This window comes from Streptomyces marianii (assembly GCF_005795905.1).
Lineage (GTDB): Bacteria > Actinomycetota > Actinomycetes > Streptomycetales > Streptomycetaceae > Streptomyces > Streptomyces marianii.
Window position 1 is genome coordinate 7,429,413 of record NZ_VAWE01000001.1, and the last position, 461,373, is coordinate 7,890,785.

General features: G+C 72.0%; 375 protein-coding genes, 1 tRNA gene, 18 pseudogenes and 1 riboswitch (2 of these 395 running past the window's edge). Of the genes and pseudogenes, 195 read left to right on the plus strand and 199 right to left on the minus strand.

Translation table 11 applies throughout. The features are described 5' to 3' along the window. The 3 genes from FEF34_RS33645 to FEF34_RS33655 form a co-directional block, all read left to right on the plus strand. Nucleotides 1-447, plus strand: partial view of a LamG domain-containing protein gene (locus FEF34_RS33645; RefSeq protein ID WP_138056531.1) — the 3' portion only. It extends 3,201 nt beyond the left edge of the window; 447 of the gene's 3,648 nt are visible here — the last part of the coding sequence; its start codon lies off the left edge, out of view; it ends in the stop codon at nt 445-447. A 108-nt stretch (nt 448-555) separates the two neighbouring features. Continuing rightward, the gene (locus FEF34_RS33650) at nt 556-7,467 is read left to right on the plus strand and encodes a polymorphic toxin-type HINT domain-containing protein (protein ID WP_138056532.1); all 6,912 of its coding nucleotides are present in this window, start codon (nt 556-558) and stop codon (nt 7,465-7,467) included. Between the two features lie 138 nt (nt 7,468-7,605). Next, a complete protein-coding gene (locus FEF34_RS33655) occupies nt 7,606-7,872 on the plus strand; it encodes a hypothetical protein (protein WP_138056533.1) in 267 nt (88 codons plus the stop codon). Between the two features lie 318 nt (nt 7,873-8,190). Here the strand turns inward: FEF34_RS33655 and FEF34_RS33660 are convergent, their stop codons facing one another. After that, nucleotides 8,191-9,315: an ISAs1 family transposase gene (locus FEF34_RS33660; protein WP_267905181.1), complete on the minus strand. Its 1,125-nt coding sequence runs from the start codon at nt 9,313-9,315 to the stop codon at nt 8,191-8,193. 238 nt (nt 9,316-9,553) lie between these two features. On the opposite strand from FEF34_RS33660, the gene FEF34_RS33665 reads away from it, so the two are divergent. Next, nucleotides 9,554-11,308 (plus strand): IS1182 family transposase, encoded by a 1,755-nt coding sequence (locus tag FEF34_RS33665; protein ID WP_138057885.1) that lies wholly within the window; start codon nt 9,554-9,556, stop codon nt 11,306-11,308. Between the two features lie 65 nt (nt 11,309-11,373). Here the strand turns inward: FEF34_RS33665 and FEF34_RS33670 are convergent, their stop codons facing one another. Then, nucleotides 11,374-12,669 (minus strand): ISAs1 family transposase, encoded by a 1,296-nt coding sequence (locus FEF34_RS33670; protein ID WP_138056534.1) that lies wholly within the window; start codon nt 12,667-12,669, stop codon nt 11,374-11,376. Between the two features lie 572 nt (nt 12,670-13,241). Between FEF34_RS33670 and FEF34_RS33680 the strand changes: the two genes are divergently transcribed. From FEF34_RS33680 to FEF34_RS33700, 6 genes and pseudogenes are all read left to right on the plus strand, one after another. Further along, nucleotides 13,242-13,790 carry a hypothetical protein gene (locus FEF34_RS33680; protein WP_138056535.1) on the plus strand — a complete coding sequence of 183 codons (549 nt, stop codon included), beginning with the start codon at nt 13,242-13,244 and terminating at the stop codon, nt 13,788-13,790. A gap of 646 nt (nt 13,791-14,436) precedes the next feature. After that, the gene (gene ltrA / locus FEF34_RS33685; RefSeq protein WP_234042649.1) at nt 14,437-15,867 is read left to right on the plus strand and encodes a group II intron reverse transcriptase/maturase; all 1,431 of its coding nucleotides are present in this window, start codon (nt 14,437-14,439) and stop codon (nt 15,865-15,867) included. A 373-nt stretch (nt 15,868-16,240) separates the two neighbouring features. Beyond that, nucleotides 16,241-17,149: pseudogene (locus tag FEF34_RS33690) on the plus strand (ISL3 family transposase); the annotation flags it as partial. After that, nucleotides 17,134-17,403 (plus strand): transposase, encoded by a 270-nt coding sequence (locus FEF34_RS44370; protein ID WP_407698321.1) that lies wholly within the window; start codon nt 17,134-17,136, stop codon nt 17,401-17,403. The pseudogene FEF34_RS33690 and the gene FEF34_RS44370, both read left to right, overlap by 16 nt. A gap of 82 nt (nt 17,404-17,485) precedes the next feature. Continuing rightward, the gene (locus tag FEF34_RS33695; protein WP_138056537.1) at nt 17,486-17,833 is read left to right on the plus strand and encodes a transposase; all 348 of its coding nucleotides are present in this window, start codon (nt 17,486-17,488) and stop codon (nt 17,831-17,833) included. A 639-nt stretch (nt 17,834-18,472) separates the two neighbouring features. Then, entirely contained in the window at nt 18,473-19,054 is a 582-nt protein-coding gene (locus tag FEF34_RS33700; RefSeq protein WP_138056538.1) for a hypothetical protein, read from the plus strand. A gap of 93 nt (nt 19,055-19,147) precedes the next feature. Here the strand turns inward: FEF34_RS33700 and FEF34_RS43810 are convergent, their stop codons facing one another. Then, complete coding sequence (locus tag FEF34_RS43810; protein WP_267905277.1) at nt 19,148-19,282, minus strand: hypothetical protein; 135 nt, start codon at nt 19,280-19,282, stop codon at nt 19,148-19,150. Between the two features lie 291 nt (nt 19,283-19,573). On the opposite strand from FEF34_RS43810, the gene FEF34_RS41615 reads away from it, so the two are divergent. From FEF34_RS41615 to FEF34_RS43385, 5 genes and pseudogenes are all read left to right on the plus strand, one after another. After that, on the plus strand, nt 19,574-19,744 hold the full coding sequence (locus tag FEF34_RS41615; protein WP_171053193.1) for a DUF6042 family protein: 171 nt from the start codon (nt 19,574-19,576) through the stop codon (nt 19,742-19,744). Nucleotides 19,745-19,984: 240 nt separating this feature from the next. Next, nucleotides 19,985-20,215: a hypothetical protein gene (locus tag FEF34_RS33705; protein WP_138056539.1), complete on the plus strand. Its 231-nt coding sequence runs from the start codon at nt 19,985-19,987 to the stop codon at nt 20,213-20,215. 62 nt (nt 20,216-20,277) lie between these two features. Beyond that, nucleotides 20,278-20,661, plus strand: coding sequence for a hypothetical protein (locus tag FEF34_RS41620; RefSeq protein ID WP_171053194.1), 384 nt, complete (start codon nt 20,278-20,280; stop codon nt 20,659-20,661). Between the two features lie 223 nt (nt 20,662-20,884). Next, nucleotides 20,885-22,468, plus strand: coding sequence for an ATP-binding protein (locus tag FEF34_RS33715; RefSeq protein WP_234042650.1), 1,584 nt, complete (start codon nt 20,885-20,887; stop codon nt 22,466-22,468). Nucleotides 22,469-22,746: 278 nt separating this feature from the next. Then, nucleotides 22,747-22,875 (plus strand): annotated as a pseudogene (locus tag FEF34_RS43385) (integrase core domain-containing protein); the annotation flags it as partial. 79 nt (nt 22,876-22,954) lie between these two features. On the opposite strand, the gene FEF34_RS33725 reads toward FEF34_RS43385, so the two are convergent. From FEF34_RS33725 to FEF34_RS33740, 4 genes and pseudogenes are all read right to left on the minus strand, one after another. Next, complete coding sequence (locus FEF34_RS33725; RefSeq protein WP_138056540.1) at nt 22,955-23,767, minus strand: SGNH/GDSL hydrolase family protein; 813 nt, start codon at nt 23,765-23,767, stop codon at nt 22,955-22,957. A 70-nt stretch (nt 23,768-23,837) separates the two neighbouring features. After that, nucleotides 23,838-24,860: a hemolysin family protein gene (locus FEF34_RS33730; protein WP_138056541.1), complete on the minus strand. Its 1,023-nt coding sequence runs from the start codon at nt 24,858-24,860 to the stop codon at nt 23,838-23,840. A gap of 398 nt (nt 24,861-25,258) precedes the next feature. Further along, nucleotides 25,259-26,593, minus strand: a pseudogene (locus tag FEF34_RS33735) (hemolysin family protein); the annotation flags it as partial. Nucleotides 26,594-26,971: 378 nt separating this feature from the next. Beyond that, nucleotides 26,972-27,454 (minus strand): GNAT family N-acetyltransferase, encoded by a 483-nt coding sequence (locus FEF34_RS33740; RefSeq protein ID WP_138056542.1) that lies wholly within the window; start codon nt 27,452-27,454, stop codon nt 26,972-26,974. Between the two features lie 650 nt (nt 27,455-28,104). Here FEF34_RS33740 and FEF34_RS43390 point away from each other — a divergent pair. Further along, nucleotides 28,105-28,308 (plus strand): annotated as a pseudogene (locus FEF34_RS43390) (toxin-antitoxin system HicB family antitoxin); the annotation flags it as partial. Between the two features lie 125 nt (nt 28,309-28,433). After that, nucleotides 28,434-28,805, plus strand: coding sequence for a fic family toxin-antitoxin system, toxin component (locus FEF34_RS33750; RefSeq protein ID WP_138056543.1), 372 nt, complete (start codon nt 28,434-28,436; stop codon nt 28,803-28,805). A gap of 125 nt (nt 28,806-28,930) precedes the next feature. Here FEF34_RS33750 and FEF34_RS33755 read toward each other — a convergent pair whose 3' ends face one another. From FEF34_RS33755 to bioB, 5 genes are all read right to left on the minus strand, one after another. Continuing rightward, nucleotides 28,931-29,611, minus strand: a complete 681-nt coding sequence (locus FEF34_RS33755) for a class I SAM-dependent methyltransferase (RefSeq protein WP_138056544.1) — start codon at nt 29,609-29,611, stop codon at nt 28,931-28,933. 324 nt (nt 29,612-29,935) lie between these two features. Then, complete coding sequence (locus FEF34_RS33760; protein WP_138056545.1) at nt 29,936-30,280, minus strand: VOC family protein; 345 nt, start codon at nt 30,278-30,280, stop codon at nt 29,936-29,938. 6 nt (nt 30,281-30,286) lie between these two features. Further along, on the minus strand, nt 30,287-31,015 hold the full coding sequence (gene bioD / locus FEF34_RS33765; RefSeq protein WP_138056546.1) for a dethiobiotin synthase: 729 nt from the start codon (nt 31,013-31,015) through the stop codon (nt 30,287-30,289). 54 nt (nt 31,016-31,069) lie between these two features. Continuing rightward, nucleotides 31,070-32,371, minus strand: a complete 1,302-nt coding sequence (locus FEF34_RS33770) for an adenosylmethionine--8-amino-7-oxononanoate transaminase (RefSeq protein WP_138056547.1) — start codon at nt 32,369-32,371, stop codon at nt 31,070-31,072. After that, complete coding sequence (gene bioB, locus FEF34_RS33775) at nt 32,364-33,536, minus strand: biotin synthase BioB (protein WP_138056548.1); 1,173 nt, start codon at nt 33,534-33,536, stop codon at nt 32,364-32,366. The genes FEF34_RS33770 and bioB overlap by 8 nt, the downstream gene beginning before the upstream one ends. 142 nt (nt 33,537-33,678) lie before the next feature. On the opposite strand from bioB, the gene FEF34_RS33780 reads away from it, so the two are divergent. Then, the gene (locus FEF34_RS33780; RefSeq protein ID WP_171053195.1) at nt 33,679-34,833 is read left to right on the plus strand and encodes an 8-amino-7-oxononanoate synthase; all 1,155 of its coding nucleotides are present in this window, start codon (nt 33,679-33,681) and stop codon (nt 34,831-34,833) included. Between the two features lie 149 nt (nt 34,834-34,982). Here FEF34_RS33780 and FEF34_RS33785 read toward each other — a convergent pair whose 3' ends face one another. After that, on the minus strand, nt 34,983-35,198 hold the full coding sequence (locus FEF34_RS33785; protein ID WP_138056549.1) for a DUF397 domain-containing protein: 216 nt from the start codon (nt 35,196-35,198) through the stop codon (nt 34,983-34,985). 15 nt (nt 35,199-35,213) lie between these two features. Further along, nucleotides 35,214-36,071, minus strand: a complete 858-nt coding sequence (locus FEF34_RS33790; protein ID WP_138056550.1) for a helix-turn-helix domain-containing protein — start codon at nt 36,069-36,071, stop codon at nt 35,214-35,216. Between the two features lie 266 nt (nt 36,072-36,337). Here FEF34_RS33790 and FEF34_RS33795 point away from each other — a divergent pair, with 266 nt between their 5' ends. Next, the gene (locus FEF34_RS33795) at nt 36,338-36,778 is read left to right on the plus strand and encodes an ATP-binding protein (RefSeq protein ID WP_138056551.1); all 441 of its coding nucleotides are present in this window, start codon (nt 36,338-36,340) and stop codon (nt 36,776-36,778) included. A 474-nt stretch (nt 36,779-37,252) separates the two neighbouring features. On the opposite strand, the gene FEF34_RS33800 is transcribed toward FEF34_RS33795, so the two are convergent. The 3 genes from FEF34_RS33800 to FEF34_RS33810 all read right to left on the minus strand — a co-directional run bounded on the left by FEF34_RS33800 (nt 37,253) and on the right by FEF34_RS33810 (nt 39,205). Continuing rightward, nucleotides 37,253-37,729 (minus strand): C40 family peptidase, encoded by a 477-nt coding sequence (locus FEF34_RS33800; RefSeq protein ID WP_138056552.1) that lies wholly within the window; start codon nt 37,727-37,729, stop codon nt 37,253-37,255. 3 nt (nt 37,730-37,732) lie between these two features. Next, a riboswitch (cyclic di-AMP (ydaO/yuaA leader) is annotated at nt 37,733-37,906 on the minus strand. A 347-nt stretch (nt 37,907-38,253) separates the two neighbouring features. Beyond that, a complete protein-coding gene (locus FEF34_RS33805; RefSeq protein ID WP_138056553.1) occupies nt 38,254-38,562 on the minus strand; it encodes a hypothetical protein in 309 nt (102 codons plus the stop codon). 7 nt (nt 38,563-38,569) lie between these two features. Continuing rightward, nucleotides 38,570-39,205 carry an ATP-dependent Clp protease proteolytic subunit gene (locus FEF34_RS33810; protein ID WP_138056554.1) on the minus strand — a complete coding sequence of 212 codons (636 nt, stop codon included), beginning with the start codon at nt 39,203-39,205 and terminating at the stop codon, nt 38,570-38,572. A 105-nt stretch (nt 39,206-39,310) separates the two neighbouring features. Between FEF34_RS33810 and FEF34_RS33815 the strand changes: the two genes are divergently transcribed. The 8 genes from FEF34_RS33815 to FEF34_RS33850 all read left to right on the plus strand — a co-directional run bounded on the left by FEF34_RS33815 (nt 39,311) and on the right by FEF34_RS33850 (nt 45,070). Beyond that, nucleotides 39,311-39,601, plus strand: a complete 291-nt coding sequence (locus FEF34_RS33815) for a type II toxin-antitoxin system Phd/YefM family antitoxin (RefSeq protein ID WP_138056555.1) — start codon at nt 39,311-39,313, stop codon at nt 39,599-39,601. A gap of 229 nt (nt 39,602-39,830) precedes the next feature. Beyond that, nucleotides 39,831-40,121 (plus strand): hypothetical protein, encoded by a 291-nt coding sequence (locus FEF34_RS33820; RefSeq protein WP_138056556.1) that lies wholly within the window; start codon nt 39,831-39,833, stop codon nt 40,119-40,121. A gap of 136 nt (nt 40,122-40,257) precedes the next feature. Beyond that, on the plus strand, nt 40,258-40,560 hold the full coding sequence (locus tag FEF34_RS33825) for an urease subunit gamma (protein ID WP_199800711.1): 303 nt from the start codon (nt 40,258-40,260) through the stop codon (nt 40,558-40,560). A gap of 11 nt (nt 40,561-40,571) precedes the next feature. After that, nucleotides 40,572-40,919 carry an urease subunit beta gene (locus FEF34_RS33830; RefSeq protein ID WP_138056557.1) on the plus strand — a complete coding sequence of 116 codons (348 nt, stop codon included), beginning with the start codon at nt 40,572-40,574 and terminating at the stop codon, nt 40,917-40,919. Further along, nucleotides 40,912-42,633 (plus strand): urease subunit alpha, encoded by a 1,722-nt coding sequence (locus FEF34_RS33835; protein WP_138056558.1) that lies wholly within the window; start codon nt 40,912-40,914, stop codon nt 42,631-42,633. The genes FEF34_RS33830 and FEF34_RS33835 overlap by 8 nt, the downstream gene beginning before the upstream one ends. A gap of 2 nt (nt 42,634-42,635) precedes the next feature. After that, nucleotides 42,636-43,466, plus strand: a complete 831-nt coding sequence (locus FEF34_RS33840; RefSeq protein WP_234042651.1) for an urease accessory protein UreF — start codon at nt 42,636-42,638, stop codon at nt 43,464-43,466. Between the two features lie 169 nt (nt 43,467-43,635). Continuing rightward, nucleotides 43,636-44,322, plus strand: a complete 687-nt coding sequence (gene ureG, locus FEF34_RS33845; RefSeq protein WP_138056559.1) for an urease accessory protein UreG — start codon at nt 43,636-43,638, stop codon at nt 44,320-44,322. Between the two features lie 7 nt (nt 44,323-44,329). After that, on the plus strand, nt 44,330-45,070 hold the full coding sequence (locus tag FEF34_RS33850; protein WP_138056560.1) for an urease accessory protein UreD: 741 nt from the start codon (nt 44,330-44,332) through the stop codon (nt 45,068-45,070). A 180-nt stretch (nt 45,071-45,250) separates the two neighbouring features. Here the strand turns inward: FEF34_RS33850 and FEF34_RS33855 are convergent, their stop codons facing one another. Next, nucleotides 45,251-45,967 (minus strand): lysophospholipid acyltransferase family protein, encoded by a 717-nt coding sequence (locus FEF34_RS33855; protein WP_138056561.1) that lies wholly within the window; start codon nt 45,965-45,967, stop codon nt 45,251-45,253. 192 nt (nt 45,968-46,159) lie between these two features. Between FEF34_RS33855 and FEF34_RS33860 the strand changes: the two genes are divergently transcribed. After that, the gene (locus tag FEF34_RS33860; protein WP_138056562.1) at nt 46,160-46,627 is read left to right on the plus strand and encodes a ketopantoate reductase family protein; all 468 of its coding nucleotides are present in this window, start codon (nt 46,160-46,162) and stop codon (nt 46,625-46,627) included. Here FEF34_RS33860 and FEF34_RS41625 read toward each other — a convergent pair. The 5 genes from FEF34_RS41625 to FEF34_RS33880 form a co-directional block, all read right to left on the minus strand. Beyond that, nucleotides 46,593-46,751, minus strand: a complete 159-nt coding sequence (locus FEF34_RS41625) for a hypothetical protein (protein WP_171053197.1) — start codon at nt 46,749-46,751, stop codon at nt 46,593-46,595. The genes FEF34_RS33860 and FEF34_RS41625 overlap by 35 nt on opposite strands. 177 nt (nt 46,752-46,928) lie before the next feature. After that, nucleotides 46,929-47,888, minus strand: coding sequence for a cytochrome c oxidase assembly protein (locus FEF34_RS33865; RefSeq protein ID WP_138056563.1), 960 nt, complete (start codon nt 47,886-47,888; stop codon nt 46,929-46,931). Between the two features lie 106 nt (nt 47,889-47,994). Further along, nucleotides 47,995-49,020, minus strand: a complete 1,026-nt coding sequence (locus FEF34_RS33870; RefSeq protein ID WP_138056564.1) for a 6-phosphofructokinase — start codon at nt 49,018-49,020, stop codon at nt 47,995-47,997. Nucleotides 49,021-49,188: 168 nt separating this feature from the next. Then, nucleotides 49,189-49,917, minus strand: coding sequence for a type 1 glutamine amidotransferase (locus FEF34_RS33875; RefSeq protein WP_138056565.1), 729 nt, complete (start codon nt 49,915-49,917; stop codon nt 49,189-49,191). A 28-nt stretch (nt 49,918-49,945) separates the two neighbouring features. Next, nucleotides 49,946-51,193, minus strand: a complete 1,248-nt coding sequence (locus tag FEF34_RS33880) for a Mur ligase family protein (protein WP_138056566.1) — start codon at nt 51,191-51,193, stop codon at nt 49,946-49,948. Nucleotides 51,194-51,319: 126 nt separating this feature from the next. Here FEF34_RS33880 and def point away from each other — a divergent pair, with 126 nt between their 5' ends. After that, complete coding sequence (gene def / locus FEF34_RS33885; protein ID WP_138056567.1) at nt 51,320-51,862, plus strand: peptide deformylase; 543 nt, start codon at nt 51,320-51,322, stop codon at nt 51,860-51,862. Nucleotides 51,863-51,926: 64 nt separating this feature from the next. Here the strand turns inward: def and FEF34_RS33890 are convergent, their stop codons facing one another. Then, nucleotides 51,927-52,577, minus strand: coding sequence for a TetR family transcriptional regulator (locus tag FEF34_RS33890; RefSeq protein WP_138056568.1), 651 nt, complete (start codon nt 52,575-52,577; stop codon nt 51,927-51,929). Nucleotides 52,578-52,735: 158 nt separating this feature from the next. On the opposite strand from FEF34_RS33890, the gene FEF34_RS33895 reads away from it, so the two are divergent. After that, nucleotides 52,736-53,992, plus strand: a complete 1,257-nt coding sequence (locus FEF34_RS33895) for an acyl-CoA dehydrogenase family protein (protein ID WP_138056569.1) — start codon at nt 52,736-52,738, stop codon at nt 53,990-53,992. 74 nt (nt 53,993-54,066) lie between these two features. Here the strand turns inward: FEF34_RS33895 and FEF34_RS33900 are convergent, their stop codons facing one another. Beyond that, nucleotides 54,067-54,555, minus strand: a complete 489-nt coding sequence (locus FEF34_RS33900) for a glutathione peroxidase (protein WP_138056570.1) — start codon at nt 54,553-54,555, stop codon at nt 54,067-54,069. A 92-nt stretch (nt 54,556-54,647) separates the two neighbouring features. On the opposite strand from FEF34_RS33900, the gene FEF34_RS33905 reads away from it, so the two are divergent. Beyond that, nucleotides 54,648-55,055 carry an LppU/SCO3897 family protein gene (locus FEF34_RS33905; protein WP_138056571.1) on the plus strand — a complete coding sequence of 136 codons (408 nt, stop codon included), beginning with the start codon at nt 54,648-54,650 and terminating at the stop codon, nt 55,053-55,055. Between the two features lie 50 nt (nt 55,056-55,105). Here FEF34_RS33905 and FEF34_RS33910 read toward each other — a convergent pair whose 3' ends face one another. Together FEF34_RS33910 and FEF34_RS33915 are read right to left on the minus strand one after the other, a co-directional pair. Then, the gene (locus FEF34_RS33910) at nt 55,106-56,041 is read right to left on the minus strand and encodes an acyl-CoA thioesterase (RefSeq protein ID WP_234042652.1); all 936 of its coding nucleotides are present in this window, start codon (nt 56,039-56,041) and stop codon (nt 55,106-55,108) included. A gap of 13 nt (nt 56,042-56,054) precedes the next feature. After that, entirely contained in the window at nt 56,055-58,568 is a 2,514-nt protein-coding gene (locus tag FEF34_RS33915) for a DEAD/DEAH box helicase (protein ID WP_138056572.1), read from the minus strand. Between the two features lie 122 nt (nt 58,569-58,690). Between FEF34_RS33915 and FEF34_RS33920 the strand changes: the two genes are divergently transcribed. Further along, nucleotides 58,691-59,482 carry a metal-dependent hydrolase gene (locus tag FEF34_RS33920; protein WP_138056573.1) on the plus strand — a complete coding sequence of 264 codons (792 nt, stop codon included), beginning with the start codon at nt 58,691-58,693 and terminating at the stop codon, nt 59,480-59,482. Nucleotides 59,483-59,687: 205 nt separating this feature from the next. Further along, entirely contained in the window at nt 59,688-60,335 is a 648-nt protein-coding gene (locus FEF34_RS33925) for a TMEM175 family protein (protein ID WP_234042653.1), read from the plus strand. A 120-nt stretch (nt 60,336-60,455) separates the two neighbouring features. On the opposite strand, the gene FEF34_RS33930 is transcribed toward FEF34_RS33925, so the two are convergent. Further along, nucleotides 60,456-60,932, minus strand: a complete 477-nt coding sequence (locus tag FEF34_RS33930; protein ID WP_138056575.1) for a MarR family winged helix-turn-helix transcriptional regulator — start codon at nt 60,930-60,932, stop codon at nt 60,456-60,458. Between the two features lie 94 nt (nt 60,933-61,026). Between FEF34_RS33930 and FEF34_RS33935 the strand changes: the two genes are divergently transcribed. Both FEF34_RS33935 and mltG read left to right on the plus strand, forming a co-directional pair. Continuing rightward, on the plus strand, nt 61,027-62,847 hold the full coding sequence (locus FEF34_RS33935) for an ABC transporter ATP-binding protein (RefSeq protein WP_138056576.1): 1,821 nt from the start codon (nt 61,027-61,029) through the stop codon (nt 62,845-62,847). A 188-nt stretch (nt 62,848-63,035) separates the two neighbouring features. Next, the gene (gene mltG, locus FEF34_RS33940; protein WP_138056577.1) at nt 63,036-63,914 is read left to right on the plus strand and encodes an endolytic transglycosylase MltG; all 879 of its coding nucleotides are present in this window, start codon (nt 63,036-63,038) and stop codon (nt 63,912-63,914) included. 56 nt (nt 63,915-63,970) lie between these two features. Here the strand turns inward: mltG and FEF34_RS33945 are convergent. Continuing rightward, nucleotides 63,971-64,249: pseudogene (locus FEF34_RS33945) on the minus strand (pyridine nucleotide-disulfide oxidoreductase); the annotation flags it as partial. A gap of 33 nt (nt 64,250-64,282) precedes the next feature. Here FEF34_RS33945 and FEF34_RS33950 point away from each other — a divergent pair. Continuing rightward, nucleotides 64,283-64,717: a secondary thiamine-phosphate synthase enzyme YjbQ gene (locus tag FEF34_RS33950; RefSeq protein ID WP_138056578.1), complete on the plus strand. Its 435-nt coding sequence runs from the start codon at nt 64,283-64,285 to the stop codon at nt 64,715-64,717. Between the two features lie 505 nt (nt 64,718-65,222). Here FEF34_RS33950 and fxsT read toward each other — a convergent pair. The 8 genes from fxsT to FEF34_RS33995 all read right to left on the minus strand — a co-directional run bounded on the left by fxsT (nt 65,223) and on the right by FEF34_RS33995 (nt 78,147). Continuing rightward, the gene (gene fxsT / locus FEF34_RS33955) at nt 65,223-68,210 is read right to left on the minus strand and encodes an FxSxx-COOH system tetratricopeptide repeat protein (protein ID WP_138056579.1); all 2,988 of its coding nucleotides are present in this window, start codon (nt 68,208-68,210) and stop codon (nt 65,223-65,225) included. Nucleotides 68,211-68,357: 147 nt separating this feature from the next. Continuing rightward, the gene (locus tag FEF34_RS33960) at nt 68,358-69,710 is read right to left on the minus strand and encodes an HEXXH motif domain-containing protein (protein ID WP_138056580.1); all 1,353 of its coding nucleotides are present in this window, start codon (nt 69,708-69,710) and stop codon (nt 68,358-68,360) included. Next, on the minus strand, nt 69,707-70,891 hold the full coding sequence (locus FEF34_RS33965) for an FxsB family cyclophane-forming radical SAM/SPASM peptide maturase (protein WP_138056581.1): 1,185 nt from the start codon (nt 70,889-70,891) through the stop codon (nt 69,707-69,709). The genes FEF34_RS33960 and FEF34_RS33965 overlap by 4 nt, the downstream gene beginning before the upstream one ends. A gap of 3 nt (nt 70,892-70,894) precedes the next feature. Further along, entirely contained in the window at nt 70,895-71,092 is a 198-nt protein-coding gene (locus FEF34_RS33970; RefSeq protein WP_138056582.1) for an FXSXX-COOH protein, read from the minus strand. Nucleotides 71,093-71,172: 80 nt separating this feature from the next. Next, on the minus strand, nt 71,173-74,484 hold the full coding sequence (locus FEF34_RS33975) for an SAV_2336 N-terminal domain-related protein (protein ID WP_171053198.1): 3,312 nt from the start codon (nt 74,482-74,484) through the stop codon (nt 71,173-71,175). Between the two features lie 6 nt (nt 74,485-74,490). Beyond that, nucleotides 74,491-75,543, minus strand: a complete 1,053-nt coding sequence (locus FEF34_RS33985) for an AAA family ATPase (protein ID WP_234042654.1) — start codon at nt 75,541-75,543, stop codon at nt 74,491-74,493. A gap of 103 nt (nt 75,544-75,646) precedes the next feature. Then, nucleotides 75,647-77,737, minus strand: a complete 2,091-nt coding sequence (locus FEF34_RS33990; protein ID WP_138056586.1) for a VMAP-C domain-containing protein — start codon at nt 77,735-77,737, stop codon at nt 75,647-75,649. Beyond that, nucleotides 77,734-78,147 (minus strand): CU044_2847 family protein, encoded by a 414-nt coding sequence (locus FEF34_RS33995; RefSeq protein WP_138056587.1) that lies wholly within the window; start codon nt 78,145-78,147, stop codon nt 77,734-77,736. The genes FEF34_RS33990 and FEF34_RS33995 overlap by 4 nt, the downstream gene beginning before the upstream one ends. A gap of 497 nt (nt 78,148-78,644) precedes the next feature. Here FEF34_RS33995 and metG point away from each other — a divergent pair, with 497 nt between their 5' ends. Next, nucleotides 78,645-80,399 (plus strand): methionine--tRNA ligase, encoded by a 1,755-nt coding sequence (gene metG / locus FEF34_RS34000; RefSeq protein ID WP_138056588.1) that lies wholly within the window; start codon nt 78,645-78,647, stop codon nt 80,397-80,399. Nucleotides 80,400-80,553: 154 nt separating this feature from the next. Here the strand turns inward: metG and FEF34_RS34005 are convergent. The 4 genes and pseudogenes from FEF34_RS34005 to FEF34_RS34020 all read right to left on the minus strand — a co-directional run. Continuing rightward, a pseudogene (locus FEF34_RS34005) lies at nt 80,554-80,721 on the minus strand (MerR family transcriptional regulator); the annotation flags it as partial. 51 nt (nt 80,722-80,772) lie between these two features. Continuing rightward, the gene (locus tag FEF34_RS34010; protein WP_407698322.1) at nt 80,773-81,120 is read right to left on the minus strand and encodes an HAD family hydrolase; all 348 of its coding nucleotides are present in this window, start codon (nt 81,118-81,120) and stop codon (nt 80,773-80,775) included. A gap of 35 nt (nt 81,121-81,155) precedes the next feature. Then, nucleotides 81,156-81,638: an Lrp/AsnC family transcriptional regulator gene (locus tag FEF34_RS34015; protein WP_138056589.1), complete on the minus strand. Its 483-nt coding sequence runs from the start codon at nt 81,636-81,638 to the stop codon at nt 81,156-81,158. Between the two features lie 78 nt (nt 81,639-81,716). Beyond that, nucleotides 81,717-82,085 (minus strand): hypothetical protein, encoded by a 369-nt coding sequence (locus FEF34_RS34020; RefSeq protein ID WP_138056590.1) that lies wholly within the window; start codon nt 82,083-82,085, stop codon nt 81,717-81,719. Between the two features lie 726 nt (nt 82,086-82,811). Between FEF34_RS34020 and FEF34_RS34025 the strand changes: the two genes are divergently transcribed. Both FEF34_RS34025 and FEF34_RS34030 read left to right on the plus strand, forming a co-directional pair. Further along, a complete protein-coding gene (locus FEF34_RS34025; protein WP_138056591.1) occupies nt 82,812-84,329 on the plus strand; it encodes an FUSC family protein in 1,518 nt (505 codons plus the stop codon). Between the two features lie 482 nt (nt 84,330-84,811). Beyond that, nucleotides 84,812-85,975, plus strand: coding sequence for a nitric oxide synthase oxygenase (locus tag FEF34_RS34030; RefSeq protein ID WP_138056592.1), 1,164 nt, complete (start codon nt 84,812-84,814; stop codon nt 85,973-85,975). A gap of 513 nt (nt 85,976-86,488) precedes the next feature. Here the strand turns inward: FEF34_RS34030 and FEF34_RS34035 are convergent. From FEF34_RS34035 to FEF34_RS34060, 6 genes are all read right to left on the minus strand, one after another. Continuing rightward, nucleotides 86,489-87,409 (minus strand): sirohydrochlorin chelatase, encoded by a 921-nt coding sequence (locus FEF34_RS34035; RefSeq protein WP_138056593.1) that lies wholly within the window; start codon nt 87,407-87,409, stop codon nt 86,489-86,491. A gap of 88 nt (nt 87,410-87,497) precedes the next feature. Beyond that, on the minus strand, nt 87,498-88,514 hold the full coding sequence (locus tag FEF34_RS34040; RefSeq protein ID WP_138056594.1) for an N-acetylglucosamine kinase: 1,017 nt from the start codon (nt 88,512-88,514) through the stop codon (nt 87,498-87,500). Continuing rightward, nucleotides 88,511-89,173 carry a uracil-DNA glycosylase gene (locus FEF34_RS34045; RefSeq protein ID WP_138057892.1) on the minus strand — a complete coding sequence of 221 codons (663 nt, stop codon included), beginning with the start codon at nt 89,171-89,173 and terminating at the stop codon, nt 88,511-88,513. The genes FEF34_RS34040 and FEF34_RS34045 overlap by 4 nt, the downstream gene beginning before the upstream one ends. Before the next feature lie 47 nt (nt 89,174-89,220). Next, complete coding sequence (locus tag FEF34_RS34050) at nt 89,221-90,309, minus strand: WD40/YVTN/BNR-like repeat-containing protein (RefSeq protein ID WP_138056595.1); 1,089 nt, start codon at nt 90,307-90,309, stop codon at nt 89,221-89,223. A gap of 196 nt (nt 90,310-90,505) precedes the next feature. Further along, nucleotides 90,506-91,585 carry an NADH:flavin oxidoreductase/NADH oxidase gene (locus FEF34_RS34055; protein WP_138056596.1) on the minus strand — a complete coding sequence of 360 codons (1,080 nt, stop codon included), beginning with the start codon at nt 91,583-91,585 and terminating at the stop codon, nt 90,506-90,508. Between the two features lie 139 nt (nt 91,586-91,724). Next, on the minus strand, nt 91,725-92,225 hold the full coding sequence (locus tag FEF34_RS34060) for a MarR family winged helix-turn-helix transcriptional regulator (protein ID WP_138056597.1): 501 nt from the start codon (nt 92,223-92,225) through the stop codon (nt 91,725-91,727). A gap of 119 nt (nt 92,226-92,344) precedes the next feature. Here FEF34_RS34060 and FEF34_RS34065 point away from each other — a divergent pair, with 119 nt between their 5' ends. Both FEF34_RS34065 and FEF34_RS34070 read left to right on the plus strand, forming a co-directional pair. Beyond that, nucleotides 92,345-92,758 carry an organic hydroperoxide resistance protein gene (locus FEF34_RS34065; RefSeq protein WP_138056598.1) on the plus strand — a complete coding sequence of 138 codons (414 nt, stop codon included), beginning with the start codon at nt 92,345-92,347 and terminating at the stop codon, nt 92,756-92,758. Between the two features lie 240 nt (nt 92,759-92,998). Further along, entirely contained in the window at nt 92,999-93,379 is a 381-nt protein-coding gene (locus FEF34_RS34070) for an ArsR/SmtB family transcription factor (protein WP_171053199.1), read from the plus strand. 150 nt (nt 93,380-93,529) lie between these two features. Here FEF34_RS34070 and FEF34_RS34075 read toward each other — a convergent pair whose 3' ends face one another. Together FEF34_RS34075 and FEF34_RS34080 are read right to left on the minus strand one after the other, a co-directional pair. Further along, nucleotides 93,530-94,906 carry an FAD-dependent oxidoreductase gene (locus tag FEF34_RS34075; RefSeq protein WP_138056600.1) on the minus strand — a complete coding sequence of 459 codons (1,377 nt, stop codon included), beginning with the start codon at nt 94,904-94,906 and terminating at the stop codon, nt 93,530-93,532. Between the two features lie 60 nt (nt 94,907-94,966). Further along, complete coding sequence (locus tag FEF34_RS34080) at nt 94,967-95,599, minus strand: DUF305 domain-containing protein (protein ID WP_138057893.1); 633 nt, start codon at nt 95,597-95,599, stop codon at nt 94,967-94,969. A 100-nt stretch (nt 95,600-95,699) separates the two neighbouring features. Between FEF34_RS34080 and FEF34_RS34085 the strand changes: the two genes are divergently transcribed. Then, nucleotides 95,700-97,211 (plus strand): LVIVD repeat-containing protein, encoded by a 1,512-nt coding sequence (locus FEF34_RS34085; protein ID WP_138056601.1) that lies wholly within the window; start codon nt 95,700-95,702, stop codon nt 97,209-97,211. A gap of 79 nt (nt 97,212-97,290) precedes the next feature. On the opposite strand, the gene FEF34_RS34090 is transcribed toward FEF34_RS34085, so the two are convergent. The 6 genes from FEF34_RS34090 to FEF34_RS34115 all read right to left on the minus strand — a co-directional run bounded on the left by FEF34_RS34090 (nt 97,291) and on the right by FEF34_RS34115 (nt 102,311). Continuing rightward, nucleotides 97,291-97,947 (minus strand): TetR/AcrR family transcriptional regulator, encoded by a 657-nt coding sequence (locus tag FEF34_RS34090; RefSeq protein WP_138056602.1) that lies wholly within the window; start codon nt 97,945-97,947, stop codon nt 97,291-97,293. Nucleotides 97,948-98,197: 250 nt separating this feature from the next. After that, nucleotides 98,198-98,896: an HAD family hydrolase gene (locus FEF34_RS34095; protein WP_138056603.1), complete on the minus strand. Its 699-nt coding sequence runs from the start codon at nt 98,894-98,896 to the stop codon at nt 98,198-98,200. Nucleotides 98,897-98,914: 18 nt separating this feature from the next. Next, the gene (locus FEF34_RS34100; protein WP_138056604.1) at nt 98,915-99,616 is read right to left on the minus strand and encodes a phosphatase PAP2 family protein; all 702 of its coding nucleotides are present in this window, start codon (nt 99,614-99,616) and stop codon (nt 98,915-98,917) included. Between the two features lie 541 nt (nt 99,617-100,157). Further along, the gene (locus FEF34_RS34105; protein ID WP_138056605.1) at nt 100,158-101,093 is read right to left on the minus strand and encodes a M56 family metallopeptidase; all 936 of its coding nucleotides are present in this window, start codon (nt 101,091-101,093) and stop codon (nt 100,158-100,160) included. A gap of 84 nt (nt 101,094-101,177) precedes the next feature. After that, nucleotides 101,178-101,744, minus strand: a complete 567-nt coding sequence (locus FEF34_RS34110; protein WP_138056606.1) for a DUF5134 domain-containing protein — start codon at nt 101,742-101,744, stop codon at nt 101,178-101,180. Between the two features lie 180 nt (nt 101,745-101,924). Further along, nucleotides 101,925-102,311 carry a VOC family protein gene (locus FEF34_RS34115; protein ID WP_138056607.1) on the minus strand — a complete coding sequence of 129 codons (387 nt, stop codon included), beginning with the start codon at nt 102,309-102,311 and terminating at the stop codon, nt 101,925-101,927. A gap of 111 nt (nt 102,312-102,422) precedes the next feature. Between FEF34_RS34115 and FEF34_RS34120 the strand changes: the two genes are divergently transcribed. After that, the gene (locus tag FEF34_RS34120) at nt 102,423-102,977 is read left to right on the plus strand and encodes a GNAT family N-acetyltransferase (protein ID WP_138056608.1); all 555 of its coding nucleotides are present in this window, start codon (nt 102,423-102,425) and stop codon (nt 102,975-102,977) included. Between the two features lie 78 nt (nt 102,978-103,055). On the opposite strand, the gene FEF34_RS34125 is transcribed toward FEF34_RS34120, so the two are convergent. Beyond that, nucleotides 103,056-103,739, minus strand: a complete 684-nt coding sequence (locus FEF34_RS34125; RefSeq protein WP_138056609.1) for a glycerophosphodiester phosphodiesterase — start codon at nt 103,737-103,739, stop codon at nt 103,056-103,058. Nucleotides 103,740-104,155: 416 nt separating this feature from the next. On the opposite strand from FEF34_RS34125, the gene FEF34_RS34130 reads away from it, so the two are divergent. From FEF34_RS34130 to FEF34_RS34140, 3 genes are read left to right on the plus strand one after another with little or no spacing between them, the layout of a single operon-like run. Further along, the gene (locus tag FEF34_RS34130) at nt 104,156-105,550 is read left to right on the plus strand and encodes a DUF6421 family protein (protein ID WP_138056610.1); all 1,395 of its coding nucleotides are present in this window, start codon (nt 104,156-104,158) and stop codon (nt 105,548-105,550) included. Between the two features lie 26 nt (nt 105,551-105,576). Then, a complete protein-coding gene (locus FEF34_RS34135) occupies nt 105,577-106,332 on the plus strand; it encodes an SDR family NAD(P)-dependent oxidoreductase (RefSeq protein ID WP_138056611.1) in 756 nt (251 codons plus the stop codon). Next, on the plus strand, nt 106,329-107,399 hold the full coding sequence (locus FEF34_RS34140) for a threonine aldolase family protein (protein ID WP_138057894.1): 1,071 nt from the start codon (nt 106,329-106,331) through the stop codon (nt 107,397-107,399). The genes FEF34_RS34135 and FEF34_RS34140 overlap by 4 nt, the downstream gene beginning before the upstream one ends. Before the next feature lie 639 nt (nt 107,400-108,038). Here the strand turns inward: FEF34_RS34140 and FEF34_RS34150 are convergent. Continuing rightward, complete coding sequence (locus FEF34_RS34150) at nt 108,039-108,761, minus strand: lysophospholipid acyltransferase family protein (RefSeq protein ID WP_138056612.1); 723 nt, start codon at nt 108,759-108,761, stop codon at nt 108,039-108,041. Between the two features lie 346 nt (nt 108,762-109,107). Between FEF34_RS34150 and FEF34_RS34155 the strand changes: the two genes are divergently transcribed. The 5 genes from FEF34_RS34155 (at nt 109,108) to FEF34_RS34175 (ending at nt 113,733) form a co-directional block, all read left to right on the plus strand. Continuing rightward, on the plus strand, nt 109,108-109,539 hold the full coding sequence (locus FEF34_RS34155; RefSeq protein WP_407698323.1) for a TlpA family protein disulfide reductase: 432 nt from the start codon (nt 109,108-109,110) through the stop codon (nt 109,537-109,539). 230 nt (nt 109,540-109,769) lie between these two features. After that, entirely contained in the window at nt 109,770-110,276 is a 507-nt protein-coding gene (locus FEF34_RS34160) for a flavin reductase family protein (protein ID WP_138056613.1), read from the plus strand. A gap of 189 nt (nt 110,277-110,465) precedes the next feature. Further along, a complete protein-coding gene (locus FEF34_RS34165) occupies nt 110,466-111,251 on the plus strand; it encodes an electron transfer flavoprotein subunit beta/FixA family protein (protein WP_138056614.1) in 786 nt (261 codons plus the stop codon). A gap of 58 nt (nt 111,252-111,309) precedes the next feature. After that, complete coding sequence (locus tag FEF34_RS34170; protein WP_138056615.1) at nt 111,310-112,284, plus strand: electron transfer flavoprotein subunit alpha/FixB family protein; 975 nt, start codon at nt 111,310-111,312, stop codon at nt 112,282-112,284. A gap of 159 nt (nt 112,285-112,443) precedes the next feature. Then, nucleotides 112,444-113,733 (plus strand): DUF6986 family protein, encoded by a 1,290-nt coding sequence (locus FEF34_RS34175; protein ID WP_138057896.1) that lies wholly within the window; start codon nt 112,444-112,446, stop codon nt 113,731-113,733. 112 nt (nt 113,734-113,845) lie between these two features. On the opposite strand, the gene FEF34_RS34180 is transcribed toward FEF34_RS34175, so the two are convergent. After that, nucleotides 113,846-114,829 (minus strand): LacI family DNA-binding transcriptional regulator, encoded by a 984-nt coding sequence (locus FEF34_RS34180; protein ID WP_171053352.1) that lies wholly within the window; start codon nt 114,827-114,829, stop codon nt 113,846-113,848. 229 nt (nt 114,830-115,058) lie between these two features. On the opposite strand from FEF34_RS34180, the gene FEF34_RS34185 reads away from it, so the two are divergent. Next, nucleotides 115,059-116,018: an ROK family protein gene (locus FEF34_RS34185; protein ID WP_138056617.1), complete on the plus strand. Its 960-nt coding sequence runs from the start codon at nt 115,059-115,061 to the stop codon at nt 116,016-116,018. A gap of 369 nt (nt 116,019-116,387) precedes the next feature. On the opposite strand, the gene FEF34_RS34190 is transcribed toward FEF34_RS34185, so the two are convergent. Continuing rightward, complete coding sequence (locus FEF34_RS34190) at nt 116,388-117,227, minus strand: DUF4394 domain-containing protein (RefSeq protein ID WP_138056618.1); 840 nt, start codon at nt 117,225-117,227, stop codon at nt 116,388-116,390. 541 nt (nt 117,228-117,768) lie between these two features. On the opposite strand from FEF34_RS34190, the gene FEF34_RS34195 reads away from it, so the two are divergent. Beyond that, nucleotides 117,769-118,698, plus strand: a complete 930-nt coding sequence (locus tag FEF34_RS34195; protein ID WP_138056619.1) for a peptidoglycan recognition protein family protein — start codon at nt 117,769-117,771, stop codon at nt 118,696-118,698. A gap of 21 nt (nt 118,699-118,719) precedes the next feature. Here FEF34_RS34195 and FEF34_RS41630 read toward each other — a convergent pair whose 3' ends face one another. Then, the gene (locus FEF34_RS41630; protein ID WP_171053200.1) at nt 118,720-118,893 is read right to left on the minus strand and encodes a hypothetical protein; all 174 of its coding nucleotides are present in this window, start codon (nt 118,891-118,893) and stop codon (nt 118,720-118,722) included. 154 nt (nt 118,894-119,047) lie between these two features. On the opposite strand from FEF34_RS41630, the gene FEF34_RS34200 reads away from it, so the two are divergent. Next, nucleotides 119,048-120,079 carry an NUDIX hydrolase gene (locus tag FEF34_RS34200; protein ID WP_138056620.1) on the plus strand — a complete coding sequence of 344 codons (1,032 nt, stop codon included), beginning with the start codon at nt 119,048-119,050 and terminating at the stop codon, nt 120,077-120,079. Nucleotides 120,080-120,239: 160 nt separating this feature from the next. Here FEF34_RS34200 and FEF34_RS34205 read toward each other — a convergent pair whose 3' ends face one another. Continuing rightward, nucleotides 120,240-120,929 carry an MBL fold metallo-hydrolase gene (locus FEF34_RS34205; protein WP_138056621.1) on the minus strand — a complete coding sequence of 230 codons (690 nt, stop codon included), beginning with the start codon at nt 120,927-120,929 and terminating at the stop codon, nt 120,240-120,242. 98 nt (nt 120,930-121,027) lie between these two features. Then, nucleotides 121,028-122,392, minus strand: coding sequence for a dipeptidase (locus FEF34_RS34210; protein WP_138056622.1), 1,365 nt, complete (start codon nt 122,390-122,392; stop codon nt 121,028-121,030). Nucleotides 122,393-122,531: 139 nt separating this feature from the next. Here FEF34_RS34210 and FEF34_RS34215 point away from each other — a divergent pair, with 139 nt between their 5' ends. Beyond that, on the plus strand, nt 122,532-123,830 hold the full coding sequence (locus FEF34_RS34215) for a geranylgeranyl reductase family protein (protein ID WP_234042655.1): 1,299 nt from the start codon (nt 122,532-122,534) through the stop codon (nt 123,828-123,830). 120 nt (nt 123,831-123,950) lie between these two features. On the opposite strand, the gene FEF34_RS34220 is transcribed toward FEF34_RS34215, so the two are convergent. Further along, nucleotides 123,951-124,232 (minus strand): DUF6332 family protein, encoded by a 282-nt coding sequence (locus FEF34_RS34220; RefSeq protein ID WP_138056624.1) that lies wholly within the window; start codon nt 124,230-124,232, stop codon nt 123,951-123,953. A gap of 597 nt (nt 124,233-124,829) precedes the next feature. Between FEF34_RS34220 and FEF34_RS34225 the strand changes: the two genes are divergently transcribed. Both FEF34_RS34225 and FEF34_RS34230 read left to right on the plus strand, forming a co-directional pair. Continuing rightward, on the plus strand, nt 124,830-126,074 hold the full coding sequence (locus FEF34_RS34225) for an ROK family protein (RefSeq protein ID WP_138056625.1): 1,245 nt from the start codon (nt 124,830-124,832) through the stop codon (nt 126,072-126,074). A gap of 283 nt (nt 126,075-126,357) precedes the next feature. Beyond that, nucleotides 126,358-127,176 (plus strand): SAM-dependent methyltransferase, encoded by an 819-nt coding sequence (locus FEF34_RS34230; RefSeq protein ID WP_138056626.1) that lies wholly within the window; start codon nt 126,358-126,360, stop codon nt 127,174-127,176. Nucleotides 127,177-127,402: 226 nt separating this feature from the next. Here the strand turns inward: FEF34_RS34230 and FEF34_RS34235 are convergent, their stop codons facing one another. Both FEF34_RS34235 and FEF34_RS34240 read right to left on the minus strand, forming a co-directional pair. Further along, nucleotides 127,403-127,924, minus strand: coding sequence for an ATP-binding protein (locus tag FEF34_RS34235; protein ID WP_138056627.1), 522 nt, complete (start codon nt 127,922-127,924; stop codon nt 127,403-127,405). Between the two features lie 200 nt (nt 127,925-128,124). Continuing rightward, nucleotides 128,125-128,472: a hypothetical protein gene (locus FEF34_RS34240; protein WP_138056628.1), complete on the minus strand. Its 348-nt coding sequence runs from the start codon at nt 128,470-128,472 to the stop codon at nt 128,125-128,127. A 181-nt stretch (nt 128,473-128,653) separates the two neighbouring features. On the opposite strand from FEF34_RS34240, the gene cds1 reads away from it, so the two are divergent. Further along, a complete protein-coding gene (gene cds1 / locus FEF34_RS34245) occupies nt 128,654-129,769 on the plus strand; it encodes an L-cysteine desulfhydrase Cds1 (protein ID WP_138056629.1) in 1,116 nt (371 codons plus the stop codon). A gap of 218 nt (nt 129,770-129,987) precedes the next feature. Here the strand turns inward: cds1 and FEF34_RS34250 are convergent, their stop codons facing one another. The 3 genes and pseudogenes from FEF34_RS34250 to FEF34_RS34260 all read right to left on the minus strand — a co-directional run. Further along, nucleotides 129,988-130,467 carry an SRPBCC family protein gene (locus FEF34_RS34250; RefSeq protein ID WP_171053201.1) on the minus strand — a complete coding sequence of 160 codons (480 nt, stop codon included), beginning with the start codon at nt 130,465-130,467 and terminating at the stop codon, nt 129,988-129,990. Nucleotides 130,468-130,651: 184 nt separating this feature from the next. Next, on the minus strand, nt 130,652-131,104 hold the full coding sequence (locus FEF34_RS34255) for an SRPBCC family protein (protein ID WP_138056630.1): 453 nt from the start codon (nt 131,102-131,104) through the stop codon (nt 130,652-130,654). Beyond that, a pseudogene (locus tag FEF34_RS34260) lies at nt 131,101-131,475 on the minus strand (DeoR family transcriptional regulator); the annotation flags it as partial. The pseudogene FEF34_RS34260 and the gene FEF34_RS34255, both read right to left, overlap by 4 nt. 249 nt (nt 131,476-131,724) lie before the next feature. Here FEF34_RS34260 and FEF34_RS34265 point away from each other — a divergent pair. Continuing rightward, nucleotides 131,725-134,220, plus strand: coding sequence for a hypothetical protein (locus FEF34_RS34265; protein WP_138056631.1), 2,496 nt, complete (start codon nt 131,725-131,727; stop codon nt 134,218-134,220). Here FEF34_RS34265 and FEF34_RS34270 read toward each other — a convergent pair. The 4 genes from FEF34_RS34270 to FEF34_RS34285 form a co-directional block, all read right to left on the minus strand. Continuing rightward, nucleotides 134,190-136,607 (minus strand): right-handed parallel beta-helix repeat-containing protein, encoded by a 2,418-nt coding sequence (locus tag FEF34_RS34270; protein WP_138056632.1) that lies wholly within the window; start codon nt 136,605-136,607, stop codon nt 134,190-134,192. The two genes, FEF34_RS34265 and FEF34_RS34270, sit on opposite strands and share 31 nt — an antisense overlap. A 90-nt stretch (nt 136,608-136,697) precedes the next feature. Further along, a complete protein-coding gene (locus FEF34_RS34275; protein ID WP_138056633.1) occupies nt 136,698-137,306 on the minus strand; it encodes an Rv1733c family protein in 609 nt (202 codons plus the stop codon). Nucleotides 137,307-137,498: 192 nt separating this feature from the next. Next, the gene (locus FEF34_RS34280) at nt 137,499-138,323 is read right to left on the minus strand and encodes an MOSC domain-containing protein (RefSeq protein WP_138056634.1); all 825 of its coding nucleotides are present in this window, start codon (nt 138,321-138,323) and stop codon (nt 137,499-137,501) included. 57 nt (nt 138,324-138,380) lie between these two features. Beyond that, nucleotides 138,381-138,833: a DUF6643 family protein gene (locus FEF34_RS34285; protein WP_138056635.1), complete on the minus strand. Its 453-nt coding sequence runs from the start codon at nt 138,831-138,833 to the stop codon at nt 138,381-138,383. Between the two features lie 250 nt (nt 138,834-139,083). Between FEF34_RS34285 and FEF34_RS34290 the strand changes: the two genes are divergently transcribed. Beyond that, a complete protein-coding gene (locus tag FEF34_RS34290; RefSeq protein WP_138056636.1) occupies nt 139,084-140,376 on the plus strand; it encodes a TerD family protein in 1,293 nt (430 codons plus the stop codon). Nucleotides 140,377-140,389: 13 nt separating this feature from the next. On the opposite strand, the gene FEF34_RS34295 is transcribed toward FEF34_RS34290, so the two are convergent. Further along, nucleotides 140,390-141,571: a glycosyltransferase gene (locus tag FEF34_RS34295; RefSeq protein WP_138056637.1), complete on the minus strand. Its 1,182-nt coding sequence runs from the start codon at nt 141,569-141,571 to the stop codon at nt 140,390-140,392. Nucleotides 141,572-141,629: 58 nt separating this feature from the next. Here FEF34_RS34295 and FEF34_RS34300 point away from each other — a divergent pair, with 58 nt between their 5' ends. The 6 genes from FEF34_RS34300 (at nt 141,630) to FEF34_RS34325 (ending at nt 146,092) form a co-directional block, all read left to right on the plus strand. Next, nucleotides 141,630-142,433 carry a glutamate racemase gene (locus FEF34_RS34300; protein ID WP_138056638.1) on the plus strand — a complete coding sequence of 268 codons (804 nt, stop codon included), beginning with the start codon at nt 141,630-141,632 and terminating at the stop codon, nt 142,431-142,433. A 135-nt stretch (nt 142,434-142,568) separates the two neighbouring features. Next, nucleotides 142,569-143,132 (plus strand): hypothetical protein, encoded by a 564-nt coding sequence (locus FEF34_RS34305; protein WP_138056639.1) that lies wholly within the window; start codon nt 142,569-142,571, stop codon nt 143,130-143,132. A 220-nt stretch (nt 143,133-143,352) separates the two neighbouring features. Further along, complete coding sequence (gene lnt / locus FEF34_RS34310; RefSeq protein WP_138056640.1) at nt 143,353-144,957, plus strand: apolipoprotein N-acyltransferase; 1,605 nt, start codon at nt 143,353-143,355, stop codon at nt 144,955-144,957. 9 nt (nt 144,958-144,966) lie between these two features. Continuing rightward, complete coding sequence (locus tag FEF34_RS34315) at nt 144,967-145,449, plus strand: NUDIX hydrolase (RefSeq protein WP_138056641.1); 483 nt, start codon at nt 144,967-144,969, stop codon at nt 145,447-145,449. A gap of 86 nt (nt 145,450-145,535) precedes the next feature. Continuing rightward, the gene (locus tag FEF34_RS34320) at nt 145,536-145,739 is read left to right on the plus strand and encodes a hypothetical protein (protein WP_138056642.1); all 204 of its coding nucleotides are present in this window, start codon (nt 145,536-145,538) and stop codon (nt 145,737-145,739) included. A 119-nt stretch (nt 145,740-145,858) separates the two neighbouring features. Further along, the gene (locus tag FEF34_RS34325) at nt 145,859-146,092 is read left to right on the plus strand and encodes a hypothetical protein (RefSeq protein ID WP_138056643.1); all 234 of its coding nucleotides are present in this window, start codon (nt 145,859-145,861) and stop codon (nt 146,090-146,092) included. Between the two features lie 73 nt (nt 146,093-146,165). Here the strand turns inward: FEF34_RS34325 and FEF34_RS34330 are convergent, their stop codons facing one another. Further along, on the minus strand, nt 146,166-146,999 hold the full coding sequence (locus FEF34_RS34330) for an alpha/beta fold hydrolase (protein ID WP_199800712.1): 834 nt from the start codon (nt 146,997-146,999) through the stop codon (nt 146,166-146,168). Nucleotides 147,000-147,720: 721 nt separating this feature from the next. Next, nucleotides 147,721-148,305: a TetR/AcrR family transcriptional regulator gene (locus FEF34_RS34335; RefSeq protein WP_407698369.1), complete on the minus strand. Its 585-nt coding sequence runs from the start codon at nt 148,303-148,305 to the stop codon at nt 147,721-147,723. Nucleotides 148,306-148,458: 153 nt separating this feature from the next. On the opposite strand from FEF34_RS34335, the gene FEF34_RS34340 reads away from it, so the two are divergent. Further along, nucleotides 148,459-149,418: an alpha/beta hydrolase family protein gene (locus tag FEF34_RS34340; protein ID WP_138056645.1), complete on the plus strand. Its 960-nt coding sequence runs from the start codon at nt 148,459-148,461 to the stop codon at nt 149,416-149,418. A gap of 276 nt (nt 149,419-149,694) precedes the next feature. Here FEF34_RS34340 and FEF34_RS44030 read toward each other — a convergent pair whose 3' ends face one another. After that, nucleotides 149,695-149,820, minus strand: a complete 126-nt coding sequence (locus FEF34_RS44030) for a hypothetical protein (protein ID WP_325063659.1) — start codon at nt 149,818-149,820, stop codon at nt 149,695-149,697. Between the two features lie 188 nt (nt 149,821-150,008). Further along, nucleotides 150,009-150,755 (minus strand): group II intron maturase-specific domain-containing protein, encoded by a 747-nt coding sequence (locus FEF34_RS34350; RefSeq protein ID WP_199800714.1) that lies wholly within the window; start codon nt 150,753-150,755, stop codon nt 150,009-150,011. Between the two features lie 55 nt (nt 150,756-150,810). Here FEF34_RS34350 and FEF34_RS34355 point away from each other — a divergent pair, with 55 nt between their 5' ends. From FEF34_RS34355 to FEF34_RS34360, 3 genes are all read left to right on the plus strand, one after another. Beyond that, nucleotides 150,811-151,011 (plus strand): hypothetical protein, encoded by a 201-nt coding sequence (locus tag FEF34_RS34355; protein ID WP_138056647.1) that lies wholly within the window; start codon nt 150,811-150,813, stop codon nt 151,009-151,011. 135 nt (nt 151,012-151,146) lie between these two features. Beyond that, nucleotides 151,147-151,443, plus strand: coding sequence for a transposase (locus FEF34_RS42150; protein ID WP_199800715.1), 297 nt, complete (start codon nt 151,147-151,149; stop codon nt 151,441-151,443). Nucleotides 151,444-151,505: 62 nt separating this feature from the next. Then, nucleotides 151,506-152,825: a transposase gene (locus FEF34_RS34360; RefSeq protein ID WP_199800716.1), complete on the plus strand. Its 1,320-nt coding sequence runs from the start codon at nt 151,506-151,508 to the stop codon at nt 152,823-152,825. Between the two features lie 19 nt (nt 152,826-152,844). Here the strand turns inward: FEF34_RS34360 and FEF34_RS34365 are convergent. Next, nucleotides 152,845-153,204, minus strand: a pseudogene (locus tag FEF34_RS34365) (transposase); the annotation flags it as partial. A 171-nt stretch (nt 153,205-153,375) separates the two neighbouring features. Here FEF34_RS34365 and FEF34_RS34370 point away from each other — a divergent pair. The 3 genes and pseudogenes from FEF34_RS34370 to FEF34_RS34380 form a co-directional block, all read left to right on the plus strand. Beyond that, nucleotides 153,376-153,690: pseudogene (locus FEF34_RS34370) on the plus strand (ISKra4 family transposase); the annotation flags it as partial. Between the two features lie 290 nt (nt 153,691-153,980). Further along, nucleotides 153,981-155,621 carry a pyridoxal phosphate-dependent decarboxylase family protein gene (locus tag FEF34_RS34375; protein ID WP_138057899.1) on the plus strand — a complete coding sequence of 547 codons (1,641 nt, stop codon included), beginning with the start codon at nt 153,981-153,983 and terminating at the stop codon, nt 155,619-155,621. Nucleotides 155,622-156,058: 437 nt separating this feature from the next. Continuing rightward, a complete protein-coding gene (locus FEF34_RS34380) occupies nt 156,059-157,459 on the plus strand; it encodes an APC family permease (RefSeq protein WP_138056648.1) in 1,401 nt (466 codons plus the stop codon). Nucleotides 157,460-157,643: 184 nt separating this feature from the next. Here FEF34_RS34380 and FEF34_RS34385 read toward each other — a convergent pair. Continuing rightward, nucleotides 157,644-157,717: transfer RNA gene (locus tag FEF34_RS34385), tRNA-Pro, on the minus strand. Nucleotides 157,718-157,882: 165 nt separating this feature from the next. On the opposite strand from FEF34_RS34385, the gene FEF34_RS34390 reads away from it, so the two are divergent. The 4 genes and pseudogenes from FEF34_RS34390 (at nt 157,883) to FEF34_RS42160 (ending at nt 159,964) form a co-directional block, all read left to right on the plus strand. After that, nucleotides 157,883-158,230, plus strand: coding sequence for a hypothetical protein (locus FEF34_RS34390; protein WP_138056649.1), 348 nt, complete (start codon nt 157,883-157,885; stop codon nt 158,228-158,230). A 138-nt stretch (nt 158,231-158,368) separates the two neighbouring features. Continuing rightward, nucleotides 158,369-158,983, plus strand: a complete 615-nt coding sequence (locus FEF34_RS42155; protein ID WP_199800718.1) for a recombinase family protein — start codon at nt 158,369-158,371, stop codon at nt 158,981-158,983. 12 nt (nt 158,984-158,995) lie between these two features. Then, nucleotides 158,996-159,259: pseudogene (locus tag FEF34_RS43815) on the plus strand (recombinase family protein); the annotation flags it as partial. Beyond that, nucleotides 159,260-159,964 carry an MFS transporter gene (locus FEF34_RS42160; protein ID WP_407698370.1) on the plus strand — a complete coding sequence of 235 codons (705 nt, stop codon included), beginning with the start codon at nt 159,260-159,262 and terminating at the stop codon, nt 159,962-159,964. 117 nt (nt 159,965-160,081) lie between these two features. Here the strand turns inward: FEF34_RS42160 and FEF34_RS34400 are convergent, their stop codons facing one another. The 5 genes from FEF34_RS34400 to FEF34_RS34420 all read right to left on the minus strand — a co-directional run bounded on the left by FEF34_RS34400 (nt 160,082) and on the right by FEF34_RS34420 (nt 166,205). Beyond that, the gene (locus tag FEF34_RS34400) at nt 160,082-161,806 is read right to left on the minus strand and encodes an IS1182 family transposase (RefSeq protein WP_138057900.1); all 1,725 of its coding nucleotides are present in this window, start codon (nt 161,804-161,806) and stop codon (nt 160,082-160,084) included. A gap of 274 nt (nt 161,807-162,080) precedes the next feature. After that, nucleotides 162,081-162,338 carry a hypothetical protein gene (locus tag FEF34_RS34405; protein WP_234042658.1) on the minus strand — a complete coding sequence of 86 codons (258 nt, stop codon included), beginning with the start codon at nt 162,336-162,338 and terminating at the stop codon, nt 162,081-162,083. 169 nt (nt 162,339-162,507) lie between these two features. After that, complete coding sequence (locus tag FEF34_RS34410) at nt 162,508-163,797, minus strand: cation:proton antiporter domain-containing protein (RefSeq protein ID WP_234042659.1); 1,290 nt, start codon at nt 163,795-163,797, stop codon at nt 162,508-162,510. Then, nucleotides 163,784-164,425: a flavin reductase family protein gene (locus FEF34_RS34415; RefSeq protein WP_138056650.1), complete on the minus strand. Its 642-nt coding sequence runs from the start codon at nt 164,423-164,425 to the stop codon at nt 163,784-163,786. Before FEF34_RS34415 ends, FEF34_RS34410 begins: the two co-directional genes overlap by 14 nt. Before the next feature lie 181 nt (nt 164,426-164,606). Beyond that, on the minus strand, nt 164,607-166,205 hold the full coding sequence (locus FEF34_RS34420) for a tryptophan halogenase family protein (protein WP_138056651.1): 1,599 nt from the start codon (nt 166,203-166,205) through the stop codon (nt 164,607-164,609). A gap of 256 nt (nt 166,206-166,461) precedes the next feature. On the opposite strand from FEF34_RS34420, the gene FEF34_RS34425 reads away from it, so the two are divergent. The 14 genes from FEF34_RS34425 (at nt 166,462) to FEF34_RS34490 (ending at nt 191,463) form a co-directional block, all read left to right on the plus strand. Then, complete coding sequence (locus FEF34_RS34425) at nt 166,462-167,448, plus strand: AfsR/SARP family transcriptional regulator (RefSeq protein ID WP_171053203.1); 987 nt, start codon at nt 166,462-166,464, stop codon at nt 167,446-167,448. 89 nt (nt 167,449-167,537) lie between these two features. After that, nucleotides 167,538-169,049 carry an aldehyde dehydrogenase family protein gene (locus FEF34_RS34430; protein ID WP_199800759.1) on the plus strand — a complete coding sequence of 504 codons (1,512 nt, stop codon included), beginning with the start codon at nt 167,538-167,540 and terminating at the stop codon, nt 169,047-169,049. Continuing rightward, nucleotides 169,046-170,878, plus strand: a complete 1,833-nt coding sequence (locus tag FEF34_RS34435; RefSeq protein ID WP_138056653.1) for a non-ribosomal peptide synthetase — start codon at nt 169,046-169,048, stop codon at nt 170,876-170,878. The genes FEF34_RS34430 and FEF34_RS34435 overlap by 4 nt, the downstream gene beginning before the upstream one ends. Nucleotides 170,879-170,881: 3 nt before the next feature. After that, a complete protein-coding gene (locus tag FEF34_RS34440; protein WP_138056654.1) occupies nt 170,882-171,631 on the plus strand; it encodes a thioesterase II family protein in 750 nt (249 codons plus the stop codon). A gap of 7 nt (nt 171,632-171,638) precedes the next feature. Beyond that, nucleotides 171,639-171,920, plus strand: coding sequence for an MbtH family protein (locus FEF34_RS34445; RefSeq protein WP_267905278.1), 282 nt, complete (start codon nt 171,639-171,641; stop codon nt 171,918-171,920). A gap of 1 nt (nt 171,921) precedes the next feature. Next, nucleotides 171,922-173,154 carry a cytochrome P450 gene (locus FEF34_RS34450; protein WP_138056656.1) on the plus strand — a complete coding sequence of 411 codons (1,233 nt, stop codon included), beginning with the start codon at nt 171,922-171,924 and terminating at the stop codon, nt 173,152-173,154. Beyond that, on the plus strand, nt 173,151-177,098 hold the full coding sequence (locus tag FEF34_RS34455) for a non-ribosomal peptide synthetase (protein WP_171053204.1): 3,948 nt from the start codon (nt 173,151-173,153) through the stop codon (nt 177,096-177,098). Before FEF34_RS34450 ends, FEF34_RS34455 begins: the two co-directional genes overlap by 4 nt. Before the next feature lie 353 nt (nt 177,099-177,451). Continuing rightward, the gene (locus FEF34_RS34460) at nt 177,452-178,567 is read left to right on the plus strand and encodes a winged helix DNA-binding domain-containing protein (RefSeq protein WP_171053205.1); all 1,116 of its coding nucleotides are present in this window, start codon (nt 177,452-177,454) and stop codon (nt 178,565-178,567) included. Nucleotides 178,568-178,630: 63 nt separating this feature from the next. After that, nucleotides 178,631-179,929 (plus strand): MFS transporter, encoded by a 1,299-nt coding sequence (locus FEF34_RS34465; protein ID WP_138056659.1) that lies wholly within the window; start codon nt 178,631-178,633, stop codon nt 179,927-179,929. Nucleotides 179,930-180,266: 337 nt separating this feature from the next. Continuing rightward, the gene (locus FEF34_RS34470) at nt 180,267-184,358 is read left to right on the plus strand and encodes a non-ribosomal peptide synthetase (RefSeq protein ID WP_138056660.1); all 4,092 of its coding nucleotides are present in this window, start codon (nt 180,267-180,269) and stop codon (nt 184,356-184,358) included. Then, nucleotides 184,351-187,707: a non-ribosomal peptide synthetase gene (locus FEF34_RS34475; protein WP_138056661.1), complete on the plus strand. Its 3,357-nt coding sequence runs from the start codon at nt 184,351-184,353 to the stop codon at nt 187,705-187,707. Before FEF34_RS34470 ends, FEF34_RS34475 begins: the two co-directional genes overlap by 8 nt. Next, on the plus strand, nt 187,704-189,116 hold the full coding sequence (locus tag FEF34_RS34480) for a condensation domain-containing protein (RefSeq protein ID WP_138056662.1): 1,413 nt from the start codon (nt 187,704-187,706) through the stop codon (nt 189,114-189,116). The genes FEF34_RS34475 and FEF34_RS34480 overlap by 4 nt, the downstream gene beginning before the upstream one ends. Nucleotides 189,117-189,142: 26 nt before the next feature. Next, the gene (locus FEF34_RS34485; RefSeq protein WP_138056663.1) at nt 189,143-190,333 is read left to right on the plus strand and encodes an acyl-CoA dehydrogenase family protein; all 1,191 of its coding nucleotides are present in this window, start codon (nt 189,143-189,145) and stop codon (nt 190,331-190,333) included. Further along, entirely contained in the window at nt 190,330-191,463 is a 1,134-nt protein-coding gene (locus tag FEF34_RS34490) for an acyl-CoA dehydrogenase family protein (RefSeq protein ID WP_138056664.1), read from the plus strand. Before FEF34_RS34485 ends, FEF34_RS34490 begins: the two co-directional genes overlap by 4 nt. 120 nt (nt 191,464-191,583) lie before the next feature. On the opposite strand, the gene FEF34_RS34495 is transcribed toward FEF34_RS34490, so the two are convergent. The 6 genes from FEF34_RS34495 to FEF34_RS34520 all read right to left on the minus strand — a co-directional run bounded on the left by FEF34_RS34495 (nt 191,584) and on the right by FEF34_RS34520 (nt 200,630). Further along, nucleotides 191,584-192,165, minus strand: coding sequence for a GNAT family N-acetyltransferase (locus FEF34_RS34495; protein WP_138056665.1), 582 nt, complete (start codon nt 192,163-192,165; stop codon nt 191,584-191,586). Next, the gene (locus tag FEF34_RS34500) at nt 192,165-193,256 is read right to left on the minus strand and encodes a threonine aldolase family protein (protein ID WP_234042660.1); all 1,092 of its coding nucleotides are present in this window, start codon (nt 193,254-193,256) and stop codon (nt 192,165-192,167) included. Before FEF34_RS34500 ends, FEF34_RS34495 begins: the two co-directional genes overlap by 1 nt. Further along, complete coding sequence (locus tag FEF34_RS34505) at nt 193,253-193,939, minus strand: DUF2461 domain-containing protein (protein WP_171053206.1); 687 nt, start codon at nt 193,937-193,939, stop codon at nt 193,253-193,255. The genes FEF34_RS34500 and FEF34_RS34505 overlap by 4 nt, the downstream gene beginning before the upstream one ends. Then, nucleotides 193,936-195,336: a serine hydroxymethyltransferase gene (locus FEF34_RS34510; RefSeq protein WP_234042661.1), complete on the minus strand. Its 1,401-nt coding sequence runs from the start codon at nt 195,334-195,336 to the stop codon at nt 193,936-193,938. The genes FEF34_RS34505 and FEF34_RS34510 overlap by 4 nt, the downstream gene beginning before the upstream one ends. A 34-nt stretch (nt 195,337-195,370) precedes the next feature. Further along, nucleotides 195,371-198,673, minus strand: a complete 3,303-nt coding sequence (locus FEF34_RS34515) for a non-ribosomal peptide synthetase (protein WP_171053207.1) — start codon at nt 198,671-198,673, stop codon at nt 195,371-195,373. Between the two features lie 94 nt (nt 198,674-198,767). Further along, the gene (locus tag FEF34_RS34520; protein WP_138056668.1) at nt 198,768-200,630 is read right to left on the minus strand and encodes an AfsR/SARP family transcriptional regulator; all 1,863 of its coding nucleotides are present in this window, start codon (nt 200,628-200,630) and stop codon (nt 198,768-198,770) included. Nucleotides 200,631-200,829: 199 nt separating this feature from the next. On the opposite strand from FEF34_RS34520, the gene FEF34_RS34525 reads away from it, so the two are divergent. After that, nucleotides 200,830-201,027 carry a hypothetical protein gene (locus tag FEF34_RS34525; RefSeq protein ID WP_138056669.1) on the plus strand — a complete coding sequence of 66 codons (198 nt, stop codon included), beginning with the start codon at nt 200,830-200,832 and terminating at the stop codon, nt 201,025-201,027. 24 nt (nt 201,028-201,051) lie between these two features. Here FEF34_RS34525 and FEF34_RS34530 read toward each other — a convergent pair whose 3' ends face one another. The 3 genes from FEF34_RS34530 to FEF34_RS34540 all read right to left on the minus strand — a co-directional run bounded on the left by FEF34_RS34530 (nt 201,052) and on the right by FEF34_RS34540 (nt 205,828). Continuing rightward, a complete protein-coding gene (locus tag FEF34_RS34530; RefSeq protein ID WP_267905300.1) occupies nt 201,052-204,072 on the minus strand; it encodes an AfsR/SARP family transcriptional regulator in 3,021 nt (1,006 codons plus the stop codon). A 177-nt stretch (nt 204,073-204,249) separates the two neighbouring features. Beyond that, nucleotides 204,250-204,702: a MarR family winged helix-turn-helix transcriptional regulator gene (locus tag FEF34_RS34535; protein ID WP_234042663.1), complete on the minus strand. Its 453-nt coding sequence runs from the start codon at nt 204,700-204,702 to the stop codon at nt 204,250-204,252. A gap of 952 nt (nt 204,703-205,654) precedes the next feature. After that, a complete protein-coding gene (locus tag FEF34_RS34540) occupies nt 205,655-205,828 on the minus strand; it encodes a CsbD family protein (protein WP_138056672.1) in 174 nt (57 codons plus the stop codon). Nucleotides 205,829-206,044: 216 nt separating this feature from the next. Here FEF34_RS34540 and FEF34_RS34545 point away from each other — a divergent pair, with 216 nt between their 5' ends. From FEF34_RS34545 to FEF34_RS34555, 3 genes are all read left to right on the plus strand, one after another. Next, the gene (locus FEF34_RS34545; protein ID WP_138051842.1) at nt 206,045-206,725 is read left to right on the plus strand and encodes an SMI1/KNR4 family protein; all 681 of its coding nucleotides are present in this window, start codon (nt 206,045-206,047) and stop codon (nt 206,723-206,725) included. A 188-nt stretch (nt 206,726-206,913) separates the two neighbouring features. Beyond that, nucleotides 206,914-208,152, plus strand: a complete 1,239-nt coding sequence (locus tag FEF34_RS34550; protein WP_138051843.1) for an IS701 family transposase — start codon at nt 206,914-206,916, stop codon at nt 208,150-208,152. A 147-nt stretch (nt 208,153-208,299) separates the two neighbouring features. Then, nucleotides 208,300-208,470 (plus strand): hydrophobic protein, encoded by a 171-nt coding sequence (locus tag FEF34_RS34555; protein ID WP_109294168.1) that lies wholly within the window; start codon nt 208,300-208,302, stop codon nt 208,468-208,470. A gap of 102 nt (nt 208,471-208,572) precedes the next feature. Here FEF34_RS34555 and FEF34_RS34560 read toward each other — a convergent pair whose 3' ends face one another. Beyond that, on the minus strand, nt 208,573-209,370 hold the full coding sequence (locus FEF34_RS34560) for a LysR substrate-binding domain-containing protein (RefSeq protein WP_138056673.1): 798 nt from the start codon (nt 209,368-209,370) through the stop codon (nt 208,573-208,575). A gap of 57 nt (nt 209,371-209,427) precedes the next feature. Here FEF34_RS34560 and FEF34_RS34565 point away from each other — a divergent pair, with 57 nt between their 5' ends. Beyond that, nucleotides 209,428-209,829, plus strand: coding sequence for a DUF5997 family protein (locus FEF34_RS34565; protein WP_138056674.1), 402 nt, complete (start codon nt 209,428-209,430; stop codon nt 209,827-209,829). Nucleotides 209,830-209,897: 68 nt separating this feature from the next. Here the strand turns inward: FEF34_RS34565 and FEF34_RS34570 are convergent, their stop codons facing one another. Next, nucleotides 209,898-210,575, minus strand: coding sequence for a DUF4232 domain-containing protein (locus FEF34_RS34570; RefSeq protein WP_138056675.1), 678 nt, complete (start codon nt 210,573-210,575; stop codon nt 209,898-209,900). Between the two features lie 1,288 nt (nt 210,576-211,863). On the opposite strand from FEF34_RS34570, the gene dnaK reads away from it, so the two are divergent. The 7 genes from dnaK (at nt 211,864) to FEF34_RS34605 (ending at nt 219,378) form a co-directional block, all read left to right on the plus strand. After that, nucleotides 211,864-213,771 (plus strand): molecular chaperone DnaK, encoded by a 1,908-nt coding sequence (gene dnaK, locus FEF34_RS34575; protein ID WP_138056676.1) that lies wholly within the window; start codon nt 211,864-211,866, stop codon nt 213,769-213,771. An 8-nt stretch (nt 213,772-213,779) separates the two neighbouring features. Further along, a complete protein-coding gene (locus FEF34_RS34580) occupies nt 213,780-214,295 on the plus strand; it encodes a nucleotide exchange factor GrpE (protein ID WP_138056677.1) in 516 nt (171 codons plus the stop codon). A gap of 5 nt (nt 214,296-214,300) precedes the next feature. Beyond that, entirely contained in the window at nt 214,301-215,251 is a 951-nt protein-coding gene (locus FEF34_RS34585) for a DnaJ C-terminal domain-containing protein (protein WP_138056678.1), read from the plus strand. Continuing rightward, nucleotides 215,248-215,652, plus strand: coding sequence for a chaperone modulator CbpM (locus tag FEF34_RS34590; protein ID WP_138056679.1), 405 nt, complete (start codon nt 215,248-215,250; stop codon nt 215,650-215,652). The genes FEF34_RS34585 and FEF34_RS34590 overlap by 4 nt, the downstream gene beginning before the upstream one ends. Continuing rightward, on the plus strand, nt 215,643-218,291 hold the full coding sequence (gene clpB / locus FEF34_RS34595; RefSeq protein WP_138056680.1) for an ATP-dependent chaperone ClpB: 2,649 nt from the start codon (nt 215,643-215,645) through the stop codon (nt 218,289-218,291). The genes FEF34_RS34590 and clpB overlap by 10 nt, the downstream gene beginning before the upstream one ends. After that, nucleotides 218,288-218,746 carry a thioredoxin gene (gene trxA, locus FEF34_RS34600; protein WP_234042664.1) on the plus strand — a complete coding sequence of 153 codons (459 nt, stop codon included), beginning with the start codon at nt 218,288-218,290 and terminating at the stop codon, nt 218,744-218,746. Before clpB ends, trxA begins: the two co-directional genes overlap by 4 nt. 107 nt (nt 218,747-218,853) lie before the next feature. Then, nucleotides 218,854-219,378 (plus strand): P-loop NTPase family protein, encoded by a 525-nt coding sequence (locus tag FEF34_RS34605; RefSeq protein WP_138056681.1) that lies wholly within the window; start codon nt 218,854-218,856, stop codon nt 219,376-219,378. Nucleotides 219,379-219,511: 133 nt separating this feature from the next. Here the strand turns inward: FEF34_RS34605 and FEF34_RS34610 are convergent, their stop codons facing one another. Further along, nucleotides 219,512-219,802, minus strand: a complete 291-nt coding sequence (locus tag FEF34_RS34610) for a hypothetical protein (protein WP_234042665.1) — start codon at nt 219,800-219,802, stop codon at nt 219,512-219,514. Between the two features lie 147 nt (nt 219,803-219,949). Between FEF34_RS34610 and FEF34_RS34615 the strand changes: the two genes are divergently transcribed. Further along, nucleotides 219,950-222,025 carry a DUF1996 domain-containing protein gene (locus FEF34_RS34615; RefSeq protein ID WP_138057906.1) on the plus strand — a complete coding sequence of 692 codons (2,076 nt, stop codon included), beginning with the start codon at nt 219,950-219,952 and terminating at the stop codon, nt 222,023-222,025. Between the two features lie 108 nt (nt 222,026-222,133). Here FEF34_RS34615 and FEF34_RS34620 read toward each other — a convergent pair whose 3' ends face one another. Then, nucleotides 222,134-222,889: a VOC family protein gene (locus FEF34_RS34620; RefSeq protein ID WP_138056682.1), complete on the minus strand. Its 756-nt coding sequence runs from the start codon at nt 222,887-222,889 to the stop codon at nt 222,134-222,136. A 261-nt stretch (nt 222,890-223,150) separates the two neighbouring features. Here FEF34_RS34620 and FEF34_RS34625 point away from each other — a divergent pair, with 261 nt between their 5' ends. Beyond that, the gene (locus FEF34_RS34625) at nt 223,151-223,531 is read left to right on the plus strand and encodes a VOC family protein (protein ID WP_171053208.1); all 381 of its coding nucleotides are present in this window, start codon (nt 223,151-223,153) and stop codon (nt 223,529-223,531) included. Between the two features lie 111 nt (nt 223,532-223,642). Beyond that, nucleotides 223,643-223,894: pseudogene (locus FEF34_RS34630) on the plus strand (SRPBCC family protein); the annotation flags it as partial. A gap of 397 nt (nt 223,895-224,291) precedes the next feature. Here the strand turns inward: FEF34_RS34630 and FEF34_RS34635 are convergent. After that, nucleotides 224,292-224,789, minus strand: coding sequence for a peptidylprolyl isomerase (locus FEF34_RS34635; RefSeq protein ID WP_138056683.1), 498 nt, complete (start codon nt 224,787-224,789; stop codon nt 224,292-224,294). Between the two features lie 231 nt (nt 224,790-225,020). Here FEF34_RS34635 and FEF34_RS34640 point away from each other — a divergent pair, with 231 nt between their 5' ends. Continuing rightward, entirely contained in the window at nt 225,021-227,585 is a 2,565-nt protein-coding gene (locus FEF34_RS34640) for a SpoIIE family protein phosphatase (protein ID WP_171053209.1), read from the plus strand. 373 nt (nt 227,586-227,958) lie between these two features. Here the strand turns inward: FEF34_RS34640 and FEF34_RS34645 are convergent, their stop codons facing one another. From FEF34_RS34645 to FEF34_RS34650, 3 genes are all read right to left on the minus strand, one after another. Further along, nucleotides 227,959-229,071, minus strand: a complete 1,113-nt coding sequence (locus FEF34_RS34645; RefSeq protein WP_138056685.1) for an NAD(P)/FAD-dependent oxidoreductase — start codon at nt 229,069-229,071, stop codon at nt 227,959-227,961. Between the two features lie 89 nt (nt 229,072-229,160). Continuing rightward, on the minus strand, nt 229,161-229,379 hold the full coding sequence (locus FEF34_RS43395) for an MDR/zinc-dependent alcohol dehydrogenase-like family protein (protein ID WP_234042666.1): 219 nt from the start codon (nt 229,377-229,379) through the stop codon (nt 229,161-229,163). A 5-nt stretch (nt 229,380-229,384) separates the two neighbouring features. After that, on the minus strand, nt 229,385-230,182 hold the full coding sequence (locus FEF34_RS34650; protein WP_234042667.1) for a zinc-binding alcohol dehydrogenase family protein: 798 nt from the start codon (nt 230,180-230,182) through the stop codon (nt 229,385-229,387). A 225-nt stretch (nt 230,183-230,407) separates the two neighbouring features. Between FEF34_RS34650 and FEF34_RS34655 the strand changes: the two genes are divergently transcribed. From FEF34_RS34655 to FEF34_RS34675, 5 genes are all read left to right on the plus strand, one after another. Then, nucleotides 230,408-230,590: a hypothetical protein gene (locus tag FEF34_RS34655; protein WP_138056686.1), complete on the plus strand. Its 183-nt coding sequence runs from the start codon at nt 230,408-230,410 to the stop codon at nt 230,588-230,590. Nucleotides 230,591-230,891: 301 nt separating this feature from the next. After that, entirely contained in the window at nt 230,892-231,956 is a 1,065-nt protein-coding gene (locus FEF34_RS34660; protein WP_234042668.1) for an SAM-dependent methyltransferase, read from the plus strand. 225 nt (nt 231,957-232,181) lie between these two features. Continuing rightward, nucleotides 232,182-234,254 (plus strand): SpoIIE family protein phosphatase, encoded by a 2,073-nt coding sequence (locus FEF34_RS34665; RefSeq protein WP_138056687.1) that lies wholly within the window; start codon nt 232,182-232,184, stop codon nt 234,252-234,254. Nucleotides 234,255-234,325: 71 nt separating this feature from the next. Further along, the gene (locus tag FEF34_RS34670) at nt 234,326-236,884 is read left to right on the plus strand and encodes a SpoIIE family protein phosphatase (protein ID WP_234042669.1); all 2,559 of its coding nucleotides are present in this window, start codon (nt 234,326-234,328) and stop codon (nt 236,882-236,884) included. 115 nt (nt 236,885-236,999) lie between these two features. Beyond that, on the plus strand, nt 237,000-239,219 hold the full coding sequence (locus FEF34_RS34675; RefSeq protein WP_138056689.1) for an NADP-dependent isocitrate dehydrogenase: 2,220 nt from the start codon (nt 237,000-237,002) through the stop codon (nt 239,217-239,219). A gap of 452 nt (nt 239,220-239,671) precedes the next feature. Here FEF34_RS34675 and FEF34_RS34680 read toward each other — a convergent pair whose 3' ends face one another. Both FEF34_RS34680 and FEF34_RS34685 read right to left on the minus strand, forming a co-directional pair. Further along, nucleotides 239,672-241,252, minus strand: a complete 1,581-nt coding sequence (locus tag FEF34_RS34680) for a GMC family oxidoreductase (protein WP_138056690.1) — start codon at nt 241,250-241,252, stop codon at nt 239,672-239,674. A 249-nt stretch (nt 241,253-241,501) separates the two neighbouring features. Further along, nucleotides 241,502-242,971, minus strand: a complete 1,470-nt coding sequence (locus tag FEF34_RS34685) for an aldehyde dehydrogenase family protein (protein ID WP_138056691.1) — start codon at nt 242,969-242,971, stop codon at nt 241,502-241,504. 341 nt (nt 242,972-243,312) lie between these two features. On the opposite strand from FEF34_RS34685, the gene FEF34_RS34690 reads away from it, so the two are divergent. From FEF34_RS34690 to FEF34_RS42165, 6 genes and pseudogenes are all read left to right on the plus strand, one after another. Next, nucleotides 243,313-243,825, plus strand: coding sequence for a hypothetical protein (locus tag FEF34_RS34690; protein WP_171053210.1), 513 nt, complete (start codon nt 243,313-243,315; stop codon nt 243,823-243,825). Then, complete coding sequence (locus tag FEF34_RS34695; RefSeq protein ID WP_138056692.1) at nt 243,795-245,213, plus strand: hypothetical protein; 1,419 nt, start codon at nt 243,795-243,797, stop codon at nt 245,211-245,213. Before FEF34_RS34690 ends, FEF34_RS34695 begins: the two co-directional genes overlap by 31 nt. Continuing rightward, nucleotides 245,210-246,967 (plus strand): vWA domain-containing protein, encoded by a 1,758-nt coding sequence (locus FEF34_RS34700; RefSeq protein ID WP_138056693.1) that lies wholly within the window; start codon nt 245,210-245,212, stop codon nt 246,965-246,967. The genes FEF34_RS34695 and FEF34_RS34700 overlap by 4 nt, the downstream gene beginning before the upstream one ends. Nucleotides 246,968-247,194: 227 nt before the next feature. After that, nucleotides 247,195-248,307, plus strand: coding sequence for an ATP-binding protein (locus FEF34_RS34705; protein WP_138056694.1), 1,113 nt, complete (start codon nt 247,195-247,197; stop codon nt 248,305-248,307). After that, entirely contained in the window at nt 248,304-251,111 is a 2,808-nt protein-coding gene (locus FEF34_RS34710) for a DUF5682 family protein (RefSeq protein WP_138056695.1), read from the plus strand. The genes FEF34_RS34705 and FEF34_RS34710 overlap by 4 nt, the downstream gene beginning before the upstream one ends. 299 nt (nt 251,112-251,410) lie before the next feature. Next, nucleotides 251,411-251,530, plus strand: a pseudogene (locus FEF34_RS42165) (IS607 family transposase); the annotation flags it as partial. Here the strand turns inward: FEF34_RS42165 and FEF34_RS34720 are convergent. The 3 genes from FEF34_RS34720 to FEF34_RS34730 all read right to left on the minus strand — a co-directional run bounded on the left by FEF34_RS34720 (nt 251,500) and on the right by FEF34_RS34730 (nt 253,132). Beyond that, nucleotides 251,500-252,306 carry a metallophosphoesterase family protein gene (locus FEF34_RS34720; protein WP_138056696.1) on the minus strand — a complete coding sequence of 269 codons (807 nt, stop codon included), beginning with the start codon at nt 252,304-252,306 and terminating at the stop codon, nt 251,500-251,502. The pseudogene FEF34_RS42165 and the gene FEF34_RS34720 sit on opposite strands and share 31 nt — an antisense overlap. Before the next feature lie 58 nt (nt 252,307-252,364). Then, nucleotides 252,365-252,589: a hypothetical protein gene (locus FEF34_RS41635; protein WP_171053211.1), complete on the minus strand. Its 225-nt coding sequence runs from the start codon at nt 252,587-252,589 to the stop codon at nt 252,365-252,367. Between the two features lie 135 nt (nt 252,590-252,724). Further along, nucleotides 252,725-253,132: a YunG family protein gene (locus tag FEF34_RS34730; RefSeq protein WP_138056698.1), complete on the minus strand. Its 408-nt coding sequence runs from the start codon at nt 253,130-253,132 to the stop codon at nt 252,725-252,727. Nucleotides 253,133-253,732: 600 nt separating this feature from the next. Here FEF34_RS34730 and FEF34_RS34740 point away from each other — a divergent pair. From FEF34_RS34740 to FEF34_RS34750, 3 genes are all read left to right on the plus strand, one after another. Next, on the plus strand, nt 253,733-255,295 hold the full coding sequence (locus FEF34_RS34740) for an FAD-dependent monooxygenase (protein ID WP_234042670.1): 1,563 nt from the start codon (nt 253,733-253,735) through the stop codon (nt 255,293-255,295). 550 nt (nt 255,296-255,845) lie between these two features. Further along, entirely contained in the window at nt 255,846-256,592 is a 747-nt protein-coding gene (locus FEF34_RS34745) for a DUF2470 domain-containing protein (RefSeq protein ID WP_138056699.1), read from the plus strand. Beyond that, nucleotides 256,589-256,768, plus strand: a complete 180-nt coding sequence (locus FEF34_RS34750; RefSeq protein WP_138056700.1) for a hypothetical protein — start codon at nt 256,589-256,591, stop codon at nt 256,766-256,768. The genes FEF34_RS34745 and FEF34_RS34750 overlap by 4 nt, the downstream gene beginning before the upstream one ends. Before the next feature lie 448 nt (nt 256,769-257,216). Here the strand turns inward: FEF34_RS34750 and FEF34_RS34755 are convergent, their stop codons facing one another. From FEF34_RS34755 to FEF34_RS34770, 4 genes are read right to left on the minus strand one after another with little or no spacing between them, the layout of a single operon-like run. Next, the gene (locus tag FEF34_RS34755) at nt 257,217-258,467 is read right to left on the minus strand and encodes a type III PLP-dependent enzyme (protein ID WP_138056701.1); all 1,251 of its coding nucleotides are present in this window, start codon (nt 258,465-258,467) and stop codon (nt 257,217-257,219) included. Continuing rightward, nucleotides 258,464-260,215, minus strand: coding sequence for an IucA/IucC family protein (locus FEF34_RS34760; RefSeq protein WP_138056702.1), 1,752 nt, complete (start codon nt 260,213-260,215; stop codon nt 258,464-258,466). Before FEF34_RS34760 ends, FEF34_RS34755 begins: the two co-directional genes overlap by 4 nt. A gap of 6 nt (nt 260,216-260,221) precedes the next feature. Further along, complete coding sequence (locus FEF34_RS34765) at nt 260,222-262,000, minus strand: IucA/IucC family protein (protein WP_138056703.1); 1,779 nt, start codon at nt 261,998-262,000, stop codon at nt 260,222-260,224. Then, a complete protein-coding gene (locus tag FEF34_RS34770; protein ID WP_138056704.1) occupies nt 261,997-263,184 on the minus strand; it encodes an ATP-grasp domain-containing protein in 1,188 nt (395 codons plus the stop codon). Before FEF34_RS34770 ends, FEF34_RS34765 begins: the two co-directional genes overlap by 4 nt. Nucleotides 263,185-263,374: 190 nt before the next feature. On the opposite strand from FEF34_RS34770, the gene FEF34_RS34775 reads away from it, so the two are divergent. The 3 genes from FEF34_RS34775 to FEF34_RS34785 all read left to right on the plus strand — a co-directional run bounded on the left by FEF34_RS34775 (nt 263,375) and on the right by FEF34_RS34785 (nt 266,451). After that, a complete protein-coding gene (locus FEF34_RS34775) occupies nt 263,375-264,235 on the plus strand; it encodes a (2Fe-2S)-binding protein (RefSeq protein WP_138056705.1) in 861 nt (286 codons plus the stop codon). A gap of 87 nt (nt 264,236-264,322) precedes the next feature. Then, nucleotides 264,323-265,384: a right-handed parallel beta-helix repeat-containing protein gene (locus tag FEF34_RS34780; protein WP_171053212.1), complete on the plus strand. Its 1,062-nt coding sequence runs from the start codon at nt 264,323-264,325 to the stop codon at nt 265,382-265,384. Continuing rightward, nucleotides 265,381-266,451 carry a methyltransferase gene (locus FEF34_RS34785; RefSeq protein ID WP_138056706.1) on the plus strand — a complete coding sequence of 357 codons (1,071 nt, stop codon included), beginning with the start codon at nt 265,381-265,383 and terminating at the stop codon, nt 266,449-266,451. The genes FEF34_RS34780 and FEF34_RS34785 overlap by 4 nt, the downstream gene beginning before the upstream one ends. 63 nt (nt 266,452-266,514) lie before the next feature. Here the strand turns inward: FEF34_RS34785 and FEF34_RS34790 are convergent, their stop codons facing one another. The 7 genes from FEF34_RS34790 to FEF34_RS34820 all read right to left on the minus strand — a co-directional run bounded on the left by FEF34_RS34790 (nt 266,515) and on the right by FEF34_RS34820 (nt 271,797). Then, the gene (locus FEF34_RS34790) at nt 266,515-266,847 is read right to left on the minus strand and encodes a TcmI family type II polyketide cyclase (protein WP_138056707.1); all 333 of its coding nucleotides are present in this window, start codon (nt 266,845-266,847) and stop codon (nt 266,515-266,517) included. A 25-nt stretch (nt 266,848-266,872) separates the two neighbouring features. Then, complete coding sequence (locus FEF34_RS34795) at nt 266,873-267,355, minus strand: SRPBCC family protein (RefSeq protein WP_138056708.1); 483 nt, start codon at nt 267,353-267,355, stop codon at nt 266,873-266,875. Nucleotide 267,356: 1 nt separating this feature from the next. Next, nucleotides 267,357-267,623 (minus strand): acyl carrier protein, encoded by a 267-nt coding sequence (locus FEF34_RS34800; RefSeq protein WP_093652936.1) that lies wholly within the window; start codon nt 267,621-267,623, stop codon nt 267,357-267,359. A 23-nt stretch (nt 267,624-267,646) separates the two neighbouring features. Beyond that, complete coding sequence (locus FEF34_RS34805; RefSeq protein ID WP_138056709.1) at nt 267,647-268,894, minus strand: beta-ketoacyl synthase N-terminal-like domain-containing protein; 1,248 nt, start codon at nt 268,892-268,894, stop codon at nt 267,647-267,649. Beyond that, a complete protein-coding gene (locus tag FEF34_RS34810) occupies nt 268,891-270,159 on the minus strand; it encodes a beta-ketoacyl-[acyl-carrier-protein] synthase family protein (protein WP_138056710.1) in 1,269 nt (422 codons plus the stop codon). The genes FEF34_RS34805 and FEF34_RS34810 overlap by 4 nt, the downstream gene beginning before the upstream one ends. Then, entirely contained in the window at nt 270,156-270,596 is a 441-nt protein-coding gene (locus FEF34_RS34815) for a cupin domain-containing protein (protein WP_138056711.1), read from the minus strand. Before FEF34_RS34815 ends, FEF34_RS34810 begins: the two co-directional genes overlap by 4 nt. Nucleotides 270,597-270,675: 79 nt before the next feature. Beyond that, nucleotides 270,676-271,797: a SchA/CurD-like domain-containing protein gene (locus FEF34_RS34820; RefSeq protein WP_138056712.1), complete on the minus strand. Its 1,122-nt coding sequence runs from the start codon at nt 271,795-271,797 to the stop codon at nt 270,676-270,678. A 205-nt stretch (nt 271,798-272,002) separates the two neighbouring features. Between FEF34_RS34820 and FEF34_RS34825 the strand changes: the two genes are divergently transcribed. Next, the gene (locus FEF34_RS34825; protein WP_138056713.1) at nt 272,003-273,640 is read left to right on the plus strand and encodes an FAD-dependent oxidoreductase; all 1,638 of its coding nucleotides are present in this window, start codon (nt 272,003-272,005) and stop codon (nt 273,638-273,640) included. A gap of 16 nt (nt 273,641-273,656) precedes the next feature. Here FEF34_RS34825 and FEF34_RS34830 read toward each other — a convergent pair whose 3' ends face one another. Next, complete coding sequence (locus FEF34_RS34830) at nt 273,657-274,163, minus strand: metallophosphoesterase family protein (protein ID WP_138056714.1); 507 nt, start codon at nt 274,161-274,163, stop codon at nt 273,657-273,659. A gap of 153 nt (nt 274,164-274,316) precedes the next feature. On the opposite strand from FEF34_RS34830, the gene FEF34_RS34835 reads away from it, so the two are divergent. Next, nucleotides 274,317-274,880: a VanZ family protein gene (locus FEF34_RS34835; RefSeq protein WP_171053213.1), complete on the plus strand. Its 564-nt coding sequence runs from the start codon at nt 274,317-274,319 to the stop codon at nt 274,878-274,880. Between the two features lie 20 nt (nt 274,881-274,900). Here the strand turns inward: FEF34_RS34835 and FEF34_RS34840 are convergent, their stop codons facing one another. Continuing rightward, the gene (locus FEF34_RS34840; RefSeq protein ID WP_138056715.1) at nt 274,901-275,992 is read right to left on the minus strand and encodes a LacI family DNA-binding transcriptional regulator; all 1,092 of its coding nucleotides are present in this window, start codon (nt 275,990-275,992) and stop codon (nt 274,901-274,903) included. Nucleotides 275,993-276,252: 260 nt separating this feature from the next. Between FEF34_RS34840 and FEF34_RS34845 the strand changes: the two genes are divergently transcribed. From FEF34_RS34845 to FEF34_RS34870, 6 genes are all read left to right on the plus strand, one after another. Further along, complete coding sequence (locus tag FEF34_RS34845) at nt 276,253-277,554, plus strand: ABC transporter substrate-binding protein (RefSeq protein ID WP_138056716.1); 1,302 nt, start codon at nt 276,253-276,255, stop codon at nt 277,552-277,554. Nucleotides 277,555-277,579: 25 nt separating this feature from the next. Beyond that, nucleotides 277,580-278,557, plus strand: a complete 978-nt coding sequence (locus FEF34_RS34850; protein ID WP_138056717.1) for a carbohydrate ABC transporter permease — start codon at nt 277,580-277,582, stop codon at nt 278,555-278,557. A 104-nt stretch (nt 278,558-278,661) separates the two neighbouring features. Then, a complete protein-coding gene (locus FEF34_RS34855) occupies nt 278,662-279,483 on the plus strand; it encodes a carbohydrate ABC transporter permease (protein ID WP_234043283.1) in 822 nt (273 codons plus the stop codon). A gap of 69 nt (nt 279,484-279,552) precedes the next feature. After that, nucleotides 279,553-280,803, plus strand: a complete 1,251-nt coding sequence (locus FEF34_RS34860; protein ID WP_138056719.1) for a glycoside hydrolase 5 family protein — start codon at nt 279,553-279,555, stop codon at nt 280,801-280,803. Nucleotides 280,804-281,095: 292 nt separating this feature from the next. Next, complete coding sequence (locus FEF34_RS34865) at nt 281,096-284,155, plus strand: alpha-mannosidase (RefSeq protein WP_138056720.1); 3,060 nt, start codon at nt 281,096-281,098, stop codon at nt 284,153-284,155. 400 nt (nt 284,156-284,555) lie between these two features. Further along, complete coding sequence (locus tag FEF34_RS34870) at nt 284,556-287,228, plus strand: SpoIIE family protein phosphatase/ATP-binding protein (RefSeq protein WP_138056721.1); 2,673 nt, start codon at nt 284,556-284,558, stop codon at nt 287,226-287,228. A gap of 200 nt (nt 287,229-287,428) precedes the next feature. On the opposite strand, the gene FEF34_RS34875 is transcribed toward FEF34_RS34870, so the two are convergent. Together FEF34_RS34875 and FEF34_RS34880 are read right to left on the minus strand one after the other, a co-directional pair. Next, the gene (locus FEF34_RS34875; protein WP_138056722.1) at nt 287,429-289,876 is read right to left on the minus strand and encodes a SpoIIE family protein phosphatase; all 2,448 of its coding nucleotides are present in this window, start codon (nt 289,874-289,876) and stop codon (nt 287,429-287,431) included. A gap of 130 nt (nt 289,877-290,006) precedes the next feature. After that, nucleotides 290,007-292,082: a SpoIIE family protein phosphatase gene (locus FEF34_RS34880; RefSeq protein WP_138056723.1), complete on the minus strand. Its 2,076-nt coding sequence runs from the start codon at nt 292,080-292,082 to the stop codon at nt 290,007-290,009. A gap of 309 nt (nt 292,083-292,391) precedes the next feature. On the opposite strand from FEF34_RS34880, the gene FEF34_RS34885 reads away from it, so the two are divergent. Together FEF34_RS34885 and polX are read left to right on the plus strand one after the other, a co-directional pair. After that, nucleotides 292,392-293,732 carry a hypothetical protein gene (locus FEF34_RS34885; protein WP_138056724.1) on the plus strand — a complete coding sequence of 447 codons (1,341 nt, stop codon included), beginning with the start codon at nt 292,392-292,394 and terminating at the stop codon, nt 293,730-293,732. 75 nt (nt 293,733-293,807) lie between these two features. Further along, the gene (gene polX / locus FEF34_RS34890) at nt 293,808-295,529 is read left to right on the plus strand and encodes a DNA polymerase/3'-5' exonuclease PolX (protein ID WP_138056725.1); all 1,722 of its coding nucleotides are present in this window, start codon (nt 293,808-293,810) and stop codon (nt 295,527-295,529) included. Between the two features lie 51 nt (nt 295,530-295,580). Here polX and FEF34_RS34895 read toward each other — a convergent pair whose 3' ends face one another. The 9 genes and pseudogenes from FEF34_RS34895 to FEF34_RS34935 form a co-directional block, all read right to left on the minus strand. Next, on the minus strand, nt 295,581-296,375 hold the full coding sequence (locus FEF34_RS34895) for an endo alpha-1,4 polygalactosaminidase (protein WP_138056726.1): 795 nt from the start codon (nt 296,373-296,375) through the stop codon (nt 295,581-295,583). Beyond that, nucleotides 296,372-297,034 (minus strand): spherulation-specific family 4 protein, encoded by a 663-nt coding sequence (locus FEF34_RS34900; protein WP_138056727.1) that lies wholly within the window; start codon nt 297,032-297,034, stop codon nt 296,372-296,374. Before FEF34_RS34900 ends, FEF34_RS34895 begins: the two co-directional genes overlap by 4 nt. Next, on the minus strand, nt 297,031-297,945 hold the full coding sequence (locus FEF34_RS34905) for an NAD-dependent epimerase/dehydratase family protein (RefSeq protein WP_138056728.1): 915 nt from the start codon (nt 297,943-297,945) through the stop codon (nt 297,031-297,033). The genes FEF34_RS34900 and FEF34_RS34905 overlap by 4 nt, the downstream gene beginning before the upstream one ends. 7 nt (nt 297,946-297,952) lie before the next feature. After that, nucleotides 297,953-298,666, minus strand: coding sequence for a nucleotidyltransferase family protein (locus FEF34_RS34910; RefSeq protein WP_138056729.1), 714 nt, complete (start codon nt 298,664-298,666; stop codon nt 297,953-297,955). Nucleotides 298,667-298,707: 41 nt separating this feature from the next. Further along, the gene (locus tag FEF34_RS34915; RefSeq protein ID WP_138056730.1) at nt 298,708-299,709 is read right to left on the minus strand and encodes a GDP-mannose 4,6-dehydratase; all 1,002 of its coding nucleotides are present in this window, start codon (nt 299,707-299,709) and stop codon (nt 298,708-298,710) included. Between the two features lie 173 nt (nt 299,710-299,882). Continuing rightward, nucleotides 299,883-301,256 (minus strand): hypothetical protein, encoded by a 1,374-nt coding sequence (locus FEF34_RS34920; RefSeq protein WP_234042671.1) that lies wholly within the window; start codon nt 301,254-301,256, stop codon nt 299,883-299,885. A gap of 8 nt (nt 301,257-301,264) precedes the next feature. Continuing rightward, complete coding sequence (gene pelF, locus FEF34_RS34925; RefSeq protein WP_138056732.1) at nt 301,265-302,776, minus strand: GT4 family glycosyltransferase PelF; 1,512 nt, start codon at nt 302,774-302,776, stop codon at nt 301,265-301,267. A gap of 136 nt (nt 302,777-302,912) precedes the next feature. Further along, nucleotides 302,913-305,071 (minus strand): annotated as a pseudogene (locus tag FEF34_RS34930) (hypothetical protein). Between the two features lie 551 nt (nt 305,072-305,622). Continuing rightward, on the minus strand, nt 305,623-306,150 hold the full coding sequence (locus tag FEF34_RS34935) for a COG1361 family protein (RefSeq protein WP_138056733.1): 528 nt from the start codon (nt 306,148-306,150) through the stop codon (nt 305,623-305,625). Nucleotides 306,151-306,535: 385 nt separating this feature from the next. Here FEF34_RS34935 and FEF34_RS34940 point away from each other — a divergent pair, with 385 nt between their 5' ends. The 5 genes from FEF34_RS34940 (at nt 306,536) to FEF34_RS34960 (ending at nt 311,662) form a co-directional block, all read left to right on the plus strand. Further along, nucleotides 306,536-307,279 (plus strand): amino acid ABC transporter ATP-binding protein, encoded by a 744-nt coding sequence (locus FEF34_RS34940; RefSeq protein ID WP_407698371.1) that lies wholly within the window; start codon nt 306,536-306,538, stop codon nt 307,277-307,279. Between the two features lie 76 nt (nt 307,280-307,355). Then, nucleotides 307,356-308,189: a glutamate ABC transporter substrate-binding protein gene (locus FEF34_RS34945; RefSeq protein WP_138056735.1), complete on the plus strand. Its 834-nt coding sequence runs from the start codon at nt 307,356-307,358 to the stop codon at nt 308,187-308,189. An 86-nt stretch (nt 308,190-308,275) separates the two neighbouring features. Then, nucleotides 308,276-308,941 (plus strand): amino acid ABC transporter permease, encoded by a 666-nt coding sequence (locus FEF34_RS34950; protein ID WP_138056736.1) that lies wholly within the window; start codon nt 308,276-308,278, stop codon nt 308,939-308,941. Further along, nucleotides 308,938-309,852 carry an amino acid ABC transporter permease gene (locus FEF34_RS34955; RefSeq protein WP_138056737.1) on the plus strand — a complete coding sequence of 305 codons (915 nt, stop codon included), beginning with the start codon at nt 308,938-308,940 and terminating at the stop codon, nt 309,850-309,852. The genes FEF34_RS34950 and FEF34_RS34955 overlap by 4 nt, the downstream gene beginning before the upstream one ends. 277 nt (nt 309,853-310,129) lie before the next feature. Next, the gene (locus FEF34_RS34960; RefSeq protein WP_138056738.1) at nt 310,130-311,662 is read left to right on the plus strand and encodes a DUF6056 family protein; all 1,533 of its coding nucleotides are present in this window, start codon (nt 310,130-310,132) and stop codon (nt 311,660-311,662) included. On the opposite strand, the gene FEF34_RS34965 is transcribed toward FEF34_RS34960, so the two are convergent. The 7 genes from FEF34_RS34965 to FEF34_RS34995 form a co-directional block, all read right to left on the minus strand. Beyond that, entirely contained in the window at nt 311,637-312,047 is a 411-nt protein-coding gene (locus tag FEF34_RS34965; RefSeq protein WP_138056739.1) for a GtrA family protein, read from the minus strand. The genes FEF34_RS34960 and FEF34_RS34965 overlap by 26 nt on opposite strands. Further along, complete coding sequence (locus FEF34_RS34970; protein ID WP_138056740.1) at nt 312,044-313,033, minus strand: glycosyltransferase family 2 protein; 990 nt, start codon at nt 313,031-313,033, stop codon at nt 312,044-312,046. The genes FEF34_RS34965 and FEF34_RS34970 overlap by 4 nt, the downstream gene beginning before the upstream one ends. Nucleotides 313,034-313,343: 310 nt before the next feature. Continuing rightward, complete coding sequence (locus tag FEF34_RS34975) at nt 313,344-314,258, minus strand: carbohydrate ABC transporter permease (RefSeq protein ID WP_234042673.1); 915 nt, start codon at nt 314,256-314,258, stop codon at nt 313,344-313,346. Beyond that, nucleotides 314,255-315,625 (minus strand): ABC transporter permease subunit, encoded by a 1,371-nt coding sequence (locus FEF34_RS34980; RefSeq protein ID WP_138056741.1) that lies wholly within the window; start codon nt 315,623-315,625, stop codon nt 314,255-314,257. Before FEF34_RS34980 ends, FEF34_RS34975 begins: the two co-directional genes overlap by 4 nt. 6 nt (nt 315,626-315,631) lie before the next feature. Next, nucleotides 315,632-316,957, minus strand: a complete 1,326-nt coding sequence (locus FEF34_RS34985) for an ABC transporter substrate-binding protein (protein ID WP_234042674.1) — start codon at nt 316,955-316,957, stop codon at nt 315,632-315,634. 120 nt (nt 316,958-317,077) lie between these two features. After that, a complete protein-coding gene (locus FEF34_RS34990; protein WP_138056742.1) occupies nt 317,078-318,748 on the minus strand; it encodes a glycoside hydrolase family 13 protein in 1,671 nt (556 codons plus the stop codon). Between the two features lie 224 nt (nt 318,749-318,972). Beyond that, nucleotides 318,973-320,256, minus strand: coding sequence for an ABC transporter substrate-binding protein (locus tag FEF34_RS34995; protein WP_138056743.1), 1,284 nt, complete (start codon nt 320,254-320,256; stop codon nt 318,973-318,975). Between the two features lie 177 nt (nt 320,257-320,433). Here FEF34_RS34995 and FEF34_RS35000 point away from each other — a divergent pair, with 177 nt between their 5' ends. The 3 genes from FEF34_RS35000 to FEF34_RS35010 are packed head-to-tail and all read left to right on the plus strand — an operon-like array spanning nt 320,434 to nt 324,013. Then, entirely contained in the window at nt 320,434-320,949 is a 516-nt protein-coding gene (locus FEF34_RS35000) for a PadR family transcriptional regulator (RefSeq protein ID WP_138056744.1), read from the plus strand. Then, on the plus strand, nt 320,946-321,716 hold the full coding sequence (locus FEF34_RS35005; protein WP_138056745.1) for an ABC transporter ATP-binding protein: 771 nt from the start codon (nt 320,946-320,948) through the stop codon (nt 321,714-321,716). The genes FEF34_RS35000 and FEF34_RS35005 overlap by 4 nt, the downstream gene beginning before the upstream one ends. Nucleotides 321,717-321,718: 2 nt before the next feature. Continuing rightward, a complete protein-coding gene (locus FEF34_RS35010; RefSeq protein ID WP_138056746.1) occupies nt 321,719-324,013 on the plus strand; it encodes an FtsX-like permease family protein in 2,295 nt (764 codons plus the stop codon). 125 nt (nt 324,014-324,138) lie between these two features. Here the strand turns inward: FEF34_RS35010 and clpX are convergent, their stop codons facing one another. Then, a complete protein-coding gene (clpX, locus tag FEF34_RS35015; protein WP_138056747.1) occupies nt 324,139-325,422 on the minus strand; it encodes an ATP-dependent Clp protease ATP-binding subunit ClpX in 1,284 nt (427 codons plus the stop codon). Nucleotides 325,423-325,461: 39 nt separating this feature from the next. Between clpX and FEF34_RS44375 the strand changes: the two are divergent. Continuing rightward, nucleotides 325,462-325,692, plus strand: a pseudogene (locus FEF34_RS44375) (helix-turn-helix domain-containing protein); the annotation flags it as partial. A gap of 527 nt (nt 325,693-326,219) precedes the next feature. Here the strand turns inward: FEF34_RS44375 and FEF34_RS35025 are convergent. From FEF34_RS35025 to FEF34_RS35040, 4 genes are all read right to left on the minus strand, one after another. Then, nucleotides 326,220-328,934: a SpoIIE family protein phosphatase/ATP-binding protein gene (locus tag FEF34_RS35025; protein ID WP_138057915.1), complete on the minus strand. Its 2,715-nt coding sequence runs from the start codon at nt 328,932-328,934 to the stop codon at nt 326,220-326,222. Between the two features lie 117 nt (nt 328,935-329,051). Beyond that, the gene (locus tag FEF34_RS35030; RefSeq protein ID WP_138056749.1) at nt 329,052-329,735 is read right to left on the minus strand and encodes a hypothetical protein; all 684 of its coding nucleotides are present in this window, start codon (nt 329,733-329,735) and stop codon (nt 329,052-329,054) included. Next, a complete protein-coding gene (locus tag FEF34_RS35035; protein ID WP_138056750.1) occupies nt 329,732-331,372 on the minus strand; it encodes a serine/threonine-protein kinase in 1,641 nt (546 codons plus the stop codon). The genes FEF34_RS35030 and FEF34_RS35035 overlap by 4 nt, the downstream gene beginning before the upstream one ends. A gap of 108 nt (nt 331,373-331,480) precedes the next feature. Further along, on the minus strand, nt 331,481-332,749 hold the full coding sequence (locus tag FEF34_RS35040) for a Tm-1-like ATP-binding domain-containing protein (RefSeq protein WP_138056751.1): 1,269 nt from the start codon (nt 332,747-332,749) through the stop codon (nt 331,481-331,483). Nucleotides 332,750-333,292: 543 nt separating this feature from the next. On the opposite strand from FEF34_RS35040, the gene FEF34_RS35050 reads away from it, so the two are divergent. The 16 genes from FEF34_RS35050 (at nt 333,293) to hypE (ending at nt 348,907) form a co-directional block, all read left to right on the plus strand. Beyond that, nucleotides 333,293-333,583, plus strand: coding sequence for a hypothetical protein (locus FEF34_RS35050; protein WP_138056752.1), 291 nt, complete (start codon nt 333,293-333,295; stop codon nt 333,581-333,583). Between the two features lie 201 nt (nt 333,584-333,784). Continuing rightward, on the plus strand, nt 333,785-335,494 hold the full coding sequence (locus FEF34_RS35055; protein ID WP_138056753.1) for an enoyl-CoA hydratase-related protein: 1,710 nt from the start codon (nt 333,785-333,787) through the stop codon (nt 335,492-335,494). A 58-nt stretch (nt 335,495-335,552) separates the two neighbouring features. Further along, entirely contained in the window at nt 335,553-336,647 is a 1,095-nt protein-coding gene (locus FEF34_RS35060; protein ID WP_138056754.1) for an NADH-quinone oxidoreductase subunit B family protein, read from the plus strand. A 72-nt stretch (nt 336,648-336,719) separates the two neighbouring features. Beyond that, a complete protein-coding gene (locus FEF34_RS35065; protein ID WP_138056755.1) occupies nt 336,720-338,498 on the plus strand; it encodes a nickel-dependent hydrogenase large subunit in 1,779 nt (592 codons plus the stop codon). Next, the gene (locus FEF34_RS35070) at nt 338,495-339,082 is read left to right on the plus strand and encodes a hypothetical protein (RefSeq protein ID WP_138056756.1); all 588 of its coding nucleotides are present in this window, start codon (nt 338,495-338,497) and stop codon (nt 339,080-339,082) included. Before FEF34_RS35065 ends, FEF34_RS35070 begins: the two co-directional genes overlap by 4 nt. Next, complete coding sequence (locus FEF34_RS35075; protein ID WP_138056757.1) at nt 339,079-339,744, plus strand: DUF5947 family protein; 666 nt, start codon at nt 339,079-339,081, stop codon at nt 339,742-339,744. The genes FEF34_RS35070 and FEF34_RS35075 overlap by 4 nt, the downstream gene beginning before the upstream one ends. Then, nucleotides 339,741-340,382, plus strand: coding sequence for a DUF6084 family protein (locus FEF34_RS35080; protein ID WP_138056758.1), 642 nt, complete (start codon nt 339,741-339,743; stop codon nt 340,380-340,382). The genes FEF34_RS35075 and FEF34_RS35080 overlap by 4 nt, the downstream gene beginning before the upstream one ends. Beyond that, entirely contained in the window at nt 340,379-341,794 is a 1,416-nt protein-coding gene (locus FEF34_RS35085) for a hypothetical protein (protein WP_138056759.1), read from the plus strand. Before FEF34_RS35080 ends, FEF34_RS35085 begins: the two co-directional genes overlap by 4 nt. After that, nucleotides 341,791-342,321, plus strand: a complete 531-nt coding sequence (locus FEF34_RS35090; RefSeq protein ID WP_138056760.1) for a hydrogenase maturation protease — start codon at nt 341,791-341,793, stop codon at nt 342,319-342,321. The genes FEF34_RS35085 and FEF34_RS35090 overlap by 4 nt, the downstream gene beginning before the upstream one ends. Before the next feature lie 11 nt (nt 342,322-342,332). Further along, nucleotides 342,333-342,440, plus strand: a complete 108-nt coding sequence (locus tag FEF34_RS44380; RefSeq protein WP_392618218.1) for a DUF6893 family small protein — start codon at nt 342,333-342,335, stop codon at nt 342,438-342,440. Nucleotides 342,441-342,776: 336 nt separating this feature from the next. Then, nucleotides 342,777-343,169, plus strand: a complete 393-nt coding sequence (locus FEF34_RS35095; protein ID WP_138056761.1) for a hydrogenase maturation nickel metallochaperone HypA/HybF — start codon at nt 342,777-342,779, stop codon at nt 343,167-343,169. 3 nt (nt 343,170-343,172) lie between these two features. Next, nucleotides 343,173-343,868, plus strand: a complete 696-nt coding sequence (gene hypB / locus FEF34_RS35100) for a hydrogenase nickel incorporation protein HypB (RefSeq protein WP_138056762.1) — start codon at nt 343,173-343,175, stop codon at nt 343,866-343,868. Further along, nucleotides 343,865-346,324, plus strand: coding sequence for a carbamoyltransferase HypF (gene hypF, locus FEF34_RS35105; RefSeq protein ID WP_138056763.1), 2,460 nt, complete (start codon nt 343,865-343,867; stop codon nt 346,322-346,324). The genes hypB and hypF overlap by 4 nt, the downstream gene beginning before the upstream one ends. A gap of 36 nt (nt 346,325-346,360) precedes the next feature. Beyond that, nucleotides 346,361-346,717: a HypC/HybG/HupF family hydrogenase formation chaperone gene (locus FEF34_RS35110; protein ID WP_138056764.1), complete on the plus strand. Its 357-nt coding sequence runs from the start codon at nt 346,361-346,363 to the stop codon at nt 346,715-346,717. Further along, the gene (hypD, locus tag FEF34_RS35115) at nt 346,714-347,847 is read left to right on the plus strand and encodes a hydrogenase formation protein HypD (protein WP_138056765.1); all 1,134 of its coding nucleotides are present in this window, start codon (nt 346,714-346,716) and stop codon (nt 347,845-347,847) included. The genes FEF34_RS35110 and hypD overlap by 4 nt, the downstream gene beginning before the upstream one ends. A 70-nt stretch (nt 347,848-347,917) precedes the next feature. Next, nucleotides 347,918-348,907: a hydrogenase expression/formation protein HypE gene (gene hypE / locus FEF34_RS35120; RefSeq protein ID WP_407698372.1), complete on the plus strand. Its 990-nt coding sequence runs from the start codon at nt 347,918-347,920 to the stop codon at nt 348,905-348,907. A gap of 232 nt (nt 348,908-349,139) precedes the next feature. On the opposite strand, the gene FEF34_RS35125 is transcribed toward hypE, so the two are convergent. From FEF34_RS35125 to FEF34_RS35155, 6 genes and pseudogenes are all read right to left on the minus strand, one after another. Further along, a complete protein-coding gene (locus FEF34_RS35125; protein ID WP_138056767.1) occupies nt 349,140-350,669 on the minus strand; it encodes a SulP family inorganic anion transporter in 1,530 nt (509 codons plus the stop codon). Between the two features lie 8 nt (nt 350,670-350,677). Beyond that, nucleotides 350,678-351,259 carry a carbonic anhydrase gene (locus tag FEF34_RS35130; RefSeq protein ID WP_138057916.1) on the minus strand — a complete coding sequence of 194 codons (582 nt, stop codon included), beginning with the start codon at nt 351,257-351,259 and terminating at the stop codon, nt 350,678-350,680. 1,423 nt (nt 351,260-352,682) lie between these two features. After that, a pseudogene (locus FEF34_RS35140) lies at nt 352,683-353,165 on the minus strand (ABC transporter permease); the annotation flags it as partial. A 184-nt stretch (nt 353,166-353,349) separates the two neighbouring features. Then, the gene (locus FEF34_RS35145; RefSeq protein WP_138056768.1) at nt 353,350-354,192 is read right to left on the minus strand and encodes a DUF4097 family beta strand repeat-containing protein; all 843 of its coding nucleotides are present in this window, start codon (nt 354,190-354,192) and stop codon (nt 353,350-353,352) included. 82 nt (nt 354,193-354,274) lie between these two features. Beyond that, entirely contained in the window at nt 354,275-354,793 is a 519-nt protein-coding gene (locus tag FEF34_RS35150) for a toxin-antitoxin system HicB family antitoxin (RefSeq protein WP_138056769.1), read from the minus strand. Between the two features lie 491 nt (nt 354,794-355,284). Further along, entirely contained in the window at nt 355,285-355,770 is a 486-nt protein-coding gene (locus FEF34_RS35155) for a hypothetical protein (protein WP_138056770.1), read from the minus strand. A gap of 473 nt (nt 355,771-356,243) precedes the next feature. Here FEF34_RS35155 and FEF34_RS35160 point away from each other — a divergent pair, with 473 nt between their 5' ends. Then, complete coding sequence (locus FEF34_RS35160) at nt 356,244-356,849, plus strand: response regulator transcription factor (protein ID WP_138056771.1); 606 nt, start codon at nt 356,244-356,246, stop codon at nt 356,847-356,849. A 37-nt stretch (nt 356,850-356,886) separates the two neighbouring features. On the opposite strand, the gene FEF34_RS35165 is transcribed toward FEF34_RS35160, so the two are convergent. From FEF34_RS35165 to FEF34_RS35195, 7 genes are all read right to left on the minus strand, one after another. Then, a complete protein-coding gene (locus FEF34_RS35165) occupies nt 356,887-358,869 on the minus strand; it encodes an ATP-binding cassette domain-containing protein (protein WP_138056772.1) in 1,983 nt (660 codons plus the stop codon). Then, nucleotides 358,866-361,001 carry an ATP-binding cassette domain-containing protein gene (locus FEF34_RS35170; protein WP_234042675.1) on the minus strand — a complete coding sequence of 712 codons (2,136 nt, stop codon included), beginning with the start codon at nt 360,999-361,001 and terminating at the stop codon, nt 358,866-358,868. Before FEF34_RS35170 ends, FEF34_RS35165 begins: the two co-directional genes overlap by 4 nt. Nucleotides 361,002-361,109: 108 nt before the next feature. Then, nucleotides 361,110-361,244, minus strand: coding sequence for a SapB/AmfS family lanthipeptide (locus tag FEF34_RS35175; RefSeq protein ID WP_093652864.1), 135 nt, complete (start codon nt 361,242-361,244; stop codon nt 361,110-361,112). Between the two features lie 59 nt (nt 361,245-361,303). Further along, nucleotides 361,304-364,036 (minus strand): class III lanthionine synthetase LanKC, encoded by a 2,733-nt coding sequence (lanKC, locus tag FEF34_RS35180; protein WP_138056773.1) that lies wholly within the window; start codon nt 364,034-364,036, stop codon nt 361,304-361,306. Between the two features lie 302 nt (nt 364,037-364,338). Next, the gene (locus FEF34_RS35185) at nt 364,339-364,983 is read right to left on the minus strand and encodes a LutC/YkgG family protein (RefSeq protein WP_138056774.1); all 645 of its coding nucleotides are present in this window, start codon (nt 364,981-364,983) and stop codon (nt 364,339-364,341) included. After that, nucleotides 364,980-366,455: a lactate utilization protein B gene (locus FEF34_RS35190; protein WP_138056775.1), complete on the minus strand. Its 1,476-nt coding sequence runs from the start codon at nt 366,453-366,455 to the stop codon at nt 364,980-364,982. Before FEF34_RS35190 ends, FEF34_RS35185 begins: the two co-directional genes overlap by 4 nt. Beyond that, complete coding sequence (locus tag FEF34_RS35195; RefSeq protein ID WP_138056776.1) at nt 366,452-367,204, minus strand: (Fe-S)-binding protein; 753 nt, start codon at nt 367,202-367,204, stop codon at nt 366,452-366,454. The genes FEF34_RS35190 and FEF34_RS35195 overlap by 4 nt, the downstream gene beginning before the upstream one ends. 630 nt (nt 367,205-367,834) lie before the next feature. On the opposite strand from FEF34_RS35195, the gene FEF34_RS35200 reads away from it, so the two are divergent. Then, nucleotides 367,835-369,412: a SpoIIE family protein phosphatase gene (locus tag FEF34_RS35200; protein ID WP_138056777.1), complete on the plus strand. Its 1,578-nt coding sequence runs from the start codon at nt 367,835-367,837 to the stop codon at nt 369,410-369,412. A gap of 44 nt (nt 369,413-369,456) precedes the next feature. On the opposite strand, the gene FEF34_RS35205 is transcribed toward FEF34_RS35200, so the two are convergent. Then, nucleotides 369,457-370,278 (minus strand): class I SAM-dependent methyltransferase, encoded by an 822-nt coding sequence (locus FEF34_RS35205; protein WP_138056778.1) that lies wholly within the window; start codon nt 370,276-370,278, stop codon nt 369,457-369,459. A 375-nt stretch (nt 370,279-370,653) separates the two neighbouring features. Here FEF34_RS35205 and FEF34_RS35210 point away from each other — a divergent pair, with 375 nt between their 5' ends. After that, nucleotides 370,654-371,466 carry a hypothetical protein gene (locus FEF34_RS35210; RefSeq protein WP_138056779.1) on the plus strand — a complete coding sequence of 271 codons (813 nt, stop codon included), beginning with the start codon at nt 370,654-370,656 and terminating at the stop codon, nt 371,464-371,466. After that, nucleotides 371,463-372,128, plus strand: coding sequence for a class F sortase (locus FEF34_RS35215; protein ID WP_138056780.1), 666 nt, complete (start codon nt 371,463-371,465; stop codon nt 372,126-372,128). The genes FEF34_RS35210 and FEF34_RS35215 overlap by 4 nt, the downstream gene beginning before the upstream one ends. Nucleotides 372,129-372,501: 373 nt before the next feature. Here the strand turns inward: FEF34_RS35215 and FEF34_RS35220 are convergent, their stop codons facing one another. Both FEF34_RS35220 and FEF34_RS35225 read right to left on the minus strand, forming a co-directional pair. Beyond that, nucleotides 372,502-373,248 (minus strand): anti-sigma factor, encoded by a 747-nt coding sequence (locus FEF34_RS35220; RefSeq protein WP_138056781.1) that lies wholly within the window; start codon nt 373,246-373,248, stop codon nt 372,502-372,504. Next, nucleotides 373,245-373,838, minus strand: coding sequence for a sigma-70 family RNA polymerase sigma factor (locus FEF34_RS35225; protein ID WP_138056782.1), 594 nt, complete (start codon nt 373,836-373,838; stop codon nt 373,245-373,247). The genes FEF34_RS35220 and FEF34_RS35225 overlap by 4 nt, the downstream gene beginning before the upstream one ends. A gap of 348 nt (nt 373,839-374,186) precedes the next feature. Between FEF34_RS35225 and FEF34_RS35230 the strand changes: the two genes are divergently transcribed. Both FEF34_RS35230 and FEF34_RS35235 read left to right on the plus strand, forming a co-directional pair. Next, a complete protein-coding gene (locus tag FEF34_RS35230) occupies nt 374,187-375,776 on the plus strand; it encodes a molybdopterin-dependent oxidoreductase (RefSeq protein WP_138057917.1) in 1,590 nt (529 codons plus the stop codon). 82 nt (nt 375,777-375,858) lie between these two features. Next, nucleotides 375,859-376,512, plus strand: a complete 654-nt coding sequence (locus tag FEF34_RS35235) for a fasciclin domain-containing protein (protein WP_138056783.1) — start codon at nt 375,859-375,861, stop codon at nt 376,510-376,512. 397 nt (nt 376,513-376,909) lie between these two features. Here the strand turns inward: FEF34_RS35235 and FEF34_RS41640 are convergent, their stop codons facing one another. Beyond that, complete coding sequence (locus FEF34_RS41640) at nt 376,910-377,080, minus strand: hypothetical protein (RefSeq protein WP_171053214.1); 171 nt, start codon at nt 377,078-377,080, stop codon at nt 376,910-376,912. A 299-nt stretch (nt 377,081-377,379) separates the two neighbouring features. On the opposite strand from FEF34_RS41640, the gene FEF34_RS35240 reads away from it, so the two are divergent. After that, the gene (locus FEF34_RS35240; protein WP_138056784.1) at nt 377,380-378,201 is read left to right on the plus strand and encodes a universal stress protein; all 822 of its coding nucleotides are present in this window, start codon (nt 377,380-377,382) and stop codon (nt 378,199-378,201) included. Between the two features lie 151 nt (nt 378,202-378,352). Here the strand turns inward: FEF34_RS35240 and FEF34_RS35245 are convergent, their stop codons facing one another. Beyond that, entirely contained in the window at nt 378,353-379,027 is a 675-nt protein-coding gene (locus FEF34_RS35245) for a CBS domain-containing protein (protein ID WP_138056785.1), read from the minus strand. Nucleotides 379,028-379,236: 209 nt separating this feature from the next. On the opposite strand from FEF34_RS35245, the gene FEF34_RS35250 reads away from it, so the two are divergent. The 5 genes from FEF34_RS35250 (at nt 379,237) to FEF34_RS35270 (ending at nt 385,038) form a co-directional block, all read left to right on the plus strand. Beyond that, nucleotides 379,237-380,154: a pyridoxamine 5'-phosphate oxidase family protein gene (locus tag FEF34_RS35250; protein WP_138056786.1), complete on the plus strand. Its 918-nt coding sequence runs from the start codon at nt 379,237-379,239 to the stop codon at nt 380,152-380,154. Nucleotides 380,155-380,381: 227 nt separating this feature from the next. After that, on the plus strand, nt 380,382-381,251 hold the full coding sequence (locus FEF34_RS35255) for a universal stress protein (RefSeq protein ID WP_138056787.1): 870 nt from the start codon (nt 380,382-380,384) through the stop codon (nt 381,249-381,251). A 67-nt stretch (nt 381,252-381,318) separates the two neighbouring features. Beyond that, the gene (locus tag FEF34_RS35260) at nt 381,319-383,718 is read left to right on the plus strand and encodes a glycoside hydrolase family 65 protein (protein WP_138056788.1); all 2,400 of its coding nucleotides are present in this window, start codon (nt 381,319-381,321) and stop codon (nt 383,716-383,718) included. A 170-nt stretch (nt 383,719-383,888) separates the two neighbouring features. Next, the gene (locus FEF34_RS35265; RefSeq protein WP_138056789.1) at nt 383,889-384,308 is read left to right on the plus strand and encodes a CBS domain-containing protein; all 420 of its coding nucleotides are present in this window, start codon (nt 383,889-383,891) and stop codon (nt 384,306-384,308) included. Nucleotides 384,309-384,444: 136 nt separating this feature from the next. Continuing rightward, entirely contained in the window at nt 384,445-385,038 is a 594-nt protein-coding gene (locus FEF34_RS35270) for a fasciclin domain-containing protein (RefSeq protein ID WP_138056790.1), read from the plus strand. Nucleotides 385,039-385,544: 506 nt separating this feature from the next. Here the strand turns inward: FEF34_RS35270 and FEF34_RS35275 are convergent. Continuing rightward, entirely contained in the window at nt 385,545-386,450 is a 906-nt protein-coding gene (locus FEF34_RS35275) for a universal stress protein (RefSeq protein ID WP_138056791.1), read from the minus strand. A gap of 486 nt (nt 386,451-386,936) precedes the next feature. Continuing rightward, nucleotides 386,937-387,605: an esterase/lipase family protein gene (locus FEF34_RS35280; RefSeq protein ID WP_138056792.1), complete on the minus strand. Its 669-nt coding sequence runs from the start codon at nt 387,603-387,605 to the stop codon at nt 386,937-386,939. A gap of 589 nt (nt 387,606-388,194) precedes the next feature. On the opposite strand from FEF34_RS35280, the gene FEF34_RS35285 reads away from it, so the two are divergent. After that, the gene (locus FEF34_RS35285; protein WP_138056793.1) at nt 388,195-388,656 is read left to right on the plus strand and encodes an allene oxide cyclase barrel-like domain-containing protein; all 462 of its coding nucleotides are present in this window, start codon (nt 388,195-388,197) and stop codon (nt 388,654-388,656) included. Between the two features lie 565 nt (nt 388,657-389,221). Next, nucleotides 389,222-390,715, plus strand: coding sequence for a bifunctional aminoglycoside phosphotransferase/ATP-binding protein (locus FEF34_RS35290; protein ID WP_138056794.1), 1,494 nt, complete (start codon nt 389,222-389,224; stop codon nt 390,713-390,715). Nucleotides 390,716-390,869: 154 nt separating this feature from the next. Here the strand turns inward: FEF34_RS35290 and FEF34_RS35295 are convergent, their stop codons facing one another. From FEF34_RS35295 to FEF34_RS35320, 6 genes are all read right to left on the minus strand, one after another. After that, nucleotides 390,870-391,523: a CBS domain-containing protein gene (locus FEF34_RS35295; RefSeq protein ID WP_138056795.1), complete on the minus strand. Its 654-nt coding sequence runs from the start codon at nt 391,521-391,523 to the stop codon at nt 390,870-390,872. Between the two features lie 193 nt (nt 391,524-391,716). Continuing rightward, entirely contained in the window at nt 391,717-392,418 is a 702-nt protein-coding gene (locus FEF34_RS35300; protein WP_234042676.1) for an OsmC family protein, read from the minus strand. A gap of 94 nt (nt 392,419-392,512) precedes the next feature. Next, complete coding sequence (locus tag FEF34_RS35305; RefSeq protein WP_138056797.1) at nt 392,513-393,262, minus strand: CBS domain-containing protein; 750 nt, start codon at nt 393,260-393,262, stop codon at nt 392,513-392,515. Nucleotides 393,263-393,432: 170 nt separating this feature from the next. Then, nucleotides 393,433-394,899 (minus strand): AAA family ATPase, encoded by a 1,467-nt coding sequence (locus FEF34_RS35310; RefSeq protein WP_138056798.1) that lies wholly within the window; start codon nt 394,897-394,899, stop codon nt 393,433-393,435. 142 nt (nt 394,900-395,041) lie between these two features. Next, nucleotides 395,042-395,707, minus strand: coding sequence for a CBS domain-containing protein (locus FEF34_RS35315; RefSeq protein WP_234042677.1), 666 nt, complete (start codon nt 395,705-395,707; stop codon nt 395,042-395,044). A gap of 185 nt (nt 395,708-395,892) precedes the next feature. Then, nucleotides 395,893-396,315: an Hsp20/alpha crystallin family protein gene (locus FEF34_RS35320; RefSeq protein WP_138056799.1), complete on the minus strand. Its 423-nt coding sequence runs from the start codon at nt 396,313-396,315 to the stop codon at nt 395,893-395,895. A 240-nt stretch (nt 396,316-396,555) separates the two neighbouring features. On the opposite strand from FEF34_RS35320, the gene FEF34_RS35325 reads away from it, so the two are divergent. Further along, nucleotides 396,556-397,428, plus strand: a complete 873-nt coding sequence (locus tag FEF34_RS35325; RefSeq protein ID WP_171053215.1) for a universal stress protein — start codon at nt 396,556-396,558, stop codon at nt 397,426-397,428. A 451-nt stretch (nt 397,429-397,879) separates the two neighbouring features. On the opposite strand, the gene FEF34_RS35330 is transcribed toward FEF34_RS35325, so the two are convergent. From FEF34_RS35330 to FEF34_RS35355, 6 genes are all read right to left on the minus strand, one after another. After that, on the minus strand, nt 397,880-399,262 hold the full coding sequence (locus FEF34_RS35330; protein WP_138056801.1) for a Ni/Fe hydrogenase subunit alpha: 1,383 nt from the start codon (nt 399,260-399,262) through the stop codon (nt 397,880-397,882). Next, nucleotides 399,259-400,050, minus strand: coding sequence for an NADH-quinone oxidoreductase subunit B family protein (locus tag FEF34_RS35335; RefSeq protein ID WP_138056802.1), 792 nt, complete (start codon nt 400,048-400,050; stop codon nt 399,259-399,261). The genes FEF34_RS35330 and FEF34_RS35335 overlap by 4 nt, the downstream gene beginning before the upstream one ends. Nucleotide 400,051: 1 nt before the next feature. Then, on the minus strand, nt 400,052-400,858 hold the full coding sequence (locus FEF34_RS35340) for an FAD/NAD(P)-binding protein (RefSeq protein WP_138056803.1): 807 nt from the start codon (nt 400,856-400,858) through the stop codon (nt 400,052-400,054). Continuing rightward, a complete protein-coding gene (locus FEF34_RS35345; protein ID WP_407698324.1) occupies nt 400,855-401,340 on the minus strand; it encodes a cyclic nucleotide-binding domain-containing protein in 486 nt (161 codons plus the stop codon). Before FEF34_RS35345 ends, FEF34_RS35340 begins: the two co-directional genes overlap by 4 nt. After that, on the minus strand, nt 401,337-402,506 hold the full coding sequence (locus FEF34_RS35350; protein WP_138056804.1) for a 4Fe-4S dicluster domain-containing protein: 1,170 nt from the start codon (nt 402,504-402,506) through the stop codon (nt 401,337-401,339). The genes FEF34_RS35345 and FEF34_RS35350 overlap by 4 nt, the downstream gene beginning before the upstream one ends. A 188-nt stretch (nt 402,507-402,694) precedes the next feature. Then, nucleotides 402,695-403,216, minus strand: coding sequence for a hydrogenase maturation protease (locus tag FEF34_RS35355; protein WP_138056805.1), 522 nt, complete (start codon nt 403,214-403,216; stop codon nt 402,695-402,697). A 659-nt stretch (nt 403,217-403,875) separates the two neighbouring features. Here FEF34_RS35355 and FEF34_RS35360 point away from each other — a divergent pair. Beyond that, entirely contained in the window at nt 403,876-404,541 is a 666-nt protein-coding gene (locus FEF34_RS35360) for a CBS domain-containing protein (protein ID WP_138056806.1), read from the plus strand. Between the two features lie 140 nt (nt 404,542-404,681). Beyond that, complete coding sequence (locus FEF34_RS35365; RefSeq protein ID WP_234042678.1) at nt 404,682-405,182, plus strand: hypothetical protein; 501 nt, start codon at nt 404,682-404,684, stop codon at nt 405,180-405,182. 164 nt (nt 405,183-405,346) lie between these two features. Here the strand turns inward: FEF34_RS35365 and FEF34_RS35370 are convergent, their stop codons facing one another. Then, nucleotides 405,347-408,001: a cation-translocating P-type ATPase gene (locus FEF34_RS35370; protein ID WP_234042679.1), complete on the minus strand. Its 2,655-nt coding sequence runs from the start codon at nt 407,999-408,001 to the stop codon at nt 405,347-405,349. A 354-nt stretch (nt 408,002-408,355) separates the two neighbouring features. On the opposite strand from FEF34_RS35370, the gene FEF34_RS35375 reads away from it, so the two are divergent. Beyond that, nucleotides 408,356-409,705 carry a nicotinate phosphoribosyltransferase gene (locus tag FEF34_RS35375; RefSeq protein ID WP_138056807.1) on the plus strand — a complete coding sequence of 450 codons (1,350 nt, stop codon included), beginning with the start codon at nt 408,356-408,358 and terminating at the stop codon, nt 409,703-409,705. Nucleotides 409,706-410,105: 400 nt separating this feature from the next. Here the strand turns inward: FEF34_RS35375 and FEF34_RS35380 are convergent, their stop codons facing one another. Next, nucleotides 410,106-410,795 carry a helix-turn-helix domain-containing protein gene (locus FEF34_RS35380; protein ID WP_138056808.1) on the minus strand — a complete coding sequence of 230 codons (690 nt, stop codon included), beginning with the start codon at nt 410,793-410,795 and terminating at the stop codon, nt 410,106-410,108. Between the two features lie 268 nt (nt 410,796-411,063). On the opposite strand from FEF34_RS35380, the gene FEF34_RS35385 reads away from it, so the two are divergent. After that, complete coding sequence (locus FEF34_RS35385) at nt 411,064-411,732, plus strand: CBS domain-containing protein (RefSeq protein WP_138056809.1); 669 nt, start codon at nt 411,064-411,066, stop codon at nt 411,730-411,732. Between the two features lie 387 nt (nt 411,733-412,119). On the opposite strand, the gene FEF34_RS35390 is transcribed toward FEF34_RS35385, so the two are convergent. The 3 genes from FEF34_RS35390 to FEF34_RS35400 all read right to left on the minus strand — a co-directional run bounded on the left by FEF34_RS35390 (nt 412,120) and on the right by FEF34_RS35400 (nt 416,473). Continuing rightward, entirely contained in the window at nt 412,120-412,467 is a 348-nt protein-coding gene (locus FEF34_RS35390) for a DUF5335 family protein (protein WP_138056810.1), read from the minus strand. Between the two features lie 252 nt (nt 412,468-412,719). Continuing rightward, complete coding sequence (gene ppdK, locus FEF34_RS35395) at nt 412,720-415,410, minus strand: pyruvate, phosphate dikinase (protein ID WP_138056811.1); 2,691 nt, start codon at nt 415,408-415,410, stop codon at nt 412,720-412,722. A gap of 211 nt (nt 415,411-415,621) precedes the next feature. Further along, nucleotides 415,622-416,473, minus strand: coding sequence for a DMT family transporter (locus FEF34_RS35400; protein WP_138056812.1), 852 nt, complete (start codon nt 416,471-416,473; stop codon nt 415,622-415,624). Between the two features lie 179 nt (nt 416,474-416,652). Between FEF34_RS35400 and FEF34_RS35405 the strand changes: the two genes are divergently transcribed. Together FEF34_RS35405 and FEF34_RS35410 are read left to right on the plus strand one after the other, a co-directional pair. Further along, on the plus strand, nt 416,653-417,522 hold the full coding sequence (locus FEF34_RS35405; RefSeq protein ID WP_138056813.1) for a CBS domain-containing protein: 870 nt from the start codon (nt 416,653-416,655) through the stop codon (nt 417,520-417,522). A gap of 174 nt (nt 417,523-417,696) precedes the next feature. After that, complete coding sequence (locus tag FEF34_RS35410) at nt 417,697-418,329, plus strand: Rv1733c family protein (RefSeq protein WP_138056814.1); 633 nt, start codon at nt 417,697-417,699, stop codon at nt 418,327-418,329. 588 nt (nt 418,330-418,917) lie between these two features. Here FEF34_RS35410 and FEF34_RS35415 read toward each other — a convergent pair. After that, on the minus strand, nt 418,918-419,667 hold the full coding sequence (locus FEF34_RS35415; protein ID WP_171053216.1) for a DUF4142 domain-containing protein: 750 nt from the start codon (nt 419,665-419,667) through the stop codon (nt 418,918-418,920). Nucleotides 419,668-420,113: 446 nt separating this feature from the next. Here FEF34_RS35415 and FEF34_RS35420 point away from each other — a divergent pair, with 446 nt between their 5' ends. Both FEF34_RS35420 and FEF34_RS35425 read left to right on the plus strand, forming a co-directional pair. Continuing rightward, nucleotides 420,114-420,965: a YhjD/YihY/BrkB family envelope integrity protein gene (locus tag FEF34_RS35420; RefSeq protein ID WP_138056815.1), complete on the plus strand. Its 852-nt coding sequence runs from the start codon at nt 420,114-420,116 to the stop codon at nt 420,963-420,965. 230 nt (nt 420,966-421,195) lie between these two features. Further along, entirely contained in the window at nt 421,196-423,043 is a 1,848-nt protein-coding gene (locus FEF34_RS35425) for a glycoside hydrolase family 15 protein (protein WP_138056816.1), read from the plus strand. A gap of 570 nt (nt 423,044-423,613) precedes the next feature. On the opposite strand, the gene FEF34_RS35430 is transcribed toward FEF34_RS35425, so the two are convergent. Next, nucleotides 423,614-424,165, minus strand: coding sequence for a nitroreductase family deazaflavin-dependent oxidoreductase (locus tag FEF34_RS35430; protein ID WP_234042680.1), 552 nt, complete (start codon nt 424,163-424,165; stop codon nt 423,614-423,616). A 182-nt stretch (nt 424,166-424,347) separates the two neighbouring features. On the opposite strand from FEF34_RS35430, the gene FEF34_RS35435 reads away from it, so the two are divergent. Continuing rightward, the gene (locus FEF34_RS35435) at nt 424,348-425,439 is read left to right on the plus strand and encodes a PP2C family protein-serine/threonine phosphatase (protein WP_138056818.1); all 1,092 of its coding nucleotides are present in this window, start codon (nt 424,348-424,350) and stop codon (nt 425,437-425,439) included. Nucleotides 425,440-425,476: 37 nt separating this feature from the next. Then, on the plus strand, nt 425,477-425,986 hold the full coding sequence (locus FEF34_RS35440) for a MarR family winged helix-turn-helix transcriptional regulator (protein WP_138056819.1): 510 nt from the start codon (nt 425,477-425,479) through the stop codon (nt 425,984-425,986). 629 nt (nt 425,987-426,615) lie between these two features. Here the strand turns inward: FEF34_RS35440 and FEF34_RS35445 are convergent. Continuing rightward, nucleotides 426,616-427,284: a hypothetical protein gene (locus FEF34_RS35445; protein WP_234042681.1), complete on the minus strand. Its 669-nt coding sequence runs from the start codon at nt 427,282-427,284 to the stop codon at nt 426,616-426,618. A 51-nt stretch (nt 427,285-427,335) separates the two neighbouring features. Continuing rightward, nucleotides 427,336-428,232, minus strand: coding sequence for a universal stress protein (locus tag FEF34_RS35450; RefSeq protein ID WP_138056820.1), 897 nt, complete (start codon nt 428,230-428,232; stop codon nt 427,336-427,338). Between the two features lie 570 nt (nt 428,233-428,802). Here FEF34_RS35450 and FEF34_RS35455 point away from each other — a divergent pair. The 6 genes and pseudogenes from FEF34_RS35455 to FEF34_RS35480 all read left to right on the plus strand — a co-directional run. Then, complete coding sequence (locus FEF34_RS35455; RefSeq protein ID WP_138056821.1) at nt 428,803-430,506, plus strand: multicopper oxidase family protein; 1,704 nt, start codon at nt 428,803-428,805, stop codon at nt 430,504-430,506. A 221-nt stretch (nt 430,507-430,727) separates the two neighbouring features. Then, complete coding sequence (locus FEF34_RS35460) at nt 430,728-431,132, plus strand: hypothetical protein (RefSeq protein ID WP_138056822.1); 405 nt, start codon at nt 430,728-430,730, stop codon at nt 431,130-431,132. Between the two features lie 402 nt (nt 431,133-431,534). Beyond that, nucleotides 431,535-432,140 carry a hypothetical protein gene (locus FEF34_RS35465; RefSeq protein ID WP_138056823.1) on the plus strand — a complete coding sequence of 202 codons (606 nt, stop codon included), beginning with the start codon at nt 431,535-431,537 and terminating at the stop codon, nt 432,138-432,140. Nucleotides 432,141-432,187: 47 nt separating this feature from the next. Next, nucleotides 432,188-434,233 carry an SPFH domain-containing protein gene (locus FEF34_RS35470; protein WP_138056824.1) on the plus strand — a complete coding sequence of 682 codons (2,046 nt, stop codon included), beginning with the start codon at nt 432,188-432,190 and terminating at the stop codon, nt 434,231-434,233. A 93-nt stretch (nt 434,234-434,326) separates the two neighbouring features. Next, on the plus strand, nt 434,327-439,231 hold the full coding sequence (locus FEF34_RS35475; protein ID WP_138056825.1) for a DNA repair ATPase: 4,905 nt from the start codon (nt 434,327-434,329) through the stop codon (nt 439,229-439,231). A gap of 21 nt (nt 439,232-439,252) precedes the next feature. Further along, nucleotides 439,253-439,706 (plus strand): annotated as a pseudogene (locus FEF34_RS35480) (transposase); the annotation flags it as partial. Nucleotides 439,707-440,425: 719 nt separating this feature from the next. Here FEF34_RS35480 and FEF34_RS44515 read toward each other — a convergent pair. The 10 genes and pseudogenes from FEF34_RS44515 to FEF34_RS35530 all read right to left on the minus strand — a co-directional run. Further along, nucleotides 440,426-440,506: pseudogene (locus FEF34_RS44515) on the minus strand (transposase); the annotation flags it as partial. A 380-nt stretch (nt 440,507-440,886) separates the two neighbouring features. Beyond that, entirely contained in the window at nt 440,887-441,987 is a 1,101-nt protein-coding gene (locus tag FEF34_RS35495; protein ID WP_234042684.1) for an ISAs1 family transposase, read from the minus strand. A gap of 96 nt (nt 441,988-442,083) precedes the next feature. Beyond that, nucleotides 442,084-442,335, minus strand: coding sequence for a transposase (locus FEF34_RS42170; RefSeq protein ID WP_199800720.1), 252 nt, complete (start codon nt 442,333-442,335; stop codon nt 442,084-442,086). A gap of 460 nt (nt 442,336-442,795) precedes the next feature. Next, nucleotides 442,796-443,263, minus strand: a complete 468-nt coding sequence (locus FEF34_RS35505) for a hypothetical protein (RefSeq protein WP_138056827.1) — start codon at nt 443,261-443,263, stop codon at nt 442,796-442,798. A gap of 152 nt (nt 443,264-443,415) precedes the next feature. Continuing rightward, nucleotides 443,416-444,654, minus strand: a complete 1,239-nt coding sequence (locus FEF34_RS35510) for an IS701 family transposase (RefSeq protein ID WP_138051843.1) — start codon at nt 444,652-444,654, stop codon at nt 443,416-443,418. Nucleotides 444,655-444,842: 188 nt separating this feature from the next. Then, complete coding sequence (locus FEF34_RS35515) at nt 444,843-445,523, minus strand: SMI1/KNR4 family protein (protein ID WP_138051842.1); 681 nt, start codon at nt 445,521-445,523, stop codon at nt 444,843-444,845. Nucleotides 445,524-445,881: 358 nt separating this feature from the next. Further along, nucleotides 445,882-447,342 (minus strand): IS1380 family transposase, encoded by a 1,461-nt coding sequence (locus FEF34_RS35520; RefSeq protein ID WP_234042685.1) that lies wholly within the window; start codon nt 447,340-447,342, stop codon nt 445,882-445,884. A 280-nt stretch (nt 447,343-447,622) separates the two neighbouring features. After that, on the minus strand, nt 447,623-448,162 hold the full coding sequence (locus FEF34_RS43820; RefSeq protein WP_407698325.1) for a transposase: 540 nt from the start codon (nt 448,160-448,162) through the stop codon (nt 447,623-447,625). Next, nucleotides 448,159-448,863, minus strand: coding sequence for a transposase (locus tag FEF34_RS43825; protein WP_267905279.1), 705 nt, complete (start codon nt 448,861-448,863; stop codon nt 448,159-448,161). The genes FEF34_RS43820 and FEF34_RS43825 overlap by 4 nt, the downstream gene beginning before the upstream one ends. 292 nt (nt 448,864-449,155) lie before the next feature. Next, nucleotides 449,156-449,403 (minus strand): annotated as a pseudogene (locus tag FEF34_RS35530) (transposase); the annotation flags it as partial. A 513-nt stretch (nt 449,404-449,916) separates the two neighbouring features. Between FEF34_RS35530 and FEF34_RS43410 the strand changes: the two are divergent. Both FEF34_RS43410 and FEF34_RS35540 read left to right on the plus strand, forming a co-directional pair. Beyond that, nucleotides 449,917-450,372, plus strand: coding sequence for a hypothetical protein (locus FEF34_RS43410; RefSeq protein WP_234042703.1), 456 nt, complete (start codon nt 449,917-449,919; stop codon nt 450,370-450,372). Further along, nucleotides 450,369-450,758, plus strand: coding sequence for a GntR family transcriptional regulator (locus FEF34_RS35540; protein ID WP_138056829.1), 390 nt, complete (start codon nt 450,369-450,371; stop codon nt 450,756-450,758). Before FEF34_RS43410 ends, FEF34_RS35540 begins: the two co-directional genes overlap by 4 nt. A gap of 56 nt (nt 450,759-450,814) precedes the next feature. Here the strand turns inward: FEF34_RS35540 and FEF34_RS35545 are convergent, their stop codons facing one another. From FEF34_RS35545 to FEF34_RS35560, 4 genes are all read right to left on the minus strand, one after another. Beyond that, nucleotides 450,815-451,402 carry a TetR/AcrR family transcriptional regulator gene (locus FEF34_RS35545; RefSeq protein WP_138056830.1) on the minus strand — a complete coding sequence of 196 codons (588 nt, stop codon included), beginning with the start codon at nt 451,400-451,402 and terminating at the stop codon, nt 450,815-450,817. Next, on the minus strand, nt 451,399-452,934 hold the full coding sequence (locus FEF34_RS35550; protein ID WP_138056831.1) for an FAD-dependent monooxygenase: 1,536 nt from the start codon (nt 452,932-452,934) through the stop codon (nt 451,399-451,401). The genes FEF34_RS35545 and FEF34_RS35550 overlap by 4 nt, the downstream gene beginning before the upstream one ends. Before the next feature lie 134 nt (nt 452,935-453,068). Next, nucleotides 453,069-453,962, minus strand: coding sequence for a potassium channel family protein (locus FEF34_RS35555; protein ID WP_138056832.1), 894 nt, complete (start codon nt 453,960-453,962; stop codon nt 453,069-453,071). A 272-nt stretch (nt 453,963-454,234) separates the two neighbouring features. After that, nucleotides 454,235-454,810, minus strand: coding sequence for a rhodanese-like domain-containing protein (locus tag FEF34_RS35560; RefSeq protein WP_138056833.1), 576 nt, complete (start codon nt 454,808-454,810; stop codon nt 454,235-454,237). 77 nt (nt 454,811-454,887) lie between these two features. Between FEF34_RS35560 and FEF34_RS35565 the strand changes: the two genes are divergently transcribed. Continuing rightward, nucleotides 454,888-455,187, plus strand: a complete 300-nt coding sequence (locus tag FEF34_RS35565; RefSeq protein ID WP_138056834.1) for a metal-sensitive transcriptional regulator — start codon at nt 454,888-454,890, stop codon at nt 455,185-455,187. Between the two features lie 81 nt (nt 455,188-455,268). On the opposite strand, the gene FEF34_RS35570 is transcribed toward FEF34_RS35565, so the two are convergent. Next, on the minus strand, nt 455,269-455,730 hold the full coding sequence (locus FEF34_RS35570; RefSeq protein ID WP_138056835.1) for a Crp/Fnr family transcriptional regulator: 462 nt from the start codon (nt 455,728-455,730) through the stop codon (nt 455,269-455,271). 316 nt (nt 455,731-456,046) lie between these two features. Here FEF34_RS35570 and FEF34_RS35575 point away from each other — a divergent pair, with 316 nt between their 5' ends. Then, nucleotides 456,047-458,758 (plus strand): cation-translocating P-type ATPase, encoded by a 2,712-nt coding sequence (locus FEF34_RS35575; RefSeq protein ID WP_138056836.1) that lies wholly within the window; start codon nt 456,047-456,049, stop codon nt 458,756-458,758. 114 nt (nt 458,759-458,872) lie between these two features. Further along, entirely contained in the window at nt 458,873-459,118 is a 246-nt protein-coding gene (locus FEF34_RS35580; RefSeq protein ID WP_138056837.1) for a DUF6296 family protein, read from the plus strand. Nucleotides 459,119-459,300: 182 nt separating this feature from the next. Here FEF34_RS35580 and FEF34_RS35585 read toward each other — a convergent pair whose 3' ends face one another. Next, nucleotides 459,301-461,373 carry the 3' portion of a SpoIIE family protein phosphatase gene (locus tag FEF34_RS35585; protein ID WP_407698326.1) on the minus strand. Its footprint extends 699 nt past the window's final position, so only the last 2,073 of its 2,772 coding nucleotides appear in the window; its start codon lies beyond the right edge, outside the window; its stop codon occupies nt 459,301-459,303.

The following is a 461,373-nucleotide window of genomic DNA, read 5'->3' on the forward strand; positions in this document are numbered from 1 at the left end:
TCGCTCGACCCGGAGAAGTCGCAGACCGTTCTCTCCCTTCCGGGCAAGAACGCCAACAGGTTCGCGGTCCGCTACCGGGCCGGTGAAACCGGCGGCAACTGGGAGCTGGCCGTGGCCAAGACCGACACCGCGGGTGCGGACACGGCCACGTTCATCGACGACCAGGCGCTGCCGGACACGGGTGGTTCCGGTCAACATCTGGCCGTCGTCTACGACGCCTTCGCCAACGAGATCCGCCTGTACGTCAACGGCCAGCTGGCGAGCTCGGCCCGCGGAGTCGACGGCACTCTTTGGGGTGCCGACGGTGGTCTTCAGGTGGGTCGTTCGGCCCTCGGTGACAGCGAGTTCTTCGCCGGCTCCATCGACGAGGTCCGCGCTTACGACGGCGCAGCCGACCTGGTCAAGGTCGGCCTGATGGCCACCCTGCAGGCCGAGCCGGAGCTCTAGGCCCGGACTGTCCATTCCCCACCAGCGCTGTGCCGGCCCGTCACGGGCCGGCACAGCCTGGCCGTTCTTCCGATCTTCCTCAGTATCCGTATCCCATGGAGCTGCGTGATGTCTCGTCGCGGCCGATTGCTCAATCGGCGCATACCCAAACGTCTCTTTGTCACCACCGTTCTCGGACTGTCGCTCGCACTGTCGTCCTCCACCGTCCAGGCGCTGTCGTTCGCCGGTGAGACGGAGCGGAGCAGGCCCGGTGTCCAGGACTTCGGCGATCCCATCGAGGGAGGCACCGCCAAGGCGAAGCCCCGGCCGGCGGACCCCGCCCGCAAGGCAGCCGTGACCCGGCTGGGCAAGACCGTATGGCCCCGCACCGGAAGTGCAGAGGTGCCGGTGGGCTCACCCGGGGCGAGGTCCCAGGGCACGGTGAACTCCGGCGGCCTGCCGGTCAGCGTGACCCTGCCGGGTACGACGGCCAAGCCCGCGCTCAGGAGCGTGTCCAAGGCGCCTTCGACGGCCCCCGGCAAGGTCAAGGTCGATATCCTCGACCCCAAGCGTGCGGCCCGGCTCGGGGTCGGGGCGCTGATCCGGGTGCAGCGCGCAGATGATGGCGAAAGCACCGCGAAGGTCCGCCTGAACGTCGGTTACACGGCGTTTGCCGAGGGCTACGGTGGCGACTACGGCAGACGTCTCCGTCTTGTCGAGCTGCCGGCCTGCGCCGTGATCGCCGAGCCGGGCAGCAAGGCCTGCCCGCAGCTTCCTCGGCCGCTGCCCACCGTGAACAACGCCGAGACGCGCACCGTCTCGGCCGACGTCAGTGCAGTCCCGGCCGACGCCGGCATGTCCACCATGGCCGTACAGGGCGGCTCTCTCGTCGCCCTGGCCGCGGGAGACTCCTCGTCCCAGGGAGACTACGGCGCCACTCCGCTGGCGCCGTCCGCGAAGTGGACGGTCTCCAACTCGTCCGGCGGGTTCTCGTGGAACTATCCCCTGCGCACACCGCCGACGCCCGGCGGCCTGACACCGACCATCGGCTTCGCGTACTCCTCGCAGTCGACCGACGGCCGCACCTCCGACACCAACAACCAGGGCTCCTGGATCGGTGAGGGCTTCTCATACGAGCCGGGCTACATCGAGCGCCGCTACAAGGCATGTTCGGACGACGGCCACAAGGACTCCGCCGAACAGTGCTGGGCCTTCGACAACGCCACCGTCCTGCTGAACGGGATGTCGACCGAGCTTGTCAAGGACGACAAGACCGGCAAGTGGCACCTGGGCAGTGACGACGGCGCCAAGGTGGAGAAGACCACCGGCGCGGTCAACGGTGACAACGACGGCGAGTACTGGAAGATCACCACGACTGACGGCACCCAGTACTTCTTCGGCCTCAACCGCCTGCCCGGCTGGGCCAACGGCAACGAGGAAACGCAGTCGACATGGACCCTGCCGGTCTTCGGCGACGACTCCGGCGAGCCCTGCTACAACGCCACGTTCACCAGTGCGCACTGCAACCAGGCCTGGCGCTGGAGCCTCGACTACGTCGTGGACACCCACGGCAACGCGATGTCCTACTTCTACACGCCGGAGACCAACTGGTACGCGCTGAACGGCAAGACGGATGTCAATGGCACCGCATACCACCGTGGCGGCTACCTGAAGCGAGTCGACTACGGTCAGCGCGCCGGCCAGGTCTATGCCGCGAAGGCCCCGGCACGCGTCGTGTTCACCACCGCCGAACGATGTCTGCCCAGCGGCACGTTCACTTGCGCAACCGCGGACTTCAAGAAGGCGAACGCCGCGTACTGGCCTGACGTCCCGATGGACCGCTACTGCGCGGCGGGTACCAAGTGCACGTCGTCTCAGGTCGCCGCGTCCTTCTGGACCAGCAAGCGGCTGACAGGCGTCACCACACAGATCCGCAAGGATGCCACGGAGTACCAGGACGTGGACGCGTGGACGTTCACGCACCTGTTCACCGACAACGGTGACTCGTCCAAGACGCTCTGGCTGTCGAAGATCGACCACGAGGGCCGTGTCGGCACCACCGCCAAGATGCCCACGCTGGAGCTCTACGGCATCCAGCTGGCGAACCGGGTCGACGCGGTCGGCGACAACATCGCCCCGTTCCACCGGTTCCGCCTGTCGGCGGTGCTGAGCGAGACCGGCGCTCAGCTGGACGTCAACTACGCGCCGGCGGAATGCACCAAGTCCGCGCTGCCCACGCCCGGTGAGTCGACCAAGCGCTGCTATCCGGTGAAGTGGGCCCCGCCCGGCTACATCGACCCCATCACCGACTGGTTCCACAAGTACGTCGTCGCGGAGGTCGTGGAGACCGACCGCACGGGCGGCGGCGAAAAGCTGGTGACGCGCTACGACTACCAGGGCCCCGCCGCATGGCGGAAGGCCGAGCCGGACGGCATCACCGAGGAGAAGTACCTCACCTGGGGCGGCTGGCAGGGCTACGGCAAGGTCAGGGTGACCAGCGGCAGCTCCGAGAACCAGACCACCCGGATCGACTACACCTACCTCCAGGGGATGGACGGGGACAAACTCCCCAACGGTTCCGCCCGGTCCGCGGAGGTCACCGACTCCGAAGGCGGCAAGTACACCGACCACAAGGAGTTCACCGGCCACGAACTGGAGGCCGCGACCTACGACGGCTCCAAGCTCGTCTCCAAGGTGATCAACACACCGTCCCGGTGGTTCACCGCCACGGACACGAACACGTGGGGCACCAGCAACGCGTCGATCATCAAGACGACCAGGGTCCGCGGATTCACCGTCACCGAGGGGGGTGACGGCCGCCGTGAGACGGAGACGAACACCGAGTACGAGACCGCGAACGGCACCGGCCGCGTCATCGAGACCGAGGATCTGGGCGACCTGTCCACCCCTGCGGACGACCAGTGCACCCGCACCGAGTACGCGGACAACCCGAGCGCGAACCTCCTCGACACCCCTTCCCGCGTCGAGACGGTCTCCGTCACGTGCAAGGCCACTCCCGACCGCCGGACGCAGGTCCTCACGGACGAGCGGACCTCGTACGACGGCGGGGCATTCGGCGCGCCGCCCACGAAGGGCGACGCGACCAGGACCGAGCGACTGAAGTCCCACGACGGCACCACGCCGCAGTACCAGATCACGGGTACGACGACGTACGACGCCTTCGGACGGCCGCTTTCCCAAAAGGACGGCGTCCAGGCAGAGACCAAGACGGCGTACACGGACGTCAACGGCCTGATCTCGCAGGCCAAGGTGACCAACGCCCTGGGCCACGTCACCACCACGGACTACCACCCCGCCTGGGGCCAGTCGACCGGGCAGACCGACCCCAACGGCAAGCGCACCGACCTCGCCCACGACGGACTCGGCCGTCTGGTCTCCGTCTGGCTCCCGGACCGCGCCAAGTCGCAGACCCCGAGCATCAAGTACAGCTATCTGATCCGCCGGGACGACGTCGCCGCGGTCAAGACCGAGAAGATCCAGATCGACGGCTCGTACGGCACGGAATACGAGCTGTACGACGGTCTGCTGCGGCCCCGCCAGAAGCAGACCGAAGGCCCGAACGGCACGCGGATGGTGGCCGACACCTTCTACGACGGCACCGGCAAGGTGCGGAGCACCAACGCGACGTACAACGCCGCAGGCGCCCCGTCGGACAAGCTCCTGCTCGTCCACAACGGCGAAGTGGGATCCCAGGCCCGCTACGAGTACGACGGCCTGGGCCGCACGACGGCCGAGATCTTCGCCGTCTCCGGCGTCGAGCAGTGGCGCACCAAGTACGTCCACGGCGGAGACCGCACCCACATCGACCCGCCCGTCGGCGGTACTCCGACGACCACGCTGACCAACGCCCGGGGCGAGACCACCGAACTGTGGCACTACAAGTCGGCGGACCTGGTCCTCACGGGGCCGCCGGCCGAGCACGACACCACGAAGTACGCCTACACCCCGGCCGGCCGGCTGGAACGACTCACCGATGCCCAGGGCAACGTCTGGACGTACACCTACGACCAGCGCGGCAGGCGGACGGAGAGCGTGGACCCCGACTCCGGGAAGGTGACGACGCAGTACGACGACGCCGACAGGCCGGTGGCATCGACGGACGCGCGCAAGAACACCGTCAGCACCGTCTACGACAAGCTGGGACGCGTTCTCACCACCTGGGACGGCGCCGCGACGACGGGCACCAAGCTCACCGAGCGGCGTTATGACAAGGCCGGATGGCTCGGCAAGGAGTGGGCGTCGCTGCGCTACGTCAACGGGACGGAGTATTTCGGCACCGTCGTCCAGAGCGTGGACCACTTCTACCGCCCCCTGAAGACCGCCTATGCGGTTCCCGCGTCCCAGAAGGAACTCGCCGGCACATACGTCTACACCAGCACGTACAACCGTGACGGCACCCTGCAGAGCAGCGGCATGCCAGCGGCGGGGGGCCTGGCCGCCGAGGCGCTGGTCTACGGTTACGACGAACTCCAGCGCTCGAAGACCATGACGAGCGCCACGTCGTCGTACGTCACCGACACGGTGTGGTCGAACACCAGTCAGTTGCTCCAGTTGGAGCTGTCGAACGGCGGCAAGAAGAACTGGCAGACGTTCGCCTACGAGAAGGGCACCGACCGGCTGACCCGGTCCCTGGTCGACGTTCAGGGCTCCGCCACGGGACCGGTGAAGGAGTCGAACTACTCCTACGACCAGATCGGCAACGTGCTGTCGGTCGCGGACACCGCGGGTGCGGGCACTCCGGACCTCCAGTGCTTCGCCTACGACTACCAGTACCGGATGACCGAGGCGTGGACGCCGTCCACCACCGACTCCGCGGCTGCGGCATCCGGCACCGAGGGGAGCCAGGCCCCTGTCGAGGGCTCGTCCCCGTCGGCCTGTGGTGCTGCCGCCGGAGGTTCGGCGCTCGGCGGACCGGCACCGTACTGGCGCTCCTACACCTTCGACGCAGTCGGCAACCGGCTGTCGGAGACCGTCCACGACAGCGGCCTGGACGCCAAGAAGGACGTCAAGCGCACCTTCAGCTACAACGCGGGCACACACCAGGTTTCCAAGGTCACCGAGACCACCCCGACCGGCGACCGGCAGTACACCTACGGATACGACCCGTCGGGCAACACCACCAAGCGGACGATCGGCGGCAGTACCCAGACGCTCGACTACGACGCGCAGGGCAAGGTGATCAAGAACAGCCGACCTGACGACGTCACCACCCCGGAGAACGAGGCGTCGGAGACGACGTTCCTCTACGGTCCGGACGGCGCACGAGTGATGCGCAAGGATCCGACCGGGACGACCGTCTATCTGCCGGGTATGGAGCTGCGCCTCGACGCCGGCACCACCACGGCCAAGGCGACCCGCTACTACTCGTATGCCGGGCAGACCGTCGCCGTCCGCACGACCGACAACAAGCTGTCGTTCGTCGCATCGGACCACCACGGCACGGGCGAGCTGGCCATCGACGCCGCGACCGGAGCGGTCACTCAGCGGCGCTTCGCCCCGTACGGCAACCCGCGAGGCGCAGAGCCGGGCGAAGGCGCCTGGCCAGGAGAGAAGGGCTTCGTCGGGGGCACGATCGACGCCTCGACGGGGCTGACGACCATCGGGGCCCGCGAGTACGACGCCTTCCTCGGCAAGTTCATCTCACCGGACCCGGTGGTCGACCACAACGACCCGCAGCAGCTGAACGCGTACGCCTACGCCCACAACCGCCCGGTCTCCGCGAGCGACCCGACGGGGCTCTACGACCCAGACGAGCGGGCCTACTGCCAGAAGCACCCGAGCAGTTGCTCGAGCGGCAAGGTCAAGCCCACACAGACCCCTGCGCAGACGGCCGTCAATGACGCTACCGACAACCTGAACAGGGCTCAGAACAACCTCAGCGGCGCCAAGCAGCAGATCAAGCGCGCGGTCAAGGCGATCACCAAGATCGTCATGGACGAACTCGGGATCACCGCAGCTCTGGACTGCTTCTCCAGCGGTGACCTCGGTTCGTGCGGCGAAACGGCACTGAACATCGCGGGAAGCTTTGCGGGTGGCCTGGCCGGCAAGTTCCTGGCGAAATACGGCCTGCCGTGGAAGTGGAACAAGGCCTATCGGCTGATCAAACGGGTCACCGGTCTGGTCGGGGACCTGATCGACGGCGCCAAGAAGTTGTGGGACGCGTCCAAGACCGTCGACAAGGCCAAGGGGGCTCTGGCGGCGGCGAAGGCCAGGCTCGGTAAGAGTGGCTGCCACAGTTTCCTGCCCGGCACGAAGGTGCTTCTCGCCAGTGGCAAGAAGAAGAGCATCGAGGACGTCAGGCTCGGTGACAAGATCACCACGACCGATCCGTCCACGGGCAAGAAGGTCACCCGCACGGTCGTCGGCACGATCGTCACCAAGGACGACAAGCACTTCGTCGACCTGACGGTCACGACGGCCAAGGGCGGCCAGGCCTCGCTGGTCTCGACCGTCACCCACCCGTTCTGGGTCGAGAACGAGCGGCGGTTCATCGAGGCCGCCGACCTCAAGCCGGGAATGGTCCTGCGCACGCCCGAAGGCGAAGCCGTTCCGGTGACGGACCTACGGTTCTTCAGCGAGCGCAGGCAGACGCACGACCTCACTATCGAGGACGTCCACGCGTACTATGTGCTGGCTGGGGCTGCGCCGGTCCTCGTTCACAACTGCGGAGGGATCGACGACGATGCGCACGCAGCACTTCAGGATCGCCATGGGAATGACATTGCCGATGGCGTTGACTATAACGTTCAGCGCATGTGTCCGACTTGCAACTCGGCCAGCGATGCAGCGGATCACACAATCAGTGGAATCGGCGGCAACACGGATGAATTGGGTCGGTACTTGGCTGGTCAGCGCGACTTGGGCATGACCCATGTCGACCGAAGGAAGCCAGGAACAACTGCCAGACGCGATGAGAGTAGGGTGGATTCAAGGGGTAGAGGCGTGACGATCGTCCAAAACTCCTACATGGTTCACGCTTATCATCAGTCGTTGGACGAGTTCAACAGCATCTTCAATTAGCTGGGGTGAGGCCGCATGTATAGGAGGGTTCGCCTCAGGCGTTCGGGTGAAAGCTACGTACTCAGCCTCACTCCGGCCCAATTCGAACTGGCCAGAAGGGTGCTTGTGGATCTTTATGGCGGCAGTCACTCTTCGGAGATGGTGGCCGTCGTGGCGGGTGATGCGTCGGATAGACTTCTCGAACTTAGGGAGCGAGAAGTGGACTTCAGGTCGCGCTCGAACGTTGAGGTGGCGTTGAGCCACTCCGACCTTCGGGCGTTGTATGGGGCCCTGGCTTTCGCCTTCTTGAATCGCTCGTCGGAAGAGGCGTTTCATAACAGGTACGGCTTCTACAGCGAGAACGTCCAGGCTGTGGGGTGGGCGATCTGTGCGGCTCTCCAAGGAACAGGGAACTCGATGAAGTGATTCATCCTCGGATTGAGGTGAATTCTTGATCCGGGTTCACGATTAGAGGGTTGCTCGTTTCGAGACTGATCGCGTAACGGGTACGCCCCAGAGCTGAATTTCGAGGTCACAGGATTTCAGCAGCAAATATGAAGCCCCGTCAGGCGCGTCCTGGCGGGGCTTCTGCATGGGGTGACGGCAGTAGTTGCCGCAGCGGCAACAACCCCGCACAACCACGGACGCCCACGCACCTCACCGGACCAGCAAACTGCGCTTGACCTGCGAAAAAGCAGGTAGAGGCAGCCGCGTAGCACACCAGGGCTCCGGCAAAGTTGTTGATCAGGCTGTCAGGAGCAGGTTGATGGGGCGGTCGGTGGCGCGTGCGTGATGCCGTAGGGCGGCGGCGATGTTCTGGTGTCCGTCCAAGCGCAGCAGCGTGATCGCCGTGTTGCGCAGGGCGGCCATGACGCGGGGTGCGTTGCCGGTGCGGATCTGGGAGCGGTCTTCGTCGAAGGTGACGTCGCGGACCCAGTGCAGGCGGTTCTCGATCTCCCAGTGCGACTGCGTCCATGCGGCCAGGACGGCGGGCGGTGCGGTGCGGGCGTCCGCGCTGGTGATCAGGTAGACGATCTCGACGGTCCGTCGGCCCTTGCGGGTGACGGTGCGCCGCAGTTGGGCGACTTGCTCGGCCCCGGCGAACTCGACCCATGCCGGCACGTCGACGACCTTGATCGTGCGAGTGGCGCGGCGTCCGTGTCCTCGGTCCGTCCTGGTGACGGCGGGTATCGAAGTCCAGGGGAGCGCCTTGAGCTGTGCGTACAACGACTTCTGATTCGCCTTCACGGTCAGGACGTAGTCTCCTCCGCCCCTGGTCACCAGAGTCGCGGTGTCGTGCTGGGTGTGCAGTGCGTCCATCGTGACGACGACGCCGTCCAGGTCCAGGAGTTGAAGCAGTTCCCGGGCGGCGGGGATCTCGTTGCTCTTCTCGCCCACCGCGACCTGACCGAGCACCGCGCCGGACCCGTGCGCGAGGGCGGCGACCAGATGCGGGGCCGTGGAGCTGCCGCCGCGTGCGCCCCGGACCGTCTTGCCGTCGATGGCGATCACCCTGCGGCCCGCGACACGTGCGGTCCTGGTCAGGGCCCAGACTCCCAGCACCGCATCGAGACGGTCCGCGTCGAGGCGGGCGAACAGGCGCCGCAGCGTTGATTCGTCCACCCCGCCCCGCTCCAGGCCCAGCCGTTCCAGCGCGACACGTCCCGCGTCCCGGGCCCACTCCCCGATCGCGGTGAACCCCCGGGCTCCGGCCACCACCGCGCACACCGCCACCGCGATCAGAGCACCCACCGGGTGCCGGACACCGCGTCGACGGCGCGGATCAGGTATCCCGGCAAGCAGTTGGACGAGGAGCTCATGAGCCGGGGCAGGGGTGCGAACAGGCGCAGGGATGAGAGACGATGGCATGGCGCGGGCGTGATCCCCTGGTCGGACGGTAAGGCGTAGGAACCTCCATCCAACCGGACCGGACCACGCCCGCGCATCTCTTCCGCCCCGCAAAACCCCATGTCACAGGGCTGCAGAACGACTTTGCCGGGACCCTGGACTCTGTTGCTGAATTGCCTGCAGAGGCACGGGCAGGTCGGCATGATCGTTGGTGCGGTCGTTCTGTCTGCTCCGGCCGCAGGGGGTTGGCGCGGTGTCCATGCGGCCGGGGGGATTGCCGTCCATTCCTGAACAGACGGCCAGAACGGCCCGTGCGGCCTTCCCTGGTGGGAGCCTGCCCATGCGCGTGCGTGACCACCTTGCCGAGGTTTTCGACGACGCGTTGTTCACCGATGCGTTTCCCGATCGTGGGGCTCCCGCCCAGTCTCCGGCCCTGCTCGCGCTGGTGACGGTGCTGCAGTTCACGGAGAACCTGACCGACCGGCAGGCGGCGGACGCGTCGCGGGATCGCCTGTCGTGGAAGTACGCGCTGGGCGCGGAGCTCTCCGATGCCGGCTTCGACTTCTCCGCGCTGTCGAAGTTCCGTGCCCGGCTGGTCGGGCACGGCCTGGAGCGGACACTCTTCGACAGGCTCGTCGAGCACTGCCGCGAGGCCGGGCTGATCAAGGCCGGTGGCAAGCAGCGCACGGACTCCACCCATGTGATCAGCGCGGTCCGTGACCTGAACCGGACCGAGCTGGCCGGGGAGAGTGTGCGGGCCGCTCTGGAGGCGCTGGCGGTGGCGGCGCCGTCCTGGCTGGCCGGCGTGATCGACGTCGCCGAGTTCGCCGAACGCTACGGGCCGCGCGTGGATGGCTGGACGATGCCGCGCTCGAAGACCAAGCGGGACCGGCTTGCCCAGGTCTTCGGCCAGGACGCGCTGGTCCTGTGCCGGGCCGCCTGGTCCGACACCGCGCCGGTGTGGGTCCGCGAGATCGAGGCGGTGGCCCTCCTGCGGCAGGTCATGGTGCAGACCTACATCATCCGTACCGATGGCCGGGGACGGGAGGTGATCAAGAAGCGGGACGCCGACGACGAGGGCGTCCCGCCCGGCCATATCCGTCTGGCCTCCCCGTACGACCCCGACGCCCGCTGGTCGGCCAAGGGCGACGACCTGTTCTGGCTCGGATACAAGGTCCACCTCACCGAGACCTGCGACACCCTCCCCGAAGCCGAAGCCGAAGCCGAAGCCGAAGCCGAAGCCGAAGCCGAAGCCGAAGCCGAAGCCGAAGCCGAAGCCGTGAGGCTGCCGTTGCGGTTGATCACGGATGTCCACACCACCGAGGCGACCGTTCCGGACGTCAAGGCCACCGCGCCCATCCAGCAGAACCTGGCCGAGCGGCAGGTCGCACCGGGCGAGCACTACCTCGACTCCGGATACGCCTCCGTCGACCTGGTCGTGGAAGCGGCGGGCCGGGGCATCGGCATGGTCACCCCGCTCCTGGCCGACCACTCCCCGCAGGCCAAGGCCGCCGAGGGCTTCGCCAAGAGCGCGTTCCGCGTCGACTGGAAGGCCCGCCAGGTCCGTTGCCCCCAGGGGGCCACCAGCGCCGGCTGGTACCCGGTCACCCAGCACCGATGGGACGCCATCGTGATCGAATTCGCCCGAGCCGACTGCCGTCCCTGTCCCTCCCGGACCAACTGCACCAGCTCGGTCCGCGGTACCCGCATGCTCACCCTGCGTCCCCGTGAACTCCACGAACGCACCACCACAGCCAGAACCGAACAGGACACCGAGTCCTGGAGGGCCAAGTACGCCCTCCGCGCCGGCATCGAGGGCACCGTCAACCAGGCCCTCGACGTCACCGGCATCCGCCAGGCCCGCTACCGCGGGCTACCGAAAGTCACCCTCCAACACGCCTTCTCCGCCACCGCCCTCAACATCGTCCGCCTCGACGCCTGGTGGACCACCAACCCACTACGCAAGCCCCGCACCAGCCGACTGCAGCGCCTCAGCCACCAACTCGCCGGCTGAAGGATTCAGCAACAGAGTCACCCTGGGGGCAGGGCCCCGGCGAGTGCCTGGATCGTCCGGTTTGATCATGTGATGCCGTAGAGGGCTAGGACGCGGGGGCGCTCGGTGTGCGCTCGTCGTCCGGCGGCGATGTTGACGTAGCCGGCGAGCTTGAGCGCGCTGCGGATCAGGTCGCGGAGGGCAGCGAGTACGGCGGGCGCGTTGTGGGTCCTGACCTGGGACTTGTCCTCGTTGAAGGTGACATCTCGACACCAGTGGACGGTATTTTCCACGGTCCAGTGCCCGCGAGCCCAGGACGCGATCTCGGCTGCGTTCGCTTCCTCGGCGGGCAGGTCGGTGATGGCGTAGACGGTCTCGCTGGACCATTTTTTCGCCCCGTAGAGACGGCGACGGCGCTGGATCCGCAGGACCTGGGCCGCGTGCGGGAAGAGCAGGCCCTCGACGGTGACGACCTGCACGAGCCGCTGCTCGTGACGGCCGTGGCCCCGGGCGTCGTCGCGGTGGATCACGGGGATCTCCTTCCAGGGCAGGGCGTGGAGTTGACGGGCCTGGCCGCGCTGGTTGTTCTTGATGGTCAGCAGGTAGTGAGCGCCGCGTTCGCGCAGGTAGATGGCGTGGTCGCGTTGGGCGTGGAGGGCATCGGCGGTAACGACCACCCCCGCGAGATCCGCGTCGTCGATTCTGTCGAGGAGAGGTGCGAACTCGGGGATTTCGTTGGTCTTCGCGCCGATCTCGCGGGAGGCGAGAGTGACACCGTCGCCGTGACGGACGGCGGACAGGACGAAGACCCGGCTGCAGTCCGGGCGCCTCGCGCCGCGCAGGCACTTGCCGTCCACCGCGATCGCCCGCCGCCGGAGCCGTACCGGCTCGGCGCGGGCGGCCGCCCGGTGGGCCCGGCGCTGTTCACGCTCAGCCCCACCGTCGGGCATTACCGGCTCCGGCCGGTGGGGCTGTGCGGACAGCAGAGGCCGAAGGTAGTCGTAGCTGGCCGCGCCGATCTCACCGGGATCGAGCCGCCCCAGGACGCTGCGCAGGGTCTTCTCGCTCGGCACCCGGTAGCGGCCAAGGAGTGGGTGGTAGGGCAAGCCGAAGGCGGCCAGTTCCTCCGACGTCGCACGTCGGCACCACTCCGCCGCCGCGGTGATCGAGTCGTGGCCGGACGGGGTCATCGCGCAGACCACCAGGGCCAGCAGCGAGGAGAGCCGGTACCGCACTCCGCAAGCCCCTCTCGGATCAGTGACCGATTCGAACTCGGCTACCAGGCAGCGGACTTGCTCCTTGGCGGCGCTCTCGCCGAGGGCTTCCAGGCGGGGCGCATGAGGCACGGGGGCAGCGACAGGGAATGATGGAGGAACGAACACGGCACCTTCGTGGATCTTGCAGCGTAGAGAACTACATGATCCACAGGTGCCGTGTTCACCTGCTTCCCGGGGCCACCACCGAGATCAACACCCCAGGCCGGGACGATCCAGGCACTCGCCGGGGCCCTGACCCTGGGGGTACCGCATAGCACACGTACTATGTGCTGGCGGGGACGACTCCGGTCTGGTCCACAATTGCAATGGGGCGAAACTTGAGCTGACCTACAAGCCCGACTGGTCTCCGGAGCAGATTGCGGCGGCTGACGAAAAGGTTGCTACTCTGAATGCCGCTCCGCAGCTGATTGTGACAAAGGTTCAACGTTCGGGAAGCGCTGCTGATGTCTGGCGTCGAGCTGGAAATCAAACAGTTCCTGGAACTGGCATCGATCATAAGATCGACCTGCAACTCGGCGGACTTTATGATGTCAGCAATATGTGGCCACTTGATAGTTCGGTGAACCGAAGTCTCGGATCTCAAATATCGGCACAACTAAAGAAGCAAGGGCTGCAACCAGGCGACCTGGTGTGTAGCATCTCGATCACAGTCAGAACATGTTAGGTGGGGCAGAACCATGCAGTTGCGCGACGTGGACGTCTCTCACGCCGTGGTGACCAGTGCTGGCCTGTTTGGCGTCTGGCGTGCGAGCGCATTCGACCACGTCAGCGAGCTGGATCAGTGGGAGGACGAGGTAGCGGAAGACTCTGCCCTCGAACGCCAGATCGCAGCCGGTGCCTTCGTGCCGATCAACATCGGAGGCAATGGGGCATTCCAGGTCGCAATGCGCGGCGTGGAAGCTCCAGGAAATCTGAGTGAACGAGAGCGGACTTATCTCCTTGTCTCTTCCGAGCCTTATCTCCTCGTCTCAGATGGAGCATTGGAACTCGGCGGGCTTGAAGCCGTAGGAAGTTACGCTGGTGCGGAGAAGGTGGAGATCCCGCTCGACAGCGGTAGGTATGCCGTGGTCGTCCATCTGGTGGATTGGCAAGCGGAGCCTGGTAGTCGCGGAGGTGATGGAAATCCATCTGCGGATGCCCTTCCAGACTTCATTTTGGAGATCTTCGCCGATGTTCATGGTGAGCTGAAATACCGCACTAAGGTTGAGACATTCGACCAGCCGTAGTTGAGGAATCCGTGATGCCGCAGGGACTGCTTTGACGGGTCTTCGAACTTGAGCGGGTGCGCCACGAGGCGCTGTTGTTTCGAGTGGAGGTGAGAGACCTTCGCCTTCGTCCTGTCGCAGCAGGGCGTTGAAGCTGGGGGCAGCCTGATCCGGGTGGTGCCGGGGAGGGCGGGAGCAGCCCTGACAAAGCCGGGACGTGCCAGTACTGCCAGATGGTGCGGGTCCGGCGAGCGTGGCGGAAAGGAGTACGCGAGGAACCGGCGTTGATACGTCCTTCAGCCTTTGGACCGGCTCGAACCTGGTGGATCTGGGCCGGGCGCGGTGCGTACCCGTCGCGGTAGCGGCGGGGAACTTCTGGGGTGGTTTCTGCTTGCTGCCTGGAAGGCCACGGGGAAGGACTGCGGCGTACCCGTGGCGATGCCGCTGGGACAAAGTCGGGCTCCTCCTCCGCCGAGCGAAACACAGTGAACGTGGGAACCACCCTGTCCTGGTTCCCGGTGGCGGGCATCCGGCCCGCCGGCCGGGATAGGCACACCGACTGCCGAACGGGCGGGGTGGGGCGGAGCCGCCGTAGTACTCCGAGCCGGGGAGAGCCCGTGCGCATGGGGAAGGGCGGCAGCGGTTTCGAGAAGGGAAGGAGACTGCAATGCCGGAAGATGCGCCGCTGAACAGCGGCGCTCCCGACCAGATCCCGCAGGGGGCCTGGTCGCGGGTATCGGGGATGCAGGCCAAGCTTCACCGTTGGGCGGCGGCCGATCCCGGCCGCAGGTTCGACGACCTGTTCAACTTCGTGCACGACCCGGCGACGCTGCTGGTGGCGTTCGACCGGGTCGCGGGAAACAAGGGGGCGCGCACTCCCGGCGTCGACGGCCTCACGGTCACCGACGTCGAGGACAGTGTTGGCGTCCCGAGGTTCCTGGACGACCTGCGGACGTCCCTGAAGGAGGGGACGTTCCGGCCGCTGCCGGTGCGGGAACGCAAGATCCCCAAGCCGGGCGGGTCGGGAAAGATCCGCAGCCTCGGCATTCCCACCGTGGCTGACCGGATCGTCCAGGCGGCGCTGAAGCTGGTGCTGGAACCCATCTTCGAGGCCGACTTCGAGCCGGTCTCCTATGGGTTTCGGCCCAAGCGGCGGGCCCAGGACGCGATCGCTGAGATCCACTACTTCGGCACCCGCGGCTACCGCTGGGTGCTGGATGCGGACATCGAGGCGGCCTTCGACAACGTCTCGCATGCGGCCCTGATGGGCCGGGTGCGGCTGCGGGTGAAGGACAAACGCGTGCTGGCGCTGGTCAAGGCGTTCCTCAAGGCCGGGATCCTCACCGAACTCGGCGACTTCGAGGACACCCACACCGGCACGCCGCAAGGCGGCATCCTCTCCCCGCTGATCTTCAACGTGGTGATGTCGGTGCTCGATGAGCACCTGCACGGACCGTGGAAGGACGGCGGGAGCATGTCGACCGAGAGCCGACGCGCCTACCGGCGCCGCAAGGGGTCACCGACGTGGCGGCTGGTCCGCTACTGCGATGACTTCGTCGTTGTCGTCCACGGCGACCGCAACGACGTGCTGGCGCTGCGCGAAGACGTCGCCGCTGTGCTCGCCCCCATGGGCCTTCGCCTCTCGCAGGCCAAGACCCAGGTGGTGCACATGAGCGACGGGTTCGACTTCCTGGGGTTCCACATCCAGTGGCGCCGCAAGCGGGGAACGAACAAGTGGCACGTCTACACCTTCATCGCCGACCGGCCCATCCGGTCGCTGAAGGCCAAGATCCGTGCCCTGACACACAGGACGTCGCAGCAGGATCTGGAACACGTGCTGACCAGAATCAACCAGGTCATGCACGGCTGGGCCAACTACTTCAGGCACGCTGTCGCGAAAAGCACCTTCAGTATGCTGGACAACTTCGCCTGGTGGCGAATCATCCGCATGCTGATGGAGCGGCACCACTGGAGATGGAAGGACGTCCGCCGACGGCTCACCACGCCCACCGGGCGCTGGAAGCCAGTCACCGGCGGACAGGTCGAACTGCGGAAAATCCCCCGCGATCCCCATCACCCGGTATCGCTACCGCAGTAGCACGATCCCCAACCCCTGGATCCCCAACCACACCTGACGGCAGAGACCGTGGAGAGCCCGTTACGGAGAGATCCGTACGGCGGGTTCGGCGAGGGGCTCGGGGAAACGGACCGGGAGCAATCCCGGAACCGCGCCCCGGGCCTACTCAACTGCATCTCGTCAGGCGCGCTGACTGTTCGTCACGGTGTGTGATGTGTATGGCGGGACTGGCCCCCGGACGCAGGACGCCCGTGGTCCTGGTTGATCATTTCTGTTCTCTACGCAGAAGGATCATTGGGGAGCCACGGGCTTGGTCAACGATACGACGTTGTTGCTCGGTCTCGACGGGGTGTCCGTCGTGCGGGTCGAGTCACTGGCCGACGGGACGCGTCGGGTGCACCTGATCACGGCGGACGAGGCGGCGCGGGCCTGCCCGTCCTGCGGGGTCATCGCCTCCCGGGTGAAGGGGCCGGCGGTGACCCGGCCGCGTGATCTGCCCTACGGGGAGCGGAGGCTGGAGTTCTTCTGGCACAAGCGCCGATGGTGGTGCCGCGAGCCGAAGTGCCCGAGGAAATCGTTCACCGAGAGCGTTGCCCAGATACCGGCCGGGGCGCGGGTCACCGCCCGGTTGCGGGAGGCGGCCGGGCACCGGGTGCGCGATGCCGGTTCCACGGTCATCCAGGCCGCCCGCGACCTGCATCTGTCATGGCCGACGGTGATGGGAGCCTTCCGCACATCGGCGCGCGAGGTCACGGGCGCCCCGCTGCCTGAGGTGAGGGTGATGGGCATCGACGAGACCCGGCGGGGCAAGACGAAGTGGGAGCAGGACCCCGAGAGCGGCAAGTGGCACCTGGTGCGGGACCGGTGGCACACCGGCTTCGTCGACGCCCTCGGCACCGGCGGGCTGCTCGGCCAGGTCGAGGGCCGCACCGTCGCCGACGTCCTGGCCTGGCTCGCCAGCACACCGCTGACCTGGCGAAAGAGTATCCGGCACGTCGCCATCGACATGTCGGCCACCTACCGCGCGGCGGTCCGCACCGGCCTGCCGCACGCGATCATCGTGGTCGACCACTTCCACGTCGTCCAGCTCGCCAACAAGATGCTGTCCATGGTGCGGCGCCGCACCACCGCCGAGATCCGGGGCCGACGTGGACGCGCCACCGACCCGGAGTGGAAGGCCAGACGACGGCTCCTACGCAACCGCGAGGACCTCACCGACGACCAGTTCGCCACCATGTGGAACACCCTGCTCGGCGAGGGGAAGATCGGGCAGACGCTGCTGACCGCGTGGATTGCCAAGGAGAACCTGCGCAACCCCTCGCCCTGGCCCGCACCGGGGCCGACCGCCATCAAGTCGGCCACGCCCGATGGAAGTTCCTCACGTGGTGCGCGGACTCCGACATCCCCGAGGTGCGGCAGCTCGCCGTCACCGTCGACCGCTGGTGGACCGAGATCGACGCGTTCATCGACACCGGGCACAGCAACGCGAAGAGCGAGGGCATCAACCGCGTGATCAAGCTCGTCGCCCGCAACGCGTTTGGCTTCCTTGCATTTTGAGTTCCCGGTATCGCCGGGTGAGAAGGGCTGGTCGGGGGCAGGACGGATTCCGCGGTTCTCATGACAGCAGGGCGGCCTCTGCATGATCGTGGCTTCTCGCCACGAGTTGACAGTCGATCAGGCAAAGGCCGTGATGCACACTCTTCCCTCTCCCGCGCCTGATGTCGATGCCCTGCAGGAACTAGCGTCGTTCCGGGGCCAGTTGTGCTCCTGTCTGCACCGTCGAGGCGATGCGCTGTTCGAACTCGTCGAGGCCATGCTGTGCACCGCCGGTCCGGTTCGGTCGCCGGTGGAGCTGTCGCTGGAGCCGGAGTTCCTGCGGCGGCACAGCTCGGTCTACGATGCGCTGCACCACGGGCGGGTCTCGATCGACCGGCTGCGCAGGCCCTGGTTCAGCGCCTGTCCCCGGCCCGGCCGGGTGAGCCGCTGACGTTCGCCATCGACACCACCCCGCTGGCCCGCCCCGACGCCCGCTTCGCCGACCAGCGGACCATGGTGATGGTCCGCACCAAGGGTCCAGACATGTTCTTGCCCGGCTGGGACTACAGCGTCCTGGTCGGCATCGGCTGGGGCGCCACCTCCTGGGTGCAGCCGCTGGAGGCTCGGCGGGTGCGCCCCACCGAGCAGGCCGGCGAGGTCGCCCTGCGGCAGATCCGCACCCTGCTGGCAGATCTGCAGGCCACCGGCCGCTGGCAACTGGGCGACCCGCCGCCGTTGATCCTGCTGGACGCCGGCTACCGGGGCGCGGAACTGGCCACCGAGCTGGACTGCCTGCCCGTCCGACTCCTGGTGCGACTGCGCGGCAACCGGCGCTTCCACTTCGACCCGCCGCCACGGCTGCCGGGCACCAACGGGCGCCCCCAGCGGCACGGCGCGGAGTTCTCCTGCGCCCGCGCCGACACCCGCCCGGCCCCTGACAGCGAAGTCAGCCTCGACAGCGACCGGTACGGGAAGGTGACCATCCGCGCCTGGCACAACCTGCACCAACAGGTGACCCGCCGCTCCAGCTGGTGGAGCAACTGGCCCGCGGATACGCCCTTGCCCATTGTTACGCGGCACCGTCCTGCAGGTGCAGGTCGAGCGACTACCGCACGGCGGCAGCACGGAGAGGGACTTGTGGCTGTGGCACCTCGGCCCCCAGCCCGCCGACCCCGTTCTGCTGTGGACGGCCTACATGCGCCGCTTCGACCAGGAACACTTCCACCGGTTCGTCAAGGGCCACCTCGGCCTGGGCGCCGCCCGCCTGGACGCGGCCGAAGCCGTCGACCGGTGGATAGCCCTCGTCCTGGCCGCCTACACGCAGCTGTATCTCGCCCGGCACCCCGTCGACGATCTCCGCCGCCCCTGGCAGGCCCGCATGCCCCATGGCACCACCCTGAGCCCCTACCGAGTCCGGTTGGGGTTTCACCGCCTCCGCGCGAAACTCCCCGCGATCACCAGCCCCCGAAACCCCGGCCCGCAGGACCCGGCCGCCCCAAAGGCTCACGGAACAGACCGAAACATCCCCGCCCCACCTACAGACCTCCGACCAGCCCTTCTCACCCGGCGTGACCGGGAACTCAAAATGCAAGGCTTCCGCAACGCCGACAACCAACGACTACGGACACGCTGCGTCACCACCCGCCGAGCCCGCAGACACCTCCGCAGCTGAGTAGGCCCGGGGCGCGGTGCGGTCATCGTGCTGATCTCCTTCGAGGCTTCGACACTTCGAAGATCAGCCGGTGGCTGTGTGTCTATGCGGGCCTCAGCCCGATGCCGGAGCAAACCCCCGGATCAGGTCGAACCCGTACACCACTTCCCAGGACGCAACCCTCGGCTCGGCGTCCGTGCCCGAGAGGTTCTTCGACGCGGGTGCGGGGTGGTGCGGGCTGGAGGGCATGCCTCCCATTATGGCGGTAGCTTCCCGCTCGCCGAGCAGCTGGACGCGACCGATCACCGGCCGACATCCACCGGCAGGAAAGTCGGAACGGTCCGCCGCCGCGGCACACTCGTTGGCGCGGGCGTCTCTGGACATGCGGACGAGGGCAATGCGGTAGAGGGCTGAGTTGGCTCCGCGATTACCGCTGCGCGGGACGGCAACCAAGGCCCAGATCCGCGCCTTGGTTGCCGGGAAGGAGGCCGGCTGCACCGACGTACTCACCGTGGCCGGACTCCCTGTCCCGGCCACGGCATGGGACTCGCCGAGGTGATGGTCGCCCTCGGCATCGCCTCCCAGACCAGCGGTGTGTGGTCCATGCCCGTCACGCTCCCGACCCCCGAAGACGAACTGCCACTTGCCCGCACGCGGATCTCCGGTCTGGCCCGCCTGCGGGCAGCACAGGGCCGCCCGCTCGAAGGCTGACGAGCGACCCGTCGCTGGGTTGTATGCAGCGGGCGTACAGGCGCATGTGCGCCCTCGTGCATCGCGGGCCTCCGCTTCTGCAGTGGAGAACCCAGGCCTTGAGGAGACTGCTGTGGCAAGGATCGTGGAGGGGAAACACCGGTCGCCGATCGGGGACGACGGGCACCAGCCGAATCGGCCCGTAGTGCCGCCCCCTCCTCCTTTGCTTCCACCCCTCCGCCTGCGGTCATCGACGGGAAGGTGGTCGCCTTCGCCGAGGAGGAGCGCTTCTCCCGCCGCAACCACCACAAGGACTCCCGCTCCTGCGCGGTGGCCGCGGCCTACTGCCTGTCCGAGGCCGGCATCACCCTGGCCGACGTTGACGAGATCGCCATCGCCTTCAACCCGGCCTGGCCTACGCCGAGCGACATCTGCACGGACGCCGAGCTGAACTTCATGAACGAAACTATGTCGTGTCCTGAGCGGCTTTGACCTGCTGTTTTCCACCACTTTTCAAGATCGAATAGTAGGGCAGTGGGAGATGGTGCCTTCCGGTGCTCTCTCTCGCTGGCCGCGAAGCGCAGCCACCTGCTTTGCAGCGAATCGGCAATCTCCTGCTCCATGGCCAGGGCAACGTGCGAGTAGAGACCTTCCACGCCGGCGACCTCGTGGCCCATGCGGGTCTCCACGGCGATGCCACTGTGTCGATCTTCGTCCAGCCATTCCTTGCCGCCGTGACGAAGCAGGTACAGCCGCTTACGGGCGTTCGTGGTCGCGGGGAACCGGCCCCTGACCCGCGGTCAAACTGTCCAACAAGGCACAGGCCGCAGTGCGCGCCCCGGTCGCTCACCAGCCCGGATGAGATTTTCGGCAAGGGCAGGATGCATGAGGCCGACTGGGACGACAACGGTGCCCCGGATGAGCTGATCGGCACGTGAAGAGCTGTGCCGCGGTGACCTGCATGCCCTGGCGGTCGCCGGAGGCGCTCCAGCGGTCACTGCACCCCAGCGGGCGCTGGCCGCGTTTCTGCGTCTGCCCGCCGGGTGATCTCCGCACCGGGGCACCGCTGCTCTGGCACTCGTGCCCGTACGGGGCGGTGTAGCCGGTGGTCGGGTGCACGGTCGCCTCAGGTTGTCGGTGCCGTCGGCTAGCGTGCGAGGTATGCGCTACTTCAATACGGCCGGGCCGTGCGTCCCCACGCGTCACTACATGGTGCCGGCCCAGGAGCGGCTGCCCAGGGCCCGCGGGTACATCGAGCAGGGCCAGTACTTCGTGGTGCACGCGCCACGGCAGACCGGGAAGACGACGGTGCTGGCGGCGATGGCCCGGGAACTGACGGCCTCGGGCCGGTACGCGGCGCTGCACTTCTCTTGCGAGAGCGCGGAGGTGGCCGGGGAGGACTACGGCCAGGCCGAGCTGCTGGTGCTGGAGGCGATTCGGCGGTCCGCGGAGTCCGCTGGGCTTCCTGATGATCTCGCGCCCTCCGCCTCCTGGCCCGACGCGGTGCCCGGGTCCCGGCTCACGCGGGGGCTGACTGAGTGGGTGCGGAACTGTCCGCGTCCGCTGGTGCTGTTCTTCGACGAGATCGACGCGCTGCGGGGGGAGAGCCTGCGCAGTGTGCTGCGCCAGTTGCGTGATGGCTTCACTGTCAGCCGTGGCGGCTTCCCGCATGCGGTGGTGCTGTGCGGGCTGCGGGATGTGCGTGACTACAAGGCGGCCTCGGGCGGGGATCCGGGGCGCCTTGGTACGTCGAGTCCGTTCAACATCAAGGTGGCGTCGCTGCGGTTGGGCGACTTCACCGAGGCCGAGGTCGCCGAGCTGTACGGGCAGCACACCACGGAGACGGGCCAGGATTTCACGGTGGATGCGCTGGAGCGTGCCTTCAGCTTTACCCAGGGACAGCCGTGGCTGGTCAACGCGCTGGCCCGGGAGGTCGTCGAGGAGATGGGGGTGCCGTCGGACACGCCGATCACGGCCGAGTACATGGAGGAGGCGAAGGAGCGGCTGATCCTGGCGCGTGCGACGCATCTGGACTCGCTGGCCGCCAGGTTGGGCGAAGACCGGGTGCGGCGGGTGATCCAGCCGCTGATCGCGGGCGAGCTGCTCCTGCCGACGGACACGTACGACGACGATCTGGCGTACGTGCGCGACCTGGGGCTGGTCGCTCCGGACGCGCCGGTGCGGGTGGCCAATCCGATCTACCAGGAGGTCATTGTCCGGGTCCTGGGAAACAACACGGAGGGTCAGGTCGTCGCCGCCCCGAGCAGCTTCCGGCTGCCGGACGGCCGGATCGACATGGACAAGCTGCTGTGCTCCTTCGCCGAGTTCTGGCGGGAGAACGGCGAGATCCTGGCCACCGCCTCGACCTACCCGGAGGCCGCAGCACAGCTGGTGATGATGGCTTACCTGCACCGGATCGTGAACGGGGCGGGTTTCATCGACCGGGAGTACGGGGTCGGCCGGCGGCGCGTGGACCTGCTGATTCGCCAGCCGTACACCGCTGCCGACGGTTCGCGGGCGGTGCAGCGCGAGGCGCTGGAGCTGAAGGTGTGGCGCCAGGGCCGCACCGACCCCCTCGCCGAGGGGCTGGCACGGTTGGACGACTACCTGGACCGCATGGAGCTGTCCACGGGCACCCTCGTCGTCTTCGACACCCGCCCGCAGACAGCCCCGGTCCACGAGCGCACCGCCTTCTCGCAGCAGACCACGCCCTCCGGGCGCACCGTCACCCTGCTGCGCGCCTGACGGCCGGGAGACCTCAGCCAGGAGCGCCCCCGGATCTTCCCTCCCGTGGCCGTGTTCCCGGAGCAGCACGGGTTCGGTGCGGGAGCTGTAGGGGCTCGACAGCCAGGAATCGCGGCAGATCGGTGCTGACACGTCAGCACCGTGCCAGCACATGAAACCCTGGGGGCGGGCCGCGGCACGTTCTTCGACAAGCGCGCCGACGGCACCTTCGGTCCCGTGGAGGACATCAAGATCAGTCGGCTCCGTCGCCGACAGCTACGACTGTCAGGGCTGAGGCCCTCAACGGCTCCTTCAAGGCCGAGCTGATCGAGCACCAGGGCCCATGGCGGGACGCTGACCAGGTCGAACGCGCCGTCGTCCAGTGGGTCGGCTGGTACAACACCGAGCGCCTGCACTCCGCCCTCGACTACGTCCCACCGAGGAATTCGAAGCCGGATTTTACTGGCGGTTCACGCAGGCCAGCGCCCCGCCCCGGTTTGTGGCTTGCTACGAGAGGCCGGTGCTCTGCCGTTCCGCCCGACTGCTCCCGTCCGCGTCCCACACCAGCAGCTCGCGCCTCTTCGGCGGCAGGCCGTCGCCCGACGAGCGTCCGGTCACACGGCGCCCGATCCACGGAATCAGGTGGTTCCGGGCGAACCGGAGATCGGCGGACCGGCGGGCCGCCCAGCCAAGAGGTACGGGCGGAGGGAGGGGGGACCGCCAGTCGTCCTCGGCAGCCAGGCCCAGCGTCTGCCAGACGGCTTCGGCGACCCTCCGATGGCCCTCGGCCGTCAGATGCAGCCGGTCCACGTCCCACATGCGCTGGTCGCCGAGGACCTCGGCTCCGTACAGGTCGACCACCAGCGCGCCGTGTCGGGCCGCCAGACCGTCGATGTGCTCGAAGAGCTCCTCCATGCGGGGCCGGAAGCGTTCCATCACCGGCCCCTGCCGGCCCGGGCTGCGCATCAGTACCAGCCGACGGCAGTTCGGAGCGAGGCGTTCCACGGCCTCTTCCAGCAGGTCGCGTACCCGGCCCAGGTCGCACTTGGGGCGCAGCGTGTCGTTGAGGCCGCCGACCAGCGTCACCACGTCCGCCCGCATGGTGGCGGCGAGGCCCACCTGCTCCTCGACGATCTGCCCGATGAGCTTGCCCCGGACGGCCAGGTTCGCGTACCGGAAGCCGGGGGCGCGGGCTGCCAGCCGGGCGGCGAGGAGATCCGCCCAGCCCCGGTACGTGCCGTCGGGGAGCAGGTCGGACATGCCCTCGGTGAACGAGTCACCGACCGCGACAAGACTGGTGTATGAGGCATTCATCTCCATGTTCGTGCGATCATACCGCTCGGTATGCCGCGTGCTTGCCGCGGCCCCGAGCCACCGTCGCCGACGCCCGTCAGCGGGGCTGCCCCGGAGGCCCGACAAGGATCCGGAGCACGTCCTCCATCGTGACCAGGCCGGCGAGCTTCCCGTTCTCGTCCAGGACCGCGGCGAGGTGGGTTCGGCTGCGCCGCATGGCGGTCAGCACGTCGTCGAGCGGGGTCTCGGCCCGCACCCGGGCGATGGGCCGCAGCGCCGACACGGGGAACGGCCTGTTGCGGGGCGCCTGGTCCAGGGCGTCCTTCACATGCAGATAGCCGAGGATCCGTCGAGTGCTGTCGACGACGGGGAAGCGCGAGAATCCGGACTCCGCAGCGAGCCGCTCCAGCTCCTCGGGCGTCGTGCCGACCTGTGCGTAGATCACGCGCTCAACGGGCGTCACCACGTCCACGACCGGGCGTCGTCCCAGCTCCAGGGCATCCTGCAGCCGCTCGGCGGCCCGGTCGTCAAGCAGCCCGGCGGCTCCGGAATCGCTGACCATCCGTGCGAGCTCGTCGTCCGAGAAGGTCGCGGAGACCTCGTCCCTGGTCTCCACCCGCAGCAGCTTCAGCAGCGCGTTGGCGAAGGCGTTGATCGCGAAGATGACCGGCCGCAGCGCCCGGGTGAGCGCCACCAGGGGAGGGCCGAGGAGCAGCGCGGCTCGTGCGGGCTCCGCGAGGGCGATGTTCTTTGGGACCATCTCGCCGAGCAGCATGTGCAGATAGGTGGCGACGCCGAGGGCGATCACGAACGAGATCGGGTGGATCAGCCCGTGAGGCACCCCGACGGCGTCGAAGACCGGCTCCAGCAGATGGGCGATGGCCGGCTCCGCGACCACACCCAGCACCAGGGTGCACAGCGTGATGCCGAGCTGGGCCGCGGCGAGCAGGGCCGAGACGTGCTCCAGCCCCCACATGACGCTCCGGGCGGGCCGGTTTCCGGCATCGGCCTCGGGCTCGATCTGGCTGCGGCGCACGGAGATCATGGCGAACTCGGCGCCGACGAAGAAGGCATTGACCACCAGGGTCAGCAGACCGATGAAGAGCTGAACCGCGGTCATCGTGCATCCCTCCCTCTGCCGGAGGCCCGGGAGCCCAAGGTGCTCCCGGAGCCCCCGGTGCTTCCGGCCCGGCGCGTGCCTCCCCCGTCCGTCCCTCCCGCGCCGCCGGGGCGCCCCGTCCGGTCGGCGGGGCCGGAGGCGTCCGGGTGTCCTCCGGAGGCCTCAGGTGCCTCCGCCCCCGCCTCCGCGCCGGGGGACTCGTCGTACCCGTGCGCCGCGCTCTCGCGCGGCCTGCCCGGCGTGCCGCCCGTTGTCCTCGCCCGAGAACCGTCGGACCTGTCGGGCGCCGCATCAGGCTCGTCGAGCGTTTCGGGCCCGTCCCGCCCCTCAGGCCTGTCGGACGGGCCTGGCCCGGCTCCGGTGGGCGCCGCGGCCCGGCTCCTTCGCTGTCCGCGGAGCCGGGCCTGCTGCCCCGGGGGCTGGTCAGCGACCCGCGGTTCGTGGAGCAGCACCCGTGCCGCCCGCCGCCCCGACGCGTCGACCACGTCAAGACGCCATCCGGACAGCTCGATGGTGTCGCCGACGGCGGGGATCCGGCCCAGCCGCGTCGCGATCAGGCCCGCCAGGGTCTCGTACGGCCCTTCGGGCACCCGCAGGCCGATGACCTCGAGCTGGTCCATCCGGGCCGCGCCATCGGCCGACCACAGCGCGCGGCCGTCCGCGTCCTCGCCCGCCCGGGCGAGATCCGGCGTCTCGTGCGGATCGTGTTCGTCCCGGACCTCCCCGACGACCTCCTCGACGATGTCCTCCAGGGTCACCACACCGGCCGTGCCGCCGTACTCGTCGATGACGACGGCCATGGTCCGCTTGCCGGACAGCAGGTCGAGCAGCCGGTCGACGGTCAGGGTGGCAGGAACGAGCAGCGGTTCGCGCATCAGCTCGGAGACCGGATGGCGCGGGCGGCGCTCGGCCGGTACGGACAGGACGTCCTTGATGGGCACGACCCCCACGACGGTGTCCAGACTGCCCCGGTACACGGGGAAGCGGGACAGCCCCGTGGCGCGCGTGGCGTTCGCGACGTCCTCGGCGGTGGCCTGCGCGTCGAGGGCGGTGACCTGGACTCGCGGGGTCATGACGTTCTCCGCCGTCAGTTCGGCGAGCATCAGGGTCCGGACGAACATCTCCGCGGTGTCCGCCTCCAGCGCCCCCTCCTTTGCGGAGTGGCGGGCGAGCGCGACGAGCTCCTGCGGGCTGCGCGCGGACGCGAGTTCCTCGGTGGGCTCCAGGCCGAGCCCGCGCACGACGCGGTTGGCCGTGGTGTTCAGATGGCCGATCAGCGGACGGAAGATCGCGGAGAAGAGCCGCTGCGGTGTGGCGACCACCCTGGCCACCGCGAGCGGTCGCGAGATCGCCCAGTTCTTGGGGACCAGCTCGCCCACGACCATCAGGAACACGGTGGACAGTCCGGTGCCGATGACGAGGGCGAGGGACGACGCCACGGACGGTGAGGCGCCCAGGGCCGTGAGCGGGCCGCTGATCAGCTTGGCGATGGACGGCTCCGCGAGCATGCCGACGACGAGATTGGTGACCGTGATGCCCAGCTGGGCGCCGGAGAGGTGGAAGGTGAGTTCCCGTACCGCCTTCAGGGCGCTGCCGGCGCCACGCTCTCCCCGTTCGGCCGCCTTCTCGAGCTCGGCCCGCTCGACGGTGGTGAGGGAGAACTCGGCCGCGACGAATCCCCCGCAAGCGAGCGCGAGCAGCACTGCCACGAGAAGCAGGAGCACTTCGGTCATCGGTTCACCTCCGTCCCATGGTCGGCCAGGGCGGGAAGGACCGCGCGATGTCTGCCACCCGAGGCTCGTGCATGGGCTTGCGCTCACACCTTTCGTCCACACGGAGAGGAAGCGGGCCTCTCCTGGTCATGGGCCGGTACGGCGGTCCGGCGACCGGCGGGGCCCGGGTGCCCCTGCCGGGTGGCAGGGGCCCTGCCCCATACGTCCGGCGGCCGGCCGGCGCAGGGAACGGGCAGCTCCGGCCGTGTCCGTGCCCGGCCGCTTCCTAGTGCCGCATCGGGCGACGTTCGCCCCGTCGCGGCGCCCGGCACGGCGACTCGCGGCGTTGCCGGATCAACCGAGCAGGCCCACCACGAGGTCGATCCGGCGCCTTGCGATCTACCGCACCGGACGCCGCTCCTTGACGGGCAATCCTTGCCTGACGCGGCACTGGCGGAGCGGTTTCACCCAGCGACTCCACTGCGGCTCGGGCGCGTATCCGGCCGCCCGCCACGCGGGGTGCGCGGACTCGTTCCGGTTGAGCACCATCGCGTCCGAGCGCCGCCCGCCCAAGCGCAGGAAGCGCTCCTCCGCGGCCCCGAGCAGCGCGCCGGCGACCCCCTGCCGCCGGTGATCGGGATGGACCGCCAGCCGGTAGAGATGACAGCGCCAGCCGTCGAAACCCGCGATGACCGTTCCTGCCAGTGCTCCGCCACGCTCTGCGAGGATGAGTGCCTCGGGATCCCCGGCCACCAGCCGCTCGATCCCGTCCCGGTCGTCGCTGATGCTCGTGCCCTCGGCGGCCACCTTCCAGAAGGCGAGTACGGCGTCGAGATCGGCCGGGGTGGCGGCCCTTGTCCGAAGATCGCTCATGGCGGCCATCCCATCATCGTCCCGGTCACGCAGTCGAAGGGATTCCCGGGTGCTTCCCCGTGCCGCCGGTCGCGTGCACCGGGCCGTCCGGCGGAGCGTCGCTCCGCCGCCACGCCGGCCCGCACCACCGGCACCACCGGTGCACTCGCAGCCGCACCGTGCCGCCGTCCCCGCGCCTGCCCTTGCCCACGTCGGCGCCTCCCCGCACCTGTTTCGGTGGCGCGCTCCCGCGCGCCCGCTCCGACACGCGCTTTCCCCCAACCGTCCCGGCCATGCGCCGCAACCGGGTGGTTCAGGTGTCGCGCGGGCTCCTCGACCCCTCGGCGGAACGCCTCCGTCGAGGGGCCGAGGACCGTCGTCGACGAGGAGCCGCAGCGTTCGCGCCGCGCCCGCCGCCGGACCGCAGGCCTGTCCGGCGGCGGGAACTCCGGCCCTGGGTGTCGTGTTCCTTCTCCGCGCCCTCCGCGCCCTCCGCGCCCTCCGAGCCCTCCGCGCCCTGCGTGCCCTCGGCCGGCGTCGCCGCGCTGCCCCAGGATCGGACCGGCTTCGTCAACTCTCCTTGTCCGGGGATTCGTTCACGTGAGGGCGGTCACGAGGGACCTCCCTCCGGGCCTCCCTTCCTCTTGCCGGTACTAGCGCGGCGGCGCTAGCTTGGATGGGTGGCCAAGACACAGCTGAACGTACGGGTGGACGAGAGCACCGCCGCAGCTGCGCGCCGCAGGGCGCATCAGCGCGGGCTCAGTGTGAACCGGTACATCGAGGAGCTCGTCAAACAGGACGCGGGCGAGGCGGGGCGCGCTTTCGTCGAGGCCGCGGCCGACTTCATGAAGCAGTACGAGTCGGTGTTCGTCGAGGAGTTCGGGGCCCCGGTTCCGCCTCCCGCGGTGAGCCCGTCGGGCGACGGTGACGCAGAGTCGGGCGCCGGTGTGAGGCCGGACGGTACCGGGCGCCGGTCCCGTCGCACCAAGTCGGCCGTACAGGGCAAGCGTTGAGCCTGTCGATCGATCTCGCCTGGCTGCTCATGGTCGCCGAGCAGAAGACGCCCGGCGATCCGCAGGTCACCGACTGGGGTGCGCTGATCGCCGCGGTCAGCCGCCACGAGGCCGAGATCTTCGGAATGGCCGTCTACGACGACCCGTACACGCGCGCGGCCGCCTTGATGCAGGTGCTGCTGCACGTCCCCGCCCTGGAGCACTCCAACGCGATGTTCGCGACGGCCGTCGCCTACGGCTATCTCGTCGCGAGCGGGCTGCGGGTGGTCACGTCCCCGGAGCATGTGCGCGACCTCGCCCGGCTGGTGAAGGAGGGCAAGACCGGCGTTCACGGGATCGCGCGCGAGTTGCGCGGCTGGATCGAGTGACCCCCGGGAGCCGGCCAGCGCCTTCCGGCTCGTGGCCGCGGCCGGGCTGACCGAGCCTACGGGCGTACGTCCGGGCGCCGTCACGGGGCGGGAGTTCACGCCGTCGGCGGAAGCGGGCGGTGCGGTCAGCGAGCGTCCTCGTGCGGCCGGCGCGCAACCCCCAGTACACAGAAGGACGTCGGCAGCCGCGGTCCCTTCTCGGGCACGCGCAGCCTGCGGTACGTCCCCAACTCGAAGCCGGCGGCCTCGATCGCGCCGAGCGGATCCCGGGAGGTGTGGCAGCCCCCGAAGATCCGTGGCCACACCGTGCGGTCCAGTCCCCGCTGCAGCGCGGCCATCGGGCGGGTCGGAGCGGCCCCGTGTTCGAAGAACCGCAGTTCACCGCCGGGGCGCAGGACGCGCCTGACCTCCGCGAGCGCGCGCGGCAGGTCCCGCACGCTGCACAGCACCAGAGATGCGACCGCCGCGTCGAAGGCCTCGCTCTTCACCGGCAGTGCTTCCGCCGCGCCCGGCACCACGTCGACCGGCACCTCCGCGTGCATGGCGGCCGTGACCGCCAACCGCCGAAGGGTACGTTCCGGTTCCAGGGCGACGACCTCGGAGACCGCGGTCGGGTAGTGCGTGAAGTTGAGCCCGTTCCCCGCACCGATCTCGATCACACGGCCCGAGAGGCCGGTCAGCAGTTCCCCGCGGTGCGCGGCGATGCCGCCCTTGAGGTCGGCCGCCACGCTGAACCGCGCGTAGAAGCGGGCGAACAGCGGATGGTGTACGGCGTCCCGGGGGACCTTGGAGCTGCGCGACGCCATGGCTGGCCTCCTCCGGAGTACGGCTCGGGCGCCCGCCGTGCGAACCGTCTCTCGACGGAGCGGCGGCGAACAGGGTGATTCTCCCCCCGGGCGCGCTCACTCACTCAGCCCCGTTCGCCGGCGGTGCACCCCCACCCCGGCGAGACGCGCCGGCGCTCCACCGCAAGGAGCCGGGGTTTCCGGCCGGTCTGCCGGCCCTGAGCAGTGAATCGGGCGCCCGTGCCGCCCGGTACCGCGCCGAGCCGCCCCGGCCACCCGTGTACCTCCCGCGTACGGTCCGACCACCCGCTCACCCGTGCCGACGCCCCGGCCGTGAGTACGCCGTCAGCCGCCGACGAAGCAGAACTCGTTGCCTTCCGGGTCCAGCATCACCTGGAAGCGGCCTTGGTCGTCGGTGACCACGGCTCCCACCGGAGTCGCGCCGAGCCGGGCCGCCTCGGCGGCCGCCGCGTCCACGTCGCCGGCGTCCACGTCCAGATGCAGCCGGTTCTTGGCGGTCTTTGCCTCGGGAACCCGCTGGAAGGCGAGGCGAACGAAGCCGGGCGGGTCGACGTACGCCCAGTCGGGGCTCCGTTCGACGGCCTCACCGCCGAGCAGTCCGGCCCAGAACCGTGCGAGGGCCGACGGCTCCGCGCAGTCGAAGACGATCTCCTCAACCCGTGCTCGCACGGCGCTTCACCGTACGGCCGGCCCGAAGTCCGCCGCGAACGCCCCCGCGTCCCATGACCCGCCGAGCGCGGGCGTCAGCCAGCGCGGCGCCGCGGCCCGGAACGCCTCGGGCGCCAGCGAGCCGGAGCCCTCCGGGACCGCGCCGAGCAGCGCCGCCCCGGCCGCCTCTGGCAGATCGGCGAGGTTGCAGCGGGCGGCGAGGTCCGGCGCCGCGGGCCAACTGCCCACCACGACGCCCAGGGGCTCCAGGGAGCGGGCGCGCAGGGCCTCCGCGGTGAGCGCGGTCGCGTTGAGCGTCCCGAGCCCGGCCGGGGCCACGACCAGCACAGGCGCGCCCAGCAGGCGGGCGGCGTCCGCGAGCGTGCCGCCCTGCCCGTCGAACCGTACGAGCAGCCCGCCCGCCCCCTCGACCAGTACCAGATCGTGCTCCTCCGCCAGCTTCGCGGCAGCGTCGGCGACCTCGTGCGGCCCGACGGGTGCCATACCGGCGCGGCGGGCGGCCGTCGCCGGGGCGAGCGGCTCGGGGAACCGGGCGAGTTCGATCCCGGTGACCCCCGGGCCTGCGAGCCGTGCCGCCTCCTGGGCATCACCCGGCTCGCTCTGCGAGAGGCCGGTCTGAGCGGGTTTCAGTACCGCCACCTTCCGCCCCTGCACGGCGGCCGCCGCGGCGACGGCCGCGGTGACGACGGTCTTCCCGATCTCGGTACCCGTCCCGCTGACGACGATGACGCCCATGGTGCTCCTTGCTGGTGAGGGACGGACGGGGGAGCGCCCCGGACCGTCGCCGGTTCAGCCCGCCGCCGCGGCGGCACGGACGGCCCGCGTGATCAGGGCGAGATCCGCGTCGCCCGTGACGTACGGCGGCATGGTGTAGATCAGATCGCGGAACGGCCGCAGCCACACGCCTTCGCGCACGGCCGCCTCGGTCGCCGCCGCCATGTCCACGGGGTGGTCGAGCTGGACGACGCCGATCCCGCCCAGAACGCGGACGTCCTGGACGCCGCCGATGCCGGCCGCCTCCGCGAGACCCGCGCGGAGCCCGGTCTCCAGGCGCTTGACCTCCTGCTCCCAGTCCTGGGAGAGCAGCAGGTCGATCGACGCGCAGGCGACCGCCGAAGCGAGCGGATTGCCCATGAAGGTCGGCCCGTGCGCCAGCACGGGCACCTCGCCGCGCGAGATGCCGTCGGCCACCCTCCCCGTGCACAGCGTCGCGGCCATGCTCAGGTAACCGCCGGTCAGCGCCTTGCCGAGACACATGACATCGGGTGAGATCCCCGCGTGCTCCGCCGCGAAGAGCCGGCCCGTGCGCCCGAATCCGGTGGCGATCTCGTCGAGGACCAGCAGTACGTCGTGCTCGTCGCACGCCTCCCGCAGCACCCGCAGATACGCGGGGGAGTGGAACCGCATCCCGCCCGCGCCCTGCACCACCGGTTCCACGATCACGGCGGCGAGTTCGTCCGCGTGCCGCGCGACGAGCGCGCGCAGATGGTCCGCGTAGGCGGGGTCGTACGGCAGGTCGTGGCCGGCCGGGGGCGCGTCGGCGAAGATCTGCCGCTGCAGGACTCCGGACCACAACTCGTGCATCCCGCCCTCGGGATCGCACACCGACATGGGCTGCCAGGTGTCGCCGTGGTAGCCGCCGCGCCAGGTCAGCAGCCGGCGCTTGGCCGGACGGCCTGTCGAACGCCAGTACTGGAGGCACATCTTCACCGCGACCTCGACGGAGACCGAGCCCGAGTCGCAGAGGAAGACGTGCCGCAGGGGTTCCGGAGTGATCTCGACGAGCCGGGTCGCGAGCCGGACGGCCGGCTCGTGAGTGAGCCCGCCGAACATGACGTGGCTCATCCGCTCCAGCTGGCCGCGCGCGGCCTCGTTGAGTACGGGGTGGTTGTAGCCGTGGACCGCGGACCACCAGGAGGACATACCGTCCACCAATTCGGTCTGCCCGTGTGCCGGCTCGGCGAGCCGGAGACGCACCCCGGACGCGGACTCCACGACCAGCGGGTCCGTACGGCCCGGCATGGGACCGTACGGGTGCCAGACGTGGGCCCGGTCCAGGGCCACCAGCTCGCGGGCCCCGGAGCTACGCATTGGGGGCGAGGTCGGTTCCCGCGCCACGGCGGCGGACGGCCACCAGGTCGGGGCGCGCCCCGGAGGCGCCGGCGGCCTCCGGCTCGGATTCCTCGGTGGTGTCGCCGCACGGGGCGCAGCGCCCGCCGCCGTGCGAACCGCAGCCGCCCGCGGCGGCGTCCGCACGATGCGCCGGCAGCGTCGTGGTGTCCGAGCCCTCCACCTCGAAGCCCGCGTCCGTGATCATCTCCAGGTCCGCCTTGCCGGCCTGGCCCTCACTGGTGAGGTAGTCGCCGAGGAAGATCGAGTTGACCAGGTGCAGCGCCAGCGGCTGCAGGGTGCGCAGATGGACCTCGCGACCGCCCGCGAGGCGGACCTCCACGTCCGGGCACACGAACCGCACCATGGCGAGGATGCGCAGCGCCCGCTGAGGGGTCAGATTCCACTCCTTCGCCAGGGGAGTGCCGTCGAACGGGATCAGGAAGTTCACCGGCACCGAGTCGGGGTCCAGCTCCCGCAGCGCGAACACCACGTCGACGAGGTCCTCGTCGCTCTCCCCCATGCCCGCGATCAGCCCCGAGCAGGCGGACAGTCCGGCGGCATGGGCCTTCTGGACCGTGTCCACGCGGTCCGCGTACGTGTGGGTGGTCGTGATGTCCCCGTACGTCCCCTCGGACGTGTTGAGGTTGTGGTTGTACGCGTCGGCGCCGGCCTCGCGCAGCCGCTCCGCCTGGCCTTCGGAGAGCAGTCCCAGACACGCGCACACCTCGACGCCGTCGTTCTGCTCCTTGATGGCGGCGATGGTCTTCGAGACGCGATCGACGTCACGGTCCGTGGGGCCGCGTCCGCTGGCGACCAGGCAGACCCGCTTCGCGCCGCCCGCGACCCCGGCGGCGGCCGCCTCGGAGGCCTCGTCCGGCTTCAGCCAGGTGTACTTGAGGATCTCCGCCTTGGAGCCGAGCCGCTGGGAACAGTACGAACAGTCCTCCGGACAGAGCCCTGACTTGAGGTTGACGAGATAGTTCAGTTTCACCCGCCGCCCGAACCACTGACGGCGTACCTTTCCGGCCGCGGCCACCACATCGAGCAGGTCGTCGTCGGAGGTCGCCAGTACGGCGAGCGCTTCTTCGCGGGTCGGCAGCTCACGCCGCAGGCCCTTGTCCACCAGCGTGTTCAGGAGGTCCATGGCGCAGATCCTCGCCTACCGGGCACCCCCCGGCCAAGGAGGAACTCCACAACAGCCCCCGTTTGAGGTGTGTGTATGGCCACACTCTGACCTCCGGCGTCCCCCGCTAGGGTCTGTTCGCTGCCTACAAAAGGACCGGACCATGCCCCCAGTGCCTCAGGATCCTTTCGACTGGACGGACGACGCGGCACGCCGCCGTGCGGAGGCGGGCCTCGTCCGTGCGCTCCGTCCCCGGCCCGCCGACTCGGCACTGCTCGACCTGGCCGGCAACGACTACCTCGGCCTTACCCGCAGGGCGGAGGTCACCGAGGCGGCCGCCTCGGCCGCCCGGCGCTGGGGAGCGGGGGCGACCGGGTCGCGGCTGGTGACCGGAAGCACCGAACTGCACGCGGAACTGGAGCGCGAACTCGCCGAGTTCTGCGGGTTCGAGGCCGCCCTGGTGTTCTCCTCGGGGTACGCGGCGAACCTCGCGGCGCTCACGGCACTCAGCGCGCACGAGTCGCTCATCGTCTCGGACGCCGGTAACCACGCCTCGATCGTCGACGGCTGCAGGCTGTCGCGGGCGGAGACCGCCGTCGTGGCGCACGCCGATCCGGAGGCCGTGGCCAAGGTGCTCGACGCCCACTCGGGCAGGCGAGCCCTGCTCGTGACCGACTCGGTGTTCTCGGTGGACGGAGACGCCGCGCCGCTGGCCGCCCTCGCCGGTGTGTGCCGCGCGCACGGGGCGGCCCTGGTCGTGGACGACGCGCACGGCTTCGGCGTCCTCGGCGAAGGCGGCAGAGGGGCCCTGAACGCCGCCGGTCTCGCGGGCGCCACGGGTGTCGTCGCCACGCTCACCCTGTCCAAGTCGCTGGGAAGCCAGGGCGGAGCGGTCCTCGGCCCGGCGCGGGTCATCGAGCACCTCGTCAACGCCGCCCGGACGTTCATCTTCGACACCGGGCTCGCCCCGGCCGCCGTCGGCGCCTCCCTCGCGAGCCTGCGGCTCCTGCGCCGTGAGCCCGCGCTCGCGGACCGGGCCCGGGTCGTGGCGCGCACGTTGCACGGGCGGCTGACGGAGGCGGGACTGACCGCCGCCCGGCCGGACGCGGCCGTCGTCTCCGTACAGGCGCCCTCACCCGAGTCGGCGGTGCGCTGGGCGGCGGACTGCCGTGCCGCGGGTCTGGCCGTGGGGTGCTTCCGGCCGCCGTCCGTGCCGGACGGGATCTCACGGATCAGGCTCACCGCCCGCGCCGACCTCACCGATCGGCAGATCGGGGCGGCGGTCGCCACCATCCTGGAGACGGCGCCCGGTGTCTGACCCGGCGCCGCGTGTGGGACGCCGCACGTCTGACTCGGTGCCGGGCGTCCGGGGTGGCGCCGAGGGGTACCGGTCACGCCGGGGGTACGGGCGGAACCGGGATGAAGGCGGGCCGGGCAGGGGGATCCGCGCTTGCGGCGCGGGCCCGTTCACCTCGACGGCGCGCCCAGCCCCCTGAGGAAACCGGTCCAGGCGGCCGGTGAGAACACGAGGAGCGGCAGTCCGGGATTCTTCGAGTCGCGCACCGCCAGGGCGCCGTCGGCGCACAGGGCGGTCTCCACGCAGTTGTTCATTCCCACGCTGCGGCTGCTGCGCTGCCAGGACGTGCCCGGCATGGGGCGTACACGTGCGTCGTGAGCAGACATCGGGGGGTGCCTTCCCTACACGCCGTCACGGATCCCTGCGATGAGATCCAACGAGTCAGTCGGCGAGAGCGCATGCGCCTGCATGGTGCGGAAAGCAGCGCCGTACGTCTCGAGGTCTTCCTTTCGTTCGAGGTAGAGACTACTCGTCAAGTGGTCGAGAACAACTACGTCTAGATCGGAAGTGTTCGGAAAGGAGAAGATAACGAAAGATCCGGTCAGTCCCACGTAGCCGCCCGTCGAGAAGGGCAGCACCTGCAGCCGGACATGCGGGAGTTGCGCCATCTCCAGCACCCGGCGAAGCTGTCCCCGCATCACCTCCCGACCGCCCACCTGACGCCGCAGGACCGCCTCGTCCAGCACGGCACTGAAGGTCAGCGGGCGTTCCGCCCGCAGCACGCGCTGACGCGCGATGCGCACTTCCACCAGTGAGTCAACCGTCGCCGTCGGCACGCTCTCCAGTGCGGAACGGGTCACCGCCCGCGCGTAGTCGGGCGTCTGCAGCAGCCCGGGCACCACCGAGGTCTCCAGAGTGCGCGCCGCGCTCGCCTGGGACTCCAGGCTGATGAAGTCCCGGTACTGCGGCGGAATCACCCCGCGGTACGCGTGCCACCAGCCCTTTCCTCCGCCGTCCGCCGTGCCGGCCAGCGTCCCCAGCAGCTCGCGCAGCCGTTGGTCGGCGACTCCGTAGGCGTCCAGCAGCCGGGCCACATCGGCCGGTTTCACACCGCTGGTTCCGGTCTCTATGCGGCTCACCTTCGACTGGTTCCAGCCCACGAGCAGCGCCGCCTCCCGGCTCGTCAGGCCGACGCCCAGCCGCAGACCGCGCAGTTCCTCCCCGAGCTTGCGCCGGCGCACCGCGGGACCCTGCCGCATGCCGAATCTCCTCCTGCTCTCCGCGGCCCCACGGCCGCCGGGCACCGGCGGACGCAGCGCCAAGCGCCAAGTCTGCGCCCAAATACGCTCTCGCGTAGCAGTGTTCATCGCTTTGAGCGACAGATATATGCATATCCAGGTGGATCCCCTGCCATGGGGACGGCAACAGTGGCAGTCTGGCGCGAAGCGCAGTCCGAGGCTGTTCCGGCATCCAATCCGCTACGTGCCGCGCTCCGGCAGCCCCGGTGGGAAAGGGACAGCTCGCCATGGCAGACCATCAGGAAGCCTCCGTCACTCTGCCGAGCGATCCCGCCTCGGTATCCGCCGCGCGCAGATACGTCTCCGAGGTCCTCGCGGAATGGGGACTACCGGGGGAGACCGGCACCGCCGACACGGTCCGTCTCATCGTCTCCGAGCTCACCACCAACGCCGTCCAGCACACCTTCGGGCTGTCCCCGACCTTCACGGTGGACGTACGGCTGGAGCGCGACGAGCGTCTGTGCATCGGTGTCACGGACAGCCACCCCCGCAGGCCCCAGCGCCTGCCCGCGGCCGTGCAGCAGGACAACGGCCGCGGCATGGTCATCATCCGCTGGCTCATCGCGGAATGCGGGGGAAAGCTGCACGTCGACCCCACGCCCGAGGGCGGCAAGACCGTCTGGATCGCGATCCCCTGGAGCATGGCCGACGCCGAACCAACGCTCTGAGAGCCCGGACCGGTCGCCGCAGCGGTGCGCCCGGGCCGAACGACGTGCCCGGGCCGGTCGACGTTCGACGCTCGGGGGCTGACGTCCGCGACCGCCCCGCCGCTGCGACGGCGTCACCTCGGCCGACGGGACATCGGCGCCGCCGGTGCGCGCGGCCGGCGTACCGGCGGCGCCGAAGTCCGCTAGGGCCGCGTCAGGCAAGGTTGCCCGTCAAGGAGCGGCGTCCGGTGCACGGGGCCTCCCCGGGCCCTCCGGTCGAGGGGGTGGGGTCTGCCCCGGGCCCTCCGGCCGAGGGGGTGGGGTCTGCCCCGGACCCTCCGGTCGAGGGGGTGGGGTCTCCCCAGGCCCTCCGGGCCGAGGGGAAGATCGCAAGGCCCCGGATCGACCTCGTAGTGGGCCTACTCGGTTGATCCGGCAACGCCGCGAGTCGCCGTACCGGGCGCCGCGACGGGGCGAACGTCGCCCGATGCGGCACTAGCGCACGCGCCCGTAGCGGACGCCCTTGGACCAGATCTTGGTCAGCTTCACGACGGAACCGGTTTTCGGCGAGTGCCAGATCTTCCCGGCCCCGGCGTAGATACCGACGTGGTACACGTACCCCCGCGAGTGGAAGAACACCAGGTCACCCCGTTGCCGCTGGGAGGCGGAGATGTGACGGGTGCGGTTGTACTGCTGCTGGGCCGTGCGCGGCAGTTGCTTGCCCGCCTTCTTGTAGGCGTAGAGCGTGAGCCCCGAGCAGTCGAAGCGGCTCGGACCGGTGGCCCCGTACCCGTACGGGGCCCCCTTCTTCGACGCGGCGACCTTGAGAGCCTTCGTCGCGTGCGCCGAGGCCGCCTGTGCCTCCGGCGCACCGCCCGGCACGATCAGCGAGCCACCGACGGCGGCGATCGTGAGTGCCGAGACGGCGCCCGTCCGGGACAGCAGGGACGGGAGATGTGTCTGCGCAGTCATGCGCAACCCTTCGTCAGCCGCCTGTGAAGGATGACCTGTCGGGTTCGGACTGGCGAAGGCGCCCGGCCGTTCACACGGCTTCACCCCAAGGACCAGCCACCGTTCCGGTGGCCGGCCCGCAATGCTGGGTCCTCCACTCCTGCCGAAGCCCTCATGTCGACCAGGCATCCGGTGCGGCGGCAGGACTCGGCGTCCGCCCGGACCGCCCCGCCGCGGTGGCGGGGGCTTGTCGTCCCAGGGATCTTGACCCACGAACTGTCGGATTTCCGAGTCGAAACGACGATTTGTGAGGCTCCTCACCACTGATCTGTTCGAGTGGACAGGGCCGTTCGGGGGACCGGGTGTCGCCGGGTGACGAGCCCCGTACCTGCGGCGGAGCGCTTCGTTGGGCCGATCGGGCGATATGGTTGCGCAACTTGCACCGGACGAAAGTCGAAGCCCTCACTGGTCCGGATGGGCGACACCCGGTCGTACGCTTCTCGGGCGGGTCGCAGGCGTCGGATCGCCCCTTTCGCGGTGGATCGTCAACTCTGGTACTCCGATGGCACGGTGATCCGGGAGGCTCGGCGATCTCCGCCCAATAGCCGTAGCGCGCGGGCCAATGTGACGGTGTGCAGCTCGCTCTCGCCGCGCATATGCATGACCGTCAGGGCGTCGCGGAGCGCCGTGGCCCGCGCGACCAGGGCCTGTGCGGCGCGGAGGGCTCCATACGTGTGTGTCCCGCGTGCCGGGTTGATCCTTCCCAGCTGGTCGACCACTTCGAGATAGCTGTCGACGAACGCGCTCTCGGCGCGTGTCATTGCGGGCAGCGGCGGCGGTTCGGGTGGCAGCACCGCCCGCTCACCAGCGGCCGGCGGAAGTGAGGGACGTCTTCCGGTTCTTGATGATGTGATCGACCAGCCCGTAGTCACGGGCTCCAGCGGCGTCGTACACGGTGTCGCGGTCGAGGTCGGCGGCGACGCGTTCGGCGCTCCGGCCGGTGTGGCGGGCGAACATGGCCGTGAGCTGCTCCCGCAGCCGCAGCAACTCCTGTGCCCGGATGCCCAGATCGGTGGGCTGCCCCCGCACCGGCTCGGGCAGCGAGGGCTGCTGGACGACCACGCGGGCACCGGGCAGGGCCGCGCGCCTGCCCGGGGTTCCGGCTGCGAGCAGTACGGCGGCGGTCGACGCGGCCTGTCCCAGGCAGGTGGTGACGACGTCGCAGGTCACCGTCTGCATCGTGTCGTAGATGGCGGTCATGGCGCTGACGGGGCCGCCGGGCGAGTTGATGTAGAGCGAGATGTCCTGGTCCGGCGCGGCGTACTCCAGGTACAGGAACTGTGCGATGACGTCGTTGGCGCAGGTGTCGTCGACCGGAGTGCCGAGGAAGACGATCCGTTCGTCGAGCAGCCTGGCGTAGGGGTCGAGCGTGCGCTTCCCGTCGCTCGTGTGTTCGGTGAACTCGGGCAGGACATGGCGGGCGGACGGACCGTTCACGACGTACCACTCCTCAAGCGGCCGCACCCGGCGGCCAAGTCTGCGGCGTCTGCTAGGACCTCGGTAAAAAATGTACAGGACGTACATTCCTTTATGATGGGGAGCATGGCCTACGAGATTCCGGTGACGCAAGCCCGAGCTGAACTCGCCGAGCTGATCAATCGCGTCGTCTACGGCGGCGAACGGGTTGTCGTGACCCGGCACGGGAAGCCGCTCGTGGCCCTGGTGTCCGCGGCTGACCTGGAGCGATTGGAGGCCGCGGGGCAGGCCGCCGAGGAGTCCGGGATCACCTCCGTGTCGTCGCTGCGCTCCACGGAGCCGTCCGCTCCCGGCGAACGCGGCCGCTTCGGCATCGCGGCGGAGCACCGGCCACCCGGCACGGGCGGCTGCTCCTGACCGGCCGGCGCGCCACGGCGCCGGCCGGGACGTCACCCGGGGGCACGGCGGACGGCATCGCCACGGCTCCGTATACCACGCGGTCCCCGATCGCCTCCCGGGCCGCGCCCTGCCGTCGTGGCGGTGCGCGTCGAACGCCCCCTGCCGGTGCTCGACGTGCCGGTCCAGGGGGCGGCAGCGGAGGCGGGGCCCGTGAAGCCGACGGGCGGATCGTGCGATGCCGTGCGGGATGCGGGCCAGGCGAAAGGCCCCGAGGGCGAGGGCCGCGACGGCCGGAAGCGGGAGCGCCACCGCGATCCCGTGGCGGGCCGGGGAGGCGCCGGGCACGGCCCGTCGCGGAGCGAGCGGGATCCAGGCCGGCGAGCCCGCGGACCACGTGGCCAGCGCGGTGATCGCCACGGCCCGGGGTTCCGCCGCGCGGCAGGCGCTCTTCGGTGACATACGCGTCGGCACACGCGTCGAGGTGCCGGAGGGCGGGCTGCCCGCGCTCATGCCCATGCAAGTGCCAAAGATCAGTTAACGCGCCGGAAAAACTTCCGGCCTAACGTTCAAGCCTTGGCGGCGGAAAGGCCGTGGAGGGTCAACAGACCGTTGACGCCCACTACCGTCCGCCGCACCCGGTTGCGTCCGGGCAGGCCGACTGTGAGGTGGAGAACGTGCAACTGACGCCGCATGAGCAGGAACGGCTGCTCATCCATGTCGCCGCGGACGTCGCGGAGAAGCGCAGGGCGCGCGGGGTGAGGCTCAACCACCCCGAGGCCCTCGCCCTCATCACCACGCACATCCTGGAGGGCGCCCGCGACGGGCGCACCGTCGCCGAGATCATGGCGTCCGGACGGAAGGTGCTCACCCGCGACGACGTCATGGACGGGATCCCGGAGATGATCCACGACGTCCAGGTCGAGGCGACGTTCCCCGACGGGACCAAGCTCGTCACCGTCCACGACCCGATCGTCTGACGGGAGTGCCGATGATCCCCGGAGAGATCCTGCACGCCGAAGGACCGGTCAGGCTCAACGAGGGCCGCGAGGCCACACGGCTGACCGTCCTCAACGCGGCCGACCGGCCCGTACAGGTCGGCTCCCACTACCACTTCGCCGAGGCCAACCCCGGTCTGGACTTCGACCGCGCGGCCGCGCGCGGCCTCCGGCTGAACATCGCCGCGGGCACCGCCGTCCGGTTCGAGCCCGGAGTCCCCGTCGAGGTCGAACTCGTACCGCTCGCCGGGCTGCGCGTCGTCGCGGGTCTGCGCGGCGAGACCGCGGGACCGCTCGACACGAGCGGGACCCCGGCGGAGAACGGAGCCACCCGTGCCTGAACTGACGCGCGCCGCTTACGCCGATCTCTTCGGCCCCACGACAGGTGACCGGATCCGTCTCGCCGACACCGATCTCCTCGTCGAGATCGAGGAGGACCGCTCGGGCGGCCCCGGACGCGCGGGCGACGAAGCGGTCTTCGGCGGTGGCAAGGTGATCCGCGAGTCCATGGGCCAGTCCCGTGTGACACGGGCGGAGGGTGCCCCGGACACGGTCATCACCGGTGCGGTGATCATCGACCACTGGGGAGTCGTCAAGGCCGACATCGGCATCCGCGACGGCCGGGTCGCCGGTATCGGCAAGGCGGGCAACCCGGACACGATGGACGGGGTCCACCCGGACCTCGTCATCGGGCCGGAGACCGAGGTCATCGCGGGCAACGGGAAGATCCTCACCGCGGGCGCCGTCGACGCCCACGTCCATTTCATCTCGCCCACGGTCGTCGAGCAGGCCCTGACCTCCGGGATCACGACCCTCGTCGGCGGGGGCACCGGACCCGCCGAGGGGACCAAGGCGACCACGATCACCCCCGGCCCCTGGCACCTCGCCCGGATGTTCGAGGCGCTCGAGTCGTTCCCCGTCAACATCGGGCTGCTGGGCAAGGGCAACACGACGTCCCGCGAGGCCATGTACTCCCAACTGCGCGGCGGCGCGCTCGGCTTCAAGATCCACGAGGACTGGGGTGCCACACCGGCCGTCATCGACGCCTGCCTCGGCGTGTGCGAGGAGACCGGCGCACAGCTCGCCATCCACACCGACACTCTCAACGAGGCCGGCTTCGTGGGCGACACCCTCGCGGCGATCGCGGGCCGCACGATTCACGCCTACCACACGGAAGGGGCGGGCGGAGGGCACGCGCCGGACATCATCACGGTCGTCTCGGAGCCGTACGTCCTGCCCAGCTCCACCAACCCGACGCGACCGCACACCGTCAACACCATCGAGGAACACCTCGACATGCTGATGGTCTGCCACCACCTCAATCCGGCGGTGCCGGAGGACCTCGCCTTCGCCGAGTCCAGGATCAGGCCGTCGACGATCGCCGCCGAGGACGTCCTCCACGACATCGGCGCCATCTCCATCGTGTCGTCCGACTCCCAGGCCATGGGGCGCGTCGGCGAGGTCGTGCTGCGCACCTGGCAGACCGCGCACGCGATGAAGCGGCGCCGCGGCGCCCTGCCGGGCGACGGCCGCGCGGACAACCTGAGGGCCCGGCGGTACGTCGCCAAGTACACGATCAACCCGGCCGTGGCCCAGGGTCTGGACCACGAGATCGGCTCGGTCGAGCCCGGCAAGCTCGCGGATCTGGTCCTGTGGGAGCCGGCCTTCTTCGGGGTGAAGCCCCAACTCGTGCTCAAGGGCGGACAGATCGCCTACGCACAGATGGGCGACGCCAACGCCTCCATCCCCACCCCCCAGCCCGTGCTCCCGCGCCCCATGTTCGGCGCGCTCGGCCGGGCCCCGGCCGCGAACTCGTTCAACTTCGTGTCCGAGGCGGCGGTCGAGGACGGACTGCCCGAACGCCTCGGCCTGGGCAAGCGCTTCGTCCCGATCCGCAGCACTCGCGGCGTCACCAAGTCGGACATGAAGGAGAACGACGTCCTGCCCCGCGTCGAGGTCGACGCCGACACCTTCACGGTCACCATCGACGGCGACCCGGTGGAGCCCGCGCCCGCCGAGGAACTGCCCATGGCCCAGCGCTACTTCCTGTTCTGATCATGAGCGAAGTCATGGATCCGCACACGGAGGCCCCTTTGCGCGGCCTCCGTCAACTCCCGTCGCCCGGCCGGGACCAGTGCGCCGGGGCCGCCGGGGACGGGCACGCGGCCGGGGGAGCGCGCCGGGCGGAGGAGGCCGGACCACGGTCCGGTGCCCCGGCGCGCGCCGCGCTGCTCGTCCTCGCCGACGGGCGGTTCCCCGCCGGCGGACACGCCCACTCCGGCGGGGCGGAGGCTGCGGTCAGGGCGGGCCGGCTCGGCGACGCCCGGGACCTCGCGGACTTCTGCCGGGGACGGCTGCACACCACGGGACTGACCGCCGCCGGTCTCGCCGCCGCTGCGGCGCTCGGGCTCGACCCGGTCGCGCTGGACGTGGCGGCCGATGCCCGCACCCCGTCCCCCGCCCTGCGCGCATCGGCACGGAGGCTCGGCCGGCAGCTGATGCGAGCCGCACGCGCCACTTGGCCGTCACCGGAACTGGACGCCCTCGCCGGCGCCCGGCCGAAGGGGGCGCACCAGCCCGTCGTGCTGGGGGTCACCGCCCGTGCCGCCGGCCTCGGCGCCGAGGACGCCGCGTACTGCGCCGCGTACGAGGCGGTCGGCGGACCGGCCACTGCCGCCGTGCGGCTGCTCAGCCTGGACCCGTACCAGGCCACCGCCGTCCTCGCCCGCCTGGCCCCCGACATGGACCGGGTCGCCGGGCGAGCGGTGGCCGCGGCCCGGTGGGCGGCCGAGCGGGGTCCCGACGCGCTTCCCGCCGCGTCGGCCCCGCTGCTGGACATCACCGCCGAGCAGCACGCCGCCTGGCCCGTACGGCTCTTCGCCTCCTAAGGGCTGTCCCGAATCCCCAGCGGGCGCACGACGACAGCTGCGGCACCTCGCTGCGTTGCCCACAGCCCCGACGCAGCCACCACTACCGCCAAGCACCACTACCGCCAAGCACCACCACCACGGAGCGCGGAGCCGCACAAGCTCCGCAGCACCACGAGGGAGCCGCCCCATGCATCTCGACCACACGCACGAGCGTCCCGGCCAGGCCGCGGTGAGCGCCGACGCAGTACGCCCCGACGGCACCCGGCGCGCGCTGCGCATCGGACTCGGTGGACCGGTCGGATCCGGCAAGACCGCCACCGTCGCCGCTCTCTGCCGGGCCCTGCGAGACCAGTTGTCCATCGCCGTGGTCACCAACGACATCTACACCCGCGAGGACGCCGAGTTCCTGCTGCGCAACGCCGTCCTGCCGCCCGAGCGGATCCAGGCCGTCGAGACCGGCGCCTGCCCGCACACCGCGATCCGCGACGACATCTCCGCCAACCTCGAAGCCGTCGAGGATCTGGAGGACGCGGTCGGACCGCTCGACCTGATCCTGGTCGAGTCCGGCGGCGACAACCTCACCGCCACCTTCTCCAAGGGTCTCGTGGACGCCCAGATCTTCGTGATCGACGTGGCCGGAGGCGACGACATCCCGCGCAAGGGCGGACCGGGAGTCACCACCGCGGACCTCCTCGTCGTCAACAAGACCGACCTCGCCCCCTACGTAGGCTCCGATCTCCAGCGCATGGCCCGCGACGCAAAGGAGCAACGGGGGGAACTCCCCGTGCTCTTCACCTCGCTGACCGGCGAGGACGGTGTCCGTCCCGTCGCCGGGTGGGTCCGCGACCGGCTCCGCGCCTGGACCGCGGGGTGAGCGCCGGATGAGCGTCCGGGCGACCGCACGGATCGTCGCCGAACACGACGGGCTCCCCGTGCTGGAGAGCGACGGTCCGCTGGCCCTGCGCCGCACCCGTGCCGGCGGACCGTACACGCGCGTCACCGTGGTCGGCGCCATGAGCGCCCCGCTCGGCGGGGACCGGCTCGCGATCGAGGCGCACGTGCGCGAAGGCGCGCGGCTGCACGTGGACTCCGCAGCGGCCACCGTGGCGCTGCCAGGGCGCACCCCGGGAGCCGCCGACTACGACATCTCGCTGGACGTGGGGGAGGGCGCCGAACTGCGCTGGCTGCCCGAGCAGCTGATCTCGGCGCGCGGCAGCGAGCTGCGGATGCACACACGTGCGGTGCTGGCCGCGACGGCGCGTCTCGTGCTGCGCGAGGAGCAGATCCTCGGCCGGCACGGCGAGGAGACCGGCACTCTCACCACACGTCTCACCGTCCGTCGCGCGGGCCGCCCCCTGCTGGACCAGGAACTCGCCCTCGGTCCCGGCGCACCCGGCGGCTGGGACGGCGGTGCGGTGCTCGGCGGGCACCGGGCGGTCGGCCAACTGCTCGTGGTGGACCCCGGTTTCGACGACAAGCCCCCGGAGCCGCGGCGGCTCGGGGAGACCGCCGTGCTCACCCCCCTCGCGGGGCCGGCCTTGCTGGTCACCGCGGTCGCCCCGGACGCGCTGCGCCTGCGCGGGCTGCTCGACACCGCCCTGGGCGATCTCGCCGGCGGCTGACCCGCGGGCCGCGCGCCCGTGCCCGGCACGAGGGCCGCACACGGGCGCGCGGCCCCATCGCGAACGCCGACGATCCGGGCACCCTCCGCCGAGGTGCCGCCACCGTCCCCGACGGGCTGTGCCGGGCCGCCGTCCGCGGCCCCCGGTCATCCGGCCCGGACCGCAGCCGTGCACCGCGCGTCAGCGTCCGAGCCGGGGAATCCGCCCGCTCTTCGACCGGTCCGCCTCGGCGGCCTTCGCCTTCACCGCGTACTCGTCGACGTACTGCTGCCCGGACAGGGCGAGGATCTCGTACATGATCTCGTCCGTCACGGCGCGCAGTACCGCCTTCTCGTTCTCCATCCCCGCGTAGCGGGAGAAGTCGAGCGGTTCGCCGAAGCGGATCGTCACCCGCTTGATCTTCGGCAGTACCTGCCCGGGAGGCTGGATCTCGAAGGTTCCGACCATCGCGCAGGGCACGACGGGCACCCGCGCGGTGAGCGCCATGACCGCGACGCCGACCTTGCCCTTGTAGAGCCGTCCGTCGTGCGACCGCGTACCCTCCGGGTAGATGCCGAGCAACTCGCCCTTGCCGAGCACGCCGAGGCCCTCACGGATGGCCGCCTGGCCTGCCTCCTTGCCGGAACGGTCCACCGGGATCTGTCCGGCGCTGCGGAAGAAGGCGGCCGTCAGCCGGCCCTTGATCCCCGGTCCGGTGAAGTACTCGGCCTTGGCGAGGAAGGTGATGCGCCGCTTCAGGATGGCCGGCATCAGGAAGTGGTCGGAGAACGACAGGTGGTTGCCGGCGACGATCGCCGCGCCGTCCGCCGGGATGTGCTCGAGGCCCTCGATCCTGGGCCGGAACAGCAGCCGCAGCAGCGGCCCCAGGATGACGTATTTGAGGACGTAGTAGAACACGATGTCGCTCCCAACTCTGCCGATGCGGCTCAGGGGCCGCGTGGTGCCGGATCAGGGCGCGAATGCACCCGGCACATCGATCCGCACGGTCGGTCGTCCGTCCCTGGTCCGACCGGACTCGTGCCGACTGCCTTGCCCAGTTGTATGACAGCCCTTCGGGCGCCGCCATGGGTAGGTAGGTGGACGCTGCGGATGCCGTGGTGGCCGATCGTCGTCAGGTGGGTTTTGACGCCGGCCGGCCCGGCGGCCGGAGTGTCGCGACGCGGCGGGCGTGACACGGAGGAGTCGGGGGCGGCGGGCACGCCCACCTTCGGCGAGTGGGACGACAAGGGGAATCCGCGCGTGGAGCGCCTCAGGGCGGCCCTCGACGCGGCCGGAGTGACCGTCGGCGTGCCCGACGACATCCGGCGGGAGCTGTGGGCGACGTTCCTGTCCGTCGCCCCGCTCGGGGGCCTCGGTGCCGTCACGGAAGCCACGATCGGCGAGTTCCGCTGGTGGCCCGGCTCCCGGCGGCTGCTGGGAGAGGCCATGGCCGAGTCCACCGGCGCACGCAGGCACACGGCATTGCGCTCCCGTGCGGGGGGACACGCCCGACGACGACGGGCGGACCGGCAGCCCGACGCCCTCAGGTGGGCCTGGACACGAGCATCCCCACGGTGACGAGGCCCAGCACGACCCAGGTGAACCACAGCCAGCCGTTGCTGCCGAGCGCCACGGTGTAGGCGGTCACGACCACCAGGGACGCCACGGTCAGCACACCCATCGTCTTCGTGGAACCGGACATGCGCGCCCTCCTCCGGGCCGGTGCCGCGGCTGACGGCCGCGGCCGGGGCCGTGGTGCCATCGTCACCCCTGACCGGGGGAGCGCGCTACTCCCGGGCAGCGGCCACCGCGCTCCGGGCCGGCAGTCCGCGTGCCCGGGCGTCACCAGCCCGGCCGGGCCGCCCCGGTCCCGGCCCGGTCAGCGGCTGCGTGCCTGGAGAGAGGCCAGATACGCGTTGTAGGCCTCCAGCTCCTTGTCGCCGTCCCGGTCCGCGGCCCGGTCCTTGCGGACGGCCTGGCGCTGCTCGGAGCGGTACCACTGGAACACCAGGGCGATCAGCACCAGCACCGACGGGATCTCGCTGAAGGCCCAGGCGATGCCGCCCGCCGCGTTCTGGTCGGAGAGCGCGCTGATCCCGAGTGAGGCCGGGGGATCGGCGTACGCCCGCACCATCGGCTCGGAGGCCATCATCAGCGCGATACCGAAGAACGCGTGGAAGGGCATGCCCGCGAAGAGCTCCAGCATCCGCATCACATAGCCGGGGCGGTGCGGGCCCGGGTCCACGCCCATGATCGGCCAGAAGAAGATCAGTCCGACGGCGAGGAAGTGCACCATCATCGCGATGTGGCCGGCCCTGGACCCCATGAGGAAGTCGAAGAGCGGGGTGAAGTACAGGCCGTAGAGGCTCGCGATGAACATCGGGATCGTGAACGCGGGGTGCGTGACGATCTTCATGTAGCGGCTGTGCAGCAGGGCCAGCAGCAGCTCGCGCGGTCCCTTGCGGCCGCGGCCCGCCGGCGGCAGCGCGCGCAGCGCCAGGGTGACCGGAGCGCCGAGCAGCAGCAGGATCGGCGACAGCATGCTGATCACCATGTGCTGGACCATGTGCACGCTGAACATGACCATGCCGTAGTCGTTCAGCTTGGTGCACATCACCAGCGCGATGCTCAGCACACCTGCGGTGAAGAAGACCGTCCGGCCCACCGGCCAGGCGTCGCCGCGCCGGCGCAGCCGTGCCACCCCCCAGCCGTAGAGCGCGAGCCCCACGAGACAGCCGGCCAGGAAGAACGGATCCGAGGAGAACTCCAGCCCCCTGCCCAGCGTGAACGGCGGCAGGTCCATCGGCATCCCGTGCTCGCCGTGCCCGCTGTGATCCATCTGCCTACTCCTGGAGCGTCCTGTTTCGCGCGTGTTGTCCGGACAAGACTAGAACCGCCCCCGGTCGCAGCTGCGACCGGGGGCGGTTCCTCGCTCGGGAGGCCTCTCAGAGGACCGTCTCGGCCTCTTCGTACCGGTCCTGCGGGACGGTTTTCAGCGTCTCCACCGCCTGCGCCAGCGGCACCATCGTGATGTCCGTTCCGCGCAGCGCGGTCATCATGCCGAACTCGCCGCGGTGCGCCGCCTCCACGGCGTGCCAGCCGAACCGGGTGGCGAGGACGCGGTCGTACGCGGTCGGTGTACCGCCGCGCTGGACGTGGCCGAGGATCACCGGCCGGGCCTCCTTGCCGAGCCGCTCCTCCAGCTCGACGGACAGCTGCCGGGCGACTCCGGCGAAGCGCTCGTGGCCGTACACGTCCTTGCCGCCCTCGTCGAAGTCCATGGAACCCTCGCGCGGCTTGGCGCCCTCGGCGACCACGACGATCGCGAACCGCTTGCCGGCCTCGAACCGGGCACCGACCCGCTTGGTCAGTTCCTCGATGTCGAAGGGACGCTCGGGGACGACGATGGCGTGCGCACCGGCCGCCATGCCGGAGTGCAGGGCGATCCAGCCGGTGTGTCGGCCCATGACCTCGACGATCAGCACCCGCTGGTGGGACTCGGCGGTGGTCTTCAGCCGGTCGAGGGCCTCGGTCGCGACCCCGACGGCGGTGTCGAAGCCGAAGGTGACGTCGGTCGACGCGATGTCGTTGTCGATGGTCTTCGGCACACCGACGATCGGCAGACCGGCCTGGGCCAGCAGGTTCGCCGCCTTCAGCGTGCCCTCGCCACCGATCGGGATGATCGCGTCGAGGCCCAGTTCGGCGACGTGCCCCTTGGCCCGCTCGACGCCGTCGACGAGATGAGCGGGCTGTACCCGCGAGGACCCGAGGATCGTGCCGCCGCGGGCGAGGATGCCGGCGACGGCGTCGAGGTCGAGCTTGCGGTAGTCGGCCTCCAGCAGGCCTTTCCAGCCGTCGTGGAAGCCGATCACCTCGTCACCGTGGTCGACGACGGCGCGGTGCACGACAGAGCGGATGACCGCGTTGAGCCCGGGGCAGTCGCCGCCGGAGGTGAGGACACCAATGCGCATAGCCCGAAAACCTTTACAACGTGGGCCGACTCCCGGACCACGTCGTCCGGTTGGATCCCTGCCACCCTACCGGCGCAAGGTGGCGGGTGCCGAACCGGACGTCCGCACAGTGGACACCGTGTCCTCGTACGATTCGGGCTGCCGTGCGAACGGCGCTCGAGCGGCCCGTCAGGCGGGCTGGGTGGCGGCGGCGATGCGCTCCGCGCGCAGTGCCTCGTACCACCGGTCGTCGGTGGGCGGCAGCGCGTTCACGTCGAGCGCGAGCTTCAGCAGCAGATCCGCGATCTGCGGATTGCGGGCCATCACCGGACCGTGCATGTACGTGCCGAACACGGTGTCGTTGTACGCGCCCTCGGTGCCGTCCCCGGTGCCGTTCCCCCTGCCGAGGACGGTCCGGGCGAACGGCCGGGCCGTCGGCCCGAGATGCGTGATGCCCTGGTGGTTCTCGAAGCCCGTGAGCTGCGGCAGACCCAGCCGCGGGTCGATGTCCGCCAGCACGTCGCCGACGCACCGCTCGCCCTCGCCGCGGGTGGAGACCACGTCGAGCAGGCCGAGGCCGGGCTCCCGCTCGCCCAGGTCGTTGACGAACTCGTGGCCGAGGATCTGGTAGCCGGCGCAGACCGAGAAGATGATCGCACCGTTGGCGGCGGCCCGGGAGAGCCCGGCGTCGCGGCGCAGCCGTTCGGCCGCGAGGCGCTGCGGCCGGTCCTCGCCGCCGCCGATCAGATAGATGTCGCCGGACGTCGGCACCGGCTGGTCGCTGCGGACGTCGACGCGGGTGACGCCCAGGCCGCGCTGGCGCGCGCGGCGCTCCACGACCAGGGCGTTGCCCTGGTCACCGTACGTGCTGAGCAGGTCCGGGTAGACCCACACCAGGCGCAGGCTGCTGTCGCTCATGCTCTGTGTTCCTCTGCGGTGAGCCGGGTCAGTTGCCGACGCGGCGGCGGACGTCCTGGAAGGCGGTGTAGTTGGCGATCAGCTCGATCCGTCCGGGCGGGGCGAGCCCCACGGCCTCGTCGACGTCCTCGGCGACACGGAAGTCCAGCCCGGCGACCTCCAGGCGCACCGCGAGGTCCAGCTTGCGGTCGCCGATCACGAAGATCGGGTGGCCGGCGAGCCGGGTGTAGTCGACGTCCCACAGCCAGGAGGTGTCGGTGCCGTCGGCGCCGCGCGCGTTGACGGACAGGATCACCGGAGTGGGCGGCGGGTCGATCAGGGAGAACGTCTCGAGCCAGCCGGCCGGGTTCTTCGCCAGCAGCAACCGCAGGTCCCGCCCCTGGAACGAGACGACGTCGTACCGGCCGGCCACGGCCTGCACCTGGTACATGCGCTCCAGGGCCACCTGCGGCGGGACGCCGAAGACGGCGGCGACCGCGGCGGAGGTGGTGGCGTTGGCCTTGTTGGCCCGGCCCGGCAGCTGGAGGTGGATCGGCCAGGCGGACCCGTGCGGGTCGAGGACGTGGTCACCGCTGAGGGCCCAGCTCACGGCCGGCCTTCGGAAACCGCACTCGCCGCAGAACCAGTCGTCCCCCGGGCGCTGCATCACACCACCGCAGGCGGGGCAGGACCAGGCGTCGTCCTTCCACTCCTGGCCGGCGGCCACCCACACCACGTTGGCGGAGGAGGACGCGGCCCACACGATCAGCGGGTCGTCGGCGTTGGCGACGACGACGGCCTTGCTGCCGGACAGCCCCTCGCGCCACTTCTCGGCCAGCATCCGGGTCTCGGCCGCGCGGTCCAGCTGGTCGCGGGAGAGGTTGAGCAGGGCGATGGCCTTGGGCGTGGTGTCGCGGGCGACCCCGGCGAGGTACTTCTCGTCGACCTCGATCACGCCGTAGCGTGCGTCCGAGCCGCCGGCCAGCGCGGAGGTGATACCGGCCGGCATGTTCGCGCCAAGGGCGTTCGACACGACCGGGCCGGCCGCGCGCAGGGCCTCGGCGATCAGCCGGGTGGTGGTGGTCTTTCCGTTCGTCGCCGACACCAGGATCACGTCCAGGTGCTGCGCCAGCCTGCTCAGCAGATCGGGGTCGAGTTTGAGGGCAACCCGGCCGCCGATCACCGATCCGCTGCCGCGTCCCGCTGCGCGCGACACCGCCGCTGCGGCCTTGCCGGCCGTCACGGCCAGCTTGGCGCGCGGCGACAGCGGCTCTGCGTTGCCAGGGTGTCCTGCCATCGTCCTTGATCCTCCTTGCGTCGGTCGGGGTTCAGCCTATCGACCTCCGGGCGGCGGCCCGAACTGCGGCTCCGTCACGAAACCCGGAGGTCACCGGCGCGATGTGCGGAACGTACCCTTACGGCCATGCGAAACCGTCCGATCCCCGGCAGTTCCGGCCTCGTACGGGCCATGAGCCTGTTCGGCGATCCGGTGCTCCACGCGCCCTGCGAACCCGTCACCGACTTCGGCCCGACCCTGACGCGGCTGATCGAGGACATGTACGCGACCATGTACGCCGCGAACGGGGTGGGTCTCGCCGCCAACCAGGTCGGTGTTCCGCTCCGGGTCTTCGTCTACGACTGCCCCGACGACGAGGACGTCCGCCACGTCGGGCACGTCGTCAATCCGCGCCTCGTCGCCGCCGACGGCATCGAGGTGCGCGGCCCCGAGGGATGTCTGTCGCTGCCGGGCATCGAGGCGGGGACGCTGAGGTACGACCATGCGGTGGTCGAGGGAGTGACGGGGGACGGCGCGCCGGTGCGGGTCGAGGGCACGGGGTTCTTCGCCCGGTGCCTGCAGCACGAGTGCGACCATCTGGAGGGCGGGGTCTACATGGACCGGCTCACCGGCCTGCGCCGCGCCCGCGCCCTGCGCAAGGCCCGCCGCGCCCCGTGGGGTCGGCGGTAGCGGGCGTTTCCGTACCGGCACGGCGGGTCCGGCGAGGAACCCGCACCGGTGCCGGGGCCCCCTGTCAGAAGCCCGGACTGCCCGGGCGGTCCTCGGCGACGGAGAGGCCTCCCCAGAGCAGGTCCGCGAGGCTGCGCACCAACTGCGCCCGGGAGCAGGGGCGTTCCCCCAGCCACCAGTCGCCCGCGCCGTGCATCATGCCGACGATGCCGTGGGCCCAGATCCTGGCCAGCTCGTCCCCGCCGGGACCGAGGTCGACGCGTTCGGCGATCACCGTGCCCAGTTCCTCGCCGAGTCTTCGCAGCAGCGGCGCGGTGTGCCGGCCGACGTCGAAGCCCTGCTCGGACTGCTGGGAGTCCTCGGCGGGGTGCATCAGGAAGCGGTATACCTGCGGCCGGGTCTCGATCGCGGCGAGGTAGGTGTCGAGGGTGTGCTCGACACGCTCCCGCCGGTCTGAGCTGGCGTCGATCGCCGTGCGCAGTGCCGCCAGCAGACCGTCGGTGTGACGCTTGGCGAGCGCGCGGTAGAGCCCGCTCTTGTCGCCGAAGTGTCGGTACAGGATCGGCTTGGTGATGCCGGCCTCCGCCGCGATCGCGTTCATGGACGCCTGCGGGCCGTCCCGGAGCACCACGCGGTCGGCGGCTTCGAGCAGCTCGCGCCGCCGCTGCTCGGCCGACCGCTGCTGGTCGCCCTGCTGAGTGGTGGTGGTCTCCATGGTCTCTCCCCGCCCGTACTGAATCTGAGGCCTGCGCAACGTAACACTCCGCAGGGTCGGCCCGCCGACCGCTCGGTGGCGGTTGACAGTCGCTACGCGCCGGTAACAGACTGCGGTTACCGGTAGTAACATGCGTGCCCAGCACATCAGGAGGGGATATGACCGAGTTCGCGCTCGATCTCAACGAGGACCAGAAGCAGGTCCGCGACTGGCTGCACGGCTTCGCCAGGGACGTGATCCGCCCGGCCGCCGCCGAGTGGGACGAGCGCGAGGAGACCCCCTGGCCGGTCATCCAGGAAGCCGCCAAGGTCGGCATCTACTCCCTCGACTTCTACGCCCAGCAGTACTTCGACCCCACCGGGCTCGGCATCCCGATGGCCGTGGAGGAGCTGTTCTGGGGCGACGCGGGTATCGCCCTCTCCATCCTCGGCACGGGCCTCGCCGCCGTCGGTGTCCTTGCCAACGGCACCGAGGAGCAGATCGGCACCTGGATCCCGCAGATGTACGGCGACGTCGACGACGTGAAGGTCGCCGCGTTCTGCTCCTCCGAGCCCGACGCCGGCTCCGACGTCGGTGCGATGCGGACCCGAGCCGTCTACGACGAGGCCAAGGACGAGTGGGTGCTCAACGGCACCAAGACCTGGGCCACCAACGGCGGGATCGCCAACGTCCACGTCGTCGTCGCCGTCGTCGACCCCGACCTCGGCTCCAAGGGCCACGCCTCCTTCATCGTGCCGCCGAACACTCCCGGCCTCTCCCAGGGCCAGAAGTTCAAGAAGCACGGCATCCGCGCCTCGCACACCGCCGAGGTGGTCCTGGAGGACGTCCGCGTCCCCGGCTCCTGCCTGCTTGGCGGCAGGGAGAAGCTCGACGAGCGGCTCGCCCGCGCCCGGGAGCGGGCCCGGGCCGGCGGCGGTGTGGGGGTCCCCCCGGTCGAAGGCCGGGGGAGCCTGAAGAACGCCGCCATGGCCACCTTCGAGGCATCCCGCCCCGCCGTCGGTGCGATGGCGGTCGGCACCGCGCGGGCGGCGTACGACTACGCCCTCGAGTACGCCAAGGAGCGTACGCAGTTCGGCCGCCCGATCATCGACAACCAGGGCGTCGCCTTCCAACTGGCGGACATGCGCACCCAGATCGACGCCGCCCGGCTGCTGGTGTGGCGGGCCTCCTGGATGGCGGTGACCGGCAAGCCGTTCACCGCGGCCGAGGGCTCCATGTCCAAGCTCTTCGCCAGCGAGGTCGCCAAGAAGGTCACCGCCCAGGCCGTGCAGATCCTCGGCGGGAACGGCTTCACCCGCGAGTACCCCGTCGAGCGTATGCACCGCGACTCCGCCATCTACACCATTTTCGAGGGCACGAGCGAGATCCAGCGCCTGGTCATCGCCCGCACCCTCTCCGGCCTGCCCATCCGCTGACGCGCGGGTCCCCGCACGCCACGGGGCGCCGACCCGGACGTCCGGGCCGGCGCCCCGTCGCGTGCACGGGCCCGTCAGGCCGCGAGTTGCGCCTCGATCGCCGCGACGACCTCCGCGGCCTCCGGCTCCGTCCGCGGCCGGAAGCGGGCCACCACGTCGCCCTGCGGGGAGACGAGGAACTTCTCGAAGTTCCACTGCACGTCACCGGCCTCCCCGTCGGCATCGGCGAAACGGGTCAACTCGGCGTAGAGCGGATGCCGCTGGTCGCCGTTCACGTCCGACTTCTCCAGCAGCGGGAACGTCACCCCGTACGTCGCCGAGCAGAACGTGGCGATCTCCTCGGCGCTGCCGGGCTCCTGGCCCAGGAACTGGTTGCACGGCACCCCGAGCACCGTGAAACCACGGTCCGCGTAGGTCTTCTGCAGTCGTTCCAGCCCCGCGTACTGGGGTGTGAGGCCGCAGCGGGACGCCACGTTCACCACCAGCACGGCCTTGCCGCGATGCTCGGCCAGGGACGTCTCCTCGCCGGACAGAGTGTGTAGAGGGATGTCATAAACGGACATCAGGGACTCCTTCGTGCCTCGTATTTATGCGATTCTTATTCTTCGTGTAGCGTGCGCGCGTTCGATCTCCAGCGACCCGAGGAAGACCGCAGATGAGCGCACCCAAGCCCTCCCCCGCCCCGCAGGAACCGCAGTTCCCGGAGGGCCAGCCCATACCCGGCGCCGCACCCGCGCCCGCACCCGCCAAGAAGAGCAAGGTCAAGAAGTTTCTCGGCGTGGTCGCGCTCATTGTCGTCGCCGTGGTGGTGAAGTTCGGCATCGGCTACCTCTTCAACGCCCCAGTCCGAGCCGAGGCCGGCGACTGCGTCAAGGTCACCGGAGAGGAGAACAACCCCGAGGTCGAGACCAAGGGGTGCGACGACAAGGACGCCAACTACAAGGTCGTCAAGGTCGTCGAGAACAGCTTCGACGTCAACGCCTGCACCGTCGGTGAGGCCGCCCTCGCGCAGAAGTGGGACGCCGACAAGTTCGTCCTCTGCCTCGACCCCCTCAAGAAGTGATCCGCCCGCGGACGTGAGTCCGTGCGGGACGTGACGCCGGCGGGCGGCCCTCAGCCGCCCAGCCGGCGGAACAGCCCCTCCTGCACGACCGAGACGAGCAGCCGGCCCTCCCGGTCGTAGATCCGGCCGCGCGCCAGTCCCCGGCCGCCCGTGGCGACCGGGGACTCCTGGTCGTACAGGAACCATTCGTCCGTGCGGAACGGCCGGTGGAACCACATCGCGTGGTCGAGCGACGCCATGTCGAATCCGCGCGGGCCCCAGAGCGGTTCGACCGGGATGCGGACGGCGTCCAGCAAGGTCATGTCCGAGGCGTACGTCAGCGCGCACGTGTGCACCAGCGGGTCGTCCCCCAGCGGTCCGACCGCGCGCATCCACACCGCGCTGCGCGGATCGGCCACCTTGACCTCCTCCTCGGTCCAGCGCAGCCGGTCGACGTAGCGGATGTCGAAGGGCTGACGCCGCGCCATCCGCTCCAGCGTCTCCGGCAGTGCACCCAGGTGCTCGCGGATCTCCTCGCTGACGCTCGGCAGGGACTCCGGTGGCGGGAATTCCAGCCGCGGCGGGAGCTGATGCTCGAAACCGGCCTCCTCGGGCTGGTGGAAGGACGCGGTCAGATTGAAGATCGTCCGTCCCCGCTGGACCGCCGTGACCCTGCGGGTCGTGAACGACCGGCCGTCCCGGACCCGTTCGACCTGGTAGACGATCGGCATGCCCGGAATCCCCGGCCGCAGGAAGTAGGCGTGCAGCGAGTGCACCGGCCGGGTGCCGTCCGTCGCCCTGCCCGCCGCCACCAGCGCCTGGCCCGCGACCTGCCCCCCGAAGACCCGCTGCAGAGACTCGTTCGGGCTGACCCCGCGGAAGATGTCGACCTCGATCCGCTCCAGGTCGAGCAGATCGACGAGCCGCTCCACGGGACCGGACGCGGCGCGTGCGGCCTCCTCGGGGCGGCCGCCGTCGGCGGGGCCGTGTCCGGCGGGGTGGGTCATGTCCGCTCCCGTCTCAGAGCCGGCCGACGGACGTCACGCGGACGACGGCCCGGCCCTCCTCGTCGGAGGCCGCCAGGTCGACCTCCGCGCTGATACCCCAGTCGTGGTCGTCGTTCGGGTCGGCGAAGGTCTGCCGGACCCTCCAGAGACCGTGCCCGGGGTCCTCCTCGATGGCGAGCAGCTTCGGCCCCCGCGCGTCCGGACCGGTTCCGAGGTCGTCGTACTCGTCCCAGTACCCGTCCATCGCCTCGCCCCAGGCGTCCTCGTCCCAGCCCGACTCCGCGTCCAGCCGGCCCAGTTCGTCGACGCGGTCCAGCGCCGCCAGCTCCACCCTGCGGAACATGGCGTTGCGGACCAGCACCCGGAAGGCGCGGGCGTTCGCGGTGACCGGCTTGACCTGGTCGGCCTTCTCCTGGGCCTCCTCCGCGGTCTCCACCTCGGGATTGGCCAGTTGCTCCCACTCGTCGAGGAGGCTGGAATCGACCTGGCGGACCATCTCGCCCAGCCAGGCGATCAGATCCTGCAGGTCCTCGGTCTTCAGATCGTCCGGGACGGTGTGGTCCAGGGCCTTGTACGCGCTCGCGAGATACCGCAGCACGATGCCCTCGGTGCGGGCCAGCTCGTAGAAGGACGTGAACTCGGTGAAGGACAGCGCCCGTTCGTACATGTCCCGGATGACCGACTTCGGCGAGACCGGATGGTCGCCCACCCACGGGTGCGACTTCCGGTACGTGTCGTACGCGTGCCACAGCAGTTCCTCCAGCGGCTTCGGGTACGAGATCTCCTGGAGTCGCTCCATCCGCTCCTCGTACTCGACGCCGTCCGCCTTCATCGCGGCGACCGCCTCGCCCCGCGCCTTGTTCTCCTGGGCCCCGAGGATCTGCCGCGGGTCGTCGAGAGTGGACTCGACGACGGACACCATGTCCAGGGCGTATGAAGGCGATTCGGGGTCCAGCAGGTCGAAGGCCGCGAGGGCGAACGTGGAGAGCGCCTGGTTGAGTGCGAAGTCCTGCTGGAAGTCGACGGTCAGCCGGACGATGCGGCCCTGGGCGTCGGGGGCGTCAAGGCGTTCGACGATCCCTCCGTCGAGTAGCGAACGGTAGATGGCGATGGCCCGGCGGATGTGCCGGAGCTGCTGCTTGCGCGGTTCGTGGTTGTCCTCGAGCAGCTTGCGCATCGCCTCGAAGGCGTTCCCCGGGCGGGCGATCACCGAGAGCAGCATCGCGTGGGTGACCTTGAAACGGGAGGTGAGCGGCTCGGGGTCGGAGGCGATCAGCTTCTCGAAGGAGTTCTGCGTCCAGCCGACGAAGCCCTCGGGGGCCTTCTTGCGGACGACCTTGCGCTTCTTCTTGGGGTCGTCGCCGGCCTTGGCGAGGGCCTTCTCGTTCTCGACGACGTGGTCGGGCGCCTGGGCGACGACGAAGCCGGCGGTGTCGAAGCCCGCGCGCCCCGCGCGGCCCGCGATCTGGTGGAACTCCCGGGAGCGGAGCGTCCGCACACGGCTGCCGTCGTACTTGGTGAGCGCGGTGAAGAGCACCGTGCGGATGGGGACGTTGACACCCACGCCGAGAGTGTCCGTACCGCAGATCACCTTCAGCAGGCCGGCCTGCGCCAGCTTCTCCACGAGGCGCCGGTACTTGGGCAGCATGCCCGCGTGGTGCACGCCGATGCCGTGGCGGACGAATCGGGAGAGGTTCCGCCCGAACTTCGTGGTGAAGCGGAAGTTGCCGATCAGCTCGGCGATGCGGTCCTTCTCCTCGCGGGTGCACATGTTGATGCTCATCAGCGACTGTGCCCGCTCGACGGCCTGCGCCTGGGTGAAGTGCACGATGTAGACCGGTGCCTGCTTGGTCTCCAGCAGCTCGGTCAGCGTCTCCGTGATGGGGGTGGTGCGGTACTCGTAGGAGAGCGGGACCGGGCGGGCCGCCGAGCGGACGACGGCGGTCTCACGGCCGGTGCGGCGGGTGAGGTCCTCCTCGAACATCGACACGTCGCCGAGCGTCGCCGACATCAGCACGAACTGCGCCTGCGGGAGTTCGAGGAGGGGGATCTGCCAGGCCCAGCCGCGGTCCGGTTCCGCGTAGAAGTGGAACTCGTCCATCACGACCTGGCCGATGTCGGCGCCCTTGCCGTCCCGCAGCGCGATCGACGCCAGCACCTCGGCGGTGCAGCAGATGACCGGGGCGTCCGCGTTCACGGACGCGTCGCCGGTGAGCATGCCGACGTTCTCCGTGCCGAAGAGCTTGCAGAGGTCGAAGAACTTCTCCGACACCAGGGCCTTGATCGGCGCGGTGTAGAACGTGACCTCGTCGCGGGCGAGGGCGGCGAAGTGGGCACCCGCCGCGACCAGGCTCTTTCCCGAGCCGGTCGGTGTGGAGAGGATCACGTTGGCCCCGGAGACCACCTCGATCAGCGCCTCCTCCTGGGCCGGGTAGAGGGAGATGCCCCGGCCCTCGGCCCATGAGGCGAAGGCTTCGAAGAGGGCATCGGGGTCGGTGTCCGGCGGCAGCTGATCGATAAGGGTCACCCCACCATCTTGCCTGGCCTCCGGCCGGGATCGGGAACCGGCCGTCGGCAGAGAAGATCGCTACCGGTAGCCTGTCCCCTCAACTGGGCACGAGCACAACAGCAGATGGGGCGGGAACGAGCATGATGGGACCGGCGCACTCCCTGTCCGGGGCGGCGGCCTGGCTGGGGGTGGGCGCGGCGGCGGCCGCCCTGGATCATCCGATGCCATGGCCCGTCCTCGTCATCGGCGCGCTGATCTGCGCGGGAGCGGCGCTCGCGCCGGACCTCGACCACAAGGCGGCGACGATCTCCCGCGCCTTCGGGCCGTTCTCACGCGGTCTGTGCGAAGTGGTCGACAAGCTCTCGTACGCGGTCTACAAGGCGACGAAGAAGCCAGGGGACAAGCGCCGGACCGGCGGTCACCGCACGCTCACCCACACCTGGCTGTGGGCCGTGCTGATCGGCGGCGGCACCTCGGCGCTGGCGATGACCGGAGGGCGCTGGGCGGTCCTCGCGATCCTCTTCGTGCACCTGGTGCTCGCCGTCGAGGGACTGCTGTGGCGGGCCGCACGGGTGTCCAGTGACGTCCTGGTGTGGCTGCTCGGCGCGACGAGCGCCTGGATCCTGGCCGGCGTCCTGGACAAGCCCGGCAGCGGTGCGGACTGGCTCTTCACCGGGCCCGGCCAGGAGTACCTGTGGCTGGGGCTCCCCGTCGTCCTCGGTGCCCTGGTGCACGACGTCGGTGACGCACTGACCGTCTCGGGGTGCCCGATCCTGTGGCCCATACCCATCGGGAACAAGCGCTGGTACGCCGTGGGGCCGCCGAAGGGGATGCGCTTCCGGGCCGGCAGCTGGGTGGAGCTGAAAGTACTGATGCCCGCGTTCATGCTGCTCGGAGGGGTGGGCGGCGCTGCGGCGCTGAACTTCATCTGACGGGGGCGCCGCTGGTTCGTCCGACAGCGGTGCCGTTCCGGGGAGCGGCGAGCCCCCGATGGGGATCAGCAGCCGGCCCCCGAACGGTCGTGCGTTCGGTCGCGCGCCCCCTTTTCTGCACGGCCCGGGAGGACGGGGGTACCGCGTCCGGCGTTCGGCCCAGCAGCGTGTGCCCGGGCCCGCGATCGTCGGTAGCGTCCCCGCCGTGAGCACACCGACACATGAGCGGGAGGACGAGAGCCCCGGTGCGATCATCGGGCCCGATCGGTTGCTCGCGTTCGGTGATGCGGTCTTCGCCATCGCGATCACCCTCCTCGCCCTCGATATCAACGTGCCCGGCGATCTGGAGGCCGGCGACCTCGGTACGGCGCTCCACCAGGCCCTCTCCGACATCGGGGCGTATCTGCTGAGCTTCGTCGTCATCGGTGTGCTGTGGCTCGGTCAGCACACCCTGTTCCACCGCGTCGCCCGGCTCGACTCCTGTCTGCTGTACCTCTATCTCGCGCTGCTCGCCGTCATCGCCGCACTGCCGTTTCCCACCCGTCTGATCAGCGAGTACGCGGACACCGCGGCGGCGACCGCGGTGTACGCCGGATCCATCGCCGCCGCCTCGGGCCTGATCACCGCGATGACCCTGCGGTTGCTGCTGAGGCCGGCCCTGGCCACTCCGGGCACGACGCCCCGACGGCTGCGCGTCGCCGTGTACGAGGGGCTGGTCATGGTGGCCGTCTTCGCCGTCTCGGCGCCCCTGGCCTTCGCCTCGCCGATGGTCGCCCAGTACTGGTGGCTGGCCGCGATCCCGGCGCGCGCCTGGCTCTCCCACCGGAGCCGCTCTGTCCCGCCCCGGGCCTGACCCGGTGGCGCGTACGCGCCGGGCCGGAGGCGGTACCGGTGCCGGTCAACCGTGTCAGGGCCCGCCGTGCGGCCGTGATCCCGTCCGCCGGCCTCCCGGCCGACCGAGCCGGGACAGCCCCTACCTCTCGGGGCAGTACACCTGGCCCGCCGGTCCCGGGTCTCCGTCGAGCAGCGCCGACAGCAGTCCGCCCAGTGCCTCGCGCTGATCGGCGGTCAGGGGCGCCAGGATGTCCTCCGCAGCCGCGCGCCGGGCGCCGCGCAGTTCGCCCAGCGTGCTGCGTCCGAGGTCGGTGAGCTCCACGCGCACCACGCGGCGGTTCGTCGGGTCGGGCACCCGGCGGACGCGGCCGCCCGACTCCAGTCCGTCGACCAGCGTGGTGACGGCGCGCGGCACCACCTCCAGGCGGCCGGCCAGATCGGCCATCCGCGGGGCCCCTTCGTAGTGGGCGACGACGCGCAGCAGCCGGGCCTGGGCCGGGGTGATGCCGACCGGCCGCAGATGCTGCTTCTGAATGCGGTGCAGCCGGCGGGTGAGCCGCAGCAGCTGCTCGGCGAGCACGCCGTCCGCGTCGGGAACCGGGCCTGGGGTGGTCATGCACGGACGATATCAGGACCATGTTCATTGTGAGTATAGGTAACAAAGAGCTATGCTCTTCGAGCTGTCAGGTCCCCGACCCGCGGAAGGAGCCATGCGCGCACACGACGGTCCGTCCTGGACACCTCCCGATCGGCCGCTGGACCCCGCGCGGCCCGCCCAGCCCGCCCAGGTGCGGCGCATCCTCCGGCTCTTCCGCCCCTACCGCGCGCGGCTCGCCGTGGTGGGGCTGCTGGTCGGAGCCTCGTCGCTCGTCTCCGTCGCCTCGCCGTTCATGCTGCGCGAAATCCTGGACACCGCGATCCCGCAGGGGCGTACGGGCCTGCTGTCGCTGCTCGCCCTCGGGATGATCGTCGCCGCCGTGACGACGAGCGTGTTCGGCGTTCTGCAGACGCTGATCTCGACCACGGTCGGCCAGCGCGTGATGCACGACCTCCGCACCGGCGTCTACGCCCAGCTGCAGCGCATGCCGCTCGCGTTCTTCACCCGGACGCGGACCGGTGAGGTCCAGTCCCGCATCGCCAACGACATCGGCGGCATGCAGGCGACCGTCACCTCCACGGCGACCTCCCTGGTCTCGAATCTGACGGCCGTCGTCGCCACGGTCGTCGCCATGCTCGCGCTCGACTGGCGGCTCACGGTCGTCTCCCTGGTCCTGCTGCCGGTCTTCGTCTGGATCAGCCGCCGGGTCGGGCGTGAGCGCAAGGCCATCACCACCCAGCGGCAGAAGCAGATGGCGGCCATGGCCGCGACGGTCACCGAGTCGCTGTCGGTCAGCGGTATCCTCCTCGGCCGCACGATGGGCCGGGCGGACTCGCTCACCCGGTCGTTCGCCGACGAGTCCGAGCGCCTCGTCGATCTCGAGGTCCGTTCCAGCATGGCCGGCCGCTGGCGGATGGCCGTCATCGGCATCGTCATGGCCGCGATGCCCGCCTTCCTGTACTGGGCGGCGGGACTCGCGCTGCAGTCCGGCGGGTCCACGATCTCGATCGGCACCCTGGTCGCCTTCGTCTCGCTGCAGCAAGGGCTGTTCCGTCCGGCCGTGAGCCTGCTGTCCACGGGCGTCCAGATCCAGACGTCGCTCGCCCTGTTCCAGCGGATCTTCGAATACCTGGACCTGCGGGTGGAGATCACCGAGCCGGAGGATCCGGTCCGGCTGGCCGAGGTCGCCGGGGAAGTGCGGTTCGAGAAGGTCGGCTTCCGTTACGACGCCAGGAGCGGGCCGACGCTCGACGGCATCGGGATCACCGTGCCGGCCGGCGGGAGCCTCGCCGTGGTCGGGCCCACCGGGTCCGGCAAGTCCACGCTCAGCTATCTGGTGCCCCGGCTCTACGACGTCACGGAAGGCCGGGTCACCCTGGACGGCGTCGACGTCCGCGACCTCGATTTCGACACCCTCGCCAGGGCCGTGGGCGTCGTCTCCCAGGAGACCTACCTCTTTCATGCGTCGGTCGCGGACAATCTGCGCTTCGCCAAGCCGGACGCCACCGACGCCGAGATCGAGACGGCTGCACGGGCGGCGCAGATCCACGACCACATCGCCTCGCTGCCCGACGGCTACGACACGCTCGTGGGTGAGCGGGGGTACCGGTTCTCCGGCGGTGAGAAGCAGCGGCTCGCCATCGCCCGGACGATCCTGCGCGATCCGCCGGTGCTCATCCTTGACGAGGCCACGAGCGCGCTCGACACCCGCACCGAGCACGCCGTTCAGCAGGCGATAGACGCACTCTCCGCCGGGCGCACGACGATCACCATCGCCCACCGGCTCTCCACCGTGCGGGACGCCGACCAGATCGTCGTCCTCGACGGCGGACGGATCGCCGAGCGCGGGACGCACGAGGAGCTGGTCGAGCGGAACGGGCGCTATGCCGCCCTGGTGCGCAGGGATGCCCGGTTGGCGCCGCTCGTTTCCTGAGCGTCCCCCTCGTTCTTCCCCGTCGACCGCGGCGCACGGAGCGGGCGGCCGTGCGCTGTGCCGTGTGCCGCGTCCTGAGGTCGGGCGTGCGTCGGGTCCCTGGCGTCCGTCGCCGCTGGGGCCGGTTCGCCGGAAGGCTGACGGCGCGGGTTCCGTTATGTGTGCTTTCATCGGGTTAGCGTGCCCGTATGAAGAGGGAGTTCCCGAAGGCCCGGCGCCGTCGGCGCAGGCTCCGTCTGACGCGCCGCGGCCGACTCCTGCTGTTCGCGGGCGTGGTCGGCCTCATCGGCGTGGTGACGGCCGTCTTCCTGACGCTGCTGCCCCAGTCGAAGAAGAAGTCCACCGCGCCCCGGGTTCGGCCGAAGACCCTGCTCATCCCGGAGGGATGGCGCTCCTCCCAGGTCTACGCCGCCGTGGACAAGGCACTTGGTGTCCGGGCCGGCACCACCCGCCGGAGGGCGACCGCCGCGGGTCCGCGGCTGAGGCTGCCGGCGGACGCCCGCGGCAATCCCGAGGGCTATCTCTTCCCGGCGACCTATCCCGTCGGCCCCGAGTCGTCCCCGGGCAGTCTGCTCAGCTTCATGGTCAACACGGCGGGCCGTCGCCTCGGCACCTCGTCCCTCACCGACGCGGCGCGACGCCACGGCATGACCCTCCACCAGACAGTGATCATCGCCAGCATCGTCCAGGCGGAGGCGGACAGCGCCGAGGACATGGCAAGGGTGGCGCGCGTCGTGCACAACCGGCTCGCCCGGAACATGCCGCTACAGATGGACTCCACCCTCAACTACGCACTGAACCGCTCCACCCTCGACACCACCCGTCAGGACACCGGACTCCGGAGCCCGTACAACACCTATGCGCAGAAGGGTCTGCCGCCGACGCCGATCGGGAACCCGGGCGAGGTGGCGATGAAGGCGGCCGTCGGGCCGGCGGAGGGCGACTGGCTGTACTTCGTGACCGTCGGACCCGGGGACACGCGCTTCACCGCCGACTTCGAGGAGCACAACCGCAACGTCGCCGAGTTCAACAGGACCCGCGGCAGCACGGGGCCCGACGCCGGGTGACCTCCGGATCCCGCCCGGAGTGCCCCGGGGACCGCCTTCGTTCCCCCCGGGGGGCCTCAGCCGGACGAGGCGGCCAGGTCCCCGGCCGCCTCGTCCGGCGGCAGCGGATCCCCGGACGACACGTCCGCGGGCCCGTGGTCCAGGAGCCCCATGATCTCCCGGACCGCGGCCCGTCCGGCCCGGTTGGCACCGATCGTCGAGGCGGACGGTCCGTAGCCGACGAGATGGACGCGCTCGTCCCGAAACGCGCGAGTGCCCTCCACCGCGATGCCGCCACCCGGCTCGCGCAGCTTCAGCGGCGCCAGATGGTCGATCGCGGCACGGAACCCGGACGCGCGATCCTGCGGCGTCGGCGGGAGGATGGGGGTATGCCCCAAGCCTTCACCACTCGAGTCCTCGACCTCACCACCGGCACGGGGGAGGCCGTGACCGACCTGACGGGTGCGTGCGAGAAGTTCCTCGCCGAGACCGCCGACGGCCGCGACGGCCTGCTCAACGTGTTCGTTCCCCATGCCACGGCGGGCATCGCGCTGATCGAGACCGGCGCCGGCAGTGACAACGACCTGCTGTCCGCGCTGCACGTACTGCTTCCCGCCGACGACCGCTACCAGCACCGCCACGGCAGCCCGGGCCACGGCCGGGACCACGTCCTGCCCGCGCTGGTGCCGCCGCACGCCACCCTGCCCGTCGTCGGCGGGAGGCTGGAGCTCGGCACCTGGCAGTCGGTCTGTCTGGTCGACACCAACAGGGACAATCCCGAGCGTCAGGTCCGCCTGTCGTTCCTCGGTACTCCGGCACTGTAGGCCGGATCTGCGGCCGCACCAACTGACAGTCCGGGCGTGCTCGGGTGCGCCACGGCACGGTGAACCAGCAGACCTCGCCGGAATCAGGCAATCAGGACAGGTGTCGCACCTCCGCCGCGATCCGCGCGAGGGCGTCGGCTTTCTCCGGGCACCACGGCAGGAAGGGCTCTTCCATGGACTCCGCCAGTTCGCCGGCCCGGATTCCGGCGCCGTACAGGTTTCGATGTTGCCCTTCAGCGTGCTCTTGACGTCGGGCTCGCCGAGCGTGGCGTGCAGGTCCAGTCGGGCCCGCTCCAGCCCGCAGTCGAGGGTTCGGGGGCCGGCCTCGCTGGAGCGCCCTGTCGCTCGCCTGTGTGCTGTGACGTCGATCCGCGCCCGCTCCGTCTCCGCCGGAATCTCCACAACGCCGGCGTTCAAGACCCCGACCGGGTCTTGAACGCCGACGTTGTGGAACTCGGAGTGGGCAGCACTTGAATGCCTTGTCGGTCGTGCTCGGAGCCGCCGGTCAAGAGGCCAGTGGCTCGAAGTCCCAGTGCGGATGTGTGCGGGAGCGGGCGGAGACGGTGTGGACATGCTGGCTGCCCAAGGTTGCCGCGAGTGCCGCCAGCGCCTCTCCCTCCTCCTTGTCAGCCTCCTGCTGCCTACGCAGTCCGCGTAGATCCGAGGCATGCGCCACTCGGCAGGACAGAACCAGCGGATGGTGGGGCCCCAGCACCGCCGTTGCCCGCCGGGCGGTGTCCCTGCTGAGCTGTTCGGCTGCTTCATGGTCGTCGGAGAGGTTGCGCGCTACAGAGAGGTTCAACGCGATGCCCAGGGTCCAGGGGTGGTCGGACCCCACCGCTGCTGTCATCGCACGCAGGCACTCCTCCGTCAGCCTGGTGGCGTCATGCCTTTCCCCGGCCGCACGTAGCATCAGCGCATGGTTCACGGAGGTCCCGATGGCATAAGGATGCGCAGGGCCGAGGCTCTCCCTGTACCTTCGCATGACTGACTCACCGATGACCCGCGCACGGTCCAGATCACCGTGCTCCCGCTCCGCGCAGGCGTAGTTCGCCGCGGCGATGAGGGTCCAGGGATGGCCATCGCCCAGTACCCGTTCCAGCCGTTCGAGGGTTCCCCCCATGTCGGTCTTCGCCTTGAGCCGGTCACCAGCCCGGTACTGGCACATCGCCAGACTGTGTTCCGCGATCAGGGTCTGTGGGTGGTCACGCCCGAGCACCCTGCGGTTTGCCTGAACACTGCGCTCCTGGACCGACACCGCCTCGTCGTAGCGGCCGAGCATCCGCAGGGTCCACGCGTAGTTGAACTCCGAGAGCATGGTGAACCGGTGACGCGGTCCGAGGACCTCGCGACGGCCGTCGAGGGTCTGCCTGTCCAGCCGCAGCGACTCCTCGTAGCGGCCGATGGTACGCAGACTGACCGCCAGGTTGTTCATGGCGTTGAGCGTGCGCGGGTCCCGATCACCGAACAGCTCGCGGTAGCCGGTTAACACCTGGTCGGAGAGGGCCAGCGCCTCCTCGTACTCGCCCAGCCCGCGCAGGGCGGCCGCGATTCCGTCGGCCATCCTCAGGACCTCCAGGTCCTGAGGATCGTTCTCGGCATCCAGCCTGGCCATGGACTCGCGCCCGATCCGCGCCGCCTCCGCGTCGTCACCCGCGGCCAGGAGCAGGCTCAGCTGCTGATTGACGAGGTCCCTGACGCGGGGATGGTCGTCGCCGAGGGCGACCCGCCATGCGGTGAGTGCGCGCCCGACAAGTTCGAGACCAGTGCCGTGTTCCCCGCTGTTCGTCATGTACGCGAGACAGTTGAGGACGAGTTGCTGTGCGTCCGGATCGGTGCTCTCCAGCACACTCGCCGACCTCAGATGCTTGACCAGTTCCGCATACCTCTGCCACTGCCGGGAGTCATCGGGCTGGCCTGGGTCGGCCTTCGCCAGCGCGCTACGGACCACGCGGGAGAATTCCTCTCGGTTGGCCTCCGGCACACCGTCACGGACGGTTTGGTGGACCATGCGGTGCATATGGAGGATCTCGCTGTCGTCGGCAGCGGATTCGTGGGTCTCGCGACGGACCACGGAGTACTGCACGAGTTTGTTGCTTGCCTCGGTCCACCGTAGTGGATCATTCACCAGCCCTGTCAGCGATTCAGGCAGCTCACGGGTCGGCAGACGGCGTACCCAACCGATGGGTATGGATCCGGGGGCGAAGAAGACACAGAGACGCAGCAGGTCCACGGACTCGGGAACGGTCTCACGCAGCCGGTTGAGCAGGATGGACCATGCCGTCTGAAAGGTCATGGGAAAGTCGGCGGCCACCTTCAGTCCGACCTCGACGTCCGAACCGCTGTCCAGCAGTTCGACGTACTCGTCGACGGACATGACCGAGTCGCTGAGCCAGCCGGCGGTCTGGTCCAGCAGGAGCGGCAGGTCACCCAGGGCCTCGGCGAGCCTGTCCGCCTCCTCGGGGGCCAGACGACGGGCCCGGCGGCGGACGAAGGCGACGCTCTCTTCCCGGGTGTACACCGGGACTTCCATCAACTCACTGTTGTGTTCTCCCCAAGCGAGGTTCTGCGAGGTGATCAGGACATGACCCGGCCCGGTGGGCACCAGGTCGGCCACGAGCTGGGGATCGTCGGCGCCATCGAGGACCAGCAACCAGTGGGAGTGCGGTTCCCCACGCCTCAGTGCATCGTTCACCGCCCGCAGCCGTTCCCCGTATTCCGGACCGGTCGCGAGGTCGAGCGCCGGGGCCAATTCGGCCAGCCGCTGGCGGAGCGTTCCTCTCTGGTCCGCCGACACCCACCACACCACGTCGTACTCCGACCGGAAGCGGTATACGTACTCGGCTGCGACCTGGGTCTTGCCCACCCCGGAGAGGCCGAACAGCGTGCAGACCGCCGCGCCGCGCGGGGCCCGCTGGAACTGGTGGTAAATGTCGGAGAGAAGGGTCTCACGTCCGGTGAACCGGATATTGCGGCGCGGTACGCCGCCCCAGACCATCGGGTCGTCATCGGGAAAGCGTGGGCCGGTGCGGGACTCTTCCGGGGTCGTCACGCCGGTGGGTTGGATTCCGAGCCTGCGCAGCAGTCTGCGCTCGGCCTCCTCGGCGCCGATGCCCCACAGCTCGGCCGCGCGGAAGACCGTCGCTGCCGTCGGCAGCGCTTCCGCGGTGATCGAGACGGCTGCGAAGCGGTCGGAGTTCTCGGCGACGACCGTGCGCAGGGCGCGATTCCAGTCCAGGTGGGTGCGCGGTCCCAGCTGGAAGTACCAGTCGCTGAGGACGACGAGAATACGTCCCTCCGCGAGCATGAGGTCTTCCAGTGCGCTCTCGATGGTGGTGCCTGGAAGGAGGTCCCACCGCTGGAAGACGACCTCGTGGCCGTGCCGCGTGAGCCGGTCACCGATCCAGGCCGCCCAGGCCCTGTTGAACCCGGCGAAACTGATGGTGATGGTCTGCCGCCCGGCAGCCGGTGCGGGCTTGCGCGCTACTGTCATCCTCACAGCTCCCCCGTCACCATTATGCCGCCCTTTATTGCATCCTTGACGATCCGTCAATATGTGCTCGGCGCAGCCTACACGGGGTGGATCCCCGTGGAATCGCGCTCTGCGTCGAGGCGCCTTCCCAATGCACCATGAGGACCCTCACGGCGCATGCCGTCTACGCCAGACGGCCCACGCGGTCTCCACGTACGCACCGGCTCTGATCAGATGACCGTCGGGAGGTGGCGTCTCCTTCAATCGGGTGAGGTGATGCTCCATCTCCGTGACGAGTACGCGCCCTTTCGGGGTGAGATGCCGTGAACCGGCCATCAGTGGCAGGACCGCGTTGATCTGTGCGCGACAACGCGCGTGCTCTGCCCAGCCCCGGTCGCGCTCGATCGGGTCCTTGGCGGCGAGAGCGACGGCCTGCCAGTGGTCGCTCAGTGCCAGGTGTGCGTAGCACCCGTGGAGCAGCCCTTCGAAGGGCCGGGGATCGGGGCGCCAGGGAGCCCAGTGGCGCGGCCGGTTGTCAGCGGTGTGCAGTGGTACAAGCTCCGACAGCGCCGACAGTTTCGCATGCTGCAGTTCGTGGACGAGCGTCGCGGCGAACCACTGTGGCTCCGACGGCCGGCTGCTCAGCATTGCTCCGAAAGCATCGCGCCGGGTGCCGCTGCGGTGGGTCACTCCGGGGCTGTGTGGCGAGCCGGCCGACCGGTCGGCCAAGGGGACCACGCAGTCCAACAGGGCGTCCAGATCCGTGAGGCGCTGATCACCGCCGACCTGCAGCATCGGCAGTGTCTCGTGCCAGACGTCCTGCCACCGTTCCTGCTGCCGCCGGTCCAGGCTCGTGCCGGAGGGCGTCGCTCCGTCGCTGTCGACGAGACGGTAGTGGTCGGTGTCGTCAAGCACGACGGGGCGGCTGACACCACCGAGGCGGATCAGAGGCCTCCAGCGCGAGTCGCCCGATCGCCAGGCCGCATGGTCACCGGAGCCGCGGCGGATCTCCGCGGTACGGCCGCGGTCCGGAGACAGGCGCAACCGGTCGCCCGTGCCGCTGACCGTCACATGGGCGGAGCCGGGACAGCGCAGGGCGCCCAGAGTGGGCAGGGACAGCATGCCGCCATTGCTCGGCAGACGCAGTCGGAACGCCATGCCCGCTCGTGCCGCCGCGGCGGCGGAGACGGCTCCCAGGTGGGCCAGGTCGTCCGTCGGCCCGGCAGCGCCCCCGCGTAACAGCAGCCGCAGGCTGTGGGCGGCCCACGTCCCGACCAGGGGGTAGTGCACCACCCGGTGTGCGGCATCCTGGGCGCGGCGTTCGGCCGATTCCAGGAGTTGCCAGTGCTCACGTACGCGTGCCGCTGTCGGTGCCGGGGCGTCGTCCACCGCGTCGAGCAGGGCACGCAGAAGGAGCAGTCGGTGTGTGCGCTGCCCGTCGGCGAGCCGTGCCAGGAGTTCTGGGCTGCCGTGGGTGCGCCCGAGTTCGCGCAGTTCCGATTCGTTGATGGAAGGTCTCACGACGAGGTCACCTCCCTGAGCCGGCCGGCGATGTGACGGATGAGGTACTGCAGATCGGCGCAGTAGATGCTGGGCTGGCGGAAGCCGACTCCCGCACGGTAGCGATGGGCATAGTCTCCGCCGCCGCAGACCCGGACCAGTGGGCACTGCAGGCAGTCATCGGCCAGGGCGGCCAGGCCGGCCTGGCGGGCCGCTATGCCGGGGTGGGCGAGGGCGTCGTCGAAACTGTGCCGGAAGACGTCGAGGCCGGTGGCTGCGGCTCCCTCGTAGGCCGACTTCAGGGAGTCGACCTGTTCGATGCTGCCGTCCGTCTCGACGACCACGGCGGTGAAGGGTTGCAGGCCCAGCGATTCGGTGGCGGCCGGAAACCCGAGGAGCAGGGCGATGCATTCCTCGAAGATCCGTATCCGGGTGCCACGCCTGTCGGCATGCCACCAGAGGTCGAAGACCGTGCGCAACCACGTTCCGTACGGCACCGGATCGCTTTCCGGAGCAGGCAGGCCGGGCGGTGGAGCGCTCCAGTTGCCCAGCGGGAGCAGGAGGTCGATGATCGGCGGGCGGAAGGAGAGCAGCGACTCGTACAACTCCGCCGGGTCGGTCCGGAGGTCGATCACCGCGAGGATGCCCGCGTAGTGGCCCGGATAGTGGTCCGCCAGCAGCCGTAACCCGGCGGCGGTCGCCGCCCAGGAGGGGCGGCCCGCGTGGTCCCTGCGCTCCCGGTTGTGGTGCGGGAGGCCGCCGTCGAGGCTGACACCGACGCGGATGCCACGGGAGGCGAGAAGGCGCAGACGGTCGTCGGCGAGCAGGGTGGCGTTCGTCTGGATGGCGGGGTGCACAGTACAGCCGGCCGGCACCGCGGCGCGTATGCCGTCGATGGTCTCCGCGAGCACCTCGGCGCCCGCCAGCATGGGTTCTCCGCCGTGCAGCACCACTGAGATGTGCGTCGGCTGGTGGGCGGTGGCATGCTCGGCGATCCGCCGCGCGGTCTGTTCTCTGACGCGGGGAGCCGGTACGAGGGGTCGGTGACGCCAGCTGGTATCGGCCGCCTCGTAGATATAGCAATAGCTGCAGGCGAGGTTGCAACGGCTGTGGAGCTTCAGGATGAACTGGGTGAAGGGCACTGCCGGGCCGGGCACGGCGTTACCTGCCGCGGTTGCCGAGCCGGTGGAGGGGCGTGCCATGGGTCAGGCGGTTCGTGAGTGGGCCCACAGCGTTTCGGCCGGTTGGTCGATACGGGCGCGCAGGTCTGCCAGTACTTCATCAAGGACCGGGTGCCGCAGCGTGCGGAGGTCTTCCAGGTCCAGGCCGAGTAAGTCCGGCAGGCTCTCGATGTTCGCTCCCGTTCCGTCCAGTTGTTGCGGCGTCACCTCGGGCTCGTACATCGGCGTTCCGCCTCTCTTCCCCCCGCTGCCAGCCCAGCGAGGATTCCCTTCCGCCGGGCGTAGGAAACGCTGTCCTTGCGTCATTGCCCGCCCAACTCCGCCAGACGGGCAGCCGTGTTCTCCTCGCCCTGTCCGCCTCCGGCCGGGAGGCGGTGCCACTCGTGCATCGCGGACCGGTAGGCGTCGCGCGCGGCACGGGGGCGGCCTGCGGACTCGTGGACGAGCCCGCGGGCGTGGTGGGCGGACGCGGCCAGTCTCACCATGTCCGACGGGTCGACGAGTTCCTCCTGGGCTGCGCGCGCGGCCAGGGCCGCTTTGCGGAGCGCCGCGGCGGCGTGATCCAGCCGCCCGGGCCTCCTGGTGTGTTGGAAGGCGAAGTGGTGAGCCTCTCCGAGGGCAAACCATGAGCGGGCACGCACCCCCTCTTGCCCAGCATGGCTGATGGCCACCTCGAAGACGTGCTCGGCCTCGCGAAGATCGACCAGATCGCCCTCCGACTGATAGCGGAGTATCAGGGCCCTGCCCAGCATCAACAGCCGACCGGCGAGCTCCTGGGCGTTCGGAGCGGTTTCCATGCGGCATTCCCGCAACACCCGTACGGTCCGTCCGATGAATGGCTTACCGCCCGCGAGGCCCGCCCGGCGCAGCAGTGTTTCACCCCACTCGGCGAGGAGATCGCCGTACTCGGGTCGATCTCGCGGTACGGCACGGCATGCGTCCAGGAACCGCTCTGTCGCCGCCTCGAGTTCGGTGACCGGACTGCCGCAGTCGTACCTGCGTACTCTCAGCCGGGCGGCCCGGGCCAGTGCAGCGGCCCGCAGCCGCTGGTCGTCCGCCGTCCGGAGGATCTCAGCCAACAGCACTTCGGCGCGGTCCAGGTTCTCACCCGACAGCAACTGTGCGTCGACCAGGTCGAGCGCTGCCCGGGCACGGTCGTCGGGGAGCGACGATTCACCGTCCAGCAGTTCTCGGCCGTGGTCCAGCGACACCGCGGCCTGCTGCGCGTAGACCCGTACGCGCTCCAGGTCCTGGGTATCGCGGGCCAGCAGGAGCAGCGCGCGGCCGTGTGCCAGGGAAAGACCGCTCGGCTGTGTCCTCGTGACCGGCCAGGCGTCACCGAAGGCCTCCAGCATGCCCACGGTCTCTTCCAGCAGGCCCGAGTAACCTCCGAGAACCCACTGTTCCTCCAGCACGCTGGCCCGTTCAAGGGTGATCTCCAGCGCTTCGTCGGCCTCCAGGCCCGGCGCGGCGCAGGCCGCGGTGTACTCGCGATCGGCGCGGCGCAGCAGTTCCAGCGCCGTACGCTCGTCACCGGCCGCCCGCCGTTCACTCGCCGAGGCGTGCAGCACACGGGCAAGGGTGGTCCGGGCGTGTACGGCGTCGGGATGGGCCGCGGCCAGGGTCGCCGCGTCCAGGGCCTCCGCGAGCAGGGTGGCATCGGCCTGGAGCCGCCACAGCAGCAGTAGATTCCTGGCCAGGGCCGTCCACAGCTCGGGGTCAGTGCCCCGAACCGGTTCCCGCCCGGTGGACTGTCTCAACACCTGCACGGCGTCGAGCAGGTTCTGCACCATGCCGTCGGACTTGAACCGCTCCACCAGAGCCTCGGCCCGGTGGATGACCGACCGCCGCGCGAGGCCGTTCGGCCGGCCGACATCGCCGACCACCGGCGAGTCAGCCGGCGGGGCGAAGCGTTCCAGGACCCTGGCGGCGACGGCGGCGAAGGGCTGTGGGATCCGGGAAGGGCCGTTCGGGGCGGGGGCCGGGGCGCGGTGTTCCGCGTCCACGGGTGGAGGGGCATCGCTTTCCAACTGGAGGATGGCCATGGCGGGGAAATTGGGACTGCCCCTGCCGAATCGCTGCTCGATGAACTCCGAGCAGTGCTTGAGGACGAGCAGTGCCTCGTCCCTGGCCAGTGGGGTCAGGAGGGTCTCCCGGACGCCCTCGACGAATTCGTACCAGCTGCTGTCTCCTGCGGCACTCTCGGGATCGGACCGGGTGAGCAGTCCGCTCAGCAGCACCTCGGCCATCTCCGCGGGACCGGACCCGCGGAGCATTGTCCGCTGGACCAACTGCATGACGGGAAGGTACAACGGGGCTGCAGCGAGGTACACAGCGAGCTGCTCCGCTCCTGGGGACGCCCGTTCGCGAAACCGCGCGACGAGTTCGGCGGGTGACCGGGAGGGCCGAGGACGCGACGCGGGTGTCGCGGGCTGGTCGTGGCTCACCCAACCCACCGATGCGGGCACCGGTCCCGCGCCCGTACCCGAGACGAGACGCGCCCAGGCCCCCAAAGAGGCCGCAGACAGCGGCAGTACGGGAATCTCGACCGCTGCCGCTTTCTGTGCCCGTCCGGGCCTCGGCGAGCCGGGCTCGGCGGACTGTGCGAAGCGCAGCCGGCCCGGGTTGGTCGTGTCCTCGACGCGCCACACCACACCGTGTGAGGCGGGCAACCGCGTGCGGGACCAGAGCCGCTGCGGCAGGGGCTGGAGTACGGCCACTGGCGCGTAGCGGGACAGCCGGTGGAGCAGCCGGTGCGCCGCGCCGCTGTTCCACAGAGGGCCCGTGCAGTCGCTGACCAGTACGGTCACCTGACGTCCGGTCGGATCGCACAGGTGATCCGAGGAGTGCAGTGCCGCAGCGGACGCCCCGAAGCGGGTGCTCACGGCGACCGACCCGCCTGGTCCCTCGTGGAGATACCGCACTCGTACGTCACGGAAGGCACCCCCACGCTCGAACATCTGCTTGAGCTCGTCGAGCGTCCGCTCCCATACGTGCATCGAGCTCGCGGTGTCCATCAGCAGCCGCATCGAGAGGTCGCCCCGAGTCACCGGGCGGTACACGGGTAACAGCAGTCCCCCGGCCTGTGCGGTCAGTTCGGCGGTGGCGTACTCGTCCAACGTCGTGCGCAGCGGTTCGACGGCCCCGCGCAGTCGCTGCAACGGCCTGAGCGAGCGCTGGAGTTCGGGGGCCGCCGGCAGGGTGGCAGGCGCCCGGACGCCGACCTGTACGGCGTTGTCCGCTATGCCTCCCCTTCCGGCACCGGGGTAGAGCCAGGCGCAGGCGGCAGTGTCGGAGCGGGCGACTGCTGGAACCGGAGCGGCGTCGGACAATGGACAGCTCGGGCTCGGCTGCCCCCCGGCCGCTGAGGAGGACGGGGTTTCCGAGGTGGTCGTCCGTTCAGCGGCCGGACGCCGCTGCTGTACGGTCTCCCGGGTGCCGAGGAGCGGGATTCCGCCTGCCGGTTTCCACCAGCGGGCCAGCCACAGCGCGTCGGCGAGTTCGTCACGGGATGTGCCGATGCCTGCCCGTTCCATCGCGGCGATCACCTCGGCCAGCGCGTCCGAGGGGCTCTGACGATCAGGGCGGCCCCGCAATGGGGCGGAGTCCTGCATTCCGCATCACCGGGGCCGGTCGAGCGCTTGGATCAGCAAGTCGGCGATCCGGTCACGAGTGGGTTGGGCGGCGTAGTGGGTGAGGTAGATGGCGTTGAGCAGTTGGTCGGTAGCGAGGAGCTCGGAGCGCGAGCGGGAGAGGAAGGCCTGGATCAGGTCGTCACCTGAGCGGGCCGCCTCCTCGCCGAGGTGGGCACGGACCACGGTGGCCAGGCGTTTGTGGTCGGGGCGGCCGAGTTCGAGGGATACACAGCGGCGTAGCAGGGGGGCCGGAAAATCGCGCTCGCCATTGCTGGTCAGGACGACGAAGGGGAACGCCCGGCAGCGGATGAGGCCGTCTCGCACGGTGACCTTGGCCCCGTCGTCGGTGAGGACCTCGACTTCCGGTTCGCGGTCCGCGATGCGTTCGAGCTCCGGGATGGTGAACTCGCCCTCTTCCAGGACGTTGAGCAGATCGTTGGGCAGGTCGATGTCGCTCTTGTCGAGTTCGTCGATCAGGAGAACGCGTGGCTTGGCGGTGGGAAGCAGAGCCGTGCCCAGCGGGCCGAGGCGAAGGTAACTACCGATGCCGCCGGGCGTGGTGGTGCCTCGGGTGTCCCGGGCGATCTGGGTGTCCTGGAGTCGTGCGATGGCATCGTAACGATAGAGGCCGTCGCCCAGGACACTGCGGCTGACGACCGGCCAGCGCAGCACCCGGCCGAGGCCCAGTTCGTACGCGACGGCATGTGCGAGCGTGCTCTTGCCGGCACCGGGATCACCGGTCACGAGTAACGGGCGGCGGAGATACAAGGCGGCGTTGACGATCTCCAGTTCCTCCGCGCCCGGGCGGTGCAGTTGGGCCATGTGGCGGTAGGCCCCCAGTCGACGGGCCGACGAGCTCTCCGCGGCCGGGCCGGGCTCCACCAACGGGCCGCCATCGAAGTCCCGCCAGGGGGGTGGGCCGGGCAGAGCGCCGATGCCGTCGTGCGGTTCGCCTGTTCCTCGGTAGATGAGCCATTCGTCCGGAGCGTCCGGGCCCGGATCATCGTCCTCGCTGGTCCTGGGGTTCACTTCGGGCACGCCGGGCTCCTCGTCTTTCGTACGCCTGGAGCAGGAGCATCCTCCGGAACCCGACCACCGTAGCGACCCGAGAGAAGGGTGCATAGTGGAATGGATCGGTAGATCATGGGGCCTCCAGGGGTTCATCGGTCTCGGGCAGCGGGCGGGTCGGATCGTCGTACAGCAGCGCGACGCCCTTTGACCAGTACGCCTCGGGGATACCCGCGCTGGTGTCGGCACGGAGCCGCCAGACGGTGTCGGGCAAATTGTCGGCACGACCGGCTGTTCGCACGGTCCACTGAAGGCCGCGGTGGAAGTCGGCGCAGATCCAGTCCCGCCCGCCCGGCTCCCGACGCCACAGGGCCACACCGTATCCGGCTGCCACGATGTCCTGGCGTGCGGTGTGATGCCGGTTGGCGGAGTGGCACAGGGCGGGCAGGGTGCGGGCGTGCAGAGTACGGAGAGCGCCGATGTCAGGGAGCGGCTGTGAGCGGCTGTCCTCGCAGTCGAGGACGGTGAAGGGCAGCAGCGGGCCGGAGTGAACCGATTGCCAACGCCGCTCGCGGTTGGCCAGCTGATGCGCTGACTCCTTCGCCGAGCGATCCGAGCAGCGCACGACGACCGGCCGGAGCGCCCCGACCGGGTGACGCCCATCCGCTACCGGCCAGTCGTGGACAGGCAGACCGAGCAGGGGGAGAGGCAGGGCGACCTGCAAGACGGCGGGCCGGCCGGGCTCGTCCAGACGACGGAACGCCTCGGTCAGCGAGCCGCTGAGCCGTTGCGGCAGTTCGTCCAGTGCGGTGCCACCGAAGTCCTCCGCCAGCGGCTCCAGTCCGCCGGAGCCGTGCACCAAGCAGATCCGCCAGTCGTAGCGGTCGGGCTCCCAGCCACGCGGAACCAGTTCCAGCAGGACGGATACGCCGCTTGCCGAGGATCCGGACGCCGAGGCGCGGAGCGCCGTGAACGAGGTGACGGCACGGGAGTGCAGGCGGCTCTCCCTCTCGTCTGCGAGGGCGCGTCGCACATGGCGCGGAACGGCGGCTGCGGCAGCGGTCGCCTCAACCCAGCGCCATATCCCGCGTTCGGTACCCGAGAGGGCCGGATAGGGACGCTCCGCGGTTGCGGCAAGCACGGCGTACCGCAATATGGCCTCCAGCTCGGCGGTGCCGCTGCGCAGGTCGTACAGCAAGCCCATGCCCTCTCGCCAACTGCGCGGAGCGAGCGGCACCATGGGGCTGTGCCCGCGGTGGACCAGAGCGATCAGCCCCTCCAGCGCGCGGGTGCTCGTCGGAGGCGGAAGTTCGGCGAGGAGACCGAGCAGTTCGGTGCGCTGGCCAGGTGTGAGGGCGCGGCCGGCGGTGGCGCGTATGACGCTCTGGGCCTCGGTCCAGGTGCCGGACAGACTGCGGACGTCGTGCTGGCGGTCAGCGTGGTGACGGTCGTGAGCGTGGATGACTCGTTGATACAGGTCGTCCGTCTCGGTTTGGACCTGTGCGGCCGGCATCGGAATCCGGCGCAACTGTACGAGTGATACGGCCAGGCCGCCGTCGAGACCCCTGCGACGTCCCTTGACGACTCCGAGGACCTCACCGCGGGTCAGGTCGACCACGGGGCCGCCGGAGACTCCTTCCGGCATCTCATCCTCGTTGCCGAGTCTCAGGATGCCGTCCTGGCCCAGTCCCCCGCGGATGGTGCACCTGCCGTAGAAATCCTGGATCTCTCCCTCCACCTCGGTGCAGCCGAAATAGGCGACCTCTTTGCCGCTGACGGCCTTCGCGGACCGTTCGCTGACCCATACACAGGGATGTTCGACCGGTTCGAGCAGGCGAATCAGAGCGAGGTCGGGCGCGGGCCATATGCCTGTTCCGGCACGTGACAAGGGTTCTGCCCATTCGACGACTCCGGCCACGGTGCCACCGCTGAAGCTCACCGCGACCTCGCGCGCGCCCTGCCCCACAGCAGTCGCCTCCTGCCGAGTCTCGCTGTTCAGCACCACATGCGCACAGGTCAGCACCCAGTTCGGGGCGATGAAGAAGCCACTGCCCCAAGGTCGAGGTGCCGCATCGCCATCAGTGCTGTCCTCAAGGATTCCTCCCATGGCGTACCCGGGGGCCGGAGCATGAATGCGCACCGTGGCGGCGGCCGCTAGGTGCACAAGGGGCTCCAACAGGTCGAACCCGTCGTCGTACGCGCCCCCCTCGGCCACGGTGGTCACCGAACATCCCCTCTGGGAGCAGGTGCCGGAGTTGGCGAGCCCGGGGCCGCGGGCGCCGTGCCGAGATCCGCCGGAGGACCGTCGTGTTGCCAGGTGAGCGTGACCGTCACCGCGCTCTTCGCCTCACCGTCGGCGAGGAGTCCGACGACCTTTCCGGATTTGACAGCGAACTCGATACCGAAGGCGATACTGACCTCGTCCGGCCGGACCGCTCTGACGCCGTCCGCGAGTGAACTGGCAACCCCCGTAACCAGTTCCCGAAGGCTCTCGAGCCGCGCCGCGGCCTGTCCTGAGAGGCCACTGTCCGCGTACCCCCCGGGCGTGGAGGCGTCCAGTTGCTCCGCCCCATGGACCCGGGCCCACACCGGAGTGCCGTCCGGCAGTTCCACGCGCATCACATCGTCCGCCATGTCATCCCCCCCGTCGTCCGGCGACCTGGTGACTGATCAGGCTAACGTCGACGTTGTGCCCTGGGGAGGGCTCGCGCATTCTTGTGATCGTCGGGCGCTTGACTCTCAATGCCGTGTCGACATCCGCGGTTCCGGTCCCCCCCCGGACCTTTGCTTGGCCGGCGCTGCGGTGCCACCGGGCCTTACGTTGGCGGTGACTCGGTAGAATTGGGGTTGTCTTGACGGAGTTCAAGGGCTGTCCCGTCATCACCGGTGGATCGGCGCGCGGCGTCAGACGCGGTGCATCGCAAGGCGGAGGGTCGTCCTCATACTCGGCGTATTCGGGCGATCCGGCAACGCAGCGAGGTGCCACAGCCGTCGTCGTGCGCCCGCTGGGGATTACGGGACAGCCCTTCGCGGACACGAACACCAAGAAATCGCATTGGCTGCAACTTCCCGACATTGGCCCGCCGGGGCACTGCCACCGGCGCCGTACGTACGAAATGGAGCATCCGAGGATGGCTCGACACCTGGTCACCAGCGCGCTTCCCTACATCAACGGGATCAAGCACCTGGGCAACATGGTCGGGTCGATGCTTCCGGCGGATGTGTACTCCCGGTACCTCCGCCAGCGCGGTCACGACGTCCTGTACATCTGCGCGACCGACGAGCACGGCACGCCGGCCGAGCTGGCCGCCAAGGAGGCAGGGCTCTCGGTCGACGAGTTCTGCGCCAGAGCCCATGACGCGCAGAAGGCCGTGTACGACGGGTTCGAGCTGGCCTTCGACTACTTCGGGCGCAGCTCGTCGCCGCAGAACGTCGAGATCACCCAGCGCTTCGCGCGCAAGCTGAACGAGAACGGGTTCATCGAGGAGCGCGCGATCCGTCAGGTGTACTCGCCCGTCGACGGCCGCTTCCTGCCGGACCGGTACGTCGAGGGCACCTGCCCGCACTGCGGTTACGAAAAGGCCCGCGGCGACCAGTGCGAGAACTGCACCCGGGTGCTGGACCCGACCGATCTGATCGACCCGCGCTCGGCGATCAGCGGCTCCACCGATCTGGAGGTCCGTGAGACCAAGCACCTCTTCCTGCTGCAGTCCAAGCTCCAGAACGAAGTCTCGGAGTGGATCGCCACCGTCAGCGCGGAGTGGCCGCATCTGTCCACGTCCATCGCCCACAAGTGGCTGGCCGAGGGGCTCAACGACCGCGCCATCACCCGCGACCTGGACTGGGGTGTCCCGGTCCCGGCCGACACCTGGCCGGACCTCGCGGCCGAGGGCAAGGTCTTCTACGTCTGGTTCGACGCCCCGATCGAGTACATCGGCGCGACGAAGGAGTGGGCGGACGCCGCCACCGACGGCGAGACCCGCGACTGGAAGTCGTGGTGGTACGAGGCCGACGACACCGTCCGCTACACGCAGTTCATGGCCAAGGACAACGTTCCGTTCCACACGGTGATGTTCCCGGCCACCGAACTCGGCGTGCGCGAGGCGTGGAAGAAGGTCGACGTCGTCAAGGGCTTCAACTGGCTGACGTACTACGGCGGCAAGTTCTCGACCTCGCAGAAGCGCGGGGTCTTCACCGACGCGGCCCTGGAGATCCTCCCTGGTGACTACTGGCGCTACTTCCTGATCGCCAACGCCCCCGAGTCCGACGACTCCTCCTTCACCTGGGAGCACTTCACCGCCACGGTCAACAAGGACCTGGCCGACACCCTCGGCAACTTCGTCAACCGCGTGCTGTCCTTCTCCCGGAAGCGGTTCGGCGACGAGGTCCCGGCGGGCCACGCCGCTGGGGGCAACTCCCAGGCCGAAGGCTCTGGGGGAGAGGCGGAGGCGAAGCTGGGTGAGGAGATCGCACGGCTGCTGGCCGAGTACGAGGAGCAGATGGAGGCCCTCCAGTTCCGCAAGGCCGCGGCCGCGCTACGTGCCCTGTGGTCGGCCGGCAACTCCTACCTGGAGGAGAAGGCCCCCTGGCTGGAGATCAAGACCGACCCGGGCGGCGCGGCGCTGACTCTGCGTACGGCGATGAACCTGATCCACCTGTACGCGGTCGTCTCCGAGCCGTTCATCCCGTCCACGGCTGCTGCCATGCGCGGAGCCTTCGCGCTGGAGGGCGACACCGCGACCTGGGTGACTGCTGAGCAGGCCAAGGCCCTGGACGCGGTCCCGGCCGGGACCGCGTTCATCGTCCCGCCGGTGCTCTTCGCGAAGATCACGGAGGAGGACCTGGAGTCCTACCGCGACCGCTTCGGCGGCGCCGAGGACGCCTGACCGTATCGTTCGCACCCGTATCGTTCGCACCCGTACCGTCCGCGCTCTCATCGGACGGTACGAGGGCGAGACGGGTGGCCAGGTCCGCGGCCGGTACGTTCATCAACCGGATGTACGCCGGGCAGCGCGGGACGAGGCCGCCACGACCTCGCCCCAGCGCGGCCTGAATCCTGTCCCGACCGAGACCGATCTCACGGTAGACGACGACGCGGCGCAGGCGCTCCAGATCACCGGCAGTGTGGAGCCGGTATCCGGCAGCCGTGCGCAGCGACGGTCGCGCCAGACCGGTCTCATCCCAGTGGTGCAGCGCGCGGACTGTCACGCCTACGAGTGCCGAGGCCTGACCGACGGTCAGGCCGTCGACGTCAGTGCATCAGGCATGTCCCTCACTATCGCCGCCGCGAACGCCGCCCGGCGGGGTGATCCCGACGGCTTCGAGGTTCCGCGCCTCCTGGCTGACCGGATGTAGGCGCGGTTCTTGCCGGCCAGCAGCTCCGCGATGGACCAGATCCTCGATGGACGCATCGAGCCCGTACTCCTGGCTCAGCCGCTCCAGGGTCTCGCGGGTGCCGATCCCGATGAAGCGGGTGTGGTGCTCCCATGTGAAGTCCGTGACGCCGTACCCGGCGAGGACGCGTCGGCCCGCTTCGTAGTAGTTCGGTTCGCTGTCCACCAGCGTTCCGTCAAGATCGAAAATGACCGCAGCACGCGCAGTGCTCATGCCCCCAGGATGCCGACCGGCCGTCCGGGCCGAGGTCAGCGCACGGTGCGGGTGCGCCGGCCGACCGACTCGACCAACGGCAGCATCCGGTGCGGCACACGTTCCCGCAGCGCCATCTCCGTCCGTGTGCGGACGACGCCCGGCAGATTGATCAGGCGCTGGATCACGTCCTCCAGATGGCCGTTGTCCCGGGCGACCACCCTGGTCAGCAGGTCTCCGCCGCCCGTGATGGAGAACGCCTCGACGATCTCCGGCACCTCGGCCAGCGCTTCGCCCACGTCGTCCAGATGCCCTTGGGTGACCTCGATGTGGACGAACGCCAGCACCGGATGACCGAGCGCGGCGGGGGACAGCACCGGACCCGTGCCCGTGATCACACCAGTGCGTTCCAGCCGGTCGATCCTTGCCTGGAGGGTTCCGCGCGCGATGCCGAGGACGCGCGCGTACTCCCGCACGCTGGTGCGCGGCTGCTCGATCATCAGACGCAGGATGCGGGTGTCGAGTTCGTCCACCGCCATGGCCGTCGGCCTCCCTGCAGCCCGTCGTTCCCCGCCGTGACTGTACCAATGGCCCAGTCATATGCGCTCCTGCCCCCGTCAGGTCTCCTCCTCCATCCGGATGGCGGCCTTGAGGTCCTCGTGCGCCTTGCCGGGTTCGCCCTCCTGGGATTCGAGCAGCGCGGCGGCGATGGCGTCCAGCTTCCGCTGGAGCGCACGCTCGCTGCGCAGCTCCGAGTTCTTCAGCAGCGCCAGAAGCATCAGGGTGACAGCCGTCATGCACTCCCCGGCGAAGATCTTCCACTTCAGGGAGACGTCCGCGAAGTGCACCGCGACCACCCCGGCGACCACCAGCAGACAGAGCCCGAAGAAGGCCGGTGAGCTGGTGAAGTTCGAGGCCTTCTCCGCGAGTAGGTCGAACTTTCCGGGCCTGGGCCCGCCTCGGTCGGCGGGATGCCGTGTCGTCATCGCTCGCTGCCCCCTTCCGGGCCGCCGAGCACATCGGCCGCGCCCCTCGGATCCGCCACCAGCTCTTCGTATACCTCGGCCCGGGCGCCCGCACGCGGTACGGCCGAGGGGCGGATCGTCGCCACCGGGCCACGGACGTCCGGAGCGGTTCCGCCGTGCTCGGCGGGATCCGGCTGCGGCCGCAGTGAGCCGCGCCGCACGGAGGTCCGGAAGGACGAATTCGAGCGGCGCCGTCCCCGCGGCATGCCTGACGAGGCCCCGGTGCAACGCGGCGAGGGACGGAGCCGGGGCGGGCGGACCGCGACTTCGCCGAACCGCTCCAGGAGCCGAGGGCCGTCCGGACCGGGTGCGGATCTTGTGCGCTCTCCGCTGACGCCGGCGTTCCGGTCCCGTCTCCCGAGGCCCGTCACGTTTCCGCGCGGCACCTGTGTGAGGCCGCCGCGGCTCAGGGGCAGGGGCGTCGGCGGAGAGGGCGTGGCAGGGACACGAGGCGACGCGGTGCGCCGGAGCCTCGCCGCCGGCGGGCCCGGCGGCGGCCCGTGCGCCCCTGACTGGTCCGATGGCTCGCCCACTCGGGTGCTTCGTCGTCTGAGACCCGGCCAATGGCCCATAGGTTCAAGCCCGCCTTGAGCCAGTGGGGCAGGGGATGTTCTCATATACCTGTCGATGGCGCTGCGGACTCCGCGGCGCCTTTTTCATGCCGGTACGTCGAAAGGGCGGGAAGAAGTGCTGAAGAGGGTGTTCGTGGCTCCGGACCCGGGGCTGCTGCGGCTGCGCAGCGCCACGCGGGCCGTCCTCGGCATCGCGGTGGCCGTGGCCGTGTGCGCACTGACGGGCCACACGCTCACCGCGGTCATCACCGGAGGGCTCGCCGCGCTCCTGGCTCTCTTCACGGTCACCGACCCGCGGGTCCGGGACCAGGCCGTCACCACCGCCCTGCTGCCCGTCGTGGGTCTTCCGGTGCTCGCCCTCGCGGCCGGTCTGCACGCCACTCCCGGCGCCCGCGACGTCGCCTTCGTGGCCGTGGCCGGTGCCGCGGTCTACGCACGGCGCTGGGGCTCGCGCGGGCACGCCCTCGGGGTCTTCGCGTTCATGACCTTCTTCGTGACGCAGTTCCTGCGCACGGTGCCGGCGCAGATCCCCGAGCTGTACTCCTCCGTGGTCCTCGCCGTCCTCGCCGCCTCCGCCGTCCGTTTCGGCGCCTGGTGCTTCGAGCGGCGGGTGTCGCCGCCCGCGGCCCGCGCGCTTCCGGCCGGAACGGGGCTCGGCCGGACGACCACCCGGCAGGCCGTCCAGGTGACCGTGGCCGGGGCGTTCGCCCTCGCCGCCGGACAGCTGCTCTCCGACGAGCGCTGGTACTGGGCCGTCGGCGCCGCCTGGTGGATCTTCGTCAACACCAGCGCGCGCGGCGAGACGTTCGTCAGGGGCTTCCGCAGGGTCCTCGGCACCGTCCTCGGCATCGCCGCCGGTCTGGTCGTCGCCATGCCCGTCCAGGGCGCGCTGCTGCCGACGGCCGTCCTGAGCCTGGCGTGCGTCTTCGGGATCTTCTACAGCGCCCCGGTCTCGTACAGCTGGATGATGTTCGCGGTGACCGTGCTCGTCTCGCTGCTGTACGGACTGCTCGGGGCCCTGGGGCCCGCCCTGCTCGCGCTGCGTCTCGCCGAGACGGCGGTCGGCGCCCTGGGCGCGGCGCTCGCGGTGGCGTTCGTGCTGCCCGTCACGACCCACTCGGCGACCAACGCCTGGATCCGGCTGACCGTGCGGTGTGTGCACGAGTGCACCACCGTCGCGATGCGCAGGCTCGCGGGGGACGCGACCGCCGACCCGGCGCCGCACGCCGCCGAGCTGGAGCAGCTCCTGGCGCGGGCGCGGATGTCCCTGGCGCCCCTGGTCCATCCCTTCAGCCCGCTGCGCGCCCGTAAGGCCCGGGCCCGGCAGGTCCTCGCCCTGCTGGACGACTGCGCCCGAGAGGTGCGCGGGCTGGCCGCCGTCGCGGCGGACCCGTACGCCTCTCACGACGCCCGGCTCGCCGCAGCCTGCTGGCGGGTCGAGGCCGCGGTGCACGCACTGGAGTCCGACGCCGAGCCCGGCCTCGGCCCCGCCCCCGCCCTCGCCGGCGCCGCCCCGCACCACCACCCGGGCGTCGAGGCCGCACTCACACATCTGCAGGGCTTGGAGCGCGCCCTCGCCGGACTCGCGACACCCCTGCGCACGTCCCCGCGAGCGCCGCTCGTCACCGTCTGAACCACGCGCGACCCACCGACGTGACTTCGCGCTCCGGGCGTTCCCGTGACCCGCTGGGCGCCCGCTCGGCGCACCGGTCCACGGCAGTGAGGCGGCCGGTCCGGCGGAAACCGGCCGATGGCGGTTCGCCGCGCCGCCCAGGGCGGCCGGCCCGGTGGGCAGCTGCCGGCGCCTACCGGCGTGCGCCTGGACGCACGCGCGTCAGCGGGGATCCCGTGCGCCGGGCGGCGGCTCCCAACCGGGCACGTGCATCTGGCATTTACAGGGTGGATCAGGCCAGGTTCGGGGTAGATCGGGCGGCATCCACTCAGCCTTCACACACCGGGGTGCGCACCATGCGGAAGTTCCTTCGTAGAGCCGCCGTCCGCAAGTCCCGCCCGTCGGATCCCCAGCCGGCCGGAGCGCAGCTCGTCCGGGCGGAGCCCGTTCCTCCGCCGGGGCAGTGCCCGGTCGGCCACTCCAGGCCCGCCGGAACGGCCCCGGTGCGGCCGGCACCGGCCGCCGACATCGCACAACTGCGCAAGGAGGCCGAGGAGTTCCTGCGGCTCTACCACCGGGAGGAGCGCGGGGCGGGCGACCCGGCAGCCCGGATCGCCGCCGTGCGCGCCGAGATTGATGCTACCGGTACGTACCGTCACACCGCAGACGAACTCGCTCACGGGGCACGCATGGCCTGGCGCAACAGCAACCGCTGCATCGGCCGCCTCTACTGGCGCTCCCTGCGCGTCCGTGACCGCCGCGACGTGCGCGACGCCGACACCATCGCCGCCGAGGCCGTCGCCCATCTGCGCGAGGCGACGAACGGTGGCCGGATCCGGCCGGTCATCACGGTCTTCGCGCCCGACGCCCCCGGCTGCCCCGGCCCTCGCATCTGGAACGAGCAGCTGGTGCGGTACGCGGGCTACACCGACGGCGCCGGCCGGGTCACCGGCGATCCGCGCAACGCCGGGCTCACCGCGTACGTGACGGGCCTGGGGTGGCCGGGCGGTCCCGGTACGCAGTTCGACGTACTGCCGCTGGTGGTCCAGGGCAGCGACGACAAGCCCCGCTGGTTCGGACTGCCGGACGACGCCGTGCACGAAGTCCCCTTGCACCACCCGGAGGACGACCGGTTCGCCTCGCTCGGGTTGCGCTGGCACGCGGTACCCGCCATCTCCAACATGTGCCTGGAGATCGGCGGCATCTGCTACCCGGCCGCCCCGTTCAACGGCTGGTACATGGGCACGGAGATCGGCGCCCGCAATCTCGCCGACACCGACCGCTACGACCTGCTGCCGGTCGTGGCCGCGCGGCTGGGCCTCGACACCTCCACCGACCGCACCCTCTGGAAGGACCGCGCGCTGGTCGAAATCAACCGTGCCGTGCTGCACTCGTTCGACCGCGCCGGTGCGACCATCACCGACCACCACACGGAGTCGCGCCGATTCCTCGCCCACCTGGAGCAGGAAGCCGGCCGGGGACGCCGGGTGGGGGCCGACTGGTCCTGGATCGTGCCGCCGATATCCGGCTCCGCGACCGGCGTCTTCCACCGCACGTACGACACGGTGCAGGCGCACCCCCTGTTCGTCCACCATCCGGATGCGCTCGCCCGGGCCCGGGGCGAGGAGCCGGCACCGGAGCCCGCACATGAGCCCGGCCTGGTCTAGACCGCCTGCTGCCGTCGGCCGGGAAGGGCACACGACCGGCCGGCGGGAGCGCCGGACGGCGCGGCACCAGGGGAGCACGGGAACGCGGTAGGGGCGTTCATCGGGTCGTTCACCTCGGCGGGCGGCCGCGGGATCGTCACGGCCGCCGTCGACCCGGCGACCGGTGTGCCGCACCGGGCGGGTTCGCTCGCCGTCCCGGCTGCGTCCTGCGTGGTCTTCGCCTGAGCCCTGCGGCTCCTCCCGGGCCTGCCCGGCCTCCCCGCCTCCCCGCGAGGGGACGCGGCACGCACGAGCCCCGGAGAACCCGTGGGCAGCAGTCCCCGTAGGCGTGAGGCCGGGTACGGGGCGGGCGAGCTCAACAGCCGTCCACACAAGACGCTCGGCTGGGGAACCCCAGCCGAGCGTCTGTCCAGCCTGCTCGCGACCACACGTCAGTGACCACGTGTTGCAACGACCACGAGAACGTGGGAACCCGGCGCGGGGTCCTTCGTCCGTGCGGAGCGCGGCGACCGGTCAGTGCGGCTGGACGCCCTGCGGCCGGGGCGTGATGCCCAGCGCGGTCGTGTACTGCGACAGCACCAGCTTGCCGATCGCGGGGTAGGCGCCCAGCGGCTCTGCGGCGGAGCACCCCGCCTCGGCGGCGGCTGCCTCCAGCAGTCCCTCGGGCACCTCGGGTCCGACGAGGTGCGGGGCCAGCGCGAGCTGGGCGGAGCCGGAGGCGCGCAGTTCCTCGGCCGTCGCCGCGATCGCGCCCTCCTGGTCCAGGGCGGCCGCCATGACCGGCACGGCGAGCCGCGCGGCCAGCAGCATTCCGGTGATACCGGCGGCCTGGACCGCCTCGTCGCCGCCGACCGTGGCCAGGACGATGCCGTCGGCCGCGGTGGCGACCGTGAACAGGCGCGCCCGGTCCGCACGGGCCAGACCCGCCTCGGACAGTCTCACGTGCAGGGCCTCGGCGAGCAGCGGGTGCGGGCCGAGGACGTCCGTCAGCTCCGCGGTGGCCCTGCTGTCCATGACGGCCTGGCGGATCCGGCGGACCAGTGCGCTGTCCGGGCCGGCGAGCAGCGGCACCACGACGGAGGCCGGGCCCTCGGGCTCGGCGACCTCGCGGCCGGCTGCCTGCGCCAGTTCGTAGCGCTCGGTGCGCAGCGCGGCGGAACGGGTCAGCACGCTCCCCAGCGTGGGGTACTCGGCGTCGTCGCCGTCGATGTAACCGATCGCGGCCTCGAGGCCGGGCAGCTCGGAACGGGCGATGCTGACGACTTCCTCGGCGAGGCTGCGTATCGCGGACGAGGGCGTGCCGGGCACGGCGAGAACGAGGGTCGGCGCGCCCTCGGGTGCCACCACGGGCTCGGGGCGGCGGTGCCGCCCGGGCTGGCGGGGTCGCGGCATTCGTACAGGGAGGCCGGATGCGGGCCCAGTGGGGGAGCTCATGGCGCCGCATGCTACTGGTTTCGTCGTCGTGCCTGCTCAGGGAGGGGGCGGTCGCGTGCCGTCTGTCCGTGTTTACCCGATGAGTTCGTTAACGGCTGCCTGTCCGGGTCTGTTCGGAAAGGGTGGTTGTGAGGGCGAGCAGAAGCGGATCCTGCGGCAGCCTCAGGGTGCCGCAGGCCAGTGCGGCGGCGACGGTCAGCGAACCGGCGAGCGGATCGCCTGCCGCCGACACCTGCCGGGCGTACGGGAGTTCCCGGGCGAGAGCGTCCCGCACGGGCGCGAGGAGAGAATCGCCCATCCGGAACAGCCCGCCGGTCAGGGCGACTTGACACTCACCTGCCGATGAGGGCGGGCAGACGGCCACGGTTGCGGCCGCGATGTGGTCCGCCGCTTCGGAAAGGATCCGCGCGGCGACCGCGTCGTCCGCGGCGCAGCGGGCGACCTCGGGTGCGAACGAGGCCAGCACGGCCGGCCGGTCGGTGCGCGGGTACAGCAGCCCCGGCAGCCCCGCCGCGGGTCCGAAGACGTCCTCGAGCCGTTCCAGCAGTGCCGGGGAGCCCCCCGCACGCCCGTCGTGGGCCCGCAGCGCGGCCTCCAGCCCGGCCCGGCCGATCCAGGCGCCCGAACCGCAGTCACCGAGCAGATGGCCCCAGCCGTCGGCACGGCGCCAGTTCGTGAGATCCGTACCGGTCGCGATCAGGCCCGTGCCGGCGGCGACGACCGCACCGGGGCGCTGGCCGAGGGCGCCCGCGTAGGCGGTGACGGCGTCGGCGGCGAGTGCGACCTGTCGCGCACCCAGCTCCCGCGAGAGCACACCGGGCAGTACGGACCGCAGTTCGTCGCCGAGAGTCGCCATCCCGGCCGCCCCGATGGCGACGGCGACGGGCGCCTCGGCCCCTGCCCGCAGCAGGAGCCCGCGGGCCATCGGCAGCAACTGCTCCAGCAGATGGGCCGCTTCGATCCCGGCGGGGCCGGTGCGGACGGGCTCCCGGGACGCGGCGGTCAGCGCCGCCGGCGGGTCGGCGGCCGGGGCGAGGGCGACGCGCAGGCCAGACCCCCCGGAGTCCGCCCCGAGGACCCAACCGCCCGCGCCGCTTCCGGTCATGGCAGCCGCCAGTCCACCGGCTGCGCACCCTGGCGGACGAGCAGGTCGTTCACCCTGCTGAACGGCCGGGAGCCGAAGAAGCCGTAGTCGGCCGACTTGGGGGAGGGATGGGAGGACTCGACCGCGGGGAGGTCGCCGAGCAGCGGCCGCAGATTGCGGGCGTCACGGCCCCACAGTACGGACACGAGCGGTTTACCGCGCGCGACGAGGGCGCGGATGGCCTGCTCGGTCACCTCTTCCCAGCCCTTGCCCCGGTGTGCGGCCGACCTGCGGGGCGCGGTGGTCAGCGCCCTGTTGAGCAGCAGCACGCCCTGTCGGGTCCACGGCGTCAGATCGCCGTTCGACGGCCGGGGCAGCCCGAGGTCCGTGTGCATCTCCCGGAAGATGTTCTCCAGACTGGCCGGCAGCGGCCGTACTTCGGGTGCCACGGAGAAGCTCAGCCCCACGGCGTGCCCGGGTGTCGGATAGGGGTCCTGGCCGACGATCAGGACGCGCACCTCGTCGAACGGCTGCTGGAAGGCGCGCAGCACATGCGCGCCCGCCGGCAGGTACGTCCGTCCCGCGGCGATCTCCGCGCGGAGGAAGTCGCCCATCGCGGCGATGCGTTCGGCCACGGGGTCCAGGGCGTCCGCCCACCCCGAATCGACGATCTCTTTCAACGGTCGTGCCACGAGGCGTCACTCTACTGGCCTCGCGGGGTGCCTCCTCAACCGACCGTGGCGGCCCGGACACACAGCACGTCCGGCAGATGGGAGGCCAACTGCCGCCAGCTGTCGCCGTCGTCCGCGCTCGCGTACAGCTCGCCGTTCCGGTTGCCGAAGTAGACCCCGGCGGGGTCGGCGCCGTCGGTGCACATCGCGTCGCGCAGCACCGTGCCGTAGTGGTCCCCCTCGGGCAGCCCGTGCGACAGCGGTTCCCACGTCGAGCCCGCGTCGGCCGTGCGGTAGACCCGGCAGCGCCGCTCGGCCGGGACCCGGTCCGCGTCGGCGTTGATCGGGAAGACATAGGCGACGCCGGGGCGGTGCGGATGGGCGACGACGGAGAAGCCGAAGTCCGACGGGAGCCCCGCGCCGATGTCCGTCCACCGGGCGCCCCCGTCGTCGCTGCGGTACACCCCCCAGTGGTTCTGGAGGTAGAGCCGGTCGGGATCGCCGGCGTCCTGGGCGATCTTGTGGACGCACTGCCCGAACTCCGGGTTCGGATCGGGCAGGAAGACCGCCGACACCCCCTCGTTGGACGGGCTCCAGGCGGCGCCTCCGTCATGGCTGCGGAAGACCCCCGCCGTGGACACCGCGACGGTCACCCGACGGGGGTCCCTGTCGTCGGTGACCACGGTGTGCACGGCCTCGCCGCCGCCGCCCGGAACCCATTGCGAGCGGGTGGGGTGCTCCCAGAGCGGCCGGACGAGCTCGAACGTCTCCCCGGCGTCCTCCGAGCGGAACAGTGCCGCCGGCTCCGTCCCCGCGTAGACCACGTCCGGGGCCGCGGGGCCCGCCGGATGGAGCTGCCAGACCCGCTCCAGGGAGGCTCCGGTGTCCTTGGGGAACTTCACCGCGGGCTTGGCCGGTTCCGTCCACGTCGCGCCCAGGTCGTCGGAGTGGAACACCGAGGGGCCCCAGTGGGCGCTGTCCCCGCCGACCAGCAGCCGCGGCACGGCGCCGCGGCGTGTGTCGATCCCGATCGAGTACACGGCCTGGGCGTTGAAGTGGGGGCCGTCGAACTCCCATCGGCCGTCTCTCCCGTGCCCCAGGAAGAGCCCCTTGCGTGTGCCTACCGCCAGCAGAACGTCGGTCATCGCCGACACCTCCAGGACGCCGTTGTCGCGGACGGGAGCCAGTCTGCACCCACCCGCTGACAACGGCCCCCGGACGGCTCCTTCCCGCAGGTCGGCCCGGCCGTGCCCGGCCCCGGTGCGCCTCCGCGTCCGGTCCGGGCCGGCTACGGGTCGGACGCGCCCCGCACGGCATCGGGCCGGGCGCTGCTCCACGGGCTCAGACCGAGCGGTGGTACTGGTCGGGGATCCGGACCGGCCCGCCCAGTTCGCGTGCGGCGAGCCGGGCCCACGAGGGGCTGCGCAGCAGTTCCCGGCCGAGGAGAACGGCATCGGCCTCGCCGTTCGCGAGGACCTTCTCGGCCTGCTCCGGGTCGGTGATCAGGCCGACGGCCGCCACGGGCAGCGCCGTCTCGTTCCTGACCCGGGCGGCGAACGGCACCTGGTAGCCCGGGCCGACCGGGATGCGGACCCGCGCCGCGTTCCCGCCGGAGGAGACGTCGAGCAGATCCACGCCGTGCTCCCGGAGCAGGGCGGCGAAGCGCACGGTGTCGTCGGCGGTCCAGCCGTTCTCTTCGAGCCAGTCGGTCGCGGAGATCCGGAAGAACAGCGGGAGCTCCTGTGGCCACACCGTCCGTACGGCGTCGACGACCTCGAGTGCGAACCGGGTGCGGTTCTCGAACGAGCCGCCGTACGCGTCGGTGCGGTGGTTGCTGTGCGGGGAGAGGAACTCGCCGATGAGATAGCCGTGCGCGCCGTGCACCTCGACCACCTCGAAGCCCGCGTCCAGCGCCCGGCGCGCGGCCTCCGCGAACCGGGCGGGGAGCTCCGCGATCTGATCCGTGGTCAGCTCGTCGGGCACCGGGTACCCCCCGTCGAACGGGACCGGACTCGGCGCGACCGGCTGCCAGCCGCCGGAGTCCGGGCCCACCGGCCCGCCGCCCTTCCAGGGCCGGTCCGTGGAGGCCTTGCGTCCGGCGTGCGCGAGCTGGATGCCGGGGACGGTGCCCTGCTCCTTGAGGAAGCGGGTGATCCTGCGGAAGGCGTCGGTCTGGGTGTCGTTCCAGATCCCCAGGTCGTGCGGGCTGATCCGGCCCTCGGGGGCGACCGCGGTGGCCTCGACGAGGATCAGCCCGGTGCCCCCGGCGGCCCGGGCGGCGTAGTGGGCGAAGTGCCAGTCGGTGGGGACGCCCGCGTCCGGTCCCGTGGCCTCGGCGCTGTACTGGCACATCGGCGCCATCCACACGCGGTTCGGGATCGTCACGGACCGCAGGGTGTACGGCTCGAACAGTGCGCTCACGGCGGACTCCATTCACGGCGGGGCGAAGATGATGCTCGTACGATAGTCATCGTAGTACGGCGATTGTCAAACTACGAAGACTCTCGTACAAGAGGCGGGCCGGTCCGTACGTCGCGACCGTGCGCGTCCCGCCGTGGGGTCAGGCCGGCCCCGCGCAGCCGCCGAGCGGGTCGAGGTCCAGGTCGGCCCCGTCGAGCTTGGCGGTCAGTGCCGCCAGGCGCTCCTGCAGATCGCCGATCTCCTCCAGGGAGAGTCCGGTGGCCGCGGCGATCCTGCGAGGCACGAGGGCGGCCTGCTCCCGCAGGGCTGCGCCCGCGACCGTCGGCCGCACGGTGACGGAACGCTCGTCCTCGGCGCTGCGCCGGCGCTCCACGCGGCCGAGCGCCTCCAGGCGCTTGAGCAGTGGCGAGAGTGTGCCGGAGTCCAGTCGGAGGCGGGTGCCGATCGTCTTCACCGGCAGCTCGCCGTGCTCCCAGAGCACCAGCATCACCAGGTACTGGGGGTAGGTGAGGCCGAGGTCCTTCAGGACCGCCCGGTAGACGCCGTTGAAGGCCCGTGAGGCCGCGTGCAGCGAGAAGCAGATCTGGCGGTCCAGGCGGAGGATCTCCGTGTCCGGTACGGCATCCGGTGTCGTGTTCATGGGTTCAGGGTACCTGCCTTGCGAGCCATTTAGTTGTGCACAACTTAATTGTGTGCTCTAGTGGTGGCTGTCCGGACCGCCCCACGGGTCCGGCTCCGACGACCAAGGGATGGTTCTCCATGAACGCGCTGTACACCGCTGTCGCCACCGCGAACGGCCGCGAGGGGCGTGCCGTCAGCTCCGACGGCCGGCTGGACCTGCCGCTCGCCGCGCCCGCCGCCCTGGGCGGCAGCGGCGAGGGCACCAATCCGGAGCAGCTCTTCGCGGCGGGGTACGCGGCCTGCTTCGCCAGCGCGCTCGGCCTCGTCGGCCGCCAGGCGAAAGTCGACACCGGCGACATCTCGGTGACCGCCGAGGTGGGCATAGGCAAGGACGAGGACGGCGGCTTCGGGCTGGCCGTGGTCCTGCGCGTCGAGCTGCCGAGCGCACTCGAGGGCGGGACCGGCGAGCTGCTGGTCAAGCAGGCGCACCAGGTCTGCCCGTACTCCAAGGCCACGCGCGGCAACATCCCCGTCGAGCTGATCGTCGAGTAGCCGGGCGGGCCGGGTGGGGATCCGCCGTGGCGTTCCGGCAGGGGCGGGCGCGACGGCGGATCCCCACCCGGCGCCGGGAGCCGGCAGTAGGGCTGCCGATGCCCCCGCGAGGCAGATCGCATCGCCCGCGCCGCTGGTCGGGGCAGCGCCCCGCCATGTGGCGGCGTCCACGTGCTCGGTGGCGCGCCGGGTCGGCGGTACCGGCCCGCTGCGCGCGCGAACTACGACGACTTTCGTACCATGGGATCCCCGAACCCAAGTGGAGCCTCCGTGACCACCGCCGCCGGTCCCCGCCAGCTCGCCCACCCCACGCGCGACGAGATCCGGCTCGAGGGCGTGCTCCAGGCGCTCTCCGACCCGGTCCGGCTGCGCGTGGTGCGCGAGCTGGCGACCGCCGGGTCCGAGCTGTCCTGCTCGTACTTCGATCTGCCCGTGACCAAGTCCACCTCGACCCACCACTTCCGCGTGCTGAGGGAGAGCGGCGTGATCCGGCAGGTGTACCGGGGCACGGCGAAGATGAACGGGGTGCGCCGCGGCGACCTGGACGCGCTGTTCCCCGGCCTCCTGGACAGCATCCTCACCGCCGCCGCCGGTGAGGCGGCCCGTCTCGGCACCGGCTGACCTCGCCCCCGGCGCCGGCCGACCGTGCTCGCCACGGAACCACCGTGACCGCGGTACCGGCGGAGGCCGACCCTGCTCACTCCGGCGCAGGCCCGAGCCCCTCTGCCCGTCCGGTTCGGGCGTCCTGATCCCGTCGGCCGCCGTGCCGCGCTACGCGGCCGGGAGCCGCGGAGCCACGCCGACACCGGCCGCGCCCAGCAGCCCGTCCCAGTCGGCGATCTTCACCGAACGGCGCCCCAGCGATCGGCCCAGCGCCGTCTCGGCCTCCTCGATCGCCAGCCAGCCCGGCCACTCCACCGGCTGTAGCCCCGACTCGCGCAGCACGTCCAGGGGTTCGTCCGGGAGCGTGCGGGCCGACAGCGCGGGCGCGTCCTCGAGGACCGAGGCCACCGTCTCCTTCGCGCAGGGCCTGTTCGTGCCGATCACGCCGGTGGGGCCTCGCTTGATCCAGCCCGCCACGTACTCGCCCGGGGACGGCGAGCCGTCCCGCAGGACCCGCCCGGCCTCGTGCGGCACCGTGCCCCGGGTGGCGTCGAACGGCAGCCCGTCCAGGGGCGCTCCGCGGTAGCCGACCGCCCGCAGCACCAGCTGCGCCTCGATCTCCTCGTACGCGCCGGTGCCGCGCACCCCGCCCGAGCCGTCCGGCACGGTCCGCTCGAAGCGCACCGCTGCGACCCGTCCGCCCTCGGCGAGCAGTTCCACGGGACGCAGGAAGAAGCGCAGCCGGATGGTCCGTGCCCGGGCTCGCGAGGCGGCCTCGCCGGTCGTCGCCCAGCCGCGCACCACGTCGACGTTGCGCCGGTTGACCGCCGGCAGCCCCGTCGCGTCGGCGTACCCGGGGTCCAGGGCGAGGTCGGCCGGCTCGACGCCGACGGCCGCGTCCGGCAGCGCGCCCAGCTCGCGCAGCTCCTTGGTGGTGAACTTCGCCCGGGACGGGCCGCGTCGGCCCACCATGTGCACCTCCCGGACCCGGCTGCCGGCCAGCGCGCCCAGCGCGTCGTGCGGCACATCGGTCGGCAGCAGCTCCGCCGCACCGCGCGCGAGGATCCGGGTGACGTCGACGGCGACGTTGCCCACGCCGATGACCACCGCCGACCGGGCGCCGAGGGCGAATCCACTGTCCGCGGCGTCCGGGTGGGCGCTGTACCAGGACACGAAGTCGGTGGCCGAGCAGCTCCCGGGCAGATCCTCGCCCGGCACCCCCAGCCTGCGGTCCTTCGCGGCCCCGACGCAGTACACGACCGCGTGGTAGAGCCGCAGCAGACGCGCCGGCGTCAGGCCGTGCGCGCCCACCTCGACGTTGCCGACGAAACCGATCCGCTCGTCCTCCAGGACCGCCCGCAGGGTGTTCTGCAGGGACTTGATCTTCTCGTGGTCGGGCGCGACTCCGTACCGCACCAGCCCGTAGGGGCACGGGAGCCGGTCCAGGACGTCCACCCGGACGTCCGGCACGAGGGACTGCTGGACGAGGGCCTGAGCGGTGTACACCCCGCTCGGCCCGGATCCGACGACGGCGACTCGAAGCACGGCTGCGCTCCTTCCGCAGGGTGCTTCCAGCATTGCACCGGGCAGGCCGCGCGGTAAGTCTCACATCGTGCGCATACGGTTGATCTCCGCCGTCTGCTGCGCGATCACGTCATTGGCCATTTCCTCCACCTGGACGTTGCTCCCCTCGGACAGCACGGTCGCCCCCATCGTCAGCGCGCCCTGGTGGTGAGTGATCATCAGCTTGAGGAACAGCTCGTCGAAGGCCCTGCCCTCGGCGGCGCGGAGCCGCGCCAGCTGCTCCTCTGTCGCCATGCCCGGCATCGCGCCGTGGTCGTGGGCCCCGTGACCGTCCGCCGCACCGTCCTTGCCGTGTGCTGTCAGCCAGCCCCGCATCGCACCGATCTCCGGCTCCTGCGCTGCCCTGATGCGATCGGCGAGACGCTTCACCGGGGTGCCGCCGGCCCGCTCGGGCACGAGCGCCGTCATCTCCAGCGCCTGGGCGTGATGGACGATCATCATCCGGACGTACGTGACGTCCGCGGCGTTCGGGCTGTCGTCCGGCAGCTCCTTCGCGGCCTCCTCGGGGGAGAGCGTCCTCGCGGGTTCGCCCGGCTTCCCCGGGGCCACGACCGCAGCGCCGCGCTCGCCCCCGGCCTTCGCGTCGCCGCCGGACCCCGACTCGCAGGCTCCGAGGGCGAGTACGGCCACCACGACGGCCGCGACGAATTTCATGACGTCCCTGTTGCCATCTGTTGATATGGGCATGCCGAGGACGATACTGCCGGGGTCAGTGCATGGTTCAAGCACGGAATGGAACTAGGGGAGGAAAACGGTGACCCCGTTGCACACCACCCGCGTGCGGCGCAGACGCCTGGGCGTGGCGACAGCCGCGGCAGGGCTGCTGGCCACTCTGCTGGCGGCCGGACCCGCGGCCGCCACACCGGACCCCGGAGACGTCCCGGCCGAGAGGAAGGTCTCGTCCGAACAGGCGGCAGCCGCCGAAGCCCTGACGAACAGTGGCGAGATTCCCGCCGTGGACGAGGTCGTCCACAGCGACAACATCCGCCATCTCGCCAACATCCCGAAGGACGCCCTCCCGGGCACCAACTCCGACCTGGCCTTCCAGGGCAGGTACGCGTTCGCCGGCAACTACGACGGCTTCCGCATCTTCGACATCTCCGACCCGCGCGCCCCGAAGACCGTCGCCCAGGTCCTGTGCCCCGGTGCCCAGAACGACATCTCGGTCTCCGGGGACCTGCTCTTCCTCTCCACCGACTCCTCGCGCAGCGACGACTCCTGTGCCAGCACCAGTCAGCCGGCCACGGAGAAGTCCTCGTGGGAGGGCGTCAAGGTCTTCGACATCAGCGACAAGCGCAGCCCGAAGTACGTCGCGGCCGTGGAGACCGCGTGCGGCTCGCACACCCACACACTCGTGCCCGAGCGGCGCAACGTGTACGTGTACGTGTCGTCGTACTCGCCGAACGCGGCCTTCCCGGACTGCCGGCCGCCGCACGACGGGATCTCCGTCATCAAGGTGCCGCGGAACGCCCCGGAGAAGTCAGCGGTCGTCGGCTTCCCGGTGCTGTTCCCGGGCGAGGGTCCCGACGGCGGCGGCAACCCCGGCGCGCCCACGAACCCGGGCGTCTCCAAGACGACCGGCTGCCACGACATCACGGTGCTGCCGGACGAGGACCTCGCGGCCGGCGCGTGCATGGGTGACGGCATCCTGTTCGACATCCGGAACCCCGAGCGCCCGAAGGTCATCGACCGGGTCCAGGACAACGTGAACTTCGCGTTCTGGCACTCGGCGACGTTCAACCAGGACGCCGACAAGGTGGTCTTCACCGACGAGCTCGGCGGCGGCGTGGGCGCGACCTGCAACGCGGAGATCGGCCCGAACCGCGGGGCCGACGGCATCTACGACATCGTCGGCAGGGGCGACAAGCGCAAGCTGGTCTTCCGCAGCTACTTCAAGATCGACCGGCACCAGGCCGCCACCGAGAACTGCGTGGCGCACAACGGCTCGCTGATCCCGGTGAAGGGCCGCGACATCATGGTCCAGGCCTGGTACCAGGGCGGCGTGTCGGTGTGGGAGTTCACGAACTCCGCCAAGCCGCGGGAGATCGCCTACTTCGAGCGCGGCCCGCTCTCCACCGACACCATCACCACGGGCGGCTCCTGGTCGGCGTACTACTACAACGGCCACATCTACTCGAACGACATCGCCAAGGGCTTCGACGTGCTGAAGCTCGAGGACCGTCGTACCGACGCGGCCAAGCGCGTCCGGATGCGCGAGCTCAACGTGCAGACCCAGCCGGACTACTTCGACCGCCACGACCACTGATCCACACCGTTGCGGTGCCGCCCCGGCGGGCGGCACCGCGACTCCCCGGTGCGGCCGCGCAGGCCCTCCGGGACAGCTCTTACCCGGCCGCCCCGTCGGAGGGCCGGTCCGAACCCTCGTGTGGCGTCCCGCGGGACGGCTCCCCGCCCGGCGGGAAACCGAGCCCCCAGTCCAGCCCGTACCGCTGGAACAGCTCGGCGCGCAGCCGTGCGCGCGGCATCGGCGCGCCGGGCAGCGCCACCGCGAAGACCGCGCCCATCAGCAGCGCGCGCAGCAGCGGGTAGTCGGCGTCGACATCCTCGGTCCCGTACCGCTCCACCGTGTCGCGCAGCAGGAGGGCCAGGCGCTGCTGCTCGGGGCACTGGACGAACCCGTCGGCCTGCAGGATGCCCGCCATGTGCGCGCGCATCAGCACCGGCCGGTCCACGGCGAGGCCCAGGATCGCGTCGATCGCCCGGGCCAGCCGCTCCCGCCCGTCGGAGGTGCGGGGCTCACGCTCCAGCGCCTCCTCCAGCGTGAGGTGCATCAGCCGGTGCACGGCCGACTGGAACAGCTGGCGCTTGCCGGCGAAGTAGTACGAGACCAGTCCGCGGGCCGAACCGGCCCGGTCGGCGATGTCCCCGAGGGTCGTCGCCTCGTAGCCGCGCTCCCCGACGAGGTCCACGGTCGCCTGGAGCAGGCGCTCCCGGGAACGCCGGCGGAGCTCTTCATTGACCGACGCGCTCCGCGGGGACATGCTTAACTCCTGCGTTGACTGGCTCCGAGCCAATATACTCAGCGCGACCCGTGGCGAGGCGCTCGTGTGCCTGGTCAGCGGGGGTGACCGGACGGACCGGGCGACGCGGGGGATCGCCCGGTCCGATCCTTCCGCCATGGATCCGCACGGATCCCGGGAGCCGCGGCGTGCGGCTTCTTCCTCTATTGTCCGATCTCGCGGTCTCGATTCCCAGGGCCGGCCACCGGCACTTCGCCCATCGCGTTCCGGTTCACGCGCCCATGAGTCCGAGTACCGGACGCAGGCCTTCGGGCCGCTCCTCGACCGGCAGATGATCCACGAAGTGCACCGCGCAACCCAGCTGTGCCGCCCCGCCGTCCGCGCGCCTGTCGTCACCGACCATCAGGACGTCGCGGGGGTCCTCCCCGAGCGCCTCGCAGCCCGCCCGGAACAGCCTGGCGTCCGGCTTCTGCACCCCGTGGCGGTACGACAGCACGTACGCGTCCACGTAGCCGTGCAGCCCGTGCGCCTGGAACACCGGCCGCGGGTCCCAGCCGATGTTGCTGACCACCGCGACGCCTGTGCCCAGGCGCCGCAGCTCGCCGAGCACCTCCTCCGCGTCCGGGTACGGCAGCCACGCGGACGGGGTCTTGTGCCGCTCGTAGAGCGCGTCGTAGAGCCGGGGGTCGGGGAGCTCCACACGGCGGGCGAGGCCCATGTAGGCGTCCCTGTGCCGCCGGGCGTCCCGGTCGCGCGTCCGCCACAGGTCGGCGAGCGCCTCGGGGATCAGTTCGGGGGTGGAACCTCCGGGCAGCGCCCCGGCCGCGTCCAGCTCGCGTGCGTACCGCTCGAACGCGTCCTCGCCGACGGAGATCCCCGTCTCGTCGAGGGCGGCCCGCAGCCAGGAGGTGACGGATTCGATCCGGAAGAGCGTTCCCGAGAAATCGAAGAGCACGCCTTTGATCGCCATGGGGCGATCCTCCCGGCGTCAGGGCTCCCGGTTCAAGGCCAGCCGTTCGTACGAGCCGACCGCCACGGCGACCACACAGATCCCGAGCAGCCAGCCGGCCAGGACGTCCGTGAGCCAGTGCACTCCCAGGTAGAGCCTGGTGAAGCCCACGCCCAGCACCGAGACCGCCGAGAGCAGGGCCGCCGTCCGCCGCAGCCCCGGTCCGGCCCCCGTCCGCGCCAGTAGCCAGAGGAGCAGCCCGCAGGTGACGGTCGCCGTCATCGCGTGGCCGGAGGGGAAGGCGGCGTAGTGGGCGGAGTCCACGGGTTCCGCCCAGACCGGGCGCTGCCGCCCCACCAGGACCTTGAGGATCTGCTGCACCGCCGACCCCAGCAGGCTCGCCGCCGCGAGCCACAGGGCCGGGAGGCGCTCGCCGCGCCACAGCAGGCCGAGCACCACCCCGACCACCAGGGCGCGCATCGTCCACGGGTCCCACACCCAGTCGCTGAGGATCCGGTTCGCCTCGGTGAGCCCCGGCTCCGCCAGCGCGGACTCGTGGAGCTCGACGGCGACCGTGCGGTCGGCCGACATCAGCGGCTCCCAGCCCACTACCACCGTCACCAGCAGCAGGACGGTGACCACGGCGGTCAGCGAGGCGGTGCGTGCCCCGGGGACCGGAGGGCCCGGCTCCGGGACGGGGGTGCGCGGGAGTGGGGTGGAGGTGGGGGTGGGGGGACGCATGGGAGGGATCCTGCCCCCGATACGCCCTGCTAGTGCCGCATCAGGCGACGTTCGCCCCGTCGCGGCGCCCGGTACGGCGACTCGCGGCGTTGCCGGATCAACCGAGTAGGTCCACCACGAGGTCGATCCGGCGCCTTGCGATCTTCCCCTCGGCGGGAGGGCCTGGGGGAGGCCCCACCCCCTCGGCGGGAGGGCCTGGGGGAGGCCCCACCCCTCGGCGGGAGGGCCTGGGGGAGGCCCCACCCCCTCGGCGGGAGGGCCTAGGGGAGGCCCCACCCCCTCGGCGGGAGGGCCTGGGGGAGACCTCACCCCCTCGGCCGGAGGGCCTGGGGAGGCCCCGTGCACCGGACGCCGCTCCTTGACGGGCAAACCTTGCCTGACGCGGCACTGGTGCCGCGACCGGCCGGGTTCACCGGGTCGCGGCGCCGCGCTGCGTTGTTGTCACGTCACCCGAGTGCGTCCGGTGCGAGGGCGATCCTCCGCCGTGCGACGCACCGCGCCGGACGCCGCGACCTTCCCGGCGCCCCGGGCACGGTGCCGGTCATGCCAAAGCGCTCAGACCCGGCACGAATGCCACCAGCAGCGGTACGACGGGCACCAGGACCGCGGCGGCGGTCAGCCGCAGCCGCCTGCCCGCGGTGAGCCGGGGCACCGGGGCCAGCAGGCGGTTCACCCGCTGGTGCAGTTGGGCGTCGGGCGCCGGGCGGGGACCGAAGACTCCGCGGTGTTCGTTCAGTTCGACCAGCGCGAGGGCGATCGTCAGCCGCCCGAACCGGCGCGAGGCCACGTCGTCCGCGGCCAGCTCCACCAGCCGGTGCATCTCGTCGCGGAACGCGGCGAACACCGGGACCTGGGGAAAACCGTTGGCGAGCGCCGCCGAGCAGTGCAGCAGCCAGTCGTGGCGCGCTCTGGCATGGCCCTGCTCATGAGCCAGCACCGCGTCGAGCTGACGGCCCTTCAGTCGCCGCAGGGCGGCCGTGGTGATGACGAGCTGGGGCGCGGCGCCGGGCAGCCACCACGCGTCGGGGCGCTCGCCCTCCAGCACCACCAGCGGATCGTCGCCGGGGTCCTCTCCGGGCAACAGGGGGGCGCGCACGAGGAGTTCGGCCCTGCGCCGCTTGCGTCGCGCGTGCGCCCGGTGGATCTCCCGGGTGAGCATCGCGCCGGTCCACAGCCCTCCGCACGCCAGTACGACGGCCAGTACGGCCGACCACGGACCGCCCGCGCCCAGGGCGTACGCCTCGACGACCGCGCTCGGTGCGGGCGCGAAGACCGGCCCCCGCACCGCCTGCCAGGTGGCGGCCGCGCTGATGGTCATGGAGAGGCCGAAGCTCAGCAGCACCGCAGCGACCACGCACTGCCACACCCACAACGCCACCACCGGCTCGCGCTCCGGCCAGTCGGCCCGGGACATCAGCCGCGGCGCGACGACGGCGGCCAGTGCGCCGAGCGACAGCAGCGCGAGGGAGACCATCATGGGCACCAGACTATGAGCGGTGTGCTACTCACAGGTATGGCTTCAGACGGCAAGTGACGCACGCCACGGCCCGCCCCCGCGCGCTCAGACGGTGAGAAGCATGGCGACCATGGCGACGCCCATCGAGACCCGGCACGCCAGGGCCAGCTCGGGGCGGGCTCCCCAGGCCGGGGGAGGGCCGCCCGCGGGCGCCGCCGCGGGCACCAGCCGGGCGCCCGTGTGCAGGACGAACACGGCGAAGTAGACGAGCAACGCCCCCGTCACCAGCGGCACTCCGCCGGCACCGGGCGCGCCGTGCGCCCCGTGGCCGCCCGCCGCGAAGGGGGACATGGTCACCGCCATGTACACCATGGCCAGCGAGCCCACCAGATGGTGCAGATGGTGCGCGCCGGCGCGGGAGGCCCGAGTGGCCCGCAACGCCCGCAGGCCCACCGTCCCGAACAGGGCCGCGTACGGCAGCCATGCCCACGCCGGTGCCGGTGCCACGGCGGCCGGCACGGCCATCGCGGCCATCCCGAACCCCATCAGGGCCTCATCCGTCGCCGCGCTGCGCGCCGGGCCCGCACAGCAGCGCATCCGCACGACGCAGTACGCGCCGGACACCGCGCACAGCGCCACGAGCAGCCAGCCCGGCACCGCCGGTCCGTGCACCTCCCACCTCCCCGCTCGACGTGTCGAGCAGGACATGCCCCGCCGGGGCCCGGCGCATACGAGCGCACGGGTGTACGCGGGGCGCTCGCGGAGGCGGCGCGGCCGCGCACACCGCCTGACGAGGCTCCCTCGCCCCGCGTCCGGGACGGCTCTGCCCGCGAGCGCGATCGCCCGCCCCGCTCAGGGCCGGCGGCGCAGCGGATGGTCCTCGGGCACCTCGACCACGGCGATCCGCACCCCGTCCGGATCGGTCAGCCACATCTCGACGAGCCCCCAGGGCTCCCGCCGCGGCGGCCGTTCCACCTCGGCCCCGTGCGACAGCACATGACCGTAGGCCGCCTTGGCGTCCGACACCTGGAGCCACAGCGCGAGCCCCGGGCCGGGCGGGGTGTCGGAGCGGCCGGAGATCTCCAGGAACCCGCCCCCGAGGAAGTAGACCGTTCCGCGGTCCTGCCCGGTGCCGAACTCGCGGTAGATCTGCAGGCCCAGCACGTCCTCGTAGAACCGTCGGGACCGCTCGGGGTCGGTCGGCCGCAGCAGGATGCGACTGCTCAGCACGTGCATCATGGTCTCCACCGTAGACCGCCGGTGCGCCGCTCCGAGGTCGGGCGGACCGCGCGTCCGCGGCCGACCCGCCGCGACCGCCGGCGAAGAATGAGGAGAACGGAGAACCGCCCCATGGAGACCGCCCCGCCCCAGCACCCGGTGCAGCTGTCCTTCCGCGACGCGACCGATGCCGACGTGCCCGCGCTGGTCGAGCTGATCGAGTCGGCCTACCGCGGGGACTCCAGCCGTGCGGGCTGGACCACCGAGGCGGACATCCTGGACGGGCAGCGCACCGACCCGGAAGGCGTGCGCCAGGTGATCGGGGCGTCCGGCAGCAGGCTGCTCGTGGTGCGGCGCGACGACGAGCTGGTGGCCTGCTGCCAGCTCGAACACCGCGGCGACGCGGCGTACTTCGGCATGTTCGCCGTGCGTCCGGGACTCCAGGGCGGCGGGCTCGGCCGACTGGTCATCGCCGAGGCGGAGCGTCTCGTCAGCGAGACGTGGGGCGTCACCGAGATGCACATGACGGTGATCTCGGTGCGCGAGGAGCTCATCGCCTGGTACGAGCGGCGCGGGTACCGCCGTACGGGCCGGATGACCCCGTTCCCGTACGGCGATGAGCGATTCGGCGTTCCGCGCCGTGACGACCTGCAGTTCGAGCTGCTCGTGAAGAGCCTGGACGGCTGAGGCGCGGCCTTCCGCGACAGGTCTGCGGGACCTCGGACACCGGACCGGTGCGCGGAGGCCGGTCCGTCGCCGGGGCCGTCAGGCCGTGAAGCGGCCGGTGCGCCGGATCTCCGGGAAGTCGGTGGTCGCGCCGTCGAGCTCGAGGGCGCGCACCAGCCGCAGGTGGTCCTGGGTGTTGACGACCCAGCCGATGACCCTCAGCCCCTCGTCGTGGGCGTGCTCCACCGTCTCCAGCGTGAGCCGGCGGATGTTCAGCGCCAGCGTCGGGGCGCCGGCGGCCTGCGCGCGCTCCACGATGTCGCTGCCCCACCGGCTGGCGACGAGGGCCGTGCGCACGCCGGGCACCAGCGCGGCGATCTCCCTGACGGCGTCGTCCTGGAACGAGGTGACCTCGATCCGTTCCGCCAGATCGCGCTTGACCATCACGTCCGCGAGCACCCGTGCCGCGGCCGCGTCCTTGATCTCGACCTGGAGCGGCGCGCTCACCGCTTCCAGGACCTCCTCGAAGATCGGGACGCGCTCGCCCTGACCGGCGTCCAGCTCCCGCAGCTCGGCGAGGGTCTTCTCGGCGATCGGTCCCGTGCCGTCGGTCGTCCGGTCCACATCGGCGTCGTGCATGACGACCAGGGCGCCGTCCTTGCTGAGATGGAGATCGAGTTCGATCGCGTCCATGCCCGCGCGTTCCGCCCGGACGAAGGAACGCAGGGTGTTCTCCGGTTCGACACCCATGACCCCGCGATGACCGATGGTGAGGAAACTCAAGATCTTCTCGCTTCCGTCGATGTGTCGGGCTCGGGCCGTTCTTGTTGCGGCTCGCACGCGGTGGCTCCCGCCCCGCGCGGCACGGCCGCAGCCTAGTGGCCTGCGCCTCAGCCGCACCCGGTCGTGCATGAGGTGCCGGGCTTGGGGGAACGCGTTCTTCCGCCGCTGCGCCCCGTGACGGGCTCACTCGCGCGTGGGCGAGTCTTCCGGGCCTTGACGGCGCCCGGGCCGAAGCCGGCCCGGTGGTGCCCCCTGCCCGACGTTCCGCAGTCATCGCCCCGAATGGCCTAGGTCACAGAAAAATCTGCGGTGACCATGGGGGTGAGGCAGGATAATTTCCCAGGGTTCCCCTTGTATGGGAGAACCGGGCATGGATACGGTGTCTTGACGCGAGGTTCTCCCGTGGAGGAAGTGACATGACGGAAATTCTTGTGCAGAACGCTGCGACGGACGCGGCGACGACCACGGCGGTGGTCGAGCATCCCGCGTGGCAGATGCTCAAGGACGCCGTCGAGGAGATCAGGTCCTGGCAGTCCGAGGACGGTTCCATCGACTTCGGTGCCGAGGGCGCCCCGGTGCGCGCCGCCGCCGACTACGCGGTCGAGCGGGTGACCGCCGCCGTGGAGGAGCTCTCCCCGCTGCTTCCGCACGACGCCGCTTACCACCGGGCGCTCGTCGCCGACCTGCGCAAATGGGCCGACGGCGCCTTCGGCGTGCCGGACTTCCTGGACTCGCTGCTGGCCTTCCAGCCCGCCGCCGACCGCGTGGACGGCCTCCAGCACCTGGTGGTCTTTCCCATGTACACGCAGAACGGCAACCCGGACCGCAACCTCGAGGCCGTCGTCCTGCGGATGGTCTGGCCGGAGTGGCTGGCCGAGCTGGAGGCGACCCGCTACGACAACCCGCTCTTCTGCGGGATCACCTTCGAGGACTTCACCGCCGGCTACGACACCAACTCGGCCGTGCTGTTCCCGGAGACCATAGCCGTGCGCGAGGCCCCCGAGCGGTTCAGCTGGGGCGGCATCTTCTGCGACCGCGAGGCCGCCCGCTTCCGCCGGGTGACCGAGGCCGCGGTGGAGATCCTCTCCATCGACCTCCCCGAGGACGTGGCCTCGATGGTCCACGACCAGGAGCGCTGCGAGAAGGCCTTCGTCCTGTGGGACATGATCCACGACCGCACCCACAGCCACGGCGACCTGCCGTTCGACCCCTTCATGATCAAGCAGCGCCAGCCGTTCTGGATGTACGGCCTGGAGGAGCTGCGCTGCGACCTCACCGCCTTCAAGGAGGCCGTGAAGCTGGAGGCCGAGGGCAACGCACACGGCCGTGACGTCCAGTACGCGGTGCTGTTCGACCGGATGTTCCGCTTCCCCGTCACCGGCGACCGGGTGCGCAACTACGACGGCCTCGGCGGCCAGCTGCTCTTCGCGTACCTCCACAAGCACGACGTCGTACGCTGGACGGACAACACGCTGAGGATCGACTGGGAGCGGGCCCCGAAGGTCACCAACCAGCTCTGCGCCGAGATCGAGACGTTGTACCGCGACGGCATCGACCGCCCGAAGCTCGTCCACTGGTTCAAGGCCTACGAGCTGGTCGCCACCTATCTCGCTCCGCACCCGGGCTCCCGCTGGGCCAAGGGTCCCGACGCCCTGGACCTGAGCCAGCCGCCGCGCAAGCTCGTCGACGACGTGCTTCCGGACGAGTTTCCGCTCAGCATGTTCTTTGAGGCGCTCTCCAAGAAGCTGAAGGGCGTGATCGCTTCCACCAAGGGCATCACGGCCCGGTCCGCCGAGCGAGTCGCCGCGTGAGCTCTCGGACGGAGGAGACCAGCACCATGAATGCGAACGGCAACGGGCCCCTCGACGGTGCGGTGATCGCGGTCGCGGGCGCCGCGGGTCCGGCGGGCCGCGCCACCCTGCTCCGCCTCGCCGAGGCGGGCGCGATCGTCGTGGCGTCGGACGCGGACAGCGAACGGCTGGCGCAGGCGGTCGACGAGGCGCGGTACGCGCACGGCGGTGCGACCGTCACCGGCGACACCGTCGACCTGCTCGACCCGACCGCGACCCGGGAATGGGCCGCGCAGACCGAGAAGGAGTTCGGCCGCGTCGACGGCCTCGTCCATCTCGTCGGCGGCTGGCGCGGCAGCGCGACCTTCGGCGAGACCGACCTGAGCGATTGGCAGCTCCTCGAGAAACTGCTGATCCGTACGGTCCAGAACACCTCGCTCGCGTTCCACGAGGCGCTCAAGCGCAGCGACAAGGGCCGCTTCGTACTGGTCAGCCAGTCCGGGGCGGCGAAGCCCACCGAGGGCAACGCCTCCTACGCCGCCGCCAAGGCCGCTGCGGAGGCCTGGACCCTGGCGCTGGCGGACTCGTTCAGGAAGGCCGGGGGTGAGGAGGGCCCGCGCACGGCGGCTGCCATCCTGATCATCAAGGCGCTCGTGCACGACGCGATGCGCGCCGAGCGCCCGAACGCCAAGTTCGCGGGCTTCACGGACGTCAAGGAACTGGCCGAGGCCATTGCCGGAGTCTGGGGGCGGCCCGCCCAGGAAGTGAATGGACAGCGCCTGTGGCTGACCCCCGAGCCGTGATCCCGCCGAGAACCGACGCCCGCCGGCACCACGACCCCCACGTACGGGGATTCGCCAGCGACAACTACGCGGGCGCGCACCCGGAGGTGATGGCCGCCCTCGCCCTGGCCAACGGCGGCCACCAGGTCGCCTACGGGGAGGACGAGTACACCGACCACCTCCAGCGGATCATGCACAGCCACTTCGGTTCCGGCGCCGAGGCGTTCCCCGTCTTCAACGGCACCGGCGCCAACGTCACCGCGCTGCAGGCGCTCACCGACCGGTGGGGAGCCGTCGTCTGCGCCGAGACCGCCCACATCAACGTGGACGAGGGCGGCGCTCCGGAGCGGATGGGCGGGCTGAAGCTGCTGACCGTACCGACCCCGGACGGCAAGCTCACCCCCGAGCTCATCGACCGGCAGGCCTGGGGCTGGGAGGACGAGCACCGTGCCATGCCGCAGGTCGTGTCGATCACCCAGAACACCGAGCTGGGCACGGTCTACACGGTGGACGAGATCCGCGCGATCGTCGACCACGCCCACGGGCTCGGCATGAAGGTCCACCTCGACGGGGCGCGGATAGCCAACGCCGCGGCGTCGCTGGACGTGCCGATGCGCGCGTTCACCAACGCCGTCGGCGTGGACGTCATCTCGTACGGGGGCACCAAGAACGGCATGCTCTTCGGCGAGGCCGTCATCGTGCTCAACCCCGACGCCGTCAGCCATATGAAGCATCTGCGCAAGATGTCGATGCAGCTCGCCTCGAAGATGCGGTTCGTGTCCGTGCAGTTGGAGGCTCTGCTCGCCAAGGACCTGTGGCTGCGCAACGCCCGGCACTCCAACGCCATGGCACAGCGGCTGGCCGAGGGCGTCCGGGCCGTGGACGGGGTGGAGATCCGCTACCCGGTGCAGGCGAACGCGGTCTTCGCCCGGCTCCCGCAGGAGGTGAGCCGCCGGCTCCAGAAGCGCTTCCGCTTCTACTTCTGGGATGAGGCGGCCGGGGACGTCCGCTGGATGTGCTCGTTCGACACCACCGAGGACGACGTGGACGCCTTCGTCCTGGCGCTGAAGGAAGAAATGGCGGGCTGATTCCGCCGGAGCCGTTGGCGTCGACCCCGTCGTCGCACCGGCGCCCCTTGCCGCATGGATCTGCGACCGGTTGAAAGTCCATTGACTTTCGACCGGTCGCATTCCTGTGCTCGCGTGTCATGGAGCTGATCCAGCAGGTCCCCGGGATCTCGGCCCGCCTCGTCGCCGACGAGGTCATCGACCACGGGCCCGACGGGCGAAGCCGGCATCGTCAGGGCGCGTCGAAGTCGACGGCCCGGTCAACGGACCCAGCAGCGAGGCGAGTCCGGCGCTTCCCGGCGACGCCGCGCGCCGGGCGCCGGAACGTCTCGAGCGACGGCCGCGCTCCGCAGGAGGACCCGCACACGGCGGCCCGGCGGAGTCGTGGGTACGGGACGCCTGTAGCGGCTCCGGGGCCAAGCCGTCCCGTACCCACTACTCCGCCGAGGCGCCGACCGGGCGCGCTCTGACCGGGCCGGACATGTCACGGCGACGGGGCGGAACCCGCCGAGTCGCCGGAGAAGCTCGGACCCCGGCCCGGATCGGGTCCGTACGGCCGGCGGCGCTCCCGTGCGTCCGTGAGTGCCGTGGCGGGCATCCTGGTGCGGTCCCCACGCCCGCGGCGAGGCCCACACGGAAGGAGGGCCCGCGGCGACCGGCTCAGTGTGCCTCGCGGACCTCGGCCGGCGTCGGGGCCGTACCGCCGAGGTGCGCGGGCACCCACCAGGTGTCGGAGGCGTCCTTGGGACGCACCGGATAGGCGCGCTGTGCCGACTCCAGCAGTTCCTGCACCCGTTCCCGCAGCCGGCGGGTGATCGCCCCGGCGTACTGGTCCGTCGGCGCCTCCATGGCCTCACCGACGCGAATCGTCACCGGGATGTGGCTGCGCCGGAGGTTCTTCGGCCGGCCCTTGGTCCACAGCCGCTGCGTGCCCCACAGAGCCATCGGGACGAGCGGTACGCCGGCTTCCTGGGCGAGCCGCGCCGCGCCGGACTTGAAGCCCTTCAGCGTGAACGACTGGGAGATCGTGGCCTCCGGGAAGACGCCGATCACCTCGCCCGCGCGGAGTGAGTCCAGCGCGTGGGCGTACGCGGCCTCGCCCTGGTCGCGGTCCACCGGGATGTGCTTCATCCCGCGCATCAGCGGACCCGAGACCCGGTGCCGGAACACCGACTCTTTCGCCATGAAGCGCACCAGGCGCTTCTGCGGCAGCGCGGCCAGGCCGGAGAAGATGAAGTCCAGGTAGCTGATGTGGTTGCTCACCAGCACCGCGCCCCCCGAGCGCGGGATGTTCTCCGACCCCTGGCTGTCGATCTTCAGGTCGAGCGCCTTGAACATCGCGAGTGCGGCGCCGATGACCGGCCGGTAGACGAGCTCTGCCATGTCGGGAGAGGCCCTTCCTTCTGTGTCCCGGGGAGGGTTCTCCCAACGGAAGTTACGCAGCCGTAGGTTTTCGGCATTGGGCAGATCGTGCCCCATGTGCGGCGCTACGGCCAGTCCCCGGCGCGTCGTACGGCGAGATTCTCGTCACGTCGTGTCACCTGCACCGGTCACGGCGCCCGCGGCGGAGCGCGGTAGCCCGCCGAGCCGGCAGCGCCCGGCCGCAGGGGTGGCCAGGTGGGCGCGGGTACGGTGGCGCCGAAGCTCGGCCCCTGAGGTCGGCGTGGTCCGTGCCCCCCGGGGATCACCCGCGGAGCGCGGGGGCGGGAGCGGGAATCATTGCGGTCGTGTGCGCGCTGCAGGGAAACGACGACGGGACTCGTGGTGCGCGGCGGTCCTCGCGGTGGCGGGGCGTACGGGCTGCCGCACCGGGAGGACGAACGGGAGGACGAAGGTGCGCGGCAGGGACGTGGAGCGCCGGCTCGGGGCGACCGAACTGGGCGCCGAGCTGGGGGAGAGGGCGACGCTGGTGCAGTTCTCCAGTGCCTTCTGCCGGCCGTGCGGGGCGACGCGGCGCACGCTCGCGCAGGTCGCGGACATGGTCGACGGTGTCGCCCATGTGGAGATCGACGCGGAGGAGCGGCTCTCGCTCGTGCGCGAACTGGACATCCTGCGCACGCCCACCGTGCTGGTGCTCGACGCCGGCGGCCGGATCGTGCGGAGGGCGTCCGGGCAGCCCCGGAAGGCGGATGTCATCGCGGCCCTCGGCGAGGCCGTCTGACGGCGTGGAAGCGGCGACGGCCGGGTGACGGTCCGTGACGCAGCTCGCATCTGACCGGGCCCACTTGACTGCACGCACCAGCAATCGTCAGTCTGACGATGTGCCAACAGAACTCCTTCCCGCCGGCCGGAAGCAGCAACGGAACACCCCGGCCCACGACGCGAGCGCTCGCTGTCCGGGTGTCTGAGCAGCGACGACCCCGACCGAACCCCTCGCAGAAGGACCATTCCATGGTGGCCACGCCCGGCCTCGGCACTCCTCGACTCGCCTCCCCCGATCTGCTGCGCTCCGTCTTCCGCCGCCACGCGGCAGGAGTCGCGGTCATCACCGCGCACGGCGACCGTCCCGTCGGATTCACCGCCACCTCGCTCAGTTCCGTGGCGGCCGAGCCCCCGCTGCTCTCGTTCGGCATCGGCACCGCCTCCTCCAGCTGGCAGGTCATCGCCGAGACGGGGCACGTCGGGGTGCACATACTCTCCGAGGACCAGCGCGAACTGGCCGCCACCTTCGCCCGCAGGGGTGCCGACAGGTTCGCCGCGCCCACTCGATGGCGTAGCGGGCCCGAGGGCGTCCCGCTCCTGGACGGCGTGCTGGCATGGCTGGTCTGCCGGGTCGTCGCCCGGGTGCCCGCGGGGGACCACCGTGTGGTGATCGCCGAGGCGGTCGCCGGCCACCCGGAGGGGACCGGCCGTCCGCTGCTGTACCACCAGGGCCGCTTCAACGCGTTGAGGGACTGAGAGATCCCGGTTACACAGCGTTGGCAAGGTCACAGTTCCAAGCGCTTGCTCACCGGGTAAGCAGTGGATGTACTGGTGAGTAATATTTCGTTCGGAGCGCCGGTCGCCCCGACCGGAAACCCCGCCTTCAGGCGCCTATGCTGCCTGCACAAGGCAGCTCAGTAATGACGATGCAGTAGGAGAGCCGGCGTGAGCTTGAGGATCGTTGTCTGTGTGAAGTACGTGCCCGACGCCACCGGCGACCGGCACTTCGCCGATGACCTGACCGTCGACCGGGACGACGTCGACGGTCTGCTGTCGGAGCTCGACGAGTACGCGGTCGAGCAGGCGCTGCAGATCGCCGATGAGGCGGACGACGCCGAGATCACCGTGCTGACCGTCGGCCCGGAGGACGCCAAGGACGCGCTGCGCAAGGCGCTGTCCATGGGTGCCGACAAGGCCGTCCACGTCGAGGACGACGATCTGCACGGCACCGATGTGATGGGCACCTCCCTGGTCCTGGCCAAGGCGATCGAGAAGACCGGTTACGACCTGGTCGTCTGCGGCATGGCCTCCACGGACGGCACCATGGGCGTCCTTCCGGCGGTCCTGGCCGAGCGGCTCGGCGTTCCGCAGGTGACCCTGCTGTCGGAGGTCTCCGTCGAGGACGGCACCGTCAAGGGCCGCCGTGACGGCGACACCGCTTCGGAGCAGCTGGAGGCGTCCCTGCCGGCGGTCGTGTCCGTGACGGACCAGTCGGGCGAGGCCCGCTACCCGTCCTTCAAGGGCATCATGGCCGCGAAGAAGAAGCCGGTGGAGTCGCTGGACCTGTCCGACCTCGACATCGAGGCGGAGGAGGTCGGCCTGGAGGGTGCCTGGACCGCGGTGGACTCCGCGGCCGAGCGTCCGGCCCGTACCGCGGGCACGATCGTCAAGGACGAGGGCGAGGGCGGCAAGCAGCTCGCGGAGTACCTCGCGAGCCAGAAGTTCATCTGAGCTTCGGTCGTCACCCCAACCGCCCCGCACACTTCGCAAGCAGGAGAGAAGAAGTCCCATGGCTGAAGTTCTCGTCTACGTCGACCACGTGGACGGCGCCGTCCGCAAGCCCACCCTGGAGCTGCTGACGCTGGCCCGCCGCATCGGCGAGCCGGTCGCCGTCGCGCTCGGCCCCGGCGCCGAGGCCACCGCCCCCGCCCTCGCCGAGCACGGCGCGGTGAGGGTCCTCACCGCCGACGCGCCCGAGTTCGCCGACTACCTGGTCGTGCCGAAGGTGGACGCGCTGCAGGCCGCGTACGAGGCGGTGTCCTCCGGCGGTTCCCTGGCCGCGGTGCTGGTGCCGTCCTCCGCCGAGGGCAAGGAGATCGCGGCCCGTCTGGCGATCCGCCTCGGCTCCGGCATCATCACCGACGCGGTCGACCTGGAGGCCGGCGACGAGGGTCCGGTCGCCACGCAGTCCGCGTTCGCCGCCGCCTTCACCACCAAGTCCCGCGTCTCCAAGGGCACCCCGGTCATCACGGTGAAGCCGAACTCGGCTCCCGTGGAGGCCGCCCCGGCCGCCGGCGCCGTCGAGGCGCTGAGCGTCACCTTCGGTGACAAGGCGACCGGCACCAAGGTCGTCTCCCGCACCCCGCGCGAGTCGACCGGCCGCCCCGAGCTGACCGAGGCCGCGATCGTGGTCTCCGGCGGCCGCGGCGTCAACGGCGCCGAGAACTTCTCGGTGATCGAGGCGCTCGCCGACTCGCTCGGCGCGGCCGTCGGTGCCTCCCGCGCCGCCGTGGACGCCGGCTGGTACCCGCACTCCAACCAGGTCGGCCAGACCGGCAAGAGCGTCTCCCCGCAGCTGTACATCGCCTCCGGCATCTCGGGCGCGATCCAGCACCGGGCGGGTATGCAGACCTCGAAGACGATCGTGGCAGTCAACAAGGACTCCGAGGCCCCGATCTTCGACCTGGTCGACTACGGCGTGGTCGGCGACCTCTTCGAGGTCGTCCCCCAGCTGACCGACGAGATCAAGGCCCGCAAGGGCTGAGTCGGGCAGCACGCCCGCACGGGGCCGCGCGGTGACTTCACCGCGCGGCCCCGCGGCGTTCCGGGGGACCATTGACGCAGGTCAGTCGCCCCCGATAGCTTCACCATACGGATTATTGATTCCGTCAGGCGGAATGACGTGAGTGTGGAGGGTGCCGAGATGGGCCAGCAGGAGAAGGTGTCGACGAGCCTCGCCGGCGCGGTCAGCGAGGAGATCAGCACCTCCCTCGCACCGGTGGACGTCGAACTCGCCCGCCGGTACCCGGGAGACCCCGGCACCCGCCAGCCCGTCCACACCGTCTACGTACCCGGTGACTCCTTCGGTGCCGGAACCATCCGCTCCTGGGGCGACCAGGCGCTCGCCGCGCTGGACGAGCACGCACCGGACGCCTCAACCCTCGCGCGGGTGCTCGGACTCCCCGACGACCTCGCGGAGCCCGTGTACACCCGGGTACGTGCGAAGCTGGAACGCGAGCCCGTGGAGGACCTGCGGGTCGACTTCGAGGACGGCTACCACGGCCGCGACGAGGACGCCGACGCCGCCCGTGCCGCCCGGCTGGTCTCCGAGGCGCACGCCCGTGGTGCTTCGGCCCCGTACACGGGAATCCGCATGAAGTGCATGGAGGCCGCCGTACGCGACCGCGGGATCCGCACCACCGACGTCTTCCTGACGGGCCTGATGGAGCACGGCGGCCTGCCCGGCGGACTCGTCCTCACCCTCCCGAAGGTGACCTACGCGGAGCAGGTCACGGCCTTCGTCAGGCTCCTCGAGGCCTTCGAGAAGGCCCATGGACTCGACGCCGGCCGCATCGGGTTCGAGATCCAGATCGAGACCAGTCAGGCCATCCTCGCCGCCGACGGCACCGCGACCGTCGCCCGGATGATCGACGCCGCCGAGGGCCGCGCCACCGGGCTCCACTACGGCACCTTCGACTACAGCGCCTGCCTCGGCGTCAGCGCGGCCCACCAGGCGAGCGACCATCCGGCCGCCGACCACGCCAAGGCGATCATGCAGGTCGCCGCCGCCGGTACCGGCGTCCGGGTCTCGGACGGCTCCACCAACGTGCTGCCGGTCGGCGGCACCGACCACGTGCACGAGGCCTGGCGGCTCCACTACGGGCTGACGCGCCGTGCCCTGGCCAGGGCGTACTACCAGGGCTGGGACATGCACCCCGGCCACCTCCCGACCCGCTACGCCGCCGTGTTCGCGTTCTACCGCGAGGGCATGGAGGCCGCGGCGGCACGCCTCGCCGCGTACGTCGCCCGGACCGAGGGCGACATCATGGACGAGCCCGCCACCGCCAAGGCGCTCAGTGGCTATCTGCTGCGGGGCCTGGACTGCGGTGCGCTCGACGACGCCGAGGTCGCGCGTCTCACCGGCCTCACCCGGGCCGAGCTCGACGCCTTCGCCCGGCCGCGCCGCGGCGATCTGACGGCCACCGCGCAGTAGTCGCCGGAACGGTCCACGCCGCCCGCAGGGAGGTTCGACGGAAGGAGTCCCGCCGCACCGGTCGCGACCGGTGCGGCAAGGGCCGGCGTGGCCGGGCCGACCGGACGGACCGTCAGACGCCGGGCGGTGGCACCTCGCCCGAGCCCCGGGCCAGGAGTTCGGTCGTCAGCTGCACGCGCGCCGGTGCCTCGGACACCCCGTCCAGTCGGCGGAACAGCCGCTCGGCGGCGGTACGGCCGAGCGCGGCGGCGTCCTGGGCGATCACCGTGATGCCCAGCAGATCGGCCAGTTCGATGTCGTCGAAGCCGACGAGGGCGACCGGGGTCTCCCGGCCCGCCAGCAGCCGCACCGCCGTCACCGTCACCCGGTTGTTGCCCGCGAACAGGGCGGTGACCGGCTCGGGGCCGGAGAGCATCTCCTCCGTCGCCGCGGTCACCCGCGCGGGATCCGTCGAGCCCAGGGACACCCAACGCTCGTCCACCGGCAGCCCGGCGTCCTCCATCGCCGCCCGGTAGCCCCGCAGCCGTTCCACGGCGGTGTGGATACGCGGCTGGTCGCCGATGAACCCGATCCTCCGGTGCCCGTGCGCGATCAGGTGCGCGACGCCGTCCCGGGCGCCGCCGAAGCTGTCGGAGAGCACGACGTCCGCGTCGATCCGGCCGGCGGGCCGGTCCACGAACACCGTCGCCACGCCCGCCTTGATCTCGGGCTCAAGGTAGCGGTGGTCGTGACCCGCGGGGATGACGATCAGACCGTCCACCCGGCGGGCGCACAGTGCGAGTACCAACTCCTGTTCCCGGTCGGGGTCCTCCGCGCTGGAGCCGTTGATCAGCAGTGCCCCGTGCGCCCGGGCGACCTCCTCCACGGCCCGGCTCAACGGCCCGTAGAACGGGTCGGCCAGATCCTCCAAGACCAGCCCGATCGAAGCGGTACGGCCCTTGCGCAGCACGCGCGCGCTGTCGTTGCGACGGAATCCCAGTGCCTCGATGGCCTCCTGCACCCGGCGTTCGGTGTCCGGGGTGACGCCCGGCTCGCCGTTCACCACGCGCGAGACCGTCTTCAGCCCGACTCCGGCTCGCGCGGCCACGTCCTTCATGGTGGGCCGGTTGCCGTAACGGGTGTCGGTGCGGCGGGCGAACTCGGCCACGATGTCGCTGTCCTGTCGTCGTCGGGAGTGCCCGTCCGGGCACCTGGCGGATACCGCGTGCGCCCGGTTCGGGGCTGTGCGAGGGTGTGGCGTCGAGCATAGGCCCTGGACAACGTTGTCAGGGGAATGGAGACTGGTCGGAGAAGCAGCTGGTCCGTCCCCGGGAGATCGCACACCGATGCATAACGACCTCGTCGCCGCGCTCGACATCGGCGGTACCAAGATCGCCGGCGCGCTGGTGGACGGCAGCGGCCGGATCCTCCTACGGGCGCAGCGTCCGACGCCGGCGCGCGAGGACGGCGAGACGGTGATGTGTGCGGTCGCGTCGGTACTGGGCGAGCTCTGCGCCTCGCCGATCTGGCTGCACGTCAACGCGGTGGGCATCGGCAGCGCGGGTCCGGTGAACGCGTCAGCGGGCACGGTCAGCCCGGTCAACGTCCCCGGCTGGCGAGGGTTTCCGCTGGTGGACCGGGTGCGTGCGGCCACCGGCGGGCTGCCGGTGGAACTGGTCGGCGACGGTGTCGCCATGACCGCGGCCGAGCACTGGCAGGGCGCGGCCCGCGGATACGACAACGCCCTGTGCATGGTGGTCTCCACCGGCGTCGGCGGCGGCCTCGTGCTCGGCGGCAGGCTGTACCCGGGGCCGACCGGGAACGCCGGTCACATCGGCCACATCAGCGTGGACCTCGACGGCGACCTCTGCCCGTGCGGGGCGCGCGGCTGTGTGGAACGGATCGCGAGCGGCCCGAACATCGCCCGCCGGGCCCTCGAGGGCGGCTGGCGTCCCGGCCCGGACGGGGACTCCTCGGCGGCCGCCGTCGCCGCGTCCGCCGCCGCGGGCGATCCGGTCGCGATCGCCTCCTTCGAGCGGGCCGCTCAGGCCCTGGCCGCCGGAATCGCCGCCACCGCCACACTCGTCGAGATCGGTATCGCCGTGGTGGGCGGGGGAGTGGCGGGCGCGGGAGAGGTTCTCTTCACCCCCCTTCGCAGCGCGCTGCGCGACTACGCCACCCTCTCCTTCGTCAAGGACCTCGTCGTGGCGCCGGCCCTGACGGGCACCGACGCCGGTCTCCTCGGTGCTGCCGCCGCGGTCTGGCCCGGCCCGCGCGGCCAGGCGGAGGCGACGGCGGCGGGCTGAGGACCGGGGCGGCGACGACGCCTGGTGCGGGAGCCGGGCGCTCCGGCGGGCGAACTCCGCCCCTGCGCCGAACCGCGGTCCGCGGGCCGGGGGGTTCGGCGCCCGCGTCCCAGGCACCGCGGTCCCCGGGCGAACCACGTTCCGGCGGAGGCCCACCGCCGCCGGGTGTGAACCACCGCCGTACGGCGGCGAGGTGGCTCCGGGAGTCCGGCGGGCATGCCGCGCTGCCCGGCGGTGAGGCGTGCGAGGCGGCGTCCGGTACCGGGGATGCGTCATCCGGTGACGCACCGGTCCGGCGGGCATGCCGCGGTTCTGTGCCGGAGGAACGCTCCGGTACAGCGCCGCGGCATGTGCCCGGGTCGTGCCGGATCAGTTGCCGTCGCCCTGGTCCTGGGTCAGGGGCACCGCGATGTCGACCACCTGGACCGGGAACGCCTGGCCGACCCTCGTGGCCTCACCGGTCAGCAGATCGACCCGGTAGAAGCCGGTGGTGCCGCCGTTGGTATGGAGCGAGGCGAAGCCCTGGTTCGTGGCCTCGGCCGAGGAGTAGATGTCGAATCCGGCCGGAAGGCCGGCGTCCACCCCCAGATCACCGGTGGACTCGAGGACGCCGGTGTTCGCCGGGGACACGACGCCGATCTGGTCGCCGTTCGCGTCGATGACGAACAGCGTGGTGTCGGTGGCCGGGGCCATGTCGTTGTTCGTGTAGGCCGCGCCGGCCACCCCGAGGAGCGTGAGGTCGGTGTCCACCTCGGTGTTGCCGTCCTCGACGTGGTGGCGGAGGTTCTGGCCGGTGTTGCTGACGATCCGCAGCCGGTTGGCGGAGGCGCTGAAGTCCACGCCGAAGTGGGTGCCCTCCAGCGGGGCCTCCAGCCGGTGGAGCAGGGTGGCCGCTGCGGTCTGCTCATCGATGGTGTACACGCCGCCGGCGTTGCCGACGCCGTACAGCTGGCCGTCCTGCGCCCGGTAGTCGATGCCGACCAGCGTCGTGTCCTCCTGCAGTCCGGTGACCGCGCCGATCTCCTTGACGTCCTGCGGACGGTTGGCACGGAACTGCACGAGCCTCTGGTCGCTGGTCAGACCCGTAACGGCCAGACTCTTGCTGCCGCCGCCGTTCTCGTTGCCTCCGTCTTCCATGCCGACGGCGGCCGCCGGCGCGGCTGTGGCGATCGAGGCCGCGAGGGCAAGAGCGATTGCTGCTGCACGCATATGATCTCCGAGCTCACTTCGGACGCCCCCATCCGATGAGGCGTCAACACGCCGACGATATGCATGTAAATCACCGGATAGCTCCCTGAACAGACCCATAGGACGTCGCCCGCTGCTCCGACCGAGGGAACGCGATCACCGGCGTGTCGGGCCCTCGCCGGGAGTGGCGAGGACGGGCGTCGCGCAGGCCCGCCAGAGGCGTCCGCCGGTGGAGTGACCCGCCGGCCGGTGTTCAGCCGCCTCCCGAGAGAAGGGCCGGTCGGCGTCCGGAGCCGCACGAAACGCCGACGCCGTGGCCGGCTGGGCGGCGATCACCGCGCCGGCGCCCTTCGGCGTTTCGTTCGGCGTGGAGGTGAGGCGTCCGGACGTCCTCCCGTGCTCACGCGAAGGCGCGCACGGTCACCGCGGCACGTGGTGGAGCAGCGGGCGCCGCTTGAGCGCGGATACGCCCCCGCGCCGCGCCGAAATGCCCCGTGCGGGGGTTTCCCGGACCCCGACCTGCGGCATCAGGGTCATGGGCACGACAGAAGGGGGTGCGCGCATGGCCTGGTACCCAGGCGCCACCAAGTACGAGCTACAGCCCGAGTCGGACGGTCAGCCGGCCATCCGGCCCACCCAGTTCATCCTGCACAGCATCGCCGCGCCGTGGACCGCCCGACGGCTCTACGAGTACTGGAAGTCCACCAACCTCGAGTCCCATTTCGGTCTCGGCTACGAGGGTGACCTGGGCCAGTACATCGGCACCGAGACCCGCGCCGACGCCAATGCCGGCGCGAACCGGCGCCCGGACGGAACCGGGGCCGTCAGCATCGAGACCGCGTCGAACACCAAGTCGTCGGACCCGTGGACCGATGCTCAGGTCGAGCAGCTGGTCCGGCTCGGGGTGTGGCTGCATCAGCGGCACGACATCCCGCTCCGTGTCTGCCGCAGCCACGACGACCCCGGCTACGGCTACCACCGTCTGCACTCCGCCTGGGCGGTGTCCGGCACCGCCTGCCCGGGGGACGCCCGGGTGCGCCAGTTCGAGAACGTCGTCTTCCCCGGAATCGTCGCCCGCGCGACCGGACAGAGCCCGCCCCAGGAGGCCCCCGACATGCCGTCCATGCTGAACGAGTCCAACTCCGTGGACGTCGCGCTCCGTTCCGGTGTCTGGACGGGCCTGGCCTTCACGGACGCCGTCCTGCACTCGGGGCCCCGGCGCCACTCGACCCTGGTCCATCTGCTGTTCGCCGACGACACCCACAAGGAGGCGCGCATAGAGGGCCGGTTCTACCTGACCGACACCGCGGGCCGAAACCCGTCCGCGTACCTCACCGTCACCGGAAAGGGACCCGGCGGCCACCAGTTCCAGTGCGCCGCGGACGTGCCCAAGGGCCGCCATCTGCGGTTCGAGGTCCGGGCGACCACACCGGACGGGGCGTCGGTGCGACTGCTCCACCGCGTCGTCTCGGGGCCGTACTGGGCCCTGTGACCCCGGGCGCGGGCGACGGGCTCAGCGGGACTCGGCCCCCTGCCGCGGGATCACGACGAGGAACGCGTCCGTGTCCAGATCCATGACCACCTCCGCCGGGACGCCCTCGTCCCGGCGCGCCCGTGCGAACTCCTCTGCCGGCCGGCTCCCTCGCGGGCCACCGGCGGGAAACGTCTCCAGCACCGTTCGGCGCATCCCGCACCCCCTTGCTCGTCCGCGATCCCCAACGAAGCTCCGTCCGGATGTGTTACGGCCCGGGCCCGCGCGGCGGGCGCGACGCCTCCGGAGTGACGTTTCCGTGGCAGGGTGTTGCGGGCAGTCCACAGGGGGCTACGGAGGAGGGGGAACCGTGATCGTCTGGATCAACGGTGCGTTCAGCGCGGGCAAGACGACCACTGCTCGCGAGCTGATCGATCTGATCCCGAACAGCACGTTGTACGACCCCGAGGTGATCGGCGTGGCGATGCGGGCCCTGCTGCCGCAGAAACGACTCGCCGAAGTGACGGACCACCAGGACCTGCCCATCTGGCGCCGGCTGGTCGTGGACACCGCGGCCGCGCTGCTCGCCGAGGTCGGCGGGGTGCTGGTGGTTCCGATGACCCTGCTGCGGCAGGAGTACCGCGACGAGATCTTCGGCGGTCTCGCCGCGCGCCGGATCCCGGTCCGGCATGTGCTGCTCCGCCCGGACGAAACGATCCTGCGCTCGCGGATCGCCGCCCGCGAGGAGCCGTGCGCTCCCGGGGAACGCCCGGGGGAGGACGACGCGTACGACCACATCGAGCGCTACCGCGCCGCCGTCGGCTGGCTGAGCGCCGACGCCCACGCCGTCGACAACTCGTGCCTCACGCCGAGGGAGACCGCGGCGACGGTCGCCGAGGCCGTACGCTCCGGCGCGGCCGGGGTCAGCGACATCGTGCAGACGGCGGAACCCACGGCCGAGACCCTCGCCGCCGGAGTCCTGCTCTTCGACGAACAGGACCGGGTGCTCCTCGTCGACCCCACCTACAAACCCGGCTGGGAGTTCCCCGGCGGGGTCGTCGAGGCGGGCGAGGCCCCGGCACGCGCGGGGATCCGGGAGGTCGCCGAGGAGATAGGGATCGAGCTCGGCGCCGTGCCGCGGCTGCTCGTCGTCGACTGGGAGCCGCCCCGGCCACCCGGGTACGGAGGGCTCCGGCTGCTCTTCGACGGAGGGCGGCTCACCGGCGACGACGCGGCCGAGCGGGTCAGCCTGCCCGGGGCCGAACTGAGGGACTGGCGCTTCGCGTCGGAGGAGGAGGCCGCGGGGATGCTGCCCCCGGTCCGCTACGAGCGGCTGCGCTGGGCTCTGCGGGCCCGGGAACGCGGCACGGTGCTGAACCTGGAGGCAGGCGTGCCCGTCTGACGAGTACGAGGCGCGAGCGTCCGGCGCCGTCCGGTGCGTCGAGCCGGTCGGCCGGCACGACGCACGTCCACCGGGCGGCCCGGCTCACGGCACGTGAGCGGGCAGGCTCACGCCCGGAAACGGCCCGTGCCGACGCCGGCCGGCACCGTCCCGCGTCGCGTCACGGCGTGACCTCGACCGCGCCGCTCAGGACGGCGGCCGCGTCCTCCGTGAGCGGGTCGCCGTGCCCGAAGCACACCGTGGACGGCGCCAGGGACGCCAGCCGCCGCACCGAGTCCACCGCCCGCTCCCGGTCCACGTTGAAGACGCCCGGCATGACCCGGCCGACTCCCGCGACCGCGTCCCCGGTGAACAGGACGCCGTGGCGCGGCAGATGGACCGCCACCGAGCCCTCGGTGTGGCCCGGGACGTGCACCACCCGGGCCCCGCCGCCGAAGTCCAGCTCGTCGCCGTCGTCCAGTTCCCGGTCCACCCGCACCGGCGGCGCCACCGGGACCGTGAGGGCGTGCTCGTACAGCGGGCGTTCCCAGTCCAGCAGCACCGGTTCGGGCACCGGCGCCGTGCCGCGGACCACCGGAGCGTCCAGCCGGTGGGCCAGCACCTCGGCTCCGAACCGGCCGGCGAGTTCTTCCGCGGCGCCGATGTGGTCCCGATGGCAGTGCGTCAGCACGATCCGGCGCAGCCCCGCCGGATCGGCGCCGAGCGAGCGGATCGCCCGTTCGACGTCCGGTGCGGCGGTCACGTCCCCGGCGTCGATCAGGGTGAGCTCGTCCCCGTCGCGCCACAGGAAGGCCTGACCGATGCGGAAGCGGAACATGTGCAGTTGCGGCAGTACCTCGATGACGTCCATGCGGCGAACGTACGCGGTGACGGTCCACCGCCACCCGGATCCACGCTCTCGGCGAACTTCGCCGAGAGCGTGGACCACGATGTCGCCGGTCGTTCCCGTCAAGCCCGGTGCGAACGCGCGTAGTTGACCAGGAAGTGCGCCTCGGCGACGGAGAGCCGCTCCAACTCCTCGGGCGAGACACTCTCGTTGACGGCGTGGATCCGGGCATCCGGCTCGCTCAGCCCGATCAGCAGGATCTCCGCCGACGGGTACAGCCCGGCGAGTGTGTTGCACAGCGGGATCGAGCCGCCCATGCCGGCGGCCTGCATCTCCTGGCCCGGGTAGGCGATCCGCATGGCCTCGGCCATCGCCGTGTACGCCGGGCTCCGCACGTCGGCGAGGAACGGCTGGCCCTGGCCGACCTGCTCGACGCTCACCCGGGCGTTCCAGGGCGTGTGCTTCTCGATGTGGGCGAACAGCAGCTTCGTCGCCTCGGCGGCGTCCTGGCCGGGCGGGACCCGCAGACTGATCTGCGCGCGGGCGCTCGCCGGCACCGAGGGGGTGGCCCCCGCGACGGGGGAGCAGTCGATGCCGATCACCGTGACGGCCGGGCGCGCCCAGATCCGGTCGGCGACCGTGCCGTTGCCGATCAGGTCCACACCGGCGAGGACCTTGGCGTCCTCGCGGAAGTCGGCGTCCGGGTACTGGAGTCCTTCCCAGGCGGTGTCGGCGTCGAGCCCCTCGATCACCGTCGAGCCGTCCTCGGCGCGGAGCGAGTCCAGAACGCGGATCAGCGCCGCCAGGGCGTCGGGGGCGGCGCCGCCGAACTGCCCGGAGTGCAGATTGCCCGCCAGGGTGTCGATCGTGACCCGGATCATCGTCATGCCGCGCAGCGTCGCGGTGACGGTGGGCAGTCCCACCCGGAAGTTGCCGGCGTCGCCGATGACGATCGTGTCGGCGGCTAGCAGGTCCGGATGGGCCTCGGCGTACCGCTCGAGGCCGCCGGTGCCCTGCTCCTCGGAGCCCTCGACGATCATCTTGACGGTGACGGGTACCCCGCCGTTCGCCCTGAGGGCGCGCAGCGCGAGCAGGTGCATGATGAAGCCGCCCTTGCAGTCGGCGGCGCCGCGCCCGTACCAGCGGCCGTCGCGCTCCGTCAGCTCGAACGGGGGCGTCACCCACGCCGATTCGTCGAGCTTCGGCTGCACGTCGTAGTGCGCGTACAGCAGCACCGTGGGGGCGTTCTCGGGGCCGGGCAGGAAGCCGTACACGGACTGCGAGCCGTCGGGGGTGTCGAGCAGCGCCACGTCCTGGAAGCCCTCGGCTCGCAGCGCTTCCGCGACCCAGTTCGCGGCGGCCTCGCACTCGCTCCTGGGGGCCACCGCCGGGTCCGCCACCGATTCGAACGCCACCAGTTCCGCGAGCTCCGCCTTCGCGCGGGGCATCAGGGACGCGACGGTCTCGGCGATCGGATTCGCGGTCATGGGCACGCTCCTTGTGGGTGCGACGTTGTGTGTAGTGCGAAGGTACGGCGATCCTCCCACAGCGTGACGGGCGGTGGCCGCGCCGTAGGATGCCGTGGAGACCTTGGGCCGAGCGACGGATCGGGAGCAGAAGCACATCGTGAGCAGCGAGAACGCAGATGCCGTCAACGGACGGGACGAGCCGGTGTGGGACGTCGTCGTGGTCGGCGCGGGTCCCGCGGGAGCCTCGGCGGCCTACGCGGCCGCGGTGGCCGGCCGACGGGTGCTCCTTCTGGAGAAGGCCGAGCTGCCTCGCTACAAGACCTGCGGCGGCGGGATCATCGGTCCCTCGAGGGACGCACTGCCGCCCGGATTCGAACTTCCCCTGAAGGACCGGGTGCACGCGGTCACCTTCTCGATGAACGGCAGGCTGGCCCGTACCCGGCGTTCGCGGCGGATGCTGTTCGGGCTCATCAACCGCCCGGAGTTCGACGCCGCTCTGGTGCAGTACGCCGAGAAGGCCGGCGCCGTCCTGCGCACCGGTGCCACCGTGTCCCGGGTCGAGCAGCACGGACCGGCCGTGCCCGACCGCCGCACCGTCGCGGTCGTGCTCGCCGACGGGGAGACCGTCCTCGCCCGCGCCGTGGTCGGGGCGGACGGCAGCGCCAGCCGCATAGGAGCGCACGTCGGGGTGAAGACGGACCAGGTGGATCTGGGCCTGGAGGCCGAGATCCCCGTGCCCGCCACTGTCGCGGAGGACTGGGCGGGCCGGGTGCTCATCGACTGGGGCCCGATGCCGGGGAGTTACGGCTGGGTGTTCCCGAAGGGCGACGTGCTGACGGTCGGGGTGATCTCGGCCCGCGGCGAGGGTGCCGCCACCAAGCGCTATCTGGAGGACTTCATCGCCCGGCTGGGACTGGCCGGGTTCGAGCCGGCGGTCTCCTCCGGGCATCTGACCCGCTGCCGCAGCGACGACTCGCCGCTGTCGCGCGGGCGGGTGCTGGTCTGCGGTGACGCGGCGGGACTGCTGGAGCCGTGGACCCGGGAGGGCATCTCCTTCGCGCTGCGCTCGGGCCGGCTGGCCGGGGAGTGGGCGGTGCGGGTCGCGGAGGCGAACGACGCGGTCGACGCCCGCCGACAGGCGCTCAACTACGCGTTCGCCGTCAAGGCGGGGCTGGGTGTGGAGATGGGCGTCGGCCGGCGGATGCTCGCGGTGTTCGAACGGCGCCCGGGAATCCTGCACGCGGCGATCACGGGTTTCCGTCCGGCCTGGAAGGCGTTCTCCGACATCACGCGCGGGGCCACGACGCTGGCCGGCATCGTGCGGACGCACGGGATCGCCCGGCGCGCCCTGGAGGCCATGGACCGCTCCCGCCCCGTACCGCCCGCCCCGCGGGACCGGGCGACGGACGCCGCGGGTGGGGGCGACGGGGCGGACGGAGCCCCCGTCACGCCCTGATCGCCGGCCGTGCGGTGATCACTGAGCGTCGCGCGGTCCGGGCGTGACGGCCCGCGGCCGTGCCGACTCGTCGTCCTCGCCTGCGAGTCGGGGCAGGTCCGGCCGGGACGCCTGGGCGGATCAGGGTCCGCCCGGTCCGGGCCGGGCGGACCGGTCCGGCCGCCTGCCGGTCTCGCGGGAGAACCGCCGCAGCACCGTCACCACCCGCAGCGGGAAGACCAGCGCCGCCGCCGCCACGGCGGCCGGGATCAGCCCGCGCTCGACGGCGTACGGCATGGCGAACACCAGCTTCGGTCCCGCGATGGCCCCGAACACCACCGCCGCCGCGAAGGCCGCGCTGAGCAGCGCGTAACCGATCTCGACGGTCATCTCGTCCCGCTGTGCCTGTGTGCGTTCCCCCATGCGGGAAGTGTCACAGGGCGGCGGTGGGCGGGCAACTCCCCATCCCCGCCGCCCTGGTGGGCGCCCCGTCAGGCCTTCGGCCGCCCGCCGCCGGCGTAGCGGGCACGAGGTCGATCCGGAGCGACAGCGCGTAGCCGGGCGCCAGGACGGGCACTCAGATGGTCCGTGCTCGGCTCTCGGCCGGCCCCCGGCCCGCACGGTTGATGTCTACGCGTCGCGCCCGCCTCCGCGTCGGCATCCGCTCCGCGTCGGCTCGGCTCGCTCCGGCACGGCTCCGCTCAGACGGGCGCCGAGGCGGCAACCGGCCGCCGGTCCTCGGCCTGTTCCTTCGAGGCCGTTCCCGCCGGGACCCGGCGGACGGCGCGGTTGGTTTGTTTAGTAGCGGCATAAAGTGGGGATAGGGGCCACCGCACCCGCACAACCGCCGACCGGCTGGGCCCGCTGGCGGGGGACCGGCGCACGCCCGGCCGGGCCACGCGCGGGGGCCGGCGTTACGGAAGCCGCGTCCGTGCTCGCCCGGGGAGCGGTCCTCCGCCCGCACGGCGGTGGCCCTGACGGAGCGTCCCCCCGTCTGCGGGATCATGGGAGACTTCGCCCATGAACGGCAAGGCGACGAGCACCCGGACGCGGCTGGAGCGAGGCCGCGGCGCCCTCGGCCCCGCACTGGAACTGGTCCACACGGGCCGCGCGCCCACCCGGGCCGTGCTGACCGCCGAGCTGGGCGTCACCAGGGCCACGGCCGGCGCGGTCGCGGCGGAACTCGAGGCGCTCGGTCTCATCCGGGTGGACTCCCGGCCCGGAGCGGCCGCCGGCTCCCAGGGCCGTCCCTCCCACCGTCTCGCCGTGGACGAGAACGGCCCCGTCGCCCTCGCCGCCCAGGTGCACGCCGACGGGTTCCGGGCCGCGCTGGTCGGACTCGGCGGCACGATCGTCGCGACCGCGCCCGGCTGCGTCACGGTCTCCGCCGATCCCGCGCAGGTGCTCGGCGAGGTCGTCGAGGCGGGCGCGGAACTGCTGGAGGAGACCGGCCGCCGCTGTGTGGGAGCCGGGCTCGCCGTGCCGTCCGCCGTCGCCGAGCCCGAGGGCACCGCTCTCAACCCGCTGCACCTCGCCTGGCGGGCGGGCGCTCCGGTCCGTGACATCTTCGCCGACTGCGTGCAGACGGCCGGCATCACGGGACCCGCCTTCGCCGGCAACGACGTCAACCTCGCCGCCCTCGCCGAGCACCGGCACGGTGCCGGCCGCGGAGCCCAGCACCTCCTCTGCGTCGCCACCGGGCACCGTGGCGTCGGCGGCGCGCTCGTCCTCGACGGAAGACTGCACACCGGCAGCTCGGGCCTGGCCCTGGAAGTGGGCCACCTCACGGTCAACCCCGAGGGACGCGCCTGCCATTGCGGCAGTCGCGGCTGTCTCGACGTGGAGGCCGACCCGCTCGCGTTCCTCACGGCGGCCGGCCGCGACCCCGGCCCCGAGGTCTCACTGCTCCAGCAGTCCAGGGACCTGCTGCGCACGGAGTACGACGACCCGGCCGTGCGGGCGGCGGCCGAGGAGATCGTCGACCGGCTGGGCCTCGGGCTCGCGGGGCTGGTCAACATCCTCAACCCCGACCGCATCATCCTCGGCGGCCTGCACCGCGAACTGCTCGACGCCGATCCGGAACGTCTGCGGGCCGTGGTCGCCGACCGCAGCCTGTGGGGCCGGAGCGGCAGTGTGCCCATCCTGCCGTGCACCCTCGACCACAACAGCCTGGTGGGCGCTGCGGAACTGGCCTGGCAGCCGGTGCTCGACGATCCGCTGAGCGCGGCGGCGCAGGCGCGTTTCGTGAGCGCCCGCGAACCGTGAGGCCGGAGTGCGGCGTCTGGGAACCCCGGCCGTGGAGTCCGTCCCGAACGCCCGCCGGGCGTCGCGTCCGGGACGTTCGGGACGCCGGAGACCGGCCTCGGGAGCGTCCGCGACCCAGTGGCGTCGGGGTGTCCGGGGCATCGGGGGTGTCGGGGGCGGCCCTGCCGCCCGGCTGCCCCGCTCCGGCGACGGGCCGACGGCCGGGCCTTCGGGTCGGCAGCCGTCGCGCCGCGGACGGCCGCCGCAGCCACGGCCGACACGCCTGTGACCCAAGGGAATTCGGATGCGACCGCGGGCCGGTCGCCGTACGGTCCACGGCATGGCCGACGACGATCTCCCGCCCCGCCTGACCCGCCTCGCCTTCCACGGGCCGCTGTCCGAGGAGCGTGCCGACCGGTTCGTCGCGCGACTCTCCCGCCGGGAACCGGCCACCGTGCTCGACATCGGCTGCGGCTGGGGCGAGTTGATGCTGCGGCTTCTGGAGGCGGTGCCCGGCGCCAAGGGCGTGGGCGTCGACCTGAACGGTGACGACCTGGCCCGCGGCCGCCGCAACGCCGCGGGACGCGGGCTCCTCGAACGCGCCCGGTTCCTCGAGGAGTCCGCCGCCGGCACCCCGCACGGGCCGGCCGACGTCGTACTGTGCGTGGGCTCCGGTCAGGCACTACTCGGTCCGGGCGGCACCGGCGCCTCCGGGACGCTCCCGGCGACCATCGCCGCGCTCCGCGTGCTGCGTTCACTGGTCACCCCGGGCGGGCGCGTGCTCTTCGGCGAGGGCTTCTGGCAGCGTCTTCCCACTTCGGAGGAACTGGCCGCGATGTGGCCGGGCGCCCGGGCCGACGACCACCTCCTGCTGGCCGAAGTCGCCGAGGCCGCCACCGCGGCCGGATTCCGTGTCGAGGCGATCGAGACCGCGGACGAATCGGAGTGGGAGGACTTCGAGTCGGGCTATCTCGCCGACGTGGAGGAGTGGCTCGCCCGCCACCAGGGACACCCGCTCGCCGGCGGCACCCGCGAGCGGGTGGACCGTCACCGGGCGAGCTGGCTGCGCGGATACCGGAACGTGCTGGGCCTCGCCTACCTCACACTGATCCCGGACGCCTGACCGCGGCGTACCCGTACCCTCCGGGCGGTGCGCACACCGCCGCAGTCCGTACGACGACCCGGACGCCCTCCGGGGGTGACGCCCGTGACGTACGGGACGAGCGATCGGGCCGCACGCGAGGGGCGGCCCGGTCCGACGCCCGCACCCCGACCGGCCGCCCCGGACTCCGGGGCGGCCGGTCGGGACCTGGCCCGGTCGTCGGCCGGAGCAGTCCCGGAGTGTCGGTTCAGGTCGCCACGGCCGCCCGCACCGGGGCATGTTCCCGCGGCTCGGCCTCGACGACGGGGAAGGGAGTGGTGGCCGCACCGAACACCGCGGTGACCGCGTACGGCGACGGTGCCGCCGGGGCCGGGAGTGCCGTGGGGAGCGTGAACCAGACGACTTTGCCCGCGTCGCCCTTGGGCAGCACGCCCCAGCTCTCGCTCACGGCCTCGATCAGCGCGAGTCCACGGCCGGTGGTCTCGAGCGGTCCCGCGGACCCGAGCATCGGTATCCGGGGGTCGTGATCGTGCACCGAAACGGTGAGCCGGTCGAAGAGCAGCTCCATCTCCACCGTGCACAGTTTGTCGGGCTGTGCGTGCCGGTGGACGTTGGTCAGGAGCTCGGTGACGCCGAGAGCCGCCTGGTCGATCAAGCGATCGAGCTGCCAGTAGCGCAATTGCGCCGACACGATTCTGCGGACCTGACCGATCCGCGACGGAAGAGCCTGGAGCTCCACCGTGCAATGCCTGCTTGCCTCGCTGATCACGGCTGCGACTCCCCGAATGAGGTCCGGAAGAAGACGAAGGATCGGATCCAGCAGTTGGCTGCTGCCTGCTGTATGTGCCGGCGGGACGAGATCACAGTGTCACCGCCGGTGAACCCTGAGTGATGAGTCAAGAGTGAACCCGGCGTGACACCTCCGCAACTCCGCGCACACGCGGCGCAGGTGGGGGATGGTTCGGTGGCTCAGTCCGAGCCGCTGCCGGCCTTGCGGAGCACCTCCAGGAGGCGGCCGGTCAGCGCCTCGTCGCCGAGTTCCCGTCGCGCGCCGCTCAGCGTCAGCCGGTAGCGGATGCCGTTGACCGTGGCGACCGCGCTGTCGCCGCTTCCCGCGAACCAGGGCCTGCCCACCCTGACCGCCTGCACGGGCGCGCTGTCGATGACCCGTCCGTAACTGGTCAGCAGGGCGAGCCTGCCGCCCTCGACCAGGACCTGACCGGCCGTCGTGAGCGAGCGTGGCCACCGCTCGATCCGCACACCCGTGGCGCTGAACTCCGGTTCCGGCATGTCTGCCGTGAACTCCGCATCCGACATGGCCGCCCCTTCGCGCCCGCTCCTGTACCCCAGTCTGCACAGGCAGCCGCACGGGCACCAGAGCGCTTCCCCGCCGCTTCCACAAGCAACCCCTATGGAACCCCAAAGTCGACGTTTGTGCAGGTGAGGGGCATATTGTGGACAGTGGGAAGCGTTGGCCTGAGAGTGAGGAGCGGGGCGCATGACCACCTACGAGGCGATGGCCACCATCGATGTGGACCGCAGCGATCCCGAGTACCGGGCCTGGCTCAAAGAAGCGGTACGGAAAGTGCAGGCCGATGCCAACCGCTCGGCCGACACCCATCTGCTGCGTTTCCCGCTGCCCGAGTCGTGGGGCATCGATCTCTACCTCAAGGACGAGTCCACCCACCCGACGGGGAGTCTCAAGCACCGGTTGGCACGTTCGCTGTTCCTGTACGGGCTGTGCAACGGCTGGATCCGGCCGGGCAAGCCCGTCATCGAGGCGTCGAGCGGCTCGACCGCCGTCTCCGAGGCCTACTTCGCCAAACTGATCGGCGTGCCTTTCATCGCCGTGATGCCGCGCACCACCAGTGCGGAGAAGTGCCGCCTCATCGAATTCCACGGAGGCCGGTGCCACTTCGTGGACGACTCGCGGAAGATGTACGAGGAGTCCGCGACGCTCGCCGCCCGGACCGGCGGGCACTACATGGACCAGTTCACCTACGCCGAGCGGGCGACCGACTGGCGCGGCAACAACAACATCGCCGAATCGATCTACCAGCAACTGAGGTTGGAGCGCTACCCGGAGCCCGCGTGGATCGTGGCCACCGCAGGTACCGGCGGTACGTCGGCGACCATCGCCCGCTACGTCCACTACATGCAGTACGACACCAGGGTCTGCGTCCCCGACCCGGAGAACTCCTGCTTCTTCGACGGCTGGACCCGGGGCGACGCGCTGGCCACGAGCGACTGCGGATCACGTATCGAGGGCATCGGGCGACCCCGCATGGAGCCGAGCTTCGTGCCCGGAGCCGTCGACCGGATGATGAAGGTGCCCGACGCGGCGACCGTCGCTGCCGTGCGGGCTCTGGAGAAGGTCATCGGCCGCAAGGCCGGCGGCTCCACCGGCACGGGACTGTGGAGCGCGCTGAAGATCGTCGCGCAGATGGTGGCGGCGGGCGAGCAGGGGAGTGTCGTGACCCTGATCTGCGACCCTGGCGACCGCTACCTGGACAAGTACTACTCCGACGACTGGCTGGCCGGACAGGGGCTCGACATCGCCCCCTACACCGCCGCCATCGAGGAGTTCCTGCACACAGGGGTCTGGCCAGGCTGACCCCCGGAGACGGCTGCCCCCCGGAGACGGCCGGCCCCGGTCCGGCTGACGCGGCTCGGACGGCGGGGGGCGTTCGCCGGACCGCGGTCCGGCGTCTCCGGCGGAGACGCCGGAGCACCGGCGCGGCGCGGCGAACGCCGGCTCCGTGGGCCCGACGGTACGGGCGGGACCGCCCCCGCAGCCGCACCGTCTCCCGCGCGGCTCCCGGCGTCAGCCGGTTACGCCGCGGGCGAGGTGAGCCGCCGGTCCAGGTTGCGTACCGCATCACGGAAGGCGCGGCCCACCGCCGGCCTCGCGAGCCCCATCAGGAGGCGCAGCGGAGCGGCGCCGTCGACCGCCATCGTCCACCGCACCCTGGTTCCGGATCCCGCGGGAGCCAGCCGCCACTCCTCGAGCATCGCCCGCATGCCCGGGGCGTTGGTCTCGTCGATGCGGTACGCGTAGCGCTCACCGGGCTCCGTGCTCATGATCGTCTCCCGGAAGCGCGTACCGCCGCGCAGCCGCACCTCCCGGCCCCGGCCGTCCCGGGTCGGCCGGGCGGACGTGACGGCCGTGAACCAGCCGGGCCAGTTCTCGACGTCCTCGGCGAGAGCGCGGTACACGTCCTGGGGGCCGGCCCGCAGCTCCTCCGTGAAGACCAGCCGGACGGGTGCGGACTCGGCGAAGTCCAGCTCCACGGGCCTGAGTCGGTGAACCATGAACCGTACCTCCGGGGAGTGCAGGGCAGGAGTGGTCGCAGGGGACGAGGACGAGGGGGCCGGGTGCTCACGGGGCCGGAAGCGGGCGAGCGACGGACGGGAGACCGTGGACTGCGGAGGGGGAACCGGGCGGGCCGCCGGGCGGGCGGGGCCCGCACACGATAGCCGACGTCCCGTCGGACGGTCACTCCCGCGGTTGCGGACCACGGCCCAGCAGACCGTCCACGGCGCGGCCGAAGACCCGCCGCCCCGCCCGCGCCAGAAGCGGGCCCGCCGCGGCCGGCAGCCCCCGCACCCGCAGCTCCTCCGTCCAGGTCACCACTGATCCGGCCGGGGACTCCCGCACCTCGATCTCCGCCCAGCCCAGCACGACCCGGCCGTGCTTCTCCAGTCGGCAGTGCCCGGGCCGCCCGGCCGCCGGCGGCTCCCAGCGCACGATCTCCATGGGATCGTCGAAGTGCGCCCGGCCCACGCCCGTACGGGCCACGAACCGGGTGCCCTCGCCGCTCGGGCCTTCCGTCGCCACGGAGATCCGGGTCAGGGGCACCTGTGCGGCATGTGCCGGCCAGTCGGTGAGCCGCCGCCATGCCTCCCCGGCCGGCAGCGGCGTCGCCCGCACCACCCGGAAGACGGTCATTCCGGCTGCTCCGACGGCTCGGCGGGTCCACCCGCGACCACCAGGTTCGGCAGGTGCCCGGTGATCTCCTCGCGTGCCCCCTCCGGCAGCCCCGAGTCCATGACCAACGTGTCCACCTCGTCAAGCCGGGCGAACGAACTCAGTCCGACCGTGCCCCACTTGGTGTGGTCCGCGACGACCACCACCCGGCAGGCCGAGCGGACCAGCCGGCGGTTGGTCTCGGCCTCCGCCGGACTGGGCGCCGACGGCCCGTCCTCCACCGAGATCCCGTGGACCCCCAGGGACAGGACGTCGAAGTGGAGGGAGCGGATCGCCTGATCGGCGACCGGACCCACCAGCGAGTCCGAAGGAGTGCGTACCCCTCCCGTGACACGGCGCTGCTCCGCCAGGAGGTTCTGATTGTCGCTCACCGCCGGGGCCGGTCCTTCCGTTTCGCGGTCGGGCCCGCTGCCCATCCGTCCGCGTTCACCGAGGAACCCCATCCTCCCACGGTGGCTTCGCCCCGGCGGCGGGGAGATTCGGTGGAAGGGCATGCGGCGCTGCCACGTGTTCCGGGATTCTGGTCGCGCCGCAGACCCTCCCACCGCCGTGACCCCGCCGGCAGAGAGTGAGCCGCAGAAGTGTCCCCTGCCACACCGGACCCCGCGCCGCAGGCCGGCGGAGCCGCACTGGAACTGCTGGTCCACGGCGTCGGCGGAGCCACCCCGCAGGACATGCTCGGCGATCCCCGCACGGTCCGGGTCACCGGCGACGCCACGGCCGCCGTGTACCGGCGCACCGACGACTCCGACGCCGAGCACCGCCCCGACCGTGATCGCGACGGGCCGATCCCGGAGGCGTACTGCTGGTCCAACCTCACCTCCGGCAACGGGGCCAGGGCCCTGTGGCTGCTCCTCCTGCCGTTCATGGTCGTCAACCTGGCCCACTGGATGCGGCCCGCCACCACGGGCAGAGCCCGGACCTTACGGCTGTACGGGATGCTCGTCCGGCTCGTCGCCCTCAGTCTGACGGTGCTGTTCACCGCGGCGGCCTGCGAGGTCGCCCTCGACCTGACGGCATGGCAGTGCGCCGGCTCCGCCCGCTGCTCCCGGAACGGTTCCTGGATCGGCTTCCTCTCCGCCTCCCACGACGGCTGGTGGTCCCAGCCCGGCCGCCGGCTCTCCCTCGCCGCCCTGCTGCCGGCGGCCCTGGTGGGCCTGCTCTGGTACCTGTCCAACCGCACCTGGAGCGCCTACGAGGCCCAGCGTCCGCCGAACGCCACCACCACGCCCCCCGCTGCCCCCGCTCGCCCGCAGAGCGAGGGCTCCGAGGCAGCGGCGAGCGGTCACGACGCCTCCGGCCCCGGGTCCGGCCGGGTCCGTCCGAGCCCCGGCGCCGGAGACGGTTCCCTCGGGACCGGGAACAGCGCGAGCCCCACCCTCACCGCGCAGACCGTCCGGCCCGCCCTCGGCCGGCCGGGGTTCTGGTACGGCCGTCGGCTTGTCGGCCGGCTGCGCGCGGCGCACACCGCCGCCGGGTTCCTGGTCATCGCGGCAGCCGTGACCGGCGCCGCCGCGCGTCACGACAGGAGCGCGGGCGTCCGCGCCCTGGAGCTCTCCGGCTCGGTGCTCGAGGCGGTACTGGTCCTCGCCGGTGTCTTCGTGGTCGCCGTCGTCGTCCGCCGCGGACGCAGTGAGGAGGTCGTCGACAACCGGATCGACCGCGTCGTCGTCCGCTGGCTGCCCTGTCTCTCCCTCGTCCTGCTCGCCGTCGCGATGGTGTACGGATCCTGGTCCCGCCCCGGCTGGGCGTCCCAGGGAACGCTCCCCGGTGAGGTCGCCTTCCGCGTCATCGCCCTCGCCCAGGGGGCGCTCGTCGTCGCGCTCGCCGTCGCCGCGCACCTACTGCACCGCCGCGCCCGGCAGGGCCGCGCCGCCCTGCGGGGTCTCGGTGGACCCGCGGTCGCCCTGCTCGCCTGCGCGCTCGGCGGCGTGATGACCGGCGGCGTCGCCCAGCGGGTCGCCGACTGGCTCGACGGGTCGGGCACCCCCGGGGAGGGGGAGGGAGCGATCCCGGGGCCGCCGGTGCTGCTGAGCTGGCAGGCGTCCGTCATTCCCGTGCTGCTGCTCCTGCTGCTGGTGCCGCTCTGCGTTCTCGGCGTACGGACCTGGCGGACGGCGCGGGCCCTCGAGGACAGCGTCGAACAGGAATATCCGGACGAGCGGCCCGACCATGTGCGCACCCGCCGGATCGCGGGTACCCGCGCACGGGCGGGTCTCACCGACGCCGCGCCCGCGTTCCTCGGCATCGTGTGCTTCGCGACGCTGCTGCTCGGCGCGGGCGCCGTCGCCGGGGCGTGGGTCAGCGCGGAGGTGCCGGGCGAAGCCTTCGACCGGGCCCACCCGGTCGTCGAGGCAGCGGCCGACGTCGCGCAGGCCCTCGGCTCCTGGCTGATCGGACTGGGCTTCATCCTCTTCGTCACCTGGGGCCGGCGTGCCTACCGGGACGCCTCCGCCCGCCGAACCATCGGCATCCTCTGGGACGTCGGCACGTTCTGGCCGCGCGCCGCCCACCCCTTCGCACCGCCGTGCTACGCCGAGCGGGCCGTTCCCGACCTCACCTGGCGCATGGCGTCGTGGACGTCGGCCACCGGGGGACGGCTCGTGATCTCCGGCCATTCGCAGGGCAGTGTGCTGGCCGCCGCCGCGGTCTGGCAGCTCACCCCGGCCACCCGCCGGCGCGTCGCCCTGCTCACCTACGGCTCACCCCTGGAGCGGCTCTACGGCCGCTGGTTCCCCGCCTACTTCGGTGCCGTGCAACTGCGCGGGCTGCACCGGGAACTGCACTGCTGGCGGAACCTGTGGCGGCACACCGACCCGATCGGCGGCCCGGTCCGGCTCCCCGCCGAGGGCGGCAAGCCCGAGGTCGACCGGGAAGCACTCAAGGACCCCGTGGTGTACGGGCGCACGGACACCCACCCCCTGCCGGAGCCCGTTCTCGGGCACTCCGACTACCAGGCCGACCCGGCGTTCGCCGAGGAACGCCGGGCACTGCTGGAACGGCTGCCACCCGCGCTGCCCCGCCAACGCGACGAGACCGCCCCGGCTCAGGGCAGTTCGGGCAGGTCCTCGGGGTAGAGCAGCGACAGGTCGTCCGTGCTCGGCTCGGTGAGCTCGGCGACCCGGCCCGCGTGCCGTTCGACCATCGACTCGAAGGTCTGGCGCGCGGTCCGTCCGTTGCCGAACGCCGGGCCCTTCGGCAGTGCCGTGAAGTACTTCTGCAGGGCCTCGGCCGTGCCCTCGGCCAGCCGGTACTCGTGCTCCTCGGCCTGCTGCTCCACGATGCGCAGCAGTTCGCCGGGGACGTAGTCGCTGAAGGTGATGGTCCGTGAGAAGCGGGACGCCACACCGGGGTTGACCGAGAGGAACCGCTCCATCTCGGCGGTGTACCCGGCGACGATCACGACCACGGCGTCCCGGTGGTCCTCCATCAGCTTCACCAGCGTGTCGATGGCCTCCCGGCCGAAGTCCCGGCCGGAGTCCTCCGGTGAGAGGGCGTACGCCTCGTCGATGAACAGCACTCCGCCGCGGGCCCGTTCGAAGGCCTCCTGGGTGCGGATGGCGGTGGACCCGATGTGCTCGCCCACCAGGTCGACCCGGGACACCTCGACGAGATGGCCGCGCTCCAGCACCCCGAGGGACGCCAGGATCTCGCCGTACAGTCGCGCCACGGTCGTCTTGCCGGTGCCGGGGGAGCCGGTGAAGACCAGATGGCGGCGGACCGACGCGGCCTTGAGGCCCGCCTCCCGGCGGCGCCGGCCCACCTCGATCATGTTCGTCAGCGTCCGTACCTCGCGCTTGACGCTCTCCAGGCCGATCAGGGCGTCCAGTTCACCGAGTACGGCGTCGGACGTCCTGGCCGCCGTCGCGGGCGCGGGGGCCGGGGCGGCGGCGGGCTCGGGTTCGGCGGTCCGCTGGCCGGGGATCATGGGCAGCAGCCCGGGGGACTGGGCGACGGTGGCCACTGCCGGGGCCGTCACGGGCGGCGCCGAGCGCACACCGCTCTCGTCGCTGGTGCAGTCCTCCACGGTCGTCCCGTTTTCGGGGTACTCGTAACCGCCGCGTGCGCACCGCTCCGTGCGGCAGCGCGTCAGGGTCGTACGGCAGCCGTCCATCACATGGAAGCCGTAGCCTCCGCTGCCCGAGACCCGGCACCCGAGGAAGGTGCCGCGGCCCTCGGCGGAGACGTAGAACCCGGCCTCGGCCGGCGAGGTGACCGTGCACCGCTCGATCGACGGGTCCGCGCCCTTGGTGACGATGACACCCGTCTGGGCGCCGTCGATGGTGCAGTTGCTGAGTGTGCCGCCGCTGCCGTGGTCCCGGAACCAGGCGCCCGTGGAGGCCTCCCGGACACGGCAGTCGTCGAGCTGGGCCGTGGCACCGTCGCTGACGGACACGGCCGTGTTCCGCACCTGGGTCAGATCGCTGTCGACCACATCGGCACGCGAGCCCCGATCCAGGACGAACAGGGCGTCCGGAACGTCGTGCACACGGCAGGACTCGAGCACCGCGGTCGCGCCGTCGCTGACCCATACCGCGGGGTAGTCGCCCGTGCTGTCGTGGATCTCGCACTGGTTGGCGTCGACACGGGTCCCCGGGTCCCACACCGAGAGGCCGTTGCGGCCGAACCGTCGCACCGTCGAGCGGGTGAGCGTGAGCACCGAACGCGACCGGAGGTCCACCGCGTTCTCCGGTACGTCGTGGATGTCGCAGTCGGCGAGGGTGAGCACCGCGTCGGTGTCGAGCGTGATGCCGTCGGAGGAGGTGCGGTGCACCCGCGAGTCCGTCAGATGGGCCGTCGCCCGCGACGCGACCTGCATGCCCGCGCCCTTGATCTCGTACACCTCGCAGCCGAGCGCCTCCAGCGAGCTGCCCTCGCCGGTCACGCTCAGCCCGGTGCCGGAGGCGTGGTGCACCCGGCAGCGATCCAGCCGCGGGTGCGCGCCGCCGCGTACCGACACCCCGGACTGCCCGGCGGCGACGACCTCGCACTCCTCGAACACCCCGCCCGCGCCGTCCAGTACGCCGATCCCCACGCCGGCCGGATTGTCCACCGTGCACCTCCGGACCGTCGGCCGGGCCGTCCCGCGGACCTCGATGCCCGCCGCCGAGCGCGTCACGATCCGCAGATCCGTCAGTTCGGGAGTGCCGTCCTCGACGAGCAGCGCCGGCGCGGTGGCGTCCTGCCCCTCGACGTGCAGGTCCTGTACGGTCGCCGAGGCGCGCACCGTCAGCGGCACCCCGTCGGAGGGGGCGATGCGCACCGAGCCCGCCGATCCGTCCGTCCCGCGCAGGGTCACGGCACGTCGGAGTACGAGGTTCTCCCGGTACGTACCGGGAGAGACGGTGAGGATGTCGCCGTCGGCCGCCGCCTCCAGGGCCGCGGCGAGAGAGGCGTACTCACCCGTGCGGCGCCGCCACCGCGATGTGCCGGTGTGCGTCACCTGGACCGTGCCCTGTGCCATGGTGCTGCTCTGCCCCCACCTCGTGCGTCGGTCGCGTCCGTGCCGCGCGTCGCACCACCGTAGCGTGCGTGGGAAGCGGGGGTTGACCGCTCAGCTGTCCGCGCCCGTGCGGCCCCAGTCGGGACCGGCTTTCGCCCACTCGCGGTCGAGCGCCTCGTACCGCCGCTGCACCAGTCCCCGTACGACCAGCCGCCGGACGGCCTCCACCAGTCCCGCCGCCGCGGCGGCGGCACCGGTGCCCGCCAGCACGGAGTGGGCCCGTGCGGTGTCCGGGTCCATCGGGCGGGCCACCGGGGCGCCCCGCCGGTCCGTCCAGATCGGGAAGGTGTCGCCGGGACCGGCCGTGGGGACGGCGGTGGTCACCCTGCCGCTGCGCCGGGTGCCGTCCGGCGCCGTCCACTCGGCGACCACAGGCCTGCGTATCCGTTGGTCCACCGCCGAGTCCGGATCGGCTGCGGTGCGGCCCGGCGAGGGCGGGGCGTGCAGCACCCGGGCGATCGCGGGACGGCGCTCCGCGGACTGTGCCCGCACCGACTCCTGCATCGCCTCGTCGGCGAGCCCGCCGAGACCCCACCCGGCGGCAGGCACGGCGAGGACGAGCAGCAGCGCGGCGGCGCACGCCACCCACGCCTCGACCAGATCGGTCGTGCGGCGCAGCGGATTGTGCCGCCAGCGCCAGAGACCCGAGACCGCTCGCACCCTTCCGCACCCCCTCGCGCGTCGCCTCCTTCCGCACCCCCTCGTGCGTCAGTCATAGCCGCCCGGGGCGCGGCTCGTGCGCGTCTTGGGCGAAAAGAGAGCAATCGCACGTCACCCCGTTCCCTCAACGATCGTGTCTCCGCGGCGGGTTCCGCCGGAATGGGCGATTGACGCGGGTTCGGGCCGGGCAGGTCAGGCGAGGACGCGCACCGGGTCGCCGACGTGGACGGTGCCGGTGTGCTCGGGCACCAGGTTCTGGCCGAAGACCAGCCGGTCCCCGAAGCGGCGGTGCCGGGCGAGGGTGCGCAGCGGTTCCTTGCCGCGCTCGGCCGTGGCCTGGTCGGTTGTCGTCACGACACAGCGGCCGCACGGCTTGGCCACCCGGAAGGACACCTCGCCGACCGCGATCCGCCGCCAGTGGTCCTCGGCCCACGGGGCCGTGCCGTCCACGACGAGATTGGGACGGAAGCGGTTCACGGGCAACGGGCCCTCGTCCGGGTGGTCGCCCTGGGCGATCAGCGAGTTGAGCGCGTCGAGCGAGGCGACGGAGACGAGGAGCAGCGGGAAGCCGTCGGCGAAGGACACCGTCTCGCCCGGCAGCGCGTAGTCCGGGTCGATCGGGCGGCGGTACGCGGGGTCGTCGAGGTGCACCAGCCGGACGGGTGCGCCCAGGTACGAGCTGAACCATCGGTCGGAGGCGACGCCCGCCGGCACCGCCTCCACCTTCTCCCCGAACAGCTCCACGACGGCGGCGTCGGACGGCTCGGGCACCGTCACGGTCAGCGGTGCGGCACCCGGTGCGGTCAGCCGAACGGCGCCGTCCGGCAAGGGCGCGGCGGCGGCCAACGCCAGGCGCGGCTGCTGGCGTTGGGTGACCGCCCGGCCCGCCGCGTCGACGAGCATCCACCGCCGGTCGCCTGCGAGCCCCCAGGGCTCCACGGCAGCCTCGGCCGGCGCGTGTCCGGCGACGGACTTGACCGGATGGACGTGGAGGGAGCGGAGTACAGGGGGCGCCATACGGCCATCCTGCCAGGTGCTCCGCACCTACCGCCGGTCGCGCCGGCCGGACCGGTGTCAGTAGCCGCCGCCCTGGTACGGCCGGTTGTACGGATCGTCGTACGGTGCGGGCGCGGGTATCGGCCGGGGTGCCGCGGCCGGCCGCATCGCCTCGTAGCCGCCCGCCATCGGGCGGGCCATCGGCTGCGGCTGGCCGCCCGGGTAGCCGCGCGGGCCGGCGGGCTGCTGGGGGATGTACGGGGCCGCCGCCTGCTGCAGCGGGACCGGCTGTGGCACGGGCTGGGGGTAGCCGTAGGCCGGACCGGGCTGGGAGGGGGCCGCCGGAAGGGCGGGGAGGGCCGCGGGCAGCGCCGGCAGGTAGCTGTTGCCGGTGTCGTACGCGGAAGGCACTCGGATCGGCGCGATCTGAGGCGTGCCCCGCTCAGCGACCAGGGAGTCGTAGATCGGGGTGTCGGGGAACGACGGCGCGGAGTAGTAACCGCCACCGTAGGTGGAGCGGGGGGAGGTCATGGCACATAAGTTAAGCCCACGATGTGCTGGTTGGGGAGCCCGATAAGAGGGTTGTTTGACGTGTTACTTGTGACTGGGATTCCTCAATCCGAGCGAATCTGGGAAAAACGGTCGTTCTGAAGCCTCCAAATCGTGTAAAGGACAAGCTGGGACGGGGTTACCCACGGGTCGCGGGGGCTGTGCGGGCGGCGCCGCGGCTACCTTGTCCGCACACACTTCTCCGGGCACGAGGACCACGATGGGGGCGAGGATGTCCATGCTCAAAGGAGCCAATGTTCCGGTACCCGCACTGAACGTTCGGGTCGAGTTGGGCTGGAGTTCGGGAACGGGGGTCCCGGACGTGGACGCGTCGGCGCTGCTGCTCGACTCCGGATCGGGAAAGGTCCGCTCCGACGCGGACTTCGTCTTCTACAACCAGCCGGCCCACGCCTCGGGCGCGGTGCGCCACGAGGGCAAGCACGCCGCCGACGGTGCCACGACCGACCGGCTCGCGGTCGACCTGGGGCGCGTCGAGCCCGCCGTCGAGCGGATCGTGCTCGCCGCCTCCGCCGACGGAGGCAGCTTCGGACAGGTGCCGGGACTGTACGTACGGGTCGTGGACGCCGCGGCGGGCACCGAGATCGCGCGCTACGAGAGCCAGGACGCGACGGTCGAGACGGCCTTCATCCTCGGCGAGTTCTACCGGCGCCAGGGCGCCTGGAAGTTCCGGGCCGTGGGGCAGGGGTACGACAGCGGACTGGAGGGCCTCGCGACCGACTTCGGCATCACCGTCGACGAACCCCGGCAGGCGGCGCCCCCGGCTCCGCCCGTGGCGCCGCGGACGCAGGCGACCCCGGTGACGCCTCCCCCGTCGGTGGCACCGTCGCACACCCCGGCACCCGTCACCGCGCCGCCGCCCGCGCCCGTACGCCTCACCAAGGTCACACTGACCAAGGAGTCGCCGACCGTCTCGCTCAGCAAGCAGGGCGGCACCTCCGGCGTCATGCGGGTCAACCTCAACTGGGAGGTGCGCAAGCAGTTCACGGGCTGGGGCGCCAAGCTCGGCCGGGCCGTGGCCATGCACGCCGATCTCGACCTCGACCTGTGCGCGCTCTTCGAACTCACCGACGGCCGCAAGGGAGTGGTCCAGGCCCTCGGCAACGCGTTCGGCGCCCTCCACCAGCCCCCGTACATCCACCTCGACGGCGACGACCGCACCGGCGCGGTGGCCGCCGGCGAGAACCTCACCATCAACCTCGACCACCGGGACAAGCTCCGCCGCGTGGTCATCTTCGTCACCGTCTACGAGGGTGCACGCAGCTTCGCCGATCTGCACGCCACCGTCACCCTCCAGCCGCAGCACGGCGCCCCCGTCGACTTCTCGCTCGACGAGTGCACCGTCCCGTCCACCGTCTGCGCCCTCGCCCTGATCACCAACCAGGGCGGCGACCTCGTCGTTCAGCGGGAGGCCCGCTACCTGGTGCCGGAACGCGGAGTGAGCCCCCAGCGCACCATCGATTACGCCTACGGCTGGGGCATGAACTGGACGCCGGGCAGGAAGTGACCTACGCCGGGCGTCAACGGTCGGGTGCGGCCTCGGGACGGGAGTACGTACGCCCCTTCCAGGCCGCACCCCGCCCCCGGTAGTGCTGCACCGCCGAGTCCACCGTCATCAGCAGATAGAGCAGAGCGGTGAACGGCAGCGTCGGGGCGAGCCACAGCGTCTGCCGGTAGTAGCGGAGCACCGGGACGTACGTCACCGCCATCACCGCCCACGCCAGAAGTCCCGCCCAGCCGGCCACGGCGGACCCCGGTACCCCGGGGAGCGCCACGGCGTACACCGCGACGGGCGGTGACAGGTAGACGACCGCGAGTCCGGCGACCGTCCCCGCGAGCAGCAGCGGACTGTGGCGCAGTTGGGCGTAGGCGCTCCGGGACACCATCCGCCACAGGTCCGCGAGCCGTGGATAGGGGCGGACGCTGTCCACCCGCTCGGCGAGCCCCAGCCAGATCCGTCCGCCGGCCCGGCGCACCGCCCGTGCCACGGCGACGTCGTCGATCACCGCCTGCCGCACCGACTCCGGGATCCCGGCGCGCTCGGCCGTCTCCGTGCGCAGCAGCACACACCCGCCCGCCGCGGCCGTGGCACGCGCGGGCTCACGGTTGACCCAGCGGAAGGGGTAGAGCTGGGCGAAGAAGTACACGAAGGCCGGCACGACCAGGCGCTCCCAGCCGGTCGCCACCCGCAGGCGGGCCATCTGCGACACCATGTCCAGGCCGTTCGCGTTCGCGGCCGCGACCAGTTCGCTCAGACTGTCCGGCTCGTGCGCGATGTCCGCGTCGGTGAGCAGCAGGTAGTCGGGCCGCAGGGTGCGGGCCAGGGCGATGCCGTGCCGCAGGGACCACAGCTTGCCCGTCCACCCCGGCTCCGGGTCGCCCGGCGAGGTCACCGTCAGCGGCAGCCCGTCGTACTGCTCGCCCAGCTTGCGGGCCAGCTCGCCCGTGCCGTCCGTACTGCCGTCGTCGACGAGCACCACCGCCGCCCTGCCCGGGTAGGTCTGCCGCAGCAGCGACGGCAGGCTCTCCGGCAGCACAGCGGCCTCGTCCCTGGCCGGCACGACGATCACCACCGAGGGCCATCGGGCCGGCGTCGTCCGCCGCGGCAACCGCTGGTCCGTACGCCAGAAGAAGCCCTGCCCGAGCAGCAGCCACAGCCACGCGGCCAGGGAAGTCAGGGCGATCCACGCAAGGGGGCTCATTCGCCGCAGTGTGCACCACATCGCGGGGGCCGCAAGGCCCGTCGGCTAGGGTGACCGGGTGAAGATCGCGCTCATGGACTCGGGAATCGGCCTCCTCGCGGCGGCCGCCGCGGTGCGCCGGCTGCGGCCCGACGCCGATCTCGTCCTCTCTTCCGACCCCGACGGCATGCCGTGGGGTCCACGTACCCCGGAGGACGTCACCGAGCGCGCCCTCACCGTCGCCAGGGCGGCGGCCGCGTACCGCCCGGACGCGCTGATCGTCGCCTGCAACACCGCGTCCGTCCACGCCCTTCCGGCGCTGCGCACCGCGCTGGAGCCCGGCCTGCCGGTCATCGGCACCGTACCCGCGATCAAGCCCGCGGCCGCCGGCGCCGGCCACGTCGCCATCTGGGCCACCCCGGCCACCACGGGCAGTCCCTACCAGCGCAGGCTCATCGCGGACTTCGCCGACGGAGCCCGGGTCACCGAAGTGCCGTGCCCCGGTCTCGCCGACGCCGTCCAGTGGGCGGACCAGGCGGCCGTGGCCCGCGCCGTGGCCGCCGCGGCCGCGCTCACCCCTTCGGACGTACGCGCCGTGGTCCTCGGCTGCACCCACTACGAACTCGTCGCCGAGCGGATCCGCGCCGCCGTGGCGGAGGGCCGCCCGGAAGGGCTCCCGCCGGTCGTCCTGCACGGCTCCGCGGGGGCCGTCGCCGCCCAGGCGCTGCGGCGCGTCGGTGCACGTCCCGCGCCCGCGGCCGCGCCCGACGGCGGTCTGGCGGTACTGCTCAGCGGCCGTGCGGCGGAGCTTCCCGGAGCAGCCCGGGCGTACGCCGAGGGCCGGCTGCTCGACGCGGTGAAACCGGTCACGCCCGCACACTGAGCGGCGGCGCGCCGAGGAATCCGGTTCGCCCGGGACGACCTGGGCAGAAGCGGGGCAGAGGAGCCGTTCCCACGGCTCCGAGGACCTACCCACGAGGCAGTGCTCCCGAACCGGAAGGTGAGTACTGTGCGAGGCATGACGGACCACCCCCGTGACAAGGGGCAGGCCGGAGACCCGCCGCCCGCACTCTGGACCGGTCGCGCGACCAACAGACTCCAGTGGGTCCTGGCCGCCGCAGGAGCGGCCTGTATGGCCCTGGGAATCGAACTCGCCGTCGACGCGCCGTGGACGTCGGGTGTCGTCGCCCTGCTGATGTCGGTCATCGGCTGCGTCGCCGCCGGGCTGCTGATGCTCTTCGGGACCCTCGCCTTCGTCCATGTGGCGGTGAAGGTCGACAAGGACGCCATGGAGGTGCGCTGCGGCCACATGGGAGTGCCTCGGCGCAGGATCCCGCTCGCACAGGTCGTCGGCGCCGAGTTCGTCCCCAAGGTCACGCCCTGCCACTGGGGCGGCTGGGGCTGCCGCTGGCGTCCGGAGCAGGGCACCGCCGTCATCGTCCGGCGGGGCGAGGGCATCGTGCTCACCCTCGGCGACGGCCGCACCTTCACGGTCACCGTGGACGACGCGGAGGCCGCGGTCCGGGTGATCCGCGACCACCTCCGGCCGGGAGCCTCCACGGGGACGACCACGGCCGTCTGACCGGCGGCGGAACCCCGTCTCCCGCCTGTGGAACCCCTTGTCCCACCTGCGCGGAGAGGCGCCTCCTCCGCTGCCGGGGCGACCACCGGCCGTTGCCGGGAAGATCACCGGCCCCGTGCCCGCCGACGTCCACCCGCGCCGAGGGCGCGCGCTGCACGGTCGTCCTCCGCACCGGGGCCGCGCCGACGCAGGCGGGCCGCGTCGCCGTAGACTCCGGCACGTGAGCGCCACCATCACCCCCACCGGTACCCGGCAGCCCGTACCCGCCTCCTCCGACCGGGCCGGCCGGTTGCTGCGGCGGCTCGCCAGGCCCGCCGCGGCCGTGCTGTCCGGGGTCGTGCTGTTCCTGAGCTTCCCGCCGCGCCCGCTCTGGTGGCTGGCGCTCCCCGCTTTCGCGCTGCTCGGCTGGTGCCTCCGCGGGCGGCGGGCGCGGGCCGCGTTCGGGCTCGGCCACCTCGCCGGGCTGGGCTTCCTGCTGCCGCTGCTCGTCTGGACGGGAGAAGAGGTCGGCGCCGTCCCGTGGCTGGCCCTGGCCGCGGTCGAGGCGCTGTTCGTCGCCCTGACCGGCGTCGGCGTCGCCGTCGTGTCCCGGCTGCCGCTGTGGCCGGTGTGGGCAGCCGCCGTGTGGATCCTCGGTGAGGGGCTGCGCGCGCGGGTCCCCTTCGGCGGATTCCCCTGGGGCAAGATCGCCTTCGGTCAGGCGGACGGTGTCTTCCTGCCGCTCGCCGCGGTGGGCGGTACCCCCGTGCTGGGCTTCGCGGTCGCGCTGTGCGGCTTCGGGCTGTACGAGACGGCCCGCCGCCTCCGCCAGCAGCGGAGGACGGGCGAGTTCCCGCGCGGGCCGCTCGCCGCCGCCGCGCTCACCGTCCTCGTCCCCGTCACCGCCGCCGTCGCGGCGCTGCCCCTCGTCGACGACTCGGCCGAGGACGGCACGGCGACCGTCGCGGCCATCCAGGGCAACGTGCCGCGGCTCGGCCTCGACTTCAACGCACAGCGCCGGGCCGTCCTCGACAACCACGCGAACCGCACCGAGCAGCTCGCCGAGGACGTCGCCGCGGGCAGGGTGCCCGAGCCGGACTTCGTGCTGTGGCCGGAGAACTCCTCGGACCTCGACCCGTACCGCAACGGCGACGCACGGCTGGTGATCGACCGGGCCGTCAAGGCCATCGGGGCGCCGACCGTGATCGGGGCCGTTCTGACCCCCGACACCGGGCCGCTGCGCAACACCCTGATCACCTGGGACCCCGAGAAGGGGCCGGTGGCCACCTACGACAAACGGCACGTGCAGCCGTTCGGCGAGTACATTCCCATGCGGCCCTTCGTCCGCCTCTTCAGCTCCGACGTGGACCGGGTCCGCCGCGACTTCGGCCCCGGCGACAAGGTGGGCGTCTTCGATCTGGCGGGCACCAAGGTGGGCCTCGCCACCTGCTACGAGGCCGCCTTCGACTGGGCGGTGCGGGACACCGTCACGCACGGTGCCCAGCTGATCTCCGTTCCCAGCAACAACGCCACCTTCGGCCGCAGCGAGATGACCTACCAGCAACTGGCGATGTCCCGGGTGCGGGCGGTCGAGCACAGCAGGGCCGTCGTGGTGCCCGTCACCAGCGGTGTCAGCGCCGTCATCCGGCCGGACGGGACGATCGTCCAGCAGACCCGGATGTTCACCCCGGACGCCCTGGTCGCCGAGGTGCCGCTGCGTTCCTCCCTGACTCCCGCGACCCGCGTGGGCACTCTCCCCGAGGGCGTCCTCGCAGTACTCGCGCTGGGCGCCATGGGCTGGGTGGGTCGCACCCGCGCGAAGGAGCGTCGGGCCGCGGCCCGTTAGGGTCGGTTCATGGGCATCCCCGATTTCATCCGTGAGATCCGGACCACCGCCGGTCACCAGCTGCTCTTCCTGCCGGGGGTCAGCGCCGTGGTCTTCGACGACGGGGGACGGGTGCTTCTGGGAAGACGCGCCGACACGGGCAAGTGGTCGATCATCGGCGGCATCCCGGAACCGGGGGAGCAGCCGGCCACGGCAGCGGTGCGCGAGGTGTACGAGGAGACCGCCGTACGCTGCGTCCCCGAGCGCATCGTGCTCGTCCAGACGTTCGCACGGCCGGTGACCTACCCCAACGGCGACCGGTGCCAGTTCATGGACGTGTGCCTGCGCTGCCGGGCGGTCGGCGGTGAGGCACGCGTCAACGACGAGGAGTCGCTGGAGGTGGGGTGGTTCCCCGTCGACGCGCTGCCCGAGCTCGAGGAGTTCGCCCTCTTCCGGATCAAGCAGGCGCTCACCGACGGCCCGACGTGGTTCGACTCTACGCTGGCCGATTGAACTATGGGCGTTGGCCATATCGGTCGGCGTCGACTTCCCCACCGTTGGCGGCAGCGCGGAAGTCAACCCGCTGGCCGGTAACGCCGATGATCCCGGGCAGCTTCACGGTTCACGGCATCGACTTCGGGGCGAGCGCGGCCTGGGGTGCGGGCGTGAACATGGGAATTGAGTTCGGGATCGGCGCGGAAAATCCCAAGGGGAAGCAAGTTTGGGCGGCGCATGGAGGGATTGAATGCCTGCAGAAGTGGAAATCTCCATCGGATGCAATTTCACCGGCAGCGGTGGAATGATCAAGGATGCTATCAGCGACCTGTTCGGCTGATCTCCTATCTATGAACCCTGATGTCAGGTGGCCTGCCGCACCCATGAGTGCGGCAGGCCGTCCGGCGATTTACGATCTCATAGGGCGATGAAAATGAAACTTGCTGCAAAATTCAGTGACGACATCATTGTCAGGGTGGGGTTTGCCCCCTTCATGCTGATAATTGGCCTCCTGGTCCTGGCCAACTACAAGGGGGTTGTCGAGAAGGTTTACCTCAAGAGTCAGAGAAGGGCGGCCACCCCTTTCTGGGTCATCCTTTTTCGTGTGGGTGGATCCTTTTGGGCGATCGCCGCAATCACCTTGCTCATCGGGATCTGGTGACGGCTGCACGGCTTCGGGGCCACCCCGTGTGTACGGGGCACCCGGTGCGGCGCCGATCAGCGGGAGTGTCTAATTAGAGGTTGATCCTGGCGAGGAAGGAGCCGACTGCTGCGGCAACCTCGGGGGCCTTCTGCTCCATGAGAGGGATCATTCCGTCCTCGATCTCGACGACAGCCACGGACTTCGCGTTGGTGTAGACCTCGCGAAGTCTGTCTGTGTGCGGGTAAGACACCGGGTCTGCGGTGGCAGCGATGATCAGGACGGGAGCAGTGACCAGTCCGACCCTTTTCTCCATCTCGTAGGTAGCGCACGCACGGTGGCCCTCGGTCGGATCGACGCCCTCGGTGAGGGCGTCACGGATGAAGCGATGCAGAATTTCTGGATGGCCCTTGGGGTAGAGCGGGTAGCGCTTCGCCCAGAGTGCCATGAGGTGGGAACCATCCTCCTGTGCCGGCGCGTCATCCACGCCGTACGCCGGGTCGCTGGGATCCATGTTCGCCGCGGCTTCACGGAATTCTTCGTCTACCCATTCGCCCGCAGACATGATGGCCGCAGTGATCCGCTCCGGTACTGCGGAAGCAACTTCTGAGGCCACGAAGTAGCCGGTGTGGTGTCCGAGTATCGCGAATCGGCGAAGGCCCAGTGCATCGGCAAGGGCGATGACGCCGGCCGCGTAGTCTTCGATCCTCTGAGGGGCCGGAAACTTTGCCGACATGCCGAAGCCGTACATGTCCATGGCGATCACGCGACGTTCTACCGCGAGTAGGGGCTGCACCTCGCGGAACTCGTCAAGTGAGCGCGGGGTTTGGTGGACGAGGATCATCGGTTCACCGGTTCCTGCCTCGGCATAGTGAAGCTGCCCCAATGGGGTGTCCGCGTACCCATAGCGCAGGGAAATGTTCGACATTTTTGATCTCCAGGTCGGTCATCAAAGGATTTAAGACGTGCGCGGTCTGTGAAATGAAATGTAACTACAGTTCTCAGCGGCCAACGTCGCAAGTGTCGTTCGATGTTCTTCATCGCTATGCGGCGACCGTAGCGTCGAGTTTTGCTAGATTCGTTCGATGGGGTCGGGTTTCCAATGGCCAGCATGGGGGTCGCCCGTTGCGGTATTTCGAGATCTTCGCCGTTCCTCCACTTTCGGTGCCATAGGCGTTGTCCAGGCTGGCAGGTGTGGTGTACAGCGGCGAAGTCTCAGGACTTTCGAAACCAGGGGAGACGATGTGCAATGTCAACAGTATAGAAGAAGCGGTCGGAGCCGACCTCGTCGGCGAAGATCGAGCCAGGATCTCGACATTCCCGGACCAGTCACCTCGCGTACCGGACGAGTCCACGCCAGGAGCCGTTTATGGTGATTGCATTGTTTGAGCGGGCGGTGGCCCCCTCCGTGGAGTCGGTTGGTTGAAGCCGAGGGCCGGCGATCGCCACGTGACGAAGGCCGGTGTGCATCGCCGGCGCGGTCATGGCGATTTCCGGTTTCGAGCAGGCCCAGCCTGGTGCCGTGGCGGCGAACGCCGGGGTGGCGGAACGAGCGCGTGCGCGAGATCGATGACGACGACGGGCAACGGCTGCTGCGGATCTATCGCAGGGGTACCGGGTCGGTGGTGACCTGGCGCCGTGCGCAGACGTCACCGCAGTCCCCGGAGGAGCAGTTCGATCAGCCGGCGGGGGTCGTAGCGGGCGTCGGTGTCCCGTCCGATGCAGAGGTTGCCGATGCCGCGCATGAGTTCGTAGGGCTGGATGCCGGGCCTGATGTCGCCGGCGTCGACCGCGGCGTCGAGTAGTTGGGCGCAGACGGGCATCAGCCGGTCGAGGAAGTGGGTGTGCAGGGCGGCGAAGCGGTCGCTGTCGGACTGCAGGGCGTCCGCGAGCCCGTGCTTGGTGACCAGGAAGTCGACGAAGAGGTCGACCCACTGGCGCAGTGCGTCGAACGGGGAGGCGGCGCCGGCCAGCAGGGTCGGGCCGGCCTCGGCGCACGCCTCGATCTGGTGGCGGTAGACCGCGGCGACGAGGTCCGCGCGGGTCGGGAAGTGGCGGTAGAGCGTCCCGAGCCCGACGCCCGCCCGGGCCGCGATCTCGCGGATCGGCGCATCGACCCCCGAGGTCACGAAGACCTCCGCGGCTGCGTCGAGCAGCGTCTGCTGGTTGCGCACCGCGTCCGCCCGCTTGCTGCGGGATGACGCGCCTTCGGGCTGGCCTGCAGCGGGCACCAGGTACTCCTTCCCAAGACCGTTGACTAAACGGATCGCCGATCCGTATCGTAAGTGGAACATCGATCCGCTTCAGCTTAGCCGACAGCGGTCGCTCCGCCCTACCCCCGCCGGCCGAGACTCGCCGGCAGTGGGCCATCGAAAGGCACGCTCATCATGAGTAACCCCGCTCGCGCAGTCGACGCCCCCGGCTCGCCCACCCCCGTCCTCTCGGTCAGCCCGGTGGTGCTCCCGGCCCCCGATCGCGCCGTGGACCTGCAGGTGCGCGTCACCGCCCCGCTGACCGGGAGCGAGCTTCCGGTGATCCTCCTCTCACACGGTCTCGGCTTCTCCAACAACCTCTCCTCGCTGAACGGTTACGCCCCTCTCGCCAACATCTGGGCGGCACACGGCTTCGCGGTGATCCAGCCGACCCACCTGGACTCCAGGACGCTGAACCCGGATCCCGACACGTCCGAGGCCGCTGCGCACTGGCGCACCCGGGCCGAGGACATGAAACGCGTCCTCGACCGCCTCGACGAGATCGAGGCCGCCGTCCCGCAGCTCCCGGGGCGCCTGGATCGCAGCCGGGTCGCCGTGGCCGGGCACTCGATGGGCGGGCACACCGCGAGCCTTCTGCTGGGCGCCCGCCTCACCGATCCGCACGACGGAACCGAGGTCGACCTGGTGGAGCCCCGGATCACGGCGGGCGTGCTGCTCGCCCCGCCCGGCCGGGGCGGTGACGCCCTCACCGAGTTCACCGTCGAGAACTACCCGTTCTTCCTGACCACGGACTTCTCCACGATGACCGCGCCCGTGCTCGTCGTTGCCGGCGACAGGGACGACTCCGCCTTCCTGACGGTCGCCGGACCGGCCTGGCACGCCGATCCGTACAGGCTCTCCCCCGGCCCCAAGTCACTGCTCACCCTGCACGACGCGGAGCACGGGCTCGGTGGGGTCTCGGGATACGACGTCGCCGAAACCACGGACGAGAATCCCGAGCGGGTCGCCGCAGTCGCACGGCTCGCCTGCGCCTACCTTCGCAGCGAGCTCTACCCCGGGGACGCCGCCTGGCAGGCTGCCCGTGACGCCCTGGCCTCCGGCCCCGACCCGCTCGGACGGATCGAATCCAAGTAGGCCGAGGCCGGGCAGGCCCACCGGCCGAAGCGCCGCAGAAGGCATGGGCGTGGCCCTGTAATCGGCCGGGGTCCATCAGGACTGCTTCCGCCGCTCTCTGGCCGCCGTGGCCAGTACGGGCTACGGCGTCATGGCCGTCGTCCTGCACCGTCTCGGCTCACCGCAGGGCGTCGCGGACTATCTCGCGTTCTGTCTGACCCTGGTCGTACGCACGGCGGCGGGCTGCTTTCGGATCGGCGACGGGGCCGGGGATGCAGGGCTCCGGCAAAGTCGTGATCATGCTGTCAGGAGCAGATTGATGGGGCGGTTGGTGTCTCGGGCGTGGTGCCGTAGGGCGGCTGCGATGTTGTGGTGTCCGTTCAGGCGGAGCAGGGTGATCGTGGTGTTGCGCAGGCTGGCCATGACGCGAGGGGTGTTGCCGGTGCGGACCTGGGAGCGGTCTTCGTTGAAGGTGACGTCGCGGACCCAGTGCAGGCGGTTGTACGAGTCGGCCAGGGGCGCGTTTCCGCCGTTTCTGGCGGGCGTTTCCCCTGGCCGCTCGTCCGAACCCGGCGTGCCAGTTTCCCGGCACCGGGCTCTCTACGAGTCCCTCAAGCGGTGGTGTGGGCTGGTCGTCCGGACCACGGGGTGGGGATGGTGTTGCCCCGGTAGCGGTATCGCCGGATGGGTACCTTCGCGGGGTTGAACAGTTCCACACCATCGGCGGTGAATCCCCACCGGTTGTGGGGGCTGCCGTAGGTGCGGGTGATCCATCTCCAGTGCCGGCGCCGGTGGCGTCGGCGTAGCCACTTCCATACGCGGTGCCACAGGTGGTGTTCCAGCTCACTGAAAGTGATCTTGGATGCGCCGTGGCGGAAGTAGGCGGTCCAGCCCCGGAGGGTCTGCCCGAGGAGGGTGAAGACCGTGCCGGGGTCGATGTTCATCGTCTGTCGTCCGGTCAGTTCCTTGACCCGGGACCGGACCGACTTGACGGCCTTGTCGCTGGGATAGGTGTAGACCATGCGGCGGTTCGAGCCCCATTGGACGTGGCGCTGGATGTGCCAGCCCAGGAAGTCGAAACCGCCGTCAATATGGACGGTTCGGGTCTTGCCCTCGGCCAGACGCAGCCCGATGGTGGCGGCGACGTCTGCGACCTCGTCGCGGAGCGCTTCAGCGTGCTCCCGGGTGCCTAACACCATCACTGCGAGGTCGTCGGCGTACCGGACAAGCCGGTAAGTCGCTCCTCCTTCGCGGCGGTGGCGGCGCCGGTGCCATTCCTTGGAAAGGCTTCGTCGCTTCGCGTCGAAGTGCTCGTCGATCACGCCCAGGGCGATGTTCGCGAGCAGCGGGGACAGCACGCCCCCAACGCAATGGATAACTCAGGCGCGTGTCACCCTCCGTATCGGTGACGTGATGTTGTCGATCACCCTCGGTGGCCTGTTCGCGGACCGGGATGCGGTGCCGGATGGTGATCTTTTCGGGACCGATGAGGACGTCCTTGACCAGGAGCCGCAGGACGCGCTGACGCTCGGGGACCTCGGCCGTGGCGGTTTTGCCGCGGAGCTGGACTCTGTTGCTGAATTGCCTGCAGGGGCACTGGACAGTTCGGCATGATCATTAGTGCGGTCGTTGTGTCTGCCCCGATCGCAGGGGGTCGGTGTGGTGTCCATGCGACCGGGGGGATTGCCGCCTGTTCCGGAACAGACCGCCAGGACGGCCCGCGCCGCCTTTCCCGGTGGCAGCCTGCCCATGCGCCTGCGTGACCACCTTGCCGAAGTCTTCGACGACGCGTTGTTCACCGATGCCTTTCCCGACCGCGGTACTCCCGCCCAGTCCCCGGCGCTGCTTGCCCTGGTGACGGTGCTGCAGTTCACCGAGAACCTCACCGACCGGCAGGCCGCGGACGCGTCACGGGACCGCCTGTCGTGGAAGTACGCGCTGGGCGCGGAGCTGTCCGATGCCGGCTTCGACTTCTCCGCGTTGTCGAGGTTCCGTGCCCGGCTGGCCGGCATGGCCTGGAACGGATCCTCTTCGACAGGCTCGTAGAGTACTGCCGCGAGGCCGGGCTGATCAAGGCCGGTGGCAAGCAGCGTACCGACTCCACCCACGTGCTCAGCGCGGTCCGTGACCTGAACCGCACCGAGCTGGCCGGGGAGAGTGTGCGGGCCGCTCTGGAGGCGCTGGCGGTGGCGGCGCCGTCCTGGCTGGCCGGGGCGATCGATGTCGCCGAGTTCGCCGAACGCTACGGGCCGCGCGTCGACGGCTGGACGATGCCGGGCTCGAAGACCAAGCGGGACCGGCTCGCCCAGGTCTTCGGCCAGGACGCGCTGGCCCTGTGCCGGGCGGCCTGGTCCGATACCGCCCCGGTGTGGGTCCGTGAGATCGAGGCGGTGGCCCTGTTGCGGCAGGTCATGGTGCAGACCTACATCGTCCGCACCGATGCCCGGGGACGTGAGGTGATCAAGAAGCGGGACGCCGACGACAGCGGGGTCCCGCCCGGCCATATCCGCCTGGCCTCCCCCTACGCCCCCGACGCCCGCTGGTCGGCCAAGGGCGATGACCTCTTCTGGCTCGGATACAAGGTTCACCTCACCGAGACCTGCGACACCCTCCCCGAAGCCGAAGCCGAAGCCGAAGCCGAAGCCGAAGCCGAAGCCGAAGCCGAAGCCGAAGCCGAAGCCGAAGCCGAAGCCGTGAGGCTTCCATTACGGCTGATCACGGACGTTCACACCACTGAGGCGACCGTTCCGGACGTCAAGGCCACCGCGCCCGTCCAGCAGAACCTGGCCGAGCGGCAGGTCGCACCGGGCGAGCACTACCTCGACTCCGGATACGCCTCCGTCGACCTGGTCGTGGAAGCGGCGGGCCGGGGCATCGGCATGGTCACCCCACTCCTGGCCGACCACTCGCACCAGGCCAAGGCCGCCGAGGGCTTCGACAAGAGCGCCTTCCGCGTCGACTGGAGGGCCCGCCAGGTCCACTGTCCCCAGGGGGCCACCAGCGCCGGCTGGTACCCGGTCGTCCAGCATGGCCGCGACGCCATCGTGATCGACTTCGCCCGGGCCGACTGCAGGCCCTGCCCCTCCCAGGCCACATGCACCACCTCCATCCGCGGCACCCGCATGCTCACCCTGCGGCCTCGTGAACTCCACGAACGCACCACCACAGCCCGCGCCGAGCAGGACACCGAGTCCTGGAGGGCCAAGTACGCCCTCCGCGCGGGCATCGAGGGCACCGTCAACCAGGCCCTCGACGTCACCGGCATCCGCCGGGCCCGCTACCGCGGCCTGCCGAAAGTCACCCCCCAACACGCCTTCTCCGCCACCGCTGTCAACATCGTCCGCCTCGACGCCTGGTGGACCACCGACCCCCTACGCAAGCCTCGCACCAGCCGACTGGAACGCCTCAGCCACCAGCTCGCCAGCTGACGAATTCAGCAACAGAGTCGTCGTCGACGCTGCGGGTGGACACGCCATGGACGTATGCCTCGATGATGACGGCGTAGAGGGCCTGGTCGACGCGGCGCCTGCGCTCGAGGAGGCTGGGGAAGAAGGTGCCGGCGCGGAGTTTGGGGATCGCGAGTTCCAGGTCGCCGGCCTGGGTGGTCAGGGTCCGTTCGCGGTGGCCGTTGCGATAGGCGGTGCGGGTCTCGGTGTGCTCGCCCCATGCGGCACCGATGTGCTGTGTCGCCTCGGCTTCTATCAGTTCTTGCAGGACTCGTTCGGCCGCGGACCGGACGATCTCCAGTCCGTCCGCCGAGCGCAGTGACTCCAGAAGGCGGAGCAGGTCATCATGGGCCAGGGCCATCGTGCACCTCCCGGTCGGATTCACCGTTCACCGCGGAGAGTTGCACGGTGGCCCGTCCTCGTTCAGGGCGCACGAGCGGTCCACCAGGGGCAACGCGGTGGCGAGCTGGGGGCGCACATCGGCCAAGAACGACTACACCACACCACGGGACGCCATCCAGAGCTGCCCGAGTCGAAGCGGGCCGGGGTGGGCAAGGCGGTCGGCTACCTGCGGGCGAAACTGCCGTATCTGAGCTACGACACCGCGCTGGAGGAGGGCTGGCCGATCGCCACCGGCGTGATCGAAGGCGCCTGCCGGCACCTGGTCAAGGACCGGATGGACATCACCGGCGCCCGCTGGGGGCTGGAGGGCGCGGAGGCCGTCCTCAAACTGCGCGCCGCGCTGAGCAACGGCGACTTCGACGCGTACTGGGAATACCACATGCAACGCGAACACCTGCGCATCCATGCGATCCGCTACCGCGACACCCTCGAACTCACGGCATGATCACAGTCCCTCAAAGCGAACTACACCCAATCCGGTTCCATAGCAGCCTCCTGCACGGGGACACCTACCCGAGTTGCCCGACCTCTCCAGGCGCGGAAGGATGGGGGTGGGTGACTACTGATCTGACGACAACGACGGTTCGCCAGATCAGTGCTTGCAGTGATCCGCCCTGCTGGATGCGACGCCGGTCGGACGGACGGCGTGCCTCCGGGTACTGCGTCGACTCCCTTTTCCTGGCGGTCGGCACCTCTTACCAGGCAGCATGTTCACGTCTGGAGTAGCAGTTGACTTTGCGGTACCAGGACATCCTTGCGGGCCTGCGCGACGCGTTTCCCCAGCCCGTGAGTGCACCCTTCCATGACTCCTACGTCGCCCACACCGTCCTGCGCGCACTCGACGGACTGGACGACCTCAAGAACGACACGCCCCTGCTCGGCCACCGTGAGGACCTGGACTACGACACGGCTCGCGCGACCACACTCGCGGAGGAGGGCGAGCCGCTGGAAGCAGTGGTCGCCGAGTTGGTTTCCTATTTCGAAGGTTTCACCATCTGGGGCCACCCACACACGCAGCAGAACGTCATACCACCTGCGACCATCCCCTCGGTCGTCGGCATGACACTCGCACACATGTACAACCCGAACATCGTCTCGGACGAGTACAGTCATCGCGTCGCCGTGGCCGAAGTCGAAGTGGTGGCGGCATGCTCGTCGCTGCTTGGCTACACACCGCATCAGGCGGGCGGGCTGTTCACGTTCGGCGGCACCGCAACGAACCTCTACGGCGTCAAGGTCGGGCTGGAGAAGGCCCAGCCCGGCGCGATGAACACCGGCACTCGCGACGAACTCGTGACCTTCGCCAGTGACCGCAGCCACTACTGCCGAATCACCGTCGCGGGTTGGCTGGGTATCGGAACGGACAACTCGATCGCCGTACCCACCAACAACCGAAGCGAGATGGACGTCGGAGCGCTGCGCAGCGCCATGGAACAGGCCATCAGCGCAGGCAAGAAGATAGCCGCCGTCATCTGCACGATTGGCACGACCGATGCCTTCGGTATCGACGACCTGGAAGCCGTTGTCCGAACGCGCGACGAACTGGTGGAGAAGCACAGTTTGTCGTACAAGCCTCACGTCCACGCCGACGCGGTGAGCGGCTGGGCGTGGTCCGTGTTCAACGACTACGATTTCGAGGCGAACCCGCTGGGATTCAAACCGCTCACGATCCGGGCACTCTCGGACGCCAGCCATCGCATCAAGGCGCTCAGCATGGCTGACTCCGTGGGCGTCGACTTCCACAAGACCGGCTTCACGCCGTACATCTGCAGTCTCATCCTGTTCAAGGACGGCCGCGACCTGCAACTGCTCGGCAGGGAACCCGAGACGATGCCGATGCTCTACCAGCACGGCGACTACCACCCGGGGCTGTACACACTGGAAACCTCGCGCATGGGCGGCAGCGCCCTGGCGGCCCTCGCGAATCTCCGTCTGTTCGGCAAGCAGGGCTGGCGAGCCGTACTCGGGCACCTCATCGATCTTTCGCAGCATCTGCGTGAGCAACTGGCGGGGCAGCCGCGTATCCGTGTGCTCAATCGGGAGAGCCTCGGCATCGTCACGCTGTTCCGCGCCTATCCCGACGGAGTCGACACCTTCGACATAGAGGAGCGTGAGCTGAGTGACCCGGCCATGCGGGAGGAGGTCCGCGCCCACAACGAATACAACCGCCGCGTCGCCGACTACCTGCATGACCGGGCCATGCACGGCCTGGGCGTTGCCATCTCTCGAACGGAGGCCTATCAGGAGACTCACTACGGTGAGCCGGTTCTGGCACTGAAGTCCTACCTCGTTTCGCCGTTCGATGACGAGGCGAGCGTGGAGCTGGTGGTGCAGAACGTGCTTCAGGCACGCCAGGCGCTCGCCCAGGAGGACTGACGCCGCAGTCTTCATCGGATGACCTCGACCGCTCACGCCAGCGCCGTAGCCGTCGCCCTTCGGGCCCGTTGGCCCGCACGCCGCCGGCAAGGCCGCGCCGTCTCCTTCGGCCGGTCGTGCGGTGGCCCTGTGTCATATTCGGCGACCGAAGACATTCCCCCGCCTGCCGCGTAACCGGCCATCCGTCGGGCCCCGCGCGGCGCGCACGCGCGTCCCTTCGACGGGTTCAGCAACCGCCCCGCTTCGTGCGCGAAACAGCGGCCGCGGAATCAGAAGGGGGAACTGCGCGTGGTGTTGCCGGCACCACCGGCGATCACCCCTCTATCGTGCGGGGAAGGAGCGACGTGACGCCGCCCCTCGCCGCCTCTTTCGCCCCTCACTTCGCCCATCGGCTGGTCCCGCGGCGTCTCCGCCGTCACTGATGGAAGAGGGAGAGTTTGTCCGAGCAGCCCCTTGACGAATCTTCCCCCGCTCCGCGCAACTCAGGCGACACACTGTCCCGGTTCGGGTACGAGCAACAGCTCAGCAGGAGCTTGCGGCTGCGCGATCTGCTGGTGTACGGCCTGATCTACATCGTCCCGATCGCGCCGTTCGTCATCTTCGGTGTGGTCTTCGACGCCTCCAAGGGCATGGTGGCGCTCACGTACCTCGCCGGTCTGGTTGCGATGACGTTCACGGCCCTCAGCTACCGGGAGATGTCCCGGGAGTTCCCCATCGCAGGCTCGGTCTACTCCTACGCAGGACGGGGGCTGGCACCCGAAGTCGGATTCATCTCCGGATGGATGGTCCTGTTGGACTACCTGCTGGCACCGACTCTGCTCTACGTGACCGGGGCCGTCGCGATCCAGTCCGTACTTCCCTCTGTGCCGCAGCATGTGTGGATCGTGGTCTTCGTGGCCTTCAACACCGCGGTCAACCTGATGGGCGTCGTCATCACGGCCGCCATGAACAAGATGTTCCTGGTGGTGGAACTGACAGTGCTGGTCATCTTCATGGTGTTCGCCGTCATCGCCGTGGCCCAGGGCAAGAATGGTGCGCACTGGAGCCTGAACCCGATCTACAACCCGTCGGTGTTCTCACTCGGACTGATCTTCTCCGCGCTGTCGGTCGCGGCTCTGTCGTTCATCGGCTTCGACGCCGTCTCCACGCTGGCCGAAGAGGTCAAAGGCGGCCCCAGGATCGTCGGCCGCGCCACGCTGCTGTGCCTGCTCATCGTCGCCGTGCTGTTCATCGCCCAGACCTACCTGGCCGCACTCCTGCTGCCCGGTCAGACGAGCCTTCCGAACGAGGCGGCCGAGAACACCGCGTTCTACGACGTCGCCGAGATCGCGGGTGGTATGTGGCTGAGGAACCTCACCGCAGTCACCACCGTGCTCGCCACGGCTGTCGCGACCTCACTCGTTGCGCAGACGGCCACGTCGCGTCTGCTGTTCGCCATGGCGCGTGACGGCCATTTGCCCCGCTTCCTGGCACACGTCAACCCCAAGCGCCGGGTACCCGAACGCGCCCTCGTCCTCGTGGCCGCCATCAGCCTCTCCCTGGGGCTCCCCCTTGCCGGCCAGGTGGACCTCGTCGCCTCGCTGGTGAACTTCGGAGCCCTGTTCTCCTTCCTGATGCTGCATCTCTCGGTCGCGTTCCACTTCCTGGTCCGCCGCCGCGAGGACACCTACGGCATGCACCTGGTGGTCCCCTTCTTCGGCTTCGTGATCAACGGCTACGTGCTCTACAGCGCCAACCGGCACGCCCAGATCGTCGGAAGCTGCTGGCTGGCCGTCGGGCTGGCCGTCCTGGTGGTGCGCCGCGCCAAAGGCCGCTCCATCACCCTCAGTCACGATTAGCGAGGCTGCGTAGGGGCGGTGCACACCCTCATGCCCGTCGGGCGCCTGCCGGAGTGGACTACCGAGCCCGATCGTGGTCCCCCGCTGCCGCGGTCAAGGCGAGTCGGTCCCCAACTGGTCCCAAAAGACCAAGGGGCCGTTTCAGATCACTCTGAAACGGCCCCTGACCTGCGACTTTCACAAGTCGGGACGACAGGATTTGAACCTGCGCCCCCTTGACCCCCAGTCAAGTGCGCTACCAAGCTGCGCCACGTCCCGGTGCGCGGTCCCCGGGTCTCTGCCCGGCTGATCGCACAAGGGAAACCTCACGCCCCCAACGCAATGGGCAACTTCTGCTTCGAGGTGACGCTCGGTTATCGGAGGCTGGAACTCCTTCCCCGCGCCGAGGGTAAGGGGCGTCACAGTGGGTAGTAGGTTTGTGACATGGTTCGTGGCGATCGTGTCGATGGCGTCGAGTACGCCCGGCGGATCAACGCCGCCGCTGATCTGGTCGAAGCGGGTATGCCCGCCACCGACGCCGCACACACGATGGCCAGCAGGTATGGCGTGTCCGTACGCCAGGCACGCCGGTATGTGGAGCAGGCGATGGCTGCTGGCCGGGTTGAGGTTCCCGAGACGAGTGTGGTGTTCACCGTCAAGCTGCCGGGCTCGCTGGCAGGGCAGGTGCGTGCGCACGCCCGCGCCCGTGAGGCCACCCTCTCGTCGGTGGTGGCCCGGGCCCTGGCCGAGTTCCTGCAGCGTGACGAGCCGGGGAAGCGTTCGGGCCCGTGAGCGGGCGGGGCCAGGAGGTTCAGACGGAGTACGTCTTCGACCGGCACGCGGCTGCGGATCTGTCGGCGGCGTACGCCCTGTTGGCGCCACAGCGGCGGGTCCGGACGGGGACCGGCCGGGAGAAGGGAGGGCCGCCCGGTGACCAGCGCGGCGATCTACGCTCGGGTGTCCTCGGCCCGGCAGAAGAAGGACCAGACGATCGGCTCGCAGACCGCAGCCCTGCGTGCACATGCCGCCCGGCTGCATCTTGAGTTGCCCGAGGAGTGGGTGTTCGAGGACGAGGGGCACTCCGGCGCCACGCTGGTGCGGCCCGCCCTGGAGCGGCTGCGGGACCTGATCGCCACCGGATGCGTGGATGTGGCGCTGTGCTACAGCCCGGACCGGCTGGCCCGCAAGTTCGCTTACCAGGCCCTGCTGATCGAGGAGTTCGCCCGTTGCGGCTGCCGGGTGGAGTTCGTCAAGGGCCCGCGGGGCGACAGCCCCGAAGACCAGCTGCTGATCCAGTTCCAGGGCATGTTCGCCGAGTACGAGAAGGCCCAGCTGATGGAACGCTACCGACGCGGCAAGACCTACCGGGCCCGCACCGGCTCGGTCAACGTGCTCGGTGGCGCCCCGTTCGGCTACCGCTACCTGCGGAAAACCCCTGAGCACGGCGCGACTTACGAGATCGTCGAGCACGAGGCGGCGCTGGTGGCCGAGTTGTTCCGCCGCTACACCGACGAGGGCGCCTCGATCGCCGAGCTGACCCGCTGACTCACCAGCACCGGCACCTCGACCCGCACCGGCAAGGCCCGGTGGGACCGCAGCGTCGTGTGGGGCATGCTCCGCAACCCTGCCTACATGGGGTCGGCCGTCTTCGGCAAGACGATGACAGTCCACGAGTCGCCCGGCCTGAACCGCATCGCCCGCCTTGAGGGCCGCTCCACCCCACGCGCCGTCAAGGCCGTCGACCGGCCCCGCGAGGAGTGGATCGAGATCCCGGTCCCCGCGATCATCAGCCGTGCCACGTTCGAACGCGCAGCTCAGCGCCTGGCCGACAACAAGAAGTACGCCTCCCGCAACAGCAAGGTGCCCTCCCTGCTCCAGGGCCTGGCCGCCTGCGCCGGCTGCGGATACGGCTACGTGCGCCGCACAGCCGGTCTGTGGGTACCTCTGGCGATAATGGCGCTCATCGGCACCCTCGCCTGCAATTTCCAGGTCCTCCTGCCGCTGCTGGTACGCACTGTCATGCATGGCGGAGCGCGAACCTACGGCTTTCTGTCCTCCGCCATGGGGCTGGGCTCCATGGTCGGCGGATTCGTGGTCGCCTCCCTGGGCCAGGTCGGCGTCGTCCCCTTGATCGGCGCCGCGGTCGGCTTCGCCGCCACGGTCGCCGCTGCAGCGGCGGTGTCAACCGTACCCGCTGAAGCGGTGGTCCTGACCTTGGTTGGTGTGGCAAGCACCGTCTTCCTCGCCATCGGCTATACGACCCTGCAACTGGTCAGTGATCCAGCATTCCGGGGCCGGGTTGCGGCCTTGTGGTCCGTCGCGTTCCTGGGCAGTGCGCCAGTCGGCGGGCCCATCATCGGTGTGGTCTCACACCACCTCGGTCCGCGCGTCGGGCTCGCCCTTGGCGCGGGTGCCTGCCTTGCCGCCGCCGTCCTGGGTCTGGCTGCATTGCCCGGTATCCCGCAAGCGGCACGCTCCATCAGACATGGCGCGGGCGTGATCCCCTGGTCGGACGGCAAGGCGTAGGAACCCCCATCCAACCGGACCGGAACACGCCTGCGCACCTCGTCCACCCCACGAAACCCCACGTCACAGGCCTACAAAACGACTTTGCCGGAGCCGTGGACTCTGTTGCTGAATCCTTCAGCCGGCGAGTTGGTGGCTGAGGCGCTGCAGTCGGCTGGTGCGGGGCTTGCGTAGTGGGTTGGTGGTCCACCAGGCGTCGAGGCGGACGATGTTGAGGGCGGTGGCGGAGAAGGCGTGTTGGAGGGTGACTTTCGGTAGCCCGCGGTAGCGGGCCTGGCGGATGCCGGTGACGTCGAGGGCCTGGTTGACGGTGCTCTCGATGCCGGCGCGGAGGGCGTACTTGGCCCTCCAGGACTCGGTGTCCTGTTCGGTTCTGGCTGTGGTGGTGCGTTCGTGGAGTTCACGGGGACGCAGGGTGAGCATGCGGGTACCGCGGACCGAGCTGGTGCAGTTGGTCCGGGAGGGACAGGGACGGCAGTCGGCTCGGGCGAATTCGATCACGATGGCGTCTCGTCGGTGCTGGGTGACCGGGTACCAGCCGGCGCTGGTGGCCCCCTGGGGACAGTGGACCTGGCGGGCCTTCCAGTCGACGCGGAAGGCGCTCTTGGCGAAGCCCTCGGCGGCCTTGGCCTGCGGGGAGTGGTCGGCCAGGAGCGGGGTGACCATGCCGATGCCCCGGCCCGCCGCTTCCACGACCAGGTCGACGGAGGGGTATCCGGAGTCGAGGTAGTGCTCGCCCGGTGCGACCTGCCGCTCGGCCAGGTTCTGCTGGATGGGCGCGGTGGCCTTGACGTCCGGAACGGTCGCCTCGGTGGTGTGGACATCCGTGATCAGCCGTAATGGAAGCCTCACGGCTTCGGCTTCGGCTTCGGCTTCGGCTTCGGCTTCGGCTTCGGGGAGGGTGTCGCAGGTCTCGGTGAGGTGGACCTTGTATCCGAGCCAGAACAGGTCGTCGCCCTTGGCCGACCAGCGGGCGTCGGGGTCGTACGGGGAGGCCAGGCGGATATGGCCGGGCGGGACCCCGCTGTCGTCGGCGTCCCGCTTCTTGATCACCTCCCGTCCCCGGCCATCGGTACGGATGATGTAGGTCTGCACCATGACCTGCCGCAGGAGGGCCACCGCCTCGATCTCGCGGACCCACACCGGCGCGGTATCGGACCAGGCCGCCCGGCACAGGACCAGCGCGTCCTGGCCGAAGACCTGGGCAAGCCGGTCCCGCTTGGTCTTCGAGCCCGGCATCGTCCAGCCATCCACGCGCGGCCCGTAGCGTTCGGCGAACTCGGCGACGTCGATCACGCCGGCCAGCCAGGACGGCGCCGCCACCGCCAGCGCCTCCAGAGCGGCCCGCACACTCTCCCCGGCCAGCTCGGTCCGGTTCAGGTCACGGACCGCGCTGATCACATGGGTGGAGTCCGTGCGCTGCTTGCCACCGGCCTTGATCAGCCCGGCCTCGCGGCAGTGCTCGACGAGCCTGTCGAAGAGTGTCCGCTCCAGGCCGTGCCCGACCAGCCGGGCACGGAACCTCGACAGCGCGGAGAAGTCGAAGCCTGCATCGGAGAGCTCCGCGCCCAGCGCGTATTTCCACGACAGGCGATCCCGCGACGCGTCCGCCGCCTGCCGGTCGGTCAGGTTCTCCGTGAACTGCAGCACCGTCACCAGCGCGAGCAGGGCCGGAGACTGGGCGGGAGCCCCACGATCGGGAAACGCATCGGTGAACAACGCGTCGTCGAAAACCTCGGCAAGGTGGTCACGCACGCGCATGGGCAGGCTCCCACCAGGGAAGGCCGCACGGGCCGTTCTGGCCGTCTGTTCAGGAATGGACGGCAATCCCCCCGGCCGCATGGACACCGCGCCAACCCCCTGCGGCCGGAGCAGACAGAACGACCGCACCAACGATCATGCCGACCTGCCCGTGCCTCTGCAGGCAATTCAGCAACAGAGTCGCCGTGGCCGGGGATGCCTCTCGCAGGAGTGAATGGTCCTGCCCCGTGCGGGCAGCTCGGCCGGAGCCTCGCCGAGTGAGTCGCCCGCCGGGCCGACGGAATCGCGCAACCGCGTCGGCCGACCATCCGACGCCCACGCCGCCAAGCGGCCGTCGACGTCCCGGCGCCGACACCTACGAACCGGTGCCGATGCCGAGTCGGCCGCCGGCCACGCCGGTACCGGCAGAACTCGGCCCCGTGAGCGGGACGTTCGGGAAGCTGAGCGTCCGGTAGACGGCCACGCCGCCCGCCGGTTCCGTGCAGGCCTGCGCCGCGTCGGTGGCGCGGCGCGGGCATGCGGGGTCCGCGGCGTCGAGCAGCACCCCCGGTGCCGTCCCGCTGTGGCCCACGGCGACGCCCGGTCCGCCGACCTCCCGGCAGATCTCACACATACGGCCTTGAGAAGTTCGCGAAGTACCTGCGCGACCTCGAGGGCTGAACTCGGCCCGCGGGGGCCGTGCCCGGACGGAGACGGCCCCCGCGCACAGCTCCCGCCGGTGAGCGGTCGCCCACCGGCAGGAGCTGTGCGCGGCCGGGCGGCCGCTGGCGGAAGCGCGTCGCTCAGCCCGACGGCGCGGCCGCCCCGGCCGGTGGTGTCGCCGCCGGCTCCGCCGGCGCCTGCTGTTTCCCGCGCTGAAGGCGGCTGACGACCGGGGCGGTGACCGCCGTGGTGATCAGGGCCACCAGGACCAGCATGGTGAAGAGGTCCGGCCCGATGACGCCGAGCTCGAGGCCGATGGTCAGTACGACCAGCTCCGTCAGGCCCCGGCAGTTCATCAGAGCCCCGATCGCCGTGGCCTCCCGCCAGGACCGCCCGCACAGGCGGGCGGCGGCCGCCGATCCGCCCCACTTGCCGAGCACCGCCACCGCGAGCAGCGCGCCGGTCCAGAGCCACTGCGCGGGGTCCGCCGCCAGGGCCCCGATCTCCGTGCTCAGGCCGGTGTGCACGAAGAACAGCGGCAGCAGGACGGGCACCACCACGGCGCGCAGCCGGGCTGCCGACGCCTCGACCCGCCGGTGGCCGCGCGGCGCGGCCACGCCGAAGAGGAACGCCCCGAACAGCGTGTGCACCCCCATCAGGTCCGTGGCCAGCGCGCACAGGCACAGACCGCTGAACAGCAGAACCAGGACCACCCCGTCGTTGGCCCGGTCCGCACGACCCCGTGCCGCCCACCGGGCGAGCAGGGGCCGGACCACCAGCAGCATCGCGGCACCGAAGGCGACCGTCAGCCCGGCCGCCGACACGGCGTCGAACGGCGACCCGGCCGCGGCGAGCGCCACCACGAGCGCCAGCAGGCACCACGCGGCGACGTCGTCGACCGCCGCGCACGCCAACGCGAGCGCGCCGAGCGGAGTTCCGTACAGCCCCCGGTCGACCAGGATCCGGGCCAGCACCGGGAACGCCGTGACGCTCATGGCCACCGCCACGAACAGGGCGAAGGGCAGGAACCCGACCCCGTCCGGGGCCAGTCGGCCGTACAGCGGGAAGGCCAGCAGCGCGCCGAGGCCCAGCGGCACCAGGATGCCCGCCTGGCTGACCGCGACCGCCGTCCGCGAACTGCCGCGCAGCGTCCCGAGGTCCAGCTCCAGCCCGACGAGGAACATGAAGCCCAGCAGGCCGAGCTGGCCGAGCACCGAGGTGTACGGCAGAACCGACTCCGGGAAGAGCAGGGTCTGCGCCTCGGGCCACAGCCAGCCGAGCAGCGACGGGCCGAGGACGATGCCCATGGCGATCTCGCCGATCACGGGGGGTTGGCCGACCCTCCGCAGGAGCGCGGCGCCGGCCTGGCAGGCGAGGATCGCAGCCGGTACGGCGACGAGTACCGCGGGCATGATCTCAGCCGCGGACACGGGCGGCTCCTTCGGGCGGTACGACGTGCGGCGGGCGGGGGGAAGCGGCCGGCGGAGGCGCCGCCGCGGCCGCGGACCACTCGGCGTAGCGGCGCAGCCCGTAGAGCAGCGGCTGCGCCGACGGGCGCACGGTGACCCGGCGGGCCTCGGCGAAGACCGCCGTGTGGTCGCCGAAGGCCGCGGTCTTCACGACCGCGCAGTCGGCGACGGCGTGGGCGGACGCGGTCAGGTGCGGACCGCTCGCCCCCAGCGGCAGCCGCCACTCGGTGCGCTCGAAGCGGGCAGGGTCGCCGGAGGCGAAAAGGTCCGAGGTGCCCCGGGCCCGCTCGTGCAGCAGGTTGAGCGCGAACTGCCCCTGTGCGAGAAGCGCTTCCAGGGTCGGGCTCGCCGTCCGGATGCACACCACCAAGGTGGGCGGGGCGAGCGCCACGCTCGCCAGCGAGCTGCACGTCAGTCCGCGGGGCAGGCCGTCGGCATCGAGGGTGGTGACGACGGAGACGCCCGAGGGGAAGGCGGCCATGAAGGGCCGGAGGTCCGCCTCGTGGAGGACGACGGGATCCTCCGCCGCCGGTGTCCCCTCGGCCGGTTCTCCGTCCGGTATGTCAGGACGAGATGGGAAGGTGGGCATGTCTGACTCCCTGTGGATGACGAAGCAGTACGGCCCGGCGTCCGGCGGACTGCGCCGGGCGCCGGGCCGTGGGAACGGCGGTGGACCGGGTCCTGGACCGGCCCGGATCCGAGCCGGAGTGCTTGCGGAGCCTGGGAGGTGTCGAGGGCGGGGACCGGGGGAAGCCCCCGCCCCGATCGGCCTACGAGTGGAGTCGCTTCAGGTACTCGTAGGCGCTCGGCAGCGTCTCCAGCAGGTTCTGCTGCTGGCGCTTGACCGTCTCGAACAGCGGCTCCGCCCCGGCCACGGACTCGGGCTTGTAGGCCAGGGCAGGGAGCGGCGCGTCCGGCTCCAGGCCCAGGCCGGCGAAGATGCAGTAGTAGCTGCCGTTCGTCCAGAAGTTGCGGAACTCGGCCTCGAAGTTGCCGTAGTACGTCGACTCGTCGGTGATGGGGGAGTTGATGGGCAGGCCGGCGCGGTACGCCGCTATCTTCTGCTGGATGTTGTCGGGGAGCGTCAGCTTCTTGTTGGCCTGCCAGAACGGCGTGTCGTTGCGCGGGGCGTAGAAGAAGTGCGCCTGGATGAAGTCACGGGTGTCGTCGAACATCACCTCGATCTCGCGGTTGAAGGCGTCGACCAGACCCGAGTTGAAGGTCGTGTCGGGGAAGTGCTTGGCAAGCTGGTAGATGGCCGCGGTGATGAAGTAGATGCCCGTCGACTCCAGGGGCTCCAGGAAGCACGACGACAGCCCGATGCTGACGACGTTCTTCACCCAGGCCCGGCGGTTGCGCCCCACCCGGAACCTGATGTGGTTGAAGGCCGTCTTCTCCGGGTCCAGCCCCCACATCGCGGCGAACTCGGCCGTCGCCTCGTCCTGGTCGGTGAACTTGCCGGAGTACACGTAGCCGGTGCCGAAGCGGCCCAGCATCGGGATCTTCCAGGCCCAGCCCGACGACATCGCGATCGCCGAGGTGTAGGGCTCCACACCGCCGGCCTCGTCGTCGTGCGGCACGGCGGTGGCGACCGCGCTGTCGCACAGCAGGTGGTCGCTCATGTCGATGAACGGCTCGGCCATCGCCCGGTTGATGAGCAGCCCGCGGAAACCGGAGCAGTCCACGAAGAGGTCGGCGTCCAGGTCCTTGCCGCTCTTCGTCCGCAGCGAGGTGACGAAGCCCCGCTCGTCCTGGACCACCTCGGTCATCTCGTCCTCGACGTGCCGGACGCTCTGCTTCTCGACCGCGAAGCGGCGCAGGAAGTCGGCCACGAGCTGGGCGTCGAAGTGCCAGGCGTAGCGGGTGGCCGAGCGCCCGTCGAGCCAGCGCGGCGCCTTCATCGCATCCATGATCGGGGGCTCGCGGAAGCACGCGTAGTCGAACGGCTCCGTGGTGCGGCCCTCGTACTTGCGCTTGAACCAGTAGTGCGACAGCGGCGTCTGGTCGTAGTCGGGCAGCAGTCCGAAGGGGTGGTAGAAGTGGTCGGGCCGGCCGTCCGGCAGCGTCCTGGCCGTCGACTCGCCGCGGCCCTCGGTCCGCCAGTTCACGAATCGCACGGCCATCTTGAAGCTGGCGTTGCACTCCCGCATCCACTCGTCCTCGGGGATGCCGAGGTAGTCGAAGAACGCGCGTTGCAGATTGGGCACGGTCGCCTCGCCGACCCCGATCCGCGGAATCGTCGGCGCCTCCAGCACCGTGATGTCGACCGTTCCCTGGAGAGCCTTGCCGAGATACGCGGCCGTCATCCAGCCGGCCGTGCCGCCGCCCAGGATGACGACCTTCTTCAGTCGGGTGTCGGTGCTGGTCATGGAGCAGCCCTCGTTTCTGAGTCGGGAATCGCGGTCGGGCGCTGGGAGCCGGCGGAGAGGCGGGCCGGACGCGGCACGACCGGCCGGGCAGGACCTGAACCTCGGGCGCCGGCCGGGACCGTCGGAGCCTCAGCGTGCGCCGCCGCTCTATGACGGAACTACAGAGGCGCTATCCGGCCGGTATAGGCCGGATGTAGACCCCGGGAACAGAATCGCCGCAGGCAGAACGGCATGCGGCGGACCTCAGGAGGAAGCGATGACCACCGCGGTGACCGGAATTGCACGGCATGCGGTACGCATCCGCTTCCTGGGTGACTTCGAGTTGACCGTGAACGGCGTCCCGGTGCGGCGCTGGCGGGCCGGGAAGTCCCGGGGACTCTTCCAGTACCTCGTGATCCACCGAGGTCAGACCCTCACCCGCGACCGGCTGTACGAGGCACTGTGGCCCGGCTCCGACGGAGCCGCCGGCGACAGTTCGCTGAAGGTCGCGGCGCACGCACTGCGGCGGGTCCTCGACGCCCACCCCGACGGCCCCGGAGAGTCCGGGATCCGGCTGCACTACCGCGACTTCGGCTACGCCCTCGACATCGCCGACCTCTGGTCGGACGTGGACCGCTTCCAGGAGCTCGCCCACGCCGGGCTCAGAGCCGCCGCGTCCGGCGACCGGGCCCTCGCCCGCGAGCCGCTGCGGTCCGCCGTCGCGCTCTACGCGGGCGAGTTCCTCCGCGGCGAGCGCGCCGACTGGGTCGCCGAACACCGCGAGTACCTGCGGTCGCTGGCCCTGCGAGCCCTGGACGTGCTGCGCGCGGACGCCGCCGAGCGCGAGGACTTCCCGGACCTCATCGAGGTCTGCCGCCGCACCCTCGGCATCGACCGGCACCACGAGGAGACCTACCGGGCGCTGATGACGGCGCACGGGGAGCGCGGCGAACACGCCTGCGTGCGCCGCTGGTACGAACTGTGCGCGCGCCGGCTGCGGGACGACCTGGCGGTGGCACCGTCCCGGGAGACCGACCGGCTGCTCCACGCGATGCTGCCCGCCCGGGCCGCCGTCACCCCGCCGCGCACCGCACCGGTGACCGCCGCGGCGCTCTCCGGACTCCGCCCGCGTGCCGTACGGCGGGCCCGGCCCGACGCCCGGACATCCGCCCTGGGGCTCGCCGCCTCCACGGCCGGCCTCCGGGCCGGGCCCCGGCCGCCCACAGCTGCTCCGGGACTCGTCCCGCCCGCACGAACCCAGTGACCGAGCGACCCAGTGAGGAAACCACCGTGACCGTGCTGACCGCGCCGCAGGACTCCGCCGCACCGACGGCCGAGCCGTCCGCACCCGCCCTGCCACCCCGCTACGACGACCAGTGGATCGGCGGCCGCTGGACGGCCTCCGACGCCGACGGCCGTCTCGTCGTCACCGACCCCGGCACCGAGCAGCCGCTCGCCACCGTGCCCTCCGGTACCCCTCGCGACGCCGACCTGGCCGTGCGTGCCGCCGCCGGGGCCCTCCCCGGCTGGGCCACCACGCCCGTGCGCGAACGGGCCGCACTGCTGCGCCGCGTGGTGGAGGGACTGGAGCGCCGCGCCGAGCACTTCGCCCGCGTCATCACCGCCGAGGTGGGCGCTCCCACCCGCATGGCGCTGCAGACCCAGGTCGGGCTGGCCGTGGGCATGGCCGCGCACTGCGTCGAGACCGCCGCCTCCTACGGCTTCGAGGAGCGGGTGGGCCACTCGCTGGTGGTCCGCGAGGCCGCCGGTGTCGCCGTCTGCATCACCCCGTGGAACGTACCGCTGCTGCTCACCGTGCAGAAGCTGCTGCCCGCCCTCGCGGCCGGCTGCACCGTCGTCCACAAGCCCAGCGAACTCACTCCGCTGCACGCCCGGCTCCTCGCCGAGGTGTTCGCCGAGGCCGATCTGCCGCCCGGTGTGGTGAACATGGCGGTGGGTACCGGCGACACCCTCGGTACCGCGCTCGTCGCCCATCCGCTCGTCGACGTGGTGTCGCTGACCGGGTCCACCCGTGCCGGGCGCCGGGTGTCGGCCCTGGGCGCCGACGGTGTCAAGCGGATCCACCTGGAGCTCGGCGGCAAGAACGCGAGCCTCGTCCTGGACGACGCCGATCTGGGGACCGCCGTCGGCGCCACGGTCGACCAGGTGCTCTTCAACACCGGCCAGACGTGCCTGCAGTGGAGCCGGCTGCTGGTGCCCCGGGAGCGCCAGGACGAAGCGGTGGAACTCGCCGGCCGGATCATGGACGGCTATGTGACCGGTGATCCCCGCGACCCCGCGACGGACCTGGGCCCGCTGGTGTCCGCAGCCGCGCACGCACGCGTGGGCGAGTACATACGCCGCGGCGAGACGGAGGGTGGCGCCCGGCTGGTCCACGGCGGCGCCGGCCGGCCCGAAGGGCTGCACACCGGCTACTACGTCCGCCCCACGATCTTCGCCGACGTCGACCCGCTGACCAGCATCGGGCAGGAGGAGATCTTCGGGCCGGTGCTGTGCGTCATCCCCTACGACGACGAGGAGCAGGCCGTACGGATCGTCAACGGGACGCGCTACGGGCTGCACGGCGCGGTCTGGTCGGGCGACGATGCCCGGGCCGAGCGCCTGGCACGCCGGTTCCGTACCGGCCTCGTCGACGTCAACGGCGGTGCGTTCAACCCCGCCGCCCCGTTCGGCGGGTTCAAGCAGTCCGGCATCGGCCGCGAGTGCGGTGCCGCCGGACTGGAGGCATTCCTCGAGACCAAGTCGATGCAGCTGCCCCAGGCGTCCGGCGGCCAGGTGGTCGGTCCGCGTCTGCGCGCCGCGGTGCCGGCCGGCGGCCCCGGCCAGGAGAGGAACGACGGATGACCGCCCACCCCGCCGCCGCGCCGGAGGTGCGGCCCGCCCACGCGCGGCCGGACGCCGCTCTCCCGCCCCTGTTCGCGGCACTGGAGCGCTGGACCCGCGAACGGCCCGACGACCCGGCGGTCAGCGCCGAGGACGGTGCGCTGAGCCATGCCGGGCTCACCGCGCGCACCGCGGCGATGGCCGCCGGGCTGTCCGCTGCCGGCGCCGGTCCCGAGACCGCCGTGGGCCTGCTCCTCGGGCGGTCCCGGGACAGCGTGCCCGCGCTGCTCGCCGTGTGGAGCCTGGGCGCCACGGCCGTGCCGCTCGACCCCGGGCACCCCGTGGAGCGGCTGGCGTCGGTGCTGGACGACGCCGGGGTCTCCGTCCTGGTCACCCCGCAGGTGCCCGCCGGGCTGGACGTCACCGGCATCCGTATCCTGGACCCGGCCGACCCGGCCTGCCGGGCGAGCGCCGCGACCGGCCCGCTCGACGTGGTCGATCCGGGACCGGACACCTGCGCCTACGTCATCTACACCTCGGGAACCACCGGCCGTCCCAAGGGGGTCGAGGTCACCTACCGCGGCCTCGACACCTTCGTGCGTGCCCTCGCCGGGCTCGGACCCCAGCCCGGTGGCCTGGGCCTGAACGCCGTCTCGCCCGCCTTCGACGGCTGGCTGTGGTGCACCCTGCTCTACCTCGTGCACGGCCAGGGCGTCGCCCTGGTGGACCTGTCCCTGGACGGGCTGCGCCGGGCCGCCGACGCCGGCCGCGAACCGATCCCCGCAGGACTGCGCACCGCCTCCCTCACTCCGTCGCTGCTCGCGGCCCACGGCGGCGCGCTGAGCGGGGCCGAGGTCGTCGTGGTCGCCGGCGAGCAGTGCCCGGCCGCACTGGCCGAGCGCTTCTCGCGCGGCCGGCGGCTGCTCAACGTGTACGGGCCGACGGAGGTGACCATCGCGGCCACCTGGGCCGACAGCGAGCGGGGTGACGATGTGAGCACCATCGGACGGCCGCTGCCCGACTACCGCGCCTATGTGCTCGACGACGACCTGATCCCGGTCGCCGAGGGCATCGAGGGCGAGCTCTACCTCGGCGGACCCGCCGTGGCCCGCGGCTACCGCAACCGGCCGGGGCTCACCGCCGCCCGCTTCCTGCCCGACCCGTTCCAGGGCGGCGGCGCGCGGATGTACCGCACAGGGGACCTCGTGGTCCGCCGGCCCGGCGGCGAACTGGAGTACCGCGGCCGGCGCGACGACCAGGTGAAGGTTCGCGGCCACCGCATCGAGCTGGGCGAGGTCGAGCGGGTCGCCGCCGAACTCCCCGAGGTCGTCGCCGCCGCCGCCTGCGTCCTGGGCTCGGGTCAGACGCTGGGACTCGCGGTCGTCGCGGCCCCCGGCGCGGAAGGCGCACTGGCGGACTCCGTCACCGGGCACTGCGCCAAGCTGCTGCCGGAGGCGGCGGTGCCCGCGACGGTCCGGGTCGTCGACCGCATCCCCACCCTGACCACGGGCAAGGCCGACCGCGACGAACTCGCCCGCCGGCTCGCGGAGCCCGCGCGGGTGGAGGGGGCGGGCGACGCCGGCGCGCGTGAGCGCGACGTCATGGCGGTCTGGGCCGAGGCCCTGGAGCGCGAGGTCCCCGGACCGGACGCCGACTTCTTCGAACTGGGCGGACACTCGCTCGCCGCGGCCCGCGTCGTCGCCGAGCTGCGGCGGACCACCGGGCTGCGCCTCACGCTCGGAACACTGCTGTCCCGGCCGACCGTCGCGGACGTCGCCGCCGAACTCGACCGCCTCGCCGCCGAGTCAGGGGCACCGGACACCGCGCTGCGCACCGCCGAGGGGGCCTGAGCCATGGGAAGCTGGATCTCCACCTGGCCCACCGGCCCGGACGACGCGGCCCTCCCCGCGCTGCTCTGCCTGCCGCAGGCAGGGGCCGGCTGCCAGCAGTTCCGCGCCTGGTCCAAGGCCCTTGCCGGTGTCGCCCAGGTCCACGGTGTGCAACTGCCCGGCCGTGAGAACCGCTGGCGCGACCCGATGCCGGAGACCTTCGGCGAGGCCGTCGAGGCGATCACCGCTGAACTGCGCCCGGTCGTCGCGGGAGGCCGCCGGCTGGTCGTCTTCGGCCACAGTTTCGGCGGGCTCCTCGGATACGAGGTCGCCCGCCGGGTGACGCCCGACGTCCTGGTGGTCAGCGCCTGCCGTGCGCCCGGGCACTGGGACGGCGCCGGTCGGGGCATCGTCGAGGACGACGAGGAACTGGACAAGCTCTTCGACACGGCCGGGCTCGATCCGGCGTTCCTCGACCAGGACACCCGGGCCCTGATGGTCGCGATGCTCCGCAAGGACGCCGTGCTGTCCCTGAGTTACACCCACACGCCCGGCGACCCGCTGCGCGTGCCGGTGCACGCCTGGAGCGCGGCCGGCGACGAGACCGTCACTGTCGGGGACCTGGCCGGCTGGGCCGCCGTCACCACGGCCGGCTTCCGGGTGCACCGCGTCGAGGGCGGCCACCACGCAGTGCTGCGCCGCCCCGCGGCACTCCTGGAGCACCTCGCCTCACTGCTGCGGGACGACACGACCGCGGCCGCCACCCCCGCCTGACCGGCGGGTGATCCGCCGACAGGGCGGTCCCCCTTCCCACAGTACCGCCCCGAGCCCGGAGGACGCCGTGCCCACGACCCATCAGGTCCTCGTCAACGACGAGGAGCAGTACGCCCTTTACCCCGCGGCGCGCGAGGTGCCCGACGGCTGGACACCGGCCGGGTTCAGCGGCAGCGAGGACGAGTGCGTGGCCCATGTGGACGTGCACTGGACCGACACCCGCCCGCGCAGCGTGCGCGAGGCGACCGCCGCCCCCCGCGCCGCCACCGGCGCGGGCGAAGGAGCCTGAGATGCACATCGACCTGCTCGACCCGGAGCCCTTCGGGCGCAACGAGTTCTGGCCCGTCTTCACCTGGCTGCGCGCCAACGACCCCGTCCACCGGCACCCCGAACCCGGCACCGGGGACGAGGGCTTCTGGGTGCTCAGCAAGCACCGCGACATCGTGCGGGTGTACGCCGACAGCGACACGTTCAGCTCCGCCCAGGGCATGCGGCTCGGCAGCGACCCCGCCGCCGTCACCGCCGTCACCCAGCGCATGCTGATCGTGTCCGACGCGCCCCAGCACACCCGGCTCAAGCGGGCCCTCCACCAGGCGTTCGGGCCCCAGCAGATGCCCCGGCTGGAAGCCCTCGTCACCCGTGTCGTCGCCGAACTCGTCGCCGAGGCCGCCGAACTGGACGAACTGGACTTCATCGACCTGGCCAAGCAGCTCCCCAACAGGGTGGTCTGCGCCATGATGGGCATCCCCCGAGCCGACTGGGCCTGGATCGGGGCGCTCACCACCGACGCGTTCGACTCCCCGGACGAGTCCGTGCGCAGCAACGCCCACTCGGAGATCTTCCTCTACTTCATGGAACTGCTGGCCGAGCGGCGGGCCCGCCCCGGTGACGACCTGGTCAGCCAGATCGCCCACGACACCCTCGTCGACGAGGGCGACGGAACCGCACGGCCCCTCAGCGACGAGGAGATCGTCTTCAACTGCAACGGCGTGCTCTCCGGTGCCAACGAGACCACGCGCTACTCGGCCGCCGGCGCCGTGCACATGTTCGCGCAGCAGCCGGAACAGTGGGAGCTGCTGCGGAGCCTCGGACCCGCCGGGATCGCGCCCGCCGTCGAGGAGATCCTGCGCTGGACCACACCGGGTGTGCACGCCCTGCGCACCGCCCTGCGCGACACCGAGGTCAACGGCACGCCCATCGCCGCCGGCGACCGGGTCACGCTGTGGAACGTCTCCGCCAACCGCGACGAGGACGTCTTCACCGACCCGCACGCCTTCCGCGTCGACCGGCGGCCGAACCGGCACGTCGCCTTCGGCCACGGACGCCACCTCTGCCTCGGGGCCCGGCTCGCCCGCTTCGAACTCGGCGCTCTGCTCACCGAGATGCTCGGCAGGCTCGACGGATTCGAACTGACCGGACCCGCGCTCTTCAACTCGTCCAACTTCACCTGGGGCATCAGGAGCCTCCCGGTGCGGCTGCTGCGCAGCCGAGTCCCCGCACCCCGAGAAAGGGCCGCGCTGTGACCACCGCACTGACCGACTTCAACCGCACCGACACGGACTTCCCCCGCACCGGCTACCCGGAACTCCTGGCCGCGCAGGCCGCCCGTACCCCCGCGGCCCCCGCCCTGGTGCACGGCGGCCGGGTCTGGACGTTCGAGGAGCTGGAGACCGCCACCAACCGGCTGGCGCACGCCCTGATCGCGCGGGGTGCCGGTCCCGGTGAGCGGATCGGCCTGTGCTATCCGCGCGGGGCCGACTACGTGATCGGGTCCCTCGGGATCCTGAAGACGGGCTCCGCGATCGTGGCGCTCGACCCGGTCAACCCCGACGAGCGGCTCACCGCGATGATCGCCGACGCAGGGCCTCTGCTGGTGCTCACGCCCCCCGAGACCGCCGCGCGCCTGCCCGGGGACGTGGCCCGCGCCGAGGTGGCCACCGCCGGTCTCGACCGGCCCGGCACCCCGGTCGGCGTGCCCACCGGACCCGACACCGTCAGCCACCTCATCTACACCTCCGGCTCCACCGGCACCCCCAAGGCCGTCCTGGAGCGGCACGGCGCACTCACCAACCTGGTGCACTGGACCGCCCGCGCCTACGGGGTGCGCCCCGGTGACCGGGCCTCCTGGATGTCGACACCGGGCTTCGCCGTGCAGATCATGGAGTGGCTGCCCTATCTGCCCCTCGGCGCCGCCGTCCACATCCCCGAGGCGGGCCGGGCGCAGACGCCGGAGCAGATCCGCGACTGGCTCGCCGCCGAGCGCATCACCCACACCATGCTGGTCGCCGCCCTCGCCGAGCCCGTCTGGGCGCTCGACTGGCCGGCGGACACCGCGTTGCGCGTCCTGGTGACGACGGCGGAGCGGGTGCACTCCTGGCCGCCCACCGACACACCGTTCCGGGTCGTGATGACGTACGGGACCACCGAGACCACCAACGTCCTCACCTGCCTCGACCTCGGCGCGGGCGTCGACTTCACCAGCCAGGCCACCCCCGAGGCCGTCCGCGCGACCCGTCAGGTCCCCGTCGGCGTGCCCATCGCCAACATGCGGGTGCACCTGCTGGACGAGCACGACCGGCCGGTCCCCGACGGCGAGGTGGGGCGGCTCCACGTCTCCGGCGCCGGGGTGGCCGCCGGCTACCACGGCCGCCCCGACCTCACCGCGGCGAAGTTCCGCACCGGCGTCGCCGTCGAAGGCGATCCCCACCCGGTGCTGTACGACACCGGGGACCTGGCGCGCCGCCGTGAGGACGGCGCCGTCGAACTCCTCGGCCGCTCCGACGCCCAGGTCAAGATCCGCGGCTTCCGGGTGGAACTCGGCGAGGTCGAGACCCATGTGGCCCGTGTCGACGGTGTCGCCGGGGCCGTCGTGGTGGTCCACGAACGCGCCGCCGACGACCGGCGGCTGGTGGCGTACGTCGCCACGGATCCCGGCACGGACCCGGGCCCCGCCGGGATCCGGGCCGCCGTGGCCCGCACCCTGCCCTACTACATGGTGCCGTCCGCGGTCGTCGTCCTGCCCGCCCTGCCCCGCCTGGCCAACGGAAAGGTCGACCGGCGCGCCCTCCCCGAACCGCCCGAGCCCCACGACGGCGTCGGCACCGGATACGAGCCCCCGCGCAACGAGATCGAGGACGGGCTGGTCCGGCTGTGGGCCGGGGCGTTCCGCACCGAGGTCGTCGGCATCCACGACAACTTCTTCGACCTCGGCGGCCACTCGCTCCTCGCCTTCCAGCTGATCGACGAGATCCGCCGGCGCTACGGCGTCGAACTGAGTCTGTCCGACCTGTCCTCCCGCCCGACCGTCGCCGAACTGGGCGAGATCGTGGTGACCCGGCGCGAGGGCGGACGGGACGGCTTCGGCGGACTGCCCGCCATCGTGCCCGACCCGGCCGGCCGCTTCGCGCCCTTCCCGCTGACCGAGAGCCAGCAGGCGCTGTGGATCGGCCGCGGCGGACTCGTCGACCTCGGCAACGTCGGCTGCCACGGCTACTTCGAATGGGAGAGCGAGCGCCTCGACGTACCCCGCTTCGAGACCGCCTGGCGCCGCCTCGTGGAGCGCCACGACGCCCTGCGCACCCGCATCCTCCCCGACGGCACCCAGCAGGTGTACGAGGAGGTTCCGGACCACGACATCCCCGTCACCGATCTCGGCGGGCTGGACCCGGACGCCCGCGAGGCGGAGCTCGTCGTCCTGCGGGACCGGCTGTCCCACCAGGTGCTCGACGCCGACAGCTGGCCCCTGTTCGACGTGCGGATCAGCCTGCTCGGCGGCGGTCGCGCCCGGATCCACCTCTGCCTCGACTTCCTCGTCGCCGACGCCTGGAGCTACTTCCAGGTCCTCGTGCCGGACCTCGTCGCGTACTACGCCGACCCGGCGGCCCAACTCCCGGCGCTGGAACTGACGTTCCGCGACTACGTGCTGGCCGTCGGGAACTCCCTGCGGGACAGCGAGCTCTACCGGCGCTCCGAGTGGTACTGGCGGGACCGCCTGGCGGGGCTGCCGCCCGCGCCGGAGCTCCCCGAGCGCCCGGCGGACGCCCCGGAACTGCCGGTCCGCTTCGAACGGCTCAGCCATGTCGTCCCCGCCGACCTGTGGAACCGCGTCCAGGAACGGGCCGGCGACCGCAAGATCACCGCGTCCGGAGTGCTCGCCGCCGCCTACGCGGAGATCCTCGGCAGGGCCTCCGGGCAGGCGAGGTTCACCGTCAACTTCCCCCTCTTCAACCGGCTTCCGCTGCACCCGCAGGTCAACTCGCTGCTCGCGGACACCACGACGACCCTGCTGCTCGCCGTCGAGCAGGAGGCCACCACCTTCGCCGGCCGCGCGCAGGCCCTCCAGCGGCGCCTGTGGGCCGACCTGGAGCACCGCTACTTCAGCGGCGTGCAGGTGCTGCGGGAACTGACCCGGCTCCGCGGGAGCCTCGCCCCGGCCATGCCCGTGGTGATGACCAGCCTCGCCGGCCACCCGCCGAACTACGAGCAGAACGAGCTCGGCGTGCCCGTCTACGGCATCTCCCAGACCCCTCAAGTCTCGCTGGACTTCCAGGTCTTCGAGAAGGCGGGCGGCCTCACGTTCAACTGGGACCACCTCCCCGCGGTGTACCCGGACGGTCTGATCGAGGGCATGTTCGAGGAGTTCGTCGCCCTCGTCGAGTCGCTGGGGGAGGAGGACGCCTGGGAGCGCCACTCGCCGCCGCCCGGCGAGGACACGACCGCCGCCGAGGCCGTCGGGGAACGGGACACCGGGGACGCCTGGGAACGCTACTGGGCGGGCATCGAGCGCACCGGCCGCGGCGGCGACGTCATCTGGGACGCCGACAGCGGCGAGGAGTTCACCTGGCTGCTCGCCCAGGCCAAGCGCCACTTCCGGGACGACATGCCGGTCGTCGACCTCGGCTGCGGCAACGGCCGCTACAGCCGTGAACTCGCCGCGCACTACCCGCGCGTCGTCGGCGTGGACGTGTCCTCCAGCGCGATCGAGCACGCCGCCCGGGAGGCGCGGGAGGCGGGGGTGGCCAACGTCGACCACTTCGCCGTCGACATGACCGACGCGACCCAGGCGGCCGCCCTCGGCGAAGGCCCCTACAACATCTTCGTCCGCGGCGTCTTCCACGTCCTCGACGACGCGGCGCGGGCCCGGCTCGCGTCCGTCGCGGGCAGGCTGCTCGGGCGAGACGGAGTGCTGATCGTCCACGAGCCCGACTACTCCGGCAACTCCTTCGGATACCTCGGCTTCGTCGGCGGAAAGCGCGGCCGGGCCCAGGACCTGGTGGGTCCGCTGGAGGCGGCCGGCGTACGGCACTCCCACCGCTTCACCCGCCCCGAACTGGCCGCCGCCTTCCCTGCGGACGACTGGGAGGTCGTGCACGACCAGGCGGTACGGCTGCACGCCGTCGACCCCGAGTCGGACTCCGAGGCGCTGCTGCTCCCCGGGTACTACGCGGTGCTCCGCCGCAGGCACTGAAGGGCCGCCGGGGCGGCGGCCCCGCCGCCGGCCGCTCCCGAGGCGCGTCACTCGGGAGGGACCGCCGGGGTCGATGCGGCAGACCGCGGCGAACGGGACCGGGCCGCCGGCCACCACCACGTCGCCGTACACGCTCTCGTCAGGCTCCGCGCCGCCGAAACCCTCGGGCTCTCGGCGCGGAGCCCGACGCTCGCGCGGGGGACGACCGCGGTGCGAACACCCGCACGGCCGGCCGGAGCTCGGCGGAAGGCGGGCGCCAAGGGCGGCCGCCTGGCGGCGGCCGGTGAAACCGAGCGGGCCGCGGACGGTGTCCGGCGACCGCACGGACCATTCCGGTGAAAGACTGGGGAACTGTGGAACGACGAACCGCCGACCGGCTGCTCAGAGCACACGCACAGGCGATCGGGGGCCGGGCCCGTGAGAAGACGGTCGCCGGCGCCCTGGAGCGGGTCGTGGCCGTCCAGGCCCAGGACCTCGGCGCCGCGGCTCTCGGCCTGCGCGCCCGCGTCGGCGGGCTGACCGCCGACGACGTACGGCGCGCCACCGACTCCGAACGGACGGCCTTACGGGGCTGGTTCATGCGCGGGACGCTCCAGCTCGTCCCGGCCGCCGACGCCCGCTGGCTGCTCGGACTGCTCGGGCCCGTCCAACTGGCCCTCGGCGCCCGCCGGCTGCGGGAACTCGGCCTGGACGAGCCCCTGTGCGACCGTGCGTCCCGGCTGATCGTGAAGGCCGTCGACGGCGAGGGACCGCTCACCCGGGCCGAACTCACCGAACGCCTCGCCACTCTGGGCATCGAGTCCAAGGGCCAGTCCGCGTTCCACCTCATCCGGCGCGCCGCGCTCTCCGGGCTCGTCTGCCACGGGCCGCAGCGCGACGGTGAGGCGACGTTCGTCCTCCTCGACGACTGGCTGCCGTCGGACGGCCCGCCGCCGTTCTCCGGGGAGGCCGCGGAGAGGGAACTGGCCCGCCGCTACCGGCGGGCACACGGTCCCTCGGACGCGGCCGATTTCGCGCACTGGTCGGGGCTGCGCGCCACCGTCTGCAAAAGAGCCTGGGCGGCCGCGGGAGAACCCTCCCGGGAAGACGCGGAATCAATTCCCCGAGGCGATGTGCGGCTGCTTCCGGCCTACGACAACTACCTTGTCGGATACCGGCGCAGGGAACTGTCGGTGCCCGCCGCCCACGAGCGCCGCGTCTGGCCGGGCGGCGGGATCATCCGCGCGACCGTCATGGTCGACGGCTGGGCGGTGGGCACCTGGTCGGGAGGCCGACGCGGCAGCGCGCCCGTCGTCGAGCCCTTCGCCGGCGGAGAACCGCCGGAGGCGGTGGCGGCGGACGAGGCCGCGACCGAGGAGATCGAGGCCGGGATCGCCCGTGAGGGCGCCGATCTCGCACGGTTCTACAACGGTTCTCACACGCTCTCTACGCCCGGTCTCCAACCGCCCGGATTCGTAACCGGACACTAACCGCGCGTCCGTACCTTCGGTGCCGTCCGACAATTCCGTCCCCGATCAGAAAAGGGCGTCGACATGGCACTCGGTCGGCATTCCGATTTCAACCGCCTGTGGTTCGGGCAGACCGTCAGCAACTTCGGTGACAAGATCTCGCTGCTCGCGCTGCCGACCCTCGCGGTCGTCTTTCTCGACGGGGGAGCGTTCGAGGTCGGCGTGCTCGGCGCGCTGCGCTTCCTCCCGTTCCTCCTGCTCGCCCCGGTCGCCGGGCTCGTCGCCGACCGGGTCTCGCGCCGCGCCGTCATGATCGTGGCAGACCTCGGCCGCTTCCTGGCGCTGGGCACCATCCCACTGGCCTTCGCACTCGACTCCGTCACGATGACGCACGTCTACGTCGTGGCCGCCGCCACCGGCATCCTGACCGCCTTCTTCGAGGTCTCCTACCAGTCCTGGCTGCCGCAGCTGATCGGCACCGAGAACCTCGTCGAGGGCAACACCAAGCTCCAGATCAGCCGAAGCGTCGCCGAAGCGGTCGGCGCCGGCGCCGGTGGCGCGCTGATCCAGTTCCTCGGCGCCGCCCGCGCGATCACGGCGGACGCGCTGACCTTCCTCGTCTCGCTGGTCGCCCTGCTCCTCATCCGGCACCGCGACACCCGCGCCAGGGTGCAGGAGACGAAGGCCTCGGCCAAGGCCGAGATGAAGGAGGGCCTGAAGACCCTCTTCGGAACTCCCGTCCTGCGCAGCCTGTTCACCGCCAACGTCGTGGTCAACCTCGGTGCCGCGATGGGCGACGCGCTGCTGATCGTGTACGCCTACAAGGTCCTCGACCTGAGCCCCGGCCAGGTGGGCGCGGCCTTCGCCGTGATGTCCGTCTTCGTCATCGTCGGCGCGGTGCTGTCCGAGCAGGTCTCCAAGGCGCTCACCCTGGGCCGCACCCTGGTCCTGACGGCGGTCGTCCTCGGCGCCGGCTACGTCCTGGTCCCGACCGGCGGCGCCGTCGCCGGCTTCGTCGGACTGATCGTGGTCCAGGCCGTCATCGGTTTCGTGTCCCCGATGTTCGACATCCACGTCCTCAGCCTGGTCCAGGGCGTCACGCCCAACGAGCAGATGGGCCGCGTCAGCGGCACCGCCCTCTCGGCGGTCTACGGCGCACTGTCCCTCGGCTACCTGGTGGGCGGCGCGCTCGGCGAGGCGCTCGGCCTCACCGGCGCCCTGGCAGTGGCCGGAGCCATCACCGCCATCGGCGGTCTGACCCTGCTCGGCGGCCCGGTCGCCGCCATCAAGGAGATGCCGGGCGGCGACGCCCCCGAGGCACAGGACACCCCGGGCACCGAGCCCGCGGCGTCCGCCGGGAACGACACCAGGATCGGCGCCTAGAAGACCGCTGAAGATCTTGCTCTGGCCGCCCGGAGCGCCCCGGATTGCCGCTAAATGTCAATCGCTGCAAACCAGGGCAGACCGGGCACAGTTTCGAGATCTCCAGGACGCTTCCAGGGCGTGTCGCGAAAGTAGCTCCGTCCGCCCACAGTGCGGGAGGGACCGCCGCAACACGCCCCAGGACTCCCCGCGCACCGGAGCGGGCGCCGGCCCCCAGGCCGGCCCCCGCTCCGCAGCCGCACACCGCACACCGCACCGGCGGACGTACCGCCGGCGCGTATCCGCACCCCCGCGCCCCCCGCCGTCTTCCTCTCGACCACACGCACGGAGGCACCAGGTGAGCGAGTCCCTCGCCGAACGCATAGCCGCACTGCCGAAGTCCCGCCGGGCACTGTTCCAGGCCCTCGCGGGCCGCAACGGGGGACGCGCCGCCGTACGGGAGGACCCGGACCCGGCACCGCGGGACCCGGACGAGCCGCCGGTGCTCTCCTTCGCCCAGCGCCGGCTGTGGTTCGTCGACCAGCTCCAGCCCGGCAGCCCGGCCTACAACGTGCCGGTCGCCACCCGTATCCGGGGTCCCCTCGACGTCCCCGCCCTCCACGGTGCGCTCCAGGACCTCGTGGACCGGCACGAGATCCTGCGCACCGTCCACGAGGACGTCCCGGGCGCGGCCGAGGCGGTGCCCCGGGTGCTGGAGGGGCACCGGCTCCCGCTGCCGGTGACCGAACTGCCCGACGAGGACGCCGTCCGCGCCTTCTACGATGCGGACGCCTCCGCCCCCTTCGACCTCGCGGGAGACATCCCGGTGCGCGCCTCGCTCGCCCGGATGTCCGCCGACGACCACGTCCTCGTCCTCAATCTGCACCACATCGTCACCGACGGCTGGTCCATGCGGCTGCTGACCACCGAACTGGAGTCCGCCTACGCGGCCCGGACCGGGGCACAGGCCCCACCGCTCTCCCCGCTCGCCCTCCAGTACGCGGACTTCGCGGCCTGGCAGCGCCGCCGCATCGGCGGCGAACGGCTGGAACGCCTCACCGGCTTCTGGCGCGAGGAACTCGCCGGCGCGAGCCCCGTGGACCTGCCCACCGACCGGCCCCGGCCGCCCGTGTTCGGCCATTCGGGGGCGTCCCGCTACATCGAACTGCCCCCACGGCTCATCGACCGGCTCAGGGAGTTCGGCAAGTCCGAGGGCGCCACCCTCTACATGACGCTGCTGGCCGGGTTCGCCGCCACCCTGCGCCGCTGGACCGGCCAGGACGACATCGTCGTCGGCACCTCCGTGTCAGGCCGCGACCACCCCGCCTTCGGCGACCTCATCGGCTTCTTCGTCAACACCCTGCCGCTGCGCATCGCCGCGCCCGGCGACCTCTCGTTCGCCGGACTCGTCCGCGCCACCCGGCACACCACCCTGCAGGCGTACGCCCACCAGGAGCTTCCGTTCGACCTGATCGTGGACACGGCCGGACTGCCGCGCGACCCCAGTCGGCCACCACTCACCTCCGTGATGTTCCTGCTGGACGAGACCCCCGACACCGCGCCGCGACTCGCCGGACTCGCCACCGAACCTCTCGACTTCGCCTCCCGCGCCACCAAGTACGACCTGATGATCAGCGTCCACGACACCGGCAGCACCGTCCGCGCCCTGGTGGAGTACCCCACCGACCTCTTCGACCCGGCGACCGTCGACCGGCTCCTGGGCAACTTCCTCACCACCCTGGAAGGCGCCGTCGACCGCCCCGAGGCACGGCTCCGCGACCTCCCGCTGCTCACCGGTGCCGAGCGCCGCGCCGCGCTGGACGACTGGAACGCCACCCGGGCCCCCTTCCCCCAGGACGCCTGCCTCCACCAGCTGTTCGAGGAGCACGCCGACCGCAGGCCGGACGCCGCGGCGGTCGTCTGCGGCGGCCTGGGCGGCTGGACCGTCACCTACCGGGAGCTGGAGGAGCGCGCCAACCGGCTCGCCCGCCGGCTCACCGAGGCGGGCGCCGGCCCCGACCGGACCGTGGCCCTGTGCCTGCGCCGGGGCCCCGGGCTGATCACCGCGATCCTCGCCGTCCTCAAGGCGGGCGCCGCCTACGTCCCGCTCGACCCCGAGTACCCCCAGGAGCGCCTGGGCCTGCTTCTCGACGACGTGGCAGCGCCGATCGTCGTCTCCGACGCGGAAGTCGTGGGCCGGCTGCCGCTCCGCCCCGGCACCGACCGGATCCTGCTGGACGCCGACCGGCCGCTGCTGGAGACGTTCCCCGCGACCCGTCCCGCGGTCCCCGTCACCTCCCGCGACCTCGCGTACGTCATCTTCACCTCCGGCTCCACCGGCACACCCAAGGGGATCGCGCTGGAGCACCGCGGGGTCGTCAACAACCTGCTCGACCTCAACCGCTCCTACGGCATCGGCCCCGGCGACGCCGTCCTCGCCCTCTCCTCGCCCAGCTTCGACATGAGCGTCTACGAGACGCTCGGCATGCTCGCGGCCGGCGGCACCGTGGTCCTGCCGGACCCCGCGGCCGCCAAGGACCCGGCCCACTGGGCCGAGCTGATCGAGCGCCACGGCGTGACCGTGTGGAACTCCGCGCCCGCACTGCTCGGGCTGCTCCTCGACCAGCTGGAGCACGCCTCCGGTCCCGCGCTGCCCGGCCTGCGCGCCGCCTTCCTCGGCGGCGACTGGATCCCCGTCACCCAGCCCGACCGGATCCGGGCCTTCGCCCCCGGGCTGCGGTTCGCGGCGCTCGGCGGGGCGACCGAGGCGTCCATCCACTCCGTCGAGTACCGGGTGGGCCGCGTCGAACCGGGCTGGACGAAGCTGCCGTACGGCCGGCCGATGGCCAACCAGCGCACCTACATCCTCGATCCCGAGGACCGGATCGTGCCGGTCGGCGTGCCCGGCGAACTGCACCTCGGCGGGACCGGGCTGGCCCGCGGATACCTCAACCGGCCGGAGCTGACAGCGGAGAAGTTCGTCCACGTCGAACTCGAGCCCGGCCGCACCGAACGGCTCTACCGGACCGGGGACCTCGCCCGCTACCTGCCCGACGGGACCGTCGAGCTGCTCGGCCGCACCGACTTCCGCATCAAGCTCAACGGGCTGCGCATCGAGCCCGGCGAGGTGGAGGGCGCCCTGCGCGACCGGCCCGGCGTGCGCGAGGCCGTCGTCGTCGCCCGGCAGGCCGCCGGCTCGGCACGCCTGGTCGGCTACGTCGTGCCCGAGGACGGCGCGGCCCCGGACACCGCCGCCCTGCGCGGCGCGCTGGGCACGGTGCTCCCGCCGCACTGCGTGCCCGCCGAACTCGTCGTCCTGGAGCGGCTGCCGCTCAGTCCCAACGGCAAGGTCGACCGCAAGGCCCTGCCCGAACCGCGCCGCGCCGCCGCTCACTCGGACGGTTCCGCCGCCGCGCCGGACGGCCCGGATCCCGGGACACCGGCGGCCCGCCGGGTCGCGGCCGTCTGGGCGGATGTCCTGGGACTCGCCGACGTCGGCGCCGACGACGACTTCTTCGCCCTCGGCGGCGACTCGTTCGCCGCCGTACGCGCGGTCCGGGCCGTCGCCGAGGCACTGCCGGAGGCCCACGCGCTGCGTGTGGTGGACCTGTTCGGCAACCCGACGCCGGCCGGCCTCGCCGCCCGTGCCGAGGAACTGGGCGGCAGCGGCGGGGGGACGGAACCCCACCGGCTGCTGCACCGGCTGTCCTCCGGGGACGAGAACGACAGGTCCGCCCTGACCCTCGTGTGCTTCCCCCACGGCGGCGGTGACGCCATCGCCTACCGGCCACTCGCGGCCGAACTGCCGCCGCACATCGAACTGCTGGCCGTCTCCCCGCCCGGCCACGACCCGCTCGCCCCGGGCCCCATGCTCCCCGTCACCGAGTTCGCCGAACTCGCCGCCCGGGAGATCGCCCGCAGCGTCACCGGACCGTTCGCGGTCTACGGCCACTGCGCAGGCGTCGTCGCCGCCCTGGAGACCACACGGGTGCTGGAACGCGACGGGCTGCGGCCCGTGGCGCTCCACCTGGCGGCCGCGCTCCCGGAGGACGACCCCGAGTTCGCCCTGGAGATGGAACGCACCTCCAGCGACGAGGACCTCGTCGCCTACCTCACCGCCATGGACGGCTTCGACGGCGTCCTCGACGACAGCGACCTGACGGCCGTGATGCGGATGGTCCGCCACGACATGACCGAGGCCGCCCGGTTCTTCGCCCGTACGCCCCAGGGCTACGAACGGCCGCTCGCCACCCCGCTCACCTGCGTCGTCGGCGACGCCGACGACGCCACCCAGGGATATGAGCAGGGCCACCGGGCGTGGGGCCGGTACGCCCGTGACCTGCGGCTCGCCGTGATCCCCGGCGGCCGCCACTACTTCGCCAAGCATCTACCCGACCGGCTCGCCGCGCTGCTGGCCGATCTGCACCGCAACGGAGGAACCCATGTCTGACCTCGCCGAACGGCTCGGCCGGCTGCCCCAGGGGCAGCGCTCCCGGCTGCTGGGCCGGATGCGCAACCAGATGACCGCGGGCGTCGGCCACCGCGTCGAACTCAAGCGCGCCGACCACGGGCCGCGTTCCCGGGCCTCCTTCCAGCAGGAGCAGATGTGGTTCGTCGACCGGCTGGGCGCCGGCAAGGCCCGCAACAACATAGCCCTCGCCGTCCGGCTGGACGGGCCGCTCGACCGGGCCGCGCTGCACGAGGCGGTCAACGCGGTCGTCGCCGGCCACCAGGTGCTCCACAGCAGGCTCGTCGAGGTCGACGGGGTGCCCTGGCAGGAACCCGTGCCCGCCTTCGTCCTCGGCGTCCAGACCAGCGACCTCGGCGCGAGTGAGGACCCGGAGCGGGAGCTGGCCGAACTCACCGCGTCCTGTGCGTCGGCGCCGTTCGACCTGGCCGACGCCCCGCCCGTACGCGCCCACCTGGTGCGGCTCGCGGACGAGCGGCACGTACTGCTGTGGGTCGTCCACCACGTCGTCTGGGACCCGGGCTCCACGCGCATCTTCACCGAGGAGCTCACCTCCTGCTACACCCAGGCGGTCCAGGGCCGGCGCCCGGAACCGGCCGCCCCGCCCGTCGAGTACGCCGACTTCGCCGCCTGGCAGCGCGCCAAACTCGACAACGAGGAGCACCGCAGGGCGCTCGCCGACAAGTGGCGGCAGCTTCTCGCCGGCGCCGAGGCCACCGAGGTCATGCCCGACCATCCGCGCAGCCCCGAGACCCGCGGCGACGGCCGCGGACTGAGCCTCCGGCTGGAGCAGGACCTGCTGGACCGGCTCAGCGCGCTGGCCGAGAGTTCCGACACCACCGTCTTCACCACCCTGCTCGCCGCCTTCAACGCACTGCTGCGGCACTGGACCCACACCGAGGACGTGGTCGTCGGCACGGCCAGCGCCTCCCGCCCCCACCCCGACCTGGAACGGGTCATCGGCTGCTTCGTCCAGATGATCACCCTGCGCACGGAGGTGGGGGACGGCCTCACCTTCCGCGAACTCGTCTCGCGCACGGCGGGCACCGTCATGGAGGCCTTCACCAACAGCGAGCTCCCCTTCGAGCAGGTCGTGGACGCCGTACGGCCGGTCCGCGACCCGATGCGGCACCCCCTGTTCCAGATCGAGTTCACCTCGCTCGGCCGCTGGGGCGCGCACACCACCCGGTCCGCCGACGTGGACTTCGCCGTCGAGCAACTGCACGACGGAGCCGCCAAGTTCGACATGAGCTTCCTGGTGGGCGAGAACGACGGGCTGGAGCTGTCCCTGGAGTACAACACCTCGCTCTACCGCCATGGCACCGCCTCCGCGCTGCTGACGGCCTTCCGCCGGGTCATCGAGCAGGTCGCGGCCGACCCCGACATCCCCATCGGCGGCATCAGCCTGGTGGAGGAGCCGGCGGCGTCCCGGCACGCCCGTGAACTGTCCCGCGGCGGCCCGGTCGACGAGGCCGCCTGGAACGCCACCCTCGACCGCGCCTTCCGCGAGCGCGCCACCATCCAGCCCGACGCCGTCGCCGTCCGGCACGGCGGCACGACGCTGGACTACGCGGCCCTGGACCGCTGGTCCGAGGCCATCGCCCACCGGTTGCGCGACCGGGGAGTACGGCACGGCGACCCGGTCGCCGTCTGCCTCGGGCGGGGTCCGGCGGCCGTCGCGGCCCTGCTCGGCATCCTCAAGGCCGGCGCCCACTACCTGCCCGTCGACCCGGCCGCCCCGGCCGAGCGGACCAGGACCGTGCTGGCCGACGCCGGCGTCCGGCACGCCCTGGTCGACGACGGGGCCGACCTGCCCGTACCGCTGGAGCTCGTCACGGCCGGCACCACGGCCCCGGTGCGCGAAGTACCCTCCCTGGCCCCGACGTCGAGCCCCGCCGACCTCGCCTACGTGCTCTACACCTCGGGCAGCAGCGGAACCCCGAAGGGCGTCATGATCGAGCACCGCTCGGTCACCCACTTCTCCCGCACGATCGCCCGGGCGTACGAGATGGGCACCGGCGACCGCGTTCTGCACTTCGCCCCGCTCACCTTCGACGTCTCCGTCTTCGAGGTCTTCACCACCCTGCTGGCCGGCGGGGAACTCGTCATCGCCACCGACGACGAGCGCCGCGACCCGGCCCTCCTCGAGACCCGGATGCGCGACGACGCGGTGACCGTCGCCGAACTGCCGCCCGCCCTGCTGCCCCTGCTCGACCAGGCCCGCCTGCCCGACCTGCGGCTGGTCTCCGTCGGCGGTGAGGCGTTCCCCGGCAAGCTGGTCGCCGAATGGACGGCGGGGGAGCGGCGGTTCGTCAACGGCTACGGCCCGACCGAGGCCACCGTCGCCGTCACGCTCATGGACTGCGCCGGCAGCTACGACCGCAATCCGCCGATCGGCCGCCCGATGCCGGGCCACCAGGCGTTCGTCCTGGACGAGCGGCTGCGCCCCGTACCGCCCGGCGTACCGGCCGAACTGTGCGTCGCCGGGCCCGGCGTCGCCCGCGGCTACCTCGGGCGGCCCGAACTGACGGCGGAACGGTTCGTCACCAACCCCTACGCCGACGGTCCCGAGACCGAACGGCTCTACCGCACCGGCGATCTCGTGCGCTGGCTCCCCGGCGGGAACCTGGAGTTCCTCGGCCGCACCGACCGGCAGCTGAAGCTGCGCGGCCACCGCATCGAGCCGGGCGAGGTGGAGGCCGTGCTCCTCGGCCACCCCTCCGTGCAGCAGGCCGTCGCCGTCGCCCGGCCCGGCGCCGGGGGCGAGCCCGTCCTGGCCGCGTACGTCACGGTCCAACAGGCCGGCGGGTACGCCTCCGAGGTCGCCGACGCCGAGGGAGTGCGGGCCTACGCCGCCTCCCGGCTGCCCGGCTACATGGTGCCCGTGGTCGTCGTCCTGGACGATCTGCCCCTCACCCCGCACGGCAAGGTCGACGTCGCGGCGCTGCCGCTGCCCGTGGACCAGGCCGCCGGCGGCACCGCCCCGCGCGACGCCGTCGAGGAGCAGATCTGCCGCGACATCCTCACCCCGCTGCTGGAGTGGACCAGCCCCGACGTCGAGGGCGACTTCTTCGCCCTCGGCGGCAGTTCGCTCCAGGCGACGATCGTCGTCTCACGGGTCCGCGCCGTCTTCGGCATCGACATCGCGCTGGCCGACTTCTTCAGCCGCCCGACGGTCGCCGGACTCGCCGACCTCGTCCGCACCGCCCGGGCCGAGGCGGCCGGCGAGCAGGACCGGCTGCTGGCGGTGTTCGACCAGATCGAGAACATGAGCGACGAGGAAGCGGCCGCGCTGCTCGACTCGCTGCAGAAGCCGGACGGCGGGCGATGACCGCCGACACCGGGACCGGGGTCGACCGGGCTCTCGCCGCCCTGCCGGAGGCCAAGCGGGAGCTGGCCCGGATGCTGCTCGCGGCCCGGAGCCCCGTCCCCGACCGGCCGGCCCCGCGCTCCGGCACGGGGCCGGTCCCGGCCACCGCACTCCAGGCCCGCCTCCTGAGGCGCGAGCGGCTCGGCACCGCGGGCAGCAGCGGCACCGGTTCGCACGCCGTACGGCTCACCGGACGACTCGACACGGGGCGGCTGCGCGAGGCGCTCACCGGCGTACTGGCCCGCCACGAGGCACTGCGCTGCCGGATCACCGAGCCCGAGGACGGCGGCGGACCCCTGCTGACGGTGGACGAGGATGCGTCCCTGCGGCTGACCCGAACGGACCTGACGCACCGCACGGCCGCGGCGCGGCGGGACGCCGTACGCGCCCAGCTGGCCGAGAGCGCCGCGACACCGCTGTTCCTGGAGAGCGGCCGTACCAGCGCGTTCCGACTGCTGACGCTCGGCGAGGGCGACCACGTCCTCGTCCTCGCCTCTCACCTGGGCGTCTTCGACGGCTGGTCGTCGGGGGTGTTCCTGAACGACCTCGCAACCGGCTACCGCGAGGGCCCCGGAAGCCTCGCGCCGCCGGAGTTGCAGTTCCCCGATCACGCGGACTGGCAGCGGCGCTGGCTCGCCTCCCCGGACGGTGCCGCCGAACTGGCGGACCGTCGCGCCGCGTTCGCCGGGATCCCGGCGCCGCCGCGGGCACCCGGCGGCTTCGAGCGGGGCCATGTCCCGGTACGCCTGGACCGCGGGCCGGGCAGCCCCCTCGCCGCAGGGCTGGCTCTCGGCGCCGCCGAGGGCGCCACCCCCTTCATGACGCTCGTCGCGGCCCTCGCCGTCGTCCTGGCCCGGCGGGACGGGACCACCGAGGCCGTCGTCGGCACGCCGGCGGCGGGCCGCTTCGCCGGGCCGCTCGAGGGGGCCGTCGGACAGTTCACGACGGTCGTACCGATCCGGATCGACCTGTCAGGGCGCCCCTCCTTCGTGGAACTGCTCCACCGCGCCCGCACGGCGGTCGCCGACGGGCTGAGCCGACAACGGCTGCCCGTGGACGAGCTCTTCACCGGCGGGACACAGCCGTACGGCGTCCTGTTCGCCCTGCACAACTATCCCGCCGTGTCCCTCGGCCTGCCCGGCATCGAGGTGGGTCAGCTTCCCGGTCCGCCCGCCCACCACCTGGAGCTGTACAGCACCGACCCCGCCGCCACCCTGGCCTGCGTCGGCCTGGTCGAACGCGAAGGCGAGATCGGCGGAACGGCCGAGTTCAACCGCAAGGCCGCCGGTCCCGAGGACGTGACCGGGCTGCTCTGCGGGGTCGAGGACGTCCTCGCCCGTGCCGCCGCGTCCCCCGGGACCACCCTCTGACGCGCCCTAGCCCCTGGGAGTAACCGTTGCTCACCACCGAGTTCTACCGGGCACCCGCCGACTGCGGCCTCGTCCGCTCCGGTGAGGGTGCGCCCCGCACACCCATGCGAGCCCTCCGCGAGGAGATCCACGACGTCCTGGTGTCCGCACCCGTCGCCGCCGCCCGGCGCAGCCGGGATCCCCGTCCCGTGCACCGGGCCCTCGGCGGCGCGGGACTGCTCGCCCCGCAGTGGCCCGAGGAGTACGGCGGCCGCGGAGTCAGCCAGGTCGCCGCCGCCGTGCTCGTCGAGGAACTGGCGATGCACGACGTGCCCGACCTGCTGCACACCCTGACCGTGCAGATCGTCGGATCCACCCTCCTCAACGTGGCGAGCGCCGCCATGAAGGCCCGTCATCTGCCGGGCTTCGCCGCCGGAACCGCCTTCGGCTGCGTGCTCTTCAGCGAGCCGCAGGCCGGCTCCGACCTGAACATCCTGTCCACCCGCGCCGTCTCCGACGGCAACGGCGGCTACAAGCTCTACGGCACCAAGGTCCACTCGCTGTTCGCCGGCCTCGCCGACTACGGACTGTGCCTCGCGCGTGCCGAGAACGACGCCTTCACCCTGTTCCTGGTACCCCTGGCCCACCAGGGCGTCACGATCACCGCCGTCCCCGGCATCGGGGACGACGCCTTCCACGAGGTCACCCTGGACGGGGTGGCCGTCACCGCGGACGAGGTGGTCGGCGAGCCCGGCCAGGGCTGGGCGATCGTCGTCAAGACGCTCGCCTTCGAACGCACCGGACTCGACTACTACGTCAAGGCCCTGCGCTGGTACCGCGCCGCCGTGGAACGGCTCGAAGCCCACACCGACCGGCTTCAGTCCGGCCAGCACGACCAGATCGGCCTCGCCAAGCTCAACGCCCGCCTCCTGGCGGCGGGCACGCTCGTACGGCGCGTACTGACCCGGCTGGACCGCGGCGAGCTCAACGAGGACGAGGCGGCGGCCGCCAAGTGGTACACCACCGAACTCGCCGCGGAGGTCGCCTGGTGGGCCGCCGAACTGGACGGCGACCACAGCATGACCCTCGACGACCCCGGTACCGACGGGGTGGCACATCCACTGGACTCGGCGCTGCGGGAAGCCCCCGGGATGCGGATATCGGGCGGCACCGCCGAGATGATGCTCGAGACGCTGGCCCGGCTGCGTCTCGACTCAGGGGCGGAGGTACGGCCTTGACAAGCGCAGCACAACGGACGGCGGACGGCAGGCCACCCGTGGAGCGGTGGCGGGAGCGCGAGGACGAGGACTCACTCTTCCGGCAGCTCCGGCTCACCGTCCGGCAGGGCCTGGAGATCGACGCCGCCACACCCACCAGCGCGTGGGAGGCCCTGACGGGCGTGGGGGCCTGGGAGTTCGCCCTGCCCATCGGCATGGACGGCCTCGACCTGGGCCAGGCCGTCGTCGCCATGGTCTGCGAGGAGGGCGGCAACGCGATGCAGCCGGTGCCGCTCACCGACACCTTCCTCGCGCTGGACCTGCTGGCCGGGCTGGGTCCGCTCGCCCCGGAGGGCCTCGACGGCCTGCTCGACCGGGTCCGGGACGGCTCACACCCCGTCGCCGTGCCGGGCCGGCTGCCCGACCCGCGCGGTTCCGTACCGCCCGGCATCACCTGGAAGCCCGACGGTGACGACGGCGGTGTCGTGCTGACCGGCTCCGCAGGACCCTTCGCCGCGGGTGTGGAGCCCGGCTCGCTGCTCGTCCTGGCCTCCGGGCCCGACGGGCCGTGCGTCGCCCTCGCCGACCCGTCGGCCTCCGGGGTCGAACTGCGCGCGCTGCGCGACCACGGCGGCGGCGCGGTCTCCGGCGCCGTCCTCGACGGAGCCCGGATACCGGCGGGGTCCGTCGTCCTGCGGGGGATCGCGGCCGAACAGGCGCTCGCCCGGGCGGGTCTGCGCGCCGCCGTCCACCAGGCGTCGCTGCTCGCCGGCATCACCGCGGCCGCGCTGACGGCGGTCGTCTCCCGGATCAGGAGCCGCCGGCAGTTCGGCCAGGCACTGGTGAAGCACCAGGGGCCCCGGCTGAGGGTCGCCGGTCTCCTGGCCCGTCTCGACGCGGTGCGCTGGGCGGTCGGGGACGCCGCCAAGGACCTCGACGAGAACCGGCTCGGCCCCGGCGACGCGGCAGGGCTGATCGCCCTGACCGCGGAGACCGCGCTGGACGTCACCCGTGACGCGGTCCATCTGCACGGGGCCTCCGGGCTCTTCAGGGACGGGCTGGTGGCCGGGTGCTACCGGCGGGCCGCATGGGAGGCACTGCGCTGCGGCCGCCCCACCCAGCTGTGGGACATCGCCGCGCACACCGCCTGAGGAGGGGCACGGAGAGGGCTCCCGCCGGTGCGGGAGCCCCTGGCCAGGGGCCGTCCTCGCCGGCCCGCTCCCGTGGCGCTGGGGCCCGCCGTCTCGGTGGGCCCCAGCGCCACGGGACGCTCAGTCCAGGTCGCGGCGCATCACCCAGCGATAGCGCTTGTCGCTCTTGGCCTCGGTCCTGCGGACCCGGTGGAAGCCCGCCCGCTCGAACATCTCCATCGTGCCGACGTACGCGAGCGTCGAGTTCACCCGGCCGCCCTCCGGGTCCACGGGGTAACCCTCCACCGCGGGGGCGCCGTTGGCCCGGGCGTGCTCCACCGCGCCCTCCAGCAGACCCGACGCGACGCCCTTGCCGCGGAACTCCTTGCGCACGACGAAGCACGTGACGGACCACACCGGCAGGTCGTCGACGGGCGTGATCGTCTTCGACGACGTCAGCCGGTCCAGGTGCTTGCGCGGCGCCACGTTGCACCAGCCGGCCACCTCCCCGTCGAGATAGCCGAGCACTCCGGGGGGCGGGTTGCCCGCCTCGACGAGTGAACCCAGGTGCGCGCCCCGCTCGTCGGCGGTCATCCGCCCGTAGTCGCCGGTGGTCAGCCGCCAGGCCATGCACCAGCAGGTGTGCGCGCTCTTGCGCGGCTGCAGTACCGCCCGCACGTCGTCCCATCGTTCGGCGGTCGCCGGCAGAACTTCCCAACTCATCAGGCTACTTCGCTCTCTTTCCATTGCTGTGCGTGTCCCGCGGACGCGGGAACGCCCCTCGTCCGGCGACCCTCGCCCATGAGGGCCGCCAGGACCCCCGCGGCACGACGGCACGCCTGTCGTCCGACACCCAGATGTGTGACGAGCCGGACCGTCCGTGGACCGGGCGCGGTCACCAGGACCCCCTCCCGGGCCGCCCCGGCCACGACCTCCTCGGCGTCCGGTGTGTCGACGAGGACGACGTTGGTCTCCTGCGGACGCACCGCGCATCCGGCGTCCCGCAGTCCCGTCGCGAGCAGGGCCGCGTGGGTGTGGTCCTCGGCCATGCGCTCCAGGTGGTGGTCCAGCGCGTGCAGGCCCGCGGCCGCCAGGATCCCCGACTGCCGCATGCCGCCTCCCAGACCGTGCCGCAACGACCGCGCTCTGGGAAGGCTTTCGGCGGCCGTGAGCAGAACGGAGCCGACCGGGGCGCCGAGCCCCTTCGACAGGCACACCGACAGGGTGTCCGCCACCGGGGCCCCGTACTCCGCCAGCGGCGTTCCGGTCGCGGTGTGCGCGTTCCAGATCCGGGCGCCGTCGATGTGCACCGAGACCCCGGCGCTCCCGGTCAGCCGCCGGATCGCGCGCAGTGTCTCCACGGGGTACACGGCGCCGCCCCCGCGGGTGTGGGTCTGCTCGAGCGCCACCGCGCGGGTGCCGACGGTGTAGGCGTTGCCCGGACGCAGGACGGCCTCCAGTTCCTCGGCCCCGAGCAGTCCCCGCTCACCGGGGACGGTGCGCGTCTGGATCCCGCCGTACCGGGCGGGCGAGCCCTCCTCGTGGGCCAGGATGTGGGCCTCGGCGTCGCAGACGATCTCCTGGCCCGGCGCGACGAGCAGACGCAGCGCGATCTGGTTGGCCATCACGCCCGACGGGACGAACAGGGCGCCGCCGAAGCCGAACAGGCCGGCCAGGCGGTCCTCCAGCGCGCGGACGGTGGGGTCCTCCCCGAACAGGTCGTCGCCGACCTCGGCGACGGCCATCGCGCGGCGCATCGCCGGCGTCGGACGGGTCACGGTGTCGCTGCGCAGATCGACGGTCTCCATGGTCATGACGGTGTGTCAGCTCCTCGGTCGCCTCGCGGTCGCGGTGTCAGCCCGCGGACGGCGGCCCAGTCCAGCAGCGGCCGCACCGTTTCCCACGTCTCCCGGACGAAGGCGCCGGCGGCGGCCGAGCCGAGGGCGGGGCCCGGTCCGAGCCGCCGTCCGGCGTCGATCCTGCGGTGCCGCAGCAGCTCCAGCCGGGGGTGGTCCGCCGGCACGCCCCGTGGCCGGGTGGCGAGCCTGTCGCCGCCGATCGTGAACCCCAGACCGGTCAGCCGGGCGGTGATCGCGGCCAGTTCCGCGCCGTCCGCCTCCTCCCCGACGGCGGCGCGGTAGCGGGCGACCTCGGCGCCCCCGTACGGGTACCAGCGCCCGGAGGCGTACAGCCCCTCCCGGTCCAGATGCAGCCAGAAACCCAGGGCGGGCAGCACGTCGAGGTACCCGCCCTGGTACGTCTTGTACGGGGACTTGTCGTGGGACATCCGGGTGTCCCGGACCGGGCCGAGCAGACGCACCCCGCCCGCGTACTCGGCGAAGTGCGCGGACAGTTCGCCGGCCAGCTCCTCCATGGGAGCCCGGACGTCCCGCTCGTACACCGCGCGGTGACGCGCCCGCCACGACTCCTTGGAGTTGTCGGCGGCGAGTGCCTCGTACAGGCGCGGTGCCGAGGGCGGGAAGCCGCTGAACGTCACGACCCGTACCCCGGCAGCGGGTGGCGGGCGCACAGTGCGTCGACGCGGGCCCGTGCCGCCGCGCGCGTCGCGGCCGGGAGCACTCCGGAGCCGGCCCGCAGGGCGTCGAGGACGTCCGCGACCAGGTCCGCGCACTCGCCCGCCGCGTTGCGGTCCATGCCGCGTGCCGCCAGGGTGTTGCTGCCCAGCCGCAGTCCGGCGGTGGTCCGCACGGGCGTGGTGTCGCCCGGGACGCGATTGCGGTTGACGACGATGCCGCAGGACTCCAGAGCCTCCTCGGCGACGTCACCCGTCAGGCCGGCCGGGCGCAGGTCGATGAGCACCATGTGGGTGTCCGTGCCGCCGGTGACCAGGCGCAGGCCGCGCTCGGACAGCCGCTCGGCGATCGCCTGGGCCCCGTCCGCCAGCCGCTTGGCCAGCTCGGCGAACTCGGGGCCCGCCACGAAGTCCAGGGCCCGGGCCTTGGCCGCGACCGACGCGAGGTCCGGGGTGCCCTGGGTGAACGGGAACACGGCGCGGCGCATGGTCGAGGCGAGCGTCCCGCGCTCGGGCCCCGACCTGCCGGCGTCACGGCCGAGCAGGATCAGCCCGCCGCGTGGACCGTACAGCTGCTTGTAGGTGCTCGTGGTGGTGATGTGGGCGTGGTCGACGGGGCTCGGGTGCAGTCCCGCCGCGACGAGCCCCGCGATGTGCGAGATGTCGGCGAGCAGATAGGCGTTCGTCTCGTCGGCGATCTCCCGGAAGCGGGCGAAGTCGATGCTGCGCGGGTAGGCGCTCGCCCCGCAGACGATCAGCTTGGGCCGGTGGGTGAGGGCCAGATCGCGGATCCGGTCGTAGTCCAGCAGCCCCTCGGGGGTGAGCCGGTACCCCACGGCGTTGTAGTAGCGGCCGCTGACCGAGGCGGGTGAGCCGTGGGTGAGATGCCCCCCGCAGTCGAGGTCCAGGCCCAGCAGGGTGTCGCCGGGTGCGAGCAGGGCGGTGAGCACCGCCAGGTTCGCGGACGACCCCGAGTGCGGCTGGACGATGGCGTCCTGGGCCGAGAACGCCGCACGGGCCCGCTCGATCGCCAGCCGTTCGATCTCGTCGGCGACCGAGCAGCCGGCGTGGTAGCGCCCGCCCGGATAGCCCTCGGCGGTGAGGTTCCCGAGCGTGCTTCCGCCACAGGCCAGCACGGACGGGTCGGCGACGCTCGAGGCGGCGACCATCATCAACGTGTTGTTCTGACGGTCCGCCTCCCGGTTCAGCAGCTCGTACAGGACGGCGTCGGTGCGGCGCAGCCGGGTGGCGGCGTGTCCGGCGAAGGTGATCATGTCGGGTGTTTCCGGCCGCGGAGCCGCGGTCGCCGGGGCACCGTAGGCGGCCGGGGCGCCCAGCGGCGCGGGCAGGGTGAACGTCATGGCTGTCCCCTCGTGGAGTTCCAGTGGTCGTCGGTCAGGCGCGGGCCGCGCCCCCGGGCAGGTCCGGCGTCCCGGCGGGGATGTCCGCACCGTCCTCCTCGGGCAGCGCACCGAGGGCCTCCGCGGCGGCCAGCGCCTCGGCGCCGTGCGTCTCGTCGGCGGCGATCCGCGCGGCCAGCGTCGCCAGCACCGGGGTGCGGAACACCGTCCTGACGGGCACGGGCACCCCCAGCAGGTCCTGGAGGAGGCCGGCCAGCCGGGTTCCGCTCAGCGAATCGCCGCCCAGTTTGAAGAAGTTGTCGCCGGGACCGACCCGGTCGAGGCCGAGGATGTCGGCGACGGCCGCGCACAGCACCAGCTCCAGCGCGTCGCCCGGCTCCGCCGCCACGTCCGCGGCCGCGGAGTCGTCGGCGGCCTGGCGGCTGCCGGCGGTGGAGGCGAGCAGCAACCGGTCCACCTTGCCGTTGCGGGTGAGCGGCAGCTCCTCCAGCACGGTCAGCGCGGAGGGGACCATGTACGCGGGCAGTTGCTCCGAGAGCCGGGCGAGGATCTGCTCGCCCGTGCCCTCCCGGCCGGCGACGACGTAGGCGTGCAGCCGCCGGACGCCGTGGGCGCTGGCGGGGGCGACCACCACGGCCGCCGCGACGCGCTCGTCCTGCCGCAGCGCCGCCTCGATCTCGCCGAGTTCGATCCGGTGGCCCTGGACCTTCACCTGGAAGTCGTCCCGGCCCAGGATCTCGATGCCTCCGTCCGGGAGGTAGCGCCCCAGATCCCCCGTCAGATAGGCCCGCTCACCGGTGTCCGGCAGCGCCACGAAGCGGCTGCGGGTCAGCTCCTCGTTCTTCAGGTAGCCGAGCGCCAGCCCGACGTCGCTGGCCACGGCCATCTCGCCGACCACACCCAGCGGGCGCTCATGGGAGGAGCCGTCCACGATGTAGTACCGCTGGTTGGTGATGGGCTTGCCGTACGGGATGCTGGGCCAGGCCGGGTCGACCTCGCCGATCGGCTGGAAAAGCGACCAGCAGATCGTCTCCGTCGGGCCGCCTGAGCCCACCACCTGGATGCGGGGGCACTGGGCGCGCAGCCGGTCCGGCAGGGTCAGCGGGATCCAGTCGCCGGAGAGCACCGAGAGCCGCAGGGACTCCAGCGGTCGTCCGCCGCCGCGCCGTTCACGGACCTCCGCCTCGCCGACGAGGAGTTCCATCAGCACCGGCACGGAGTTCCACAGCGTGACGCGCTCCGCGGACACCAGGTCGGCCCACACGTCGGGCTCGGCGTGCTCGAACGGCGGCGGGACGACGACGGTGCCCCCTTGCGTCAGTACGCCGAACACGTCGTAGATCGACGCGTCGAAGTGCAGTCCGGAGACGGCCAGCAACCGGTCGGCCCCGTCCACCCCGAACCGCCGGGCCACGTCGCGGATCAGGTTGACGACACCGATGTGGTCGACCATCACGCCCTTGGGCTCGCCCGTCGAACCGGAGGTGAAGATGGTGTACGCCATGTCGGCCGGGGTCTGCGCGACCTCCGGGAGTCCGGCGTCGCCGATCTCGAAGTCCTCGTCCACGCGGTAGCGGTGGGTGTTCGGCGGCCAGCCGATCCGGGACTCCAGCCGCGACTGGGTGAGCACCTTGTCCACTCCGGCGTGGGCCAGGAGCCTGCGCAGGCGCTCGGGAGGCAGGGCGGCGTCGAGCGGCAGATAGGCCGCGCCGGACGCCAGGATCCCGTACACCGCGGCGTACTGTTCCCAGCCCTTCTCCATCACGACGGCGATCAGCTCGCCCGGTTGCGCGCCGTGCTGCCGCAGCCTGCGGCCGATCCGCCAGGCGTAGGAGGCGAGTTCCGCGTAGCTGAGCCGCCGTCCTGCGTCCACGACCGCCTCGGCGTCCGGCGTGCGGGCGGCCTGTTCGGCGAACAGCTCGTGCAGGGTGGTGTACGGGATCTGGCCCGCCGTGTCGTTGACCCGGCGGCGCAGCTCGCGCTCGGCTGGGGGGATCAGGTCGAAGCGCGGGCTGTGCAGGCACTCCGGTTCCTCCACGAGGCGCCGGACGAGCGAGGCGTACGCCCCGAACGCCGCCCGGGTGAACCCGGGCGCGAAGGCGCCGTCGACGTAGTCCCAGATGATCCGCAGCTCCCCGCCGAGTTCGCGCAACTGGACGTCGAGGGACACCTGCGGGGTCTGCGAGATCGAATAGACCTCGTGCCCCAGGTCGGTGACCGGGCGGCGGGCCGGGTAGTCCAGCAGGCTGGTGACGACCACCGGCATCCCGGCCTGCGCGCCGGCGCCGTGCAGCCGGGTCAGTTCGCGCAGCACCCGGACGCCGTTGAACGCACCGTGCTCCGTGTCCCGGCGGAGCTGGTCGCGCAGGGCGTGCGCCCGGTCGAGGAAGGTGGCGCCCGAACCGTCCGCGGCCAGCATCACGGCGTTGGTGAAGTCCCCCAGCACCGAACCGATGTCCTCGTGCACCCGGGGGCGCTCGAAGACCGGGTAGTTCAGGGTGAAGTCGGTCTCCTCCGCCCAGCAGCGCACCACCTCGGCGAACGCGGCGGTGAGCAGCACCGACGGGGTCACCTCCGCCTCCCGCGCCACGTTCCTGAGGCGGTCCCAGTCCGCGGGCGACAGCCGGTGCTCGTGCCGTTCGAAGCGGACCCCGGTCCCGCCGCCCCCGCCCTTCGGCAGCGAAGGCGCCGGCGGGAGCTGGGGGACCCGCTCCAGCCAGTAGTCACGGGCCGCCCGGAACGCCTCCGTGCCGGGCATGACGTCGGCACGCCAGCGCGCGTAGTCGGCGAACGTGAGGCCGGACTCGGGCAGTTCGGCCCCGGGGTCCTCGTACAGGTCGATCAGGTCCGGGAAGAGCACCTGGAAGGCGCTGGAGGCGTCCAGCACCTGCAGATCGATGCCCAGATGGACCCGGCCCCTGCTCCCCTCGCCCGGCAGCAGCACGAACCTCAGGTCGAACAGCGGCCAGCTCCCCACCGGGAACACCCGGTGGCTCATCTCCTCGCGCAGTTCGGCGAGCCGCTGCCCGGCGTCGTCGGGGGAGAGCCCGCGCAGGTCCAGCACCGGTGTGTCGTACGGGGGAGGCTCCACGAGCACGTGCTGCGTGCCGTCGGCTGCCCCGACGGCACGCAGCATGTCGTGGCGGGCGACAACCCGGCGCCAGGCGGCGGCGAACCGCTCCGGATCCAGGTCCTCGCGCTCCCATTCGAAGTATCCGTAGCAGCCGATGCTGCCCAGCTCGACGCCCTCTCCCCGCCCGATCATCAGCGCCTGCTGCGTCTCGGTCATGGGGAAGGGGGCGGCACTGTCGGCGGGGCCGTGCAAGAGCTCGGTCATGGTCCAACTCCACTCGCTCTGAAGGGAATTCATCGGGCCGGGACTGCAGAGGCGTCGCCGCTCCGCCGGGCGGAGCGAGGGTAGGCCGCGCCGGTTAGCCGCCGGTTACGCCCCCACGGAACCGTCCGGCCGGTGCGCCCTGCGCCCGGTCGTCGGGAAGGGAGAGGGCGAAGAGCCGCACCAGCGGGTGGAACACGTAGCAGGGCCGGCCCCACTCGTCGGCGCCGCTCACCTCCAGCAGCGCCTCGTCCGCCATGGCCTCCAGCAGCAGCTCGGCCTCCCCCTCGGGCAGCCCCAGCAACCCGGCGGCGCGCACCGCGGGGAACGGCTCCGGGCCCAGGCCTCCGAGGTCCGGGAACGCCCGGCGGGCGTCCGGCCGCAGTGCCCGCCACGAGGCGAGCAGCGCGCCCTGCACGTCCAGGTCGCCCGAGTGGAGCTCCCGCAGCCGGGTGCCGGGGTCCGCCAGCCGCCGGGCGAACCGGTCCGGCGCGTAGTGCGGCCGGGCCGCTATCCGCATGCCCGCGATACGCAGTGCCAGCGGCAGCCCCGCGCAGTGCTCCACGATGACTGCCGCCGCACCGGGGGCGGCGGCGATCCGCTCCGCCCCCGCCGCCGCGGCCAGCACCTGGAGCGCCGGTCCGTCCTCCAGCGGATCGAGCGCCACGGTGTGGGCCCCGGCCACGGTGGGCAGCGCGGTGCGTCCCGTGACGAGGACGGCCGGTTCGGGGGTGTTGGGGAGCAGCGGCCCGAGCTGCGCCGCGCTCGCGGCGTTGTCCAGCAGGATGAGCAGCCGCCTGCCACCGGTGCGCTCCCGGTAGAGACGCACGAGTTCGTCGGTGTCGTCGGCCACCCCGGAGCCGACGGCCGGCCCCAGTGCCCGCAGCAGTTGCAGCAGCACCCCGCCGGCCGGCCGCGCGGTGCCGTCCGGAGTACGCAGGTCGGCGTACAGCTGCCCGTCGGGGAAGTGCCGCTTGCAGCGGTGCGCGGCGTGCACGGCGAGCGCGGTCTTGCCGACCCCGGCCATCCCCGTCACCAGCACCCTGCGGGGCCGGTCGGCCGCGGACTCGTTCGGGGTGAGCGCGCGGGACAGCAGTCCCAGTTCGCGCTCGCGGCCCGTGAAGTCCGCCGTGTCCGGGGGCAGGGTGGCGGGTACGCCACGGGTGTCCTGGTCGCCCTGGCGGCCGGCGGGCTCGGACGCCGCCGTGCCGGCCCGCCGCGGATGCCGCACCAGGGAGCCGTCCAGCAGTGCCCGGTAGGTGGCCTGCAGTTCCTCGCCCGGGTCGACGCCGAGTTCCTCGGCCAGCACCGAGCGGCCGTGGTGGTAGAGGTGGATCGCGTCGGCCTGACGTCCGCAGCGGCACAGCGCGGTCATCAGCTGGCAGCGGATCCGCTCCCGCAGCGGGAACTCCGCCACGAGGCCGGTGAGTTCGACGGTGATCTCCTCGTGGCGTCCGAGCGCGAGGTCGGCGGCGATCCGGTGCTCCAGGGTGCCGGCGCGCGCCTCCGTCAGGCAGGGGACCTCGGCGGCCGCGAGATGGTCCGTGGTGTTCGCCAGGGGAGGGCCGTTCCACCGCGCGAGGGCGCCCCGGAGAAGATCCCCGGCCTTTTCGTGGTCCTGTGCTGAAAACGCTTCCCGGCCCTCCCGATCGAGTTCCTCGAATTCGATCAGATCGAGCGAGGAATTGCCTATGGCCATGGCATATCCGGGTGGCCTGCGGTCGATGAGTATGTCGTCGCCCAGGATTTTCCGCAGCCTCGACACGTAGGTGTACAGCTGGGCGCTCGCGGTGGCGGGCGGCGTCCAGCCCCAGAGCAGCCGGCTCAGCCGGTCGTCGGAGACGACCTCCTCGCGGGCCATCAGCAGCGCTGCCAGCACGGTGTGCAGCTTGGTGCCGGAGAGCGGCACTCTGCTCCCGTGCCGGCGGACCTCGACCGGCCCGAGCACTCGGAATTCCATGGGCAGCCCCGTTCGTGATTCACGCGAAGAATCTCCGGACGACGCTAGAGGGGTGCGTTATTTTCTCGATATCGTGTCGGTTTCACGGGGGTCCCGACGCGTGAAATCGGTGGGACAAGGGATCGAAAGGAGGCGTCCCTACTGTCCGTTCGTACCGCAGCAAGCGGCAATGACGGTCCACCGATGAGGGGGAATCGCAATGCGCAGCACTCGGACGGCGAAGCGGGCGACGATGGCCGGTCTGTTCGTACTGGCGGGGCTCATCACGGGCGCCGGCACCGGACTGGGCTTCACCGCGCACTCCACAACGGTCGCGAACGCCGACGACATGCCCTGGGGCATCGTCGCACCGACGGGGCCGACCGCGGCCGCCGACGACGACATGCCCTGGGGCTGAGTCCCCGAATCCTCCGGGACCGGCTCAGTCGGACCGGTCCGCCAGGAGCAGTCGCAACGTCCGGGGTGTGAAGCATCGTTCCGTCCCGGGGACCGCGGCCGCATCCGCCCCGCCCGGCTCGCCGCGCAGCGCGGCGAGCAGCCTCAGCACCCTCTCCCGCCAGGGCTGGGCCCCGACTTCGCCGAGCGCGGCATGGGCCCGCTCGAACCTCTCCGCCGCTGCCGAGTGCCGGCCGTCCAGCGCCTCCACACAGCCGAGGTCGGTCTCCACCCGCGCGTACAGGAAGCGGTCGGACAGTTCCTCAGTGATCTCCAGGGCCTGCCTCAGCGTGCTCTCGGCCGCCGGGAGCAGGCCCTGGCTCCACTGCGTCTCGCCGAGTCCGCGCAGCGCGTGGGCCTCGCCGACCCGGTCGCCCTCCTTGCGGGACAACTGCAGCACCTCGTGGAAGGACTGGGCCGCGTCGTCCAGTTCACCCGCGCACAGCCGCGCCTCCGCGAGCCGGTACAGGTTCTGCGTCTCCGCGCGCACCGACCCGGACCGCCGGCTGAGCGTCACCGCCTCCACGGCCAGGGGGAGCGCCTGCCCCACCTGACCGCGGTCCAGCTCGATCTGCGCCAGATAGCCGAGCAGATGGGCCTGGTTGCGGGTGTCGTGCACCTCGGAGAAGCCCGCCAGCGCAGCCCGGCAGAACTCCAGTGCCCGGTCCCAGTCTCCCTGGAGCCTGGCGCACATCGCCAGGTTCCGCTGGGCGAGCGCCGCCCCGTGGACGTCGTCGCTGCCCCGCAGGAGGCGCAGTGCGGCCATGTTCCAGCCTTCGGCCTGCTCGTATCGCCGCTGGTAGATGGCGAGCGAGCCCAGCAGGCGCAGCATGGTGGCCTCGCCCACCCGGTCGCCGACGCGCCGGGCGGACGACAGGGCCGCGTCGGCGCAACGCTGCCAGTCCTCCAGGTAGTTGCGCGTCTCGAAGTGCGGCACCGTGCTCTCCGTCAGGGCCCACGCGTACCGGGCCCGGCCCGTCTCGGCCGCGTGCGCCACCACGTCCGCGACCGCGGCCCGCTCGGACTCGAACCAGTCCAGCGGCGCGGCCAGCAGTTCGTCCGCGGCACCGGGCAGGCAGGCCGGTGCCCGCTGTGCCGGACGGCCCACCGGGAAGTCCCGGCCGTCCAGCCGCCGATGTGCCTCCTCCGCGAGCCACAGCCAGGCGGCGAACGCGCGCTCCAGCGCGGCGTCGCACTGTTCCTCGGTCTCGTCGGCCTCGGCACGCTCGCGCGCGAAGAGCTGGAGCAGGTCCTGGAACCGGTACCGGGCTGGCCTGCCCGGTACCGGTTCCACGGCCTCCAGCAACTGGGCGTCCACGAGCTGGTCGAGCAGTTCCTCGGCCCGCCACAGGCTGGTGTCCACCGTGGCGGCCGCGGCCCACACCGCGAAGTCCGGGGTGCGCAGCAGTCCGAGCCTGCGGTACATCCGGGCCGCCTCCGGAGACAGGTCCCGGTACGTCAGCCGGAAGCCGGCCCGGACCCCGCCCTCCTCCGGGCTCAGCTCGTCCAGCCGCCTCCGCTGGTCGCGCAGTCTCTCGACCAGCCCGCGCACCGTGAGCCCGGGTTTGGCCGCCAGCCGTGCTCCCGCGATCCGCAGTGCCAGGGGCAGGCAGTCGCACAGCGCGCTCAGCTGCTCGAGCCCCACCGGGTCGCTGCCGAAGCGGTCGGCGCCGGCGATCTTGGTGAGCAGTGTGGTGGCCTCGGCGGGCGGGAGGACGCGCAGCCTGATCCGCAGCGCCGTGTAGTCGCCGGTCACATCGTCCAGGACCTCGCGCCCGGTGGCCAGGACGACACTGCGGCCGCCGCCCGGGAGCAGGGGCCGCAGTTGTGCGAACGACCGTACGTTGTCCAGGAGGACCAGCATTCTGCGCGTGCTGAGCAGGCTCCGGTACAGTGCCGCACGCTCGTCGAGCTCCTCCGGGATCTGGGGAGCCGGCACCCCGAGTGCGCGCAGGAAGCGGTCGAGCACGGCGGTGGGGGAGACCGGGGGGTTCTCCTCGTCGTAGCCGCGCAGATCGGCGAAGAGCTGACCGTCCGGGAAACGGTGGGCAGCCTGGCTCGCCCAGTGGACGGACAGTGCCGTCTTCCCCACCCCGCCCACGCCGACGACCGTGGCCAGAGCGGGGGCGTGGGGATGGTAAGGCTCCTTGAGCAGCCGGTCGAGCGCGGCCAGCTCCTGCTGTCGCCCGGTGAACCGCATGACGTCCGCGGGCAGTTGGGCCGGCACCGCCAGGACGCTGACCGACGCGGGCGGAGCGGTGGCGGGCGGGCGGGACAGCTCGGGCGAGTCGCGCAGGATCAGATCGTGCAACTGCTGCAGCGCGGGCCCCGGTTCGATGCCCAGTTCCTCGTTCAGCAGCCGGCGCCCCAGCCGGAACACCTCCAGTGCCTCGGCGCGCTGTCCCGAGCGGTAGAGCGCCAGCATCAGATGCTCGCGCGACTGCTCCCGCAGAGGATGCCGTGCGACGAGTTCGCCGAGTTCCCCGGTCAGCACCCGGTGTCTGCCCAGCTCCAGCATCAGACCGGCGCGCTCCTCCATGAGATCGAGCCGGAGCTGCTCCAACCTGGCCGCCTCCGCCTCGATCCGCTCGCCCGCGAGCTTGTCCAGGGCCGCCCCCCGCCACTTGCTGAGAGCCTCCTCCAGCAGCGCGCAGGCGTCCTCGGCCCGGCCGTGGCGTGCGGCGTCACGCCCCTGTTCCGCGTGCTGCAGGAACTCCACGACGTCGATGCGGTGCTCACCGCGGGCGAGTACGTAGCCGGGCGGGGACGTCAGCAGCAGATCGCTGTGGCCGGCCTCCTTGAAGGTCTTGCGCAGAGTGGCGACGCAGATGGCGATCTGGTTGCGCGCGGTGGCCGGAGGGCTCTCCGGCCACACCGCGTCCACCAGGGTGTCCACGGACACGATCCGGTCGGCGGAGAGAAGCAGCATCGCGAGTACGGTGGACTGGCGTCTGCCTTTGATCCGGACCGGCACCCCGTCTGCCTGAACCAGCAGGGGGCCGAGCATTCTGAAGACTAACTGGTTCAAAGGTCCCCCTGATGTGACCCTGATCAAGGCGCTGACGGTACAATACGGAAGCACTCGAATTCGGCCATCAACAGCCCCGCCGGCAAGGCGATTTCCGGCCCTGGCGGGTGGACCGCGGAGCGTGCGGGCGCGATGGCCCACTGGGTTTCCGCGGACTCAGGAACGGGCTTGCGGCGCGACGGCGCACAGGGCCCGCGACAGTTCCCCCAGCACTTCGATGATCTTGCGGAATCCATCCTCCCCACCCAGCTCTCCGCACAGTCGGCGGGTCAGTTCGGCCTGGCCGGGCTCGATTCCGTGCAGCACCGCCCGGCCGCCGTCGGTGGCCTCGAGCAGTTTGGCGCGCCGGTGTGCGGGGTTGTCCCGGTAGGCTGCCAGTTTCCGGCTCACCAGCACATCGGAGGTACGCTGCACGCTCTGCCGGGTGACGCCCAGGAGGCGGGCCACGGCGGAGACCGGTCGCGGCTCGGTCCCTATGGTGTTGAGGACCTGCCACTGGGCCGCGCTGAGTCCGTGCGCCAACGTCAGCCTGTTGAGCTCGGCCGTGAACCTGCCGTTCAGGTGGAGCACCGCGAGTGCGGACCGACTGAGAGCGTCGACGCTGGTCACGCCACCACGAGCGTCCTCACAGTAGTTGGCGACACGCAAAACGGCCCCCTCCGCAGGAAGTCGACACACTGAGCGTCCGTCGGTCCGCGGCCCCCGATGGTTCCGGCCACATGTTGCCGCACCGTACCGTTGGCCGAACCCAGTGTCCATGATGTGTTCGATTACCGGAATCTCGCGCGCCGCTTATGGTGAATCCGCCTCCACCGAACCCCGGGAACGGAGCAGCGTATTCATGTCTGCACCCGGCCCACGGCGGGCAGATGGCCGCGGCGGGGAGGCGAGACCCATGCCGCCCGAGCCGCGGCATCCGGTCGGCGTGAAGCACGTCGGCCCTCCGTGCGGCCGTCGTCGCGCCGACAACAGGCGCGAGCCGCCTGCTGGTCGACGTCGGCCCGTCGGAAGGGGCCGCCGGGTGTCTCGTCGGCAGTGCGGGGTCTTCGTAGTCCCTGCGGCACAGCCGCATTCCGCCGTGTAGACGCCCGTGCCGATGCCGAACCGTCGTGGACGGGGCGGGCGATGCGGCCGACGGACTCGCCGGCGGTCGAGGCGCGGTCGCCGGGCCCCGCGGGTGTGCTGCCGGGTGGGCGGGGCAACCGTACGTGGGGGAACCGAGGACCGAGGAACGCCACCGGGCCGGGTGCGGAGCGCTGAGCGCCGAGCCGGGAGCACGGACGGCCTTGCGGCGGGCCCCGGGTCCGCACGGGCCTTCCGGGCGTGGGTCCGTACGGGCCTTCCAGGCGTGGCGTCATCGGTGAGCGGTCGCTCGGCGAGTGGTCGTTCGCCGGGCGGTGGTCGTTCGGCAGTGGTCACTTGCGGGGCGGCGGTCGTTCGGCGGGCGGTCATTTTTCGGGCGGGCGTTCGGCGAGCGGTCATTCCGGTGACCCGTGCGGAAATGAGGCCGGCCCGGTATTCGCGCGGCGAATACCGGGCCTCGGGGCCGGAAGCCCCCGCCTCAGCGGTGAAAGGCGTCCTTGGTCTTCTCCTTCGCCTCGCGCATATCGCCCTTCGACTGTTCGGCGCGCCCCTCGGCGGTCATCCGCTCGTTGCCGACCGCGCGTCCCGCGATCTCCTTCACCTTGCCCTTGGCCTGCTCGATCCTGGCCTGGGTCTTCTCGTTCGCAGCCATGACTCTCACTTCCCGGAAGTCGACGACGGATGCACTGCGTCGACTAATACTCCAGCTGTAGATCGTGATCTTGCTGGGGGCGTGATCGAGAGCCTCAGCTGGCCGATGTGCGTGTTGCGCTGAGGGGTCTGGGGCGTTGGGCCAGTCTTGAGCCCGTCGGGACCGTAGCAGTGGGCCCGCGCCCCAGGTGTCGATGGCTGCACGTACGGTCTGCGCATGACTGATCAGTGGTGGGTGGGCGTGCGTCAGCGGCTCGAGGCGGCGGGTGCAGGGCCTTCCGGCAGCAGGGTGTTTGGGGCATTGGGGCACAGGTGGATCGTGGAGGACCCGCTTACCCAGGGTGAGCTTGCCGAACTCGAGGCTCAGACGGACGTGCGGCTGCCGGAGGAGTACCGGACATTCCTGCTCCACGTCGGTGCGGGTGGCGCCGGCCCCGCGTACGGCCTGTTCCCAGTTCGGCGCGTGCAAGGCCGCTGGCGTTGGGAAGGCGACGGCGCGGACCTGGCCGACCTGACGAGACTTGCCGCGCCGTTTCCCGACCAGGGCCCGGACCCGAAACTGCTCGACGACCTTCTTGCCCAACGCCCCGAGGAAGAGGACTTCGACGACATCGAGGACTTCGACGACGCCATCGAGGCTTGGGACGAGCGGTGGGAGGCCATCATGTTCGCCCCGGAGCGCACCGCCGGCGCCATCGTGATCTCCCACCTGGGCTGCGCCCAGAGAGAATGGCTGATCATCAACGGCAGCCACCGTGGCACGATCTGGTCCGATTGCCGGGTGGACGACGTCGACCTCGCCCCGCTGCTCGACGACGACGGTACGCCGGTGACGTTCGCCCGCTGGTACACCGACTGGCTGGAGAAAGCCGAGCGCACAGCCCTGTCGGCACCGTAGGCCCATCGGCCTGTGCTGTTGAGCGTTACGGTGAAACGGGCTAAGCAGGGCCCTCAGCCAAGGTGGGCCGGTGTGGAGACGGGTGCGGCCACCGTTGATCATCGTGACTTGTGTGGAGTAACGATGAGACGGTGGCCGCAGGTCACAGCATAGATCCCGTCCGTTGGCGGGATGCGTTCGAGGTGGCCATGGGCCGGATCGCGGGCCGGTTCGTCCGGGTCGAACCACGGCAACGGGCCGGGCGGTTGGTGCTGGGCCTGCTGGCGGACCTGCCGCGCAAGAACTGCTGGACGATCGCGGAGTGGGCCGGGGAGGCCAGCCCGCACGGCATGCAGCATCTGCTGTGCCGAGCCGTTTGGGATGCCGACGGCATCCGTGACGACGTGCGCGAATACGTCGTCGAGCACCTCTATGACGAGGCTGCGGTCCTGGTTGTCGACGAGACCGGCGACGTGAAGAAGGGCACCCACACGGTCGGGGTCCAGCGCCAGTACACCGGCACCGCCGGCCGGATCGAGAACTCCCAGGTCGCGGTCTACCTCGTCTACGCCGGGACGCGCGGGCACGCGGCGGTCGACCGCGAGCTGTACATCCCGCGCTCCTGGACGTCCGACCCGGACCGCTGCCGGGCAGCCGGACTCGGCCAGGACACCGTCTTCGCGACCAAGCCGGAACTGGCCCGCACGATGATCGAACGGTTCCTGGACGCCGGACACCACGTCGGCTGGGTCACCGGGGACGAGGTCTACGGCGGCAACCCAAGACTCCGTACGGCTCTGGAGGAACGCGGCATCGGCTATGTCCTCGCGGTGGCCTGCTCGGCCGAAGTGTCCACCGGCGCAGGCAAGTTCCGCGCCGATGCCCTGGCGGCGAAGGTGCCGAAGCGGGCCTGGCAGAAGCTTTCGGCCGGACACGGCGCGAAGGGGCAGCGATTCTACGACTGGGCCGTCATCGACCTCGCCGACGAAGCCCCGGGCCACCACCAGCTGCTGATCCGCCGCAACCGCAGCACCGGTGAACTCGCCTACTACCGCTGTCACTCCACCACGCCGGCATCCCTGGCCACCCTGGTCAAGGTCGCAGGTTCCAGATGGCGGGTGGAGGAGACCTTCCAAACAGAGAAGGGACTGGCCGGGCTGGATGAGCACCAGGTCCGCCGCTACCCCTCGTGGGCCCGCTGGGTCACCCTCGCGATGCTGGCCCACGCCTTCCTCGCCGTCGTCCGCGCCGACGAACACGCACACCGACCCACGCCGGACGACCTGATCCCGCTGTCCTGCAACGAGATCTGCCGCCTGTTCATCGCGCTCGTCGTCCGGCCCGTCCTCGACGCGGCCCACCGGCTTGCCTGGTCCGACTGGCGCCGCCGCCACCAGGCACGATCACGCACCAGTCACTACCGGCGGCAAGCCGCATCCCAGACATGAAGATCACGATCTACAGCTGGAGTACTAACCGGAGCCCGCGCCGTCAAACGCACCGGTCCGCGCGGGAAGAGACGGCGGATTGATCGGCCGAGCCGCAGGTGTGAATTCGCGGAGCCCGGGCAACCGTGGCTTCGGAGGTTGATAAACATGGTCCCGTTGCTGCTGGTTCTCATACTCGCCGCGCTGCTTTTCGGTGCTGGATTCGCTCTCGAAGCGCTCTGGTGGATCGCCGCGATCGTCCTCGTCGTCTGGCTGCTCGGTTTCGTCATCCGGCCGGCCGGGCCCGGTGGCGGCCGCGGACGCTGGTACCGCTGGTAAGGCGGCTCCGGCCGCCGACTGCCCGAACACGGGTGCCCCGGAAGGACCTTCCGGGGCACCCGTGTTCCCGTGTCCGGACGGCGCCCGAACGAACCCCGTGGATCAGGAGCGGCGGCGCGGCTTGCCGGGCCGGGCACCCTTGCGTCCGGCGGGAGCGCCGCCACGCCCGGTGGCTGCACTGCGCCGTCCCCCGGTCGCGGTCTTGCCGCCGGCCGCCTCGCGCGCCGGGCGGCCGGAGCGCCGGGCCCTGTCCTTCGGCTGGTCCTTCGGGTGCTCGGCGGGGGAGGGGCGGCGGCCCCGCGTGCTGTTGACGGTCCTTCCGCGGACGATGCCGATGAAGTCGTCCACCAGATCGGTGGTCCGCTCCTCGGGCCAGGACAGGGCGACGCCAGACTGGGGGGCGTCGGTGACCGGGCGGTACGTGAGGTCCCTGCGGTGGTGCAGACGGGCGAGGGACTGCGGGACCACCAGCACACCCACCCCCGCGGCCACGAGCTCGATCGCGTCCGCGGTCGTCGCCGGCCGCTCGATCGCGGGACGTCCCGGGAAGTCCAGCCACTCGAGGGTGTCGTCCAGCGGGTGGAACACGATGTCCTCGGCGAGGTCCTCCAGGGACACCTCGTCGACGGCCGCGATCGCGTGGTCCTTCGGCACGACGACCACCGTCGTCTCCGTGTAGAGCGGGATGGCGCTGAAGACGGCGCGGTCGACGGGCAGCCGCACCACACCGGCGTCGGCGCCCCCGTCGCGCAACAGCCCCGGCGCCTCGGCGGCCGGCACCGCGACGAGGTGCAGCGGGACGTCGGGCAGCCGCTCCTGCCAGATCCGCACCCATTTGCCAGGAGTCACGCCGGGTACGTAGGCGAGCCTGAACGAGGGGGGAGCTTCCGAGCCAGTCACCGCTCCAGGTTATCCGGCGTGGTCGGAGCTCGTGCACGCGCTCGATATCCTTGACCCATGACGTCGCACCACGGCACCCAGACCATGAAGCCCGCCACGGCGGCCAAGAAGCTGGGTGTGTACCTCGAAGCCACCCCTGCGGAGTTCCGGGAGGGCGTCGTCTCGCGCGACGAACTCAACGCGCTCCAGTCCGACCCGCCCGAGTGGCTCCGCGAGCTGCGGCGCAACGGCCCGCACCCCCGCCCCGTGGTCGCGGCGAAGCTGGGCGTCTCCATCTCCGGTCTGGCCCGTGGTGGTGTCACCGAGGCCCTGACCACGGAGCAGATCGAGGCGCTGAAGCAGGAGAGCCCCGAGTGGCTCCGGCGGGAGCGCGCGACCCAGGCCGAGGTGCGCAAGGAGGCCGTGCGCCTCAAGGAGAAGCGCACCGAGAAGGACACGGAGGCCGAGGGGCGTTCCTGACGGCAGGCACGCAGGCGGGCCGGGCGCCCCGGCCGGAGCCGCCCCGCGCCGCCGGGTGACCACCGGCGTCAGTCCGTGATCCTCGTCCATGCGGTCGTGCCGAGCAGGCCCGTCTCGCCGATGTCGAGGCCGCCTTCCGGCTCCACGGTCTGCCGGTCGGCACCGACGCTCGGGCCGATCTCCACGTACACCCCGCTGCCCCGCAGGGACGCCGCGTCGACGGCGGAGTAGCGCCAGACGAACACGCTGCGTGCCGACTCCCCGGGGCGCAGCGGGACCGGGTGCGGACCGGGGTCGTCGAGCCGGGTGATCGGTTCCGGCCCCTTGAGTACCATCACGTCCATGGGCCGGTGGTCCACGTCGCGCACCCGGACGTCCGGATAGCCGTTCAGCCGCTGAACGCGAGTGCCGCAGTTGGTGATCGTGACGGGCATGGCGCGCAGGCCCATGGTGGCGCTGACCATGCCGGTCGACACCCGTATGCCCGAGGCCGGGCAGTTGTGCGCTCCGGGCGGAGGCCGCTCCACGCCGGCTTCCCGCGAGGGATCCCGCACACCGGACGACGGCCGGGAGTCGGGAGGACCGGGTGCGCGAGGACCGGACGCCGGGTGCGGTGGGCGGGCGTCCGCTCCCGTCCGGGCGGGATCGGCCTCGCGGTCCAGCTCTGCCGACAGCCCGCACCCGGTGGCCAGGACCGCGGCCGACGCCGCGAGGGTCGCCGCACGCCTCAGCTCTCCGCCGTTCATGCCGTGATCATGGCACGCCGCTGCCACCGTGCGGCGGGGGATTCGGGAGCCCGCTTCCGCAGGGGGCCGGTCCGCGCCCCGACGGTCCGCGCCATCGTGCCGGTGTCGGCAGGGCCGCTCCAACGGCTCGGCTTCACCGCCGACTTCGCGGGTGGACCGCCCACCGCACGCACCGTCCCACCGGACGCCGTCGCTCGGACCGTGCGGCGGGGGATTCGGGAGCCCGCTTCCGCAGGGGGCCGGTCCGCGCCCCGACGGTCCGCGCCATCGTGCCGGTGTCGGCAGGGCCGCTCCAACGGCTCGGCTTCACCGCCGACTTCGCGGGTGGACCGCCCACCGCACGCACCGTCCCACCGGACGCCGTCGCTCGGACCGTCCGGCGGGACGGTGCCGCCCGAACCGTCCCGTGGGCGGGGTGACGGCGTCCGGGGCACCTTGAGGCGGCCCGCGGCGGCGGACCCGGCGGTGGCCCGCGGGGACCCTCGCCGCCGGGGAGCGGTGAGCCATGGCCCGTTCGCCCGTCGCCACCCGCGTACGGCTGGCCGACGACATCGCGGAGCAGCTCCGGCACCGGGACCCGCCGCGGCGGCGGAGGAGACCGCCGTGCACATCCGGGACTGCCGTGACCCCCGGACGCGCGCCCGGCCGACCGAGGACGCCGAGGCCGGTCACGGCGGCCGGGATCCCCGATGCCCCCGCCGTCGCCCGGCTGTCCGGCGGGGGGTCGGCTTCGGCCGCGCGGCGGGCTCCGCACCGGACGGCGGACCGGGCGTCCGGCGCGGCCGTGCACCTGCCGGGACCGCCGCGGGCCGCGTGGTCCGTCCCTCCGCCCGGAACCGGAGGGCGGGTGCGGCCGGGAGGGCCCGAGCCGCCGCTCCGGCCGTGCGGACCCGGTCACGCGACCGTCGCCGACGGCGCGGGCCGGGGCCAGAGCCGCGTCGGAACGACCGGCGAAGAAGATCCGAATTGCCCCGATTGGTCGATATCGGTCAGGCTTGTACTGGCAGGACGGGAGCAGACCCGTGCGTGGACGGCAGGAGCAGGCCGCAAGGCGTCCGGGGTACGGCGCCGGAGCAGGCGCGCGGCGCCGGCGCCGGCGGTCCGTGGCCTGCCGGACCGCCGGACGCGGCGACCACCGGTGCCGTACGGCCGGCGGGCGCGGTGACCACTGGTGCGTACGGCCGCCGGGCGCGGTGTCGCCTCTGCGTATGCGTGTGCCCGCGCCCACCGACCTGAGTATCCGCTTCCCGACCTGTGAACCGCACGTCGTGCGACGAAGGAGAACCTCATGGCCAAGGCAGTCGGAATCGACCTGGGGACCACCAACTCGGTGATCGCGGCATGGGAGGGGGGAGAGGCCGCAGTCCTCCCGAATTCCGAGGGCAGCCGCACGACCCCGTCCGTCGTCGCCTTCACCGACACCGGGGAACGGCTCGTCGGCCAGCTGGCCCGCCGCCAGGCGATCCTCAACCCCAAGGGCACGATCTACTCGGCCAAGCGCTTCATCGGCCGCCGATACGACGAGATCTCCGACGAGGCCAAGGCCGTCGCGTTCGACGTCGTTCCGGACGAGCACGGCAACGCGCGCTTCGAGGTGCGGGGCAAGCTGTACTCGCCGGAGGAGATCAGCGCGCTGGTGCTGCGCAAACTGGCCGACGACGCGGGCAAGCAGCTGGGGGAGCGGGTGACCGAGGCGGTCATCACCGTTCCCGCGTACTTCAACGACGCCCAGCGCCAGGCCACCAAGGACGCCGGGAAGATCGCCGGTCTGGAAGTGCTCCGCATCATCAACGAGCCGACCGCCGCGGCCCTCGCCTACGGCCTGGACAAGAAGGGCCACGAGACGGTCCTGGTGTTCGACCTCGGCGGCGGCACGTTCGACGTGAGCCTGCTCGACGTCGGCGACGGCGTGGTCGAGGTCCGGTCCACCGCCGGTGACAGCCACCTCGGCGGCGACGACTTCGACCGGCGCCTGGTCGACCACCTGGCCGACAAGTTCCAGCAGGACAACGGCATCGACCTGCGCCAGGACCCCCAGGCGCTGCAGCGGCTGTTCGAGGCCGCGGAGAAAGCCAAGGTCGAACTGAGCTCCGTGACCCAGACGCAGGTGAGCCTGCCGTTCATCACCGCCGACGCGGCCGGCCCCAAGCACCTGACGGAAACCGTCATGCGGTCCACGTTCGAGCAGATCACCGCGGACCTCGTCGAGCGGACGCTGGAACCCGTCAAGCAGGCCATGGCGGACGCCAAGGTCACCGAGAACGACATAGACGAGGTCATCCTCGTCGGCGGATCCACCCGCATCCCTGCCGTGCAGGCCCTCGTCCGCCGGCTGACGGGCGGCAAGGAGCCGAACATGAGCGTGAACCCCGACGAGGTCGTGGCCCTGGGTGCCGCGATCCAGGCGGGCGTGCTCAAGGGCGAGGTCAAGGACGTCCTGCTGCTCGACGTGACCCCGCTGTCGCTGGGAGTGGAGACCCGCGGCGGCGTGATGACCAAGCTCGTCGAACGGAACACGACGGTCCCCGTCCGCCGTACGCAGACGTTCTCCACCGCCGAGGACAACCAGCCGGCCGTCGACGTCGTCGCCCTCCAGGGCGAGCGGGAGATGGCCGCCGACAACCGCGTCCTCGGGCGCTTCCAGCTGAAGGACATCCGGCCGGCCCCTCGGGGCGAGCCGCAGATCGAGGTCACCTTCGACGTCGACGCCAACGGCATCCTGAACGTCACCGCACGCGACAAGAACACGGGAGCCGAGCAGGGCATCACCATCAGCGAGGGCTCCAACCTCGACCAGGGCGAGGTGGAGCGGATGGTCCAGGAGGCCGAGCGCCACCGTGGCGAGGACGCCGCACTGCGCGAGGCGGTCGACGCCCGCAACGAACTGGACGCCGTGGCCTACCAGGTCGAGCGCCGACTGCAGGACCTGGGCGACACCGCGCCGCCGCACGAGAAGGCCAGGGCGGAGATCCTGGTCGGCGACGCCCGGGGGGCCGTGCGGGAGGAGGCGCCGGTCGACCGGGTCAGGTCACTGACGTCCGAACTGCAGCAGATCCACGCCTCGTTGTCCGCCCACCGGGCCGGCGCCGCCGGAGCCGCGACGGGCGCGGCGGGAACGGGGCCCGACGACGGTGCGTCGGTCGGTGCCGGAGGGGCCGGCGACGACGTGATCGACGCCGAGTTCGACAAGGGCTGAGACGGCACATGACCACCGACGACGTACCCGTTCCGCCGGAGGAGCCCCCCCGGGCACCGGCCGCGGAGGCACAGCCGGACATCGGGGAACCCGCCGAGGAACTCGACGAGATCCGGGACCGCTGGCGGCGCTCCCTCGCGGATCTGGACAACCTCCGCAAGCGCCATGCGCGAGAGCTGCAACGCGAGCGGAGCGACGAACGGGCCCGTACGTCCGCGGCCTGGCTGCCCGTGGTCGACAACCTCGAACTCGCGCTCCAGCACGCGGGGTCCGACCCGTCCGCCGTGCTGGAGGGAGTCGAGGCCGTGCGCGACCTGGCCGTCGACGTCCTCCGGGGGCTCGGATACCCCCGCTACGAGGAGACGGGAGTGCCGTTCGACCCGGCCAGGCACGAGGTCGTCGGTCTCGTCGACGACCCCGAGGCCGCCCCCAACACCGTGGTCCGGGTGCAGCGGCCCGGTTACGGCGAGGGCGACCGGCAGCTGCGTCCCGCGTCCGTCGTGGTGAACAAGCGGCGGGAGTGACGCCCATGGCGCGTGACTACTACGACGTGCTCGGCGTCGGCCGTGGCGCCGGTTCCGACGAGATCCAGGCGGCGTTCCGCAAGCTGGCCCGCCGGCACCACCCCGACGTCAACAGGGACCCGGAGGCCGAGGAGCGGTTCCGGGAGATCAACGAGGCGTACGGCGTGCTGTCCGACCCCGACACGCGCCGCCGCTACGACCGGTTCGGCGAGCACTTCCGGGACGTCCCGGAGGACTACGACGAGCGTGTCGCGGCCGCCGCGGGTGCCCGGGGCGGCGCCGGACCGGGCGGCGCCGGCCGCCGGGTCCGCTTCGTGTCCGACTTCGGCGACGGCTACGAGGGCGGCGCGGGCGTGGACTTCGAGGACCTGTTCGGCGGGCTGTTCGGCCGCGGCGGGACCGGGACCGGGGGGCCCGTGCCCGGCGCGGACCAGGAGGCGGAGCTCCCGCTCCGCGTCGAAGAGGCCTACCACGGCGGCAGACGCGGCATCACCCTCTCGGGACCGGACGGTCCGCGGACCTACGACGTGAACGTTCCCCGCGGCGTCCTCGACGGCCAGCGCATCCGGCTGGCCGGAGAGGGCGGCCGGGGGAGCGGCGGCGGCTCGTCGGGCGACCTGTATCTGCGGGTGCGGATCACACCGGACTCGCGGTTCCGGCTGGAGGGCCGTGACATCCACGTGGTCCTCCCGGTCACCCCCTGGGAGGCCGCGCTCGGCGCCACCGTGCCCGTTTCCACCCCCGGCGGCACGGCGAAGGTCGCAGTGCCGGGCGGTTCCTCCAGCGGCCGCAGGCTGCGGCTGCGCGGTGAGGGGATGCCCAACCCCCGCGGCGGCGACGGGGACCTCTACGCGGAGGTCCGGATCATGGTGCCGCCGAAGCTCTCCGAACGCGAACGCGAACTGTTCGGCCGACTCGCCGCCGACACCACCTTCGACCCGAGGAAGCCAGGATGACCCACGACCCCCGGTCCGCGGAGCGGGCCCCCGGGCACCGCCCGGCGACACCACCGGCCCGGCAGTCGGGCGTGAACGTCGTCGTACGGCGCTACGCGATGGATCCGGTCCCGCGGCTGGACCTGGACGCCGTGGCACGCCGCGCCTCCCTCCACCCCGAGGCCGTGCGGCGGTTCGTCGCGCTCGGCCTGATCGACGCGACCCGCGGCGCTGACGGACGGCTGTGGTTCGACCGGAGCGCGCCTTCGGCACTCGCCCGCATCCAACGCCTACGGGCCGGGCTGCACCTCAACTACGCCTCCCTCGGTCTGGTGCTCGATCTGCTCGACCGGATCAGCGAACTGGAGGACGCGCTGAGGCGCAGCAACGCCGGCGCCAGGAGTGATGAATCGTGGATATGAACCGGCTGACCCAGAAGTCGCAGGAAGCCCTGCGGGAAGCACAGACGATCGCCGGACGGCTCGACCAGACCGAGGTCGACGGCGAGCATCTGCTGCTCGCCCTCATCGACCAGCCCGAGGGCCTGGTGCCCCGGCTGCTCGACCGGGCGGACGTCGACACCCAGGGGCTGCGCAGGGCCGTGACGGAGTCGCTGGCCCGCCGGCCCAGGGTGACCGGACCCGGAGCCCAGCCCGGCCAGGTGTTCATCACCCAGCGGCTCGCCCAGGTGCTGGACACCGCCGAGCAGGAGGCCAAGCGGCTCAAGGACGAGTACGTCTCCGTCGAGCACCTCGTCCTCGCCCTCGTGGACGAGGGCTCGAGGACCTCCGCGGGCCGGCTGCTCAAGGAGTTCGGCGTCACGAAGGAGTCGTTCCTCGACGCCCTCACGCAGATCCGCGGGCACCAGCGCGTCACCTCCGCCACCCCCGAGGGCTCGTACGAGGCACTCGAGAAGTACGGCCGGGACCTGGTCGCCGAGGCCCGCGGCGGAAGGACGGACCCGGTCATCGGCCGCGACGCGGAGATCCGCCGCGTCATCCAGATCCTGAGCCGGAAGACGAAGAACAACCCCGTCCTGATCGGCGACCCGGGCGTCGGCAAGACGGCGATCGTGGAGGGACTGGCCCAGCGGATCGTACGCGGGGACGTGCCCGACGGTCTCCGCGACCGGACGATCTTCGCCCTCGACATGAGCCTGCTGGTCGCGGGTGCCAAGTACCGGGGAGAGTTCGAGGAACGGCTGCAGGCGGTGCTCGGCGAGGTCAAGGGCGCCGAGGGGCGGATCCTGCTCTTCGTCGACGAACTGCACACCGTCGTCGGCGCGGGCGGAGGCCCCGAGGGCGCCATGGACGCCGGGAACATGCTCAAGCCGATGCTGGCACGCGGCGAACTCCACATGATCGGCGCCACCACCCTCGCCGAGTACCGCAAGTACGTCGAGTCCGACGCCGCCCTCGAACGCCGCTTCCAGCAGGTGGCCGTGGACGAGCCCAGCGTCGAGGACACCATCTCCATCCTTCGCGGTCTGCGCGAACGCCTGGAGGTCTTCCACGGGGTGAAGATCCAGGACACCGCGCTCGTCGCGGCGGCCACCCTCAGCCACCGCTACATCTCCGACCGGTTCCTGCCGGACAAGGCCATCGACCTCGTGGACGAGGCCTGTGCCCGGTTGCGGACGGAGATCGACTCGATGCCGGCAGAACTCGACGAGATCACCCGCCGGGTGACCCGGCTGGAGATCGAGGAGGCGGCACTCGAGACGGAGACCGAACCCGCCAGCCGCAAGCGCCTCGAGGAACTCCGGCGCGAACTGGCCGATCTGCGTGCCGAGGCCGACGCCATGCACGCCAAGTGGGAGGCCGAGCGCCAGGCCATCAGGCGGGTGCAGGAACTGCGCCAGGACCTGGAACAGGCTCGGCAGGAGGCCGAGGAGGCCGAGCGGAACTACGACCTCAACCGGGCCGCGGAACTCCGCTACGGCAGGATCACCGAACTGGAGAGGCGGCTCGCGGCCGAGGAGGACTCCCTCGCCGCCAAGCAGGGCGAGAACCGGCTGCTGCACGAGGTGGTCACGGAGGACGAGATCGCCGAGATCGTCGCCGCGTGGACCGGGATCCCCGTCACCCGGCTCCAGGAGAGCGAACGCGAGAAGCTGCTGCGGCTCGACGAGATCCTCGGCGAGCGCGTCGTCGGACAGGGCGAGGCGGTCAGACTCGTCACCGACGCCATCATCCGGGCCCGGTCCGGCATCCGGGACCCGCGGAGGCCGATCGGCTCGTTCGTCTTCCTCGGCCCGACCGGCGTGGGCAAGACCGAGCTCGCCAAGGCGCTGGCGGCGGCGCTCTTCGACAGCGAGGAGAGCCTGATCCGCCTGGACATGAGCGAGTACCAGGAACGGCACACCGTCAGCAGACTGGTCGGCGCGCCCCCGGGATACGTCGGCTACGAGGAGGGGGGCCAGATCACCGAGGCCGTCCGCCGCAAGCCGTACTCCGTCGTCCTGTTCGACGAGATCGAGAAGGCGCACGCGGACGTCTTCAACACCCTGCTGCAGGTGCTCGACGACGGCCGGATCACCGACTCCCAGGGCCGCACGGTCGACTTCCGCAACACCGTCGTCATCATGACCTCCAACATCGGGTCGACGTACCTGCTCGACGGCGTCACCGCCGACGGCGAGATCAAGCCCGAGACCCGGGCCCTGGTCATGGGCGATCTGCAGGCACACTTCCGGCCGGAGTTCCTCAACCGCATCGACGACGTCGTACTGTTCAAGCCTCTCGGCATGGCGCAGATCAAGAAGATCGTCGACCTCCAGTTCGACGATCTGCGCCGGCGGCTCGGGGAGCGGCAGATCACCCTGGAACTCAGCGACGCCGCCCGCGAGCACATCGCCGAGCAGGGCTTCGACCCCGTCTACGGTGCCCGGCCGTTGCGCCGCTACATCTCGCACGAGGTCGAGACCCTGGTCGGCCGTGCGCTGATCCGCGGTGACGTGCGGGACGGCTCGACGGTCCGGGTCGGCGAGCAGGATGGCGAACTCGTCGTCACCTACGACGAAGCGCCCAGCCGGCCGCGACCCGTCCAGGAGGCCGCGTGAGCCCGGTGAACCCGACCGACACGGGCGGCAGAACGGTCGCGTGCACCGAGTGCGGCCGCGGGAACCGCGTGCCGGCGGCCGCCGACGGCCGTCCGCGCTGCGGGAGCTGCAAGGCCCCGCTCCCGTGGATCGCCGACGCGGGCGACGGCGACTTCGAGGAGGTCGCTCAGAGGGCCGCGCCCGTCGTACTCGTCGACCTGTGGGCCACCTGGTGCGGACCGTGCCGTACGGTCGGTCCGGCGCTGGAGCAGGTCGCACGGGAACTGGCCGGTCGGATCAAGCTGGTCAGGGTCGACGTCGACCAGGCGCCGCGCATCGCGCAGAAGTTCCAGGTGCAGGCCGTACCTACCCTGATCCTGATGGACCGGGGAGAGGTGATCGCCCGACAGGCGGGCGCGGCCCCCGCACCCGCTCTGCGCCAGTGGGTCGAACAGGCCCTGCGAGGCCGCCGCTGAACTCCCGCAAGCCGCCGAACGGAGGCCGCCCGTGAAGGAGACCGATCCGCATCTCGACATGGTGCGTGCGGTGTCGCCGAACACCGCACGGCGGTAGCGTCAGTTCCATGATCGTATGGCTCAACGGCACCCACGGCGCAGGCAAGACGACGACCAGTGCTCTTGTGCAGCAGCTGATCCCGGATTCACGGGTGTTCGACGCCGAGAAGGTCGGCGAGACACTCATGGACATCACGCCGGGGCTGCCCGAGACGGACAACTTCCAGCACTGGCCGCCGTGGAGGCCGCTCGTAGTCGAGACCGCTCGCCGCGTACTCGACTACACCGGCGGCACTCTGGTGATGCCCATGACTGTCCTGATCGAGGAGTACTGGCGCGAGATCAGCACGGGCCTCGCCAACCATGCCATTCCGATACGGCACTTCGTCCTCCATGCCGACCAGGTCACCCTCTGTGAGCGCATCGCGGGCGACACTGTTCTTGGCCCCAACTCCCCGTTCCGTCTCAAATACCTTGAGCCCTATGCCGAGGCGGCCCGCACGTGGCTACACGGTGAGGCCGAGGTCATCGACACCACCCACCTCACGCCCGCACAGGCAGCCCTGCGGATCGCAGAGGCCGTCAAGAGTTGAGGCCCGCCCGCCACACGAAACAGGCCCGGCGAGGATTGGACACGGTTCTGCGGAACGTGTTCGGAGGACACGAGCGCGGAATGCCGAAGCCTCGCAGGTCACGGCGATGCCGTTGGACACCGAAACGCGGAACCTACACGACGATGGTCAGATCGGGCTCCAGCCCGGCCCGGTGGACCATCCGCAGCAGCGCGGTGGCGAACAGCCCGTACAGCGTGCCGATCTCCAGGATGCTCCCGTTCGGTGGTGAGAGCGGTGGAATCGACGCGAGCTTGCCGCACACGTTGGACGTGGACCCGGCGAGCCGGCCGACCCTGAGCGCCTGCATGGCCACCACCGTGCGGTCGGCGACGACGACGCTGCGGCGGCCGTCCCACCCCGCCGGGACGACGGGTTGCGGATTGCTTTGAACACTCCGTGGCACGCGTCCGTATGGAACTCAAGCGGGTCCCCCACAGCCGTTCGCGTTCCACGCGCGAACCGGCAGAGACGCACAGGAGTTCCATTGAGAAGAAGTGCACGCAGACGCTCAACGGGCGGCAGGAGAGTAGTGGCGGCCTCGATCGCGCTCATGCTGGGCGGGGGCGGTCTGATCGCCGTCAACACCTATGCCTCGGCCGGCGAGGGGTGGGGGCAGTCGCAGAACCAGACCCTCGGAGCCGGCGCCGCCGCGTCCACCATCAAGTGCCCGGAGGTCGCGAACGGGCTCTCGGAGGTGCCGGACGCGGCGCGTTCCGAGGTCGACAAGGAACTGGCCGCGATGGACAGCCAGATCACGGAGGCATACAAGCGGTTTGCCGACCAGAAGGAACAGGTCGCGCGGGACCCGAAGTTCGCCGAGAACGCGGTCCTCGGTCCGTTGGAGGACAAACGGACGGCCAGCCTCGACCGCATCTCCACGGCGATCGGCCGGTCGGGCGAACGCCCCAAGGGCCTCGAGTCCATGGCGGCCTGCGAGTTGCAGGAGGACGACGCCGACAAGGAGGGGCAGGACGGCGGTCAGGGTCAGGGTCAGGACAACGGCGGTCAGGACCAGGGTCAGGACAACGGCCAGGGCGGCGGGAACGGCGGTCAGGCCGGCAACGGCCCGGAGCAGTCCGACTTCGTCGACATCGAGTCCGTCCAGCCGAACGTCGACAACCCGCGCAACCGGCGCGGTGCCTCCCGGGGCACGTTCACGACCAGCTGCGGTGTGAACGAGAACGGGAAGTTCAACCCGGACAACGTGATCGTCGCTCCCGGTGTCGCCAACGGCGCCCACCACATGCACGACTACGTGGGCAACCAGGCCAACGACGCCTTCGCCAGCGACGACGACCTCGCCAACGGCGAGACGACCTGTGTGAACCAGGCCGACAAGTCGACGTACTACTGGCCGGTGCTGCGGCTGCAGAACGGGCAGCAGGAGAACGACGCCGACGCCGACGGCGGCGGCAAGGACCAGAACGTCGGCGAGATCCAGACGCCGTCCCAGGTCACGCTGAACTTCGTCGGCAACCCGCGCTCCAAGGTGACGGCCATGCCGCGGTTCCTGCGGATCATCACCGGCGACGCCAAGGCGTTCGTCAACGGTGACGCGAACGCGAACGCGTCGTGGAGCTGCACCGGGTTCGAGAACCGCCAGCTGAAGGACAAGTACCCGATCTGCCCCGAGGGCAGCCAGGTGGTGCGGTCGTTCAAGTTCCAGAGCTGCTGGGACGGTCAGAACACCGACAGCGCCAACCACCGCACCCATGTCGCCTTCGCCCAGGCGAACGGCGCCTGCCCCAACGGCTTCCGGGCCATTCCGCAGCTCGTGCAGCGCATCGTCTACGACGTGCCGGCGCCGGTCTTCGACGGGGAGAACCCGAGCGTCTTCGCCGTCGACTCCTTCCCGGAGCAGCTGCACAAGCCCATCACCGACCACGGCGACTTCATCAACGTCTTCGACGAGAACCTGATGGAGGAGCTGGTGAGCTGCATCAACGAGGGCCGCAAGTGCGGTCCCGGCGGTGCGGGCGCACCTCCCGCCGACGGCGGTGACAACGGCGGCGGTGACAACGGTGACGGCAACGGCGGCAACGGCGGTGACGGCAACGGCGGTGACGCCGGCAACGGGGAGAACCCCGCTGACCCGGCCCCGCCGAACGACGGTGCGACGGGCGGTCAGGACGCTCCCGACGCACCCGGCGAGCCGCAGAAGCCCGGAGGGGACACCCCGCCCGCCGACGGTGGAGCGGGCGGTCAGGACGCACCCGCTGCACCCGGCGGGGACGAAAAGCCCGGCGCTGCCGCGGGTGCCGGTCAGGACGGCGCCGGGGCCGGCGACGACGGTTCAGGGGAGCAGAACGTTCCGCAGGGCGGCGGTGACGTGAAGGACCCCGAGGTCCTCGCCGGTTCGTCCACCGGGGCGAACGGCTCGTCGCAGGCCGCCGGTGCGGGCGACGGCAAACCCACCGCCACCGCCCAGGCCACGGAGGACGCGGGGGAGAACGATCCCGAGCCCAACGGCGCCGGTCGGCCCGTGGCCGCGGGACAGGGCGGCGGGCTCGCCGAGACGGGTGCCCAGCTCTGGCCGTCCGCTGCCGGAGCCGCGCTGCTCGTCGCGGGGGGAGTCCTGCTGCTCCGTACGCGTCGTCCGCAGCGCGCGGCCGCACGCCGTCACTGACGCGGCCCCGCACATCGGTCCTGGCCGGTCCCGTCGACACGGGGCCGGCCAGGTCGTTGCGGGCGCCCGCAGCCCCCGGTCCCGTCCGTCGGACGCAGGACGGCGGGCTCAGCGCGGGGAAGGAGCAGCCGCCGGCACGGGACTGTTCGACGTGACGGTGAACAGGCCGCCGTCGGGGTCGACGAGGGTGCCCCAGTCCTCCGCCGCTGCCGGTCGGGCCGGTGCGGCGATCCGGCCGCCGAGGCCGACTGCCGTACGGACGGCGGAGTCCACGTCGGGCACGTAGAAGTACACGTGCCAGCGGGGGCGGATGTGCGGATCGGGGGCCTCGCCGGCCGCCCCGCCGGTGATCCGGGCGACCACGTCCCCCTGGTGGCGGAGGACGACATGGTCTTCCTCGTAGGCGACTTGGCAGCAACCGGGCTGTGCGCAGGCCCAGTCCAGTACCTCGGCGTAGAAGATCGCCGCTTCGAAGGCGTCGCGGGTGCGCAGTTCCAGCCAGGCCGGGGCCTTGTCGGTCCCCATGCTCCAGTCGGGGATGGCCTTGCCCTGCCAGATGCCGAACACGGCGCCGTCGCGGTCCGCGGCCAGCGCCGCCCGGCCGGTGCCGAAGCTGAGCGGGCCCACGGCCACCGTGGCGCTGCGCTCGTGTATACGGGCCGCGGTCGCGTCTGCGTCGTCCACCGCGAAGTACGGCGTCCACGCCACGGCGACCGCGAGGCTGTCCGCGAGCGCCCCGATACCGGCGACCGGAGTGCCGTCGAGGAAGCCGACGGAGAACTCCTCGCCCAGCCGGGTCGGACGGAACGCCCACCCGAGCACCTTCGAGTAGAACTCCTCCGCCGTCGGCAGGTCACGAGCCATGAGGCTCACCCAGCACGGAGCGCCGAACAGCGCATGACTTGACGTAGACACGACAGCCGCCCATCTCCACTTCGCGCGAGTCCGGACACGCGAGACTGGAGTTCTCACGCTACTCCGCTCGGCCGGTCCCCGCCGGGCCGCGTCACCTCGAGTGACCGGGGCCCGCCGATACGTGAGGAACCCGGGCTGCCATGACTGAGGGTTGGGATGGGGGGTACCCGCCGTACCCATCCGTGAAGTCCTGCCGAAGGGGAAGGGATCATGGCGGTTCCCAAGACGGCGATGCTCGCCCTCGACTGTGCCGAGCCGGAGACGCTCGCCGAGTTCTACGCGGCGCTGCTCGGCGCCGAGGTGAGGAGGACGTCCGACCCGAATCTCTTCGAGGTCGTCGGCCAGGACGGTACCGTACTGGGGTTCCAGCGCGACCATGGACTGGCGCCCCCGAGCTGGCCCCGCCCGGAGGACGCCCAGCAGGCCCATCTGCTGGTCCTGCTGAGCCCGGGAGACCTGGACGAGGCGGAGCGCGAGGCCGTGAGCCTCGGGGCGACCCCGATGGACGTGGCCGACCGGGGAACCCCGCGCGAGGCCCGGCTGCTGTCCGACCCGGCAGGCCACTCCTTCCTGCTGCGGGCCCGCGAGTAGCCCGGTCCGCGGTGGCGGGCGGTAGCTCCTCCGGTACCGGGTACGTGTCGGGCGTGCCCGTTCGTGCGGCGGCCACCTCCCGCACGGCGGCGGACGAGAGGACTCGCGGTCATGAGCACGGTGAGGGAATCCGTCGAGGTCGACGTTCCCGTCAGCACCGCGTACAACCAGTGGACGCAGTTCGAGGAGTTCCCGAAGTTCATGGAGGGCGTCAAGGAGGTGAAGCAGCTCGACGACCGTCACAACCACTGGACCGCCACGATCGGAGGCGTCCACCGGGAGTTCGACACCGAGATCGTCGACCAGCTCCCGGACGAGCGCATCACCTGGCGCACCATCGGCGCCGAGCAGCGCCGCGTTGGTGACGCGGCCCGGCGGCGGCCACGGGCCGACCGGTGGTCCGGCGGCCGCCCGCGCCGGGCGGCCGAACCGGGGCTGCCCGAAAGGCGATTGGCTCGACAGGGGCCGTCCTCGCTGAGGCGTCCCGCAGCCGGACGACGCCCGGGCAGCGCCCGCCGGGGTGTGTCGTGGGACGCGGACGGAGACCGAACGCCTCACCGCGGCGGAACAGGACACGCCGGGGTGGACGGGCGGACGGGCCATGGGAGTTCGCCGTCCGAGTGCCGGGAGCGACGCGGGACCGGGGCGCACGCGGGACCGGTACCCGTCCGTACGGGGGCGGTCGGTGGACGAGGCGTGCCGCCACCCCGCCCCGGCGGGTCGGGACCGTTGCCGGGGCCGGGACGGCTGCGGCCGGGGCTCAGCCCTCGACGACGCCCGACTTGGCGATGGTGATCTTCGCCTGGGTGGCACCGTTGCGCGACCCCAGGGACTCGATCCGCTTCACGACGTCCATGCCCTCGACGACCTCGCCGAACACGACGTGCTTGTTGTCCAGCCAGTCGGTGACGATGGTCGTGATGAAGAACTGCGAGCCGTTGGTGTTCGGGCCCGCGTTGGCCATGGACAGCTGACCGGGCTTGGTGTGCTTGATCTGGAAGTTCTCGTCGGCGAACTTGTCGCCGTAGATGCTCTTGCCTCCCGTGCCGTTGCCGGCCGTGAAGTCACCGCCCTGGAGCATGAAGTCGGGGATGACGCGGTGGAAGCCGGAGCCCTCGTAGCCGAAGCCGTGCTCGCCGGTGGCGAGCTCACGGAAGTTCCGCGCGGTCTTGGGGACCACGTCGTCGAACAGCGTGAACACGATCCGCCCGGCGGGCTCGTCGTTGATGGTGATGTCGAAGAAAACGTCGTTGCTCATGGGGCCCATGCTGTCATCCGTGCTCGTGGGAGCTCACACCAGACCCCTCCGACCAGGTGCGTGTCCGCACCGGGGGCGCTCGTAGCGGTCCGTCACCACCGCGCCGCTCACCTGTTCGTATGCGCTCGGAGCCGAATGCGGCGGAGCCGGCCGCGCATCCGGTCCGATCGGTTGCGCAGGGTCAGCATCAGGCGGATTCTGGACCTGACGAAGCCGGCCGGTGAGGGCGTCATGGACAACGAGAGAAGGGCGAACGGGGACGCCGACTTCCGCGGACCGCTCGACGTCACGAGCGCTGCCACGTTCGTGCTCGACGAGCGCGACGTCGTCATCGGCTGGAGCCACGCGGCACAGGATCTGCTCGGCTACCGGACCGACGAGATCATCGGACGGTCCGTCGCCGTGATCCTGGGGCCCGACGGAGTACCCGGTCCCGGCGCCGCACCGGAACGCCGGGCGGCAGCGGACCGGGCCGTTCGCCCGGGCGGCAGCCCCCTGGTCCCGCCCTTCCCCGAGCACGACGTGCATGCCGCCATCCACCGGGACGGCCACCGGATGCGGCTCGTGACCGCCGTCTGCCTGCTCTCCGGGACGGGCCAGGCGGAGCGCGTCGTCGTGGTGGCCGACCGCGACCGGCTCAGGGAATGGGAGTCCCGCCTCGCCATGCTCCAGGGGCTCGCCACCGAGTCGCCCCTGGGGTTCGCGATATACGACACCGACCTCCGACTCGTCTGGTGCAACGCCGCCTCGGAGCGGGAGATCGGGCGCCCGCTCGCGGAGACCCGCGGCGAGCTCGCCGAGGACCTCTACCCCAGGGGCAGGTTCGTCACCCCGGGTTACCCGGAGACGCTCCACGCGGTCATGCGTCAGGTGCTGGACACCGGGGAGCCGTTCCTCGACCTGCACTTCCGCGCGGAGCAGCCCAGCGATCCGGGCGAGGAACACCTCTGGTCCTGCTCCTACTACCGGTTGCAGGACGCGAGCGGCCATGTGTTCGGTGTGTGCGAGGACGCCTTCGACATCTCCGACCGCTACGAGGCGCAGCGCCAGGTGAACCTGCTGGTCGAGGCAGGCCGCAGCGTCGGAACGACCCTGGACGTGCTCGTCACGGCCGGTGAACTCGCCGCGGTGGCCGTGCCGGAGTACGCCGACCGCGTGGACGTGGACCTGGCCCCCGCGGTACTGGAGGGCGAGGTGCCGGGCGGTACGGGGGCCGGGGCCTCGGATCTGCTCCGCGCCGCCTCCCGTCCGGCGGGGGCTCCGGATTCCGGGACCCCGGGCCCCGGGCCCTCCGCCCACGCCACCGCCGACGGGCAGGCCGGTGGCACTCCGGGGGAACCGGGCATCCCCCCGCGGCCGGTGACGTACGCGGAGGGCTCGCCCCAGCACCGCAGCCTCGCCTCCGGCGGGCTCGTACTGGAGGACGACACCCTGGTCGTTCCCCTGCGCGCCGGGGGAGCCGTGCTGGGGCTCGCCACGTTCGTGCGCGACGGTCGGCGGAGCTTCTTCGACCGCGGGGCCGTCGCGGTGGCGGACGAACTCGTCGCCCGCGCCGCGGTGTCCGTCGACAACGCCCGTCGCTACACCCGGGAGAGGGAGTCGGCGCTGGCCCTCCAGCGGCAGCTCCTGCCCCAGCACCTCCCGTCGAACTCGGCCGTCGACCTGGCGTACCGCTATCTGCCCACGGACGATCTCAGCGGGGTCGGCGGCGACTGGTTCGACGTCATTCCACTGTCCGGAACCCGCGTCGGGCTCGTCGTCGGCGACGTGGTGGGCCACGGTCTGCACGCGGCGGCCACCATGGGTCGGCTGCGCACGACCGTACGGGCGCTGGCACCCCTGGACCTGTCGCCCGACGAACTCCTCAAACGGCTCGACGACCTCGTCGGGCAGTCGGCCCAGGACAGCGCCGACGCTCTCGGCACGCTCACCGGCGACGAGGACGTCGCGGCCGGTGCCACCTGCCTGTACGCCGTCTACGACCCCGTGTCGCGGAGCTGCACCATGGCGCGCGCCGGACACCTGCCGCCGGCGGTCGTCGAACCCGGGGGCCGCGTCACCTTCCCCGACCTGCCGGCCGGACCTCCGCTGGGGCTCGGCGGGCTGCCCTTCGAGTGCCTGGAGATCGAGCTGCCCGTCGGCAGTCTGCTCGCGCTCTTCACGGACGGTCTGGTCGAGGCCCGCGACCGGGACATCGACAAGGGGCTGGAGACCCTGGCGCATGTCCTCGCAGGCTCGGATCCCGCGGACTCCCTGGAGGACCTGTGCGACCGGGCCATCTCCGACCTGCTGCCCGACGGCACCACCAACGACGACACCGCGCTGCTGCTGGTGCGGACCCGGGAGCTGGACGACCGCAGGGTGGCCGTCTGGAGCCTGCCGGCGGAACCGGTCGCCGCGGGCCGCGCGCGCGAGTTCGTCGCGAACCGGCTGCGGTCCTGGGGGCTGGACGAACTGGTCTTCACCACCGAGCTGATCGCCAGCGAGCTGGTCACGAACGCGGTCAGATACGCCGAAGGGCCGCTGCACCTGAGGCTCATCCACGACCGCACCCTGGTGTGCGAGGTGGCGGACGCCGGCCACACCGCGCCCCATCTCCGCCACAGTGCCGACGACGACGAGGGCGGGCGCGGACTGTTCATCGTCGCCCAGCTGGTCCAGCGCTGGGGCACGCGGTACAGCCAGGACGGCAAGGCCATCTGGACGGAGCAGGCCCTCCCGGCGCCCTCCCGTCCGCGCCCCCGCGTCGGCGACTCGACCGGCCTCCCGGACGACCCGGTGCTGGCCGGCTCCTGACCCGCCGAACCTCTCCGCGTCGGGTTGCCCGCACCTGCCGTGGGATGGGCCTGTGTGCGGCCTGCCCGGATCCTCGACGGACGGTCTCTCGCCGCCCCGCCCGGCCCGGCCCGGCTCCCAGGGCGTGTGGCGAAAGTCCCTCCTGGCCCGCGACGCCTGGCACGCACGCTCGCTGCGGTGTCGGAGTCATCCGAGTACGTCCGGTACGAGGATGATCCGCCGCCTTGCGATCTTCCCCTCGGCCCGGAGGGCCTGGGGAGTCCCCACCCCCTCGGGCGGAGGGCCTGGGGAGACCCCACCCCCTCGGGCGGAGGGCCGGGCCAGACCCCATGCACCAGACGCCGCAGGGGCCCCGCCCTGCGGGCGGACGGAGCTACTTTCGCGACACGCCCAAGGGCCGCCTCACCCCCGCTCCGCCGCGATCCCCGCCGAGCAGGGATCCGAGCCCGTGACGGCGTTCCCCGAGGACGCGCTCCGAGGCCGCCGCCTCGGCCGCCGTGCCGAACGCCTCCGGGGCGCGGGCCGTCGAGCGGTGAGCCGCGACCGCCGCGGCGGTGTCGGCGGCCACGAGTTCGGCGTTGATCGCCATGGCCGCCTGGGCTCCCGACGCCGCCGCCACGGCGACGCTCGCCATGAGGTCGGTGACGTTGCCCGCCACCCACACCCCCTCGGCGGCCGTCGCCCCCCGTGCGTCGGACTCCACGTAACGGCCCACGCCCATGGGGTGTTCGGCGGTCGTCACGCCGAGTCCGGCGAGCAGATCCCCGCGTGCCGCGAGTCTCGGGCCCACCGCCAGTGCCCGGACCGGCACCTGCCGGCCCGATGCCAGCCGCACCCCGCAGAGTCGGTCGTCCTCGACCGAGAGACCGGTCACCTCGCCGTCGACCACGGCGATGCCACGCGCCGCCAGCTGCTCCCACTGCTCCTCGGCCGGGTCTTCCGCGGTGTGGAGGAACAGGGTCACGTCCGGCGTCCACTGCCGGAACAGCAGCGCCTGGTGCACCGCCGCGGGACCGCTCGCGAGCACCCCGATCGGCTCGTCCCGCACCTCCCAGCCGTGGCAGTACGGGCAGTGCAGCACATCCCGGCCCCAGCGCTCGCGCAGGCCCGGAACGCCCGGCAGCTCGTCGACCAGACCGGAGGTCACCAGCAGGTGCCGTGCCAGGTGGCTGCCGCCGCTCGCGGTCTCCACCACGAAGCGGCCGCCGTCCCGGCGGATGCCCGTCACCGTGTCCGGCACGATCGTCCCGCCGTACCGGCCGACCTCTTCCCGCCCGGTGCGCAGCAGCTCGCCCGGGGGCATTCCCTCCCGGCCGAGGAGGCCGTGGACTCCGGCGGCGGGGGCGTTGCGCGGCTCCCCGGAGTCGACCACCAGCACGGTCCTCCTGGCCCGGGCCAGGGTCAGCGCGGCGGACAGCCCGGCGGCGCCGCCCCCCACGATCACGACGTCCAGTTCCGCGAGATTCCGCTCTTTCGTCTCGTCCATGGCGCCACCCTGCGACCCTTCCGGACAGCGAGGCAATGCTTCTTGCCGTTTCGGCAAACCCCCGCTGCCGTGTTCCGTCCGACTCACGCTCACGGCGGTACGAGCACGGCCACGCCCGTGACCTTCCCGGCCGCCAGGTCCGCCAGCGCCCGGTCCGCCTGCCGCATCGGATAGCGCACGGCCCGCACGGTGAGGCGCCCCCGCGCGGCCTCGGCGAGGAAGGCGCGCCCGTCGTCCCGGGTGTTGGCGGCGACGCTGCGCACGGTGCGCTCCTGGAACAGGTGCCGCTCGTAGTCGAGCGGTGGCACGTCGGTCAGGTGGATGCCGGCGATCGCCAGGGTCCCGCCCCGGTCCAGGGCCTCGAGCGCCTTCGGTACGAGGGTCCCGGCGGGGGCGAACAGGATCGCGGAGTCCAGGGGCACGGAGGGGCGTCCGGCCGGGCGGACGCGGCGCCCAGCTCGAGCGCCAGCCGCCGCGCCTTCGGCGAGCGGGTGACGACATGGACCTCGGCGCCCCGGGCCACGGCGAGCTGGGCGGTCAGATGGGCGGCGGCGCCGAAGCCGTAGACGCCGAGCCGCCCGCCCTGCGGGAGCTCGGCGCGCTCCAGGGCCCGGTAGCCGATGATCCCGGCGCACAGCAGCGGGGCCGCGTGCTCGTCCGGCAGGCCCTCCGGGAGCCCGTACACGTACCGCGCGTCCACGACCGTGCGCCCGGCGAACCCCCCGTGGATGTCCCAGCCGGTGTAGCGCGAGGCGGGGCAGAGGTTCTCCCGCCCGGTCCGGCACCAGCGGCACCGTCCGCAGGTTCCCGCCAGCCAGGCCGCGCCCACCCGGTCACCGGGAGTGAATCCGCCGGCGGACGGGCCTGCGGCCAGCACCTCGCCGACGATCTCGTGGCCCGGCGTGCAGCGTGGCAGCCGGGGCGGCAGGTCGCCCTCGGCGAGATGCAGGTCCGTGCGGCAGACACCGCACGCGAGGACGCCGAGCAGCAACTCGCCGGGACCGGGTTCGGGGATCTCCCGCTCGACGCGGCGCAGCGGACCCGAGGCGATCGGCGCGGGGTGCTCGACCACCCAGGCGTGGGTCGTGCCGGAAGTCGGGAGTGCCGTCATCGCTCTCCTGCCGTACCGCTGGAACTCTCCTGCCGTACCGCCGGGACAGGACACATCGTATCGGCGGGCGGCGCGGCCGGACGGGTGAGGACGTCCGGCGGGCCGCGGCAACGGTTCTGTGGTCTATTCCTAGTGGCATCCCACTCGATGGTGACGCGTACGTATGACGGCGCCGCGACCGGGTAGCCAACGGCGCATAAGCCTCACGCAGTGAAGGAGGTCGCCATGAAGCGAGCCAGGCAGCACGGGAAGCCCGTTCCCAAGGCCGAGGAAGAGCTCGACAGGGAAATCATGGATGCCGCGCCGGAGATGACCGGGCGCCGCCGAGCACGCGGCGGTGCGGGGGACGTTCTCAGGACCAGGCGACAGGCCGGGGAGGGCGTGCCCACCGGCAGCCGGCTGCCGTAGACGGCCTTGTGGCGGCGGGCGTTCCGGCTCCGGCAGGAACGCCCGCCGCGGCGTTTCCGGGGCGGCGGCTGGAGGCGGCAAGGGGCGCGGCTCCCGCAGCGGCGGCGGGCCCGGTCGGCGCGCGCCCCGTGCCGGGCCCTGGACGGGCCCGCGGTCGATCGCTCAGCGTGCCGGTTCGACGGCACACGGTTAATGTGATCGGAAGGTGCGTTCCGCGAACGCGGTCCGGGCCGTCGACGGGTCGACGTCCTCGATCAGCGCGGTCCTCCGGTGCGACCCGGGCGTCCGGGAACCGTCTTGCGTGCACACCTCCTCCGAACGGCTGCCGCCGTTCCCGATCCGGCCCGCCCGCGGCCGTCGGAACTCCGCCGAATCGACAGGCAGGCAGGTGATCGCGTTGATCGGGTCGAGAAGAACGTCCGCGTACAAAGGCACCTCGTCAGAGGCGATCCTTCATCAGTACGACTTCCTGGGTGAGTTCTACCGGCTGACGCTCGGCCCCGAACTCGTCTACTCCTACGGCATGTGGGAGGACGGCGACACTCTCGAGTCGGCACAGCTCCGCAAGCTGGACCACCATGTGGAGGCGGCGCGGGCGGCGGGCGCCGGCCGCGTGCTCGACGTCGGCTGCGGTTGGGGCAGTCTCCTGCAGCGGCTGGTGGAGAACCACGGCGTGGGCCATGCCGTCGGGCTCACGATGAGCCCGGGCCAGGCGGCATGGGTCCGCCAGAAGGGCTGGCCGAACTGCGAGATCCTGGCCGAGAACTGGTTCGACCACGAGCCGGACGCCCCCTATGACGCGATCATCGCGATCGAGGCGATCGAGCACTTCGCCGGCACGACCATGCTGCGGCGCAAGCGCGTGGCCAGTTACCGCACGTTCTTCGAACGCTGTCACACCTGGCTGCGGCCCGGCGGGCGCATCTCCCTCCAGGCCAATGCCTGGAACGGCGGCGGCTGGTTCACCTCCCTGGTGCTCCCGCCCCGCCGTCCCGCCGGGCACGAGGGGAACGGCGGCGGGCGGATCCGGACGGCTCTCAAGGACGTCCGGGACGGCTTCGACAACGTCCGCGAAGGCATGCACGCCTCCCGCAAGGTCTTCCCCGAGGTGTTCCTCCCGACCCGGGGCGAGCTCTCCGAGGCGGCCCGCGGCCTGTTCCGGATCCCGGAGGTGCGCAGCGACCCCGACGACGGTGTGAAGACCGTGGCGAGCTGGCTGGAGCGGGCGCAGGCCAACCGGGCCAGGGGGGCCGAGCTCATCGGGGCGGACGCGGTCGCCGACATCATCAGGGAGCAGCGCACCGCGCTGAAGTTCCTGCGCGAGCGCCGCTACACCGCGCTGCGGATGGTCTTCGAGAAGGTCTGAGCCTCGGGCGGCCCCTCGGTGCGGTCCGAGGCCGGGGCCGGGTCGCCGCGCGACCCGGCCCCGGCTCGCGCCCTCGTTTGCCGGTTCCGGTGCCTTGGATAGGGTGATTCCTGAGAAAATGCACCCGAAAGGCTGCACCGGTGCTGGGCGAGCAGCGCTCATCCGGAGTCGCGGGGGAGTTCCCGGCCCGCGCTGCGCCCCCGCTCCCCGGGGTGAGGCGGTCGCGTGGACATTCACGAGCCGATCAGCAAGCTGCCCGACCAGCCCCTGACAGTGGTCGGGTACGCGGGTGTGCTGCGCGAGCTGCTGCCGGTCGCGCTCTGGCGGGCGGACGCGGGCGGACGCATCGTCGAGTGGTCGCTGGCGGCCCGGGACGTCCTCGGTCATTCGCCGGAGGACCTGCTCGGCCGCGACGTCAACCAGGTGCTCGTCCCGGAGGGCAACCGGGAGCTGGCCGAGCAGCTCGCCCAGCGCGTTCTGGCCGGTGAGACGGTCGTCGGTACCCTCCCCGTGCGCCATCGCGACGGACACTTCGTGGCGATGGAGATGTGGATCTGCCCCGCGGCGGACCCGCAGGGCGAGACGGGAGTCATGGCGATCGCCGTCGAGACCTCCGCCGTCCTGCGCATGCGGGACTCACTGGCGGCCATGGAGGGCCTGTTCACCCAGTCGCCCATCGGGCTCGCGATGCTCGGCCCCGACCTGCGCTATCTGCGCGTCAACGAAGCGCTGGCCCGGATGAACGGCGTGCCCGCGGAAGGCCATCTCGGCAAGCGGCCCACCGAGGTCGTCCCCGGGGTCAACGTCGAGGTCCTCGAGTCGCTGATGCGGGAGGTCCTGCAGCGGGGCGAGGCGATGGTCGACGTACGGGGCGCCGCCCGCACCCCCGCCGAGCCCGACCGCGACCGCATGTGGTCCTGCTCCTTCGCCCCGCTCCTCGACATCACCGGGCGCCGGCTGGGGCTGATCGCCTCGCTGATCGACATCAGCGACCAGGAGGAGGCCCGCTCCCAGGCCCGCCGGGCCGAGGGGCGGTTCGCGCTGCTCGCGGACGCCGGGACGCGCATCGGCACCACCCTGGACCTGCGCCGGACCGCCGAGGAGGTGGTGCAGATGCTGGTGCCGGAGATCGCCGACTCGGCCGACGTCCAGCTGCTGGAGGAGGTCCTCGGCCCCGACGAGGCCACGGAGTCCAGCAAGGGCATGGTGCGCCGGATGGCGGCCGTGTTCCCCGAGGCGGACGCTCCCACCGCGACGCTCGTCGCCGGCACCACCTACCAGGTCCCGCTCGGCTCGGTGTACGAGCGGGTCATCGCCGACGGCAGGCCGATGGACCTCTTCCGCAGCGATCTGCCGACGCTGTTCCCCGGCCCCGGGGACGAGCGGCTGCGCGAGTACTTCGGCGCCCGCATCCGCTCCGCGCGCCTGGTGCCGCTGGTCGCCCGGGGGAAGGCTCTCGGCGCCGTGGTGCTCACCCGTACCCGGGACCGCGAGCCGTTCGACGAGCTGGACAAGGTGCTGATCGACGAGCTGGTCGCCCGGGCGGCGCTCAACATCGACAACGCGCGCATGTACACCGGCCAGCGGGAAGCGGCCCTCACCCTTCGGCGCAGCCTGTCGATCGCCGCGCTGCCGGAGGTGACCGGGCTGGAGCTCACCGGGCGCTATCTGCCCGCCAGCGACCACGAGGTCGGCGGCGACTGGTTCGACGTGATCGCCCTGCCCGACGGCAGGACCGGACTCGTCATCGGCGACGTGATGGGGCACGGCATGCACGCGGCGGCGGTCATGGGACAGCTCCGCACGGTGGTGCGGACGCTGGCGCGGCACCACGTCCCCCCGGCCCGGATGCTCCACTCCCTCGACGCCGCCGTGGCCGATCTCGGGGAGAACGAGATGGCCACCTGCGTGTACGCCGTCCACGACCCGGTGGCCGGGGACTGCCTGATCGCCCGGGCGGGCCATCCGCCCCCGGCCGTGGTCGCCCCGGACGGCGCGGTCGCCTTCCTCGACCGCTCTCCCGGTACGCCGCTGGGCACCGGCTGCGCGGAGTTCCGCACCGAGAGGGTGCCGCTGGCACCCGGCGCCCTGCTGGCGCTCTACACGGACGGGCTGATCGAGGCCCGCGGCAGGGACCTGGACGAGGGCATGCGGGAACTCGCCACGGCACTGCGCCATCTCGACCTGCCCCTGGAGGACACCTGCGACCGCGTCCTCTCCCGGCTGCTGCCCTCGGCGCCACGCGACGACGTGGCGGTACTGCTGGCCAGACGCTCCCGGCGGCGGGCGGCGCGGTGACACCGGCGTCGTTCCCGGACATGTGGCCCCCCGCAGGCCCCGGAGGACCGGGAGAACGGCCGGTGCGGCGGGTGGACGAGTCCCGTGCGGACGCCACCGGCGCCGACCGCGACGACTACCCCTTCGCCGTCGCGGGCACGGCGGCGGCACTGCTGGACGGCGCCGGTACCGTCGTGGCCCTGACGCCGGCCGCCGAGGTGCTGCTCGGCCGGCGGTCCGCGGACGTCTGCGGGAGGCCCGTACGGGAGCTGCTGGCGGACGCGGGCGGCTGGGAGGCCCTGCTCGCGCAGCGGATCGGCGTGCCGAGACGGGACGAGGCGCCGGATCCGGCCGGCGCGACGGCCGCCGGCCGGGGAGAGCAGGGTCCCCCGGATCCGCCGGCGGGCGGCTGGGAGGGCCGGGCGACGCTCCGGCACGGCGCCGGACACGACCTGGACGTCGGCTTCGGCGTTCTTCCCCTCGACGCGGGCCGTGGCGACGGCACGGCCCGGTTCCTGGTCGTCGGTGCGCCCGCCGACGCTCTCGTGCGGTGGCGGCAGGACCGCGCCCTCACCCGGGAGCTGTTCCTCCAGGGCCGGGTGGGGCTCGCCCTCTTCGACGCCGGACTGCGGCTGCTTCGGACCAATACCCACCTGCTGCCCTACACGGGCGTGCCCGTCGATCTCGGTGGCCGGCGCCTCGGGGACTTCCTCCGCGCCGAGGACGCCGACACCATCGACGCACAGCTGAGGGAGGTCCTGCGTACGGGCGCCCCGCTGATCGGCTTCAACACCGCCGTGCGCACCCTGGCCGACCCGCTGGGCGGCCGGGAACTGTCCTTCTCGGCGTTCCGGCTGCTGGAGTCCGACGGCCGCGCGATGGGCGTGGCGACGGTCTTCACCGATGTCACCGACCACCAGCGGGCACGCGGCCGGCTGGAGCTCCTGTACCGCGCCACGGAGGCGCTGAGCGGATCGCTCTCGGTCATGCGCACCGTCGAGGACCTGGCGGAGGTCCTGGCACCCGCGCTCGGGGACCGCGCCGCCGTGGACCTCGCGGAGACCGTGCTGACGGGCGGCGAACCGCCGGCGGACGGCCGGCACACGCTGGTGCTGCTGCGGATGGCCGTCGCCGGGGCGGAGGACGGCGTACCGCGGACCGGCACGGCACATGTGGAACCGATCGACGCCCCTGACGGGCGCGACCCCGGGGACCTCGCGGGCAACGGCCGCGGTGTGCTGGTCACCGGACTCGGCCGGGACGCGGTGCCCCCGGGCGGTGCTCCGGAGTGGACGGCCGCCGTGCCGGGCGCCCACTCGGCGATGGCCGCCCCGCTGCGCGCCCGGGGCATCATGTTCGGCAGGCTCGTGGTCTGGCGCACCGGGCACCGCCCGATCCTGGACCTGGACGATCTGGTGTTGCTGGAGGAGATCGCCGCACGGGCCGCGCTCGCCGTGGACAACGCCCGCCGCTACACGAAGGAGCGCCGCACCGCCGTGGGCCTCCAGCGCAGCCTGCTGCCGCCCGCGACCTGCGAGCGGCCCGCGCTGGAGGCGGCCGGCGCCTATCTGCCGGCCGACGCCGACAGCGGCGTGGGCGGTGACTGGTTCGACGTCATCCCGCTGTCCTCGGCCCGGGTCGCCCTGGTCGTGGGTGACGTGGCCGGTCACGGACTGCACGCCACGGCCATGATGGGGCGGCTGCGCAGCGCCGTACGGGCGCTGGCCGATCTCGACCTGGAACCCGAGGAACTGCTCGCGCACCTGGACGACCTGGTCCTCCAGGTCGCCACCGAGGCCGAGAGCGAGGAGCCGGGCAACGGGAACACCGGCATCCCCCTTCCCGGCGGTCCGGCCGGCGCCACCTGCCTGTACGCCGTCTACGACCCGGTGGCCCGGAGCTGCGTCATGGCGAGCGCCGGGCATCCGCCGCCCGCGGTCGTCGCGCCGGACGGCACCGTGGACTGGTTCGACGTGAGCCCCGGCCCGCCGCTCGGTGTCGGCGGCTGGCCCTTCGAGGCCGTCGAGCGCGATCTGGCGCCGGGCAGTGTCCTGGCCCTCTACACCGACGGCCTGATCGAACGCGGGGAGGGAGACATCGACGAGGGCATGCGGGACCTGGCGGACCGGCTGATTCGTGCGGAGGTGGTGGAGCGGCCGCTGCGCCACGCCCGCCACGACATCGTGGCGGACCTCCCGCCGGGCCGGCTGAGGGACGACGTCACGCTGCTGCTGGCCCGTACCCGGGAGGTGCCCGCGGGTTCCACCGCCACCTGGCTGCTCGACGCCGATCCCGCCGTCGTCTCGGACGCGCGCCATCTGGTCCTGGAGCAGCTGACCCGCTGGGACCTCGACGAACTGGGCTTCACCACCGAGCTGATCGCCAGTGAGCTCGTCACCAACGCCATCCGCTACGCCGGCGGTCCCGTACGCCTCCGGCTGATCCGGACCGACGCGCTGACCTGCGAGGTCTCCGATCCGAGCAACACCCAGCCCAGAATGCGCCGGGCCCGGACGTCGGAGGAGGGAGGCCGCGGTCTCTACCTCGTCGCCCAGCTCTCGCGCCGCTGGGGCAGCCGCTACACCAGAGAGGGGAAGACCGTCTGGTCCGAGCAGCCCCTGCCCCTCGTTCTCGCCGGCCACTCACCGTGAGACCGTGGGCGGGCGGTACTCGGCCGGCTGTGGGGCAGGCCACTGTCGAGAGGGGAGCCGCACCGAGATATCTTGATGTCGAGCAATGTTGCAGACGTGGAGAGCGGAGCACCCGGTGAGTGACTCGACCATCATCTACACACACACTGACGAGGCCCCGGCCCTGGCGACGTACTCGTTCCTGCCGGTGATCCAGGCGTACGCCTCGACGGCCGGAGTCGCCGTGGAGACCCGGGACATCTCGCTGGCGGGGCGGATCATCTCCCAGTTCCCGGAGTACCTGGAGGAGGGCCAGCGCGTCGACGACGCCCTCGCCGAGCTCGGTGAACTGGCCAAGACCCCCGGCGCCAACATCATCAAGCTGCCGAACATCTCGGCTTCCATCCCGCAGCTGAAGGCCGCGATCGCCGAGCTGCGGGAGCAGGGCTACGCGCTGCCCGCCTACCCGGACGACCCGAAGACCGACGAGGAGCGCGACATCCGCGCCCGCTACGACAAGGTCAAGGGCAGCGCGGTCAACCCCGTGCTGCGCGAGGGCAACTCCGACCGCCGCGCGCCCGCCTCGGTCAAGAACTACGCCAGGGCCCACCCGCACCGCATGGGTGCCTGGACCTCCGAGTCCAAGACCAACGTCGCGACCATGACCGGCGACGACTTCCGCTCCACCGAGAAGTCCGCCGTCGTCGCCGAGGACGGCACGCTCCGCATCGAGCTCCTGGGAGACGACGGCAGCACCACCGTGCTGCGCGAGTCGGTCCCGGTCCTCGCCGGCGAGGTCGTCGACGCGTCCGTGATGCGCGTGGCCGTGCTGCGCGAGTTCCTCGGCGAGCAGGTCGCCCGCGCCAAGGCCGAGGACGTGCTCTTCTCCGTGCACCTCAAGGCCACGATGATGAAGGTCTCCGACCCGATCGTCTTCGGCCACGTCGTACGGGCCTTCTTCCCGAAGACCTTCGCCGAGCACGGTGAGGCCCTCGCCTCGGCCGGCCTGACCCCGAACGACGGTCTCGGCGGCATCCTCAAGGGTCTGGAGTCGCTCCCCCAGGGCGACGCGGTCAAGGCGTCCTTCGAGGCCGAGCTCGCCGAGGGTCCCGCCCTGGCGATGGTCGACTCCGACCGCGGCATCACCAACCTGCACGTGCCGAGCGACGTCATCGTCGACGCCTCGATGCCGGCGATGATCCGCACCTCCGGCCACATGTGGGGCCCGGACGGCCAGGAGGCCGACACCCTCGCCGTCATCCCGGACAGCAGCTACGCGGGCATCTACCAGGTCGTCATCGACGACTGCCGTGCCAACGGCGCCTTCGACCCGGCGACCATGGGCTCCGTCCCGAACGTCGGTCTGATGGCCCAGAAGGCCGAGGAGTACGGCAGCCACGACAAGACCTTCGAGGTCGCGACCACCGGCACGGTCCGCGTCGTCGACGCCGACGGCAACGCCGTGCTCGAGCAGACGGTCAGCGCCGGCGACATCTTCCGCATGTGCCAGACCAAGGACGAGCCGATCAAGGACTGGGTCAAGCTCGCCGTCACCCGCGCCCGCGCCACCGGCGACCCGGCCGTGTTCTGGCTCGACGAGGGCCGCGCGCACGACGCCCGGCTGATCGAGAAGGTCCGCCGGTACCTGCCGGAGCACGACACCGAGGGCCTGCAGATCGAGATCATGGCCCCGGTCGACGCGATCCGCTTCTCCCTGGAGCGCATCCGCCGCGGCGAGGACACCATCTCCGTCACCGGCAACGTGCTGCGCGACTACCTGACCGACCTGTTCCCGATCCTGGAGCTGGGCACCAGCGCCAAGATGCTGTCGGTCGTCCCGCTGATGAACGGCGGCGGACTGTTCGAGACCGGCGCCGGCGGCTCCGCGCCGAAGCACGTCCAGCAGCTCGTCAAGGAGAACTACCTCCGCTGGGACAGCCTGGGCGAGTTCCTGGCGCTCGCGGTCAGCTTCGAGCACCTCGCCACCACGACGGGCAACGCCCGCGCCCGGATCCTGGCCGACACGCTCGACCGTGCGACCGGCACCTTCCTCAACGAGAACAAGTCGCCGAGCCGTCGCCTCGGCGGCATCGACAACCGCGGCAGCCACTTCTACCTGGCGCTCTACTGGGCCCAGGAGCTGGCCAGGCAGACCGACGACGCCCAGCTCGCCGAGGCGTTCGCCGCGCTGGCCAAGACGCTGAGCGAGCAGGAGAGCACCATCGTCGACGAGCTGATCGCCGTGCAGGGCTCGCCCGCCGACATCGGCGGCTACTACCAGCCGGACGCGGCCAAGGCCTCGGCGGTGATGCGCCCGTCGCAGACCCTCAACCAGGCGCTCGCGACCCTCGGCTGAACCGCGGGGAGCAGGGACGCCCTCCCGCGTGGGGACGCCCTCGTCCCGGCAGCCCTCCGCCCCGTCCGGTGCACGACCACCGGACGGGGCGGTCCCGTCGGCGGTCCCGGGGAGCCGCGGTGAGGCCCGGCCCGCGTGCGCGGGGAACCTCGCGGTGTTCGGCGTCCTCCCCGGCGTCGCGGCCGTGCCGGCCGGCGTCCGCCCGGGGCGCTTCCGGACCGCCGCTTCCCGCCGGAGCCCGCTCAGCCGTTCCCCGCGTCGGCGTCGTGCCCTGTCCGGTGCACGACCACCGGACGGGGCGGACCCGTCGGCGGTCCCGGGGAGCCGCGGTGAGGCCCGGCCCGCGTGCGCGGGGAACCTCGCGGTGCTCGGCGTCCTCCCCGGCGTCGCGGCCGTGCCGGCCGGCGTCCGCCCGGGGCGCTTCCGGACCGCCGCTCCCCGCCGGAGCCCGCTCAGCCGTTCCCCGCGTCGGCGTCGGCCTTGATCATGTCGGCGCACTTCTCGCCGATCATCATCGTCGTGATGCACGGGTTGACGGTGGTGAGCAGCGGCATCACCGAGGCGTCGGCCACCCGCAGGCCCCGTACGCCCTTGACCCGCAGGCGCGCGTCGAGCGGCGACTCCGGATCGTCGTCGCCGCCCATCCGCACCGTGCCCGCAGGGTGGTAGACGGTGTTGTGGGTCGCGCGCACATAGGCGAACAGTTCTTCGTCGCTCGTGGTGCCGGGCCCGGGGGCGAGCTCCGCACCGGCCCAGTCCCTCATCGGCGTGCGGGAGACGATGTCCCGTGCCAGCCGCAGCCCGTACGTCATCACGCGGACGTCGTGCTCGTCGGTGAAGTACCGGGGGTCGACCAACGGCTTGTCGCGGAAGTCCCGGCTGCGCAGCCGGACCGTGCCCAGCGAGCGGGCCCGGGTCACGTTCGGCGTCAGCGAGAAGGCGTTGTCGGACGTGGGGTAGCCCTGCCGGTAGGTGTTCAGGTCGAAGGGCACGGAACCGTAGTGGAACATCAGGTCCGGGCGGTCCAGGCCGGGCACGGTGTCCGCGAAGATGCCGATCTCCCACCACTGGGTGGAGGTGGTCACCATGGGCTGCTTCGCCTCCCACATGATCACTCCCTCCGGGTGGTCCTGCAGATGGGAGCCGACGCCGGGGGCGTCCACCCGGACGTCGACCCCGACGTCCCGCAGATGCCCTCCCGGGCCGATGCCCGACAGCATCAGCAGCTTGGGCGAGTCGATCGCCCCGCAGGCCACGACCACCTCGCCACGGGCGGTCACCACGGAGGTGTGGACGGTGTCCGGCTCCAGGTACTCGACACCCGTGCACCGGCCGTCGGCCGAGAACAGCAGACGCCGCGCCCGTACCCCGGTCCGTACCTCCAGGTTCGGCCGGTTGCCGAGCACCGGGTGCAGATACGACACCGACGCGGACGAACGGGTCCCGTCCGGGCGGGCGTTGATCTGGAACCAGTTGGCGCCCCGTACCACCGTCGTGCCGGCGTTGAACGGGGTCGTCGGGATGCCCGCCTCGGCGCAGGCCTCCAGCAGGGCCCGCCCGCAGGGGTCCCTCGGGGGTACCGTCCGCAGCCGCACCGGGCCGGAACGCCCGTGGTGCTCGCCGGGCGCGTCGTTGTTCTCCAGCCGTCGGTACAGCGGGAAGCAGTCCGCGGCGCTCCAGCCGGTGCAGCCCGTCGCCGCCCACCCGTCCAGATCCTCCGCGGGTGCCCAGAACGCGATGCAGGAGTTGTGCGACGAACAGCCGCCGAGGACCCTCGCCCGGGCATGGCGGAGGAAACTGTTGCCGTTCACCTGCGGTTCGACCGGGTAGTCCCAGTCGTATCCGGACTCCAGCAGGGCCATCCAGCGCTCCAGCACCAGGATGTTGTCGTCGCCCACGTCCGAGGGACCGGCCTCCAGCAGGCAGACGCTGACGTCCGGGTCTTCGCTGAGCCGGGCGGCGACGACGGCGCCGGCCGTGCCGCCGCCCACGACGACGTGGTCGAACTCGGGCGGGGACAGGGGTGAGGCCATGGCATCTCCCAAGTCGTCGGGGAGCCGTCGGGCCGTTTCCGGACGCGTCCGGGCGTGCCTGGAGGGCTCGTCAGGAGCCGCCGGACCACCGGTCGGCGCGGACTCGTACGCGTGCTCGGCGAGCACGCCCGTCCGGTGGCGCCGGACGCATGGGTTCCGGCTCGTACCCCCGTTCCGCGGTCGACGAGTCGTCGCGGCGGCCGGGGCCCAACGGGTCCCTCGGGTACCGGGCCCGTCCCGCGTCCGCCGTCATGCGAACCACCTCTGCGGGCTCGGCGCGAGATTGCGCCAGATGTGCTTGGCCTCGAGATACTCGGCCAGGCCGGCCAGGCCGAGTTCGCGGCCGAACCCGGACTGCTTCATCCCGCCCCACTCCGCCTGCGGGACGTACGGATGGAAGTCGTTGATCCACACCGTGCCGGCCCGCATCCTCGAAGCCACCCGGTGGGCCCGCGCCGGATCCCCGGTCCAGACGGCTCCCGCGAGCCCGTAGACCGTGTCGTTGGCGAGCGCCACCGCCTCCTCCTCGTCGCGGAACCGCTCCACGGTCAGCACCGGGCCGAAGGACTCGTCGCGCACCACGGTCATGTCCGGGGTGCACTCGTCCAGCACCGTCGGGAGGTGGTAGAAGCCGTCGGCGAGCTCCGGGTCCTCCGGTCGGGAGCCGCCGCAGCGCAGGACCGCGCCCTCGGCGACACCGGCCGCGACGTACGCCTCGATCTTCTCCAGATGCCCGGCGGAGATCAGAGGGCCCGCGCGGGCGTCGTCGTCGAAGGGCCCGCCGAGCCTGATGGACTCCGCCTGCTTGACGAGCTCCGCCACGAACGCGTCGTGCAGATCCTCCTGCACCAGTAGACGTGCCCCGGCCGAGCAGACCTGGCCGGAGTGCAGGAAGACGGCCGTCGCCGCGTAGTCCACCGCCGCCTCGAACTCCGCGTCCGAGAACACCACGTTCGGGTTCTTGCCGCCGAGTTCGAGCGCCACCTTCTTCACCGTCGGCGCGGCGGCCGCCATGATGCGGCGGCCGGTGACCAGGCCGCCCGTGAACGACACCATGTCCACCCTGGGGTCCTCGGTCAGCGGAGCCCCGACGGCACCGCCCGCGCCCAGCACCAGGTTGGCGGCGCCGTCGGGCAGCCCCGCCTCGGTGAGCAGCCGCATCAGCATCACCGCGGTGTGCGGGGTCAGTTCACTCGGCTTCAGGACGAACGTGTTGCCGGCGCCGAGGGCCGGGGCGACCTTCCACGACGTCTGGAGCAGCGGGTAGTTCCACGGAGTGATCAGCGAGCAGACCCCGACGGGCTCGTGGACGACCCGGCTGTCCACGTCCGGCAGTCCGGCGTCGACGACCCGGTCGTGGCCGCCCGCCGCCACGAGATGACCGAACCAGCGGAAGCACTTGGCGATGTCGTCCATGTCGTACGCGCTCTCCACCAGCCGCTTGCCCGTGTCCAGCGACTCGGCGCGGGCGAGTTCGGCCTTGTCGCGCTCCAGCAGGGCGGCGGTGCGCAGCAGCAGTTCGCCGCGTTCGACGGCCGGGGTCCGGGGCCAGGGCCCGCTGTCGTAAGCGTCCCGGGCGGCGGCAACGGCGGCGGAGACGTCCTCCGGTCCCGCCTCGTCGACGGTCGCCACCAGTGTGCCGTCGGCCGGACAGCGGATCTCCCGCTTCCGCCCGCCGGCCGCGGCGGTCCAGGTACCGCCGATGAAGAGCTCTGGCATGTGGGGCCACCTCCGGGTTCGGACGGGCGGGCGTACCGGAGCGCTTTCCGAGTCGTGCGGTTCTTCGCGTTTCTTCTGCTTCGAGGCTAGAGAGCCCGGGCCCGCTCTGCACCGCGAGCGTGCCCGGCGCCCGGAAGCCGCCACGCCGGGTGCCCGCACGGCCACCCAGGGTGTGCGCGCCCAGGGGCTCGTCCGTGCTCCGCCGTGTGTCCTTCCCGGTGTCCGTTCGCCGTGCGGGCCCGCCCGCCCAAGATCGGCGTTGTCAGTGGGCGCCGCTAGGTTCAGTCGTGTCCCGCCGGCCTCACTCTTCCGGCAGGGACTTCCCGTGCTGTGCGAAGGAGATGGGTGCGTTGTCCGACTGGGAGAAGCGGAGCGCGGCGCGCTTGGTGGCGCCCGCGCGACCGCGAAAGCTCGCCAAGGTCCCGTTCGTCGAGCTGGCTGACGGACGTCTGCAGGGCGTGGTGTCCAGCGGCTCGGACATCGAGCGGGTCTATGTGTCGTCGGTCGAGGCGGGCACGTACGCGTTCGCCTGCAGCACGAACAACAACCGGCCCTGCGGCGGTGCGCGCGGCTCGTACTGCAACCACATCCGGGCCCTGGTCGGCGAAGCCGTGCTGCAGTACGGTGCCGAGCGCGTCGCCCGATGGCTGCGGGTCGACACGGGAGACGAGGAACCGACGGCGGCCGGCGTCACCGCCGCCATGGCCGCCACCCGCCCCGCGCAGGCGGAGGCGAAGACCGCCGCTCCCGTGTTCAGCCGGTTCCTGCGCCACCTGGCCTACCTCGAACTGACCCCCGACACGGTGCCGTTGCCCGAGATGCAGTGGTTCCCGCAGGCCAGGGCGGTGGCGTGATGCGCACCGCCCTGCTCACCGATCCGGTCGACGGGCTCGACGAGGCCCTGGCCGCCGTGGACGCCTTCGACCGTGCTCTCGTCGGCGGACTCCACCGTCCCCAACCCGCCCAGGCCGGCGGGCTGGCCGAACTCGCCGACGCCGTGGCGGGCACGCCGCTGGCCTCCCGGGCCGCCGAGGCGGCCGGGAAGGCGGCGGAAGGGGCCGCCGGCGAAGACCACTTCGTCGCCCTGGCCGCCGCGCGCACGGCGCTGCTCGGCTCCGTCCACGACGCGCTCGTCGCCCGGGTCGACGAGGCGACCGGCCGTTCGCGCCTCGAGGAGACCGCGCCCCCGCCCGCCCAGCGCCCTGCGGCGAACCCGTCGGCCGCCGCCCGCTCCTGGCTCTGCGACGTGGCCCGCGCCGGATGGCAGGGCATCGACCACGAACTGGTCTCCGGGGCCGCCCAGGTGGTCTCCGCGATGCTCCCCGACCCGGCACTGCGCCGGCCCGCGACGCTCCTGGACGGCTTCGCCGCCGAGCTCGCCGCCTCCTGCCCGGGGGCGACGCTCGAACGCGTCCCCGTGCGCCGCTGGGCCGACCTCTGGTCGCGGGCGATGCTGCTGACGCTGCCCGGTGCGGCCGAGGTGGCCACGCCCGGTACGGCCACCGGCAGGCTGCTGCCGCTCGGCGTCGACGTCCACGAGCACGCGACCGCCGCGCAGGCCCAGGTCCACGCGGTGTTCGAGCCCGCGGACGGCACTGCGCCCCGGCTGGTGCGCGCCGCCGTGTCCGCGCCGAAACCGGACACGGTCGTGGGGGCGGGCGTCTGGCAGCTGCTCCGTCCGCACATGGCGCTGCTGGCGGCCGTGAGCGAAGGGAGCTCGATGGATCTGTCCGGTATGCCGATCACTGCGGAGGGCGACCTGATCTGGGACGACGAGCGAGCGCGCCCCGGTGGGCCCGCCGATGCCCTCGCCACCGCCCGTGTCGCCCTGGCCGCGGCCGCGGCCACGGCGGCCGCACCGCTGGACCGCCACCCGGCGCGTATCGCCGAGCCGGTGTTCCTGGAGGGCTACACCGTACGCAAGGACGGCGGCGTACTGCTGTTCGAGGTCGCCGGGCATCCCGTGGTCGTCGACGCCTGCCGCCTTCCGGCCGCGGGCCCGCTGACGCCGGAGGCCGTCGAGGTGTCGGGCGCGTGCATCGGGCTGCTCCGTTGGGACGCCGGGGTGTTCAGCGTCCAGCCGCTCGCCGTCGAGACGACCGTGCGGAAGAGGACCGTGGCGGTGCACGGCGGGGCCTGGGCCGGCGGCACGACCGACAAGGCCGGCCTCAGGGCGGAGAAGGCCGCCACCGACGCCGTGAAGGTGCTGCGCGAGCGGGCGGGGAGGCTGCTGCGGAAATGACCGAGCAGACGACCGCACCCGAGCACAGGGACCGGCACCCCGAGGCGGACGCCCACGACAACCGCCGCCAGGTCCTCTACTGGCGGCTCCTCGCCCGCCTCTTCGACCGCGAGGAGCAGACGACCCTGGAGTCGGCGAGCCTCGCCGTCGTCGAGGACATCGGGCTGCCGCCCGCGCTGCTGGACCCGCAGGCGTCCGTCGACTCCGTCGTGCAGCGACACCCGGAGCTGGCCGCCGAGTTCGACGGGCTGATGGCTCCCCGGCCCGACGGCGGAACCGGCCGTGGATCCGTTCACCGGCCCGGTCCCGGCGCCGGGACCGTCGACCGGACCGACGGCGGGTCCGCAGCCGAGCCCGGGCCCCGTTCCGCGGCCTCGTCCGCACCCGAGCAGGAGGCCCCACCCGCCACCGGCAGCGGTTCCGCGGCGGCCGGGCCCGGAGCCGGCGCCGTACCCGAGGCGGGGTCCCCGGCGGGATCCGGATCCGGTCGCGCACCCGTGGCAGGGCTCGGTACCGGTTCCGAATCCCCGGCGGCCGGGACCGTCGCGGCACCCGCAGCCGAGCCCGGGGCCGTACCCGAGGCGGACGACGCCGACGGGGCGGACGGACGCGACCGCGCCGCCGAAGTGCGCCGCGCCGCACTGGTGTCGAAGGTGCTGCTCAACGTCTTCGCTTCCGGATCCGGCACGGTCACCGCCGGGCAGCTCTCGCGCTGGCAGTCCGACGCGGGCTGGCTGGAGCGTGCGCTCGGCTGCCGGCCCGGTGAACTGCGCGGCGGCCGGACCGGCGGCGGCGCGGCCGGCCGGGGCGTCGGTCCCATCGGCACCCGTGGCGGTGGGGCGCCCGACCTCAGCAGGCTCGTCCCGGCGATCGGCCCGGAACTCGGCGCCATCGAGGCAGACCTCGTGCGGCGCATGCATCTGCGCGAGGTCCTCGCCGATCCCCGGCTCGCCTCGCAGCTCACCCCGAGCATGTCGCTGATCGAGCAGCTGCTGCGTGACAAGAACAACCTCTCCGGTGTGGCGCTGGCCAATGCCAAGGCCCTGATCCGCCGCTTCGTCGACGAGGTCGCCGAGGTGCTGCGGACCCAGGTGGAGAAGGCCACGGTCGGTGCCCTGGACCGCTCCGTGCCGCCGAAGCGCGTCTTCCGCAACCTGGACCTCGACCGCACGATCTGGAAGAACCTCACCAACTGGAGCCCGGAGGAGGAGCGGTTGTACGTCGACCGCCTCTACTACCGGCACACCGCGCGCAAGACGACGCCGCAGCGGCTCGTCGTGGTCGTGGACCAGTCCGGCTCCATGGTCGACTCGATGGTCAACTGCACCATCCTCGCCTCGATCTTCACCGGGCTGCCGAAGGTGGACGTCCATCTGATCGCCTACGACACCCAGGCCCTCGACCTCACCCCCTGGGTGCACGACCCCTTCGAGACCCTGCTGCGCACCAACCTCGGCGGTGGTACGGACGGAACGGTCGCCATGGCGCTGGCACAGCCGAAGATCGCCGAACCCCGCAACACCGTCGTGGTGTGGATCTCGGACTTCTACGAGTGGCGGGGCGAGCAGCTCTTCGAGTCCATGGCCGCCATCCATCGGTCGGGGGCCAAGTTCATTCCCGTCGGTTCGGTGACCAGCTCCGGCCGCGGAAGCGTCAACCCCTGGTTCCGGGAGCGCTTCAAGGACCTCGGCACACCGGTCATATCCGGTCACATACGCAAGCTCGTCCACGAACTCAAGACGTTCCTCGCCTGAGGGCAGCCCCGCCCCGTCCCGACGAGAGGCGCGCCGGCAACCGCCCCGCAGCCGTCAGTCTCCCCTCGCGGGCCGTGCCCCCAACCGGCCGCGGCGTCCTCCGCCGGGGCACCTCGGCCACGCCGACCTCTCCTCGGGCTGACCCGTCTACACGCTCCCACGTCTACACGCTCCCACGTCTACACGCTCCCACGTCTACACGCTCCCACGTTCAGAAAGGCCCTGACATGTCCGAACTGCTGCGCGCCCCCGCCGAGATCAAGTACGCCGAGGAACTCGACTGGCTGGAGTCGATCGACGACAGCCCCAAGCCCTTCTCCTGGCGGCTCTCCCCGAGGATGGTCCGGCTGTTCGTCCTGGGGGCGGAGCGCTCCGACGGTCTCGACAGGGACATCTCCCAGAAGTGGTTCGGCGACCGCAGCTTCGTCGAACGTGCCGTCGTGACCCTGGCCTCCGACCGCGGCCTGCTGCTCATAGGCGATCCCGGCACCGGAAAGAGCTGGCTCGCCGAACTGCTGTCCGCGGCGATCTGCCGCAACTCCACCCTGGTGGTTCAGGGCACGGCCGGCACCACCGAGGACCACATCAAGTACTCGTGGAACGTGTCCATGGTCATCGCCAAGGGCCAGTCCCGCGAGTCGATGATTCCCTCGCCGATCATGACCGCGATGGAGACCGGTGCGATCGGCCGCTTCGAGGAGCTCACCCGCTCCACCAGCGACGTCCAGGACGCCCTGATCTCCATCCTGTCGGAGAAGTACGTCTCGGTCCCCGAGCTGGACAGCGACGGCATCGTCTTCGCCAAGCCCGGCTTCTCCGTCATCGCCACCGCCAACAGCCGTGACCGGGGCGTCAACGACCTGTCCTCGGCGCTCAAGCGGCGTTTCAACTTCGTGCGCATCCCGGTGGTGACGAACAAGAAGAGCGAGGCGGAGATCGTCCGCTTCCGCACCGAGGAACTGCTGCGCCGCCACCAGATCGAACTGGACGTACCGCCGACGCTGCTGGACGTGCTGTTGCAGAGCTTCGCCGACCTGCGCGCCTCCTCGGCTTCGGCCGGCAGCGACGACGAGAAGCTGGAGTCCGCGCTGTCGACGGCCGAGCAGATCGGCGTGCTGGAGGACGCGATCCTGCACAGCAACTTCTTCGGCGAGCGCGCGCTGACCGCCCACACCCTCGCCTCCTCCCTCGTCGGGTCGCTGGCCCGGCGCGAGCCCGAGGACCTGGCCATCCTCAACAAGTATCTGCACGGCGTCGTCGAGCCGCGCAGCAAGGAGGAGGGCGGCTCCTGGCCGGAGTTCCTGGAGGGCGGCCGCGACGCGATCGCCACCCTGTCATGAGCGCCGCCCAGGAAGGGACGTTCACCGAGCTGCGGTCCCAACTGCAGGCAGCGGCGGCGGCCTTCGCCGACGGCCCGGGCGCGCTGGAGGGCATCCTGCTCGGCATCGTCGACGACGTGGACCGCGCGGTGCGGGAGCCCCTGGAGATCTTCCCGGTCTGCCACCACTCACCCGCCTCGGCGCTCGCGATGGCGCGGCGGCTGAGGGAGAAGCAGCCGAAGGTGGTGTACCTCGAGCTGTGCGAGGACATGGCCCCGCTCCTCACCGAACTCCGCAACTGCAGACTCCCGGTCGCGGTGCAGGCGTTCGCCACCGAGGTCGAGGGTTTCCCGGCTGACTGGTCGCCGCTCTCGGTGGTCGCGCCCATCACCGAGGCGTCGGCCGAGTACCAGGCGATCGCCTACGCACTGGACACCCCGGGTGTTGAACTCGTTCTCGTCGACCGGTCCTCCGACCATGTGTTCCAGTGGGACGCGCGCGGTGCGGCACCCTCCGAACCCTCCGAACCGTCCGGTCCGGACGCGCCGGCCGACGAGGAGGCCGCCCTGCACGGGGAGGCGGTCGGCGTCGAGATCGGGGACCTCCGGCCCCGCTTCGCCGAACTGGAGGAGCATCTGCTGCGCCACGGCCGGGTCCGCCACTGGTCGGAGTGGTGGCACCAGTACGTGGAACTGCCGCTGGGGGACAGCGACCACGACACCTACCGGCAGGTCATGCTGCTGATCGGCAGTCTGTTCCGCCGCCTCGCTCCGGGTGACCCCCGGCGGGTGGGCGTGGACGAGGACCGCGAGCGCTACATGTGGACCCGGATGCGCGAGCACCTGGCCGCCACCGGCACGGATCCCGCGGACTGCCTGTACGTCTGCGGTGCGTTCCACGCGGCCAGCCGTGTGGCCGAGTTCGGCGTGGACGGTGCCGACGGCTTCGAGATCGGGCCCCGGACCGCGACCAGGTGGCAGCACGGTCTGATTCCGTCCAGCCATGCCGCGATCGAGGCGCAGTTCGGCCTCGCCGCCGGCTCGGTCTCCATCGCCTCGACGGTGTGGGCGAAGAACGTCAGGCGCACTCGTGTCGAGCCCTTCCGGCTGGCGGGACAGGCGGGCACGAAGAAGCGGGCGAAGGCGGCGAAAGCCGGCCCGGCAGCCACCGACACGGCGGAGCCCGCCTCCGACAGGCTCTCCGGATTTCTGCGGCGGCCACCCGTCCTGGACCGGCTCGACGAGGCCGAACTGCTCGACTGGTCGGTCGAGATCGTGCGAGCGGCGCGTCGCAACGGCTATCTCGCCTCCACCGCCGACGCCATCGCCGTGTTCGAGACGTCGATCCTCCTCGCCGGGATGCGTGACCGCGCCAAGCCCACCCCGTACGACTTCCAGGACGCGGCCGTCACCTGCATCGAGAAGGACACCGTGCCGGGCCGGCGCGATGTGCGCCGGCTCGTGGAGATCATGATGGGCGGCGACCGGATCGGCCAGGTCGGCTACGACGCACTGCCGCCCCTGGCGCGCGACGTGCACGACCGGCTCGCGCCGCTTGGGCTGAAGCTCCAGCAGCGCGGGGTGCAGCGGGCGTTGCTCGACATCGCCTCCCGACCGGAGCTGGAGAAGTGCTCCGACCTGCTGTGGATGCTGCGGTACCTGATGCCGCAGGGCGCGGCGCGCCCGATCATGGGGGAGCGGCGGCTCGGTGAGCGCCCCATCCAGGAGTCCTGGGACCTCGCGCTGGGTACCCACCAGCGTGCGCTGATCGAGCTCGGCTACGAGGGAGTCAGTATCGAGCAGGTGCTGGAGCAGCGGTTGCGGCGCACGGCATACAGCCCTCGGGCCACGACGGCCGTCGTCCTCGAGGCCGTCGAGGACGCGACGCTCCATCTGCGCAGCCGGCGCCTCGCCGACGAGCTGGGCACCCGCGCCCTGGAGGTGCTGGCCACCGAGCGCAGCGTCGACGGCGCCCCCGAGGTGCTGCGCCGGGTGCGCGGACTGCTGGCGTACTACCGGACCGGTCAGCCGGTGCTGCCGCCGTGGGTCGAGTCCTTCGTCAAGACGGGGTACGCGCACTACTGCACCCTGCTGCCGACGGCGTTCACCGACGAGGACGCGACCGTGCGCCAGGTCGCCGCGATGCTCGGGTTCCTGTTCAGCATGGAGGGCCTGGCGCTGTCCCTGGGCTGCGACCGCAGGCAACTGGAGCTGGCGGTCGCGGCGTCGCACCCCGAGGAGCCGGCGAAGGTCGCGCTGCTCTGGGCGGCGCGGACCCAGCTCGGCAGCCTGTCCCGGGCGGAGTTGCGGGCACGCTGCGACGAACTCCTCGGCAACCCCTTGGTGGTCCCGGCCTATCCGCGTTACCTCAGCGGGTTCCTCCAGGCGCTGGAGCCGGTCCCCGCCCTGGCCGACTTCGTCGTGGAGGCGGTGTCCAACGCCTTCGCCCGGCTGCCGGACGCGGTGCTGCTGCCGTGGCTGCCGACCCTCATCGGCACCCTGCGGTCCGGCGGCGCGGAGCAGGCGCCGCTGCTGATCCGCGAGGCCGGCCGGATCTTTCCCGGGCGGCTCGGGGCCCTCGACTCATGGGTGCCCCCGTGGCGTGTGGAGCCGGACCCCCGGGCAGAGCCTGCCGCCCTGCCGGGGGGCGCCGGCCGCGGTGTCCCGCTGCTCGCCGCCCACCCCGTCACCTGCGACGCGGTGGCGGAGCTGCTGGGCTGCGACGGCGGGTGGGAGACGACGGACCCGGGCCCGCGCGGCGCGGTACTCGTCCACGCCCATCCCGGTACGGCGGCGGCGCTGCAGGCTCTGCTGGCCCCGCCCTGAGCCGGTTGGACGGTGAGTCCGGCCCGCCCGGCCGCGGGGCGGCGCACCGGGCTCACCGCGGCCCCTCGTCGCGACCGGTTCGGACGGCGGCCGTCGGGCACGGGACGGGACGCCGTCACGGGCGCCCGTCCGTGGTGGGCACGCGGTGTCCGTAGGGGCGGGGTGAGCACGGGCCAGGTCCAGGCGTCGCCGGAGCTCTCCGTTCCGGTGCCGGCCGCGGAACGGGGTCTCCACCTGCTGGTTCTCGAAGTCGGGTAAGTGAGCGTAGCCATGTGTGAGTGAGTGTCGTTGTCCAGGGTGTGAATCTGACGGGATGGGCGAAGGCGCAGGGTGTGCATCCGCAGACCGCGTATCGCTGGTTCCGTGAGGGGACCCTGCCGGTACCGGCTCAGCGGGTCGGGCCACGCACGATCCTCGTGGATGGGAGCGAGGGGCACGGGCTGTGGTCGCGTCCGTCCCGTGGGGCGAAGGCTGTGAGGGCGTCGGCGTCGGTCGCGCGAGCGTGCAGGAAGTAGTCGGCCCATTCGGTGATGTCGGGGTAGGACGAGTCCTGGCTGAGCTGGATGGCTGCTGCTTGGAGGTCGAAGTGCGTGGTGCGGAGTTCGACGCCCGGGCCCAGGAGGGCCCAGTGTGCTCCGGTTCGTCCGTAGGGCATGCCGATGCTGCCGGGGTTGATCACGAGTCGGCCGTGGGCGAGGCGGACGAACGGCATGTGGGTGTGGCCGCAGACCACGGTGCGGATGTCGGTATCGAGTCCGTTGAGGACTTCCTTCCAGCGGTCGAGGCGGGAGTCGACCAGGACGACCTCCTCGTCGTCGCGAGGGGTGGCATGGCAGAACAGCACCTTTCCCAGGCCGTTCACGGACAGGGAGAGTGATCGTGGCAGCGAGCTGAGAAGGTCGAGATGGTCTTCGCGGAGCTGTTCGGCTGACCAGGGGGCGATCGGGTCGGGGATCGTGTCGCGCTGCCCCCGGCGGTATTCGAGGAGTTCCCGGTCGGCGTTGCCGCTGATCCAGATGACGCGGTCGCCGAGGCTGGCCAGCAGGTCGAGAACCTGGGCCGGTTGCGGGCCGGCGGCGATGTCGCCGGTCAGCACGATGTGATCGGCGGTGCTGACGTCTGGTTCAGCGAGTACTGCCTCCAGGGCCGGCAGGACTCCGTGAATGTCGGACAGGACGGCTACTCGCTTCAGCATGGTCACCACTGTGCGGCGAAGGCAGCCGAGTGGTGTGACCTTTCGCCCGGCGCGTAGTTCAAGGGGTGCCGTTCAGCGTGTGTGGTCGCCGGGTGCGTAGTTCCTCCAGGAGGCTCCGGCTTCGGTGGCGATGCGGGTGGTGCTCTTGATCGTGGCAGCCCAGTGCCTGGGCGATGACGGGCGCTGGGGCCTGGAGGACGAGCTGGCGGATGGCGGAGGTGCGGCCCTTCTCGGCCGGGATGCCGAGTTTCCGCAGCGCGTCGCGCAAAGTGCCCGGTTTCATCGCCCGGCTCGCCGCACAGCACGAAGAGATTGTCCGACTCCGCGAAGCAGCCGCCGGAGCAGGCCGCGTCAGCCGCCTTCCCGCGCCCGGAACCACCGTGATCGGGACCTGCGGTTGAAGCGCCTTCTCTGCGGATCAGACAGCCGGCCCCGGGAGGTGACCGAGGCGCTTGGTGACGCGCTCACGCAAGAGGAGGTACTCCTCCCGGCGCCGAGGCGGCGGCCCCGGCGGCCGTTTGACGACTCGCGCTGCGGTCACGCTCTGTCCATCCTGGAACTGCTCGCGCGTCAGGTCGAGTTCCGCACCACTCGGCAGCCGATTCCACCAGTGAAATCCATGCTGTTCCCCGCCGCAATGGACTCTCCCGACCATGAGGTCGCCGCCGAAGACGTCGTTCACGACCAAGGCCGTGATGTCACAGTGGCCCCACGCCGGGTTGTCAGGCTGCCACTCGGCGCGGGCAAGGTCGTCCGGGGAACAGGTGTCGGCGGCCCAACTGGCACGCAGAGCCTCGTCGAAGGTGAGCAGATTCCAAGGGATCACTTCGGCAGCATGGCAGCCGCCACTGACATTGACGCTGATACTCGGGTTCCGGTGGTCGTGGCTCTGCCACCGACTGGCGCCCTGCTGGGCTGTCCGCAAGTGTTCTGTCCGGCTGCCGGGACCTGTTCAACGCGGTCCACGAGCACCACAGGAGAGCGATCTGCGTCACGATCACCCAGCCGGAATGCAACACACCCGGCCACCTGCGTCGCGAAAGCTGCCTCACGACCCGGCCTGCTCAATCGCCACACGAGGTCATCCGCACACGGCCTCTGCGGACACAGGGCATTCCTTTCTGACCCACGTCGGCGAGTGGGGCTCGTCGCCCCTGACGCTTACGGCGAAGTCCCGGCACAAGAAGCCGGAGAACGTCCGCCGCTGCCTCGAGCCGTCCCCAGAGGCGATCAACGAGTTCCCACGAGCCTGCCCGCTCCCGGCGACGGCAGCCGAAGGGCCTCGTTCCTTCGACAGCAGCCGAAGGGCCTCGTTCCTTGATGGTTCTCAGCGCCAGCGGTGCCGGCTCCGTTCTCCTTGCGGGGCCGACCCCTTGACACCGCGGCGCCTTCTTGGCCTTCTCGGCCCTCGGTCATAGTCGGCGCCATGGACTATGACGTAGTGGTGGCCGGAGGCGGCCCGGTCGGACTGATGCTGGCCTGCGAGCTCCGGCTCGGAGGCGCGCGGGTGGCCGTCCTGGAGCGCCTCACCGAAGTGGACCCGACGATCAAGGGTGGGGCGATCACCACGCCCAGTGCCGAGGCGCTCTACCGCCGGGGCATGCTGCCCGCGCTGGCCGAGGTGCAGCGGCAGGCGATGGACCGCTTCCAGGCATTCGTGCGCGAACGGAACGGCGGGGACGGAGGCGGGGCTGCGGGCCAAGGGCTCGGGTTCGTCGGGCACTTCGCCGGAATCATGCTGCGCGCCGACCTGGTCGACCGCATGGAGCCGGGCCTCGGCGACGCCGGACCCGCCGCCGAGGTCGCTTTCGTGACGCAGCAGGACATCGAGCGGCTGCTCGGCGGGCGGGCGGACGAACTCGGCGTCGACGTGCGCCGGGGAGTGGAGCTGACGGGCTTCGACGCGGACGACGGGGCCGTCACCGTGCGGACCAGCCACGGGGCGATACGCGCCGGCTGGCTCGTGGGCTGCGACGGCGGCCGCAGCGCGGTCCGCAAGCTCGCGGGGTTCGGGTTTCCCGGTACGGAACCGGAGATCACCTGTCACCAGGCGGTGGTGGAGATGACCGGCGCCGAGGACCTGAAGGTCGGCTGGACCGCCACGGACACCGGGGTGTACGCCCACGGGCCGATGCCGGGCCGCGTCGTCACCGTGGAGTTCGACGGCCCGCCGGCCGACCGGGACGCGCCGGTCACCACCGAGGACCTCCAGGCGCGGCTGCGCCGCGTGTCCGGCGTGGACGTCACGATCACCGGGGTGCGGACCGCGACCCGCTTCACCGACCACGCCCGCCAGGTCACCGGGTACCGCGAGGGCCGGGTGCTGCTGGCGGGCGACGCGGCGCACGTGCACTCCGCGTTCGGGAGCCAGGGGCTGAGCCTGGGCATCGGGGACGCGATGAACCTCGGCTGGAAGCTCGCCGCGGTGATCGGCGGCCGGGCGCCGGAAGGGCTGCTGGACACGTACACCTCCGAGCGGCACCCGGTCGGCGCGTGGGTCCTGGACTGGACCCGGTCCCAGGTCGCGGCCATGCGCCCGGACCCGCAGTCCCGGGCCCTGCGCGAGATCGTCAGCGACCTGGCGGGGACGGTCGTGGGCACCACGTACCTCACCGCGCGGCTCAACGGTGCCGCGGTGCGGTACGAGCTGCCGGGCGAGCACCCGCTGACCGGCCGCAGCACCCCGGACCTCGAACTCACCGACGGCGGCCGCCTCGCGGACCACCTCCACGGCGGCCGGGCGCTCCTGCTCGACCTCACCGACGACGCGGAGCTCCGGGCCCTCGCTGCGGGGTATGCCGGCCGCGTCGACACCCTGACGGCCGGCTGTCCGTCCCGCCCGGAACTGGCGGCGGTCCTCGTCCGTCCGGACGGTTTCACGGCCTGGGCGGCCGACGTGGGGGCGCAGGCGCTGACGTCGACGGTCGGGCTGGCGGAGGCGCTGGAGGAGTGGTTCGGAGTGCCGGAGGGTGCAGTGACGCCGGGCTGATCCGTCGCTCTGCTGACCGACTCGAACGACGAGCCGATCCCACCCACGGCCGCCGCACCCGCCCGGTGTGGCGGCCGTCCGCACCCCGGTCCCGGCCCAGCAGCAGCCCGGAGCTCTCACCGGCCGCCTACCGCACTCGCCGCCACGTCCCTCGCCGGTGTACCGCTCCCGGCGCCCTACGAGCCGGTGACCAGTGCAAACGTCACCGCCGGGACAGCCGGCGGTGACGGTCACCCGCACCGGGGTCACACCTGCTCGGCCGAGTCCGGGGCGCGCGGCGGGCGCAGGCCGCCCGGCAGTTCGGTGGGCTGTAACGGGTACCGGCCAAGCATGTTGACGTGGTGCCGTGCGAACGGGGCAGGCGGGCCGCGTCCTCGTCGCGGACGTCGCATCCGTCCGCGCGCAGCCGGTTCACCGCGGCGCCGGCCGGTCGTCCCGCGCGGACGGGTGCGGCGGAGGAGTCGGCGCCAGGCCCCGACGGGTGATGCGCCTGCACCCGATCATGGGCTAGGTTAGGTGTGCCTTACCTAATCTAGCCGAGGGGTGCGGAATGACTGCTGACGACGTCTGCGCGGGCGAGGAGGCGAGCGCGGCCGAACAGGTGCGCACTGTGCTGGCCGCCGCCGAATCGTTCACGGTGGTCACCGACGGGCACACCTGCGACCTGGTCGGCGGCGGTCTGCACAGCGTCGGCGGCGACGGCCGGCTGCTGCTGAGGGTGCCGGCCGACTGCCGACTGGCCGGTGAGGTCGCCCTCGCACCACGCGGCACGCTCGCCGTCGTGCTCAAGTTCACCGACGTAGCGCCGGTCGCGGTCCGCGACCGGGTGCGATCCCGCGTCACCGTCGCCGGATGGCTGGCCCCCCAAGGTGCGCCGGGATGCGAGGAGTCCGGCACCGTCACGTTCCGGATGGTCACGGCACACGTCGCCCTGGAGACCCCGGCAGGGGCGGTCACGGTCGGCCTCGACGAACTCGCCCTGGCCCGGCCGGACGTGCTCGCCCTCCACGAGGCCGCCATGCTCACCCACCTCGTCGACGACCACGCCGATGTCGTGGCCCTGCTCACTCGGCTGGTGGACCCCCCGCTGCTCCAGGGAGTGGTCCGGGTGTGGCCGCTGGCCATGGACCGGCGGGGGATCACCCTCCGCCTCGAACACCCGCACAGCCACCGGGACGTCCTGCTGCCCTTCCCCGCGCCCGTGCGCGACCCGGGGGACGCGGGCGACCGGGTCCGGGAACTCCTGGCGGCGGCCCGCGCCCGCCGTCGCGGAAGCCGACTGCCGAGCCGGCCGTGACCGGCGGACACCCCGAGCGGTTCCCCGCCCGCCACGCCGCGCGTCCCGCCGCGGAGCGCCCGGGCCGGACCGCCGAGGATCCCTCCCCGGAGCCCGGCACCGACCTGGTCGGCGCGATCATCCGCGCCGCCCCTCGCGCGGCCGTGATCTGCACCCCGCCGGGACCCACGTCCTAGTGCCGCGTCGGGCGGGGTTCGCCCCGTCGCGGCGCCCGGCACGGCGACTCGCGGCGTTGCCGAGTCAAGCGAGCAGGCCCACTACGAGTCGATCCGGCGTCCTGCGCTTCTTCACGGCCCGGGAGTGCCGGGGAGACCCGGGGACCGGACGCCGCTCCTCGACGGGCACGCCTTGCCCGACGCTGCACTGGCCCGCGTGTGCGAGTGCCGCCCGGCCCGCGACGCGCATCCGCTGCGTCGTGCGTTCCGTCCGGACGCACTGGTACGAGAGCGGCCGTCCGAGATGTGGGGTCCCCGCGGGAGACGCCGCAAGCCCCGCCTCGCCGTGGACCACGCCGTTGTGCGGCCAGGAGCCCTCCCGGACGACTGCCGTGACCGGAGCCCGGGCGGACGGCCTCAGTGCGGCGAACGGGCCGCGCGGGCTGCTCGAAGCGTCCGTGGCCCGCCCTCACCCGTCGAGGAAGTGGAACCCCGGACGCGGGTGCATGAGGAAGTCGTGGTGCGAGATGTTCCAGGCGTACGCGCCCGCGAGCGCGAACACCAGCCGGTCCCCGGCCCGCAGACCCGGCGCCGGCACCCGGCGGGCGAGCACGTCCTTCGGCGTGCACAGCTGCCCCGCCACGGTCACCGTGTCGCCCCGGGCCGCGGGGCGCGGCCACGCGTGGGGCCAGCCGGCCACGGTCAGCACGGCACAGGGCTGGTCGTGGCCCTTCGTCGCCGGGGTGCGCAGATGGTGCGTTCCGCCGCGGACCACGGCGAAGTCCTCGCCGTGGCTGCGCTTCACGTCCAGCACCTCGGTGGCGTACCAGCCGCAGTACGCGGTCAGCGCGCGCCCCGGTTCGATGCGCAGCCGAACGTCCGGGTGGTCCTCGGTGAGGCCGGCCAGTCCGGCTCCGTAGCCGGCCCAGTCGAACCGGGCGCCGGGATCCGCGTAGTCGACGGCCATGCCGCCCCCGACGTTCACCTCGTGGAGCGGTACGCCATGGTGCTCGAAGAGTCGTACGGCCCATGACACCACGGACTCGGCGACGGCGAGTTGCGCCGCCGCCCCGAGTCCGCTCGCCAGATGGGCGTGTACCCCGTGCACCCGCAGCCGGGGGCAGGACCCACCGGTGAGGAACCGCATCACGTCACCGGCCTCGGACGGGTCCAGACCGAACGGTGTCGGGCGGCCGCCCATGGACAGCGCACTCGCCCTCAACGCCCCGTCGGACAGCGGAAGATTGAAGCGCAGCAGCACCGCGACCGGCGGGGCGGGCGCCGGCCGCTCGGCGGCGAGGGCTGCCAGCATCCGCAGTTCATGGGCGCTCTCGACGTGGAACCGGGCCACGCCGGCCGCCAGCGCCGCCGCCGTCTCGGCAGGCGTCTTCCCGGGTCCGCCGAACGCCAGCGGACGGTCCGGTACGGCCTTGGCCGTATGGGCCAGTTCCCCGCCCGAGGACACCTCGAATCCGTCCACGTGCGGCGAGAGGGCCGTCAGGACCTCCGGTTCGGGGTTGGCCTTGGCGGCGTAGTAGAGCTCGACCCGCTCCGGCAGTGCCTCCCGTACCGCCGCGGCGTGCCCCCGCAGCGCGCCGAGGTCGTAGAGATAGGCGGGGAGCTGCTCCGCCGGGAGGGAGAGGGCCCGCTCGCGCACCGGTGCCGTGACGGCGGGGGAGACCGCGGTGGGTGAGGTGACGGCCGTCGGGGAGTCCGTCATCGTGCGCTCCGGATGTCGTCGGCGCGGGCCGCTCCGGACAGTACGTCCTCGGCGAGCGGGGAGGGCAGCCGCACATAGCCCGCGTCACGGTCGGCCGTTCGTGCCCAGCGGGTGAGCAGATTGGCCTTGGCGGGCAGCGGAGCGCCCGACAGCAGCGCGTCGAGCCGCGGCTGCGGCCCGTGTTCGGCCGCGTGGCGGCGGAGCGTGTCCCGTACCTCGGCCCACAGCGCGGCCTCCGCGACCGGGTGCAGATCTGCGAGGGCGGCGAGCATCTCGGACACGTGGTTCACCAGGAGGCAGTAGACCACCCGGTCCCAGCCGCGCCCGGCGTCGTACGTCATGGGCCCCGCCACGTCCGCCGGCAGCGCGGCGAGCGCGGCGGAGTGCCGGTCCGCCAGGAGTTTGGTGCCCTCCAGGTCACGGAACAGCACCTGCCGGGGGCGGCCCCCGTCGTCCACGCACACGAGGACGTTCTGCAGATGCGGCTCCAGGACGAGGCCGTGGTCGAAGTACGCGGCGAGCACCGGCGGCACCAGCAGCCCGAGGTACGCGCGCCACCAGGACAGCGCCGTGCGCGGGTCCGTGTCCGCCAGGAGGCGGGAGACGTGGGCGGGCCCGGTGGCGTACTCGTCGGCGACGGCCGCGGCGAGCAGGGGGGTGAGTCCGGGCCGCAGCCTCCGGCCGAGCCCTTCGCGGACGATCACGCCGAAGCCTTCCAGGAGTTCGCGGACCGGTTCTCCGTCCGGCCCGGGCAGGGCGAGGCTCCGGTACGCGGGTTCGCGCAGCATGTCGCTGCCGGGGAAGCCGGCTGCCAGTTCGGCGAGGACCGGCTCCAGCAGCCGGGTCAGCGCCACCGCGCCGGACAGTTCGTATCCCGCGTTCTTCCGGAGGCAGTTGGTGATGCGGACGTTGAGGCTGAACTTCAGGAAGCCGTTCCCGTCGAACAGGGTGCGGACGGAGGCCGTGGCGGCGAACGGCGTGGCGCCGGGGCCGAGGTCGAGCACCTCACCGCGGGCGAGGGCCGTACGCAGCCGGGGGTCGTCGCGCAGCAGCGCGTACTGCCAAGGGTGCGCGGGCAGCAGCCGGTAGCCGTCCGGAGCACGTCCCAGCCGGTCCAGCGCCGCGTCGGCGCCCGGCTCCGCCGACTCCCCGGCGACCAGGTCCTCCCGTACCGCGAGCAGCCGCAGCGGGAACGACGCGCCTGCCTCGGGCGCGTACGCCGCCCAGGCCGCGGGATCCCCGCCGCGGGCCTTGGGCGTCGGGTGGAAGCGGTGCCCGAGGGCGAGCGACTGCTCCGAGGCGAGATACCCGGTGGGCACGGCACGCGGGCCGGCGTCCCGGGCGGCCGGGCGGCGCCCGGCGAGCGCGGAGGCGACGCCCCGGTGGCTGGAGGCGACCTGCTCCAGGAACTCCTCGTTGCGCACGCCCGTGCGCAGTGTCAGTTCCGCGTGGACGTGCTCGGCGAGCCCCTGCCAGCCGACGGGCGACCAGCCGCCGGAGGTCTCCTCGGTGACGGGGCCGGCGAACCGGTGGGCGCCCAGCAGCGACGTACGGCGCAGCGCGACGCGCAGCAGCACCCCGCGGCGGGGCAGCCGCAGCAGCAGGTGCCCGTCGATGACGGCGGTCTGCTGCTCGGGTCCGCACAGTTCACGCAGGAGGCAGTTGAGGAGGGTGTGGGCGACCGCCTCGTCGGCCGAGGGCGGGGGCGCCAGCGCGGAGCGGTGCGCGGAGGGATGTGTGGAGGTCATCCCGGGTCACACTCCCCGCAGCAGGTAGTTGGGGCCGGTGGTGTAGTGCTTGTTGATGTCGGACGCTCCCGAACGTTCCTTGGCGAGCAGGGTTCCCGCGGTCACCATCGCCTTCACGGGGAGCTCGGGTGCGTCCAGCACCCGTGCCCGCAGCACGGCCCCGGGCTCACCCGGTCCGGTCCCGAGCCGCTCGACCGCCTCGGCCAGCCGATCCCGGACGAGCCGCAGCAGCCGGTCCAGCGGGGCGCGTCCATGGCGGGCGAGGCCGAAGGCGTAGGCCCCTGCGCACAGATGGACGGTGACGGTGGTGAAGAGGTCGGCGAGCGGAGCGTCGCCGTCGGTGAGTATGCGGCGGTCGTCGAAGCCCCCGGGCCCGGGGGCGTCCGTGCCGAGCGCCGCCCGCAGCCGGCCGCCGTGGACCCGCGGGCCGTCGTTGTCCTTGAGGAGCAGCCGCAGCCGGGGGCCTCGGCCGGTCCGGTCCAGTACCAGAGACACGTTCTGCTGGTGGGACTCCAGGGCGATCCCGTACCCGAAGAGCGTGGTCTGGAAGTCCAGCAGCAGCGTGAGAACGGCGTCCAGCAGCGCGAGCGGATCGCCGCCGTGGAAGCGGTCGGCCAGATGGTCGACGACCAGCCGCCCTCCGGGTGCCCGGGCGAGCAGGGCCGCCATCGGCACGACGACGCAGCCGTCGAGTCCTGCGGGCTGGCGGCGCAGCAGTACCGCGAGCAGCTCGTGCCCGGCGTGCGCGAAACGGGTCTCGTCGGCGAGGAGGACGGTGTCCCGGAACCGTGGTTCGCGGGCGGTCACGGCCTGGAGCAGACGCTGGACGGCGGCACCGTCGCTCAGGGTCCCGGGTTTGATGGTGCGCCGGTTGAGCCGGCCCAGTGTGGAGGTGGCGAGCGGCAGTTTCAGATGGACCCCGGGCCGGTCGGCGAGGGCGACCGTCCGCATGGACAGGGTGGGTACGACGTCCAGATGGGCCCGCGGCGCGGGAACCGCCCGGTCCCCGAGCCCGGCGGCGCGCACCGCCTCGCCGAGCGGGCCCGCTGCCGTGAGCGGATGCACGGGCAGCGCGACATGGCTGCCGTCGAGGCCGGACAGTCCGAGGGCCGAGGGCGCCGGGCCGAGGAGCGGGCCCACGGCGGTCACGGCCTCGCGTGGCACGGCGAGCCAGCGCAACGCGAACCGGGGGTGGAACTCCGGCGCGTACGCCCGAAGCGCCGCGCCGGCCAGGCCGGACCTGCCGCGAGCGGTGGGGTACACGGGGTGGTCGAGCCGGGCGGCGAGGGTGTCCAGGGCGAGGCCCCCCGACAGCCCGGTCCAGTCGGCCGGGTCGGGGCCGTGGCGCTCCGCGAGCGTCCGCAGCACCTCCTCCTCCGTGGCCTCGTGCAGCCGTACGGTGGCGAGGGTCTGACGGCACTCCTCGGCGAACGCCTCGAAGCCGCCCCGGTCCACCGGCGCGGCGAGGGAACGGAGTTCGGCCAGGACCGTGTCGGTGTCCGTCAGCCCGGCGCCGTCGGACTCCCGGCGCAGCAGCGGTTCCCTCGCCGCCCACACGTACTGGAAGCCGTCCTCGCGCACCGGCAGCAGCAGCGCGTCGGGTCCGGGGGTCTCCAGCCGCAGCCAGGTCCCGTCCGCGCGCTCGACGGGGCGGCCGCGGCTGCGCAGCCCCGCGACGTCCTCGCGCAGCAGGGCGCTCAGCACCCGCAGCAGCAGTTCGCCTCCGGCAGCGGCCGGTCCGGCCGCCCGGGCCCGTGCGGCGGCCCCCGCCGGGGGGACCGTCAAGGCGTGATCTCCCAGCGCTGCGCGGCCAGGAACGCGGTCACGGCGCGGTCCACGGCCGACCGGTCGGTTCCGGTGGCCCGCACCACGCCGAGGAAGTCCCGGTTGGTGCCGTACACCGGGCGGCGCTCGCCGAGGCCGCGCAGCGGCCGGTACGTCAGTTTCACTCCGTCCGCCTCCACTTCGGTCGCCCCGGGGGCCGACGTCAGCGTCCCGGCACGGTCGGCGCACGGGTAGTCGAGCCTGGCCGCCCCGTCGGTCCGCGCGCCCAGCGCCGGCGGGAGCGGCTCACCGAGATGCGTGCGCAGGACGTGCTCGAAGAGCGGTATGTCCAGCAGCCCGGCGAGCAGCAGATCGCACTGGTCCCCGATGGCACGGTAGTTGACCTCGATGATCCGCGCGCGGCCTTCGTGCACCGTGAACTCCGTGTGGCAGGCGCCGAACCCGACGCCGAGCGCGTCGAGTTGGGCGAGCACCTGCGTCTCGATGTCCCTCGGGTGCCGGGGGACGTAGGTCAGCCGCTCCTCGACGAAGTACGGGGGAGGGGACAGTTCGGTGCGGAACCCGCCCAGCACATGGAGTACCCGCCCGTCGCCGAGGGTCTCCAGGGTGAACACCTCGCCGGGCAGGTACTCCTCGACCACCAGCGCGGCCCCCGGCCGCCGCGCGCGGATCTCCTCGCAGCGCCGCACCAGTTCCGGCGCGTCCCCGACCATGACGACGTCCTCGCTCGCCACGCCCTCGCGCGGCTTGACGACGCACGGGTAGGGGAGGTCGGCGGCGACGGCGGCGGCGTCCTGCCCGGCGGTCAGTTCCACGGACCGCACGGTGTCGGCGCCCGAGGCGGCCAGCCGGCGGCGCATCTCGGCCTTGTCCTTCGTGCGCAGCGCCGCCCGCCAGTCCTTCGCGGCCAGCCCGAAGTAGTCGGCGGCGAGCGCGGCCTGGGTCTGCAGGTGGTCGCTGTTGGTGAACACCGCCTCGGGGGTGCCGTGGGCGGACACGCGGGAGACCACGGCCCGGAAGTCGTGCACGTCGCACTCCAGCACCTCGACGTCCGGGTACACGGCGCGGTGTGCGGCGGGCCGGTCGGTGAGCAGTGTGACGTCCAGGCCCAGCCGGCGGGCGGCCGGGAGGAATCCCTCGGTGACCGAGTCGGTCGGGTTCAGGGCAAGCAGGTACAACCGCATGAGGGGGCCACTCCGCGCTCGGATCCGGCGATCCGAAGTTCCGGATCACGGGACGAGAGCCTAGGTTAGGCACACCTAAGTCTGTCAATTCGCGTCAACACGGCCTCGGTTGGCGCGCGAGATCACTTCTGTGGTTAAGGTGAGGCTCGCCTTACCTCATTTGTGTCAGTCGTCGTGTCGAGGAGCGCCCGTGACCCTGGCTCCGGTGTACCCTCACGCCTCCGCCGTGAGCTGCTCCGCCCTGGCCGGTTCGGTATTCCGCAGGCTGGTGGTGCTCTGCCCGGCACTCGAGGCGGACGTCGCGGAGACCGGTTCCCGGACCCCGCAGGGCTGGGTCGACGGCGCCGAGCTTGCCGCCCGCCCCGAGTTCCTGGACGCTCTGGTCGCCGCCGAGACCCTGCGGACGGAGCGCGACCACGGCCGTACTCCGCGTCCCGACGTCGCCGCCTCCCGTGCGCTGCACGACTACCTCTGGTCCGTCGGTCTGCTGATGAGCGGCCCCTGGTGCCTTGAGCGCCGCGTCCCGCGGATCCGGCCCGAGAGTGTCCGCGTCAGCCTCACCACCGGGGCGTACTCCGTCGTACCCGGCGGCTTCGCGTGCCTCCCCGGCGATCCGGCCGCCGGGCTGCCGGGCGTGAGGGTGCTGCCGCACGAGGAGGCCCTGCGCGCGGAGCTGCGCGCCGCTTTCGCCGACCATGTGCGTCCGCTGCTGACCGTGATCGCCCCGCTGGTGCGCCGCGGGCCCCGTGCCTTGTGGGGCATGGCGGGCGACGACCTGGTGTCCGGCGTCTGGTACCTCGGCCGGATGCTGGGGGAGGAGGAGCGCGGTGTGCGGGCCGCGACCGAACTGCTGCCGGAGCCCGTCCCCCCGTTCCCCGGCGGTGCCGACTTCCGCCGGCTCGCCGGCCGCGAGGGCCGGTCGTACCCGACCCGCACCCGCGCGGGCTGCTGCCTCCACTACACCGTCCGCCCGGCCGAGGCGTGCGCCACCTGCCCCCGTACGGGTGACGCCGAGCGGCTGCGCCGGCTGGAGGGTGACCGCCCCCGCTGACGGGGTCCGCCCGGGAGGCGTCCACGACACGCTTCTGATGGGTGAGTCATGTGGCGACTTGTCCTATTCGCCACATAATTTGAGCTCATGACGAAACGACAGTTCATGTACCTCGGCTGTGTCGCTCTGATGGTGACCTCGGGACTGGGCGCGGCGGCACCGGCAGGAGCCCGCACCACCTACGACGTGGTCCCCGGCGAGTCGATCCAGCTCGCGGTCGACCGGGCGCGCCCCGGAGACACCATCGACATCGCCCCCGGCGTCTACCGGGAGAGCGTCATCATCAGGAAGTCCGACCTGACGCTGCGAGGCGCGGGCGAGCGGACCGTCCTCATGCCCTCCACGGCCAAGCCGACACACGTCTGCGGGCTGGGCGGCAACGGCATCTGCGTCATCGGGACCGACGCCAGGCCCGCCACCAACGTCCGGGTCCACTCGCTGACGGTGTCGCAGTTCAAGAAGAACGGCGTCTGGGCCTCGCGCACCAACAAGCTGAGCATCCGCGGCGTCACCGCGCTGAGGAACGGCAACTGGGGCATCGCCCAGGAGCGCTCCCTGCGGTCCGAGATCCGCGGCAACGCGGTCCGTGACAACGCGGAGTCGGGCATCTTCGTGTCGAACACCATCGACACCGAGGCCGGCGCCGTCAACACCCGCCGCACCGTGGTCATGGACAACCTGCTGGCCGGGAACCGCATCGGCATCACCGTCCGGCGCCTGCGGAACCTGTACGTGAACAACAACGTCGTCACCGGCAACTGCGCGGGCATGTTCGTCGTGGGCGACGAGGGCGTCCCCCGGACGGGCGACCTGACCGTGCGCGGCAACCGCGTGCACCACAACAACAAGTCCTGCGCCAAGACCGCACGGCTCCCGAGGATCCAGGGCGCCGGCATCGTCCTCACCGGTGTCGAGGGCGCCACCGTCGCGTCGAACGCCGTCTGGAGCAACGTCGGCACTTCCCCGTTCTCCGGCGGGATCGTGCTCTTCAAGAGCATCGTGGGTGCCCCCAACAGCGGTAACGTCATCAAGGACAACATGCTGGTGGCCAACCGTCCGGCGGACCTCGCCAACCGGGACACCGGCACCGGCAACACCTTCTCCGGCAACTACTGCCGCCTGTCCGAGAAGGCGGGGAAGTGCGCATGACGACCGGCACGACCGGCGCGGCCGCGGACACCGCGGGTGCCACCGTCCGGACCGCCACCCCGCCGTCCATGCGGTTGAGGGAGCTCGTCTTCGGCGCCGCCCTGGCCGGCTCCGTACGGGCCGCCGCCCGGCTCGGCGTCGCGGACGCGCTGGGCGAGACACCGGCAACCGCCGAGGACCTGGCGGCGGCCGTCGAGGCCGACCCCCGGGCACTGCGGCGGATGCTGCGCGCGCTGACCTGCTACGGCATCTTCACCGAGCATGCGGACGGCACGTTCGCCCACACCGAGATGTCGCGGCTGCTGCGGGAGGACGACCCGCACAGCCTGAAGTACATCTCCCTGTGGTGCACCGAACCGTGGACCTGGGACGCCTGGCCCCGCCTCGACGAGGCGGTGCGGACGGGCCGGAGCGTCTTCGAGGGCCTGTACGGCAAGGGCTTCTTCGACCACCTCCACGAGGACGCGCACGAGTCCGCGCACGTCTTCAACCAGGCCATGACCACCTCCAGCATGCAGTCCGCGCTGGACGTGGCGGAACTGCTCGACCTCACGGGAGCGGCCACCGTCGCGGACATCGGCGGTGGCCAGGGCCACGTCCTGGCGAGTCTGCTGGAGAAGAACCCCGGCCTCAGGGGCACGCTGCTGGACCTGCCCCGCGTCGTGGCCAACGCCGATCCCCGGCTGCGGGACGGCGGATCCCTCGCCGACCGGGTCACCATCGTCCCCGGCGACTGCCGGGAGGCCATCCCGGTCGAGGCCGACGTCTACATCATCAAGAACATCCTGGAATGGGACGACGACAGCACCCGCAGAACCCTCCGCAACGTCGTCTCGGCCGCCCGTCCGGGGGCCAGGGTGGTGGTCATCGAGAACCTCGTCGACGACACTCCGTCGATGAAGTTCACCACGTCGATGGACCTGCTGCTGCTCCTCAACGTGGGTGGTGCGAAGCACACCCGGCAGAGCATGACCGCCAGGATGGCGGACGCCGGTCTCGTCGTCGGCGACTTCCGCCCGGTCAACGCGTACCTCCACGCGTTCGACAGCGTCACCCCCGGCGGCTGACCGCCGGGCTCCCTCCCCCTCGCCGGCTCCGCGTCCGCACGCGGAGCCGGCGACTCGTCGTGCTCATCCCTTCGCCGTTCGCTCCCAGCGGTAGAACTCGTGGGCCATGGCGTCCTTCGGGCTGCGCCAGGTCTCCGGGTCGTACGCGCTGACGTAGGCGGAGAGCTTGTCGCTGATGTCACGGAACTCGGGGTGGCCCGCCACCTTGGCCACCGCCGGCCCCGGCGGCCGGTCGGCTTCGATCAGATGGAGGTAGACATCGCCGAACTGGAAGAGGCTGCGCCGGGTCACCCCGACCAGGTCGGGCAGTTCGCCCCGGTCGGAGGCCTCGAACACCTTGGCGATGTCATGGGCCGAGTCCGGTGCCATACGGGCGACGATGAGGGCGTGGTGCATCGAGGGGGATCCCTTCGCTTGACGGTCAGTCGGAGTGGACCGAGACCGGCGCGCCGCGTTCCCGGGCGCGCTGCTCGATCTTCTCCTTGATGAGGGCCATCTGGACCTTGGAGTTCTTGTTGATGTTGTCGGTCATCCAGTCGTCGTCGACCGGGGCGCCCGGCTTCATCGCGAAGTCCTGGGTCCAGTGCATGAGGACGCCGTCGGGCGTCCGGGTGTACTTCCAGTGAATGTCCATGTGCTGGAAGGGGCCCGTCTCGACCCGTCGGGCGCGCACGGTCCTCGCACCCGGGTCGACGACGCGCTCCGACACCCAGCTCCAGACCGTTCCGTTCTCGTCCGGGTGCATGGTCAGCCGGAACTTCGTCCGGTTGCCCTCGCGCTCCAGGATCTCGACGGAGGCGTACTCGCTGAACAGCTGGGGCCAGTTCTCGATGTCGTTGGTGACGTCCCAGACGAGGTCCATGGGAGCGTTGATGACGATCTTGTTCTCGGTGTGCCCGGACACTTCAGGCTCCTGCCATGAGGGAGTTGTTGACGAGGTCGAGGAATTCGCGCGGGGTCTTGCAGCGGTCCGCGTCCTGGGGGAGTGCACGGCCGTAGCGGTTCTCGAGCTCCCCGACGATGCCGAGGAGGCCGAGGGAGTCGAGGCCGTACTCGTCGAACCGCGCCTCGGGGCGGCCGCCCATCTCCGCGGGGTCGACGGTGATGCCGGCGCCCTTCTTCATCAGAGCGGCCAGCTCTTCGATGGTCAGCTTGGAGATCTGCATGGTCATGAGGTCCTCCTTCTCACGGTTCTTCACCGGGTGTTGGCGCCGTGCCGCAGCACGAGCGCCGCGTTCGAGCCCATGAGTCCTCGGCTCAGCACCAGGGCGGTGCGCAGCTCGGCAGGACGGGGCCTGCCGGTGACCACCTCGAGCTCGTGGCACACGTCGAAGACGTTGGGCGTGGGCGGGACGACACCGTCCTGCAGAGCGAGCACGGCGGCAGCCGTGTCCAGCACGGGCGCTCCGCAGTACGCCCGGCCCGTACCGGTCTTGGGGGCGGTCACCGGCACCCGCCGTCCGTGGGTCCCCAGCGCGTCGGCGAGCGCCAGGGCCTCGGCACGGTCCGCGTCCGGGATGCCGAGCGCGTCCGCGAAGACGACGTCGATCTCCTCGGGCGCGCACCTGGCCTCCGCCAGGGCTCCCCGGATCGCCTGGGCCAGCCCCTCGCGCGACTCCTCCCACCGGGAGGCTCCGGTGAACGTCGCCGCGTGACCGGCGACCACGGCGCGGACCGCGGCGCCCCGCCGGCGGGCGGCCGACTCCTCCTCGACGACGAGCATGGCCCCGCCCTCCGCGGGCACGAAACCGCTCGCGGCCGAGGTGAAGGGCCGGTAGGCCCGTTCCGGGTCCTCGCTCGTGCTGAGTTCCCGGTATCCGAGCTGGCAGACCAGCGAGTACGGCGCGAGCGGCGCCTCCGCCGCCCCGATGACGACCGCGTCCGTGCCCCGGCCGATGGCCCGGGCCGCGTGCGCGAGGGCGTCGAGACCGCCCGCCTCGTCACTGGCCACCACACCGCAGGGGCCCTTGAACCCGCCGCGGATGGAGATCTGACCGGTGCTCGCCGCGTAGAACCAGGCGATGGACTGGTACGGGCCCACATAGCGCGAACCCTGTCCCCACAGCCGCTGAAGCTCCCGCTGGCCGAACTCGCCGCCGCCCGAGCCGGCCGCGGTGACCACACCCACGGCGAACGGGGATTCGCTGTAGTCACCTGACGTTATCCTCGCGTCGGCCAGCGCCATGTCGGCGGCGGCCATCGCGAAGTGCGTGAACCGGTCGGTCTGGACGAGGTAGCGCTCCTCGACCAGGGATTCCGGGTCGAAGCCGCGGACCTCTCCCGCGACCCGGACCGGCATGTGGTCGCAGCCTTCACGTGTGATGTGGTCGAGGACGCTGATGCCCTCCCGTGTGGACTTCCAGAAGGCATCGGCGCCGACCCCGTTGGGGGCGACGACACCGATTCCGGTGACGACCGGTCGCCGGTCCTGCCGAGGACTCATGGTGTCCTCCCTCCTGGCCGGGTCAGGACCACGGCGGACTGGAACCCGCCGAATCCGCTGCCGACCGAGAGCACGTTGCGCAGCTTGAGGGCGCGCGCCGTGCGCGGCACGTAGTCGAGATCGCACTCGGGGTCGGGGGTCTCGTAGTTCGCCGTCGGCGGCACCACCTGGTTGGCCAGTGCCAGCACGCATGCGACGACCTCGATCGCCCCGATCGCCCCGAGCGAGTGACCCACCATGGACTTGATGGAACTCATCGGGACCTTGTACGCGTGGGAGCCGAGCGACTGCTTCACCGCGGCCGTCTCGTGCCGGTCGTTCTGCTGCGTACCGGAGCCGTGCGCGTTGACGTAGTCGATGTCCGACCCGTCGATCCGGGCGTGGTCCAGGGCGCTGTCGATGGCACGCGCCATCTCCAGGCCCTCACGGGTGAGACCCGTCATGTGGTACGCGTTGCCGAACGTGGCGTAGCCGCCGATCTCGCAGTACACCGTGGCACCGCGGGCCCGCGCGTGTTCGAGTTCCTCCAGGACGAGCACGGCTCCGCCCTCGCCCATGACGAACCCGTCACGGCGCGCGTCGAAGGGGCGGGAGGCGTGGGCCGGATCGTCGTTGTTGGGTGACGTGGCCTTGATCGCGTCGAAGCACGCCACGGTGATGGGGGAGATGGGCGAGTCCGACGCGCCGGCCACGCACACGTCGACCCTGCCCTCCTCTATCGCGTGGAAGGCGTACCCGATCGCGTCCAGGCCGGAGGTGCAGCCCGTGGACACGGTCTGGACCGGACCGTGGGCGCCCGTCTGCTCGGCGACCTCGGAGGCGAGGGCGCTGGGCGAGAACGCCCGGTGCAGATGCGGTTCCGCCTCGCTCGGGTCCACGTCCCAGCGCCGACCGGAACTGCTGACCTTGACGTAGTCGTGCTCCAGCCGGGTGGTGCCGCCCACGGCGGTGCCGAGCGACACCCCGATCCGCCAGGGGTCCTCCATCTCCGGGTCGAGACCGGCGTCCCGGAGCGCCTCCCGGGCGGCGACCATCGCGAACTGGACGTACCTGTCCGCGCGCTGCACCTCCTCCGGCCCCAGACCGTGCTCCTTCGGGTCGAAGTCGCACTCGGCGGCGATCCGCGAGCGGAAGCCGGTCGGGTCGAAGAGGGTGATGCCGCGCGTCGCCGTGCGGCCGTTGGCCAGGAGGTCCCAGAACGCCGGTATCCCGACACCCCCCGGCGCGACTATGCCGACACCGGTGACCGCCACGCGCCGGGTCATGAAGCCGTCCCGGTGCGTTCCGGCGGCCGGTGGGCCGCCGCGGCCTCCGCCACCGGCGTCTCCTCGGTGTCGACGTGCCCCAGCTCCGGCCGCGGGGCCAGCGGCCCGAGGTGGAAGACCATCCGGGCCTGGGCGCTGCCGACGTTGCGGAACCGGTGCCGCACGTAGGGCGGGATGAACAGCCCCTGGTCAGGCCGGATCGACAGCGTCTCGTCGTCGAGGTCGACTTCCATCTCGCCGCACACGACGTACACGAACTCCTCGGAGTACGGGTGGTAGTGCTCGCCGATGCGGTCGCCGGGCTCGACGGTCGCCAGGCCCATGAAGCCGCTCGTGGCGCCCACCGCCGTGGGCGTGAGCATGGCGCGCAGATCGCCGCCGCGTTTGGTGTTGTGCTGGGTCTCGCTGAGATCGACGATGCGATGGGGTGTGGTCATGACGGGTTCCTCCACGTGGCCGCGCGATGGGGCGCCGGCGGTCGGGGTGTGCGGGTGCCTGGGCGGCCGGTCGCACGGGTCAGGGGGCGTGGCGGTCGGTGATCGGACGCATGTCCGCGGACGACAGGAGCTTGGACATGTCCTCCTCCGTGGCCGGGGCGTCGATTCCCAGTGCCTCGCTGTCCAGCAGGCGGGACAGCATGGCCGCCTTGCGCTGTCCGTGCGCCCCGATCACCTGCAGCGGCGCCGCGTCACCTGAGCCGCGCACGTCGACCAGGCGTACGACGATGTCGTCCCGCTGGAAGATCGTGCTGCTGTCGATCGGGGTCGACCGGTCGCCCGCCGCCGCCTCGTCCTCACCGGCGAGCAGCCGCGCCAGCGCCATGCCGCAACCGGGCTTGGCCGGGTAGTAGAGCGCGTGCCGCCTGAGGGCCTCGTCGTCGGTGCCCGCCGAGGCCAGGTGGTGCACCGCGGGGAGCGCGGCCCGGGTGAAGAACACCCGTGCGGAGTCCGGGTCGTTGAGGTCCCGGTCCTGCTCCAGATAGGGGTTGATGGCCTCCTCGACGGCCCGCACCTCGGGCTGACGGGCCACGTGGCGCAGCGCCGCCATCAGGTCGCCCTCCACCTCGACGGCCCGCACGACACGGTTGCCGTGCATGAACAGCGAGGTCCGGCGCAGTCGGGTGTGCTCGTCGACCTTCGACTGCGGCGACTGGTAACCCGCGAGGATGTCGGCCACCAGCGCCTCGGTGCCCGGCTTCACGGTGAAGGTGAGTGCGTGGCGCACCACGTTGTCACCCACGCGGGGGAACGGCTGCAGTCCGCCCTGAACGGCGTTGGCGGTTGCGGAGGTGTGCGGCTTGCCCGTCTCGCGCAGCACGCTGAAGCGAAGGGAGCGGGTGTCCCGGACGCAGTTGTGGAGCGGCCGTACGGTCTCGACGTGCTCCTCGCTGTTCACCCAGGCGAGGAAGGGCGGTGCGCTCTCCCACTCGCTGGTGATCAGCCACTGCGAGGGATTCTCGATCGACTGGCACAGCTGGTCGCTGATGTGGCCCGGCACCGACGCGACCTGGTTGCGCATGTGCTCGTACGCCTTCAGGAAGTTCTGCTGAGCGCCGTCATGAAGGTCCAGCAGCAGTACGACACGCAGCCTGGAGCCGTCAAAGGCCGACTGGGATATACGTTCGGAAAGCGGAGTCATGATGCACGCATCTCCTTCGAGACGGTGGGGCCGCCGCGTGCGGTGCACGAAGCCGGCTCGGGGGGGTTTCAGGCTTCGATCCTGTGCCGGTACCACGGGTGGCGCGAGATGTGTGAACCAGGTGGGTGAACCGGGCGATCGAGTCCCTCCCGCCAGGGCATGGAAACTCCATTCCCCCTACCGGCGGCTGGAGCTGGAGCTACTGATGGAAGAACACATCGACGAGCGCGTACCGGTACTCATCGTGGGCGGCTCCCTGGTGGGGCTGTCCTCATCGCTTTTCCTCGGCAGGCTCGGTGTCGGGCACATGCTGGTGGAGAGACACGCGGGCACGTCGAGGCATCCGCGCGGCCGGGGCAACAACGTCCGCACCATGGAACTGTTCCGGGTGGCGGGGGCCGAGCCGCTGATCCACGAGGCCGCGTCCCTCCTCGCCGACAACCACGGCATCCTCCAGACCCCGTCGCTCCACGGCGACGCGGGAGAGTGGCTGCTCAAGGAGATCGACCCCGGGGGCGGGATCGCCCGCTTCAGCCCGTCCGGGTGGTGCGTGTGCAGCCAGAACGACCTCGAGCCGGTGCTGCTGGACTGCGCGCGCAAGCTCGGCGGCGACCTGCGCTACTCCACCGAGATGGTCTCCTTCGAGCAGGACGCGGAGGGCGTCACCGCCATCGTGCAGGAGCGCGGGTCGGGACGGCGCAGGACCGTGCGCGCCGACTTCCTGATCGCGGCCGACGGGCCCCGCAGCCCGATTCGCGGGCACCTCGGCATCGGCCAGGCGGGCCACGGGGACCTGTTCCACAACGTCAGCATCACCTTCCGCTCCCGCGCGCTCGCGGACGTCGTCGGCGACCGGCGCTTCATCGTCTGCTACCTCACCGCCGAGGGCGCGGACGGCGCCCTGCTGCCCGTGGACAACGCCGAGAACTGGGTCTTCCACGCCCCCTGGCAGCCGGACACCGGCGAGAAGCTGGAGGATTTCACCGACGAGCGCTGCGCCGCGCACATCCGCCGCGCGGTCGGTGCCCCGGATATCGACGTGGAGATCACCGGAAAGGCCCCGTGGCACGCGGCCGAACGCGTCGCGGAACGATACGGCCGGGGCCGGGTCTTCCTCGCCGGGGACTCCGCCCACGAGATGTCGCCGACCGGCGCGTTCGGCTCCAACACCGGCATCCAGGACGCCCACAACCTCGCCTGGAAGCTCTCCCTCGTCCTCGACGGGTCGGCGGGCCCCGGCCTGCTGAGCAGCTACGAGGCCGAGCGCCGGCCGGTGGCCGAGGCCACCAGCGAGCGCGCCTCGGCACGGTCCGCGGAGCACAGCCATCCGGGCTACACCCCCGGACCGGAGATGGTCGGCGGCCGCCAGCGCGGCATGCTCACCGTCGCCATGGGCTACCGCTATCCGCGCGGCGCCGTCGTCGGAGCCGACCCGGACATGGCCGTCGTACCCGATCGGATGGACTTCTCCGGGGACCCCGGCACCCGCGCCCCGCACATGTGGCTGCACCCGCAGGGCAGCAAGCGGACGATCTCCACGCTGGACCTGTACGAGCGCAGCTTCGTGCTGCTCACCGGCTCCGGCGGCACACGGTGGCACACGGCGGCCGCCAAGGTGGCCGAGAAGCTGTCCATCACACTGGACGCCTACCGGATCGGCGCCGAGCCGCACGCGGAACTCGTACCCGAAGCGGGTGACTGGGCCGAACTGCACGGCACGACCGACGAGGGCGCCGTGGTGGTGCGCCCCGACGGCTTCGTCGCCTGGCGCGCGCCCGGTGCGGTCCGCGACCCGGAGACGGCCCTGCTCGACACCATGAAAGCCCTGCTCCACCGCACCTGAACCGGCGCGAGCACCCTCACGGCCGCCGTGGCGGCAGCCGGTGCAGTCCGACCTCGGTCAGCTGACCGCGGGCCGCCACGGCGGTCATGTACGTGCAGTACGGCTGCCGCCGCCGGTCCGTGGGCGAGCCGGGGTTCAGCAGCCGCAGCCCGCCCTCGGCAGTGCTGTCCCAGGGAACGTGGCTGTGGCCGAACACCAGGACGTCCAGGTCGGGGAACCGTTCCGCGCACCGCCGTTCGCGGCCCTGCGCGGGGCCCGTCTCGTGCACGACGCCGAAGCGCAGACCGCCCAGCTCCGCGCGGGCGACCTCCGGCAGCCGGTCCCGCAGTGCGGGACCGTCGTTGTTGCCGTACACCGCGACGAGCCGCCGCGCACGGGCTTCGAGGAGATCCAGGGTGGCGGTGTCCACCCAGTCGCCGGCATGGATCGCGACGTCGGCACGTTCGATCCGTCGCAGCAGCTCACCCGGCAGTTCCCGGGCCCGCGCGGGGACATGGGTGTCCGACGTCAGCACCAGCCTCATGAGCGCATTGTCCACCGGACCGGCGTCCGCCGGCCGTCCGGAAGGGCGGACGCGGGGCGCCCCGCAGGGCTTGCGGCAGGGCGAATGAAGCCCACGGGGCGCGGGTATCCGGTGCGGGCACTGGCGGGCCCACACGGCTGGGGAGAGGCGACCATGAGGCGCAGCGGCGGCAACGACACGGCGGCGAAGGAGACCGGAGCCCGGCCGGCACCGGGAGCGGAACCGATGGCACCCGTTCTGCGGGCACTGGCCGTGGTTGCGGCGTTCGTGGCGACCGTCGCCTTCAGCGTGGTCCTCGCCCGGCTCACCCTCGAGCCGTCGGCCGCGTCGGAACCGCTCACCCACAGCAACGTCCGGCCGGGCGCGTCCATCCGGGACTACCTGTCCCAGCCGGCGTTCCGAGACACCGTCAGGCAGCTCGGCGGCAACGTCCTGCTGGGCGTCCCGTTCGGCGTGCTGCTGCCGGTCCTGGTGCCGAAGGCCCGCGGCCTCCTGCGGGTGCTGCTGGCGACGGCGCTGGTCATGGCGCTCGTGGAGCTCATCCAGGGCGCGCTGGTCACCGGCCGTGCGTTCGACGTCGACGACGTCATCCTGAACACCGCGGGTGCCGTGCTGGGGTATCTCCTCATCGGCCGCCGGCTCGGCCGCGCCGTGCACCCGCGCCGCGACCACTGGTGGCGGCGCCGGCCCCGCGGCGCGGCGGCGCCCGAGGCCTGAGGCCCCGGACGACGTCCCGGTCACCCCCGGCCGGCCGTCGCCGGACCCGGCCCGATGCTGGCCCGCTCGATCAGGCCGGGAACCGGCACCCGGACCGTACGCGCGGCGCCTCCGTCGAGCAGCGCGGTGAGTTCGCCCGCCGCGATGCGGCCGAAGGAGACGGTGTCCCGGGAGAGGGCGGTGAGCCACGGGTCTACCAGCCGGCACAGCGCCGAGTCCTCCCAGGCCACGATCGACACGTCCTCGGGCACCCCCCAGCCGAGACCCGTCGCCGCGGCGACGCCGGCCACGGCCAGCACGTCGTTGTCGTACACGAGAGCGGTCGGCGGTGCGTCGTCGGAGAGCACTCCGCGGGTGACCGCGGCGCCCTCCGCGTCCGAGTAGTCGGTGGTGACGGAACGGACTTCGGTCAGCCCCAGCCGCGCGGCCTCGGCGCGCAGTGAGCGGATGCGCCGCTCGGTGTGCGCGAGACCCGGCAGCCCGGCGATGTGCACGATCCGCCGGTGCCCGAGCGCGTGGAGCCGGTCCACGACGGACGCCATCGCGCCGGTGTCGTCCGCCCACACGGTGGACAGCGCCGGACCGCCCTCCTCGGGGGCACCGCCGATCACCACGGCCGGCAGGCCGAGTTCGTCGAGCAGCGCCGGCCGCGGGTCGTCGGTCCGCGGGTCGACGACCAGGACTCCGTCCACCCTGTGTTCGGCCCACCAGCGGCGGTAGACCGCGCACTCGGCGTCCACGTCCTCCACCACCTGGAAGAGCAGACCGAGATGGCGCTCCGACAGCACCTCCTGGATGCCGGAGACCAGCTGGAGGAAGAACGAGTCGACGCCGAGCGTCCCCGCGGGCCGCGCGATCACCAGGCCCACCGTCGCCGCGCCCTCACCGGACAGGGCGCGGGCGGCGGTGCTCGGCCGCCAGCCCAGCTGCTCGGCGACCCGGCGCACCCGGTCGCGGGTGATCTCGGAGACGCCCGGCCGGTCGTTGAGCGCGAACGACACGGCGCTCTCCGAGACCCCCGCGCGCCGGGCGATGTCCTTCATCGTCGGCCGGCGGGCCGGTGCCCGCCGGCGCTGCGACGCGTCCTTGGCGGACGGGGGATCCGCTCCCATCCGTGCCCCTTTCCCGACTTCGGTGACCTGGGCGCACTAATGCGCTTGAGTGGTTGCACCCTAAAGCGCATTAGTCGATCAGGCAACCCTGTATGCGAAAGTCGCTGAACTGTAGTGATGCCAGGTCGGTAGGACTTCGTCGAGTCAGTGCATTGACTTTTCCCGGAAACGCAATGCAGGGTCTGCTCCCAAGCGTCCGCGGCGCCCCGTGCCCCGGATTCCCGGCGTCACGTCGGGCCGAGCGAAGGAGTCGATCCACCGTGCCCATCCCCCGCCGTACCGCCCGCAGAGCAGCCGCCGCTGCCGCAGCCCTCGCCGTCGTCCTACCGCTCAGCGCCTGTGGAGGCGGGTCAGGCGGCGGGGGCGCGGCGGACGCCTCCGGCAAGGTCCAGGGCAGCATCACGTTCCAGACCTGGAACCTGCGGGCCAACTTCAAGCCCTACTTCACCGGCCTCATCGCCGAGTTCGAGAAGAAGTACCCCGGCACCGAGGTGAAGTGGATCGATCAGCCCGCCGAGGGCTACGCCGACAAACTCAGCGCCGACGCCGCCGGCGGCACCCTCCCCGACGTCGTGAACGTCTCCCCGGACCTGCTCGCCCCGCTCGCCAAGGCCGGCCTCGCCCTCGACCTCGACAAGGCGGCCGCGCAGTACGAGAAGGAGTACCTGCCGGGTGCCTGGGCCGGCCACCGGATCCCGGGGATGGAGGGCACGTACGCCTTCCCCTGGTACCTCAACACCGGTCCGCTGTTCTACAACAAGCGCCTCTTCGAGGAGGCCGGGCTCGACGCGGAAAGGCCCCCCACGACGTACGACGAACTCTTCGAGCAGTCGCTCCGGATCGCCGACGAGAGCAAGGGGAGGATCGCCACGCTGGCCAACATCCCCACCATCGAGGACTTCGGCCGCTACGGCGTGCCGCTGATGAACGAGGAGGGTACGGCCTTCACCTTCAACGATGCCAAGGGCGTCGAACTGCTCACCAGGTACAAGGAGTTGTACGAGGCGAAGGCGCTCGACCCGCAGGCGCTCACCGCGACGTCCGAGTCGGCGGGCAAGAAGTTCCTCACCCAGTCGGTGGCGATGAACCCGGGCTCCGCCCTGGACCTGGAGAAGTTCAGGAAGGACGCCCCGGCCCTGTACGAGAACATCGGGATCACCGAGCAGATCAGCAGCACCGGAAAGGACAACATGTACGTGATGGGTGTCATGGTGAACGCCCGGACCGAGCGGGCGCCGGCCGCCGTGGCCTTCGCGCACTTCGTCACCGACGCCCGTCACCAGATGGAGTTCGCCAAGCAGGTCGCCATCTTCCCGAGCACCGCCGGCTCCCTCGACGACCCGTACTTCACCAAGGAGGACGGCACCGACGGGACGCGGGTGCGGATCGCGGCCGCCAAGTCCCTGAAGACCGCGGTCAACTACACCCCGGTGCTGATGAGCGACCAGATGAAGACCGAGCTGCGCAACGCCGTCGCGAGGGCGCTCCAGGGCAAGGAGAGCCCCGAGGAAGCTCTTGACAACGCTGTCAAGGCGTGCGACAGGCTGTTGAGGCAGAGCTGAGATCCGGACGAGCAGGGACCGTGCCATGACGACCCCCACCGCGTCCCCGACGGCGACCGCCGGCAGCACGGCGGAGCGGCGCGCACCGAAGAGCCCCCCGCCCGGTCGCCGGCCACGGGACGGACGAAGCCGGATCAGACGGCATCTGCCCACGAGCCCATGGCTGTTCGCCGCCCCCGGGCTGCTGGTCGCCGGCGCCTTCAGCCTCTACCCGTTCCTCTCCACGGTGGCCAACTCCTTCACGGACCGCAGGACCTTGCTGCCCGGCCGGTTCGTGGGACTGGACAACTACCGGGAGATGCTCGGGGACGAGATGTTCTGGATCGGCCTGCGCAACAGCACGCTGTACGTGCTCGGCGTCGTGCCCGCACTGGTGGTCCTGCCGCTGCTGCTGGCACTGCTCGTGGAGAAGCAGATCCCGGGCATCTCGTTCTTCCGCTCCGCCTTCTACACCCCGGTCGTCGCCTCCATCGTCGTGGTCGGCCTGATCTGGGTGTGGCTGCTGGACGAACGCGGGCTGGTGAACGCGGTGCTGGAGGCGGTGGGCGTCGGCCGGGTCGGCTTTCTCAGCGACCAGTGGCTGCTCCTGCTGAGCGCCATGGCGGTCACGGTCTGGAAGGGCCTCGGCTACTACATGATCATCTATCTCGCCGCGCTGGCGAACGTCCCGCGCGAGCTCCACGAGGCGGCGTCCGTGGACGGTGCGGGGGCCGTACGCCGGTTCCTCGCCGTCACACTTCCCGCGGTCCGCTCCACGGTGGTGCTGGTGGGGGCGCTCTCCTCGGTGGCGGCCTTCAAGGTCTTCTCCGAGGTGTACCTGATGGCCGGCCCCGACGGCGGCCCCGCAGGCGAGGACACCACCCTCGTCATGCTCGTCCAGCGCACCGGCACCGGGCTGAGCGGCCGGGTCGGATACGCCTCGGCGATCTCGGTGGTCGTCTTCGTCGTCACGGTCGCGCTGATGCTGCTGGTGCTGCGCGCCGACCGCAAGGAGGGCGCATGAGCCGGCGGAAGGACCGTTCGGACCAGTGGGAGGACGCCGTGGAACGGCAGGGGGAGGGTGCGGAGCGGGGACGTATCCGCGGCGGCCGGGAGAGCGGGCGCCGGATGCCCGGCTGGGAGGTCGCGTTGCGCTACGTGCTGCTGCTCGCCGTCCTCGCCCTCACCGTCGGGCCGTTCCTGTGGCAGCTGGCCACCTCGCTCAAGGGCCCGCACGAGGACATCTTCAGCTTCCCGCCGAGCTTCCTTCCCGAGCAGCCCACGCTCGCCAACTACAGTCGTGTCGCCGAGACCATCCCCGTATGGGACTACGCGCTGAACTCGCTCACCGTCGCGGTCGCCAACGTGGTGACCAACTGCGCGGGAGCGGCCCTCGCCGGCTACGCCCTCGCCCGGCTGCGCTACCGGGGCCGCAGGGCCGCCACGGTCGCGTTCGTCCTGGCGATGCTCGTGCCCGTCGAGGGCGTCATCGTCGCCCAGTTCACGACCATGCGCGAGCTCGGACTGAACAACACCCTCGTCGGTGTCGTGCTCCCGCTGTCGGTCTCCGCGCTGAACGTGCTGCTGATGCGCAACGCCTTCCTCAGCCTGCCCTACGAGGTGGAGGAGGCCGCGTTCGTCGACGGGGCCAACGTCTGGCAGCGGTTCGCGCGGATCGCGCTGCCCGCGGTCAGGGGCACCCTGGCCGTCGTCGCCATCCTCGCCTTCATGGGCGCCTGGGACGACTTCCTGTGGCCGCTGATCGTGCTCAGTGATCCGCAGAACTTCACCCTGACCATCGGGCTCAACTACCTGCACGGCACCTTCGCGAACGACGAACGCCTCGTCGCGGCGGGCACGATCATCGCCGTGCTGCCGCTGATCGTCCTGTTCGCCTGCCTCCAGCGCTACTTCTTCCGAGGCGTGGGCGAGGGCGCGGTCAAGGGCTGACGCACCGTCCACGCGACCGGTCCACCGAACCGTCCCGTCCACCGACCTTCCGAGGAGCCCCTGACACATATGTCCTCACGCGTGCGCTTCGGCGCCAACTACACCCCGAGCCGGGGGTGGTTCCACCACTGGCTCGACTTCGACCTCGACGCCGTACGGGGCGACCTGGACTCCGTCGCGGCACTGGGCCTCGACCACGTCCGGGTCTTCCCGCTCTGGCCGGTCTTCCAGCCCAACCGCACCCTGATCCGCCCGCGGGCCGTGGAGCAGCTCGTCCTGCTCGCCGACGCGGCCGCGGAGCGCGGGCTGGACGTCAGCGTCGACGGACTCCAGGGGCACCTGTCGAGCTTCGACTTCCTGCCATCCTGGACGCGGACCTGGCACCGCCGCAGCATCTTCACGGACCCGGACGTGGTGACCGGCCAGGCCGAGTATCTGCGCACGCTCGCCCAAGCCCTCGCCGACCGACCCAACTTCATCGGCATGACCATCGGCAACGAGGTCAACCAGTTCTCCGCCGGACCGCACCCGGACCCCGACCGGATCACACCGGAACAGGCGGAGCGCTGGCTGGGTCTGCTGCTGGCCGCCTGCGAGGAGGGCGCGCCGGGCGGACTGCACCTGCACGCCGAGTACGACGCCGCCTGGTACCAGGACGACCAGCCGTTCACACCCGCGCACTCGGCCCGACTGGGCGCCGTCACCGCCGTGCACTCCTGGGTCTTCAACGGCACGGCCCAGCGTCACGGCCGCACGGGCACGGCGACCGAGCACCACGCCGCCTACCTCGTCGAACTCTCCAAGGCGTGGGCGGACGATCCGCACCGCCCGGTGTGGCTCCAGGAGGTCGGCGCCCCCGCACCGCTGGTGCCCGCCGAGCACGCCGACACCTTCACCGAGGCGACCGTGGTCAACGCCCTCGACTGCCAGGACCTGTGGGGCGTCACCTGGTGGTGCTCGCACGACGTGTCGCGCTCCCTGGCCGACTTCCCCGAACTCGAGTACAGCCTGGGCCTGATGACCAGCGACCGGGAGGTCAAGCCGGCCGGACGGACGATCGCCCGCATCGTCCGCGAGCAGCGGGAGCGTCCGCACCGGCCCGCCCCGCGCACCACGGCTCTCGTCGTCGACGCGGGCGACGACGACACCGCCCCGCGGCGCTCGGTCTGCGCGCCGGGCGGAGCCGTCTTCGAGGCCTTCGCCCGGCTCACCGCGGACGGGGTCCGGCCCGCCGCCGTCCTCGCGAGCAGGGCGGGCGAGACCGGGCATCTGGCCGCCCGGGGCATCACCGAGGTCGTCACCCCGGACGAGGTCCGATGACGGCCCTCACCGCCCTCACGATGGGCAGGGCCCTTACGGCCCCTGCCGCCGTGGACCGCTCGCCGTCCCCGTGGCGCCCGTCCCGGGGCGGCGGCAGGTCCGGGTGCCGTCGTGCCCGGCCGGTCGCGACCACCGGTCACCACGTGCGGGAGGGGTCCGCGACCGGGATCTCCCCGTACCGGTCCCGGATCCCCGACCTGTCACGGAGAGCCCGTCCCTCCGGCTGTACCGTCCTCGTCCACCCCTGGTGACACCCGTCCCCGCATTCCGAACCCCTTACGGAGCAGCCCTCATGCATGACGACCGCAGCCTGGTCGAGGCCCGACTGAAGCGTGTCCTCGACGAGCGCATCCGACCCGCCGTGTACTCCGCGTCCGTCCCGCTGGACGTGGCCGTCTGGAACGCCCCCGGTGAGCCCGTGCCGGTCGCCGAAGGGCTGGCCGCCGAGCCCTCGCCGATCAGCGTCGGCACGAGGTGGGGCGCGCCGTGGGGGACCAGCTGGTTCCGGGTGACCGGGACGGTCCCGGCCGAGTGGGCGGGGAGGACGGTCGAGGCGGTCCTCGACCTCGGCTTCGACGAGAACATGCCCGGATTCCAGTGCGAAGGGCTCGTCTACCGGCCCGACAGCACCCCGGTCAAGGGACTGAACCCGCGCAACCAGTGGGTCCGGATCGCGGCGCCCGCAGAGGGCGGCGAGCAGGTGCGGCTGCACATCGAGGCGGCGTCCAACCCCGTCATCCTCGACTACCACCCGTTCCTCCCCACCGCGCTGGGGGACAGGGAGACCGCCGGCACCGAGCCGCAGTACCGGCTGAACCGGATGGACCTCGCCGTCTTCGAGGAGGACGTCTGGCAGCTGGTGATGGACCTGGAGGTGCTGGGCGAGCTGATGGAGGAGCTCCCGGCGGACTCCGCCCGGCGCTGGGAGATCCTGCGCGCGATCGACCGGACCCTGGACGCCGTCGACCTGCAGGACGTCCCGGGCACGGCCGCCGCCGCCCGGGCCCGCCTGGAGCAGGTACTGGCCACCCCCGCCCAGCCCTCGGCGCACCGCATCAGCGCCGTCGGCCACGCCCACATCGACTCCGCCTGGCTCTGGCCGCTGCGGGAGACCGTGCGCAAGGTCGCCCGCACCGCCTCCAACATGACGGCGCTGCTGGAGGACGAGCCCGACTTCGTCTTCGCCATGTCGCAGGCGCAGCAGTGGGCCTGGATCAAGGAGCACCGGCCGGAGGTGTGGGCCAAGGTGAAGAAGGCCGTCGCCGACGGCCGGTTCGTGCCGGCGGGAGGCATGTGGGTGGAGTCCGACACCAACATGCCCGGATCTGAGGCCATGGCGCGTCAGTTCGTCCACGGCAAGCGGTTCTTCCTGGACGAGTTCGGCATCGAGAACGACGAGGCCTGGCTCCCGGACACGTTCGGGTTCGCCGCGGGGCTGCCCCAGATCATCAAGGCGGCCGGCTCCAGGCGGCTGCTCACCCAGAAGATCTCCTGGTCGCAGACGAACAGGTTCCCGCACCACACCTTCCAGTGGGAGGGCATCGACGGGACGCGGATCTTCACCCACTTCCCTCCGGTGGACACCTACAACTGCTCCATGAAGGGCAGCGAGATCGCCCACGCCGCGAGGAACTTCAAGGACAAGGGCGTCGCCCGGCACTCACTCGCGCCCACCGGCTGGGGCGACGGGGGCGGCGGCACCACCCGGGAGATGGTCGCCAAGGCCGCCCGGATGCGCGACCTCGAAGGCGCGGCGACCGTGCTCTGGGAGACTCCTCGGGAGTTCTTCACCAAGGCCGAGGCCGAGTACGCGAATCCGCCGGTGTGGGTCGGCGAGCTGTACCTCGAACTGCACCGGGCCACGCTGACCAGCCAGGCGAGGACCAAGCGGGGCAACCGCCGCTCCGAGCACCTGCTGCGCGAAGCCGAGCTGTGGGCCGCGACGGCCGCGGTGCGGACCGGGTTCCCGTACCCGTACGAACGGCTCGACCGGATCTGGAAGACGGTGCTGCTGCACCAGTTCCACGACATCCTCCCCGGCTCGTCCATCGCCTGGGTGCACCGCGAGGCCGAGCGGACGTACGCGGCGGTCGCCGAGGAGCTGAACGCCATCGTCGACGCCGCCCAGCGTGCCCTCGCCGGCGACGGTTCCGCTGAGCTGGTCTTCAACTCCGCCCCGCACGCACGGCACGGGATCGCGGCGGGCGGTGCCGCGCGGCCGACCGGCGGCGGCGCGTCCCATCTGCAGCCGCGCGCGGGCGGCGGACACGTCCTCGACAACGGGTTGCTCCGGGTGGAGATCGACGGGCGGGGCCTGGTCGTCTCCGTGTACGACATCGGCGCCGAGCGGGAGACCGTTCCGCAGGGGGAAGCCGCCAACCTGCTGCAACTGCACGCGGACTTCCCGAACATGTGGGACGCGTGGGACGTGGACGAGTTCTACCGGAACACCGTGACGGACCTGGTGGAGGCGGATCTCGTGGAGCCGGCCGGCCCGGAAGGTGCCGCCGGTCGGGAAGGCGCCGCGGAACCCGGCGCGGCCGCCGTGCGGATCGTGCGCTCCTTCGGGGCGTCCCAGGTGCGCCAGGTGCTGTCGCTCGCCGCCGGCGCCAAGCGGCTCGACATCGACACCGAAGTCGACTGGCACGAGACCGAGAAATTCCTCAAGCTGGCCTTCCCACTCGACGTGCACGCCGAGCGGTACGCGTCCGAGACCCAGTTCGGCCACTTCCACCGGGCGACGCACACCAACACCAGCTGGGAGGCGGCCAAGTTCGAGGCATGCAACCACCGCTTCGTCCACATCGGCGAACCGGACTGGGGCGTGGCGCTGGTCAACGACTCCACGTACGGTCACGACGTGACCCGTACCGTCCGTACCGCCGACTCCGGTACGACGACCACACTCAGGGCGTCCCTGCTGCGCGCCCCGCGCTTCCCCGATCCGGAGACCGATCAGGGGGTCCACCGCTTCCGGCACGCTCTCGTACCGGGCGCGACGATCGGCGACGCGGTGCGCGAGGGGTACCGGGTGAACCTTCCGGAGCGGCGGGTGACGGGTGCGGACGCGGCCGTCGCGCCGCTGGTGGCGGTGGACGACGACGCGGTGGTGGTGACCGCGGTCAAGCTCGCCGACGACGGCAGCGGCGATGTCGTGGTCCGCTTCCACGAGTCGCGGGGCGGGCGTGCCCGCGCGAGGCTGACGGCAGGCTTCCCCCTGGCGGGAGCGGTGGCGACGGACCTGCTGGAGCGTCCGGGGGCCGAGGACCGGACGGTGGAGCGCACCGGCGACACGGTGTCCCTCGACCTGCGCCCGTTCGAGCTCGTGACGCTGCGGCTGACCAGGGGCTGAGGGGCCGATGGGCCGGGACGGGTTGCGGGGCCAGGAAGAGCGGGGGGCCGGAGGGCGTCGAGGGCGTGGGACGGGGGGATCCGGGTCCTGAGAGGGGACCGGCGCGAACTGACGCGCGCCGGTGCCGGCACGGCCGGCAAGAGGGTGACGGGGGTGGCCGCCGCCACGCGGCGGCCACCCCGCGTCGCGTCCGCCCGCGACGGGCACCGAGGCGTCCGGCACGGACGGGATCCGCCGGGGTGCTACGAGCCCCGGAACGCCTCCGTCACCATCCGCGCACCACGGCCGCACCGGAGCCCCCTCGCGGCGGCACCTCCTCTCGCGCCGGGGCGCCCCGAGACGGCCGCTACGGCGGGCCGACGCGGTCGCCCGCTGTAGCGGCCCGGTGTTAGATAGGAGCATGGCCGGACTTCTCGGCCGTCTCCGCTCCGTGATGAGCGCGCGCACCGTCGCCAGTCAGGTGTTCGTCCTGCAGGTGACGGTGGCGTTGCTGCTCGTCGTCGCCGCCGTCGCGGCACTGCTCCTGCAAGCCCGGTCGGACGGCGGGCGCGAGGCGCGCAAGCGGTCGGTCGCCGTGGCCCAGACGTATGCCACCGCACCGGGCGTCAAGGAAGCGCTGCGCGGCCCCGACCCGAGCGCGGACTTGCAGCGCAAGGCCGAGGCCGCGAGGAGGACATCCGGCGTCGACTTCGTCGTGGTGATGGCCCCGGACGGCACCCGGTACACCCACCCGAATCCGGAGGAGATCGGCGAGAAGTACATCGGCACCATCGCCCCGGCGGCGGCCGGCGGCACGGTGACCGAGACCGTCACCGGCACCCTCGGTCCCTCGATCCGCAGCGTCGCGCCGGTGACGGACGCGAACGGCGAGGTGATCGGCCTCGTGGCGGCCGGCATCGCGGTGGAGCGGGCCGGCGGAGCCCAGGACCAGCTTCCCCTCCTGCTCGGCGCCGCGGCGTTCGCCCTGGTCGTCGCCACCTCAGGGGCCGCGCTGATCAGCAGGCGGCTGCGACACCAGACCCACGGCCTGGGGCCCACCGAGATGACCCGGATGTACGAGCACCACGACGCGGTCCTGCACGCCGTCCGGGAGGGCGTGCTGATCGTCGACGAGGACCGCAGGCTGGTGCTCGTCAACGACGAGGCACGACGGCTGCTCGCGCTGCCCCCGGACGTCCAGGGGCGCCCCGTGTGCGACATCGCCATGGACCCCGAGATCGCCCGGCTGCTGGAGTCCGGCCGCCCGGCGAGCGACGAGGTGCATGTCATCGAGGACCAACTGGTCGCGGTGAACCAGCGCGCCATGGGCCCGCCGCCGGACGGCTCGGGGCCCTGCGGCACCGTGGCCACCCTGCGGGACACCACCGAGCTGCGGGCCCTCAGCGGCCGTGCCGACACCGCGCAGGGCCGTCTGCGACTCGTCTACGACGCCGGCATCCGGATCGGCACCACCCTCGACGTGGTCCGGACCTCGCAGGAGCTGGCCGACTTCGCCGTCCCCCGGTTCGCCGACTACGTCACCGTCGATCTCCCCGATCCCGTGCTCAGCGGGGACGAGCCGGCGGAGACCGGTACGGACATGCGCCGCATCGCCTTCACGGGCGTCCGCCACGACACCCCGCTCTACCCGTCCGGCCGACTGATCCACTTCGTCCCCACCGCCCCCCAGGCCGTCGCCTACGCCCGGGGCAAGACCGTCCTGGAGGCCGACCTGGCCGCGTTCTCGGGGTGGCAGGAACAGGAACCGGCCCGGGCCCACAGACTCGTCGGCTACGGCATCCACTCCATGATCGCCGTGCCACTGCGGGCCCGCGGCGTGACGATGGGCGTCGCCACGTTCTGGCGCTCCCAGAAGCCGGAGCCCTTCGACGACGACGACGTGTCGCTCGCGGAGGAGCTGGTCGCCCGCGCCGCGGTGAACATCGACAACGCCCGCCGGTACACCCGCGAGCACTCGATGGCGGTCGCCCTCCAGCGGAGCCTGCTGCCGCGGGCCCTGCCCGAGCAGACCGCCCTGGACGTGGCCTACCACTACCTTCCCGCCCAGGCCGGACTCGGCGGGGTCGGCGGGGTCGGCGGGGACTGGTTCGACGTGATCCCGCTTCCGGGTGCCAGGGTCGCCCTCGTGGTCGGGGACGTCGTCGGCCACGGCCTCCACGCCGCGGCGACCATGGGGCGGCTGCGCACCGCCGTCCACAACTTCGCCGCCCTCGACCTGCCACCGGACGAGCTGCTGTGGCACATGGACGAACTGGTCTCGCGCATCGACCAGGACGAGGACACCGACGGCTCGGTCACCGCGCTCACCGGCGCCACCTGTCTGTACGCGATCTACGACCCCACGTCACGGCTGTGCACCGTGGCCCGCGCGGGACATCTGGAGCCGGTCATCGTGCACCCCGACGGCGAGGTCGAGTTCCCCGGGGTGCCGGCCGGGCCGCCCCTCGGCCTCGGCGGACTCCCGTTCGAGTCCAGCGAACTGCATCTCTCCGAGGGCAGCAGCCTGGTGCTCTACACCGACGGACTGGTGGAGGACCGGCACCGCGACATCGACGAAGGACTGGACCTGCTGCGCCGCACGCTCGCCCACGCCGGCGGAACGCCGGAGGAGACCTGCCGTGCGGTGCTGGACGCACTGCTGCCGGAGCGCCCCCGTGACGATGTCGCCCTGGTCGTCGCCCGCACCCGGGTGCTGGGCGGCAACCGCGCCGTCACCTGGGGCGTGCCGGCGGACCCGTCCGAAGTGGCCCGGGTACGTGCCGAGGCCTCCCGGACCCTGGAGGAGTGGGGGCTCGCGGAGGAGGCGTTCACCACCGAACTGATCCTCAGCGAACTGGTCACCAACGCCATCCGCCACGCCGGCGGACCGATCACGGTGCGGTTGATCCGCGACCGCTCCCTGATCTGCGAGGTCTCCGACGGCAGCAGTACCGCCCCACATCTGCGCCGGGCCACCGCCACCGACGAGGGCGGCCGGGGGCTGTTCCTCGTCTCCCAGTTCGCCGCGCGCTGGGGCACCCGCTACACGGGCAGCGGCAAGGTCATCTGGACCGAGCAGCCGCTGCCCTGGTAGCCCGTGCGGACGCGGCACCACGGCACCGGGGACCAGGCCGGAAGGGGAGATTCCGGGTCGATGGCGCGGACCACCGGGGCGGTGGGATCGAGCGCGCCGCACCGTGCCGGACGGCCGGGCCGATCGCCCACCGCCGGGCCCGCCCCCTGCTCCTTCTGCTCCTTCGCGCGTTCCTCCGCACCGCCGCCGGCACTTCCGGCTCAGCGTGCCTTGGCCACCCGCTCGCGCGGCGCCAGCGGAATCTCCGCCCACACCTGCTTGCCGCCGCTGAGCGGCACCGCGCCCCACGACGCGGTCGTGGCCTCGACGATGAGCAGCCCGCGGCCGCCGGTCGCCTCCCAGTCCTGGTCGGCGGGCTTGACGGGGCTGCGGGGTGAGGCGTCGTTCACCGCGATCCGCAACCGGTCGGCGGACAGTGTGAGATCGAGCCGCACCTCGCCCTGCGTGTGGGCGATGGCGTTGGTGACCAGTTCGGACACCACCAGCAGAGCCCCCTCCAGCTCCTCTTCCGCGCCCCAGGAACGCAGGGTCCGCGCCGTGAAACGCCGGGCGTGCATCACGGCGTTGGGCAGCCGCCACACCGTCCAGTGGGTCCGCATCGGCCGCACCCGGGTGCCGTCGTAACGGAGCAGCAGCAGGGCCACGTCGTCGTCGCGCCGGTTCACCGCCACGACCAGCTCGTCGGCCACCCGCCCGGCGTCGGCGGGGTCCGCCGCGGAGAGCGTGTCGCACACCCGCCGCATGCCCTCCTCCAGGGTGAGGGCCGCCGACTCGACCAGCCCGTCCGTCAGCAGCATCAGCAGGGTGCCGGGCACCAGGCCCGCCTCCGTCATCGGGTACTCCTCGTCGGCGAGGACGCCCAGCGGGGGGCCGCCCTCGACCATCAGCTCCTCGGTGCTGCCGTCGGGGTGCCGGATCACCGGGTGCAGATGCCCGGCCCGTACGAGCCGGGCGATGCCCTCCTCCATGTCGAGGTCCACGTAGAGGCAGGTCGCGAACAGATCGGTCTCCATGCCGACCAGCAGCCGGTTGGCGCGGGCGACGACCACGTCCGGAGGGTGCCCCTCCACCGCGTACGCCCTGACCGCCGTGCGCATCTGCCCCATGATGGTCGCCGCCCCGGCGCTGTGACCCTGCACGTCCCCGATGACCAGGGCCACATGGCCGTCGCCGAGCGGGATGACGTCGTACCAGTCGCCGCCGACCTCGAGCCCCGCCGTGGCCGGGAGGTAGCGGGCGACGGCCTCACCGCCGGGCAGCTCGGGGAGCTTCCTCGGCAGCAGACTGCGCTGGAGCATCGTGGCCAGTTCGTGCCCGGCGTCCATGGCGTGGGCCCGCATCAGGGCCTGCCCGACCAGGGCCGCGGCGGCCGTCATCAGCGACCGCTCCTCCGGGTCGAACCGGTGCCCGTCGTCCCACCCCACCAGGCACACCCCGACCATCCGGCCGTCCGCCCGGAGCGGGAGCACCGCGAGGCCCCCGCGCCCGATCTCCGCCAGAGCGGGTTCGAGGTCCGCGCCCGCCGGCCACAGGCTCACATGCCCCTCGCGCAGCGCACCCTCGATCGTCGGCATCTCGTGGATGGAGAGGTCCGGCCACTCGGAGCGCCATTCGGCGCGCCAGACCGCGGGCCAGGCGTCGGGCTCCGGCGGGTCCAGGACCGTGACCACCAGCCTGTCCCCCTCCCGCTCGGCGACCGCGACCCGGCCCGCCTCCAGCGGACCGCGGAGCGAGGCCACCACCAGCCTGCTGACCTCCCGGATGGTGCTCGCCCCCGCCAGCCTGGCCGACAGCCGCTGCACCACCGAGACCTCGTCGGCACTGGGCCGCAGATAGGCGGCGTCGGCCACCACACCGAGCACCCGCTCGGGAGTGCCGTCGGCGTCCACCTCGACCCGGCAGCGCAGCCCCAGCCAGCGCAGCTCGCCGCCGGGCCGGCGGATACGGAAAGCCAGCTGCTCGGTGGCCGCGGACATCCGCCCCGGTTCGACGATCTCCATCAGAGCCGGGATGTCGTCGGGGACGGCGCAGGCCAGCAGGGTCTCCACCCGCCCGTCGAACTCCTCGGCGGGGACGCCGAGAAGCTCCAGGACGTACTCGTGGGCCTCCATGCGACCGGTGCTCAGCTCCAGGATGAACGCGCCGCCCTGCAGCGGCACCAGGGCGGCCTGCCCCAGGTGCGGCTGCGGCGGCGTACGGCCCGGCACTCGGGCAGCGGCCGATTCCAGCCCGGCGGCGACCTGGTCGGCGTAGAGCTCCAGCAGCGCGCGGCGGTCGGGGCTGAAGCCTTCGGTGACCTCGCCCGCCACTATCAGACAGCCCAGCTCGTTGGCGCCCCGCCCGAGCGGCAGCGCCCCGAGTGAGAGCCGGGCGGTCGTCGCCGCCCCCTCCCCGCGGCGGCCGGGGAAGTGGTGGGGGTCGAGCTCGACGTACGCCGCCAGCTCCTTCGGGTTCAGCCAGAGCGGGCGGCCGGCGCGGAAGGCCTCGGCGGCGGGGGAGTGGCCCTCCACGGCGATGATCGTCGGCAGCCCGTACAGCATCCTGCGGTCACCGGTCAGCTCGGCCAGATGGAGTTCGCGGCCCCCGCCGGCGAGGACGTAGACAGCTGCCAGCTCGGCCCCGCAGAACGCAAAGCGTTGCCTGGTCACCGTCTGTTCCGCCTCCTCGCGCGGGCAGCCGCCGAGAGCCGTCCTCCCTCCATGCTGTCGCGCCCGGGACCCTCCGGGCGAGTCAGGACGGAGCGTGGTCCGTGCCGCGGCGCTCTGGTGTGCGTGGACCCTACCGGGCCGCGCCGTGCTGGATCGCCTGTTCCGACCAGATGGTCTTGCCGTCTCCGGTGGTCCTGGTGCCCCATCGGTCACTGAGCTGCATGACGATGAACAGTCCACGGCCTCCTTCGTCCGTTGCGGTGGCATGGCGCATGTGCGGCGAGGTACTGCTGGCGTCCGAGACCTCGCAGATCAGGGTGCGGTCGAGGATCACCCGCAGCTCGATCGGCCCCTGCCCGTAGCGGATCGCGTTGGTCACCAGCTCGCTGACGATCAGTTCGGTGGTGAAGACGGCGTCCGGCATGTCCCACGCCTGGAGCTGGTGCTCGATCAGCCGGCGGGCCGTGGCCACGACCGAGCCGTCCCGGGGCAGGGTCCAGCTGGTGACGCGGTCCGCGCGCAGGGCGCGGGTACGGGCGAGCAGCAGCACCGCGTCGTCCTGGGGGCGGCGGGGCAGGAGCTCGTAGACCGCGGAGTCGCAGAGCCGCCCGAGGGACGCCTCGGGTTGGGCGAGGATCTGGTGGAGCCGGGCACGGGCCTTCCCGGCGTCCTGGCCGGGGGTGCTGACCAGGCCGTTCGTGTAGAGCGCCAGCAGGGTGGACTCCGGGAGGGTGACGGTGGCGGACGCGTAACCGGTGCCTCCCGCGCCCAGCGGGGGACCGTCCGGTACGTCGAACTCCAGCGCCGAGCCGTCGGGCCCCAGCACCAGCGGGAGCGGATGGCCGGCCCGGGCGGTGGCGCAGACCCGGGACACCGGGTCGTAGACCACGCACACGCAGGTGGCGAGGTGGTCCGGGGGCGCGTCGTCGCCGTGCCCGACCGGTGAGCGTGTCCGGCTGAGGAAGGCGGCCGTCTCGTCGAGCCGGTCGAGCAGTTCACCGGGCTCCAGGTCCTGCAGGGCGAGCGTGCGCAGGGCCGTTCGCAGCTGGCCCATGGTGGCGGCGGCCTCGATGCCGTGCCCGGCGACGTCACCCACGACCAGGGCGGCCCTGGCACCGGACAGCGGGATGACGTCGTACCAGTCACCTCCCGCGCTCTCGGGGAGATAGGTGTACGCGGTGTCGACCGCGGTGAGTTCGGGGGGCCGGCCCGGCATCAGCCCCTGCTGCAGCGTTGTCGCCACGGTGCGCTCACGGGCGAAACTGCAGGCGTTGTCGAGGTGCAGTGCGGTCTTGGCCACCAGTTCCGTCGAGAGGGCGAGATCCGCGTCGTCGAACAGCTCGGGGCGTTCGAAACGGTAGAGGGCGGCCACCCCCAGCACCGTCTCCCGCAGCGTCAGCGGCACCACCATCAGGGAGTGGACGCCCGCGGACACGATGGGTTCGCCGCGTTCGGGGTCCGCGTCCAGCCAGGCGTCGTTCGCGTCGACGTCGGTGACGAGCCGCGGTGTGAGGTCGTTGAGGACCTGGGAGTAAGGGGTGTGGGCGCCGAAGGTGTTGAGTTCGCCCTTGCGCGGCCCCCGCTCACGGCCGAGGACGGACCTGAACGCGACCCGCCGCAACGGCGTGTCCGCCGGTACGGGGCCGGGGCGCAGCGGGCGCCCCCGCAAGGCGTCGTCGAGCAGGTCCACCGCCGCCGCGTCGGCGAGCCGGGGCAGGAGGACCTCCACGAGCTCCTCCGCCGTCCGGTACGCGTCGAGGCTCGTGCCGATGGACTGCCGGGCCTGGTGGAGCAGGTCCAGCCGGCCGAGCGCCGCCTCGCGTTCCGTGACGTCGTCGGCGATGACGGCCAGGCCGAGCACCTCCCCGTCGGGCCCCTCCAGCCGGAAGAGCGACAGCGAGACGGTCATGTCCCGTTCGGGATCGGACAGCGGCCTGCCCGTGATCAGGCGGTCGTGGACCACCGTGCCGGTGCGGAGCACGCCCTCCGCCAGGGCGACGACGGGGTCACCGCTGAAGCCCTCGGTGAGTTCGGCGACGGTCTTGCCCAGCACCTCCCCGGGAGGGATGCCGCGCACCCCGGGCGCCGCGCGGTTGAACCGGATGACCCGCAGCTCGTCGTCACACAGGAAGAGGCCGTGCGGTGCCTGAGTGAACAGGGCGTCGAGGATGGCCGAGTCCCGCCGCCGTGCGTCGTCTCCGTCCACAGTTCCACGATGGCCTTCGGCGTGCCGGGGGCAACTCGGCGCAGCCCGGCGGCACGGGGTCCGGGCTCCGCGGTGACGCCGCCTGCTGAACACGCTCCGGAGCCCTCGTACGTCCGGCCTCCCCCACGGGCAGCCCCGGCCGTCCTGGTGTCACGGCCGTACCTCTGTGGCGGGCGGCCCCTGCCCGCTCGGCCGGTGCCTCCTCGGACGGATCCGCCGGGCCCTCACCTGAGCGGCCCTTCACGGCTCGCGCACCCGCGGGCCCCGGGTTCTGCTGTTGTCAGCCTGACCACCAGCGGAGGAGTACGCATGCCGGACGGAAACACCGGCTCCGAGGGACGTGACCTGGAGCAGCTGCGTGCCCGGATCGCGGCACTGGAGGCCCGGGAGCAGCCCCCGGCCCGGCCGCCCCGGCACCGTATGCGCTCCGCCCTGGCCGCGGTGCTGATCGTGATCGGCTGCCTGCTCGCCCCGCTCAGCGCGGTCGCGACCTGGGCCGAGAGCGAGGTGGGCGACACCGACCGCTATGTCGCCACCGTCGCTCCGCTCGCCTCCGACCCCGCTGTCCAGGCAGCCGTCGCGACCCGGGTCACGAACGTCGTGATGGAGCACATCGACCTCCCCGCGCTGCTGGAGGACGTGGCACCGGCCGACCGTCCGCGGCTCGACGCCCTGATCGGCCGGCTCGGAGGCGCCCTGGAGAACGCCGTCCGCAGCTTCGTGCAGGCCCGCACCCAGGACATCGTCGCCTCCGAGACCTTCCAGCGGATCTGGACCGACGCGAACCGCCGGATCCACGCCGCGGTCGACAAAGCCCTCACCGGCAGCGGGGGCGGAGCCATCGAGCTCACCGACAACGCCGTCAAGATCGACCTCGCGCCCGTCATCGAGCAGGTCAAGCAGCGGCTGGTGGACGAGGGGCTCACCGTCGCCGAGAAGATCCCCGAGATCCACACCGACTTCACCGTCCTCCAGTCCGAGGACGTCGGCCGCGTCAAGACCGGTTTCCGGCTGCTCCAGCTCGCGGGCACCTGGTTGCCGATCGTGGCCGTGGTGCTGATCGCCGCCGGAGTGCTGCTCTCCGCCCACCGCAGAAAGGCCCTGGTGGCGGCCGCGCTCGGGGTCGCGGTCGCCACAGCGCTGCTCGGCGCGGGCCTCGCGGTGTTCCGGCTGATCTATCTGGACTCCCTGCCCAAGGGGGTGTCCCAGCCCGCGGCGGAGGCCGTGTTCGACGCCCTCGTCCGCTTCCTGCGCACCACGATCCGCAACATCGTGATGCTCGGCGTCGTCGTCGCCCTCGCCGCCTGGCTCACCGGTCCCGGCCGCTACGCCGGTCTCGCCCGGCAGCTGTGGACGTCCGGCATCGCCGCCACCCGCGCCACGGCGAACCGCGCGGGCCTGCGCACCGGGCCGGTCGGCCCGTGGGTGCGCCGCTACCGGACGTGGATCACCTGGGTGCTGGTCGCCGCCGCCGTGCTGGCGTACGTCCTCTGGTCGTACCCCACCGCCTGGGTCGTCGTCGGACTGGCCCTCGCCCTGCTCTTCGCCCTCGCGATCGTCGAGTTCCTGGCGCAGGACGACGACCGGGCGGCCCCCGGGCCGCCGGCCCGCGGACCCGCGGCCACCGGCGGCCCACCGGGCACCCCGTGAGCCCCCGGCCTTCCGGGCCCCCCGGAGGCCGGCGCCCGCACGGCGCCCGCCGGCCCGCCGTGTGACGCTGGATCCATGGCCAGGGCGAACGACGAGATCGAGGCGATCCTCCAGGAGTACGCCGACCTCATCGCCATCACCGGCGGCGACGCCTTCCGGGCCCGTTCGTACGAGAAGGCCGCCCGCGCGATCGGCGGCTACCCGGCCGACGTGACCACCCTCGACCCCAAGGGGCTGCGCGAGATTCCCCACGTCGGCAAGTCCATCGCCGACAAGATCGTGGAGTATCTGACGTCCGGGCGGATCAGCGCGGTGGAGGAACGGCGGCAGTCCATTCCCGCCGGGGTGCGGGAGCTCATCGCCATCCCCATGCTCGGGCCGAAGAAGGCGCTGCTCCTGTACGAGGAGCTGGGCATCTCCTCCGTGGACCAACTGCTCGACGCGGTCCACGGGGAGCGGCTGCGCGATCTGAGGGGCTTCGGCGAGAAGACGGAGGCGAACATCCTCCACGGCATCGCGCTCATGCAGAAGGCCGGCACCCGGATCCTGCTCAACGCCGCCATGGACGCGGCCGAGCGGATCGTCGCCGAACTGTCGGGTGTGGAGGGCTGCGAGAGGTGCGCCTACGCCGGATCGCTGCGCCGGATGCGCGAGACCATCGGCGACATCGACGTCCTCGTCGCCGCGGACGCCTCGGCTCCCTTCATGGACGCACTCGCCGCACTCCCGAACACGGCCGAGGTGATCGCCCACGGTGCCAAGAAGACGTCCATCCGCACGACCAAGGGGCTCCAGGTCGATCTGAGGGTGCTGCCGCCCGACTCCTGGGGCGCGGGACTGCAGTACTTCACCGGGGCCAAGGCGCACAACATCCGCACCCGCGAGATCGCGGTGCGCCAGGGGCTCAAGCTGTCCGAGTACGGGCTCTTCGACGCCGAGAGCGGCGAGAGGATCGTCTCCTCGACCGAGGAGGAGATCTACGAACGCCTGGGCCTGCCCTGGATCCCCCCGACCCTGCGCGAGGACCGGGGCGAGATCGAGGCCGCACTCCGCGGTGAACTGCCCGTGCTGGTCACGGAGGAGGACATCCGCGGTGATCTGCACACCCACACCGATCTCACCGACGGTCTGGCCCCGCTGGAGGAGATGGTCGCCGCGGCCGCGGCGCGCGGATACTCCTACTACGCGGTGACCGACCACGCCCCGGACCTCGCCATGCAGCGCATGACGAAGGAGAAGACGCTCGCCCAGCGGGAACGGGTCCGTGAACTCGACCGCAAGCACAAGGGCATGCGACTGCTGCACGGCACCGAGCTCAACATCGGTCCCGAAGGGGACGTGGACTGGCCCGACGACTTCCTCGCGGGCTTCGACATCTGCCTGGCCTCGATCCACTCCCATTTCAACCAGAGCCGGGACGCCCTCACCCGCCGCCTCGTCCGGGCCTGCGAGAACCCGTACATCTCCGTCATCGGCCACCCCACGACCCGCAGGATCGGCAAACGGCCCCCCGTCGACGCCGACTTCGACGCCGTCTTCGCGGCCTGCGCCCGCACGGGCACGGCACTGGAGATCAACGCCCACCCCGAGCGGCTCGACCTCGGCGACGAGGACATCCTGCGCGCCAAGCGCCACGGCGTGCGCTTCGCGATCGACTCGGACGCGCACTCCACCACCCATCTGCCCTACATGCGGTACGGGGTGGCGACGGCCCAGCGCGGCTGGCTCTCCAAGGACGACGTCGTCAACACCTGGCCGCTGACGAAGCTCAGGCGCTTCCTGCGGCCCTCGGTCTGACCACCCGGCCCGGCACGCCCGCCGGCCCGGCACGGCCGCGGCCCGGTCGGCTCAGCACGGGCGGCGCCATGCGTCCAGCTCCAGCCGCTTGCGCATGGAGGACAGTCCCAGCCGGCGGGACTCCGCGCAGAAGTCCCGGTTGGGCAGCGCGTACTCGACATGGAAGACGGCCTTCCCCGCCGCGACGAACGGGGTGAGCTTCGCGCACTCGCCGTACTGCGCGCACTCCTCGTTGACCGCGAAGTCGAAGTCCTCGACCAGCTCGGCCACTTGGGGCAGGTCGTTCTTCAACCCGACGGACAGCCCGCGTTCATGGGCGATACGGGCGATCATGCGGTTGTAGGCGAGCTGGTGGGCGGCGGTCAGGGGGAAGCCGGTGTCGTTCAGATGGGCGTCCAGCAGATCGGGTTCGACCGCGTCGAAGCCCTTCTCCCGGCACATGTCGAAGCGCTTCTCCATGAGGGGGCCGAGCACGTCCAGCCGGCGGATGTCGAGCCACCGCTCGCCGTCCCAGCCGTTCGGCCGGCCGCGTACGGACACCGGGAAGTCCGCCTGGTCGGGACGGAAACGCTCCCAGGCACCGGCGTTGATGTAGCAGATGACCCGGCGTCCGTCCCGGTGCAGCCGTGCGACGTCGGCGGCGCTGTTCTCGAAGCCGTCGATGTCGTACACGGGCACGTCCGCCGCCGACGGGTCCGCGCGGCCGTCGAGCTGCCACTGCCACGCCGTGCCGGGCCGCGGCTGCCAGCGGACCCCGTCCGTATCCGGTGGGGCGCCGCCGGAGCACCCCGCCACCAGCAGCACGGCGAAGAGCAGGCACAGGCCGGGGAGTCGACGGCGGTTCACGGAGCCTCCCGGTACAGGGCGGGGGGCGGTGCGCCCCAGGGGTTGGGCAGGGAGCCGGTGACCGCGCAGTACACCGCGGCCCCGCGCTCGCCCGCCGCCCGGGCCGCGACGTCCGCCAGTGCCGTGGGCACCTCGTACACCAGGTGGCAGAACCGCTCGGGCGGATGCCGGGCAGTCCAGCGGGGTCGGGAGAAGGTGGAGAGATAGACCGGCCAGGGGCCCTCGAACGTCACCAGCAGATCGGCGATCCGGGTGTAGCCCGGCGCCGGGTGCACCCCGTGGTTGAGGACGACCGTGCGGCAGCCCCGCTGGCGTGCGGCGCGGACGAGACGGCGGCAGGCGGGCAGGGCGGACCGGTCGGCGGGCACCTGGTCGAAGAAGCAGCCGTCGACGTCGTACCACTCGCGATGGCGGTCCAGATCACCGGTCACCGCCGTTTCCGGGCGCACCCCGTAGTCGAGGTCGACATAGCCGAGGACGCGCGTGCCCGCTTCCCGCAGGGCGCGGGCGGCGGAGACGAACGCGGGATCGGGCGCCGACCCGGCGCCGTCGGCCGGGTTCAGCACCACCCCGTGGACCCGGTCCCCGGCGGCCGCGACCAGCCGCCAGGCTTCCGGGTCCTCCGCGGGATGCACATAGAGCGGGACCAGCAGCGTCATGCCACCGGGTCCGCTTCCCCGTCGGCGCCGAGCGACGCCCACAGCGCGCTGAGGGAGTCGGTCAGGGTGAACCGCGGCTCCCAGCCGAGGGCGTCCCGCGCCGCCGTGATGTCCGAGCACTGCCAGGTCACGCCGGCGGAGCGCGCCGACCCGATGCCGGCCTCGTCGACACGGCCCCCGAACCCGGCGACGGCCACCAGCCCCTGCACCAGGTCCCGGATCGGAACGGCGCGGCCGCCGCCGATGTTGAGGATGCGCGGCAGCGGCCCGGAGGCGGTCGCCGCCAGCACCACCGCTCTGGCCAGGTCCCGCGTGTCGACGAAGTCGCGATGCGCGGACAGGTCACCGAACCGCACGACCGCGTCGTGGTCCCCGCCCGCCCGGCGCAGCCGGAGGGCGGTGCCGCCCGGCAGGCTCATCGGAGCGGCGCCCGGTCCGACCGGGTTGCCCACGCGCAGCACGACCGCGTCGAGGCCCGACGATGCGACGGCCACCGTCCCGGCCAGTTTGGTGGCGCCGTACGAGCCCACGGGCCGCGTCGGTGCCTCCTCCGTGACCGGTACGCCGGGCTCGCCCGCCCCGTACTCGGCCGCCGAACCGAGGTGCACCAGCCGGGCGGTCGGCGCGGCCTTGCGCAGTGCCGCGCACAGCACGGCCGGGCCGCGCGCGTTGACCTCGGCATCGGTCACCGGGTCGGCGCCGAGCGACCCGGCGCAGTTGACCACCGCGTCGGGGGAGAGGTCCGCGAGGCTCTCGGCCAGCCGCCCCGTGTCGGCCGTGGCGAGGTCCACGCGGAGGTCGGCGTCCGGAGACCGGCCCCCGCCGAACAGCCGCGCGCCCCCCAGCGCGCTGAGCTGTTCGGCGACGTGGCGGCCCAGGTACCCGGTGTGGCCCAGGACGAGGATGCGCATGGGGTGTTCAGGCTCCCTTGAGCAGCAGTGACTGGTGGGTGGTGAACTCGGCGTTGGCCCGGTCGTAGTCGTCCGGCCGGCCGATGTCGAGCCAGTAGCCGTCGAACTCGTAGGCCCCCGGCGGGTTCCCGGCCTTCAGCAGGTCCAGGACGAGTTCGTCGAAGCCGAGCGGCAGCCCGGCGGTGTATCCGTCGAGCGTGTCACGGGACAGCCCGTACACGCCCATGGAGACGCGGTAGTCCATGGACGGTTTCTCGGCGAAGCCGACCACCCTCCCGGCGTCCGTGGTGAGCACCCCGAAGTCGATGTGCACCTTGCGGGCGTACGTGGCGATGGTCAGCGCCGACCCGCTCGTGCGGTGCCGGCCCAGGACCTCGGCGAAGTCGAGGTCGGTGAGGATGTCCCCGTTCATGACGAGGAACGACTCCGGCAGCCGGTCGCGCATCGTCAGCAGCGGGCCCATGGTGCCCAGCGGGTTCTCCTCGGTCGCGTAGTCGATGCTCAGCCCCCATCGGGTACCGCTGCCGACGTAGGCGCGGATGATGTGGCCGAGATGGCCGACGGCGATGGTGCAGCTCGTGAAGCCGCTCGCCGCCAGCTGACGCAGTACGATCTCCAGGATCGCGTGCCGGTCGCCGATCGGGACGAGCGGTTTGGGCAGTGCGGTGGTGTACGGGCGCAGCCGGATGCCCTTGCCTCCGGCGAGAATCACTGCGTGCACGGGTAGCCCCCTGTGAGTACGGTGGTCGGTGGTCCGCCGGGTCAGATGTTGTAGATGCCGGTCTTGTAGCGGGAGAGGTTGGCGGGGTCGCGGAAGAACTCCACCGTCCGTGCCAGTCCCTGCTCCAGGTCGAGGGCGGGAGCCCACCCGGTCGCCTCCCGCAGCCGGGTCGCGTCCGCGACCAGCCGCATCACCTCGGAGTTCGCGGGCCGGATGCGCTGCTCGTCCTCCCGGACGTCGAGTTCGGTGTCCATCACCTTGCCGACGAGGCGCACCAGGTCGCCGACCGAGATCTCGCCGCCGGTACCGGCGTTGAAGGTCCGGCCCACGACGGCGTCGGCCGGTGCGGTGCCCACGGCGAGGAACGCCGCGGCCGTGTCCGTGGCGTAGGTGAAGTCGCGTGTGGGCCGGAGGTCGCCGAGAGTGATCGTACGCTCCCCGGCGGCGACCTGCCCGATGACGGTCGGGATGACGGCCCGCATCGACTGGCGGGGGCCGAAGGTGTTGAAGGGCCGCAGGGTGACCACCGGTGTGCCGAAACTGGCGTGGTAGCTGTCGGCCAGCCGGTCCCCGCCGGCCTTCGAAGCCGCGTACGGGGACTGGGTGTTGATCGGGTGGTCCTCGGTGATCGGCACGGTCTGCGCGGTCCCGTACGTCTCGCTGGTGGAGGTGTGCACCAGCCGCGGGGTCTGAAGGGCCCGCACGGCCTCCAGCACGTTGAGCGTGCCCGTGACGTTGGTGTCCACATAGCTGTGGGGGGCGCGGTAGGAGTAGGGAATCGCGATCAGCGCCGCCAAGTGGTAGACGGCATCGGCCCCTTCGGCGAGCCCGCGGACCGAGCCGGGGTCACGGACGTCACCGAGCACGATCTCGACCTGGTCGAGCACGTCCTGCGGCAGTGTCTCCAGCCAGCCGAAGGAGGAGAAGGAGTTGTACTGCGCCATCGCACGGACACGGTGTCCCGAGGCGACGAGGGCCTCGGTCAGATGGGAGCCGATGAAGCCCTCGGCTCCGGTGACGGCGGCGAGCGGTGCGGATGTCAACTGTCGTTCCTTTCAAGGAGGTTCGCTGCAAGGCGCGATGGTGTGCGGGTGGTGGTGTGCGAGCGGTGGACGGAAGCGGGCCGGAGCCGGGGACCCGGAACCCGGGGGCCTGGCCGGGCGGTTGCCGCGAGCGGCACGAGGGGTACGAGCGGCACGAGCGGTGGACGGCGGGTTCAGGAGTGCGCAGTGGGCCTGCCCAGACACCACAGGACGGCGGTGACGAGGACCCCGGCGGCGGTGCCACAGCCGATCAGCAGCGGAGCGGCGCTCAGTGGGCCGCCGAGCAGGGTCACCGCGGCCACCCCGGCGGCCGCGGTGAGCGATACCACGGCCGGGAGCCAGGCCAGTCCGAACGCCTGAAGCAGCAGCGCGGCCCACAGCAGTGCGGCGAGGGTCAGCAGGGGCGCCGGTTCGGCGCCGGTGAACAGCGCCGCCGGGACGAGCGGCAGCAGATAGCCGCCCATACACAGCGCGAGCGTCCGGGCGGACCGCAGCCGGAACCCGGCCTCGTCCGCCGAGGCCCGCAGCGCTGCCACCGACAGCCCCCGGTAGCGGTACAGCAGCCACTCCGCGGGCCCCATGCTGACGGTGAGCACGACCACGGCCCAGGGCTGACGCTGCCCCAGGGACATCACCAGCGCGCCCGCGGCCAGACCGAACAGCCCGTACGGCAACGAGCCGAGCAGCCGCGGCGTGGTGGCGCCACCGGACGCCTTCTCCGCACCGAGCATCCCCCGGATCTCGCGGCCGGCGACGGCGACGGCCAGCACCACCGTCAGCACCGGCAGCGCGATCCGAGGCAGCGGGCCCGGGTCCCACCACGGCAGCACCGCCGCGCCGGCGGCCAGGGGGGCGAGCGTGCCGAGCAGCAGCCGTTCCCGTCCACGGACCAGGAGCACTGCGGCCGCCGCGAGGTACAGCGACTGCCCTGCGCCGAACAGCGCGGCGGGCCCCGGCCCCGCCACCGCGAGGGCGGCCGCCGTGGCGAGCAGAGCACCCGAGGGCGCGCCCACGAGCAGCGTCCGGCCCGCCTGCCGCGGCCCCGCCGTCAGCCGCAGATACGCCCGGTGGCTGAGCGCCTGGCCCCAGGCCCACGACAGCAGGCCCGCGACCACGAGCGCGTACACCCCCCGGGGCGAGTGCCACAGGCCGGCGGTCAGCAGGTAGGCCAGGCCAGGCAGGGCGAACAGCGCCCCGCGCAGGGCACACCGGACGTGGTCGGGCGCCCAGGGATCCGGCCCGCGCGGGGGCTCGGGGAAACTGCGCGGCACCCGCCCGTACAGATCGGCGGCGAGCGAGAACAGATCGGGACGCCCGTAGCGCTCCTGGATCTGCTCGCCCGTCAGGCCCTCGGACTCCAGCAGGGCCGCGACCTCGTACGCGTGCACCGCGGGTCCGATGCGATCGGCGAGCTCGGCGGCGAGGACGTCCACCGGGTCGTCCGGAGTCCGTCTGCGCCGGGGCAGGCGCAGTGACAGCGTGGCGTCCGGCGCGGCGAGACGCAGGGCCAGCGTGTCGCCCTGCCCGCCGTCGGGTTCGAGAGCCATGGGCCCGCTCATCCGGCCACGCTCCCCAGGGGTGCCTCGTCGCTGAGGGGGGTGCCCCAGGGGTCGGCCAGTCGCACCCCGCGGACGGACAGCTCCAGGTAGATGGCGCGGAAGGTGTCGATGGTCTGCCGGAGCGTGAACTGCTCGATCACCCGCAGCCTCGCGGCCTCGCCCATCGCCGCCCGGCGCGGGGGATCGGCCAGCAGCTCCAGCGCGGCCGCGGCCATGGCCCCGGGGTCGCGGGGCGGGACGACCAGCCCGGCGTCGCCGACCGCCTCCCGGACGCCGCCGACGTCGGTGGACACGGTTGCCCTGCCGCACGACATGGCCTCGATCAGGGTGAAGGGGAATCCCTCGCTGATGCTGGACAGCATCACCACGTTGCCAGCGGCGTACGCGTCCTTGATGTCGTCGACCCGGCCCTCGAAGGTGACGGCGTCGCCGTGGCCGAGTGAGGCCGCGAGTGCCTCGCACCGCTCCCGGTACGCCTCGCCACCCCGCGGTGTGCCGCCGAACAGCCGCAGGGTGGCGGCGGGAAGCGCCCCGCGGACCTCGGCGAACGCCTGGATCAGGGTCTCCAGGTCCTTGATGGGGTCGACGCGCCCCGCCCAGCTGAGCGTCGGGCCCTGCGGTTCGGGGCCCGCGGGCGGGAAGGCGGAAGGGTCCACGCCGTTGTAGACGGTGCGGATGAGCCGGGGATCGGCGCCGCCCTGCTCCTCCCACAGCCGGTTGTAGCGGTTGCCGGGCGTGACGAGGGCGGCGCGACGGTAACTCTCCTCGGCCAGCAGCCGGAAGAAGCCGAGCAGCACCGCCTTGACGGGCCAGCGGTACGGGGCTGTCCGGTAGCCGAGATAGCGTTCGCGCAGATAGACCCCGTGTTCGGTGAGCAGCAGGGGGACGCCGTGGAGTTCGAGTGCGGCCAGCCCCGGGAGCACCGCCACGCCGCCGCTGACCGCGTGCGCCACTCCGCGCTCCGGCGGCCGCGCCGCGAGCGGCCGCAGGGCGTGCTCCAGCAGCGCGGTCGCGGTGACCGCGTCGTGGAGGCTGGGCCGCGCCTCCCGGACGACCAGGCCCCGGCGGTTCCACACCGCGGTCAGGACACGCAGCGCCCGGTCCCCGCGCAGCGCGGGACCGAGCGCCCCGTCCCGGGCGGCGTGGGCCAGTTCGTACAGGGCGGGGGAGAACCCCTCCTCGGCGGAGGGGTCCACCAACGCCGTGAGGAAGCGTTCGTACGCCGCCATCAGCCGGCGTTCACGCCGGCCGCGCGGCGGTGAACCGGGGGGTGCGGGACCCCACATGGGCACCGTGACCGGCTCGGCCACGTGCGGGGGCAGTTCCCAGGCGACGGACTCCCGTCCGGTGCCGGTCACCGCGATGATGTCGAAGTCGATGTCGGGCATGCCGCCGACGAGCTGGTCGCACCAGACGCTCACCCCGCCGTGACTGTGCGGGTAGGTGCCTTCGGTGAGGAGGGTGACGCGTGCCGCGTCTCGGCGCGGCGCACGAGGCGATACGTGCATGGATGGGCTCCACGGCAGGAGGGCGGGGCGGGGCGGGTTCCGGGCGTTCCCGGCGGGAACGGCGCACGCCCTGCACGGCGTGCGGCGTCCGGAACCCGCGTCCTCGCGGTGAGCTGGTGCGGCCGGTGCGTTCGGGTCAGCGCTCGGCGCCCGGGACCACGGGGCGAGCGGCGCCCGCGGGCACCGGACCGTCGGGAGCGGGCGCCGTGGCCCGGCCGGGGCCGGCGGCCGGGCTCCCGGACTCGGGGGCCGACGGCAGCGAGAGGGTCACGCCCTCCTGGCCGGGAGCGAGCGGCACGCTGCCGGAGACGGTGCCCGCGTACGGCTCCCCGAAGGCCGCCGGTCCGGCCGGGAGTACCCGGGTGGTCCCCGCCGGCATGGTGGCGCGGACGGCCGTACCCGCCGGAGCCGTGACGGTGACCGTGTCACCGATCCGGTACGCGGTGACCTGACCGGCCTTCACCGCGCCGTCCCACGAGGCCCGTTCGCGCAGTTCCGCCCCGACGTCCTTCATCCTGGGGTTCACCAGCGGGGTGTCGTCCGCGTACAGCGCCGCGTACTGGTCGAGGATCCGGTCCAGGACCGGGTAGGCGATGCGGTCCTCGGCCAGGTTCGACTGGTGGATGAAGTGAGGCCGGGGATCGTTGGCCAGGACGTGGCCCATGGCGATCCGTGCCTCGAGCGGCACGATGTGCTCCGAGTAGCCCGTAGCGGGGTCGAGCGGCGCGTCGAGACAGGTGGTCGTGGCCGAGTCCTCGCAGATGCCGCTGCCGCCCTGGGCCCTGCTGGTGTAGATCCAGTTGTACTCGTCGACCTGCTCCGCGGCCCGGCCCACGTTGTAGAACACGTTCATCGGGTGGCGCGAGACGGTGAGCGCGGGGCCGACCTGCCGCTGCACCGGATCACGGGAGTTGTCCGAGGCGAGCCAGGCGATGCCGTTGTCCGCGAGCGCCGGGGCGAGGTGGGGGTTGTCCTCGGGCTGCTGCGGCAGCAGCTTCAGGCCGGAGTGCTCCCCGGTGACCAACTCACCGCTCTCCAGAGGCAGTCCGGCCTGCTCGGCCCACTGGCGGTTGTCGGCGATCTGCCGCGATATCTCGTCCCGCCCGACGTAGCGGACGCTGCCGTCCGGATTCGTGGCGCACTTCCACGGAACGACACTCACGTCCTGCTCGCAGCCCAGGTACGGGTGGTCGTAGGTGTGGTTGATCCAGCGGAACGCCTCACGGTCCCCGGTGAGCCGGTCCGCCAGCGGATCCGCCCCGTCGTGCTCCTCCCGGTACTCGACGCTGCCGCCGCCGTTGTACGCGAGGTCGAGGGTGAAGTTCCGGGACCGCGACCACTCGACCGCGCGCCCGACGTCGTCGGGCGTCATCCGGATCGGGTTCGGCGTGCCCTGACCGGGCAGGCAGTCGACGTCACCCGGTGTGCAGTTGAGCTCGGTGTCCCAGCGGTCGTCGGCGGCGAAGACGTCGTCGACGTGGACCGAGAACCAGTTGCGGGAGGTGCCCAGGCGCGTGCCCTGGGTCATCCAGTCGACGATCCCCCGGGCGAGCAGGCGGAACTGCTGCTGGTACTGGTTGGCCACGAAGGTGACCACCAGTTCGCGGCGGCCGTCGTGGCGGTACTCGCCGACGAGCGAGCCCCGGGCGGTTCCCCCGGGAGGGGCGCGTCGACGTAGGTGGTGAAGTCGGCGCCCACCCGCGGCCGGGAGAGGAAGCCCCAGCTCTCGTCCACCGCGGGGTCGTTGTCCTCGAAGGTGAAGGCGCCGTCGAGATAGCCGAAGGGCCCGGCCTTCCCGGCCGCGGTCACCTGTGCGGTGATGCCGTCCACGGGCCCCGCGTACCCGCCGTTCACGGGGTACTCCAGCCCCGCCTGCGGCCGGGCGTAGGTGTACGCGTCGACCTGCGGGATCGCGTAGGTCCGCTCGTAGGCCGCCAGGGCGGCCATCTCCTGCGAACCGGCCGGGAACGGTTGGTCGTTGGGCAGCACCACGGCCTGGTACCTGGCGCGGGGGCGGCCGTCGACCTCGTCCGCGAGGAAGGCGGCGTCGATGACGGGCCGGCTCTCGTCCGCGAGGTCGACCACGGTGTACGGGGTGCCCGTGCTGTCGAGTTCCGCGGCGATCGCGGCCGTTGCCGGCCCCCCGTCGGAGACCACCAGCACCCGGAGGTCGATCCTCGGCGCCGGTTCTGCCGCCTGCGCCGGCGCAGGCGGCAGTCCGCCGAGCGAGATGATGAGCGCTCCTGCGGCGAGCGCGGTCGTCCATATGGTCCGCCGGACGCGGATCCGCTTCATGCGGTGGTGTCCCTCCCCCTGACCCCCCGGCACGACGAAGCGGCGGCTCCCCCCGGAAACGCCGTGCCGTTGTGCCCTGTCCCGAGACATAGTGGAGGCTCTGTGTGGGTTCTGTGCGCCTACGGTGAAAATTGACGGAAAAGCACAGGTGTCCCACAGAAGTCGGCGATGGGCGGGAGCGGCTCGTCCGCCAGGGGGCCGGGCGGGCGCGGCGGGTAAACGCTTGCAGTCGCCGGTCGGGCGGACAAGGCGCCGGCCGTGGCGGATGAGTATTTTCGGCCAGGGGTGTGCCGGCGCCGATCGGGTTGGGTGCCCGCGCGTACGCGCGGGAGTGTGATCGGCGCCCGCCGGGCCCCGACGCGCGCGGGGGCGCGTCCTGCCGGTGGGCCGCCGCCGCTCGAAACCATGCCCGTACGGCCGCCGACGGCCGCCGTCGCGAGTGCGTCCGGCGGCCGCCGCGGTGTCCCGGGGAGGTCGGGGAGGTCGGGGAGGTGGGGCAGGTTGGGGAGGGAGGTAGGGGGGCCCGGCGGGGGTGCCGGGTGCCCGGGCCGTCAGGAGGCGGCGGGCTCCGCGGGGGCGCAGGCCACCCGGGTCTCCGGAGTGTTGTGGATGCCGTCCTTGGTGCGCTGCCCGTTGTCGTACTCGTAGTACAGGTAGGAGTAGAAGCCGATGGTTCCGTTGCAGCCGGAGTCGGCCGCGACCTGGTACGTCAGGGTGACGGTCCGGGAGGTGCCGGGGGCCAGCGGGATCTCGTAGTTCACGCCGAGGGCGGTCGAGCCGGTACCCGAACAGACGGCGCCCTGGGCGGTGCACGAGACGAAGTTGTACTTGAGGTCCTTGCGCTGGGTCGTCGCCCAGGTCGGCTGCACCGACTGGTACACGAACCAGATGTCCGTCGACTGGTTGTTGGTCAGGGTCATCGTCAGCGACACGGTGGAGCCCGGCGTGGTCTCCGGCTGGTCGACGGTGAAGGCCAGGTCCGGGGTGTCGGCCGCGGCGGGCTGCGCCGCGCCGAGGCAGACGAGGGCCGTGGCGAGAGCGGCCGACTGGCCGAGGCGTCTCAAGTGTGTGATGCGCATGGGCCGGGAGGTTAGGAGAGCGCCGGCGGCCCCGTCTGCCCCGCTCCGCGCCGGGCGGGCGCCCCCCGGCGTGAAACCGTCGTGGACCTGCGCGGGCCCGGCGGTCCGAATCCTGCGTCCGCCTGGGTGCATATGCGCCGGACATTGCCGGTGCTCGCATCCTCCGCATCCGGTCGCTCACCGTGTCCGCGACGTCACTCAACGGGAGTACGACAATGGCCTGTTCCGCGGTGGGGCGTCCTCACCACCGGGCTCCGGAGGCGGGCCGCACTCCGGGGGCCGCCGCGCCGGCACGGCGGCCCCCGGAGTGCGGCCCGGCCGGAGTGGACGGACGATGAAGCCGATGAGCGGAGCGGCCGTGAGCAAGGAACCCTTCAACCCGGGCATGAGCAGCCGTGCGCTGGTCGAGCTGCACCACGTCGACAAGCACTTCGGCCCGCTGCACGTCCTGCGGGACATCAACCTGACCGTCGACCGCGGCGAGGTGGTGGTCGTCATCGGCCCCTCCGGGGGAGGCAAGTCCACGCTCTGCCGCGCCATCAACCGCCTGGAGACCGTCGACTCCGGCGAGATCGCCATCGACGGCCGGCCCCTGCCTGCCGAGGGCCGGGAACTCGCCAGGCTGCGCGCCGATGTCGGCATGGTCTTCCAGTCGTTCAACCTCTTTGCGCACAAGACCGTCCTGCAGAACGTGACCCTCGGCCAGATCAAGGTCCGCGGGAAGGACCGGAGGAGTGCCGAGGAGCGGGCCCGCGCGCTTCTGGACCGCGTGGGCGTGGGGACGCAGGCCGACAAGTACCCTGCCCAGCTCTCCGGCGGACAGCAGCAGCGGGTGGCGATCGCCCGAGCGCTCGCCATGGATCCGAAGATCATGCTGTTCGACGAGCCGACCTCCGCCCTGGACCCGGAGATGATCAACGAGGTGCTGGAGGTCATGCGGCAGCTCGCCAGGGACGGGATGACCATGGTGGTCGTCACTCATGAGATGGGATTCGCCCGTTCGGCCGCCAACCGCGTGGTGTTCATGGCCGACGGCAGGATCGTGGAGGAGACCACACCCGAAGAGTTCTTCACCAACCCCCGTACCGACCGAGCCAAGGACTTCCTCTCGAAGATCCTCCACCACTGAGGCCCCGGCGCCCGCGGCGCCCGCGCGCGACGTGCCGGGAACACGTACCACCCAGCGATCCCCAGGGATGATCACCATGATGCCTCGCAAGGTCTCCGCCGCGGCCGCCGCGGTGCTAGCGCTCTCACTCGCCGTCACGGCCTGCGGTTCGGACGGCGGTGGCGGTTCGGACGACGGGAAGGAGATCACCGTCGGAATCAAGTTCGACCAGCCCGGGGTCGGACTGAAGACGCCGGACGGCGGCTACGAGGGATTCGACGTCGACGTGGCCCGGTACGTGGCCCGGCAGCTCGGTTACGCCCCGTCCGACATCGTCTTCAAGGAGGCCAAGAGCGCCGACCGCGAGACGCTGCTCCAGCGCGGCGACGTCGACTTCATCGCGGCCTCGTACTCGATCAACGACGAGCGCCGCAAGAAGGTCGACTTCGCCGGGCCGTACTTCCTGGCGCACCAGGACGTGCTCGTCCGGGCCGGCGACGAGTCCATCGCCAAGCCGTCCGACCTGAACGACAAGAAGCTCTGCTCGGTCACCGGCTCCACCTCGGCGCAGAACGTCAAGACGAAGATCGCACCGCAGGCCCAGCTGCAGGAGTACGGCGGCTACTCCGAATGCCTGACGGGCCTGGAGAACAAGACGATCGACGCGCTGACGACCGACGACGCGATCCTCGCCGGTTACGCCGCGCAGGACCAGTTCAAGGGCAAGTTCCGGCTGGGCGGCTTCAAGCTGAGCGACGAGTTCTACGGGATCGGAGTGAAGAAGGGCGACACCGACCTCAGGAACAAGATCAACGCCGCCTTGCAGAAGATGGTCGAGGACGGCTCCTGGCAGAAGGCGGTGGAGGCCAACTTCGGACCGGCCGGCTACCGCAGCGAACCCCCGCCGCGGATCGGCGTCTTCGTCGGCTGAGGCCATCGAGGCGAACAAGACCACCGATACCACCGAGACGACCGAGACGACCGAGACCACCGAGACGACGTCACCGAGGCGTAACCGTGTTCGACTTCCTGCAGGGGTACGACGTGCTCGGGGCGTTCTGGACGACCATCCAGCTCACCCTCTGGTCCGCGATCGGATCCCTGGTCTGGGGCACCGCGCTGGCCGCGATGCGGGTCAGCCCGGTGCCCGTGATGCGCGGCTTCGGTACCGGGTACGTCAACGTGGTCCGGAACATCCCGCTCACCGTGATCATCGTCTTCACGTCCCTCGGGCTGTTCCAGACCCTGGGTGTCAGCCTCGGCGCCGACACCTTCACCGTGATCAACTTCCGGCTCGCCGTGCTCGGGCTGATCGCCTACACGTCGGCCTTCGTCTGCGAGGCACTGCGGTCGGGCATCAACACCGTGCCCGTGGGCCAGGTGGAGGCGGCGCGTGCCCTCGGACTGGGCTTCGTCCAGGTGCTCACGCTCGTCGTCCTTCCCCAGGCATTCCGCTCGGTGGTGGGCCCGCTCGCGAACGTGCTGATCGCCCTGACCAAGAACACCACCGTGGCCGCGGCCATCGGCGTCCCCGAGGCCGCGCTGCTGATGAGGGAGATGATCGAGAACGAGGCGCAGCTCATCCTCATCTCGGCCGTCTTCGCGGCGGGCTTCATCATCCTCACCCTCCCCACCGGACTGTTCCTCGGCTGGGTCGGCAAGAAAGTGGCGGTGAAGCGGTGAGCTCCGTCCTGTACGACGTCCCGGGGCCCCGGGCCCGGCGGCGCAACATCCTGTACACGCTGGGCTTCCTGGTCGTCCTCGCCGCCCTGGCGTGGTGGGTCCTCACGGGCCTCGCCGGCAAGGGCCAGCTGGAATGGTCCAAATGGGCGCCGTTCTTCACCGACTCGCGGGTGTGGACGACCTATCTCCTGCCGGGGCTCGAGAACACACTCGTCGCAGCGGCGCTCGCACTGGCGATCGCGCTGCCGCTCGGCGCGGTCCTCGGCATCGCCCGGCTGTCGGACCACTGGTGGGTGCGCGGCTCGGCGGGCGCGGTGGTGGAGTTCTTCCGCGCCATTCCCGTGCTGATCCTGATGCTGTTCGCCAACGCGGCCTACGCCGCGTTCTCCGACATCAGCCCCGACACCCGGCCGCTGTACGCCGTGGTGACCGGCCTGGTGCTCTACAACTCCTCCGTGCTCGCCGAGGTCGTCCGGGCCGGGATCCTGGCACTGCCCCTGGGTCAGTCGGACGCGGCCAGGGCGATCGGCATGCGCAAGGGCCAGACGATGCGCTACGTGCTGCTGCCGCAGTCGGTGACGGCCATGCTCCCGGCGATCGTCAGCCAGATGGTGGTGATCGTGAAGGACACCGCCCTGGGCGGCGCGATGCTCGGCTTCTCCGAGCTCCTGGCGTCGGTGCGGCCGATGAGTGCCAACTACGGCGCCAACACCATCGCCAGCTTCACCGTCGTCGCCGTGATCTTCATCGTGCTGAACTTCGCGCTCACCTCGTTCGCGGCCCGGCTGGAGAGCCGGCTCCGGCGCGGCAGGAAGTCCACCGGCGCGGTGGTGGCCGCGGACGCGGTAGAGGTGCTGGCGACGCCGGGCGAGCACATGGGACACAAGCCGAAGCCGCCGGAACAGTCCTGACGCGCGGTCCGCCGATCCGTGCCGCGCCCGGGAAGGGGCCGGGGTGAACCGCCGAGCCCGGCTTCCCGGCCCGCCGCGCATACTTCCGCAGGTGCCGTGCACCGGTCGTCGAATCCCCTGCGCCCGGCTTCCCGAAACCGCCGCAACCATCAGGAGCCGCCCCCGGCAAGGCGACACGCGACCGTCGCGCCGTCCCGGATCCCATCGGGGCTTCTTGCTGCTCCGGATGACCGCGGGGCGGTTGGGCGGACCGGCGCCCGTGCAACTAGTCACGGACATGGCCGTCGGTGCATCTCATATGACCGTTCCGCGGGAACCGGGTGACCCCTCAGGGCAGCACGGCCGGGGGAGGGGCGGCCGGTGGCGGCTTCCCTCCCCCGCCACCGCCACCGCCGGTGCCTCGCTCCTCGCCGCGCTGCCGCTCGCGCTGCTGGCGACGGCCGCCTGGCTCGGACGCCATGTGCGCCCCAGCGCCGACGAGTGGTGCTTCCTGCCCGTGGTGCGCGACCAGGGCATCGGCGGAATGATCGGGAAGTTCTACGTCACCGACAACGGCCGAGTCGGCAACGGCCTCCTCGTCGGGTTGTACGCCCGGTTCCCCGTGGCGGGCCACCAGTGGTACGCGGCCCTGAGCGCGCTGTTCGTCCTGGCCGTGCTGTGGGCCCTCGTCGTCCTGGTGCTGCGCCGCGCCCGCCAGTCGGTGCCGCACGGGTTCGCGACGCTCGTCGCCGCGATGGCCACCGCGGTCTTCCTCCTCGCGACCCCCAACACCTACAAGACCCTCTACTGGCCGGCGGGCTCCGTCTCGCACACCGTGGCCCCCGCGCTGGCCTGCGCCGCCGTCCTCCCGGCGCTGGCCGCCGGGACGCGGCGCGGCCGTGTCGCCGCCCTGGCCGTCGCGGCTGCCGCCGGGGCCTTCACCGGCACCCTCTCCGAGGAGACCTCGGTCGTGGCGCTGGTGGTCCTCGGGGGACTGCTGCTGTTCGGCCGCCGGCTCGTCACCGACCGGGTGTGGCCCTTCCTGCGGACATGGGCGCTGACCGGCGCGGCCGGGATCGCGGTCGGCACCGCCGTGCTGATGACCTCGCCGGGCTCCCTCCGCAGGCGCGAACGCTTCGGCGCCGAGACCACTTCGATCCTGGCGCCGGACTCCCTGCTCGCCTCGGCCCGCGGTTTCGCCCGGATCACGGAGACCGTCCTGACGACCTGGGAGTACGGGGGAGTCCTCGCTGCCGGAGTCCTGCTCGGCCTGCTCGTCCGTCCCGCCCGCACCGGCACCGGCCCGGCCGTGCTCCGCCCGTGCCGTCCGCTGCCGCTCGCCTGTGCGGGTGTGCTCGCCGTCCTGGTCTCCGGCTATCTCTGCACCGTCGTCACCTACCCGGTCTTCGGCCCGCGCGTCGTGACCGCCGCCCGTACCTGGAACGACTACCTGCTCCTGTACGTCCTGGTACTCACCGGCCTCGGCGCCCTCCTGGGCCGGGCGCTGCGCGGGCGCGGCGCCCGGCCGTGGGCGGTGGTGACGGCCGCAGCCGCTGCGGCGGGGCTCTACAGCGCGTCCGTCGTGGGGCTGGGACTGCCGCTGCACCACCTGGGTCAGGACATGGCGGTGCGGGCCGGGCAGTGGGACCGTCAGGACAGGGCGCTGCGCGCTGCGGCGGCGCGCGGGGCGGAGGTGGCGCCGTACACCCCGACTCCGGTCGCCGGGATGCTCGAACCGTTTCGCAGCGGGGGCCGCATCCCCTGGCCCGCCCGGTGCGTCGCCGAGTACTACGGGCTGGAGCGGATCACTCGCTCGACGCGGGTTCCGTGACCGTCCGCCGGGCACCGGACGTGATCGCCCAGCGTGCGACCAGGAACGACAGCGGGGTGACGAGAACCCCGGCGGCGACCGCCGCGAGATGCTCGTCCATGCCCAGCCGGCTCACGGCCAGATGGAGCAGTACGCCGCTGCCCACGAGACCGGCCGCCCCCGACAGCGGATAGCGCGCGAAGCCGCGCCACGTCGGCCGGGTGCGGAGGGTGACGTAAGAGTTGAGCAGGAACGAGCCCGTGACGCCCACCCCGTACGCCAGGGCGTGCGCGGCCAGGTACGGCAGCCACAGCAGGAGCAGGGCGTACACCGCGTAGTACACCCCGGTGTTGACCACCCCGATCACGGCGAAGGCGGCGAACTGCCGCAGAACGGCGGGGTTCACCGGCCGGGCCGGGACTGCGCCGCGGACGCCGGGGGAACACCGTCCGCGGGACGTGGCGAGGCGGCGTCGCTCTCGGCCACGACGTAGTGCGGCCGCCGTTTCGCCTCGTGGTAGATCCGGCCGACGTACTCGCCGATGACGCCGAGGGTCGCGAGCTGGACGCCGCTCAGGCCGACGATGGCGGTGATGAGCGTCGCGTACCCGGGTGTCTCGACGCCGTCGAGCACCGCGTTCGCGACGATCCACACCGCGTAGCCCAGGGCGGACAGGAAGAGCCAGAGACCGGTGTGGATCGCCAGGCGCAGCGGACGGGTGTTGAAGGACAGCAGTCCGTCGATGCCGTAGTCGAGCAGGCGTCTGCCGCCCCATTTGGAACTGCCCGCGACCCGTTCCACGTTGCGGTAGGTGAAGCCGGCCGTCGGGAACCCGATCCAGGAGAAGAGCCCCTTGGAGAAGCGGTTGCTCTCCGGGAGCGACAGCACGGCCTCGACGGCGCGGCGTGACAGCAACCGGAAGTCGCCCTCACCGTCCGCGATCTCCACGTCCATGAAATGCCGCACCATCCGGTAGTACGCCCGGCTCAGCGCCGACCGAACGGCGCCCTCGCCCGTGCGGTCACGACGGGCGACGACCTGGTCGTAGCCGTGCCGGTACAGCTCCAGCATCCGGGGCACCAGCTCGGGGGGATGCTGCAGATCGGCGTCCATGAGCACCACCGCGTCGCCCCGGGCCATCCGCATCCCGGCGAGCAGTGCGGCCTCCTTGCCGAAGTTGCGGCTGAAGGACGAGTAGCGCACGTGCGGCGAAGCCGCCGCGAGCGCCCTCAGCCGGTCGGCGGTCCCGTCGCCGCTCCCGTCGTCGACGTAGCAGATCTCGAAGCGCTCCCCGGTCGGCTCCAGCGCGGCGACCAGCGCCGCGTGGAAGGCGTCGATCACCTCGCTCTCGTCGAAGCAGGGGACGACGACCGTCAGCTGGGGATGTGGCATGCCTCCAGTGGAACGCGGAATGGGGCGTCCGACCGCGGTACCTACTCCGCACGAGTGTGTCGGGGCGCGATCGCCGGAGTGGTGTCGTGCGGGAGTCGTGGATGCCCCGCCGTCCCGCCGCCACGTAGTTCCGGCGTGCCCGCGTTCGGCGTACGGAGTCGGGATCAGGTGCGGCGGCGGAGGACACCCGGAGACCGGACCGGTCGGGCCGGCTCGCCGTCGCCCCGGCCCCGCCACGGACGGCACGTACGGGCGCGGCCGGCCTCCGCACGTCATGCGTACGAGGACCGGCCGCGCCCGGAGGTCCGGCTCACTTGACCGAACCGGCCATCACTCCCTGGACGAAGTGCCGCTGGAAGGCGAAGAAGACCACCACGGGCACGACCAGCGACAGGAACGCGCCGGGCGCCAGCACGTCGATGTTGCTGCCGAACTGCCGTACCTGCGACTGGAGTTCCACCGTGAGAGGCTGCGAAGAACTGTCCGCGAAGAGCAGCGCCACGAGCATGTCGTTCCAGACCCACAGGAACTGGAAGATCGCCAGACTCGCGATGGCCGGACGCCCCACCGGCAGCACCAGCCGGGTGAAGATCCGCCACTCGCTGCCGCCGTCCATCCGCGCCGCCTCCAGCATCTCCCGCGGGATGTCCGCGAAGTAGTTCCGCAGCAGGAAGACGGCGAAGGGCAGCCCGTAGGCCACGTGGAACAGCACCACACCGGGAATCGTGCCGAACAGCCCCAGCTGACCGAAGAGTTTGGCGACCGGCAGCAGACCCACCTGGACCGGAACCACCAGCAGTGCCACCACGAGCAGGAAGATCCAGTCCCGGCCAGGGAACTCCAGCCAGGCGAAGGCGTATCCGGCGAGCGCAGCGAGCACGATGACCAGGGCGGTCGCCGGCACCGAGATCAGCACGGTGTTCCAGAACGCCTGGGTGATGCCCGCGTTCCCCAGCAGCGCCGTGTAGTTGTCGAAGGAGAGCTGCCCCGGGCTGGTCAGCGTGGTCCACCAGCCGCTGCTCGCGTTGTCCTGGGGCGTGCGCAGCGAGGACAGCAGCAGACCTGCGAGCGGGGTGATCCAGACCAGGCCGATCACCACCAGGAGGGCCTGGACCACGCCGTTGCCGAGCCAGCGGCCGAGCCGGCCGCCGGACTTCGCCCGTGCCGTCCCGCCGGTGGCGGCCGGCTCCTGCACGGCGGCGGGGCCGGTGGGGGTGGCGCTCATGACTGACTCCTGCGGAAGCGGCGGACGTTGAAGACCATGGCGGGGATCACCAGCAGCAGGAGCAGGACGCCGAGCGCGCTGCCGAGCCCCTGGTCGTTGCCGCCGCCGAAGGACACCAGCCACATCTGCGTCGCCAGTACCGTGGCGTCCTCCTGCACCGGCCCGGGCGCGATGATGTAGACGAGGTCGAAGACCTTCATCACATTGATCACCAGCGTCACGAAGACCACGGTCAGGATCGGTGCGAGCAGTGGGACGGTGATCCGGCGGAACACCTGCCACTCGTTGGCCCCGTCCATCCGGGCCGCCTCGAGCGCGTCGCGCGGCAGCGAGGACAGCCCGGCGCCGATGAGAACCATGGCGAACCCCGTCCAGATCCACAGGTAGGCGCCGATGATGGCCGGGGTGACCAGCGCGGGCCCGAGCCAGGAGACCCCCTCGTAGGGCGGCGCGAAGTTCGCCGCGGGCAGCCGCACCGTGTAGGAGCCGGGCTCCAGGTCCCGGAAGGCGAAGGAGCCGTCGGCCGCGGTGGTGGCGGAGGCGACGGTCCTGCCGTCCCGGACCGCCTCGACGGTCATCCTCGGCAGCCCGCTCTCGGTGCGGTCGACCGTGCCCTGCTCACCGCCTCCGCCGGGGGTGAAGTCCAGATAGACGACGCCGGACAGCTCATCGGCGCCCGCCTTCTTCTGCGCCGCCCCGTGCGCGGGGCGCGCCTCCTGGGGGATCTCCGCGGGCTTCACCCCGACGAGCCCGAGCGTGAGCACGTCTCCCGGTGAGGCCGCCCCGGTCGTGGCGTAGGACCCGTCGGGCCCCTCGGCGAGGCCCTGTCCGTCCCTGGCGCGCGCGGTCGGGTACGGCGACGAGCCCTCGAAGGCGTCGTGCACGCCGACCACGGCCGCGTTGAGCACGCCCTTGTCCGGGTCCTCCTCGTAGGCGAGCCGGAAGATGATGCCGGCGGCGAGGAAGGAGACCGCCATCGGCATGAACAGCAGCAGCTTGAACGCCGTGGCCCAGCGGACCTTCTCCACCAGGACGGCCAGGATCAGCCCGAGTCCGGTGAGCAGGGTCGGCGCGACGACGACCCAGATGGCGCTGTTGCGGACGGCCTTGAGCGTGGCGGGATCGCGGAACATCTCGGTGTAGTTGCCCGCGCCGACGAACCGGGTGCCGGAGGCGTCGAAGAAGCTGCGCCCCATCGAGAACAGCACCGGGTAGACGACGAGCGCGCCGAGCAGCAGCAGCGCCGGGAGCACGAAGGCCAGGGCGACGATCCGCCGGCGCCGCCGGGCGCTGTGCCGGGGATCCGCGGCCTTCGTCGGCCGGGGCCGCCCCGCGGACGGGGCGGCCTGTGTGGTGACTGCGGTCATGGGATGTCAGCCCTTGTACGCCTTGGCCGCGGCGTCCTCGAGACGGGCCGCGGTGGCCTTCGGGTCGGACGGGTCGCGCAGGAAGTCCTGGAGCAGCTTCCACTCGCCCGCGCCCTTGGTGCCGCCGAAGGCCGCGGGCGCCTGGTCGGACATGTCGAAGCGGACGGAGTCGCCGGCGTCGATCAGCGACTTGGCCGTCTCGCGGGCGGTGTCGTCGCCGTACGAGGCGAGGTCGAGCTTCTTGTTGGGGGAGAGGAAGCCGCCCGCCTCGGCCCAGACCGCCGCCGCCTCCGGGGTCGCCAGGTACTCCAGGAACGCCATCGCGGCCTTCTGGTTCTTGCCGTCCTTCAGCACGACCGCGGCATCACCGCCGCTGACGACCGGTGCCTTGCCGCCGTCGACCGCGGGGAAGGGGAAGAAGGAGGCGTCCTCGCCGATCTTCTTGCCGAACTGGTCCTTGGCGACACCGGCGACGAAGTCGCCCTCGTAGACCATGCCCGCCTCGGGCTCGGGGCCGAAGACCTTCTCGACCGAGCCGGGGAAGTCGGTGGCGAGCGCGCCCTTCTCGCCGCCCGCGATGAGCTCCTTGTCGGAGAACAGCTTGCCGAGCGTGGTCAGCGCGTTCACCACACTGGGGTCGGTCCACCGGAGCTTGTGCGCGGCGAGCTGGTCGTACTTCTCGGGACCGGCCTGGGAGAGGTAGATGTTCTCGAACCAGTCGGTGAGCGTCCAGCCGTCCTCACCGGCGACCGCGAAGGCGGGCAGACCCGAGTCGGCGACGGCCCGGCCGGCCTTCAGCATGTCCGCGTACGTGGACGGCGGCTTGACGCCCGCCTGGTCCAGTGCGTCCGGGCTGTACCAGACGGTCGACTTGTGGGCGGCCTTGAAGTAGAGACCGTAGAGCGAGCCGTCCACGCTGCCGTAGTTCTTCCACACGGGCGCGAAGTTGCCGTCGACGGACTTCTCGGTGGTCTTCGACAGCGGGGCGAGCCAGCCGCTCTTCGCGAACTGCTGGAGCACACCCACCTGCGGGACCATCACCACGTCGGGGGCGTTGCCGCCCTCGATCTTGCTGCCGACGACGGTGGAGACGTTGTCGCCGGTGGAGACGAACTGCGTCTTGGCACCGGTCTTCTCGGTGAAGGCGTCCAGCACCTTCTGGAAGTTCTTCTGCTCGGCGCCGGACCAGACGCCGGCGACCGTGATCGTCTGGCCGTCGAGGGACCTGTCGCCACCGCCGGCCGGCGTGGCGGGGTCGCCGCCGCAGGCGGTCGCGCCGAGGGCGAGGGCCAGGGCGGTGCATCCGGCGAGCATCGTGCGTCGTGGGTTCATGGCAGAACTTCCTTACCGGTCGGGAAACGGGCGGAGCGTCGCAGAGCGTGGTTCACGGGGTGGTGCGGTTGGGGGACGGGCGTGGTTCACGGGGTGGTGCGGTTGGGGGACGGGCGTGGTTCACGGGGTGGTGCCGTCGTTGATCCACCAGGCGGCGGTGGAGCCCGGCAGCGCACCGGTCGGGCAGGGGCCGCTGGACAGCAGCGGCGCACCGGAGACGGGGGCGGGCACGGGAGCGGTGCCGAAGTTGACGGCGCACACCAGCCCGTCGCCGCGGACGAAGGCGAGCACGTCGGGCGGCGAGTCGAGCCAGCGCAGGCTGCCCTCGCCGAGCTGCGGCAGCCCGCGGCGCAGCTGGAGACCATCGCGGTACAGGTGCCAGAACGAGCGGGTGTCGGTGAGCGCGCGGTCGGTGGCGTGCTCGGCGAACCAGCCGGGCTGCGGCAGCCAGGGCTTGGCCCCTTCGGCGCCGGAGGTGAAGCCGAACGGCGAGGCATGGCCCGACCACGGCAGCGGCACCCGGCATCCGTCGCGGATCCGCGCCCGGCTGCCGGTGCGCCGGAAGATGGGGTCGGTGAGCACCTCGTCGGGCAGGTCCACGACCTCCGGCAGACCCAGCTCCTCGCCCTGGTAGATGTAGGCGGCGCCGGGCAGCGCCAGCATCAGCAGCGCGGCCGCCCGGGCACGGGCCGAGCCGAGCCCGCTGCCCTCGGTGCCGGACTCCCCGTACCGGGTCACGGTGCGGACCTGGTCGTGGTTGTTCAGCACCCAGGTGACGGTGGAGCCGGTGCCGGCGATGTCCTGCATCGCCTCGGAGACGACCTTCCGGAACGCCGCGGCGTCCCACGGCGCGCTCAGCAGGTCGAAGAAGAATGCCTGGTGGAGTTCGTCCGGCCGTACGTAGCGGGCGTGCTCGCGCGCGGTCGGTACGGAGACCTCGCCCACCAGCAGGCGCTCCCGGCCGTCGCGGACGGTGTACTCCTCGCACACCGCACGCCAGTGGCGCCACACGTCGTGCACCTCGGGCTGGTTCCAGGCGAGGGGGTTCACGGAGTCGCGGGTGCGTGCGTCGGCCTCGGGGTCGGGGGAGTCGGGCAGCTCCGGGTGCTTGAAGAGCCCGGCGGCGACGTCGATCCGGAAGCCGTCGACGCCCCGGTCCAGCCAGAAGCGCAGGACCTGCTCGAAGTGGGCACCGGTCTCGGGGTTGCGCCAGTTCAGATCGGGCTGCTCGGGCGTGAACATGTGCAGGTACCACTGGCCGGGGTGGCCGTCCGCCTCGGTCACCCGGCTCCAGGCGGGGCCGCCGAACATCGCGTGCCAGTTGTTCGGCGGCACGTCACCGCCGGGTCCGCGGCCCTCGGCGAAGTGGAACCGGGCGCGGGCCGCACTGTCGGGGCCGGCGGCGAGGGCCTCGCGGAACCACGCGTGCTCGCTGGAGCAGTGGTTGGGGACGATGTCGAGCAGCACCTTCATGTCGAGCCGCTGCGCGGCGGCGATCAGCAGCTCGAACTCGGCCAGGTCGCCGTAGACGGGGTCGACGTCGCAGTAGTCGGCGACGTCGTAGCCGTGGTCCTGTTGCGGCGAGGGGTAGAAGGGGCTCAGCCATATGCCGTCGACGCCGAGCTTCTTCAGGTACGGGAGTCCCGTGCGGACCCCGGCGAGGTCGCCGATCCCGTCGCCCGTGCTGTCCAGGAAGCTGCGGACGTACACCTGGTAGATCACCGCGTCGCGCCACCAGCGGTGCGGGGGGCGGTGCGAGAGGCCGTGGCCGGCCGTGGCTGTGAGCGTCACCCGTTGACCTGTTTCTTCGTTAAGGGGTGCCCGCGACCAGAAGGTCAGCGGTTATGCATGCATGTTAAGTAGGGGTGTCGAGAAGGTGTCAACGGTTGTGCAGGAATACCAAGGGAGTTGAGGCTTATGTCCGTAAATGTTCCTGCGGCTCGAGTCCGGGGTGATGTGATCCCGTTACCTAACAGGTAGGTAAGCCGGAGGGGTGCGGATGAAGAGCCGGGCGCTCAGCCCCGGCGGGCGACCGCGGAGAGCTCGCGCGAGAGCCGGCGCACGGCCTCGTCGGGTTTCTGGTGCTGGGCCATCGCGTCGTGCACGACGGCCTGCACGGCCAGGCTCACCTGCCCGTACCGCGCGCTCTTGGGCCGCGGCGCGGCGGACAGGACACTGGCCCGCAGGGCCGGCAGATACGGGAACCGCCGGATCAGTCCGGGGTCCCGGTAGAGCTCCGCGCGCACGGGCGGCAGCGCGCCCTCCGTCAGCACCTTCCGCTGTACGGGGGTGCTGGTCAGGTAGGCGATGAGGTCGTTCGCCGACTCCGGATGCCGGGCCCGGGCGCTGACTGCGAGGTTCGACCCGCCCAGCACGCTGGTGCCCGGGCCGTCGGGTCCGGGCAGCGGTACGGCGCCGAACCTCCCCGCCACCCGCGAGTCCTTGCCGGAGGCCCCGGCGTACGCGTAGGGCCAGTTGCGCAGGAACAGCAGCCGGCCGTCCTGGAAGGCCTGCCGGGACTCCTCCTCCTTGTAGGCCAGCGCCTCCCCGGGAATCCAGCCGTCGCGCACCCCGCGGGTGAGGAAGCCGAGGCCGGTGCGGGCCGCGGGGGAGTCCACGGTGACCCGGCCGTCGTCGCCGAGGATCGTGCCCCCGGCCGAGTACACCGCCTCCGTCGCGTTGACCGTGAGGCCCTCGTACGGCAGGAACTGCCCCGCGTAGCCGCCGAGGCCGTACCGGGGGGCCACCGTCCGGGCCTGGTGCTCCAGCTCCGCCCAGGTGCGCGGTGGAGTCAGGCCCTCACGGTCGAGGACGTCCTTGCGGTAGTAGAGCATCCCGGCATTCGTGACATACGGGACGGCGTACAGCTCTCCCTCGTACGTCGCCGTGTCGAGCACCGGCGGCAGGAAGCTGTCGAGCGGGAAGCGGTCCGCCTCCAGTGGGGCTATCCAGCCCGCGGCCGCGAACTCAGAGGTCCACGTCACGTCCATGTTGAGGATGTCGTACCGGCCGTCGCCGGAGCGCAGTCCCGTGGCCACCTGCGCCCGGGTCTCGTCCGCGGAGTCCGGCAGCTCGACCAGTGCGACCTTCTCATCCGGGTGGCTGCGGTTCCAGCCCTCCAGCAGCGGCCCCAGATATCCGGTGAGGTCGCCGGCGGTGGCCAGCGTCATGGGGCCGCGCCCCTCGCCCTGTGCCGCGCCGGCGGGGTCCGCGCCCGTCCCGGTGCCCGCCGAGACGTATCCCGTGAGCACCACCGCCGCGATGAGGAGCCCCCTACCGGCGGCACGTATCCACCGCATAGGTTCCTCCTGTGCACCGGCGTGGGCTTCTTCGACCGCGTCCAGGGCATGTATACCCGTTAGGCATGGGCGATACTAGGGCCCGTATCGGATGACGAGAGCGATCCGGGCCACACCGGACACGGTAGCGGACCGCCCTCGGCCGGCTGGCGGACAACAGGGAGGAGGGGAGCGCGCGTGCGTCTGCCCCTCCTGGCGCTGCTGTCCCGGGGGCCCGCCCACGGCTACGAGCTCAAGCAGGACCTTGAGCAACTGCTGGGCTCCGCGTACCCTCAGCCGAACGTCGGCCAGATCTACGTGACGCTCGGGCGCCTGGAGAAGTCGGGGCTGATCCAGGGCGAGGAAGTCGCCCAGTCGAGCCGGCCCAACAAGAAGATCTACCGCCTCACCGACGCCGGGACGGAGGCGCTGCGCGCCTGGTTCGAGGAGACGGCGGACGAGCCGCGGGTACGGGACGAGTTCTTCATGAAGCTCGCCCTCGCCCCGAAGACCGGACTCGCCGACCAGATCGCCCTCATCAACAAGCAGCGACGCGAGTACCTCAACACCATGCGCAACCTGTCGAAGCTGTCCGCGACCGAGGACCGGGACAACCGCATCGCCCATCTCCTGATCGAGGGAGCCATGCTGCACCTGCAGGCCGATCTCGACTGGCTGGAGCGCTGCCAGGAGGAGCTGGAGGGGCTGGAATGAGCCACACCCCCGACCCGGACGACACCGACCGGACCCCGCTCCTGCGCGCCGAGGGGCTCGTCAAGACCCACCATGGGGAGGGCGCCCCGGCCCACGCCGTGCGAGGGGTGGACCTGTCCGTGCGCCACGGGGAGTTCGTCGCCGTCAGCGGCCCCTCCGGGGCCGGCAAGTCGACCCTCCTGCACCTGCTCGGCGGACTGCAGCGGCCCGACAGCGGAAGCATCTGGCTCGACGGCGAGTGCACCGACTCCTACAGCGAGGCCCGGTGGGCGACCGAGCGGCGGCGCCGGATCGGCATCGTCTTCCAGTTCTTCAACCTCGTCTCCAACCTCACGGTCGCCGACAACGTCGAACTGCCCGCCCTGCTGGCCGGCACCGGCCCCCGGCAGGCGCGCGCCGAGCGCGAGAAGCTGCTCGCCGAGCTCGGTCTGGAGGGCAAGGCCCGCAGCATGCCGGGCGAGCTGTCCGGCGGTGAGCAGCAGCGTGTCGCACTGGCCCGCGCGCTGGTCAACCATCCCCGGCTGCTGCTGGCCGACGAGCCCGCCGGCAGCCTCGACAGCAAGGGCACCCGCGAGGTCATGCGCCTGCTGTCCCGCTTCCACCAGCGCGGCCAGACCATCCTGCTCGTCACCCATGACGCACGGCTCGCCAGCGCCGCCGACCGGGTCATCAGCTTCTTCGACGGCCGCATAGCCGACGACGCCGAGCTGGGCGGTACCCCCGCCCGGGGCACCGGGCTGTCCGGCGTCCTCGAACTGAAGGACTGACCGTGCGGGCCACACTGCGCTGGGCGCACGCCGACCTGCGCACCCACCGGGGCGAGGCACTGTTCATCGTCTCCGCCACCGCGGGCATCGTCGCGGCCCTGCTGCTCGCGGCCGCGCTCTTCGGCTACGCCACCAACCCCTGGCAGCGCGTCTTCGCCCAGTCCCACGGCGCCCACGTCTGGATCCACACCGGGCCCTCCGCCGACCCGGGCCGGCTCGCCGCCCTCGACGGGGTCGAGGCCGTGTCCGGCCCGTTCCGCACCGCGGCGGCGACCGTGGCCTCACGCGGTGCCCGGGCCTCCGTCGAGCTCCGCGGCGCCGGAGCCGAGCCGCCCGCCACCGGGCGTCCGCTCCTCACCTCCGGCCGCTGGCTCACCCCGGCCACACCCGAAGGCGTCGTCCTGGAGAGCAGCCTCGCCCGAGCCCTCGTCGCGGCCCCGGGCGACACCCTCACCCTCTCCGGCACCGGCCGCAGCCTGACCGTCCTCGGCGTCGCGGACAGCGCCGAACCGCGCTACCGGCCCGGCGAGCGACCCGGCACCGTCTGGGCCCTGCCCGCCCAGGTACGGGACACGGGCGAGAGCCCCGGCCGCGTCGTCGGTCTGCTGCTCACCGATCCCGCCGACACCGACTACGCCGTCCAGCGCGCCGTCACGGTGCTCGGCGCCGGGGCGGTCACCGACGTCTCCCACTGGCAGCAGGCCAGATCGGAGGCCCAGGGGGACACCCGGCTGCTCGGCCAGGTCCTCGGGCTCTTCGGACTCGGCGCGCTGCTGGCCGCCGCGCTCGCCGTGTTCGGCGCGATCAGCACCCGGGTGCGCGGCCACCTCAGGGACATCTCCGTCCTCAAGGCCATCGGCTTCACCCCGGGGCAGGTGGTGCGGGTGTTCCTGGTGCAGCACCTGGCCTTCGCCGTGCTCGGCGCCCTGGTCGCCACGCTGCTCATCGAGACCCTGGGCAGCGCCCTGCCCGGACGGCTCGGCGAGGCGGTCGGCGTCTGGCAGGGGCTGCCCGGGCACACGGCCGCCCTGCTCGCCGTGCCCGTCGCCGCGGTGCTGTTCATCGGCGCCACCACCTGCCTCGCCGCCTGGCGGGCCGGCCGGGTGCCTCCGGTGCCGGTGCTCCCGGCCGGGAAGGCCCCGGGCGGCCGGCTGTCCGGACCGTCCAGAAGGGCGCTCGGGCTCGGGCTGCCCCCGGCCCTCGTCCTCGGCTGGCACCGGGCCTTCGCCCGCGGCCCGCAGAGCCCCGCCACCATCGTCCGGCTGGCCCTGCCGCTGCTACTGATCACCGTGGCGCTCAGCGCCTGGACCACGATCGCGCGCTTCGACAGCAGACCGGCGGAACTGGGACTGCCCTCGGCCCTGACCGCCCGCGCGGACAGCGGTCTCGCCGAAGGGGAGGCCGCGGCGCTCCTCGACGGCCACCCGCAGGTCGTGGCGGCCCACCCCGGTGTCGAGGTCGCGGCGCTCGTCCCCGGCCAGACCGGCACCATCGCACTGCGCGGCCTCGGCACCCGCGAGCGGCCGTACCCGTACACCGTGGCGGAGGGCCGGGCCGCCGACGGACCCGACGAGGCGGTGGCCGGGCAGGGCCTGCTCGACCTGCTGGGCGTGGAGGTCGGCGACTGGGTGCGTATGACCGTCGGGGGCCATCCGCAGATCCTCCACATCGTCGGCCGGAGTATCGAGCCGGAGAACGGCGGACGGACCGTCTCCACCTCGCTCGACACCCTCCGCGAGAACGACCCGGCCCTGCGTGCGACGCTGTTCCAGATCCAGTTGCGGCCGGGAGCCGACCCCGCCGGTGTCCGCGCCGAGCTGACCGACGCGTCGGCGGGGAGTCTCGACATCCACGAGGTCACCAGCCCGGCCGACCGGCTCTCCACCATGCGGGGTGTCGTCGCCGGGCTCATCGGCGTGCTCGCCCTGATCGGGCTCACGGAACTGTCGACGGCGATCGGCGGGAGCGTACGGGACGGGGAGCGCGATCTCCTCGCCCTGAAGGCGATCGGGCTGTCACCCCGGCAGATCACGGCGGCCACCGTCACCGCGGTCGGCTGCACCGCGCTGGCCGCAGCCGTGGTGGGAGCGGGTCTCGGGGTGCCGCTGGCCCAGTGGCTGATCGACGCCGAGGGCCGCTCCAGCGGCATCGGCGCCGGTATCGCGCAGGCCCCGTCGCCGCTCCATCTGGCGCTGCTCGCGGCCGCCGCCGTCCTCGGCGCGATCGCACTCGCGGCGCTGCCGGCGGCCCGGGCCGCGCGCCGCCGACTGGTGGACACCCTCAGCGCGGTGGCCTGATCAGGACCGCCTGCCCGGGCTCGCCGCCTTCGGGGTGCGAGGTGGCGGGGCGGCCGGTCCGCCGCTCGGTCCACCCGGTGCGGTGCCGTCCGGCGCCGACGCGGAGCGGACTCGGGGACGGGTGCCTACCGCGCCTCCCAGGCGGGTTGCGGCCCTGGCTCCTCCGGAGGCGGCTGACGGGGCACCAGCAGAGGGGCGACGTCCTCGCGGACCGTACCCTCGCCGATGATCACCTTGGCCACGTCCCCGCGGCTCGGGATCTCGTACATGACGGGCCGCAGGACATGCTCCATGATTCCCCGCAGGCCCCGGGCCCCGGTGCCCCGCAGCATCGACCTCTCCACGACGGCCTCGAGCGCGGCCTCGCTGAATTCGAGCTCCACGCCGTCCATTTCGAACAGCCGCTGGTACTGCTTGACCAAGGCGTTCCTCGGCTCGGTGAGGGTCCGCAGCAGCGCGGTACCGTCCAGGCTCGACACCCGCGCGATCACGGGGAGCCTGCCGATGAACTCGGGAATCAGTCCGAACCTGATCAGGTCGGCGGGCATCACCCCGGCGAACGGGTCCCCGTCGTCGGCCCCGCCCCCGGAACCCATCTCGGCGGCGAAGCCGAGGCCCCGCCTTCCGGTCCGGTCGTCGACGATCGTCTCCAGCCCGGCGAACGCCCCGGCCACGATGAACAGCACGTTCGCCGTGTCGATCTGGACGTACTCCTGGTGCGGATGCTTCCGGCCGCCCTGCGGCGGCACCGACGCGGTGGTGCCCTCCAGGATCTTCAGCAGGGCCTGCTGCACCCCCTCGCCCGAGACATCGCGGGTGATCGACAGGTTCTCGCCCTTGCGCGCGATCTTGTCGATCTCATCGATGTAGACGATGCCGGTCTCGGCGCGCCGCACGTCGTAGTCGGCCGCCTGGAGCAGCTTGAGCAGGATGTTCTCCACGTCCTCGCCGACGTAGCCGGCCTCCGTGAGGGCGGTGGCGTCGGCGATGGCGAACGGGACGTTCAGCAGCCGGGCGAGGGTCTGCGCGAGGTACGTCTTGCCGCAGCCGGTGGGGCCGAGCAGCAGGATGTTGGACTTGGCCACCTCGACCGGCTCGTCCTCCTCCTGCCTGCCGCGGACCCGCTTGTAGTGGTTGTAGACGGCAACGGCAAGTGACCGCTTGGCCGATTCCTGGTCGATGACGTACTCGTCGAGGAACCGGTGGATCTCGGCCGGCTTGGGAAGCTCCGTCAGCGGCGTGGCGGTGAAGTCGGAGAGTTCCTCCTCGATCAGCTCGTTGCACAGCTCGACGCACTCGTCGCAGATGTGAACCCCGGCCGGCCCGGCGATGAGCTGCCTCACCTGCTTCTGGCTCTTCCCGCAGAAGGAACACTTCAGCGGGTGGCCGTCCTCACCGATGCGTGCCATGAACGTGCCCAGCCCCCTCCGGATTGTCCCGTCATCCAGATGTTACAGACATTCGAGCTGGGAGAGGCGACGGCGCACGCGCGACGAGGAGAACGATGGCTCGTCACCAGGACTCAGACGCAGCAGCGCACCCGTGCCGGCGTGCTGGCGGCGGCCCGGGACGAGCTTGCCGAGCACGGTTTCCGCGCCGCCGGGACCGGCGCCATCGCCGAGCGGGCCGGCCTCACCAGGGGCGCCGTCTACTTCAACCTCTCCGGCAAGCGCGCCCTCTGCTTCGCCGTCCTCGCCGAACTGGCCGAGCGCGCGCCCTCGACGACCGGACCGGCGCCCGGGCGAGCTCGCCGCGGCCGAGGCCCTCGGCGCGCTCGCCCGGGACTGGGTCACGCGACCGGCGTCCGCCGGGGCGGAGCGGGGCGACCGAGATTGCGTGGGGGCCGGGCACGCCGGCGAAGCAGGGCCGGGGCGGCCGGGTTGGGAGCCGACCTCATACCGGAGGTCACCGCCGACGAGGGACCGCGCCGGCCCAACCGCCGACTCCTCGAAGTGGACGCACTGCTCGTCGCGCCGGCGCTGGAGGCGCTGCAACCGCTCACGCCGGTCCCGGGCGCTCCGCCGCGCCGCTCGGTGCGGCTCGCCAAGACCGTCCTCACCACCCTGCACGGCGCGAGCCGCACGGCCGCGGCGGCGCCGTGCTTCATCGAGCCGTTCGGGCTGGCAGGCCGGCCCGCCCCGGAGCGCCGGGCCCGAAGCGCATCCGAAGGCCAGGTTCCTGTAACGGAGGTGAAAGCCCGAGGGCCTCAGAGCAGTTCGGAGTCGAACAACCGCAGTAGGGCCTCCCCGCCCGCCTCCGTGTCCGGCGCGTCACCCGGGAGCGGCTGCTCGGCCCAGATGATCTTTCCTTCGGACGTGTACCGCGTGCCCCAGCGCTCCGACAGCTGGGCCACCAGGAACAGCCCACGGCCGCCCTCGTCCGTGGTCGCGGCGTAGCGAAGATGCGGCGAGGTGCTGCTGCCGTCGGCGACCTCGCAGGTCAGGCCCTGGTCGTACAGCAGCCGTACCCGAATGGGCTGGGTGCCGTAGCGGATGGCGTTGGTGAGCAGCTCGCTGAGGATCAGCTCGGTGCCGAACGCCATCTCCTCCAGCCCCCACTCCGCCAGTTTCGCGACGGCCGCGGCGCGCATCCCGGCGACCGCGCTCGGGTCCGACGGCACGTCCCACTCGGCGACCCGGTCCGGGCCGAGAGCGCGGGTACGGGCGATGAGCAGGGCCACGTCGTCCTTCGGGCGGGCGGGCAGCAGCGCTTCCAGCACGCCCTGGCACGTCTGCTCCGGTGTGCCGTCCGTGCGCGCGAGGACGTGGCGCAGCAGCTCGATGCCGACGTCGATGTCGCGGCTGCGGTCCTCGATGAGCCCGTCCGTGTAGAAGACGAGTCTGGTCCCTTCGGGGATCTCGAGCACCGCGCTCTCGAACGGCATACCGCCGAGCCCGAGTGGCGGCCCCGCCGGGAGCTCCGGGAACTCGACGCTGCCGTCCGGGCGGACCAGCGCCGGCAGCGGATGCCCGGCCCGGGCCATCGTGCACCGCCGGGATACCGGGTCGTAGATGGCGTAGAGGCAGGTGGCGCCGGTCATCGCCGGGCCGTCGGGACTGCCGCCGGGGCCCATCTCGTCCTGGTCGATGCGGCCGACCAGGTCGTCCAGATAGCCGAGGAGCTCGTCGGGCGGCAGATCGAGTGTGGAGAAGTTGTGCACCGCGGTCCGCAGCCGCCCCATCGTCGCCGCGGCGTGCAGCCCGTGGCCCACCACGTCGCCGACGACCAGGGCGACCCGGCTGCCCGGCAGCGGGATCACGTCGAACCAGTCGCCGCCCACCCCGGACTGGGCCGGCAGATAGCGGTGCGCCACCTCCACGGCGCTGTGCTCCGGCAGCGCCCTCGGCAGGAGGCTGCGCTGGAGCGTCACGGCGAGAGCGTGCTCACGCGTGTACCGGCGGGCGTTGTCCACCGACACCGCGGCCCGGGCGACCAGTTCCTCGGCGAGGGACAGATCGTCCTCCTCGAAGGGGCCGGGCTTCTCCGAGCGCCAGAAGTTGGCGACCCCCAGGACGACTCCGCGGGCCTGCAGCGGCACGGTGATGAGTGAGTGGATGCCGTACTCGACGATGGCCTTCGTCCGCTCGGGGTCCTGCGCGCGCCAGCCCAGCGCCCTGGACAGGTCCGGCACCACCTCGGCCCGTCCGGTGCCCATCCCGCGGGCCTGCGGCGTCGAGGGCAGGAACGCGATCAGCCTGCCGCGTTCGTAGAGCGGGTGGTCGTCGCGGATCCCGCTGACGGCGGTGCGGCGCATCTCGCCCGCGGAGCCGTTCGGCTCCTCCCCGTCGAGTACGGGGTCCGCGAGGTCCACGGTGACGTAGTCGGCGAAGGAGGGGACGGCGACCTCGGCCAGTTCCTCGGCGGTCCGGGTCACGTCCAGCGTCGTCCCGATCCCCACGCCGGCGTCGTACAGCAGCTGGAGGCGTTTGCGCGCCACCTCGGCCCGGCCCGTCAGCGCCTGGAGCTCCGTGGAGTCGCGGATGGTCGCGACGGTGCCCAGCGGACCGCCGGGGCCGTCGGTGGACCGCTGGTTGACCACGAGCAGCCGGTCCCCGGCGGTCAGCACCTCGTCCGTGGCCGCCGTGCCCGAGGCGAGCAGTTCCGCCGTCGAGGGTTCGAGCCCGGCCAGATCGCGCACGGGCCGCCCCTCGGAGTCGGGGCCCAGGCCCAGCAGCCGGCGGGCTTCGTCGTTGGCGAGCAGAAGCGTTCCGTCTCCGCCGACGATGACGACGCCTTCCCGTACCGCGTGGAGGACGGCGTCGTGATGCTCGTACATACGGGTCATCTCGGCCGGGCCGAGCCCGTGGGTCTGGCGTTTCAGGCGTCTGGTCGCCAGGGCCGTGCCTGCGGTGGCCAGGGCGAGGCCCGCAGCTCCCGTGCCGAGGATGACCGGCAGCTGCCGGTTCACCGCGCCCGTGACGTTGTGGACGGTCAGGCCGGCCGACACCAGCGCCTCGACCTTGCCGTCCGGGCCGGTGACCGGGACGACCGCCTGGACCTCCTTGCCCAGGGGGCCGTCCACGCTCTCGAGCAGCACCTCGCCCTGGAGGGACGGTTCGATCGTGCCGACGAAGCGGTGCCCGATCCGCTCCGGCAGGGGATGGGTGTAGCGGATCCCGTTGGTGTCCATGACGACGATGAAGTCGACGCCTGCGCGCTTCCGCGCCTCCTCGGTGATCGGCTGCAGGACCCGGGACGGGTCGGGGGTGTCCAGCGCGGCGAGCAGGCCGGGGGAGTGGGCAAACGATTCGGCGACCGCGACCGACCGGTTGCGGGCCTCGCGGTCGGTGTCGTGCCGGGTCTGCAGGACCAGGGCGAGGATCGTGCCGAGAACGAGCAGGACCACGACCGCCACCTGGAGGATGAATACCTGCCCGGCGACGCTCCTGGGGCGTTTGCCGATCAGTGGCCGAACCGACACGCCCCGCAATCGGTCGAAGCGCCTGATCACGCTGTCCTTTCTAGCACCGCTTGCCCCCATCGGGCCATACGCGTCCGGCAACGTTCGACCTCGGAGGTTCGGAAGTGAGGAGGCCCGTCACGGACAGGTGTAGAGGAACTCCGCCGACGCCTCGTGCCGCGAGGGGGAGCTGAGCCGCAGTTCGGCACGTGCGCGGTAGGCGCCCTCGCCGTGGAACGTCCACAGCAGGCGCAGCCGCGCCCTGTCCTGGCCGCGGGCCAGCCGCTCCGTCAGCACCTCGGACGCGGTGCCGTCGCTGCGCACCCAGCGGTAGGTCAGGGCGCCCGGCCTGCCGTCGGTGCGCACCACGGCCGTGACGACGGCGGTGCCGTCGCAGCCCGGGCCGCCGGGGTCGGTGTCCACCGCGACGCCGCGGACCGTGGGGCCGGGGCCCAACCGCTGCCAGCCGAGGAACAGGAGGACGGCGAGCAGGATCACGGCCGCCAGGGCGTAGCGGCGCAGCCAGGACGCCCACGACCGGCCGGCGCCGCGAGCGGGCGGGGGCGCGGCACCCGGCAGCGTGCCCGTGTGCCACACGACGGTCGTACGGTCCCCGTCGTATCTCTCCCGCACCGCCGCCGTGACCCCCGGGCCGAAGCGCAGCACCGTGCCCTCGACCGCGTCCGGGGGCGTGTCGGGCAGCTCGGACCAGTGACTGGCCAGCGCCGTGGCGCTGTAGTCCTCGGGCGGCGGCGGGCCGTTCCCCCCGCCGTCCGGCGATGGGGGAGGGGTGCGGAAGGGGACGCGCGGGTCGTCGTTCATTCGACCGTGCACCTCCACGTCACGATCTCCTGCCGCGAGCCGCCGTTCGCGGCGCCCGGCGAGCTGTCCGCCGTGAGCCGCCAGTAGCAGGCCCTGACGTTCTGGAACGCGTGCTCGACGGTGAGCGTGTACCTCGTCGCGCCACTGCGCTCGAAGGTGTCGGCGGCGCCGTCCGGGGTGCCCGGGCCGCCCTTGGTCGCGGCGGTCGCCCAGTCCAGGACGATGCGCACCGGGCCGGTGCCGTCCGTGACGACCTCGACGGTCGCGGTGGCCGTCGCCGTACCCGTCTGCCGCAGTGAACCGATCGACACGGTCGCCACCGACACCTCCGGCGGCTCCGGGGTCACCGGGGGTTCGGAGGTGACCGGCGGGGGCTCCGGTGGGGTCACCGGCGGGGCCGTCGAAGTCCCGGGGGCGGTGGACGGGGCGGCAGGGCCGGAGGAGCCGGCGGTCGCCGTCGGCTCCGGTGCCGAGGACGACGGCGAGGAGCCGGGGGACGCGGAGACGGCGGACGGCGACGGCGCGACGGAGGCCGGGCCGGTGGTCGCGTCCGGCGCCGGGGGCACGGCGCTCGTGGTGGCGACCGCCCGCGCCGCAGGACTCACCTGACCGTCGCCTGCGGCCTGCGCCGCGATCACCAGCAGCAGCCCCAGGACGAGCGCGAGCGACGCGGCGAACAGCCCCTGCCGGTCCGGCCACAGACCCCCGAGACGGTGGCCGCGCCCCAGCGAGGTCGACGCCCGCGCCGCCACCGAGACCGGCGGCGCACCGGTCGAGGGAAGCAGCAGCGGCAGCATCGCAGCCAGCGCGGCGAGCTCCCCCCGGCCGCGCTCCTCCCAGTCGGGTCCGACGGCCTCGCACGCGATCGCCTCCAGCTCCGCGACGAACGCCTCCGCGGACTCCGGCCGCTCCTGCGGGGACTTCGCCATCCCGCGCCGGATCAGCGGCCGCAGTGCCTCGGGCACCCCGTCGACGGGTACCGGCGCAGTCGTGTGCCGGAGCGCGAGCTCCGCGAAGTTCTCGCCGGTGTACGGCTTGCGTCCCGTGACGCACTCGAAGAACGTCGCCGTGGCCGCGTACACGTCGGCGGCCGGCGAGGCCGGCCCGCCGGTCCACTGCTCCGGGGCCATGTACGAGGGCGTGCCCGCGACCCCCGGTGTCGTGCCCCGCCCCGCCGCGATACCGAAGTCGACGAGCTTGGACGAACCGTCCGGCGCCACCAGCACGTTCTCCGGCTTGTAGTCGCGGTGCACGACTCCCGCCCGGTGTGCCGCCGCGAGCCCCAGCAGTGAGCCCTTGAGCACCACCAGGGCGGGCGCGGCGCCGGTCGCGCCCTCCCTGGCCAGCAGGGCGCGCAGCGCTGTCCCGTCCACCAGCTCCATCACGATGGCCGCGCCGTCGGGGCATTCGACGTACTCGTACAGCCGGACCACGTGCGGGGTGTCGAGCCCGCTCAGCAGCCGTGCCTCCGAGCGGAAGGCACGGACGAAGGCGGTGTCCCGGCGCAGCCGCTCAGCGAGGTACTTGACGGCCACCGGCGTGCCGGTGCCGTCGTGGACGGCGAGCACGACCCGTCCGCTGCCGCCCGAACCGAGTTCTCTGGTCTCGGTGTATCCCGGGACCGTCCATGCGTTCATGCCACCCCCTCGGCGGACGCGGCCGGAGCGCACCGCCGGCGCCGCGCGCGCCTTCGTCCCCACAACAGACACACGTACGGTACCGGCCGGTTCCCGGCGGTCCGCCGGTCAAGGGAGTTCCGCGGCCGGTGTCCGGCCGGCGCGGGCGATCAGTCCGTGCAGCCGCTCGGCGGCGGCCCGGCCGAAGGACGGATCGTTGATGTGGGTGGGGAAGTCCACCGTCTTCACCGGGCTGCCCGCCAGCCCCTCCCGCAGCGCCGCGAACAGGGCCGCGTCGGCGGCCGGGTCGTGGTACGGGCCGTCCGGCGCCCCGAGCGTCGACAGCCCGCGCAGCGGCACGCACACCTCCGCCGGCCCCCGGGCGCCGCGCAGTTTCTCCGCGATACCCCGGCCGAGCTCGGAGCACTCCCGTGCGGTCGTGCGGACCACGGTCACGGACGGGTTGTGCACGCGCACGTCCCGGTCGCGCAGCCGCTCCGGGACGGTGTGGGGAGGCCCGAACTTCACCATATCGAGGGCGCCGAGGCTCACGACCTGGGGCGTGCCCCGGCGGCCCGCGGCGCGCAGCCGGTCGGGGCCGGCGGTCAGGGTGCCGCCGACCAGTTCGTCCGCCAGCTCACTGAGCGTCAGGTCCAGCACGCCCGCGAACAGCCCCTGCTCCGCCAGGGCTTCGAGGGTGCGGCCGCCGGTTCCGCTGGCGTGGAACACGAGCACCTCGTAACCGAGCTCGGTCAGCCGCTCGCGGGCCGCGTCGACCCCTGGGGTCGTGACGCCCGCCATGCTCGCCGCCACCAGCGGCCTGCCGCCCGCCCCCAGCCGCTCCGGCCGCACCGCCCGGGCGTTCTCGGCGAACCCCTTCGCCATCCCGGAGACGGCGTCGACGGCGTTGGCCAGGAGCGGGGCCGAGACGGAGTTGACGCCGGCGATGTCGACGATGCTGTACATCATCGTGATGTCCGTGGATCCGACGTATACGGACACTTCGCCCGACGCCATCGACGACACCATCAGCTTCGGTACGCCGAGGGGCAGACCGCGCATGGCGCGAGTCGCGATGGAGGTTCCGCCGCTTCCGCCGAGGGCCAGTACTCCGTGCAGCCGTCCGTCCTCGTACAGCCGCAGGAGGATGGCGGCCGCACCTCGGGCCATCGTCGTCACGGCGGCGCCGCGGTCCCCCTCGGCCCGCAGCCGCTCAAGGTCCGCGCCCGCCGCCCGGGCCACCTCGGAGCGCGGCACGTCCGCGCGCAGCCGCGGCTCGCCGGCGACGCCGGCGTCGACGACGACCACCCCGACGCCGTGCCGCAGCAGCCGCTCCCGAAGCCACGCGTACTCGAGACCTTTGGTGTCCAGGGTGCCCAGAAGGACCACGATCGCCATCCCGGTACTGTCCGCGAGAATCGACAAAGCGACAAGGGTGCCCGCGGGCAGTCCCCGGTGGCCGAGGGCAGCCGCGGGCGGCTCCGGCGGTATCAGCCGGACCGGGCGGTGTCGTCGCGGGAGCGACGTGTCGCACACGGCGCCCGTCGGCCGGTCGCCGGGCCGCGGCGGAGGCGTCCGGGCAGGTCGTCGGTGGGCAGGCCGTGCACCGGCTCGAAGGAGTGCCCGGCGCAGGCCCACGACAGCACGCGGTCGCAGGGGTCGCGCGGATCGGCCGAGCCGATCCGGTCGTCGTCCCGCAGCGGCCGCGCCCGGGCCGGTCGCCACGGCGAACCACGGGTGCGCCGGGCGCTCCTGCCCTGTCCCGGCCCGTTCCGGCGGCCGGGCGCCCCCACGCGCACCCGCCCTGCCCCGTTCCCGCCGCTCGCAGGCGCGCTCCCGCCCTGCCCCTGCCCCTGTCCCGGCCCCGTTCCCGGGGCACCACGCGCACCCGCCGAGCGGCGGACTTACGCTGGACTGGCTGTTCACCGTGGAGGTGTGCCCATGTCGCGTAACCACCACTTCCACCTCGAACGGGGCCGCCACTCGATCACCGTCAACGTCGGCCCCGGAAGGACCGGGGGCATCGAGCTCCTGGTCGACGGCAAAGTGATCGAGTACCGGAGGGAGCACGGTACGGGCACGACGGTCCTCAGCGGCCTGCTCCCCGACGACCCGGCCCGGGAGTTCGTCGTCCGGGTCCACCAGCCGCACCTGGTGCGGATGAAGCCCGGCTGCACCCTGGAGCTGGACGGTGTGGAACTGCCCATGCCGGAGCGGTACACCGCACTCTGAGCGCCGCCGATCGGTCCCGCCTGTGGTCGCTTTCGAGTGACCCCGGCGGCTCCGTGCCGCAGGCGGCGGTCCGCCGTACCGGAGCATCGCAGTCGGCCGGACTCGCCGGCCCTGGACCGTGTCCGCGAAGCCCCGCCCCGCCGGCGGACCGCGCCACCGACGCCGACACGGCCCAGCCGCCGGATCCGGTGGAAGGCCGTCATGCACATCCTGCTCATCGCCAGCGCCTACAACAGCCTCACCCAGCGCGTCCACGCGGAGCTGAGGGACCGGGGCCACAGCGTCGCCGTCGAGCGCACCCCGGACGGGGACGCCGTGCGCGAGGCCGTCCGCCGGCACGAGCCCCGCCTCGTACTCGCCCCCATGCTGAGGACCGTCATCCCGGCCGACGTCTGGACCCGGTACACCTGTCTCGTCGTCCACCCCGGCCCGGTCGGCGACCGGGGTCCGTCATCCCTGGACTACGCGGTCCAGGAGGACGCCGGGGTCTGGGGTGTCACCGTCCTGCAGGCCGACGGGGAGATGGACGCCGGAGACGTGTGGGCCACCGCGAACGTCGCTCTCCCACCCCTCGCCAAGAGCGATCTCTACCGGGGTGAGGTCTCCGACGCCGCCCTCACCGCCGTCCTGCTCGCCGTCGACCGCTTCTCCTCCGGCACGTACGAGCCCCGGCCGCAGAGCGCCGGGTACGGCCAGGTGAGCGTCCGACCGTACGTCCGCCAGGACCTCCGGCGCATCTCCTGGGAGGACGACTCCACCGAGACCGTGCTGCGCAAGCTGCGCGCCGCGGACTCGCAGCCGGGCGTGCTCGACGAACTGCTGGACGGCGAGTGGTTCCTGCACGGCGGCCACCCCGAGGACCAGCTGCGCGGCCGCCCCGGTGAGCTGCTCGCCACCCGGGCCGGCGCCCTGTGCCGGGCGACCGCGGACGGCGCCGTGTGGATCCCCGAACTGCGGCCCCGCCGCGACGCCGCGGGACGGCCCGGTGTCAAGCTGCCCGCCACCCTGGCGCTGGGGGACCTGCTGCCGCTCCTGCCGGATCTCCCCGCGCCCCTCGGCCTCGGCGAACACCGCCGTACCTGGAGCGACATCCGCTACCGGGAGGAGGGGCCCGTCGGGGTGCTGTCGTTCTCCTTCCCCGGCGGCGCGATGAGCACGGAGCACTGCCGGCGGCTGCTCGACGCCTACCGGGTGGCCTGCTCCCGGCCCACCTCGGTGCTGGTCCTCGGGGCGTCACGGGACTTCTTCTCCAACGGCATCCACCTCAACGTCATCGAGGCGGCCGCCGACCCCGCGGCGGAGTCCTGGGCCAACATCAACGCGATGGACGATCTCGTGGAGGCCGTGCTCACCACCACGGACCGTCTCGTGGTGGCCGCCGTCGGCGGCAACGCGGCCGCGGGCGGGGTCATGCTCGCACTGGCCGCCGACGAGGTCTGGTGCCGTGCGGGGGCGGTCCTCAACCCCCACTACCGGCTGATGGGGCTGTACGGCTCGGAGTACTGGACGTACTCCCTGCCCCGGCGCGTGGGCGGCCCCATGGCCGAACGGCTCACCTCCCAGGCCCTGCCGGTGACCGCGACCGCCGCGCTCCGCCACGGTCTGGCCGAGCGGGTCGTCGAGTGCGGCCCCGAGGAGTTCGCGGGCGAGGTCACCCGGATGGCGGCACGCCTCGCCCCGAATCCCTCGACCCAGTCCCGGATCGCCGCCAAGAAGGCGCAGCGGGAGCGCGACGAGGCCGTCCGGCCGCTGGCCGCGTATCGCGCGGACGAGCTCGCCCGGATGCTGCGGACCTTCTCGGACCCGACCGCCCCCTACCACCGGCTGCGGCGGGCCTTCGTCCGAAAGGAGCCACCGCGGGACACCCGGCCGGAGGAGGCCGCGGTGGCAGCCGGTACGGCCGCCTGTTAGCAAGGGACGAAGGCCCGATCACGGGTCTTTTGTCGCGATATCCCCCAGGAGACGCCTCATGGATGCAGGAACGCCGACCATGGTCGACGCCGCGGCCTCGTCCGGCGCGGCCGCGGCCGAGGACAAGCCGATCCATATCCTCTGGATCAACGCCGGACTGAGCTGCGACGGAGACTCGGTCGCGCTGACCGCCGCCATGCAGCCGAGCATCGAGGAGATCGCCCTCGGCGCCCTGCCGGGTCTGCCGAAGATCCAGGTCCACTGGCCGCTGATCGACTTCGAGTGCGGTCCGGTGGGTGGCGCGGACACCTTCATCGAGTGGTTCTTCAAGGGGGAGCGCGGGGAGATCGACCCGTTCGTGCTCGTCGTCGAGGGCTCCGTGCCGAACGAGTCGATCAAGCAGGAGGGGTACTGGTGCGGCTTCGGCGACGATCCCGAGACCGGCCAGCCCATCACCACCAGTGAGTGGATCGACCGGCTGGCCCCCAACGCCCTCGCCGTGGTCGCGATCGGCACCTGCGCCACGTACGGCGGCATCCACGCGATGGCCGGCAACCCCACCGGCGCCATGGGTGTACCCGACTACCTCGGCTGGGACTGGAAGTCCAAGGCGGGCATCCCGATCGTGTGCGTCCCCGGCTGCCCGATCCAGCCGGACAACTTCGCGGAGACGCTGACGTACCTGCTCTACCAGGCGGCCGGCTCCGCACCGATGATCCCGCTCGACGACAAGCTCCGCCCCACCTGGCTGTTCGGCCAGACCGTCCACGAGGGCTGCGACCGGGCCGGCTACTACGAGCAGGGCCAGTTCGCCGAGACGTACGACTCGCCCGAGTGCCTGGTGAAGATCGGCTGCTGGGGGCCCGTCGTCAAGTGCAACGTGCCCAAGCGCGGCTGGATGAACGGGATCGGAGGCTGCCCCAACGTGGGCGGCATCTGCATCGCCTGCACCATGCCGGGCTTCCCCGACAAGTTCATGCCGTTCATGGACGAGCCGCCCGGCGGCAAGCTCTCCAGCACGGCGAGCGGCGCCTACGGTGCCGTGATCCGCAGGCTCCGCAACATCACGGCCAGGACCGTGGACAAGGAGCCCAAGTGGCGGCACACGGGCGACAAGATTACCACCGGTTACCGGCCCCCGTGGTCGACGTGACCCCCCTCCGGGACAGCGACACCCCCTCCCGCTCGACGACGTGATGACGTGAAGAAGGGCACCGCACACACGATGGCACCGAAGACACAAGCGGCCGGTGACGGCCTGGTGGAGATGTCCTGGGATCCGATCACCAGGATCGTGGGCAGTCTCGGCATCCACACCAAGATCGACTTCAAGCAGAAGCGGGTCGCCGAGTGCTACAGCACCTCGTCGGTCTTCCGCGGCTACAGCGTTTTCATGCGCGGCAAGGACCCGCGCGACGCCCACTTCATCACCAGCCGCATCTGCGGCATCTGCGGTGACAACCACGCCACGTGCTCCGTCTACACGCAGAACATGGCGTACGGGGTGAAGCCGCCGCACCTCGGCGAATGGATCATCAACCTCGGCGAGTCCGCCGAGTACATGTTCGACCACAACATCTTCCAGGAGAACCTGGTCGGGGTCGACTACTGCGAGAAGATGGTCCGCGAGACCAACCCGGGCGTCTGGGAGATGGCGCAGCGCACCGAGGCGCCGCACGCCGCCGAGCACGGTTACCGCACCATCGCCGACATCATGACCTCCCTGAACCCGATCGAGGGCGAGTTCTACCGCGAGGCCCTCCAGGTCAGCCGCTACACCCGGGAGATGTTCTGCCTGATGGAGGGCCGCCATGTGCACCCCTCCACGCTCTACCCGGGCGGCGTCGGCACGGTCGCCTCCGTACAGCTCTTCACGGACTACATGTCCCGCCTCATGCGCTACGTGGAGTTCATGAAGCGTGTCGTCCCGCTCCACGACGACCTGTTCGACTTCTTCTACGAGGCCCTGCCCGGTTACGAGGAGGTCGGCCGCCGCCGGGTGCTCCTCGGCTGCTGGGGCGCCCTGAACGACCCCGAGTACTGCGACTTCACCTACGCCAACATGACCGACTGGGGACGGAAGATGTTCGTCACCCCCGGCGTCGTGGTGGACGGCAAGCTGGTCACGAACGACCTCACCCAGATCAACCTCGGCATCCGGATCCTGCTCGGCAGCTCGTACTACGAGGACTGGGAGGGCCAGGAGCAGTTCGTCACCCACGACCCCCTCGGCAACCCGGTCGACCCGCGGCACCCGTGGAACCAGCACACCATCCCCGCCCCCCAGAAGCGGGACTTCGGCGACAAGTACAGCTGGGTCATGTCCCCGCGCTGGTTCGACGGCAAGGAGTACCTGCCGCTCGACACCGGCGGCGGCCCCATCGCCCGCCTCTGGTCCACCGCGCTCTCCGGCCTGGTCGACATCGGCTACGTCAAGGCCACCGGGCACAGCGTCGTCATCAACCTGCCGCGCTCGCTCACCAAGCCGGAGACCACCTTCGAGTGGAGGATCCCGCAGTGGAGCAACGCGCTGGAGCGCAACCGCGCCCGCACCTACTTCCAGGCCTACTCCGCTGCCGTCGCGCTGCACTTCGCCGAGAAGGGCCTCGAGGAGGTCCGCGCCGGACGCACCCAGACCTGGGAGAAGTTCGACGTGCCCGACGAGTCCATCGGAGTCGGTTTCACCGAGGCCGTCCGGGGCGTCCTCTCCCACCACATGGTCATCCGGGACGGCAAGATCGCCAACTACCACCCCTACCCGCCGACCCCGTGGAACGCGAGCACCCGCGACACCTACGGCACCCCCGGCCCGTACGAGGACGCCGTGCAGAACACGCCCATCTTCGAGGAGAACTCCCCGGAGAACTTCAAGGGCATCGACATCATGCGGGCCGTCCGCAGCTTCGACCCGTGCCTGCCGTGCGGCGTCCACATGTACGTGGGCGACGGCCGGACGGTGAAGTCGATGCACGTGCCCACCGGACTGAGCGGCCTCGCCGGATGAGCCCGGTCACGGGCACGGTCAGTGCGGAGCAGGCGGGCCGCCGCGTCGAGGAGATCCTCGACCGGCTGGCCGCCGGCGGCGACGAGCGGGCGTGCTCGGCGGCCGAGGAACTCGTCCGGGTCCTCATGGACTTCTACGGCGCCGGACTGGCCAGGACCGTCGAACTGCTCGCCCGCCCGGCGGACGCCGAGCCCGCCGAAGGGCGTCCCCCGGCGCCGCTCGCCGGGCTGCTCGGCGACGAACTCGTCAGCGGCCTGCTGGTTCTGCACGACCTGCACCCCGAGGACGTGCCCACGCGGATCGCGCGTGCGCTGCGCGGGGTGCGGCACTCCCTCGAATCGGCCGGGTACGACGAGAGCACCGGCGTCCTGCGGCTCCGCCTCACCGGCTCCACCGGATGCGGCTGTCCGAGCACCCAGGAAGTCGCGCGGCAGGCGGCCGTCGAGGCACTCGCCTGCTTCGCGCCCGAGGTGACGGCCGTGGAACTCCACCCCGTCACCCGCGAACCGGCACTCCTGCAGATCGGCGCAGGGCCGCCCGGCGGTGGTTCCGCCGCGGGCCGGGCGCCGGCCACGGCGACGTGAGCGCGGTCCCGACGGGTCCGGGGCGGCAGCGGCCCGCCCAGGGGCCGCGCGGACTGCGCCGGTTCACGGCGCCCCGGACGCCCCGAGAGGAACGCTGCGAACTGTGCGGTACCGCCCTCCCCGACGCGTGTCACCGGCATCTGGTCGACATCGAGAAGCGGGCCCTGGCCTGTGCCTGCGGTCCGTGCACCCAGCTCCTCGACCGGCCCGGCGCGTCGCGGGGCCGCTTCCGGGCCGTGCCCGCACGCCATCTCACCGACCCCGGACACCGCATCGACGACACCACCTGGGAACTGCTGCGGATCCCCGTGGGCGTCGCCTTCTTCTTCCACAACTCCGCGCTCGAACGGCCCGTCGCGCTCTACCCGAGCCCCGCGGGCGCAACCGAGAGCGAGCCGGAACCGTCGTCCTGGGAGACGGTGCTGGCCGCGACCGAACTGGCCGGCATGCTGGAACCCGACGTGGAGGCACTGCTGCTGCGCCGCTCCGGCGGCCGCACCGAGTGCCATCTGGTCCCGGTCGACACCGCCTACGAACTCGTGGGCCGGATGCGGCTCACCTGGCACGGTTTCGACGGCGGACCCCAGGCCCGCGCCGAACTCGACGCCTTCTTCGACCGCGTACGACAGCGGGCCACACCGCTCCGGGGGAGCCGGGCATGACCGAATTCACCTTCCACTGCACGGACGTACGGGCCGATCCGTACGCCGCCGGCCCGACGCTCGTCTTCCGGCTGCGCATCACCGCGTCGCCGGGAACCCGCGTCCACGCCCTCGCCCTGCGCTGCCAGTTGCGCATCGAACCTGCCCGGCGCGGCTACGCCGACTCCGAGGCCGAGGGCCTGAACGACCTGTTCGGCGAGCGTTCGCGCTGGGGCACCTCGATGCATCCGCTGCAGTTCGCGCAGGTCTCCCACATGGTGCCCGGCTTCACCGGTGAGACCGAGACCGATCTCCCCGTGCCGTGCACCTACGACATGGACGTCGCCGCGACCCGCTACGCCCACGCCCTGTCCGAGGGCGAGGTGCCGGTGCTGATGCTCTTCTCCGGCACCGCCTTCACCGGCGCCGGCGGATTCCACGTCGAACCGGTGCCGTGGGACCGGGAGGCTGCTTTCCGGATGCCCGTGAAGGTCTGGCAGGAGATGGTCGACCAGCACTTCCCGGGCTGCGGCTGGATCCGGCTGCCGCGGGAGACCATGGACAGCCTCCTCGCCTTCCGCTCGCGGCGGGCACTGCCCTCCTGGGAGTCCACGGTCGAAGCCCTGCTCGACGCGTCCGGCGGGAGGACGGCCCCGTGACCACCGCCGTCTTCACACCCGAGACCGAGGCCCGGCTCGCCACCGCGCGCCAGGTCGCCGACGCGGTCCTCTTCGAGGGCTACGTGCTGTACCCGTACCGGGCCTCGGCGGCCAAGAACCGGCTTCGCTGGCAGTTCGGGGTGCTCGTGCCGCCCGCCTGGAGCGCACGCTGCGAGGAGCACGACGCCCAGCACACCGAGTGCCTGATGGAGCCCCGGCCCGGCGCGCGTCTCGCGGTGGAGGTCCGCTTCCTCCACGCCCAGCGGCGCACCGTCCAGCGGGCCACCGCGGACGGCGGCTTCGAGACCGTCCGCGAACTCGACCTGGAAGACCGGGTCCTGGTCCCCTGGGACGAGGGAGTCGAGGAACGCGTCGAACTGACCGCGCCCGTCGCCGACCTGGCGGGCGAGGGCGTCGCCGTCCCGTTCAGCCGGCCCGCCCGTGAGGAGACCGAACCGGTCCTGGACGGCGGGGGGCGCACCGTCGGCCGGCTCCTGCGCCGCCGGGAGGAGATCAGCGGCGTCGTGAGGCTCTCCGCCGCCGAACTCGACGGCCCCTACCGGACGATGCGGCTCACGGCCGTCGTGGAGAACACCGGTGGCTGGATGCCGCAGCCCGGCGGGGACCGCGACGCGGCGCTGCCGTACTCGCTCGTCGCCAGCCATCTGCTGCTCTGCCTCGACCGCGGCTCGTTCCTGTCCATGACCGACCCGCCGGAGTGGGCCGAGGGAGCCGTCGCGGCCTGCCGGAACCTCCACACCTGGCCCGTGCTCGCGGGCGAACCCGGCCGAGCGGACCTGGTGCTGTCGTCGCCGATCATCCTCGAGGACCATCCGGCCATCGCACCGGAGAGCCCCGGTGCCCTCTACGACGCCACCGAGATCGACGAGATCCTCGCCCTGCGCACCGCGGCCCTCACGGACGAGGAGAAGCGCGAGGCCAGGGGCACCGACGAGCGGGCCGCCGCGGTCATCGACCTGGCCGACACCATGCCCGCGGAGGTCCTCGAACGGCTGCACGGCGCCGTCCGCAGCCTGCGGGAGGTCACCGGACCCGCGCCGCACGAGGACCCCCTCGCCGCCGGCCGCGGCACCGCCCGCCCCGACACCCCCTGGTGGGACCCGGGCGGCGACACGAGCGTCGACCCCGAGCACGACCGGGTGACGGTGGACGGCATCCCCGTGGGCGCGGGAAGCCGGGTCGTGCTGCGGCCCGGCCTGCGGCACAGCGACGCGCAGGACCTGTTCCTGCAGGGCCGCACCGCACTGGTCGAGGCCGTGCTGCACGACGTGGACGGCGGTGTGCACATCGCGGTCACCGTCGAGGGCGACCCCGGTGCCGACATCCGCCGCGAACAGGGCCGGTTCCTCTACTTCCAGCCCGACGAGGTCGAACCCCTGGAGACCGCATGAACGCCCCCGCGCAGGACCGCCCCCGGACCCTCGTCGCCGGCGTCGGCAACATCTTCCTCGGCGACGACGGATTCGGCGTCGAGACCGTGCGCGCGCTGGCCGGGCAACCGCTGCCGGACCACGTCGAGGTCGCCGACATCGGCATCCGCGGCGTCCACCTCGCGTACCGGTTGCTGGACGGGTACGACACCCTCGTCCTGGTCGACGCGACGGCCCGCGGTGACGAGCCGGGCACGCTCTACCTCGTCGAGCCGGACCCGGGCAGCGCCACCGGCGCACCCACGGACGCCGTCGCCCTCGACGGCCACCGGATGTCCCCCGACGCCGTACTGGCCCTGCTGGACACGCTCTGTGCCGGTACCGGCGCCGCAGCGCCCCGCCACGTCCTCGTCGTCGGCTGCGAACCCGCCTGCGTCGAGGAGGGGATCGGACTCAGCCCGCAGGTCGCCTCCGCCGTACCGGGAGCGGTTCGCATGATCACGGACCTGGTGCACCAGTCAGCCCCGGCACCGACCGGTCTCACATGAGGAGCACACCCATGAACAAGAAGGTCATCGGCGGCGCGGCCGCCGCCACCGCGGTCGTCGCGCTCGTCAAGGGATTCCTCCCGGACATCAGGCGCTATCTCCGCATCCGCAGGATGTGACCCGCACCGCGTGACTCGCGGGATCCGACCCGCGTGCCGTCACCTGCGGAACAAGCGGGATCCGACCCGCGTGCCGGTGACCCGCGGGACCAGCCCCCGCGGGATCCGGTGCTGACCCGAGGGACGCGGGTCGCGCGGCACGACCCGTGGGATCCGGGCCCGCACTGCGCGGCGGGACCCGGCGGCCGCCCGGCCCGCGGCCGCTGCACCGAACGGCGGACGCGACCGGGCACCGTCGGCGCGCCGGTCGGAGCGGCCCGGCGGGCGCACCTGTAATGGGCACGGTCACGCCCGCCCCCGGGCACAACGGGCCACCGCCGCGCAGGACGGAGACCGATGCACGAGATGTCCATCGCGCTCGCCGTCGTCGACCAGGTCGAGGAGGCGGCGCGATCGCACGGCGCCACCGCGGTGCGCACCGTGCGCCTGCGGATCGGCGAGCTGGCCGGAGTCGTCCCCGACGCGCTCGCCTTCTCCTTCCAACTGGCCTGTGCGGGAACCCTCGTCGAGGGAGCCGAACTCGTCACCGAGACGGTCCCCGGCCTCGCCCGCTGCGCCCCGTGCGACGACGAGTGGGCGGTGGGCATGCCGCCGCGGCTGATCTGCCCGGTGTGCGACCTGGCCACCGCGGAACTGGTCTCCGGCCGCGAACTGCGGATCGCCGCCGTGGAGTGGCACGACGACCCCGCGGGCCCCCGGGTTCGCGAACCGATCTCCGAGGAGGGCTGACCCATGTGCCGTGTTGTCGATCTGCAGCAGGCGGTGCTCGCCAAGAACGACGCGACAGCCGAGGTCCTGCGCAGGGAGCTGGCCGCGCGCGGGACGACCGTCGTCAACGTGCTGTCCAGCCCCGGGAGCGGCAAGACCGCCCTGCTCGAGGCCGAACTCCTGCTGGCCCGGGAACGGGGCGTCACGGCCGCGGCCCTCACGGCCGACCTCGCCACCGAGAACGACGCCGTACGCCTCGCCCGTTCCGGCCTCCCCGTCAAGCAGGTGCTCACCGACGGTCTCTGCCACCTCGAGGCCGACATGCTCGCCGGGCACCTCCACGGCTGGCTGGCCGAGGACACCCGGCTGGTCTTCGTCGAGAACGTCGGCAACCTCGTCTGCCCCGCCTCGTACGACCTCGGAGAGGCACTGAGAGTGGTGCTCGCCTCCGTCACCGAGGGCGAGGACAAGCCGCTGAAGTACCCCACCGCCTTCGGCCTCGCCCACCTCGTGATCATCACCAAGACCGACATCGCGGAGGCCGTCGGCTTCGACGAGGCCGCCTTCCGCGCCAACGTCGAGCAGGTCAATCCGGGCGTGGACGTGGTCCTCACCTCCGCCCGTACCGGCGCCGGCACGGGAGCGCTCCTCGACCGGGCGCTGGCCGCGGCGGAAGGCACCGCGGTCCACATGCCGGTGATGGCACAGGCCCGGGCATGACCACCTCCGCGCCGGGCCCGGCCGCCTCCGGGCCCGGGCCCGTCGCCCCCGTTTCCGTCCAGCGGCGCCGGGTCACCGTGCGGGGCGTGGTCCAGGGGGTCGGCTTCCGCCCGTTCCTCCACAGCCTCGCCACGGGGCTGGAACTGACGGGCCATGTGACGAACACCGGTGACGGAGTGGTCGCCGAGGTCGAGGGGGCATCGGTCGCCGTGGCCCGGTTCTGCGCCCGGATCGCCGAGGAGGCCCCGCCCCTCGCACTCGTCGAGTCCGTCCACGACCGGGAGGTCCCCGTCACCGGAGGCAGCGGGTTCCTCATCGTCGCCTCGGACAGGGACGGACCCGTGCGAACCCTGGTCTCCCCGGACACCGCCACCTGCGCCGACTGCCTGCGCGAACTGGCCGACCCGGCCGACCGCCGCCACCGGCACCCCTTCATCACCTGTACGCACTGCGGCCCGCGCTTCACCATCGTCACGGGTCTGCCCTACGACCGCGAGCACACGACGATGGCGGGCTTCCCCATGTGCGCCGATTGCGCCCGGGAGTACGGCGACCCGGGCGACCGGCGCTTCCACGCGCAGCCCGTTGCCTGCCCCTCCTGCGGACCGCGGCTGCGGATGATCGTGGCCCCTGCCGCCCCCGGCCTCCGTCCACGGCACGTGGTCGCTCCGAACCCCAACGACCGCAGCCTCGGCGGGCCCGTCGTCGCCGACCCGCTGCAGGAGGCCCGCGAACTGCTGTCCGACGGGGCGATCCTCGCCGTCAAGGGCCTCGGCGGCTACCACCTCGCCTGCGACGCCGGCAACAAGGGGGCCGTGGCACTGCTGCGCCGCCGCAAGGCCCGCGGTGACAAGCCGTTCGCGCTGATGGCCAGGGACGTCGAGGACATCGGGCACCTGGTCCACCTGGGCGCCGAGGAGCGTGAACTGCTCACCGGCCCGGCCCGGCCGATCGTCCTCATGCGCCGCCGGGTACCTCCCGCTGACGCCCCGCCCGGAGCCCCGCGGCCGGTGGAGGGGGTGGCCCCCGGCAGTCCCGACCTCGGTGTGATGCTGCCCTACACCCCCCTGCACCAGCTGCTGCTCGGCCTTCCCGGCGAGGAACGCACCGGCCCCCGGCTACTCGTCATGACCAGCGGGAACGTGGCCGGGGAACCGATCGTCACCGACGACGAGGAGGCACTGGAGCGGCTGGCGGACCTGGCCGACGCGTGGTTGCTGCACGACCGGCCCATCCACGTCCCCTGCGACGACTCGGTGGTGCGCGTCTGCGACGGGGAACTCCTCACCCTGCGCCGCTCCCGGGGGCACGCCCCGCTGCCGGTCACCCTGCCGCTGCCGGTCCCGCCCGTCCTCGCCGTCGGCGGAGACCTCAAGAACACCTTCTGCCTGGGCAGCGGCCGCAGAGCATGGCTGTCCGCGCACGTCGGCGATATGGACGACCTCGCCACCCAGCACGCCTTCGCCTGCGCGGAGGAGCAACTGGAGGAGATCACGGGAGTGCGGCCGGAGCTGGTCGCCGCCGACCGCCACCCCGGCTACCGCTCCGCCCGGTGGGCCCGGCAGAACGCCGAGGGCCGGCCCGTCGTGCACGTTCAGCACCACCACGCGCACATCGCCTCCGCCATGGCCGAACACGGCCTCGACGGCAGCCGCCCCGTGATCGGCGTCGCGTTCGACGGAACCGGATACGGGGACGACGGCGCCGTGTGGGGCGGCGAGGTCCTGCTCGCCGACTACGACGGCTTCCACCGCCACGCCCACCTCGGCTACGTCCCGCTTCCCGGCGGCGACGCGTCCGTGCAGCGCCCCTACCGCATGGCACTCGCCCATCTGCGCGCGGCCGGTATCGGCTGGAGCGGCGACCTGCCCTGCACCGCCGCCTGCCCCGAGCAGGAACTGCCTCTGCTGCACAAGCAGTTGGAGCGCGGCCTCAACTGCGTCCCGACCTCCAGCATGGGCCGGCTCTTCGACGCGGTCTCCTCCCTCGCGGGCGTGTGCCACGTGGCGGGGTACGAGGCCCAGGCCGCGGTCGAACTCGAAGCCGCCGCGGTCCTGGCGGACGGCACCTGGGGTGAGCCGTACGCGTTCGGGCTGCGTCCGGCGGGCCGGGGTACCGCCGCCGCGATGACCGCCGACCCCGCACCCGTCCTGACCGCGGTCGTCGACGACGTGCGCGCGGGCACGCCGGCGTCCGTGATCGCGGGGCGCTTCCACGGCGCGGTCGCCGCGCTGGTCCGCAGGATCTGCGCCACGGCCCGGGAGCGGCACGGGCCGGAGACCGTGGCGCTGACCGGGGGAGCGTTCGCCAACGTGGTGCTCTCCTCGGCGTGCGCGGCCGGGCTGCGGGAGGACGGTTTCACCGTACTGCGCCACCACCGGATCCCGCCGAACGACGGAGGGCTGGCGCTCGGCCAGCTCGTCGTGGCCGCCCGTGCCGCGGGGGGCGCCGGATGACGCGGCGGCAGACAGCACGACAGCGAGGAGAGACGCATGTGCCTGGCGGTACCCGGCAGGGTGCTGGACATCGAGGACCGGGACGGCACCCGCATGGCCACCGTCGACTTCGGCGGGGTCGTCAAGGAGGTGTGCCTGGAGTATCTGCCGGACCTGCGGGTCGGTGAATACGCCATCGTCCACGTGGGATTCGCCCTGCAGCGGCTGGACGAGGAGTCGGCGAGGCGGACCCTGGAACTGTTCGAGAACCTCGGACTCCTCCAGGAGGAGTTCGGCGACCCGGACGGGCCCGCCGGGCCCGCCGGGCCCGCCGGGCCCGCCGGGCCCGCCGGGCCCGCCGGGCCCGCCGGGCCCGACGTGCCCGGCGACTCCCTCAAGGAGGCCCGGCGATGAAGTACATCGAGGAGTTCCAGGACCCGGCCCTGGCCGAGCGGCTGCTCGACGAGATCCGTGCCGCCGTGACGCGGCCGTGGGCGCTGATGGAGGTGTGCGGGGGCCAGACCCACACCATCATCCGGCACGGCATCGACCAGCTCCTCCCGGACGAGGTCGAGCTGATCCACGGCCCCGGCTGCCCCGTCTGCGTCACCCCGCTGGAAGTCATCGACAAGGCCCTGGAGATCGCGTCCCGCCCCGGGGTGATCTTCTGCTCCTTCGGCGACATGCTCCGGGTGCCGGGTACCGGCCGCGATCTGTTCCAGGTACGCGGCGAGGGCGGTGACGTGAGGGTGGTGTACTCGCCGCTCGACGCGCTTCGCGTCGCCCAGCAGAACCCGGACCGGGAGGTCGTGTTCTTCGGCATCGGCTTCGAGACCACCGCCCCGCCGAACGCGATGACGGTGTATCAGGCCCGCAGGCTCGGAATCCCGAACTTCAGCCTGCTGGTGTCCCATGTGCGGGTGCCCCCCGCGATCGAGGCGATCATGAGGTCGCCGAACTGCCGCGTCCAGGCGTTCCTCGCGGCCGGACACGTGTGCAGCGTCATGGGCACCGACGAGTACCCCGGTCTCGCCGAGCGTTACCGGGTCCCCATCGTCGTCACGGGCTTCGAGCCGCTGGACATCCTCGAGGGTGTACGCCGCACCGTCCTGCAACTGGAGCGCGGCGAACACACCGTGGACAACGCCTACCCGCGGGCGGTCCGGCCGGAGGGGAACCCCGCGGCCCGCGCGATGCTCGCCGACGTCTTCGAGGTCACCGACCGCGCGTGGCGCGGCATCGGCGTCATCCCCGACAGCGGGTGGCGGCTGTCGTCCCGGTACCGGGAGTACGACGCCGAGCACCGCTTCCAGGTCACCGGCATCGACACCCGCGAACCCGCGGCCTGCCGCAGCGGCGAGGTCCTGCAGGGGCTGCTGAAGCCCCACGAGTGCGAGGCGTTCGGCACCGTCTGCACGCCGCGCACCCCGCTCGGCGCCACGATGGTCTCCAGCGAGGGCGCCTGCGCGGCCTACTACCTCTACCGGCGGCTGGACCTGCCGGCCGCCGTCACGCGTTCCCCCGAGGGGAGTCCCGTTGTCTGAGACCACCGAAGCCCCGGACGTCCTCGCGTGGACGTGCCCGCTGCCGCACCGCGACCGGTCCCGGGTGGTGATGGGCCACGGCGGCGGCGGAGCCCTCTCCGCCGAACTGGTCCGCGAGGTGTTCGCCCCCGCCTACGGCGGACCCGCGCTGTCCGCCATGGGCGACTCCGCGGCCGTCGAACTGGGCGGTGCGCGGCTCGCGTTCTCGACCGACTCCTTCGTGGTGCGCCCGCTGTTCTTCCCCGGCGGGAGCATCGGGGACCTCGCCGTCAACGGCACCGTCAACGACCTCGCCATGAGCGGTGCCCGGCCCGCCTACCTGTCCTGCGGGTTCATCCTGGAGGAGGGCGTCGAGACCGAGGTCGTACGGCGGGTGGCCGAGGCGCTCGGCGCGGCGGCCCGTGCGGCGGGCGTGGAGGTGGCGACCGGCGACACCAAGGTCGTCGAAGCGGGCCACGGCGACGGCGTCTTCATCAACACCTCCGGCATCGGCCTCATCCCGCGGGGCGTCGACCTGCGGCCGCAGCGTGTGGTGCCCGGTGACGTGGTGATCGTGAGCGGCCCGATCGGCGTCCACGGCGTGGCCATCATGAGCGTGCGCGAGGGGCTGGAGTTCGGGGTCGAGATCGAGAGCGACTGCGCGGCCCTCGCCGGTCTCGTCGAGGCGATGCTCGCCGTCACGGAGGATCTGCACGTGCTGCGCGACCCGACCCGTGGGGGACTGGCCGCCGCGCTCAACGAGATCGCGTCGGCGTCCGGCGCGGGCGTCGTCGTCCAGGAGCGGTCCGTCCCGGTCCCGGCCCCGGTGGCCAACGCCTGCGCCGTGCTCGGCCTGGACCCGATGTACGTCGCCAACGAGGGGAAGCTCGTCGCGTTCGTGCCCCGTGAGCACGCCGACGCCGTACTGGCGGCCATGCGCGCGCACCCGCTCGGCAGGGAGGCGGCGGTGATCGGCGAGGCGGTGGACAGCCACCCCGGGATGGTGGTCGCCCGTACGGGGCTGGGAGGCACGCGCGTCGTGGATCTGCCGCTCGGCGAGCAGCTGCCCCGCATCTGCTGACCACGGGCGACCGGCCACCGCGGCGGCCCGGTACGGACGGCGCACCCCGCGGGCGTGGGGTGCGCCGTCCGTGTTCGTGAGGCCGCCCTCTGTGCCGGGCACCTCTCCTCCCCGGGCGACCGGATCGCAAGGGCGACGGGCGGCCGCATCGGCCCCGGCCCGAAGCGCCGGAGCCGCGCCCCCTTCCGGGAGGACGCGGCTCCGCCACTCGCTGCGTACCCGAACCGGGCCGTCAGACGCCGGACTTGACGAGGTCCTCGCCCGCACCCGTGGTGACCCTGACCGGTGGGGTGCCGGTCCCGGTGTGCCGTTCCCTCCAGTTCTCCAGCGCGGAGCGGCAGGCGTGGTCGAGGTGGTGGAGGCCGGAGATGTCGAGCTCGACGGGCCGGTCCTGGGGGAGGGCCTCCAGATTGTCGAGTATCTTCGGCAGGCGCAGGAAGGTCGCGTTGCCGGAGAGGTACGCCTGGACGGGGCCGGCACCCTTGTCGACGACCTCCAGCCGGACGTGGGAGGTCTCCCAGGCCGTCTTGACGACCGACAGGGCCACGCCGATGAGTACGCCCTCGAACATGCTGACGGCGACGATCGCCGTGGCGGTGACGACGAGGATGACGGCCTCGCCGCGGTTCTCCCGCCAGAGCGCGGCGAGCGCGCCGACGGGGACGAGCTTGGCACCGGCGTGGACCAGGACCCCCGCGAGTGCGGGAATCGGGATGCAGGCGAGGACGTCCGGCAGGAGCGCGGCGAAGAGCAGCAGCCACACACCGTGCAGGACGCGCGACGCCTTGGTGCGTGCGCCCGACCGGACGTTGGCCGCGCTGCGTACGATCACCGCGGTCATGGGCAGGGCGCCGAGGGCGCCGCACACGGCGTTGCCCGCTCCCTGGGCGACGAGTTCCCTGTCGTACGCGGTGCGTGGACCGTCGTGCATGCGGTCCACGGCCGCCGCGCTGAAGAGGGACTCGGCGGACGCGATCAGGGTGAACGCGACGATCGTGCCGAGCAGGGCGAGGGTGCCGAGATTCCCGAACTCGCCCAGCGGGGGCGGCTGGACGGCGTCGAGGAGGCCCTGGACCTCGACGGTGGCCACGTCGACGCCGGGCAGCAGGGCGACGAGGGCCGCCAGGCCGACGGCGGCGAGCGGGCCGGGGACACTGCGCATCGGCCGTGGCATCCACCGCCACAGCACCAGGACGGCGATGGTGCCGGCGCCGATGCCGAGGGAGATCAGCGCCCGGTCGTCCCGGGCGGCGCCGACGAGTGCCGCGGGCAGGCCGGTGAGCTTGCCGATGCCGGAGTCCGGGGCCTCGGCGCCGATGACGGAGTACGTCTGCCCGGCGATCAGGACCAGGCCGATCCCGGCGAGCATGCCCTCGACCACGGAGAGGGAGATCGCGCGGAAGTAGCGGCCCAGCCTCAGGGCGCCCATGAGGGTCTGGAGCACACCGCTGACCAGGACGACGACGCCGAGAGCGGGGAGGCCGAACTCCTGGACCGCCTCGAAGACGAGGACGGTCAGGCCTGCGGCCGGGCCGGATACCTGGAGGCTGCTGCCCCGCATGAGTCCGGTCAGGACACCGCCCACGATTCCGGTGACCAGGCCCAGTTCGGCCGGGACGCCGGAGGCGACGGCGACACCCACGCACAGCGGCAGGGCGACCAGGAAGACCACCAGGGAGGCGGCGAAGTCCTGCCTCAGATGAGGGTACCTACGCTCGCGTGCCGTTCCGGCGTTCGCCTCCGGGCTTGGGCTCGTGCTCATGAACGGCCTCACAGCGCCTCGAACGCGTCGGATTCCGGACGGTGTTCGCGCACCGCGCCGGTGTGGACCTCGTAGTACCAGCCGTGCAGAGTCAGGGTGCCGTCGGTCAGGCGCTTCTCCACGCACGGGTACGAGCGCAGGCGCAGCAGCTGGGACAGGACGTGGTGGGTGACCGCGCGTTCCACACACGGGTCGCCGGGGTCCGCGGCGTCCGGTTCGCCGGCCGCGTGGGCGAGCCAGTCACGGACGGCGGGTACGCCGTCGAGGTCGTCGCCGCGCACCAGGGCGCCGACGGCGCCGCAGTGCGAGTGGCCGCAGACCACGATGTCACGGACGCCGAGGACCTCCACGGCGTACTCGACGGTGGCCGTCTCGCTCGCGGGGTGGGCGGAATCGTACGGGGGCACGATGTTGCCCGCGGTGCGCAGCTCGAAGAGATCGCCCGGACGCGCCCCGGTGATCAGGGCCGGGACGACCCGGGAGTCGGAACAGGTGACGAAGAGGACCTGGGGGGACTGGCCCTGGCCAAGCTCGGCGAACTCCTCAGGGCGCTGTCCGAACGTGCGGGCGTTGTCGATGAGGGGCTGCATGTGCTGCATGGTGGTACTCCTCCTGGCGCGCCGTGGGGGTGGCGCGTCGGACGTGCAGGACAGGGTGGTGCCGGACTCCGCCGCTGTCAGCAGCGGAGGACCTGAAGGACCGCGGGGGCGTGGGCAGTCGGGCGTCTCCCGCATCCCGGCGAAGCGCTCGCGGTGCTGCCGCCGCCCGCCCGCGGGGCGGCCGCGGGGGCGGGACCTCCACGTGGTGATGCCGGGCCCCGGCGTGCAGCGTCGCCCGCGGGGACCGGGTGCCGGTCGCGGGTGCGCGCGAGGTCCCCCGGCCGTTCGGACGGGGTGCCGTCGTCGCAGGCGGGGTGCGTCGCGTTGCCTGGGGCCAGGACCGGGGGCCCGCCCGGTCCGGCATCGGCACGGGCCGCCGGTTGACGCTCCGTCATCAGCCTGGCCTGGGGTGGCGACGGAGGTGGATGGGGAGTGACGGATGCCGGCAGGACCAGGGCGAGCGCCGGCGCGAACAGGGCGAGCAGAGCGACGACGAAGGCCGAGCTCGCGGTCCGGGCCGTCATACCTGTGCTCATGCGCCCCCTTCGTGCCATACGAGTCCAGCCCAATGACAGGCCAAAGGGCAGGTCAACAACTGGTCAAGCCACACGTTATCCAGGGGAAGCTGTTTGCAGCGTTAACTCGCGGTTGCGGATCGAAGAGCGCCCGAAAAAGGTCGTTCGGCTGTCGGGAAACGGCTGTTGGCCTGGGGCTTTCGCTGTGAACCAGGGGCGTGCGCGAGGGTTCCGTGCGCCCCTGAAGTGTTCGGCGGTTGCATCCGGAAGGGCTGCGGCAGGGGCGAAGGGCGGCTGCCCCGCCGACGGGCCGCAGGACCGCCCGGCGTTGCGGCGCCCGCACCGCCGCACGGCAGTACGCCTCGGCCCGCTTCAGCGGAACCGTGCCGGGCGCGAAAGAGCCGGCAGAGTCCGGCTGTTGACCTCGTGGTGTGCGAACGCCGCGTCAAGGCATGCCGGTTGGGGCCGACGGAGCAGATCAGCCGGCCACGTTCCCGGCGCCGATGGCGGTCCTCGCCGGCTGCGGGGCCTTGCCGCCTCCGCTCACGACCAACTTGCACGTCGGGCGACCGGCAGATGTTCGCAGCGCGCCCACGCAGCCGTCAGAGCCGCCGTCGACACCGGGCCGATTCCGCCGACCGTTCCGGGTCCGGGTACGGAACGCTGAGCAGCGGCCCGGGGAACCGGGGCCACGTACGACTCCGCCGCACCCGCGCGGAGCGCAGCACGTCGGCCGCGAGCCGCTGCACCGTGCGTTCCCCCGGGCCGGGAGGGGTCTTCCCGGCCCGGGACGGCAGGGGCAACACCGACGGGGCGGCGTACGCCGACGAGGTGTCGGGGTACGCCGCCCCGGCCGCGGAACACCCGCGGCCACGCCCCGCGGGCCGGCCCTTCCCCCGCTACTTCGGGTCGCGGCCGAACAGGGACGTGGACCAGGAGTGGCCGAGCGCTGCCAGGCCCGGGCACCAGGCGACGGCGAGCCATCCGTTGTGGCCGATCCCGGTGCCGAGCAGCAGTCCGCGCAGGGTCTCGACGGCCGGGGTGAAGGGCTGGTACTCGGCGAACGGCCGGAACCAGCCCGGCATCGCATCGACCGGCACGAACGCACTGGAGAGCAGTGGCAGGACCATCAGCGGCAGGGCGTTGTTGCCGGCCGCCTCGGCGTTGGGGCTCGAGAGGCCCATCCCGACCGCGATCCAGGTGAGCGCCGTGGAGACGAGTGCCAGCAGCCCCACGGCCAGGACCCACTCCAGGGCCGTGGCGTCCACGGCCCGGAACCCGATGGCCACGGCGACGGCCCCGACGAGGACCACGCTCACCACGCACTGCAGCACGCTGCCGACGACGTGCCCGATGAGCACCGATCCGCGGTGGATCGCCACGATGCCGTCGAGGACGGTCTTGCCGCCGTAGGACTTGCGCAGACCGACGGTGGAGACGGCGGCCGGCGACGGGCGACGACCGTCGAGCCCGGCTGGATGTGGGCATGACAGAAGATGGCACGGGGCTCTCCGTTCGAAGGCTGGAGTGTCCGGGAAGTGGGGTGTCGGGGCCGTTCTTCGGAGGTCAGACCGTGGCGCGGCAGATGTCGATGTTGCCGTGCCGGGTCCGGGCGCGGACCTTGACGGTGTCCTCGGTCGTCTCGGGGGCCCCGGAAGCGGTGAGCGTGTTGCGCACCTGGCCGGAGCCCGAACTGACGTCGAGCCAGGCGGCCGTGCCCTCGCGGACGCCGACCTCGATGGCCCCGTAGGCGGTCTCCAACTGGACGGTTCCGCGGGCCACTTCCCCCACGCGCAGGGTGCCGTGGGCGGTCGTGGCGGTCACCGAGTCCTCGGCGCGCCGGATCTCGATGTCGCCGTTGGCACCGCTCACCCGCAGTTCCCCGGTCGCGGCGCGGACGGTCGTGGTGCCGTGCGAGTTCTTCAGGACGGCGGGGCCGTCGACGAGTCCGACGCGCAGACTGCCGGAGCTGGTGGTGATCTCGGCTGTGCCCTCGACCCGTTCCACGGTGATCGAGCCGTGGGACGCGGTCAGTTTCAGCGGGCCGGTGGTGTCGAGGCGTACGTCGCCGGACGAGGTCTTCACGTGTACCGCGCCGAGCCGGCCCACGGTGAGCACCTGGGCCCAGGCGCCGGTCACGTCGAGGCTCGAACCCGTGGGCAGTTCGACCGTCACGTCGACGGTGCCGGTGCGGCCGAACAGAGCGGACTTGGGCGTCCTGACGGTCAGTGTGCCGTTCGCGTAGGCGACCTCGGTCTGGTCGGCCGCCCGTACGTCCTGGTCCCGCTTGGGGTCGCGGGGCCGCACGTCGACGACGGTGTCGAGGCCGTCGCCCGCGGTGAACTGGAGGGAACCGGCCTCCACGTGCGCGGCGACCGAGATCGGTTCGGGAGTGTCGAAAGAAGGCATGGCTGTCCCGTCCTCTTGGGTCTTCAGGGCGTCCCTGCTGGTGGGACGTGGTGTCGGTGAAGTAGTGAGGGCAGGTGTGCGGTCAGCGCACCCAGCCCGTGAAGCTTTGTCCGAGGTTCTGGGTCCTACCGTGCGTACGCTGCCGGGTGCCGCCGTCGACCGCGGCCGACACGGCGCGCACCAGCCACGCGTTGACCGAGAGGCCCTCGCGGCTCGCGGCCTCCTCGGCGCGGGCCTTGAGGTGGGCCGGCAGACGCAGGTTGACGCGGGCGGTGCCGCCCTCGTCGCCGTCGGCCGGTGCCGGGGGCGTGAACGTCTCGACGGGGACGGCCGGCTCCACCGGGGCGCCGCCGTCTGCGGGGGGCGGCGTCACCGCGAACTCGGGGTCGAGCCCGCGCAGCCGTACGTCGACAGAGCCGGGGGCGAGCTCGCGGGTGATCTCGTCCATCGCGGCGGAGAGCACCTTGAGCAGGGTCAGCCGGGTCGCCGACTCCAGAGGGGCGGTGAGCCTCCCGGCCAGCTCGCGCGCTTCGTCGCCGCCGGCTTCGGCGGCCACCGCGAGTTCGCGGCGGAGGGTGTCGACATAGGGGGTGAGATCCATGGCGCAATAGTGGCACCACTATGGCGTAAATGCAAGCCTGGATGGCGCCATGCCAGGGTGGGCTTGCTGAAGCGCCTGCCTTGAGCTGCGGAAACGCGTACGGAGGGTCGGGTTCGGTGTGGCGCCGTATGTGCTCGTGCAGGGCTGCGAAGTGGTGAGATGGCATCGTTTGGCGCGGCGTGGCACCGTTCTGGCGTCATCTGGTGCGGGGTGGCGCCAGGGGGGCGGTCCGGTCCTCCGGGTGTAACGGGGCCGCGCTGCAATGCTCCCGGATGGTCCGCGTCACGGGTGCGGGGCGTCGGGTGGCGGGGGCGGCTGCGCCCGGGATCCCGCGCCGAGGGGAAGCGCACCGGGACTCATGGGTGCGATGGGCCGGTCGGGGGCGCCCGTCGCTCGGACGGTTCCCGTTCTGTGATCTTCCGGCGGGCAACCCTCCGTACCGCCTTCCGGTCCAACTCCTGCCGCGTCCTGCGCGGGCCCACCCGTCCCCGTCAACTCCAGAGGTCGTAGCAGATGAGTCGTCCTTCCGAGCCCCAGCCCTCGTCCGCCAACCGCACTCCCGCGGCCGCCGGCGGGCGGCCCGCCCGTTCGCGGGTGCCGTTGGGCGCCGTGTGTCTGGTGGCGCTGGTTCTGGGAGCCACCGCCTGCAGTGGTGAGGACGGCGCCGCGGTGTCCCCTGCCGGAACCGGCTCGCCGTCGCCGTCGTCTTCGACGGCACCCGCGACCGTGGGTCCGCCCGCTTCCCCGTCCCCCTCGGCGGCGGCGTCCCCGAGCGCCTCGGCGACGCGCACGGGTTCGGCCGGCCGCGTCGCCGAGCCCAGCCGGACGGCGGAGCAGCGCGGGGCGGGCAGCGGGCAGACGTCACGTCCTGTGCCGGGCGGACAGCGGGACGACTCCCAGAGCGAGCCGCAGAGCGTCCCGCAGAACCCCAACCGCGGTACCAACCCGCCGCCGGCTCCGCCGCTGCCCGTGCCCACGCCGGAGTGGAGCGATGCCGTCTGGCAGCCGGGCGACCCGGTCGAGGAGCGGTAGGGGTGGAGCGGGCGGAGTACTGAGCCGCGCGAAGTGCTCCCTCGGCACCGGCCCGAGCGGTCGTCGTCCTGAGGACGACGCGGAGGCGGTGCGCTCAGCCGCAGGGCGGAACAAGCGTCGGCGCCACACCGTCCGACGTCATTCGGTACCGGCTCAGGGGCCGAATGACGCGCCGTCAGCGCCCAGCGCACCGGCATCTCGCCCCCGCGTGCGCAGCCGAGGGCGTCACGCGCCGTACGCGCTTCCGTGCGCCCTGTTTCCGCTCCTGAGCGCAGAGGGCGCACTCCGCTTGTGGAGAGCGCTCCTGTGCCTTCGCGTGCGCGACTACTCATCCGATACGGGGGCAACGGCTGTACGTACTGACCGTTGGTGTTCGGCCGATCGCTTTGAGCGGCAGGACGGTTGAGGGGGACGAGGCGTGATTCGGGTACTGCTGGTGCACGACAGCTGTCTGATGCGGTCCGCGCTGACGGCGTTGCTCGGGCGGGAGCAAGACCTGGAGGTGAGCGAGGTGTCGTGGCGGGCGGCCGTCGGGCAGGTTCGCTCCCTCCAGCCGCACGTGTGCATAGTGGACGTCGAGTGCCCGGGCGCGGCCACGCTGGGCAGCCTGATCGGCCTGCTCCGGCGTGCGACCGGCTCGGCCGCGGCGCTCCTCGTGCTCGCCACCGGCACCAGACCCGGTCTGCTGCGCCGCGCCTTCGACGCCGGAGCCCTCGGGTACGTCAGCAAGGACGCGGGCCCGCAGCGATTACTCGACGGCATCAGGCAGGTGGCCGCGGGCGAGCGGTTCGTCGACGAGTCGCTCGCCTTCGGCTTCCTCCAGGCCGCGGAGATGCCCCTGACGTCGCGTGAGCTCAGCGTCCTGCGCATGGCCGCGGAAGGAGCGACGATCGCCGAGATCGCGCGCGGTCTGCACCTGTCCCACGGGACCGTACGCAACTACATGTCCGCGATCACCCGCAAGACCGGAGCCCGCAACCGGGTCGACGCCATACGGATATCCCAGCACGCCGGCTGGGTCTGAGCGTCGCACGACCAGGCCGGCCGGACGGCGCCGCCGCTCATCCGGCCTGCCAGTGCCCCACGAGATCGCGGTAGGTCTCGGAACGTTCGAGCAGCTCCTCGTGGCGCCCGGCCGTCGCCGTCACCCCGTCGAGGACCAGGACGCGGTCCGCGCGCCGTGCGGACGAGAGCCGGTGGGCGATCACCAGCAGTGTCCCCGGCCGGTCGGCGAAGGCACGCTCGGCGCGGGCCTCGGCCGCCGGATCCAGATGGCAGGTCGCCTCGTCCAGCAGGACCAGGCGCGCCGGGGCGAGGTACGCCCGTGCCAGGGCGACCAGTTGGCGCTCGCCCTCCGAGAGGGCCGCGGGATCGATCCGGGCGTCCAGCCCGCCCGGCCCGTGTGCCAGGCGGTCGAGGCCGACGGCGTGCACCGCGGCCTCGACGGAGGCCGCCGGGGCGCCGTCGGGGCACAGGTACAGCAGGTTGTCCCGGAGGCTTCCCCCGAACACGTACGCCTCCTGCGGGATCAGTGCCCGCCCGGCCGCGAACGCGTCCCGGTCCGGACGGTGCACGGGCCTGCCGCCGATCAGCAGCTGCCCGCGGTCCGGGACCAGCAGCCCGGCGACCAGACCGAAGAGAGTGGACTTGCCGATACCGCTCGGGCCGACGACGGCCAGGTGCTCACCCGGCTCCACCAGCAGATCGAGGCCGTCGATCACGGGCGTCGCGCCGGGGCCGTAGGAGAAGGAAAGAGACCGCAGTTCCAGGCCCGGTGCCGCGTCGCCGGACTCCCCGGGCGGCGCCACCGGCGGAGCCGGGTGCCCGGGGACCGTGACCGCGTCACGTGACGTCGGACGCGGGGCCGCGCGGGACGGAAGCCGGTCCACGGCCGCCTCGGCAGGCGTCGAGCCCGGAGTCGAGGGCTCGCCGGGGCCGGTGAGGCGGTCGAGGATCACCAGCAGCCGGGTGCCGGCCGCGCCCAGGCCGTTCATCAGGGTGTTCAGGGCCGGCAGCAGCGCCTGCGTCAGGTAGGTGAGAGCACCGAGCAGTTCCCCGGCGGTGACTCCCCGGTCCAGCAGCCAGGGCGCAGTGGCCAGGAGCAGGACGACCGGCGCCTGACCGGCCAGCCCGAGTGCGAGGGTCCGCACGGCGGCCCACCGGGCGAGTGCCCGCGCGGACCGGGTCTGCGCGTCGACCAGCGAGCCGGCCGCGTCCTCGGCGCGCGCCTGCGCACCGCAGGCGACGATGTCCCGGAGCCCGGCGATATCGGAACCGAGCCGGGCGGCGAGCTCCTCGTCGGTACGCAGGAAGTCCCGCTGCCGGGTCGCCATCGGACGCAGCGCCGCGGCGAAGAGCACGAGCCCGGCGGCCAGTGGCGGCAGGACGACCACCAGCAGCGCGGGCGCCAGCGCCGCGAGGCCCGCCACGACGCCCACGGCAGTGAAGACGAAGGACCTGGTCACCATCACCAGCCCGGCGAACCCGTCCCGTGCCGCCTCCGTCTGGTGGGTCAGCCGGGAGACGGCCGCATGGCCGGTGTGTCTCCGCTGCCCGGCGACCGCGGCGGACAGGGCAGAGGACACGACCCTGCGGACAAGGCCGTCGCGCAGCGGCTCCACGAGGTCGGCGAGCCGGCGGAACACGCGTTCCGTGGCGGTTCCCCCGGCGACGACCGCCGCGGCGGCCAGGGCCAGCCAGACGAGTCCCACGCCGGGACGCCCGGCGAGGAACCCCCGGTCGAGCGCCGCCGCCACGGCGTAACCGCCGAGGAAGGTCTGCGCGGACTCCAGCAGTGACCAGCCGCCGAGGCGCAGGAGCACGCCGCGCCGCCGGGCGAGGAACGGGACGGCCTGCGGCAGTGTCCTGCGCAGCGCCCCCCGAGCGGGATCGGTGGCCGGGGGCGCGGCTGCGCCGTCGTCCGGATTCGTGCTCCCCGCACCGGGCCGGAGCGCACCGTCCTCCGCCGACGGCACCGCTCCCGTGGCCGATCGGGCCGGTCGGGCAGGTCCCGCGGCCGTCCGCTCCCGTCCCGCGGCCGTCATGCCGTCCCGCCCGTCAGCTCGTGGCCCTCAGCCGGGCCGCTCCCCGGTCCGTGGTGCTCGGTCGGTCGGTGCGGCGTTGCGTGGTGCTCTGTCGGTTGGTGCGGTGTTGTGTGGTTGGTGGTGGGTTGGCTTGAGGTCGGGTGGTGCTCTGTCGGTCGGTGCGGTGTCGCGTGGTGCTCTGTCGGTTGGTGCGGTGTTGTGTGGTTGGTGGTGGGTCGGCTTGAGGTCGCGTCATGCTCGGTCGGTCGGTGCGGGATCGCGCGGTGCTCCGTCGGGTGGCTCGACGCCGTGCCACCATCACGCGTGGTGTCGTCACCGGCTCGCCCGAAGCCCGGCGCGGCGCCCGCCCCTGCGGTGTCCGGCACTTGGTCCGGCGCCTCGCCGGGTGCGGCGAACACGGCACGGTACTCGGGCAGCGCCCACAGCGCGGCATGCGGACCGACCGCCCTGACGCGGCCGCCGTCGAGCCACGCGACGAGGTCGGCCCGCGCCGCCGACGAGACCCGGTGGGCGACGACGAGACGGGTACCGGACCGCACCTGGTGCGACAGGGCCCGCGCGACCTGGCGTTCGGTGACGCTGTCCAGGCTCGACGTGGCGTCGTCGAGGACGAGCAGCCGTCCGGCATGGGCGAAGGCCCGTGCGAGGCCAAGTCGTTGAGCCTCACCGCCGGACAGCGGGGTGCGGGTCAGCGGTGTGGCGTAGCCGTCCGGCAGCCGGCGTACGAAAGCGTCCGCGCCCGCCGCCCGGGCGGCGCCGGTGATCTCGGTCATGGACGGTTCGCAGGGGCCGAAGGCGATGGCCTCCCGCACGGTCGTGCCGAACAACGCGGGCCGCTCGAAGGCGTACGCCACCTCCCGGCGCAGGACGTCACGTTCGATCTCCGCCACGGGGACGCCGTCCAGGAAGACGGTGCCGGCGTCCGGGTCGGTCAGTCGCCCGGGAAGCCGGGCCAGGGCCGTTTTGCCCGAGCCCGACCGGCCCACCAGGGCCAGCGTGGCACCGCCCGGTACGACCAGGTCGACGCCCCTCAGCACGGTCCGGCCGTCGCGCACCACCGAGACGGCGCGGAACTCCAGCCGGCCGGGACCGTCGGCGGGGAGCCCCCGCCTTCCGTACGCGATGACGGGTGCGGCCATCGCCTCGGCGGTGCGCCGCGCCGCGGCCCGGCCGCGCAGGAGGCCCGACAGCTGCCCGACGACGGCACCGACGCCCGCGGCCAGGGCCGCGTAGCGGAGCGCCGCCAGCAGCTCGCCGACGCTCATGTCCCCTGCCGCCACACGCAGTCCGCCGACCGCGAGCACTCCGGTCTCCAGCAGGGGCAGCAGCACCGCGCCGCGGGCGACGGCTCGGCCGTAGACATGCCACATGTGCCGCCCCCTGGCGGCGAGTTCCGGCAGGGGGGCGAGGACGCGCGCGCGCTCCCGCTCCCACGTGCCGGCGGCGGCGACGGTGCGGGCTCCGTCGAGTGCCTCGACCAGACGGGCGGCGATGTTCCCCTGGACCTTCTGGTACTCGGCGACCCCGGCGGAGGTCTCGCGGGTGAACGCGCGGACGAGCAGCACCAGCAGCGGCGCTCCCGCCACGAAGACGGCGGCGGTCCACGGATCCGTCACGGCGAGCGCGACCAGTCCGCCGACCGGCAGCACCAGAGCCGGTACGGCTGCCGCGGCGGTCGCGGGTGCCGTGGCGGCCTCCGTCACGTTGGCCGTCAGCCGGGTCACGAGATCCCCGCCGGTGAACCGCTCGGCCGCCCTCGGCCCGGCGGCGAGCACCCGGCCCAGGGCACGGCGGCGGATGCGCGCGGCGGAGACCGCGGTGAGGGTGCCGGTGAGGTGTGCGGAGGCCGCGTCGCACAGGATGTCCGCGACGACGAGTGCCGCGCACAGCGCCAGCCACGGTCCGGCCTCCGCCGACCCGGCGAGCACGAGGTCCAGTGAGCGGCCGAGCAGGGCGGGCAGGGCGATGGCCGCGCCCGCCGACAGCAGGCCCGCCACGACGAGCGCCGCGGTCCGTCCGGCGGACTCCCGTACCGCGTCCGTCAGCAGCGAGCGGGCGCCGCCGGACCCGGACGGCCCGTCGACGCCACGGGTGCGGTCACCGGCCACGGCCGCCGGACGTTGGGTGGTCATGGGCGCTCCCCTCGTCGTCCGAGCCGAACGGTCCCGGGCGAGGGAACCGCCCGGGACCGTTCGGACTGTGTCACCGGCGTCGCACGGACTCCCCGCGCGACGACCGGGTCAGTTGCAGGTGGTGACGCTCAGGCTGCTGTCGCCGCAGAGCAGCAGGCTCGCGCGGCTGCCGCCGCCGGTGGCGATCTCGTCCGTGAGCTCGTCCTTCGGGGTCTCCATGCTCTGCAGGTCGAGAAGCGACATGATGGTCTTCCTTTCTCGGGGACGGAATGTGCCTTGCCATGACCTCCGATGACCGGAGGTCAGCTCTGGGGGCCGTTCGCACGGCCGGGCGGAACGGGCGGAAGGAACGGCAGCTGCACCGGCGTGTCGTGCAGCGCGGCGCCGAGGGCCAGCAGACAGCCCGCCGTTCCCGTGGCGAGGTCCATGGAGAGCCGCATCATCTGCTCGCCGGGGAAGGCGAGACGGCCCTCGTACGGCAGGGCGTGCCAGGACAGGACACCGATCTGCCGCGCCAGGTCGGCCCGTGAGGTGCCGGGCCCGGCCGCGGCCGTCCGGCTCAGGTGCAGCACCATGCCGGCGGCACCCCGGAAGAGGCCGGGCTGCGCGTAGAACTTCGCCTGCGCGGCTCGTACGATCTCCTGCCGCGCCCGGGTGAAACGGTCGTCGTCGCCGTGGACGAGCCAGTCGTCGAGCACCATGCCGATGCCGGCGCTGCCCGCACCGAGATAGGGCATGGTGCGCCAGCCCTCGTCGACCTGGAGCGCTCCGCCCGCGCCGTGGACGCAACGGTCCAGATCGCGATGCAGCGCATCGGCCGCGAGGCCGAGCAGGGACGGGTCGCCCGTCCGCTCGTACAGGCGCAGGTGCAGCAGGGCCGGGCCGGAGGCGCCGTGGAGCAGTCCGGCCCGCTGCCGGGCGGGCCGGGCGCGATCCGCCGCCGTGGTGCGGGCGACGAGCCGGCCGCAGCGGAGGGCGGCGTCCCGCAGCGAGCTCTCGCCGGTGGACTCCGCGAGCGCGTCGAGAGCGAGGCCGACGCCCGCGAGACCGCCGTGCAGATCCGGCCCCATGGACGACCAGTCCTCGGCGAGGACGAGGCCGACCAGGTCCATGGCCGCCGCCCGGTGCCCGAGGCGGTCCAGGGTCCATGCGATGCCGGCGAGCCCGTCGTAGAAGCCGAGAGGGGTGCCGGACGCCGGACGGCGCACGGTACGCAGCAGCCACTCCTCGGCCTCGGGCCAGGCGCCGCAGCCGGTCTCGGCGAGTGCGTACAGCACTCCGGCCGTGCCGTGGGCGAAGCAGGCGCCGCCCACGGGACCGGCGAACTGGGCTATGTCCCCGGGCAGGCAGCGGTCCTCCCGTCCGAAGCGGGCGGAGGCGCGGATGGCCTCCGCCATCGAGTCGCGGCTGCGCGGCCAGTCGCCCGGTTCGACGGGCAGGTAGTCCGGCCTGTGCGTCTCGGCCGGTTCCGCTGAGGGGCTCGCGGGAGGTGTCGCGGCCGGTGCCACGGAGGTGTCCGCGGGAGATGTCCCGGCCGGTTTCGCGGAGGGTGCCTCGGCCGGTTTCGGGGAGGGCGCCGGCGAGGGCCTCCCGGAGTACGGGGCGGACGGGAGGCCGCGGGTGATCTCCGCGACGGCCGTGTCCAGGAAGGCGCGGTCCACCGGGAAGTTCTCGGCCGCGATGTCCGCCAGATGGGCCGCCTTCGCCCGGTCGACGGCGAACAGGCTGGTCAGCGGAAGGAACAGGGCGAGACGCAGGCAGGCGAGGGCGTACCGGTCGACGTCGGCGCCCCTGCGGTCAGCGGGGGCCACGAAACCGGGGTTGGCGATGACCTGGCGGCGGCCCTCCCCGATCGGTGCGGCCGCCTCGAAGTCCAGCAGCACCACGGACGACTCGTCCTCGGAGACCATGATGTTGAACAGGTGCAGGTCGTTGAAGACCACTCCCCGTGCGTGGATCCGCGCCACCGCGTCCTCCACCAACCCGTGGACGCGCAGCGCCCACTCCGTGTAGGCGGCGAGGGCCCGGTCGCCGGGGTCCTCCTCGATCAGCGGATGGCGCCGGGCGAAGAAGCTGTTGAGCGGCCGGCCCTCGATGTACTCCAGGACGAGGAAGCGATGGTCGCCGAGCGTGAACCAGTCCAGCACCTCCGGCGTGCAGTCGAGCCCGGACAGGCGCTCCAACGCGTCCTTCTCCCGCTCCAGCCGCGTCACCGCGTCGGCGCCGTCGGCCGCCAGCCCGGCGTGCGGCCGGCCCTCCTTGAGCACGACCCGTCGGCCGGTCCGCTCGTCCCGGCCGACGTAGACGCCGCCGCCGTTGGAGAAGTGCAGGGCACGTTCGACGGTGTAGGGGATGCCGTCGGTGGTGGTGGCGGCCCGTGCCTCCGCGTGCGGGCGGAGGAAGCCGGGCAGCGTGATCCACTCCGGCACGTGGAAGGCGGGCCCCCGGACGTCCGGGACGAGCCGCCCCGAGCCGTCCTCGACGGCGGGCCGCAACTCCCCCTGTTCGTCGCGGCAGTGCCGCTCCGTGAAGCTCCCGTACCGCACGAAGACGGGCCCGGCCCCCCAGCGCAGATCACTCAGGATGTACGGTCCGGGTTCCCCGGCCAGGAGGGCGTTGAGATCCTCGGCCGTGGTCCGGCACTGTGCGTCGTCGGCGGGGTAGACGGTGATGAACTTGCCGCTCCCCGCCCGCTCCGCGTACTTGGCGTTGCGGATGTGCAGCAGATACCGGCTCGGTACGAACTTGAAGGCGATGTCCCGGGGCACGCAGTAGTCCCAGACCTGGGCGAGCACCTTCTCCGCGTTGTCGAGACAGGCCGAGACATGGATCTTCCAGCCCTGCGCCGGCAGTCGGCTGTCGAGGGGACGGTACGCGAGCCAGTCGCCCCTGCGGTGCCGCTGCCAGCCCGCCGGCGCCTCGCGCCGCGCCGCCTCGTACGGCCTGCCCGGTCCGTCACCGTCCTCGGCGAGCCGGTGAGGGGCGTCGTAGAACGTCCGGTCGGCGTCGCAGTAGACGGCGTACCCCTTGTTCATCTCGCTCCCCCTGTGGCCGGTTTCGACGTTCCGAAGACTGGCACGGGCCGGGAGCGCCCCGACAGTCACAACTGACACCAAAGGACTGTGAGGAACTCACGAGTAACCGGCGTTCGGCGGGACGCCGGGCGGCGCACTGCCGGCCGGGTGGCCGGTCGGCGTCAGCGGCCGCCGACCGGCGGGCACCGGCGATGTTCCGTGAGACCGCACCGTTCCCGCGTCAGCGTCCCCGCGCGGACGGGGCCGCCTCGCCGGGTGCCGGCCGACGTGCACGGGCTCGTCACGGCGGCACGGGTCCGGGCTCAGTCCGCCACGAGGACCACTTCCAGGGTCCGGGGCCCGTGGACCCCCTCGACCCGGTCCAGTTCGATGTCGCTCGTCGCCGACGGGCCGCTGATCCACGTCAGCGGACGGGACGGGTCCAGCCGCCCGAGAGCCTGCGGCACCGAGTCGACGACCTGCTCCGGGACCCGCACCACACAGATGTGGTGGTCCGGGACGAGCGTGATCCGGCGCCTGCCCTGCGCCGGGCCGCCGTCCAGCACGATCGTGCCGGTCTCGGCGACGGCGACGGCGCAGCCGGTGACGACGCTGTCCACGGCGTCGAGCTCCCGAGGGGTGCCCGCCGCACGGTCGGCGATCCGCACGGCGTCCGCGACCGCCAGCCACCGCGGTGGCAGGCCGTCCGGCACCAGCACCGACGCGGAGCCGCGCTCCGCCAGCAGCCGGGCGATGAGCCTCGCCAGCCCGTCCGCGGAACAGCGGTGCACGAACGCCCGGTAGTCCGCGAGGTTCTCCGCCAGCAGGTCCGCCGTCTGCTCCGGCGTGCGCGCACCGTGGACGCGCAGATAGTCGCGGGCGACCGGCACGTCACCGGGCTGTTCCTCGCGCGGTACGTCCGCCAGAGCGCGGCGGACCCGGCCGAGCACCGTGTCCCTGCTGCTCACTCGGTGCCCTCCCCTCGTGTCCGCCGCCACCAGTCGCGGAACGACTCGGCCGGCACCTCCGGTACCGCCCGGGTGTCCGTCCAGGCCCGGCCGGGCCCCGGCAGGTGCTCCGGACGCAGCCGGCGGGTGCGCGCGGCGAGGCGCTGGACCGTGCGCAGCGCCCCCGGGTGGTCGAACGTCCAGCGGGCGGCGCGCATCGCGGCCCGCTCGGCGGCGTGGCCCTTCGCCGGGCGGATGACGACCTTCCTTCCGTCGCGGGTCACCGGGCCGCCTTCGGCGACCCGTTCCCGCAGGTGCACCAGCACCTCCGGGATGTCGATGGCGACCGGGCACACCTCGTAGCAGGCGCCGCACAGTGACGAGGCGTACGGCAGCGAGGCGTCCAGCTCGCTGTCCGTGCCGCGCAGCTGGGGCGTGAGGACGGCGCCGATCGGGCCCGGATAGGCGGATCCGTACGCGTGGCCGCCGGCCCGTTCGTACACCGGGCAGACGTTGAGGCAGGCCGAGCAGCGGATACAGCGCAGCGCCTGGCGTCCGACGGTGTCGGCGAGGGTGTCACTGCGGCCGTTGTCGAGCAGCACGAGGTGGAACGCGCGCGGGCCGTCGCCGTCGGTGGTGCCCGTCCACATGCTGGTGTACGGATTCATGCGCTCGGCCGTGGAGGAGCGGGGGAGCAGTTGCAGGAACACCTCCAGGTCCCGCCATGTCGGTACGACCTTCTCGATGCCGACGACGGAGATCAGCGTCTCGGGAAGCGTGAGGCACATCCGCCCGTTGCCCTCCGACTCGACCACCACGAGGGTGCCGGTCTCGGCGACCATGAAGTTGGCGCCCGAGATCGCGACCCTGGCGCGCAGGAACTTCTCCCGCAGGTGAACCCGGGCCGCCTCGGCGAGGTCGGCGGGCCGGTCGGTCAGCCCGTCCGGGGCGGGCCTGCCCCAATCCGCCATCCTCGCGCGGAAGATGTCGCGGATCTCGGAGCGGTTGCGGTGGATGGCGGGGACGAGGATGTGCGACGGGAGGTCGTCGCCGAGCTGCACGATCAGCTCGGCGAGGTCGGTCTCGCAGGCGGTGATGCCGGCCTCCGCCAGCGCTTCGTTGAGACCGATCTCCTGTGTGGCCATCGACTTGACCTTGACGACCTCGGTCTCCCCGGTGGCGCGGACCAGCCGGGTCACGATGCGGTTCGCCTCGGCGGCGTCGGCCGCCCAGTGGACGTGGCCACCCGCCGCCGTCACCGCGTACTCCACCTGCTCCAGATAGTGGTCGAGGTGGCGCAGCGTACGGGTCTTGATCGCGGCGCCGGCGGCCCGCAGCCGCTGCCAGTCGTCGAGTTCGGCGACGGCCCTGGCTCGCTTGTCGCGGATGGTGTGCGTGGCGTGGCGCAGATTGCCGCGCAGGGTGGCGTTCCGGGTGGAGCGGGCCGCGGCCTCCGGGAAGGCGGGCATGCCGAGATACGTACCGCCGCTCATCGGGGGTCCCCTTCCGTGCTCGCGAGGATTTCGGCGATGTGCACCGGGCGGACCGCCGACCCGAGGCGGCTGAGCGTGCCCCCGATGTGCATCTGACAGGAGTTGTCGACGGTGCACACCACCTCCGCGCCCGTCGAGGCGATGTTGTGGGCCTTGTCGGCGCCCATCGCCGCGGAGACGGCGGCGTTCTTGACGGCGAAGGTGCCGCCGAAGCCGCAGCATTCCTCGGCGCCGGGCAGCTCGCGCAGTTCCAGGCCCTCGACCCGCTCCAGCAGCCGGCGGGGCCGGTCGCCGAGTCCGAGCATCCGCAGACCGTGGCAGGTGGGGTGGTAGGTGACGGTGTGCGGGTAGTACGCGCCGACGTCCACGACCTGGAGCACATCGACCAGGAACTCGGTCAGCTCGTACGTCTTCGGCACCGCGCGGGCCGCCGCCTCGGCGAGCTCCCGGCCGCGGCCCTCGGCGGCGGCCTTCGCGCCGATGCGCGGGTAGTTGTCGCGGACCATGGCGGCGCAGGAGCCGGAGGGCGTGACGACGTAGTCGTAGGCGTCGAACGCGGTGGCGTAGCGGCGCACCAGCGGTTCGGTCTCGTGCCGGTAGCCGGTGTTGAACTGCGGCTGACCGCAACAGGTCTGCTCCGGTGGGAAGTCCACCTCCGCACCGAGGCGCTCCAGGAGGGTGACGACGGCCCGGCCGGTGCGCGGGAAGAGCGTGTCGTTGACGCAGGTGACGAAGAGCGCGACCCGCATGGCTGTCCCTCCTCGGCGGCTCCGGCTCCGGTTACGGCACCGGATCGGGCATCGGCACGGGCATCCGGGCCGGCGCCGGCCCCCGGCCCGGGCACCGGATCCGGTGCGGGCATCGGCCCGGGCTCCGGTGAGACGGGCTTCGGCCCGCTGCACCCGGGCTCGGACGTCACCCGCGGGTCCATGGGCCGTGGCTCCTGAGTCTCGCACAGGAGGCCCCGGAGCTCGGTCAGACCCCCGATCATGTGTCGGCCGGAGAGGTCTGTACGCGGACGTTCCCTGGCGCGGCGGCCCCGGCGGCCCCCGCGGCCCGGCGGGACCGGCGTCGGCGGGCAGCCCAGCCCGCAGCCCGCGGCCGTCCGCCGTGGGACCGGCCCGCCCGCCCGGCGGCGACCGCCGAATGCGCTGACCGGCCGCCCGGCGCCGGCGGCGGGGGAAGCCGTCCCGCGCACGTACCCCGGGGGCTCCGCGCGAGGTGGGCGTTACGAGACGCGGCTCCGTGGACGCCACGGCCGAGAGGCTGCAGGGGTGCCCCTTTCGGAGGGACGATGGGGCTGCGGCCGAGTGCTCCCGGCCGGGCCCGCGCCGCACACCGGTGCGCAGGTCACGGTGCGGGCAGTGAGGAGGACTGGTATGTGCGCGGCCAGGTCCCGGACCGATCCCAGGGCGGGGGAGCTCGCTCCGACCGCCTCCGGCGGGCTGCTCGACCTGCTCGGTGTGGCGGCCGTGCTGCTCGACGACGAGGGCAGGATCGACCTCTGGAGCCCCCAGGCGGAGAGTCTGTTCGGCTACAGCGCCGAGGAGGCCCTGGGCCGGTTCGCCGGCCGGCTGCTGGTCCACGAGGAGGACCTGGAGTCGGTGCTGGACATCTTCGCGCAGGTCATGGAGGGCGGGGACAGCTGGGCCGGCGTCTTTCCCGTACGGCACAAGGACGGCGGAACCCGGCTGGTGGAGTTCCGCAACATGCGGCTCATGGACGACCAGGGCGACTACTACGCCCTGGGTCTGGCCGCCGACCAGACGACGATCCGGCGGGTCGAGCGGGACCTGGCCCTCTCCGCCCGCCTGGTGTCGCAGTCGCCGATCGGCCTGGGTGTGCTGGACACCGACCTCCGCTACATCTCGGTGAACCCGGCCGAGGAACGCATGAACGGCGTGCCTGCCGCCGAGCACGTGGGCCGGCACGTCCAGGAGGTGCTGCCGTTCCTGGACGCGTCCTTCGCGGCGACGATGCGCCAGGTCCTGACGACCGGCACCCCGGTCCTGGACCAGTACACCGTCGGCAGGACCCCGGCGGACCCGGAGAACGAGCACGCCTGGTCGATCTCCTTCCACCGGCTCGAAACCCCCAACGGCAAGGTGCTGGGCGTGGTGACGTCGAGCGTCGACGTCACCGAGCGGCACCGCGCCGTACAGGAGCAACGACGCACGGTGCTCGCCCTCCAGCGCAGCCTGCTGCCCGTCTCACCGCCCCCGCGACCGGGCCTGGCGGTCGCGTCCCGCTACCGGCCCGCCCGAGCCGCCGTGGAGATCGGCGGGGACTGGTACGACGTCATCGCGCTCGGCGGCGACAAGACCGCACTCGTCGTCGGTGATGTCATGGGCAGCGGCGTGAGCGCCGCCGCCACCATGGGGCAGCTCCGAACGGCCACCCGCACTCTCGCCTGCCTCGACCTCGACCCCGCGGAGGTGCTCCGGCACCTCGACCGCATCACCCAGGACCTCGCACAGGAGACCATCGCCACCTGCGTCTACGCGGTCTACGACCCCCGCACCGGCCGGTGCCGCATGTCCCAGGCCGGTCATCTGCCCGCCGCCCTCCTCCACGCCGACGGGACTCGGGAACTGCTCGACCTGCCCACCGGCACCCCGCTGGGAGTGGGAAAGGGCGACTTCGACGCCCGCACGGTCGCCCTCGACCCGGGCGACCAGCTCGTCCTGTACACCGACGGTCTGGTGGAAAGGCGGGACCAGCCCATCGACGCGTGCCTGGACAACCTGCTCAGCCTCCTGGACGACCCCGAACGCTCCCCTGACGACACCTGTGATGTGCTGCTGCGCACCCTGCGCCATCCCGGCGACCACGACGACGTGGCGCTGCTCGTGGCCCGGGTCCTGCCGTCCGTGCCCGGCCCGGGCGCCGTGCGGCCGCCCGCGCCCGGGAGCGGGGAGCACGGCGCGGGCGGGCGCGGCCGCTCGCGGGAGCGGTGAGCCCGGGCCCCGACTCCCTCCGGCGGGCGCCCTCCAGCCGGTCCTCAGCGCAGTCGAGCCGTCGCGACGTGGATCCTGAACCCGCAGGGAACGCGCCCGTCCGGACCCGCCATCTCCTTCGCCTCGGTCAGGAAGCCCGCCCGCAGACGCTCGACGGCGGCCGCGTCCAGCGGGCCGAGGTCGTAGACGCGGGACACGACCTCCCACACCTCGTCGGCCGAACCGCCGAGATCGATGGGGACGGTCTCCCAGTCCGCCGGGGTGAAGCCCGCCGGTCCCAGGATCTCGTCGAGCCCGTCGCGACTGCGCGTCCTCCTGTCCCCGAGTGCCGGGATGCGCTGGGAAGGGGGCGCTTCCCCGACGACGGACCGCAACAGGGTGGTGAAGCGTTCGTACGCCTCGCCGCCGACGCCTCCGCCGCCCAGGACGCAGGCCAGCACGCCGCCGGGAGCCAGCACGCGGGCAACCTCCGCCGCCACCTGGTCGATCTCGGCCATCAGCATCAGCGCCATGTGCGAGACGCAGGCGTCGAAGCTGTCGTCGGCGAAGGGAAGGCTCTGCGCGCGGCCCTCCTCCAACCGCGCCTCGGACAGCGACGGTCGGCGCCGCGCCAGGGCCAGTGACTCCGGGGAGAGGTCGACTCCCGCGAGCCGCCTTCCCCCACTGCGCGCCAGATGCTCCAGCAGCAGGCCGTCGCCGCATCCGAGGTCCAGAACGCGTCTGCTTCCCGCCGCCCGATGACACAGGATCTCGTAGCTGGACCGGCCGTCCGGGGCGCGGCCGCCCCCGAACGCCTCTGCCGTCACCGCCGGATGTCCGGCGTGAAAGGCCCGGAGGAACGCTTCCTGCGATGCGGTGGTCGTCATGACCCCAACCTACGACGCCGGTTCCCGCGGGGGGCGCGCTCAGGGCGATGCCGGGTCCCCCCGGATCGTCCCGGGCGGACATTGAACACCCCGGGGGATCCGTACGTTTCAAAGGTAACGACATATCAGTTGCAACGAGCAACGGCCCGTGCCCGGTCCCGACCGGTCCGGTCCGGGGCCACGGCGGCGGTATCGCGTTCGCCCGGAACGCCCAGGTGTCCGGCGTCGGGTGCCCGTGCGCCGTGCTCGTCACGCCGTCCACGGCGACTGTTCTGTGGACAAGGGGTGAGTCGATGCCCGGGATCCTCCGGGCATCGCCAGGAATCCGTACGACATGCGGCTTTCCCGTCCGGGGGCTGCGGAACAGGAACGAACGTGATGTCCAAGCGAACAGGCCGGATCGCGGTGCTCGCCGCACTTCCCGCCGCCCTCCTGACCACCTGCGTCGCGTCCACGGCGTTCGCGGCGGAGAACCCGGCGTTCCAGATCGATCTCGAGCAGCTGAACGACTCCGGCTCCCGGGGAACGGCCATGCTGAGCCTTCGCGGCAGGGAACTGACGGTGTGGATCAAGTCGGAGGGCATGGTTCCGGGACAGCCCTCGGCGCAGCACCTGCACGGGTCGACCGAGGGGCGCGACTTCCACTGCCCGGACGCGAGCGACGACACCGACGGCGACGGGATCCTCAACAACACCGAGGCCACGAAGGACTACGGCGACATCAACATCTCCCTCACCACGGAAGGGGAGACGGACGCGGGCAGCGGCCTGGCCGTCGACCGGATGCCCGTCGCCGACAAGGAGGGCAAGATCACTTACAAGCGGACCATCAAGGTCTCGCAGGACGTGGTCGACAACATCAAGGACCTGCACATCGTGCAGCACGGCATCGACCGCAACGACAACGGCGAGTACGACGTCGAGGGCGCCGGCAAGAGCGAGCTCGACCCCAAGCTCCCCCAGGAGGCGACCGCACCGACCAACTGCGGGGTGGTCAAGGGCGCCGCGGTCGGGTCCATTCCGGTCGGCGGGATCGAGACCGGCGGCGGACCCGGTGCCGCGCTCTCCCCGGGGGCGGTGACCGGCGGCGCCGTCGCGGCCGCGGCGGCGGCCGGTGCGCTGGTCGTCGTCCGCAGGAGGACGACGACCAGCTCCGCGGCGACGGCGAAGACGGCGGGTGCCGCATGAACCGCTCCTCCGGCAGCGGGGCGGGGCCCGGTGCCCTGCGTGCGACCGTGTCGGTGATCGCCCTCGCGGCGACGCTGCTGCTCACCTCCTGCGGCGGCCAGGACGCGGCGGCACCGCCGGCCGGCTCGGACCGGAGCGCGGCACAGGACCCGGCGGGCGGTCAGGAGCCGGCGGCGGGTGCGGGAGCGGGCAAGGCCGCAGGGGCACTCGCCCGGTCCGCGCCGCGCGTGGTGTCCATCCCGTCCCTCGGAGTGCAGAGCGAGCTCGAGTCGCTCGGGCAGAACAAGGACGGGACGATGACGACCCCGAAGAACCCCGACCTCGCGGGCTGGTACGAACCGGGCCCCACCCCCGGCTCCCAGGGGCCGGCGGTGATCGCCGGGCATGTGACCTGGAACGGCAAGGCCGCGGTCTTCGAGAAGCTGAAGACGCTGAAGGCCGGCGACACGATCAAGGTGACGCGCGAGGACGGGAAGACGGCCGAGTTCGCCGTGGACCGCATCGCCGAGTACCCGAAGAAGGAGTTCCCCACCCTGGAGGTCTACAAGAACCTCGATCACGCGGGCCTGCGACTGGTCACCTGCGGCGGCCAGTTCGACGCCGACCGCAGCTACTACCCCAACAACGTCGTGGTGTTCGCCAGCATGGTGGCGGTCGCGTAGGGCGTGGTCCGAATGCGGCGTCGTCCGCCCGCAGGGCGGGGCCGGCGGCGCCCGGCCCGGGGCGCCGTGGAGACGTCACCACGGTCGTGGGCACCGTGTGCGTTGCCGGGGGACCGCGTCCAACGGTCCCGGGGACGCGGCGGTGCCCACGACCGCGCCGGGTGCGAGCGCCTGTGGAAGGACTCGCGCCGGGTGCGCGGACCCGACCCGGTTCGGCCGTGGTCGTACCTCCGTGGCGACGTGGTGCTCTCACGTCGGATACCCCCTCGGGACAGGGCGGCCCCGTGTGCCGGACGCACGGGACGCAGCCGCTCGCAGTCCCTGTCGTGTGCCCGGCAGACGGGTGGTCATGCACCGCCGCGACGGTGCCCCGTCAGGCGGGGAGCGCCACGACCATCAGGGGCGGGCTCGTCGGAGAGGCCGAACCGCCGGACGGTTCGACGGTGATGCCCATGCCGGAAGCGTCGCGTACGGGCCCGTGCACGAGGACGGTGTGGGTGCCGGTGCCACCGCCGAGCAGGCCCGCGTCGCGCATGATGCCGGCGTCGTCGAACCAGAGTTGGTAGACCTTGCCTTCCGGCAGAGCCGGGAGATCCGAGGCGAGCATCACCGCCTGGTCGCGTTCCCGGGACACGACGACGGTCGCCCTCGCGCCGTTCTCCGTCCGGCCGCTGGAGTAGGTCGCGTCCGAGGCAGTCAGGACCCCGGAGACCCGGGCGGCCTCGGCCTCGGCGCGTTCCGCGCGGGCCCGGGCGCTCCCGGCTTCCTGGTGCTGCCAGAGCGCGGCACCGCCGGCGATGCCGACGGCGACGGCGGCCGCGAGAGCGAAACGGGGTAGTCGGCGCAGCCGGTGCGTCCGGTACCGCAGTACCGCCGGCGGCTCCTGCCGTACGTGCCGGATCTGCTCCACGACCCGCGCCCTCACCTGGGGCGCGGGCCGGACGGTCGCGGCCAGGCCGAGACGGACGGCCGTCGCCCGCAACTCCCGGACCTCCTGGGCGCAGGGGCCGCAGTCCATGAGGTGCCGTTCGAAGCTCGCGCGTTCGTTCTCGGGCAGTGCGTGCAGAGCATAGGCGCCGGTCGCCGTGTGCAGGCCCGCGCCGCCGGCGCGACGGATCATGCCTCCACCCCCATGCAGTCGCGGAGCCGGATGAGGCCGTCGCGCAGGCGCGTCTTGACGGTGCCGAGGGGGAGGGCGAGGAGTTCCGCGACTTCGCGGTAGGTCAGCCCCCGGTAGTAGGCGAGGGTGACGGCCTCCCGCTGGAGCTGTGTGAGGAACCGCAGACAGCGCCGCACCTGCTGGTGCTCCAGGCGTGCCTCGACCTGCTCGGCGACGTGGTCGAAGGCCGGTGTGCAGTCGAGCAGGGCCGCCTTGTGGTCGCGGTCGACACTCGCCTGTTCCGAGCGGACCCGGTCCACGGCACGACGGTGCGCGAGCGTCAGCACCCAGTTCGTACCGCTGCCTTTGTCGGCCCGGAACCCGGCAGCCGTACGCCAGATCTGGATCATGACCTCCTGCATCACCTCCTCCGACTGCGCCGGATCGCGCAGGACGCTGCGGATGGTGCCGAAGACCGCGCCGCTCACCAGGTCGTAGAGCTCACCGAAGGCATCCTGGTCGCCACGAGCGACCTGGACGAGGAGAGCGTCGGCGGAGGGACCGTGCGCGGCGGCGGGAGTGCCCGGGCGGGCAGCTCGTGGGACAGGCATGAAGCTCCTCAACGATGTCGGGGCGAAGCAGCCCTCTTCAGCTATTCGCTGCTGGGAGCCGTGCGGATTGCCGCGAGAGGGATCCGTGTCCGAGCCGCCCGTGCACCGCTCTCCCGATCCGCGGTTTTCGACCCCGGACGCGGCCCGGCGGCGTCCGCCGGTGCGGTCGCCGCCCGTTGTCCCCGCCCCTCCCCACGGTGGGCCGACCTCGGGTGCCCGCCGCGGCGCGGAGAGACGTCGAGTCCCCCGGGCCCTCGGCGCGGCGGACGACTTCGCGGTGCGTCAACGGAGACCCGCTCGTTCCCTCGTTCGCCGGAACGACCAATCCGTGCTCGGCCCGGGTGCCGAATTCCCACCGTGACGATCGAGAGCGCATCAGCCACCCGCCGCGTCCCGGCCTGCGCCAGTGGCCTGCTGGCCGGATTCGCAGCGCTCGCCGTGGCGGAACTCGCAGCGGCCGCGGTCAGGCCGGAGGCGGGCCCGGTGACCGCGGTCGGCGGTTCGGTGGTCGACGCCACCCCGGCCGAGGTGAAGGACTGGGCGATCCGTCAGTTCGGGACCCACGACAAGCTGGTCCTGCAACTCGGCATCGTCGTGGTGCTGTCGGCCTTCGCCGTGGCGCTGGGCCTGCTCGCACTGCGGCACCGCCGGGCGGCCGTCACCGGGGTGCTGCTGGTCGGTGCCACCGGTGCGGTGGCCGCGCTCGGCCGACCTGACTCCGTGTCCTGGACGGACGGGCTGCCCTCCGCCGTCGGGGCCGTGGCCGGCGCCGCGCTTCTCCGTCTGCTGACCGTCCGGCTGACGGTGAGCCGGGGCGGCGTGCCGAACAGCCCCACCGGCGGGGCGGACCGGGACCGACGCGGATTTCTGATGACCGCCTCCGCCGCGGCCGCCGCCTCGGCAGGGGCGGGTGTGCTGGGACGCGGTCTCGGCTCCGCCCGCGGCGGTGACGCCCTCGCGTCGCGGGCCGCGGTCAGGCTGCCTGCGGCGGGTTCACCGGCCGCGTCCGTACCCGCCGGTGCCGCTCTGCGGATCCCTGGCCTGAAGCCGTTCACCACCCCGAACGAGGACTTCTACCGGGTCGACACCGCCCTGGTGGTGCCGAGGGTGGACGCCACCACCTGGCGGCTGCGCATCCACGGCAGGGGCGTACGTCGCCCGCTCGGCGTCTCCTTCCAGGATCTGCTGCGGCGTGAACTGATCGAGCGGGACATCACCTTGACCTGCGTCTCCAACGAGGTCGGCGGCCCCTACGTCGGAAACGCCCGCTGGACCGGCGTACGCCTGGCCGAACTCCTCCGGGAGGCAGGCGTGGAGCCCCCTTCCCGCGGCGGCCCCGCCGACCAGCTCGTCTCCCGTTCCGTCGACGGCATGACGCTGGGTACCCCCGTCGAGGAGGTGATGGACGGCCGTGACGCGATCCTCGCGGTCGGCATGAACGGGCGGCCCCTCCCGTTCGACCACGGTTTCCCGGTCCGCATGGTCGTGCCCGGCCTGTACGGCTACGTGTCCGCGTGCAAGTGGATCGAGGACATCGAACTCACCACCTTCGCCGACCACGACCCCTACTGGGTGAAGCGCGAATGGGCCCCCAGGGCACCGGTCAAGACCCAGTCCCGTATCGACACCCCCAGGCCCTTCGCCCGGCCGAGAGCCGGGACCGTCATGGTCGCCGGGGTCGCCTGGGCCCAGCACCGGGGCATCGACCGGGTGGAGATCCGCGTCGACGACGGCCCCTGGAAGCCCGCCGACCTCGCCACCGAACACACCACCGACACCTGGCGCCAGTGGTCCTTCCCCTGGAAGGCCACTCCCGGAAGTCACACCCTGAGCGTCCGCGCGACCGACCGCAGTGGACGGACACAGCCGGAGAGACGGACCCGGACGGTACCCGACGGCGCCGACGGACGGCACTCCGTGCTCGTCACCGTCGTATAGCCCCGCCTGCCTCCTCCGGCGAACCCACACGCCACTCGGCGATCACGCCGGGTAACCACGAGCACACCCAAGGAGAAACACGATGTACGCCCTGCGTTTCCGCCGCACCGCCATGGCCGTCACCGCGGCCGCCGTTCTGCCGCTCACGCTGAGCGCCTGCGGCGGCGACAGCGGCCCCGACACGGCCGCGGACAAGTCCGCCTCCTCGGCCCCGGCCGAGGAGCAGCCGACGCCGGCAGGGGCCGAGGCGGCACCCGCAGGCGGCCCCTTCGGCCCGGCCTGCGCCTCGGTGCCGAGGGAAGGTGCCGGTTCCTTCGACGGTATGGCGCAGGACCCCGTCGCCACGGCCGCCTCCAACAACCCCGCGCTGTCCACCCTGGTCGCCGCGGTGAAGAAGGCCGGTCTGGTCGACACCCTCAACAACGCCGAGAACATCACCGTCTTCGCCCCCACCGACGACGCCTTCGCCAAGATCCCCAAGGCCGACCTCGACAAGGTCCTCGCCGACAAGCAGATGCTCACCGACGTCCTCACCTACCACGTCGTCGGCCGGAAGCTCACCGCGCAGCAGCTTGGGAGCGGCACCTACGAGACCCTGCAGAAGTCCACGCTCACCACCAGCGGATCCGGTGAGAACTACACGATCAACGACAACTCCAAGGTGGTCTGCGGCAACGTTCCCACGGCCAACGCCACCGTCCACATCGTGGACACCGTGCTCATGCCCGACTCCTGACCCGACGTCCCGTCGGCGCGGGCGCCGGCCGGTGCGCCGGCTCCCGCGTCCGTCGTGCCGACCGCACTCCGCCGGGCCCGAGGGCAGGGCCGCCGCCGGGACTCGCTCCCGCGGCGGCCCGCCGCCGTCGACGGAGACGGCCTGCGAGCGCGGGAACGAACGGGAGCGAAGCGGGACGGGAGCGAGCGGGAACGAGCGGGAACGAAGTGGGGCGTACGGCCAACGCCCCACCGCGCGCGAGCTCGTTGCGGAACCGCCGGGCCGTGGCCGTGCGTTCGATCGCAGGCCCGGCGCAAAGCCGCCGGCGGAGGGAGAGGACGCACCCGTCGACCTCCGGGCCACGGCACCCGAACGCATGGCCCGGGTGACCGGTGTGCGCCTGTGGCCGAGGTGTTCGTCAAGGCCGGTACACGAGCTCGATCGCCGCGGCCGCGATGACGGCCCAGACTCCGATGCCGAGCACCCACATGGCGTCGAGGAGGGCGCCGGCGGTGATCAGCACCGCTGCCGCTCCCGCAAGGGCGAGAGTGGCCCGGCGTATCCCCTGGTCCGGGAGCCAGTCAGGCATCACACGAGCAGTATGCGGCCCGTTCCGTGACTCCCCATGGCCCGTCCCGATTGCTGACACTTCCTTGACGCCGACCGGCTCCCTACCCGCTCGTCAACTCGGGGAGCCGGGCGACCGCCTCCGCCGAAGGGCTCCGTTGCGGGCGTTTTCGTGGCGTAAGAAGCTGGAAGGACGGTGCACGTCGCACGTCCGGTGGCGGGTGTCGCACCGAGCGGCGAGCCGAAGCCTGCTGCGGGAGGCTGCCGGCCGCTGCGGGTCCGGGGGAGGACGAAGTCCGGCATGTGGCGGAGGTGACATCGGTGGCGATCCCGCTGGTGGTGGGCGTCGACGGGTCCGAGGCGAGCCTGGAGGCGGTGGACTGGGCCGCCGATGAGGCAGTCCGGCACGACGTACCGCTCCTCCTCGTGCACGCTGCCGCGCCGGATCACGGGGCGGCCGATCCGATCGGCGTCGCCGCGGACCGGGCCAGGAAACACGCACCCTCGGCCCGGCTGTCGGGCGAGGTGGTGCACGAGGACCCCGCAACGGCCCTGCTGGGCAAGGGGCGCAACGCCTTCGCCCTGGTCGTCGGACGCAGAGGGCTCGGAGACCTCGCGGGGCTTCTCCTCGGGTCGGTCAGCCTTGCCGTGGCGGCGCGCGCCGATTGCCCGGTCGTCGTCGTGCGCGGCCGGCCGGAGCACCGCGGCGTCCGGTTCCGCAGCGTCGTCGTCGGCGTCGAGGACGGCGAGGGAAGCGGCACCGCGGTGGAGTTCGCGATGCGCGAAGCCCATGTGCGGCGCTGCCGGCTGGTCGCGGTGCACGCCTGGAGCGTTCCGTTCGGGGGCCTCGCAGATCCGCCGCCCCCGGCCGGGTACGGGGTCCGGACCCCGCGCCGCCCGCCCGCGCAGGTGCTCGACGACGCGCTGAACGGTCCCGTGGAGCGGTACGCGAACGCCTCGGTGAGCCGTCGGGTGGTCGAAGGCCCGGCGCGTCAGGCGCTCCTGGAGGCCGCGTCCGAGGCCGACCTGCTCGTGGTCGGTGCCCGCAGGCGACGTGGGCACCTCGGGCTCCAGCTGGGCCTGATCAACCATGCGCTGCTGCATCACGCGCCGTGCCCGATCGCCGTCGTCCCGCAGGTGTGACGGCTCACAGCGCGAGACGGCTCGTCGTGGCGGCCAGGGCCGTCCCGGGCCACCGGGCGCCGTGACCGCCCTCGCGCGCGGACGCCTCGCCCCAACCGTCCGGCCCCCGACCGGACGTGGGAGACGCGACCGGGCTCCGCTCCACGTCGACTCACTGGCCTGCGCCGGTTCCTCCGGCGTCGTCGGTCCGGTACGTGAGGTGCGTGGAGACCGAGACGACCCCGTCCACACTCCTGCACAGACGTTCGATGATGGGGACCAGGCTGCGGAACTCGACGGATCCGTCCAGGGCGACCTGGCCCTCTCTCACGTCGACCGACACCTCCGAGGGAGCGAGCCCCAAGGTCTGCTGCAGCACCTCCCGGGTGATCTCCTCACGGATGGCGTCGTCGCGACGTAGGAAGATCCGCAGCAGATCACCGCGGCTGACGATGCCCCGCAGCTTGTCCGTCTCGTCCACCACGGGCAGCCGCTTGATGCCGTGGACCTCCATGAGACGGGCCGCCTCGACGACGTTCCACTCCGGGCGCGCGCACACCGCGGGAGCCGACATCAGCTCCTCGGCCCTGACTCCCTCGGCCTTGGCCCTCTCCCACGCCTCCGGTTGCGGAACCGCCGTCCTGCCGGACGGGTCGGCCTGGTCCGCGGACTTGCGCAGCAGGTCCCCCTCGGACACCACACCCATCGGGCGGTCCTGCTCGTCCACCACCGGTACGGCGGTGACGTCGTTCTCGGCCAGCAGCTTGACGATCTCCTTGAACGGCAGATCACGCCGCGCCCGGACGACCTGCCGGGTCATGAGCTCCGCGACCGTTCGGTGGTGCATGACGCCCGTCCCTTCGAGGCCCGTGCCGGCGCACGCGGTCATGTCGAGCCGTCGGAACCGGCACTCCGACGGGGTGCGGCTCAGGCTCGCGCCGGCGTCGTCCCGAAGGGGACTGGTCGGCCCCGGATCAGGGCTCTCCGGCCCGTGCGGCGGCACGACGCGCGTGGCACGTTGGGTTACAGCAACATTCTGAGGAAAGGGCGGCGGTCATGCGAGCGCACCTCGGCGATCAACTCGTCATCGAGAGCCCGGCAGCCGGCGGTAACAGGCGCGACGGCGAGATCGTCGGACTCCACCATGCGGATGGCACACCCCCCTACGACGTGCGCTGGTCGGACACGGACGAGGTCACGCTGGTGTTTCCCGGCCCCGACGCCCACGTCCGCCATCTGGAGCACCCGTCCGGGGCGACGCCCGCGCCTTCGGGGCCGGACGCGGGGCGGGCGGGCGCCACGCCCGCCCGCCCCGGGCCGGACCGGGCACCCAGCCCCGGCGACGTCGGCCGGCGGGTGGCCGCCGAGCGCGAGCGGCAGGGGCTCACCCGGGCCACCGTGGCGGGCCGCGCCGCAATGGCTCCGCAGTACCTCGCGTACCTGGAAGAACGCCCGGCCGACCCCGGTCTGGGCACCCTGACCCGACTGGCCGGCGCGCTGGGAACGAGCGTGGAAGCCTTGCGCGGGGGCGGCATCGACCAGCCGCCCGGGCAGGGCCAGGCCCTCCTCCACCCCGAGCTCAGGGAGCTCGGCGCGGACGAGTGCCGCTCCCTGCTGTCCACCCATGGGGTGGGCCGCGTCGCCCTGACGACCCTCGACGGCCCGGCGGTCGTTCCGGTGAACTACGAAGTCGTCGACGACGAGATCGCCTTCCGCACCGCACCCGGCTCGGTGCCCGCGGCGGCCGTGGGGTCCGAGGTCGCCTTCGAAGTCGATCATCTGGACGAGACCGCCGGTCAGGGCTGGAGTGTTCTCGCCGTCGGCCCGGCGCGGCACGTCACGGAACCCGATGCGGTGCGACGGCTGGCGGACGGCGCCCACACCCACCCGTGGGCGGGCGGGGAGCGGGAGATGTGGGTGTCGATCCGGCCCCGGCGCCTCACCGGCCGCCGTATCGGTCCGGCTCCTCGGTGAGGGGGCCCGGCGGCTGACCGGGCGCCGGGACCGCCGGGCCGTTCCCGAGGCGGCAGGAGGCGGGAGGGGCCTACCGGACGCACGGCCCCACCGGGGCGCCGGGGCCGGCGCCACCGGCGGCGGGAGGTCCGGGAGCCGATCCCGCGTGTGTCGCGGCGGTCTCCGGGTGGTGCAACGGTATTCACAGGGGGCGCTCGACGAGGCCGGACAGGAAGGCGGTGGGGACGATGGAACTCCCGCTGGTCGTGGGCGTGGACGGATCGGACTCCAGCCTGCAGGCGGTCGACTGGGCCGTCGACGGAGCGGCACGGCACGGGCTCCCCCTGCGCCTGGTCTACGCCTCCCTGTGGGAGCGCTACGAGGGCAGGCGGCCGTCCTTCGGCACCGATCGTCCGGCCGAGGAGGTCATGGGGGAGCACATCGTCGCGTCCGCCGCGGAGCGCGCCCGGCTGCGCGACCCCGAGGTGAAGGTGTCCGGCGAGGTACTGCCCGACGATGCCGTGTCCGCGCTGCTGCGCGAGGGGCACGACGCCTCCGCCCTGGTCACGGGATCCCGAGGTCGCAGTGAACTCGGCGGGCTGCTGCTGGGATCGGTCGGCCTCACGGTGGCGGCCCGCGCGACGTGCCCGGTCGTCGTGGTGCGGGGTTCCGAGCGGAACCGGCAGGGGGCCTTCGGACGGGTGGTGGTCGGTGTGGGCGAAGCGGCCGAGGACGTCGGAGCCGTACGCTTCGCCCTCCGCGAGGCCGAGGCCCGCGGCTGCGTTCTGGAGGCCGTGCGGGCATGGCGGAGCCCCGCGCACGACCACGCGGACCATCCTCTCCTCGCGGACGACGACGGCCGCACGTACGAGGAGCGGGCTTCGGCGATCCTGGACGAAGCACTGCGCGATCTCGTCCGGGGCCGGGTCGAGGTGGAAGCCCGAGCGGCCGAGGGGCCCGCCCACAAGGTCCTGCTGAGCGCATCGGCCGGCGCCGACCTCCTGGTCGTCGGCGCCCTGAGACCGCACGGCCACTTCGGTCTGCAGCTCGGCAGGGTCGCCCACGCCCTGCTCCACCACTCCGAGTGCCCGGTCGCCGTCGTCCCCGAGCGCACCTGACCTCCGCGTCGACCGCGCTCCCGTACACCTCGGGAAGGAAGAGAAGGAAGAGGGGTGAGGACGGCACATGGCGGAGTGGACCTGGCAGTACGAGGGCTACGAACCCGCGGCCGAACGGCTGCGTGAATCGCTCTGCACACTGGGCAACGGCTACTTCGCCACCCGGGGGGCCGTCCCCGAGAGCAGGGCGGGCCTGGTGCACTATCCGGGGACCTACGCGGCCGGATGCTACAACCGCCTGGAGTCCACCGTGGCCGGGCGGCCGGTGGTGAACGAGGACCTGGTCAACCTCCCGAACTGGCTGCCGCTGAGGTTCCGCCTCCGCTCCGCCGGAGGAGAGCCGGGCCGGTGGTTCACCGCGGACACCCGTTCCTTCCTGCAGTACCGGCACACCCTCGACCTGCGACGTGCCACGCTCACCCGGACCTTCCGCTACCGGGACGAGCAGGCCGGCGTGCTGAGCGTGGAGCAGATCCGCGTGGTGCACATGGCAGACCCCCATCTGGCAGTGCTGCGCACCGTTTTCACCGCCGAGGGCTGGTCGGGAGAGATCGAGGTGGAGTCGGCGATCGACGGCGATGTGGTCAACGCCAATGTGCACCGGTACCGGTCCCTCAACCGGAGCCACCTGGCGCATGTGCAGACCGGTGTGGAGGAGTCCGAAACCGTGTGGCTGCGCTGCCGCACCAACAGCTCCGACGTCGGTGTCGCCATGGCGGCCCGGACGGTCGTCCACGGTCCGGAGCCGATTTCGTCGCGGCTCCGTCCCGCTCGGCACCGAGCCGTCCGCCGTCTCGTGATACCCATCGCTCCCGGCGTTCCCGTCGTCGTGGACAAGACCGTGGCGCTGCACACCTCACGCGACCCGGCGATCGGCGATCCGCTCGAGGCGGCGGTCGACCGGGCGTCCACAGCAGGGGACTTCCCCGCCCTGATGGAATCCCACGTCACCGCGTGGGCCCAGCTGTGGCGGCACGCCGACGTCCAGGTGCCCGGCCGGGCCGGCCGCGTCCTGCGCCTGCACCTCTTCCACGTCCTGCAGACGGTGTCGCCGCACACCGCGGACCTCGACGTGGGCGTGCCGGCCCGGGGACTGCACGGTGAGGCCTACCGCGGGCACGTCTTCTGGGACGAGCTGTTCGTGCTGCCGTACCTCAACCTGCACTTCCCGGACGTGTCCCGCGCGCTGCTGAACTACCGGTACCGGCGCCTTCCGCAGGCGTGCCGCGCCGCCCGGGAGGCAGGGCGGGCCGGGGCGATGTACCCGTGGCAGAGCGGCAGCGACGGCCGTGAGGAGGCCCCACGGCTGCATCTCAACCCCCGCTCGGGCCGGTGGCTGCCGGACCGCACCCGGCTCCAGCACCACGTCGGCTCGGCGGTCGCGTACAACGTCTGGCGGTACTGCGAGGCCACGGGCGACACGGAGTTCCTGCACACCAAGGGAGCGGAGATGCTGTTGCACATCGCCCGCTTCTGGGCGGGCACCGCCGCCCTCGACCCCGCGTCGGGCCGCTACCGCATCCGCGGGGTCGTCGGCCCCGACGAGTACCACGATGGCTACCCGGGCGCCGACCGGCCCGGACTGGACGACAACGCGTACACCAACGTCACCGCGGCGTGGGTGCTCGGCCGCACCGTGGACCTCGTGCGGCGCCTTCCGGAATGGCGTCGCCGGGAACTCCTGGAACGCGTGGAGCTGGACGCCGACGAACTCCCCAGGTGGGACGAGGTGTCCCGGCTGCTGACGGTGCCCCACCACCGCGGCGTCATCAGCCAGTTCGACGGGTACGGGGACCTCGACGAGCTGGACTGGGACGTCTACCGGGAGCGGTACGACGACATCCGGCGCCTCGACCGGATACTCGAGGCCGAGGGGGACGACGTCAACCGCTACCAGGCATCCAAGCAGGCCGACGTCCTGATGCTCGGCTACCTCTTCTCGCCGGCCGAGCTGCGGCAGCTCTTCGGCCGTCTCGGCTACGGCCTCGACGACGAGCTCTGGTGCAGGACGGTCGACTACTACCTCCGGCGCACCAGCCACGGCTCCACGCTCAGCGGTCTCGTCCACGGCTGGGTCCTGGCCCGGGTCAGACGGGCCGACGCGTGGAAGTACTGCCGGGAGGCCCTGGAGGCGGACGTCGCAGACATCCAGGGCGGCACCACCGGCGAAGGCATCCACCTCGGCGCCATGGCCGGAACCCTCGACCTGGTCCAGCGCGGCCTGACCGGACTGGAGACCCGCGAGGAGGCGCTGTGGCTGGACCCGGTGCCTCTTCCCGCGCTGTCCGAGTACGGATTCTCGCTGCGGTACCGCGGCCACTGGGGCGTCGGCGTACGGCTGCGACGGGGGCAGTTGCGGATCGTCGTACCGGAATCGGAGGAATCGCCGATCCGGGTGGTGCTGACCGACAGGGCCGTCACCGTCGCGCCGGGGGAGAGCTGCACACTCGTGCTGCCGCCGGGTTGACCTGCACTCGCGTGCCGTCGGCACCACGACATGCCCGGGCCGTCCCGCAGCCGCCGGGAACGGCGTGCGCCCTGGCATGCGCACGGGTTGCGGACGACCCACACTGGCATGGGGGGCCGGTCGGCACGGCGGCTCTCCGCGCAGGTCGCGAGGCTCGAAGGGAGACGGCTATGACCACTGCACGGGACATCATGCACGTCGGCGCCACGTGCATCCAGGAGAGCGAGACCCTGGCGGACGCGGCACGCAGGATGAGTGAGCTGGGCATCGGAGCCCTGCCGATCTGCGGGCCGGACGACCGGCTCCACGGGATCATCACCGACCGCGACATCGTGGTGAAGTGTGTCGCCAAGGGCAAGGACCCGAAGACCATGACCGCGGGCATGCTCGAGCAGGGCAAGCCGGTGACGATCGACGCGGGGGCCGACTCGGACGCGGTCCTGCAGGCCATGGAGCAGCACAGGATCCGACGGCTGCCGGTCGTCGAGAACCACCGCCTGGTCGGAATGATCAGCGAGGCGGACCTCGCCCGCCGCCTGCCGGAGGAGCGGGTGGGGCATTTCGTCGAGGTCGTCTGCGCCGGGAAGTGACCACCGGGGAGGTCCCTCGTCACCGCGCCGGGAGAGGCACTGCGTCCGGATGCGGCTCTCTTCCCTCGCCGTCCGGGGCACGCCGGCCGGGCGGCCCCGGCGGCACGCTCAGAAACTCGTCCCCGAGGAGGTCACCATGAGGTTCACGGCAACTCGTATGGCACAGGCCGCCATCGCCCCGGCGGTCGCCGTCCCGCTCGCGCTCGGCGCGTTCGCCCCGCACACCTACGCGCAGGCGCCGACTCCCGCTCCGACGGGCACGTTCGGGCCCGACTGCTCGGAACTGCCCCGGAGCGGGGAAGGCAGTGTCGCGGCCATGGCCGAACAGAAGGTGGCGGACGCCGCGGCCGGAAGCCGCCAGCTGGCACAGCTGGCGGCGGCGTTGACGAAGGCCGGACTGGGCGACACCCTCAACCAGGCGAAGGACATCACCCTCTTCGCGCCCACGAACCACGCCTTCAACAGCCTGACCCAGGCACAGCGCGACTCCCTGCTGAACGACCCGGAGCAGTTGAAGAAGGTACTGACCTACCACGTCGTGGACGCCGACGTCACCCCGAGCGAGCTGCCGAACGGCTCGTTCAAGACGCTGGAGGGCTCGCAGCTCACCACCTCCGGCTCGGGTACCTCGTTCAAGGTCAACAACACGGCGGACATCGTCTGCGGCAACATCCCCACCGCCAACGCCACCGTCTACCTCATCGACGGGCTCCTCACCCCGCCCGGCTGACCCGGGGATCCCCCCCCCGCGGACCGGCCGAGTCGCGAACGGACGGCCGTGACCGACGGGGCCACCCGGGGTGGGTGGATCACGCCGAAGACGGCCTCCGCCCCCTGGTCGCCGAGGTTGTGGCCGTGACCGTGGGTGCCGGGACCCCGGATCCGCGCAGCCGGCCCGCACGCCCGCACGGGCCGGGCGACCGGTGTCCTTCGGACCGCCATCGGCTGCGGCAGGTCGAGGGTGTCGGCGTCGGGCAGGGCGGGGGCGGCCATGCCGCCCCCGCGAAGTGACACCGCCACGCCGGGGTGCGCACCGTCACCGGCACGAATCCGCCGTCGGCCCGGAAGCCGTAGAGCTCGCCCGGCGCATCGCGGCTGCGGACCCGCTCGGGAGTGACCGTGTTCGTGGCTCGGTTCCGGAGGGCGGCGTCGCGCGATGCGGCTCCGGCCGGGGCCGCCCGGCGATCCGGGGCCTGTGCCCATGCCGTGCAGTCCGGTCCGCCCGCCAGACGCGCCTCAGCTGTGAGCGACAACCGCCACGGGACCGGCGATGTGGTGCAGGGCGGAGTGGGTGACGTGGCCGATGTGAGTGCCCAGGGGACCGGAGCGGATGCGCCGGCCGACAACGACGAGGGAGGCGTCACGGGATTCGTTGACGAGGACCTGCGCGGCGTTGCCGCAGCGGCTCGCCTCGATCACCTCGACGTCCGGGAACTTCTGCCGCCAGCGACGCAGCACCTGGCTCAGGAGCGAGGCCTGCTCGCGCTCGAGCCTGTCGTGGAGTTCCGCGCCCCCCGAGAAGCCGTAGAAGGAAGGCGGCGGTTCGGGCCAGGCGTGGACGGCCCGCAGGGGGGCCTTCCTGCGCGAGGCCGCGTCGAAGGCGAAGTCCAGCAGCGTGTCGTCCGGCTGATCGACGTCCAGGCCGAGCACGACGGGCCGGAACGGCGTCGCAGCGGACGGCACGCCCGCCGGATCCGGAGTGTGCTCGTCGGCGGCCTGTTCCGTGGCCCGTACCAGCACCACCGGTCGCTCGGCGCGGGCGACGACTCCCAGACTCACCGAGCCGACCATGAACCCCGTGAGCCTGCCGAGTCCCCGCGAGCCCAGTACCAGCAGCTCGGCGAAGCCCGCCGCCTCGCACAGGACGTCGGCCGCGGTCCCCGTGGGCTGTTCGGTGATCACCTCGACGCCCGGATGGCGAAGCCGTATGCCGTCAGCCGATTCCTGTGTCAGCTGCTCGGCCCAGCGCCGGTAGCCGTCGAGGTCCAGCAGCGGAGTCCGGGTGACGTAGCGGGACGCGCGCTCCTGGACGTACACGACCTTCAGCGGCAGTCCGCGTAGCAGCGCCTCACGTGCCGCCCACTCAGCCGCCCCCCGGCTCTCCGGTGAGTCGTCGAGACCGACGGTGACGGTTCGGGACATGGTCTCCACCTCCCGTGGTGAGGTCTGCCACACCCAGCGTGGCGCCCCGGCTCCGGTGCGATCAGGGGCCACACGGCCCCATCGGTGGACCGGCCGGTCCTTGCGCACGATCCGACGCGACCGGTTCCTGCAAGGATCCGCTGGGCCGGGCCCCTGATCGACTCGACTCCGTCCGCCGTACGCGGTGACACCGTCAGCCGGAGTGAGTGGTGCCGGGGCGAGGCCATCGCGTCACCTCCCCAATGAGCTTCTCTCCTCGGAGGGTTGCGCGATGGCCGCCCCATGACCAGGGGGCGAGACACTGCTGCACACTCGGCGGGACACCGTCCGGACGGCGATGCCGAGCTCCGCCGTCTCGTCGAGCAGGCGCGCGGGCACCGGGATGCCGGCCGGTTCGCCCGCAGGGCAGTCCGGCCGATCGCCGGCTCCACCCTGCGGGGGTCGCCGTGCACGGCCCGTCGGCGATGCCGTGCACGAGGCGGACCGTCAGGCGATGAAGTCCCGGACCTTGGCGTAGTTGTCGGAGTTCTCGTTCATGGCGTTGTGCGTCTTGCAGCCCACGGACGTGTTGGTCGCACCGTCCAGTTTCGCCGACTCGTCCGGATTGATCATGGCGTCGCAGGTCGACCAGAGGGTGGCGTAGTTGACGCTGCCGGGTGTCTCGTCGCCGGAGTTGAGGGTCTTGAGGAAGGTGCTGCCGGCGACCATCTCCCGGCAGGAGGTGTAGAAGGAGCAGAACAGCGACATGTCGGTGCCGTGGTTCACGCCGGCCACGGACACGAAGTCGTCCACGGTGGAGGTGCCGCCGCCGTACTTCACGTACCAGCGGGAGTTGAGGGCGCCCATGGAGTGGGCAACGATGTCGATCTTCGCGGCGCCCGTCGTGGCGCGTATCTCGTCCACCTTCCTCCTGAGCTGCGAGGCGGTCGTCAGATTGGACTGCTTCCAGTCGTAGGACCACGTGAACAGCTCGGAGTCCGCGTAGCCGTCGGCCTTGAACTTGCCGACCCAGGTGTTCCAGGTGCTGGCCGAACTGCTCAGGCCGTGGACGAAGAGGACGGGGTTGCGGGTTGCGGCGTGCGCCTGCGGTGTGGTGACCAGCGGTGCCACCACCAGGGCGGCGACGAGGGTGGCGGTGCGGGCGGAGCGTCTCATAGGGGGATCTCTCCGGGGACTGGGCCAGGCGGGAGCGTGGGAGCTCCAGCTCTGGCGGGGAAGAGGGGGGTGCACCGGCCGGTGATGGGCGTGAATGTGGCACGAACTGTTTTGTTACCGCTAGGTAGCAAGAGGTTTCAATCAGGTAACGCACAGCCGCAAGTGATGTTGCGTCAGGGGCATGCCGTACCGCGGGAGGGTGATTTGGTGGCCTATATCACTGTTCGTGGGCATGGCTGCGAAGCGGCAGCGTCTCCACCGGTCGTGGGCTGAACCGGATTTCGTGGCGGCCCTGAAGTCGGGCGGGGCCGCCACGGCAGATGGGAGAACATGGCCGAAAAGGGACGATGCGGCGCACCGCGTTCTCGGTGCGGCTGCGAGCCTGTCCGACGCCGAGCGGGGTGCGGCCTTCGGCGGAGGCGAATTCGATGGACCACCGCCAGGCGTATCCGGCGATCAGTGCCGCAGTGCCGCAGTGGCGTCGGGCGTACATACACCCGTCCGGCCGTACACAACAGGAAGTCCGGGCCGAGCCGACGTTAGATCACCTAGGGAACGTCTCCCTCACACCCCAGAATCGAGGACACCGATGAAAGCCTCACACGCACTGACGCTGGGTGCACTGACGCTGCTTCCCGCCATGCTCATCGCATCCCCCGCCCAAGGGGACACCGACCGGGACAAGGACAGCGTGAAGCAGTTCACCCTCACCACCACCAACTCTCAGGGGCAGTTCCCCAACGTCACCGCCGACCTGGTGGGCAAGAACAACAAGAAAGTCGGCTTCGTCACGACCAACTGCGTCATAGTCGATTCCACCCCCGACGAAACCACCACCTGCTACGGGTCCTATGTCCTCAAAGAAGGCCAGCTCACCTGGCAGAACGCCACGCGCGACCCGCAGACCCCCTATCTCATCGCCATCACCGGAGGCACCGGCAAGTACTGCGAGGCCAGCGGCCAGATCCGCGTGGTCAGAACCGAGTCGCAACCCGGAGGCGGGCTCTACGAACTCAAGGTCATCACCGGCCGCAAGTGCTCCACCTCCTGATGGCCGTGCCGCTCGGAATTGCCCCACCCGCCGGACGCGCCGGACCGAACTCCACGCCATCGCCCGGGTAATGGGCCAGCCGCCAATGGTCGATTCCCGGGAAACGCGGTGGACTTCCTCGGTCGGGCCCACGTTCCAAGCGTGGATTCGCGGCGGTCATTCGTAAGATCGTCGAACCCGGGGTTTCCGGGTACGGCTGCGCGCTATCGCTATCGCTATCGTTACGGCGACGATTCCGCGGCAGCCGTCACTACGCACTTCTCCGGAGCCTGACCGTTCTGGCAGGGGCGCCCGCCCGCTGTGCGGGGCGGGCGCCTACCCGCTGCGCGGGCTCAGGCGGCGGTACCGCACGGTGCGGTCGTCACCCGCCGATCGCCGGTGACGGCCGGCCGGAAGGGCCACTCGGTCCCGGGGCGGACCCGGGAAGCCCATGGGCCGGCCGGCCGTGCGGCGAGGACGCTGGAAGTGCCCACCACTCGGGGCGAAGGACGGGGAGACGGACGTGACTCCTCCGCACACGGGCACTGTCGCGGCGAGAGGTCCCGCGACACCGCCCGGGAACGGCATGGGCCTCCAGCCGGCCGTCGCCGAGACCCATACGGCGGTCGTGGTCTTCGTCGGAAACCGGGCGTACAAGGCCAAGAAGCCCGTAGACATGGGGTTCCTCGACTTCAGCAGCGCCTCCGCCCGTCAGCGGGCGTGCGCGCGGGAGGTCGAGCTGAACCGGCGCTTCTCCCCGGATGTGTACGAGGGAGTGGGCGAGTTCCGTGGGCCGGACGGCCTCCCGCCGGAGCCGGTCGTCGTGATGCGCCGGATGCCCGACTCCCGCAGGCTGTCACATCTCCTGGCCGTCGGGGCCCCCGTCACTCAGCACGTGCGCCAGGTGGCGCGGCTGCTGGCGACCTGCCACGCCCGTTCGCCCCGCAGCGCGGACATCTCACGGGACGGCACCAGGGACGCCCTCCTCGCGCGGTGGGAGTCCAGCTTTGCGCAGGTGCGCGAACAGGGGGAGGGCATCGCCCCGTTGCACAGCCTGGAGGAGACCGAGGGGCGGGTGCGGCGCTACCTCGCGGGGCGTGAGAGCCTGTTCGACCACCGCATCCGACAGAGCCGGGTGGTGGACGGCCACGGGGATCTGCTGGCCGAGGACATCTTCTGCCTGGACGACGGGCCGCGGCTGCTGGACTGCCTCGAGTTCGACGACACCCTTCGCCACGTCGACGGTCTCGACGACGCCGCATTCCTCGCCATGGACCTGGAACGCCTCGGCGCCCCGGACGCGGCGGCGTACTTTCTCTCCTGCTACAGCGAGTACGCAGGCGACCCGGCCCCCACCTCCCTGTGGCACCACTACGTCGCCTACCGGGCCTTCGTCCGGGAGAAGGTCGCCGTCCTCCGCGCCCGCCAGGGAGCGCCCGAGGCCCGTTCGGAGGCGGTACGACTGGCCGGGATCGCCGTCGGGCACCTGCGCACCTCGGCGGTGCGCATGATCATGGTCGGTGGACTCCCCGGCACCGGCAAGTCCACCCTGTCCGCCGCGCTCGCGGACCGGCTGGGTCTCACTCTGCTCAGCAGCGACCGGGTCCGCAAAGAGCTCTCCGGGATGCCGCCGGAGGCGTCGGCGGGAGCGGAGTACGGCAGAGGCATCTACTCCCCGGTGTGGACCCGGCGGACCTACGGCGAACTGGTCGCCCGAGCCAGGGCCCTGCTGTCCGCCGGTGAGTCGGTGGTCGTCGACGCCACCTGGACGTCCCGCGAGTTGCGCGACGGTGCAGCCGACGCGGCGCGCCTGTGCAGCGCCGATCTGGTCCCGCTGGTGTGCTCCGTGCCGAAGGAGGTCGCCGACCGCAGGCTGACCGTGCGCCGCCCGGGCCCGTCCGACGCGGACGCCGCCGTCGCGGAGGCGATGGCGAGGGCGGCCGATCCGTGGCCCGAGGCGGTGCGGGTGGACACGGGTGGAGCTCTCGCCACGGCGGTCGGGCAGGCGCTGGCGGCGATCCACCCCGAGGGCGCCGGACCGAGGCCGCCGTTCCGGCGCCCGTACATGGCACCGGGCTGAGGCAGGTCGGTCGTACCTTGTGCTCCGCAAGGTGATCCCGCCCGCCCCCGGCGCTCCATCAGCGCGGCGACGGCGTGCACGACGTGCCCTTCGACGGACGACTCGACCGGGGCAGCGGGAACTCACGCAGGCCGCCGCCGCCGATCGGTCGGTATCACCGTGCTCCGCGGGGCGCCTCACCCGCCGCGGCGCTCGGCTCGCGCGAGCTGCCCACGGTGTCGTCCCAGGTGAAGGTCAGCCGGTCGGTGACGTCCACGACACCGTCGACGCTCTCGCAGAGTCTCACGGTCACGGGAACCAGGCTCCTGCGCGGAACCGTGCCGCTGAGAGTCACCCGGCCGTCCGCGACCTCGACGGAGAGCGCGGCCGGCGACAGACGGAGCGTACGGGTGAGGACATCCTCGAGGATCTCCTCCTGGATCGCCCTGTCCCGTCGCAGGAACAGCTGGATCAGATCACTGCGGCTGAGCACCCCGATCACGCGGCCGGCGTCGTCCGTCACCGGCAGTCGCTTGATCCGGTTCTTCTCCATCACCCTGGCGGCCTTCACCACGCTCCATTCCGGACGCGCGACGACGGCGGGACTCGTCATGAGCCCCTCGGCCATGGGAGCCCCGCCTCCGGATGCCTGACGGCGCACGAGATCCGCCTCGGACACCACTCCCAGCGGTCGCCCGTCGACATCGACGACGGGTACGGCGCTGATGCCGAACTCGTCCAGCAGGCGGGCGATCTCCTTGAAGGCGGTGCCGGGGGCGACCGCGACGGCATCAGGAGTCATCAGGTCGGCAACGCTCCGGTGCCTCATCTCTCGTCAGCCCTTTCCGAGCGCCTCGGGCGGTACTGGCCGACCCGGATCCGGCGCCCCTCGTCGCGTTGTCCCCCCTGACAATCTCGTGCGTGCGACCTCCCCGCCACAGGGCCCAACCGGCCCCACCGACGGTCCGAACGGACCCGGTTCCACACGTGACGCCGATCGCGTGCCCCCGCCGTAGCGTGCCTCACCGGTGGGGCCGGTCCGCGTCGGCCGCGGAACCGCCCGCCGGCCGCGGAGCCCGGCCGTCGTCGCGGAGCCGGACCGTGATCGCGGGAGGGTGCTCGAGCGTGTTCTTGACGGTGCAGTGCGAGGCCACCGCCTCCAGGGCCCTGGCCTTGGCCGGTGGCAGTTCGGGCACATCGACGTCGACGGTCAGCGCGGCCACGCGCGCGGGGCGGTCGGCGGCCATCGTGTGGTCGGCGGTGACGCGCAGGGCCCCGCGATCGAGGCCGTGCCGGTCGAGGTAACGCCCGGCGTAGTGGGCGACGCACGCGGCCACGGACGCCACGAACAGCTCGACCGGTGTGGGACCCGTGTCCTGGCCGCCGTCGGCGACCGGCTGATCGATTGTCAACGCGTGACCGCGCACCCTCACTTCACAGGCGTCACCGTGCAGCGGCACGACGGCGAGGTGCGGTTCGGAGCCGGGCGTGCGGCTCTCGACCGCCTCCGCCTCCGAGAGGAGGAGCCCGGCGAGCTGCCTGGCTTCCCCCGGAGTGAGCGACGCCCATACCTCGCGGTCGTCGTACGGTGCACGGAGGGTGTCCAGAACCACCCGTCCCATCCCCGCGGGCAGTTCGTGCGGCGCGAATCTGGCCACGCGGATCGCGCGGCCGCACCGGGTGTGCAGCTGACGCGAATGCGTTGTGCGGTGGTGTTCCTCCACGACGACACCGTCCTTCAGCGTGTGTGCGGAGAGCGGGTTCGCTCCCCGGGAGGGGGGTGGGCACGGAGCCCTTCCCTTCGGCCCACTCCGCCCCTCACGGCCCACTCCGCGCGGATGCGCCCTCTCCCTCATGCCGGGCCTCGCGTGCGGCGGCCGTCGCCGGGTGCCCACTCGGGGGCTCGACGTCCGGCGCCGGGTCGTCGTACCCGTACTCCATCGTGTGGTGCACGGCGACCACCCCGTCCACCGAGCGGCAGAGCCGTTCGACGACCGGGATGTCCGCGCGTGCCGCGACCCGGCCGCTGAGGGCGACCACCCCTTCGTGAACCGACACCCGAACACTGCCGGGTGCGAGGCCGAGGGTTCGGCCGAGTACGTCCGTCCTGATCTCCTCGCCGATGGCCTCGTCGCGGCGCAGGAAGGGGCGCAGCAGGTCACGACGGCTCACCAGGCCCACGAGCCTGCCGGTCTCGTCGACGACCGGCAGCCGCTTCACCTTGTGGCGGTCCATGGTCCGTGCCGTCTCCACGATGTTCCAGTCCGGCCTGGCGGTGACGGCGGGGGAGGTCATCATGGCCCCGGCGGTCTCGGCCTCCGCCCGCGCCTCGTCCAGGGGCAGCAGCCGCAGCCGGGTCCAGCGGCCGTCCGGGTCCGGCAGGCTCGCCGCCTTGCGCAGCAGGTCTCCTTCGGAGACGACGCCCAGGGGCCGGCCGCCGTCGTCCACCACCGGTGCGGCCGTGATGTCGTTGTCCTCGAAGAGCCTCACGATCTCCTTGAAGGACGAGTCGCGGTGCACCGTGACGACACTCCGCGTCATCACCTCCGAGATGCTGCGGTGCTGCATGTCCTCACTCCTTCCGCCCCGGACCCCTTCCGCCCGGAGTCGTTCACGCCGCCTCGGCGGACTGCCCTCCCACTCTCCGCCCGCAGCCCGTCGCGTCATCAGAGCCGAACGGCCCCCGGAAAGGGCTGATGGCCCCGGAAACCGCCTCCGGCGGCCGGGATCCCCGGTGGTCACTCACCGCGGTAGAGCCGATCGAGGTCGACGAGGAGCACTTCTCCCCGGTCCTGTGCCGCGTGCAGCCGGGGACTGAAGCCCGCGCCGCCGTAGCAGGCGGGTTTCGTCCGGCTGATGTCCTCGCCCCGCGAGGCGAGGACTGCGAGGACATGGCGCAGGCGGTCCAGATGGTGGATGTCCATGATCTCGTTCCACCGGGCCTGGCCCACGGACAGCAGGGGCCGGTGGCTCCCCCCGCCGCGAACGACCACCTCGGCCTCGTGCTCCGGCCCGTTCTCGGTTCGCGGCAGGGCGCCGTGGGCGGCCGTGGCGACAGGCGCCCCGAACGTGTCGGGGGACGCGAAGCGGAGCGCCCAGTCGCGGCAGAGCTGCGCGAAGGCGGCAGGCACAGCGGTGCCGTTGAAGTCGGACGCGAGCCTCTCCCAGGTACCGCCGGTGTCCTCCTGCTCCGGCGCCGAACGACGAGGGGCGACCACCGCGTGGTCGAAGGCCAGCAGCGGCTCGGCGATGCGGTACCGGAGTGCCGCGGTGTGGAACGCGTCGGGTTCGCCCCGGAGGAGTCCGCAGTCCTCGAGGAGCCGCAGGGCATGCGACACATCCGTCCGGGGCCGGCTCACGTGCTGAGTGACGGCCCACGGCGTGACGTGCCCCAGGGCCACCGCCCTCAGAATCGAATGGCACAGGGGGCGGTCGTGCTGGTCCGCCTCCTCGTTCAGGAGCCGTGTGGCCTCCCAGTGGAGGGGGGTCCTCGGGTTGAGGACGGTCCTGCACATCCAGGCGTCGAAGTCCTCGATGCCGGTGGGGCCCTCACCGGACGCGAAGCCGCGGTGGGCGGGAGTGCCGCCGACCACCGAGTGCAGGAGGGTGGCCAGACGCGGATCGTCGATGTCCCAGAAGGCCGCCGCCTGCCGGAAGTCGAAGGGCTCGACGGTGATCGACATCCCGGCCAGTTCGCGCAGTGCCGAGTGGTCGGTGAACAGCCTGTTCGTCACCAGAGACGAGTCGCCGCCGAGCAGCAGCCGGGTGCGCGGGGTGTGCCGGGCCCGTTTGAAGGCCCGGTGGACGACGGAGGGCAGGGTGGGGCTCTGGCCGACGAGATCCGGAAACTGGTCGACGACGACCGGAGCCGGTCTCTCGCCACCGGACCCGAGCAGCGCGTCGACGGCATCGTCCCAGTTGCGCCATGCCGGCACGCGCGGCGATCCGGTGTGGTCGGCGAACGCCTCGGCGAGACGCTGGAGGCTCTCCCTCTCCGTGCCTTCGTGTGCCCCGAAGAAGAAGGCCCCGGTAGCCCTGGTCAGCGCTTGAAGCAGATACGTTTTCCCCTGCCGCCGCCGGCCCGTGACCAGACCGAGGGCCGGTCCGGGCCGCTGGTCGGTCACGAAGGCCGCCAGCGCCTCCCACTCGGCTTCCCGGTCGAACACGGCCTCCGGCCGCTCGATACCGGCTGCGTCCCGTGCCACCGGAGACCTCCAGTGCTGGCCCGTTTCTCTGTGCTGGGCGACCGCGCGTGACCGTGTTCCCGCCCGCGCCCGGCGGACTCGGCAGCCGGACGCCGTGTGCCTCCGGGGCGTGGCGCCCCCGACCCTTCGCCGACGCACCCGCTCAGGGGGAGTCAGGACCCCGGGCGGTGAGGCGGTCGGACACGGAGACCACCCCGTCCGTCTGCTCCGTGAGCTTCTTCACGATGAGGATCTGGGCCGGCGTCTCCAACGTGCCCTCCAGGGTGACCCGGCCGTCGACGACATGGACGTCGACCGCATCCGGTGCCAGCCCCATCGTGTCCACCAGCACCTCCTCGACCACTCGCCGGCGGATCTCCGGATCCGGGCGGAGGAACACGAGAAGGAGATCACGCCGGGTGACGATGCCGACGAGCCGGTCCTCGTCGTCGACGACCGGCAGTCGGTCGACACAGCGCCGCAGCATGGTGCGGGCGGCGGCCGCGACGGTCTCGTCCGCGTGGACGGTGACCGCCGGCGCCGACATCAGCCGGCCCGCCGTGATCGCGTCGCCCTCGTCGCCGCCCCGTGTGCCGGTTCCCGGTCCGGACCGCCGCGTTCCGCACACCGCGTCCGCGGCCAGCGCCTGGCGCACCAGAAGGTCGGTCTCGGACACCACGCCCACCACCCGGTCGTCCTCGTCGAGGACCGGCAGACCGCTGATGTCGTGCTCCGCGAGCCGCTTGGCGACCTCCTTGAACGGCGTTGACGGTACGACGGAGACGACCTCCCCCGTCATCAGGCCCCCGACCTTGCTGTGCTTCGTCATCGCCCCTCCCGGTGGGCCTGTCTCGGGGCTGCGGTCCGCGCGGGACGCGCAGGGGCTTGAGGGGACGCTCTGCCCGGGCCCGGAGCCAGAGCGGTGGAACAGCGGTGACCCGGGCCCCGGTGCGGGTCGCCGGACGGTACGGGATGCCGCGGCCCGTCCGGACGACACCGCCGGTGCTCACGGTTTCACATGGCGTGCTTGATCTCGATGTGCTTGGGTTCCGGCTTCTCCTCGCCCAGACCCACACTCACCGTGAGCATGCCGTCCGTGTACTCGGCGCGGACGTCGCCCTCGTCGGCGCTCTTCGGCAGAGCGAGAGCGCGGGTGATCGATCCGTACCTGATCTCACTGCGGTGTTTGTCCACCTCGCGCTCGGTACGTTCGGCCTTGATGGTGAGGATGCCGTCCTCCACGGTCACGTCCAGATCCTTCACCTCGATGCCCGGGAGCTCCGCGCGGATGACGTACCTGTCGCCCTCCGTGTACTCCTCGATCCTCATGGTGTGCAGATCGGCCATGGCCGGCATGCTGAACCGGGCGGGGAAGTCCTCGAACCAGTCCGGCAGATCGGGGAACGGGAACCTCTGCTTGCGTGCGAGTACAGCCATGATCCGGCCTCCTCGGTCTTGCGGTTACGACACGACCAGTCAACCGCCGCCGCGCCCGGCACGCAGGGGCCGAACAGCCCGTAGCGGGGCCCGATGGTCCCAGCGGACCGTTCCGCCGGGACGAACAGCTCGCCGGACTGGGCCGGACGGTCCTCGTCCCGAGCCCTCACTTTGCGTAACGTGCAGATGCCGGCATCGTCCGGCGGGGCCGGTACTCGCTCGCAAGCGGCTGGAGGAGCCATGACGTCCGACGGCGGAGCACTTCCGATCATGTACGGCGTGGACGCGGCACAGCCCGCCGAGGCCGCTCTGGACTGGGCCGCCGACGAAGCCGCGCGCCGCGGAGCGCGTCTCCATCTCGTGCACGCCGTGCTGCCGGTGACCCACCACGTCCGGGGCGTCGAGGAGACGGCGCATCACAAGGCCATGCACACGCTCGGTGAGGAAGCGCTCGACAAGGCGGCCGCGCGAGCCCGGGAGCGCCATCCGCAGCTCGATGTCACGGTGTCCGCGGAGCCGGGCAACCCGGCAGCGGTCCTGGTACGGAAGTCCGGGCACGCGCAGTCGGTCGTTCTGGGGTCACGGCATCTGGGCCGCCTGGCCCAGCTGCTCAGCGCGGCCTCGACGGTCGTTCCGGTGAGCGCCCACGCCGCCTGCCCGGTGGTGGTGGTGCCGGAAGGCGAGCGCACGGTGGAGGAGCCGCCCCGTGTCGTCGTGGGGGTGGACGACAGCGAGTCGGCCGACGCCGCGGTGGACTACGCCTGCGGGGTCGCGGCGCGGTCCGGTGCCTCGGTGCACGCGGTGTGGGCCTGGCAGCGGCCGCGATTCGGCTTCTGGGACGAGGAGGCCGCGATGGAGGCGTGTGAACGCCACCTGTACGCGGCGACCGAGAGGCGGTCCGCCACGTGGGCCGACGTCCCCCTGAGCCGTGAGGTACTGCCCGGGCACCCGGTCGACGTACTGGCCGGCGTCGCCGAGCGCGCGCTGGCCCTCGTCGTCGGACGCCGGGGACGTGAGGGCTTCGCCGGCATGCGGCTCGGCTCCGTCCCGCACGGCCTGCTGCACCAGGCCTCCTGCCCGGTGGTGATCGTGCCTCCCGCCCGGCCGGTGTGACGGAGCCGGGACGCGAGGGGCGGTGTGACCGGCAGGCCGGATGGGGCCGTTCGGCCCGGCGCGTCGGCCCGGTCGGTCCTGTTGCCGGGCCGGGACGACTGCTTTCCTGAAGATGACGGGAGGGGCCCGCGAGGGACGCGGGGGAGCGGTGGAAAGTGGCCGACACACCATCGTGCACCGCGCAATCAGGATCCGCGAGAAGCGGATGGGCCCCTCCCGCCCATGCGCGCCGCGGCCGCCGGACCGGTCCTGGAACGTCGCCCCTGCGGGGCGGCGACGAACTCGGGGCGTGGCGGCGGCGAACGGCCACTCGAGCCCGACGGACTTCTCGGTGTGGGGCACTCCCGGGCACGGGGCCGACGAGCCGCACACGGCCGCGAGACGCGGTCGCGCCGAGGTCTGACGGGGCCGAACGGCCCCTGCCCGCCCGGTCCTCGCGCGGTCGAGCGGATCAGACGGGTCCCGGCGTCCGTACGATGTCCAGTTCCAGGAAGTGCGCCGAGCACGAGATGCACGGATCGTGGTTGCGGACGGCACGTTCGCACAGCCGGGTGAGTTCGTCCTCGGAGTCCTCACCGCGGTCCAGCCCGGCCTGGACCAGCCGGCGCAGGTCCTCCTCGATGGCGCCCTGGTTCTGGGCGGTCGGCGGCACGATGCGGGCGTCGGTGACGCGTCCCTCGCCGTCGAGGGCGTAGCGGTGGTAGAGCAGCCCGCGCGGGGCCTCCGTCGCACCGTGCCCGATACCGGCCCGGGCAGGCGCCTCCACGTACGGCCGGGCGGGCCGCTCGTACACCGAGATGATCCGGAGCGCCTCCTCCACGGCGTAGAGGACCTCCACGGCGCGGACGAGGATGCTCCGGTACGGGTTCCTGCAGACCTCGCCCGGCCGGCCGTCCTCCGTCTCCGACGTCAGCGGGGGAGCGCCCAGCCCGGCTTCGCGTGCTGCTTCGAGGGCCGTCGGGGAGAGCAGGTGGCCGTTGAGCGCGTAGCGGGCGAGGGAGCCGGTGAGGTGTCTGCGGCCGTCCAGCCGGGAGTGGAGGGCCGTGGAGTGGGGGACCTGTTCCTCGGTGACGTGCTCGGAGAAGTCGCCCAGCGGGAAGCCGCGTCGCGGGAGCGCGCGGTCGTAGGGGAGGACGGCCGGGGTCCCGGACTCGATCGCGTAGGTGCCCGGCTCGGTGAGGGCGAGCAGGTCGGCGTCGCACTCCGCGTCGGGGAAGTCGAAGCCGGCGACCCAGCGCAAGGTGTCCCGGGCGTCGTCGAGGGCGGTACGCAGCCGTTCGGCGAGGGGACGGAGTTCGGCGCGGGTCGGGGTGCGGTGGAAGCCTCCGAGGCGGACGTTGACGGGGTGGATCGCGCGTCCCCCGAGCAGTTCGACGACGGCGTTGCCCGTCTGCTTGAGGCGCAGCCCGCGCTCGACATGGGCCGGGTGGAAGCGGGACATGCCGATCACGTCGTCGTGGCCGAGGAAGTCCGGGGCGTGCAGGAGGTGGATGTGCAGCGTCTGGCTCTCGATCCACTCGCCGCAGTACAGCAGGCGGCGCAGGGCGGCGAGCTGCCCGTCGACCACGACGCCGCAGACGTCCTCGAGCGCCCGGCAGGCGCTCAGCTGGTAGGCGATGGGGCAGATCCCGCAGATGCGCGAGGTGAGGTCGGGGGGTTCGGTATGGGACCTGCCGCGCAGGAAGGCCTCGAAGAACCGCGGGGCCTCGTAGATGTTCAGCCGGGCCTCCTCGACGGTGCCCTCGTGGACGCGCAGGTGCAGAGCGGTCTCCCCCTCGACCCGGCTGAGAGCGGGGACGCGCAGTACCTGGGACCGGGTCGCCGGGTCGTTCATCCGGGTCCTTCCTCCTCCACGGCGGTGAAGGCGGTGACGTTGAACGTGTGCAGGAACCTGTCGATGTCCTCGTCGCCCATCCCGTCACGGTGCATCAGGGGGACCAGCGCGGGGAGGTTGGTCGTGCCGGCCGGGCCGAAGCAGCCGTAGCAGCCCCGTCCGTACGTCGGGCACAGGGCGCCGCACCCGGCGTGGGTGACCGGGCCGAGGCAGGGCGTGCCGTGGGCGACGGTGACGCAGACGTTGCCGCGCCGCTTGCAGGCGAAGCAGACGGCGTGGTTCGGGATGCCGGGCTTCCGTCCGGCGAGGAAGGCCGTGATGACCTCCACCAGCTGCCCGCGGTCGATGGGGCAGCCGCGCAGCTCGAAGTCGACCGGTACGTGCGCGGAGATCGGTGTGGAGGTGGCGAGGGTCTCGATGTAGTCGGGCCGGGCGTAGACCGCCGCCAGGTACTCCCCGACGTCCGCGTAGTTGCGCAGCGCCTGGACGCCGCCGGCCGTGGCACAGGCGCCGATGGTGACGAGGTGCCGGGACTCGGCGCGGATGCGCCGCAGGCGTTCCACGTGTTCGGGGGTGCTGACGGACCCTTCGACGAGCGACAGGTCGTACGGGCCCGGAGCCGGGTCGCCGGACGCCTCCAGGAAGTGGGCGATCTCCAGCGCGTCGGCGATGCCGAGCAGTTCGTCCTCGCAGTCGAGGAGGGTGAGCTGGCAGCCGTCGCACGAGGCGAACTTGAACACGCCCAGTCGGGGGCGGGACGGCGGCCGGGACGTGGTGGGGACGCTCATGTCACAGTTCCCGTACGGTGAGCAGTGGTTCGGCCCGGTCGTAGCCGACGACCGGGCCGTCGCGGCAGAGCAGCAGGGGACCGAGCTGGCAGTGCCCGCAGTGGCCGGTGGCGCAGCGCATGTTGCGTTCGAGGGAGACCTGGACGCGGTCGGGGCGGACCCCCCGGTGGAGCAGGTCGCGGGCGGTCACGCGCATCATGACCTCCGGGCCGCAGACGAAGGCGGTCGTGTCCGCCGGTGTGAAGCGGGCCTCGCCGAGCAGCGTGGTGACGACTCCGACCCGGCCGGTCCAGTCGTCGTCGGGACGGTCGACCGTCGCGGCGCCGAACGGCCTCCCCCATGCGGGGAACTCGTCCTGGTACAGGAGCTCGCGCGGGCTCCGGGCACCCGCGAGGACGTTCAGCCGTCCGTACTCGCGGGCGTCGGCGAGCACGGCGTCGATCAGGGGCCGCAGCGGCGCGAGCCCGATGCCGCCGGCGATGACGAGTAGATCGTGGCCGCGGGCGGCCGCCAGGTCCCAGCACGTACCGAACGGGCCGCGCACCCCGACCCACGCACCGGTCCGCAGGCCGCACAGCGCACGGGTGACGGCCCCGACGGCGCGCACCGTGTGTGTCAACCGCCGCGCGTCGGGGGTCCGGGAGACGGAGACGGGGACCTCGCCGACCCCGAAGGCGTAGAGCATCGCGAACTGGCCCGGGGCGAAAGGGCTCAGAGCCTCTCCGGCCGGCTCCAGGACGAGCGTGACGGTGTCGTGCGTCTCGTCCCGGCGGTCCACGACGCGGTAGGGGAGGGGAGCGAGGGTCATGGCCCGGTCCCGTTCCCCGGCGATCCCGGCGGCCCGTACAGGTCGAGCAGCCGGGTGCGGGTCGCCCTGAGCCGGTCCCCGATGGTCTCGGCGACGACGGTGACCAACGCCAGCCCCAGCTCGGGGCGTTCGGAACACAGGCCGCGTACGGCGGCGGCGTCGAACTCCCAGGCCCGCACGGGGCCCCGGGTCTCGGCGCCGAGGTGCCAGCGCCGGGGCGGGCACAGCCACGACCAGCCGAGCAGGGCGCCCCTGCCGATGGTCTCGACGACGGCCTGACCGCGCCCGGGAACATGGACGTCGAGCGCCACGGTGCCCGACCGGATGACCCAGAAGCGGTCCGCCTCCCCGCCCTCCTCGAAGATCCGCGTGGCGCCCGGGAAGGCGGCTTCGCGGGCGAGTGCCATCAACCGAGTGCGGTGCTCGGCGGGCAGGGCCGTGAGCGCCGCTTCGGCGGTGGGCCCGTCCGTCTGCGGGGTCACGGTGCGCCCTCCGTCCGCGTGGCCTCCCGGTGGAGGGCGTGCGCCTCTTCGGTGAGGTCGATGCCGGTGGGGCACCAGACGATGCACCGGCCGCAGCCGACGCAGCCGGAGCTGTCGAACTGGTCGTGCCACGTGCCCAGTTTGTGGGTGAGCCACTGGCGGTAGCGGCTGCGGGGGGTGGCCCGGACCGGCCCGCCGTGGAGGAGCGAGAAGTCCAGGTCGTAGCAGGAGTCCCAGCGGCGCCACCGCTCCGCGTGGTCGCCGGTCAGGTCGGTCACGTCCTCGGTGGTCGTGCAGAAGCAGGTGGGGCAGACCATGGTGCAGTTGCCGCAGCTCAGGCATCTGGCCGTGACGTCGTCCCAGCGGTCCGCCTCCAGGGTGTCCCGCATCAGCGTGCGCAGGTCCACCGGCGGCATGGACCGGCCCATGCGTTCTGCCGCCTCGCTCACCGCGGAGGCGGCTGCCGCGCGGGTGGGCTCGTCGGCGTCGCGGTGCGGGAGCTCCGCGAGCACCGCCGCACCCTCCGGGCTCCCGCTGCGGCACAGGAAGCGGTGGCCGGCGGCGTCCACGACCTCGGTGAGCGCGAGGTCGTACCCGGCGTCCGCGGCCGGTCCCGTGCCCATCGACACGCAGAAGCAGGTGGCACCCGGCTCGGTGCACTCGACCGCGATCAGGAAGGCGCCCGTTCGCCGGGAGAGGTAGGCAGGGTCACGGTAGCGGCCGCCGGCCATCACCCGGTCGAGGATCCGAATGGCCCGCAGATCGCAGGGCCGCACGCCGAGGAAGGCGTACGAGACGCTCCTGGGTTCCTCCGGCCGCACGGTCAGCCCGCCGTCGGGACGGCGGTCGGCGCTCCACTGACGGACACGCTCCGGATGGAGGAACGACTTCCACGACTGCGGCCCCGCACTGTGCGCGAAGGCGGCCCCGTCGGCACGTCGGCGGACCCGGTACCGCCCCGCCTCGAGTTCGACCCCCCAGCCGTACGGCAGCGCTTCGGCCGACTCCAGCTCGTCCAGGACGATGGCGCCGTCACGGACGGTGGGACCGATCACCGTGCGGCCGCGGCGCACCAGGACGCGGACGAGTTCGTCCAGTCCCTCGCGGTCGAGCACCGCCCCGGCCGGAGCGCCGGGTACCGCACCGGTGTTCTCGGGGTCCGTCATGGTTCGCCCCTCGTCCGGGGGCCGTTCGGCCCGGGAGGCACAGACTCCTCCGCCACGGTCCGCTGGACACGGCCGCAGGGTGTGCTGTCGGTCGTGGACAGGGTGTCAGGTGCGCGCCTCTCCGGCCCCGATATGGGTCCGGCGTGTCCTTGGTGCGGACCCGCCCCCGGGGAGGCGGCTGCCGGTACTCACCCGTCCCGCGGACCGTGGGCCCGGGCCTCGCCGTCGCGGCGGATGTCCGCCTCGATCCGCCGGACCAGCACCGGCACCGCGCGTGCCACCGCCGGGGTGAGTCCCGTTCCCAGCGAACGGTCCACCCCCTCCACCGCGTACACGACGAGACGGCCGGGACCGCGCCCGAGAACGTCGCCGAGCCGGACCGCCTCGGCGAGGCCGAGTCCGTGCGTGCTGTGCCGTGCCGGACCGGCCGGGTGGAAGGAGCCGTCGGGGTTTCCGGACCACCGGTGCGTACGCCCCGGCTGCGCCGACGGGGGGAAGCACGCATCGACGACCACTGCCAGGGCGGTGTCCTCCCAGAGGCCGATCAGCCGGCCGGGGTCCCCGTCGGACCGCTCCAGTACGGTGCCCCGGGACAGCGGCTGCCGCGCGGCCCGGTCCTCCAGCGCGGCGACGACGGCCCACCCGACCCCGTCGTCCCGGCGGAACTCGTTCCCGATCCCGATGACCGCCGTGCGGGCTACCGGTTCCATGACCGCTGTCTCCTCGTCCGGACGGCGTCTGTGCGTGCGGCGTCCACCGGCCCCGGAGCAGGCTGCCGCTCACCTTCCCGCCGAGGCGGATCCGGTGCGGTCGGGCAGCGCCGCGAGCAGAGCGCGGCCAGGACTCCCGACGCCCGGTACCAGGTGGTCGCGCTGCGCACGGGGCTCCCCGAACACACCTGACGCAGCGAACCCGACGTGACGAACGGGAAGAACCTACGCGTTCGCTGACGCGTCGTCCCGCGTCTCGTCAACGACACGCGCCTCCCCGCACATGTCGCACACGTCGGCACCCCGAGGTCCGTCGGTGCCGCAGCCCGGACCGGAGGCGGGCCGCCCGCACCTTCCGGCCGCCCTCAGGTCAGCCGCGTCCGAGCGGTTCGGCCGCTCGCCGCACCGTCCGCCACGACCCGTCACCACACCGCGTGGGGGCGGCCTGCGGGCAGGGCGGGGCAGCCCTGCCCGGGGGCCGTTCGGCCCATGTGCCCGGCGCCCGGGGAGGGCCAGCGTGGTGGAAGGGACTGGGGCAGGTGCGACGGCACCCTTTCGTCACCTGTGCGGACGCCGTGGAGCGCGTCCGCCACGAGGCGGCCCGCTGCCGCGGAGGGGCCGCCCCGGGGGAGTCCCGCCACACAGGAAGGGGCACTGCCATGACCGATTCCCCGCGCACCGTGAGCGACGTCATGACCCACACCGCGGTCGCGGTGGGGCGTCATGCCGCGTACAAGGAGATCATCGAGCTGATGGACCAGTGGAAGATCAGTGCCCTGCCGGTCGTCGAGGGTGACGGGAGGGTCATCGGCGTGGTGTCCGAAGCCGACCTCCTGCCGAAGGAGGAGTTCCGTACCGATGCCCCCACGCTCGGCGAAGGGGCCCGGCCGGACCTGTGGAAGGCGGGTGCGGTGACCGCCGGCGAGCTCATGTCGAGCCCCGCGGTCACCGTCCACCCGGGGGCGACCGTCGCGGAGGCCGCGCGGATCATGGCACGGCGCCGGGTGAAGCGGCTGCCGGTGGTCGACCGGGTCGGCATGCTGGAGGGCGTGGTCAGCCGCAGCGACCTGCTGAAGGTGTTCCTGCGCACGGACGAGGACCTCGCCGAGGACGTCCGTCGCCACGTCCTCGCGGACCTGCCGGCCGCTGCCGGGGTGGAGGTGTCCGTCGCGGACGGAGTGGTCATGCTCAGCGGGGAACTCCGGGACCGCCGACTGGTTCCGCTGCTGGCCAGGGCCGTCCGCGCGGTCGAAGGCGTGGTGGACATCCGCGTGGACCTGACCGGGAGCGCCGCCCGTCCCGCTCAACGAGGTGGGGAGGACTGAGCTTTTACGCCTTCCAGCGCCGGCGGGGTGCGACCGGTGATCATTCCGACCGTGGCCCGGGAAATCCCCGTCACGCTGCCGCAGCTTCAGATGGCCAACAACGTCTCGGTCTGACGACCGGAGTCTTCCTGGGAGTGGGAGTGCTGATCGCAGGCACGCTTGGGCGCGGCGCCGGGTACCCGGTCGTCCTCGCGGGTCAGGCGGTTGCGGGTCTCGGGCTCGGCCTGCTGTCCATCCCGATGTCCCGCGCGCTGGTCGCGGGGCCGCCCGCCAGCCTCGCCGGCACCGCATCGGGAGTGTTCAAGGAGTCCAGCATGCTCGGCGGCGCCTTCGGCGTGGCGGCGTTCTCCGCGGCACAACGCTACTTCGAGGACGACGTCGCGGTGGACGCCGCCCGAGCGGAGGGGCTGTCACGGCAGGACGCCCTCACGCTGGCGAACTCGGTGACCGACTCCTCACTGGCCGATCAGCTGCTGTCGGGTGTCCCGCCCGCGACCCGGGAGATCCTCAGAGCAGCCCTTCGCGAGGTGCAGGAAACCGGTACCGGACAAGCGGTCTGGCTGGCGGGACTCGTGGCAGTCGCGTCCGCTCTTGCACTCCCACTGCTCTGGCGTCCGTACCGTGGGCGCGGGACGCCCTGACCGGCAGGCCGCGCGGTGGGCCCCGGCGGGGTCACCGAACGGCGCGGCCGATCTTGCTCTCCCGCCCGTCGCACAGGGGAAGTCCGCGTGCCACCCACGCTACCGCTCCGCCCTCAAGCGGCCCCTGTGCGCCGGTCCTTGAGGGTACGGGCCACGCGGGTCACTCACGGCCGGGGCGCGCGGTGCGGACGTCCGTCCCCGGTCGCGTGCCCGGTGAGCCGCGCGACCCACGCCTGCCGGCTCAAGCGTGCCGCGGCGAAGCCGAGCAGACCCGCAGCGCACGCGAGTCCCACCTCCGCCGCGTCCAGAGGGCGCGTCTCCAGGACCGACCGCAGGAAGGGCACGTACACCGCGGCCACGCCCAGGGCCGCCGACGCCAGTACCGACAGCGGGAGGAACAGGTTCTCGCGCGTGAACAGGCGGCCGCGCAGCGCCAGTACGACCCCCAGCTGGGCCGCCAGCAGGGAGAGGAAGAGCACGGTCTGCCAGGGGGAGCCGGCGGCACGCGCGACGAGCCCGGCGACCAGACAGACCGCGGTCACCACGGCGCCGAGGAAGAGCACGCGTTGCCACAGACCGTGCCCCATCACATGCTGGTGCGGAGGACGGGGCGGCCGGTGCATCGCCTGTGGGGACACGGGCTCCGCTCCGACCGCGACGCCGGTCAGGCCGTGGGTCAGGAGATTGATCCACAGGATCTGGCCGGCCCGAAGCGGCAGGGCCAGCCCCAGCAGGGGCCCGACGAGCATCACCAGGATCTCGGCCGTGCCGCCGGCGAGTGCGTAGACGAGGAACCTGCGGATGTTGTCGTACACCCGCCGTCCCTCCTCGACAGCGGCCACCACGGTGGTGAGTTCGTCATCGGTGAGTACCAGGTCGGCCGACTGGCGCGCGACCTCGGTGCCTCTGCGGCCCATGGCCACGCCGATGTCCGCGGCGTGCAGAGCGGGGCCGTCGTTGACGCCGTCGCCGGTCATGGCCGTCACGTGGCCACGGGCGTGCCACGCCTCGACGATGTCCAGCTTCTGCTGCGGGTCCGTACGGGCGAAGACCGTCACCGCGGTCGGATCGCCGATGCGGCCGGCCGCCAGGTCCGCTCCCGTGGCGACGGCCCCCTCGGTGTCCTCCGGGCCCACGAGTCCGACGCGTGCGGCCAGCGCACGGGCGGTCGCCGGATGGTCGCCGGTGACCAGGACGGGGACGATCCCGGCGGCGCGGCAGGCCGCGAGGGTCGCGGTCGCGGCCGGCTTCGGGGGGTCGCTGATGGCGGCCAGGCCGAGGAGCCGCAGGCCGTGCTCCGCTTCCGAGGCCCTCGGCGGCCGCCCGGAGCACGTCCTCGAGGCCACGGCGAGGACGCGGAAGCCACGGGACGCCAGGCGCGCCGCCTCCCGCCGCGCTTCGGCGACCGGCTCCGGGCCCTCGTCCAGCACGGTGGGATCGAGAACCGCCTCCGGCGCGCCCTTGAGGCAGACGAGTGACCGCCCGGAAGGTGCCCTGTGCACGGTGGTCATCCGTTTCCTGAGACTGTCGAACGGTGCCTCGTCGGTCCTCGGGAACCTCTCCCGCAGGAGGCGCCGCTCCTCACATCCCGCCTTCACGGCCGCGGTCAGCAGCGCTGCTTCGGTCGGGTCCCCGACCGCGGTCCAGCGGTCGCCGGACCCTCCCGCGCCGCCGGGCGGCCGGAGGGCGGCGTCGTTGCACAGCGCCGCGACCGTCAGCAGCTCACGAACGGGCCCGAGTTCCGCGGCGGTCGCCGTTCTTCCGCCGATGCGCGCCTCGCCCCTCGGCTCGTACCCGACCCCGGTGAACGCCACCCGCCCACGGGGAGTCCAGACCTGCTCCACCACCATCCGGCCCTCGGTGAGCGTCCCGGTCTTGTCGGTGGCCAGCACGGTCACGGAACCGAGCGTCTCGACGGCGGGCAGCCGGCGCACCACCGCATGCCGCGCCGCCATCCGGCGCGCGCCCAGCGCGAGCGCGAGTGTCACGACGGCCGGCAGCGACTCCGGTACGGCGGCGACGGCGAGACTGATCGCCGTCACGGCCATCGTGGCCGGCGGGAGACCCCGGAGCAGCCCGAGGGCGAAGACCAGCATGCACAGGGCCACCGCGACGAGAGCCAGCACCCGGCCGAGTGCCGCGAGCCGGCGCTGCAGAGGAGTGGGCCCGGTCCGGCCCTCCAGGAGGGACGCGATCCGGCCGAGTGCGCTGCCCTCGCCCGTGGCGACGACCTCGGCCACGGCCCTGCCCCTGACGGCGACGGTCCCGGCGCCGAGGACGGAGGCGCCCGGTTTCCGGGAGCGGACGTCCTTGTCGACCGGAACGGACTCCCCGGTCAGCATGGACTCGTCCACCAGCAGTGACGACGACCGGAGCAGACGCGCGTCGGCAGCCACGATGTCGCCCTCGCCGAGCAGCAGCACGTCCCCCGGCACGACGTCCGTGGCCGGCACCTCCCGGTCGGCTCCCTCGCGCAGCACGCGTGCGGCCGGTGCGGACAGCGCCGAGAGCGCCGCGACGGCGTTGTCGGCCCTGATCTCCTGCACGACCCCCACGGTGGTGTTGACGACGACGACCAGGGCGATCACCACGGAGTCGGCATGGTCCCCGATCGCGACGGTCAGCACGATCGCGCCGAGCAGAACCATGATCAGCGGATCGCGGAGCTGGCCCAGCACGCGAACGTACAGGGGCAGTCTCGGACGCGTGGCCACCTCGTTCCGCCCGTACTCGCGCAGTCGGCGCGCAGCCTCCTCGTCCGTCAGACCGGTCGGCCGTGTGTCGTCGGGCGGCATGATCCGCGTGGGATGAGAGGTCACGCTCGCCCTCCCGTCGGTTGGGCCGGGTGGTCTCGGGTCCGTACCGCGGAGGCGACGGTCCCGCCGGCCCCGTCCAGGACGGGGCCGCGGCTCGAGAGCCGGCTCGGAGCCCGGGGCGAACGCGGCTCCGAGCCCATTCCCATCGTGCCCGTTCCGGGGGCGTCGGGCGGGGGCCGGTCGGTTCCGGCCGGGGGCCGTTCAGCCCTGCCCGGCGGGGGTGGCCCCGGAGCAGGCTGGAACCGCGTTCCCCCAGGGCCGCAACCGCTCGGGGCGGGATCCGGACGTACGCCGCACGATCGCTCGGAGTCCCGGACCGCTCGTCCCGTGACGCGCACTTCGAGGAGGGTGCTCGCCGTGACCGACGCGACCACCACCGACCTGTACGAGGTCACCATGGCCATGTCCTACCTTCGTGAAGGCATGGACCGGCCCGCGACGTTCAGCCTGTTCGTCCGGGACCTGCCACCTGAGCGGGGCTTTCTCGTCGCCGCCGGCCTCGAACCCTCCCTGGACTATCTCGCCCGCCTCCGGGTGGGGCCGCAGGACGTACGGGACTTCGCCGCGACGCTCCACCGTCCGGCCGAGGACCTGGAAGGGCTGCTCGGCATGGAGTTCCTCGGCGACGTGCGTGCGGTGCCCGAGGGCCGGCTGGTGTTCGCCGGCGAGCCGCTGATGGAGGTCACCGCGCCGTTGCCGCAGGCCCAGTTCGTGGAGACCTACCTGCTGGCACAGATCTGCCATCAGACCGTCGTCGCCTCGAAGGCCGCGCGCTGTGTCATCGCCGCCGCCGGACGACCGGTCGTGGACTTCTCCCTGCGGCGGACGCACGGTCCGCAGGCGGGGTTCCAGGCCGCACGCGTCGCCGCGATGGTCGGTTTCGCAGGCACCAGCAATGTGGCCGCCGCGGCGGAACTCGGGATACCGGGATCCGGGACCATGGCCCACTCCTACGTCGAGGCCTTCCCCAGTGAGGAGGAGGCGTTCAGAGCCTTCGCCCGCGCGCACCCCGGGCCGGTGACCTTCCTCGTCGACACCTACGACACCGACCTCGGTGTCAGGACGGCGGCCCGGGTGCTGGCCGACATCCGAAGGGGACCGGGGTGCGCCGTCCGCCTGGACAGCGGGGACCTGGGGGCCCTGGCCCACCGGGCACGGGGGATTCTCGACCGGGCAGGGCTGCCCGACGTCCGCATCGTCGCCAGTGGCGGTCTCGACGAGTACGCGGTCGGCGCACTGGTGCGCAGCGGTGCGCCGATCGACGTGTACGCGGTGGGCACCAAGGTGGGGACCGCCGCGGACGCACCGTATCTGGACGCGGCCTACAAACTCGTCGAGTACGCCGGGCGGCCGGTCATGAAACTGTCCTCGGCGAAGGCCACCGCGCCCTCCCCCAAGCAGGTGTTCCGCGGGCCGGGCTGCCGGGACGTCGTGGGGCTGGCGGGCGAGGAGCCACCGGACGGTGGGGAGCCCCTGCTGCACACCGTCATGCGGGGCGGCCGGAGAACCGGTCCACCGGACACGCTGGCGGCGGCCCGGGCGCGCTTCGCGGCCGACCTGTCGTCCCTGCCCGAGGCAGCACGCCGTATCCGTGGCGCGCAGCCTCCGCCACGTCCCGTCGTCTCGCCACGCCTGGCCGCCCTGACCGCCAGGACGCGGAACGGGATCGAGGAGGCCGTCAGGCGGACGCTCGCTCGGAAGGGTTGACTCCCGTCCGCGGTCCGGGCCTGCTGACCCCGCACGGGGCCGTTCGACTCCCGGGGCAGCCCGCGTGCGGTCGCATCGTGGTGTCGGGAGGACACCCCGCGACGCGGTGAGGAGGCTGGTCCTGCGTGGGCGGGCGCCGGCGCCGCGGGCGACGGTGCGGCGGGCGACGCCGCGGTGCGGCGGTCCTCCGGATCCCGCCGTCGTCCCGGGCGGCGCTCGTCGCCGTGCCGCCCCGCACCGCGTCACCGCCAGTGTCGGGAACCGCCGACGGGCGCCACCGCCCCACTGCCGAACGGGCACAGCGCCGAACAGGCACAGCGGTCGCCGTCCGGTCCTCCCGTCCGCCGTGTCCCGACTGTTCGCCGGTGATGCCGGATCCGCCGGACCGAGACCCTCCGAGTCAGCCGTCCGCTGCGACGATCCTGCGTCCGGTGACGCGGGACGGCGTGAGCTCGACCCACAGGTCGCGCTGCCCGCCGGCCCATGGTGAGGACGGGGCCAGTTCCGTCAGCCGGCGGACCGCAGCCTCCTCGGTGACGGCGCGCGCCGTCCCCACGGCCAGGACGCTCCACCCCCGGCTGAAGGCGTCGTCGATACGGTCCACCTCGAAGGCGACCTCGCTTCCCGCGGCGAAGGCGGGCACCTTCCCCAGCGCGGTACGGAAGGCGATGTCGGTACCGTCGACCACGTAGTTCACCGGCACCACCGCCGGCCCCTCCGGCGTGAGCACTCCGATCCGCCCGACACCATGGCCGGACAACAGGGACCGGCACTCCGTCTCGTCGAGCTCGGCCAGTCCCGCGTCCCGCTGGGCCGCGCCCAGCCCGGGCGGCTGGTCCACCGTCCCCCCGGCCAGATCGGCCACCGTCGTCTCCAGGGCGGCGGCGATCTGCTGCAACGTGGCCGTGTCGGGCGCCGCGGGCCGCTCCTCCAGGTACTGGACATAGGTGGCGGCCGCCCCGCTTCGCGCCGCCACCTCCTCCCGGGTCAGTCCCAGTTGCTCGCGCCGGGCGGCGAGTCGGCGGCCCATGTCGGTAAGCGGGTGCGGCGACTGTCCGGCGGTGGAACCGTGTGCGGACGTGCTGGACATCGCGGGTCCGCCTCCCCTCGTCGGCATCGGGGTCATGGCCCGCACCGGGCTTCCCCGGCACGGCATCCGGTGCGACGCCGGCGCGGTGGCACGTCGTCGCACGCTCCGGGTCCTCCACCGTCAGGGTGTCCCGCACCGAGCACGGGGCGCTTGGGCCGGACGGCCCCGAGGCGGCCCCTGTCGGCCCATCCCGGAGGCCGCCGGCCCGTGGAAGGGTGGCACCAGGCACTACCGCCCCCTGTCGTCAGCAGGCTCTGTGAGGCGCACCATGAGGTTCTCCGCCCCGCACTCCGTCGAAGACGTGATGACGAAGAACGTCGTCGCGGTCGCCCCTCACGCGCGGTTCAAGGACATCGTGGCCGCCATGGGGCGGTGGAGCGTGACCGCCGTCCCGGTTGTCGACGACGAAAGGCGCGTGGTCGGCGTCGTGTCCGAAGCCGACCTGCTCCGGAAGGAGGAGGTCCGCGGCACCGATCCGTCCCGCGTGGACCAACTGCCCCGCCCGGACGCCGAAAGTTCCGGAGCCGTGCGGGCCGAGGACCTCATGAGCGCTCCGCCGGTCACGGTCCGGGCCGGCGCCACCCTGCCCCACGCGGCTCGCCTCATGGCCCGGCAGCATGTGAAGCGCCTGCCCGTCGTGGACGCGCACGGCGTTCTGAAGGGCATCGTCAGCCGGGCGGACCTCCTCAGGGTGTTCCTCCGCTCCGACGACGACATCGCGGCGGAAGTCCAGGATCTCGTCGACCGCCTCTTCGCGGACTCCCGTCCCGGGGTACGGGTCGACGTGGAGGACGGGGTCGTCACGCTCGGCGGAACGGTCGGCGACAGCAGCCTCGTCGCCGTCGTCGGCCGACTGGCCGGGTCCGTGGAGGGGGTCGTCGACGTCCGCTGCGAGTTCGCCCGTCCCACGCCCGCGGGCGCGGCAGACGACCGCTGACGTTCGAGCGCGCGCCAGTGCGGCGCGGGGGAATGTGCCACACAGCCCCAGGCGTCGCGCGGCGTGCGCCGCACCGGGCCGACAGCGACGGTGCTCGCTGCTCTCGACACGGCCTCCTCCTCGCCCCTCGCGGTGGCGCGTTCAGGGGTGCCGGTCGCGGTGGGCGGGTCCGTTGACCGAGGCCGAAGAGCGGTGTGACTCGCCCACCTTCAGCGTGCCCCGTCCTCACCCTCCTGGACGTCGGTCTCCGGGTGCTCGATCACGACCGGGCATGTGGCGTGGATGGCGCACCGATGGTGGGCCGAGCCCGGCAGCGCCCGGCGGGAGGTGCCCCGGCCGCGGCTTCCCACCCCGGGTGTACGGCTGTTGCGCTGTGGGGCCCGCCCGCTATTCCGCCGGGAAGAAGGTGATCAAAGTGGCCGTGTCGTCCGGCGCGACGACCCGCACGGCGGTTTCCGGAATGTCCTCCGTGGCGATGTCGATCTCCTTCGGGTGAGCCACCATGTGGCGCAGCACCACCGGATAGCGCGGCGTCCTCCCGCCGACGGCGACGATCACCACATCGTCCTTGGGGTCGTAGGAGAGGTCGGCGAACGGCATGCGCTCCGCCTCGTACTGGTGCCCGACGGAGGCGTCCAGCAGTTCGACGGTGACGAGTCTTCCGTCGTGGTCGGCCGTGACGCCGTCGAGAGCGCCCTGCCACTGGCTGCGCTCGAGGGTCGAGGTTCGGGTCATCGTCAGCCTCCTCTGCGCTGCGGGACACCGGTGGGGCTCAGGCGGCTGCCGGCCTGTGGGCACGGAGCCGGCAGGCGACGGCCCCGCGATCGCCGCGGCCCGGCCGTGCGGTGGTTGCCACCCGGATGCTCGGGCCTTCCTTCTCATCATGCGCCCGTGGAACCCTCCACGCCCGGTTGGGCCGTCCCTGCAAGCCGCCGGGACACCTCGACCGGGGCCGCCGTGCGTTCCCCGGCGCGGCGCGGCAGGCGCTCAGCCGGCCGTGACGCCCTCCGATACGGCCGCCCTGCCCGCTTCCAGACGTGCGATCGGTACGCGGAACGGCGAGCAGGAAACGTAGTCGAGCCCCACCTCGTGGAAGAAGTGCACCGATGCCGGATCGCCTCCGTGTTCTCCACACACACCGAGCTCCAACTCGGGGCGCACCGCGCGGCCCTCGGTGACCGCGATCCGTACCAGCCGGCCCACGCCCTCGCGGTCGACGGTCTCGAACGGCGACGCCGGGAACACGCCCTTCTGCAGGTAGGCGGAGAAGAAGGCGGCCTCCACGTCGTCGCGTGAGAAGCCCCAGGTCGTCTGGGTGAGATCGTTCGTGCCGAACGAGAAGAAAGCGGCCTCCCGGGCGATCCGGCCCGCGGTGAGAGCCGCCCTCGGCAGCTCGATCATCGTGCCGACCGGGCAGGCGACGACCACGCCCGCCTCCTCGGAGACGGCGGCCAGGACCCGTTCGGCCTCCTCTCTGACGAGGCGCAGCTCCTCCACCGTGTCCACCAGCGGAACCATGATCTCGGCGCGCGGGGTCCCGCCTGCCCGCAGCCGTTCCACGACCGCCTCGGCGATCGCGCGCACCTGCATGGCGAACAGCCCGGGAACGACCAGTCCCAGCCTGACGCCCCGCAGCCCGAGCATCGGATTCCTCTCGTGCATACGGGAAACGGCCGCGAGCAGCGCCGAGTCGTGCTCATCGGGCGGATCCCCGACCGCGTCCCTCCGGGCGACGCGGACGGCCAGATCCGTGCGGTCGGGCAGGAACTCGTGCAGTGGCGGGTCCAGCAGCCTGATGGTCACCGGCAGTTCGTCCATCGCCTCCAGAATGCCGGTGAAGTCCGCACGCTGCAGGGGCAGGAGCGCGGCGAGCGCGGCATCCCGTTCCGCGTCGCCCTCCGCGAGGATCATGTCCTCGACGAGCCGGCGCCGGTCCCCCAGGAACATGTGCTCGGTGCGGCAGAGCCCGATTCCCTCGGCCCCGAAGCGGCGCGCCCGGGCCGCGTCCTGCGGGGTGTCCGCGTTCGCCCGCACCTCCAGGCGCCGTGCCGCGTCGGCCTGCTGCATGAGCCGGTGCACGTGGCGTACAAGGTCCTGCGCGGCGGCGTCCGGGGGCGCACCGCTGTCGAAGTACCGCACGACCTGGGACTCGACCAGGGGTACGGCTCCGAGGCGGACGCTCCCCTCGGAGCCGTCCACGGAGACGACCGAACCCTCGCCGACGGTCAGGCCGTCGACGACGAGGCAGCGTGCGCGGACGTCCACGATCATGTCCTCCGCCCCGCAGACGCACACCTTCCCCATGCCCCGCGCGACCACCGCCGCGTGGCTCGTCTTCCCGCCGCGAGTGGTGAGAACGGCTTCCGCGGCGATCATGCCGGGCAGGTCGTCGGCGGTGGTCTCGTTCCGGACGAGTACCACCTTCTCCCCGGCGTCCGCCCTGCGCACGGCCTCGGCCGAGTCGAAGACGACCGCTCCCACGGCCGCTCCCGGGGAGGCGGGGACGCCCCGGGCGACCACGTCGGCCGTGCCGGCGGCGTCGAAGCGCGGGAACATGAGGCGGGTGAGCTGCTCACCGTCGACGCGGGACAGAGCCTGACGGTGCGTGATCAGACCCTCGTCGGCCATGTCCGAGGCGATGGTGAAGGCCGCCCGGGCGGTGCGTTTGCCGACGCGTGTCTGAAGCATCCAGAGCCTGCCCCGTTCGATCGTGAACTCGACGTCGCACAGGTCGTGGTAGTGGCTCTCCAGCCGGGCCAGGTACTCCTGAAGCCGCCCGAACGACGTCGGGTCCAGAGCGGCCAGCTCCTGGAGGGGCACCGCGTTGCGCACCCCGGAGACGACGTCCTCGCCCTGGGCGCTCGGAAGGTAGTCGCCGTACACCCCCGTGCGACCCGTGGCCGGGTCCCGGGTGAAGGCCACACCGCTCCCCGAGTCCCGGCCCAGGTTGCCGAAGACCATGGTCTGAACGGTCACCGCGGTCCCCAGATCGTCCGGGATGCGCTCGCGGCGCCGGTACAGCCTCGCGCGCTCCCCGTTCCAGGAGGCGAACACGGCCAGGACGGCCTGCCGCAGCTGTTCGGCGGGCGACTGGGGGAACTCGAGGCCCGACCGCTCGGCGATCAGGTCCTTGAACGACTCGACGGTCCTGATGAGGTCGCAGACGTCCAGGCGGCTGTCGTCGGGGACGTGGTGCTGTTCCTCGATGCGCGTGAGTGTCTCCTCGAAGAGCGAGTTGTCCAAGCCCATCACCGTGCCGCCGAACATCTGCACCAGCCGCCGGTAGGAGTCCCAGGCGAATCGCTCCCTCTCGGACGACTTGGCCAGCCCGAGCACCGAGTAGTCGTTGAGTCCGATGTCGAGGATGGTCTCCATCATTCCGGGCATCGAGACCCGGGCTCCGGACCTGACCGAGAGGAGCAGTGGGTCGTCCGCCTGACCGAGCCGCTTTCCGGCGGCCCGCTCCAGGGCGGACACGTGCTCGGCGATCTGGCGCTCCAGTTCGGGCGGCGGTTCGCCGCTCGACAGGAAGACCCGGCAGGCCTCGGTGGTGATGGTGAACCCTCTCGGCACGGGCAGGCCCAGGCGGGTCATCTCCGCGAGGTTCGCGCCCTTGTTCCCGAGCAGCTCGGCCATGCCGCGGCCGCCCCGGGCGAAGTCGTACACGTAGTCGGTCATGGCTGCTTCCGCGGCGACGTGCCGGCCCCCTCTGCGGGCCGGCGCCTACTCGTCCCACTGTCACCGAGCGCGTTCGCGAGACAGAAGGGGCCATACGTCCCTGTATGGGGACGTTCGGGCCGTCGGACCCGCAGGGACCGGTCGTTCCGCCGACCCGGGGCGTTCGACGGTCGTCCCGTCCCCGGGAACGTCACGGGCCGGGTGCCGCTCCTCAGGCACGAGCCAGGGGCGAGCGGTCGAGGAGGAGGATGCCCGTCACCGCCACGGCCGCTCCCAGCATCTGCACGGCCAGCGCCGGAGGAGACTGCGCGAGCCGTTCGCCGAAGACGGCGATGCCGATCAGTACGGCGCCGACCGGTTCGAGGGTGTCGATGATCGGCAGGCTGATGGCCAGGGAGCCCGCCTGGTACGCGCTCTGCGACATGGTCAGGCCCAGAACTCCGATGACGATCAGCGAGTAGGGCTCCCACGCGAGGAACGCGCCCGCGCCCTGGGTCTGGAACCTGTCGGCCGTGCTCTTGGTCAGGCTGTCGAGGAGAGCGAACAGCAGCGCCGCGCAGACGGCGAACAACGCGGTCCTCGTGCTGCCGCGCCGCCGCAGGCCGGCGGGGGCCAGCAGCGCCACGGCGCCGCCGACGGCGGCGAGCACGGGCACCCAGTCGGCGACGTCCGGAACCGTCCCGTGGGCGGGCGGCGGAAGGACCGTCAGGAACATGGCCACACCGCCCGCCGTGCACACGATTCCCGCGGCCTCCGGACGCGTCAGGGAGATGCCGCGTCGCCAGGCGAGGAACGGCAGGGCGAAGACGAGGTCCGTCGCGGCGAGCGGCTGGACCAGGACCAGAGGGCCGGCGGCCAGGGCCAGGCCGAGCAGTGCGTACGAGGCGACGACGAGTCCCATCCCGGTCAGCCATTTCGGGCGGCGGGCCAGCTCGAGCAGCAGCCGGAGCCGGAGGGAGTCCGACGCGGGTGCCTCGCGCGCCGCCTGCTGCTGAAGTACCGATCCGACACCGAAGCTCAGGGCGGACAGCAGAGCGGCCGCCACCGCGACGGCGAGGTTCATGACGCCAGCATTCCGGTGCGGAGATACGAGGAAGGGGCCGACACGCACGGCATGCCCGCCGGAAGCGGCGGCGGCAGCCTCCGAACGCTCAGTGGAAGGGCTGAACGGCCCGGGCGCCTCGCTCCGCGCAAGGAGACAATGGGAGAGCGGGGGAGACCCTCCGGACGAGGGAGTCGGCCATGACCGATCGCGAGAGCCCCGCCGCCGGTGTCGAAGCGCGCCGTGCGGTACCCGGAAGAGCGAGCCGGATCGACGAACCCCTGCGGGAGGACATGCTGCTCCGGTACATCGGCGCGATGGCGGCGGCGTCCGCCCGGCACGAGGAGCCCCGCAGTCCGGCGGGCGGCGGGGCCCCGGCCCGGCCCGCGCACACGGCCCACCGGGCACGGTCGGCGTCCGATGTGGAAGCCGAACCGCTGCTGGTCCGAGACGTCATGGAGGTCGCTGTCGCGTCCGTGCCGGGGGACTCCGCGTTCATGGCCATCGCTCGAGCACTCACCGACGCCGGAGTGGGATCGCTGCCCGTGACGGATCCGGAGGGCCGGGTGATGGGTGTGGTGTCGGAATCGGACCTGCTGGCCAAGGCGGCGGTCGAGGCGACCGGTCACCGGCCCGGCGTGGCGGGTTCCCTCGCTCGCCGGCGCCTGAACGAGAGTGCCCGCGCGGAAACGGCGGAGGACCTGATGACCGCTCCTGCCATCACGGTCTTCCCCGAGTCCACCGTCGCCGAGGCGGCGTGGCTGGCAGCGCTCTCCCGGCTGAAGAGGATGCCTGTCACGGACGAAGGCGGGCACCTCGTCGGTGTCGTGCGCAGGAACGCCCTTCTGGCGTCTCTCGTGAGGGACGACGAGGGCATCCGTGAAGAGATCGTGTCCAGGATTCTCGTGGAGGAGTTCCCCGGTGCCGGGAGCGCGGTCGAGATCACCGTCCGCAACGGGACGGTGAACGTGTGGGGGCGGATGGAACGGGCCGACGCGCGGCGGTTCCTCGAACGGATCGAAGGTCTTGCCGACGTCGCCGAAGTCGTCGATCACCTGGTGGCGGCCTGAGAACCGCGCGACGGGTCGTGGCGGCTGCCGAGGACGGTCCGTCCTGGGCCGACCGGCCCCAGGGTGGGGACGGTTGTCCCTACGAGCGACGGCGGGACATCGCCAAGGTGGAGGCAACGGCACAACACCCGCAGGTATCGCCTTCTCCCGGACGATCCACGAGGGAGGCCCGTCATGACGGACGAACGCTCCGTGCCCGGTTCGCACGGGGTGGCTGGGGACACCCTGTGGAGGCATCTGGTGTGCGCTGCCGGCAGGGACACGAGACCGCTGGTCCGCCCTGCGGACCGGGCCCGCAGCCGCTTGGTGCTGGAAGACGCCTTCGCCGTGCTGGTGGCGCTCGTCCTGGCGGTGGCGGCCACCTGGGCCACATGGACCGGCGAGCACCGTCGGGTGCTCGACGAGGAGCGGCAGCAGGTGAGTGCGACCACGGTGACCGGCGCGGTGGCGGGCGCGCGGGACACCCGGTCCGGCGTGTCGGGCGGCGCGTCGGCCGAGGCGACCTGGAGCCGGCCGGGGAGCGGAGCGCACCACGGTGTCGTCGAGGTGCCGCGCGGTACGGAGGCCGGGAGCGTGATCCGGATCTGGGTCGACGAACACGGGCGGCCGACCCCGAGACCCCCTACGGACGCGGACATGGCGTTCGCCTCGGCGCTGGCGGGAATCTCGGTGTTCGCCGTGGTCGCGGGCGCCGCCGTGGCGGTGACCGGTCTTCGGGGCCGTCGGCTCGAGCGCCGGACCCTGGACGCGTGGGAGGCCGAGTGGGGGGATGTCGAACCACGCTGGTCCGGTCGCCGGGGAGGGTGAGCGAACAGGACGGAGCGGGTTGCCGGACCCGGCCTGTGCCGCAGCGCTTGGGTCGCGGGCGCGCGCGGAGGAGCGCACGAGCCTCTACACCTGCCGGAGCCCGAACTCTTGGGTCGCGGGCGCGCGCGGAGGAGCGGGTCACCGCGCTCTGAGCGCCGCCGATCGGTCGTGGGGCGCGGCCGCGCACGGAGGAGCGACGTCGGCACGGTGTACGGCGTGCACCGGCGCCTCACGTCCACCCGCCCGTGGAGTCAACTGCCCACGGTCGATGGCGAGGAGGGCTGCCAGCCGCGGCCGGGCGCCGGAATCGACTGCGTCACCGTGCCAGTGCCCAGCTTCCGCGCATGGGCCCGTCGCCGCTGGGCCCTCCTCGCCGCCCATCATTGCACAGTGCAAGGGAGAGCTCCAGGTGCGGGGCGGCCGGGAGTACGTGCTGTCCGGGCCGGCTCGGCCGGAGCAGCCGTCGCCTGACGCGGCGCCGGTATCCGCTGGGCTGTCGGAGGAGTGCAGCCGGAACCCGCCGCGCATGGTCCGGCGGCCTCGCGCGGCGGGTGGGGCGGTTTCCGGTCTACTCGGGCGGTTTCCGGTCTACTTAGGGGTGACGGACTTCTCCACGTCGGCGAAGGTCGCACTGTCGACCAGGCCGGTGTCCTCCAGGACCTCGAGGTGGTCCAGCACGGTCTGGTTGGCCTGCCGCGCGTGGCGGCGGATGAGGTCGTTCTGGGTGGCGGCCCGGACCTCGCCGATGGTGGCGAAGATCTTTCCGTGCGAGGCGCGCAGCAGGTTCGCGAACAGGCGGTCGAACTCGGCTCCCCGGGCGTTCTCCATCTGCTTGACCCAGCCCTGCTGTTCGGCCGTGGCCTCGTCGGGAATCGCAACGCCAAGGATCTTGGCGTCCTCGCGTACCAGCTGGTCGAGCTTGCTGTGGCCGTCCATGAGGTGCAGGCCGGCGCGCTTGACCGCTTCGCTGGAGGCGTTCGTCTGGGCCAGCCGGCCGGCCGGGATCTCCCACAGGCCGGCCTGCCGCACCTTGACCAGGAACGTCTTGTCCACCTCGGTCACCGGCTGGGGTTCGGTCGGTCCGGACTGGGCGTCCTCCGCCGCCTCGTTCTGCGCGTCCGCTCCGTGGGCGGCGCCGGACGACTGACCGTATCCCGCGGTGCCGGACTGCCCGTAGCCGTTCTGTGCCGCGGCCCCCGCGGGGGTCGGCGAGGCCGAGGCCTCCTCATCACCTCCCCGCGTGATGAACAGCACGGTGGCGATGACCGCGCAGACGGCCACGATCACCGCGATGGTCCTGGGGACGGTGGATTCGGCGGCGCGTCGGTTGGAACGCATGATGCCTCCCGGTCGGCATGGGTACTTGCTCGTTCATGTCGCCCGGAAGCTGTTGTACGGCGGCTGGCACGGCACGCAGACAGCAGTACGGGCCCGACCGCCGCAGCGTTCACCCGAGGGCGGGAATCCTTTCGAACGGCCGTGTCCCGGCCCTCACCAGGCTGCCCGGTCCGCCGTCGGATTCGTGGTCGTCACCGCATGGGAACCGCGGCCGCTGACGCATCCCGGACGGAGGGGCGGACGGGCGGGTGCGCCGGGTGTCCGCAGGCGTACTGACCGCGCTGGGCGGTCCGGCTCGCAACAGCACCACGGCCCGCATGAGTTGACGAGGCAACCCGCCGCCCCGCGCGGACACGCGACCCGGGATCCCGAGAACGCCGCTCCTGCCGACGGGAGGCCTCGCGTCGATCCGGCGACCGGCGATCCGACCGTGGTAGTCGAGTCGCATGGATTCCACCGAAGGCCCGGCTGACGCATCCCTGCCCCGACGCTTCGGCCGACGGATTCGTGAGTCCGTCATGGGCGGGCCGGGGGAGCGGGACGGCGGCGACCTGGAGTTGATGAACCGCTCCCTGGGATTCGCCGCGATGGGCTTCCTCACCCTGGTGCCGCTGATGATCGTACTCGCGGCGGCGGCCCCGGCTCAGGCAGCCGGTTTCGCGCACTGGCTCAGCAGGGCCCTGAGCGCATCGACGGCGGCTCAGCACGAGATCCAGCAGATGTTCGCCCCTCCGCGACACGTCCTGCGAGCGACGACGAGCTTCAGCCTGGCCGCTCTCGCGATTTTCGGCGTCACGTTCGGGGCGGCGGTTCAGACCGGCTACGAGAAGGCATGGGGGCTGGAACCGGCTCGAAGCGGCGGCTCGTACGCCGGCATGCTGGCACGGCACGTAGTGTGGCTGTGTCTGGTCGTGGGGTACGTGCTGGTGCTCACCAACACGCCACTGCGGAGGCAGAGCGTCATCACGACGCCGCAGGGGACGGCCGGCGCCGTTCTCGTCACGCTGATGCTCCTGTGGGCTTCGCAGAAGGTCCTCCTCGGCCGCCGGGTCGGGTGGAGAGCCCTCCTGCCGGGCGCCCTCGCAACCACCGTCGGCCTGCTCGGCCTCCGTCTCTTCTCCCGCCTCGTCTTCTCCCCCCTGATCGTGACGAGCGCCGTCGCATACGGCCCCGTCGGGACGATGCTGGTCGTCCAGTCCTGGTTCGTCGGCGTGGGTTTCATCCTCTACGGAGGAGCGCTCGTGGGCAGGATTCTCCACGAAGAGGCATGGCCGGGGCCGCGGCGTCGGCACGGCTGACCGGCGGCCGCTGCAGCCGTTCGCGCAGCACCGGGCCGGGCGCCCCTCGCACTCGGCCGGGCCGCACGGCACGCTCGGCGGTCCCTCGTCCGTGACCGCCCCGGTTCCGCGGCGCACCGCCCCGCGGGGAACGAAAGCCCCTCCGGACGAGCAGCGTCCGCCCGCGATCCGCGCGCCCTCGCACCGTCGACCTGCGCGCTTGGCCGCCGCATTCCGGGTAGGCGCCGTACATGGGCGAGTGGCGACCCTTGAGTCGTGTCCAGGGCTACCTGCCGATCGCCGATCACGGACTCGTCGGTGACGGCCGTACCTGCGCCCTGGTCGGCCGGGACGGCGCGGTGACTTTCATGTGCGTCCCGCGCTTCGACTCGGTGCCCCTCTTCGCATCCCTGCTCGACCACCGGAGAGGGGGAGAACTGCTGATCGCGCCCGCGCGGGTGACCGAGAGCCGCCAGCGATACGTGTCCGGCACCGGTGTGCTCATCACGGAGATGCGCGGTCCGGAGGGGGCGGTCGAGATCACCGACGCGTTCCCACTCGCGCCGGACGCGCGTCTGGAGGAGGACGCGAGGGCCGGTCGTGAGGAACTTCTGCGACATGTGCGCGTGACGCACGGCAGCGTCGAGCTCTGCTTCCGCCTCAGCCCTCGCCGGGGCGACGAGGTCGGCCCGGACGGGCGGGTATGGGTCCTCCGCGGTCCGGGCCGGCCCGCCGTGTACGTCCGGCTCTCCCGGCCCGTACCCGGTACGGACAGCACGATCACCCTCGGGCCGGGGGAAGACCTGACCGTCTCCCTGACCTGGGGCGCCGGGGCCCGCCACGGCGCCGGGAGCCTCGACCGGCCTTCCGCGTGCCTGGAAGCCACCGCACGGGTCTGGAGGCGGTGGGCCGCTCACGTGGTGCGGGACGTGCCCCGCCCTGATCTGGTGCTCCGCTCCGCGATCACCCTCAAGCTGTTGGACCATGTGGAGAACGGGGCGCTCATCGCCGCCCCCACGTCCTCCCTTCCGGAACGCGTTCACGGCACTCGGAACTGGGACTACCGGTACGCGTGGATCCGGGACACCGCCTACGCGGTCTTCGCCCTCCGGCGCATCGGACTGCCCACGGAGGCCGAAGGCTTCCTGAGCTGGGCCCTGACCGCCTCCCACGAGAGCGGGCGTCCTCTCGTCCTCTACGACCTGGACGGACACGCCCCGCCCCATGAGGTCGAGGACGCGGCACTGGAGGGCTACCGCGGATCCGCTCCGGTGCGCTGGGGAAACGCCGCGGCGCGCCAGGTGCAGCACGACGTGTACGGCGAGATCCTCGACTGCGCGTTCCAGCGGGCCGCGACGGGGGGTGTGCTCGACCCCGGTCTGTGGCGACAGCTCGAACGCCTCGCCGAGGAGGCCCGCACCGCGTGGAACCGCCCGGACCACGGCATCTGGGAGGTACGCACACACGGTCGGCCGTTCACGTACTCGGCCGCCATGTGCCAGGTGGCCCTCGACCGGGCGGCACGCCTGTCCCGCATGCTGCGACTGCCCGGTGACGCGGAGGGCTGGAACCGGGATGCCGGGCGTCTCGCGGCCCGGATCCTCGACGAGGCCTGGGACGACGAGGCAGGAGCCCTCACCGAGCACCTGGGCGGCGGCGGCCTGGATGCTTCCCTGCTCGCCCTTCCGCTCAGACGGGTCGTACCCGCCGACCACCCCCGCATGGTCGCCACCACCCGGGCGGTGGCGGACCGCCTCGACGCGGGTGGCGGTCTGCTCTACCGCTACCTGCCCACGGCCTCACCGGACGGCATCGACGAACCCGAAGGAGCCTTTCTCCTGTGCAGCTTCTGGATGGCGGACAACCTGGCCGGACAGGGGCGCATCGACGAGGCGACGGAACTCTTCGAACGGCTCTGCTCCTACGCCGGCCCCCTGGGGCTCCTGCCCGAGCAGGTCGACCCGTCCGACGGTTCGTTCCTCGGCAACTTCCCGCAAGCGATCAGCCATGTCGGCCTGCTGGCCACGGCCGTCGTACTCGCCCGTGCCCAGCGCGGGGTACGCCCCGACCTGTCCACGCGGACGTGGTCGCGCAAGTGACGGTGCCTCACCGGGGCAGGGGCCGTCTCGGGCGGTCACCCGTGCGCCGGCCTCACACGCTGCCAGGGCCGGACCGACGGCGGCGGCCCGGCAGGGACCGGGCAACCTGCGGGCTACGGAGGCGGGTCGACGACCCGGACCCGGGAAGCGGTACCCGGAACGGGACCGGTGAAGCGGTACTCGGCGACGGCCGGAGCGTCCGGGGGGCCTGGCCGCAGTGGTCGAGGGCGGCCGTGTCGCGTGGACTCCCCGGCGGGGGAGCCCGGCTCCGGGCCTCCTCCTGCTCGCTCGGGAGGAGTCGGAGAGCACGTCCGGAGCCGGGCGCGGCGGGCTCTTTCCGAGCGTCACAGCTGGATGTCCCGCCGCGCCTCACGGGCGGGTCTCCGCGCCTCGGGGAGAGCTGCCGACCAAGAGAATTGCATGATGCAAAGGATCGATCCACCCGCCGCGCGCTCGGAGGGTGGATCGATTTGCGGCCTGCTCTGCCGGGGCGCGGCCTCCCGGCTCCTCGAGCGGGGTGTGCCGGGCCCAACGGGCCGCAGCGGGTGAGCGCACGTCCCTACCGCGCCGTCATCGGGCAGTCGGATCGTCCGCCTGCCTCCGGCTCGTCGCGGCTCGTGGACCATGGCAGGCGGGGGCGCACTCCAGCCGGACGAACGGGATCAGTTCCCCTGCACGGCGGTACCCGGCCGCCGTCCCGTCGGTGGGAAGGCCCAGATAGGCGCACAGTCGAGCAGCCGTACGGGGATGGTCCTCGGCGTAGCGGGCCATGACCGTGGCACCGTCCTCCGCGGACAGGAACCGGGCGTTCACCGCGTGGTAGCGCCTGCCGACCTGGACGGTGGCCTGCGGGGTGCGCCGGAGGTTCCGGTACCACTGGGCCGAAGGGCCGTAGCCGGACGCCACGGTCCAGGAGCGGGGTGCCCGGGTGTGGTCCACGACCTCGAGGACCACGGTGCGCGAGGCGCCGCTCAGCCTTCCCGTGTGGATGAGGAGAAGGAGCCTCCTGCCGAACAGGGGGCCGAGCCCGATCCTGAAGAGGTGTACGGGGAGCCGGGCGGCCAGCCGCTTCCAGCCGGTCGGCGGCGCAGGTCGCTGTGGTGGGGGGTTCGAATGGTCCACGAGGCACCCTCCGGTTCCGGCTGCCGCCCTTGCAGCCGTCAGCTGTCGGTTGTGTAACGAGACTCTCCCGAAATGCTTCGGGAGGGTAAGTTTTGCATAGGCTAAATCAAGCGGCGGTCCGTGGTGGTGCCGGACGCCCGCTCGCAGCCGATCGCACCGCCTCACACACCGCGGGGTCAGCCATGCCCGACGTGACACCGCAGCGCTCATGGGTGCTGTCCGTCCTCCCGTACGGCGTGATGGCCGTCGTCACCGTCGTCGATGTGACGGCGGGCCCCTCGGTCGGCTTCCTCCCCCTCGTCTCCCTGGGCCCCGCCTTCGCCGGACTGGCCGGCGGCTGGCGACGCACGGCCCTCATCGGCGGTCTGGCGACGCTCCTGTGCCTCGGGCTCGGGCTCTACGACGGTCTGTTCACCGGCCGCCGGGGCTGGACGGCCCTGGCGTCGGTGGCGGGCGTGACCGTGGCGGGTCTGGTCGCGGCGGTGATGCGGCAACGGCGGGAAGCCGAACTGGCCAGCGTCCGCTCGATCGCGGAAGTGGCGCAGCGCGTGCTGTTGAGGCCGGTGCCGCGCAGTGCCGGGCATCTGCGCGTGGCGGTCTCCTACACTTCGGCCGTCGCCGAGGCGCGCATCGGCGGCGATCTGTACGAGGTGGTGGCGTCACCCGCTGGCGTGCGTGTGATCGTGGGGGATGTCCAGGGCAAAGGGCTGGAGGCGGTCGAGACGGCGGCCCTGGTCCTGGGCGCCTTCCGGGAAGCCGCCCACGACGAGGCGGACCTGGCCGGCGTCGGCGCCCGGCTGGAGCGGGTGGCGGACAGGGAACTCCAAGGTGAGAAGTTCGTGACGGCCGTGCTGGCGGAAGTCGGGAACGACGGGACGGTGACCCTGCTGAACTACGGGCACCCCGCACCCATGATCGTGAGGCCGGACGGACGGGTACGCTTCGCCGAGCCGCCCCTCCCCGCTCTGCCGCTCGGCCTCGGGATACACGCGGGCCACCGGCCCGAGTCCCACTCGGAGCGCTTCACGCCGGGGGACCAGATGCTGCTGTACACGGACGGCGTCTCGGAGGCACGCGACGGAGCGGGGCGCTTCTATCCCCTGGAGGACCGGGGCGGACTCCTGAAGGACCCCGACTCCGAGTCCGCTCTCCAGGCTCTGCGCGCCGATCTGGTCCTGCACGCCGCAGGGCCGCTCCACGACGACGCCGCCATGCTGCTGATCCGTCACCACGACGCCGATGTGAGCGGCCGGAGACCGTCGATCACCGGGTGAGCTCCGGCACGAGGGCCACAGGGGGTAGAAAGGGGCCATGACCGACAGAGGGCAAGTTCCGCACGTCGATGACGTCGACGCGGTGACGCGTGCGGTACTCACGGCGTCCAGGCTGCTCGTGGCCGTATCGGCCCATTCCCTGGCGGCGGTCGAGGACCGGGTGACGCTGCCCCAGTTCCGCCTGCTGGTGGTGTTGTCCATGCACGGGCCGGCGAAGCTCGTGGTGCTCGCCGAGCGTCTCGGGGTCAATCCCTCGACGGCGATGCGCATGATCGACCGGCTGATCGCGGCCGGTCTCGCGGACCGACGGACGAACCCGGCCAACCGCCGGGAGACGGTGCTGCGGCTCACGGCGGAGGGCGGGGCGCTCGTCGAGGACGTCACGAGCAGACGCCGTAGGGAGATCGAGAGGATCGTGCTGCGGATGGCCCCCGCGCAGCGAGCTGCGCTGATCGACGCGCTCACCGACTTCAACGAGGCGGGCGGTGAGCCGACGGTGCCGTCCGCGGACAGTGCGCTGTACCCGCTGGGCTGGGCGGACCACTAGGGCGTTTTTCGAAAGTCCCGTCTGGGCGGGGGCCTCTGGCGCGCACCCTCGCGGCGTTGTCGGTCGTCGGCGCAGCCCGCTGCGCTCTCCTCCCTGCGCCTTGCGATCTTCCCCTCGGCCCGGAGGGCCTGGGGAGACCCCACCCCCTCGGCCGGAGGGCCTGGGGAGACCCCACCCCCTCGGCCGGAGGGCCTGGGGAGACCCCACCCCCTCGGCCGGAGGGCCTGGGGAGACTCCATGCACCAGAGGCCCCCGCCCTGGGGCGGACGAGGCTACCTTCGAAACACGCCCTAGCTCAGGGCTGTCCCGCAGTTCCCGGGGGACCAGCGCGCGGCGTCGGATGCGGTGCATCGCGAGGCGGAGCGCCGTCCTCGTACCGGGTGTATTCGGATGCTTGGACAACGCGGCGAGGCGCCGTGGCCGTCGTCGCGCGCCCACCGGGGATTGCGGGACAGCCCTTGGGCCATGTTGCCGAGGTCGCTCCGTCCGCCGCGGGGCGGGAGGGACTTTCGCAACACGCCCTGGACCCACGAAACGGGGGCTCGGGTGGGACGCCGGCGGAAGAACCGCCCGGGCGGAGTGGGCCGCGTGCGGCGGCGGGCCGCCCGTCGTGCGCCGCGGTCCCCTCGTCAGCACGGCACGTGGGCCTTCGGGCCCAGATGGTACGAGCGGACCACCGCGACAGTGCTGAGCGTCGCCAGCGCCAGGCCGATGCCCAGCGATTCCACCAGAGCCTCGTCACGACCGGACGTGGTGATCCCGCGCGGCGGCACCCGGCCGTGCGGGTCGTGGACGAGCCCGATCCGGTCGCCCGGCAGCGTCGTCGCCGTGCATCCCCGCCAGATCCGCCCGGGGACCGGAGTGCCGTCGAGGTGCCGCACCGCGCAGTAGTGCCGCTCCGTGGCCCCGGGCGCCACGGAGGTCACGACGACACTGCTGACCTCGCCGCCCCAGCGCAGCACTACTTCGTTCGTGGCCTTGGGTGCGGCGACCGCCCAGCACACACCGAGGACGGCGATCGGTCCCACGAGGGCCCTGCCGGCCCGCATACAGAGGAGGAAGACCACCAGGCCCAGCGCGACCAGCATCCCCGCCTCGCCCGTCTGCAGTACCGTCGAGCCGAGGAGGGTTCCCGCGACCCCCGGCCCGGCGATGACGGCCGAACCCACGACGCCCACCGCGATGCCCTCCGCCACCAGCCAGCTCGGGGGCCGGCCGTTGTAGTCGGCCGGACCCCACAGCGCAGCGCTGATCGAGTAGCTCTGCCGTGGCCGTGCCCGCCGTCTTCCGCTCTCCATGGTTGCATTATGCAAAGGACTGCCGGGGCGCGGACACCCGCCCCGGCGGCATCACTCCTCGGCCTCCGGCGGAGGCACCACGACGACCGGGCACCGGGCGGTGTGCAGCACCTCGCCGCTCACCGAGCCGAGCATCAGTCTCCGCAGGCCGGTGCGACCGTGGCTGCCGACGACCAGCAGAGTCGCATCGCGAGAGGAGTCCACCAGAAGGTGCGCCGGCCGACTCCGCTCGACACGCGTGCGGATGTCCAGGTCGTCGCATCGGGACCGGTACGGGCCGAGCCTCTCCTCCAGCAGGTCCTTCGCCACGCTCGGTCGTTTCTCGTGTCCGACGAGAAGGGGGCCGGTGGGGCCGGTGCCGAGAAGGTCGGGCCGAGTGGAGCCGTGAACGACTTCGAGCGGGGCGCCACGGGCGGCGGCCGCGCGCAGGGCGAACTCCATGACGTGCGGCTGCATGTCGTCGACGTCGACGCCGACCACCACCCGTTCGACTCCGGGTTCGGTTCTCCTCCGGGGTCTGACCACGAGGACCGGGCAGCGTGAGTGGGTGGCCACCTGCAGACTCACGGATCCGAGTGGCAGCCGCGGGAATCCCCCCGTCCCGCGGTGGCCCACGACGATCAACGATGCTTCGGCCGACCGGTCGACGAGCGCCGACGCCGGGGAGCCGGAGACGACGTCCGGCTCGACCGCCAGGTCCGGGAACCTCCGGTGGACCGCTTCGGCGAGAGGGGCGATGACACGCTCCGCCCGATCGGCGTGCGCTTCGCCATCCGCGCCGGCTTCGGTCGATCCGGCCGGCGACGCCCGTTCGGCGGCGTGCACGACGCGAAGCACCGTGCCGGCGCGGGCCGCCTCTTCCGCCGCACGGAGCACCACCTGCTCCTGCCCCTGCGCTTCGACCACACCCACCACCACCGGTCCGGCCGTGTGGCGATCATCCACCATCGACTCCTCTCCCGGCCGCTCGAAGGACGCGAGCGGTCCTCCGTGATCGGGCCTTGACCCATGCCCCGTCCGGCTCGCTTCCATCACACGGGAACGGGCGTTCACCGGCAACCGGGTGCGGCGCCCTGGCACGGGTCGCCTCATCAGGGGATCCGCGACATCGGGCGGCGTCACCGCGCCGTGCGGCGGCCCCGTGGCGGGCACCGCCTTCCCGTCGAGGTGACGCTCCGCGTCCCGGTCGGCGACACGTCTCCCGGGCTCCGCGGGCTGCTGGATCATCACTTTGCACTATGCAATCCTTCCGGGGTGGCGGCGGCTCCTCCGAGGAGCGGACGGCACACGGTGAGATCGCCGCACCCCGGAGCCGGGCGGACGCCCAGCCTCCGAGTGGCGGCTACGGACCGGGCATCGCCCGCGCTACGCGGCGACCGGCGGAGGGGACGCCCATGTGCTCGCCGCGCGGAGCGGCGAGGCGTCGGCTGCGCACCGGCTCGCCAGGTTTCCCGACCCGCGCCCCACCCGGGGGCCGTCCACGGCGGGGTGGGCACGCGTTCGACCGACCGGAGGGCCATGTCCACGCAGGAACAGACGATCCGGACCTTGCCGCCCCGCCGTGCCGTACTGCGCGTCGGCATCGCGGCTGCGGGATCCGGACTGCTTGCCGGCTGCTCGGGCAGCGCACAGAATCCCGCACACCGGGACGGGGCCCAGGGACCGGCACACGCACGTTCCGCCCAGGATCCGGATGGCGGCGCGGCGGCGTCCCCTGGGGCGACGAGCCCCGAACGGCCGGCGAGGGGACTGACGCTGACGGCCGCTCCGGGGACGGTCGAGCTGGGGGCCGGGCGTACGGCCAGGACCTGGACGTACAACGACGAGTTGCCGGGCCGTGAGGTCCGCGTCACGGCGGGCGACACACTCCGGTTGACCCTGAACAACCACCTGCCGGATCCCACCACGGTCCACTGGCACGGCGTCGCCGTGCGCAACGACATGGACGGTGTGCCGAACGTGACGCAGCCGCCGATCAGAGCGGGCGCGTCGTTCACCTACCGCTTCCGCGTGCCGCACCCGGGCACGTACTGGTTCCACCCGCATCTGGGCCTGCAACTGGACCGCGGTCTCTACGCACCGCTGATCGTGGACGACCCCGACGAGCCGCTCTCCTACGACCGCGAGTGGGTCATCGTGCTGGACGACTGGATCGACGGGATCGACGGCCTGTCCCCGGGCGACGTGTTCGCCCGGCTCCGCAAGGGCAGGCCCGCTCCCGGCCACGGCGTGCGGCAAGGGCACCAGGACGGGCACGGTGCACGTGAGGGCAGCGACCGGCCCTCGCTCCCGCGCGGAGGTGTGGACGCCGGGTACGGGCCGGCCCGGGACGACGGCCCGGAGCCGCGCGACCGGACGTCCTCCACCTCCCCGTACGGCGGCGAGGCCCCGCGCACCGGCCGGCAGACGGGGAGCGAGCTCCTCGGCGGTCACACGGGTGATGTCGACTACCCGCACTACCTGGTCAACGGCCGGATCTCGGCAGATCCCTCGCAGTTCAGCGCCAGGCCCGGCGAACGGATTCGGCTGCGCATCATCAACGCTGCGGCCGACACGCCGTTCCGGGTCGCGCTCGGAGGCCATCGGCTCACGATCACCCACAGCGACGGCTTCCCCGTGCAGCACGAGACGGTGGACTCAGTGCTCCTGGGCATGGCCGAGCGGTACGACGCGCTGGTCACCGTGAAAGGCGGGGTCTTCCCGTTCACCGCGCTCGCCGAGGGCAAGCGCGGGGCGGGGATGGCGGTGCTGCGGGCGGGCAGGGCCGCTGCACCGAAGCCGTCCGCGCGTCCGGCGGAGCTGTACCGGGACGTCCTGGTGTCGGCCCGGCGGCTGAGCCCTCACGAGTCGGTCGCCCTGGACCGGCGCAGGCCCGACCGGCAGCTCAAGATCACACTGACCGGCGGTATGGAGAGGTTCGACTGGGGCATCGACCACAGGCCCTACTCGCCGGATCGGATCCACCGGGTCGAACGTGGTGAGCGGGTGCGGCTGGTGGTCGTCAACGCAACCGACATGTGGCACCCCGTCCATCTGCACGGCCATACCTACGCCCTGGCCGGCATCGGCTCCCGCGGCGCCCGCAAGGACACCTCCGTGGTGCTGCCGCACCGCAAGCTGGTGTGCGACCTGGACGCGGACAACCCCGGGCTGTGGATGCTGCACTGTCACAACGTCTACCACTCCGAGTCGGGAATGATGACGACGCTCGGCTACCGGTAGGCCGAGCGTCCGGCCCGGAGTCTCCGCTGGACGGCGCCCGGCCCCGGGGCCGCCGATCTGCATCGGCCGCGGGTAACGACTCGTACCGCACGGGCCGACCACGTGCCCGCGGGTCCTATCCTGTGCGTCCGCGGAGGTCGCCGCGACGACGCGCACGAGTGCGCGCCGCGAAGGGCCCCGCGGAGTGGTCGTTGTCCAGGGAGCCCGTCCGAAGGAACTCGATGAGTCAGATGCCCGGCACCGTCAGATCCGTCCGTGCCGTCTTGCTCGCGGTGGGGGCGGTGAGCGTCCTCGCCTCGCTGGGGTTCGTGGTGGCCGCCGCCACGCTGGAGACCGGCGCCCTGGGAGCGCTCTTCGTGGGCCTCCTGCTGCTTGCGGCCCTCCTGCTCGGGGTGTTCGCCACAGCCGTGATCGCCATCGCGCGGAGGTTCGCCGGCGGGGGCAACGGCGTCCGGATCGGCGCGGTTGCCATCGGGTCACTGCTGACGTTGGGCGGCGCGAGCGGCCTGGTGGCTCACAGCGGCGCCTGGGGCTCCTGGGCCGCCGCCGTCGCCGCGGGTCTCTTCGTCACCGTGCTCTCCACGGGAGATGCCAGCCGGGAGTGGTTCGACCTTCCGCGCCGGTAGGGCCCCGGCGACCTGACCCTGCCCCCGGCAGCCCGTGCTCTCCCCGCTCCCCGAGCTCCTCGTGTTCCTCGTCCGCCTCGTCCGCCTCGTGTTCCTCGGTCCCCTCGTCCGTCTCGTCTCCCCGTACGCCTCGTTTCCTCGTGCTCCCCGTGGTGCCGCTACCGCCCTCTGCCGTACGGAGATCCGCGCATCGTGCCGCCAGCGTGCGCCGCGCGGCATCAAGGGGCCGTAAAGATTGCCGGAATACGGCAATGCGAACCGATGGGACGCACTGTCAGGATCACTTCGGGCCAAGGGAGATCCGGCCCAGCACACATGACCGGCTGCCGGAAGCAGGCAGAGGCTTCTGTTGTTGCAGATGCCGGCGACCGACCACCCGGTCCACTCACGAGGGGATGACTGATGGCCGAGTTCCTGCAAGCCGCCGCAGGCTTCCCCACGGTGCTGTTCACCTCGGCGCTTCTGGTCGTCATCGGCTTCTGGCTGCTGGTTCTGACCGGAGTGGCCGACCCCGACAGCTTCGACGCGGACGTGGACACCGACGCAGCGGGCCTGGGCGGTGTGCCCGTCTCGGTGGCGGCCTCGCTCCTGATCGCCTTCGGCTGGTTCGGCAGCCTGGCCGGCTCGGTCCTGCTCGCCCGAGCCGGCCTGGCCGGCCTCCCCTTCCATCTCCTGCGTGTCGCCGTGCTCGCGGCCTCGCTGTTCCTCTCGTGGTGGGTCACCCGCGCGCTCGTGCGGCCGTTGGCCAAGCTCTTCCCCGACGAACCGGGGCCGTCCCGGCAGGACTTCATCGGTATGACCTGCACCATCCGCACGGGGCGGGTGGACGAGGACTTCGGTCAGGCGGAGGTCGTCGCGGGGGACGGCTCCACGGCGGTCGTGCAGGTCCGCAAGAGCGGCAGCGACCTCCTGGCGCTCGGCAGCACGGGTCTGCTCTACGCCTACGACGACACCGGCGAGTTCTTCTGGGTCGCGCCGTACGGCAACGCGCTGGACCTCCGCGGCTGACGCCGCACCCTCTTCCTCAGCACACGTCTCTCACCCGGGGATTTCCCATGGATGCCATAACCGTGGGCATCGGCGTGCTCATCGCCGTTGTCCTGCTCATCGTCGTCGCCATGTTCTTCGTGATCAGCCGGCTGTTCCGCAAGGTGGAGCAGGGCAAGGCACTGATCGTGTCGAAGATGCGCAAGGTGGATGTCACGTTCACCGGGCAGGTCGTCCTGCCGGTGCTGCACAGGGCCGAGGTCATGGACATCTCGGTGAAGACCATCGACATCACCCGGACCGGCCGGGACGGGCTCATCTGCAAGGACAACATCCGCGCCGACATCCGGATCTCGTTCTTCGTCAGGGTCAACAAGACCGTCGAGGACGTCATCAAGGTCGCCCAGGCCATCGGCACGGCGCGTGCCAGCGACAAGGAGACCCTCCAGGACCTGTTCAACGCCAAGTTCTCCGAGGCGCTCAAGACGGTCGGGAAGCAACTCGACTTCACCGACCTCTACACCAAGCGCGACGAGTTCCGGGACCGCATCATCCAGGTCATCGGGACGGATCTGAACGGCTACAGCCTCGAGGACGCGGCGATCGACTACCTGGAGCAGACGCCGCTGGCGCAGCTGGACGCCTCCAACATCCTCGACGCCCAGGGCATCCGGAAGATCACCGAGCTGACTGCCGTCGAGCACGTCCGCACCAACGAGTACCAGCGGCACGAGGAGAAGGAGATCACGCGGCAGAACGTCGACGCCCGTGAAGCCATCCTGGAGCTCGAGCGCCGCCGGGCCGACGCGGAGATCAAGCAGAAGCGCGAGATCGAGACCGTGCGGGCCCGTGAGGAGGCCGAGACCGCTCGGGTCGTCGAAGAGGAGCGACTGCGGGCGCAGAGCGCCTTCCTGAAGACCGAGGAGCAGCTCGGGGTCCAGCGGGAGAACCAGGCCCGTGAGGTCGCCGTCGCCAAGATGAACCGTGAGCGCGTCGTGGCCGTCGAGAACGAGCGCATCGAGAAGGACCGGCTGCTGGAGGTCATCGCCCGGGACCGGGAGACCGAACTGACGCGGATCTCCGCCGAGAAGGAGGTCGAGGCCGAGCGCCGCGACATCGCCGAGGTGATCCGCGAGCGCGTCGCGGTGGACCGGACGGTCGCCGAGCAGGAGGAGTCCATCAAGCGGCTCCGGGCGGTGGAGGAGGCCGAGCGCAACCGGCAGGCCGTGGTCATCGCGGCCGAGGCCGAGGCACAGGAGAAGCTGGTCAAGGACATCAAGGCCGCCGAGGCCGCCGAGCAGGCCGCGGTCCACCGGGCGGCCGAGGAACTCACCCTCGCCGAGGCCCGCAACAAGGCCGCCGACATGGACGCCCGCGCCAAGATCCGCCTCGCCGAGGGCATCCAGGCGGAGACGGCCGCCGAGGGCCTGGCAGCCGTGCAGGTACGGGAGAAGGAGGCCGACGCGATCGAGAAGGCCGGCCGCGCCGAGGCCGAGGCCACCGCCGCCCGGCTGCGGGCGGAGGCGGAGGGCGCCCGCGAGAAGGCGCTCGCCGACGCCACCGCCATCGGCGAGAAGCTCAAGGCCGAGGCCGTCGGCCTGACCGAGAAGGCCGCCGCGATGGCGGCACTGGACGAGGCCTCCCGCGCACACGAGGAGTACCGGCTGCGGCTGGAGGCGGAGAAGGACATCCGTCTCGCCGGGCTCGACGTCCAGCGGCAGGTCGCCGAGGCCCAGGCCACGGTGCTCGCCACCGGCCTGGAGAGCGCCGACATCAACATCGTCGGCGGTGAGTCGGTCTTCCTCGACCGGCTGGTGTCGGCGATCTCCCTCGGCAAGGGCGTCGACGGCTTCGTCCACCACTCCGAGACCGCGCAGGCCCTGGCCGGACCGTGGCTGGACGGATCCGCGTCGTTCACCGACGACCTGGCGAAGGTGCTGGGGTCGGTCTCGACATCGGACGTGCAGAACCTGACCGTGTCCGCGCTGCTGATGCGGCTCATGAAGACGGGCGGGGCGCCCGCAACACAGCTGAGCCAACTGCTGGAGCGGGCCGGTGAACTCGGCCTCGCCGACACGCCGCTCACGGCGCTGAACGGCACGGCGAAGAGCTGACCGCTGGAAGAAGCGGTCGGAGGCTCCGGAGCCGCCGGACGGGGGTCAGCGGCTCCGGAGCCTCAACCAGACGTACGAGGGAGGGTGAACGGGATGGACGAGGGCTCGGGCGGCATGGACGCCGGAACGTACGAGGTGCTGCGCGACCGGCTCGGTGCACGGGCGACGGAGCTCGCCCGGCGCGCCGAGGCGCTCAACTCGGCCCGCATCGCGGAGTTCGGGGGGGACGAGCTCACCCTGACCGGCACCGAGCGCATCGGTACCGAAGCGCACTGCGTGGCCCGCGACCTCGTCGCGGTCGGCGGCGGACTCCTCCTCGGCCACAACACGCCCGCGGCGTTGACGCCCCGTACCACGGTCGGCGACGTCTTCTCGCTGTACGACCACGACCTGGCCCCGTTGGAAGAGGGTGCCGCTCCGGGCCTCCTCGACGACGCGGACTTCGCACGCGAGTTCGCCGCCCTGTGCCGCTACTACCAGGGTGCCCGGCTGCACCGGCTGCGCGTGGTCGACGGCACGCTGCTGGCCGTCTTCCGGACCGGGGAGAAGGCCGAGGACGTCCGGGTCCTGCGCTGGGCGCTCACTGCGGACCGGCGGGCCCGGTTCCTGGACGCCCGCGGTGAGCGCGACAACGTCGCGCCGCCCGCACATGACGTGACATGGGTGAAGACCACCCGCGACGACCACGTGCCGGGACGGCACCCGCACATCTCGATCGGCGGCGACATCTTCGTCACGACGGTCGGCGGCAGCCTCACCGTCAAGACCGAGGACGACACCGAGTCCGGGGAGGGCATCCACAGCGAGCCGGTCGACGAGTCCCTGCAGTCGCTCGCGGACTCGGACGTCGCGTACGCGCGGGTGGGCTCGCTGATCCTGCTGCGCGTGCGCCCCTACAAGGAGGAAGCCGACCGCCATCTGGTGTTCAACACGCTCACCAGGTCGGTGGTCAGGCTCGACGGCATCGGCCGGTCCTGCCGCCGGCTGCCCGACGACCAGGGCATCGTCTTCCCCGGCGGTTACTGCCTGTCCACGGGCGCCGTCAAGACGTTCGACGTGGCCACGGCGGAGGACATGACCTTCGAGCGTGCCGTGCGCTCACCGAACGGGGAGGACGTGCTGTACGCGTTCCACTCCCGCGCGGAGGGCGGGAGCCTGCTCCTCCCCTACAACCTGATCCGCAAGGAGGTCGCCAACCCCCTGACCGGCCGGGGGTACGCCCTCCTTGACGACGGAACGCTCGTCGTCCTGCGCACACCCGACGCGGACGAGCCCTCCCGGGCGCACCTCGTCCAGGTCTGGCGGAGCCCGTACGTCTCCGACTCCCTCGCCACCCCGGGCGGATCCGGACCGCTCGCCAGGATCGGCAACGCCGACCTCGTCCGCGGTCTGTCCGACTGCGTGGCCATCGCGCGTCAGGCCACCGAGGCTTCGCCCACGGCCGAGATGTACGACGTCCTCGTCGCCTCCTGCGCGCGGGCCGCCGACACCCACCACTGGCTGGGCGACACCGAGACCGGGGATCTGCGGACCCCGCTCGACGAGATCCGGATCACCGCCGAGCAGGTGCTGGACGAGTTCAGGACCGTGCGGGACCTGAGGCGTCACGCGGCCGACGCGCTCGCCGAATCGGCCGTGCACATCGCCGGCCTGGTGCGGCGCGTCCGCGGCGAGGCGCCGGCGAGCGCCGAGGAGTGGATCGCGCGCATCACCGAACTGCGCCAGGCCCACGGGCACCTGCTGACACTGAAGGAGATGCGGTACGCGGAAACCGGGCGCATCGAGGCGCTTGCCCTGGACCTCGAGGCCGACATCGCCGCAGTCGCCCGGCGGACCGTCACCTTCCTCCAGCGTGAGGACTCCTTCGACGGCTACCGCGCGGAGATCGAGAAGCTCGGCGCCGACGCCGAGGCCATCACCACGGCCGCCGAGGCCGGGCCCGTCGCCGGACAACTGGACGAGCGGGCCCTGGGACTGCAATCCCTCACGGAGGTGGTGGCGGGCCTCGAGGTGGGTGACACCACCGTGCGCACCTCCATCCTGGAGCGGATCACCGAGGTCCTCGGCGGAGTCAACCGCGCCCGCGCGGCTCTGGCCGGCCGCTGCCGGGAGCTGCGCGACCGTGAGGGCCGGGCCGAGTTCACCGCCGAGTTCGCCCTCCTCGGACAGTCGGTCACCGGCGCGCTGGCCGCCGCCGACTCCCCGGAGGGCTGCGACGAGCAGCTCTCCCGGCTCCTGCTCCACGTGGAGAACCTGGAGTCGCGCTTCGCCGACCACGACGACCTGCTCGACGACATCGCCGCCAAACGGACCGAGCTCTACGAGGCGTTCTCCGCACGCAGGCAGACGATCCAGGACGCCCGCGCCCGGCGCGCGGAACGGCTCGCGGAATCGGCGGCGCGAGTCCTGGAGACGATCTCGCGCCGGGTCGCGTCCCTCGACGGTCCGGACGCCGTCAACGCCTACTTCGCCTCCGACCCCCTGGCGGCCAAGGTGCGCCGCACCACCGAGCAACTGCGCGAACTCGGTGACCCCGTGCGCGCGGAGGAGCTGGCAGGCCGGCTGAAGGCCGCGCGGCAGGAGGCGGGCCGGGCGCTGCGCGACCGCACCGAGCTGTTCGCGGACGACGGCGCGACCGTCAGACTGGGCCGTCACCGCTTCACCGTCAGCAGGCAGGCCCCCGAACTCACCCTCGTCCCGCACGGGGAGGGCATGGCCCTCGCCCTGACCGGTACCGACTACCGCTCGCCCGTCACAGCCCCGGACTTCCAGGACACCCGCCCGTACTGGGGCCAGGTCCTCCCGTCCGAGAACGACGAGGTCTACCGGGCGGAGCACCTCGCCGCGAGGCTGCTGGCCGAGCACGGCCCGGGCAGGCTCGCCGGATCCGACCTGGCCGCACTCACCCGCCGGGCGGCCGAAGCCGCCTACGACGAGGGCTACGAGCGCGGCATCCACGACCACGACGCGGCCGCGATCCTGGCGGTCGTGCTGAAGCTGCACGATGGAGCGGGTCTGCTGCGTCATCCGGCCGCAGACCGTGCCGCGGCCCAGACGTTCTGGACGTACGGAACGACACCGTCGGCACGTGAGGCTTGGCTCCGCCAGGCAGCGTCGCTCGTACGGGCGCGGGAGGTCTTCGGCGCGACCCCGGCGCTGGACGCCCTGCGGGATGAACTGGCGGACGCGATGGGCGCTTTCGCAGCCGGAGCACCGGGCCTGCGGGCGCACTGCGGGACGCGGGCAGCGGCGTACCTGGTCGAGGAACTCGCCACCGGGGAGTCCTTCGTCACCAGCGCGTCGGCTCGTACCCTCCTGGACGCCTTCCGCCGCGCGGCCGGTTCGTCGCCGTACGACGAGGACGTCCGCACCCGTCTCGCAGCCGGGGACCCCTCCGCCGCGCACCGACTCGTCGAGGGCTGGCTCGTGTCGTACGCCGGTGCCCTCGATGCGGAAGTCGACCCGGGCGACCTCGCCGAAGCCGTGGCGATCGAACTCTGCCCCGCCCTGCCGCGCCACGACGTCGACGCCCCGCTGACCGGCGACGTCACGGGTCTGCTCGGCACGCACGCGCGGATCACCCGGCGCGGACTCCCGGTCCGCCTGGACGAGTTCCTCGCCCGCACCGCGGACTTCGCCGACCGCGTGGTGCCCGGTTTCCGCGAGTACCAGAAGCAGCGTGCCGCTCTCGTGGCCGCGGAGCGCACCCGGCTGCGTCTGGACGACCACCGGCCCCGGGTCATGTCCGCCTTCGTACGCAACCGGCTGGTGGACGACGTCTACCTCCCCCTCCTGGGGGACAACCTCGCCAAGCAGCTCGGCGCGGCCGGAGACGACAGACGGACCGACAACAACGGACTCCTGCTCCTCGTCTCCCCGCCCGGTTACGGCAAGACGACGCTCATCGAGTACGTCGCCGACCGCCTGGGCCTGCTCCTGGTCAAGGTCGACGGTCCGGCCCTGGGCGCCACGACGACATCCCTCGATCCGGCCGACGCGCCGAACGCCACCGCCCGGCGCGAGGTGGAGAAGATCGAATTCGCCCTGTCCGCGGGCAACAACGTCCTGCTCTACCTCGACGACATCCAGCACACGTCGGCCGAGCTGCTGCAGAAGTTCATCCCGCTGTGCGACGCCACCCGCACGCTGAACGGCCATGACCTGCGCGGCAAGCGATTCGCCGTCTGTATGGCCGGCAACCCCTACACCGAGTCCGGGCAGCGCTTCCGGATCCCCGACATGCTCGCCAACCGGGCGGACGTCTGGAACCTCGGAGACGTGCTGACCGGCAAGGAGGAGGCCTTCGCGCTCAGCTTCATCGAGAACGCGCTGACCTCCAACGCCGTCCTCGCCCCGCTCGCCGCCCGTGACCGCGCGGACCTGGAACTGCTGGTACGGCTGGCCGGTGACGATCCCACAGCCCGTGGCAGCCGGCTGTCCCACCCCTGCCCGCCGGCCGAACTCGACCGGATCCTCGACGTCCTGCGGCATCTGCTGACCGCACGGGAGACCGTTCTCGCCGTGAACGAGGCGTACAAGGCGTCGGCCGCCCAGACCGATGAGACCCGTTCCGCACCGCCGTTCCGGCTGCAGGGCTCCTACCGCAACATGAACAAGATCGCCCAGCGCATCGTGCCCCTCATGAACGACGCCGAGCTCGCCGCGGTCATCGACGACCACTACGCCGGGGAGGCCCAGACCCTGACGACCTCCGCGGAGGCCAATCTGCTGAGGCTCGCAGAGCTGCGCGGCACCCTCGACCCGGAGCAGAAGGACCGCTGGGCGGAGATCACGTCCGGCTGGGTACGGCGCCAGGCGCTGGGGGGACCGCAGGCGGACCCGCTCGTCCGCGCCGTCGAAGCCCTCGGCCTGCTGGCCGACCGCGTCGCCGCGGTGGAGTCGGCGATCGCCCGGGCGGCCGGCCCGCACCCCGCGCCCGGGACGTCACGTGCCCGCCACGCGGCGAGGAACGTCGCGCACGAGACCGGACGGGCCTGAGCGACACCTGTGTACGCGTTGATGACAGCCCGCAGCGACGCGCTGTTCGAGCTGACCGACGCGTTGCCGTGCGCGGATGGGCCGGTGAAGACGCTGGTCGGGCGGGCGCTCGCGGCCGAGTACCGGCGTGGGCACGGGGCCCTGTATGCCGGGCTGAACCAGGGGCGCCTGGACGTGGACCGGCTGCGCCGGGCCCTGGTCGCGGTGCCGCTGCCGAAGGCGGCCGACGGCCGCCTGGTCCTCGCGGTCGATGTCTCCCCGTGGCCGCGGCCGGACGCGGCCACCGCTCCTGACCGGTGCTTCTGCCACACCTACGGTACGGCGGCAACAAGCACCTGATGATCCCCGGCTGGCCCTACTCGATCGTTGCGGCTCTGGAGACCGGCCGACGTTGTGGACCGCGGTGCTGGAGGCGATCCGGCTGGAGCCCGGCGCCGACGTCGCCGCGGTCACCACCGCACAGATCCGGGAGGTCGCGAGGAACGGCAAACTTGACGGCCTGGGCCATGTGCAGCGGGCACGAGGCCGAAGAAGTTCGCGGAGTGCGTCGGTGGATCTCAGCTCAGTGATCATCGCGGTGGCAGGCGTCGCAGGAACCCTGGGAGGATCACTCCTCACCCAACGCGGTTCCGAGCGGGCAAAGCGCCGGGAAATAGAACTCGTTCGTGACCATGAAGAGATTCGTGAGAACCGTTCACTGCGACGCACCTGCTATGTGGAACTCAACCGGGATGCCCGGCAGTTCACCACCGCACTCAATCGCCACCTGCACGTCATAAGGGAACGCGGCGCGGAGGACGCCGACAGGGACGCACTGGACGAGGCTAAGAACGCGCATCGCGATCGATACTCCGAAGCACAGATGATCGCCCCCGAAGAGGTACTCATGAAGGCGAGGGCCGTCAACAAAGCCCTGAACAAGGTCTACGGTCAGGTCAAGCGCCTCGAACGCGGTGCCCCCGGACCAGGCGAAACGACGGAGACCGCGGCCCAGGCCCAGTATGAGGTCTGGGACATGCTCCGAACCATGCGAACCGCTATGCGTCACGACCTCGGTGTGGCGCATGAAAACTGAGAGCCGGCACTCCGTGTGGAAGCTGTTGCGCAGCAAGTGGGCTCGCAGAGAATTAACTTGTGGGTTCAGGGGCTTGACGTCCCAGGTCGGCGCGATACCCGCCCGCAGGTTGTTCTTCTGCGAGCCCAGTGGATCACGCAGGTCTGCACAATCGTGCGAGGCCAGACGGTCCCCACCGCGTCCGGCAGGCCTTCTCGTCCTCGTCGGTGATCATCCAGCCGGTGGTGAAGCGGACCGTGCGGCGCATCGTGTTCAGATCCCGCAGGTGCTCGTGCAGGCCATGGGTGGCCCCCGCGCCATCGACGCGCACCAGGATCTTGGCGGTGGAGGCGCCGGGGATTTGCGCGAGCGTCTGGCCGAGCACTCGCAGGTGGTCGGCGACCGTGTTCGAGCCGGCGCTTCCGGTCCGCAGCCACATGGCCAGGCACTCGCCTGTGTTCGCGCACCATGCCGCCAGCAGGGCTTGATCAAGTTCCGTAGCTGTCTGGATCGTTGGTGATGCCCAGGACGGGGAGTGCTCGTTGGGGCTCGTCGCGGATCGCCCGGGTGGTCTTGGCGATGTTGTCGGCTCCGAGGGTTTTCAGCACGCCGATGGCGAGGTTGCGGAGGGTCGCCATGGCTCGTGGTGCGCTCCCGGCGTGGACGGTGGAGGCGTCCTCGGCGAAGGTGACGTCCCTGATGTGGTGCGAGGAGTCTTCCACTCCCCAGTGTCCGCGGATCGCGGCGGCCAGGGCGGCGGGCCCGGCTTGGTGGGCGTCGAGGCTGGTGACGGCGTAGACGCTCTCGCGGGTCTCGCGCCGGCCGGTCTGCTTGCGGCGGCGGTGGACGCGGATGGCCAGGGGGCATGGGGAAAGGCGATTCCGCCGAGTTCGTCGGCGATCCCGCAGGTCTTGATCGAGCGGGACTCGCGGCGTCCGTGTCCGGCCCCGGACGCGGTGTGCTGGACTGCGATGGACTGCCAGGGCAGGGCAGCGAGTTGGGCGTGGGCGGTGGGCTGGTTGGTCTTGATCACGGCGATGTAGTGGGCCAGGGCCTTCTTGGTCTCGACCAGCCAGGAGATGTTCGCCTTGACCGAGTGCAGGGCGTCGAAGGTGACGACGGTGCCGGTCAGGTCCAGCGGCGCCAGCAGCGGCCGGAAGTGTGTGGTTTCGTTCGTCTTCGCGCCGACCTCCACCTGGGCGAGGGTCACAACGGTGCCGTGGGTGACCGCGGAGAGCAGATGCCGGCGCGTCGCGGTAAGACGGGCTGATCCCTTGAGTGCTTTGCCGTCGACGGCGATCGCGCGCGACGGCCCGGACGCGGAGGGCGACGGCGCCTGGGCGGGTTCGATGGCGGCACGGTGCCGGTCGGCCAGGTAGGCGCCGACCGCCCGGTCCAGGGCGTCACCGTCAACAGCCCCCGGCACACGGCCGATCGTGGCCGGCGCCGGAGTGCGCCGCCATCTGAGCAGGTGGCGGCGGATCCCGATCACTGTCAGGAGTGCGTTCGAAGCACGCTGACCCCACTCGGCGAGTTCATCGATGCTCCTTGCTCCCGAGACGACCGCGCAGGCACACACCAGCAGGAACGCTGTGAGTGAGTACCACCGGCCCCGCCGTGCGCGCGGGTCGGGCACCGAGTCGAAGTAGGGGCGCAGGTCGGCGATCCGGCCGGTGTCCAGCGGACCCAGTTTCACCAGCACGGCAGGGATGGGAGAGGATGCAGCAGCAGGCACGGGCCACCTCGTGATCATCTGGCTTAGACACCACAATGATCACGAACCCCCGTGCCTGCTTTGCTATCCGCCCCTACCGGCTGGTCGCCAACCCTCCACGCAAGCATGGAACTTGACGGAGCCCTGTGCCGCCAGGGGATGAAACCCGTAGGTCTTCTTCCAGGTCGCCGAGGCGCCCTGCTTCTTCGACGCGGCCGTGATGATGGTGGCGTCCATGTCGATCACGATCCAGTGGTGCAGGTACTTCCCCGCGACCGTCAGCCACGGGAACCCGCCCGGCCGCAGGCGCAACAGCGACCACACGTGCCGGCGCACCCGAGCCCGCACCTTCGCGATCCTCGCCGTCCATCGCGGCCAGCGTCCGCCGCGTCGTCGAGTCCGATACCACCGGCCCGAACAGGTTCTGGTGGTGGGCCTGTATCTGCTCGGCGTCTGACAGGTTCGCCGCCCCCAGCACGATCGCGACGGCGAGCTGCACGACCACGGCCGCACGGTCCCGCCAGCCGGCTCCCGTCCCGGCGGGCAGCACGCCCGCCAGCGCGGCCGTGAGCCCCGTACGGCCAGCCGGCGCAGCAGCACTGCCCCGGCATGCCCGACCAGCCCCTTGCCGTCGGCGACCACGGACAACCGCCGGTCCCACCCTGTAGGCTCGCTCACCAGATTGGTGCCCTGACTCTCGCAGCGGATACGACCTCAACACTCGCATCCCCGCAGGCCAGCGGCACCTTTCTGCTACCGGGACGTCAGATCACCCAATTCCGCTGAATATCCAGGGTTAGCCTTTGACTCCGCTCAGGTAGATGGTGACCTGGCGTACGCCGCTGACGGTCGGGCCGAACTGCATGTCGCCCGAAGCGTTCCTGAACCGTTGAGTGCCCCCGGTCACCTCAGCAGGGAAGGTCTGGAAGTTCACTTCCGTGATGGCCTTGTACCCGATCTGACCGTCGGGCGTTCTGAACCCCCCCATGCACATCAGTCTACGGGGGGTCGCAGACTCAACCTGGCAGGCGTTGACGAAGCTTCCGTACGACTCGCCATCCTTTTCCACGGTTCCTGTCGCACCGAAGAAATTACCGGGCGTATTGTCGCTGGTGCTGCCGTAACGGTTCTCGTTTGTCAGGGTCAGCGTCAGGACCACGGTCTTGTTGTGCCCGTCCGCCTGAGCCGGCGATCCCACCGCAGCCAGTCCCCCGAGAGCGAGAACCGCCGCGACGACCATTCGTGACAACTGTGCCTTGCGCATGATCAGACTCTTCCGCTTCTGGATTGGTGGCTGCCCGAGGAATCCCGGACGATGGCCCCATTCTCAGTAGCAGAACTGAGGGCTGCCACCACAGGAGCGCAACCGTTGGGCCATTCAGTGGACGTTAGTACTCCAGCTGTAGATCGTGATCTTCATGTCTGGGATGCGGCTTGCCGCCGGTAGTGACTGGTGCGTGATCGTGCCTGGTGGCGGCGGCGCCAGTCGGACCAGGCAAGCCGGTGGGCCGCGTCGAGGACGGGCCGGACGACGAGCGCGATGAACAGGCGGCAGATCTCGTTGCAGGACAGCGGGATCAGGTCGTCCGGCGTGGGTCGGTGTGCGTGTTCGTCGGCGCGGACGACGGCGAGGAAGGCGTGGGCCAGCATCGCGAGGGTGACCCAGCGGGCCCACGAGGGGTAGCGGCGGACCTGGTGCTCATCCAGCCCGGCCAGTCCCTTCTCTGTTTGGAAGGTCTCCTCCACCCGCCATCTGGAACCTGCGACCTTGACCAGGGTGGCCAGGGATGCCGGCGTGGTGGAGTGACAGCGGTAGTAGGCGAGTTCACCGGTGCTGCGGTTGCGGCGGATCAGCAGCTGGTGGTGGCCCGGGGCTTCGTCGGCGAGGTCGATGACGGCCCAGTCGTAGAATCGCTGCCCCTTCGCGCCGTGTCCGGCCGAAAGCTTCTGCCAGGCCCGCTTCGGCACCTTCGCCGCCAGGGCATCGGCGCGGAACTTGCCTGCGCCGGTGGACACTTCGGCCGAGCAGGCCACCGCGAGGACATAGCCGATGCCGCGTTCCTCCAGAGCCGTACGGAGTCTTGGGTTGCCGCCGTAGACCTCGTCCCCGGTGACCCAGCCGACGTGGTGTCCGGCGTCCAGGAACCGTTCGATCATCGTGCGGGCCAGTTCCGGCTTGGTCGCGAAGACGGTGTCCTGGCCGAGTCCGGCTGCCCGGCAGCGGTCCGGGTCGGACGTCCAGGAGCGCGGGATGTACAGCTCGCGGTCGACCGCCGCGTGCCCGCGCGTCCCGGCGTAGACGAGGTAGACCGCGACCTGGGAGTTCTCGATCCGGCCGGCGGTGCCGGTGTACTGGCGCTGGACCCCGACCGTGTGGGTGCCCTTCTTCACGTCGCCGGTCTCGTCGACAACCAGGACCGCAGCCTCGTCATAGAGGTGCTCGACGACGTATTCGCGCACGTCGTCACGGATGCCGTCGGCATCCCAAACGGCTCGGCACAGCAGATGCTGCATGCCGTGCGGGCTGGCCTCCCCGGCCCACTCCGCGATCGTCCAGCAGTTCTTGCGCGGCAGGTCCGCCAGCAGGCCCAGCACCAACCGCCCGGCCCGTTGCCGTGGTTCGACCCGGACGAACCGGCCCGCGATCCGGCCCATGGCCACCTCGAACGCATCCCGCCAACGGACGGGATCTATGCTGTGACCTGCGGCCACCGTCTCATCGTTACTCCACACAAGTCACGATGATCAACGGTGGCCGCACCCGTCTCCACACCGGCCCACCTTGGCTGAGGGCCCTGCTTAGCCCGTTTCACCGTAACGCTCAACAGCACAGGCCGATGGGCCTACGGTGCCGACAGGGCTGTGCGCTCGGCTTTCTCCAGCCAGTCGGTGTACCAGCGGGCGAACGTCACCGGCGTACCGTCGTCGTCGAGCAGCGGGGCGAGGTCGACGTCGTCCACCCGGCAATCGGACCAGATCGTGCCACGGTGGCTGCCGTTGATGATCAGCCATTCTCTCTGGGCGCAGCCCAGGTGGGAGATCACGATGGCGCCGGCGGTGCGCTCCGGGGCGAACATGATGGCCTCCCACCGCTCGTCCCAAGCCTCGATGGCGTCGTCGAAGTCCTCGATGTCGTCGAAGTCCTCTTCCTCGGGGCGTTGGGCAAGAAGGTCGTCGAGCAGTTTCGGGTCCGGGCCCTGGTCGGGAAACGGCGCGGCAAGTCTCGTCAGGTCGGCCAGGTCCGCGCCGTCGCCTTCCCAACGCCAGCGGCCTTGCACGCGCCGAACTGGGAACAGGCCGTACGCGGGGCCGGCGCCACCCGCACCGACGTGGAGCAGGAATGTCCGGTACTCCTCCGGCAGCCGCACGTCCGTCTGAGCCTCGAGTTCGGCAAGCTCACCCTGGGTAAGCGGGTCCTCCACGATCCACCTGTGCCCCAATGCCCCAAACACCCTGCTGCCGGAAGGCCCTGCACCCGCCGCCTCGAGCCGCTGACGCACGCCCACCCACCACTGATCAGTCATGCGCAGACCGTACGTGCAGCCATCGACACCTGGGGCGCGGGCCCACTGCTACGGTCCCGACGGGCTCAAGACTGGCCCAACGCCCCAGACCCCTCAGCGCAACACGCACATCGGCCAGCTGAGGCTCTCGATCACGCCCCCAGCAAGATCACGATCTACAGCTGGAGTATTAGCCTCGATCCGTCAGCCTCGATTCTTCGGTGGCGTGACGGCGTCGCCGTGTGCGGCTGGCTGCCCGGTATGTCCCGTGCCGTGTCGGGACTGGCCGTCGCGTGACGCTGCGGGGCGTCGGGTTCCACGGGCCCCGGGGGTGCTGCGGTCCTCTCCTCTCCGGTGTCGTCGGGGTGGTGGCCGGTCGTCAGGTACGGGCCGGGAGTTCGGTGGCTCGCTTCCAGGCGGCGGTGAACGCTGCCGCCCAGGGCCAGGTGCGGTCGAGGTGGAGGGTGCGGCGGCGGGCGTGGGAGGTGAGGCGGGCGGGCAGGTGGTAGAGCTTCCTGCGGATCGTCTCCGGTTCGGCGGCGGCGAGTTCGGGCTCGTCGTGCAGGAGGAGGAGCCGGGTCCAGGTGTCGAGGTCGGCGGCGAGCGTGGCGGCCAGCACCCAGGCGGCGTTGAACTGCCAGGATTTCGAGGGCAGCAGCCCGAGGCCGACCCGCTTGATCGCTTTGACGCGGTCCTCGACCTCGGCGTGATCGCGGTACAGGGCGTCGACGAACCAGACCTGGCCGGAGCCGGGTACCCCGGAAAGTCCCTGGTGGGAGGGGATGTTCGTGGCGACGATCTGGTAGCGCCAGCCGGTGCGTTTCTCGAAGGCGGTCAGCTTCTTCGCATCCCGGCGCGAGGGCTTGACCCGGCGCACGATCAACCGCATCCCCTGGGGCCAGCCGGTCAGGTCACGGACCCCGGTCAGCTCAGCGACCTGGTAGGACAGCCATTCGCCGTCGGGGCCCTTGATCTCGTGCAGTTGGCCGTCTTGCCGCAGCGCCGCCGTCCATACCTTCTCCGGCAGCCGGGCGATGGCCTTCTCGTCGGCGTCGTTGATGGCCCAGCCGGTCACCCAGCGCACCCGGCGCCGGCTGGTGGTCAGGCTCTGGAGGTGGCCGAGGACGTCGTGGCTGAAGGCCGCGCCGTCGATCCGTATCAGCAGCTTCGACCACAGCGGCAGCGGGAGCTGCCGAAACGCCGAGGCCAGGACACTCTTGTGGTCGTCGACATCGTTCGGCGGCGCGTTGCCGGGTCGCAGCAGCATGGCGACACACTCGCGGGTGTTGGCCACCCACGCTCCCAGCGGCATGTGGCCGAAGCTGCCCTTGAAGGTGCCGGCCGCACCCTCCTTCTTGCTGCTACAGGTCACGATGGTGGCGTCGAGGTCGAGGACGTACCAGCCGGTGAGTTCTCTGCCGCACACCGCGATCCAAGGGAAGCCGCCGGGGCGCAGGGCGAGCAGGGTCCACACCATGCGCCGGACCACGGCGCGCACGCGCTCGATCCGCGCCGCCACCGGACCGTCGATCGCCTCCAGAGTGCGGCGCAGGGTGCTGTCCGAGACCGGCCGCGGGAACAGGCTCTTCCAGTGGTGCTGCAGTTGCTCGGCTTCCAGGATGTTCGTCGCGCCGAGCACGATCGCGCAGGCCAGCTGGACCAGCGCCATGCCCCGGTCACGCCAGCCAGGCCCGGTGCCCTTCGGCAGCGCCGCGCTGAGCACGGTGGCCAGGCCGACGCGGTCGGCGACCTTCCGCAGCAGCACCACGCCCGCGTGGCCGGTCAGGTTCTTGCCATCGGCCCGCACGGCAAGCCGGTGATCCCATTCGGTAGCCTGCACCTGTTGGGTGTCTCTTCTCTGCGACGGTTTTGATCTAGGAAATCCAGATCATCGCAGGTGGCAGGCACCCTTCTTCTGTCGGGGCATCAAGTCACGGCCGTAGCTGAATACATGAGGTCAGTGGTGATTGCTGCTGGCCGAGGCGACCAGTTCATTCCGTTTGTCCCGACTGGTGTCGGGCGGGATCTTCGCGTGTCGCTGCGGGGTGCGCCGGGGTTCCACGGCTCCCGGTGGTGCGGGTCTCCTCCGTCCTGGTCGTTGTCGGAGCGGGGCCCGGCTGTCAGGTGACGGCGGGGAGCTGGGTGATCCTGGCCCAGGCGGTGGTGAACGCTGCCGCCCACGGCCAGGTGGACTCGATACGCAGCCATCGGCGTCTGGCGTGCCGGGATAGCCGGGCGGGCAGGTGGTAGAGGCGAAAGCGCATGGTGCCGGGTTCGGCGTCGGCGAGTTCGTCGTTGTCGTGGAGGGTGAGCAGGCGAAACCAGGCGTGAAGGTCGGCGGCGAGGTTCGCGGTGAGCATCCATGCCTCGTTGACCTGCCAGGACTTGGAGGGCAGGTTGTGCAGGCCCATCGTCTTGTTCGTGCGCACGTGGTCTACCACGACCGCGTGGTGGCGGTGCAGGGCGTCCAGCAACTGGATCTGGTGCGAGCCGCGGACGCGGGTCATCTTGGAGATGTTCGTCGCGACGATTGAGTACTTCCAGCCGGTCTTCTTCTCGAACGTGGTCAGGTCGTGCATCTGCCGTCCGGACGGCTTGACCCGGCGGACGATCAGCCGCATCCCTTTGATCCAGCCCTCCCGCTTGTTCAGGTCGGTCAACTCGGCGACGAAGTAGCCCTCCTGGACCTCGCCGTCTTGCCTGATCGCGTTCTCCCACGCGGTTTCCGGCAGGCCTTCTCGTCCTCGTCGGTGATCATCCAGCCGGTGGTGAAGCGGACCGTGCGGCGCATCGTGTTCAGATCCCGCAGGTGCTCGTGCAGGCCATGGGTGGCCCCCGCGCCATCGACGCGCACCAGGATCTTGGCGGTGGAGGCGCCGGGGATTTGCGCGAGCGCCTGGCCGAGCACTCGCAGGTGGTCGGCGACCGTGTTCGAGCCGGCGCTTCCGGTCCGCAGCCACATGGCCAGGCACTCGCCTGTGCTCGCGCACCATGCCGCCAGGGGATGAAACCCGTAGGTCTTCTTCCAGGTCGCCGAGGCGCCCTGCTTCTTCGACGCGGCCGTGATGATGGTGGCGTCCATGTCGATCACGATCCAGTGGTGCAGGTACTTCCCCGCGACCGTCAGCCACGGGAACCCGCCCGGCCGCAGGCGCAACAGCGACCACACGTGCCGGCGCACCCGAGCCCGCACCTTCGCGATCCTCGCCGGCACCTCGCCGTCCATCGCGGCCAGCGTCCGCAGCGTCGTCGAGTCCGATACCACCGGCCCGAACAGGTTCTGGTGGTGGGCCTGTATCTGCTCGGCGTCTGACAGGTTCGCCGCCCCCAGCACGATCGCGACGGCGAGCTGCACGACCACGGCCGCACGGTCCCGCCAGCCGGCTCCCGTCCCGGCGGGCAGCACGCCCGCCAGCGCGGCCGTGAGCCCCGTACGGCCAGCCGGCGCAGCAGCACTGCCCCGGCTGCCCGACCAGCCCCTTGCCGTCGGCGACCACGGACAACCGCCGGTCCCACCCTGTAGGCTCGCTCACCAGATTGGTGCCCTGACTCTCGCAGCGGATACGACCTCAACACTCGCATCCCCGCAGGCCAGCGGCACCTTTCTGCTACCGGGACGTCAGATCACCCAATTCCGCTGAATATCCAGGGTTCAGTCCGTCGCACACCAGCATGAGGCAGTTGTCCAGGCCGCGGTTCTTCAGCTCGGTGAAGATCTGCAGCCAGAACTTGGCGCCCTCGCCGCCGTCGCCGGCCCAGATCCCCAGGGTGTCGCGGTGGCCCTCGGCGGTCACGGCCATCACGACGTAGACCGGACGAATCGCCACCTTGCCGTCACGAATCGGACCTTCACGTTGATCGCGTCCACGAACAGGACCGGATACACGGGATCGAGCGGCCGGTTGGAACGCCTCCCGCAACACAGCGAAGCCCACCTGGCCTGGTCACTCATCACTCTCATGGCCAGGCGCCTGACCCGAACCCCGACAGCCCAGAAGGCTGCCGGACGGCTGTGGCCGGGCGCCAAGCGTGTCAATCACTTGACACAGTTCAAGCCCTTGGGTGATTGTGTCAGATAGTTGATACACCTTGTAAGGGGGAGGGAATCGGCATGCCTGCAGCCGCAAGAACGCAAGGCACCCGGCGGGCGGGACTGGATACTCCCGTGCGATGGGCCGGTGCGGCGACCGGTCTGACTGTCAACGCGCTGATCACCTTCAGCCCTGACCCTGATGTGGACCTGCTCTACGGATTTCCCGTGTTCGGTCTGTGTGTCATGGCCGGCGTGTTTGCAGCAGACGTCATCGCACGCCCGAGTCCTGGCCGGCGACGAGCCGCCGAAGTGACTCCACGCCGGATCCGGGACTACGTGCCCCGGTCCCTGACTGCTGCATTGGCCGCGCAGGCTCTCGCCTTGCTGGTCCTCCTGGTTCTCGCCGCAACGACGGCCTCGGCGGACACTGACGGTCGTCCAAGGCGTGCCCTGTCCGTCACATGCCCGGCGGGGACTCACCTGCTCTCACCCTGGCCCGGCCCCTACTATGCCTGGCCCGCCGTCGGCGGTCTCGCCCTCGGCACCGTCGCCTGCGCACTGCTCCTGCGCCGTGTCACCGCACGGTCGGGAAACGATGATCAACGCCGCATCAGTGCCCGGGCGGCTGTCGGCGCATGGGGAGTGCTGGTGACCGCTCCCCTCTTCGCCGTCTGCGTGACGATGGGCCTCGTGGTGCTGAGCTTGCCCTGCGGGGGCGCGATGATGGACGTGGCCCTCTCGGGCCTGGCTCTCGCGGCCCTCACTTCTGCACTGACCGCGGGTCACTGTCTAGGCGTCCTGTTGCTGCCGCAGGCCTACATCAAGGATCGGCCATGACGACAAACGGCATCAGCGTCTGCATCAACCATGCGTCCCCCGTCCCGCCGTACGAGCAACTCCGCGCACAGTTGGCTGATCTGATCGCGCTCGGGCGGCTTGCTCAGGGGGCCAGACTGCCGTCCGTGCGCCAGCTAGCCTCTGACCTCGGGCTGGCCAACAACACCGTGGTGCGGGCCTACCGTGAACTGGAGGCCGCGGGTCTTGTCAGGAGCCGCCGAGGCTCTGGTACTCAGGTCATCGCCCCATCGGCCAGCACCGACACCAAGGCGAAGCTGGCAGAACACGCAAGCGGTTACGCGATTGCCGCCAGACAGCTCAATGCCACCAACGAGGAAGCCCTCGCCGCACTCCGACATGCCCTCGCGACCCTCGACAGGCCGTGACCTCAGAGAGACCGCCAGTCCGTGCCTCAGCTTGAGAGGAACTCAAGCTTAGGGCCCTACGGGCGCAGCGCCAGGAAGGCCTCGTCGACAAGGGTGGGCAGATGGGCTTCACCGTCCCCTTCCACCCAGATGGCCAGGGTGGTGGTGAGCGCCGCGAGGGCGGCCGAGACGAGGACCCGGAGCGGGAGGTCGGGCTCCTGCCCCGAGCGGGCCGCGAGAGCGGTGGTGAACATCAGTTCCGTGGCGTGCTGGTTCTCCCAGAGGCGGGCGCGCAGGGCCGGAGTCCTCAGGATGAGACGGGTGCGGACGAACAGGGTGTCACGGTCGGTGGCGTAGACGGTGGCGAGCCCTTCGGCGAGGGCGTGGCGGAGAGCGTCGAGAGGGTGCTCCCGGGCGGGCCGCCGCTGGATGAGCAGGACGATGAGCGGGTCGTAGTCGTCGGATTCGACGACCGACTCCTTGGTGGGGAAGTGACGGAAGAACGTCATGCTCGAGACGCCGGCGGCGCGGGCGATCTGGTCGACGGTGGTGTTCTCGTACCCCTGGCTCAGGAACAGGCGCAGAGCCTCCTCCTGAAGGGTGCTGCGGGTACGTGCCTTCTTGCGCGCGCGCAGACCCGTGGGCGGCGTCGCCGGGCGGTTCATGTGTCCTGCTTCTCCGGGGTGTGGTTCGTCGTGGTACCGAGCCTGGCGCCGAGCCAGGTGTCGAGTGCGGCCGTGGAGCTGCCGCGCCAGGCCAGGTGACCGTCGGGCCTCACCAGCATGACGTGACGGCGCGGTGCTGTGGAGGGCACCGCGGCGGTGAGCCGGACCGTCGTGCCGACGTGCCGCTCGGCCACCGCCGCGTACGCCTCGGCGTCGCCGTGCACGGGGACCAGCAGGGCCCAGCGGGCCTCCAGTTCGGCGTGGAGCCGGGTGGAGGACCCGTCGGGGCGTGTGCACGGAACGTCGGGCACCCTGTCACCGGCCCGCGGGGCGCCGGGCGCCCGGCGCCCCGTGAGCCGGGTACCCAGGGGACCGCCCCGGTAGTGGATCCTCAGTTGCGACGACTGCTCCCAGATGAGCCTCTGCACCAGCGGGCGGTTCATCAGTGGGACGAAGAGGCGGTCGCGGGCGGCACGGGCGAGCGGGGTGTCACCGACCACCAGGCGGGTGAGGGAACTCGTGGATGCGAGCACCTCACGGGCGAGGGGCCTGCGCTCGGCTTCGTAGGTGTCCAGCAGCGAGTCGGGCGCCGAGCCCTCGGCGACCAGGGCCAGCTTCCAGGCGAGGTTCTCCGCGTCCCCGAGCCCGGTGTTCATCCCCTGGCCGCCGAAGGGGCTGTGAATGTGGGCGGCGTCGCCGGCGAGCAGGATCCGGCCGCGCCGATAGGTGGGGGCGAGGCGACGGTGGATGCGGAACCGCGAGGACCAGAGCACCGTGCCGACGACCGACGGGCCGAGGCCGGTGTGATGCCGGAGCAGCCGGGCGAGTTCACCGACGACGTCCTCGTCTCCCGGGCTCGTGTCGTCCCGGCGAGCCGGGGCCATGAGGCGCCAGACACGGTCGCCGGGCAGGGGAAAGGCACCGAGCATGCTGTCCGCCCGGAGCCACACCGACACCGTGTCGGACGGTACGGGCAGATCGGCCTGCACGTCGGCCAGCAGGAAGTTCTCGATCATGGACACACCGGGGAAGCCGATCCCTGCGGCCTTGCGCGCGCGACTGTGGGCGCCGTCGCATCCGACCAGCCATGACGAGCGGAGCCGTTCTCCCGGGAAGGACAGTGTCACCCCGGAGGCGTCCTGGGTGGCGGAGAGCAGTTCCTTCCCCCACTCGACCTCGATCCCCAACGCACTCAGCCGGTGCCGCAGGGCCGCTTCGACCTCCGTCTGGGACATCAGCAGACCGGGCCTGGTGACCAGCTTCGTGGGACGGCCGACCCGCAGGTCGGCCATGGGCCTGCCGTCGACGTGGGTGACCACCCGGGCGATGCGTACGGACCGCTCCGGCAGGTCGGCCAGAGCGCCGAGCCGGTCCAGCACCTCGGCTCCGCGCGGCTGGAGTCCGAGTGCCCGCGAGGTGGTCGCCGGCCCGTCGCGCTTCTCCACGATCCGGACCGGGACACCGGCGGCCGCGAGCCCGCAGGCCAGGGCCAGGCCCGTCGGTCCGGCCCCGGCGATCACCACACTGGACATGCCCACTCTAAATGTTAGTCACTATCAATAGTTAGAGGCTAACGTGAATGGGAGCGTGGAGTCACTAGCGGAGGCGCCCCCATTCGTCGGGGCGGACTCCCGTGGCCGGGCGGTGACGGTCGGGCGAGTGGTCGTCAGCGGTCTGCTCCCCTGGATGGGGGGCGGGTTCTGCCGTGGTCTGCCGCGTACGCCCGGAAGACGTCGCGGGTCGTGCCGCCGTTGTGCAGGAAGCGCTCGTCGAGGACCTCCGCGAGGTCTCCCAGCGCGGTGGTGAGCAGGGCCGCCGCGAGGCGTACCTCCGCGTTCCGGGCGTCATGCGCGCGCTCCGCGAGATCCGCGGCGTACGGGATGCTCGCGGCCAGGGAGGTCCGGTCGTGGCCCTCGTGGAAGTAGTACGACTCCGCGTACTGGATCAGATCGACGGAAATGCCCGCCACGTGTGCCGCGAGGCCGTCCAGGACTCCCGCTCCCAGGCCCGAGTCCAGCTGGGCCGCCGACGGGTCGTTGCGCTGCAGCTGGGACAGTCGCAGGGCCAGGGCCCGTCGGCGGGTCAGCGCGGGATAGATCTCCAGGATCCAGGAGACCGTCGCGGTGAGGAGAGCGAAGCCGACGAGGGCTTCGAGCGGGGCGACGATCCGCAGCCATGGCTCGCTGGGTGCGATGTCGCCGAGACCCAGGGTCGACACGGTGACCAGCGAGATGTAGAGCGCGTCGACAGGCCCGCCGTGTTGCGTGGGCTTCAGGTCGGCGGCGAAGGAGAAGGCGCCCGGCACATGGGGCCAGTAGATCAGGGCCCAGCCTACGATGACCGTGCCCGCCCACATGGCCACCACGGTCACCATGGCGAGGGGGCCCGCGAGGCCCGCCGCCTGCCTCCGTACGGGGAAGTGCTGGGACAGTCTCCACAGGGCCGCCATGACGTACCGGCTCAGACCGCCGTGACGGGTCGGGTGCCAGAGGGTGTGGAACACATCCCGCAGGGCCAGCATGACCAGCCCCGCTCCGAGCAGTGAGACCAGCCAGTCCATACGCGTCTCCCCGGGCCGGTGTGCGCGGCGTCCAGCATGCCCGGTGGCCCGGGGGGACGGGCACAGGCCGCGCCGCCCGGGGCATGTGCTCCGCTCGGCGGCCCGGTCGGGGCCCCCGGGCACCGTGTCGGCGGGGGTGTTCGTCGCCGGGTGCGCCGCTTCGTGCGGGCGGCGGATGCCGTCACCCCGGTGAGGTCGCCGCCCCGGGCACCCGGCGGAGGGGCGGGGGCCTCGGCGTCGCTCCCCGTCCTGGCCGGTGCAGGGCCGCCCCGTCAGCGGTCGCGCAGCGGGGCCGGTGGCGCGCCGAGGTCGGCGGAACGGGGCCTGTTGTGGGGGAGTCTGGCGAGCATCGCCGCCATGCCGCAGGTGTCGGTGAGGGCCGAGAAGACCAGGCCGCCCGCGATCACGGCGGATACCAGCAGGAAGGCCGGGTGGACGAGGAATCCGAGCAGGAGGCCGACCAGGACGAGGGTGCCCGCGGTGAAGCGGACCTGCCGCTCCATGCTCCACGTGGCACGTGAGGCCCCCTCGGGCCGTTGCAGTTCGTTGCCTTCGGCCGCCCAGGCGGCGGTCCCGCCGGAGAGCGTGGCGCTGGCGACGCCGTGGGCGGCGAGGGTCCTGCAGGCGTTCTCCGAGCGGGCGCCGGAAGCGCAGACGACGAGGACGTCGCCGCGTGCGGCGGCCTGCCGGATGTCGGGGAGCGCCCGCCGGATCTGGTCGAGCGGGATGTTGAGGGCACCGGGAAGATGGCCGCCGGCGTACTCGCCCGGGGTGCGTACGTCGATGACGGTCAGTTCGTGCAGCCGGGTGCGGGCCTCGTCGATGCCGAGGGCCGTGGGTGTGGTCATCGCGGGTGCGTCCTTGGGTGTCGGCGGATCCCCCACACGTCCATATTACCCCCGGGGGTATTTTGTGAGGAGTCGTGGTGGACCTCGATCTGGCGGGAGCGGAGCCGAAGGCGGTCCTGAACCGGCTGCGCCGGGCGCAGGGCCAGATCTCCGGGGTGATCCGGATGATCGAGGAGGGCAGGGACTGCGAGGAGGTCGTCACCCAGCTGGCGGCCGCGTCCCGCGCGCTGGACCGGGCCGGATTCACGATCACCGCCGCGGGGCTGCAGCAGTGCCTGACCGGGATGGAGGACGGCAGCCGCTCCGGTGAGGACCGCGACGAGACGCGGAGCCGCCTCGAGAAGCTCTCCCTGTCCCTGTCCCTGTCCCTGACCTGACCTGACCTGACCTGCTCGGCCGATGCCGTCCGCATGGCGCCGATCGCTCGGAAGGGCTCCGGCCCGATGCGCTCCGGGGACTCACCGCGGGAACTGCGCCACTCCGCTCCCGTGGGGCGCGTAGGTGTCGAGGAGGCGGACCCGCGTGGCCTGCAGCCGGCGGGCGACCACTTCCAGGACGTGGCGGGTCACGGCGAAGCCGAACGCGGGATCCACGTCGCACAGGCCGCGTACGGCCCTGGCGTCGAACTCGTGGGCCCGTACGAGGCTGAAGGCCTCGGCCCCCAGCCGCCACTCGTACGGGCGCACCAGCCAGGACCAGCCGAGCAGGTCGCCGTGGCCCAGTGTCTCGACCGTCGCCGCGCGCCGGCCGTGTACCTGCAGGTCGAGGGTGACCGCACCGGTGCGGATGATCCAGAACCGGTCGGCCGGGTCGCCCTCGTCGAAGATCCGCGTTCCCGCCGGGAACGAGACCTCGTGCGAGCACGCCATCAGGCGGTCATGGCCCTCCGACGGCAGTCCGCGCAGAAAGGCGTTGTTCATCGGTGTCCTCCCGAGTCCACGTTCCGGCGGGTCGCTTCGTGCGGGCGCCGGCAGCGTCCACACCCCAGACTCCGTCAGCGGCAGGCCGCGCACCTGGGCCGAGAGGCCCAACTGTGTGCCCCATGTGGCCTCGCCGTGCGACGTGTCGCGGTCCCTCGTCGCGCCCGGACCGTTCTCCGTCACCGTCGTCCCCTTCCGCCGGTGCCGTCCACTCCCCTCTGGCCGGGGCGCACCGGCCTCGGCAAGGGACCTTCGGGCCGGACCGGTCCCTCGTCGGCCCTGTGGAAGCGGTGCCCGAGCGTGCAGTGTGGGTGGCGTGAGGCACCCCGCCCCCCGTCCTCCGTCGGCAGCTGCTCCGGAACCCGATCCCTGTGAGCCGCTGGCACTGCTGCGGCGGGAGCTCGGCACCGGCGCTCATGGACTGTCCGGCCGTGAGGCGGAGCGGCGTCTCGCCGTGTACGGGCCGAACGAGGTCCGCTCCACCGCCGGAGAGCCGGTGTGGCGGGAGCTGACGCGGCAGCTCGCCCATCCGCTCGCCCTGCTCCTGTGGGCCGCCGGCGCCCTGGCCTTCATCGCCGGCATCGCGGTGCTGGGATGGGCGATCGTCGCCGTGATCCTGCTCAACGCGGCTTTCGCGCTCCTCCAGGAGCGCCAGGCCGAGCATGCGGTGGAGACCCTCGCCCGTTACCTTCCGGAGCACGCCCGGGTGGTGCGGGACGGCGAAACCGCCGACGTCCTCGCAAGGGAACTGGTGCCGGGTGACATCGTTCTCGTCGAGGAAGGCGACAAGATCCCCGCGGATGCCCGGCTGACCGAAGGCGGCATCGAAGCCGATCTGTCGATGCTCACCGGCGAGTCCGCACCGGTCGACCGGTTCGCCGGCCCGGCGCTGCAGGGGAAGCCGCTGCTCGCGGAACCCAACCTCGTCTTCAGCGGCACCACCTGCACGGGCGGACAGGCGCAGGCGATCGTCTTCGCCACCGGAGGTCATACCGAACTGGGCCGCATCGCGGCTCTCAGTCAACGCACGCGGCGCGAGCCCTCCCCGTTGGAGCAGCAGGTCAAGGAGGTCGCCTGGCTGATCGCGGCGGCCGCGGTCGCGATCGGGGTGGTCTTCCTGCTGATCGGCTGGGCGATCGGCCTCCCGCTGACCGACGCCCTGATGTTCGCCATCGGACTCCTCGTCGCCAACGTGCCGGAAGGCCTGCTTCCGACGATCACTCTGGCGCTCGCCGTGGGAGTGCGGCTGCTCGCTCGGCAGGGCGCGGTCGTGAAGCGGCTCAGTGCCGTGGAGACGCTCGGCTCCACCAGTGTGATCTGCACGGACAAGACGGGGACGCTCACACAGAACCGCATGCGCCTGCAAGCGACATGGACACCGGAGCACGGGACCGGGACCGGGCCGTGGACCGCCGGGTTGGCCGCGGCCACGGCGGAGTGCACGACCGTCACACGGGACGAGGGAGGAGGGCTCCACGGCGACCCGACGGAGGCGGCGCTGGTCGAGGGGGCCGCGGCCCTCGGGGCGGATCCCGACCTCGAGCAGCGGGACGAGCGCCGCAGGGCGCTCTTCCGGTTCGACCCGCGGCTGCGCCTGATGTCCACGGTGACACTGTCCGGGCGGGGTGGCGATCAACTCCGGCTCATAGTGAAAGGAGCGCCGGAGAGCGTGCTGGCGCGTACGTCGGACGCCGGTGCCCGGGAGGGGCGCGATGTGAGCCGGGCACGGGAAGCCGCGGACGACCTCGCCCGTCAGGGCATGCGCGTTCTCGCCGTCGCGGACCGGGAACTCGCCGCCCTTCCCGAACACCGTGAGCAGGCGGAACGAGAGCTCCGGCTGCTGGGACTGGTCGGACTGTACGACCCGCCGCGGCCGGAGGTGGCCGCCGCCGTGCGCCGTTGCCACGAAGCGGGGCTGCGGGTGCACATCGTGACCGGTGACAACGGGGCCACCGCGGCCGCCGTGGCCGAGGAGGTCGGCATCGGTCATCCCGAACTGGTCGTCATAGCCGAGTCCGAGCGGGTCACCGATCGCGAACTGGACGATCTGCTCATCAAGGGGCCCGGGGCGGAGATCGTCTTCGCCCGGTCCTCACCCGAGACGAAGCTGAAGGTCGCCGACACCCTTCGTGCGCACGGCCGCATCGTGGCGATGACGGGCGACGGCGTGAACGACGCCCCGGCGCTGCACCGGGCCCACATCGGCGTGGCCATGGGGCGTTCGGGCACCGATGTCGCCCGTGAGGCGGCCACGATGGTGCTGACCGACGACAACTTCGCCACCATCGTCACCGCGGTCGAGTCCGGACGCCGCGTCTACGACAACGTCCGCAAGTTCATCGTCTACATCTTCGCCCACCTCACACCGGAGGCCGTCCCGTTCCTCGTCTTCGCACTGTCCGCCGGCGCCGTCCCGCTGCCGCTGACGGTGCTGCAGATCCTGGCGATCGATCTCGGAACCGAGACGCTGCCGGCCCTCGCGCTGGGCCGCGAGCGCGCGGAACCGGGAGTGATGAAGCGCCCGCCGCGCTCCGGCCGGCAGAGCATCATCTCGCCCGCCATGCTGGTCCGCGGCTGGGGCTACCTCGGGGCGGTCTCGGCGGTACTCGTCATGTCAGGGTACTTCTACGTGTTGTGGCGGGCGGGCTGGCAGCCCGGCGACCCGGCGGGTCCCGGGAGCGAGCTGCACCACGCCTATCTCACCGCGACGACGGCGACCTTCGCCGGGATCGTCACCTGCCAGGTCGGCACCGCGATGGCGGCCAGGACGGAGCATGCGTCACTGAGGCAGATCGGGGTCTTCAGCAACACCTTGCTGCTGTACGGGATCGCCTTCGAGCTGGCGTTCACCGCCGTGCTCGTGTACGTGCCCGTGTTCCAGCGGATGTTCGGCACCGCCGCCCTGCCGGCCGACGTGGTCGCCCTCATCGTCACGTTTCCCGTCATCGTCTGGGGTACCGACGAGCTGCGGCGGTGGGCTGTGCGCCGTCGCACGCTGCGGACCGTCCCGGGCTCCGGGAGGGGTTGACCGCCTCTCGTGGGGCGATCATCTTCCGTGGTGAGCGAATAGGATAAAAGTCGCATAATGGCCATTCAGTGCTGCAGCCGGACGTGATGTGCGGCGTACCGCAGAGGAGGCCTCATGGGTCGCGACGAGAATCTCGAACTGGTATTCGCGGGAGGGGTTGCTTCGGCGAGCGACGGCGAAGACGCCGTGGTGGTGCACCGCACCGACCGCAAGGGTCCGGGCGGGCACCCGATCTACGCCGACGACACCGGCATCGTGCAGGCGGAGATCAGCGACCGCGGCGAGGTGCGGATGATCGCCAGCGGCGGGCACCAGCAGCCCGCGTCCGGCGTCGAGGCCAGGCCCGTGGTCCAGCCCTGACGCCGACCCCGTACCTGCCCGGCGTGCCCGGTTGGGCACGCCGGGCAGGGCGGACGCCGCCCTCCCGGCCGTCCGGGCGCCCTCGGATCCCACGCCCGGAGTCCGGGCGAACCCCGGGCCGGGGCAGTCGTGAGGGATCGGCGGTCCGTGCGGGGCCCGGCCCGGAAGGCCGTGCGACTCCCTCACCAGGCCAGTTCTTCGTCGAACACCATCACCGGCTCCGGCAGCTCCCCGCCCAGCGACAGCTCCGCCCAGATGATCTTGCCGGGGCTGACATAGCGTGTTCCCCAGCGTTGGGAGAACTGGGCCACCAGGAAGAGCCCCCGGCCGCCCTCGTCGGTCGCGGCCGCACGCCGCAGGTGGGGAGAGGTGCTGCTGCCGTCGGACACCTCGACGATCAGCGTGCGCCCGTGCAGCAGCCGTACCCGTACCGGCTCCGTGCCGTAACGGATGGCGTTGGTGAGCAGTTCGCTGAGCACCAGTTCGGCGACGAAGACCGAGCCCTCCAGGCCCCATTCGGCGAGTTTCCGGCCCGCCTCGGCCCGTACGCGGGACACCGCCGAGACGTCGGGCGGCACGTCCCACTCCGCGGCCCGGGACCGGTCGAGCAGCCGTGTGCGCGCCACGAGCAACGCGATGTCGTCGCTGGGCTGGTCGGGCAGAAGCGCGCTCATCACGGCGACGCAGGTCTCCTCGGGCGTCAGCCCGGGCTGTGCGAGGGCGTCACGGAGCAGCGCCAGCCCTTCGTCCACGTCGCGCTGCCGGTCCTCGACCAGACCGTCAGTGAAGAGGACGAGCCGGCTGCCCTCGGACAGGTCCAGCTCCGTCTCCTCGAACGGAAGGCCCCCCACGCCGAGCGGGGGTGACACGGGCAGTTCCGGGAAGACCACCCGGCCCTCGGGGTCGACGACCGCCGGCGCGAGATGGCCGGCGTGCGCGAGGGTGCAGCGCCCGCTCACCGAGTCGTAGATCGCGTACAGACAGGTCGCGCCCGTCACCTGCGCGCGTTCGCCCTCCGCCTCCGGAGGCTGGTCCGCGTCGATGCGCAGCACCAGGTCGTCCAGGCGGGCCAGCAGATCGGAAGGCGGCAGGTCCAGGGACGAGAAGTTCAGCACGGCCGTGCGCAGCCGCCCCATCGTGGCCGCGGCGTGCATCCCGTGCCCGACCACGTCGCCGACGACCAGGGCGACCCGGAGCCCCGGCAGCGGGATGACGTCGAACCAGTCGCCGCCGACGCCGGCCTGCGCCGGCAGATACCGCCAGGCGACGCCGAGCGCGTCCTGCTCCGGAAGGTCGCGCGGCAGCAGACTCCGCTGCAGTGTGACGGCCATCGCGTGCTCTCGGGTGTAGCGCCGGGCGTTGTCGATGGCCACGGCCGCACGGGCCGCGAGCTCCTCGGCGAACGAGATGTCGTCCTCGTCGAACCGCGGCGCGTCCTCGGACCGCCAGTAGTTGACCAGCCCGAGGACGACGCCGCGTGCCCGGAGCGGGACCGTGACCAGCGACCGGATGCCGTACTCCAGCGCCTGCCGCCGCCCCTCCGGGTCCTCGCTGCCCCAGGTCTCCGACGCGGCCAGATCGGGCTCCAGCAGCGCCTGGCCGTTGGCCAGCGCCGTGCTCATCGGCGTGATGTTGATCCGGATGGCGTCGCCGACGGGCTGGAGCGGATGGTCGTCGCGGATGCCGCTCAGCGCCGTGCGCCGCATCGCGCCGAGGCCGGCGGGTTCGTCGCCGCGCAGCACGGGATCGAGCAGTTCGACCGACACGAAGTCCGCGAAGCGGGGTACGGCCACCTCCGCCAGTTCCCTCGCCGTCCGGCGCACGTCCAGGGTGGTGCCGATCCGCACCCCGGCCTCGTACAGCAGCGTCAGCCGTTCCCTGGCCGCCTCCGCCCGGCCCGAGAGGGCGCGCAGCTCGGTCGTGTCGCGGAGGCTGGCGACCAGTCCCGTCACGCCCCCGTACGGTGCCGTGGGCCGCGTGCTGAGGGCCAGCAGCCGGTCCCCGGACAGGAACACCTCGTCGGAGACCTCCCTGCCCGACACCAGGAGCCGGGTGATGCCGGGGGCGAGGCCCAGCTCGCCGACGGGGCGTCGGTCGGCGTCGGGCGGCAGACCGAGCAGGCGCCGGGCCTCGTCGTTGGCGAGCAGCAGCCGGCCGTCTCCGCCGACGATCAGCACGCCCTCGCGCACCGCGTGGAGGACGGCGTCGTGGTGTTCGTACATCCGGGTCATCTCGGCGGGGCCGAGCCCATGGGT

Excerpts from the sequence above, each read along its gene's own strand:
- FEF34_RS33650 (WP_138056532.1), top strand. The coding sequence starts at position 556 with ATGTCTCGTCGCGGCCGATTGCTCAATCGGCGCATACCCAAACGTCTC.
- FEF34_RS33655 (WP_138056533.1), top strand. The coding sequence starts at position 7,606 with ATGGTGGCCGTCGTGGCGGGTGATGCGTCGGATAGACTTCTCGAACTT.
- FEF34_RS33660 (WP_267905181.1), bottom strand. The coding sequence starts at position 9,315 with ATGCCATCGTCTCTCATCCCTGCGCCTGTTCGCACCCCTGCCCCGGCT.
- FEF34_RS33665 (WP_138057885.1), top strand. The coding sequence starts at position 9,554 with ATGCGGCCGGGGGGATTGCCGTCCATTCCTGAACAGACGGCCAGAACG.
- FEF34_RS33680 (WP_138056535.1), top strand. The coding sequence starts at position 13,242 with ATGCAGTTGCGCGACGTGGACGTCTCTCACGCCGTGGTGACCAGTGCT.
- ltrA (WP_234042649.1), top strand. The coding sequence starts at position 14,437 with ATGCCGGAAGATGCGCCGCTGAACAGCGGCGCTCCCGACCAGATCCCG.
- FEF34_RS33695 (WP_138056537.1), top strand. The coding sequence starts at position 17,486 with ATGATCGTGGCTTCTCGCCACGAGTTGACAGTCGATCAGGCAAAGGCC.
- FEF34_RS43810 (WP_267905277.1), bottom strand. The coding sequence starts at position 19,282 with ATGCCCTCCAGCCCGCACCACCCCGCACCCGCGTCGAAGAACCTCTCG.
- FEF34_RS41615 (WP_171053193.1), top strand. The coding sequence starts at position 19,574 with ATGGGACTCGCCGAGGTGATGGTCGCCCTCGGCATCGCCTCCCAGACC.
- FEF34_RS33715 (WP_234042650.1), top strand. The coding sequence starts at position 20,885 with ATGCGCTACTTCAATACGGCCGGGCCGTGCGTCCCCACGCGTCACTAC.
- FEF34_RS33725 (WP_138056540.1), bottom strand. The coding sequence starts at position 23,767 with ATGGAGATGAATGCCTCATACACCAGTCTTGTCGCGGTCGGTGACTCG.
- FEF34_RS33730 (WP_138056541.1), bottom strand. The coding sequence starts at position 24,860 with ATGACCGCGGTTCAGCTCTTCATCGGTCTGCTGACCCTGGTGGTCAAT.
- FEF34_RS33740 (WP_138056542.1), bottom strand. The coding sequence starts at position 27,454 with ATGGCCGCCATGAGCGATCTTCGGACAAGGGCCGCCACCCCGGCCGAT.
- FEF34_RS33755 (WP_138056544.1), bottom strand. The coding sequence starts at position 29,611 with ATGGCGTCGCGCAGCTCCAAGGTCCCCCGGGACGCCGTACACCATCCG.
- bioD (WP_138056546.1), bottom strand. The coding sequence starts at position 31,015 with ATGGGCGTCATCGTCGTCAGCGGGACGGGTACCGAGATCGGGAAGACC.
- FEF34_RS33770 (WP_138056547.1), bottom strand. The coding sequence starts at position 32,371 with ATGCGTAGCTCCGGGGCCCGCGAGCTGGTGGCCCTGGACCGGGCCCAC.
- bioB (WP_138056548.1), bottom strand. The coding sequence starts at position 33,536 with ATGGACCTCCTGAACACGCTGGTGGACAAGGGCCTGCGGCGTGAGCTG.
- FEF34_RS33780 (WP_171053195.1), top strand. The coding sequence starts at position 33,679 with ATGCCCCCAGTGCCTCAGGATCCTTTCGACTGGACGGACGACGCGGCA.
- FEF34_RS33785 (WP_138056549.1), bottom strand. The coding sequence starts at position 35,198 with ATGTCTGCTCACGACGCACGTGTACGCCCCATGCCGGGCACGTCCTGG.
- FEF34_RS33790 (WP_138056550.1), bottom strand. The coding sequence starts at position 36,071 with ATGCGGCAGGGTCCCGCGGTGCGCCGGCGCAAGCTCGGGGAGGAACTG.
- FEF34_RS33795 (WP_138056551.1), top strand. The coding sequence starts at position 36,338 with ATGGCAGACCATCAGGAAGCCTCCGTCACTCTGCCGAGCGATCCCGCC.
- FEF34_RS33800 (WP_138056552.1), bottom strand. The coding sequence starts at position 37,729 with ATGACTGCGCAGACACATCTCCCGTCCCTGCTGTCCCGGACGGGCGCC.
- FEF34_RS33815 (WP_138056555.1), top strand. The coding sequence starts at position 39,311 with ATGGCCTACGAGATTCCGGTGACGCAAGCCCGAGCTGAACTCGCCGAG.
- FEF34_RS33820 (WP_138056556.1), top strand. The coding sequence starts at position 39,831 with ATGCGGGCCAGGCGAAAGGCCCCGAGGGCGAGGGCCGCGACGGCCGGA.
- FEF34_RS33830 (WP_138056557.1), top strand. The coding sequence starts at position 40,572 with ATGATCCCCGGAGAGATCCTGCACGCCGAAGGACCGGTCAGGCTCAAC.
- FEF34_RS33840 (WP_234042651.1), top strand. The coding sequence starts at position 42,636 with ATGAGCGAAGTCATGGATCCGCACACGGAGGCCCCTTTGCGCGGCCTC.
- ureG (WP_138056559.1), top strand. The coding sequence starts at position 43,636 with ATGCATCTCGACCACACGCACGAGCGTCCCGGCCAGGCCGCGGTGAGC.
- FEF34_RS33850 (WP_138056560.1), top strand. The coding sequence starts at position 44,330 with ATGAGCGTCCGGGCGACCGCACGGATCGTCGCCGAACACGACGGGCTC.
- FEF34_RS33860 (WP_138056562.1), top strand. The coding sequence starts at position 46,160 with ATGCCGTGGTGGCCGATCGTCGTCAGGTGGGTTTTGACGCCGGCCGGC.
- FEF34_RS41625 (WP_171053197.1), bottom strand. The coding sequence starts at position 46,751 with ATGTCCGGTTCCACGAAGACGATGGGTGTGCTGACCGTGGCGTCCCTG.
- FEF34_RS33865 (WP_138056563.1), bottom strand. The coding sequence starts at position 47,888 with ATGGATCACAGCGGGCACGGCGAGCACGGGATGCCGATGGACCTGCCG.
- FEF34_RS33870 (WP_138056564.1), bottom strand. The coding sequence starts at position 49,020 with ATGCGCATTGGTGTCCTCACCTCCGGCGGCGACTGCCCCGGGCTCAAC.
- FEF34_RS33875 (WP_138056565.1), bottom strand. The coding sequence starts at position 49,917 with ATGAGCGACAGCAGCCTGCGCCTGGTGTGGGTCTACCCGGACCTGCTC.
- FEF34_RS33880 (WP_138056566.1), bottom strand. The coding sequence starts at position 51,193 with ATGGCAGGACACCCTGGCAACGCAGAGCCGCTGTCGCCGCGCGCCAAG.
- def (WP_138056567.1), top strand. The coding sequence starts at position 51,320 with ATGCGAAACCGTCCGATCCCCGGCAGTTCCGGCCTCGTACGGGCCATG.
- FEF34_RS33890 (WP_138056568.1), bottom strand. The coding sequence starts at position 52,577 with ATGGAGACCACCACCACTCAGCAGGGCGACCAGCAGCGGTCGGCCGAG.
- FEF34_RS33895 (WP_138056569.1), top strand. The coding sequence starts at position 52,736 with ATGACCGAGTTCGCGCTCGATCTCAACGAGGACCAGAAGCAGGTCCGC.
- FEF34_RS33900 (WP_138056570.1), bottom strand. The coding sequence starts at position 54,555 with ATGTCCGTTTATGACATCCCTCTACACACTCTGTCCGGCGAGGAGACG.
- FEF34_RS33905 (WP_138056571.1), top strand. The coding sequence starts at position 54,648 with ATGAGCGCACCCAAGCCCTCCCCCGCCCCGCAGGAACCGCAGTTCCCG.
- FEF34_RS33910 (WP_234042652.1), bottom strand. The coding sequence starts at position 56,041 with ATGACCCACCCCGCCGGACACGGCCCCGCCGACGGCGGCCGCCCCGAG.
- FEF34_RS33920 (WP_138056573.1), top strand. The coding sequence starts at position 58,691 with ATGATGGGACCGGCGCACTCCCTGTCCGGGGCGGCGGCCTGGCTGGGG.
- FEF34_RS33930 (WP_138056575.1), bottom strand. The coding sequence starts at position 60,932 with ATGACCACCCCAGGCCCGGTTCCCGACGCGGACGGCGTGCTCGCCGAG.
- FEF34_RS33935 (WP_138056576.1), top strand. The coding sequence starts at position 61,027 with ATGCGCGCACACGACGGTCCGTCCTGGACACCTCCCGATCGGCCGCTG.
- mltG (WP_138056577.1), top strand. The coding sequence starts at position 63,036 with ATGAAGAGGGAGTTCCCGAAGGCCCGGCGCCGTCGGCGCAGGCTCCGT.
- FEF34_RS33950 (WP_138056578.1), top strand. The coding sequence starts at position 64,283 with ATGCCCCAAGCCTTCACCACTCGAGTCCTCGACCTCACCACCGGCACG.
- fxsT (WP_138056579.1), bottom strand. The coding sequence starts at position 68,210 with ATGACAGTAGCGCGCAAGCCCGCACCGGCTGCCGGGCGGCAGACCATC.
- FEF34_RS33965 (WP_138056581.1), bottom strand. The coding sequence starts at position 70,891 with ATGGCACGCCCCTCCACCGGCTCGGCAACCGCGGCAGGTAACGCCGTG.
- FEF34_RS33970 (WP_138056582.1), bottom strand. The coding sequence starts at position 71,092 with ATGTACGAGCCCGAGGTGACGCCGCAACAACTGGACGGAACGGGAGCG.
- FEF34_RS33975 (WP_171053198.1), bottom strand. The coding sequence starts at position 74,484 with ATGCAGGACTCCGCCCCATTGCGGGGCCGCCCTGATCGTCAGAGCCCC.
- FEF34_RS33995 (WP_138056587.1), bottom strand. The coding sequence starts at position 78,147 with ATGGCGGACGATGTGATGCGCGTGGAACTGCCGGACGGCACTCCGGTG.
- metG (WP_138056588.1), top strand. The coding sequence starts at position 78,645 with ATGGCTCGACACCTGGTCACCAGCGCGCTTCCCTACATCAACGGGATC.
- FEF34_RS34010 (WP_407698322.1), bottom strand. The coding sequence starts at position 81,120 with ATGAGCACTGCGCGTGCTGCGGTCATTTTCGATCTTGACGGAACGCTG.
- FEF34_RS34015 (WP_138056589.1), bottom strand. The coding sequence starts at position 81,638 with ATGGCGGTGGACGAACTCGACACCCGCATCCTGCGTCTGATGATCGAG.
- FEF34_RS34020 (WP_138056590.1), bottom strand. The coding sequence starts at position 82,085 with ATGACGACACGGCATCCCGCCGACCGAGGCGGGCCCAGGCCCGGAAAG.
- FEF34_RS34035 (WP_138056593.1), bottom strand. The coding sequence starts at position 87,409 with ATGAGCTCCCCCACTGGGCCCGCATCCGGCCTCCCTGTACGAATGCCG.
- FEF34_RS34040 (WP_138056594.1), bottom strand. The coding sequence starts at position 88,514 with ATGACCGGAAGCGGCGCGGGCGGTTGGGTCCTCGGGGCGGACTCCGGG.
- FEF34_RS34050 (WP_138056595.1), bottom strand. The coding sequence starts at position 90,309 with ATGACCGACGTTCTGCTGGCGGTAGGCACACGCAAGGGGCTCTTCCTG.
- FEF34_RS34060 (WP_138056597.1), bottom strand. The coding sequence starts at position 92,225 with ATGAACACGACACCGGATGCCGTACCGGACACGGAGATCCTCCGCCTG.
- FEF34_RS34065 (WP_138056598.1), top strand. The coding sequence starts at position 92,345 with ATGAACGCGCTGTACACCGCTGTCGCCACCGCGAACGGCCGCGAGGGG.
- FEF34_RS34070 (WP_171053199.1), top strand. The coding sequence starts at position 92,999 with ATGGGATCCCCGAACCCAAGTGGAGCCTCCGTGACCACCGCCGCCGGT.
- FEF34_RS34080 (WP_138057893.1), bottom strand. The coding sequence starts at position 95,599 with ATGAAATTCGTCGCGGCCGTCGTGGTGGCCGTACTCGCCCTCGGAGCC.
- FEF34_RS34090 (WP_138056602.1), bottom strand. The coding sequence starts at position 97,947 with ATGTCCCCGCGGAGCGCGTCGGTCAATGAAGAGCTCCGCCGGCGTTCC.
- FEF34_RS34095 (WP_138056603.1), bottom strand. The coding sequence starts at position 98,896 with ATGGCGATCAAAGGCGTGCTCTTCGATTTCTCGGGAACGCTCTTCCGG.
- FEF34_RS34100 (WP_138056604.1), bottom strand. The coding sequence starts at position 99,616 with ATGCGTCCCCCCACCCCCACCTCCACCCCACTCCCGCGCACCCCCGTC.
- FEF34_RS34105 (WP_138056605.1), bottom strand. The coding sequence starts at position 101,093 with ATGATGGTCTCCCTCGCGCTGCTGTCGCTCGGCGCACTGGCCGCCGTC.
- FEF34_RS34115 (WP_138056607.1), bottom strand. The coding sequence starts at position 102,311 with ATGATGCACGTGCTGAGCAGTCGCATCCTGCTGCGGCCGACCGACCCC.
- FEF34_RS34120 (WP_138056608.1), top strand. The coding sequence starts at position 102,423 with ATGGAGACCGCCCCGCCCCAGCACCCGGTGCAGCTGTCCTTCCGCGAC.
- FEF34_RS34130 (WP_138056610.1), top strand. The coding sequence starts at position 104,156 with ATGACGGAAATTCTTGTGCAGAACGCTGCGACGGACGCGGCGACGACC.
- FEF34_RS34135 (WP_138056611.1), top strand. The coding sequence starts at position 105,577 with ATGAATGCGAACGGCAACGGGCCCCTCGACGGTGCGGTGATCGCGGTC.
- FEF34_RS34150 (WP_138056612.1), bottom strand. The coding sequence starts at position 108,761 with ATGGCAGAGCTCGTCTACCGGCCGGTCATCGGCGCCGCACTCGCGATG.
- FEF34_RS34160 (WP_138056613.1), top strand. The coding sequence starts at position 109,770 with ATGGTGGCCACGCCCGGCCTCGGCACTCCTCGACTCGCCTCCCCCGAT.
- FEF34_RS34170 (WP_138056615.1), top strand. The coding sequence starts at position 111,310 with ATGGCTGAAGTTCTCGTCTACGTCGACCACGTGGACGGCGCCGTCCGC.
- FEF34_RS34175 (WP_138057896.1), top strand. The coding sequence starts at position 112,444 with ATGGGCCAGCAGGAGAAGGTGTCGACGAGCCTCGCCGGCGCGGTCAGC.
- FEF34_RS34180 (WP_171053352.1), bottom strand. The coding sequence starts at position 114,829 with ATGAAGGACGTGGCCGCGCGAGCCGGAGTCGGGCTGAAGACGGTCTCG.
- FEF34_RS34185 (WP_138056617.1), top strand. The coding sequence starts at position 115,059 with ATGCATAACGACCTCGTCGCCGCGCTCGACATCGGCGGTACCAAGATC.
- FEF34_RS34190 (WP_138056618.1), bottom strand. The coding sequence starts at position 117,227 with ATGCGTGCAGCAGCAATCGCTCTTGCCCTCGCGGCCTCGATCGCCACA.
- FEF34_RS34195 (WP_138056619.1), top strand. The coding sequence starts at position 117,769 with ATGGCCTGGTACCCAGGCGCCACCAAGTACGAGCTACAGCCCGAGTCG.
- FEF34_RS41630 (WP_171053200.1), bottom strand. The coding sequence starts at position 118,893 with ATGCGCCGAACGGTGCTGGAGACGTTTCCCGCCGGTGGCCCGCGAGGG.
- FEF34_RS34205 (WP_138056621.1), bottom strand. The coding sequence starts at position 120,929 with ATGGACGTCATCGAGGTACTGCCGCAACTGCACATGTTCCGCTTCCGC.
- FEF34_RS34210 (WP_138056622.1), bottom strand. The coding sequence starts at position 122,392 with ATGACCGCGAATCCGATCGCCGAGACCGTCGCGTCCCTGATGCCCCGC.
- FEF34_RS34220 (WP_138056624.1), bottom strand. The coding sequence starts at position 124,232 with ATGGGGGAACGCACACAGGCACAGCGGGACGAGATGACCGTCGAGATC.
- FEF34_RS34225 (WP_138056625.1), top strand. The coding sequence starts at position 124,830 with ATGAACGGCAAGGCGACGAGCACCCGGACGCGGCTGGAGCGAGGCCGC.
- FEF34_RS34230 (WP_138056626.1), top strand. The coding sequence starts at position 126,358 with ATGCGACCGCGGGCCGGTCGCCGTACGGTCCACGGCATGGCCGACGAC.
- FEF34_RS34240 (WP_138056628.1), bottom strand. The coding sequence starts at position 128,472 with ATGTCGGATGCGGAGTTCACGGCAGACATGCCGGAACCGGAGTTCAGC.
- cds1 (WP_138056629.1), top strand. The coding sequence starts at position 128,654 with ATGACCACCTACGAGGCGATGGCCACCATCGATGTGGACCGCAGCGAT.
- FEF34_RS34250 (WP_171053201.1), bottom strand. The coding sequence starts at position 130,467 with ATGGTTCACCGACTCAGGCCCGTGGAGCTGGACTTCGCCGAGTCCGCA.
- FEF34_RS34255 (WP_138056630.1), bottom strand. The coding sequence starts at position 131,104 with ATGACCGTCTTCCGGGTGGTGCGGGCGACGCCGCTGCCGGCCGGGGAG.
- FEF34_RS34270 (WP_138056632.1), bottom strand. The coding sequence starts at position 136,607 with ATGGCACAGGGCACGGTCCAGGTGACGCACACCGGCACATCGCGGTGG.
- FEF34_RS34280 (WP_138056634.1), bottom strand. The coding sequence starts at position 138,323 with ATGGCGCCCCCTGTACTCCGCTCCCTCCACGTCCATCCGGTCAAGTCC.
- FEF34_RS34285 (WP_138056635.1), bottom strand. The coding sequence starts at position 138,833 with ATGACCTCCCCCCGCTCCACCTACGGTGGCGGTTACTACTCCGCGCCG.
- FEF34_RS34290 (WP_138056636.1), top strand. The coding sequence starts at position 139,084 with ATGTCCATGCTCAAAGGAGCCAATGTTCCGGTACCCGCACTGAACGTT.
- FEF34_RS34295 (WP_138056637.1), bottom strand. The coding sequence starts at position 141,571 with ATGAGCCCCCTTGCGTGGATCGCCCTGACTTCCCTGGCCGCGTGGCTG.
- FEF34_RS34305 (WP_138056639.1), top strand. The coding sequence starts at position 142,569 with ATGACGGACCACCCCCGTGACAAGGGGCAGGCCGGAGACCCGCCGCCC.
- FEF34_RS34315 (WP_138056641.1), top strand. The coding sequence starts at position 144,967 with ATGGGCATCCCCGATTTCATCCGTGAGATCCGGACCACCGCCGGTCAC.
- FEF34_RS34320 (WP_138056642.1), top strand. The coding sequence starts at position 145,536 with ATGATCCCGGGCAGCTTCACGGTTCACGGCATCGACTTCGGGGCGAGC.
- FEF34_RS34325 (WP_138056643.1), top strand. The coding sequence starts at position 145,859 with ATGAAAATGAAACTTGCTGCAAAATTCAGTGACGACATCATTGTCAGG.
- FEF34_RS34330 (WP_199800712.1), bottom strand. The coding sequence starts at position 146,999 with ATGTCGAACATTTCCCTGCGCTATGGGTACGCGGACACCCCATTGGGG.
- FEF34_RS34340 (WP_138056645.1), top strand. The coding sequence starts at position 148,459 with ATGAGTAACCCCGCTCGCGCAGTCGACGCCCCCGGCTCGCCCACCCCC.
- FEF34_RS44030 (WP_325063659.1), bottom strand. The coding sequence starts at position 149,820 with ATGGCCAGCCTGCGCAACACCACGATCACCCTGCTCCGCCTGAACGGA.
- FEF34_RS34355 (WP_138056647.1), top strand. The coding sequence starts at position 150,811 with ATGTTGTCGATCACCCTCGGTGGCCTGTTCGCGGACCGGGATGCGGTG.
- FEF34_RS42150 (WP_199800715.1), top strand. The coding sequence starts at position 151,147 with ATGCGCCTGCGTGACCACCTTGCCGAAGTCTTCGACGACGCGTTGTTC.
- FEF34_RS34390 (WP_138056649.1), top strand. The coding sequence starts at position 157,883 with ATGGTTCGTGGCGATCGTGTCGATGGCGTCGAGTACGCCCGGCGGATC.
- FEF34_RS34400 (WP_138057900.1), bottom strand. The coding sequence starts at position 161,806 with ATGCGGCCGGGGGGATTGCCGTCCATTCCTGAACAGACGGCCAGAACG.
- FEF34_RS34405 (WP_234042658.1), bottom strand. The coding sequence starts at position 162,338 with ATGTGTGAGATCTGCCGGGAGGTCGGCGGACCGGGCGTCGCCGTGGGC.
- FEF34_RS34415 (WP_138056650.1), bottom strand. The coding sequence starts at position 164,425 with ATGCCCACCTTCCCATCTCGTCCTGACATACCGGACGGAGAACCGGCC.
- FEF34_RS34420 (WP_138056651.1), bottom strand. The coding sequence starts at position 166,205 with ATGACCAGCACCGACACCCGACTGAAGAAGGTCGTCATCCTGGGCGGC.
- FEF34_RS34425 (WP_171053203.1), top strand. The coding sequence starts at position 166,462 with ATGACCACCGCGGTGACCGGAATTGCACGGCATGCGGTACGCATCCGC.
- FEF34_RS34435 (WP_138056653.1), top strand. The coding sequence starts at position 169,046 with ATGACCGCCCACCCCGCCGCCGCGCCGGAGGTGCGGCCCGCCCACGCG.
- FEF34_RS34440 (WP_138056654.1), top strand. The coding sequence starts at position 170,882 with ATGGGAAGCTGGATCTCCACCTGGCCCACCGGCCCGGACGACGCGGCC.
- FEF34_RS34450 (WP_138056656.1), top strand. The coding sequence starts at position 171,922 with ATGCACATCGACCTGCTCGACCCGGAGCCCTTCGGGCGCAACGAGTTC.
- FEF34_RS34465 (WP_138056659.1), top strand. The coding sequence starts at position 178,631 with ATGGCACTCGGTCGGCATTCCGATTTCAACCGCCTGTGGTTCGGGCAG.
- FEF34_RS34475 (WP_138056661.1), top strand. The coding sequence starts at position 184,351 with ATGTCTGACCTCGCCGAACGGCTCGGCCGGCTGCCCCAGGGGCAGCGC.
- FEF34_RS34480 (WP_138056662.1), top strand. The coding sequence starts at position 187,704 with ATGACCGCCGACACCGGGACCGGGGTCGACCGGGCTCTCGCCGCCCTG.
- FEF34_RS34495 (WP_138056665.1), bottom strand. The coding sequence starts at position 192,165 with ATGAGTTGGGAAGTTCTGCCGGCGACCGCCGAACGATGGGACGACGTG.
- FEF34_RS34500 (WP_234042660.1), bottom strand. The coding sequence starts at position 193,256 with ATGACCATGGAGACCGTCGATCTGCGCAGCGACACCGTGACCCGTCCG.
- FEF34_RS34510 (WP_234042661.1), bottom strand. The coding sequence starts at position 195,336 with ATGACGTTCACCCTGCCCGCGCCGCTGGGCGCCCCGGCCGCCTACGGT.
- FEF34_RS34515 (WP_171053207.1), bottom strand. The coding sequence starts at position 198,673 with ATGACCGAGCTCTTGCACGGCCCCGCCGACAGTGCCGCCCCCTTCCCC.
- FEF34_RS34520 (WP_138056668.1), bottom strand. The coding sequence starts at position 200,630 with ATGGAATTCCGAGTGCTCGGGCCGGTCGAGGTCCGCCGGCACGGGAGC.
- FEF34_RS34525 (WP_138056669.1), top strand. The coding sequence starts at position 200,830 with ATGCGCAGCACTCGGACGGCGAAGCGGGCGACGATGGCCGGTCTGTTC.
- FEF34_RS34530 (WP_267905300.1), bottom strand. The coding sequence starts at position 204,072 with ATGCTCGGCCCCCTGCTGGTTCAGGCAGACGGGGTGCCGGTCCGGATC.
- FEF34_RS34540 (WP_138056672.1), bottom strand. The coding sequence starts at position 205,828 with ATGGCTGCGAACGAGAAGACCCAGGCCAGGATCGAGCAGGCCAAGGGC.
- FEF34_RS34545 (WP_138051842.1), top strand. The coding sequence starts at position 206,045 with ATGACTGATCAGTGGTGGGTGGGCGTGCGTCAGCGGCTCGAGGCGGCG.
- FEF34_RS34550 (WP_138051843.1), top strand. The coding sequence starts at position 206,914 with ATGGGCCGGATCGCGGGCCGGTTCGTCCGGGTCGAACCACGGCAACGG.
- FEF34_RS34555 (WP_109294168.1), top strand. The coding sequence starts at position 208,300 with ATGGTCCCGTTGCTGCTGGTTCTCATACTCGCCGCGCTGCTTTTCGGT.
- FEF34_RS34565 (WP_138056674.1), top strand. The coding sequence starts at position 209,428 with ATGACGTCGCACCACGGCACCCAGACCATGAAGCCCGCCACGGCGGCC.
- FEF34_RS34570 (WP_138056675.1), bottom strand. The coding sequence starts at position 210,575 with ATGAACGGCGGAGAGCTGAGGCGTGCGGCGACCCTCGCGGCGTCGGCC.
- dnaK (WP_138056676.1), top strand. The coding sequence starts at position 211,864 with ATGGCCAAGGCAGTCGGAATCGACCTGGGGACCACCAACTCGGTGATC.
- FEF34_RS34580 (WP_138056677.1), top strand. The coding sequence starts at position 213,780 with ATGACCACCGACGACGTACCCGTTCCGCCGGAGGAGCCCCCCCGGGCA.
- FEF34_RS34585 (WP_138056678.1), top strand. The coding sequence starts at position 214,301 with ATGGCGCGTGACTACTACGACGTGCTCGGCGTCGGCCGTGGCGCCGGT.
- FEF34_RS34590 (WP_138056679.1), top strand. The coding sequence starts at position 215,248 with ATGACCCACGACCCCCGGTCCGCGGAGCGGGCCCCCGGGCACCGCCCG.
- FEF34_RS34605 (WP_138056681.1), top strand. The coding sequence starts at position 218,854 with ATGATCGTATGGCTCAACGGCACCCACGGCGCAGGCAAGACGACGACC.
- FEF34_RS34615 (WP_138057906.1), top strand. The coding sequence starts at position 219,950 with ATGCTGGGCGGGGGCGGTCTGATCGCCGTCAACACCTATGCCTCGGCC.
- FEF34_RS34620 (WP_138056682.1), bottom strand. The coding sequence starts at position 222,889 with ATGGCTCGTGACCTGCCGACGGCGGAGGAGTTCTACTCGAAGGTGCTC.
- FEF34_RS34625 (WP_171053208.1), top strand. The coding sequence starts at position 223,151 with ATGGCGGTTCCCAAGACGGCGATGCTCGCCCTCGACTGTGCCGAGCCG.
- FEF34_RS34635 (WP_138056683.1), bottom strand. The coding sequence starts at position 224,789 with ATGAGCAACGACGTTTTCTTCGACATCACCATCAACGACGAGCCCGCC.
- FEF34_RS34640 (WP_171053209.1), top strand. The coding sequence starts at position 225,021 with ATGGACAACGAGAGAAGGGCGAACGGGGACGCCGACTTCCGCGGACCG.
- FEF34_RS34645 (WP_138056685.1), bottom strand. The coding sequence starts at position 229,071 with ATGGACGAGACGAAAGAGCGGAATCTCGCGGAACTGGACGTCGTGATC.
- FEF34_RS34650 (WP_234042667.1), bottom strand. The coding sequence starts at position 230,182 with ATGACGGCACTCCCGACTTCCGGCACGACCCACGCCTGGGTGGTCGAG.
- FEF34_RS34655 (WP_138056686.1), top strand. The coding sequence starts at position 230,408 with ATGAAGCGAGCCAGGCAGCACGGGAAGCCCGTTCCCAAGGCCGAGGAA.
- FEF34_RS34680 (WP_138056690.1), bottom strand. The coding sequence starts at position 241,252 with ATGGCCTCACCCCTGTCCCCGCCCGAGTTCGACCACGTCGTCGTGGGC.
- FEF34_RS34685 (WP_138056691.1), bottom strand. The coding sequence starts at position 242,971 with ATGCCAGAGCTCTTCATCGGCGGTACCTGGACCGCCGCGGCCGGCGGG.
- FEF34_RS34690 (WP_171053210.1), top strand. The coding sequence starts at position 243,313 with ATGGGTGCGTTGTCCGACTGGGAGAAGCGGAGCGCGGCGCGCTTGGTG.
- FEF34_RS34700 (WP_138056693.1), top strand. The coding sequence starts at position 245,210 with ATGACCGAGCAGACGACCGCACCCGAGCACAGGGACCGGCACCCCGAG.
- FEF34_RS34705 (WP_138056694.1), top strand. The coding sequence starts at position 247,195 with ATGTCCGAACTGCTGCGCGCCCCCGCCGAGATCAAGTACGCCGAGGAA.
- FEF34_RS34710 (WP_138056695.1), top strand. The coding sequence starts at position 248,304 with ATGAGCGCCGCCCAGGAAGGGACGTTCACCGAGCTGCGGTCCCAACTG.
- FEF34_RS34720 (WP_138056696.1), bottom strand. The coding sequence starts at position 252,306 with ATGCTGAAGCGAGTAGCCGTCCTGTCCGACATTCACGGAGTCCTGCCG.
- FEF34_RS41635 (WP_171053211.1), bottom strand. The coding sequence starts at position 252,589 with ATGAAACCGGGCACTTTGCGCGACGCGCTGCGGAAACTCGGCATCCCG.
- FEF34_RS34740 (WP_234042670.1), top strand. The coding sequence starts at position 253,733 with ATGGACTATGACGTAGTGGTGGCCGGAGGCGGCCCGGTCGGACTGATG.
- FEF34_RS34745 (WP_138056699.1), top strand. The coding sequence starts at position 255,846 with ATGACTGCTGACGACGTCTGCGCGGGCGAGGAGGCGAGCGCGGCCGAA.
- FEF34_RS34755 (WP_138056701.1), bottom strand. The coding sequence starts at position 258,467 with ATGACGGACTCCCCGACGGCCGTCACCTCACCCACCGCGGTCTCCCCC.
- FEF34_RS34760 (WP_138056702.1), bottom strand. The coding sequence starts at position 260,215 with ATGACCTCCACACATCCCTCCGCGCACCGCTCCGCGCTGGCGCCCCCG.
- FEF34_RS34770 (WP_138056704.1), bottom strand. The coding sequence starts at position 263,184 with ATGCGGTTGTACCTGCTTGCCCTGAACCCGACCGACTCGGTCACCGAG.
- FEF34_RS34780 (WP_171053212.1), top strand. The coding sequence starts at position 264,323 with ATGACGAAACGACAGTTCATGTACCTCGGCTGTGTCGCTCTGATGGTG.
- FEF34_RS34785 (WP_138056706.1), top strand. The coding sequence starts at position 265,381 with ATGACGACCGGCACGACCGGCGCGGCCGCGGACACCGCGGGTGCCACC.
- FEF34_RS34790 (WP_138056707.1), bottom strand. The coding sequence starts at position 266,847 with ATGCACCACGCCCTCATCGTCGCCCGTATGGCACCGGACTCGGCCCAT.
- FEF34_RS34800 (WP_093652936.1), bottom strand. The coding sequence starts at position 267,623 with ATGACCATGCAGATCTCCAAGCTGACCATCGAAGAGCTGGCCGCTCTG.
- FEF34_RS34805 (WP_138056709.1), bottom strand. The coding sequence starts at position 268,894 with ATGAGTCCTCGGCAGGACCGGCGACCGGTCGTCACCGGAATCGGTGTC.
- FEF34_RS34810 (WP_138056710.1), bottom strand. The coding sequence starts at position 270,159 with ATGACCCGGCGCGTGGCGGTCACCGGTGTCGGCATAGTCGCGCCGGGG.
- FEF34_RS34815 (WP_138056711.1), bottom strand. The coding sequence starts at position 270,596 with ATGACCACACCCCATCGCATCGTCGATCTCAGCGAGACCCAGCACAAC.
- FEF34_RS34820 (WP_138056712.1), bottom strand. The coding sequence starts at position 271,797 with ATGACTCCGCTTTCCGAACGTATATCCCAGTCGGCCTTTGACGGCTCC.
- FEF34_RS34825 (WP_138056713.1), top strand. The coding sequence starts at position 272,003 with ATGGAAGAACACATCGACGAGCGCGTACCGGTACTCATCGTGGGCGGC.
- FEF34_RS34830 (WP_138056714.1), bottom strand. The coding sequence starts at position 274,163 with ATGAGGCTGGTGCTGACGTCGGACACCCATGTCCCCGCGCGGGCCCGG.
- FEF34_RS34835 (WP_171053213.1), top strand. The coding sequence starts at position 274,317 with ATGAGGCGCAGCGGCGGCAACGACACGGCGGCGAAGGAGACCGGAGCC.
- FEF34_RS34840 (WP_138056715.1), bottom strand. The coding sequence starts at position 275,992 with ATGGGAGCGGATCCCCCGTCCGCCAAGGACGCGTCGCAGCGCCGGCGG.
- FEF34_RS34850 (WP_138056717.1), top strand. The coding sequence starts at position 277,580 with ATGACGACCCCCACCGCGTCCCCGACGGCGACCGCCGGCAGCACGGCG.
- FEF34_RS34855 (WP_234043283.1), top strand. The coding sequence starts at position 278,662 with ATGCCCGGCTGGGAGGTCGCGTTGCGCTACGTGCTGCTGCTCGCCGTC.
- FEF34_RS34860 (WP_138056719.1), top strand. The coding sequence starts at position 279,553 with ATGTCCTCACGCGTGCGCTTCGGCGCCAACTACACCCCGAGCCGGGGG.
- FEF34_RS34865 (WP_138056720.1), top strand. The coding sequence starts at position 281,096 with ATGCATGACGACCGCAGCCTGGTCGAGGCCCGACTGAAGCGTGTCCTC.
- FEF34_RS34870 (WP_138056721.1), top strand. The coding sequence starts at position 284,556 with ATGGCCGGACTTCTCGGCCGTCTCCGCTCCGTGATGAGCGCGCGCACC.
- FEF34_RS34885 (WP_138056724.1), top strand. The coding sequence starts at position 292,392 with ATGCCGGACGGAAACACCGGCTCCGAGGGACGTGACCTGGAGCAGCTG.
- polX (WP_138056725.1), top strand. The coding sequence starts at position 293,808 with ATGGCCAGGGCGAACGACGAGATCGAGGCGATCCTCCAGGAGTACGCC.
- FEF34_RS34900 (WP_138056727.1), bottom strand. The coding sequence starts at position 297,034 with ATGACGCTGCTGGTCCCGCTCTATGTGCATCCCGCGGAGGACCCGGAA.
- FEF34_RS34905 (WP_138056728.1), bottom strand. The coding sequence starts at position 297,945 with ATGCGCATCCTCGTCCTGGGCCACACCGGGTACCTGGGCCGCCACGTC.
- FEF34_RS34920 (WP_234042671.1), bottom strand. The coding sequence starts at position 301,256 with ATGGCTCTCGAACCCGACGGCGGGCAGGGCGACACGCTGGCCCTGCGT.
- pelF (WP_138056732.1), bottom strand. The coding sequence starts at position 302,776 with ATGCACGTATCGCCTCGTGCGCCGCGCCGAGACGCGGCACGCGTCACC.
- FEF34_RS34935 (WP_138056733.1), bottom strand. The coding sequence starts at position 306,150 with ATGCGCATCACACACTTGAGACGCCTCGGCCAGTCGGCCGCTCTCGCC.
- FEF34_RS34940 (WP_407698371.1), top strand. The coding sequence starts at position 306,536 with ATGAGCAGCCGTGCGCTGGTCGAGCTGCACCACGTCGACAAGCACTTC.
- FEF34_RS34945 (WP_138056735.1), top strand. The coding sequence starts at position 307,356 with ATGATGCCTCGCAAGGTCTCCGCCGCGGCCGCCGCGGTGCTAGCGCTC.
- FEF34_RS34960 (WP_138056738.1), top strand. The coding sequence starts at position 310,130 with ATGGCCGTCGGTGCATCTCATATGACCGTTCCGCGGGAACCGGGTGAC.
- FEF34_RS34970 (WP_138056740.1), bottom strand. The coding sequence starts at position 313,033 with ATGCCACATCCCCAGCTGACGGTCGTCGTCCCCTGCTTCGACGAGAGC.
- FEF34_RS34975 (WP_234042673.1), bottom strand. The coding sequence starts at position 314,258 with ATGAGCGCCACCCCCACCGGCCCCGCCGCCGTGCAGGAGCCGGCCGCC.
- FEF34_RS34980 (WP_138056741.1), bottom strand. The coding sequence starts at position 315,625 with ATGACCGCAGTCACCACACAGGCCGCCCCGTCCGCGGGGCGGCCCCGG.
- FEF34_RS34985 (WP_234042674.1), bottom strand. The coding sequence starts at position 316,957 with ATGAACCCACGACGCACGATGCTCGCCGGATGCACCGCCCTGGCCCTC.
- FEF34_RS34995 (WP_138056743.1), bottom strand. The coding sequence starts at position 320,256 with ATGCGGTGGATACGTGCCGCCGGTAGGGGGCTCCTCATCGCGGCGGTG.
- FEF34_RS35005 (WP_138056745.1), top strand. The coding sequence starts at position 320,946 with ATGAGCCACACCCCCGACCCGGACGACACCGACCGGACCCCGCTCCTG.
- clpX (WP_138056747.1), bottom strand. The coding sequence starts at position 325,422 with ATGGCACGCATCGGTGAGGACGGCCACCCGCTGAAGTGTTCCTTCTGC.
- FEF34_RS35030 (WP_138056749.1), bottom strand. The coding sequence starts at position 329,735 with ATGAACGACGACCCGCGCGTCCCCTTCCGCACCCCTCCCCCATCGCCG.
- FEF34_RS35035 (WP_138056750.1), bottom strand. The coding sequence starts at position 331,372 with ATGAACGCATGGACGGTCCCGGGATACACCGAGACCAGAGAACTCGGT.
- FEF34_RS35040 (WP_138056751.1), bottom strand. The coding sequence starts at position 332,749 with ATGGCGATCGTGGTCCTTCTGGGCACCCTGGACACCAAAGGTCTCGAG.
- FEF34_RS35050 (WP_138056752.1), top strand. The coding sequence starts at position 333,293 with ATGTCGCGTAACCACCACTTCCACCTCGAACGGGGCCGCCACTCGATC.
- FEF34_RS35055 (WP_138056753.1), top strand. The coding sequence starts at position 333,785 with ATGCACATCCTGCTCATCGCCAGCGCCTACAACAGCCTCACCCAGCGC.
- FEF34_RS35060 (WP_138056754.1), top strand. The coding sequence starts at position 335,553 with ATGGATGCAGGAACGCCGACCATGGTCGACGCCGCGGCCTCGTCCGGC.
- FEF34_RS35065 (WP_138056755.1), top strand. The coding sequence starts at position 336,720 with ATGGCACCGAAGACACAAGCGGCCGGTGACGGCCTGGTGGAGATGTCC.
- FEF34_RS35070 (WP_138056756.1), top strand. The coding sequence starts at position 338,495 with ATGAGCCCGGTCACGGGCACGGTCAGTGCGGAGCAGGCGGGCCGCCGC.
- FEF34_RS35080 (WP_138056758.1), top strand. The coding sequence starts at position 339,741 with ATGACCGAATTCACCTTCCACTGCACGGACGTACGGGCCGATCCGTAC.
- FEF34_RS35090 (WP_138056760.1), top strand. The coding sequence starts at position 341,791 with ATGAACGCCCCCGCGCAGGACCGCCCCCGGACCCTCGTCGCCGGCGTC.
- FEF34_RS44380 (WP_392618218.1), top strand. The coding sequence starts at position 342,333 with ATGAACAAGAAGGTCATCGGCGGCGCGGCCGCCGCCACCGCGGTCGTC.
- FEF34_RS35095 (WP_138056761.1), top strand. The coding sequence starts at position 342,777 with ATGCACGAGATGTCCATCGCGCTCGCCGTCGTCGACCAGGTCGAGGAG.
- hypB (WP_138056762.1), top strand. The coding sequence starts at position 343,173 with ATGTGCCGTGTTGTCGATCTGCAGCAGGCGGTGCTCGCCAAGAACGAC.
- hypF (WP_138056763.1), top strand. The coding sequence starts at position 343,865 with ATGACCACCTCCGCGCCGGGCCCGGCCGCCTCCGGGCCCGGGCCCGTC.
- FEF34_RS35110 (WP_138056764.1), top strand. The coding sequence starts at position 346,361 with ATGTGCCTGGCGGTACCCGGCAGGGTGCTGGACATCGAGGACCGGGAC.
- hypD (WP_138056765.1), top strand. The coding sequence starts at position 346,714 with ATGAAGTACATCGAGGAGTTCCAGGACCCGGCCCTGGCCGAGCGGCTG.
- hypE (WP_407698372.1), top strand. The coding sequence starts at position 347,918 with ATGGGCCACGGCGGCGGCGGAGCCCTCTCCGCCGAACTGGTCCGCGAG.
- FEF34_RS35125 (WP_138056767.1), bottom strand. The coding sequence starts at position 350,669 with ATGAGCACGAGCCCAAGCCCGGAGGCGAACGCCGGAACGGCACGCGAG.
- FEF34_RS35130 (WP_138057916.1), bottom strand. The coding sequence starts at position 351,259 with ATGCAGCCCCTCATCGACAACGCCCGCACGTTCGGACAGCGCCCTGAG.
- FEF34_RS35145 (WP_138056768.1), bottom strand. The coding sequence starts at position 354,192 with ATGCCTTCTTTCGACACTCCCGAACCGATCTCGGTCGCCGCGCACGTG.
- FEF34_RS35150 (WP_138056769.1), bottom strand. The coding sequence starts at position 354,793 with ATGGATCTCACCCCCTATGTCGACACCCTCCGCCGCGAACTCGCGGTG.
- FEF34_RS35165 (WP_138056772.1), bottom strand. The coding sequence starts at position 358,869 with ATGACGGCCGCGGGACGGGAGCGGACGGCCGCGGGACCTGCCCGACCG.
- FEF34_RS35170 (WP_234042675.1), bottom strand. The coding sequence starts at position 361,001 with ATGACCACCCAACGTCCGGCGGCCGTGGCCGGTGACCGCACCCGTGGC.
- FEF34_RS35175 (WP_093652864.1), bottom strand. The coding sequence starts at position 361,244 with ATGTCGCTTCTCGACCTGCAGAGCATGGAGACCCCGAAGGACGAGCTC.
- lanKC (WP_138056773.1), bottom strand. The coding sequence starts at position 364,036 with ATGAACAAGGGGTACGCCGTCTACTGCGACGCCGACCGGACGTTCTAC.
- FEF34_RS35190 (WP_138056775.1), bottom strand. The coding sequence starts at position 366,455 with ATGAGCGGCGGTACGTATCTCGGCATGCCCGCCTTCCCGGAGGCCGCG.
- FEF34_RS35195 (WP_138056776.1), bottom strand. The coding sequence starts at position 367,204 with ATGCGGGTCGCGCTCTTCGTCACCTGCGTCAACGACACGCTCTTCCCG.
- FEF34_RS35200 (WP_138056777.1), top strand. The coding sequence starts at position 367,835 with ATGTGCGCGGCCAGGTCCCGGACCGATCCCAGGGCGGGGGAGCTCGCT.
- FEF34_RS35205 (WP_138056778.1), bottom strand. The coding sequence starts at position 370,278 with ATGACGACCACCGCATCGCAGGAAGCGTTCCTCCGGGCCTTTCACGCC.
- FEF34_RS35215 (WP_138056780.1), top strand. The coding sequence starts at position 371,463 with ATGAACCGCTCCTCCGGCAGCGGGGCGGGGCCCGGTGCCCTGCGTGCG.
- FEF34_RS35220 (WP_138056781.1), bottom strand. The coding sequence starts at position 373,248 with ATGATCCGTCGCGCCGGCGGCGCGGGCCTGCACACGGCGACCGGCGCC.
- FEF34_RS35225 (WP_138056782.1), bottom strand. The coding sequence starts at position 373,838 with ATGCCTGTCCCACGAGCTGCCCGCCCGGGCACTCCCGCCGCCGCGCAC.
- FEF34_RS35235 (WP_138056783.1), top strand. The coding sequence starts at position 375,859 with ATGTACGCCCTGCGTTTCCGCCGCACCGCCATGGCCGTCACCGCGGCC.
- FEF34_RS41640 (WP_171053214.1), bottom strand. The coding sequence starts at position 377,080 with ATGCCTGACTGGCTCCCGGACCAGGGGATACGCCGGGCCACTCTCGCC.
- FEF34_RS35245 (WP_138056785.1), bottom strand. The coding sequence starts at position 379,027 with ATGCACCACCGAACGGTCGCGGAGCTCATGACCCGGCAGGTCGTCCGG.
- FEF34_RS35250 (WP_138056786.1), top strand. The coding sequence starts at position 379,237 with ATGCGAGCGCACCTCGGCGATCAACTCGTCATCGAGAGCCCGGCAGCC.
- FEF34_RS35255 (WP_138056787.1), top strand. The coding sequence starts at position 380,382 with ATGGAACTCCCGCTGGTCGTGGGCGTGGACGGATCGGACTCCAGCCTG.
- FEF34_RS35260 (WP_138056788.1), top strand. The coding sequence starts at position 381,319 with ATGGCGGAGTGGACCTGGCAGTACGAGGGCTACGAACCCGCGGCCGAA.
- FEF34_RS35265 (WP_138056789.1), top strand. The coding sequence starts at position 383,889 with ATGACCACTGCACGGGACATCATGCACGTCGGCGCCACGTGCATCCAG.
- FEF34_RS35270 (WP_138056790.1), top strand. The coding sequence starts at position 384,445 with ATGAGGTTCACGGCAACTCGTATGGCACAGGCCGCCATCGCCCCGGCG.
- FEF34_RS35275 (WP_138056791.1), bottom strand. The coding sequence starts at position 386,450 with ATGTCCCGAACCGTCACCGTCGGTCTCGACGACTCACCGGAGAGCCGG.
- FEF34_RS35280 (WP_138056792.1), bottom strand. The coding sequence starts at position 387,605 with ATGAGACGCTCCGCCCGCACCGCCACCCTCGTCGCCGCCCTGGTGGTG.
- FEF34_RS35285 (WP_138056793.1), top strand. The coding sequence starts at position 388,195 with ATGAAAGCCTCACACGCACTGACGCTGGGTGCACTGACGCTGCTTCCC.
- FEF34_RS35290 (WP_138056794.1), top strand. The coding sequence starts at position 389,222 with ATGGGCCTCCAGCCGGCCGTCGCCGAGACCCATACGGCGGTCGTGGTC.
- FEF34_RS35295 (WP_138056795.1), bottom strand. The coding sequence starts at position 391,523 with ATGAGGCACCGGAGCGTTGCCGACCTGATGACTCCTGATGCCGTCGCG.
- FEF34_RS35305 (WP_138056797.1), bottom strand. The coding sequence starts at position 393,262 with ATGCAGCACCGCAGCATCTCGGAGGTGATGACGCGGAGTGTCGTCACG.
- FEF34_RS35315 (WP_234042677.1), bottom strand. The coding sequence starts at position 395,707 with ATGACGAAGCACAGCAAGGTCGGGGGCCTGATGACGGGGGAGGTCGTC.
- FEF34_RS35320 (WP_138056799.1), bottom strand. The coding sequence starts at position 396,315 with ATGGCTGTACTCGCACGCAAGCAGAGGTTCCCGTTCCCCGATCTGCCG.
- FEF34_RS35325 (WP_171053215.1), top strand. The coding sequence starts at position 396,556 with ATGACGTCCGACGGCGGAGCACTTCCGATCATGTACGGCGTGGACGCG.
- FEF34_RS35330 (WP_138056801.1), bottom strand. The coding sequence starts at position 399,262 with ATGAACGACCCGGCGACCCGGTCCCAGGTACTGCGCGTCCCCGCTCTC.
- FEF34_RS35335 (WP_138056802.1), bottom strand. The coding sequence starts at position 400,050 with ATGAGCGTCCCCACCACGTCCCGGCCGCCGTCCCGCCCCCGACTGGGC.
- FEF34_RS35340 (WP_138056803.1), bottom strand. The coding sequence starts at position 400,858 with ATGACCCTCGCTCCCCTCCCCTACCGCGTCGTGGACCGCCGGGACGAG.
- FEF34_RS35350 (WP_138056804.1), bottom strand. The coding sequence starts at position 402,506 with ATGACGGACCCCGAGAACACCGGTGCGGTACCCGGCGCTCCGGCCGGG.
- FEF34_RS35355 (WP_138056805.1), bottom strand. The coding sequence starts at position 403,216 with ATGGAACCGGTAGCCCGCACGGCGGTCATCGGGATCGGGAACGAGTTC.
- FEF34_RS35360 (WP_138056806.1), top strand. The coding sequence starts at position 403,876 with ATGACCGATTCCCCGCGCACCGTGAGCGACGTCATGACCCACACCGCG.
- FEF34_RS35380 (WP_138056808.1), bottom strand. The coding sequence starts at position 410,795 with ATGTCCAGCACGTCCGCACACGGTTCCACCGCCGGACAGTCGCCGCAC.
- FEF34_RS35385 (WP_138056809.1), top strand. The coding sequence starts at position 411,064 with ATGAGGTTCTCCGCCCCGCACTCCGTCGAAGACGTGATGACGAAGAAC.
- FEF34_RS35390 (WP_138056810.1), bottom strand. The coding sequence starts at position 412,467 with ATGACCCGAACCTCGACCCTCGAGCGCAGCCAGTGGCAGGGCGCTCTC.
- ppdK (WP_138056811.1), bottom strand. The coding sequence starts at position 415,410 with ATGACCGACTACGTGTACGACTTCGCCCGGGGCGGCCGCGGCATGGCC.
- FEF34_RS35400 (WP_138056812.1), bottom strand. The coding sequence starts at position 416,473 with ATGAACCTCGCCGTCGCGGTGGCGGCCGCTCTGCTGTCCGCCCTGAGC.
- FEF34_RS35405 (WP_138056813.1), top strand. The coding sequence starts at position 416,653 with ATGACCGATCGCGAGAGCCCCGCCGCCGGTGTCGAAGCGCGCCGTGCG.
- FEF34_RS35410 (WP_138056814.1), top strand. The coding sequence starts at position 417,697 with ATGACGGACGAACGCTCCGTGCCCGGTTCGCACGGGGTGGCTGGGGAC.
- FEF34_RS35415 (WP_171053216.1), bottom strand. The coding sequence starts at position 419,667 with ATGCGTTCCAACCGACGCGCCGCCGAATCCACCGTCCCCAGGACCATC.
- FEF34_RS35420 (WP_138056815.1), top strand. The coding sequence starts at position 420,114 with ATGGATTCCACCGAAGGCCCGGCTGACGCATCCCTGCCCCGACGCTTC.
- FEF34_RS35425 (WP_138056816.1), top strand. The coding sequence starts at position 421,196 with ATGGGCGAGTGGCGACCCTTGAGTCGTGTCCAGGGCTACCTGCCGATC.
- FEF34_RS35435 (WP_138056818.1), top strand. The coding sequence starts at position 424,348 with ATGCCCGACGTGACACCGCAGCGCTCATGGGTGCTGTCCGTCCTCCCG.
- FEF34_RS35440 (WP_138056819.1), top strand. The coding sequence starts at position 425,477 with ATGACCGACAGAGGGCAAGTTCCGCACGTCGATGACGTCGACGCGGTG.
- FEF34_RS35445 (WP_234042681.1), bottom strand. The coding sequence starts at position 427,284 with ATGGAGAGCGGAAGACGGCGGGCACGGCCACGGCAGAGCTACTCGATC.
- FEF34_RS35450 (WP_138056820.1), bottom strand. The coding sequence starts at position 428,232 with ATGGTGGATGATCGCCACACGGCCGGACCGGTGGTGGTGGGTGTGGTC.
- FEF34_RS35455 (WP_138056821.1), top strand. The coding sequence starts at position 428,803 with ATGTCCACGCAGGAACAGACGATCCGGACCTTGCCGCCCCGCCGTGCC.
- FEF34_RS35460 (WP_138056822.1), top strand. The coding sequence starts at position 430,728 with ATGAGTCAGATGCCCGGCACCGTCAGATCCGTCCGTGCCGTCTTGCTC.
- FEF34_RS35465 (WP_138056823.1), top strand. The coding sequence starts at position 431,535 with ATGGCCGAGTTCCTGCAAGCCGCCGCAGGCTTCCCCACGGTGCTGTTC.
- FEF34_RS35470 (WP_138056824.1), top strand. The coding sequence starts at position 432,188 with ATGGATGCCATAACCGTGGGCATCGGCGTGCTCATCGCCGTTGTCCTG.
- FEF34_RS35475 (WP_138056825.1), top strand. The coding sequence starts at position 434,327 with ATGGACGAGGGCTCGGGCGGCATGGACGCCGGAACGTACGAGGTGCTG.
- FEF34_RS35505 (WP_138056827.1), bottom strand. The coding sequence starts at position 443,263 with ATGCGCAAGGCACAGTTGTCACGAATGGTCGTCGCGGCGGTTCTCGCT.
- FEF34_RS35510 (WP_138051843.1), bottom strand. The coding sequence starts at position 444,654 with ATGGGCCGGATCGCGGGCCGGTTCGTCCGGGTCGAACCACGGCAACGG.
- FEF34_RS35515 (WP_138051842.1), bottom strand. The coding sequence starts at position 445,523 with ATGACTGATCAGTGGTGGGTGGGCGTGCGTCAGCGGCTCGAGGCGGCG.
- FEF34_RS35540 (WP_138056829.1), top strand. The coding sequence starts at position 450,369 with ATGACGACAAACGGCATCAGCGTCTGCATCAACCATGCGTCCCCCGTC.
- FEF34_RS35545 (WP_138056830.1), bottom strand. The coding sequence starts at position 451,402 with ATGAACCGCCCGGCGACGCCGCCCACGGGTCTGCGCGCGCGCAAGAAG.
- FEF34_RS35550 (WP_138056831.1), bottom strand. The coding sequence starts at position 452,934 with ATGTCCAGTGTGGTGATCGCCGGGGCCGGACCGACGGGCCTGGCCCTG.
- FEF34_RS35555 (WP_138056832.1), bottom strand. The coding sequence starts at position 453,962 with ATGGACTGGCTGGTCTCACTGCTCGGAGCGGGGCTGGTCATGCTGGCC.
- FEF34_RS35560 (WP_138056833.1), bottom strand. The coding sequence starts at position 454,810 with ATGACCACACCCACGGCCCTCGGCATCGACGAGGCCCGCACCCGGCTG.
- FEF34_RS35570 (WP_138056835.1), bottom strand. The coding sequence starts at position 455,730 with ATGAACAACGCCTTTCTGCGCGGACTGCCGTCGGAGGGCCATGACCGC.
- FEF34_RS35580 (WP_138056837.1), top strand. The coding sequence starts at position 458,873 with ATGGGTCGCGACGAGAATCTCGAACTGGTATTCGCGGGAGGGGTTGCT.